The organism is Posidoniimonas polymericola, assembly GCF_007859935.1.
Classification (GTDB): Bacteria; Planctomycetota; Planctomycetia; order Pirellulales; family Lacipirellulaceae; genus Posidoniimonas; species Posidoniimonas polymericola.
In genome coordinates this window covers 57,672-519,044 of sequence record NZ_SJPO01000003.1, presented here as the reverse complement: position 1 = coordinate 519,044, position 461,373 = coordinate 57,672, and the positions used below count along the sequence as shown (strand labels likewise).

Genomic DNA, 461,373 nt, shown 5'->3' with positions numbered 1-461,373 from the left:
TGGCGAAGAGCTCGCGTCCTGCGGCGACGATCCTGTCGCGCGTTCCTATACCCATGACTTTCCGTTACGCCAGCGCCAAAAGAAAGATGCTCTCGCCCAAGCAAGTATTCAGCGTAAACCATTGAGGCGCGCAGGGGGAGTTTCATTGACCACTAGTAAACTGGATAAATACCCAAGCCGATTCGCTAAAATCGGAGGGCCCGCGCTTACCGGCCAATAACGCACCGCCGTGTCATAAAGTGTGGGCGTCAGCAACGACCGGGCGGACTACAATGTTGACGCAAACTGCGTAGAACCGCCGCGGCCTGGCCCGCGTAGGACCAGTAGCCCCCACGCACAGCCGCATCCGCCCCAAGGCGCCCCCGCCATGCACCACCTTGTTTCCCGTCAGCCGCTGGTCGCAGCCGCCGCTGTCGCTCTAGGAGCCCTCGCCATTATGACGTTCGCCCAAACCCCTCCCAACGATGACGCCCCCGATTCTGGTCGACAGGCTGCCCAGCAGGACGCGCCGCCACCAGCAGGGGCCGAGGTCGCCACCTTTGCCTCGGGCTGCTTCTGGTGCACCGAGGCGGTGTTCCAAGACCTGCGGGGAGTCGCCAAGGTGGTCTCCGGCTACACCGGCGGCGACGCCGCGAGCGCCTCTTACAAGGTCGTCAGCAGCGGCCAGACTAAGCACGCCGAGGCGGTGCAGGTGCACTACGACCCGAATGAGGTCGACTACGCCACGCTGCTCGAGGTCTTCTGGAAGACGCACGACCCCACCACGCCAAACCGCCAGGGGGCGGATGTCGGGCCGCAGTACCGCTCGGCCATCTTCTACCACGACGACCAGCAGCAGCGGCTCGCCCAGGAGTACAAGGCTAAGCTCGACAAGACCGGCGCGTTCGACGGGCCGATCGTCACCGAGATCGTCCCGTTCGAGTCGTTCTTCCCGGCCGAGGACTACCACCAGAACTACTTTGCGCTGAACCCGCAGCAGGGCTACTGCCGCGCGGTGATCGGCCCGAAGTTGGAAAAGTTCCGCAAGGTTTTCGGCGACAAGCTCAAGAACGCCCCCAAGAAGAGTGAGGGTGATAACAAGCCGAAGAGCGGAAAGCCCGGCACCGCAGAGAGCAAAGCGGAGCTCAAGCAGCGGCTGTCAGACCTGCAGTGGTTTGTCACGCAGGAGTCCGGCACCGAGCGTCCGTTCCAGAACATGTACTGGAACAAGACCGAGGCCGGCGACTACAAGTGTGTCGTGTGCGGCGAGCTGCTGTTCACCTCCGACGAAAAATTCGACAGCGGCTGCGGCTGGCCCAGCTTCACAAAGACCGCCGACCAGGACGCCGTAACCGAGGTCGTCGACAACTCGCACGGCATGCGCCGCACCGAGATCCGCTGCACCAAATGCGGCGCCCACCTGGGCCACGTGTTCGACGACGGGCCGGTCGCCGCGGGCGGCCTGCGGTACTGTCTCAACTCCGCGGCTATGGATTTCGAGGACAATGACGCCCGCAGCGAGGCGCCCGCCGAGGAGTAGCGGCTGATCGACGCCCGCCGGGCTACTTGCCGCCGGACTCCACGGGGTGGCCGTCGCGGTCGACCTGCCAGAGCCGGCGGGTGTAGGCGTCGATGGCGGTCAGCCGACCGCCGCCGTGGCAGAAGGTGTCGATGCAGACCAGGTGGCCGAGGTCGACGATCTCCCCCGACTTCTGCGACGAGTGTCCGACGATGGCGGTCTTGCCATTCTTGTGCGGCTTAGGCTTCCGCTCGTTGAGGTTCGTCCAGCGGAGGGCCTCGACCGGCTGGCGGTCGAGCTCTTCATTGTGCACGTAGTTGCCGTGGGTGAAGAAGAACGCTTCCTCCTCGTGGTAGTCGAGCAGCCCCTTGAGGAACTTGATGTGCGACTTGGGGAGGTCCGAGGGGTCGGCGCCCTCGTCGTACGAGGCGAGGGTCTCCTTCCCGCCGTAACGCATCCACCAGCTGGCCGGCGAGCGGCCCTGGACGACGCCGAGCATCATCTCCTCGTGGTTTCCCATCAGGGTCACGACGTCGTGCGACTCGCGGAGCTCGAGGATCAGGTCGATCACGCCGCGGCTGTCAGGGCCGCGGTCGACGTAATCGCCGAGCAGCACCAAGCGATCGCCGTCGCGGGGGCCAACCGCCTCGAGCAGGCCCTCCAACGCGGCGCGACAGCCGTGCACGTCGCCGATCGCAATCAGTCTCTCGGGCACCGCGTTCCTCAGGGTGGGGGGATTGGTCGCGCGGCGCCGCCTAGCTAGACCCGCGTTAACCCTTAAGCATAGCCCGCGGCGACCAGACGGGGGAGGCGAGCCGACGCTGAGAATCACAAATCGGGCGCCGCACCCAACCGCAGCAGACCGGTGAGGGCTTGCCCAGCGGGCCGGCCCGGGGGCACAATTGGTCCGCTATGGCCAAGAAAAAAATTGCAAAGAAGAAGCCGTCCGCCGCCGAGCCCTCGGAGCTCACCTTCGAGGCCGCCCTGGCGGAGCTCGAGCAGGCAGTCACCGACTTGGAGAGCGGCGAACTCGGACTCGACGAGTCGCTCCAGAGGTACGAGCAGGGCGTCGCACGGCTCGAGCAGTGCCAGCAGCGACTCGCCGCCGCCGAGCAGCGGATCGAGCTGCTCAGCGGCGTCGACGCCGAGGGGAACCCGGTTACCCGCCCGCTGGACGACGCCGAGGAGGCCCCCAGCCGTTCGGCGAAGCGGTCGGCGGGCCGTGGCCGCGGCGTGGACGATGGGAGCCGGCTCTTCTAGAATGGAGGAGGCCGCAATCATAGATCCGGCAATGGTTTACGGTCACACGCGGACGCCGCCCTCACCCGCGGTCCGCGGCCAAAAACTTTGCCGCGCGGCAAATCCGTTGAACCAACTCGCGGCACTCCCACCGAGTCACGTTGCTCGCGTCCCGTCGCGTCCCCCCAGCACAGCCTCCTGAACCCGGCCCCGAATGGCGACCCTCGAGTCTTCCGTTACGCTGCAAGCCGACGGTCAAACCGACCTGGACGCCATCGACCAGGCGCTCGACCGGTCGCTGCGGTTCGGCGCGGGCTGCCCCGAGCGGCTCGGCGAGGCGATGCGGTACGTGGTGCTCGGCCCCGGCAAGCGGCTGCGGCCCCGGCTGGTGCTGATGGCGTGCCGCGCCTGCGGCGGCGATGCGGCCACGGCGTTGCCCGCCGCGTGCGCCGTCGAGCTGATCCACGCCTACTCGCTCGCCCACGACGACCTGCCCGCCATGGACGACGACGACCTGCGTCGCGGGCGGCCTACCTGCCACGTGCAGTTCGACGAGGCGACCGCCGTGCTGGTCGGCGACGCGTTGCAGGCCCGCGCGTTCGAACTGCTCGCCACCCAGCTCCCGGCCGAGCACGCCGGCCGCTGCTGCGGCGAGCTGGCCCGGGCGGCCGGCGCCGAGAAGCTGGTCGGCGGCCAGTCGGCCGACCTCAGTGGGGCCTTCGACGGCGCCACCGTCGACGACCTCCGCGCCATCCACGCCCGCAAGACCGGGGCCATGTTTATTGTCTCGCTGCGGCTGGGCGCCATCCTCGCCGGGGCGGGCGAGGAACGGCTCTACCAAGTCACCGAGTACGCCCGCGCACTGGGCCTGGCGTTCCAGGTCACCGACGACCTGCTGGACGTCAGCGGCAGCCAGCAGGCGGTGGGCAAGCGGCTCGGCAAAGACGCCGACCGTGGCAAGCTAACCTACCCCAAACTGCTGGGCGTCGACGCGAGTCGCCGCCTGGTGGACGAGCTGATCGACGCGGCCGTGGCGGCGGTCGCGCCGTTGGGCGACACGGCCGGCCCACTGGTCGACCTCGCCCGCAAACTGCAGAACCGTGATCGATGACCCAGACAACCAAGAAGCCGATCCTCCCGACGATCACCTCGCCGCGTGACTTAGACGGCATGTCCCTGCCCGACCTCGAGCGCCTGGCGGGCGAGATCCGCGACGTGCTGTGCAACCTGGTCAGCGCCCGCAGCGCGCACTTCGCCTCGAACCTGGGCGTGGTCGAGCTCTGCCTGGCGCTGCACCAGACCTTCGACTTCCTGCACGACCGGCTAATCTGGGACACCGGGCACCAGATCTACCCGCACAAGCTGATCACCGGGCGGTACCCGCAGTTCAGCACGATCCGCACCAAGGGCGGGTTGATGGGCTACCCGAATCCGGAGGAGAGCGACTACGACCTGTTTGTCACCGGCCACGCGGGGTCGAGCGTCTCGACGGCGGTCGGGCTGGCGAGCGGCGACCGGCTGCTACGCGACGAAGAGAACCGCTGGACAGTGGCGGTGATCGGCGACGGCGCGTTCCCGTCGGGCGTCGTGTACGAGGCGCTGTGCAACATCCGCGAGAGCGGCAAGCGGCTGCTGGTGGTGCTGAACGACAACAAGATGTCGATCTGCCCCCGCGTCGGCGGCATGGCCGACTACCTCGACCGCCTGCGGATGTCGGGCGCGTACTCCGGCATCAAGGGCGAGATCGTCAAGACGCTGCAGAACATCCCGATGCTGGGCGACCCGGTCGAGCGGATGCTGACCCAGATCAAGGAGGCCGCCAAGGCGGGCCTGCACGGCGGTATGCTGTTCGAGGAACTCGGCATGCGCTATGTCGGCCCGATCGACGGCCACAACGTCGCGCTGGTGCGGAAGTACCTGCGGATGGTCAGGAAGACCGACGGCCCGGTGCTGCTGCACGTCGTGACCGAGAAGGGCCACGGGTTCCACCCGGCGACCCAGGACCCGGTGCTGTTCCACGCGCCGCCTCAGTTCTCGCGCTGCGAGAACGGCGAGCTGCAGATGAAGAAGAGCGGCGGCCGCGCGTACACGAACGCCGCCTCCGAGGCGATCCACGTGGCGATGACCGCCAGCGACAAGGTCACCGTGTTGACCGCGGCGATGTGCCAGGGCAACAAGCTGGAACGCGTCCGCGACGACTTCCCCGACCGCTTCTTCGACACCGGCATCTGCGAGGCCCACGCGGTCGCCTTCGCCGCCGGCCAGGCGAAGGTCGGCATGCGGCCGATTGTCGACATCTACAGCACGTTCCTGCAGCGGTCGTTCGACCACATCTTCCAGGAGGTGGCGCTGCAGAACCTGCCGGTCACGTTCATGCTCGACCGCGGCGGCCTGTCCGGGCCGGACGGGGCCACGCACCACGGCGTGTTCGACCTCGGCTACCTGCGGCTGTTCCCCCACATGACCGTCATGGCGCCGGGCGACGAGCACGACCTCGCCTCCATGCTCCCCTTTGCCCTCCAGCACAACGGCCCCTGCGCCATCCGCTACCCCAAGGCCGCCGCGGTGACCGTCGCCGGCGAGCGGGCGCCGATCGAGCACGGCACGGCCGAGGTCCTCCGCCGCGGCCCCGACGGCCTGATCCTGTGCGGCGGCGCCCTGCTGCCCGACTGCCTGGCCGCCGCCGAGCAGCTCGCCGGCGAGGGGCTCGAGCTGACCGTGGTCAACGCCCGCTTCATCAAGCCGCTCGACACCAAGACCATCCTGCCGCTGGTCGCCGACAGCCCGTTCACCGTGACCGTCGAAGAGGCCGCGCTGGCCGGAGGCTTCGGCAGCGTGGTGCTCGAGGCGCTCGCCGACGCGGGGCAGACCGCTCCGGTCCGCCGCCTGGGGATCGGCGACCACTACGTCGAGCACGGGGAACGCGAAGAACTGCTGGCCGACCTGGGCCTCGACACAGCCGGCATCGCCCAGGCCTGCCGCGAGCAGAGCCAAGCGTGTGCGCCCGGCCAGGGGGTTTCGTAGCGCGGCCGCTCTCGCGCCCTACGGCATCGGCAGCGGATCCGGCTTGTCCGACGGCGAGGCCGGCTCGGCGGTCACCTCTTCGGGCCGCGGGATCGGCTTGGCCGGCGTGGCGTGGTAGACCGGCGGCGCGGAGAACAGCTGCCCCCCCGGCGCCCCGACACCCCTATACTGCGCGGCAGGGGTCGGCTGGTAGACCGGAGCCGACGGGTACACGGGCGCCGAAGGGTAGGCGGGCGGGCCGCCACGGTAGACCGGCGCGGGACTCGAGTAGCCGTGATGGCGGTGGGCCACTCGCTGCCCGTAGATCGGCGGGTAGTCGCGCCGCTGCGCCCGCACGGTCCCCTGGCTGGCGTTCCAGCTGCGGTAGTACGGCTTGAGGACCATCTCGGCGTGGTAGCCTGGCCCCCAGCCGAAGCCGAGGTTCTGCGGCAGGCTGGACGGTATGTTGTAGAAGCCGGAGGCCGCGTGCGTGGTCGACGCCGTCAGGCCAATCAGCACGGCCGTTGTGATCCGCAGGGCCATCGGGGACGCTCCAGTACCAGGGCAACACAGGTCGGAAGCGGCGCCACGCCGGGGCCGCTCTGCGTATCCCGATCGTCGCAACCCGCCGCCGGGCGTTAAACGCGTGCTGGCGCCGCGGGCAAAAACCGCCGCGGCCGCCGCGCACGCACTGGCTGGTGAAACCCTGCGGGAGAAACGCCCTATGGCCGCCGCCAGTGACGATCGGCAAAGTCCATAAACCGCCCCCAGTCGTACTCGGTCAGGTTGTGGCCGCCGCTGCGGAGGTGGTAACCAATACGGCCACCGTGCAGCGGCTGATCCGCGGGGGGCATGTCGCTCGCTGTGAGCCCCTCGCCGCCCAGCAACCGGTAGACCGGCCCCGCGTGGACGCCCGCCAGGAACTCGCCGAGCGGGTCGGCCCAGTCGTCCTCCGAGGCGCTGGCGATGTACGCCAGCCGCGGGGCGACCAGCGCGACCAGCTCGTGCTGGTCGACCGGCAGGGCGTCCTCGTTGTCGTTGTACCGGTTGTAGTTCTCACAGAACCAGTGCGGGAACGAGCGGTTGATCCGCGCCACCCGCTCGCCGTGCTTCCGCCGCGCGAGCGCGGCCCCGGTGCAGCCGGAGTTGTTGCTCACCACCAGGGCAAACCGTTGGTCCTCGGCGCCGCACCACAGCGCGGTCTTGCCGCCCCGCGAGTGCCCCACCACGGCGACCCGCTCTCGGTCGATGTCCGCGCGGCTCTCGAGGTAGTCCATCACGCGGCTCGCCCCCCACGCCCACGCGGCAACCGAGCCCCACGCGTCGTCCGGCCGCGGGTGGTCCGGGTCGTCGTACAGGCCGTGCACGCCGTTCTGGAAGTCGTCGTGCTCGTCGGGGTCGATGTCGGCGTAGTGGAAGGTCGCGGCGAAGTAGCCCCGCTCGATCAGCCGCTCGGCCGGCCAGAACGGGCTCTTCTCGCGCCGCGTTGGGTCGATGTTCTCTAGGTCGCGGTTGCAGATCAAGAGGAAGCCCGGCGTAGGCTCCTCAACGTTGTTCGGCGTGAACAGCGTCAGGTGGACCACCGCCTCGCCGCCGCGGCCCGGCAGGTGGATGGCGACCTGGCTGAGCGTTGCCGCCCCGTCCATCGCTTGGGGGTCTTCGTTTTCCAACTCCCACCGCATGCCGCCGGGCCGGCCGATTGGGGCGCGGCCGTAGACCTGCGTGCGGAACAGCTCGAGCATCTCCGGACGCCGCTGCTTGAACCACTGGTGCTCCGAGGTGACCGCCTGGCCGTTCTCCGCGACCAGCGGGTCGGGCAGGTCGAGCTCGTCGGCGTACGCGGCGTTGGCCATGGCGGCAACCAGCGTGGCAAGCAAGGCCAGCGTCCTGGGCGCGGTCTTGAGGATCACTGTTTCGGCTCCCTCGGTGCGTAGCGATGCCCAACGACCTCCATCGGCACGGCGTACAGGCTGGTCCGTGCGGTAACATACAGCGTCTTCAGGTCCGGTCCGCCAAAGGTGCAGTTGGCGGGGTGCTCGGGCAGCTCGATTGTGCCGAGGTAATCGCCTGCGGAGCTGAACACCTGCACGCCCGACGAGGTCGTTAGGTAGACGTTCCCCTGGGAGTCCATCGCGCCGCCGTCGGAGCCCTCGTTCGGGCCCCCCTTGGTGCGGCAGAACTCCCGCGCGGGGCCGAGTCGGCCGGGCGACTCAACCGCGTAGGCCAGCATCACCGGCGACGCGCTGGGCAGCACGTACAAAGTATTCTCATCGGGCGACAGCAGCACGCCGTTGGGCGCCTTCAAGTCCTGGGCGACGCTCACCGCCTGGTCGCCGCCGGCCGGCAGGTAGTAGACGCCCTGCTGGCCCTGCGGCAGCAGGGCGGGCGCGCCAAACATCGGGTCGGTGAAGTAGACCCCGCCGGTGCGGTCGATCACCAGGTCATTGGGGGCGTTGAACGGCTTGCCTTTGAACTCACTCGCCAGCACGGTGCGGGCTTTCGTCTTCGTGTCATAGGCGACCAGGGCGCCCGACATCTCGCACGCGACCAGCCGCCCGTCGGCGGCGAGCATCAGCCCGTTGGCCCGCCGCGATTCGGTAGTGAACGCCGTGACGCGGCCCTGTTCGAGCACGTGGATCGTGTTGCTCGGGATGTCGGTGAAGTAGAGCCGCCCTGCCCCGTCCCACGCCGGGCCCTCGACAAACGTGTGCCCGAGCGAGACCCGCTCGACCGCGCCCGCCGGCCCCACGCCGGGGATCGGATCGGCCGCGTAGGCAACGTTCGCAATGACCAACAGAGCAACTAACAAGGGGGAGAATCGCTGCATCGTTGCGTGCCGCCTGGGGTCTGAGGAGTTTTAGTTCGGCCATCAGTCTACCGGCGCGGCGAAGCAGGTGGCAAATCGCGGGCCCGCGAGCCACGCTCAGTCACGCATAAACGGCCGCTTGGCCAACTGGATCAGCATCAGCAACAGGCCGAGCAGCGCGATGCAGACCCCCAGCACAATCGGCACCAGCCAGCCGGCGGCGAACAGCACCTCGGCTCGGGGCCAAACCTTACCCCAGAAGACTACCGTGAACGCCGCGGCCAGGCAGAGGAACGGCCCGTAGGGGATGGCGTCGCCGCGGCGGAGGATCAGGCTCAACAGCCCCAGCACGAGCCCGGCGAACGGGGCCAGGAAGAAGACCGCCAGGCACGCCTGCCAGCCTACCAAGACCCCGATCATCATCATCAGCGTGACGTCGCCGAAGCCCATCGCCTCGCGGCCCATCGCGGCCGACCCAACCACCCGCACGGCCCACACCAGCGCGCAGCCGAGCACCAGCCCGATCAACCCAGAGAGCAGCCCGTGCCACGCGGCGCCGCCGGCAAACCAAACCATCGCGATCAAGAGCGTGCCGGTCAGCAGCACGTTGCGGAGCGGGAAGCTGCTGAGGTCACGCCACAACCGACCCCGCCAGACGCCCAGCTTGGCCCACCAGTGGTTGCTGCGTCCCAGCCGCCGCGGCCACGTGCGGTCGGCGATCGCCAGCCCCCAGAACCACCAGCAGCCCAGCCCGACCGCGATGCCCCAGCGGCTGCGGGGGGCGATCAGCCACTCGGGCCAGTCGTTCGGGCTGAACGGCTGCGTCGGGGCGACGTAGAACGGGTCGCCGTTGAAGTCCATCACCGGCTGACCAGCCGGCGTCACCAGCGGAGCCGAGACCGCCGGCGCGACAGGCTCCGACACCACCTGCGGCAGCGCGGCGAGCGGCGTCAGCGTGATCAGCAGCAGGCCCAGGAACGTGCCGGGCCAGGTCACCGCGTCGGGGATGGTCTTCTCGTCGATGTCGATCCAGGCGCCGACCCACATGAACGCCGCCAGCACCGCGTGGGCGAAGAACTGCGTGTGCAGCACGCCCGACAACGCCCGCCAGTCGACCGGCGTGGCGACCGGCAGCAGCGGGTCGATCAGCATGTGCCGGTCGACCTCCCACCAGTAGAGCGCCGCGACAGCGCCGGCGAACATCAGCTCCAAGAGCAGCGGCCGCACCCAGTAGCCGCGGCCCAGCACCCCGGCGTCGCGCCGCAGCCGCAGCCAGCCAATCACCGGCAGCCGGTCGAGCCAGCCCCGCGGGCCGACCCCCTCGGGCGTGGGCTGCCAGGGGGAGCACCGGCGGCGGTCGTAGGCGAACTCGTAGACCGCCGCGTTGAGCAGCGACCCCGCAACGGCACCGAGCAGCGCGACCACGATCAGACGCAACGGGAGCGGCACATCCATGAGCTGCTGCATGCGGTACGGTTTGCCTCGCGTTAGGTCGTGTGTGAGCGGCCGGCCGGCGGCCCGATCTGGCCGGCGATCTCCTCGGCAACCTCCGCGGGCGTGCGGTCGGCGACCTCAACGGTAAGGGTAGCACACGCCTGGTAGAGCGGGGTCCGGGCGGCGAGCACCTGCTCGATTTCCTGCGTCACGCCGGCGCCGGTCAGGCTGGGGCGGCGGTCGCCGGTGGTCTGGTCGGCGGTGATCCGCTCGGCGAGCACCCCGGCCGGCGCGGTGAGCCACACCACGGGGCCCGACTCGGCAAGCCGCTCGCGATTCGCCTGACGGAGGATCGCGCCGCCGCCGAGCGCCACGACGGTCTGGTCGGCGCCGCACAGCCGCGCGACGACCTGCTCCTCGAGGTCGCGGAAGGCGGGCTCGCCGTCGGCCGCGAAGATCTCGGCGATGGTGCGGCCGGCCTCACGCTCGAGCTCGTCGTCGGCGTCGACCCACGACCAGCCAAGCCGCTCGGCCAGAAGCCGCGCGACGGTCGACTTGCCGCTGCCGCGGTAGCCGATCAAGAACAAGCGGGTTGGTTGGGTCATGCGTGGGGTCGGTCCCACCCCTGGCGGGGTGGGCTGTGTGAGAACGAGTGGCTTGCGGTTGCCGAGTGGCAACTCGAAAACAACTTCCTCAATCTATCCCTCTCGCCAAAGGGGGGAGAGGCTAGGTGAGGGGGCCAAAAAAAACGCGGAAGTTGTTTTTGAGTCGTTCCTCGGCAACCCCTTTGTATTGAATGGAGAGCAGCGGCTAGTACTTCACCGGGCCGATGACCCGCTTGAGCGTCTCGCGCATCACGCCCTCAGGCGCCCGCTGACCGGTAAAAAGCTGGTACTGCAGCTCCGCCTGGCGGACAAACATCTCGACGCCGGTCACGACCTTCGCGCCGTGGTCCCGGGCGTCCTTGATCAGCAGGGTCGACTCGGGGTTGTAGACCGTGTCGAAGACCAGCATCGACGGCTTCAGGCACGACTTCTTGACCGGCGACTCGTCGACGTTCGGGTGCATGCCGATCGGCGTGCCGTTGATCAGGATGTCGACGTCGCCCAGGCCGCGGGCCTCCCAGTCGACCGCCTTGGCGTCGAAGTCGGCGGCCAGCTTTTCGGACCGGCTGCGGGTGCGGCTGGTGACCGTGGTCTTCACGCCCCGCTTCTTGAGGCCGTACATGATCGCGCGCGACACGCCGCCGGCGCCGAGCACCAACGCACGCTTGCCCTTCAGCGGGCTGGGGTCCGCGCCGACCTCGCCGAGGGCGGCCTCCATGGCGTCCATCGCGGCCTGGCAGTCGGTGTTGCCGCCGATCACCTCGCCGTCGCGGAACAAGACGGTGTTGACCGCGCCGATCCCCTTAGCGGCGGGCGAGAACTTGGTCAGGCTGCCGGCGATCGCCTCCTTGTGCGGGATCGTCACCGACAGCCCCTTGATGCCGAGCTTCGGCACGTCGGCGATGAACTTGGCCAGGTCGTCCGCCGGCACACGGAACGGCACGTACACCGCGTTGAGCCCCGCCTTGGCGAACGCCGCGTTGTGGATGTGCGGGCTCAGGCTGTGCGCGATCGGGTCGGCGATGACGCCGAACACCTCGGTGTCGGCGTTGATCTGATCGTGCCGGTAGATGCTGACCATCTGGTCGTAGCTGAGCTGACCAGGGGCCAGCGCCCGCTCGTGGTGGAACGTGGCGTAGGTGAACGGCGCGCCGTACTTGGCGCCGAGGATCCGCGAGCACGCGCCGATGTCGCCCATGCACATGCCGACCGTCGGGATCTCGCTGGTGCGGACCAGGTCGAGCATGCGGAGGTTGTCGTCCGGCCGGTGGGCCATGGTCGCGATCTTGACGATGTCCGGGTCGAGCGCCGCCAGCTTGGCGTGCAGGGAGTCGAGGTCGGCCGGCGTGTGCCGGAAGTTGTGGTGGCTGATGATCCGCTTGGTCTTGCCGTACCGCGGGATCTTGTCGGCGATGTCGTCCTCGATGTCCACATAGTCCACGCCCATCGCGATCGCCTCGCGGAGCAGCGTCTGCCGCGCGGCCTCGTCGCCGGTGAACTTGCCCCCGTCCTCCTCACGCCGGCAGGTGACGATCACCGGGCAGGGCCGGTCGACCACCAGCCGGTGCAGGTTCACCCGGGTCGAGATGTAGTCGAGCCGCAGCTCGACGAGCTTCGCCCCCTGCTCCACCAGGTGCTTGTGCTCGGCCAGCATGTGCTTGTGCCGGCTCCGGCCAATCGAGACGCAAATCATAGGTGAGGGGCACGGGGTCTAGGGTGAGGATCGGGGCGTTGGGCAACGCGGAGCCGCTATTTTCGCTCGCCCGGGGCCCAATTGCAAAGGGGCCAGCCGACGGCAGCCCGGCGACGCCTTGGTCGTTGTCGTAAAGTCCGAAAAAACGAGCGGAGGGGACAATACCCGGGCCGTGTCTTGGCCACCTGATCCGTTTCATGCTGGTATAGCAGCGTTTGCTCTTTCCCACCGAGAATCGCCGCGGGGGTTTTGTCCGCCGGTTTTGTCCTCCGTCTCTGCCCCTTGGGCAGCGGCTGCCAAGTCGTGCGAAAACCACCGACTTCCCAGCCGCGCAGTGGCAAGCGAGGCCGACGCTGCGAACAGCGTTGCCTTGCCGCGAATGTGACTGGCGATGCTCCCTCATTAGACCACGCCCAGTGGCGGCTTTCGACAACAAAATGGGGAGTCGCGGCGAGGCGAACCGGCGTCCAACCGGCGACGTCAGGCCGCGGGTGGCAGCGACTCTCGTTCGCACCGCGGCCGGCCAGCGGAAGGACTCTTTCGAACGAACGTCGGTGGGCGTAGCCCAAGAGGTCTGGCGGAGCCGACGTACGCCTGCGGCTCGATTGCCTCTTGTCGCAAGCGACACCGACTATCGCCCGTTCGGTGCTCTCTAACTGGCAGAGTTTATCGCGGGCGAAAGTCGCTGCCATACAGTCGCGCGGGTGCCGGGGGCGCTCCCGTCAGGGGAGCCCCCGACGAGGTACCGGCCGTGGCTCGCAGGCATTCGGGGGATTCCGCTGCCGCGGAGCGCCCCCGGCACCCAGCGGTCTTTCCCCTTTCCGCCTTCCCCTTTCCCCTTTTGTCAGATCCGCTTGAACCGCCGGTCGAGCTCGTCGCAGGTGAACACTAGGGCGGTCGGGCGGCCGTGGGGGCAGTGGTGGTGGTTCTCGGTCAGGCCCCGCTGGTCGAGCAGCGCCGTGATCTCGTGCGGGGTGAGGGGGTCGCCGTACTTGACCGCCGCCTTGCAGCTCATCATGTGCAGCAGCTCGTCGAGCGTGTCGCGGCGGTCGGGCGCCTTGCCGCCGCCGACGAGTTGCTCGACGACGCTGCGCAGCACCTCGGCCGGGGCCAGCTTGGCCAGCATCGCCGGGTACGACGCCACCAGCACGGTGTCGCCCCCGAACGGCTCGACCTCGATCCCCAGGTCCGCCAGCAGCGACTGGTTCTCGAGCACGGCGGCCGCCTCGGACGGCGACAGGTCGACCGGCTCGGGCACCAGCAGCTTCTGCTTCTCGAGCGCCCCGGCGAGCACCTTCGTGCGGATCTGCTCGTACAGGATCCGCTCGTGCAGGGCGTGCTGGTCGATGATCTCCAGGCCGGCCTCGGTCTCCACGACGAGGTAGCGGTTGTGCAGCTGCAGCGCGTTGGGGGCGCCGCCGCCGGGCGTCTGGTCGTGCGGCGTGTCGACCCGCGAGGTGGCCTCTTGGGGCTGCTCAGTGGAAGCGTAGCCGGCTGCCGCCGCGCCGGCCGGGCGCCACGGGTTGCCGGCCGAGCGGGCCTCGGCTTCGGCGGCGGGCGTGAAGCGGCGGAGCGTGAGCGGCTCGCCGGGCGCCGAGCTGGGGGTAGCGGGGGCTCTTCCCTCGTGAGATGCATCAAGCCGCCGCTGGGTCAGTTGCGTGCGGGCCCAGTTGACCAGCTCGCTGCTGCCGCCGGCGTCGGCCTCGTCCTCGGTTGGGTCGCTGCTCCGCTCGACCGGCTTGAGGTCGGTCGTGAGGAACTTGGTCCGCAGCGTGCCGAGCAGCTGGCTGTAGTGGCGGCCGCCGTCCTGGAAGCGGACCTCGAGCTTGGTCGGGTGGACGTTCACGTCGACCTTGTCGGCCGGCATGTCGAGCCGCAGGAAGCAGATCGGGTAGCGGCCGGTCAAGAGCAGGCCGCGGTACGCCTCGCCGAGGGCGTGCTGCAGCGAGCGGTCGCGGATCACGCGGCCGTTGAGCAGCAGGTACTGCAGCCGGTTGTTCGCGCGGCTCAGCGTTGGGTTGGCCGCGTAGCCCGCCAGGCGGACGCCGTCTTCTTCGCTCTCGACCGCGATCAGCGCGTCGGCGATCTCCTGGCCGAACAGCACCGCGATCCGCGACCGCCAGTCGTCGGTCGGCGGCAGGTCGTGCAGGGTGCGGCCGTTGTGGCTGAGCGAGAACCGCCGCTCGGGGTGCGCCAGGGCGACGCGGGTGAACGCCTCGGCGCAGTGGCCGATCTCGGTCTGCGGCGTGCGGAGGAACTTCTGCCGCACCGGCGTGTTGAAGAACAGGTTGCGGACCTCGACGGTCGTGCCGACCGGGCAGCCGGCGGGGGCGACCGGCTCGGCCTGGCCGCCGCTCACCACCAGCTCGGCCCCGCCGGTCGCGCCCGGGGTGCGGCTGCGGAGCGTGAACCGGCTGACCTCGGCGATCGAGGCCAGCGCCTCGCCGCGGAATCCCATCGTGCCGACGCGGAACAGGTCGTCGGCCGATTCGATCTTGCTGGTCGCGTGGTTGGTCACGGCCAGCGGCAGCTCGTCCGGGGGGATGCCGCAGCCGTCGTCGGCGACGCGGATCAGCTCGCCGCCCCCCTGCTCGATCGCCACGTCGACGCGCTGGGCGCCGGCGTCGACCGCGTTCTCGATGAGTTCCTTGACGACGCTCGCCGGCCGCTCGATCACCTCGCCGGCGGCGATCTTGTTGATGACGGAACTAGGCAGCAGCTTGATCACGGGTGAATCCATTCAGAACACAAACTTGGGTCGGTCCCACCCCTGGCGGGGTGGGCTGCCATGACTTGCGGCCGCGGCGCTGCCTCCAACAACCAGCGCCCAGCGCCTTCCAACCAGCGCCTAATTCAATCCGTACTCTTTGATCTTGCGGTACAGCGTCCGCTCGCCGATGCCGAGCATGCCGGCGGCCTCCTCGCGGTTGCCGCCGGTGACCTTGAGGGTCTCGGCGATGAACAGGGCCTCGAGCTCACTGAAGGTCTTGCCGACCAGGTCGGCCAGGCCCCCGGCGCCGCCAAAATTCTCGCCGCCGCCCCCGCCGCCGCTGGCCCCGTTAGCAGCCTGGTCGCCGCCGATCATCTCGGGCGGCAGGTCGTCGAGGTCCAGCACGCCGTCGTAGTCGATGACGACCATGGTCTCGACCGCGTTCTTGAGCTCCCGCACGTTGCCGGGCCAGTCGTACGCCAGCAGCCGCCGCCGCGCGGCGGTCGACACGCCGGTGATCTCCTTGTTGTGCCGCGCGGCGTGCATCTTGACGAAGTGGTCGATCAAGAGCGGGATGTCCTCCCGCCGCTCGACCAGCCGCGGCAGCCGCACGGTCAGCACCTTCAGCCGGTGGTACAGGTCCTCGCGGAACGTGCCGTCGGCGATCGCGGCCTCGAGGTCGCGGTTGGTGGCCGACAGGATCCGCACGTTGACCTTCACGATCTCGTTGCTCCCCACGCGGGTGATCTCGCCGCTCTCCAGCACCCGCAGCAGCTTGATCTGGGTGGCGAGCGGCATGTCGCCAACCTCGTCGAGGAACAGCGTGCCGCCGTCGGCGTACTCGAACTTGCCGACCCGGTCCCGCGCGGCGTCGGTGAAGGCGCCTTTGACGTGGCCGAACAGCTCGCTCTCGAGGATGTTCTCCGACAGCGCGCCGCAGTTGAGCGCCACGAACGGCCGCGGCTTGCGGGGGCTGTTCTGGTGGATCGCCTGCGCGACCAGCTCCTTGCCGGTGCCGGTCCCGCCTTGGATCAGCACGGTGGCGTCGGTCGGCGCGATGCGGCTGAGCCGCTCGACCACGCCCCGCATCGGCTCGCTGTTGCCGATCACCCCCTCGAAGCCGAACTTCTCGTCGAGCCGCCGGCTGAGTTCCGCGTTGGCGCGGCGGAGGTGCTGGCTCCGCGCCGCGTTGTCGACCACCGCCCGGAGCTGCTGCAGGTCGAGCGGCTTGAGCAGGTAGTTGAACGCCCCGGCCCGCATCGCCTCGACCGCGGACTCCACGGTGCCGTGCCCGGTCACCAGGATCACCTCGGCGTCGGGCAAGAGCTCCTTGCTCTTGGCGAGGATCTCCAGACCGCCGACGCCCGGCATCACCAGGTCCGTGACGACGATCTCGTAGGCGTCGCGCTCCAGCAGCTTGGCGCCGTCGCCGCCGCTGGTGGCGAGCACGCAGTCGTAGCCGACCTTCTCGAGGCTCGCCCCCATCGCGTCGGCGTGGGCGTCGTCGTTGTCGACAATCAGCACCTTGACCGGCGGCCCGGCGGCGGCGGTTCGTTTTTGTGGGGCAGCGGGAGGCAAATTGGCAATCGAGGGTTGGAAGCCAGCGGCAGCAAACCGCATCGTGTTGTCGCTAGCCCACCCCGCCAGGGGTGGGAGCAGGCCTCAATTATTGAGGAGTTTGAGCGTGAGCGGAACCCGTTGCCACCACAGGTTTTGCCGCCATGCCGCCAATTGACTAAACCGCAACGACACGACGACCACGACGCAACACGCCAAGAGGAAGCCAATCCAGGGACGCCGGCGCTCCTGACGAATGCCTGCTGAACGGGATTCCGCTGACCAGTGAGCCGCCGCCCATCGTGACACTGCAACGGCAGCACGTTGTGTCCTTCGGGCCGTTGTGGTTCCACCGTTCGAATTCCCCCTTCCAAACGCCTAGGGCGGAACCCAGAGTCAGGGCTCTTCTGACGCGGCTGCTCCGGGGCCTGACGACCCCGGCTCTTGGGGTGGCGCCGGCTCGTCGGCCTGGGCGAGCCGCGCAACGGCCGGCAGATCGATCGAGATCCGTGTGCCGCGGCCCAGCTCGCTCTCGACGCCGATCGCGCCGCCGTGGGCCTCGATGATCTTGGCGGTGGTCGGCAGCCCCAGGCCGCTGCCGCCCGGCTTGGTGCTGAAGAAGGCCTCGAACATGCGGGCGGCGGTGGCGTCGTCCATGCCGCAGCCGCTGTCGGTCAGGTAGACCGAGGCGGTCGCGCCGTGGCCGCGGGTCTGCACCACCAGCTGCCCGCCGTCGGGCATCGCCTGCTTGGCGTTCAGGAGCAGGTTCATCAGCGCGCCGCGGAACGCCTCGCGGTCCAATAGCACGCTGGGGAGCTCCGGGTCCAGGTACGGCACGATCTCGACCCCGGCGGCCTCGCACTCCGGCTCGAAGAAGTCGAGCGCGTCGGCGATCTCGGTGTTGAGGTTCCGCGGCTCCAGCGCCACGCGGCGGACCTTGGCGTAGTTGAGGAAGTCGTCCAGCAGGTCCTGCAGCCGCGTGCACTCCCGCTGCACCGCGTCGACCCGCTTGGCGGCCCGCCGCTCGGCGGGCGTCAGCTCCTCCTCGGGCCGGTCCAAGAGGTCCTCGGCCAGCAGCTGCATGTTGAGCCGGATCGTCGACAGCGGGTTCTTGATCTCGTGCGCCAGCCCGCCCGCCAGCCGCGCGATCTCCGCGTACTGGTCCATCAGCCGCTTGACAGTCTCCTCGCTGGTGGGCTTCTTCATACGCTTGATTTAACCGCGAAGACACCACGCCGCCAAGCTGCGGACCCGAAGCGGCCGCTTCTTCGATGAGAAGGAACCGCCAAGACGCCAAGGGCGCGAAGGAACACGGACCAACCCACGCGCTTGGCGTCCTTGGCGTCTTGGCGGTTCCAAACAAAAAAAGCCGGGCCCTGCAGTGCAGGGCCCGGCGGTGGGTTTCTCAATTCAAAGCAGCGAGGGGCTTAGGCCTCGGCCGGCTCTTCGGCGGGGCCCTCGGCCTCGGCCATGGCGGCCTTGCGGCTCAGCTTGACGCGGTCCTGCTCGTCGACGGCGATCACCTTCACCTTCATGCGGTCGCCCACCTTGCAGATGTCGGCCACGCTGCCAACATACTCATTGGACAGCTCGCTGATGTGGCACAGGCCGTCCTTGCCCGGCAGGATCTCGACGAACGCGCCGAAGTCCTTGATGCTGGTGACCTTGCCGTCGTAGATGCGGCCGACCTGCACGCTGGCGGTCACCGCGTCGACGCGGTTCAGGCCGTTGCGGACCGAGTCCTCGTCCGGGCCGGCGATCGTGACGGTGCCGTCCTCCTCGACGTCGATCGTCACGCCGCAGTCCTCTTGGATGCCGCGGATGTTCTTGCCGCCGGGGCCGATCAAGAGGCCGATCTTCTCGGGGTTGATGCTGGTCCGGACCAGGCGCGGGGCGCTGGCCGCGGTGGCCGCCCGCGGACGCGGGATTGCGGTCAGCATCGACTTGAGGATCTCGATCCGGGCCTCGCGGCTCTGGGCCAGCGTCGCGCGGATGATCTCCTCGCTGATGCCCATGATCTTGAGGTCCAGCTGGATGCCGGTGATGCCGTTCTGGGTGCCGGCGATCTTGAAGTCCATGTCGCCGAAGTGGTCCTCGTCGCCGAGGATGTCGGTCAGCAGGGTGAACTTGTCGCCCTCCTTCACCAGGCCGACCGAGATGCCCGCCACCGGGTTGGTGATCGGCACGCCGGACGCCATCAGGGCGAGCGTGGCCCCGCAGACCGACGCCATCGAGCTGGAGCCGTTGGACTCCATGATGTCGCTGATCAGGCGGATGGTGTAGGGGAACTCGTCGTGGTCCGGCAGGATCGGCCCGACGCTCCGCTCGGCCAGCATGCCGTGGCCGATCTCGCGACGACCCGGGCCGCGGATCGGGCGGACCTCGCCGACCGAGTAGCTCGGGAAGTTGTAGTCCAGCATGAACCGCTTGCTGTACTCCTCGAACAGGCCGTCGACACGCTGCTCGTCACGGCCGGTGCCGAGGGTCACGGTGACCAGGGCCTGGGTCTCGCCACGCTGGAACAGGGCCGAGCCGTGCACGCGGGGCAGCAGGTCGACCTCGCAGTACAGGCCGCGGAGGTCGCCGCCGGAGCGGCCGTCCGGGCGCTTGCCTTCAAGGATCGACTCGCGGACCACCTTGCCCTCGAGCTCGTGGAACTCGTGCTTGAACGAGGCCACGGTGAAGGCGCCGTCGGCGTCCGGGTCGGGGATCAGCTCGGCGAGGGCCTCGTCCTTGACCGCCTTGACGGCCTCGGAGCGGGCGGCCTTGCCCTCGGTCTGCTTGGCGGCCTTGAGCTTGTCGTGCCAGGCGGCCAGCTTCTCGGCCAGGCCGTCGGACTCGGGGGTCTGGAAGTCCATCTTCTCCGGCTGCACCAGCGAGATGAGCTCCTCCTGCATGTCGCACAGCTCGCCCACGTACTTGTGGGCGGTCATCAGGGCCTCGATCATCTCGTCCTCAGGCATCTCGCGGGCGAAGCCCTCGATCATGAGGATGGCGTCCTTGGTGCCGCTGACGATCAGGTCGAGCGTGCTGTGCTCCAGCTCCTCGGCGGTCGGGAAGGCGATCAGCTCGCCGTTGACCTTGCCGATCCGGATCGAGCCGAGCGGGCCGAGGAACGGCATCGGCGAGATCGCCAACGCGGCCGAGGCGCCGTTCATGCTGAGGATGTCGCCGTCCTGCTGGCGGTCGCTGGCGAGCACCATGCTCTGGACCTGCACCTCGTCCTTGAAGCCCTCGGTGAACATCGGGCGGATGGGGCGGTCCATCAGCCGCGAGGTGAGGGTCTCTTTGGTGGTGGGTCGGCCTTCCCGCTTGAGGAAGCCGCCGGGGAACTTGCCGGCCGCCGCGTGCCGCTCGCGGTAGTCGCACGTGAGCGGGAAGAAGTCGAGGCCGGGCCGCGCCGGGCCGGTGGCGCAGGCGGTGAAGGAGATGGTCTCGCCGTACTGGGTCAGCACGGCTCCGGCGGCCTGCTTGGCGAGGATGCCGGTCTCGATGCTGAAGTTGTGGCGGCCGATCTGACGTTCAACTCTGATTTTCTTCAAGGTACTGCTTTCTGACAATTTCTGGCTAACTAGCCGTCGGGTCGACGCGGCCCTAGCGAGAAGCACGCCGCACACAGACGATCGGCGTCGGCCGGCCGAGGCCGGGCAGACAAACCAATCAGCCGCCGGGGCGGCAACGCCCCGCGGCATCCCCCAGAGAACGAGGGACGGGTGGTGAGAACTGAGGATTAAGCCTGAAAGAAGCTTCCCGGGCCCGCCCCGTTGCAACGGGCGCCACCACCAAGGGCGCACCCGCGGGACCGACCGGCGACGTCGATTTTCTTTCCTTGCCTACCTAGCACCGACGCCCAGGCCGCACGGCCTGGGGTCCTCGGCCCTAGGCTACTTGCGGATGTCCAGGCGGGCGAGCAAGTCGAGGTACAGCTGCGGGTTGTGCCGCTTGACGTAGTCCAGGTGACGACGACGACGGCTGACCATCCGCAGCAGGCCACGCCGGCTGGAGTGGTCCTTCGGGTGCACCTTCATGTGCTCCGTCATCTGGCGGATGTGGTTCGTGAGAACCGCAATCTGGACCTCCGGCGAACCAGTGTCGCCCTCGGTGCGCCCAAATTCCGTGGCCAGATCGTGCTTCTGCTCAGTCGTCAACGGCATACGAGTAAACCTGCTAGTCCTCGAAAAACTACTGAATCGCCTGGCGCCGTCCGTGCTCCCCATGTGCCTCACTTCCGCCGCTTCAGGCTCACTCTGGGTCCAACGCGGACGGCCGAACGGCCTGCCACGACGCCCAAAGAAGCCTTCTCTGCGGGTGTGCTGCTTACTCGGTGGGGTAGAGCGCCAACTCCTTCCGGCGAGGGCCCAATGCCCCCGCACCAACAAATGACTTTTCTTTGGTAATTGCGTACAGACGCTACAAGCCCAGCAGTATAGCGGACAATCGGAGGGCTGCAAGCGGGGTCCGGCGGCAAAAACGCCCCCGGAAACCAACCCCTCGCCTCCCCCAGAGCAGCATGCCGCCAACGGCCGTAAGATACCGCAATGGACCAAGATCTCCCGCTGATCGTCGGGGCTGGGCCGGTCGGCCTCGCCGCCGCGTTGCTGCTGACCGAAGCGAGCCCCGACGGCCGCCCCGGTCCCAGGATTATCGACTCCCAGCGGTCGTCCCGCCAGCTTTCCAAGGCCCTGGCCGTCAACCCGCGGACCCTCCGGATCCTTGGCCCCTCGGGCGTCGCCGCTAGGATGCTCGAACTCGGCAAGCCGATCACCACCGCGATGGTCCACGCCCGCGGCAGGGTCGTCGCCCGGGTCGACCTCGCCCAGGCAGGCGGCGAGCACCCGTTCATGCTGGCCCTCTCGCAGGCGACCTCCGAGCGGCTGCTCGGGGAGGCCCTGGCCGAGCGCGGCGTTGCGGTCGAGCGGGGCGTGACGCTGGCCAAGTGCCGCGTCGCCGGCGAACGGGCCGCCGCCGAGTTGCACCACCCCGACGGGCGGCTCGAGCAGGTCACCGCCCCGTGGATCCTGGCCGCCGACGGCGCCCACAGCACGGTCCGCGAGCAGTTGGGCATCGCCCTGCCCGGCACGACCTGCGAGCAGCGGTGGCGGCTGGTCGACGTGCGGATCGAAACGCCGCTGGCCGAGGACGCCGCGCACATCGTGCAGCTGCCGCGGGGCTTTGGCTTCCTGATCCGGGTCGTGACCGGCGACGAACCCAGCGACGGCCAGCTCCCGCTGTGGCGGATCATTACCAACACCGCCGACCCGTGCGGCGCGATCCGCGACGCCGGCCTGCTGCGGCATTACGAGCGGCCCGACTGGGCGTCGGAGTTCAAGGTGTCGCACCGCGCGGCCGCATCGATGCAGCACGGCCCGTTCCTCCTGGCCGGCGACGCCGCGCACCTGCACTCGCCGCTCGGCGCGCGGGGGATGAACCTCGGCATCGAGGACGCCTGGGCGCTGGCTGAGCTGGCCGCCAAGGGCCAACTCAACCGCTACGGCGCACTCCGCACGCCGGTCGACCACCGCGTGGTGAAGAAGATCGACCGCATCACCCACATTGTCCGCGGCGAGTCAGCCGCCACCCGCGCCGCCCGCCGGGTGATGGTCGCCCTGCTGGCCCACGTGCCGGCCGTCCAACGCGCCATGGTGCGGACGGTGATGGGGTTGGATCATGTGTTGGGGGTTTAGACGCGTCTTGGCCCCTATCCACATAGAACAGTGAAGGATGCACAACACTCGCTAGGATGGCGTACTCGACCTCGGAGCATCCCATTACTAGAGTCGTTGCTGGCGGGTGGACCGCACTTAGAAACAGCCAATTTAGGACCAACGCTGCAATGGCAATACCCATTGACGACCTGATCGAAGTTGCCAATGCCATATCCAGAGGTGAGGTTCCTGAATTTCAGCACAACGAGTGCTTTACTTCTGGAGCATTCGATTTACTGTTGGTCAAAGCCACCGGTTCGAATGCGTTCCTGCTTCTGCAAGATGCCGTGGAGAAGTACGAGGCTGTCGATGAGGCCGGAGTAGGGTTCCGCGGGTACTTCTATCTACTAGGAATTCTAGCTCGGCAATCCGAGACTACTGAAGTGCCACCTGGGCTTCTCGAGATCATTGTTCGGCATCCGGAGCTTTCGCACGAACTTCGCAATTGGTACCGGCTACAGAACTAACACCGGGGGTAGCACCGACAGTCGTTCGCACCACGGCCGGCCAGCGGGTGGGTTCGTTCGAACGATTGTCGGTGGCGCAGCCCAAGAGGTTTAGTGGCAACGATGTACGCTTGCGACTCGGTTGCCTCTTGTCGCAAGCGACACCGACAATCGGCCGAGTTGAGCGAACACGCCCGCCAACCGTGCGCCGGCCGACTGTCGCTGCTGCCCAGTGATGAATTCGGCACGCCAACCAATAGCCGATGGATTACATCCATCGGAGGCCCCGGAGCGGAGTTCGCCGTGAGGGCCACCCCAACACCGGGTTCTTCCGACGGATGTAATCCGTCGGCTGTGGTGGGGTGTGGCTGCGTCCAAACAAAAACAGGGCCGCAGCCAAGCCTGGCTGCGGCCCTGTGTACTTTCGAGTTGCTCGCCCTACGTTAGGCGGGTTTGGTCGTGCGGATGACGTCCTTCAGACGCACCACGTCCCACGCCAGGCCGGTCTTTTCCATCAGCAGGATCATCCAGTAGGTGGGGTCGACTTCCCACCACTTGTGGCCCTGCGAGGCGACCCGCTGGTAGGCGTGGTGGTTGTTGTGCCAGCCCTCGCCGAAGGCCAGCAGGCCGACCAGCCAGTTGTTGCGGCTGTCGTCGGTGGTCTCGTAGTTGCGGTAGCCCCACATGTGCGAGATCGAGTTCACAAACCAGGTGACGTGGAACACGTACAGCATCCGGATGCCGGTGCCCCAGGCGAGCATCGACAGGCCGCCGTTCAAGCCGCCCAGGCCAATCGCCGTGCCGAAGTAGCCGACCGCGAACAGCACCAGACCGCACACCACGTGGGTCGGCAGGAACAGCTTGTGCAGGACAATCATCATCTTGTCCTTCATGATGTCCGGGGCGTAGCGCTGCAGGATCTCCTTCTGCCACTTCATGCCGCGGTTCGGGAAGAACCAGGTGATATGGCTCCAGATCGCTCCGTGCCGCGGGGAGTGGGGGTCGCCGTCGTGGTCGCTGAAGGCGTGGTGCTTGCGGTGGTTGGCCACCCAGGTCAGGGCCGAGCCCTCGCCCGACAGCCCGCCGAGGAACGCCAGGAGCCAGCGGACCGGCTTGTAGGTCTTGAAGCTGCCGTGCGTCAGCAGCCGGTGGTAGCCCATGCAGACGCCCAGCGAGCCGGTCATCAGGATCAGCACGACGCAGGTCGCCAGCGCCTGCCAGCTGAAGTAGAACGGGGCCATCACCGCGAGCGAGTGCACGGCGATAATCCAGATCACGACCGGCCAGTCGAGGCCCCTGCTCCACAGGGCCCGGGTGTTGGCCTGCTGCGACGGGTGCGACAGCTCGTCGACCTTGGCGCTCGCGACGGGCTTCACCCGCTTGCTCTTGGGCGGCGCGGTTACAGGATCGGTAGGGATAACGGACATAGCTGGGGTCTCTCGGGGGCGCCACTGGGGCGGTGATCGAAAATCTACGCGGACTGCCCGCGAGAAGTGTTGGAAGAAGAAAGTAAGAGGGGCCGCATCGGGCGACCAGTTGAAAACCTTGCCCTAGAAGTCCTTGCTTTCATGCTGCAGTTGGTACGGCGAACCAGGCCCAATGGCCCGGCGATTCCTTCGCCGCGCATCGATTTCTGAGAAATAATCTCAATACCAACCCAGGTACTCGCGTACAAGCTTAGGCGGAAATCCCGTCAGCGGATACCCCAGGAGAGTGCCCCCCGGGCTCGGGTTTCCGGGGCCTTCGGCAAGCCCTAGGGAAACCGGGTAATTTACGCGGATCTCACCCTCCTTGTGTCGGCGGCTAATCAGCCCCCGATCGACCGCATACTGGTCACTGCGGCGTTTTGTCACGGCTGGCCGCCCGCTCCGCCTCGGAAGCTCCGCACCGCGATGCCGCCCCGACCGATGACGAACTCGGCCGCGCCGCCCTCTGAGGTCGACAGCACCCGCGCGCCGCTCTCCCGGTAGCTGTCGCTCGCCTGGTCGGAGTAGACGCCGGCGGCGCTGCTGATCACCACGTGCTCCGGGCGGCACCAGTCGGCCAGGCCGGGCGGGTCGCTGCGGGGGGAGCCGTGGTGCGGGACGAGCAGCACGTCGCAGTCGTACGGCTCCTGCAGCAAGAGCTCCTCGAGGCCGCGGCCCTCGAGGTCGCCCGGCAGCAGCACGCGGCGGCCGGCGTGCTCGAGGCCGATCACCAGGCTGTTGGCGTTGTCGGTGTCGACCACGCCCATGACGGTGGGGTGCAACACCTCAACCGCTACACCGCCAAGCTTCAACTGGTCGCCGAGCGCGAGCTTCTCGACCGGCACGCCGCGCTCGTCGAGCAGCCGCTTGAGTGCCGCCGGCGCGGTCTGCTCGTCCGGCAGGAGCCGCCGCGGCAGCAGCATGTTGGTCGTGTAGACGCCGCCAACCGTGAAGCGATCGAGCAGGCCCGGCAGCGCGTTGAAGTGGTCGACGTCGGCGTGCGAGAGCAGCACGCCATCAATTCTTGTGATGCCCTTCGACCACAGCACGGACGAGATCTTCTCGGTCGCCATCCACGGCGAGCCGAGCGAGCCCGCGTCGTACAAAAACACGCCGCCGCCGGGCGGCTCGATCAGCACACAGACGCCGTGTCCCACGGCGATAAACGTGCAGCGGAGCTCACCGCCCGGGTCCTTGCCGCCGCGGGCCGCCTCGACCACGGCCGGCGCGAATCCCGCCGCCACCAGCAGCAGGCCGGCGTAGACCAGCCCGCGTCGCACCGCCGCGCGGCCGCCCCAGCGTAGCGCGGCGGCCATCAGCGCGTACGCGGTGAGCGTCCACCACAGCGCCGGCCCGGCAACGTACGCGTGGCTCCCCGGCGCGACCGCGGCGTAGTCGATCGCGCGGTCGAGCCAAGTGCACGCCAACCAGCTAACCGACGCGAACAGCGGCGCCACGAACGGCGCCGTGACCTCGGCGGCCAGCACCAGCAGCCCAGAGATGACCGACACCGCCACCAACGGGAACGCCGCGACCGACAACGGCATCGCCACCGGCGACAACAGGTGGTACTGACGCATCATCAGCGGCGCCGCGGTCAGCCAAACGGCGACGGTCGCCACGAAGATCAGCCAGCTCGACGTCGCGCACCACCGCGCGAGCTTCTTGGGCGGCGATTCGACCGAGCGGAGCAGCCGGGCCAGCGGATCGAGCGCCTCGCGGCGGTCGAGCTGCCGGCGACCGAACCAGATCAGCGTCGCGGCGGCGAGGAAGCTGAGCTGAGCGCCGGTGCGGAACAGCTCGCAGGGGCTCATCGCCAGCACCACCACCGCGGCCGCCGCCAGCGAGTTCATCGCCAGCACCGTCCGTCCTGTCCACAGCGCCAGGCACATCAGCTCGGCCAGCACCGCCGCCCGCACCACCGGCGGCCGTGCGCCGGTCACCGCGGCGTACGACGCGATCGCGACCATCAGCACCACCAGCGACCACCGCCGCGGAGCCCAGCCCATCCGCCCCACAAAGTAGAACGCCGACACCACCAGCCCGACGTGCAGGCCCGACACCACCAGCACGTGCAGCGTGCCGGCGTGGCGGAACCGCTCGATGGTCTCGTCCGGCAGTCGGTCCTGGGCGCCAACAATCATCGCCGCCGCTAGGCCGCCCGCCTCGGGCCCCAGCCTGGCCCGCAGCCGCTGGTCGCCCCACACCCGCACCGCGTCCAGCACGCGGCCGACCGACCACCCGCCACGCTCGGTCACCGCGACGCACTCCGGCGACACGCACCGCAGCAGGCTCAGCCGCTGCTGGGCGCGTTGATCGAGCGCGTAGTCGAACTCGCCCGGGTTCAGCGCCGACGGCGGCGCCCGCAGCTGACCGAACACCCGCACACGGTCGCCGGCGCGGACGCCCGTCAGCTGACCATTGCTGGTCAGCACACAGCGGCCCGCGACGCCGCGCCACCTGGCGCCGTCACGCAGCGCAACCAACCGGAGCTCGACGCGGCTCGACTCGCTGCCGGGGATCGCGCGGTACGGCGAAGGCTCGGGCGTCGGCTGGAGGGCCGGGGACTCGAGGGCGATCGCCTCGACGCAGACCGGCTCGGCAATCTGCCCCGCGAAGCGTCCCAGGTCGTCGGCCGCGAACAGCCGCCAGTGCGAGTGGTGCCAGCCGCCGGCGAGCGCGCTGATGCCGATCAGCAGGGCGATCGACGACCACCAGCACCGCCCTCCCCTCCACAGCGTTAACCAGGCGAGCCACGCCGCGGCGCCAATCACTACCCACCACAGCGAGACACTCGCGTACCGATCGGCCACCACGCCCGCCGCCGCCGCGGCCGCGACCGCCACCAGTGGCTCATAGGGCGCAAGCCGGCCGCGTTGCCGACGCTCTTCGAGCGCCGCGGGCGTCCAGAGTTGTGGGGAGTACGGCGACAAATGTCGTGCCCAGGGCGCAGAGGTTTTCCAGACTAACCAGAGTAAACAGTTGCAACGGCGATCCGCAAGCTGCTAGGATCGGGTTCCCGCGAGAAACTTCCGCGACTCTGTCCATGGGATCCTCAAAATGCTCCGCGCGACCGCCCTAGCCGCCTGCCTCTTCTCACTCACGCTGGCGGGCTGCGGAGACTCAGCGTCGGACGACGACTACGACGAGCTCGAGGGCAAACGCTACGCGCACCGCTACTTCCAGGTGGACCTCCACGGGCGGTCGCTAGTATCGAACGAGCCGGTGGTGGACGAGCGGGAGGCCGACATCTACCGCAAGACCCAAACGGTGCTGATCGAGTCCGGGCAGGTGCTCAACTCGGCCCTGCGGCACGACGACCTCTCCGAGTGGGAATCTATCCCCGAGGGCGAGGAGACGCTCGACTGGATCCGCGAGCGGCTGGTCGTCCGCTTCCCCAAGGGGAGCGAGGTGCTTGAGATCGCGCTGGTCGACCGCCGTGCGCCGAAGGAAGCGCTGGTCGCCGCCGTCGAGGCGATCTCCAAGGCGTACCTCAATGAGGTGGTGTTCGAGAGCAAGATCCAGCGGCAGAAGCCGCGTGACATCCTGACCGAGTCGTACCGCGACCTCGACGACGAGATCAAGCGGAAGACCAACGCGCACCAGGCCAGGCTGAAGGACGCTTCGTCGGCGCGGCTGCCCGAGATCGCCGCCCGAATCGAGCTGCTAAAGCAGCAGATCGCTCGACTGGGGGACGCGCGGATCGGGGCTGAGCAAGAGCTGCTGCGGCGGCTGGTAGACCTCGAACTCGCGGGATCGGGTTCCGGCGACGAGGCTGATGACGCCGACGACGACAGCGATGACAACGAGGACGCAGAAGAAGCGGGCCAATCCGCCAGCGACACCGAGCCGCCGATGGAGGTTGTCCGCCAAGCCTACGCCAAGCACACCGCGAAACTGGATGCGCAGATCGAAGAACTGACTGTCGAGGTCCAGGACCTCAGCAAGGACGACCCCAACCTGGCGGCCCGCGCAGCAGAAATTGAAGGGCTCAAGTCGATTCAGTCGGACATCCTCAACAAGATCGAGCACTGGGACATCGAGCTGAAGGCGCCCGACCGGGTTTCTGCGTTCGGCAGCGTCGAATTTATTGAGCCGTAGGCGAACAATGGGACTGGAGTCCCTCAACCGAGCTGCCTCAACCGAGCTGATAGCCCCCATCCATGACTCGTAGCAGAGCCACCGCTGTCCACTGCTTGCTCGTTCTCGTACACCTGGCGCTCATCGGCTGCAGCCGTGAGTTTAAGTTTCCGACGAACTACGAGGAGCTCCAGGCGACCCGGCGTGTGCGGCAGTACTTTCAAGTGCAGCGTCCGGCCCAACTAATGCAGGCTGTTGGATTCGATCCGTACCCCTCCAATCCGGAACTGCAAATCCTGCTGCAAGCGGAACTAGCGGCACTCATGTCAGACGACGCCATCGCGTCAGCCACTTCCGCAACAGAGTTCCAGCAGTGGGAGATCGCCGCGGCAGGAGCCGATCCTGTCGCCTGGGTCCGCGAGCATCTGGTGGTATTCAGTCCCAGCGCAGGCAGTGAGTTGTTGGAAATGGCGTTCGTCGACGGGCGATCGCCGAGCGCTGCGATGCTGGCTATCGTCGAGTCCCTAACGGCCCAGTACACCGAACGTGCTGAGCTTGAAGAAAAGGCCCGTCATGCGTTTCTTGAGGCGAAGCAGTGGCGTGGCGAGCGCAGCAAGCTGAGCGAGCCATTGGCGGCCGCGTACGCCGACTGGGAATCGCGGGTCGAGTCGGCGACGGCGGACCTGCTCCGCGGTGACAGCCAGTTCCCGCTGCCGGAGCATGTGCAGGAGGAGATCAAGAAAAGCGACTTTGGCAGCCGTAGCCGCGAAGAGGTCGTCGAGGTCATCCACAACAAGGTGGCCTTCTGGCTCGAACGCAAGCAGCCGATTTTCAAGCTCTCCCAGTTCGGCACGGCAGAGTTCCACGACGGGCGCTAGGACGCGAGTCAAAACGGGGACTGGCTCGAAGCGTCAAACAGGCAGAGACCAACTGTTGATGGGACCGCGCCGTGCCTGTCCCCGTTTTTGACGGACTAGCGGGACTGAGTCTGCTGGCAGTGGCCCGCTAGAAACGGGGACAGGCACGCGACCGCGGCCGGGCTGAATCGAAGGCGTTAATTCGCACTGCGGTCGAGAGCCAGTCCCCGTTTCAAGCTCCCGCTTCTTGCGCGCCCGACGTCTGAATTACCTCCCCCGCCGAACCGCGTAGCATCCTGCCGCGTAACAGCGTATACTCCGCTGCTTACCGGAATTAACCGCCGCCCATGGAAGGGTTGGCCGCACGCCTGCTAGCGCTGCTAGCACGAATACTGCCCGCGGTGCGCTGTGATGCGTTCCGCGGAGCCTCAGGGAGGGCATCTCATGCTTCGCAAGTTCTGCTTCATGGCGGCCGAACTCGGCCTGTTCTTTGCGCTCTTGTCGGTCGCGGTGAGCGGCTGCAGCAAGCCGTCCGATTCGGGCTCGTACCCCGCAAACGCCGACGACGCGCCTGCCTTCGACCCCAAGGCCGACACGCCGGTCGATCCTGGCAACGACGGCGCGAAGGTGCAGCCGATCCCCAACGCCGACGCCGACGACCCCGACGTGCAGCCCATCCCTAACGCCACCGGGACTCCCCCGGTCACCGAAACCAAAGCGCAGGAGGCCCCGATGGCCGACCGCATGTCCGACGTGCCGCTGATCCCCCGCGAGACTTTGTTCGGCGACCCCGAGCGGGCCCAGGCGCGGCTCAGCCCCGACGGCAAGTGGCTCAGCTTCATGGCGCCGGTCAAGAACGACGACGGCTTCGGCATCCTCAACGTCTGGGTCGCGCCGGTCGACAACCTCGACGCCGCCGAGCCGGTCACCAAGGACACCAAGCGGCCGATCGGCTCGCACAGCTGGGCCTACGACTCCAAGCACATCCTGTACAACCAGGACAAGGAAGGCGACGAGAATTTCCACCTCTACGCCACCAATGTCGAGACCAAAGAGACCAAGGACCTCACGCCGATCGACGGCGTCCGCGGCGAGCTTCAGGAGGCCTCCGACAAGTTCCCGGGCGAGCTGCTGGTCGGCTTCAACGACCGCAACCCGCAGCTGCACGACATCTACCGCGTCAATATCGCGACCGGCGATCGCAAGCTGGTGCAGCTCAACCCCGGCATGGTCGAGCAGGGCTTTGTCGCCGGCTTCCTGACCGACGACGACTTCAACGTTCGCATGGCGATCGCCTTCAGCCAGACCGGCGGCCAGGTGTGGCTCACCCCGACCGGCGAGCCGGGCGAAGGGGGATACGGCGAGGACGCCTGGGAGCAGTCCGAGGAGTTCACCGCCATCGACGCCATGACCAGCGGCCCGGCCGGCTTCGACAAGACCAACCGCGTGCTCTACTTCCAGGACAGCCGAGACCGCGACACCTCGGCCCAGTTCAGCAAGAACCTTGATGCCGGCAACGTCGAGCTGATCGCCGACGACCCGCGGGCCGACGTCGGCGGCGTGCTGGCGCACCCGACCAAGAAGACCCTGCAGGCGGTGTCGTTCACGTACAGCCGCCGCGAGTGGAAGGTGCTCGACCCGAGCATCCAGGCCGACATCGACTACCTGACCGATTTCCAGGACGGCGAGTTCATCGTCACCAGCCGCACGCAGGACGACGCGCAGTGGACCGTGGCCTACATCCTCGACAACGGCCCGGTGAAGTTCTACCGCTACACCCGCCCTGCAGACGGCGGCGCGTCTTCTGCTGAGGGCGCCGGTGATCGCAAGATGCACTTCTTGTTCAACAACCGCGACGACCTCGACGACTACCCGCTGGTCAAGATGCACACGCCGGTCATCAAAAGCCGCGACGGGCTGAACCTGGTGAGCTACCTGTCGCTGCCGCCGGGCACGGACCCGGACGGCGATGGCGTTCCGGACCAGCCGGTCCCGCTGGTGCTCGACGTGCACGGCGGCCCCTGGGCCCGTGACGGCTGGGGGCTGAACGCGTCGCACCAGTGGCTGGCGAACCGCGGCTACGCGGTGCTGAACGTCAACTACCGCGGCTCGACCGGCTTCGGCAAGAACTTTATCAACGCCGCCAACGGCGAGTGGTCCGGCAAGATGCACGACGACCTGTTGGACGCCGTGAAGTGGGCGGTCGGCGAAGGCATCGCCCAAGAGGACAAGATCGCGATCATGGGCGGCAGCTACGGCGGCTACGCCACACTGGTTGGCATGACCTACACGCCGACCACGTTCGCCTGCGGCGTCGACATCGTCGGCCCGTCGAGCCTGGTGACGCTGCTCGAGAACGCCCCGCCGTACTGGGCGTCGTTCATGCCGGTGATGAAGATCCGCGTTGGCGACTGGACCACCGAAGAGGGCAAGGCCGAGCTGCTGAAGAAGTCGCCGCTGTCGCTGGTCGACAAGATCGAGCGGCCGCTGTTGATCGGCCAGGGCGCCAACGACCCCCGCGTCACCCAGGTCGAGGCCGACCAAATCGTCGCGGCGATGGAGGAGAAGCAGATCCCGGTCACGTATGTGCTGTACCCGGACGAGGGCCACGGCTTCCACCGCCCCCCAAACCGCAAGAGTTTTAACGCGGTGACCGAGGCCTTCCTGGCCGAGAACTTGGGCGGCCGCTTCGAGCCGATCGGCCCGGCGTTCGACGGCGCCAGCATCCGCGTGCCGGTCGGCGCCGACGAGGTGCCCGGGCTGAAGGACGAGCTGAGCGAAGAGCAGATGACGATGCCGGAGGTGGAGTAGCTCCTATAGGGTGCCGGGGGCGCTCCGCGACATCGGAAGCCCCCGATGCAGACCGAGAGTCATCGACTATAGTTCCGGGGCTTCCCTGACGGGAGCGCCCCGGGCGCCCATTATCTACGTTTCCAATCTACCTGCAGGAACGCGTAGCCGAATGAGCAACCCTTACGCGTCGCCCGCGGCGGCCAGCGTTGAGACCGACGAGTCTCGCTACACGACTCCTCAGCTCGGGACAATCGTACTGGTGACGATCGTTGCGCCAGCGGTGTGTGTCTGGCTGGGGCGAGTCGTCTGTTGGATTCGTGGCGGCTGGCTCTCGCGGCAATTGGAGATTCCAGCCGTCCACTGGCGACTGCCACATGAATTCGTGCTGAACAGCCTGCTCGCGGTCCTGCACGGCGTCGTCATCGGGGTGTTCACCCTGCTGCTGGTCGTGCCAACGCTCCGCAGGCTTGGAAACTGGAACGCCGCCTACCTCGCCTACGGAGTTAGCGCCGCCGTGGTTGTTGCTTACGAACTGCTTAAGCCCTACGAGCGGATCGAGGTCCCGACCGATGCACTGCTCGTGATGGTTTGCGTCGTGGCAAGCTGCGTCGCCGCCCAAGTGGCGTCGCGGTTTGTGAACCGTTAGGGTGGCGGCATGAACCACAGCAATCGATGGGCGATAGGGAATGCGACGGTGCTCGCCACGCTGCTCTCTTGTCTCTTGCTTGCAGGACTGGCCGTTGAGCAAGATCATCCCTGCTTCGTTCCCAAACAGCTAAACATTTCGTACGGTCGACCATACGGCTGGCCTGTCACCTACATGCAGCGCGGATTCTACCCAACCTCCTACAACAACCCGTTCGCGGATTGGTTCTCGGGGTACACGACCCTTCTAGGTGACTTTCCAGCCCTCAGGTTCTCCCCTTGGTGGCTCGCAATTGACATTGCGTTGGCCTGCTTGTGCGTTGGAAGACTCACCAGGCTTGCGTACGGTTACTTTCGCCGGCACGATTACAGACCGCGGCTGTCCCTTAAAGCCGTTCTCCTGATATTCCTGCTCGCCAGCGTCGCGTTCGGACCGTTCCGTCTCTACCTGCCATACGTGATCATTTCCCTCGTGATCGTCTTGGGATGGGCAATCTACGCCTTCGCGTTAGCGATGGCCCTCTACGACTTGAGTCGCATGGCCGCAACCACCCTAGGCAGCTCAAGAACGCAATAGCCTGATGCCCCAGATCTCGGTCGTCATCCCCGCCTACAACGCCGAGGGGACCATCGAGCGCGCCGTGCGGTCGATGCTCGACCAGACGCTCGCCGACATCGAGGTCATCATCGTTGACGATGGCTCAACCGATCAGACCGCGGCCGCTGCCGAAGCGATCAATGACCCGCGGCTGCGGGTGATTCGGCAGCAGCACCAGGGGGTCGCCGCAGCAGCCAACACCGCCCTAGCGGCGGCGGCCACGCCGCTCATCGCGAGGATGGACGCCGACGACTACTCGCACCCAACGCGGCTGGCGGAGCAGCTCGCGCTGCTCGAACGAGAACAGCTCAATGTCGTCGGCTGCCAGGTGAACATCGTCGACGCGTCGGGCACGCCGGTCGAGAACCTGCGGCGGTACGAGCACTGGCTCAACGACGAGACGCTCACCCCCGACCAGATCCTCGCGCTGCGGTTCGTCGAGTACCCGTTGGCCAACCCAACACTCTTGGGCCGCCGGGCGTTCTTCGAGCTCGGTTACCGCGCGGCGCCCTCCCCTGCCGAGGCCTTCCCCGAGGACTACGACCTGATGCTCCGCGGGGCGGCGGCCGGCCTGCGGTTCGGCAAGGTCGCGCGGCCGCTGTTGGACTGGATCGACCACGACCGGCGGCTCACCCGCTCGCACGCCGCCTACACGCCCGCGGCGTTCGACCGCTGCCGCCGCACGCACCTGCTAGCGGGCCCACTGGCGAATCGTCTCGAGGTCGACCTGGCGGGGGTCGGCCAGACCGGCAAGCCGTGGCTCCGCTGGCTGCAGTCCGAGGGCCTCGCGGTCCGCCGGGCGTACGACATCAACCCCCGCAAGCACGGCGTGGTGATCCACGGCGTCAGGGTCGACGACCCGCAGCAGATGCCGCCGGCCGACGGCACGCCGCTCGTGATCGCGGTCGGCTCGGAGGGCGCCCGGGGGGTGATTTCCCCCGACCTGCTCGACCGCGGCTACGTGCTGGGCCGGGATGCGTGGTTCGTGGCATAGCTACCGGAGGGGAACCATTCCACTGCGGCCCTCCCCTCAACTTTTTCTCTTGCTTTCTCCGCGGCGCCAGCCGATACTGACCTCCATGAGCGGCAAGTATTGGCAGTTTTTCTGGTTTTCGTTTACCCGGTTCTATTTTGGGAACCTCGGGGCCGGAGGTGCTGCCTAGTCAAACTGCTCTAGTTTGAACGCGGACAACCAAGCCCCGAGACCCCTGTGGTCGTCGGGGCTTTTTTATTGTCTATCGGTTTTATCGCCAGTCCGTGGTCCTTGGTCCGTTGTCAGTTGCGGATCCACAGAACCACCGACATCGCACTTCTGACCACGGACAACTGACTACGGACCAATTCCCATGATTGTCGTGATGCGGAGCGGCGCGACCGACCAGGAGATCGATCACATGATCCAGCAGGTAGAAGAACTAGGACTTAAGGCCAACGTGCTGCGGGGCACCGAGCGGACGGTCATCGCCGCCATCGGCGACGAGCGGGTCAACGGCGTGCAGACGCTCGAGAGCTCGCCCGGCGTCGAGTCGGTGATGCCGGTGCTCGCCCCCTACAAGCTCGCCAGCCGCGAGGCGCACGACGCGACCAGCGTCGTGACGGCGGGCTCGCTGTCGGTCGGCGGCAAGCAGGTCGGCGTGATGGCCGGGCCGTGCTCCGTCGAATCCGAAGAGCAGCTGATGACCGTGGCCAAGGCGGTCAAGGCGGCGGGCGCCACGGCGCTCCGCGGCGGCGCGTTCAAGCCCCGCACCAGCCCGTACAGCTTCCAGGGCATGAAGGAGGACGGCCTCAAGCTGCTGGCCGCCGCCCGTGACGAGACCGGCCTGGCCGTGGTCACCGAGGTAATCGCCCCCGACGACGTCGACCTGGTGGGCGAGTACGCCGACGTGCTGCAGATCGGCGCCCGCAACATGCAGAACTACCGCCTGCTCGAGGCCTGCGGCCGCAGCCACCGCGCGGTGCTGCTGAAGCGCGGCCCGAGCGCCACAATCGACGAGATGCTGCTCGCCGCCGAGTACATCCTCGACGGCGGCAACCCCAACGTGATGCTCTGCGAGCGCGGCATCCGCACGTTCGAGGCCCACACCCGCTTCACCCTGCCGCTGGCCACCGTGCCGTACCTGCAGCAGAAGACGCACCTGCCGGTGATCATCGACCCGAGCCACGGCACGGGCCACACGTCGCTGGTGCCGGCGATGGCCAAGGCCGCCATCGCCGCCGGCGCCGACGGCATCATCGTCGAGGTCCACCCCGACCCCGAGCACGCGATGTCCGACGGCTACCAGTCGCTCCGCTGCGAGCAGTTCGAAGAGATGATGCAGCAGTGCCGTAGGGTGGCGGAAGCGGTGGATCGGACGGTGTAGGAGGCTGGCATTCCAGTAGAAGGCATTCGCTTGGTAGTCCCCCTCCCTGGCAGGGGGAGGGGTTAGGGGAGGGGGTTCGCCCCGCCTGCGATCGCTGCCTTCAGAATCGCTTCCAGCACTCCATCCAGGTTCTCTAAAACTTCATCGTTTGTAACCCGAAGAACCACGAATCCAAGCTCCTCTAGCCGCTTCTGCCTTTCTGCGTCAGCAACCTGCTGCCCTTCGTGGCTCTCGCCGTCGACCTCAACAACCAGTCCGCCCTCACCACAGAAGAAGTCGACTACGTAGCAGTCGATCGGGTGTTGTCGACGGAACTTGAGTCCGCGTAGCTGCTTGCTGCGGAGGGCGTACCAGAGAGCCTGCTCTGGGTAGGTGGCGTCGCGGCGGAGTTGTTTGGCGTTCGTGCGGAGGTTGGAGTTCGCACGTTTGCGGGGTGGTGTGGTCATTGGTGATTCATACCCCCTCCCCTAGCCCCTCCCCCTGCCGGGGAGGGGGATTGGATTTGCGTTTGCGCAACACCTTTCGAGCAGACTATCTGTGCGCTGATTTCCTACCATCAGTCTAGTCAGCACGGCGCAGACGCGTGCAGACTTCATTCCCATTGAGTTAACTACCGCGGCCGAAACGACTCCTCAAACACAAGCGAGATGGAATGGGCAGCCAGAAGTCCCTCAACCCCGTCGAAATTGCCGTGCGGCAGGGCAATCTGTTCGCCGGAATGAAGAACCGCCACATGGGTTCGCATGGGTGAGGTGTCTAGCAGCTTCCATTCAGCAATCTCCGACCAACGAAGCGTCGTCGTGTCGCCTCCGAGCCATCGGGCGATCGTAACTCCCTCTGTGGAAGCCGTGGCCCGTTTTAAGAAGGGAAAACAGACAAGGCAAGTTACGAACCCGATCAACGCGAGCGGAACCAGCACCGCGTAAAACCCCACTAGCAGGCAAATCGCGATTGGTCCAGCCGCTAGGAATGGGATCCACGCGATCGGGTTTCGAGAAGCCATACGATTGTGGCGGCAGGTGCCGACGGCAATCGCGACGGTCGCGATTCCCCACAGCGTGTAGGCGGCGATGACCCAGTACCAAAACACGTGTCGCCTGTGAGAGTCCCTGAGAACGTGCTAGTCGCAGTGTAGTCTAATCCGGCGCCGGTGCATGGGGGCGCCGGCCATTGGCTCTAAACGGGATCCCCATGAAGTCCCCCTCCCCGGCAGGGGGAGGGGTTAGGGGAGGGGGTGCGCCCCGCCTGCGATCGCTGCCTTCAATATGGCTTCCAACACGCCGTCAAGGTTCTCCAACACCTCGTCGTTCGAGACTCGAAGCAGGTTGAATCCTAGATCGGTGAGCCGCCCTTGCCGCCGCGAGTCAGCTACCTGCTGGCCTTCGTGGCTCTCTCCGTCGACCTCAACCACCAAGTTGCCCTCACCACAGAAGAAGTCAACCACGTAGCGGTCGATTGGGTGCTGCCGGCGGAACTTGAGCCCGCGAAGCTGCTTGCTGCCGAGGGCGTACCAGAGGACCTGCTCTGGGTAGGTCGCGTCGCGACGGAGTTGCTTGGCGTTGGTGCGGAGGTTTTGGTTGACGCGTTTGCGGGGTGGTGTGGTCACTGGTGATTCGTACCCCCTCCCCTAGCCCCTCCCCCTGCCGGGGAGGGGGACTTTTCCGCAATGCCGCAAACGCTTCACGAACACTAGCTCCCGCACATCTACTCGACCGTCAGCCCATTGCGCAGCAGCCAGTCGTACGCCACGCGGTGGTTGGCGTCGCAGGTGCGGATCAGGAGCGAGTGGGAGGGGGCGTCGTAGCGGACCACGGAGGCTGGGCCGTTGAGGCCGGCCATGGCCGTCAGCTCGGCCGTGAGTTCTTCGGCGGCTTGCGAGCCGTCGGCGCTCTTGGCGAGCGGGTAGAACTCGGTGCTCTCGATCCCGACCGCGGCGTCCTGGCGGGTGGCGATCTGCAGCGTGCGGGCGTCCACCACGCGCCAGCCGAGGCCCAGCGGGTGCAGCACGCCGTCGAGCGCGTCGCGCCACGGCTGCTCCCGGGACGAGCAACGCACCAGCGTCTGCGGGCCGATGCGCGACGCGGCGGCCGAGGCCCAATCGACGACGATCTCTAGGCCCGTGGCGTCGCGCCAGTAGTCGAGCACTTCGGCCAACGGCGTGGGAGAGATGAAGCTGAAGGTGGCGCTGCGGCTCAGCGGCGACTCGAGCCTCGCCAGCGGCGGCTCGGTCGCCAGCAGCGCGGCGGGGTACTTGGTCCGCTGCTTCAGGCCCCGCGCGTGGCGGAGCCGCTCGCAGAACACGGCCAGGTCGAAGTGGGCGTCGGCCGGGGCCGACAGGGTCAGCTTCTGGCCGTCGACGCCGAGCGCGGCGTCGTCGATGCTGGGGACCATCGCCACCACCAGCCCGCGGAGCGATTCCATCTGTAGCGGGGCCGCGGCGAGGTCGGCGACCGAGAAGCCCGCGGTGCGGACCGAGTGGCCGCCCAGCCGCGCGAGGGCGAGTTGGCCGTCGCGTTCGGCGTAGGTGAGTCGCAGCGGCTTGAGCGCTGATTGCAGCAGCTCGGCGAGCGTCGCGTCGGCGCCGCTGAAGGCGACCTTCGCGCGGGGGCTGACGCCGGCCCGGGCGAGCGCCTGCGGGTCGATGTTCACGGGCACGCCGGCCAGCTCGCTCCACGTGCGGACGCTGTCGGCGAGCGGCGCGGGGGGCAGCTTCAGCTCCGGCAGCTTGTCGTTCAGGCGGCGGGCCAGGTCGACCGGCGCGTGGTTCTCGAAGGCGGTCGTGCCGCGTTCGACCCAGACGCGTTCGATCTCGGCGCGGGCGGCGAGCTGCTGGTCGACATCCTCCGCCGCCTCGTCGGACGGATCGGTCGCCGCGGGCTTCTCGACGCGGTGGTCCCAGCCAATCGCCAGGCGGGGCTCCTCGGGCGGAGCGGGCGAGTCACTCGCCGCGGGCTCGGCCGATTTGCGGTCGCCTCGGAGCATCACGAGGTCAAGCTTGGAGGGGTCGAACTCGAGCGGGTCGAACCCCTGCGGCTCTGGTTCTGGTTCGTTGTCCGTGGCGGCAATGGCGTCGGGGGCGGGAGCGGCCGGCTCACGCGCTGGTTCGCGTGCGGGTGTGTCGGCGGGTTCGGCAGCCGGCGGGTCGGCCGACGCGAGTCGCTCGTCGACCTCGGGCAGCGGCGGCAGGTCGTCGACGACAACCTCTGGCGTATCGGCTTCGATCGGCTCGCCCGGAACCTGCTCGTCAGCCGTCGGCGTCGCGACGAACGGCGCGTCACCCGACGTTGTCGATGAAATCTGGTCGGCGATTCCTTGCTTGTTCTGTTCTGCTAGCGCAACGGGTGCAGGGTCGTCGCCGCCGGAGGCGAGCCAGTAGGCGACTGCACCGAATACCAGCAGCGCGGCGCCGCCGGCGCCGACCGCGATCGCGACCTTGTTGCCGAGCGCCTCGACCCGGGAGAGGCGGGCTCCGGCGGTTGCTGTGGGGACCGGCGCCACGTTGGCTGGCGTCGCGGGGGCGGTTCCGTCGGGGGTCGCTGGCGGGGCCGGGTTGTCCAGGCCGAGCTGGTCGACCGAATCGAAATCACCCTGCGGAGCCGTCGTCTGCGGAGCGGCGGGTGCCGGCGCAGCGGCCCCCGCGGCGATGCCGCCCGCGCTCGCGGCGGCCGCCTCTTCGGCGCCGGGCACCAGGTGCACCATCGAGCCGCACTTCGGGCAGCTGTGGATCTGCCCAACGAGCGACTCCCTGGCGACCTTCAGCCAGGACTGGCACGTTTCGCACTGTACCCGGAAGGGAAGCATAGGGGTGGATTCGATGGGAGTCTCGCGGATTTCTGTCGTCAATTAAAGCGATTCGACACTTGGTGTGCTGTCTATTGCGGCAGTCGCTGACGGCGGTTTGAAAACGCGGACTGGTTCGACGCGCGGCAATGCTTGAGCCCGTGGCGGCTAAGAGTCGTCGTGCCTGTGTCCCCGTTTTCAACGGACCACGCTAACGCACGCATGAATTCTTCCTGCACAGGTTGTTGGTCGCCCAGTTCACGATGCTAAGGACTACCAGTAGCAGCAAACACATCGGGCAGTCGGTCGCCCCGCTTCTCGGCCGAGGAGCGGGTCGTGATGTAAATGGTTGGCCGCCCGGCGTCGTCGGGCTTGACGACGTAGACGAGTTTCTGTTTTGGGTCGCCGGGGCCGGCGGCGGTGCGGTCGGGATTCGCTTTGAGGAGGATGTCGAGCAGCACGTCGGCGGCGGGCTGACCGGTGGCGTCCATCGAGAACGACTGGTTCTTGGTGATGCCCTCTAATTGTAGATCACTGCCGAGGATGACCACCGGCGCGTCGATCTCGTCCGCCAGGTAGCGGACGGCCATCTCAAGCGTATCTCGCGAAAAACTAACGCTCGCCGGCTGACCCAGTTTCTGCTCGATTGAAACTTCCCGCGGCGCGGCTGTAGCGGTTGTGGCGGCGGCTCCGCGGGCGCCCGCCGAGAGCTGCGCAAGCATTAATTCGGACGCCGCCAGCAGGTTCTCCCCCGCCGGCAGCGGCAGGTACGCGTTGAGCACCGCCGCGTCGTCCTCGACACCGGTGCGGGCGTACGCGCCGAGCAGCCGCAGCATGGCCGGCAGCTGCGCGACCAGCCGGCGGCCGTGCGGCGCAGGGTTGAGGTCGAGCACGGCGAGCTGCAGGTCGTTCGGCCAGTTCGTTACGCGACTCTTCAGCTGCGAGGCGAGCCGGGTGGCGGTCACCTCCGCGGTCGAGGCGCCGCGGGCCTCAAGATAGAAGTCGTCGGCCCAGTGCACGCTGAGCGACGCCGCGCGGAGCGCGTCGGGCAGGAAATCGAACACGGGCGACTGCAGCGACTCGGTGACGCCGGTGAACAGCGAGCGGCCGTCGGTGAACAGGAAGCTAGGAGCGGCGAGCAGCGTCGTGTGCCGGTCGCGGTCGGTCTGGTCGGCGAGCAGCTCGAGCTCGCGCCGCAGCGGCGGCGCGGCGCCGCCGGCGTCGATTGCCTCGTGAAGCGCCGCCCGCGGCGCGACAACGTAAACGCGGCCCGCTTCCTGATCCGGGACCCAGCAGCACCACGGCGCGCCGACGCGGTACGCGGCGCCCTCGTGCTGGGCGGTGCGGAGGTTGGCGTAGGGGGGCGGCGGTTCCCAGGCGCCGGGCGCGCCGGCTAGCGGCTCGGTCGGGGTGATAACCAGCGTCGCCTCTAGTCCGCCCTGCGCCCCCCCCTGCCCTGGCCGCAAGCCGATGACCAGCTCGTCGATCGCGCGGAGCTTCACGCCCGCGGCCCGCATCAGCTCTTTCAGCACCGCAAGCCCCTGCGGCCCGAGCGCCCGCAGGGCCCGTTCGCCCTCGGGCTTGGCCAGCAGCGCCGCCGGACGCAGGTGGAGGATCAGCTCGCAGCCGGGCGGGAGGTACGCCAGCGAGATCGGCTCGCCCGCGGTCGGCGACTCCCACAGCGTGCGGTGGTCGTCGTCGATCAGCTCAGGCCCGGCGTCGGAAACGACTTCTTCCAACTCGGCGGGTTCGGATTGGCGTTCGGGCTGGGGGTTCTCCGCGGGAGTCCGAACGCCGGCCGCCTGGGGCGGCGCGGGGCCGCTCATCAGGAACGCCGCGGCCAGCCCCACCGCCATCGCCAGCAGCACGCCGAGCGTCACCAGCAGCTGGTTCCGCTGGCGGTTCTTGCGGGGCTTCGTCGCGCGGACGGTCGGCTTGTCGGGCAGCGGGGCGGTCATTCCCTGTAGTCTATGGCGCCCCCGCATCGGTTGCCACGGACCGCGATTGCGGGCCCCGGTGGGCTATCCTACAGTGGGGGCCTATACAGTGGATGCAGGCGCGGCCGCTGGAGGCGCCGCCCTGCTCTTGCTCGCTCACCGGGACGCACGCCATGAAAGCTTTTGAAGCGGTTCAGCACTACTTCCACCTCGCCGCCGACCAGCTCGAGATGGACGCCCCCCTCCGCAAGCTGCTCGTCACGCCCGAGCGTGAGGTGACCGTGCAGATCCCCGTGGAGATGGACGACGGCCGGCTCGAGACCCTCATCGGCTACCGTGTGCAGCACAACAGCGCTCGGGGCCCGATGAAGGGCGGCCTCCGCTACCACCACGAGGTCAACCTCGACGAGGTCCGCGGCCTGGCCTCGCTAATGACCTGGAAGACCGCCATCGCCAACCTCCCCTACGGCGGGGCCAAGGGGGGCGTAACGGTCAATTCGCGCGAAATCAGCCACCGCGAAAAGGAACGCATCACCCGCAAGTTTGTCGACGCTATCCACATGGTCATTGGTCCCGACGTCGACATCCCCGCGCCGGACATGGGCACCGGGCACGAAGAGATGGCGTGGATCATGAACCAGTACGCCAAGTACAACGGCTTCAACCCGGGCGTGGTGACCGGCAAGCCGGTAGAGCACTACGGCATCCCCGGCCGCGAGGAGGCGACCGGCCGCGGCGTCGGCATGCTGACCGTCAAGACGCTCGGCCGGTTGGGCCACAAGGTGGGCAAGAGCACGGTCGCGATCCAGGGCTTCGGCAACGTCGGCTCGCACGCGGCCAAGTTCCTCGCCGAGGCCGACGCCAAGATCGTCGCGATCAGCGACCACACGGTCGCCCTCTACAACAAGGAGGGCATCAACGTCATGGAGGCGGTCCGCTACGCGCGGAAGAACAACGGCCTGCTGCGCGGCTTCAGCGAGGCCGAGGAGATCGGCGGCGAGGCGCTGCTCGAGCTCAAGGTCGACGTGCTGATCCCGGCCGCCGTGGGCGGCGTCATCACCTCGGCCAACGCCGCCAGCATCCACGCCCCGCTGGTTGTCGAGGCCGCCAACGGCCCGGTCACCCCCGAGGCCGACGAGATCCTCCATGAGAAGGGCGTCGCGGTGCTGCCCGACGTGCTCGCCAACGCCGGCGGCGTCACGGTGAGCTACTTCGAGTGGGTCCAGAATCGCCAGCACTACAAGTGGAGCCTCGACCGCGTCCGCGGCGAGCTCGACCGCCTGCTTATTGCGGCGTTCGAGGAGGTGTGGGACAAGCACTCCGAGCTGAACGTCAGCCTCCGCACCGCCGCGTTCATGATCGGCATCGAGCGCGTCGCCCGCGCGGCCAAGCTGGCGGGGTTGGCTTAATGTATCCCCGGTTCTCCGAACCGGAAAAACTAGCCGGCCTGCCACCGCTGCAACCCTTCAAGTTCACCGCTCGGAGAGCGGTGGATACATTCTGACACCGCCAAACGTTTCCATGCCGCAGCACCTCCGCCCCCACCACGGCTTCACCCCGCAGCTCGGCGCGCGGGTCTACATCGATTCCCAGGCGACCGTCATCGGCGACGTCACGCTGGGCGACGACTGCTCGGTGTGGCCGGGGGCGATTGTCCGCGGCGACCTGATGGCGATCACCCTCGGCGCCCGCAGCAACGTGCAAGACGGCGTCGTGCTGCACACGACGCACGACAGCCGGTTCAACCCGGGCGGCTTCCCCCTGACCATCGGCGAGGATGTCGTGATCGGGCACCGCGCGGTGCTGCACGGCTGCACGGTTGGCGACCGGGTGCTGGTCGGCATCGGCGCGATCGTCAACGACGGCGCCGTCGTCGAGGACGACGTGATGATCGGCGCCGGCTGCCTGGTGCCGCCCGGCAAGCGGCTCGAGAGCGGGAGCGTCTACGTCGGCAATCCGGCCCGCGTGCTGCGGCCACTGACCGACGCCGAGCGCGAGCACCTGAAGTACTCGCCCGGCAACTACGTGCGGCTGAAAGACGGGTACCTCAGCGAGCAGTAACCGCGTCAGATTGGCGTGCGCGTCGGCGGCAGATGCCTGCTACAATCGTGGGCTGTGCCCCAGTCCTCTCCGCCAGATGCGCCCGACGCGCGGCCGCACCGCCAGCCGCACCACGACCCGTGGAGCGTGCGCCGCGTGCTGACGATGCTCAGCCTGATTGTCGCCGGCGAGGCGATCTTCACGCTGCCGTTCCACATCATCCGTTACTTCCGGCCCTCGTTTGTCGAGGTCTTCGCCCTTACCCAGACCGAGCTGGGCGACATGCTGGCGATCTACGGCGTGGTCGCGACCATTGCCTACCCGCTGGGGGGCGTGCTGGCCGACCGGTTCCCGGTGCGGGTGCTGCTGCCGACCTCGCTGCTGATGACCGGCGCTGGCGGCCTGGCGTTGCTCTTCAGCCCTTCGATCGCCACGATGAACTGGCTCTATGCCTTCTGGGGGTTCTCGACCATCCTGCCGTTCTGGGCCGCGCTCATCAAAGCGACGCGCCAATGGGGCGGCGACGACGAGCAGGGCATGGCCTTTGGAATCCTCGACGGCGGCCGCGGGCTGCTGGCGTTCTTGCTGTCGCTGATGGCGGTGGCGTTGTTCGAACTGCTCATGCCGGTCGCTGAACAGACCGCCACGCTCGCCGAGAAGACCGCCGCGATCCGCAGCACGGTGTACGTCTACGTTGGGGCGTGCGTCGCCGCGGCGGTGTTCACCTGGCTGTTCGTTCCCGAGCCGGTCGAGGAGACGGGCGAGCGGTCCAGCCGCCGCGAGGCGTTCGCCAAGGTGCTGGCGGTCGTGCGGATGCCGGCCGTGTGGCTGCAGTCGCTGATCATCGTCGCCGCCTACAGCGCATTCAAGGGCATCGACTACTACTCTCAGTTTGCCGCCGACGTGTGGGGCTGGACCGACGTCGACGCCGCCAACCTGGTCAAGTACGCCGCGTTCAGCCGCGCGTTCGCCGCGGTCGGCGCCGGCCTGCTGGCCGACCGGTTCAGCTCGTCGCGGGTGCTGATCGCGTGCTTCGCTTTGGCAGGCGGGTCGTACATAGCGTTGGTGTTCGCCGCGCCATCGGCCGCCCACGCCTGGATGCTGTGGACCGCGGTGCTGACCGGCTGCCTGGGGTTCTTCGCGCTGCGGGGCGTCTACTTCGCACTGCTCGAGGAGTCGCACATCCCCGCCGACATGACCGGCACGGCGGTCGGCGTGGTGTCGCTGCTCGGCTTCACGCCAGAGATTTTTATGCCGAAGCTCGGCGGCTGGCTGCTCGACCGCTGGCCCGGCGAGGCGACCGGGTTCCACCTGCTGTACTGGTTCTTGGGCGGTGCGTGCGTGGTCGGCATCGTGAGCACCCTCACCCTGCGGTGGCTCCTGGGCCGCCAAAACGCTCGTCAGGCCGCGAGCTAGAGCAGCCCAAGCACCGTGCAGCCCACCCCGCCAGGGGTGGGACCGAACCGGTGCGCCGTCCCACCTCTGGCGAGTTGGGCTGCCATCAGGCAAACCGGCGCGGAGAGGCTCGAAGCTAACCCGCTAATTGACCGATGATCTCCGCGGCCTCGGCTACCTGCTCGGCCGTGAGATCAAGGTGGGTCACCAGCCGGATCCGCTGCTTGCCGATCTGGAAGCAGCCAACGCCGGCCTCCGTGAGCCGCCGGTGGAAGTCGGCGCCGCTGGCGTGAACCGGGTCGACCTCGAGGATCACCAGGTTGGTGTCGCAGCTGCCGTCGACCAGCGACAGGCCGGGCGACTCCCGCACGGCGGCGGCCAGCAGCTGCGCGTGCGCGTGGTCGTCGGCCAGGCGGTCGTAGTGGTGGTCGAGCGCGTACAGCGCGGCCGCGGCCAGCACGCCCGCCTGCCGCCAGCCGCCGCCGAGCGCCTTGCGGACCCGCCGCGCCTCGCGGATCAATTCCTTCGGCCCGCAGATCGCGCTGCCGACCGGCGCCCCGAGCCCCTTGCTGAAGCAGACGCTCACCGTGTCGAACGGCGCGACCAGCTCGGCCGGCGAGTTGCCCGCCGCGACGCACGCGTTCCAGAACCGCGCGCCGTCGAGGTGCCGGGCGAGGCCCTGCTGCTGGGCCCACTCGCACACCCGCTCGACGCCGGCCTGCGGCAGGGTGCGGCCCCCCTTGCGGTTGTGGGTGTTCTCTAGGCAGACCAGACGGGTCCGCGGCGCGTGGTCGTTGTCGGGGCGGACGCGGTCCTCCAGCAGCTCGGGCGTCAGCAGCCCGTCGGGGGTCGGCACGATCTGCGCACAGATGCCAAACAGCTGGGCGAACGCCGCCTGCTCGTATTGGAAGACGTGCGCGTTCTGCTCGCACAGGAACTCGTCGCCGCCGCGGCAGTGCAGGCGGATGCCGATCTGGTTGCCCATCGTGCCCGACGGCACAAACAGGGCGTCCTCCATGCCGAGCAGCTCGGCCACCCGGGCCTGCAGGCGGAGGACCGTGGGGTCCTCGCCGAAGACGTCGTCGCCCACCTCGGCGTCGGCCATCGCCTTGAGCATGCCCGGCGTCGGGCGGGTGACAGTATCGCTGCGGAGGTCGATCATTTCGGGGGCGGTACGCGCGGGGTTTCGAGTGCCAGCTTGGGGAGCAGCCCACCTCGCAAGGGGTGGGACCGCCCTTCGGCACGGCTAGAACAACGGTCAATTGGCCGGTACGCTTAACTAATCTATCAACTCCGCCCCGCAGTCTCCCATCCCCGCACCGTTCCAGCATGCTCCGTATCGATGCCCGCCAGCCCGGCGCCGCCGCCGCGATCGATGAACTCCGCCAGCGCCTGGCCCCCGAGGGCAACGTAGTGAGCGAGGCCGGCCGCCGCAAGACGATCGAAGTCTTCGGCGAGCCGCTAACGCCGGTGCAGGTGGTCGAGCGGATCTGCCGCGAGGTCCGCGAGCAGGGGGTCGACGCGGTGCTCGAGTACTCCGCCAAGCTGGACGGCGCCGAGCTCACCGCCGATCAGCTCCGCGTCCCGGCCGAAGAACTCAAAGCGGCGCACGCGGCGGCCGACCCGGAATTCCTGGCGACCGTGCAGCGGATCCGCGAGAACATCCTGCGGTTCCAGACCGCCATCCTGCACTCGGACGTCGAGATCCCTACGCCCGGCGGCGGCTTCCTGCGGCAACGCTACCTGCCGCTCGCGCGGGTCGGCATCTGTGTGCCGGGCGGTGCGGCGGCCTACCCGTCCACCGTGCTGATGACCGCCGTGCCGGCGCAGGCCGCCGGCGTGCAGGAGCTGGCGGTGGTTGCGCCGCCCACCAAGTTCGGCAGCTACAACCAGGACCTGCTGGCGACCTGCCACGAGATCGGCGTCACCGAGGTGTACCGCGCCGGCGGCGCGCAGGCCGTGGCGGCGATGGCCTACGGGCTGGGCGACAGACTGCCGCAGGTCGACATGATTGTTGGCCCGGGCAACCTGTTCGTCGCGCTCGCCAAGAAGCACGTCTACGGCGAGGTCGACATCGACTCGATCGCCGGGCCGAGCGAAGTGATCGTGATCGCCGACGAGAACACCCCGCCGGAGCACGCCGCGGCCGACCTGATCGCGCAGGCCGAGCACGCCCCCGGCTCGGCGGTGCTCATCACCTGGCACGAGCCGCTCGTGGCCGAGGTAAACGTGGCGGTGCGGCAGCAGCTCGAGGAGCTGGAGCGGGGCGACCTCGCGCGGCAGTCGCTCGAGGAGTTCGGAGCCTTTATCATTGTCAACGACCGCGACCACGCCGCCCAGATCGCCGACCTGCTGGCGACCGAGCACCTGCACATCGCGTGCGCCGAGCCCGAGGAGTTGCTCGCCAAGATCCGCTGCGCCGGCGCGGTGTTCCTCGGCCCGCACAGCCCCGTGCCGGTGGGCGACTACGCCGCCGGCCCGTCGCACGTGCTGCCGACCGGCTCGACCGCGCGGTTCGCCAGCGGCTTGTCGAGCAACGACTTCCTGCGTTCCAACAGCGTGATTTCGTGGAGCGAACAGGACCTGAAACAGAACGCCGAGGACATCGTCCGCATCGCCGAGAAGGAAGGCCTGACCGCCCACGCGGCGACGGTCACCCGGCGGCTGGGCTAGCGGCATTAACCGGCGTGGGCCAATCGTCGGCAGCCGACGGATTACATCCGTCGGACGATCCCGGTGTTGAGGTTGCCCTCATGGAAGACCCAACCCCGGGGCACCCGATGGATGTAGTCCATCGGCTAGCGGGCGCAGCGTTTCCCCTGGAACGCGCCCCAAGAATAGTTTCCAAACCGACCCACTTCGTTGTAGAAAGCAACCGGCAAGCGCGGTCAAATGGTTGGACAGAGTCGCTCTGAACGCGTCGAGAAGTGACGCGAGAGCGAACCCTTAGGCCGGAGAGTTTTGTCCCCCCTTAGCAAACAAGAAGGGACAAAAGTCGGCCCGCCAGAACGAGCCCGACTTTTGTCCCTATAAATCGATGTGCGAATAGGGGACAAAAGTCGCGTCCCCCCAAGACCATGAACTACGCCCGACCCGACATTCAAGCGATGACCGGCTACACCCCAGGCGAGCAGCCCAAGGGGACCAAGGTCATCAAGCTCAACACCAACGAGAACCCGTACCCGGCCTCGCCCAAGGTTACCGAGGCGATCACCCGCGCCGCGCAGGCCGGGCTGCAGAAGTACCCCGACGCGTCGGGCACGGCGTTCCGGATGCGCGCCGGCGATGTGCTGGGGGTCGACCCCGACTGGATCCTGTGCGGCAACGGCAGCGACGACATCCTGACCATCGCCACGCGGACCTTCGTCGGCGAGAACGACGCCGTCCGCTACGCCACGCCGAGCTACGTGCTGTACAAGACCCTGGCCGAGATCCAGGGCGCCGTGCAGGACGTCGTGCGGTACGAGCGGGACTGGACGCTCGGCTACGAGTTTGTCGCGCCGGCCGAGCGGCTGAAGCTGGCCTACCTGGCCAACCCCAACAGCCCGTCCGGCACGGTGCTGCAGCCGGGCGAGGTGGCCGCCATCGCCGACGCCCTCCCCTGCCCGCTGCTGGTCGACGAGGCCTACGTCGACTTCGCCGACTCTAACTGCCTGGACCTGGTGCGGACCAACGAGCGGGTGATGGTCAGCCGCACGCTTTCCAAGAGCTACGCGCTGGCCGGCCTGCGGTTCGGCTACGTGGTCGCTCAACCCGCGATCATCGAGCAGATGGCAAAGGTCAAGGACAGCTACAACTGTGACGCGCTTGCGATCGCCGGCGCGACGGCCGCCATCGACGACCAGGCGTGGCTCGTGGAAAACGTGGCCAAGGTGCGGGCGACCCGCGGCCGGCTGGCGGCGGCGCTCGGCGAGCTCGGCTTCGCGGTCACCGACTCGCAGGCCAACTTCGTGTGGGCCGTCCACCCGACGCTGTCCCACGAGGAGCTGTACCTCGACCTCAAGTCGCAGGGCGTGCTGGTGCGGTACATGCGCTACGACCACTGGGGCGACGGCCTGCGGGTGAGCGTCGGGGCCGACGAGCAGATCGACGCGCTGCTGGCGCTGCTAGCGCCGCTGGTGCGGGGGCGTTAAACTGCAACGGTCACGGGCTCTGTCCCACAGACGCGGGTTTGTCTGCCATCGCGTGACGCGTACGACCGATTAATCCCGCAGAGTACGAACATCTGCGCGGCCAGGGACCGGCCCGCTCGCAAGCCCAGGGATCGGGATATGCCTCGACGACTCGCCAGGATCGCCGCCGTTGGATTCATGCTGCTGGCGGCGGCGCCCACCGAACAAGCGTCCGCCGACCAGGCGGGCATGGTGCAGTACAGCCTCAGCTCGCCCTCGGGGTCCGGCAGCACGTCGTACCCGGGCGGCGACTTCGCCGCCCAGATGGCCGCCGCCCACGGCGACCCGAGCGTCGGGGCGTGCGACTGGGGCTGGGGAGCGGGGGGGTCGCCCTACCGCACCGGGCCCGGCCACTGCGACACCTTCAAGGTCGGTCCGCGGTGGACCAGCAAGTTCGACGGCGTGTTCCTGTTCCGCGACAACATCGACCTCAACACGCTGGCGACCGGCGCCACGGCCGGCGGCATCGCGATCGACCCGGCGGCCGCCGGGACCGTTAGCGAGAACATGCGGGAGGGCATCGGAGCCCGGCTGATGGTCTCGAGCTACTGGCCGCAGTGCAGGGGCTACGAGCTGCAGGTAGGCTACCTGGGCGTGTTCAACTGGCAGGCGAACGCGTTCGACCCGAACGTGCCGTTCCCCGGCCCGCTGCCCGCGGCGCCGGGCTTCGAGTCGCAGAAGTCGCTGAGCTACCGGTCGTCGCTGAACTCGGTCGAGCTGAACGCCCAAACGGTCAACGACGGCGCGATTAAGCTGTTCGGCGGCGGGCGGTTCATCCTGCTGTCCGAGCGGGTGAGTGACTACCTAGACAACACCGCGCAGCCGCCTCAGATCCCGCCGAACGCGGCGGACGGCGTGATCGGCGACCCGGCGCTCGACATCACCGACGTCCTCCGCGGCGTGGCGGTCGACAACCACCTGATCGGCCTGCAGACCGGCATGCGGGCGGACTTCTTCACGCTGGGCGACCGGTTCCACGTGGAGGGCTTCGTGAACGGCGGCGCCTACTTCAACTACATCAAGCGAGACTCCGGCTACACTGAAACCCGCAGCCGCCTGGCCCTCGACGACCCGTCGACCTTGGTGGACGAGTCGCAGTTCTCGAGCAACTCTTCCCGCACCGGCTACAGCTCGGACCGCATGCGGGTCGCGTTCGTCGGCGAGGCGCTGCTCGGCGGCGTCTACCAGGTGAACCGCTGCACAACCGCCCGACTCGGCTACCAGGTGCTGTACCTGACCGGCGTCGAAATGGGCGACGAGGCCTTCATCGGCGCCGACCCAACCAGCAGCGACCTGCTGATGCACGGCTGGTTCGCGGGGGTCGAGTACAAGCGGTAGCTCTCGCTAGAGTCGCGGCATTTCAGTGGAATTGCGGCCAAGCACAGGAGTAGAATACGGCAGCCGGTGGATTGCCAATCTCCCTCAGCAGGCAGCGCGTATGCAGCCCTCATCTCGCACCCCAGAAGGCGACGACAACACCTGCGGCGTGTGCGGGAAAGAACTGCGCATCGAGGCGTCCCGGCCGCCGGGCGACGCCACTTGTCCGCACTGCGGATCGCTTGTTTGGTTTTCAGAAGAAGGCGCCGCGGCGATCGCCTCGGCATCTAGGGCCGCCAGGTGGTGGCACCGTGCCCAGGTCGCCATGGGCGCCGAGAACTGGGACGCCGCCGAGCGTGCGCTGCGGAAGGCGGCTCAAGCCGATCCGAAGAACGACGACTTCGCGAGGGCGCTCGAACACGTGCGGCAGCAACTCCAGTCGCTACGACCGCCCCACCGGCGAAAACGCCGACAGGTGTGAGCGTAGAAAGTCCCGTCTAGCTCAGCCCCTTCACGACCTTGTGCCGCGGGCAGCTCACCAGGTGATCGTTCACCATGCCGGCTGCCTGCATGAACGCGTAGCAGGTGGTCGGGCCGAGGAAGCGGAAGCCGCGGCGTTTGAGCTCCTTGCTCATCGCGGTGGAAATCGGCGTGTGTTCGGGCGCCTCGGCGATGGACTTCAGCCGGTTCTGGATCGGCCGGCCGTCGACGAACGACCACAGGTAGTCACACAGCGAGCCCTCGGCGTCCTGCAGGTCGAGCACCGCCCGGGCGTTGCCCACCGTCGACTCGATCTTGCCGCGGTGGCGGATGATGGCCGGGTCGGCCAGCAGCTTCTCCACCCGCTTGTCGGTGAAGCGGGCGACCTTGGCCGGGTCGAAGCCGGCGAAGCAGCGGCGGTAGCCCTCGCGTTTGGCGAGCACGGTGCTCCAGCTCAGCCCCGCCTGGGCGCCCTCGAGGGTGAGCATCTCGAACGCCAAGTGGTCGTCGCCACGGATCGGCACGCCCCACTCCTGGTCGTGGTAGAGGCGGTCGAGGTCCGAGACTTCGGCCCAGGGGCAGCGTGGCATCGGCGCTATTTGGTCTTGGAAGGAAAAAGCTGCATGACCGGCATCTCCAAAGAGGGAAACGCTAGGGGCTTCAGGCTCTCCCCAGATTTGAGCAGCGTAACATCCTGGTACCTGCCCGCGATAGGACGACGACAAACCTCGACACACTGTTGCTCGGCAAGAACGATCCAGTACTCATCTACGTCGGCCTCGGCGTAGATTGCCGCATTCTCGCGATCGAGCTTCTCCGACGAGATCGCGATCTCGATAACCAACGAAGCCGTCGAGGGGTGCTGGGTGCGGTAGTCATCATCGCTACCGACGACAACCGAAACGTCCGGCTCAGGCTCTGAGTCTTTCAGCGTCAACGGCTGGTCCAACCGTACCGTCCACCCCGATTCGATCGCGCCGTGCAACCACTTGGCGAGGAACTGCAGCAGCCAGCCATGCAAAGGAGATTTGCTCATCTTGTCTAGCACCACTCCGCGGATCAGTTCGGTCTTCTCCTCGATCAGACCCTCCTCTGCCGCTCGGCGGTACTGCTCGACCGTCATGCGGTGGCAGAGCGCCCGGACGTCGGGGATGTCGAGTATGTTGGAGACGATGGACATGGCGGCTGGGGACCAGCGGGGTAAGATAGTGGGTCCGTTCATTCTAGCACCGATTGCCCCGGCGGGCTAAACGCCACCCGATTCTCCGTGAAAACGACATCCCAATACCACTACGACGTGCTAGTCATCGGCGCCGGCCACGCGGGGACCGAGGCCGCGCTGGCCGCCGCGCGGATCGGCGCCCGCACGGCGCTGCTCACCACCAACCTCGACACGGTTGGCCAGATGAGCTGCAACCCGGCGATTGGCGGCGTGGGCAAGGGCCAGATCGTCCGCGAGATCGACGCCCTCGGCGGCGCCATGGGCCGCGCAATCGACGCCGCGGGCATCCAGTTCCGGATGCTCAACCTCCGCAAGGGCCCGGCGATGCACAGCCCCCGCGCCCAAGCCGACAAGAAGGCGTACCAGGCAGAGGTCAAGCGTGTCGTCGAGGAGCAGCCGAACCTCTGCCTGCGGCAAGAGGTCGTCGAGGACCTACTGGTCGCCACGCCGCAGGGACCGCGGCCCGCTGGTGAGACTGCTTCAGACCGCGGCACGCCCGGCACAATCGCCGGCGTGCTGGTCAAGGGCAACGCGCAATACCTGGCGCCGACCGTCATCCTGACGACCGGCACCTTCCTGCAGGCGATCATGCACACCGGCGAGGCCCAGACCGCCGGCGGCCGGGCGGGCGAAGGGACCACCGCCGGCATCAGCGGCGCGCTCCGCCGCCTCGGCTTCCAGCTCGAGCGGTTCAAGACCGGCACCCCGCCGCGCATCAACGGCCGCACGATCGAATACTCCCGGTGCGAGCTGCAGCCCGGCGACGACCCGCCGCGTGGCTTCTCCTTCCTGACCGACCGCCTGCCAGAGCCGCAGCTCCCCTGCCACATCACCTACACCAACGAGCCGGTGCACGAGCTGATCCGGGCCAACCTGCACCGTGCGCCGATGTACAGCGGGCAGATCGACAGCACCGGCCCGCGGTACTGCCCGTCAATCGAAGATAAGATCGTGCGGTTCGCAGAGAAGACGCAGCACCAGCTGTTCCTCGAGCCCGAGGGCCGCCACACGCAAGAGGTCTACGTCAACGGCGTCAGCACCAGCCTGCCACGCGACGTGCAGGACGCGATGTTCCGACTGATCCCGGGCTGCGAGCAGGCCCAGATCATGCGGTACGGCTACGCCGTAGAGTACGACTACGCCCCGCCCGAGCAGCTCAAGCCGACGCTCGAGACCAAGCGGGTCGCCGGGCTGTACTTCGCCGGGCAGATCAACGGCACCACCGGCTACGAGGAGGCCGGCGCCCAGGGCCTGATCGCCGGCGCCAACGCCGCGCTGGCGGTCGCCGACCGCGAGCCGCTGGTCCTGCCGCGCGACCAGGCGTACATCGGCGTGCTGATCGACGACCTCGTGACCCGCGGAGTGGACGAGCCGTACCGGATGTTCACCAGCCGCGCCGAGTACCGGCTGCTGCTCCGCCAGGACAACGCCGACCGCCGGCTTACTCCGCTGGGCCATCAGGTCGGCCTAGTCGACGCCCAGCGCGTCGACCGCCTGCGTGTCAAGATGGATGAGGTTGATCGGATAGCGAAGCTGCTGGCCGACTCACGCAGCGAAGGGGTTTCGCTCGAGCAGCTGCTCAAGCGACCAGAGATCGGCTGGGACGAGATCGTCGAGCGCTCGCCCGTCCTAGCCAACGCCGGCCCCGAAGCGGCCGAACAGGCGTTGTTCGACACCAAGTACGCGGGCTACATCAGCCGGCAGAGGACCGAGGTCGACCGGCAACGCCGGCTGGCAGGCAAGCGCATCCCCGATGGCTACGACTACAGCCGGCTAACGCAGCTGCGCGCCGAGGCGCGCGAGAAGCTCACGTCCATCCGCCCCACGAACATCGACCAGGCGAGCCGCATCCGCGGCATCACGCCCACGGACATCACGCTGCTGATGGCGCACCTAGAGGCGAGTAGGAAACCCTCGCAGACACGGTAGGTTAGTTGCTTTCGGCAGCGTCGCAGCGGGGTGTCCAGCCAGACGATCGCCGCGGCCCCACCGCCGGGCTAAATCGTCAGTGGCGTTTTCCGGCAATCACAAAGCCAATAATGAGAAAGACTTACGTCAACGACATCGATATTGACTGACTCCCCTAGCCCGTTATAATTCGCTCACCTCTGGCAATTCAGGCAACCGGGGAAGGCATGGTTGATCATGCCGTTTGCAAAGCCTCGTAGAATTCCGTAGGTCAAGGGCATTAAGCCCATGAGTTTCCCTTTCGGGGTTTGGTCCCTTTAGGGTATTGGGGCGTGTACCGCTCCAGATCGGGGTGGCGCGTGACCTTACGGTCGTCGCACCGCCCGACCGCCAACAACCTGATTGTCAGCCCGCTCGACCACGACAAGGTCGACTCCGGCGCGCCAAGGTCGTCTCCGGCGGCGGCGAGGCACGGACTGTCACACCATTCACTAGGGAGAGGAGTGGTTAAGCGAATGAAAACCGTCTTTACAACGGGCGAAGCCGCCAAGATCTGCAAGGTGAGTCAGCAGACAATTATCCGTTGCTTCGACTCGGGGCAGCTCAAGGGCTTCCGCGTGCCCGGCAGCCGTTTTCGCCGGATCCCCCGGGATCAGCTATACACCTTCATGCGGGACAACGGGATCCCTACCGACGCCCTCGACAGCGGCAAACGCAAGCTGCTGATCGTTGACGACGACGAGGACCTGGTGGACCTGCTGGTCGACCATTTCCAGCGCGACGGGCGGTTTGACGTCCGCAGCGTGAACAACGGCTTCGGAGCCGGCATGCAGATCAAGGAGTTCCGCCCCGACTTGGTGGTGCTCGACATCATGCTGCCGGACATCAACGGCCTTGAAGTCTGCCAACTCGTACGCGGCGACAAGAGCATGGACGACGTGCGGATCATCTGCATCTCGGGCATGGTCGAGGAGGACAAGATCCAGAAGCTGCGTGACGCCGGCGCCAACGACTTCATGAAGAAGCCGTTCGATGTCGACGCGCTGACCACCCGGGTCTGCCAGCTGCTGGACGTCGAGACCGCCGCTTCGAGCTAACCCAGACTCGCGAGCCGTCAGCCGTGTGGCGTGTGGCTTGCGAGCAAAGCAGTCTCGAGGCGGCGTTGTATCCGATGCACCCCGCTCGAGTCGTGACCAAGCGACCTGTCGTCCCCCTTCCCCGCCCTCGACGTTGCGGCGGAGCCCCGGGGCGTTCGGGACGCACACAGCCGGATGCTGCGCGTGGACGAAGCAGAACAACAGCGTCGTGACGCGCCGGCGGTAGCGCCGTCCCCACACGCGGCATTCGACAACGACGAGTTCCGCCGCGCCGTCGAGCACGCCAAGCTCGACGCGATGAAGGAGCTCGCCTACGGCGCCAGCCACGAGATCAACAACCCGCTGGCCAACATCGCCGCCCGCGCGCAGACCATGCTCCGCACCGAGCGGGACGAGTCGAACCGGCGGATGCTGACCGCGATCCACCGTCAGGCGATGCGGGCCCACGAGATGATCTCGGACTTGATGCTCTTCGCCCGCCCGCCGCGGATGCATAAGGAGCCGCTCGACCTGGTCGGGCTGCTCTCGCGCGTGGTCGAGGAGGTCCGCCCGCTGGCCGAGGAGCGCGGGATTTTGGTGGAGCAGACGGACCCGGACACCGAGGTCGATGCGGTCGCCGACCCGGTGCAGCTGGAGGTCGCGGTCGCGGCCCTGCTGACCAACAGCATCGAGGCGTTGGACGCCGGCGGCGAGGTGGCCGCCGCGGCGCGGCGGATCGATGACCTGTGGGTGATAGTGGAGGTCTCGGACAACGGGCCCGGCGTCCCGCCGGCGGTGCGGGAGCACATGTTCGACCCGTTCTACAGCGGCCGTGAAGCGGGACGCGGGCTCGGCTTCGGGCTCTCGAAGTGCTGGCGGATCATCACCGAGCACGGCGGCCGGATCGACGTCGACAGCGGCCCTGGCCGCGGCGCCCGGTTCACCCTGTGGCTCCCATCGAACTCCACCGACCAATAGCACGCCGGCTCTGTTACTGCCATGGCCCAACCGGCGGAACCACTCGGCCCCGACCGCGTCACGGTCGCTATTGTCGCCGAGAGCGCGGCGATCGCGGACCGCGTGGCCGACCGCCTTACCACCCGGCGACGGGTCGACAGCGGATCGCTGTCGGTGGTGGTTGGCGACCTCCGCGGGGTCGTTGTCGCGGTGGCGACGCCAAAGAGTCCGGCTTCCGACTGGGGCCAGGTGGTGCGGTCGCTGCGAGCGGCTCACCGGCCGGCGGTCCTGATCGCTGCCGGCCTCGTGACGCCCAACGAAGAAGGCCAGCCTGCGGCCGGCCCGGTGCGCTTCGCCGCCGCTGTCGATCGCGACCGCATCTGCTACCGCCTTCCCACCGACACCGCCGACCAGGTGTGGGTGGTCGCTCACCCGCAGACTCAAACCAACCAGGCCGACGCGCGAGCCGATTGGCCCGCCGCAATCGCCGCCGTGTGCGCCGAGTTCGACCTGCCGCTCGCGATGTTCGCGGCGGTCGACACGGCCGGGTCCGCCGGCGCAGAGTGGCGGAGCCTCACCCGGCAGCCGTCTGCGGCGGGCAAGCTCGGCGCTGCGCTGGCGGGCGTTTGGAGGCGGCCGGCGTTCGCCAAGGAAGCCGCGACACGGTTCGCCCAACGCTGGAAGCAGCTCGACCAGCTGGTCGATCGGATCGAACAGTTCGCCGGCGCTGCGCAGGGCCGCGTGCCCGGCGCACCGCGTCGCGACTAGCGTGGACGCGGCCTCGATTCGCGGCATTGCGCACAACGCTTCGCCCTCATGCGCACGCGTCGCGCATTTCTCCAAATCTTTGCGCAGCGCCCCACACACTCCGTTATCTTGAGGTCCCCTGCCCGCATCGACTTCCCCCAACTGGCCCTTTCCTGCAGGGTCTTTCCTCCAGGCCCTCTCCACAGGCACGTCATGCCCCGCACCGCAATCCTGCTCTGGCTGCTCCTGATCGCCGTCTGCCCCATTTTGTCCGCGCACCCAGGCCCCGACCACCAGCACGACGAACCGTCGTCCGAGGCGCAGCCGCGGCTCCCCAAGGCAATGGCCCTGCCGGAGCTGTCCGGTCCGACGCCGTGGTCCGACAAACCGGTGCTCGATGACCCCGAGCGGTTCCAGATCGCGATCATGACCGACCGCACCGGCGGGCACCGGCCCGGCATCTGGATGGACGCGGTCAACAAGCTCAACATGCTGCGGCCCCAGTTCGTAATGTCGGTCGGCGACCTGATCGAGGGCTACTCGCAGAACCGCGAGCAGGTCGAGGGCGAGTGGGACGAGTTCCTCGGCTTCATCGACCAGATGCAGATGAAGTTCTTCTTCGTCGCCGGCAACCACGACCTCACTAACCCGATGATGCACGAGCTGTGGCGCAAGCACTTCGGCGCCGAGTGGTACTCGTTCGACTACCAGCGGGTCCACTTTGTCTGCCTCTCGAGCGAGGACCCGGTCGACAAGATCGGCGACGAGCAAATCGCCTGGCTGAGCAAGGATCTTGAGGAGCACCGCGACGCTAAGTGGACGCTGGTGTTCCTGCACAAGCCGCTGTGGATCTACGCCGAGCGGGACCTGCGGGCCGGCAACCCGGACAGCACCAACTGGAAGCAGGCGGAGCAGCTGCTGGTCGACCGGCCGCACACCATCTTCGCCGGCCACGTTCACCACTACGTCGAGTACCAGCGCAACGAGCAGAAGTACTACTCGCTCGCCACGACCGGCGGTGGGTCGATGCTGCGGGGCAACGAGTACGGCGAGTTCGATCACGTCATGTGGCTCACCATGGAGCCGGACGGGCCGCACCTGGTCAACCTGCGGCTCGACGGCATCCTTGAGCCCGGGGTGGTGAACGAGAAGGGAATCAATCGCTTCAACCGGTTCCTGGAGAGGACCACGGTGGCGATCGATCCGATCTTGATTGAGTCGCAGGGCGATGGGTTCTCCGAGGGCGAAGTGGTGCTGAAGGTCGCCAATGAATTCAACGAGCCAATCACTGTGAAGGGCGAGATCGACGGCCTGCCGCTCCGTGGCCTGACGGTCGACCCGCTCACGATCGACCTCGAGGTCGCCCCCAACGACGCGGTCGAGCAGCGGATCCGCATCCGGTTCGCCGAGCAGGTCGACTTCTCCTCGCTGTCGCGGACCACGCTGACCGCAACCGTGCGGTCCAGCGGCGACAACCCGCTGCTGACCGAGCGGACCTCGCCGGTGGTGATCGACCGCCGCTTCGAGCTACCCGGCTTGGCCGAGCTCCCCGCCATCGACGGCCAAGTCGAAGCGTGGCCGGAGACCTCCGAGCAGACCGCCGACAAGCCCTTGGTGCTCGAGGCGCCGCTCGCGTGGCAGGGCCCGAACGACGCCTCCGCTAAGTTCTTCGCCCGGCACGTCGGCGACCGGGTGTACGTCGCCGTTCAGGTGAAGGACGACCGCGTGCTGGCCGCCGGCGACCGGGTCGAGCTGCTGATCGACCCCCGCGGACTGGCCGCGCGGGTCCAGGACCCCAGCTACATGCGCACCGGCTTGTCGATCAGCGCCTACGCCCCGACCGCCGGCGGTGAGACCCGGGTCGACGCGCACCGCCTGAACCACCTGCGGCCGTACAACGGCGTCGATGCGGCCGCCTCGCTGACCGACGACGGCTACGTGGTTGAGTTCTCCATCCCGGTTCGGTTGTTCAAGGAAATCCAGGGCAAGACCTGGGAGAGCGTGCAGGGGAACCTCGTCATCCACGACGCCGACGACGAGGGCGAGACGCCCGCCCAGGTGCTGTGGCGGGGCAGCGACCGCGTCCGCGAGATCAACACCGGCTTCGGCCAGTTCGTCAAAGAGTAGGCCGCGGTTTTTGAGTTCGCCGGTTGATTGCCGTACACTGAGGTCAGTCAACCGCACGACTCTCGACCATGACGCCCTCTCCCGGACCTTCCCAATGACACTCAACCGTCGCAACTTCGCGAGGACCGCCGCCTGCGCCGCCCTCGCCCCCGCCGCTCTGGCCGCCGCCGAACCTCAGGCTTCCTCCAAGCCTCAAGATTCTGGCGGCCGCCGGGGCAACCCGATCGCGGTCTCGACCTACTCGTTCTGGCGGTTCAAGGACGACTCGAAGCTCTCCATCCAGCAGTGCATCGACGAGGCCGCCCGGATGGGTTTCGACTCGGTCGAGATCCTGCACATCCAGATGGAGAGCGAGGACCCCGGCTACCTGCAGCGGCTCAAGCAGCAGGCGTTCATTAACGGTTTGTCCCTGTGTGGGCTGAGCACCCACCAGGGCTTCGTTTCTCCCGACGCGGCGGTGCGGCAGAAGAACATCGACCACACCATCCACACCATCGAGCTCGCCTACCAGCTCGGCATCCCCACAATGCGGGTCAACACCGGCCGCTGGGGCACCAGCGGAAGCTTCGACGACCTGATGGCCAACCGCGGCATCGAGCCCAGCCTGCCCGGCTACTCCGACGACGACGCCTTCGCGTGGGTGATTGATTCGTTCGAGAAGTGCCTGCCCGCCGCCGAGAAGTGCGGCGTCACGCTCGGCCTCGAGAACCACTGGGGTCTCAGCCGCACCCCCGAGGGCGTCCTCAAGATTGTTGACGCGATTGACTCCCCCTGGCTGCAGTGCACCCTCGACACGGGCAACTTCCTCGAAGACCCGTACGACAAGCTGGAACTAATGGCGCCCAAGACGGTGTTCGTGCAGGCCAAGACCTACTACGGCGGCGGGCTGTGGTACTCGCTCGACCTCGACTACGACCGCATCGCCGCGATGCTCCGCCAGCACGACTACCGCGGCTTCGTCTCGCTCGAGTTCGAGGGCGAAGAGAGCTACAAGACCGCCATCCCGAAGAGCCTCGCCCTGCTCCGCAACGCCCTCAACGGTTAGCGTCGCGGGCCTTCTCTCCGTTCGATAATCAACCGGGCCGGGGGAGCGTTCCCCCGGCCCGGTTCGTTCTTTTACGCAGTCCGTCTACGGCGACTCGTTGCCGATGCCGATCACGCCAACCGCCACCCGGGCGCCGGCGTCGCCGGAGGGTTGGCTCTTGAGATCGTCCTCGCCGGCGTGCACGACAATCGAGCGGCCGAGCACAAAGTGCAGCGGCACGCCGTCAACCTTCACGTCGACATTGGCCACGCCCGAGCCGTCGGCCTCGATGTTGCCGAGGTCGCCGGCGTGGTGCTGCTCGGCGTCGGGGCCCGCGTGGTCGTGGCCATCAGGGTTGAAGTGGCCGCCGGCCGACTTGCCGTCGTCGGAGCGCAGGTCGCCGTACTCGTGGATGTGGAACCCGTGCATGCCAGGCTCCAAACCCGAGATCTGACCGCTGACCATGAAGCCCTTGCCCTCGCCCTTCAGCTCGAGCGTCCCGGTGACGCCGCTGTCGTTGAAGTTCTCGAGCCGCACCACGGCGAAGCTCGGCATCGCGACCTCGTCGGCCATCGCGTGACCCGCGGCGGTGTGGTTCAGCTCGGCGTTGGGCATCCGGTGCTCGGCCACCGCATGACCGGACGGGCCAACATCCTCGGCCTGCCCCACATCGGGCTCGTCGGCCTCGGGCGCCTCGCAGCCGGCCAACGGGATCAGCCCCGCCAGGGCGAGCGTCGCTAGCGTGGGCTTCCAACCGAATTTGAATGTCATCGTGTGCTCCTTGAGTCGCTTGTTTCGACGCCGGGGAACGTCCGCCCCCGGCTGGAGCCACCACCTAGTGCAGACGGCGCGCCGCCCGATTGACCGGTTAGGCCGGCGATGGCGGCGATTCACCTGACTGGCAAGCAGCCGCGGTGCTCGGCCGCGGGTCAGCCCGCACGCTGAGCGCTCAGGTAGAATCGGCCCCTCCGCTGTGCCTGCCTCTCCGCCATGCCAGCCCAGCCCCCCGCGCTCGCCACTTCTCTCACTGCCGCAGGCCGCTCGTTGTGCCCTCCTTCATTCTGTCCGAAAAATCGAGCGGAGGGGACAAAACCCCTGCCGCAAGATTGCCCTCGGGCTGCGTTTCCGCCTGCTATTGCATTATTTCCGCGGACGACGCGGGGAAATGGTGCATGGGGTTTTGTCCGCCGTGGGGTTTTGTCCCCAACGGAGAGTTCGACGGCCTCCGGTCCCTACCTCCTGCAAGCCTGGCGCCCTGGCGGGCCCTCGCCAATCCCAAGCGACTCACCGCGCAGCAGCCACCCGCGGTGGCAGGCCTGAAAGGGCCATCCCGTCGGCGTTCTTGGAGCTACAGCACTACCCCTGATTGGATCACAACCGCTGGCTCGTTTCCACAAAGAAATGGCGAGACAGGGCGAGCAAACGCTTGGCGCGCCGGAGAGGTGGTCCAGGTGAATTGCGGAGTCGAAAATGGGTCAAGAAGAGTTGTCTCGCAAGAAAAACAGGTGTCGGACACCATTTTAGTTTTCGGGACGAAACAAGTTGCTTGCCCCCCGCTGACCGCCTATCCTGCAGGGGCGGCGCCGATTACCGCAAACAGTGGGTCGTCCGCTCTTCAGCCTTTGCTCCGCTCGATATCTCCTGCCGCGACTCTGTTCCATGAAGGTCAGCTGATGAAGCCGCTACCGTTTTCCTGGCTGGGATGCCTCCCGCTCACGGCCGCTCTGGCCATTCTGCTGCCCGTGGCGCGCTCGCAGGCGCTGACGCCGGACCTCGCGGTCATTGCGGTGTCGGGGCAGTCGGCGGTAGACGCGGGCGTCGATTACCAGTTCGGCAGAGTGTATGGGCGACTGGTCGGCCCGAATGGGGAAGTCGCCTTCGGGGCTGACCTCGAAGGGCCCGGCGATGTGCCGTCGCGAGAGTCCCTGTGGCGGAACGGCCCTCAGGCCCCGCAGCTCGTCGCACTCGTCGGCGACGCGGCGCCAGGAACCGCAGACGGCTCGGTCTTTGAAGCCGTGAGTCCGCGTCAATTTGCGAGCGATGGAACGCTGTTCTTCATGAGCGACCTGGCCGAGACGAACAACACCCCGAGCTTCGGCTTGCTTTCTCATGGGTCAGTGAGCGGCAGCAACCTCCTGCTTCGATTCGCTGGGCAGTTCAGGCCCGGCGTCGATGTGAACGAGAACGGCGTGATCGCCGCCACCGTCGAACATAGTCTCTATCGCTACGAAGGCCCGTCGTACACCCCGCAGCTCGTTTTCGCTTCGGGAGATCCAGCGCCAGGCCTCGACTACGAAACGCCACTCTATCTCGGCGTGGTCCAGATCAACAAGAAGGGTGAAGTCTTCGTTGGAGGCGGCATCATCAGGGAAGCCGGCACCCTAGAGCAGCATAATTTGTACGGCTACTGGATCGCGGATGCGGACGGAAGTCTCAGCAAAGTATACCTAGAGGGCGATTCCGCCCCGGGCTTTGCGCCAGAGTATAGTATCCCTCGAGGGTACGTCCCTTTCACAGGTGACGTTAGTTTCAACGACGCGGGGAAGGTGGCCTTTTGGGGCGGTGTCGTCGAGTTCGATGCCATAGTCGCCTCCCCTCCCATGTATAATTTTAAGAGTAAAATGATATGGACGACTAACGAATCGGGTGAGCTAGAAGCGTTTGTCCAGGATGGCTCCCTGGCGCCGGGAACGGCCGGGGGCGCGTTTTCGGGGCTCTTAGGGCCTTCGCTCAGCAGCAAGGACGACATCGTATTCGCCGCCGACGTGACGCCGAGTGGACCGGAAATGCGCAGCGGGATCTGGCGGGGCTCCGATTCAGAACCGCTCGCCGCGGTCGCTCTCGAGGGGCAGCAGGCGCCGGGCCTGCCACCCGGCGTGGTATTCTCCGAGCTAGGCTGGTTCGGCCCCGACTCCGGCGAGCCTTCGAGCTACGAGGTCAACGGCAGCGGCCGGGTCGCGCTGCATGTGTTCCTCGACAACAACTCCGGCGTCGACCTCGGCTCGGCGCCGAGCGGGATCTGGGCAGAAGACCTCAATGGCGCCCTTACCCTCATCACCCACACAGGCGCCGCGCTCGACGTGAACCCCGATCCGGAGATCGTTGACCAGCGCGTCATCGCAAGCCTGTCGACCCTCGGCGACACCTACGAAAACACCTCGCAGAACTACTTCAACGACCGCGGCCAGATCTTGTTCACCGCCACCTTTACCGACGGCACAACTGGCGTGTTTGTCTCGAACCTGGTGGCGGTCCCGGAGCCGGCCGGCCTTGCATTGATCGCGACCGCCGCCGGACTGCTGCGCCGCCCGCGGCGACACGCCGCCCCCATCTAACGAAAATCGGCTCATGATGATACGCACCAGCCGGTCGCCCCGGCTCTGCTGGACGATTGCCCTGCTCGCCATTCTGCTGCCCGCGGCGCGCTCGCAGGCGCTGACGCCGGACCTCGAGGTCATTGCGGTGTCGGGGCAGTCGGCGTTGGAGCCGATTGATGGTTACGAAGCAAGATCCGTTGGAGCTCGCCTGCTCGGAGCAGACGGGCAGGTCGCATTCTCTGTTCTGATGAAAGGAAGCGGCATCGACAACTGGCTGCACTCACTCTGGCGGAGCGACCAGCAACACACCGAGATGGTCGCGTTGGCTGGCGAACCGGCCCCCGGAACCAATGACGGCTCTGTCTATGGTCTCTTGGACCCCCAGCGTTTTGTGTCCGATGGCACGCTCTATTTCCTAAGCGACCTCTCGCCGATTGGCCGTGAAAGATCTAAGGGGCTACTCGCCCACGCCGCGGGCGGTTCAGCCACGCTCCAGGCACGCTTTACAGAGACATACCGCGACCATATGTCCATTAATCAGAACGGCTTGACTGTTGTATTTGCGAACGACAGGAACATCTACCTATACGAACACCTTTCAAGCTCACCGCGATTGGCCTTTGAAAGAGGCTCCAACGCACCGGGATTCGACGTCGACCAACCGCTCGCCCTGGGCGTCCCCAGTCTCAACAACCAGGGTCTGTTCGTAGCCGGAGGTGGGCTTCGAAGCAGCGACAAGAACAACACTGGCTACTGGACAGTCAACCAGGCCGGTGATGTCACCCAGGTCGTGCGTGAGGGATCGCCGGCGCCGCACTCGCTTCCGATGGCTGAGTTCGGAGACATGAATCTCTTCTTTCGAGCGTTTCCTTCTAGAGCGGTCATTAATGACGCCGGCCAGGTGGCGTTTCACACCGGGGTGCGTCTCTCGACAACACCGGTAGACGAGTACGAAGATTTCGCGATCTGGGCAACGGACTCGGCAGGGGTGCTGCATCCCATCGCTGAACGATCCGCGCTTGCTCCAGGAGGCGGTGGCTTGGTGTTTGACTACCTGTTCGAACCGCTGATCAGCAACCACGGCGATGTGGTCTTCGCGGGTGACCTCCGCACGTCCAGCCCGGAGCAGATTTTCAGCAATAGTGGGATTTGGAAGGGGCGTGTCGACGAAGACCTCGTCCCGGTTGCGCTCGAAGGGCAACAGGCCCCAGGGCTGCCAACCGGCGCTGTGTTCGGCGACTTTGGCTTTGCCGCTGAGGTAGCTCTAGAAGGTGGTTCCTTCGAAGTCAATGGAAGCGGCCGCGTCGCGTTCACCGCCCGTCTCCGGATCAGCCCGGACGCCGACCTAGAACTTGGCAACAGTCCGCACGGCATTTGGGCCGAGGACCTGAACGGGGAATTGCAGCTCATCGCGCATACCGGCGGTACGATCGACGTCGACCCCGATCCGGCAGCCGTCGACGAGCGAGTAATCCAAAGTATTTGGAGCCTAGGCGCTATCAACGGCAACGTTAGCCAGCAGTACTTCAACGACCGCGGCCAGATCTTGTTCACCGCCACGTTCACCGACGGGACAACCGGGGTGTTCGTCTCGAACCTGGTGGCGGTCCCGGAGCCGGCCGGCCTTGCGCTGATCGCGGCCGCCGCCGGCCTGCTGCGCCGCCCACGGCGACACGCCGCCCCCATCTAACGAGAATTGGCTCATGATGATACACGTCAGCCGGTCGCCCCGGCTCTGCTGGACGATTGCCCTGCTCGCCATTCTGCTGCCCGCGGCGCGCTCGCAGGCGCTGACGCCGGACCTCGAGGTCATTGCGGTGTCGGGGCAGTCGGCGTTGGGGGTGATTGCCGGCTACGAAGCACGGGGCGTGGGAGGCCGCCTGCTAGGCGCCGACGGGCAGGTCGCATTCGGGGTAGGTCTTGTTGACAGCTCTGATAATGTCCGGTGGTCTCTATGGCGTAGCGACCGGCAACACGCCGAGGTGGTCGCCGTGACCGGCGAACCGGCGCCCGGAACAGATGACGGCTCCGTCTACAGTTATCTGCCGGCTCACCGCTTTGTGCCCGATGGCACGCTCTACTTTACAAGCGATCTACTTCCGAGCAGCGACGGAAGAACGTTCGGTCTGTTCGCCCACGCCGCGGGGGGAACGGCATCGCTCCAAGCTCGTTCAACCGGGGTCTATTCCTTGGATTGGTCGATCAATCAGCTTGGCAGGTCTGCTGTAAGGGCAAACGATGGGAGTATCTACTACTACGACCACCTATCCACGACTCCGTCGCTTGTTTTCGAAGCAGGATACACCGAGCCGGCGTTCGGCCTGGCTTCGCTTTCCCTGTTCGGTGGCCAGTTGGTCCTCAACGACCAAGGGGTGCTGCTGTCGGAGGGAAGCATCGGCTACACCTACGGCACTGCAGACTATTACGACTCAGGATTCTGGACCGTCGACCGAGCCGGAAAGGTGACGGAAATTGCCCGTGAGGGCAGCCCGGCGCCGGGCTACGGCCCCGGCCATGTCTTTGGGCCCCTGGGGCTCAACAAATGGCAGCGGGGAGCGGCCGATATGAACAGCTCCGGTGAGGTAGCCTTTATCGGCGATGTTTATTCCACTGCGCCCCCGGCGTTTGGAGGCGTGGATGTATGGGTCACCGGCCCGGACGGTCAACTCCGATCAATCGCATCATGGGGCGACTCCCTACCCGGGGCGGAAGGCATAACCCTGGGGTACCCCTACCCCCCCACGATTAGCGACAGCGGAGTCGTTGTGTTCGCCGCCGACCTGGAGACGGGCGATAGAGACCGGGACAGCGGCATCTTTAAGGGGGCGAGCCGCGAAGATCTTGCCGTCGTAGCAGTCGAGGGGCAGCAGGCGCCCGGTCTCCCACCATGCGCCGTTCTTGGCGACTTCGGTGAGTGGGGCTGGTCGGGCCAGTGGGCCACGTTTGAGGCGAACGCCAGCGGTCGTGTCGCGTTCCATTGTTTCGTCGTCAATGACTCGGGCTTTGACCTCGGCCCTGAACCGAGTGGGATCTGGGCAGAGAACCTGCAAGGCGACTTGCAGTTGATTGCCCACACCGGCGAGAGTCTTGACGTTAACCCGGATCCCGCCATCACCGACGAACGGGTGATCGAGAGGCTGTCTCCCTTCGGCAACGACCTGTTCGCCACTTCGTCGCAGAAGTACTTCAACGACCGCGGCCAGATCTTGTTCACCGCCACCTTCACCGACGGCACGTCCGGCGTGTTTGTCTCGAACCTGGTGGCGGTTCCGGAGCCGGCCGGCCTTGCGTTGGCCCTCGCCGCCGCGGGCCTCCTGTGGCGCCCACGGCGGCGTTCGTCTGGTCGCCAGACTTAGTCCTCGTCGTCCTTCATCTTCGCCTTGGCGATGACTTCCTGCTGCACGTGGCCGGGGACCGGCTCGTAGGCGGCGAACTCCATCGTGTAGCTCCCCTGCCCGCCGGTCATGCTGCCGAGGGTGCGGGCGTAGGTCATCACCTCGGACAGCGGCGCCTTGGCGGTGACCACGGTCAGTCCGCCGGGGGCCTGGTCCATGCCGAGCATCTGCCCGCGGCGGCCGGAGAGGTCGCTGCTGACGTCGCCGACGTTGTCGGCCGGCACGGTGACCTCGAGCTTGACGAACGGCTCCATCAGGGCCGGCTGCGACTGCTTGAAGACCTCGGCGAACGCGCGGCTGGCGGCGGTGCGGAAGGCGGTCTCGTTGGAGTCGACCGGGTGGTCCTTGCCGAAGTGCACCTCGACGCAGACGTTCTGCACCGCGCAGCCGGAGATCACGCCCCGCTCGATCCGCTCGAGGAAGCCCTTCTCGATTGCCGGCATGAAGTTGCCGGGGATCGCCCCACCGACGACCGTGTCGACCCATAGGAAGTTCTGCTTGGGGTGGTAGTGGGTGTGCTTGAGCTGCGGGAAGCGGTCCTTGGTGGCGTACTCCTCGGGGTCGGTCCCCTCGGGGAGCGGGTACATGCGGATGTGGACCTCGGCGAACTGGCCGGCCCCGCCGCTCTGCTTCTTGTGGCGGTAGCTCCCCTCGCCGTTGGCGGTGATCGTCTCGCGGTAGGGGATCTTCGGCTCGTGGGTCTCGATCTCGACGTGGTCCCGCCGGGCGAGCCGCTCGCGCACCAGGTTCAGGTGCAGCTCGCTCATGCCGGTCAGCACGGTCTCCTTGGTCTCGGGGTCGTGCTCGACGTGGATCGTCGGGTCCTCCTCGACCAGCTTGTGGAGCGCGGCGGAGAGCTTGGCCTCGTCGCCGTGGTTCTTGGGCGACACCGCCAGCCCGATCATCGCGGTCGGGAAGTTGATCGGCGGCAACTCGATCTCGCCGAGCGACATGCCGGTGTGCAGGTCGTCGCACTTGGCGACCGCCACCAGGTCGCCGGGGCCGGCCTCGTCGATCGGCTCGGTCTTGTCGGCCTGCACCCGCAGCAGCGCGCCGATCCTGATCCCCCGGTTGGTCTTGCTGCAGGGGACCGTCGAGTCGCGCTTGAGCGTGCCGGAGTAGACGCGGATGAACGACAGCTTCTGCACGAACGGGTCGACGCGGGTGCGGAACACCTGGGCGGCGAGCGGCGCGTTGGGGTCGGCCTTGAGGGTCACCTCGTCGCCGTCTTTCTTCCCCTTGTGGGGCATCTCGCAGGGGGAGAACGCCTCCTCGGCGAGCATGTCCATCAGCTCGGTGACGCCGACGTCGGACTTGACGCTGACGCACACGACCGGGGTGACCGCGCCCTGCTTCTCGGCCTCGACCGCCAGCCGGGCCAGCTTGGCGTGGTCGGGCTCCTCGCCCTCGAAGTACTTCTCCATGACCTGCTCGTCGACCTCGATGATGGTCTCGACGGCGGTCTCGTGGACGGCTGCCAGGTCGACCACCGAGGAGCTGCCGTGCACCGGGTCGAGCGCGCCGATCACCTCGTGGAGGCCCTCACCGGTGGCGTCGGGCGCGTCGAACAGCACGCACTCCTTGCCGAAGGTCTCGTGGATGTCGTCCAGCAGTCCGCTGAAGTCGATGTTCTGGTCGTCGAGCTTGGTGATGCAGAGGATCCGCGCGAGGCCCGCCTTGCCGGCCTCTTCCCAGACGCGCCGCGTGTTGACCTTGATGCCGGCGTGCGCGTCGATGCAGATGAGCGCGGTGTCGACGCCCCGCAGGGCGCTGATGGTCTGGCCGATGAGGTCGGGGTAGCCGGGGGTGTCCAGCACGTTGAACCAGCGGCCGTTGTGCTCGAAGTGGGTGAGGGTGGCCTCGACCGAGTGCTTGTGGTGTTTCTCCTCTTCGTCGAAGTCGCAGATGCTGGAGCCGTCGTCGACGCTGGGTCGACCGTTCACCGCGCCGGACTTCACGAGCATGGCGTCGACCAGCGAGGTCTTGCCAGACGAGCCGTGTCCGCACACCGCGATGTTGCGGACATTTTCAACATTGATAGCCATTGTCGCCTCCGAGAGCAGAAAAGGGAAAGAAGCGGAGGTAGGACGAAGCGTCACGCAGGGCGCCCGTCGATACCGCCCGTCGGGGCCGCGCGTCGAGGGGGCTCGACAAGGGGCTCGACGATAAAGATCGACGCATCGCTTGCTGCTGGTCGGGCGGCTCCTTCTGTGAGAGAAGTGGAGAGAGTCCGCGGGGCTGGCGGCGGTCGGTCCGCCGGGTCCCTCTACTAGATATTGTCGTCCGTAAATGGGGCGGCGCAAAGGCGCTTTACGGCGATCGAGCGCGGGTTGTCAACAACGCTCACTGTGCGTGCGGAAGCGACACGCCAGAGGCGGCAGAAACGCGCCAATCACCGCCAGCAGGGCCGCATCGTGCTAGAGGAATCGATGCCAGTGGAATCGATGCCAGTGGAATCAATGCTAGAGGAGCGGCGTCCAAGCGGTTGATGGCTTGGCGGGCGGGGCCCCCCACACCGACTAGGCGGAGGGGGCGATTAGTCGCCGGCGACGCCGACCGCTTCGGCCAGGTCGATGGCGCCCTCGTACAGCGCGCGGCCGATGATGCAGCCGGCCAGGCCGGCCTCGTGCAGGGCGCGGACGTCGTCGATCGAGGTGACGCCGCCGGAGGCGACCACCGGCAGCTTGACGGAACGTTGCATCTCGGCCATCGCCGCGACGTTGGGGCCGGACATCATGCCATCGGTGGCGATGTCGGTGTACACGATCGCCGCGACCGGCTCTTCGTTGAACTGCTGCGCGAGCTCGACCGCGGTGGCGTCGGAGGTCTCGAGCCAGCCGTCGGTGGCGACCCGCCCGTCGCGGGCGTCGATGCCGAGCACTAGGCGATTGGGGAACTTGCGGACGATCTCCTGGAACCAGTCGGGGCGCTTGATGGCCGACGTGCCGATCACCAGCCGGTTGAGCCCGAAGCCGAGCAGCTCCAGGATCGACTGCTCGTCGCGGACGCCGCCGCCGAGCTCGACCTGCATGTCGACGTTGGCCACGATGTCCTGCACCGCCGGCAGGTTTACGGAAGTCCCCTCGCGGGCGCCGTCGAGGTCGACGACGTGCAGCCGCTTGGCTCCGGCCGCGGCAAATTGTCGCGCCACGGCGACCGGGTTGTCGTCAAAGACCGTTTCCTGCGCGTAGTCGCCCTGCCGCAAGCGGACACACTTCCCGCCCCGCAGATCGATCGCCGGCCAGACTTCCATCACGCACCCTAGTTAGAACAGAGACGCCGTTTCAGCGCCACCAATATCGCAAATGGCAGGGGCGGGTTCAAGCCGCGGCCTCGGGGCCTGTGTCTGCAAACTGGGTCACAGCTCCGCAAAATTCTTCAGCACCCGCAGCCCGTCGGCCTGGCTTTTCTCCGGGTGGAACTGCGTGGCGAACAGGTTGTCCCGCTCGATCGCCGCGCAGAAGGGGCCGCCGTAGTCGCACTCGGCGGCGACGACGCTTGGGTCGGTCGGCGCAACGTAATAGGAGTGAACGAAGTAGAAGTACGACTCGTCCTGGATCCCGGAGAACAGCCGCGTCGGCCTGGCGAATCGGGCCTGGTTCCAGCCCATGTGCGGGACCTTCAGCTCGGCGGGCACGGCGAACTTCCGCACCTCGCCCGGCACGACCCCCAGGCCCTGGTGCTCGCCGTCCTCGTAGCTGACGTCCAGCAGCAGCTGCATCCCGAGGCAGACGCCCAAGAACGGCTTGCCGCCGGCGATCGCGTCCTTGATCGGCTCGACCAGCTGCTTCTGGTGCAGGGCCGAGATGGCGTCGGCGAACGCGCCCACGCCGGGCAACACCAGCTTGTCGGCGGCGGCGATCTCGTCGGGCCGGTCGGTGATGGTCGCCTCGTGGCCCACCTTCTCCAGCGCCTTCTGCACGGAGCGGAGGTTGCCCATCTCGTAGTTGATGATCGCCAGCATGGAAGGAGAGACGCCTTACTGAGTCCGGGGAGCTTGGTTGCGGACTCTAGTTTAATCTCCGCGGGCGTGCCGCGGCATGGGGGCGGCCCCGCGAGGCCAACGCCCTGGCCCGCGGCGGTTAGCGGCGGCGGACCACTTCCGGGTAGACAACCACCTCGAGCCGGCGGTTCGCCTGGCGGCCCGCCTCGGTGGCGTTGGACATCCGCGGGTGGTTGCCGCCGTGCCCGATGACGAACAGCTGCTGGGCCGGCACGCCGGCGGAGCGGGTCAGCAGGTCGTAGGCCGCCGTGGCCTGGGCCACCGACAGGTGGTGGCTGGTAGGGAACTGCGGCGACGCGGGCGGGGCGCTGTCGGTGTGGCCCTCGATGCCGATCACCTGCTCCGGGTAGTTGGCCAGCAGGTCCGCGGCGACCCGCTTCAGCAGTTGATCGCCGCCCGGCTTGAGCTGGGCGCCGCCGTACTGGAAGACCTCGTCCGCCGGGATCGAGACCCGGATCGTGTCGCCGTCCTGCCGGACCTCGACGCCCGGCAGGCTGCCGACGCTGAGCGGCCGCAGCAGGGTGTTGTTGGCGCGGATCCCGGCGGCGCCGGGCGTCTTGACGCTGGCCATCATCGCCTGGGTGCGGTCCTGCAGCTGAACCTTCTCTTGCTGCAGCCCGGCGAGCTGGTCGGTGGTGGCGCGGAGCTGATCCTGGGTGGCCGAGATCTGCTCCCTGAGCAGCTGCGACTCCTGCCGCGACTGGGCCAGCAGCGACTCGAGCTCCTGGTTGTCGCGGTCCAGCTCTGACGCGCGGCTCTGGTACTGCTGCTGTTGCTGGGCGAGGGTCTGCTGCTGCTCGGGCGAGAGCTGGATTGCCTGGGCGGTCTGCTGCTGCGGCTGGAACACAACACGACCGCAACCGGTCAACATCGACAGGCAAACAAGGCAACAGATTAACCGCCGGGCGCTCATCCTTGAGGCAATCCGGTTGGGAGGGGGGGCAATTCGCGGCGCCGCGCGCCGAGCCGTTCGAGGGCATAGCGGCGGGTGATCACGGGGCGGAGCGTAGCAACCGCCCCCCGACGGGCCAAGATCAGTTGCCAGCGGGGTCACGCCGACGCTAGCAGTGCGGCGCCTGGCAGTTTGCCGCCTAGCAGTGCTCCAGCGCCATCGCCATGCAGTTCAAGAGCGAGCCGATCCGCTCCGCCCGACGCTGCGCCGGGCAGGTCTGCTGCGGGCTGAGGTAGCCGTGCCGCACCGCGGCGGCAATCTGGTCCTCGAGCTCGGCGAGGGTCTGACGGGCGTGGACGACGTGGGCCCGGTACTCCTTGCCCTCTTGCCCGTAGCCTTTGGCGAGCTGCCGCGGCACGGAGGCCGACAGCCGCCGCATCCTCACGGCGATGCCGTTCGGCCGATCTTCGGGCGCCGTTAGAGAGATCTCGCGGATAGCGTGCACCAGCTCGAGCGAGCTCTGCCACGCGTCGAGCCGGCGGTAGCCTTTGTCAGGGTTGCTCATCGGTCAACACGCCCCCCAGGGGCGTGCTCTGTGGTGTCGAGTCAGAGAGGGAAGTCAGCACAACCGGCCGCGACGCGCCGGCGCGGCCGTATTCTGCCGCGGCGCCAGTCGGTTCTGCCGCGGCGCCAGTCGGTTCTGCCGCGGTGGGAGTCGGTTCTGCCGCGGCGCTGGTCGGTTCTCCAGCTGTGCAAGCGGGCTTGGCCGCGGCGCCCGGGTAGCTGCCGTAGAAACGCTTAATAAAATTCCGCCGCCACGGCATCGGGGCGTGGGGCTCCCACCCCATGCGGGCCATGAAGCGGTCGGAGAGGCGGCCATTGGCCGCGTCGCAGAGCAGCGCGTCGGCCTGCTTGATCTCGGCGATGCGGTCGAGCACGCGCACCGCGGAGAGGAACGTGCGGTAGCTCGTCCCGCCGGTGGTCGCGACGTACTTCAGCGCCAGGAACTTCGCGTGCCGCCGCGGCTGGTTGTAGTACAGCCGGCAGCGGTCGGCGGGGCCGCGCTCGTGGTAGCTGTCGCCGACCGGCCACAGCTCGCGGAGCGAGAGCAGCTTCGGCCACGGCCGCAGGGTCACCGACACAAGCCGACCGGCGTGGGTCTCGATGACCCCGTAGCGGCCGCGGCGGATGGCTTCCCGCCCGGCGGCCAAGTCGTCGGCGACTTCGATCCAGGGCGGCATGGCGGTTCTCGGCCAGAAGGGCGGTTTAGGTCCAGCTCACCTGCAGCAGGTTCTCGATCCGGTCGACACCGTCGAGGCGGCGGACCAGCTCCTGAGCCATCTGCTTCTCGAAGAAGGTGCTGACGCTGCCGTGCAACCGGACCGAGCCTTCAGCGGCTTCGACGCGGAGCTGGCTGCCCGGCACGTGGGGGCTGGCGGCCAGGGCGTTGCTGACCCGCTCGCTGAGCAGGTCGTTGGCGGGAGAGGTCGGTGCGGCGGCGAGATCGATCATAATGGCGGGCAGGGAATCAGGAGGGTGCGGGAGGGATTCGGGGAGGGGGTGCGTGCCGGGCCGCAGCACTGGCCGCCCGTAGAAGAATAGATCGTCCCCGGCGCCACGCGGCGTTAAGCCTGGCAACTTTTTCCTGCCACGTAATTGGCGGGGTGCGATCAGGTTGCGCCGGTCAGAACGGTCGCCGGGCGATTGTTCCTGAGGAGTCCCCACAGTTGCGGCAAAGTTTTCCACTCCAGCTGGGGGGAATCTGGCGCCCAAGATGCACATGATGGCGGTTCGTCACGCCCGCCCGGCGCCGCCGCGGCTCGTGATCGTCCCCTCGCCCTGCCGCCCACCAATGCCGACGACTACTAGCGTGGAAGCCCCGCCCCCAAGGCCGGCCGCCCACAAGAAGGGGGGATTGGGGACGCTCGCGTCGACCGCGATCTGCGGGAACGACATCACGTCGTCGTGCCTGTACGTGTCGGCTCTGGCGATCTTGTACGGCGGCCGCTGGGCTCCGCTCGCGCTGCTGATGGTGGCCGCGTTGCTCTAACCTGTTCCGCGGCATCTACGCCGAGGTCGTCGGCGCGCTGCCGCTCAACGGCGGGGCCTACAACGCGCTGCTGAACACCACCAGCAAGTTCCGCGCGTCGGTCGCGGCGTGCCTGACGATCCTGTCGTACATGGCCACGGCCGTGATCTCCGCCGGCGAGGCGATGCACTACGCGCACGACCTCTGGGCGCCGCTCAATGTCACGATCGCCACGATCTGCCTGCTGGCGGCGTTCATGCTGCTGACCATCCTCGGCATCAGCGAGTCGTCCCGCGTCGCGATCGCCATCTTCCTGACCCACCTGGCGTCGCTCACCACCCTGCTGGTCGTCGGCGTGGTCTACCTGCTGAACAACGGCTTCGGGCTGCTGACCGAGAACCTCAGCACGCCGACCGAAACCGGCCCGGCCGAGGCGATCTTCTTCGGCTTCTCCGCGGCGCTGCTCGGCATCTCGGGGTTCGAGAGCTCCGCCAACTTTGTCGAGGAGCAGGCCGAGGGCGTGTTCCCGAAGACGCTCCGGAACATGTGGCTGGCGGTGTCGTTCTTCAATCCGATGATGGCGCTGCTCGCGCTGGCGGTGGTGCCGATCGTCGTGGTCGGCGAGCACGAGGAGACCCTCCTCTCGTACGTCGGCGCCCAGACCGGCGGCAATTGGCTCGCCTGGCTGATTTCGATCGACGCGGTGCTGGTGCTCAGCGGCGCGGTGCTCACCAGCTTTGTCGGCGTGAACGGCCTGGTGCACCGCATGACGCTCGACCGCTGCCTGCCCCAGTTCCTGCTCAAGACCAACCGCCGCGGCAGCACCCACCGCATCATCATCACCTTCTTCCTGCTCTGCGTGTCGGTGCTGCTGATCACCCGCGGCGAGCTCAAGGCGCTCGCCGGCGTGTACACCATCTCGTTCCTGGCGGTGATGGCGCTGTTCGGGTTCGGCAACATCCTGCTGAAGGTCAAGCGCGAGGGCCTGCCGCGGCCGACCCGCGCGCCTTGGCCGTCGGTGCTGGTCGCCATCGCGGCGGTGGTCGCCGGCATCATCGGCAACGCGGTCCTCAACCCGCCGTACCTGGAGGTGTTCGCCGAGTACTTCTTCCCCACCCTGCTGTTCGTCGTGGTCATGCTGGAGCGGATCAATATCCTGCGGTTCTGCCTGTTCGTGCTGCAGGCGACCGTCAGGGGGACCATCCGCCCGCTCAAGGCGATGACCCGGGCGATCCGCGCCAAGATCAAGCAGATCAACGCCCAGCAGATCGTGTTCTTCACCCGCGGCGACAACATCGCCAACCTCAACTCGGCGAGCTGTACGTCCGCCAGAACGAGCACACCAGCCGCGTGAAGATCGTCACCGCGGTCGAGGACGACAGCCAGATCCCGCCCCGGCTCGAGGAGGACATCCGCTTCCTCGACGAGGCCTACCCCGAGATCGACATCGATTTTGTCGTGGTCCACGGCGAGCTCTCGCCGCGCCTCATCGACGAGCTCTCCGCCAAGTGGCGGATCCCAAACAACTTCATGTTCATCGGCTCCCCCGGCGACCGCTTCCCGTACGGCCTGGCCGACCTCGGCGGCGTGCGGCTGATTATCTAGCCCAAGCCGGGCACCGCAGCCGGCCCGTAAAAAAGAAACGCGGCCGTCCCTAGCAGGCACGGCCGCGTCCTCTTCGTAGTCAGAATAAATGGGGGCGTTAGCGACGCCGACGCCACAAGCCGCCGGCCGCTACGGCCGCCAGCAGCGACAACGCGGCCGGCTCGGGCACCGCCGCGAGCACGTCGACCTCGAACAGCAGCGGCGAAGAAATGGCCGCGGTCAGCCCGTCGTCGACGCTGGTGAAAGGATTGACGCCGTCGAACGGGTCGCGGTACTGCCCCTGCGAGTTGTCGACCGCGTAGAAGTCGAACTGCAGGTTGGTGACCCCGCCAGCCAAGACACTTGAGGCGTCGTCGAACACGGTGACCAGCGTCGACCCGATACCGCCCGCGTTGGTGGTCCCCAGCGGGTCCGACTCGAAGTATCCGAGCAGGTCGAACGATCCGCCGTTGTCGGTCGAGGTCGAGACCGTGAAGGTCGAGAACACCCGCCCGTCCTTGCCGTTGTTGCCGGTCAGCACCTGGATCGAGCCGATATCCGACGCGGCGGCGAGGTCGTACTGGATGCTCTTGGTCGGCGCGCCAGCACCGGGGAAGTCATTGAGCAGGCCTGTCAGCCCCGAGCCGAGGATGCCGGCGCCGTCGGTCAGCGCGGGCAGTTGGTCGGCGGCCGAGGTGTTTGCCGGGTGCCAGCCGGTGTCGGCGGGCAGCTCGGTTGCGATCAGGCCATCGATCAGGTCGCCGACGACAATCTGAGCGTCCAAGCTGGTCGACTCGGGCCCGTGCTGCGTGGTGGAATCGACCGCCGCCTGCGCGTGAGCAGCAATGAGAGCGAGTGAAGCCGTTATCCAAAATCGTTTCACGAGACTAGTCCTCCCGGATGAGAAACACGGATGAGAAATTCGAGTGAGAAACACAAAGGCACTTCGACTTGGGTTCAGTACAACCGCAACCCGCGCCGCGGTCGCCGGACCGCCAGCGCGCCGCAGAACGTTGCAAGCAACAGGCAGGCCGCTGGTTCTGGCGCGGCGGTTGCGGCGGCCACCCCCGACGCGCCGTAGTTGGAAACCCAGGTGTTGTAGTCGGCCAGGTCGATCGACCCGTTGCCGCTGCCGTCGGCCCCCGATCCAGCGGGCACGGTGTCGCCAAAGGTGTCCCGCCAGACGGTGTAGTCGGCGGCGTTGACCAGGCCATCGTTGTTGTAGTCGCCGACCGTGCCCTCGCTGGGCGCTAGCACGTCGATCTCCCAGATCAGCGGCGACTTGAACGCGGGCGACAGGGCGTCGTCTTCTCCTGTAAAGGGGTTTAAGCCGTCGAATGGGTCGGCCAGCTGCCCGGTGTCATCGTTGTCGACCGCGTAGAACGAGAATTCGAGGTTGGTGACCCCCGAGAGAAGCGTGGAGCTGGCGTCGTCAAAAATGCTCACGAAGGTCGCCGCCTGAGCCGGGTCGAACGGCGAAACGGGGCTGGCGGAGCTGTTGATGCTGCCCGACGGGTCGGACTGGAAGTAGCCGAGCTCCTGGAAGGTGGCGCCGTCGTTAGTGGAATACAGGATCGAGGCCGACATGAAGATACGACCGTCCGAGTTGACGCGGTTTCCAGACAGGATATTGATCTTCCCGATGTCCGACGGCTCGGCCAGCACGTACTCCACAACCTTCACCGGCGCGCCCGACTCTGGCATGTTGCCGCCGACGATGAAGTTCTCGTTGAGCAGGCCCGTCAGATTGCGGACCCCGCCCAGCCCGTCGGTGAACGCGGGCAAAAGGTCGTCGGGGTTGGTGTTGGCGGGGTGCCAACCGAGGTCTCCCGGGTTCTCGTAGACGCCGGGGTCGCCAAAGTTGGGCGGCTCGGCGTTGAGCCCTTGAATCAGGTCGGAGCTTGACAGCAGGTTGTCGAATCCGTCGAAGGTCGGTGCGTGCTGCGTCGCCTGCGACACCGCGCCGAGCGTGCTTGAGACCTGTACGCCGAGCAGGGTAGAGAAAGCAAGGAGCGTACAGAGTCGGTGCGTCCAGTGGTGCTGCACGGGGTTACGCCTTTCGAGTTCGAAACCATTTGCGATAAGAGTTTCGGTGCAGCCGCGACGCCAGGGCCTGCCGACGCGAAGGAAGACAGGACGCTACCCAAAGGAGTGGGCTCGACAAGAAGCAACAATGACAAGTAGCGATGACGCGCGACAACCAAAATCCTAGCGACACTCGCACCGCGATGACAACAAAAATCGGCCACCGATTTGGTATTCGATAGGCAACGGATAGGGCGCCATTCAACTGCACATTGCGAGATGCGTCTTTTCGGCGGCTGAGGTGTGCGCATAGCTATCGATTCGCGTGCGCAATTCGCAGGCTTTCGCTTCGACACGGCCATGGGGATTTGTTAGCATCGCAACATCGTTCGCCCTCACTCATCCTGAACGACCTCCTCTCACCTTAAAGCTCGCTATGCGAAGTCCGTCACGCGGCGCGTTCACGCTCGTGGAGCTGCTCGTCGTTATTGCCATCATTGGCGTGCTGATCGCCCTCTTGCTGCCGGCAGTGCAGTCGGCCCGCGAGGCGGCGCGTCGGTCGGAGTGCAAGAACAACCTAAAGCAGCTCACGCTAGCAATGCTGATGCACGAGAACACCCACAACGCCCTCCCTAGTGGTGGGTGGTTCGGACAGTGGCTCGGCGACCCCGACCGCGGCTTCGACAAGAACCAGCCCGGCGGCTGGATCTTCAACATCCTGCCATTTGTTGAGGAGCAGCAGATCCGCGACCTCGGGACCGGCTTGACCGACCGCCAGAAGTGGCCCGTCTACCAGGAGCGGGACCAGATGGCGCTCGGCATGATGAACTGCCCCACCCGGCGGCAACCCAACCCGTACCCCAACGACCAGGGGCACACGCCGTTCAACTCCCGCCGTTCGCCCTTCCACGCCCGAGCCGACTACGCCGCCAACGCCGGCGACGTGCACTACCTCGAGACCTACGTCGTCTCTGCGTTGGCCTCGAAGCGGGACTTCGACCAAGTGCTCTCGGCGCCTAATTGGCCGCAGAAGCTCTCCTGGACATCGGGAATCGTCACGTCGGGCACGCCGGTGCCGCTGCGGGCGATCTCCGACGGCGCGAGCAAGACCTACGCCCTCGGCGAGCGGAACATCAACTCCAACAACTACGAGGACGGCCACGAGCACGGCAACGACTGGTCGATGTACTGTGGCTTCCAGGACGACATCGTGCGGTCAACCTACTACTTCGACGACGGCAGCGGCTATCCCGAGAGTCGCGTGCCGGTGCAGGACACCCCGGGCCTCGACTTTGAGGACCGCTTTGGTAGCGCGCACCCGGGCGGTTGCCACATGTCATTCGTTGACGGCTCGGTAACGATGATTTCCTACGACATCGACCCCGAGGTGCACCGCCAGAACGGGCACCGGGCCGATGGCGGCGAGCCCCGCGGCGGGACCGAGGACCTGGGGCCGTTCTAATCTGAAGGCGGCATCGGATTCACTCTAGCCGTGCGAGCTGAGCTGGATCTCCTCGAGGGGGCCCATCGCGTCGCGTGAGGTCTCGGCTCCGAGGGCGTCTCCGGCTGGGTACGCCGGCGGCAGTTTATCGCTGGGGTGCGTGACCTTCACCCGGTACGCGCCGACGCACACGCCCCGCAGCCCGCTTGCCCGGTCCTTGAGGGCCGCGGGCAGGTCCTCGGGCGCGACGCTAATCTTCGCCATTCCCGAACGATCGGTGGTGGCCGTGGCCGGCTTGACCCAGTCGGTCATGAAGGCCTCAGGCTCAAAGGTGACCGTCGCCCCCGACAACGGGCGGCCGTCGATCGTGACCCGGACGTCGAGCCGGCGGAAGCCGACGCCCTCCTCTTCCCACTGCGCGAAGCGGTCCTGCAGCTCCTGCTCGCTGACGGCGCCGTCGCTGTCGGCGTCGTAACGGGCAAGGTGCTTCTTGATGGCGGGCGACGCGTCGAGCTCCGCGCCGGCCAGACGCCCGTCGCCGTCGGCGTCGTAGGCGGCGAGGGCCTGTTCGGCCATGCCGGCGGGATCAAACTGCGGCACAACCGCCGCCGGCCGGCCCGAGCAGCCCGCCAGCGTGCAAGCGATCACCATCGGCAAGATTCGTCGGTACTGCATCGGAAGAGGCTCGCGAGAGTTCGTGAGGAGCTCGGCCACAACGCCACGAACGACGGGCCGTGGGTGGATCATATCACAACCGCTACCGACGCGGCGCTGACGGCGCCTGATTTGATTGACGCCAGCAGTCACTGACCCGATGCGACATCGTCACGGACGATAGCGTAGTGCGCCGCGTCCTGCGGCTCGTCGAACTGCGGCTGCCAAACCGCCCGCCGGGCGATGCCCTCGTACCGCATGCCGCACTTTTCCATCACGCGCCGCGAGGCCACGTTGTCGACATGGGCGTAGGCGTTGACGCGCCACACCGACGGGTCGTTCCAAGCGCAGTCGATGACGGCGCAGGCGGCCTCGGTCATCAGGCCGCTGCCGTGCCAGGGGCGGCCGAGCACGTAGCCGAGCATCGCGCCGGTCTCCGTCGGCGTGAGACCAATCGAGCCGCACGGCAATGGGTCGTCGGCCAGGGTGATCGCCCACACGTGCTCACGCGAGCGGCGTTCGGGCGGGCAGTCGCCGGTCACGGTCGCCAAAAAACCCCGCGTCACCTCGACCGACGCGTGGGTCGCCCAGGCCAGGTGGCGGGTCACCTCGGGGTCGCCCGCGTAGCGATCGAAAACCGCCTCGGCGTCGTCGAGGACGAAGGGCCGCAGCACGAGCCGGTCGGTGGTCAGGGCGGCTGGAAACGCGACGGGAGACATCGCATCTAAATCTAACGGTCGCGCCGGCCGCGAGCTACGTTCTTTTTAAGGGGTGGCGCTTAGCTCTTTGCCCCAACGCCCTGAAAAACCCGTCAAATTCACGCGCCCGCTGGCGAAGCCGCCGCCGACCGCCGATGCGCCCTGGGGCCCGCGCTTGACCGGCGGTTTGCGGGCAGGCGACAATACTGGGGATAAACCCTGCTCGCAGGGCTCCAGAGTCAACCTTCCCTCTGGCCCGCGGCGTATCGCCCTCCTTATTCGCAGCACTCGAGACAGGCAGCGTTATGTTTGCGTTACCCACTCAGCGACTGGTGATCCTAGCGTCCGCGTTCGGCCTCTTCCTGGCGGCCGATTCCGTTCTGGCCTACAAGCAGTTTCAGGACGCCTTCGTCGAGATGTACCTCGACGAGCACCCAGACGCCGACTTTGTAAAGATGTGCCGCAAGAAGGCCAAGTGCAACATCTGCCACCAGGGCAAGAAGAAACACAACAACAACCCCTACGGCGAGGCCTTCGTTGGCAAGCTCACCAAGAAGGACCGCAAGGACGAGGAGAAGATCGTCCAGGCGCTGCTGGACGTCGGCGGACTGAAGGCTAACCCCGACGACGAGAACAGCCCGACCTACGCCGAGCTGATCGCCAGCAGCAAGCTGCCAGCCGGCGACCTCGACTCCGTCAAGCAAGAGCCCGAAAACGACGAGCACGACGCGAAGGGCAAGTAGCCCCGCGAAGGCGCCACCGGCTGGCCGCCGACTGCTGTCTACTGGCGGAGCGCGCGGCCGAGGTTCGTCAGCTTCAGCACGATGTCGGGGTTGTTGAGCACCACGTAGACGGCGCCGCTGGGGTCGCAGGCGACGTCGCGGACGCGGCCGGCGTTCTTCAGCAGCACCTCCTGGTGCAGCACTCTTCCCTGGGCGACTACCAGCCGGCGGAGCTCTTCGTAGGCGAGGCCGCCGACTAGCAGGTTGTGCTGCCAGCGGGGGAACTCGTCGCCGACGCAGAACCGCGTGCCGCACACCGCGATCGACGGCACCCAGTACGACACCGGCTGCCGCGTCCCCTCGAGCGTCATGTTCTCGGTGATGATGTTGCCGTCGTAGTTGATGCCGTAGCTGGCGAGGGGCCAGCCGTAGTTCTCGCCCTTGAGGACGAGGTTGACCTCGTCGCCCCCCATCGGGCCGTGCTCGGTCTCCCAGATCTCGCCGGTCTCGGGGTGCACGGCCAGGCCCTGCGGGTTGCGGTGACCATAAGAGTAGACGGTCTTGAGCCCCTGCTTGCCGTCGGCGTAGGGGTTGTCGTCGGGGATGCGGCCGTCGGGCCAGACGCGGTGGATCTTGCCGTTGGGGCGTTGCAGGTCCTGGGCGAGATCCTGGGCGCCACGCTCGCCAACGCCCAGCAGCATCCGCCCCTCGTGGTCGAACGCGATGCGGCTGCCGTAGTGGTGCCGGGTGTCGGAGTACGCCTCGTTTGCCGCCCGGTAGACGTCCTGCGACTCGGTCCACTCGTTGTCGACAATCTTGCCGCGGGCGACGCGGGTCATCGACAGCACCTTGCCCTGGTCGTTCGTCCAGGGGTCGCTGTAGCTGAGGTAGACCCAGCCGTTGTTGGCGTAGTCGGGGTCGAGGGCGACGTCCATGTAGCCGCCCTGCCCCTCCGGCAGGCAATTGGGCGTGCCGCGGACAGGCTCGGGGTTAAGTTTGCCGTCGGTCACCATGCGGAGCCGGCCGGGTCGTTCGGAGATGATCGCCCGGTGGTCGTCGATGAACACGAGCGCCCACGGCGCCTGCAGTCCGCCGTCGATCCACTTAGCGACGCCGACGTCGTAGTGCCGGGTCTCGAGCTTCTCGGGGAGCGGCGGCGGCTCAACGTCGGCGCGGTCCTGGGCCTTCATAATGAAGCCGACCAGATCATTGATCTGGCGGTCGCTCAACGCGTGCTGGTACTCCGGCATGCCGCGCGAGGTGATGCCGAACTTGATGTTGCGGAACAGCGACCCGTTGCCGGAACCGAACTGCCAGACGCCGTCCACCATGCTCTGGGCGCCCGCGCCGGTCAGGTCTTTCCCGTGGCACGACGCACAGAACCGCTGGTAGATCGCCTCGGTCGACTCGTTCTCGGCCGGCTTCGCCTGCTGCTGGGCGGCGGCGATTGGGGCCACGGCCAGCACGAGGCAAGCGACCATCGACAACGCCAATCGGGAGCGCAACGCGGGCATCACTGGCAGCAGTTTCATCGGGCGGGACTCGTCGGTGAGGTTGCGGGACGCGGGTTCTGCCTTGCGTCATCAAGAAGGTGCGTGAGCCCCTATGGTAGTCGACGCCGGGGCGGGATTCTATGCGGGCGGCCGGCGGCGACTTGGGCGTTTGGCCATAAAAAACCCCGGGCTTCCGCCCGGGGCTGTGAGTGCTTGAGGAGCGAACTCGACGACTGCTCCCGACCTAGTAGACCCCAACGGTCGTGCCGCCGGCCAATCGGCTGAACGGGCGGACGCCGGAGATGCCGTCCCAGGGGTAGGCGGCGCACGGCTGCTCGCGTTCGCCCTCGTCCCGCTCGAGGAAGCCGGGGACGAAGAACTCCTTGGTCAGCGTGGTCAGCTTCGAGCGGCCGGTCTCGCCGTAGGGGACCACGCGGTCGGTGTCGTCGAAGTCGACGACCTGCAGCACGGCGCGTGGTTGTGGCGCGTGGTAGGTAATCTTGTACTTGTTCTCCGCCGTGACCGGCTCGCTGCACGCCAGGCCCATCAGGGTGTTGCCGTAGGTCGGTGTCATGTACACGCCAGACTTTTCGGGTGGGCCGCCGAACAGCTCCTCGACGCAGAACTTGGTCCACTGCGGCGTGAACTCGGTGCCGCCGGAGAAGATGCCGGTGACGCCGACCTCGGCCAGGCTCGTGCCCCGTTCTTCGAGCTCCAGGCAGAGCGACTCGATCAGCTTAGGAGTGCCGAACATGCACTTCACGTCGTGCCCGGCGGTCAGCACGGTGATCGCCTGATCGATACAGTGCTTCTTGTACTCCTCGAGGTGATCCATCCAGCCCTTCTTGATGAGCTTGATGACCCACCGCGGGTCGAGGTCGATGCAGAAGCAGATGCCGCCGCGGTGCTGGGCCAGGTGCTCCACCGCCAGCCGCAGCCGTCGCGGACCGCTGGGGCCAAGCATCAGCCAGTTGCTGCCGGGCGGGAAGTACTGGTCCGGCAGCGTGTCGGAGAAATTCGAGTAGTCGGTGCGGAAGTCGTCGATGGCGATGCGGCTCTTGGGGACGCCGGTCGTGCCGCCGGTCTCGAAGACGTACACCGGCTGGTCGGCCAGGCCCTGGGGCACCCACCGGCGGACCGGCCCGCCGCGGAGCCACTCGTCCTCGAAGTCCGGAAACTTATTGAGGTCCTCGAAGCACTGGATCTCGGTGAGTGGGTCGAACTTGAGCTCCCGCTTCTTCTCGAGCCAGAACGGGCAGCCGGTGGCGTCGTTGAAGTGCCAGGCGACGGTCTCGACCGTGTGGGCGTCGAGGTCTTGCTGGGCTTGGTCAACCGCGGCTTGCAGGTTCGCGTCGGACATGGGTGGCGCCGGTAGGGAGGATCCAGGGAATAGGAGACTCGGTAGTCTTGCAACCATAGTCGCCCGGGCAGCGAGTGACAACGGGCTGGGGAGGAGCCCGCCGCTACACCCAGCCCACGCCGCGAGGGGTGGGACCAGCACCTTGGTCTGCGGGGTCGCATCCCTGGCGGGATGGGCTGGGGAAAAGCGGATTCCGCAAGCTGGTTGCAACACCTAAAAAACAACGCCCTGACGATGGCGTCAGGGCGTTGTGATTGACTTGAATTCTTGACGTGCCGGCAACGGTCGCTAGGCGTCGGCCTCGTCGCTGCTGCTGTTGGCACTGAGCTGGGCCAGCACCTGGATCACGCCGTTGAGGTGGGCCAGGCGGGGACCGAAGCGGTCGATGAACTCGCTCAGCATGAACTCGCCGTAGACCAGGTCTTCGCGGTTGTCCATGATCTCTTCGGTCATGCGGTCGAGGTACTCGACCTGAACCTGGCTGAGCGCCTCGGCGGCCTTGCGGCACCGCTTGGCCAGCCGCGGGTTGGCCGACTTCCACTGGTTCAGCTCGTTGGACCGCTGCTTGTGCTGGGCGGCCATCGCGCCGACCAACTCTTCCAGCAGCTCGTTGGTGCGGTCCTGCGCGGAGAGCACCTCGCGGAGCAGCTCGTTCTGTTCTTCCCCGGGGGGGAGCGACGCCTGGGTCGGCGAGCCGGTCGAAACATCGACTTGCGAGAAGAGCGGGGCAAGCGGTTGCTTGTTCTCTGCCATATCGGGGCGGCTTCCTTAGATTTCGACTCGAGTTTGTCGGTTGTTCGGTCGGCGGCGCGGCCGGTCCGGATTGCGGGCATGCGTCTGGCCCAGCGGGGCCAGGGGCGGCACACGGTCGAACCGGGGCGGGCTGTCGGCGACAGCACTGCCGGCTGGTCTCTGCGGCTTGTCTCTGGAATCGGGCTTCTGCTTTAAGGCCGATCTTTTGCTCAAAATGGCTTGTTGACGCAAACACTCGCCTTTTCGCTCAAGTCCTTACTTTAACGGAGGGCGCCTGCGGAATCCAGCGTTTCGCCGCTAATCGGGGCGGTACTTCCCCCTGATTTGCCTCCGATCGCGCCGGTCGCAGCGACTGCTAAAGTCTGTCCGTATCGGCTCCCGATGCTTGAAATGTGCGTGCGGTCGATTACCACCGCTGTGCTGGCGCCGACGGCTACTTGCTCTGCTCCTTTGAAGCCCTACGACTGATGAATGTCACGAACAACGGACGCCGGCCCCCCACGGTGGGGTACCTGGCCGTCCTCGAAGACCCCCAGCTCGGCTTCGCCGGCGGCCTGCTCGTCATCTCGGCCAGCGGGCGGCCGCTGGAGTTCCACTGCTCGACTCCGTTGGCTGTTACGCGGGCGCAGGAGATTCTGTTCGGCACGACGCTCCGCTCGCACCTGTGCGGCGAGCTGATCGCGACCACGCTGCTCAAGACCGCCAAGATCACCCCCACGGTGCTGCTGGTGCAGGACCCGGCGGCCGCCCCGCCGGCGGCCGGCGTGCCGACAATGCTGCTGGCGCCCCCGACCGACGACGCCCAGCCCGCGCCGCGGTTGATCGCCGGGGGCGACTCGGACGCCGCGGTCGCCGAGATCGACGCGCTGCTCGACGCGCTGGTCAACCACGTGGAGCTCGCCGAGCCGTTCGAACGGGTCCAAGAAGCGGTCCGCGAGGCGCAGCGACTCAGCGTGCAGGAGGCCCCCGCCAGTGACGCCGCCTGAGCCCACTCACCCCGCGGCGCCGCAGGTCTGGAGCTTTGACGCCGATCAGCTGCTAATGACGGTCGGCGCTGGCCGGTTCGTCGGCGGCGACCCGATCTCGATCGCGCCGCCGCCGGTCGCCTCGGTGATGGTCGGCGCGCCACGGGTGCGCACCAGCGGCTGTCTGCTGCCGGAGGGGGAGGCGTTTGTAGCGGGGCGGCCGACTCCCGAGCTCCCCGCGCGGCAGAGCCGCGACGCTTCATTGGAGAAGCCACGCCGCTCATCAAAGGGTTCCTCGAAGCACACCCGCATCCGGCCGCCGCGCGATATCGTCAAGCTCTCCGACCGATTGCAGTACCTGCTGCAGCCGCCGCTCGAGTCGCTGCTGGCGGCCAAGAGCCTGCGGTTCCCGTTCCATCCATTCCCGTACCAGCTGGACGGCGTCGCGTTCTTGTACCCGCGGCAGTCGGCCGTGCTGGCCGATGAGATGGGCCTCGGCAAGACGATGCAGACCATCACCACCATCCGCCTCTTGGCGCACAGCGGCCAGGTGCGGCGGGTGCTGCTGATCTGCCCCAAGCCGCTGATCACCAACTGGCGCCGCGAGTTCGCCCTGTGGGCGCCCGAGCTGTCGGTCGTGACGATCGAGGGCGCCACCGAGAAACGCCGCTGGGCGTGGGACAACTCGTCGGCCGTGGTCACCATGACCAACTACGAGACCGCTGTCCGCGACGCCCAGCAGATCCACGAGTCCGAGGCCTACGACCTGGTCGTCACCGACGAGGCCCAGCGGATCAAGAACCGCTCGGGCGCGACCGCCGGCGCGGTCCGCGGCGTGCCCCGCAAGCGGAGCTGGGCGCTGACAGGCACTCCGATCGAGAACAGCCTGGACGACCTGGTCGGGATCTTCGAGTTCGTGTCGCCCGGCAAGCTGCGGCTGGGGCAGTCGGCGCGGCAGATCGGCTCGGCCGTGGGCGACAGCGTGCTGCGTCGCACCAAGGACCAGGTGATGACCGACATGCCCCCCAAGATCGTCCGCGACGAGTACATCGACCTCACGCCCGAGCAGTGGGACGCCTACCAGAACGCCGAGCAGAACGGCGTCTTGGAGCTGGAGGGCATGGGGCAGTCGATCACGCTGCGGCACGTGTTCGAGCTGGTGCTGCGGCTCAAGCAGATCTGCAACTTCGACCCGGCCACCAAGAGCAGCAGCAAGCTCGAGCGACTGGAGGCCGAGCTCGAGGAGGTCGCCGCCAGCGGCCGCAAGGCGATCGTGTTCAGCCAGTGGGTCGAGACCATCGACAAGATCGCCGAGCGGCTCGAGCGGTTCTCGCCCGCCCAGTACCACGGCCGCGTGCCGCACGCCAAGCGGGACGGCGTGATCGACCGCTTCAAGAATGATCCGAAGTGCTCGGTGATCCTGATGAGCTACGGCGCCGGCAGCGTCGGGCTCAACCTGCAGTTCTCCGAGTACGTGTTCCTGTTCGACCGCTGGTGGAACCCGGCGGTCGAGGACCAGGCGATCAACCGCGCGCACCGCATCGGCGCCAAGGGCGCGGTCACCGTCACCCGCTACATCGCGATGGGCACGATCGAGCAGCGCATCGACGAGATCCTCGCCCAGAAGCGGGAGCTGTTCGACAGCGTCTTCAACGACACCTCCGCCCCCCGCAGCTACGGCCTGTCCCGCGACGAGCTGCTGTCGCTGTTCCACCTGCAGTCGCCCGACGGGCGGATCGGCAAGGCGGCGTAGGCAGTCGCCCGCCGGGCTACGCGAGCTTCACCTCGCGGATCCATGCCGAACCTCGCTTGTCGCGCAGCGCGCCCGGCTTGCGTTGCTTCGAGTCGGACATCATCTCGAGGTACTCGACGAACACCGCGGCCAGCAGGCGCTCGCCGGCGGGGATGCCCAGGTACTCGAACGCCTCGGCGCCGCGCAGCTTGCCGCCACTCGACCAGTAGGTGCCCATGCCGTGGGCCGTCAGCAGCAGGAGCAGGTTTTGCACCATTGCCGACGCGGCCGCCAGGTGCTCCTCGTCGCGGATACGTTGCTGCTCGGGGTCAAGGCCCGATCTCTCGGCCGCCCGCGGGTCGTGGAACTCTGGCAACCAGGTGACCAGGACCAGCGCGCTGGCGCCGGCCACCAGGCTTGGCTCCTTGCTCGTGAGTTTGAGCTCGTCGCGCAGGAACAGCGCAAGCGGCCTCAGGTCCTTCGGCCACACCACGTGCGCCCGCCACGGCTCGGCGAGCCCGTCCTGCTGGCGAGGCCCCTGCTGCTGGCGAGGGAAGTGGAACGGCGCCCAGCCGGCGGTTTCGATCGCCGCGAGCACGGTTGGCTTGTGGGCCGCGGCGACCTCTGGCGGGACCGGCTGGTGGTCGTCGACTTCGCACAGGACCTTCTCGGTTCTGCGACGCCTGATTACGTCGGCCACGATCGCGGGGGCGTTGTTGTTCATCATGTTGGTCCGATACGCCATCGGCAGGCGCCGAGTACTGGTGGCTGGGGTGAGGACCGACATCATAAACCGACGCGGCTTGCACACGTAAGCCGCGTGGCGTTCTGCCACACTAAACCGCTCAAAACTCCTCTGATGGTCCCGTAGCTGGTCCCACTATGCCACGCACTCATTCGCTCCTAGCGCTAGTCCTCCTCGCCCTCGCCTGCACCGCCGCGCACGCCCAAGACCGAAGCGTCATCGTGCACGACCCGGTGATCGCGAAGCAGGGCGACACCTACTACCTGTTCGGCACCGGCCGCGGCATCACGGTCCAGTCGTCAAAGGACTTGCAGTCGTGGCAGAACGCGCCCGCGGTGTTCCGAGAGCCCCCGGCCTGGATCAAGGACTACGTGCCCGCGTTCGGCGGCGACCTCTGGGCGCCCGACATCTTCGAGCACGAGGGGACCTACTGCCTGTACTACTCGGCGTCGGCGTTCGGGCGGAATACGTCGGCGATCGGCGTCGCCACGAACACGACGCTCGACGCCGAAAGCCCCGACTACCAGTGGCAGGACCATGGCGTGGTGATTCGCTCGGTCCCGGGGCGGGACCTGTGGAACGCCATCGACCCGAGCGTCGCCATCGACGCCGACGGCACGCCGTGGATGGCGTTCGGATCGTTCTGGCGCGGGCTGAAGCTGGTCAAGCTCACGCCCGACTTGAAGAGCGTCGTCACCGGGCCGCGCGAGGAGTGGCGCACCCTGGCCGCGCGGCCGCGCGACTTCGCCGTCGACGACCGCGACGCGGGCGACGCGGCGAACCCGGAGCTCGACTACGAACGGCTCTACACGCCCGAGCAGCTCGAGCGGAACCGCACGATGCAGAACGGCGCGATCGAGGCGCCCTTCCTGTTCCGCAAGGGCGACCACTGGTACCTGTTCGCCTCGTGGGACCGCTGCTGCCGCGGCGTCCGCAGCACGTACAAGGTGATTGTCGGCCGCGCGGACAACATCCGCGGACCGTACGTCGATCGCGACGGCAAGCTCCTCAGCCGGGGCGGCGGCACGCTGGTCGCCGCCGGCGACGGCCAAAACTGGGCCGCCGCGGGGCACCCCTCGGCCTACACGTTCGACGGCGTCGACTACCTCGTGATGCACGCCTACGACCTGCAGGACCGCGGCCGTCCCAAGCTCCGCGTGCGCCCCATCACGTGGCAGGACGGCTGGCCCGAGATCGAGCTGGGCGAGTGAGCGTGGCCGTTGAAGGTCTCCAATGATGCTGCCGGCTCGGTCAACCTTACCGGCGCCGACCTGCGAAACCCTGCGGGCCCTGCCGACCAGGCGGGTTGGGCGCCCTTAGTTTCTGCCGGCCCGACGCCGAACGGTGGCCCGACCGCTTGACGCGCGGGAATACTTGAGCGGCGCGCCACGCGCCCGTCTGGCTACAGGACCCCGGCCAGACGCCCTCCCCCGCTGTGCAAGGAGAGCCCCGCCGTGATCGCCCGCCTTCCCTCGTTATTGAGCACCCTGCTGCTAGTGTTCGGCCCGCTCGCTACGCTGTCGAGCGCCTGGATGCCGCACTGCCTCGACCCGGTCACCACGTTCACCAACGGCGTGCCGCTGCCATCGACCGACCCGATGCGGACGCACAACGTCAACTACGGACCCGACGAGTACCGCGTCGGCTGCGTGGGCGGGCACTACCACCTCCCCTGCCTGACCCACGCGTTGTTCCCGAACGACTGCTGCGGCTGCCAGCCGACTCCGCCGGACGCGTGTCGCCACCGCGCAGGGAACTTCGAATCGATCGAAGCCGAAGGGGTCGTCACGCTCGGCAACCTCCCCTCACCGATGTTCGGCGGCGGCGGGGGCGGATCGGTCGGCGTGAACCCAGCCGCCAAGGGCGGGTTCCTCGGCCGTTGACCGGAGTTTGCGTCTGGAGGCATCAGCTCGCAAGAGCAGCGGAGCCGCCTTTCTTAAGAATCTGACCGAAACACTGTCCCCTTTGGGACGGTGACCGACAACTAATTCTCGTCGCTAGGCAGCCCCACGAGCGGGCGCCTGCAGCGGACTTGGACGAGAATAGTCTTACCGGAGTCGGTCTTATGAGGGTGATGGTAGTTCTGCTGCTCGTTCTGAGCAGCCACGAGGCGGTTGCGCAGGATTTCAATCGGCTGACGACGCTGGCAAACGCCACGCTGGCCGGCATTGGCGTCGACGAGGCCGTGCCCGGCTTCGAGATCCAATTGATGCAGGACGGCCAGGTGCTGTACCACCGGGCGTTCGGCTCCTGGACACTCGGCCAGCCAGCCAAGGTCGACAGCAGCACCAAGACGCTCAGCGGGGCGCTGGTGATGTCGCTGGTCGACAGCGGCGAGTCCGGCTTCTCGCTCGACAGCCGCCTGGCAGACTTCCTGCCGTCGTTCGACAAGCCCGGGTACCGCGACATCACCGTCCGCCAGGCGTTCTCGCACTCCTCGGGCCTGCCGGCCGAGGATGTCGGCGGCGCGGTGCTGCTGGCGCCGAACATCACACTCAACCAGGCGGCCAACGTCATCGCCCAGATGCCGCTGGAGCACGGCCCGCCCGGCTCGACCTTCGGCTACGGCGGCCTGTCGATGCAGGCGACCGGCGCCGCGATGGAGGTCGCCGCGGGCATGCCGTACATCGACCTGTTCGACGAGCGGATCGCGACCCCGATGCAGCTCGCCGAAACCCGGTTCTACATCGCCAGCGATGCAAACCCGCGTGTCGCCGGCGGCATCGAGTCAACCGCCGCCGACTTTGGCCGCGTGATGGACATGCTGCTCAACGACGGCGTCGATCGTACGACGGGGCAGCGGATCTTGTCGGTCGCGTCCGCCCGCGAGATGCTCACCCGACAGACCAGCGACGCGCAGCCGATCGCCGCCTCGCCGGTCGAGAACAACCGCTACGGCATCGGCGTGTGGCTCGACCAACTCGATCGGTTCGGGCCGCCGGCCAACGCAATGGCGGGCGGCGCCCGCGGCTTCCACAGCTGGATCGACGCTTCCGAGGGCCTGGTGTTCACCTTCTCGACCGACACCACCCGGTTCGCCAACCTGCACGACATGGCGTCGCGGATGCACGCGGCCGTGCTGGCCGACCTGGTCCCCGAGCCGGGGGCCGCGGTGCTGCTGACGCTCGGCTTCTTGTCGATTCTTCAGCGGTGGCGATTCCAATCGGCAGTGTAAATCCACGGCGTGCGGACGCAGACGTTCAAACACCACCTGAGCGCCCGTGCCGCGTTCGGCTATGATACTGGCTCGTGATCGCTCCGTGAGCCAGAGGTCAACGGCATGGGCAACCTTCCACTGCAGCACGCAGCATCGATTGGGGATGTGTCAGCGGTCAAGTCGCTGATCGCCGCGGGGCACGACATCAATGAGCAGGGCGAACCGCTCTCCAAGCAGGAGCTGAAGTCGCTCGGGGGGCTGCTGAGCGAAGCAAGCGTCAAGTACGCCGCCGAGGCAATCGGCCGGCCGTACGATAATACGCCGCTGATGGCGGCGATTAGCGAGGGGCACTTCGAGGTCGCCAACCTGCTGCTCGACGCCGGCGCCAACGTCAACCTGGCCGACAGCCTGCGGCAGACGCCGCTGATGCTCGCGATCCGCTGGAAGCATGTCGAGCTCGCGGAGCGACTGATCGCCGCCGGCGCTGACCTGGACGCGAAGGACGCGGCCGGAGCTCCGATCCTGACTCAGGCAATCGATAAACATGCCTGGGAGATTATCAATCGACTGCTAGACGCCGGCTCCAATCCCGATCCGCCGGCCAAGACTCTCAGCATCCCAATTATTGCAGCAGCGATCATCGACTCCGCCGAGGCTTTACCGTTAATCGCGAGTCTCCTTGATCTAGGAGCCAAGCCCCACAACTCGCTGCCGCTCGCCAAGGCGATTGAGCACCACGACATGCCCCTGGTTGTTCGCCTGGTTGAGCTGGGGTCTCCGCTTACTGCCGCTCTTTGGAGCAGCGATTCGCTCCACGTAGCAGCATGGCATGACAACTACCAGGCTGCGCGCTATCTTCTCCGACTCGGAATGGGCGTTTCCGAAGTGGACGGGGAAAGCGGGCTGCTCTCGCTGCTTGTCTCAAAAGACCAGGATCAATCCGAAGTTGTCTCCATGGCGGAGGAGTTTCTTGCGGCCGGCACCAGAGTAGATCATCGAAGCCGCGAAGGCCAGACAGCACTGCATTCGGCGGTCAGCTACGGCAAGCCCTACTTTGTCCGGTGGTTGCTTGAGCACGGGGCAAACGTCAACCATTGCGATGGCTACCGCACGCCGCTGGATGTCGCGTTATCCCAACGCGATCAACATGAGGATATTCTAGCTAGAGCCAAACGCGACAAGACTCGGTTCGCCGAGGCATTCGAGAACTCCAGCTCTGAGCTCAATCGAATTTCGCCAATCATTGAGATACTAGAAGAGTTCGGCGCCCGCCGTGCGGACGAGTCGATGCAGTCCTCGGGCGAGGGCAACCCGGTGCTCGCCACCCCGCTGGCAGAACGACGCGGGCTGTGCGACGCCACGTTCTTCAAGGCCCACCAGGTGCTGATCAAGGCCGACATCGACAAGGTCGCCGCGATGCTGCAGAAGGACCGCGGCTTCGAGCGCGTCGAACGGGATGCTCTGTCCCGCGGCGACGATCTGCCGCGTCCAACGGCCGATGTGCTCGCACTGGTGAAGCTCAAGGGGCAGCCGTGGGTGTACGCGACGGGGCGCCGGCCGCGGGGCGACAGCCCGATGATGAAGTGGAGCAAGAAGCTCCGCGGGCCGGTGCTGCACGCGGGCGAGGAGAGCGTGTCCGGCGTGGTCTACTACGCGCTGTACGACCGCGGCGAGTGCGTCGAGGCGTTCGAATCGGACGGGCAGTGGTTCCACGGCGGCGTCGAGATCGACCCCGAGGTGCACGACGAGTCCGACCGGATGCAGGGCACGAGCTTCAGCTCGCTGCTGCGGGACGAGGAACAAATCGACTGGTCGGACTACGAATCGGAGTGGGAATTCCTCGACCGCTTCCTCCGCGAGCAGGACGCCTACCTGACATTCATCCAGGCCATCTTCCCCGCGGACGGAACCCCGCTGGAAGTGCACGCCTACAACCCCGACGAAGAGGCCACCGACGCCATCGAGCGGGTCGACCTCGCCTACTACAAGCCCACCGAGGCGGAAGCACGCGCGGCGAAGGCAATCGCGGAAGCCGACAAGCGTGGCGGCGTGGTGGACCCACTCCTGGAGGCCATCCATGAGAATGATCTTGAGGCGGCGAGGGCGGCAATAGAAGCAGGTGTCGTCTTGAACGATTTGCCGATTCAGAGCAACGACTCTTACCTCGAAATCTCGCTCAAGTACGCAATCATCAATCGCAGCCAATCGATTGTTGACATGCTGATCGACCGCGGCGCCGACCCGAACTTTGGCGGGCGTGATCGCCCTCTGCCCGCTCTGATGAGTTTGCCGAATCGCGACTCCTTGCACATGCAGATGGTGCTGAAGCTGCTGGCATCGGGGGCGGACGTCGACAGCAGGACTCCCCCAGGGAATGCCAACCCCTTCATTCCGTCCGCCCAATCCGCCCTGCACAAGGCGGCTCAGAACAATTGGCCCCACTATGCAAAGCTCTTGCTCAGACACGGCGCTGACATCGAGCTGCGGGACGACTACGACCGCAGCCCGCTCGACACGGCGAGGGCACGGCTCAAACAGGTCAAGATGGACCGCCTGAAAGATGTCCCCTGCTTCACGCATGCACTCGATGAGCAGCTCGCTCAGGAGGTGGTCGATCTACTCCAGGCGGCAGAACGGGGGGAGCTCGACATCAGCACCCTGCCAAGCGATGGAGAGTTGCTCGCCGCCGAGGAGCAGCTGCAGCAGCAACTCCGCGCCGACTGACCCCGCCCCGAAGGGTCTCGGCGGCTGGGACCAGTTTTTTCCTTCCCCCGGTAACACCTCGCGGGAGCCAGCGTACAAGGAGTCGAACGCCCAATCAGGGCGGAAACGCCACCACGCCCGGAGAACCCACCGATGCCCACCCGCAATCTCCTGCTGCCCGCCGCCGTCGCGGCTCTCGCGCTGTCGTTTCTCGCCCAAGACGCGGAGGCCGGCTGGGGCTGGCGCCGCCGGGCGTTTGTGAGGCCGGTGGTCGTGCGGCCGGTGGTAGTCGCCAAGCCCGTGGTGATCGTGAACGGCGTGCCGGCTGGCTACTCGGGCATCAGCGCCGGCGAGTACCAGTACTTCAAACGCCGCGACGACTGGTACAACAAGGCCTACAACGGCTTCCGCCCGAGCGACTTTCGCTAGAGGCTAGCTACTCCAGCTCCGGCCCGCGGTCGGTCGGCATCGACGCGTTCCACTCGAGGGCGGCGTCGGTTAGGCGCTGAGTCACCTCGGGGTAGTCGCTGGCGACATTGTTCCCCTCGCCGCGGTCGGAGCCGAGGTCGTACAGCTCGGGCGCCGTGCCGTCGTACTCGCAGAGCAGCTTCCAGTCGCCCTCGCGGACCGCCAGGTCGGGCAGGTCCTTGAAGCGTGCGAAGTTGTTGCGGTCGGGCGGGCGGCGGAAGAATAGCGGCGCGCTGCGGGACTCCTGCGACTCGCCGCGGAGCACGCCCGGCAGTGGCTCGCCGTCGAACTGCTCGAGCATCGGCGAGTCGACGCCGGCGAGCGCGAGCACGCTCGGCGCGATGTCGAACGCGGCGAAGACCGAGCTCTCGTTGACCGCGCCACGGACGCCCTCGGCGAGCACGCCGGGGCCCCAGGCGATCATCGGCGAGCGGACGCCCCCCTCGTACAGCGTGCCTTTCACGCCGCGGTAGGGGCCGGCTCGGCCGGCGCCCGGCTCGGGGCCGTTGTCGCTGCAGAGCAGGATCAGCGTGTTGTCGCGGAGGCTCGGCCGCTCGCGGATGTAGTCGAACAGCTCGCCGAGCTGCTGGTCCATCGCGTCGAGCACGCCGTGGTACAGCTTGCGCTTGCCGCCGTCGCCGCGGAGGGCCTCGGGCGGAAAGAACGGCGAGTGCACGTCGTCCGGCCAGACGTTCGCGTAGAACGGCTCGCCGCGGTGCTCGGCGGCGCGGATGAAGTTGATCGCGGCCTTGGTGAACTCCTCGGTGACGTACGCGCGGTCTCGCCAGAAGATCGGGCCGCGGCCCAGGTTGTCGGAACCCAACGCGTGCGGGTGCGGCGGCTTGCCGTTGTGCGGGTCGCACATCGGCAGCACGCGGGGGCCGAGGCCCTCGAAGTTGGTGAGCGACTCGCCGAATCCGTAGCGGAGGATCAGCGGCGCCTCGCCGACGTCACGCTGACCGCCGAGGTGCCACTTGCCGAAGTGGCCGGTGGCGTAGCCCGCCTCCTGCAGCGCCCGGGCGAGCGTCGGCGCCTTGGGGTCGAGCCAGTCGGCCACGCCGCGGCGTTTGTTCTCGCGGCGGCTGGCCAGGTAGGACGTAATGTTGTGACGCTGCGGGTACTGGCCGGTGGTCAGCGCGCAGCGGCTCGGCGAGCAGATCGGCGAGTTGACGTAGAATTGCGTGAACCGGATTCCTTCTTCCGCCAGGCGGTCGATGTTCTCGGTCTCCGGTCCTGGAGGGTCGGCCTCCTGGCCGCCGAAGCACGAGAGGTCGCCCCAGCCCATGTCGTCGATGAACACCATCACGATGTTGGGCCGCGCCGGTCCCTGGGCCGTCGCTATGGGGGCGGCACCTGCGAGCAGGAAAGCGGCGAGGAGACAGACTCGGTGACTGAGCATGCGATCGACTGGTGTCTTGTCGTAGGAGAGCAATGTCCGGAGCCTGCACTGTACCCCGTGCAACGCCGCTTCAAAACGCACTGCTGGCGACTCAACTCTGGCTGGGCGGGACACGCCTTCCCAACCAAAATAGGCCTCCGAGCTGTCCGAAACAAGCGTTCCCCCTCAATGCACGATCACGCGGTGTCAAGAAGCACACATCCCCCTCGCGCTGCAGCGCCGAGTCACGAGTCGAAACGTGGCGCCTGGCAGGGCCTGTGAAACTGCTACGAGCGCAGGTTGGATAGCGAGGCGTCGTGGTGGCGTCCGCTTTTCGGCAGAACATCGGCACGCCCAGTTTGACAAAGCCGCAAGACGAAACCAGGGCTTGTTGCGGCTCGCGTCCGAGTCGGCGAATCCCCGCCCCCCGTCCGAGTCGGCGAATCCCCGCCCCCCGGTTGGAGGAGTATCACTTCATGATGAGCAAACTGCGGCTAGGAAGGCTCCACTAGGCAGAACGGCTTCGATCGGCAGAGGGCAAGAGCGGAGGAAATCTGCCGGATTCAATCCTCCATCAGCCCGTTGTGCCGCCTGAGTTGGACTTTGGAGATACCGTGCTGCCTGACTGAAAGCGTGAATAATCCTACAAAAAACCAAGAAAAACAAGAAACCGAATTGAATCTGGGCAAGCTGCTGTGTATTCTCATCGGGGTTCTCAGGTCCGTGGGTGCGACGCTAACCCGTGTCCTCCCCAATACTTTTCTCCGCTGTTCTTGGCGTTTGTCTTAGTTAGCGTGCTGCTGCTGAATGCTTGCGCTCGGCGCCGTCATGGCAAGCTGGCGGAAGCCAATTAGCTCCGGGTTTATAGCCCATGCATCCTGGTAGTCTCTCTTTTTGAAAGGGCTTTGTCTCATGAGACGCGTACTCTTCCTCTTCTCTTTCCTAGTGCTCGGCGCCGCTGCTTCCGCGGTTCACGCCGACTCACTCGCACTAAATTTTGCCGCTGACGACCCGGACACCGCAACCGCGACGGTCACCCAAGCGGCAGGCGTGCTTGGCACGGAAAACTGGAACAACTTCACCGGGGCCACGGGCTCTGCCATGGACCTCATGAGCGGCTCCGGCGCAGCCACCTCAGCCTCGGTCGAGTGGACCTCCGCCAACACTTGGCGCAGCGGCGCCCGCGATCAGGGCGCCGGCGGCGACGCCCAGTTGATGAGCGGGTATCTCGACTACGACGATGACCCCCTCACCCCTCCGGTCATTACCGTAAGCGGCGTTGATGGCGCGTTGGGGAACCCGGCGTACAACGTCTACGTCTACGTCCAGGGCGACAGCGACCAAGCCCGCGGCGGTGAGTGGACGGTCAACGGCGTCACCCAGTCGCTGACCGACTCTGATCCGTTCACGACCTTCGTCGAGGGCGAGAACTACCTGCTGTTCACCGGCGTTACCGGCGATGTGATCAACGTCACGTCGGGCGGCGCCAACACGTTCCGCGCACCGATTAACGGCATTGAGATCGTTGGCGTGCCTGAGCCGGGCAGCCTGGCGCTGGTGAGCCTCGGCGTGCTTGGCCTAGGTGGCTACGTGCGTCGTCGCTAGTACGGTCGTTGACGAGAACGCTCGTCAACGCAAGACTGACTACTTCTACGAGCCCCATGGCTGCCGCAGTCATGGGGCTCTTTTTTTCCCACTACAATGGCCGCTGAGCTGCGAATGCAAGAACCGTCGAGCACCCGGGCCGACCGTCCTCGCGTACTGTGGATTGCCGCGGCCCTGACGATCCTGCTGGGGTGCCACAAAGCTGACCCGCCGCAATCGCCCCCCGTCCAAGACGACGCCCCAGAGCCTTCGCGTGCGAAGGGCTCCCCCGCCTACAGCCCGGGCGTTGAGGGCGAGCCCCTGGCGCCAGCCGCAGCGGGCTCCGGCCCCCTCTTCCGACTAGTAGATCCGAATGCTTCGGGCGTGGACATGACCCACCCGACCGACACGTCACACCCGATGAAGCGGCTGTACTACTCGGGGTTTGCGGGCGGCGGCGTGGCGATCGGGGACGTGGACAACGACCGCCGCCCCGACCTGTTCATCACGAGCGGCCCGGGAGGCAACCGGCTGTACCGGCAGACCGGGGACCTAAGATTCGAGGACGTGACCGCCCGCGCGGGAGTCTCGGGCGGCGAATCCTGGGGCGCGGGCTCGGCGATGGTCGACATCGACGCCGATGGCGATCTCGATCTCTACGTCTGCAACTACGATTCTCCCAACCAGCTCTATCTTAATCAGGGGGACGGGCGGTTTGTCGAGGGCGCTGCGGAGCGTGGCCTGGACTGCGTCGATGCGTGCCTGACGCCTGCTTTCTGCGACTTCGACGGCGACGGGGACCTCGACCTCTACGTGCTTACCAACCGGTACTACCGCGAGGGCGGGCGCCCGGCGGCCTCGCCGGTCGAGTCCCGCGGCGGCCGCCTGCAGATCAAGCCGCAGTTCCGCAAGTACTACGGGCTTTGGCGCCAGCCGAACGGGCGAGTCGGGATCGAGGAGGTGGGCAGGCCAGACCGTCTGCTACGGAACAACGGCGACGGCTCGTTCACCGACGTGACCCAAGACGCAGGGGTCGGGGCTCCTGGCAACGGCTTGTCGGTCGCGTGGTGGGACTACGACGATGACGGCGCGCCGGACCTCTACGTCGCCAACGACTTCAACGACCCGGATCACCTGTACCGGAACAACGGCGACGGGACCTTCACCGACGTCTTGCGAGAGGCCGTGCCCCACACGCCATGGTTCTCCATGGGGTCCGACGTCGGAGACATCAACAACGACGGCCACCTCGACTTTATGGTCGTGGACATGGCCGGCATTGGTCGCCGCACGCGTCTGACGACCATGGGCGCGATCACCGACGAGCGGCTCCGCGCCGTCTCGGGCCCCCCGCCGCAAGTCATGCGGAACGCCCTGTACGTGAACTCGGGCGCCGGCCGTTTCCTGGAAGGCGCGCGTCTGGCGGGACTGGCCGAATCGGACTGGAGCTGGGCCGTCAAGCTCGCCGACTACGACAACGACGGCCGCCTCGACGTCGCGATCACCAACGGCGTGACGCGGAGCTACAACGACTCCGACATCCCCTTCCGCACGGACATGCTCGTCGGCCGCACGATGTGGGACGTGTACGAGGACACGCCGCCGCGCCCCGAACAGAACCGCGCGTTCCGCAACCTTGGAGACCTCCGGTTCGAGGATGCGTCGCACTCGTGGGGATTCGACCACGTCGGGATGAGCTACGCCGCGGCGCACGGCGACCTCGATCGCGACGGCGATCTCGACCTGGTCGTCGTGAACTTGAACGAACCTGTCAGCATCTACCGGAATGAGTCGTCCGCCGGGCGCCGCCTGCTGATCCGCCTGCGAGGCGGCGGGGCCAATACCTACGGGATAGGAGCGAGAGTCACTATCGAGACCGCCTCCGGCGTGATGGTCCGCGAGTTGAGTCCGCAGACCGGGTTCCTGTCGAGCAACGAACCGTTGCTCCACTTCGGACTGGGCGACGAGTCCCGGGTCCGAAGCCTGAGAGTCGCGTGGCCCAGCGGGCGCGTCCAGGAGTTCCATGGTCTGGACGCGGACCAATGCTACACGATCACCGAACCTGCGGGAGCGTCCCGCCCCGCCGACAAACCGGCACGGGCGACGATGTTCAAGCAGACACGCGCCCTCGCCCCGCTGCGCCACTTCGACAAGCCGTTCGACGACTACCGCGTGCAGCCGCTGCTTCCACAGAAACTATCGCAGCTTGGCCCCGGCGTCGCCTGGGGGGATGTTGACGCCGATGGCGATGACGACCTCTACTTCGGCCAGGGAGCGGGCACGCCCGGCGTTCTGATGATCAACCTCGGCACCGGGGACTTCATGGCGCGGCACGAGCCATTCCGCGGCGGCAAGGCGAGCGAAGACATGGGCGCCCTGTTCTTCGACGCCGACAATGACCTCGACCTGGACCTCTACGTTGCTAGCGGCGACTACGGCCAGACCCCCGGCGCTCCCGAGCTCCGCGACCGCCTGTACCTGAACGACGGAAGCGGCCATTTCGCCGGAGCGCCGGAAGGGACGCTCCCCGACCTGCGGGACAGCAGCGGGTGCGTGGTCGCCGCCGACTACGACCGGGACGGCGACCTCGACCTTTTTGTCGGCGGCAGGCTTGTCCCGGGCGAGCACCCGCTAACCCCGGCAAGTCGGCTGCTCCGCAACGATGGCGGGCGGTTCGTCGACGTGACGGACGCCGCAGCGCCGGGGCTCTCGAGAGCCGGGCTTGTGACCGGGGCCCTGTGGTCCGACGCCGACGGGGATGGCTGGCTCGACCTGCTGGTGACACGCGAGTGGGGCCCGGTAGGCCTCTGGCGGAACGTCGAGGGTCGCCTGGAAGAGCGGACCAGCGAAGCGGGGCTCGAACGCCGCACTGGGTGGTGGAGTTCGATCGCCGGACGTGACCTCGATGGCGACCAAGACATCGACTACGTGGTCGCCAATGCTGGGCTCAACACGAAGCACCAAGCGAGCCGCGAGGAGCCGTTGCAGCTGTTCTACGGCGACCCAGATGGGCTCGGACGCAACGTCCTGATCGAGGCCGCCTACGAGCGCGGCGTGCTCTTCCCCACGCGGGGCAAGTCAGCGCTCGCCGCGGCGTCTCCGCTGATAGAAGACCGGTTCCCAACCCACCTGGATTTCGCGTCCGCGCCGCTCGACGCGGTCTTTTCACCCACACAACTCAATAAGGGGACACGGCTGTCGGTGAACTGCCTCGCGTCCGGCGTGCTGGTCAACGACGGGTCCGGCAAGTTCCAATTCGCCCCGTTGCCGCGTCTTGCTCAGATCGCCCCGACGTTCGGCGTCGGGCTGACCGAGCTGGACGGCGACGGCCACGCGGACCTCTGCCTTGCCCAGAACAACTACGCGCTGCACCCCGAGACCGGGCGCGCCGACGGCGGCGTTGGCCTGCTGCTCACGGGAGCCGGCGACGGAAGATTCTCCACGGTTTGGCCAGACCAGAGCGGCCTAATCACGCCGGGAGACGCCCGGAGCCTGACGATCGTCGATTTGAACAACGACGCCTGGCCCGACCTGGTCGTCGCACTCAACAATGACGAGGTCAAGACCTTTGAAAACCGAGGCTCAGCCGAGAACCGAGTATTGACGATCCACCTCCGTGGCAGCCAAGAAAAACCGGTCTCATGTGGGGCGCGGGTCACGCTGAAAACGTCGGACGGCAGGACCCAAACCGCTGAGACCCACAGCGGTTCTGGCTACCTGTCACAATCAACCGGCGCGCTCGCCTTCGGGCTAGGGGAGTCGGCGACAGTCGAAGTGATCTCGGTCCGCTGGCCCGACGGCCAGACGACCCAACACACCACCGCGACAGAACACGGGCGCCTGGAGCTCACACGGCCATAACCGTTAGGAATGAACGCAGGGCTGAGCAGCCGCCTGCGCAGCGACCGCAAGCGTCACAGATTAACACGCTACCGACCGCAGGATAATGCGAACCCGCCAGAACCGGAAGATTCCTCTCACCCCAACGACCCGGCCGGCCGATACTTAAAACCAGGAAACGGGAGGGCGAGACACGCTCGCGTGTGTCTTGCTTCAGGATAAAGGTCGTGGCAGGACGACGGATCGACCTGCCACGACCTTTTTATTTCTACTTGGGCTTTCCCGGTCGGGAGCGCAGCCGGCTTCCGGCGGCGAGACCCCGTTCGGGAAGCGGCTCGCCGGCTACAGGCTGGCCAGCATCTTCTCGGCCTCGCCACGCTTCACAAAGATGTGCCGCGTGTCCTCGAGGGCCTGCGTCAGCAGCTTCTTGGCGCCTTCCTTCTGATTGTTGATCATTAGGATCTTGGCCAGCAGCAGGGTCGAGTCGGGGTCGATGTTGCCGAGCTTCAGGTTCTGCAGCAGGCTCGACGCCTGGCGGGCCTGGCCGTTCTCGTACAGCGACCACGCCAGCGTGATGTTGGTGTCGGGGTTCTCCGGGGCCAGCTTCTGACTGGTCGCGGCGAAGCTCAGCGCGCGGAGCTTGGTCTCTTCGACAGAGCTCTCGATCAGGGTCAGCGCCAGCTGCCCGTAGGCGACCGAGTTGGCCGGCGCGAGCGAGACGGTCTTGATCAGGTTCTTCTCGGCCTGGTCGAGGTCGCCCTTCATGCGGGCCGCGACGCCGCGCAGCAGCCACAGGTTGGGGGAGTCCGGGTGCGTGCTGAGACCCGCCGCCAGGACCTTCTCGGCCTGCTCGACCTTGTCCTCACGGAGCAGCGCCTGGCCGTACGCGACCAGCACCGACTCGTCGTCCTTGGCGGACTTGTAGGCGCCCTCGAAGTACTGCATAGCCTCCTTCGACTTGCCCTGGCTCTCGAAGGTCTTGCCGGCCGCCACGTACGGGTGGTCGAGCTTGTCGTTGAGCTTGCGGGCCCTGTCGAACGCGGCCAGGCCTTCCCGGGCGCGTGGCGGCTCCATCACGAACAGGATCTGCCCCTGGGCGAAGTTCGCGGCGGCGTTCTCCGGGTCGACCTCCAGCAGGGCCTTGAGGTCGGACTCGGCCTGGTCCCACTTCTTGCGGGCCTGGGCGATGCGGGTGCGGCCGCTGTAGGCGCGGATCTGGAAGTCACGCTTCCGCTTGGCGTTGCTGTCGAACTCGTTCATCAGCTTGACCGCCTTGTCGAACAGCGCGTCGGCCTCGATGGTGCGGTTGCCGCGGATCGCCTCCTCGGCGAGGATCAGGTACGGCTCGGGGTCGTCGGGGGCCTCGGTGATGCAGTCCTCCAGCGCCGGGCGGATCGCCTTGGAGTTGCCCGCCAGGGCGTGCATCTTGGCCAGCATCACGGCGACCGGCGGCAGCTTGGGGCTCTTCCGCTTGGCGGTCTCGAGGAAGGTGCGGGCGGCGACGATGTCGCGGTTGCCGTAGCGCTCGATAGCGTTCCCGACGTCCGAGTAGCGCGAGGAGTCGGCGTCCGAGACGGCGTCTCCGATGAGCGCCTCGTTGGTGATTTGGGCCTGCGCGGCGCCGGCCAGCAGCGTCGCGGCGATCGCCACGGCCGCGGCGTGTCGGAGGGCCGGCAGCAGCGGGTTGCAAAGAGAGTTCATCGGGGTCACCTGGGTTCCGTTGTACGGGATTCTGAGCGGTTCTGCCTGCGGCCCCACCGAGAAGAGAAACGGGGCGACGCGGAACGGGTCATTGTAAACGAAGTGCGCGGCCACGACACGCGGGCCCGGCGCGCTACGATCAATACGCAGCCCCCACAGTGGGGGTTCTAACGATTAGTCCATTAAGTCCGGGACCGCAGTGACCTAGGGGCCACGGAGCCGCAGGCGGACCGTGGCACGTGCCGCTAGGCCTCACCGACTCTCAACCGAGCCAGCTGGGCAGCGACCCGGCGGCCGGCAGGTGCACCACGGTGGCGCTGGTGATGCCGTTGATCTTGAGGATGTCGTCCAGCGCGGCCTGTGGGGGCTCGCCGTCCAGGTTCAGCACGCCGATGGCGCCGCCGCCGGGCTGGTTGCCGGCGCGGCCGACCGCCATCTGAGCGATGTTCACATTGTGCCCGCCCAGCGCGGCGCCGATGCCCCCGATGATGCCCGGCACGTCCTTGTGGCAGAACACCAGCAGGCAGCCGTCGAGGAACGCCTCGAGGCGGTAGTCGTCGATGCCGACCAGCCGGGGCATGTTCTGGCCGAACAGTGTGCCAGCGATCTGCCGGGTGACGCCGCCGGCGGTCACCTCGACCGAGATCGACGAGCGGAACGCGCCCATGTCGCTGCGGCACTCCTCGACCACCTCGATGCCGCGGTCGCGGAGCAGGGTCTCGGCGTTGATCAGGTTGACCGACTCCTCCATCGCCCCCTCGAGCAGGCCGGCGGCGAAGGCCGAGGTCAGCAGCTTGGTGTCGCGTTCGCAGACCTCGCCGCGGTAGTGCAGCTTGCAGCTGGTGATCCCGCTGGGGGCGATGCCCGCCGCCATCCGGCCCAGCCGGTGCGAGACGTCCAGGTACCCGCGGACCGACTCCAGCGTCTTCGGGTCGACCGACGGCACGTTGACCGCACAGCGGATGGCGCCGGTCATCAGGAACGCGGTCAGCAGCTCGACCGCCTCCACCGCGACATTGGTCTGGGCCTCCTCGGTGCTGGCCCCCAGGTGCGGCGTGCAGACCACGCCCGGCATGCCGAACAGCGGGCTGTCGGTGCACGGCTCGTCGGGGTAGACGTCCAGCGCGACGCCGGCCAGCTTGCCGCTCTTGAGGCCCTCGACCAACGCGGCCTCGTTGTAGATCCCGCCGCGGGCGGCGTTCACCAGCCGTGCGCCCGGCTTGATGATCTCCAGCGCGGCGGCGTCGATCATGTCCTTGGTCTCTTCGGTCAGCGGCGTGTGGACCGACAAGTAGTCGATCTTTGGCAGCATGTCGGGGACCTTGGCGACCAGTTCGATGCCGAGCTCAGCGGCCCGCTCGGCCGACATGAACGGGTCGTAGCCGATGACGTTCATCTCGAACGCCTGGGCCCGTTCGACCAGCGCCAGGCCGATGCGGCCCAGCCCGACCACGCCGAGCGTCTTGCCGGCGAGCTGCGTGCCCATGAACTTCTTGCGGTCCCAGCGTCCCTCGAGCAGGCTCTGGTAGGCGGGGGCCACGTTGCGGCTCATGGCCAGCATCAGGGCGAAGGCGTGCTCCGCGGTGCTGATCGTGTTGCCGGCCGGGGTGTTCATCACGACGATGCCGGCGCGGGTGGCGGCAGGCTTGTCGATGTTGTCGGTGCCGACGCCCGCCCGCACCACGGCCTTCAGCTTGGTCTGGCCCTCGAGCACGTCCGGCGTCAGCTTGACGCCGCTGCGGCAGATCGCGCCGTCGAACTCGGAGAGGGCCTGGCGGAGGTCGTCTCCCTTGAGTCCGGTGCGGACCTCGTAGGTGATCCCTTCGGCGGCGTCGAGCAGGTCGAGGCCCTCTTGCGACAAGTCATCCAGGACGATAACGCTTGGCATGGCAGTGGTGCGTGGTAGCGGGTTGGGTGTTGGTGATCGGGCCGGTGGCCCGGCGCTTTATCGGGTTGGCAGCGGAAGATGCCCCTAAGCGTTCTTGGCGAATTCCTTCATGAACGACGCCAACGCGTCGACGCCTTCAACCGGCATCGCGTTGTAGATCGAGGCGCGGATGCCGCCGACCGAGCGGTGGCCCTTCAGCGCTTCGAGCTTGTGCTTCTTGGCCTCGCCGAGGAACTTGCTGGTCAGCTCGTCCGACGGCAGGTTAAAAGTGACGTTCATCACGCTGCGGCTGCTCGGCTGGGCGTGGCCCTTGTAGAGGTCGCTGTGGGCGTCGATCACGTCGTACAGCTTGAGCGCCTTGGTCTTGTTCTGCTCGAACATCTTGTCCAGGCCGCCGATGTCGTTCAGCAGCCACTTGGTGACCAGGTCGACCACGTAGATCGCGAAGGTCGGCGGCGTGTTGCCGAGCGACTCCTCCTTGATGTGGTTCGCGTAGCTCAGGTACGAGGGGAGGTTGGCGTCGGAGCGCTCGGCCAGGTCCTTCCGCATGATGACGATCGTCACGCCCGAGGGGCCGGCGTTCTTCTGGGCGCAGGCGTAGACCATGCCGTAGCGGCTGATGTCGAGCTTGCGGTGCAGGAAGTCGCTCGAGGCGTCGCAGACGAGCGGCACGCCGCCCGTGTCGGGTTCGCCGTTGAACTGCACGCCCTCGATGGTCTCGTTGCAGGTGTAGTGGCAGTAGGCCGCCTGCGGGTCGAGGTCGAGGTCGCCCTGCTCGGGGACGTGGTCGAAGCCCGACCCCTTGGCGGTGTACGCGACGCGGGTCTGCCCTTCCTTCTGGGCCTCCTCCATCGCCTTCTTGCCCCACGAGCCGGTCAGGATGTAGTCGGCCGACTGTCCCTCGCCCAGCAGGTTGATGGGGACCATCGAGAACTGCAAACGGCTGCCGCCCTGCAGGAACAGGACGGCGTAGTCGTCCGAGATATCGAGCAGCTTGCGGAGGTTGGCCTCGGCAGAGTGGATGATCTCGGTGAACGGCCCGCCGCGGTGGCTGATCTCCATAATCGAGGCGCCCGCGCCCGGCAGGCAGAGCATCTCGTCGCGGATCTGCTCGAGGACGGGGACGGGCAGAACGGCCGGGCCGGCCGAAAAGTTGAAGACTCTCTCATCCATGGCGGTCGAAGCGATGCGGGGCTGTGGGGGTCGCCGGCAACCCATTCGGGCGGCCCTGTGGGCTGCTGCGGGGCGGCTGAAAAGGACGTTATTCTACCGCTCACCTCGCCCGCCCGCTAAGGGGCCCGGGCTCAAAAGACGTGCGATTTCCTCGCCGCGGCGCAACCCGCCCCCGGGGGGAGTAGTCACCCTAGAACCTTGCGGCCCTGGCGCCTACGCTGAAGGATTCGCCGGCAACGGTCAGTGCAGGGCCCCACAGGGACCGGCCTGCCTCTGGCGCCGCCGCCCCACCCCCGGCCCGAGCATGCCCTCCCCGCCCACCACGACCGACAGCAGCGATGTCAGAAACGTGCTGCGCGAGGCGGTCGATTCGGTCGCTCGCCGCGGCGTCATCCCCGGGGGGACGCTCACCATCATCCTGGCGGGGCTAACCGGGCTGCTCGCGGGTTTCGGCGCCGTGGCGTTCACCTGGATCATCGACACCATCACCCACTACACCTACGGCGGGGCCAACGAGCACCTCGGCCAGGGCTGGTGGTGGGGGGTCGCCCTGCTGGTCAGCCCAGCAATAGGCCTGCTGTTTGTGACCTGGTTCACCCGCACCTTCGCCCCGGAGGCCCAGGGGCACGGCGTCCCCGAGGTGATCACCGCGGTCGCCAGAAACGACGGCCGCATCCGCCCGCTCGTGGCGTTCGTCAAGATCCTGGCGTCCGGCGTGACGATTGGGACCGGCGCCTCGGCCGGCCGCGAAGGGCCCATCGTGCAGATCGGCAGCGCCCTGGGCAGCTCGGCCGGCCAGATGTTCAAGCTCTCCGCCCGCAATGTGAAGGTGCTGGTCGCCGCCGGCGCCGCGGCGGGCATCAGCGCGACGTTCAACGCCCCATTAGCGGGCGTCATCTTCGCCAGCGAGATCATCCTCGGCAGCTTCGCGGTCGAGTCGCTGACGCCGATCGTGCTGGCGAGCGTCGTGGCCGATATTGTGCAGCAGCACTTCGGCGAGCACCGCTTCGAGGCCGCCTTCGGCCAGCTCGAGGGGTACGACTTCGCCGGCGCCTGGTCGCAGCTCCCGGCCTACCTGCTGCTCGGCCTGATCGCCGGGCTCGCGGCGGTCGGCTTCACAAAACTCGTCTACAAGACCGAGGACGTCGCCAACCAGTGGCTGCCCAAGTGGCCGCAACGGGCGGTGGTGTTTGGACTGGTGATTGGGGTGTTCGGTCTGTTCTACCCGGCCTGGCCGCCGTCGGTCTCGGACGAAATGGTCCAGAAAAAGGAAGCGGGCGGCCGCCCCCTGCCGGCGGTGATGGGCGTCGGCTACGGCGTGGTCGATCACGCGCTGCACCTCGAGGTAGCCGGCAAAGCAAAGAACACCGAGCCGCACGACCTGGTCGACCTGGTGGTCGCAGGGGGCAAGGAGTACCAGCGGCGCCGCGACGGCGAGGACACCAAGGCGGTCGCGATTGAGCCCGATCGGCTGCTGGCCGAGTTCTGGTGGCTGCTCCCGCTGGCGCTGCTTAAGCCGCTGCTCACCAGCCTCACCCTCGCGGGCGGCGGGTCGGGCGGAGTGTTCGCGCCGTCGCTGTACCTGGGGGCGACCCTCGGCGCCTGCTTCGGTCTGCTGATGAACATGCTGCTCCCCGAGTCGAGCCACGCCCCGGGCATGTTCGCTATCGTCGGCATGGGCGCGGTGGTGGCCGGCACCACGCACGGCGTGCTGTCGGCAATCCTGATCGTGTACGAGATGACCAACCGCTACGAGGTCATCTTGCCGATCATGGCGGCCGCCGGCCTGGCGAGCCTGGTCGCGACCGTGATCGACCCCGAGAGCATCTACTACAAGAAGCTCAGCCGCCGCGGCGAACGGATCGCGCGTGGGCACGACCTGCACAACCTCGACCACATCATGGTTCGCGACGTGATGGTCCGGCACTTCCCGACGCTGCACCCGGAGGACAACGCGCTGGAGATCATCCGCATCGCCCGCCAGAACCCAGAGATCGAGAGCCTGCCGGTGATGAACGAAAACGGCAAGCTGACCGGGATCATCCGCGCCGAGGACCTGCACCGCGTGCTCGACAGCGACATCTCGCCGATGCTGGTCAACGCCGAGGACATCGCGCTGAAGACCACGCTCGCCCTGCACCCGGCGCAGAACCTGATCGAGGCGATGCGCGACTTCGGCGCCCGCGACGTCGAGACCCTCCCGGTCGAGGTCGGCAAGGACGACAACCGCCGCCTGGTCGGCCTGCTGCTGCGGGCCGATGTGATCAAGCGTTACCGGCAAGAGATGCTCAGCGGGCGGTAAAGATAGCCAAATTGCCGCTAGCCGCAGCGTAGGGGACGCGCTACGATTGCGCCGTACGCCAGCCCGGCCAACGTCCGGCGGCATTTAGGCGCCCCTTATCCTGCAGACCCGTCGATGTGCAGACTCCCCTGGAATGCGTGTCCTCCCCGCTTGTTCGTGCTGCTGCTAGCTGCGGCCCCAGTGCTGGCGGGGTTGAGCGCTGCAGCGGCGCCGATAGTCGATCAGCAGCACCAACTTTCGCAGAGCTTGGGGGGCTCAGTCACGCACCGAATGTACGAGATCGGCCAAACCTTCACAGTCGGCGCCGCGGGGCTGCTGACCCGCGTCGACGTGGGGGTGGGCAAGGTGGGCACGCCCGTGGGCGATCTCTTGCTAGACATTCGCCGACTGCACCAAAACGTGCCCTCCGACGAGCCGCCGCTGTTCCAAACCGTGATCCCCAAGACGTCGCTGCCGCAGCGGGCGGCCAACGGACTCACCGCAGTCACAGCGATTGACGTTTCCGCGGGCCGAATCACTGTGACGCCCGGCGACCGGCTGGCAATCGTGCTGAGCAGCGATCAAGACTTCAGCCAGACCAACACAATTGTGTGGGACCGCGGCAACCCTGGCTACGCTAACGGGGCCGCTGGGGAGCGCATCCATACCGCCGCCTGGACGCTCGACAATACCTATGACTTTGGGTTCCGCAGCTGGGTCGACCCCGCGGCCGACCTGCCCGGCGACTTCAACGACGACCAACTGGTCGACGCGGACGACTACCAAGCCTGGAAAATGAACTACGGGTCGACCACGCAGCTCGCCGCCGACGCCAACGGAGACAACGTCGTGGACGCCGCCGACTACACGATCTGGCGTGACAACCAAACCACGCCGGCGTCCTCGCCTGGTTCGCAGTCAATAGTCGGCGTACCGGCGCCTGCCGGTGCGGTGCTCGTCGGCTGGCTGCTGCCCGCTGCATCGCTGATGCGGCGGCGGATCGGCTAGTGCGATAGGTGTCGTTTGGGCCCCGCGCCACTTGGACCCCGCGCCACTTGGTCACTGAGGCGCCGCAACACTGAGGCGCCGCGTTCTAGTGGGTCGGCTTACGGGCGAGGAACCGCCCGTGGCCCGGCTCGCCGACGAACTTGCCGCTCTGGGCCATGACCTTGCCGCGGACGGTGACCACCTCAGCCCTGCCCTGCACCTGCCACCCCTCGAAACCGCTGTAGTCGGTCTGCATGAGGTGGGTCTCGGCGGAGATTGTGCCGCGGTGCTCGGGGTCCCAAACCACCAGGTCGGCGTCAGAGCCTACCTTGATGGCGCCCTTCTGCGGGTACAGGCCGAACAGCTTGGCGGCCTGGGTGCTGGCGGCGTCGACGAACCGGTTGAGCGTGATCCTTCCCGGCACGACGCCGTGTGTGTAGAGCAGCTTGACGCGTTCCTCGACGCTGGGGATGCCGTTGGGGATCTTGGTGAAGTCGCCGCGGCCCATCTCCTTCTGGCCTTGGAAATCGAACGGCGCGTGGTCGGTCGCGACGGTCGAGACATCGCCGGCCGCCAGCGCCTGCCACAGGTACTCCTGCTCCGCTTTCGTGCGGATCGGCGGCGACATCACGTACTTTGCGCCCTCGAAGTCGGGCCGCTGGGCGTAGCTCTCGTCGAGGGTAAGGTAGGGGATGACGGTCTCGACCCAGATCTTGACGCCCCGCCCGCGGGCGGCGAGAGCGGCCTCGACCGCGGCGCGGTTGCTGGTGTGCACCGCGTAGACGCTCGCGCCGGTCAGCTCGGCGAACGTGGTCAGGTGCTGCACGCCGGAGGCCTCGACCCGTACGGGCCGTGACGGCTCGTGGAACTCGGGACCGGTCTTGCCGGCTGCCAGGAGCCGCTGCTGCAGCTCGGCGACGAGGGTCTCGTTCTCGCAGTGGGCGGTGACGATCACGCCCAGCTCGGCCGCGAGTTCGAGCGTCTTGAACAGCTCCTCGTCGCTGACCCCGAGCGCGCCCTTGTACGCCAGGAACACCTTGAAGCTGGCGACCCCGTCGGCGACGATCCGGCGGAACTTGTCGGCGGCTCCGTCATCGAAGCGGGTCACGCCCATGTGGAAGGTGAAGTCGCACGGCGCGAGGCTTTCTGCCTTGCCGCGCCACAGCTGGTAGGCCTCCCATGGGTCCTCGTTGGCGGCGGGGCAGATCATCTCGATCAGCGAGGTCGTGCCTCCGACAATCGCTGCCCGGCCGGCCGAGTCCCAGTCGTCCTTGGCGTAGGTCCCCATGAACGGCAGGTAGATGTGCACGTGCGGATCGATGAAGCCCGGCATCACGAGCTTGCCGCCGGCGTCGATCACGGTGGCGTGGGCCGGCGAGTCTAGTTGCGAACCGATCGCAGTAATCGTTTCGCCTTCGCACAGGATGTCCGCGGTGTAGTCCTCGGTGTCGGTGACAACCCGCCCACCCTTGATCAGCAGCGACATATCCACTCCTCGTGCTCGTGTGCCTGCATCGACGACCTCGTGTAGCCCGACTCTTGCACAACGCCTGGTCAAATGCAATCGGAACGCCCGCTTTCCCCTTTCCCGTTCGGCGCAGAACGCCACAATAGCGGCATGCCCGATCCCCTTGCCAACCAACCCGCGCTGAGCGTCGCGGAGCTGACCGCCCAGATCAAAGGCCTCGTCGAAGAGTCGTTTCCCTCAGTGTGGGTGACCGGCGAGGTCTCGAATTTCGCACGGCCCGCCTCCGGGCACTGCTACTTCACGCTCAAGGACCAGCACGCACAGATCCGCGCGGTGATCTGGAAGGGTTCCGCGTCGCGGATGCGGTTCGACCTGACCGACGGTCTGGAGATCTTGTGCCACGGCCGGCTCGACTTGTACGCGCCGCGGGGCAGCTACCAGATCGTGATCGATCAGGCGCAGCCCAAGGGGGTCGGCTCGCTCGAGCTGGCGCTGCGGCAGCTGAAGGAGAAGCTGGCCGCCGAGGGGTTGTTCGACGCCGACCGCAAGCGGCCGCTGCCGTCATTCCCCCGGCGGGTTGGTTTTGTGACCAGCCCGACCGGCGCCGCGATCCGCGACTTCTTGGAGGTCGCTCGGCGGCGCTGGAGCGGCTCGCAAATCCTGGTGATCCCGACCCGCGTGCAGGGCGAGGGCGCCGCCGAGGAGATCGCCGCGGCGGTGCGGCTCGCCAATCAGATTAGGCCGCCGCTCGACGTGCTGGTGGTCGGTCGCGGCGGCGGCAGCATCGAGGACCTGTGGTGCTTCAACGAGGCCGCCGTGATCCGCGCGGTGGCCGCGTCGCAGATCCCCACCGTGTCGGCGGTTGGACACGAGATCGACGTCACCCTCTGCGACCTGGCGGCCGACGTGCGGGCGCTGACCCCCAGCGAGGCGGCCGAACGCGTCGTGCCGTCGGGCGACGAGTTCACCTCGCGTGTCCGCACGCTCTCCACGCGGCTGCACGGCGCCGCCCGCAGAGCAGTTCAGGTGCGCAGTGAACGCGTGGACGGCCTCGCGCAGCGTCGCCCGCTGGCCAGGCCCTACTCACTCATCCAAGACCACGCGGCCCGACTCGACGAGCTTCAGCTGGCCGCGAATCGCTCGATCCACCGCAAGCTCGAGCACTACCGGGGCCTGCTGAGGGCGGCGGCGGGGCGGCTGCAGTCGCTCAGTCCGCTGGCGGTGCTTGCCCGTGGTTACAGCATCACCCAGGACGGGCGTGGCCAGGTAGTCCGCGACGCGTCCCGGCTGAAACCGGGGGACCGGATCGGCATCCGATTCGCAACAGGCAAGACCGAGGCCATCGTCGACTAGCAACTCCCGGCCAGCTGCGCAACCCGCACAGCCGTACTCGTGGCGGCCCGCCGCGGCCGCCGCACCGGGCTTCCGCGGAGTAGTTGCCGAAAACGACCGCGGCGGAGCGGGTCGCACCGCCGGTTTCGGCGGTGGTCGTCGTACAGTTACAAACCCACCCCGTTGGCCCCACCCCATTGGCGGACCCAGCGGGCAGCCCCTACGAGGCAATTATGAAAGCTTCCGACCTGTTTGTTCGCGCGCTCGAGGCCGAGGGTGTGGAGTACATCTTCGGCATCCCGGGCGAGGAGAACCTCGACCTGCTCGACTCCCTGTCCCGGAGCTCGATCCGGCTGATCATCACCCGGCACGAGCAGGCGGCCGGCTTCATGGCCGCGACTTACGGCCGCCTCACCGGCAAGGCGGGCGTCTGCCTGTCGACGCTCGGTCCGGGCGCCACGAACTTTGTCACCGCCGCGGCCTACGCCCAGCTCGGCGCGATGCCGATGCTGATGATCACCGGCCAGAAGCCGATCAAGAGCAGCAAGCAGGGCCACTTCCAGATCATCGACACGGTCGACATGATGCGGCCGATCACCAAGTACACCAAGCAGATCGTCAGCGGCGACAACATCCCGTCGCGCGTCCGCGAGGCATTCCGCTTGGCCGAGGAGGAACGCCCCGGCGCGGTCCACCTCGAGCTGCCCGAGGACATCGCCCGTGAGACCACCAGCGAGCCGGTGATGCCGGCCAGCGCCGCGCGTCGGCCGGTGGCCGAGGAGAAGTCGATCCAGCAGGCAATCGAGCTGATCGAGGAGGCCGAGCGTCCGCTGATTCTGATCGGCGCCGCCGCCAACCGCAAGCTGACCTGCCGCGCGATCCGCCGCTTCGTTCAGCAGACCGGCATCCCGTTCTTCGCCACACAGATGGGCAAAGGCGTCGGCGACGAGACCGACCCGCTCTGCCTGGGCAACGCCGCACTGTCGTCCGGCGACTTCCTGCACCAGGCGATCGACGCCGCGGACCTGATCGTCAACATCGGCCACAACGTGGTCGAGAAGCCGCCGTTCTTCATGACCCCCGGCGGCGTACGGGTGGTCCACGTCAACTTCACGTCGGCCGAGGTCGACCCGGTGTACTTCCCGCAGGTCGAGGTCGTGGGCGACATCGCGCACAGTGTCTGGCGGATGGGCAACGAGGTCCGCCCGCGGGACGACTGGGACTTCACCCCGTTCTTTAATGCACGCGACGCCGAGCAGCGGCACATCGCGCCCTACTTGACCGACGACCGGTTTCCCGTGTCGCCGATCCGGCTCGTGCACGAGGTGCAGAGCGTTATGCCGGACGACGGCATGCTGGCCCTCGACAACGGCGTGTACAAGATCTGGTTCGCCCGGAACTACAAGGCGCGGCAACCGAACACGGTGCTGCTGGACAACGCGCTCGCCAGCATGGGGGCCGGTTTACCGTCCGCCATGGCGGCGCACCTGGTGCACCCCGACCGCAAGGTGATGGCGATCTGCGGCGACGGCGGCTTCATGATGAACGCCCAAGAACTCGAGACGGCTGTCCGCCTAAAAATGAATCTGACCATTGTCATTCTTAATGACAGCGCCTACGGCATGATCAAGTGGAAACAGGCCGACATGGGCTTTGCCGACTTCGGCCTGGACTTCTCGAACCCCGACTGGGTGAAGTTCGCCGAGTGCCACGGCGCCCGTGGCCACCGCGTCGACTCGATCGACCAGCTCGGTCCGATCCTGCAGTCGGCCGGCGACCAGCCGGGCGTCGATTTGATTGACGTGCCGGTGGATTACTCGGTTAATGACGTAGTGCTGAACAAAGAGATCAAGGAGCTGGCGGCGGTCTGACCACGGGGTCGACCGACACGCGGCCCCGGCGACGGCAATCCACCCTAGGACCGCCGCGGGCCAGCCAACGCGAAGAGTAACCTGCTAAGCGACAACCGGTGGAAGATCATGCTTGCTGACACGTACCCGTTCTACCTCGCGAATCAGCCCGAGAGCCCCAACGCGGACCTCGAGGTGACCGACAAGTACACCGGCAAAGTGGCGACCCGTGTCGCGATGGCGTCGGCCGAGGATATCGACCGCGCGATCGCGGCCGCCGAACGGGCGGCCGAGGCGATGCGCAAGATGCCCCCGTACGAGCGGCAGGTCGTGCTGTACCACTGCGTCGAGCGCTTCCGCGAGCGGTTCGAGGAGCTGGCGGTGTCGCTCTGCATCGAGGCCGGCAAGCCGATCAAGGACGCCCGCGGCGAGGTCACCCGCCTGATCGACACCTTCCGCATCGCCGCGGAGGAGTGCGTCCGCATCGACGGCGACATCCCGAACCTCGAGATCAGTGCCCGGGCCAAGGGCTACCGCGGCTTTGTCCAGCGGGTGCCGATCGGGCCGTGCTCGTTCATCTCGCCTTTTAACTTCCCGCTCAACCTGGCGGCGCACAAGGTCGCGCCGGCGCTGGCGGTGGGCTGCCCGTTTGTGCTCAAGCCCGCCAGCCGCACGCCGATCGGCGCGCTGCTGATCGGCGAGATCCTGGCCGAGACCGACCTGCCGGCCGGCGCGTTCAGCATCCTGCCCTGCCACCGCGACGGCGCCGACCTGTTCACCACCGACGAGCGGCTCAAGTTCCTGTCGTTCACCGGCTCGCCCAACGTCGGCTGGGAGCTCAAGAGCCGCGCCGGCAAGAAGCCGGTCGTGCTGGAGCTCGGCGGCAACGCCGCCTGCATCGTCGACGCCGACGCTGACGTCGAGGACGCCGTCGCGCGGCTCGTCATCGGAGCGTTCTACCAGTCGGGCCAGAGCTGCATCGGCGTGCAGCGGATCATGATCCACGCCTCGATCTACGATCAGGTGAAAGAAAAACTCGTCGCCGCGACCAAGCAGCTCGTCGCCGGCGACCCCAAAGACGAGAACACGTTCATCGGCCCGATGATCAGCGAGGGCGAGGCCAAGCGGCTCGACGGCTGGATCAAAGCCGCAATCGAGGCCGGCGGCAAGCTGCTGTGCGGTGGCGGTCGCGACGGCGCCATGCTCGAAGCAACCCTGCTCGAGGACGTGCCCCAGGACCAAGACCTGTGCGCCGAGGAGGCGTTCGGCCCGGTCGCCGTGCTGAGCCGTTTCGACGACTACAGCGCCGCCCTGCGCCAGGTCAACAACAGCCGATTCGGCCTGCAGGCGGGCATCTTCACCCGCGACTGGTACAAGATCCAGCAGGCGTGGGACGAGCTCGAGGTCGGCGGCGTCGTGATCGGCGACGTCCCCTCCTGGCGGGTCGACAACATGCCGTACGGCGGCGTGAAGGACAGCGGCCTGGGCCGCGAGGGCATCCGCTACGCGATGGCCGACATGACCGAAGAGCGGCTGCTGGTGATTCGCACCAAGCAGGCGTAGCGCCGGCGCCGCTCCCCGGCTGGCACGCCCTCCCAGGGCGCGGTGAATCACCAGCAGGGCAGCAACTCCCTGAGAGGGGGTGCCGCCGAACATCCGGGGCTGCTGCGTCTCAGTGGTGCGCGTCCTCCCGCGGTTGGCGATCGGGTTTCCACTATCTCCACCGCTCGCTCTGAGCGGCGCCCCGGCGTGGCCTATTCGTTTAAATAGCCAGCTCCGTAGATGGCCTAAACCAACCTACTCACGGTCCGCGACATGCTCACCACGTCTACCGACGTCACCCCCGTGCCGGTCACGATCGTGCCGGACTCCTGCCAGGACGAAGTGCAGTCGTTCATGCACGGCCTGGAACGCCGCAACCCAGGCGAGGTGGAGTTCCACCAGGCGGTCCAGGAGTTCGTCGAGACGGTCATGCCGTTCGTCATGGACCACCAGAAGTACCGCGACGCACAGATCCTCGAGCGAATGACCGAGCCGGACCGGATCGTGATCTTCCGCGTCACCTGGCAGGACGACTCCGGCCAGATCCGCGCCAACCGCGCCTGGCGGGTGCAGTTCAACAACTCAATCGGACCCTACAAGGGCGGCCTGCGGTTCCACCCGGACGTGACGCTCAGCGTGCTGAAGTTCTTGGGCTTCGAGCAGACCTTCAAGAACAGCCTGACCGGGCTGCCGATGGGGGGCGCCAAGGGCGGGGCCAACTTCAACCCCAAGGGCAAGTCCGACAGCGAGGTGATGCGTTTCTGCCAGTCGATGATGACCGAGCTGCAGCGCCACATCGGCGAAGACACGGACGTCCCCGCCGGCGACATCGGCGTCAGCGGCCGGGAGATCAGCTACCTGTTCGGCCAGTACAAGCGGCTCGCCAATCGCTACGCCGGCATCCTGACCGGCAAGGGCCTGTCGTTCGGCGGCAGCCAGGTCCGCACCGAGGCGACCGGCTACGGCTGCGTGTACTTCTGCGAGAACATGTTCCGCCACGTGGGCGACTCGCTCGCGGGCAAGCGGTGCATCGTGTCCGGCTCGGGCAACGTCGCGATCTACACGGTCGAGAAGCTCAACCACCTCGGCGCCAAGGCCGTGACGCTCAGCGACTCGAGCGGCTTCATCTACGACCCCGACGGCATCGACGCCGACAAGCTCGCGTGGGTGAAGGACCTTAAGGAGGTTCGCCGCGGCCGCATCGCCGAGTACACCGAGCGTTTCCCCCACGCCAGCTTCTACCCGGACGCCAACCCGTGGGGCGTCGAGGCCGACGCCGCGTTCCCCAGTGCCACCCAGAACGAGATCAGCCTCGAAGACGCGCAGACGCTGCTCAAGAACGGCGTCCGCGCGGTGGCCGAGGGCGCCAACATGCCGACCGTCATTGAGGGCGCCCACGCGTTCATGAAGGCCGGCATCCTCTACGCGCCGAGCAAGGCCGCCAACGCCGGCGGCGTGGCGGTGTCGGGCCTGGAGCAGAGCCAGAACGCGCTACGCATCTCGTGGGGCCGCGAGGAGGTCGACAAGCGGCTGCAGGACATCATGTCCGACATCCACGACAAGTGCGTCCATTACGCGAACGACGGCGGCGGCCCGGTCAACTACGTCCGCGGCGCCAACATCGCCGGCTTCGTCAAGGTGGCCGACGCGATGCTCGCCTACGGCGCGGTGTAGACGAGCGGCGTTCCGGCGCCGCTGACTAGCGCACGATGTACACGTTGGACGTGTAGGTGCGTGGCCGCCAAGAGAACGGGCGGCCGCCTGGGGCCTGCCAAGCCGGGCTGTACATGCCGGTGAACGGCGTGGCCGACGCGGTTGGCCGGGAGTTGTTCATCCCGTACCAATTCATCGCCGCGATCCGAGCCGACCGCTGGGCGCCGCGCTGGGCCGCCTTCTGCATGTGGACCTGCTGCGGGTCGAGCTTCATCTCGCCCGAATCGTAGTACCACCCCTCCTGGCCAGCCTTGGGGTCGCGTTCGCCGCTGGCGGCGGGGCCCTGAGCGGCCACCGGGGAAGTCGCGGCTGCAAGCAGCAGGGCGAGGCTGCACAGGGTCGTACGCATGGGCATGGCTCCGTTTCGATACTGGTCGGACAACACCCCTGAACATCGGCCCGGGCGACGCGGTAACTATGGCGTCATGACCCGGGCAAGCAGCTCCAGCGGCCCCCGCGGTGCGTCCTCTGCGGATTAGGGAAAGGCTGCCGGGCAAGATAATTAAGATTTGGAGAACTCCCCCGGTTGGCGGACGCCTTGCGGCGGTGCTACCATGCACGAGCCGGCTTTGCGGGATCCTGTCTAGGCGGGGCAAGATTTCAGCCGTTCCGGCGAACTAGTAGAAGACCCACGACGAGTAGATGACCCACGACGGGGCTGCCGGAGACCGCCAGGTCTTGCCGCGCAGAAAAAAGAAACTAGCGAAAGGGCTCCCGCCCGACCCGCATCCTTCTGATGTAACAAGGAGATACGAGATGAAGCGTTTCGCACTCGCGACCATGCTGCTGGCCATCATGGGCCTGAACACCGGCTGCGGCCCTGCTCCCGCCACCGATGACGCTGCCCCCGAGGTCGAGACCCCCGCGGTCGATCCGGGCGGCGCCGAGATGAGCGAGCCGGAAGCCGACGCCGAAACCCCGGCCGAGTAATCGCGCTGGCGGACAGGCCTCCCCAGGCCTGTCATGTGAAGACCAAGCGGCCGACAACCCTCCCGGGTTGTCGGCCGCTTTTTTTGTCGAGCGAACCCGCGGCCGGCCGATAGTTGTCCTGCTGCAGGCCGCCGTCCGACACGGCGGCGAACACGCCTTGACCAGACCGCCGACATTGCGTAGTTTTTGGTTAAGTTTACCGGTTGTGACGGTCGATCAGACTAGTACGCCCGTCGGGAGCGGCTCACCAGCGAACCCGACGCAACCCAATGGCGCCGTAGCCAAGTGGCTAAGGCATCGGATTGCAAATCCGACATCCCCGGTTCGAATCCGGGCGGCGCCTCTCCAAGACCCCACCCTGCGTTCAACGCTTGCGTGGGGTTTTTTCATGGGCCGACCCGGCGAGGTCACGTGATGGAGCCTGACAAAAAGCCTCTGCGACTGCCCGACGCACAGCACGCCCACAGCCAAACCCTGCACCGGATCCGCAACGAGCTGCACGGGTTGACGCTCGGTTTCGCCGCCTACCGCAAGATGACCGTGGCGGAGAACACCGGGCAGGCCGAGTTGAGCGAGCAGGTAGCCGACCAGATCGGCCACGCTATCGAGAACCTCCGCAGCGCGGTCGCCGAGCTCGACGCAGCCTCAGCCGCGGCTACACCACCTTCTTGAGCAACGCCCACTGCACGGCCTCGCGGGTGAGCTCGTCGCCCGAGGCGAGCCGCAGCTTCTGCTTGAGCCGGCCCTTGAACGACTCGACCGTCTTGACGCTCCGCTGCAGCCGCGCGGCGATCTGCTTCGTAGTCAGCCCTACGCCGATCAGGCGGAACACCTCGAGCTCGCGGTTGGTGAACTCGGCGGTGTCGGGGTCTGCGGACTCGCCCCCGCACTCGGCGACCGCCTCGCGGCGGCCCTCGACGGCCTGCAGCGCGGCCGCAACGACCCGCTCGAGCAGCTCCTCGATGGGGCGGTCCTTGGTGACGTAGGCGTGGGCGCCGGCGCGCAGGGCGCGGCTCTCGTAGACCCCCTGGTCGTGCATCGACGAGACCACAATCCCAATCGCCGGCCGGTGGGTGGCGATCCGTTGCACCAGAGCGAGCCCGTCGCCCCCGGACAGTGTCAGGTCGACAATCACGGCGTTGGGCTCCCGTTCGGAGATGCCCCGCCACGCCTCGGCGGCGTTGTCGGCGTCGCCAACGAGCTCAAGGTCCGAATGCTTGGAGATTGATTGCTCCAGCCCCAGCCGCACCAGCGGGTGGTCCTCCACGACAAAAACCCGGCAAGGCCTCGAATCGACTTCCATGCGCCGCCCCTTGCTAGCTAGAAAAAGCCAGGGAATCCCCTACAAGCTCTCTGGACCTTCACGGACGATACCAGACACTACGGGAGCGAATTGCCGCGGGCCGGATACTGTCGTTTGCCCGCGGAGTACGCCAGCCGAACAGCCACGCGGTTGATTACAACCGCGTCGCCCCGGGGGCGGCCTGCCCCCGCCTCCGGGGTATTTTTTCTGGCACGCGTATCCTCGCTGCCCACGGCCCCCGTGTCGTTCACTTATCGGGCAACGCCAGTCTACCAGACCGCCGGAAGTGGGAAACCACAATCCTGCACAGGCGATCCTTCGACCGCCGCCCAAACGATTAGGCCGCTAACGATTTGCCTCGGGGGCGACGCACGGATAGAGATGAGACGCGGACTCTGCTAGCATCAGGGCGTGCCGCTTAGCGGTTATATTCTCAGGGCCTGGATCCCCCTGCCCCCCGAGTCCTTGATGCCCAGCGATCAGGAACAGACCGCCCCCCCCTCGTTGATCGTCGGCATTGGCGCGTCGGCCGGCGGCCTCGAGGCGATTGAGCGGTTCATCGACCGCACCCCGCCGGACACCGGCATGGCGTTCGTCTTGGTGCAGCACCTCTCGCCCGACTTCAAAAGCTTGATGGACGAGCTGCTGTCGCGGTGGACCCCGATGCCGATCCACCAAGTCGAAGACGGCATGCGTGTCGAGGCCAACCACATCTACCTGATGCCGCCCAGGAAGGAGATGGCGATCGCCGACGGCAGGCTGCTGCTCGTCAACAAGGACCCAGACGCGACGCTGACGCTGCCGATCGATCACTTCTTCCGCTCGCTCGCGCAAGACTGCGGCCCGCGAGCAGTGGGGGTGATCTTGTCTGGGACCGGCTCGGACGGGTCCCGCGGGATCGTTGATATCCACGAGGCGGGCGGTCTGGCCCTGGTCCAGGATGAGGAGACCGCCAAGTTCGACGGCATGCCCCGGGCCGCCCGCGAGTCGGGCGTCATCGACCTGTTCCTCGCGCCCGAGGACATGCCCCAGGCGCTCACGCGGATGCAGCAGAACCAACACTCCACCGCGTTGACCGACCTGCTCGACAGCCAAGGCCTCGGCGCGGCGGGTCTGAAACGCGTTTTTCAACTGATCCGCTCCGGGTACGGCGTGGACTTCAATGAGTACAAGATCAACACCGTTGTGCGGCGGACAGAACGGCGGATGACGTTCAACAAGGTGCGGCACATCGACGAGTACGCCGACCTGCTCGCGACCGATCGAGAAGAGCTCGACGCCCTGTACCGTGACCTGCTGATCGGCGTCACCCGGTTCTTCCGCGACGGCGAGGCCTACGACCGTTTGGTGGCCGACGTGATCGAACCGCTGATCGAGGACGCCCAACCGGGGCAGGACCTGCGGGTCTGGGTGGCCGGTTGCGCGACCGGCGAGGAGGCCTACTCGATCGCCATCCTGTTCGACGAGGCGGTCGTCAGGAGCGGCAAGGCGAATGAGGTCAAGCTGTTCGCGACCGACATCCACAAGACCTCACTCGATGTCGCCTCGCAGGGGCTCTACTCCGACCGGAGCCTGGAAGATGCCCTCCCGGAACGACTCCATCAGTACTTCCACAAGGTGAGCGGGGGCTACCAGATCAAGCCGCGGATCCGGCAGAGCATCGTCTTTGCGCCGCACAACCTAATTAAGGACGCGCCGTTCACCAAGCTCGACCTGATCACCTGCCGCAACCTGCTGATCTACCTGCAGCCCCAGGCCCAGAAGCGAGTATTGTCCCTGTTTCATTTTGGCCTGCGGGCGGGCGGCTGCCTCTTCTTGGGGCCGAGCGAGAGCCCCGGAAACGCCAACGACGAATTCGATCCCATCAACGCCAACTGGAAGCTGTTCAAGAAACGCCACAACCTCCAGCTGACGCCCGAGGCGCGCCTCCAGCTAGGCCCCCCGCCCAGGGAGAGGCAATCGGACCGACTAACCTCGCCACCGCGTCCTACCCGGAGCGACCCCAACGGCCTGCCGATCAGCACCTACGACGAATTGCTGTCGACCGTGATGCCGCCCTCGCTGCTGGTTTCTGAGTCGGGCGATCTGGTCTACACCTTTGGCGACGCCGGCAGCCTGCTGAAGGACGAGCAGGGCAGGTTCTCGGCCCAGGTGCTCGATCGGCTGAGGACGGGGCTGCGGTCTCCGGTGTCTTCTGCGGTGCGCCGCGCGCTCCACGAAGAGCAGACGGTCGAGTATCAAGGGCTGCTCTTCACCGACGAGAACGGCGAGCAACGCCGCTCTGACCTGACGGTCCGGCCCATTGTCGACGCCCGCCAGAAGTGTCGCCTGCTGCTGATCCAGGTGGCGCCGCAGGCCGAAAGCCAGGCGGCGGCCTCGCCGCGGGCCACGACCGATCTCGCATCGATCACGGCCGAGCAGGTGGACGCCCTCGAGACCGAGCTGAGGTACACCAAGGAGAACCTGCAGGCGACGATCGAACAGCTCGAGACCAGCAACGAGGAGCTGCAGGCCGCCAACGAAGAGCTGGTCGCCTCGAATGAAGAGCTGCAGAGCACCAACGAGGAGCTCCACTCGGTCAACGAGGAGCTCTACTCCGTCAACGCCGAACACCAGAACAAGATCAGCCAGCTCTCGGAACTCACCCGGGACATGGACAACCTGCTCCAAAGCACCGAGGTGCACACGATCTTCCTGGACGCCGAGCTGCGTATCCGGAAGTTCACGCCCCGCGTGGCTGACAGCTTCAACGTGCTGCCCCAGGACATCGGGCGGCGGATCGACAGCTTCACGCACTCCATCGAGTGCGACAACCTGACCCGCAAGATCGGCCAAGTCATCCGCACCGGGCAGGCCTACGAGGAGGAGGTGCTGGGAGCCGACGACACGTGCTTCCTGATGCGGATCCTCCCGTACCGTGCCGCCAGCGGCGGGATCGACGCCGCTGGGATTGACGGGGCGTTGCTCACGCTGGTCGACATCACCAAGCTCCAGAAGACCTCCGAGGCTCTCAAGGAGTCGGTTAAACAGCGTGACCGGTTCCTGGCGATGCTGTCGCACGAGCTGCGCAACCCGCTGGCGACCATCCTCAACGCGACCCACCTGCTGTCGGCGTCGGGCGACGATCCAGAGCGCCGCTACCCTGCCGAGGTGATCCAGCGACAGTCAGCCCAAATGGCCGCTCTGCTCGACGACCTGCTGGACGTCACCCGCGTGAGCCACGGCAAGATCCAGATCAGCCATCAGCCCTTCAACATGCTCACGGCGGTCAATCACGCGGTCGAGGGCGCCCTCTCGCAGTTCGAGCGACGCGAACAGACGCTCAACACCAAGCTGCCCGAGGCCCCAATCTGGGGGACGGGCAGCGACACACGCATCCTGCAGGTCGTGCTTAATCTGCTGACGAACGCGTCGAAGTACTCGCCCCGCGGCAGCCAGGTGGAGCTCGCCCTCACGGCCGAGGACGGGCAGGCTGTCATCAGCGTCCGCGACCACGGCATGGGGATTTCGGCCGACCAGATCGACAACATCTTCGAGATGTTTATGCAGTCCGATCGAACCCTCGACCGGGCCGAGGGCGGACTCGGGGTTGGACTGACGCTGGTCCGCTCGCTGGTCGAGCTGCACGGCGGCACGATTTCTGCCCACAGCGACGGCCCCGGCAAGGGGAGCGAGTTTACTGTCCGGCTCCCCACCTGCGACCCGCCCGCCGCGGCCGACCTGCAGGGGCCGCACTACCGCGTCGACAGGACGATCGAGCGGGTTGTGCTGATCGAGGACAACGTCGACTCGGCCAGGATGCTGGCGTACCTGCTAGAGGGCTCCGGTTTCGAGGTCACCGTCGAGCACAACGGCCGGGCGGGACTCGACGCCATCATGCGGCTGCGACCGGACGCCGCGATCGTCGACATTGGGCTGCCCGAGCTTGACGGGCACGAGGTCGCCCGCCGCGTCCGCGAGGCGCCAGAGTTGGCGGACGTCTACCTGATCGCGCTGACGGGCTACGGGCAGGAGTCCGACCGACGCCTAGCGACCGAGAGCGGCTTCGACGAGCACCTTGTCAAACCGGTAGACCCCGACCGGCTGAGCGCGCTGCTATCCGAGGCCAAGGGGAGAGTCCACGGGCCACAGGACACGCTGCCTAGCTAGCGCCTAGCAGCCAGTTGTTGAGCTGCGCCTGGGTGGGCGCCGCGGTGAAACAGAACGCAGCGCCGCCTGCGGAGGAAGGCTCTACCCAGATTTTGCCGCCGTGGCGTCTGACAATTTTTCGGCAGGTGGCCAGCCCCAGCCCGTGCCCCGGGATATCCGCCCGCGGGCTCAACCGGACATGCGGTGCGAAGACGAGCTCGGCGTCGTCGGGCGGCACGCCGAGGCCGTTGTCTTCTACTCGGATGACCCACTCGCGTTGACAGAACTCCGCGTTGACCGAGACCTGAAGCGGGTGCTCTGCCCTGTAGCGGATGGCGTTGGTAAGGAGGTTCTCTAGCAGGAAAGCGTAGTCGCTCTCCGACCCACGAATGATCGGCAGCCGACCGACCGCCGGCGTAGCCCCAGCCGACTGGAACTCGCCGCGCAACCGCTCCCCTACCTCGGTCATCACGTGGTCAAGATCGGCGTCTCCGATGGGTTCGTCGTCGCGGCCCACGCGGTTGAAGTCCAGCAGTTGATCCACGAGCAAGCGGAGGTCGCCGGCGGCGGCGGTGAGCCGAGACACCACCGCTCGATGAGCGGCGGGCAGCGGCTCATCGGCGTCCTCCAGCAGGCGGTGGAGCTGACCCTCGATCTCGGCCAGAGGCTCGCGCAACCGACTCGACGCCACGCCAAACACGCCGTTCAGGTCTCCGCGGGCGTCCTCCAGGCGGCGGATCAGCCGCGACTTCTCAACCGCGTGGTCGATCACACTGTGCAACCTGTCGGCGTTCAACCGCTGCTTGACGAGGTAGTCGTACGCGCCCTGCTTGATCGACTCGGCCGCCAGCTCTTCGTCGCCCTGGCCGGTCATGATGACTACCGGCGGGCCCAACGCGGCGAGGATATTCAACGCGTCGAGGCCATTGAGGTCCGGGAGGCGGTAGTCCAGCAGCACACACAGCGGGAGCTTCTCTCGGCAGATGTCGATGCCCTCGGCGGCGGTTCCCGCCTGCACGACCGCGTACCTCTGGCCGACGAGCCGCACAATCTGCTCGCGATCGACCGAGTCGTCGTCGATCACCACAATGCAGTTCCGCTCACCCTGAGTCATAGGTGCCTTTCTGGGGGGAATTCAACGATCCGCCAGTAGTGGTCGAGAAGCTGGGTCAACCCGGCGAAATCGGACCCCGCCCGCGACTTCACCACGTACCCCGCGACGTGCTCCTGGTAGGCGGCGACCTTGTCGCTGTCGGTGTCGGATGTCGTCAGCACGAAAACCAACCTGTCCGACAGGGCAGGATCGGCGCGGAGCTCGCGGAGCATCTCAATGCCATTCATCCGCGGGAGGTTGAGGTCTAGCAGGATGACGCACGGCCGCCCCACCTGCAGCTGGTGCTCACCCCGCAGGATGCAGAGCGCCTCAACGCCGTCCTTTGCGCGGACAATCCTGTTGCCGATCCGGACCTTTTCGAACGCCCGGCACACCGCCTCGGCGTCGACGTCGTCGTCCTCGACCAGCAGGATCTGGACTTCTCGGTAGGGCGGACGGGAGGCGTGCTCTGCGTTCATGTCGGGGCCGGTAGTAGGTCGGAGTCTTGGTCGAGCGTCGCGGGACGGCGACGATCACAAAAAGACGCACTACGCATCGAGTAAGCTAAACGTCGCTCGCGGGTCGCTGCAAGGATCGGCGCGCGGACAGCACCCGCGTGGGAGCAGTTCCGGCGCCGAGTCGACCACCGCCCCGTCTATCTGCGATCTTCTCCGCCGGCCGGTCCGAGGCGGAGCGTCGCCTCGAGCTGGTTTGATCGGAGCCGCAGCGATTCGGCACACGCCGCCTGCCGTGCTCGAGGCGTTGATTCGCCAATGCCAACCGCGTTTGCGTTCGCTCTTGCTCGGCAATTGCCATCGCCCGAATAATTGATTGAGCTACCGCTGCAGATCGGCGCCAAATGCAGCAGAGATCTTAACACCGCGTCCCCCAATCGCAAAACGGTGCGCCGCTAAGTCCGGCGATTCGTCCACCCCGAGGGCGCCGTTTACCCCCTCTCTCAATCGCCAAACCTCAGTTGACAACCGGAACCCGGATGGCGGAACGTAGGACTATCGTTTCCGTGCCCACGTGTCGCTCGATTCGCTGCGGTGGCTGTCTAACGCCGTCGCGCGGAAAATAAGAAAGCCACGGCATGCTCGTCTTATCTCGTCATAAGAATCAGAAGATCCGCTTCCCCGGTCAGGGGATCTCGGTGGAGATCCTCGAAGTGCGGGGATCGAAAGTAAGCATCGGGGTCGACGCGCCGATCGAGGTCCGCGTGCTGCGGGACGAGATCGAAGACCATTCGAAGGGCGCGCACGGCCCGGCGCCGCATGTGATACGGCTCCCCAAGAACCTGCGGCACGAGCTACGCAACACGCTGCACGAGCTGAGTCTGATGCTGCACGTCTACCACAGACGCGGCGCGGCCGCGGGCGCCGCGGACACGATCGACGCCGACAAGATGTTCGAGGCCGTGATCCAACGCATCGAGGACCTCAGCGGCCACCGGGTGCTCGGCCGGACCGGCGTGGTCGCCCGCCCGGTCGGCCCGCCGGGCGGCCAGCCTGCGGGTCGGGCGTTGGTGGTCGACGACAACGACAACGAGCGCGAGCTGCTGGCCGGCTTCCTGCGGATGTGCGGTTACGGGGTGCAGACCGCCAGGGACGGGCTCGAGGCGATCGAGCTGCTGCGGAGCGGCGAGCGGCCGGCGTTCATGCTGATCGATATGCAGATGCCCCGCTGCGACGGCGCCCGGCTGCTGAAGATGATCCGCGAGCGGAAAGAGTGGGCAAAGATTACCCTGTTCGTCATCAGCGGCAACTCGGCCGAAGACTACGGCCCCGGCTCGGCCGATGGCTGCACCGGCTGGTTCCAGAAGCCGCTCGACCCACGGCGCATTGTCGACGAGCTCGTCCGGATCGAAGAAGGCTCGGCTTCCGTGGCTTAACCCTACGCGCGTCTCGGGCGGCATGGGGGAGGGAACCCTGCGTGCAACTCGTCTCAGGGATCGGGACGATCGCTCCGACGCCACGAGCGGGGAGGCCGGGCCGACCGGCCTCGGCCTCCTCGTCTCTTGCTGGTGCTAATGCCGCTCGCCGGATTGCGCCAGGCCGCCTCTCGCTGGGCGCAGCGTTGCTTGAAGTCGGCGGGCCGCGCCGCTGGCATCGCTCGGGGCCATCACCCGCCGACGTGGTCGCCGCCCGGGCGTCTGGTTACACACCGCCCGACGTGGGGCAGCGGCGACCATTCATCGGGCAAAGCTGGCTGTGAACGCCGGCTGCTTTGCGATTGGCGCGTGGATTGCTGATGTGGGTAGTGGCCCTTCCGAGGGTAATCATTCAAATCCTGCATCGAAGCTACCGAGGAGGCGCCCTATGAACCACGCCCAGCAACTAAACGACGAACTCATCGTTGGCCCCCAGCCGAGCCCCTCTGAACTCGACCGCTTTGCCGACGACGGCGTCAAGACCGTCATCAACCTGCGGACCGCGGGTGAGGACGACCAGCCGCTTGGTCCCGACGCGGAAGCGGAGGAGGTGAAGTCTCGTGGCATGACCTACCTGCACCTGCCTGTGTCGATGGGGTCGCTCGGTTCGGCGACCGTCGATGAGTTTCGTCGCGCGTTCAAGGAGCTTCCCAAGCCGGTGCTCGCCCACTGCAAGAGTGGCAAACGGGCCGGGGCCTTGGCGATGATGCACCTCGCGGTCGAGCGGGGGATCTCCGGCGAGAAAACGCTCGAGCAGGCCGAGGAGCTCGGTTTCGAGTGCGACCAGCCGGAGCTGAAGGCGTTCGTCAAGCAGTACGTTGACGCCCACACTTGCAACAAGTAGTTCGGCCCGGCAGGACGAGACCGCCCTGACAATCATGTCGGCCGCGGCGCCGGTACAATCGTTGGCGCCGCGGCGGCTCTTTTTCCCTCGGAGAACGAGACAAGCAGCCCCGCCCACGCGAAGAGAGAAGACGACATGCTACTCGAACAACGATTCGTTCCCGGACTGGCCATTGCCTCGTACATCGTGGGCGACGAGCAAAGCGGCGCGGCGGTCGTGGTCGACCCCACCCGCGACGTCGATGGCTATGTCGATTACGCCGAGCACCACGGGCTGCACATCACCCACATCGTCGAGACCCACGTTCACGCCGATTTCGTCTGCGGCTCCCGAGAACTCAAGGCACGGCTCAACGACAAGCCAACCATCCACTGCTCCGGCTACGGCGGCGACGACTGGACCCAGCCGTACGCCGACCAGCACGTCAAGGAAGGCGACTCGATCGAGCTCGGCGACGTCCGGCTCGGCTTCCTCCACACGCCGGGCCACACAGCCGAGCACATCGGCGTCACGCTGTACGACACGTCGCGCAGCGAGGATACTCCCTGGGTGCTGTTCTCCGGCGACTTCCTGTTCGTCGGCGATGTCGGCCGGCCCGACCTGCTGGGCGAGGATGCAAAAAAGGAGCTCGCCCACCAGCTCTACAACAGCGTGTTCGACCGACTCGGCGTGCTGCCCGACATCACCGAGGTGTTCCCTGCGCACGGAGCCGGCTCGCTGTGCGGCAAGGCGATCGGCTCGCGGCGTTCATCGACTATCGGCTACGAGCGCCGCTACAACAGTTCGCTCGAGGAGAAGCCCGAAGACAAATGGGTCGCCGCCCTCCTGGAAGGCATGCCGCTCTCGCCGCCGTACTTCAAGCGAATGAAGCAGGTCAACCGCGACGGCCCGGCTATCCTCGGCCCCGAGCTGCCCGGCCAGAAACGCTTCGCCGCCAAGCAGGTGAACGAGCGGCTCTGCGGCGAGTGCCTGACAATCGACGTGCGTCCGAAGGAGGCGTTCGCCGCTGCGCACATCCCGGGCTCGATCAACATCCCGCTCGGCCAGAACCTGCCAACCTGGGCCGGCTGGGTGCTGCCGTACGACCGGCCCAAGCTGATCGTGCTCGACGACCCATCCGACATGCCGCAGGTCGTGACGCACCTGGTGCGGGTCGGCTTTGACGACGTTGAGGGCTACTTAGAGGGCGGCATCGGATCTTGGGAGACCGCAGGCTTCGAGCTGGGGCGGCTCGGCGCCTCTTCGGTGCACGACCTTCACCACGAGCTGTCCAGCGGCGCCAAGCGGACGGTGCTCGACGTCCGGACCGACAGCGAGTGGGACAGCGGCCACATCGACGGCGCCCTGCACATCCACGGCGGCGAGCTGCAGGACCGCTTCTCCGAAGTCCCCCGCGACAAGCCGGTGTCGGTGGTGTGCGGATCGGGTTATCGGGCGTCGATCGCCAGTTCGTTCCTGAAGCGTGAGGGCTTCGAGGACGTGACCAACGTGATCGGCGGCATGTCGGCCTGGAAAGCCGCAGAGCTGCCCACCGCGAAGAAATAATCCCGACTTTGTGGAACTCTTGTTCCCCCTTGCGGTATTAGAAGGGGAGGCCGTCCTGGCCCCGACGCGCTATAATCGTGGGCGTCTCGCCGATAACACGTCCTGCTGTGCTGACGCGACGCCTGCCCCCAGACGCCAGCAGCGGACGCAATCCCCTCATGCAAGGCCGCCGAGGATGCCCCAAACCGCCCCGTTGCTGCTCTCTGCCCTCCTGCTGCTTTACTGCCCGCCCGCTCTGGCGACGCCGACCGATGCGGCCGGCGGCCCGCCTGCTGGTGGGTCAGCAAGCGTGTTGTCGGGCGTGAGGCTCGACCTCGAACTGCCCGACGCCTACGGCAAGAACCACACGCTGGCCGAGTTTGCCGACAGCCGGCTGCTGGTCGTGACGTTCCTCGGCACGGAGTGCCCGCTCGCCAAGCTCTACGGCCCCCGGCTGCAGGAGCTGGCCGACCAGTACGCCGAGCAGGGCGTCACGTTCATTGGCGTCGACGCCAACACGCAAGACTCGCTCGCCGAGATCACCGCGTACGCCCGCCGGCACGACGTCAAGTTCCCGCTGCTCAAGGACAACACCGGCGAGGCCGCGTTGTCGTTCGGCGCCACCCGCACGCCGGAAGTGTTCGTGCTCGACGCCGAGCGGCGCATCCGCTACCAGGGCCGCATCGACGACCAGTACGGCGTCGGCTACGCCCGCAGCGCCCCCGAGCGGCACGACCTGCGGGCGGCCATCGATCAGTTGCTGGCCGGCCAAGCGGTCGCCGCCGCCAAGACCGAGGCCGTCGGCTGCTTGATCGGCCGCCGCCGCCGACCCGACGAGTCGAGCGACGTCACCTTTAGCAACCAGGTCTCACGCGTGCTGCAGACGCACTGCGTCGAGTGCCACCGCGAGGGCGAGATCGGCCCGTTCGCGCTGGAGAACTACGAGCAGGCGTCCGGCTGGGCCGAGATGATCGACGAGGTGGTCCGCACTAAGCGGATGCCGCCGTGGGACGCGCACTCCGACAACACCGAGTTCGCGAACGAGCGGAAGATGCCCGAGTCGGACAAGCAGGTGCTGTACGACTGGGCCGCCGCCGGCGCGCCCGAGGGCGACCCCGCCAACCTGCCGCCGCCGCGTGAATTCGTCGACGGCTGGCGGCTGCCGCGGGACCCGGACATGGTGATCCCGATCGCCGACAAGCCGTTCAAGATCGCCGCCGAGGGGACCATCGAGTACCAGTACTTCGCGGTCGACCCCGGCTTCACCGAGGACAAGTGGATCCAGGCGTCGGACATCGTGCCGGGCAACCGCGCGGCGGTGCACCACGTGATTGCATTCATCAGCCCGCCCGAGGGCGAGGGCCGCCGCGGCCTGGGCTGGCTGTCGGCGTACGTGCCGGGGCAGAGCTCGATGCTGCTGCCGGAGGGTCAGGCGCGGCTCGCGCCGGCCGGCTCGCGGATCATCTTCCAGATGCACTACACGCCGACCGGCTCGCCCCAGGAAGACAAGACCAAGATCGGCCTGGTGTTCGCCGACCCGGAGACGGTCACCGAGGAAGTCGTGACGCTGGCGGCCCTCGAGGAGAAGTTCGAGATCGCGCCCCACGCCAAGGACCACGTCGTCCGCAAGACCAAGAAGCACTGGCCTGCGGGCGCCAAGCTGCTGGCGATGTCGCCGCACATGCACGTCCGCGGCAAGTCGTTCCGCTACGACGCCATCTGGCCCGACGGTCGGCGTGAGACGCTGGTCGACATCCCCAACTACGACTTCAACTGGCAGAACGCCTACGTGCTGGCCGAGCCGCTGGAGCTGCCGCCCGGCTTCGCGGTCGAGTGCACGGCCCACTTCGATAACTCCAAGCAGAACCTGGCCAACCCCGACCCGTCGATCGCGGTGCGGTGGGGCGACCAGACCTGGGAGGAGATGATGATCGGCTTCTTCGAGGTCGCCGTGCCGCGCGGCAGCTACCAAGGCAACCGCCCGGCGGCCGCCACAGGCCCGACGGACGAAGAGCGGCAGCGGGCCAAGGGGGTCGCCGAGTCGCTGTTCCAACGCTTCGACGCCAACCGCGACGGCGCCATCGACCGCGACGAGCTCCCTTCGACCTTCCGCGTGTTCGCCTTCAACCGCTACGACCTCGACGGCGATCGCATCATCACCGAGGACGAGGTGTACGAGTTCGCCCTGCACTCTGACAGCTAGCCGTCCAGCACGGGTGCCGGGGGCGCTCCGCGATAGCGGAAGCCCCCGACGGTAGCAGACTGAGGCCAGTACATCGCCGGGGCTTCCGCTGTCGCGGAGCGCCCCGGGCACCCAAGAGCCCGCCCCGCAACGCCACCACCCTGCCCTGCCCGCCTGACGCATGACCTGGATTGCCGACCTCTTCGCCCGCGCCCGCTGGCTGTTCGCCCTGTTCCTGATCGTGATGACCGGGCTGGCGATCGAGGGCTACCGACCCAAGTCGGTCGACCGCGCGAACGTCCGCAGCCTGGCCGACCTGATTGAGGACGCGGGCGACAGCGCCGACGACGAGCCGGCCGACACCGACCTGCTGGACACCGAGGAGGTCACCAGCGCGTTCAACCTCGGCCGCAGCGACGCCTTCCTGGTCGTCGAGGTCGACGACCTCTTCCGCCCCGAGTCGGCCCGCGCCCTGCGGGCGATGATCGCCGCGGTCGAGGACCTGCCGGTCGTCGACACGGTGTTCAGCCTGGACGACGTCCCCACGCTCAACGTGTTTGGCTTCGCCGAGCCGCTGCTGCCGATCGACGACGCCTCGCCCGAGAGCTTCCGCCAGGCGAAGGACCGGCTGCTGAACAACGCGCTGGCCCGCGGGCAGCTGATCTCGCCCGACGGCAAGACCCTGATGATGCCGCTGGTCTACGACTGGCTGTTCCTCGAAGACAACGAGGACCTGACCGACGGCGTTCTGAAGGCCGCCCGCACAACACTGGCGAACGAACTGGCCCAGATCCCCGCCGCCGACCGGCCGGAGTTCAAGGTCCGCATCACCGGCCAGATCCCGCTGTTCATCGCCCAAGAACGGGCGTTCGACCGCAACCAGATGATGTTCCGCGTCATCGGCTACGGGCTGGCGTTCGTGCTGTCGGTGATCATGTTCCGCGGCGTCACGGCGGTGCTGCTGATGTCGGCCGCGCCGATGCTGGCGGTGTTCTGGAGCTTCGGCCTCTTGAAGCTGACCGGTGTGTACATAAACGAGCTGTCGAACGTGGTGATGCCGCTGCTGGTGTCGATGATCGGCCTGACCGACGGCGTGCACCTGCTGGTGAACATCCGCCGCCGCCGGACCGCGGGCGACTCGCCGGTTGAGGCCGCCCGCTGGGCGATCGAGCACGTCGGCGTGGCGTGCTTTCTGACGTCACTCACCACGGCGATCGGCTTCGGCTCGCTGATGCTGGCCGAGAGCGTGTACGTGCAGGAGTTCGGCCGGGTCTGCATGTACGGCGTGCTGATCGCGTTCTTCGCGGTGATGACCTTCATCCCGTTTGTCGCCAGCACGCGGCTCGGCAGCCGCATCCACCACGGCGAGGAACGCGACCTGGTCGGGCCGCTGATCGCCCGCATGACGCCGCTGCTCGACTGGATCATGGGCCACAAGGCGCTGGTCAGCCGCGTGTCGATCGGGCTGACGCTGGTGCTGCTGGTCGTATCGCTGATCGGCCTGCGGCCCGACAACCGGATCGCCAACCAGCTGCCCTCCGACACCGAGGCCTACCGCGCACTGGCGCACTGCGACCAGCAGTTCGGCGGCATCCAGTTTGTGCAGCTGTGGGTCGAGTGGCCTGAGGGCATGGACCAGTACGATCCGGCGATCTTGCAGGCGCTGATCGACGCCGAAGAACTCATCGACGCCGAGTCGCTGATCAGCCACCCGCTGTCGGTCCGCAACATGCTGGCCTCGTTCCCCGGCGACAAGGACGACCAACGCACCCAGATGACGTTCCTGTCGCTCTTGCCGCGTGAGCTGCGCAGCTACTTCTACCGCCCCGACGAGCACCGCGCGCTGATCGTCACCCGCATCCAGGACCAGGGGATCGCCGAGTACGTGCCGGTGTTCGACCGGCTGGAGGCCGAGCTCGCCGCCCTGCCGCAGACACACCCCGGCTTCACGTTCCGGCTGGACGGCGGCCCGATCTTCCGCGCCCGCAACCTGTACCAGATTGTGGTCGACCTGGCGACCAGCCTCGGCGTGGCGTCGATCATCATCCTGGTGGTGCTGGCGATCGTGTACCGCTCGCTCACCATCGGGCTGATCTCGGTGATCCCAAACATGTTCCCGCTGGTCGCCACCGGCGCACTGCTGGTGGTGATGGGCCAGCCGCTGTTCATGTCGAGCGTGTGCGCGTTCACGGTCTGCCTCGGCATCGCCGTGGACGACACGATCCACTTCTTGTCGCGGTTCCAGCAGGAGGTCGGACGCGGGGTCGACATCGACCAGGCGATCCGCAGCACGTTCCAGCACGTCGGCTCGGCGATGCTGATGACCACCATCATCCTGGTGGCCGGCTTCGTGGCGATGCTGCTGTCGGACCTGCCGGCGCACCGCATCTTCGCCGCCATGGCGTGCACCACCATCGCCGCCGCCATCGTCGGCGACCTGATCGCCCTGCCGGCCCTGCTCTCCCGCTACGCCCGCGGCGTGTGGAAGGACGAGCCGGTCGCCGCGCCGGCTCAGGACCCCGCGGGCGTTGTCACCGCCGGCTAGCCGGCTACTCCGACCAGTCGGACCGCTTCCGCAGCTCCTCGATCTTGGCCCGATGCCGCGGGAGCTCGGCCTGCAGCCGCTCGATCTCCGACTCCTGTTCGCCGAGCTTCTCCTCGTACCGCTGGTAGAGCTGGCTGGTCGTATCAAGGGTCTGCATGTTCTTGCGGATCCGCTCGTGCTCGGCCGCGAAGGCGGTGAGTCGCTTGAGGGTCTCGGCGGCGGCGGTCTCGGCCTCTTCGATCGAGCGTCGCCAGTCGGCGAACCTCTGGAGCGTCTGCCGCACCTCCTCAGGGACGCCCCGCTCGGCGAGCAGCGACGCCCGCTGCGCGTCGCTGAGGTTCACCAGCGCCACCCCGTACTCCGACGTGCTCTGCTCCTGGACCCGCAGCTCCTTGGTCTTGCCGGCCTCGACCGCCAGCTCGAACCGCCGCCATTCGGTGGTGGTCTCCTCGGCCTTCTCCGGCGACGTGAGCTTCCAGCCCGACGCGACCGGGTGCTCGATTAGCAGCCGCCGTTCTTTATCCGACGCGTTGTGGGCCCGGTAGACCTGCCCGCGCGTCATCCGCCGCTTGAGCATCAGGGTCTGACCGTCGATCCGTGCGGAAACGAGCTGCTCCTCGACGTCGATCGGCTCGGTGGCGACGCTCGTTTGCTGGTCGACCGCGTAGCTCAGGAGCCGCTGGTCGCCGGCCGGCACGTCGCCGAGCCGCGCGTCGCCGGCGTACTCGCCGCCGTCGAACACCGTGATCGGCCCCGCCGCCAGGTGCAGCTCGGTGGTGTTGGTGAGCCGCAGGCCGAGCAGCGGGTGCTCGGCGTGGACACTCGCGTTGTAGATCGACAGCCGCTCGCCGGCCGCGACGGCATTGACGATCGGCAGCATCGTGGAGTGCTCGGCCTCGAGCGTGACCGGCGCGTCGATCTGGTAGCGGAACAGCTCGCCGACCTCCTCGCCGCTGGCGACCGTCTGCTGGGCGCGGACCGACGCCACGGTCGCCTCGGCCAGCTCTTGCCTCCGCTGGGCCGCCCGGCGTTCGTTCGTCACCGCGCCGCCAAAGGCGCCGCCGAACGCGCCCCCGCCGCCGCCGAAGCCTCCCCCGCCAAGGCCACCGGCGCCCTCCATCGCGCCGTCGGAGTTGCTGTCGTCAAAGTCGCCGAACGGGTCGTCCCCGTGGTAGACCCGCGGCGTGAGGCCGGCGAACTGCTCGGCCACAACGGTCGGCCGCCGCACGTACAGCGGCTCGTAGAGGTCCATCTTGAACGAGATCGGGCGGCCGCTCACCAGCGCCACGTCGACGCCGTCCCACTTGGTGTTGCTCGTGTTCTCGACCATCGCCCAGCCCTGCAGCAGCGGCTTGTCGTCGTCCGTCAGCACCAGCCGGTAGCTCGTCTTCCAGACCGGGAACTCCTGGATCAGGCCGACTCGCACGCGGCGGTCGCCCTCGCCGCGGAAGTCGATCTTCACCCGCTTGGTGTCCGAGCCGCTCCGCATCGCCAGCAGTTCGAGCGCCCGTTGGAAGTCGCCGTTCAGCTTTTCGTCGACCAGCCGAATCTCGTCCAGCTCGTCGACCGGGAGGCTGCTGAGGCCCCCCTCGACGCTCAGCAGCAGGAAGTCGCGTTCGACCATGGTCTGATCGCGTGCGACCGAGCGGGTCTCGACGCTGACGACCCGGCCCCGCGTGTTCTTGGCGCCGCCCAGCTCGATCTCGTGCCCCCGCAGCTGCCGCAGCAGCGATGCCAGGCCGGTGTTCTCGCGGAGGTCGACGCTCAGCGCCTCGAGCGAGGGGAGCACCGGCTCGCGGTTGTCGTAGGTCACGGCCGACGCGTGCCCGCCGTCCTGGTCGAGCAGCAGCAGGCTCTTGAGCACGTCGTTCACGTCGTCGGTGTCGAACGACAGCTCCATCGTCTGGTCGCCGCTGACCTGGCCGGCGTACTCGAAGTACGCCACTCCCGAGTTGAACGCCACGACGCGTTTGAGCGGCAGCTCGACCGCCGACGACAACGGCGCGGTGATTGCCAGCGAGGTGAGAACAAAGGCCGCGGCGGCGGCAGAACGGCTACTACCTGGTATCATGTCGGAGCCTTCCGGTGCAGGAGTATCAGAGGGGGCGAGCGCCGGGGGTATTCTAGCGGTCCGTGGAAAACTATTGCCGGCGGGCAATAGTTTTCAGTCCGCCCGCCGAACAGCCGATCCACACCGCCCCATCTCCGGCAAACGCCGCCCCGACCAGCAGGAATCCCTATGCCGCGACCGCTTCGCAAGCTTGGCCTTCTGCTGCTGGCGGTCCTCGCCGCGGCGCCGCCCGGGGCGTTACTCCAGGCCAAAGAACCGCCCCCCGCACCCACGCCCCTCGGCGCGGTCGACTGGCAGGCGATGAGCGAGTTGCTCCGCAAGCGGGTCTCGCTGTCGATTGAGGGGGAGCGGCTCGACGCGTTCGCCACGATGATCTCCCAGCAGGCCGGCGTGCAGGTGCTGATCGACGAGACCGCGCTCGACGACCTCGGCATCGCCCCCGACGAGCCGGTCACCATCAACCTGCGCAACGTTACGCTGTTCGCGATGCTGAAGGAATCGCTCAAGCAGCTCGAGCTCACGTGGCTTTGCCGCAATGAGTGCTTGGTGCTGACCACCGAGGAGGAAGCCGAGACGCAGCTCTTCGTGCGGGTGTACCCCGTGGGCGACTTCCTCACCGCCAGGCCGCCTCGCGCGACGCGCGGCTACGGCGGCCAGCCGGGCCTGATCGACGCGATCGTCGCGACCGTGGCGTCGGAGACCTGGGCCGAGAACGGCGGCGGCGAAGCCGAGATCCGCTACCTGCCCGCCGCCCAGGCGCTGGTGATCAGCCAGACCCAGCAGGTGCACCTGCAGATCGACACACTGCTGGCCGACCTCCGCCGCGTCGGCCGCAACCAGGGCCTGCCGCTGGCCGAGCCCGCCGAGGGCAAGCCGCTCCTCACCAGGCCCGCCACGCGCACCTACCTGCAGCCCGCGTCGGTGGCGGCGTTACCGCGGGTGTACGAAGACTGAGCCCACGCCGCTACTTCGCCCGCTACTTGGCACGCTAGTTCTTCAGCAGCACCAAGCCACACAACAACAACGCTACGGCGGTCGTCGCCACGAGCGATTCCCGCAGACTGAACCGCCAACCGCGGCGCCGCTGCCGGCGGTAGAGCCACACCAGCGGCAGCACGGCGAACATCGCCGCCGGAGCCCAGGGGCGCACGGCAAGCCCCACACTCCAACCGCCCCCGGTCCCCCTCCGCAGTCCGTAGCCGAAGCCTTCGGGCCGGGGACCTCCCATGGCGGAACCGATGTCGTTGATGAACCAGAGCCTCACTCCCGCGCGGAACGAACGGAGCTTCTGCAACTCCTCGACGGAGCGGGTGTCACCCCGCTCATAGAAGTACTTCGGCCCCCTCTCGGCATAGCCTCCGCTAAGGTGGAACGTGTTCGCATTCCACGCCAGGTCAACGCCGTACTGGAGCACCTCATCATCGCTTGTCCACTGATTGTACCCAGCGCCGACGGATTCATGATGCCCCAATGAGCGTGCCCACAGCCCAAGCGTCAACAGCAGCAACACGGCCGACAGCAGCGTGGCGAGGTTGAAGAGTCGGCGTCGCATGGCCGCTCCGCTGGGGGTGAGAGAGGTCGCCGGCGCGATTGCGGCCTTCATAGTACGCGATCGGAGCCGCGGCTGCTAAACTGGCCGCATGAATGCACCGATACGCTGCCGTTTGCCTCGACTCTCGACGCTGGCGCTCACCCTGCTGGCGATCCCTGCCGGCCCGCTCGCGGCGCAGCCCCCGGAAGAGGCCACAATGCTCCCCGGACAGCCCCTCTCGGAGCGCCAGGTTGGCGAGTTTGCCCACCTGGCGCTCGAGGGCATCCCCCGCGAGTTCCCCAACAAGCCGTCGAACGTCATGACTGGGCCGGAGACCGTGCTCGGCCCGCGGCAGATGCACCCGGTGTTCTACGGGTCGTTCGACTGGCACTCTTCGGTCCACGGGCACTGGATGCTGGTGCGATTGGCCAAGACCTCGCCCGACGCGGAGGTCGTGGGCGACGCCAGGGCGCTGCTCGACCGGCAGCTCACCGCCGAGGGCCTAGCCGCCGAGGCCGCCTACTTTGACGAGAAGCAGAACCGCAGCTTCGAGCGGATGTACGGCTGGGCGTGGACGCTCCGCCTGGCGGCCGAACTCCGCACCTGGCCCGACGCCGACGCGCAGCGCTGGGCCGCCAACCTCCGCCCGCTGGAAGAACGCGTTGTCGAGCTCACCAAGGACTACCTGCCGCGGCTCACCTACCCGATCCGCACCGGCGTGCACCCCGACACCGCGTTCGCGCTCGCACAGACACTCGACTACGCCCGGGCGGTTGGTGAAACCGAACTCGAGACGCAGGTCGTCGAGTTCGCCAAGGCCAAGTACCTGGCCGACCGCGACTACCCGGCCCGGTTCGAGCCCTCCGGCGAGGACTTCTTCTCGCCCGCCTGCAACGAGGCCGACCTGATGCGGCGGGTGCTGCCGCCGGCGGAGTTCGCCGAGTGGCTGGAGCAGTTCCTGCCCGGACTCGGCGATGCCGATGCGCCGTCGAACGCACTGCTCACCCCCGCCGTGGTGTCCGACGTCACCGACCCGAAGATCGTCCACTTGGCGGGGCTCAACTTGTCGCGGGGCTGGACCCAGAACGGCGTCCTCGCCGGCCTGCCCGCCGACGACCCGCGCCGCGCGGCGCTCGAGGCGTCGGTCGCCGCGCACACACGGGCCGGACTGGAGTACGTGTTCAGCGGCCACTACGAGGGCGAGCACTGGCTGGCAACCTTCGCCGTGTACCTGCTGACCGAGAGCGGCGTCGCCGAATGAGCAACCCGACGAACCGCCAACCGGAAGCCAAGCGGCGGTGGCGTCCAGGGCCCGGCCTGCTGGTGACCGCGGCGTTCATCGGGCCCGGCACGGTGGCGACCGCCAGCCGCGCCGGCGCCCAGTTCGGCTTTGAGCTGCTGTGGGCGTTGCTGCTGGCCGTCGTGGCGACGATCGCACTGCAAGAGATGGCCGCCCGGCTGGGTCTGGTTACCCGTCAGGGCCTGGCCGAGGCGATCTGCCAGACCGCCGGCCCCCGTTGGCTCCGCGGCGCCGCGGTCGCGTTGGTGCTCACGGCAATCGTGCTCGGCAACACGGCCTACCAGACCGGCAACCTGATTGGCGCCGGCGCGGGTGTCGCGGTGCTGACGGGACTCTCGCCCCGCGCCAGCGGCGCCGCGATTGGGATCGTCGTGGCGGCGGCGGTCGCGGTCGGCGGCGCCGGACGCGTGGTGACCGGCGTCTTGATCGCCATCGTGCTGGCGATGAGCGCCGCTTTCGTCGTGACCGCCGCGTCGACCACGCCCGACGCGGTGGCCATCGGCCGCGGGGTCTTCTCGCCATGCTTGCCAGCCGGATCGGCGCTGACGGCGCTCGCGCTGATCGGCACTACGGTGGTGCCGTACAACTTGTTCCTGCACGCGACGGCCGTGCAGCGGCGTTGGCCTGCCGACGCCGACCTGGGCGGCTCGCTCCGCGCGGCGCGGCTCGACTCGGCCCTGGCGATCACGCTCGGCGGGCTGGTAACGATGGCAATTGTCGCCACGGCCGCCGCGGCGTTCTACGGCGGCGGAATCACCCCCAGCAGCCCGGCCGAGCTGGCCGAGCAGCTCGCGACCACGATCGGCCGTTCGGGCCGGGTGCTGTTCGCTGCCGGCTTGGCGGCCGCTGGGCTGACCAGCGCCATCACCGCGCCGCTGGCCGCAGGTTTTGCCGCGGCCGGCTCGCTGGCCGCGGGGGACGACCGCACCAAGCAAGAGCGTGTCGCCCGTTGGACCGCCGTCGGCGTGGCCTTGGTCGGCGCCGCGCTGGCGTTCTTCCTCGGCAAGAGCCCGACCGAGACCATCATCGCCGCTCAGGCCGCCAATGGAGTATTGCTGCCGGTGGTCGCCCTGTTCCTGCTGATCGCCATGAACCGCCGCGACCTGCTGGGCGAGCACCGCAACGGGCTGCTGCTCAACCTGGTCGGCGGTGCGGTGGTGCTGGCCGCAATCGCGCTCGGCGCCAAGAACTTGTGGGCGTTGGTCGCTTAGCGGCCTCCTTGCGGCGCCGCTCGCCCTGCATCGGTCGCCGCGCCGAATGCATCCGCCGGCTCGTCTGGGGCGCGCCAAAACACACAGCTCGACGACGCCTCAAGCTATACTGAAGGCTCCTCATTCATGCGGCCCCTAGCGAGGGGCGCCCCTCCTTTCGACTGCTCGTTGCCGATTCATGCTGCCGCCCGCTCACATTCCTGCCGCTCGAACTGTCGCCGTGTACGCCGCGGTCTGCCTGGCGGGCATGCTGGGAGTTGGGCGCGTCGCGGCGCAGCTGACCGGCACGCTCGGCGCCCACGACCCGTCGACCGTCATCTACGACGACGGCCGCTACTACTACTTTGCCACGGGCGACCGGCTGGCGGTCCGCTCGTCGAGCAACCTCAGCTCGTGGACCGGCGAGCCGGCCGCGTTCGACGCGGTCCCCTCGTGGGTCGCCGGCGCGGTGCCGGGCTACTCGGGCCAGTCGCTGTGGGCGCCCGACGTGATCAAGCTCGGCGACCAGTTCGCGCTGTACTACTCGGCCTCGGTGTGGGGCACCAAGCTGTCGGCGATCGGCTACGCCACCAGCCCGACCCTCGACCCCGACGCGCCGGACTACGGCTGGACCGACCACGGCATGATCATCAGCTCGAACCACGGCTCGCCCTACAACGCGATCGACCCATCGCTGATGCTCGACGAGTCGACCGGCAAGCTGTGGATGACCTGGGGCTCGTTCAACAACGGCATCTACGTCAAGGAGATGAACCCGACGACCGGCGCGCCACTCAATTCGTCGCCCGGTGTGAATGTCGCCGCGCCGAGCCCAACGCCCGAGATCGAGGGCGCCGCGATGCTGCAGCACAACGGCGACTACTACCTGTTCACCAACTGGGGCGGCTGCTGCAGCGGCGTCGACAGCACGTACAACATCCGCGTCGGCCGCAGCACGAGCCCGACCGGCCCGTTCCTCGACCGCGACGGCGTCAACATGCTGAACGACGGCGGCACGCTGTTCTTCGACGACGACGGCCGCAAGGTGGGCCCGGGCCACTTCAGCCTGACCAACGTCGGCGGGCGGGAGCAGTTCAGCTACCACTACTACGACGCCAACGCCGTCGGCGCTCCGACCTTCGGGCTCCGCGATCTGTACTGGAGCGACGACGGCTGGCCGATGCTCGCCGAGGTCGACTCGCGGTGGGGCGCGTCGCTCGCCGGCGACTGGTCCGACCCCGCTAACTGGACCGGCGCCGGCGTGCCCGATGGCCTCGGGCACATCGCCACGTTCGACGGGCCCGGCTCCGGCCGCACGCTGTACCAGCTTGCGCTCGGCGCGGTCGGGCGGACCGTGGGGACGCTCAACTTCCGCAGCCCCGCCCGCTACCAGATCGGCGAGGCGGGAGGACCGACGCTGACCCTCAACGACACCGCCGGCGAGACCGCCACGCTCAACGCCACCGAGGGCTATCACACGATCCTCGCCCCGGTCAACGCGGTTGACGCGTTGGAGGTCAACAGCGGGGCCAACGCCGCGATCACGCTCGGCGGCCCGCTGACGGCGCCTTCGCTCGACAAGTACGGGTTCGGCGAACTCTACTTGGGGGGGACTTCGAACATCGCCGGTTCGGTGTTCGTCCGCCGCGGCGTGCTCGGCGTCACCGGCGCGGTGACCGCCAACTCGTTCTGCAGCGTCGGCGCGACCGTCGGCGAGAACGCCCAGCTGACGGTCTCCGGAACCGGCAGCTTCACCGCCAACGGCGACCTCAACATCGGCGACACCGGCGACGCCAACACGCCGGCGACCGGCACGCTCACCATCACCGACCAGGCGAGCGTCACGGTCACCGCGAGCGGCGGCTTCTACGTCGGCTCGGGCTTCTTCGCCAACACCCGGGCCGAGGGCGCGGTCGTCCAGAGCGGCGGCACGCTGACCGTCACCCGATCGACCGACGGCTCGTTCGTCGTCGGCGGCCGTACCTCAAACCAGGCCAACGGCAGCTACACCCTCACCGGCGGCGTGGTCGCGGCGAACACCAACGTTGCGATCGGCAACCGCGGCGCCGGCGTCTTCGAACAGCACGGCGGACAGTTCAACGCGGCCGGGCACATCTCGATCGCACGGTACAGTGGCTCGACGGGGTCGTGGACCCTGAGCGGCGGGTCGCTGCTGCAAACCTCGGGCAGACGCGCGATCTACGTCGGCGAGCAGGGCCAAGGCGTCCTCACCCTCGACGCCGACGCCGAGGTCCACACCAACTCGGCCGTCACCCTCGGCCTGCAGGCCGGGAGCGAGGGCGACCTGGTGCTCGACGGCGGGCTGCTGGCCGCGCCGGGAATCTCGCGTGGCTCTGGCGTCGGCAACCTGTGGCTCAACGGCGGTCTGCTCCAGGCGACGACCACCAACGTCCTCTTCCTGACCGGCCTGACCTCGGCCCAGGTCCAGGCCGGCGGCGCCCGCTTCGACACGCAGGCGCACGCGATCACGGTCGGCCAGACACTCACGCACCACGCCGGCCTCGGCGCGACCGCCGACGGCGGCCTGCAGAAGCTGGGCGACGGCAAACTGACGCTGACCGCCGCCAACGCGTTCACCGGGCCAACCGTGATCGAAGCCGGCACGCTGCTGGCCAGCAACACGAGCGGCTCTGCTACCGGCCTGGCCGGCGTGGTGGTCAACGCAGGGGGCGTGTTGGGAGGCAACGGCTCAGCCGCCGGCCAGACCACCGTGCACAGCGGCGGCGTGATCGCGCCGGGCGACGCGATCGGCCGCCTCACGGTCGACAGCCTGGCGATGAACCCCGGAGCCGCGCTCGCCATCGAACTTGATACGGCCGGCGGCGTTCCTGGGACCGACTACGACCAACTCCTGGTCAACGGCCTCGCGACGCTCAACGGCGCCCTGGCGGTCGCCCTGACGGGAACCTCCACCCCGGCCGCCGGCGACAGCTTTACGGTGCTGACCGCGGGCTCGCTGTCCGGGGAGTTCGCGGGCGTCGCCAACGGGGGGTTCGTTGCCCTGGCCGACAACCGCGGCGCGCTCCGCGTGCGGTACGACCTGGTCCCCAACGCGGTGGTGCTGACCGACTACCAGGCGGCCCCGTTCCTGGCCGGCGACTACAACGGCGACGGCCAAGTCGACGCCGCCGACTACGTGGTCTGGCGCGACAACCTCGGCGCCCCGGCCGGCACACTGATCAACGATCCGAGCCTCGCCGCCATCGGCCCCGACCAACGCGCAACCTGGGCCGTCAACTACGGCGCGACGCTCACAGCAGCCGCGGCAGCCGCGGTCCCGACGCCGCAGGCGGCCTGGCTGCTGTTCACCGTTCTCGCCGCGGTTGGCTGGCGGCATGCACGACGTCTCGGCTAAGGCGCCGACGCCGATTCTCTCGGCTCGTCGTTCTTGTGCGCGCGCACATATTCCCGCCACTGTTCTGAATCCGTGCCGAAGTCCTCGCCGGTAAATCGCTGCAGCCCGGCGACAAATGCCTTGCTGGTCTTCGCGCGTTCCTCCTCTAGCCGCTGCTCGCTGCCACGCGTCCCCCGGTACCCGCCGCTAGGCACGTAGTAGTTCTGGATGTACTCGAGCATCCCGGCTGTTTGGCCGGCCTCTCGCCACGTAGTGACGACGCCGTGCTCCTCTCGCCACTGGATGAGTTCCAGTGACACGTTCTGCTGGTGAATCGACACCATGCACCGTGGCAGCCACGTCACAGCGACAATCGATACTGCCAAAACAAGCAGGATACCGGTGATCCAAGTTCGACGTTTCACGGCGAGTCATTCATAGGAGACGATAGTCGCAGATTGTTCGTCATGGGACCGGCAATCTCTTCGCCGTTGGGCCGCCGATACGCCACCCGGTAGCCGTCGTCGGTAGCCTGGTAGTCGAGCTCCTCGAGTGAGATCCCGAAGTCGACGTCGAGATTCGACCGATTGATTGCGGCGAGCGTGGGCGGGTACTCGCCGTGCTCTTGCTGGTAGTCCTCGACCACCTTGCAAACCGAGAGCACGTACGACCGCAGGGCGGCGGCGCGGGCGGCGGAGAGCTCGCCTATCGCGAATGGCAAGACCATGAGCCCGGTAAAGCACACAGCGCCAAGCAGCGGCGCCCACCTGGTCCAAGAGCCGCCGCCGGCGCGAGGTTGGCCAACAGGCCTTTGATCTGATTGGTCCACACAGCTCCTCTCAGTCGAAACTCTAACGACGCTGCCCCGTACCTCACAGCTCCAGTATCGCTGCGGTCACGCTGCCAGGCAAATTATTGATCCCTGCGCTGCCAATGGACCGAGGTCGACCAACGGGAGACCGGTTTCCGTGTGAGCAGGCTAAATGCGGCGGGTTCATTTGCCGCGCAGTCACGAATAGGTCGCCCTTGCAACCTAGTCGCAAGCCGTCCCCGCAGCAATTCCACGCGGTGATTCCCCGCCGTGGAGATAGACAGCCCGCCACTACCGAACTAAGCTGACGCCGACGAGGGCTCGTCTTTTCTCTATCATCCCTCGACGTCTCTTTTCCACGGCACTTCTCGCGGCGGCTACGCGATGACCACCCTCCGGATGCAGCCCACCTTCCAGGTGGCGATCGACGGCACGTACGACGACGCCGTCCAGCGGCTGCGGGCGGCGACCGTCGGCGGGGTGCTCGGCGCGCACACCGACGCGGCCGGGTCGTGCCTGGACCTGCGGGTCGGTCCGTCCGAGCGCCGCCCCTGGTCGCCGCACCTCGGCGCGCAGCTCACCCCGGTCGGCGACGGCGTCGTGCTGTTTGCGCGGTTCTCGCCGCGCCCAGAGATCTGGACCTTCGTGATGATGCTCTACTTCGCGGCCGCCTGCCTGGCGTGCGGCGGCGCCGTGTACGGCTGGGTCCAGTACACGCTCGGCGAAACGCCCTGGGGGCTGATCGGCGTGCCGGTTGGCCTGGCCGCCATCGCCGTGCTGCACATCGTAGGCGTGGTCGGCCAACGCCTGAGCAGCGACCAGATGCACGACCTCCGCGAACGCCTCGACCGGGTGGTGGCCGAGGTGTTCAAGTCGCCGTGAGTCCCACCGGGCATCCTCCCGTGAACTCCGGCGGTGAGCGGGCCTGGCCCAACGGCACGCGGTGCAAGCGTTGTCCTTTCCAAGGCCCAAATCGGCCGCGCGGGTCCGGAATGGCCCCCCTTGCTTGGCGCCCCGAAGGCCCGCCTCCTTCAAAAGGGCGGTAAACCTCTCTTGACCGCCGCCCCGCCGAATCGAATCCGCGCCCCGCCCACCGGGCGGTGCTTGACCAGCGGCCAACCGCCGGGCTAACATGGCGGAGATTCGGCGTATGCTCATTCGATTTTCATCTTGGATCCACCTGCCCGGAGTGTCTCATGCGTCTCATTGCTGCTGCGATTGCCTGCGTGCTTTTCGCCGATATTTCGGCCGCGGCCGTGCTCGACGGCCCGATCATCAACCCCGCCAACGGCCACAGCTACTACCTGCTCGAGCCAGCAAGCTGGACCGAAAGCCAGGCCGAGGCCGAGTTGCTCGGCGGCAACCTTGTCACGATTGACGACCAGGAAGAGAACGACTGGGTGCTGATTACCTTCGGCGGGGTCCCGGGGCAGAAGTACCTCTGGCTGGGCCTCAACGATTTTGCCCAGGAGGGAACATTCGAGTGGGCCGACAGCACTCCCATCGGCTACACCAACTGGTTCCCCGGCGAGCCCAACAACCAGGGCGGAGACGAGAACGCAGTGCTGTTCCCCTGGAACGCGGGCGGCACTTGGAACGACGTGAATCGCTCGGGAGGAATTGGTTCCGCAACCGTGTGCGGCGTTGTCGAGGTCGGCATCCCCGAACCGGCGACCGCCCTGCTGCTGGCGGCGTCCGTGGTCTCACTGGCTGGCGTTCGCCGCCGCTGGGCCTAAGTCCGACCCGACGAGCAGCAACTTACTCTATTGCCTTTGCCGGCCGCCGCCTTCAGCGACTCTCAGCGAATCGCCGCTGCGGCAACGACCGGCAGACCGACCAACAAACGCATGGCCACACGCTCGTGGCCATGCGTTTTGCCTTTGGAACGCCCAGCCGATGCGATGGTCGCGGCGCTGATCCGGCGGCGCCCCGCACGGCCGCGCGGGCCCCTCTGGATGGGCCCCGCTGGACGGGCCCTTGCTGGCAGGTCACGATAGAACCGTCTCGCCTGACGCTCGCACTCGGTTGGCCGGTCGCTCCCCACAGGCAGTTCTTTCGTCGGTGAATCGCATGAAGAAGAAGTCGCTCACAACGCTCTGGCTCGCCCTCGCCCTCTGCTTCGGCGCGACCGCCGGCTTCCCATCTGCTGCGGCCCAGCCGGCCACCGTTGCCGCGCCGCCTGTTGCCGCGCCGCCCGTCGCCGAGCCCATGGTCGTCGAAGCGTCCGCGGTCGAGAACGCCGGGGTCGAACGCACCTTTGCCGAGCCGGTCATCGGCATCGCCAGCCTGACCACCGACACCTACGTCCGGGCGATCCGGGCGTGCGGCGGCGTGCCGCTCGTGCTCCCCAACACCGACGGCAGCCCCGAGCTGGTCGACGAGTACCTCGAGCTGCTCGACGGGCTGCTGATGCCCGGCGGCGCCGACATCCCGCCCTCCGAGTGGGGCGAGGCCCCGCACCCGACCACCCGTGTGCTGGACGACAACCGCTACCAGTTTGAGAAGGCCCTCATCAAGGCCTGGATCGAGCAGACCGACAAGCCGCTCTTGGGGATCTGCCTCGGCAGCCAGTGGGTGAACGTCGCGCACGGCGGCTCACTGATGCAGGACATCCCGTCGGAGCTCGGCGTCAGCCACCGCAGCGTGACGCACAAGGTGACGATCGAGCCCGACTCGCGGCTGATGCAGATCTTCGGCCGCACCGAGCTCGAGGTGAACTCGTTCCACCACCAGGCCGTGCGGAACGTCGGCCAGGGCCTGAGGGTCGTCGCCCGCAGCCCGGACGGCGTCATCGAGGGGACCGAAACGACCGACCCGAACCGGTTCCTGATCGGCGTGCAGTGGCACCCGGAGAAGATGATGCCGGGCAGCGAGCTGCAGGCCAAGCTGTTCCGGGCGTTCATCGCCGCCGCCGCGGAGGAACCCCAGTGAGCCACCGCCAACGCGTCATTACCTGCTGGGCGGCGTTGCTGACGTCGTCGCTGCTCGCCCCGACCTGCCTCGCCGAGGAAGCCATCCGGGTGGCGGTATTCCAAGGCAGTGGGGTGGGCAAGAGCGCACCGAGCGTGCTCAGAGCCCTGAGGTCCGAGCACGACCCCGCCAGCCCCGACGGTATCAACGTCGGCCCTATCGAAGCCGAGCGGATCACGGCCGCGCAGATCAACGCCGGCGGCCTTGACGATTTCGACGTGCTGGTGCACCCGGGCGGCAGCGCCAGCGGCCAAGCCAAGGCGCTCGGCGAGGACGGCCGGGCGCGGGTCCGGGCGTTCGTCGAGGGCGGCGGCGGCTACCTTGGCGTCTGCGCCGGCGCGTACCTGGCGACCAACGACTACTCCTGGTCGCTCGGGCTGATCGACGCCAAGGTGGTCGACCGCCGCCACTGGGCCCGCGGCAAGGGCGAGGTCACGCTCAAGCTGTCGCCGGCCGCCGCCGAGTTCTTCGCGGCCCCCTCCGGTGAGCTGCAGTTGCGCTACGCCCAGGGCCCGCTGCTGGGGCGCCGCGAGTGGGACGACCCGGCCGTGCCCAACTACGAAAGCCTCGCCCTGTTCGACACCGAGATCGCCAAGAACGGCGCCCCCAAGGGCGTCATGGCCGGCACGTCGGCGATCGTGCGGGCGGAGCACGGCGCCGGCCGAGTGTTCTGCTACTCGCCCCACCCCGAGCTGACCAAGGGCCGCGACGCGATGATCCCCCGCGCGGTGGAGTGGCTCGCGGGCCAGGCCGACTAGGCGCTGGACTTTGCCAGCACGGCATCCCCCTGCCCAACCAGCCCAGTAACCGCCGGCGGAAGCCGGCAGGGTTCACGCCCTCCCCTGTGTCGGCGTCACGCCGCCCTGCCGCGCAGCCGCCAGGTCGTCGCGGCGCAGGAACGGCCACGCCTCCCAGTCGCCGGCGGCCTTCCAGTCTCGCACCACTGGACTCTCACCGCGCAAACCGAATAACACCCATAGACTACCTGCCAAGACGATCGCGCTCGGGATCACAAACGTAGCGGCGAACGCCTTGTCCCTGCCAAACAGTAGCAGCGGAACGCAAATCGCCAGCATCGCAATCGATCCCGGCAGACCCAGATTGAAGCAAACGGCCCACAGCAGCCGGCGTGCAGGCTCGGACGGCGATGGCGGCCACTCGTACTCTCGGTTCGAGCGCAGAAACAGCACGCACCGGCAGGCCACTCGTCGGTACTCCTCGCTCACCCGATGCCGCCCCTTGAGCCGGTAGGGCCACAATACATCGCTGCTATACAGGCCCCACCCAAACTCGGCAACCGCCCGCACGGCGCTGTCTTCCGATGACTCGTACTCGTCGTAGTAGTGGTCGTCGAAGTCGTCGTTCGTCATCCGCCCCGTGACGAGGCGCCGGAGGTCCTGCGACAGCCTGGTTCGTTGGGGGCGGTTGATCATGAGAATCAGTTGACTCAGCGATGGCCACAAAAAGGCACGAAAGAGCACAAGAGGAAGCTGCGGTGACGAGTGCCCCTATTTCTTTTCGTGCTTTCTTGTGCCTTTTCGTGGCAACGAGTTTCTGCGACGAGCATTCGCGTGGCTGACCGCGTCACGCCTCGCGGCGTTTCGGCTTCCCATGGAGCTGCCAGTAGGCGTGGCCATCACGGCCTTCGGAGATCCAGACATCAGCCACGTCGGACAGACCGCGATACGTTAGCTCTCGCTGAAAGGAAGTCGCTGGAGGAGCGCCGTCGGTCTCGGGCTTGCGTGAAGTCGAGTGACCGTCTGAGTCTGGGACGCCGAGGAGGCTGATTGCGTCCTCGATCGTCCTGATCGGCTCTAGCAACGTGTTCAGACGCTGCTCCTCCTCACGTGGGATGACCTCGAACAGCAACCGCCGCTTCGAGGGCGGAGCGGCCCCGCCGCAGAACGGGCAGTGGTAGAGGATCAGCATCGAGTCGGCGTCTTGGTCGGGTTCGCGGTAGATGAACTGGAACTCACCCGCGGACTCGTCGAACCGGATCGGGTTGCCGGGCTCGTCGGCGGCCTGCTGAAGGTAGCCACAACCGCAGGGCTTCTTGGTGACCGACGCGGAGTTGGGTTTCTTGGCCATGCTGATCCGATTCGAGTCCGTTGTGCCGATGTCGGCTAGCCTAGCAATGCGGCGTCTGTGAGATAGCCACAAAAAGGCACGAAAGATCACAAGAAAAAGCTACGGCAACGTCGGCCCCTGAGCCTTTTCGTGCCTCTTTGTGCCTTTTCGTGGCCATTGGACCTGCTACGGCCCCCCCTCTTCCTTACCAAACACCCCACGACTCTCGCTCGTCCCCCAGCTTCGGTCGTTGTGCTCGGCGCTCTGGCCGGGGGCGATGGTCAGCCAATGCCAGTCGCCCTCGTGCACCGTGCGGGCGATCAGCGAGATCTGGCCGACATGGTACGTCAGGTGGGTGACCGAGCGCATCAAGGCCTCGGGAATGGTGTGGGGCTCGCCGCGGATCGTGATCGTGCGGCCAAGGTTGTTGTCGTCGAGCTGACTAATGGCCGACGTCAGCGCGGCCCAGCCGGCGTCGAAGTACGCCATCAGCGACTCCCGGTCGCCCGGCCAGTCGAGGAACTCGCTCTCGCGGTCGCGGTCCGGCTTCTCGCCGTCGGTGGTCAGGAAGTCGGTCCAGCGGCTTTGCAGGTTGCCGCCCAGGTGACGCAGGATCGTGGCGACCGAGTTCATGCCGGGCGCCGGGCGCGTGCGGAGCTCGGCGTCGGAGAGCTGCGTGACGGTGGCGTCGATCATCCGGCGGTACGAGTCGACCGTGCCCCGGAGGGCGTCGATCCACGGTTGGTTTGTGAGTGGGTTCATTGTGTATTTCTTGGCATCTTTCCAAGACTTCGGCGCTAGTCTTGAGGGGTGCGACCTTTCGCGGCCAAGTATCTTTGTACCTCTGGCATGCTCGCCCAACCTACAACAACTGTTCCGTCTGCAAAGTCTTCGCCGACTTCTACCACATCTGGCCATAGCATCGGCGAGCAATCCGGCAGCCCCTGTGTAGCGTGAGTTTTTCGAAGGTAGTCAGCAAGGTCTCGCACGATGAGTTTCGCGACCTCACGGTCTTCACTAACCCAAACAGCAGCACAGCGATAGAAGCGATGCACCATTGCATCGGCGTTGTTGCTTCCCACCTGAGTCGCGCACCAGACCCATCGATTCGGCGCCTCTTCATCTTCAAGTGACGCAAGCGTTCGACGAACTTCGGGGGGCATCAGACGGTAGTACGCGGGGATCCCCCAGTAGCAAACCCGCTGATCGCCGGTATCAAGTCGCACCTGCACCGAGGATCCAACGCCGGTGGAGGTAATCACAGCAAGGCCGACTACAATGCCGATTGCCCAATCAGCTCGCCGACGACGGATCGAGTAGACCACACCTAAGGCGGCGGCAATCAAAACCACAATCGCGAAGCCGAACGCTACCCCCAACGCGACGCAAGTGACCGCTAGCAGCATGGTCCGAAGACTGGACTGGAATCGCCGGGTAGATAGCGCGTCATCGGCATGCCTTGGAACCAGCATTCAAATTCCTAGGTCGGATCGGCCACGTATAAACACCCGAGGACGTGATACCCGTGAGCATACCACACGCCGCCAGTTCAGTTTGGTTTGCGACGGCAGCCATCGCGACGACATCGGCATCTCTCGGGTTCTGGTTCTTCTCATCAGATTCCCCATTTCTTTGCTGCAAGACGCCGCCCCGCGCGGTCCAATAGGGTGATGCCCAGGACTCCCTAGCTGACGGCGGAAGCCGTCCGTTTTGGGTCGGCGGCATTGAAAACCTATTCGTAGAGCAACGCCGAAACCACCGGCTTCCGCCGGTGGCTACGGTTGGTGCTGCGCGGCGCGGAACTTGGGCCGACAGCGAGCCGTTGAGTGAGGAACAGATCGTGGCCGGGGAACAGCCTGGGGTTTTGTCCCCTCCGAGCGATATTTCGGACTTACCCCCGCCGTTCGGTCCGGCCCGACAAGTCACGCAAACACTGCTATACAAGGGGGAAACGAATCGCCGGAGCGAGGGTCGGCCGGGGAACTCATAATGCACTCGGACAAAACCCACCGGACCATTGGGGCGGGCTTTGTGTCGTCGCGGCTTTGTGGTTACAAAATCGCAGAACCAGGCGCCCCACCACCCGCAGCCCAACAGGCCGACCGTGCCGCTCCGCTACCTGCTCTCCGACAACCTCGGCCGCCCGACCAGCGTCGGGGTCGAGGCGCGTGGCGCCCTGACCACGTTCCTGACGATGGCCTACATCCTGCCGGTCAACGCCGGCATCCTGGCGGCCGCGGTCGGCGAGGAGCAGCAGGGCTCGCTGGTCGCGTGCACCGCGCTGGCGGCGGGCATTTGCTGCCTGCTGATGGGGCTGGTGGCCAACGCGCCGATTGCGCTCGCCAGCGGGATGGGGCTCAACGCGCTGATCGCGTTCAACGTCGCCGCGGCGGCAGGGAGCTGGCAGGCGGCGATGGGGCTGGTGGTGGTCGAGGGTTTGGTGATCCTGGCGCTGGTGCTGCTCGGAATGCGCGAGGCGGTGCTCGACGCGATCCCGCGGTCGCTGCGGCTGGCGATCGGCGCCGGCATCGGGTTGTTCATCGCGCTGATCGGGCTGTCGAACGCCGGCATCGTGGTGCAGGGGGTCCCGGCGCCGCCGGCCGGGCCGCTGCTCGCGCCGGGCGATGTCCGCGAGCCGGCCACGGCAATCGCGCTGGCCGGGCTGGCGATCACCGCCGCGCTGCTGGCCTGGCGGGTGAAGGGCGCGTTGCTGCTGGGCATCCTGGCGACCACCGCCATCGCGGCGGCCGCCGGCCAGGTGGCCGCGCCGACCGGCTGGGGCTGGCCGTCGTTCGGCGTGGCGTTGCAGGCCGACGTGCTGGGGGCGTTGAAGTGGGAGCTCGTGCCGCTGTTGTTCGCGGTAATGATGGTCGACTTCTTCGACACCCTCGGCACCGCGACCGCGGTGGCCGAAGAAGGCGGCCTGCTCGACGAGCGGGGTCGCATCCCCGCCGCGCGGCGGCTGCTGGCGGTCGACTCGCTGAGCGCATCGATCGGCGGGCTCTTGGGCGTGAGCTCGGTGACCAGCTACATCGAGTCGGCCGCCGGCGTGGCCGAGGGCGCCCGGACCGGGCTGCACGCGGTGTTCGTCGGGCTGCTGTTCCTGCTGGCGGTGTTCCTGGCTCCGCTGGCGGCAGTCGTGCCGGCGGCGGCCACCGCACCGGCGCTGATCCTGGTTGGGTTTCTGATGCTGCGGCAGCTTGCGGAGCTTGACTTCGAACGGCTCGACGAGGCGATCCCGGCATTCCTGACGCTGCTTACCATCCCGCTGACGTTCTCCATCGCGCACGGCATCGGCTACGGCGTGCTGGCGCACGTGCTGATCAAGCTGCTGAGGGGCCGCTGGTCCGAACTGAACTTGCTGATGTTCGGTATCGCCGCGGCGTTCGCGGCCTACTTCGTACTAGCCGGCTGAGACACGAACTGGATCGCGGTCGCGAGGTCGTCAATCAACCCCCGTCGCAGGTCTTCGCTGTGCCGCTCGTCGCGGGCGCGGAGCACGGCCGACGGGTGGTTGGCGACCAGCACGGGAAAGCCGGCGGCGGTTGCAAACCACTGGCCGCGTGACTCGGTGACGCGGAGGTCGCGCCGCACCAGCGTCTGGGCGGCTGTGGCGCCGAGCGCGACGATGGCCGCGGGGCGGACGAGGTTGATTTCCGCCCGCAGCCACGGCGCACAGGCGTTGGCGTGCCGCACGGCGGGCTTTTTGTGGAGCCGCCGTTTGCCGCGTTCGACATGATAGAAGTGCTTGACGGTGTTGGTGAGGTGCACGCCCGCGCGGTCGACGCCGGCCTCGGCGAGGGCCGCGTCGAGCGCGCGGCCGGCCGGGCCCACGAACGGGCGGCCGGCGAGGTCCTCCTCGTCGCCGGGCTGCTCGCCGACCAGCATCAGTCGCGCGTCGGTGGGGCCTTCGCCGAACACGGTCCGGGAACCAATGTCGCACAGCTCGCAGCCTCGGCAAGCGGCGGCGGCTGTGCGGAGTGAGTCAAGATCGGCATCGGCCGGCAGGAAGTCGGCGGCGGTCACGGCGAGCCGGCGGCCGCGGTCGACCATCGCGGCGGCGCGGCGGTCGGCGTCGGCGAGCAGCTCGGGGAGCAGGCGGGTCTCGGGCATGGATTGCCAGTACCGCACCGGCATCTCACGCTTCATTGCCTTGGTGTTCTTGCGGGCCGGGTTGAACGCGGCCGCGTAGTACTGCTGCCACAAACCAATGAGTTCATCATCGGCGGGCGCCTGCTCGCGGCCGGCGCCGGGGCCGTAGCGGAGCTCGTGTCCGTCCCACGAGGCCGACTCGTGCGGCGTCCACACGGTCCAGTCCATTGAAGGGAAGCGGCGGGAAAAGAACGGGGCAACAATCGACAGGATCTGGTGATCGGCACGGTGCCAGGCGACAAACGCCTCGCGGTCCGAACGACTTGGAACCTCATGAAAACGGACAAACGCCTTGGCCTTGTGCGCGTCACGCTTGACCGCCGCCCGCATGGCATTGGCCTCGGCCACATCGGGGTCGATCGCGTCGTCGAGCAGTTGGTAGGACTCGTGGGTCAGGCGGTACAGCAACCGGTAGAGCAGGTCAAAGCGTCGGGGCGCGGCGTGCAGCGCCACCCGCTCGGCCAGCTTCACGAACTCTTTCGGCGTGCGCACGACCTTGCGCGATTTGGTCAGCGGCGCCGGTGGTATTTCGGCGAACAGCGAGCGTTGCTCGCTCGGCGGCTCGAAGCGGACCTCGCCCGGCGTCGCGCCGGCCATCAGCAGGCCACGGGCCGCGTCCCGCCACTCGGCAAAGCCAGCAACAGGAAACACGTACATCACAGCTCCCCGGTAGCCGCCATGACCGACGTGTCGAACAACGAGAGCTGCCGAGCCGGGTTCACGAACCGGTCGATCAGGTGCTGCGAGTCGAGCAGCCGGTGGGCCGGCGTGCGGTCGCCGGCGGTGACGAACGGCGCGGTCCGCTTCCAGGCGGCGCCAAGCCTGCGCAGGTCGTCGCTGCGGAGGCGACGCTGGCGCCGGATCGAGAGGATCTTGTTGACGCTCCGCACGCCGAGGCCCGGCACACGGAGCAGCAGCTCGCGGTCGGCGCGGTTGACGTCGACCGGGAAACGCTCGCGGTGCGCGAGCGCCCAGGCGAGCTTCGGGTCGACCTTGAGCGAAAGATTGCCGTCATCCTCGGTCACGAGCTCCGACACATGAAACCCGTAAAAACGCATCAGCCAGTCGGCCTGGTACAGCCGGTGCTCGCGGACCAGTGGCGGACGGCTGGGGGCGAGCCGCTCGTCGTGGTCCGGGATCGGGCTGAACGCCGAGTAGTAAACCCGCCGCAGCCGCCGCTGCTGGTAGAGCGACGACGCCGTACGCAGCACCTCGCGGTCGGGCGTCGGCGTGGCGCCGATGATCATCTGGGTGCTCTGCCCCGCCGGCGCGAACCGCGGCGGCCGCAGGCCCGAGCGCTGCGCGTCCTTGGTCTCGTCGATGCGCGAGCGGAGGGTCGCCATGGCGCCGTCGATCTGCTCGGGCTTCTTCTCCGGCGCCAGCTCGCCCAGGTCGCGGCTGGTCGGCAGCTCGATGTTGACGCTCACGCGGTCGGCGAACTCGCCCGCCTTGGCGATCAGGTCTTCCGACGCCCCGGCGATCCCCTTCAAGTGGATGTAGCCGCCGAACTTGTGTTCTTCGCGGAGCTTGCGGGCGACCTCGACCAGCATCTCCATCGTGTGGTCGGGCGACTGCAGCACGCCGGAGCTGAGGAACAGGCCCTCGATGTAGTTCCGCTGGTAGAACCGCAGCGTCAGCCGCACCACCTCGTCGACCGAGAAGCGGGCCCGCGGCACGTCGCTCGACACTCGGTTGATGCAGTACTTGCAGTCGAAGATGCAGTAGTTGGTCAGCAGGATCTTGAGCAGCGACACGCACCGCCCGTCGGGCGTGTAGCTGTGGCAGATGCCGGTCCCCTCGGTGCTGCCGAGGCGGCTCCCCTCGCGGGTCGACTTCGATCCGCTGCTGGCGCACGACGCGTCGTACTTGGCCGCGTCGGCGAGGATTGTCAGCTTGTGCGCTACGTCCATCCGGTAGTTCTCCTGCAGTACCGATACTATACAAATGTATCGTCACGCGAGAATCCGTCTAGAGCGATTGCGGTGATGGCTAGCAGCTGGTCGTACGGCGATCAGCTGCTGGCTCTACTGCTTGGATTCGTTGGATCGACTCGCCAGGCATCAGCGGTTTGCTCGCTTGTGAGCCAACCCATCAAGGTGTACCCGCCGGGCTTCTTCGCGCCGCTCTCGTTCCTGGCGACGGCAAGGGCGGCAGCGGACGGCGGTGGTCCAGACGCCCCCCTTGGCGACCTCGTACCACCACTTCTGCTGCCGGGCGTTCCATACCTCCTGCTTCCCGCAGTCCTTGCAGGCGAAGGGGAGGTTGAGGTAGTAGCCGCGGGCGACGAAGTTGGGCACCCCGTAGCTGTTGTCCGGCGCCAAACGGCCACGGTCGACGGCCAAGCCGCCCTCGTTCAATCGGTTGCACCACGAGTGCTTGCGGTCGGCGATTTCCTGGGCCGCCCGGTCACGCTCCGCCTTGCGGCGGGCGACGATAGCCCGCCGGCGCTGCCGCTTGCTGGTGCGGCCGCCCTTGCTGACCGGCCGCTTGCCGTCACGGGAGAATGCCTTGTTGGATGATCGACGCATGCCGGTTGCTCGCTGCGGGAGTTCCGCTGCGCCCACACGGCGCCGCGATGACTCCCCGCAAGACCCGAGCCACGCGGGCAGGTTCGGACCGCCGGCCCGACTACTCCGCGCCGGTCAGCTTGCGGATCAGCTCGACCTCGCCCTGGCGGTACGGCGTGCCGTCGCGGCGGAAGATGTCGTGGAACCAGAGCTCGGGCTCGGCCGTGTAATCGCGGTTCCACGAGTCCCACGGGTAGATCGTCTGGCTGCGGCCGTCGACGAAGCCCCAGTTGTACGCGCCGACGTTCTCCCGCTTGCAGATCGGCAGGATCTGCTCGAAGGTGCTCTCTCGCGGGCGTGCCATGTACTCGGTGCAGAGCATGGGGCGGCCGTACCGCTTCAGCCGCTCGACCTTTTGAGCGAAGGTCGCCGCATCGTCGTAGCAGTGGAACGTGATAATGTCGGAGTGCTCGGTCATAAACCGGTCCATCTCCTTCATCGCGTCGTGATCGGCCCAGTCGTCGTACCACATGGCGGAGGTGAGCGGCTGGCTCGGGTCGACTTCGCGGGCCCACGCGAACGCCTTCCGCAGGAGCAGCATCGCCATCTCACCCTTATTCTTCAGCTCGACTTTGCCGTAGGCGCTCTCGTTGGGGTTGTCCGGTTCGTTGAACAGGTCCCACGCGTGAATACGCTTGTCGTCCTTGAAGCGGGTCAGCAGGCCGACGATGTACGGCTGCAGCTCGTCGTGCCGGGCGGGGTCGCGGAGGATCTCGGCGCCGGGGCTCTGCACCCAGCCGGAGTTGTGCGTGTGCGGCTTCGGCTCGCGCTGCTTGCCCGCCTGCGGGAACGGGTCCCACACGCCGTCGAGCGGAACGAACATCACGCCGATGCCGTGGCTGTCGGCGATCTCGAGGAACTTGTCGATCCGCTGGCAGAAGCCCTCGCTGTCCTCGGCCCAGCAGAGGTCGTGCAGGTAGACCCGCACCGAGTTGAAGCCGAGCCCCTCGGCCCAGCCGAGTTCGCGGTCGATAGTCTCCGGGTCAAAGGTGTCGGCCTGCCACATCTCCAGCTGGTTCATCGCCGTGCTGGGGTTGAAGTTGCAGCCAACCAGCCAGCCGGTCTTGGCGTACCAGTCGTTGGCCCGCTCCTTCGTCCACCGCTCGCCGGCGTTGGCAGAGGTCGTGAGCGACAGCAAACAGAGCAGCAAACAGAGCAGCAAAGCGGCGCAGCGGCGCCCGGCAAAGAGGGTAGTCATCGGTATCGGCCTGTACGGATCGAAGGAGCGAGATTCACGCGGCTGCCAGGAACCCATCATCTTAGCCGAAACCGAACGCCGATTCAGGTGGTCCGATTAAGAGAATCACAAAGACACGAAGGCACGAAGGGGGAGCTACTCGGGCCGGATAATGAAGTGACCGCTCGAATCCGCGATGCTGAGGAGCAGCCCGCGGGATTCTCGGACGACGGTCTCTCGGTACACGTAGCGTGGGTCGTCCACCGCCAGTTGCCCGATCACCTCGGGTCCCATCGGCCAGGGGAGGAAATAGCAGTGAGAATCGATGGGCAGCTCAGGGAAGGCGGCTCTCGCTCGCCCGACATACCACGCCCGGGAGGCAAAGTAGTAGCCAGCCCCAGCGAGCAGGAGAACACAAATCGACGCGGCGGTCTTCTTCAGCATCGTTCAATCGACAGAGTTCTAACAGGCGACGAGCACCCGCCATCGTACCATTGTCGATGGTGCGCCGCGTCAGACAGGCGGCAGCCGGCGGAGCAGTTCGCCGCTGGGGACGCCGTAGTCGGGCTCGCCCTGCAGCCGCTGGTGGACGACGGTGAACTGGTCGATGCTCTCCAGGCGACCAGCCCGGGTGTTGGCGTCCGACAGCGAGATGGCCTTGCCCGTGCGCGCGGCGACCGCCTCTTCGACCGACCGCTGCGAGATCACGCCCGGCGGCAGCTCGAGGGTCTCGAACGAGCTAACGCATTGGGGAGTGACCACCGGTGGGCAGACAGGCGCGGCGCCGTACGCCGCGTACGGCAGGTAGATCGCGCCGGTGTAGAAGTCGACGGCGAACGCGATCACGCCCGGCACGAAGAACAAGATCAGCCCGAGGGCGTCCGCGGCGACGATCTTCCAGTCGAGCTGGTTGGAGTGGGGTTGGTGGACCCGGTCCTGATGGAAAATGGTCCCGCAGCCGGTGGACGAGGCGACGCCCACGCCGCACCAGCTTCCGAGAACGACTCGACCAATAAACTCACGACGCTGCATGGATGCGGTCTCTCAGGCGACGAGGGAGGTAGTCTTGGGTGTCCAATACTACTTCGGCGCCGTCGCGTCGAGGGCGCAAGGCGAAATGTCGCAGCTAGCAGTGACGGCGTCGGTAGAATCGCGATGCAGATCGCGAGCGATCAATGCAGAGTAGAACTGGCGCCTACCCAGTGATTGCCACTCACTTCAGGAAGGCAGGTTGATGAAGCGCTATACGAAGGAGGTGAACCACAAAGACACAAAGACACGAAGGTGACAATCGCGCTAAGTAGTTCACGATCGCCGGTCCACCCATTAGTCAGAGGATTCAGCGAGGGACGCTCCCTCATCGCTCGCACTGCACGGAACTACTTCGAACACATCTCCCGTGGAGAACTCCAGCTTACCCGCGTTGAGTTTGACAATAGCCGAATGACCTCCCGCAAGCTTAACCTCAATCCTATCGCCTACGCGCTGCCACTGATGCTCACCAGCGATTCGAAAACCAAATTGCTCCAAGAACTGGAACGACGGATCACCAAAGGCATCAGATTCGGTAGGGAGTACTTGGAATATGCAGTGTCCGCCTTGCTGGCTTCCGGAAAACAGAATGAAACCGAGGTGACTACCCGAACATGCACGAACCGCTAGCGATTTCATCTGGTAGGTGTCCGTGCGATTACTTTGTGGCTTGGTGCCTTCGTGGTTCATATACGAAGGGCCTAGACCAGCTCGTGCAGCACCGCGAGGCCGCGGTCGATGGTCTCCATGCTGGCGGCGTAGCTGATGCGGAAGTGCGAGTCGTGCTTGCTGAAGATGTTGCCCGGGATGATCAGCAGCTCACGCTCGATCGCCTGCGCGACGAACTCGGTGGCGTTGGCGTAGCCGGCCGGGACCTGGGGGAAGGCGTAGAACGCCCCGCCCGGCTGGGGGACCGTGTAGCCGGCGTCGCGGAGGCCGGCGACCAAATGGTCGCGGCGTTCGCGGTACTTGTCGGCGTACGGCTGGATGCTGACGTTCATCGCTTCCAGAGCGCCCCACTGCAGCGGGTGCGGGGCACAGACAAACGTGTACTGCTGCAGCATCGTCATCTTCTCGATGATCGGCGCCGGCCCGTGCGCCCAGCCGACCCGCCAGCCGGTCAGCGCGTGCGACTTGCTGAACGCGTCGACGACGAGCGTCTGGTCGTTGAACCGGGCGGGGCTCACCAGCGGCGCGTCGTAGCAGAAGGGGCGGTAGATCTCGTCGGACAGCAGCGCGACGTCGTGCTTGGCGGCCAGCTCGGCCAGGCCGCGGACCTCGGCCTCCGTGGCGACCACGCCGGAGGGGTTGCTCGGCGAGTTGAGCAGGATCAGCTTGGTGCGGTCGGTGATGGCGGCCTCGACCTTCGCGAGGTCGATGCGGAAGTCGGGGTAGGTGTCGATCGGCACGAACGTGCCGCCCGACATGCCGGTCAGAGCCGGGTACATCACGAAGTAGGGGTCGAAGCCGATCACCTCGTCGCCCGGGTCGACCAGCGAGAGCAGCGCAAGCGACAGCGCGCCGCTGGTGCCCGAGGTGACAATCAGCTTGCGCTGGGGCTGGCCGAACTCGTCGCGGACCTGGGACTCCAGCGCCTCGCGCAGCGGCGCAATGCCCTGGGTCAGGCTGTAGCCGTTCTTGTCGCCGTTGATGGCGTCGATCGCGGCCTGCTTGACGCTGTCGGGCGCGGGAAAGTCGGGCTGGCCGATCGACAGGTTGATCGGGTTCTCGAGCTTCGCCGCCAGGTCGAACACCTTGCGGATGCCAGAGCTGTCGAACAGTTCGGTGCGTTTCGCGAGCCAGGGATGCATGCGGTTGGAAGCGAGAGGCTGGTGACTAGTAACTGGTGGTCAGCCCACCCCGCCAGGGGTGGGACCGCCACATTCCTACCGCGACGCGTCGGCGCACGCAAGCTCCCGCTCGCACGCGGAAGGTGCGGGCTCCGTCGGGGCATGGTCGCCTGCCGGTTTGGCCGCGGCCCGGTACTGCACCAGGGCGACCATCGAGAGCACGCCGGCGATCGAGACCAGCTGGCTGACAGTGATCCGCTCGCCGTCAAAGGCGCCCCACATCATCGCCACCAGCGGCACGACGTAGGTCACCATGCCGGCGAACAGCGGGCCCTGCGTGTTCACCAGCCGCACCCACAGCCACATCATCAGCCCGGTGCCGACCGGGCCGAGCATGGCGAGCGCCGCGATGGCCCGCGGGTAGTCGGTCGGCTCGGCGGGGCCGGCCAGGCCGATCGTTGGCCCGGCCGCGACCAGCGGCAGCAGCACCACGCCCGACGCGGCAAGCATGGCGGCCGTGGCGGGCAGCGGCGGCGCCTTGTGCAGCTTCTTCTTGAGGTAGGCGTTGGCCAGCCCGTAGCTGAGCGGCACCGAGATCGCCAGCGCGAGCAAGCCGAACGAGTAGCCGCGGAAGTGCCCGTCGAGCATCAGCACGCTGAGGAACACGAAGCCGCCGACCACGCCGATCAGCTGCCGGGCGCTCGGCCAGACGCCGAGCACCGGGATCGAGAACAGCATGATGGACATCGGCGTGAAGGCGACCATCATGCCGAGGAAGCTGTGCTCGACGCCGAGCGAGATCAGGCCGGGCTGCATCGCGTACGGGTAGGCGTTGGCGACCAGGCCGATGACCGCCGCGGTGACGAGCTGCCGCCTGGTGAGCCGTTCGCGTTTGGACACCAGCAGCCAGATGATCGCCAGCATCACCGCGCCGCCGAGCAGCCGGGCGGAGCCGATCGCGGCCGGGCTGAACGCCGACGACGCCAGCTTCATCAGTATGAAGTTCGAGCCGAACACCAGCGCGATCAGGCCGAATATGAGGTAGGGCATCCGGGCAACGTGGGGAGGCGGGACGGGGGCCCGCCATTGTACCTGCGGCGGTCGCGGCGGGGGAACCCGGCCTGCACGCACCCGAAGGGGCGCAGCGCGGCCGGTCGCCGTAGTGACCGGACGGACCGCCCAGAGGTTCGCCGCCTAGCGGACCTTGACCTTGAACTGCAGCACGCCGCCCTTCTGGGGCTCGAGGGGCTCCTTCAGCTCCCACCGCAGCACCAGCGAGCCGCCGCTGTTGTCGGTGGTCGAGAAGTCGGCCTCGACGCTCGCCTCGGCCGATTCGGGCACGTACTCCAGGCGGGTCGACAGGTTGTCGACGATCGTCACGTTGCCGATCGCCTCGCTGCCGAGGTTGTCGAAGCGGAGCGTGAACTCGATCTCCTCGCCCGGCAGCGCGTCGCGGGTCGACGCCAGCTTGATCAGCCGCAGGCACGGCTTGCCGCCTGGCACGTTGTAGACTACGCCCGGCTGCAGTCCGCCGACCAACGCCGAGGCGGCCTTCTTCTCGATCGTGACCTGCACCTCCTGGTCGCCGGTGTAGGTGAGGGCCGACAGCGCGGCGTTCGCCAGCCACGGCTTCTCCGCGTTGTCCATCACGCCCAGCCGCACGACTTGCAGGTCGCAGTACGGCTTGATCATGTTCTTGAGCTCACGCACCACGACGCGGGCCTCCATCTCGCCGGCCTGCTGCCGCTCGCGGAGCAGGCTGGGCGGCTGATCGCCGACCTTGGCGACCGGCTGCAGGTTCTGCAGCGTGGTGGTCGCCTTGCGGGTCTTCTCGGCCAGGCCGAGCGAGGCGTCGTCCTCCATCACGCCGACAAAGTTGCGTTGGTTCTGCTCGGCGAGGGTCACCACCCGCCGCACCGCGCCGAAACGCGGGGCGTAGATGCAGACCCGGTTGCTCGGCTGCACCAGGACCTGCCCGTCGAGCGTGTCGAAGTGGGCAATGGTGTCTTCCTGCTCAAGGCCGTCGATGCGCCAGTCCTCGGTCACGCCGGCGGGGGCGTAGTAGTCGCCGCCGTCGCACAGGTACTCGTCGCACGGCCCGGGGATGCCGCACGCCTGGCAGCCCCCCTGGGGGACGCAGGTCCCGCTCTGGCAGGCGGGGCAGTCGTGCGGGTGCACAGTCGACGGCGCCATCTCCTGAGGGTAGATCTCTTGAGACTGCGCGGGCGCGCTGCACGAGCACATGATGATGGTCGCGATGGCGATCAGCACGCCGCGGAACCAGACTGGCAAGATGGTGCTCATCGGGACTCCGCGGGTTCGGCCGGCGCGGTGGCGCTCGTCTGCAGGACGTCGCTGTCGGCGGTGGGGGTCTCGTGGTGCTCGTAGAACTGCATCGGCAGGGTCGGCAGCGCGGGCTTGCGGCTGCCGATCCGTAGGATCGCGATCGGCCGGCCAAGGATGTCCGCGGTGACCAGCGGGTCGTCGCCCGGGCGGGCTTCGAACCACTGCTGCCCGCCGTTCTTGGAGAAGGTCTCCTCGGCGACCGGCAGGGCCATGCGGGGGTCCTCGACGTAGATGACCCGGGTCACGAACGACGCGTTGGCCGCCAGGCGGAGCTCCTCGTCGGTCAGCTCGACCGGCACCGGGAACCGCAGCTCCTTGCCGCACGGCGGGTGCAGCCGGTCGATGACCTCGACCGTGGCGTAGACCTCGGCCTCGGGCATGTTGGGCACGTTCGAAATCGAAAACGCGTAGACGCCGCCGACCTGCAGGCCGGCGAGCAGGCCTTTCGGACCGCCCTGGGCGTAGCCCTCGTGCGAGGCGGCCGTGATGGTCACCCCCTCGGAGGCGAACACCCTCACTGGTTGAACGTACCCGGACAACGGTCCGCCCCTCAGAAGCCGCTGGGCGCCAATCGCTCCCGGAGGCATGACACCGGCGTGAAGCCAGTGTCGAGGCTGGTCTGGTCGCTGGGCCAGGAGAGGCGATCCTGACGCCAACAGAACCATCACGGCCATCGCCAGTTTGCCCGCGGCGTGCGTCCCCCAAGTGGAGGAAGTTCTGAGTTGGCGGACCGTTGTCATGGGATACGTTTCGAAGTGATTCGCTTGGTAGTTTCTCTCAGACTCAACAAGATCGCCGGGCGCCCCAGAGTGGGCGCCCGGCGGTCGATCGGTTGACTACTCGCCGCCGCAGTAGCCCTGGCAGGTCTCGCACTGGCAGCCGTCCTCACCCGAGCAGCTCATCTGCTGGATGGGGCACGGCACCGTGCCGCCGAAGCACTTCAGCGGAGCGCGGTTGGTCTCGTCGACCATCACGCTGCTGACAGGCGCCGGGTAGTTGATGCCGGGACGCTGCTTGACGGTGATGTTCATCTCCTGCGTCGGCGGCGGCAGGTGCACGCGGGTCCGGTTGTGGATCGAGTGCTTCTGCAGGCCGGCCGGCACACCCAGCGGGATGTGCGGAGGACCGGGCAGGCCAATCGGGGTGCCGGTGATCGGCATGCCGTACTGGCCGGGCATCATCATCATGTGCGGCGGACGAGCGGCCGGAGCCATGCCGGCGGTCGGCATGCCCATCGGCATCGGGCCCGAGGCCACGCCGGGGGCGGCCCCATTCTCGCAGCCCTCGTAGTCGGCCGGGGTGACTCCGCCCATGTAGTTGCTGGAGCTCTCGAGGTCCTTGTTACCAATCCGGACGATCGCCAGGATCGAGCCGCGGCGGTCGGCCTCGGCCACCGGGTCGCAGCCCGGGTCAAGCCGCGTGCTGACGAGCGTCTCGACGCCGGCCAGGGCGAGCTCTTGGAACTCGGGGTCCGGCAGGTAGATCACCTTGGTAACAAAGTTGCCGCTGATCACCTGGTCGAAGTCTTCCTCGGTGAACTGCACCGGGATCGGGGCGTGCGCCAGGTAGGCGTCCGTCCGCGGGGTGACCGGGGCGACCTCGAGGGTCGGGTACAGCGAGACCGCCTCGCGGCCCGGGATGTTGGTCAGCTTCAGGCGGTAGATCGCGCCCTGGCGGAAGTCCTGACGGGCAGGAACCACCAACGGCGACGAGTCAAACAGGCCGCCGCCGCTGACGTCCCAAGAAACCTGCAGGCCGTCCTCGCCAACAAAGGCGATCTGCGACGCGGCGGGCATCATCATGCCGCCGCCGGCGCCGGCGGCGCAGTACTGGACCTGCTCGATGCCGGTGGCCGAGCACTGATTGATTCCGCCAGCAGACGACCCGCCGGGTCCGAACGCGGGCCCCATCCCCATACCGGGTCCGCCACCCATGGTCATCTGTCCGCCGACGGGCAGCACGCCCGGTCCGGGGCCACCAACGCCGGGGCCCGGGTGCATCATCTGCTGCGCCGGAGGGGCGTTGTAGGCGGGTTGCATGCAGCCGCCGGGGCCACAGGTGCAACCCGTCACGGCTAGGCCGGCCGCTGCCAGCGTGCTCAATAACATGGTCGATACGCGCATCGGTTTCCCCCCTCTGAATGGGCTTGAGCCTCCGAGCAAAGTCTCGGCGGCCGGTCGGGCGCGCAGCCCGAAGTCCCTATGTACTGCGTCGTTAGGTTCGGTCCCGATCGGCGCCAGCACCGCTAAAGTGCGGTGGACTCGGCCGGCCGGGGCCCGCTACGATCCGCGGTGCCCAAGGCTTCCGCGGCGCAGAGACCTCCCGTCCCAAGGACGAGACTCTCTGCTGGGATAAGAGTCGGCCCCGCAGAAGACGATTCTTTGGCAAAACCGCTAAAACCGTCATATGAAGACCACCCTGCGCAAACTAACAAACGCCGTGCTGCTCGTGGCGTTGGGCTTCGCGGTCTACTACGCCGGGCCTGTCGCGCACGAGATGCTCACCGCCGGCAAGGCAGACGACCCCCTGCCGACTGCCCCCGCGCTGGCGGACGGCCCGGCTGGCGCCGAGGGCAACGCCTACCTCAAGCAGGCGCTCACCGCGCTCGAGCGGCAGACCTCCATCGCCGCCAAGGCGTCGCAGACCGGGTTCATCGAGGGCCGCACCATCGAGTCGACCGGCGGCTACCTGCAGCAGGGCCAGGGCCAGGGCCGGCGGTTCTCGCTGCGGCTCGTGGGCCGCGTCACCGACGAGCCGGTCCGGCTGTGGCAGGTCAGCAACGGCAAGTGGCTGTGGACCGACCTCGCCTGGGGCGAGGCCAACGACGTTCAGCTCCGCCATGTCTGGCGCGTCGACCTGCGGCGGCTCCGCAAGGAGCTCGCCGACCCGCAGACCGAGCAGGTCAAACCAGGCGAGGCCGCCGTCGACTCCCTCGACCCGAACCTGTGGGCCGGGCTGGGTGGGCTGCCGATGCTGCTCAAGTCGCTCGACGCCAACTTCCGCTTCGAGCTGCCCCGCAAAATGGTGCTGTGGAAGAACGTGCCGGTCTACGCGATGGTCGGCTACTGGAAGGAAGACCGCCTGGCAGAACTGCTCGGCGACGCCGCATCCGGCACCCCGACCCCCGGCACGCCCCCGGCCCGGATGCCGCACCACGTGCTGATCGCGCTGGGCGCTTCGGACCTGTTCCCCCGCCGCATCGAGTACCGCGGCGGGACGGACCGGCTGAGCGCGGCGGGCGTCTCGCCGGACCAGCGTTACCTCTACACCAGCGACCAGCCGCTGCTGAGGCTCGACCTCAAGGAACCCAACTTCCAGGCGGATTTCGACCCCGAGGTGTTCGAGTACGCGGCGCCGCACGGCGTCGACTGGATGGACCGGACCAGCGAGCGGCTCGCGATGCTGCGTCACCGCCGCGAGGTCGCCGTCGCCCAGGCGAGCAATCCTACATCAGGTGCGCGGTCGCGTTGAGCGTCAGCACCTTGGCCTTGCCCTCCTTGAACCGGACCGTGCTGACCCCGCAGTTGGAGGTCGGCGTCCAGTGCGAGTCCTTCGGCGGCACGCCCAGCAGCCCGCCGAGGAACAACCGGTTCACGACGCTGTGCGCGACCACGACGATCTCGGCGCCGTGGTGCCGCTCGACCACCGCGTGCATGCCGGCCGTGACGCGGTCGAGCAGCTGCTGTCCGGTCTCGCCGCCGGGGTAGCCGTGCAGGTGGGGGTTTTCGCGGTACAGGGCGTACGCCTCGGCGTCCTCGGCCTGGATCTCTGCCCAGGTTTGGTTCTCCCAGCGGCCGACGTGCACCTCCTCAAACGCCGCGTCGGGCTGCGCCTCGTGGCCGTGCGGCCCGGCGACAATCTGTGCGGTCTCGTGGGCTCGTTTCAGCGGGCTGCTGTAGACCGCGGCGATCGGCCGCTCGGCCAAAGCCTGCGCGGCCCGCGCCGCCTGCTCCCGCCCGAGGTCGGTAAGCGACTCGTTGACCGCCGACCCCTGCAGCCGCGGCGGCTTCATCATGTTGTGCGGCGTGGCGCCGTGCCGCAGCAGGTAGACCAGCGTCGTGTCGGCGGCGGGGAACTCAATCACAGAAGGCATACTGATCTGCTTGTAAGCGTCTGATTCAAAGCAGCCCACCCCGCCAGGGGTGGGACTGAATCTCGGTGCACGGTCCCACCCCTGGCGGCGTGGGCTAAGGCAACTTGGCAGGAAGTACTATCGGCGAGTAGTGGCAACGACTAACGGCAACATTAATCGTGGCGCCGCGCCAGGTCGGCGGCGGTCTCGACGGCGGCTAGCAGGCCACTGGTCTCGGCGACCCCCTGCCAGGCGATGTCGGGCGCGGTGCCGTGGGCTACCGACGTGCGGATAATCGGCAGCCCGAGCGTCACGTTGACCGCCTGGTGCATGCCGAGCAGCTTTAGTGCAATGTGACCCTGATCGTGGTACATCGCCACGACGGCGTCAAACTCGCCGTCTCGGGCGCGGACCATCAGGGTGTCAGTCGAGTGCGGGCCGCTGGCGTGGATGCCCTCGCCCTGGGCGATCGCCACCGCGGGTGCAATGAGCGTCGCTTCCTCGTCGCCGAACAAACCGCCCTCCCCCGCGTGCGGGTTGAGCGCCGCCACGCCCACACGCGGGCGATTGCAGCCGAACGCCCGCATCGCCCGGTCGGCCAGCCGGCACTTGGCGGCGATCGCATCGGTCGACAGCAGGTCGAACACACTCCGCAGCGACGTGTGCAGCGTCGTGTGGACCACGGCCAGGCCGTGCTCGCAGTGCGGCACGCACCGCGGCGGCAGGTACAGCATCATCGCGAAGTCTTCGACGCCGCACAGGTCGGCCAGCAGCTCGGTGTGCCCCGGGTAGTCGTGCCCGGCCGCCTGCAGGGCCGCCTTGCTGATCGGTCCTGTAACCATGGCGTCGATCTCGCCCGCCAGGGCCAGGCGGGCCGCCTGCTCGATCGCCAGGAAAGCCGCCTCGCCCGGCGTGGTCGACGCCTGGCCGACCGCCACGCACGGCATGACTTCAGGGCTCGCCTGGTCGAACAGCTCGTCGGAACACCGGTCCGCCGCGATCACCCGAGCCGTGGTAGAGCGGAGTTCCAGTCCCCGCTCAAACTGCTCTGGCCGCCCGATGACCACCGGCCGGCAAGCCGCGTGTAGCCGCGGGTCGGCCCACGCGCCGGCGGCCACCTCCGGCCCGACCCCGCTGGGGTCACCCATGGTGATCAGGACGCGGGGGAATTGCGAGGAAAGCGGGGGCATATCGGCCGACAGGGGGAAATAATGAGGGGTGAGGTTCGCAAAAGAGCCCGATTCTAGTCGCCGACCGCCCCCTGGGCGACCCGCGCCGGGCCGCGTGACCGGCGCTGCCGGAATAACCCGACCGCCACTGCCGATGAGTTCTTGCCGCCCCTGCCAACGGCGCCTGTGACACGTTAATCTGGGCAATTATACTGAAGTGAACCGGTTGCCCAAGCTAGAGCAACCAACCGATCTGGGCCGCGCCCTCGGCGACGGCCCGCCCCCCCTCGTGCAACGTCGAATTACCCTCGGAACAGCGGAATGGCAAAAGCGATGACGATGATTGGGATGGTCGTCGCTGGCCTGTTGGCCGTGATGTTCGCGCTCGACCTGGCGGTTGGGGTCCCGTTTGCTGCTGCCAGTGCCCCGATGGACATCGGCATGCTGCTCTGCTCGTTGATCCTCGGTTACCTCAGCTTCAACGCCTTCCGCGACATCCGCTAGCACCGCCAAGCGGCGTCTACCCCGGCGGCCAGGTCAGCGACCTTCCGCCCAGCACGTGGTAGTGCAGGTGGTCGACCGACTGCCCCCCATCCTTGCCGCAGTTCACCACCACCCGGTAACCATCGCCCAGTTTCTGCTGACGGGCCAGGTCCCGGATCACCAGCCACATCCGCCCAATGAGGGCGGCGTCCTCGTCGGCTAGCTGGTCGACGCTGGCGATCGGCTTCTTGGGGATTACCAAGAAGTGCGTCGGCGCCTGCGGGGCGACGTCGCGGAACGCCAGGCAGTCGTCGTCCTCGTGCAGGATGTCCGCGGGGATCTCTTTGCTGATGATCTTGTCGAAGATGGTCATGGCGCCAAACGCTCGCGGTTCAGGGGATTCAACAACCCCGTCATCCTAGCCCACCCCGCCAGGGGTGGGACCCCCGTGCGTCAGCACGCCATCCAGCCAACACCGGCGCCCGCGGGTAACCGACGGTCGCGATTTGACCAGGGGAATGCCTGTCCGTCCAACCGGCTCACGGCCGATAACCGGACAGAGGGAATCTGGAGGGCATCGCCTACTTAGCACGCTACAAGCACTACTCAAACGGTACTGGGGACTCCCCTTCTTCCGGGGGAAATCCGGCACGGGGTGCGCGCGTTGGCGGTGGAAAGCTTGTCACTATCAGTCCACTTCCCCTACTCGGACACCATGGAGGGTCTTCGAGCGATGAGAATTGTTCTCGCCTGCGCAGCGCTGCTGCTCACTGTTTCAACCGTCACCCAGGCGCAACCCGTCCAGCGGCGTGGCGCCGATGGCCAGCTCTACAACGAGACGACCACAACGGTCCCTAGGACGGTGCTGACGACCGAGATGCAGACCCGCCAGGACACGGTCTACAAGCCTCAGGTCACCACGCAGTACCAGACCTACCAGCAGACCGCCCTGGTGCCCGTGACCGAGCAACGCTGGGTGTCGCGGCAGCGCGGCGTGTGGAACCCGTTCCGCGAGCCGTACTGGACCCACGCCATCGAGCCGGTGACCCGCTGGGAGCACCGCCCGACCACCGTCCAGGTGCCGGTCACCACCACTAACTGGGTGCCGGAGACGCGGACCACCCAGGTGCCCGTTTCCTCCTACAAAACCGTGCAAGAGACGCACATCACGCGGGTCCCGGTCGGGCCGGCCCCCGCGCTCAATCCCACGACCAACCCACCGCAGGCGCAGGTCGCTACACGCCCGACCGGCGGGCAGATTGGCGGCGAGCGCCTCGACCAGCCCAACCAGTGGGGCGGTTCGGGCCGCTACCTGCGGTAGAGCCGCTAAGCACGCATCACCATTAGGAAGTGGGGCGGGAAGTTCGGCGTCGACGTGACCGCTTTGGCGCCGGCGCGCCCCACTCCTTGGTGAGCGTCTCGAACACCTCGGGCGACTCGTAACGCACCACGCCCTTGCCGTCCGGCATCGGGCCGATCAGGCCGCGGAACACCGGCAGCCCGCGCAGCGCGAGGTCGGTGCTGCAGTCGTCCACGCCGATCTGGGCGTGCATCTTCAGCACGGCGTCGGTGTGAGAGTAGTCCTTGCTGCGGATCTCGCCGTTGGCGCCCCGCGTGACAATCCGGATCGTTTGCTCTGGCATCGGTCGTACAGCTTGGGAAACAGGAGGGGAGGAACCCACGCTGGGCGGGCATCAAGAGCTATCGACCCGCCGGGCGCCAGCAGTCGAGAGTCTTCATCTTGGCTGGTCTCAACCGCGGCAGGCGCGGCATCCGGCCCATCCGCTCCCAAACGCGGCGCCCTTAGAACCCGCCCCAGGCGATCGGCCTGTAGGGATTCTTGCGCCAAGCGTCTGCGGTTGGCCCCGGCGGGCGCGGCCCAATCGGTCCAATCGACGAGGTTTCCGCGGCCGTTAGCCCCGCGCAGATCGCTCACCCGGCGGCCGAACGGCCTGCCCCGCCACCCGTTCTTGCCGCCGCGGCCCAACCCGGCTAAAATCCGCGTCTCGCTGGAGGGTATCCGAATTGGCTAGGAACCTGATTCGAAATCAGGCGCCCCGTAAGGGGTTGAGGGTTCGAGTCCCTTGCCCTCCGCTTCTTTTCTCGCTGGCAATTGCTGCCGGCTGCTGCTCGGTAGGCAGTGAGCTTCTCCCATTGGTGATCCGGCGCCTACGGTGACCGCGAGTTTTTTCTCGGCCAAGTTTTGTCCTCAATTCCGACATCGATTGATAGGGACAAAAGTCGGGCCTCATTTCGGGCTCGGGTCGCTGTAAGTTGTTTTTCTGGTTGTGGTTGCCGCTAGCCACCTGGGCACCAGCTGCCGACTTTTGGCCGCTCTTGCGCACCGGCGCGGACAATAGTCATCCAGCGCTGGCGCCGCTCAGCAACCGCCGGCGGGAGCCGTCGGCATTCAGGCCCGACAGCGGTACAGCCGCCCGTCTCCGAGGGTCCAGCAGCCCCTCCATTGGACCGCGCTGATTGGCTCTTTTCGACGATTAAATCGAAGAAGGCCAGCGCCAATGGCACGGTGGCTCTCCGCTGTGATCGCCCCTGGCGGTGAGAGCGAACCGGCCAGTCTCAATGACATTGTGCAGCCCCCTAGGGCGTGGTGAATCAGCACCGGCGCCGCCACGCCCTTTCAGGGACGTGCCCCCCAACCGTGCGCCGCTCAGCAGCGTGCCTGCGTCCGAGAGGGAGGCGCCGCGCGTTGGCGTGCAGGCCGCGGTAGTGGCGATGGCCTGCTACCTCCACAGCGAACCTCTGCGGCTGACTTGGGTCCTGCAACCGGTCTTCAGCGCCCGGCCAGCGGCGCGTCTGCTCCACTTTGGTGGTTGGCGGGGCGTGTTCCGGACATGGGTTGTACGACGGCGTTGAGGATTTACCACTTGGTTAGCTCAGACAGGTTAGAGCATCAGACTAAGAATCTGACTGTCACGGGTTCGATTCCCGTACCAAACCGCAGGCGAAAACCCTGCACCACAGAAGTGGCGACGCAAACGCGTCTACGAGAAGCCCAACGGCAGCGGGCGGCCGACTGTTCGGCCCCGCGGTCCGGCTAAGGTTTCGGCCTGAGCCACCGCGGCGGCAGCGCAGACCGGCGCTATGCAGTGCGTGGATACCGCTTTCGCGCCCGCCGTGGACAACGCCTTTCGGAAGCCGTGGCCCGCGGGGGCGAGCTTGCTCGCCCCAACGACCCCGGTCGACGATGGCCGCGGCCGCGGCGGAACTGACCGCTCAAACAGCACTCCGCGTACGGGTGCGTGAGGAGCCGCGTCGCGCCGCTGCCCGAGGGTTCTTCTTACGAAACACAAACCGCCACTGCCGGCGAGAGCCGCAGCCTGCGAGTCTGCGCTAGTGAGAACGTCAAACCGCCGGCTTCCGCCGGCGGCTGCTGATATCGCTCTGCCTTACAACTCAGCCGCACTTAAGCTGCGAGCCGGGTTCCAGCTCGATCCGCCGGTCCTCGTGGCAGCGGATCAGCCGCAGGCTCTGTAGCTCTTGCGTGCGGCGTTCCACCAGGCCGAGGGCCTCGTCAAGGTCGGCGGCGAGCTGGTCAATCGTCAGCGCCTTGCCCGACTGGTCGCACGCGTGGATGTGGCGCAAGATGTCGCTGCGGAGCGACGCCCAGCGCTGCCAGACGCTGCCCTGCCGGGCGTGCGCAGGCGCGCGAGGCGCGGGCTGTGGCGGGCCCACCGCGACGCTGCTCGGAAAACTCAGGGGGAGACCGGATACGCTTGGCACTGGCATGGCGCAGCTCCTGGTACGTTGTGAACGGCACTCGAATTCCCACGACGGGTCGGCCCGGCTACCGTCTGCCGTGTTCTGCTGGGGCGCCGCCTCCGGTCAACGGGCGTCGCTCAGCAAAACGACAGGCAGTGTACACAAGAACACCTATCGGGTGCAAGGCGTTTCTCGCTGTTGTTTCGCGGTGAGTGCGCCGGTCGGCGAACGTAACCGGCACAGCCCGGCAATCTTGCCAGGGGCGCCCCGCCCGAGTTTTTTTGTTCTCCGCGGGTGAACCCGACCAACGGTTGCGGCGTCTTGCGGTTCCTATCAAATCCGAAACGCCGGCCCCGCGGGCAGTCGACTGCGTGGCCCGGCACCCGACACGACTCGACTGGAAAGGAGGCGCGACCTCATGTTGTTCAAGTTGATTAAGGTGCGAAGCTACGAGATCGGTCTGTGCTTCCGGGACGGCGAGTTCCAGGGGCTGCTGCCGGCGGGACGGCACTGGGTGTTCGACCCGCTGCTGAAGCAGCGGGTGGACGTCGTGTCGCAGCGGGAGCCTTGGCTGGTCCACGACCAGCTCGACGTGATCGTCAAGAGCGGTGTGCTGGCGGACCGCGCGGCTGTGCTCGACCTGAAGGACCACCAGCGCGCGCTCGTGTGGATCGAGGGCCGCTTCTCGCAGATCCTGCCGCCGGGCCTGTACGCGTACTGGACCGGCTTCAAGGAGGTGCGGGTCGAGGTGGTCGACGCGCGTGAGCCGCGGTTCACGCACGCCGACTTCAAGGCGATCGTCCGCTCGCCGCGGGCGGCGCAGGTGCTCGATATCTGCGCGGTCGCCCGGGCGCACGCCGGCGTGGTGTTCGTCGACGGCGAGTACGTCGAGACCGTCGCGCCGGGCCATTACGCCTGGTGGCGGGCCGGCGCCGACGCGAAGCTGGTCGAGGTCGACCTGCGCGAGCAGTCCTTGGACGTGGCGGGTCAGGAGATCATGACCGCCGACAAGGTGACGCTCCGCATGAACGCGCTGGTCAACTACCGTGTGGCCGACCCGCTGCGGGCCGTCACGGCCAGCGACGGCGCCGGGCAGCTGCTGTACCGCGAGGTGCAGCTGGCGCTGCGGGCGCTGGTTGGCGCCCGTGAGCTCGACGCGATCCTGGCGGACAAGGACGCCGTCGCGGCCGAGTTCGCGGAGCAGGTCCGCGAGCGGGCGGGCGAGGTTGGTCTGGAGGTCGTCTCGGCGGGGGTGCGCGACATCATCCTGCCGGGCGACATGAAGGACCTGCTCAACCGGGTGACCGAGGCCCGCAAGGCGGCCGAGGCGAACCTGATCGTCCGCCGCGAGGAGACCGCGGCCATGCGGAGCCAGGCTAACACCGCCCGGCTGCTGGCTGACAACCCGACGCTGATGCGGCTCCGCGAGCTGGAGGTCCTGGAGAGGGTCGCCACGAGCGGGAAGCTGAACGTCGTGCTGGGCGAGAAGGGCCTGGCCGACCGGGTTGTAAACCTGTTGTAGCGTTGATTGGTTGGCCGGGGGCCGGGAGCAATCCTGGCCCCCGGCTTTTTTTTCGTTGGCCGTTGGACGCCACGCACCCGGATTGGCCTCCTGGCGACCTCGTACGGCAATCCCCCCGCAGCGTTTCCACGCAATTGGGGGTTCGGTGGGAGCGCCGGCTCACCCGGCAGCCGATCAACAGCTTCAGTCCGGGAGGCAATGGCCGAACGGGTCCCCCTTCATTGCTGTCCCAATGCTCCGCTGGCTTCCGCGCCGCCCTGGCGACTGGGGACCTGCCCTCCCCAGTCGACCAGGCAGCCGGGAGAGCAGAGGCCGGCGCCTCCTGTGGCAAGCTGCCACACGGACCCCTCATCAACAACACGTCCGCTGGCTAATCGAGATCGGCCTGATCGCCGCGGTACAGCAGCAGCACTGGCTCCTTAGAGACCGTCACCAGGCGACGCCCGTCGACCGCGTCTACCAGCGAGCGGCGGCCGTCGAGGCGGACCGCGGTGACTTTGACGCCGGTGGGGACCGCCAGCAGGTGGTCGACCGGCCGGTCGTCGCTCCACAGCACCTGCAGGCAGTCGTCACCCTGCTTGAACAGGAACGCCTGCACGGCGGAGTCGTGGCTGCGCTCGGCGACAAATCGTTTGTCCAACAGGCCATTGATCATGTTGTAGTAGGCGACCGCGTCGAGCCGGGCGTTGTAGTTGCTGTGCTTGCAGTCGAACACGCAGTGGGCGTCGCCAAACCGGCCGCGGGCCTGGCCCTTGGGGTCCGGGTAGAGGATGGTAAACCAGCTGACGGTCGCGCCCCCCTCGGCGAAGAACACCGTGCACTTCTTGATCAGCTCCGACGCGACCACCGAGCGGGCGATACCTTGGCTGTTGAGTCCGAGCTCCGACGAGTGGATCGGCTTGATCGCGTCGAACTCCTCCATCAGCGCGCGGTACTCGCGGATCGTCCGGCGGACGTTCTCGTAGTGCTCGTAGATGTGGAAGTCGTACGAGTCGAGGTAGCGGTAGTAGCCGGCCTCGAAGTACTCGCGGTTCGGCTCGACCGAGGTGCCGACCACCTCGATCGCCGGGTCGAACGCCTTGGCGGACTCGTAGATCGCCTGGTACGCACGGACGTTGTCGAGCACCTTCTGGCCCTTGCCGTGGGGCTCGTTGCCCTGCCATATCATCGCCAGCCCACGGTCGGCGTAAGCCTCCAGAAAGTTGGTCATCCCCTGCCGCAACGCCTCGGGCGAGTACTCTTCGAAGCCGCTGCGTTCGATGCTCGCGGCGGGCGTGCCGGTGGCCCACTTGGCGCCGAGCTCCTCGCACAGCTCGACCGAGTTCAGGTGCGGCTCGTGCGGAGGCTTGCTCGACCAGCCGCCCCACAGCCCGATCACCCGCAGGCCGAGCCGGTCGGCCAGCCGCACGTAGTCACCGATGCGGCCGTCCCAGTTGCGGATGGTGAACGGGATCTGCTCGGGCGCAAACGCCTTGGCCGCCGCCTTCGGCAGCACAGCAAACCCGGAGTACTCCTCGACCGGGCTCGCGACGCCCTGCGGCGCCGCGACGTGCAATTCGTAGAACTGCCCGGTGTGCAGACGCTTCATCGGCACGCGGACCGTCGCGCGGTACGCGTCCGCGGCGCCAGACGCTTCGAGTCGCGTCTCGCCCCACTCGGTCTGCTCGGCGCCGCGGTAGTCCTTGACCACCCACCGCAGCCGCTGGTCGTCGTCGGCCAACGCCGCATTGACGCGGACCTCGACTTGGAACTCGACCGGGTCGCCGGGGTAGAACAGGTTGCCGAGCGCCGCCGACGCAATCCGCACGCTCTCGATGGTCTGCCGCGCGGGCTGCACCTCGAGCCGCCGGGCGGAGAGCTCGTCAATCTGCACCTCGCCGTGCGTCTTCTGGAGCGAAGCCACAAAGCGAGCACTCGCCGCCGCCCGCGGCAGGGTGACGTGCTGCTCGGCGCGGCGCCAGTCGGCCTCACCGTACACGATCCCGATGGGGAAGCTCTCGATAAGGTCACCCCGGCGGTCAAACACCTCCAGCGACGCCGCCCCGTGGTACGAGTTGTCGGGCGACTCGAGCGCCGACCGCCACTGGACGCCGACCTGCCAGACGCCGGCGTTCACCTCGAACCCGGGTCCGGCGGCGGTCGTCGGCTGGCTGATCTGGTCAAGCGAACGCGTCAGCCGCAGCCGCGCGTCGGCCGTCTGGACGTCGCCGTGGGTGCTCCAGCCCTGCAGCGGCTCGGCCGCCGCGAAGTCCGCGTTCCAGGCCTGCTCCGAAACGGTCGCCTCGGCAGTGACCCGCATCGCCGCGCCGCCGACCTCGAGCCGCATCGACTTGGCGTCGGACGATCCGGCGTTCAGCATCAGCACCACGGTCTTGAGCGGCCCGTGCCACTGCCCGTCGTTGGCGCCGGCCCAGTGCTCGCCGTTAACGAACACCTGCGGGTCGATGGTGAGCGTCTGCCACTCGCCGTTGGCCTGGAAATTGAAGCCCCGTCGCTGGTGTGTCTGCCCGGTGGCGTCGACCAGCCGGACGGTCAGCGCGTGGACCTCCTCGGAACGGACCTCCAGCTCAATCGGGCCGCTGTCGATGGCGTTGAGGACGCCGAGGTCGCACTCGGCGCCGACGTAGCGGCCGCCGCCCGACAGATCGGCCTCGAGGGCCAGGCCGTGCTTGCCGGACGCAGAGGGCAACGGGTCGAGCGAGCCCTTCGCGCCGGGGTACTCCGGCCCAAGAGTCAGCCGCCACCCTGCCCTGTCGCCCACGGGGCCGATGAGGTCGAGCTCCGACTGGATCTCGACGGTTGGCGGCGCCGGCCGCATCGTGACGCCCCGCAGCGAGACCACGCCCGACGGCGCCTCGCCGCGTCCCACCAGGACCACCAGCGTGCGGCCCGGCTGGTGCCAGCGGCCGTCGTTGGCGCCGCCCCACTTCTCGTACCGCTGGATGATGTCGAGCGGTGCGCCCGCGCGCATCGACGCGAAGAACTCGTCGATTGGAAATCTAACCCGCTGCCATTCGCCGTGCCCCTCGATCCGCAGGTCGAGCTGGTGGCACTGGCTCGTCTCATCGATGAGTCGCAGCGTTACCTTCTCGACGCCGGCGGGCGCCTTGATCTCGAACGCAACCGATTCCACCGGCTTGCTCGGCAGCCCGGTGGCGGCCTGCACGTAGGCGCCGCCGCCGGTAAAATTGAAGTGCAGGTCGAGCGTCCCCCGCTCCGTGAGTTCCAGGCTGCCGACCGCGCCGGGGAACTCGCGGCCGTTGTCGAAGCTCCACCCGCCCGTAGGACGCGCTGGGTCGATCAGGAGGGTCGGCTCCGCGGCGCTCGCCACCGCGCCTGCCGCCAAGGCGGCCAGCAGCCAGCTTCTCAAAGCATCGACCAGGCGTGCGTGCATCCCATGTCTCCTGAGGGAAGTGGGCGTGGCGGGGCCGGTCCGCTGCTGCGTTGCCGCGCCGCCCCTGATTATCGCCCCCCCACGACACGATTGCATACCACCCGCAACGAATCACAGCCCGCGGGCCCCCGGCGGGTAGAAGATCGAAGGCGCCCCTGCTCTGGCGCCTCAAGAAGCGCCGCCGACCGCGGCTTCCGGCTCGCTGCCGGCCGCGGCTAAACTCCGCCGCGCAACCGGCGCTTCCGATCCCAGCGGAACGGGTTTGCCGTCACGGTGGGCGCCGCGTGCCCCTGGTGGTCGAGATGCGACCTATACCAGCATGCAGGGCGGACGCTCGCTCTGCCCCGTACAGGCACCCAAAAGCAGGATAACCATGACCCCCACTCAGATCGCCCTTGTCCAAGACAGCTGGGCCAAGGTGGCGCCGAGCGCCGATCAAGTCGCCGAGCTGTTCTACGGGCGGCTGTTCGAGATTGCACCCGAGGTGCGGCCGTTGTTCAAGTCGGACATCAAGGGCCAGGGCCAGAAGCTGATGCAGATGATCAGCGTCGCGGTGAACGGGCTGCCGAAGCTCGACGCGATTGTCCCCGCCGTCGAGCAGCTCGGTGTGCGGCACCTCGACTACCAAGTCGAGCCCGCGCACTACGACACCGTCGGCGAGGCGCTGCTGTGGACCCTCAAGCAGGGCCTCGGCGAAGACTTCACCCCCGAGGTCCGACAGGCCTGGACCGAGACCTACGTCACCCTGGCGACCGTCATGAAGGAAGCCGCCGCGGCGACCGTCTAGCAGCGACCGCCACGAGGCCCACGAACACGATCGACAGGCAAGCAGGCTCGGGCGCCGCCACAGCGGCGCTGGCCTGCGTCATCGTTGCGCCGTAGTTGGCCTTCCACGCGGCCAATTGCCCGGCGCCAATCGTGGTCCCGCTGTAGTCGTTCGGCAGCGAGCCGGCCGGCTGGCCGACCGCCGTCCGCCAGGCAGCGTAGTCCGCTGCGTCGACCAGGCCGTCGTCGTTGTAGTCGCCCGGCAGCCCAGCGGGCGTGACGTCAAGCACTCTGAGCGTGACGCCATCCCACCGCGAGGCGGGTCCGGCCCCGCCGCTGGCGGCGTTCAGGAAGTTGCCGTTGGTCGTCTGCCCAAAGTCGTCGTCGCCAAATGCCGGTGGCGCCGCGGGCGAGGCGAACCCGCCGCTCGCAATCAGCCAGCGGCCCCCAACGCCGACGCCCGTGACAATCGCTCCCGGGTTCGTCGGGTCCTGGCCGTAGATGATGTCGAGCGTGCCGCCGACGGTCGGCAGCACGGCGGGCCGCTCGAACTGCCCGCCTGGGTCCAGCACGCTCACCGCGCCGATGCCGCTGGCGATTGTCGTCGAGGCGTAGTCGATGTTGTCGACCAGCGCCCGGACCGCGGCCAGGCCGTTGCCGCCGTCGGCCCCGCCGCCCGTGTCGAGCACCTGGGCGAACAGCTGCCACTCGAGTGCGGCGTTGTTGTACTCCAGGTCAATCGAGACCGTGTCGGCACGCGCCGCGGTCGCGAACATCAGCAGAGCGGCGATCGCTACAAGACTTACCTGCTTATACATCGCGTCCCCCTAGCCGCAGCTTGGCGGGGCTGTGCACGGGGCGCCCGACTGGTCTGGGCGTTGCCCGTTCTCTCTGCCAGTCGGCGAACGCGTCGTCGACCGCCTCGGGAGTGCTCGTGGTCCGCACAGCGACCGACGCCGGCCGCGCGGACGGACGCTTCGGGCGGAGCTGATCGAGCTCGAGCTCGTCCGCATAGTCGACGGACGCAGCGGTGCTCGCTTCGATTGTCGAGGAGGCCTGCCCGGTGGGGATGGCGTCTGAGGTCGGCGCCGCCAGCACGGCGAACGCCAGCGGCTGCCCGACGACTGCCTCGGGAGCCGACTCGCCGAGCGAAGCGGCGCCCGGCGGGAGCGACTCGCCGGCCTGTGTCTGCCACACCGCCAGGTCGACGGCGTTGACCTGGCCGTCGAGGTCGGCGTCGCCGTCGGCGGGCGTGGCGGCCGGGGCGCCGATGCCGAGCTGCCACGCCAGGAAGTCCGCCCCGTTCACGACGCCGTTGTTGTCGAAGTCAGCGCTCGGCACGACGAAGGTCGCCTCGGTGAGGGCGCTCCACTCGCCGTTCAGCAGCGTGCGGGCCTTGATGTGCGTGTCGGCCGACAGGGCGACGCTGCCCGTAAAGACGCTCGCGCTGGCCGCGTTGACGGCTCCGCCGACCAGCCGCGGGTCGGCGCCGTCGGTGGTGTAGTAGATGGTCCCGGACTGGTTGGCGTTCGGGTCCTGGAAGCCGAGCAGGTCGCCCGCGGCGATCGTGCCGCCGTGCTGGCGGGCCCCGCCGATCAGCAGCTCGGGGGCGTCGGCGTCGGGGTACAGGTCGCGTTGCCGCCACTGCGCGAGCACGATGCCGTGGCGGTCGCGGAAGTACTCGTCGAGCATGTAGTCGAGCGACGGCTGCCAGTCGTTGTTCTTGGTGCGGGGCGTGCTGACGTGCTGGTCGCCCCAGCGGGCCGACTCGGCGACAATCGCCTGGCCGACCTGCTCGGCGATGCCGGCGAAGCGGGCCGCGGGGACGTTGTCCTCGGGGTGGGCCGGGTCGTACGTGGGGCTGGCCGGGTTGACGTACAGCGCGCCGCCGTTGTACAGGTGCTCGTGGATGCGGTCGGCAAACTGCAGTCGGAACTCCTCGTAGTTGCGGAGGATGCCGTAGGCCTCGGCCGCGCCGACCGTCTGCGCGAGGTTGTTCTCGAACAGGCTGGTGCGGTCGCTGAGCGCGAGCGAGATCTCGCTGTCCCAGGCGACAAACTTGAAGCCCTCGCTCTCTTCCCCCTGCCGCCGGGAGGCGTACCAGTTGCGGTCGGGCCAGTCGTTGTTGCCGCCGTAGTGGCAGAGGATCATGTAGTCGATGTAGTTCACGACATCCAGGTAGTCCTCGGCCGCGGGGTCGTTCATGCCGTTCGGAAGGTTGCCCTGCAGCTGCTGGTAGGCGGCGTAGCGGGCCTCGTCCGTCGAGCCGTTCAACACGGCCCCGGCGAGCGACAGCATCGTCTGGTAGGCGTCGCCCGTGCCGCTGTGCACGCCGTCGGCGACCATGACGTCGTACTCATCCTTCTCGCCGCCGTAGGTCTCGGCGGACCAGGAGTCGTCGGGCCGCTCGCTCGGGTTGTACAGCCCCCAGTACTGGCCGTTGACGTACAGGTGCATCAGGTTGCCGCGGGACGACTCGTGACCCATCGCGGCCTGCGTGTCGCGGAACCACTGGTCGCGGGTGTAGAGCGGGTCGCCGAGGGCGCCGTCCCAGCCCCAGCCGTCGTTGAAGTGGGGGCGGAGCACGATCGTGTCGAACGAGTCAACGCCGGCGCCGAAGAATGGGTAGTCGAGCTTGCTGTCGCCGTACTCGCTCTTGAACAGCAGCCGCAGCCCGTTCTTGAGCGACAACGAACGGGACGCCGCCCCGTGGATCCGCAGCCCGGCGTCGACCTGCAAGCTGATCTCGCCGGTGGGGTCGACCACCTCGGCCGACACGGCCCGCTCCCACTGCACGCCGGTGGCGGTGGGGTTCGAGTAGATGCCGCCGGGCCCGAAGAAGTCGTCGCTGTCGAGGGTCAGCGAGACCGACGGGATCGCCAGCAGGCTCGACTCGATCTGCGCGGCGTAGATCCCCCGGTACAGGTCGCCCGGGCCGATGACATCGGGGTCGAGCCCGTAGTCGGCCGGCCGGCTCCCCCACCACGACGGCAGCCCCGACGCCAGCGCCGAGGAGTAGGTCTGCTGCACGATGTCCGCGACGAAGAAGTAGGTCTGCGTGTCGACGTTGGTCGCGATCATCCCCTGCTTGAACGCCGCGGCGCGGAGGTTGGTGGTCTGAGAGAGGGTCAAGCCGCCGGTGTAGAGCACGCCGTTGGTGATGTTGTGCTGCGTGTCGACCGTGGGCGCCGAGCCGTCGGTCGTGTAGACGATCATCGCGCCGGGCGTGGCCGAGGTGATCTCGACCGTGACGGGCGCTTCGTAGAACCCACGGTCGACGCTGAATTTGGTGTCGGCCACGATCCCGGCGAAGACCGCGCCGTTGGCGGCGCCGGGCGTGGGGGTCGCGAACACGCCCTCCTCCAGCGGCTCGACCAGGTCGCTGCTCGCGCCTACCAGCCGCGGGACCATCAGCATGTCGGAGCTGCTCGACTGGTTGAGCGCGTGGATCGCCAGCACGTTGCCGGACGCAGACAGCAGGTCGGCGTGGGCGCTGACGTCGAACTCGACGTAGTCCGCCAGCACGACCTCGTCGCCGCGGAAGATCGAGCCCGCGGTCGAGTTCCAGGCCGGGCTCGCCGGCGCGTTGGCCGACGCGATCGGCACGCCGTTGAGGTACGCCACGAAGCCGTCGTCGTAGATCATGCCGAGCCGCAGCGAGTCGACCGCGTCGGGGTCGGCGACCGCGAACTCGAACCGCGTGTAGGCGGACCTAACGCCGCTCGGAACGGACGCGTCGATCAGCGAGGCGTAGGAGGTCGAGCTGCCGGGGCTGTTCTCGTACCCCAGCCCCGCGGTGGCGAGCGTCCAGCCGCTGTCGTCGAACGCAGGGTCCCGCCACACCGAGTCGACCGCGCCGCTGGTCGGCACGAGGTACCGCATCGGCGACTGGTCGTCGACCAGCGTGAGTTCGGTCGAAGACATCGACAAGCCGTAGGAGATGTTGGTCTCCTGAGACGGGAACTCCGGCGCGTAGTCGTGCAGCACGCTCACGCCGTCCGGCGCGACCAGGCCGAGGTACTCGCCGCCGGCCGAGAGCTTGAAGTTGGTGTGCAGCTCGCCGGCGGGACCGGCCGCGTCCTTGTCCGAGGCGAACACCACGAGCGTGCTGTTGGCCCCGATCGTCGCGCCCGACGGGAACGACCACTTGGTGAGCTCGCCGCTGTCGTCGGTCAGGTAGTAGCCGCCGAGGTCGATCGGGCCGGAGGTCGTGTTGTAGAGCTCGACCCAGTCGGACGAGTCGCCGTCGCCGTCCTCGAGGCCGCCGCTGTTGGAGGCCAGGAACTCGGAGATCACGACGTCGGCCGCCATCAGGCAACGCGACTCCAGCTGCTCAAAACGCACCTGGGATGAAGAAAAGCGTCGCCTACCACGTGACATAGCCGCCTCGCCGGGAGCATCGAGATCGTTCAAGGAGGATTCTTGCCAGCACAGCACGCCGCTGGCGGGTGGCAGCAATAGCTGCCGGGGGGGGTCGATCGTTCCCTTGCCAAGACAGCTGCGAGGGGGAGGACGAGCGGAACTCTTGGTAATACTCCATGGTAAGCAGGCGTGATTTCTCACACAAAAACCGTCCAAATTCGCCAAAGTAGCTTCCGCTTTGGCGTCCCCCTATACTCGACGGCGTCGTTTCCCGCTCACCTGGTCTGTCCAATATGACGCGCCCCTGCCTGCTTGTGACGCTGATTGCCGCCCTGCTGACCTCGCCGGCCCGTGCCGCCGAGCACGACCTCCAGCGGCTGCCGTACAACCACCCTGGCCTGACGGTCGACCTGAAGGTAGGGCTCTGGGCGTGGCCGCTGCCGATGGATTGGGACGCCGACGGCGACCTCGACCTGGTGGTCTCGTGCCCCGACGTGCCGTCCAACGGGATCTACTTCTTCGAGAACCCAAGCGGCGAGGCGCCGGTCTTCCGGCCGGGCAAGCTGGTCGGCCGCGGCGTGGCGAACATCTCGCTCAGCCACGTCGACGGCGCCCCACGGGTGCTGACGCCCGGCAAGGAGTATGTCGACTTCCTTGGCGGGCGCTTCGAGAAGCAGGTCGCGCACCCGCCCGGCAAGATGAAGGTTGGCAATGGCCGCACGCGGGCCGACCAGCGGAAGCTGGTCGACTACAACCACGACGGCCTGGTCGACATGGTGATCGGCGTCGGCTACTGGGGCGACTACGGCTGGGACAACGCCTACAACGACCAGGGCGAGTGGACCAACGGCCCGCTGCACGGGTACGTGCTGGTCGCCCTGAACCGCGGCACGAACGACACCCCCGAGTACGACGAGCCGGTCAAGCTGCGGGCCGGCGGAGCCGAGATCGACGTCTACGGCATGCCGAGCCCCTGCCTGGCCGACTTCGACGCCGACGGCGACCTCGACCTCCTGTGCGGCGAGTTCGTCGACGGTTTCACCTATTTTGAGAACACCGGCAGCCGGGCCGAGCCGGTCTACGCCGCCGGCCGGCCGCTCGCCCGCAACGGCGAGCCGCTCCGCATGGAGCTCTGCATGATCGTCCCCACGGCCATCGACTGGGACGCCGACGGCGACGTCGACCTCGTGGTCGGCCAGGAGGACGGCCGCGTCGCGCTGGTGGAGCACACCGGCCAGGTGGCCGATGGCGTGCCGGTCTTCAAGCCGCCGGTGTTCTTCCGGCAGCAGGCCGAAGACCTCAACTACGGCGCGCTGGTCACGCCGGTTTCGTGCGACTGGGACAACGACGGCGACCCCGACCTCATCGCCGGCAACTCGGCCGGGTTCATCGGCTTCATCGAGAACCTCGGCAGGCCCGCCGGCCAGGCGACCCCCACCTGGGCCGAGCCGGTGCACCTGCGGGCCGACGGCCGGGTGCTGCGGGTGCAGGCCGGCGAGAACGGCTCCATCCAGGGACCGTGCGAGTCGAAGTGGGGCTACACCACGCAGACCGTGGCCGACCTCAACGGCGACGGCCTGTTAGACATTGTCTACAACTCGATCTGGGGCAAGATCGAGTGGCTGCCGAACGTCGGCGAGCCCGGCAAGCCCGTGCTGGCCGGCCCCCGGCCGGTGAAAGTCGACTGGCAGGGCCCCGCGCCGAAGCCGGAGTGGAACTGGTGGGACCCTGCCGAGGACGAGCTGGTCACGCAGTGGCGGACCACGCCGATCGCCATCGACTGGGACCGCGACAACACCATAGACCTCGTGATGCTCGACCCGGAGGGCTACCTGACGCTGTACCGCGGCGTGCCCGACCAAACCGACTTCCGCGTGGCGCCCGGCGAGCGGCTGTTCCATACGGCCGCGGCGGACTCCCAGCCGCCGCAGTCCGCCGGCCTGCTCCGCCTGACCGAGGGCCGCGCCGGCAGGAGCGGACGCCGCAAGCTTTGCCTGGTCGACTGGGACGCCGACGGCGACCTCGACCTGCTGGCCAACGGCCCGAGCGTCGAGTTGCTCGAGAACACCGGCGGTCCGGACAACGCGGTATTCGCCAGCGGCAAGCGACTCGCCGAGCGGCGCCTGGCCGGGCACACCACCAGCCCGACCACGGTCGACTGGAACCGCGATCGCGTGCCAGAGCTGTTGATCGGCGCCGAGGACGGGTTCTTGTACTACGCAGCCGACCGCGACTAGCGGCGGGCGGTCACCGAGCCGCGCCACGGCGGCGCCACCGATGGCCTGGCCGGAGCCGCGTCGGCGACAGTGTCGACGGCGAAAGACGCCTCGGGTATCGGCCCTGTTGACGGCCGCGCGGTGGGCAGCGGCCGGCGGGCACTCAGCTGCGCAAGCTGCCGCAGCGCCTGATCGTGCAGGTGGGAGGCTGAGCCGAGCGAGTCTTCCTCAGCAAGCGTCGCGTCGACGTCGTCCGCGTCATCGACCGACGCGTCGGCGTGCGCCGCGGCCCAGGCGGCGGACTTGTTGCGTTCGAAGTTCAGCTCGTCCGTCGGCTGGTCGTTCCAGCTCACCCCCGAGGGCGCCCCCGCCAGATCGGCAAAGCGGTGGGTCGTAAGCCGGCCCTCGGACACCGCGATCAGGTGTTCGCCGACGCGGAGCGAGCGGGCGATCGACTGGTCGTGCTCGAGGAGCGTCTCCGCGGTGATCCCTGATTCGGGGTCGAGCCGCAAGAGCTGGAGGCCATTGAGGCCGCCAACCGGCTGGTCACCGAAGAACCGGTGTTGAGATTCGCTGTGAACGGGAAGAGCCAGCAGGCCCTGGTCGGCGAAGTAGCTCACGGCGTGGTGGTCGCCGTCGCCACGGATCCAGCGGTTGCCGGTCGCGATGGTGGCCGTGCTGCGTTCGCCCTCGAACGAGTAGCGGTCGATCAGCACCGGGTTCGCGAGGTCCGTCACATCGAACAGCGAGACCTGCAACTCCTCGAACAGGCCGCTGTTTTCGTCGGCGCCGCGGCCGATTGCCAGCAGCGTGTTCTCATCGATCGGTTGCAGGTAGTCGCTGTAGCCCGGCAGCTTGAGCTCGCCCATCACTTGCGGGTCGGTCGGGTCGCTCAGGTCGACGGCGAACAGCGGGTCGATCTGACGGAAGGTGACGAAGAACGCCCGCTCGCCCAAGAAACGGACCGAGTAGACCTGTTCTCCCGGCGCGAGGCCGTCGACCTCGCCGACCTGCACGAGCTTGGCGCCCTGCTGCTTGAACACCGTGAGCTGGTGATCGCCATTCCAGGTCGCGCTGCTGCTCACCACCCGCAGATAGCCGTCGTGCTCGTCGATGCTGAACTGGTTGAGTGGAACGCCGTCGAGCTCGCCGGTGGCGGCCAGTTGGATCTGACCCGACTTGCCGGCGAACGAGAACTTGTGGATCGTCGTTGGCGACTGAGTGAAGCGGCCGTCGCTCGAGAACACGTAGCCGCCGCTTGAAAAGAAATACAGATCGTCTTCGGTCGCGTAGACGGTGAGCTGGCCATCGGCCTGGAACTCGTGCGTGTCGACCACCCGCGGCGTCGCCGCCTGCGTGTCGATCGTGGCGACCGTCACTGTCGACTCTCCGTAGCTAGTAAAACTCAGCTCAAAAGCATTTAGCCCCGCAATCCGCTCCAGCAAATCGCTGGTGCTCCAGGTTGTCTCGCCGGTGTCTTGGATTACCTCGCCCATGCCGTCGAATGTGCGGTGCCCGCCCGCCAGCTGCTGCACGGCCGCGTCGAGCACACGGTCGAGGTACGCCTCGCGAGACTCGTAGGTGTAGCTGGTTACGTAGACATCCGTTTGCCCCGAGGAACCGTTTAGGAGCATCGGTTGCGGCAACAGTGCCGTGTGGGGAGGAGCTTCCCTCAGTACCAACCGCAGCTCGCCATCGACCATCCGCGAGGCGACGAGTTGGCCAGCGAACTCGGTCCGGCTGATCAGAGCCGGTTGGTCAGGGGCGCTAATGTCGATCACGTCGACCGTGGTGGCCGTCGGACCGGCGCCGTAGTAGCCCCACGAACCGAGTAGCGTGATTCCGGAAGTCGATGCGGCGGTTGCACTCGACGAAACCAGCGTCAGCCGCCCGTCAGACAGGTACATCCCGGTCGGTGCTGAATCGAGCCCGACGCGCGACGCCACCTGCGGGCTGTCGGGGTCGCGGACGTCGACGATCACCAGCTGCTTGCCGGAGACGATGTAGACAAACTTGCCGTCGGTCTCGACCAGGTCGGCCTCGTCGACGCCTTCGACCTGGACGTTCGTGGTGGAGAAGCTGGCGGTGTTGGTCACCGCCGTTCTCAAGAAGCTATCGTTCGCCGCGAACAGCACCGGCGTTGCAACGAGGTCGAAGTCGCCGCACACGATCCAGGCATTCTCCCAGGTCTGCCCGAACAGCTCGCCGTACCGGCGGTCGATCTCGGCGGTGAGCCACGCCCGCACCTCCTCGCGGGAGTTGAGGGTCGTGCTCTCGGCAGTGGCCGGCTGCTGGTCGCCCAGCACGACCCCTGCCGAGTCGTCGACGTCCACGGCGGCGGTGACGACCAGGCCCGCGTCGCCGCTCATCAGGCAGCGGGGCTCGAGTCGCTCGGTATTCAGACGCGTCCGGCGGCGGTTTGGGCGGCGATCGGCGCGGGGTGAACGACGGGGCATGGGCAGACAAGCCTGTGAATCTAGGTAATCCATCAAAGCCCAAAAGGGCTGGCAATTGGGTACCTAGGCCGACAAAACGGCCGTGCGTCACGCGACGCACGGCCGTTTATCGCGGTTTTCGCCGATTAGGCGGCCTCGGCCTCGTGGCCGAGGACCACGAACGTCAGCACCGGCGCCCGGCGGCGGGTGATCGCCTGGGCGACCTCGGTCCGCAGTCTGCCGGCCAAACGCTGCAAGCGGCTCGCCAGCAGCTCGCGTCGGAACGGCTGGTCGAGGTCGTCGGCGACCACGGTGACCAGCATCCGCGAGTTGTCGGTAGCGGCCCGCACCGACACAACCCGCAGGTCGGACAGCTCCAGGCCGTCCACCCCTTCGGCGAACAGCAAGTCGAGCGTCTGGCCGATCTGCTGGCACAGCTGCCGCGTCTTGCGGCCGCGGCAGCCGCCGCGTCGCGATTGGCCGACTTGTTGCCGGGCTGCATGGCGGGGGTCGACCCCGTCGTCGGGGTGGATCGCTCCACAATGGGCGAGCATCTGCTCGCGCGTACGTTTATCGAGGACCATCGGATTGCTCTCTAGGCAAGAACGCGTCGCTCAGCGGAGCGACAGCGAGTGGCAAGGAAGAAACTGCGGCGCACGGCGCCCGCCGACCAAGCGTCGGGGCCGACCCCAAGGGGGTGCGGGCCCTCAGCAGGAGCGGGGGCGCATCAGGGCAGTCAGGGAGAGAGCGTGCATGACTAAGACCTCAGGCAGGGCGGCGGCGTGCAGGTCACCTTCGTGACGGGCACGCGGCGCCGCGGGTGGGCTTCGGTGACAATGACACCCGACGACCGGCCAGGTTCGCGCCCCGTCGAAACCGGCTGGAAACCGCGAAACTTGGCTCACGGGTCTGCCGCGCTATAATCTACTCGCCCCACCTAGCCCTTCCTCACCATCACGGCCCCCCGCGACCGCATGACGCAGCACAACCGTCCTACCAACCTCGCCGAACTCACCGCCAGCGGCTGGAAGTCGAAATCCGTCAAGCAGGAGATCCGCGACAATTTCATGCGGATGCTCAGCGGCGGCGAGGAGCTGTTCCCCGGCCTGTTGGGCTACGACGACACCGTCATCCCGGAGGTCAACCTGGCGCTGATCTCGGGCCACGACATGCTGTTCCTCGGCGAGAAGGGCCAGGGGAAGAGCCGGATGATGCGGGCGCTCGTGCGGTTCCTCGACGAGGAGATCCCGTACATCGACTGCCCCGAAGCGCCACTGCACGACGACCCGCTGGCGCCGATCACCAGCGTCTGCAAGCGGCTGGTGGAAAATGTCCCGCCAGAAGAAGTCCCGATCGCGTGGTGGCCGCGTGACAAACGCTACGCCGAGCGGCTGGCGCCCGGAACCAAGTTCGCCGACATCATTGGCGAGATCGACCCGGCCAAGCTGGCCGGCGGCGCCAGCATGTCGGCCGAGGAGGCGCTGCACTTCGGCCTGATCCCCCGGATGCACCGCGGCGTGTTCGCGGTCAACGAGTTGCCGGAGCTGGACGAGCTGGTGCAGGTCGGCCTGTTCAATATCCTCGAAGAGCGAGACGTGCAGATCCGCGGCTACCCGATCAACTTCGACATCGATGTGCTGATCCTGTTCTCGGCCAACCCGTCGACCTACAACCGCAGCGGCAAGGTGATCCCGCAGCTCAAGGACCGCATCGGGTCGGTGATCCACACGCACTACCCCCGCGAGCGGGAGCTCGGCATCCAGGTCACCGAGCAAGAAGCCGGCATCGACCTCGGCGGCGACTTCCCGGTGATCGTGCCGCTGTTCATGAAGGAGCTGATCGAGCAGATCAGCATCGCCGCGCGGCAGAGCAAGTTCATCGACCACCAGTCGGGCGTCAGCGCCCGGTTCAGCATCGCCAACTACCGCACAATGATCGCCTCGGCCCGGCAGCGGGCGGCGGTGCTCGGCGAGAAGCCGTCCGTGCCGCGGATCAGTGACCTGGGGCACCTGTACTCGTCGTCGCTGGGCAAGCTGGAGCTCGACATGATGGGCACGCACCAGATGAGCGAGCGGCAGGTGCTCGACGCGATCATCGCCGAGGCGATCCGCGATGTCTTCCAAGAATACGTCGACGAGCACGGCCTGATGGAGATCGCCGAGATCTTTGCCGAGGGGGTCAAGATCGAGGTCGGCGACACCCTGCCCTCCTCGCACTACGCCGAGCTGCTTGAGCGCGTGCCGCCGGCCTGGGAAAAGGCATTCGAAGTGAACACCGCCAGCGACCCTGCCGTGCGGGCGTCGTGCGTAGAGTTCGTGCTCGCCGGGTTGTACGCGACCGACAAGATCAGCCGGGCGCAGCATCACGGGCGGGTAGTTTACGAGACTTAGCGTAAACTCCCTCCCCCATGGGGGGAGGGGATTGTTGGGGAGTTTGTTGCTGAAAGCAGGCCATGCCAGTGGTCTAATAAAGCGGTGTGCGCCACGACCCAACAGCACGCGAGCGAGGCGAGACAAAAAGAAAGGGAACACTGATAAGCGCTGATGACCCGGTTGGCGGACTGTCCCCGGTGATTAGCGCTTATTAGTGTTCCCAAAACTGGCTGCGATGCGGGCATTGCGTTCCGTACCGTTGGCGAAGTTGGCGGACAAAACCCCCACGGCCTTTTGCCGCCGTTAGCCACAACCCGTTACTGCGTAAACACTTAACTAGCTCACCACCGAAATAGAGTCCGGGTTTTGTCCCCTTGGTTCAATGTTTCGGACTATAGGCAGGGGATCGAATTCGGGTCGGTCCCACCCCTGGCGGGGTGGGCTGGACGTGCTTGCGGCCATTAACTGAGCTTCTGTATTCTAACCATGGCGAATCGCAACAACCTTGGCGGGATCGTTCACACGTACCAGCGGTACGACCCGAAGCGGTTCCCGAGTCCGACGCAGCCGCCGCCTGACTTGGTGTCCGGCGCGATGGAGCACATGCTGGCCTACGGCGAGTACCGCGAGCTCACCGAGGAAGAGCTCGCCCGGGCGGTGCGGATCGACCCGAGCCAGATCCAGGGGCTGGGGCCGAGCCTCGACCACCTGATCGCGATGCTCGAGGAGCGGAAGCGGAAGATCCTCGAGCGGTACGAGACCCGCAAAGCCCAGAAGAAGGCCGGCAAGGCGTTCCGCCAGGCGGCCTCGCAGGCCGACCCGCCCAAGCAGCTCCGCGAGTCGCTCGGCAAGGCGGTGCGGCAGGAGCAGCTCCGCGACCTGGAGCGGCTGTGGTACCGCGCGGGAGACGACCAGTCGCCGTTTGCTAGGCAGCTCGTCCATTTGATCGCCGCGCTGGGCGACAAGTACGAGGTCGACGAGCTGGCCGCCAAGTATGCATTCACCGGCCGCGAGTCGATGACCGTCCCGCAGGCGATCGAGATTAAGGAGGAGCTGGAGAAGATCGACGAGCTCTTGGAGCAGCTACGCGAGGCGGCCGAGAATGCGCAGATCGGCGTCATCGACATGGAGGCCCTCGCCGAGTTCGCCGAGCCGGGCGACGTCAGCAACCTCAGCGCGCTGCAGCAGCAGGTGCAGGACTACCTGCGCGAGATGGCCGAGCAGCAGGGCCTGCAGCAGACCGCCGACGGCTACCAGCTCACCCCCAAGGCGCAGCGGCTCTTCCAGGGCAAGCTGCTGCAGAAGCTGTTCAGCGAGCTGACCGCGTCCCGCACCGGCCGGCACGACGGGCCGATCGTCGGCGAGGGTTCGGTCGAGATGCAGCGCACCCGGCAGTACGAGTACGGCGACTCGGTCGCGAACCTCGACATCACCACCTCGCTGACCAACGCGATCCTCCGCGAGGGACCCGGCCTGCCGATCCGCCTGAAGCAGGACGACCTCGAGGTGCACTACACGCGCAACACGCCGAAGGCCGCGACTTGTGTGATCATGGACATGTCGGGCTCCATGCGCTACGACGGCCAGTACATGAACGTCAAGCGGATGGCGCTGGCGCTAGACGGGCTGATCCGCAGCGAGTACCCGGGCGACTTCCTGCAGTTCATCGAGATGTACTCGTTCGCCAAGCCGTGCCGGATGGGCGAGATCGTCAAGCTGATGCCCAAGCCGGTCACCGTGCACGACCCGTGGGTGCGGCTGCGGGCCGACATGTCCGACCCCGACATCAGCGAGAGCATGGTGCCGCCGCACTTCACCAACATCCAGCACTCGCTGGCGACCGCGCGGCGGTTCCTGGCGGCCCAGGACACGCCCAACCGGCAGATCGTGCTGATCACCGACGGCCTGCCGACCGCGCACTTCGAGGGGAGCGAGCTGTTCCTGCTCTACCCGCCCGACCCGCAGACCGAGCAGGCGACCATGCGGGAGGGGCAGCTCTGCAAGCAGGAGGGGATCACGATCAACATGTTCCTGGTCCCCAGCTGGTCGCAGTCGGAGGAGGACATCCGCTTCGCGTACCGCCTGGCCGAGACCACCACCGGCCGCGTGTTCTTCACCGCCGGCCGCGACCTCGACCGGTACGTGGTGTGGGACTATGTGAAGCGGCGGCGGGATATCGTGAGCTGACCGTGGGCGGCGTTACTCGGTAGCCGGTTGCTCGAGCCGGGTCGGCGGCAGGTCGTCGCTCTCGACCATGGTCGAAACCCCTTCGGCGTCTTTGGTAAGCGTAAACCCATCGTACATGCCGCCGGACGGGACCCGCGCCTCGTAGCGGATCTCATCCTGCGAGACTTGGATCACCTGGAACAACTGCACGCCCGAGGCGACGCGGGGCACCTCCCACGACTCTTTGAGCGGATACATCTTCGGCCCACTGACGCTCACCACGTAGACCGTGTTGCTGCTCTTGGCGGTCACACCCTCGGTGACGTTGGTCGGCCCGCCGAGGGACGAGCGGGCGTAGGCGTGGTCGTGGCCCTGCAGCACCAGGTCGACACCGTTTTCCTCCAGGATTGGCTGCCACAGTCCGCGGAGCACGGGGTTGTCGCGTTCTTTAGCGGCCGAAAAGATCGGGTGGTGGAAGGTCACGATCGTCCACTTGGGCCGGCTGGGGTCCGACAGCACCGACCGCAGCCAGTCGGCCTGACGCTCGATCTGCTCGTTGGAGTTGAGTGAGACAAAACGAGTTCCCTGGTAGTCGAACCAGTAGACGGTCTCCTCAAGCCCCGGGGGGCCGTTGAGCGGGAACGAGAACTGCGGCGCCCAGTGGCGGGTCCGGCCCTCGGAGTACTCGTGGTTGCCCGGTGTGGCGACCGTCGGGATCATGCCGTTGAGCCAGCCGCCGGCGCCGAACCACTCGCCCCACTGCGCGTCTGAGTTGGCGTTGTTGATCAGGTCGCCGGCGTGCAGCATGAACGCCGCCCGGGGGGCGTGCTGGTTCGCCTCGCGGATGACGCGGGACCACATCGAGCGGATATCGTTTTGGGCGTCGCCGAAGTAGACGAACGAGAACGGCTTGGCCTCGCGGCTGGCGGTGCGGAACTGGAGCCACTCGCTCGGGTTCGTCGGGCCGCCGACCCGGTAGGCGTACATAGTCTCGGGCTCGAGCTTGTCGAGGTGGGCCGTGTGCAGGTAGTACGAGCCGAGGTCGGACTCGAACCGCTCGAGCGTCCCCTCGACCAGCCGCGCCTCGCCGATGGTCGCCCACTTGAGGCGGTCGGCCTCGATCACCTCGACCCGAGTGGCCGACTCCGCGAGGTCGGTCCGCCAGGTGACGTCCATCGAGCCGGCGGGGTCGCCGCTCCAGGTCAGCACGATCCGGTCGGGCAGCGGCGTCGCGCGGTGCTGCTCGGTTGGCCGGACCGGGATGGTCTCGTGGGCGTGGTCCTCATGAGCCGGCGCAATACTGCCAACCGCCCATGCAAGGGCGCACACAACTCCACCAAGAACAGGGGTAATCCGCATGATTTGCCAGACTGTGGCGAGGGGGGAAGAAACCGGCCGGGTGCGTGGAACGCCAGCTCGGGGCCCTCATGATAGTCACAACCTAGGGCGGGGGAAGAGCCGGCGCAGAATCTTCACATACCGCCCAAAAGCGGGCGGATCAGGCCGCGTTCGAGCACCGCTTGCCGGCCGAAGGGGCGCCGCGGCGGCCGCCAGACAGGGCCGCCAAGTCGGCGTCGACCATCATGCCGACCAGCTCGTCGAAGGTGTGTTCGGGCGCCCAGCCGAGCTCGCGGCGGATCCGCGAGGCGTCGCCCCGCAGGCACTCCGACTCGACCGGGCGGAAGAACTCGGGGTCCACCGACACGCGGACGCGTCCCGCTTGGTCGACGCCGTGCTCGTTGACGCCCTCGCCGTGCCACGTGAGCGGCACGCCGGCTCGGGCGAACGCGCGGCAGCAGAAGTCCCGCACCGAGTGCGTCTCGCCAGTCGCCACGACGTAGTCCTGCGGCCGCTCGGCCTGCATCATCAACCACATCGCTTTGACGTAGTCGCCGGCGTAGCCCCAGTCGCGTTCGGCGTTGAGGTTGCCGAGCGAGACGGTCTCCTGCTGGCCGAGGGCGATCGCGGCGGCGGCGCGGGTGATCTTGCGGGTGACAAACGCCTCGCCGCGGCGGGGCGACTCGTGGTTGTACTGGATGCCGTTCACGGCAAACATGCCGTACGACTCGCGGTAGTTCCGCGTGAGGTGGAACGCGTAGGCCTTCGCGCACGCGTATGGGCTGCGGGGGTGGAACGGGGTCTGCTCGTTCTGAGGACTCTCGCTCGCCAAGCCGAACAGCTCCGACGAAGACGCCTGGTAGAAACGCGACTCGTGCCCGCACTCGCGGAGCGCCTCGAGCAGGCGAACCGCGCCCAGGCCGGTGACATCGCCCGTGTACACGGGCAGCTCAAACGACACCTTGACGTGCGTCTGGGCGCCGAGGTTGTAGACCTCGTCCGGGCGGATCGACTTGACGTGCCGGTTCAGCACCGAGCCGTCGGCCAGGTCGCCGTAGACGAGCCGCAGCCGCGCGTCCCGGTGGGTGTTCTCGCGTTGGGGCGAGCGGTAGATGCCGTCGATGCGTCCGGTGTTGATGCTCGACGCGCGGCGGATCATCCCCCAGACGGTGTACCCCTTCGCGAGCAGCAGCTCTGCCAGGTACGAACCGTCTTGCCCCGTGATGCCAGTGATGAGCGCCGTTTTCGCCATGCGTTTCAGGATTGAGCAAGACTCTTGGAGGGATTGCTGGTAGGGAGCCGGCCGGCTGTCGCGCCGAGCCGCGGTACCTTACGCGCTGAGCGGCACGTGCTCCAGGTCGATTTCCTACCGATCAACTGGGCGAATCTCGTACCGAGCCTCGATTAATAGTAGGAGGCCCGCAACGCGAGACCACTCCAGCGGCGGTTTCGGAGGCGGCGCAGGCAGGCTCCCTGGCGGCCATGCCGAGTGCAATTCGACCAGCCGGAGGGAGATTTTAGGGGGTGCGTCCCGAGGGCCGAGCGAATCGGCCGCCGCGGGCTGCTTTGACCATAGCCTGTCGGCAATCCCGGGGCAACGCGAATCCCCGATCGACAGTTCTGAGGGGCCGCCGCCCCCTCTGGGTGAAGACCGATAAACCACTACCACAGAACGACTTAGCTCAAGCATCATGCAAACCAGGCCGATGCCAACCCACTTGATTGCCGGCGGCATGGGCTTCCTTGGGGCCAACCTATTGCGAGCGGCGTTCGCCTCCCTGGACGCACAGGCCGTGCTGCTCGACACGCTCTCCTACGCCGGCAGACACTCCTCACTGCCGCTGGGTGGGGACGCGAAGCGGGTACGCATTTTCGAAGGCCGCATCGCCGACCGCCCCGGGCACGACCGCGGCTACACTGAAAGCCAGCAGGTTGCGCACCGAGCTGGGCCAGGCCCGGAGACTAACACACAGGCGTTTTCCGCACTCCGGAAGCGACCGCCAGGTCTCCGAGGGCCACTTTGCCCCGACGGGCGGCGACTTTCTTGCGACCACGCCGCGGTGCATAATAGGGGACTGCCCGTAACTCTTCATCTCGTCGCAAGCCGATCGCAAAATACATGACTGCCAAAACCCTGCTGCTTCTCGTCATCCTGGGCCTCGCGTTCGCCGCCGATTCGTCGGCGGTCGACTGGGAGGACCAAACGGTCATCAGCCGCAACAAGCTCGCCCCGCACGCCACGTTCTTCCGGTTCGACACGGCCGAAGACGCACGCGACGGTTCGCGGGATGACTCGCCGTACGTGAAGCTGCTCAATGGGACGTGGAAGTTCCACTGGGTCGCGAACCCGGACGAGCGGCCGATGGACTTCGTCGCGGTCGACTTCGACGACTCGACGTGGGACGACATCCGCGTCCCTGGCGACTGGCAGACCCAGGGCCACGGCCAGCCGATCTACACGAACGTCAACTACCCGTTCGACAAGAACCCGCCCAAGATCGGCGGCCGCAACGGCAACCCGGTCGGCTCGTACCGCACCTCGTTCACCGTGCCCAAGGAGTGGGACGGCCGCCGCGTCGAGATCAACTTCGACGGCGTCGAGTCGGCGTTCTACCTGTGGGTGAACGGCAAGAAGGTCGGCTACTCGCAGGGGAGCCGCACCCCGGCCCGCTTCGACCTGACGCCGTTCCTCAAAGAGGGCGAGAACACGCTCGCCGCGCAGGTGTTCCGCTGGTGCGACGGCTCGTACCTCGAGGACCAGGACTTTTGGCGGCTTAGCGGCATCTTCAGGGATGTCTACCTGGAAGGGTTGGCGCCGACGCGGATTGTTGACTTTGAGGTGCAGACCGACCTCGACAAAGAATACCGCGACGCGACGCTTGCCGTGAGCGTCGACTGCACGACCGCAGACGGCGACCAGGCCGACCTGTGGGTCGAACTGGTCGACGCCGATGGCGCGGTCGTGGCATCGCGTGAAGGGGGCGTCAACGGCAGTGGCGACGAGGTCACGCTTAGGCACTCGCTCAATATCGCAGCCCCTAAGCTCTGGACCGCTGAGACGCCGTACCTCTACCGTTTGGTAATCACGCTGAAGGACGAAGACGGCAAAGCGCTCGAGTCGACCGCCGTCAACGTTGGCTTCCGCGAGGTGGAAATCAAAGATGGCGTGCTGCTGGTCAACGGCAAGTACGTCTACATGAACGGCGTCAACCGCCACGAGCACCACCCGGTCACCGGGCACACGATCAGCCGTGAGTCGATGATCGAAGACATCCTGCTGATGAAGCAGCACAACATCAACGCGGTCCGCACGTCGCACTACCCGAACGTCCCGGAGTGGTACGACCTGTGCGACGAGTACGGGCTGTTTGTCGTCGACGAGACCAACATCGAGTCGCACGGCATGGGCTACGGCCCCGAGTCGCTGGCCAAGGACCCGAGCTGGGGCAAGGCCCACCTGGACCGCGCGATCCGGATGGTCGAGCGGGACAAGAACCACCCGTCGATCGTGACCTGGTCGCTCGGCAACGAGGCCGGCAACGGCGTCAACTTCATGGCCAACTACGACTGGATCAAGCAGCGTGATGCGTCGCGGCCGGTGCAGTACGAGCAGGCGGGCTGGCGCGCCCGCAACACCGACATCCGCTGCCCGATGTACGCCCGCATCGACGGCATCGTCAACTACGCCACCCATGACGCGGACCGGCCGCTGATCCTCTGCGAGTACGCCCACGCGATGGGCAACAGCGTCGGCAACCTGCCGGAATACTGGTCCGCCATCCGCGAGCACCGGGCGCTGCAGGGCGGGTTCATCTGGGACTGGGTCGACCAGGGCCTGCTGACCAAAGACGCCGACGGCCATGAGTACTACGCCTACGGCGGCGACTTCGGCGACCGGCCGAACGACGGCAACTTCTGCTGCAACGGCCTGGTCCGCCCGGACCGGGTCCCCAACCCGTCGCTTTTTGAGGTAAAGAAGGTCTACCAGCGCATCTCCACCGCCGCCGGCGACAAGCCGGGCGTCTACGTCGTGAAGAACGAGTACGACCACCAAACGCTGGCGCCGTTCGACCTGACCTGGACTGTCGAGGTCGACGGCAAGACTGTGCAGGACGGCCGCCAGGCCGCGCCCGAAGCAGCCGCCGGCGATTCGGCTGAGGTGGAGCTGCCGATCGAGCCGGTCGACGCCGCGCCGGGCCAGGAGGCGATCCTCACGGTCCGTTACGTGCTGCGTGACCAGGCGCCCTGGGCGCCGGCTGGCCACCAGGTGGCCGTGGATCAGTTTGATCTGGAGGCCGAGCCCGGCGAGGCCGCGATCAAGCTGGCCCAGCACAAGCCTCAGGCCAACGAGACCGACGACCAGATTCTGCTGAGCAGCGGCGGCGTGTCGGTCGCCGTCAACAAACGGACGGGCCACGTCGACTCGATCGCCCAGGACGGGGAGCCGCTGATCACCGCACCGTTGGTCCCCAATTACTGGCGGGCGCCCATCGACAACGACAACGGCAACCAGATGCCCCGCCGCCTGCGTGACTGGCGCCGCGCTGGCCGCAGCCGCGAATTGACCCGCTGCGAGCAGTCGCAAGCGAAGGACGGGGCGGTTACGGTGGAGTGCGAGTGGAAGCTGCTCGACGGCAAGGCGGCCGAGCGTGCGTCATACACCCTCGACGCGCTGGGCGCGCTAAAGGTCTCGTTCACCATCAACGCGTCGGGAGACCTGCCGGACATTCCCCGCGTCGGCCTTCGGACGGAGATTCCGACCAGCTTCACCCAGGCAGCGTGGTTCGGACGCGGCCCGCACGAGAGCTACTGGGACCGCAAGAGCGGCGCGCCGGTCAGCCATTACGCTATGCCGGTCAGCGAGCTGATCCACGAGTACGTGCGACCCCAAGAGAATGGCAACCGCACCGACGCCCGCTGGCTGGCCCTCACATCGGAGAACGGTCGCGGCCTGCTGGTCGCCGGGGCGACGTTCGACTTTAGCGTCTGGCCTTACACCCAAAGGGCGCTGCAGCAGGCGCGGCACCCCCAAGAGCTGCAGCGCGGCGAGGTGCTCACCCTCAACCTCGACTACCGGCAGATGGGCGTCGGTGGAGACGACTCGTGGGGCGCGTGGCCGCACGAGGAGTACCGCCTGAAAGCGGGCGAGTACGGCCTTGAGCTTACGCTGACGCCACTCGACCCCAGCGTCGGCACAGCGAGCGAGGTCGCCCGGGCCGCTATGGGGGGAGAGTAAGGGACCTCCAACGCGACTAGGTGATCTGGGCGACGGGCCCGCGCGGCCAATCACCTCGCATGCTGCTCGATGAACTCGACGATCGCCCTGCCCACCGGATCGCCCGGCCGGTGGCACAGGTCGTAGATCGAGCCGTGGTCGCGATCGACCCCGACGACCAGCCTGGCTCGGTTGTCGCCCAAACGCTTGAAGTGGGCGAGGAGCAGTTCGTTCTGCTCGAGCCGCAGCGGCAGGTCGCGATCGCCACAGATCAAGAGCGTCGGCGGCCCGCTCGCGCGGATGGCGTTCAGCGGGGCCGCGTCGTCGACCACGACGCGATCCTCTGGGATGCCTCGCTCGCGTCTGACCGCGGTGTGGTTCAGCGTCTGCCCGCTGATCGGCAGCAGCCCGGCGAGCTTGATCTCTGGCTCACGGTCGTCGGCGAAGCAGCCGAGCTCCGCCGCCGCCATCAGCGTCAGGTAGCCGCCGGCCGAGTGGCCTGAGAGGAACACCAATTTGGAATCGCCGCCGTACTCGTCGACATGGTCGTGGGTCCACCGCACGGCGTCGGCGGCGTCGCGGACGTAGGCCGGGAACTCGACCTTCGGCGAGAAGCGGTAGTTGGCCGCGACCACGATCACGCCGTTGCGGTTCAGCAGCCTTGCGATCGGCGCGGCGGTTTGCTTGTCGCCGCCGGTCAGCCCGCCGCCGTGGAAGAACACCACCACGGGCCGCCGGGCCGCATTGCCCGACTCCTCGGGGAGATAGAGGTCCAGCCGGCAGCGCTCGCGCTGGTAGTCGGTGATATCATCGCCCGGCTTGTAGAGCACGTCCCGTTTCGCCACGCGGAGCGGCGGCGGCTCAACGGCCTGGCAGACCAGTGGGACGATCACCGCGGCCATCAGGAACGCTAGGACTCGTGTAGCCACGGCTTCTCCCTACCTGTGGGCCGCCCCTGGCGCCGGGCAAGCCGCCACGGCGCCAGACGCCGGCATTCGATTAGTCGACCAGCTTCTCAATGCCCGTCAGCAGCTGCTTGGCGTTGGCCACCCCGCCGACGCTCGCCGCGAACTCCTTAGCCGCGACCAGCTGCTTGAGGTAGGCGTCGCTGCCGGCGGCCGCGGCCGGCTTGCGGCCCCGCACGGCCTTCTTCTTTGCGCCGGTCTTCTTCTTGGCGTTGGCCTTGATCGTGCTCACCTGCTGCGGCGAGACCTTGATCCCCTGCTTGCCGAGGGCCTCGCTGACGGCGCTCGGACCCGCCTTTGGGTTCTTGGCCATGTACTCGCGAGTCTTCTCGCTCTTGTTCACCTTGCGTTTGGCCACCTGTTGCTCCTTCATCGTTGACGCGGGCGGCGCGGGGTTGTTGACCCGGGCGCCCGCACATCAAACATGACTATGCCGCATAAACATTCACGACGGCAGAAGATAGTTAGACTCACAGTTGAGTCAGACTAGTAGGGTCAGGGCCGTATGTAAACTCCCTAACTGTTCGCGGCGGGCATCACACACTCGGTCGAGTGGCGACCCGAAAGCCGCATCCCACAGATAAGCCTACGAGGAATTACCGACGCGAGACCCCTGGCCGCGGAGCCAATCAGGTGCCCCGAACTGCACCGAACCACTCGATCTGCTTCCGCGGGCAGTACGTGTAGCCTTGGTCGTGGCAGTAGGGACGCAGCCACGTGGCGCGTTCGGCGAGTTCCTCCTCGCGAACGCCTTGCGGCATCAGCAGCACCCGCTCGCGGTCGACCGTGCCGATGCCTGCCAGCCACTCCTCGAGCTCCGCCAGGTCGGGCCGCTGGTCGACGACAAACTTGAGCTGGTAGTCGTACTGGGTCAGCAGCCGGCGGACAATCTCGGGGCGGTTGCGGTTCTGCTCGTGCCGCCGCCGCCAGTGCGGGTGCTCCTCGGCGTTGGGGGCCGAGCCGGACAGCTTCGGGCTGACCGACATCAGGTCGCACACCACCGGCAGGTAGAGCGTGCCGGCGGTTTCAATGGTGATGTGCCGCCGCTGCAGCCGCAGCTTCTCACACAACGGGATCAGCTCGGCGAACAGCATTGGCTCGCCGCCGGTGATCACCACGTGGCGGCAGTCCCATTCCTCGATCTGGGCGACAATCTCGTCGACCGACAGGTCCACCCCCTCGGGCGACCACGACGCGTGCGGCGTGTCGCAGAACCAGCAGCGGAGGTTGCAGCCGCTGGCGCGGACAAACACGCTCGGCGAGCCGGTCAGCAGGCCTTCACCTTGTATCGATTTGTAGATCTCTGCGATTCGCATGGTTGCCAATGGCGGTGGCGATAGGAAAAACCCAAACGACTATTCTACCATCCTGAGCGTCAGGTAGCGGTCCCATCTGAACAGGGCGTAGAACGGCGTGAGGACGCTTGTCAGCACGGTGAACGAGCTGCCGCATTCCAGCCGCTGCTCTTGTTCGGGGCCCAAGTGGAAGGAAACGACAGGGCTGCCGCACCAGTCGAGCCGGACCGACGCCTCGCAGGGCCCCGAGGCGACCGGGAACGACTTCGTCTGACCGTTGCGGATCACTCCCACCTTCCGGCCGTTGACGATCACCCGGTAGCCGCGGCCCCAGTCCTGCATCCGCCACAGGCGGCTCACCACTAGCAGGGCGTCCGCCTCGGGCCGGTCGTCCGCCGTATCGACCTGCGGCGAGGCGTACGGGTTCGCTTCATTCGGCGACAGTTCGTCGGGCATGGCTCGCTACGCCTGATAGGGGACCGGGTCCTCGAGCCCGGCGTCGGCGAAGCCCTGCAGCCGCAGCTGGCACGCGTCGCAGCGGCCACACGCAACGCCGTCGGCGTCGGGGCTGTAGCAGGTGTGCGTCAGCGAGTAGTCGACTCCCAACGCCATGCCGTGCTGCACGATCTGGGCCTTGGTCAGGCTGATCAGCGGCGCGTGGATTGTGAACTTGCACTCGCCTTCCACGCCGCACTTGGTCGCCAGGTTGGCGAGCTGCTCGAACGCCGCGACGAACTCCGGCCGGCAGTCGGGGTAGCCGCTGTAGTCGACCGCGTTGACGCCGATCCACAGGTCGGCGGCGCCGAGGGTCTCGGCGTAGCCGAGCGCGAGCGACAGAAACAGTGTGTTCCGCGCCGGGACGTACGTCACCGGGATGCCGGCGGCCATCTGTTCGCCGGAGCGGCCCTGCGGCACGTCGATGTCGGCGGTCAGGGCGCTGCCGCCGTACTGCCCGGCGTCGACCGTGACGGTGCGGTGCTCGGCGACCCCCAGCCGCTCGGCGACCCGCCCGGCCGCCTGCAGCTCGAACCGGTGACGCTGGCCGTAGTCGACGCTCAGGGCGTACACCTCGAACCCGGCGTCGGCAGCCATCGCGGCGGTGGTCGCCGAGTCGAGGCCGCCCGACAGCAGCACCACGGCCTTCGGTTTCGTGACGGGTTGGGTCATGGCGGCCTGCGGCGGCGGGAGTGGGTGGGCAATGGGCTGGCGGGGGCAGAGAGTGGGTTGCGGGTCCCTTCTCTCCTCCCCCCCATCATGCCAGAATAGGGTCCCACCAAAAAGGAGTCCTGCGGGCCCTTGCGGCGCCGACGAACACGGGTCGACCACCAGGGAGGCCGGTGTCCCCAGACGGCGGCCTCGAGCCAGGGACTCATTCACCGCGCACCCATCAATAAACCACGATGTCCGACTTCCGCGGCCTGCTCGAGACCTTCGACAACCAGTACCCCGAGCGCGACTACAAGATCGAAATCGTCGCACCGGAGTTCACTTCGGTCTGCCCCAAGACCGGCCAGCCCGACTACGGCACGATCACGCTGACCTACACGCCCCGCGGCAAGTGCATCGAGCTGAAGAGCTACAAGTTCTACCTGCAGAGCTACCGCAACGAGGGCATCTTCTACGAGAACGTCACCAACACGATCATCGACGACCTGGTGGCGGTCGTTCAGCCGCAGTGGATGAAGGTCGAGGCCGCCTTCAGCGCCCGCGGCGGCATCACCGAAACGGTCACGGTGCAGCACACGTCAATGATGTAGCGGCCCCGCGCCGGGCCCCCGGGCGCGGCGTTCCACTCCTAATCCCCCCACGGTTTCATGCCCCCTACTCCTCAAGTCATCCTCTCCGGTTTCGCCGACGAGGCCGCCAACAACAAGCTCGCGGTGGAGCAGTTCGCCGCCTTTGCGGCCCTCGGCCTGGAGTACTACAGCCTGCGTTTCGTCGACGTCGGCCAGGGCGTCAAGAACGTGATGGACCTGACCAAGTCCGAGATCTCGAAGCTCCGCAAGCTCGAGGACGAGTACGGCATGAACGTGGCGTCGATCGGCTCGCCGATCGGCAAGGTCAAGCTGATCGACCAGGAGGACGGCAGCAAGAACCGCTACGTGCCGTTCAAGCAGTACCTGCAGAAGGACGTCGCGAAGGCGTGCGAGCGGGCCCACGCGTTCGAGACCAAGCTGATCCGCGGCTTCTCGTTCTACCCGCCGAAGGGCGAGGACCCGTGGGACTACGTGCCGCAGGCGGTCGACCAGCTCGGCCAGATCGCCGAGGCCTGCCACCGCAGCGACCTCACCTTCGGCCTGGAGGTCGAGGCCAACCTGATCGGCCAGTCGGGCCAGCTGCTGGCCGAGCTGCACAAGCAGGTCGACCACCCGGCGATGGTCACCATCTTCGACGGCGGCAACCTGATCAGCCAGGGCTACTCGAACATCGAGTGCTACGCCCAGTACGTCGAGATGAAGCCAAGCCTGGGATGGATGCACATCAAGGACTACCACGACCCGAGCCTGACCCGCGGCGGGCACGTGCACGAGGAAATGCTCAAGAACTTCGTGCCGGTCGACATCGGCGACAGCGCCCACGAGCTGATCTTCCGCGACTTCCGCGAGATGCTGCCGAAGCTTGAGAAGAAGCTCAAGAAGCGGGGCATCCCCGGCGTGTTCCTCGACCTCGAGCCGCACCTGAAGGGGGGCGGGCAGTTCGGCGGCTTCAGCGGCCCCGACGGCTTCGGAGTCGCCCTCCGCGCGGTGTGCAAGATGCTCGACGCCGCCGAGATCGGCTACCACCTCCGCGACTTCGACGACGTAAAAGCGGCGCGGGGGTTCTAAAGCAGGCTTTCCCAAGGGTAGCCCTTCCTGCGTCTTAGCCCACCCCGCCAGGGGTGGGACTACGTTGGGTTCGGTCCCACCCCTGGCGGGGTGGGCTGATCGATCGTGCAGTGGGCCCTAAGTGACTTGATTCATGCTCGCCGCGTTCGACCCCATCTACGCCCTGATCATGCTTACCGCGGTGGTCGCGTGCGGGCTGCTCTTGCGGCGGTCGCAGTCGGCGTTGCCGCTGTCGAAGGAAGAGCGGCTGGCGGTCGGCGTCGGCGCGTTCTGCGGGGCAATGATCACCGCCAAGTTGCCGTTCGTGCTCAGCGACCCGGTCGGCATGGCGAGCGGCATGGCGTGGTTCGCCGACGGCAAGACCATCCTGTTCGGCCTGATCGGCGGCTACATGGGCGTCGAGGCGGCCAAGTGGGCGTTCGGTATCCGCGTGAAAACCGGCGACTCGTTCGCGGCGCCGGTGGCGCTCGCCGTGGCGATCGGCCGCCTGGCGTGCTTCCGCGCCGGCTGCTGCTTCGGCGTGCCAACCGACCTGCCGTGGGGCGTGGTGTTCCCGGCCCAAGGCCCCGAGCCGCGGCACCCGACCCAGCTCTACGAAGCCGCGTTCCACTTCGCTTGCTTCCTCGCATTGATCGTCATGCGTCGCCGCGGCATGTTCCACGGCAATCTGGTGAAGCTTTACATCCTGACGTACCTCGCCTACCGCTTCGCGACCGAGTTCATCCGCCCCGAGGCCCGGCTCTGGCTCGGCCTTACCGGCTACCAGTGGGCGTGCCTTCCGCTGGCGGTGCTGTTCGCGTGGCTGTGGCGACGGGACTCGCCGCGGGCCGCGACTTACGCCGCCCCACCACAATGACGCCCGCGAGCAGGATAAACACGCTCGCCGGGTAGAACGTCCAGGCCGGGGTTTCGTTCGGCAGCAGCAGGTACGCCAGCACGCCGGCGATGATGAACTGCAGCATGCTCGCCAGGCCGACCACCTGGCCGCGGAAGTGCCGCATCGCGTTGTTGAGCAGCGAGTGGCCCAGCACGGTCGGGATCAGCCCCAGGGCGAGCACCCAGTACCACTCGCGCGGCCAGTCGACCGACAAGTCCGTGGCGAACACCGGCGCCAGCAGCAACGCCACGACCGCCGCGGTGTAGTACAGCGGAACCAGGTACAGCCACACGGTCGGGTGGTGGCGGTACTTCCGGCCCAGCGTCAAGTACAACGCCAACAGCAGCATCGAGCCCAAGCAAACCAAATCACCGTTGAACTGCTCGCGGCTGAGGTTGAAGTCCGACACGAACAGAATGCTCAAGCCGATGCCCGCCACGCCGGTCGCCAGCAGCTCTCGCCGGTTGGGTCGCTCGCCGGTCAGCCAGATCAACAGCAGCGGCATCACGATCGGCGTCAGGTTCACCAGCACGGTCGAGTTAACCGCCGGCGTCATACGCACGCCGATCAGCCACGTAATAAAGTGCAAAGCCAGCATCACGCCGGGGATCGCCGCGTCGCGGTAGTGTCGCCAGGTCAGCACGTCGCGATGCCGCCGCCAGTCGCGAATAAACAACGGCGTCAGCGCGACCGACGCGACCACCAGTCGCAGGCCGCTCAACAGCACCGGGTCGACGCCGCTCTTCTTGATCCAGATCACCGAGGTCGCGCAGGCCGCGACGCCGAACAAGAGGAGGAACGATTGCACAGGCGGCTGGGGGCGATAGGGACTTCGCGTGACGGTAGAAACAACTTCACAACCACCTTGTGACTTATAGCCGAGGGGTGCACGCCCTCTACTCAAACAACGGCAGCTCGTCGTTGCTGCGGCCGACGGGCTCTTCCGGTGGGGTCTGACCGAGGTGCTCGTAACCGCGGTTGGTCAGCTTGCGGCCGCGCGACGTGCGGACCACCAGGCCCTCTCGCAGCAGGAACGGCTCAACCTCGTCGGTCAGCGTGTCGGGCGCGGCGTTGAGGGTGTGGGCGATCGCCTCGACGCCGGCCGGGCCGCCGTTGAAGACCCGCAGGATGGTCTCCAGGTAGTTGCGGTCCTGCTGGTCGAGCCCCAGCGAGTCGACCCGCGACATGGCCAGCGCCCTGTCCGCCACCTCGAGCGTCACCTCGCCGTCGGCGCGGCTGGTGGCGTAGTCGCGGACCCACCGCAGGCGGTTGTTCACCACGCGGGGCGTGCCGCGGCTGCAGCCGGCGATCTTGCGGGCGGCGGCCTCTTCGATCGGGCACTTGAGGATCACCGCGTTGCGGAGCACGATCGTGGTCAGCTCTTCTTCGCTGTAGAACTCCAGGTGTTCGCGGATCTGGAACCGGTCCCGCAGCGGCGCCGACAGCAGGCCGGTGCGGGTGGTGGCGCCGATCATCGTGAACGGCCGCAGGTTCATGTTGACCGTCCGCGCGTTGACCCCCTCGCCAAGCGTGATGTCGATGCGGAAGTCCTCCATCGCCGGGTACATGAACTCCTCGACCGCCTTCGGCAGGCGGTGGATCTCGTCGATGAACAGCACGCTCCCCTCCTGCGCGTTGGTCAGGTAGGGCAGCAGGTCCTTCGGCGCCGCCAGCGCCGCGCCGCTAGCAATCTGCAGCTCCACGCCCAGGTCCCGCGGGATGCAGGTCGCGAAGGTGGTCTTGCCCAGGCCGGGCGGGCCGTCCAGCAGGATGTGGCCCAGCGGCTCGCCCCGCATCATCGCCGCGTCAACCGCCACGCGGATCCGCTCGTACACGGCCCGCTGCCCGATCATCTCCTTCATGTGCTTCGGGCGGAGCGCAGGGTCCTCCTCACGCGACTCCAACACCGTGCTTGGCGGCGGGGGCGGGGTCGGCTTCGATTGGTCTTCGCTCGAGAGAATCCGTTCGCGTGGCATGGGTGCGTCCGTGGGGGTAGAATCGGCGGGCCCTGCCAGTCTATCAAAAACTGCCGAGGGTCAGAATCGCACCCCGGGCGGCGGTTTCTTGGCGTTCGGGCCGTTCGCCCGCGGAATCCCGACGCCCCCACGCTATCACACCTCATCTCCGCATGTCCTGGACAACTAAGCTCGCCCGCCGCTCGCACGACCCCGTGTTCCTCTGGCGGGTGGCGATCGGCATCGTCGCGGCAGGCCTGCTGCTGAGCTTCGCGGCGCCGCTGCTAGCCGGCCTGGCGGGGCAGGACCCGCTGCAGCGGTGCCTGGTGGAGTCGGTCCACAACCCCAACCATCCCTGGCGGCCATTGGAGCGGCTGCAGCTGGCGCCCAACGCCGACTTCTACCAGGTGCTCGACGCCGCGGCGCTGATCGCCCGGAGGCTCGATCCCGAGGGGGACCTCCCGCCGCTCGGCCTGTTCGACAACGCCGCCCAGCGGTGGGACCGGGAGGCGGCCGAGATCGCCACGGTGATGACCAACAGCGTCGTGGGGCACGGTTCGCGGCTCTCGCTCTACCGTCAGGCGAATCGCCGCCCGCCGACCCGCTACGCCAACTACGCACTGGCCCACTGCCTGGCAGACGACCCGGCCGCCGCCACGCAGCGGATCGACCTGCTCCGCGCCGAGGCCGACCAGTTCGACTCCCAATCCGCCCGCGAGCGGCTGGTCTCGGCCCTCGCAGTTGCCGACCGCTGGGACGAGCTGACCGCCCTGGCCGACAACCCCGACTACCGACCCCTGATCCCGCCCTACGCGCTCGCCGAGCAGGCCGCCGAGCGTGACGACTGGCTCGCCGTGTTGCGGCAGATGCCGGCGTTGATGTTCCAGCAGTACGCGCCCGGGCCCGCGGTGCTGGCGCTGCTGACCGGCGCCTGCTGGCTGTCGTTTCTGCTGCACATCGGGCGATTCTATCAAGGGAGGGTCTCGCTGTGGCTCTGCCTGGCCGGCGTGGCATTGGGCGTGGTGAGCGTTGGGCTCACGTTGTTCTTCATCTTGGTGCAAGAAGCCGGTTGGGGGCTCGAGGAAAGCAACGAACTAATCCCCGGACTCAAGTACTTCATCCTCGGAGTCGGCCTCCGCGAGGAGCTCGCCAAGCTGCTGCTCCTCTTGCCGCTGATCCCCTGGCTGGTATCGCGGCGGTCGGAGCTGCAGGCGCTGATTGTCAGTGCTTGTGTTGGGCTTGGGTTCGCGGTCGAGGAGAACGTTGGCTACTTCGGCAACAGCCTCGGAGCCAGCAGCCTTGGCCGACTCACAATGGCCAACTTCCTGCATATGTCGCTTACCGGGCTGGTCGGCCTGGCGGTCTGCCGGGCGTGCTGGCATCCCAAGACGCTTGGACCCGAGGCGTTCGCGGTATTTGGTGTCGCGGTGCTGGGCCACGGCCTGTACGACGCTTTCATTGTTCTCCCAGCGTTGAACGATCAGTGGGGACTGGTGACCTTGCTGATCTACATCGGCGTCGTCTACCAGTTCTTCCGCGAGTTCCGCGCCGCCAACCACAGCGAGAGCTACCGGTTGAGCGTCTCGTTCACGTTCACCGTCGGCGTCGCGCTCGTAACCTCGGCGACCTACGTGTACCTCTCCAGCCAGCTCGGCCACAACGCCGCCCTCAAACTGCTGTCGGCCGAGCTGCTGAGCAGCGCGATCCTGATCTACCTGTTCCTGCGTGAGGCTCCGGATTCGTTGATTGATGTGTAAGTAGTGGCTGGCGGCTGGCACACGGTCACCGATGGCCGGCGAACCACATGAAGCGTCGCGGCTCCGCCGCGCGTCCACCGCCCCCAGCTAAGCCCCCACCTCTTCCAGAAACGCCGCCAGCCGCTGCCAGTACTCCCGCGGCAGCGGCTCGTTGTGGCCCATCCCCTCGTAGGCCAGAAACTCCTTCTGCTCGGTCGGGGCCGCGCGGAACAGCTGCTCCCCCTGCTCGAACGGCACCAGCGTGTCGTCCGTGCCGTGGCAGCCAAAGTACGGACCGTGATAGTTCTGGATCCGCTCGACAGATGGAAACTGGTTCCGCATCAAGAGCCGCACCGGCAGCCACGGAAACATCTTGGCCGCCGGGTCGGTCAGCCGCGCGAACGCACACTGCGCCACAACACAGCCGGCGCCCTGCCGCTCGGCCATCGCCACGGCCACGCCGGCGCCAATCGAGCGGCCGATCAGCACCTGCCGACTAGCGGGCGCCCCGGTCCGCTCCGCCAGCCAAGCCGACGCCGCCAGGCCGTCCTCGATCACGCCCGGCTCGATCGGCTTCCCGCCGCTCTTGCCGTAGCCGCGGTAGTCGAACACCAGCACGTCGGCCTGCAGGTGGCGGGAGATCACCGGCATCCGGTCGCCGATGTCCGCCACGTGCACGCCGTTGCCGTGCAGGTACAGCACCGACCGCCGGGCCTTCTCGTGCTTGAAGAACCACCCGTGCAGCGGCGTGCCATCGGCCGACGTGAAAGTGGCCTCCTCGAACTCCAGGTGCGGCGGCGCCCAATCCCCCTCGTCGGCGCTCGGGGCGGGGTAAACAAGCCAGCGTTCGATGAAGGTCATAGCAAGCAGGATCAGCAGGTAGTACAAGGCCAGCCGCCGCACGAGGCCGAGCCAGAACTTGCGGGTAGGGAGTCGCATCGCCATCCGTTCGGCCTTGAGGCTGAGTATGCAATCGTAACTCTACTCCCCTCGATGGGGAGGCCCATGTCAACTCTTGGGGGGGGTGGGGTGACGGCCCCGCCGGTCGGTCAACGGTCCCACCAACCAAAAGCCCCAAAGGGGCGCGCTATCACAGCCCAGGGCAACGCCCTGGGCAGAACCCGCCGCCCACACCAGGCCCTGAAGCCGCCCCAGGGCGTTGCCCTGGGCTGTATTGGCGCGCCCCGTTGGGGCTTGGCCTGTCGGCATGTCATCAACTCTGGTTCAAAACCCGCGGCTTCCGCCGCGGGCTGCATACTGTCGGAAATCTTGCTGCCCTCCTACGCACGACGTTTAGTCCAAAATATCGACCGGAGGGGACAAAACCCCACCCACGATTCTCCCCGCGATCCGTTTCGCGCTGCGATAGTAGGCTCTACGCACGCGAAGACCAAATCGACCCGTGGGTTTTGTCCGCCACGGTGTCCATCCGGACCAATCGGTCGGACAGAACCCAAAGGCAGCGAGCGTTTCCTTAACCGCGCAGCAACGAACGCCGGCCTGCGATACAAACGTCGCCGCCGTGCTCTGCAACCCTGTGTCGGTGTCCCCCTATTGGACCACACATCAAGTGACGCTTCTACACAAATCCGGGGAGAAGGCGCCACGGATCTCACAGCCCCAACGGGGCGCGCTATCACAGCCCAGGGCAACGCCCTGGGAAAACCCCGCCGCCCGCCACCAAGCCCTGAAGGGGCGCGCTACCGACCCTGACGATCAATAGCGCGCCCCTTCAGGGCTCTGGAAGATCGATCTGGCCGCCGACCCAGGGCGTTGCCCTGGGCTGTATTGGCGCGCCCCGTTGGGGCTTGGCTTGTCGGCATGCCATTAATTCTGGTTCAAGACCCACGGCTCCCGCCGCGGGCTGGTTCGCTGGGCGCATCGATAATTGTTTCCGCGGGACCATCATTCCGATCGCTCGATTTTTTCCTTGACACCCGCCATTCTAATTCTTTAGAATCCGAAGCAGCTAGCCGCAACCCGGCGACGCCGAACCCACCCGCTGAACACTGCACGGGAGCCCGTGATGTCGCGTCCCCGCTCGCCCCACCCGACCGATGGCGAACTCGAGATCCTCCGCGTGCTCTGGGAGCACGGCCCGGCGCCGCTCGGCGTGGTGTGCGACGCGCTCCGGGCGGAGCGTGAGGTCGCCACCACCACGGTGGCGACGATGCTCAAGGTGATGCTCGACAAGCAGCTCGTGAAACGGACCTCGGCCGGGCGGGGCTACCAGTGGTCGGCCGCCGTGTCGCACGAGTCGACCGCCGACTCGCTGCTCGGCAAGCTGGTCGACGGCCTGTTCGACGGCTCGGCCGAGCGGCTGGTCGCCCATTTGGTCGAGAGCAAGCAGCTCAAGCCGTCAGAGCTCGCCGAGCTGAAACAGCTGATCGGCGGAAAACGGACCACCAGCAAGAAGGGGAGGTAGCCATGAATAGCGGCGCCCTGTGGCTGATTGCCGGCTGGACCATGCTCCACTTCCTGTGGGTCGGGTCCACGATCGCGTTGATAACCCTCGTCGCTCGGTTCACGCTCCGAACCGCCGCGCCGCTGGCGCGGTACACCGTCACGCTGATGGGATTCGGCGCCCTCGCCATAGCGCCGGCCTTAATCGCCGGCTACTTGTGGCAGCAAGAGCCGATCGCAATTCCCGGCTCGCCGCTCGCTGGCGCTCCCGCCGCCACGTTCGAGTTCGCTGCGTTAGCAACCGAAGCAAGCGAATCGACGATCGATCTGGCAGAAACGCCGCTCGCGTTCGATCCGCAAGCCGCGGAGTTTCAACCGTCAACGGCTACTACCGCGGCCGAGCCAGCGACACTGCCAGCGACCGCGGCGGAGCCGACGGCGCTAAATAACGTGGCACTGGATGAAAAACTGGTAGCGGTGTTCGATCAAGCGGCCGAGTGGCTGCCGCTGCTGTGGCTGATCGGGGCCCCGCTCACTTTCCTGCTGCTGGCGACCGGCCTGATCGGGGTCGAGCGGCTGCGGAAGGACTGCCAGCCGGTGACGAGTGGCCCGCTGCACGAGGCCCTGGTCGCCGCGGCCGAGCGGCTTCGGATTCGCGGCCGGGCGGCGCTCGCGCTCAGCGAGCGGGTCGCCCAGCCGATGCTGATCGGCGTGCTGCGGCCGGTCGTGCTGCTGCCGGCCATCGCGGCGAGCGGCTACTCGCCCGAGCAGCTCGAGATGGTGCTGCTGCACGAGCTGGCCCACGTCCGCCGCCGCGACAACCTGGTGAACCTGCTGCAGCGGGCCATCGAGTCGCTGCTGTTCTTCCACCCGGCGGTCTGGCTGGTGAGCCGCCAGCTCCGCGCCGACCGCGAGCAGTGCTGCGACGCCCTGGTGGTCCGGCTGACCGACGACCCGCAGTCGTACGCCGAGCTGCTAGTCGCCGTGGCCGAGCAAACTTCCAGCGGCCCGCTCCCGCTGGCGGCTAGCGCAATGGCTTCTCACCCCCTCGCGCGGCGGGTCCGCCGCATCCTGCAACTCGAGGACGAACCGATGCTCGTTTCCAAGAAGTTTTTGCTGGCGGTCGTGGCCGTCGGCCTCGGCCTGACCGGCGCGTGTGGGTACTCGTTTTCACAGGGGCCCGAGGCGGTCTCTGAGGCAGCCAACGAGCCGGAAGCCTCGCCCGATGAAACGCAATCGGCCGAGCCGCAGGAAGTCGAAGCCGAGACTCCTGATGAGGAGCCGGCTCCTGGCAACCCGCACTCCTTGTCGCTGGAGGATCAGCGGGTGGCGGATTTGGCGTTCAAGATGTTTGACATTGAAGTCGCTTCGCTCGACGACGCTCAGGCGCCCGCCGTGAAGGAGAAGGGGTTTGGCGGCGGGCTGGTCGTTACCAAGGGAACCTTCGGAAACCGAGGCGGAGGGCGCGGAGGTGTGCCCCCCGTGTTTGCCCCCAGCGACATTCTCGTCGGGCTGCATGTATGGCCAATCGAGGGCTGGGATCAACTGGCCGAAGTGCTGCGTCGCGACGACCTCGGCGAGTTTAATCCACTAAAGGTTTACGTGCTGCGGTGGTCACCAGTTACGCCGTCCAACGACGGATTTGGCAGAGGTGGTGGAAACGGCGGAGAAATGGGTGGCGGCTACGGCGGAGAATTTGGCGGCGGCGGATACGGCGAAATGGGCGGACAGGCGCACGAGCCCGAGATGACCTACAAGCTGGTCACCGGCCGGATCACGTTCAAGGCGGACGCGTGGGAGGCAGAGCAGGAGCGGCTGGGGAAGACCGTCAAATACAAGCTGCCTCCCACGCCGGCCAAGAAGCCTGGCCCACCCTCATTGCCACCGCCCGGCTTCGGCCCTCCGCCAGCCGCGACGGCGCCGTCAACCGACGAAACGTACTTCAAGGCGCCACCGCTGGTGCTGCCCGGTGATAGGGTGGAACGTTCGGCGGCACAACTCCCCGAGCCAGGGAGCACTCCCCCGCCACTCGCCAAGCTGACCTACAACGGCCGCTCGTTCGAGGAGTGGAACACGCAGTGGCGGACGGAGCTGAGCACCAAGGAACGAACCACAGCTATCCAAGCCTTAACGGCGTTTGGTCGGGCCGGGTACGAGATCGAAGCGGCGAACGCGATCCTGGATGTCGCGGCGGTCTACGACTTCTCAGAACGGCGACTGGGTAGCATCCAAGGTGCGATTGCCGACGCGTTGCTCTCAACATCCCAACCGCCAAGCCCCAACGCGGCGCCGCTCGAAGCCTGGTTCCCCCTGTTGATGGATCGCTACGAGACGGATCCAGAGCGGTACGCGTCCCTGGTGCAGGAGATGGTTCAGCGGATCTCGCGGTCGCTGACGCCCGTCGAGGTAGACAAGAGCACCTACGAGACAATATGCGGGCTGCTCGACGACCCTCACACCGAAGTCGCCACTGCCGCACTCAAGACGCTGGTGAGCAAGGATGAACGACTCGCCGACCCCAGGGTGCGGGACACGTGGATCAGCGCCCTGCAGAGCGACGATTTGAAAGTGCGAAGGGGAGCCCTCATGCTGCTCCACCTGCCAGGGAACATGGGCCGAACGTGGACACCGCTCACCAATGAGAACGTCGACGAGCAGTGGCTGCGGCTGCTGTATCAAAACTTGCTGCACGAGGACTTCAGTGTCCGCCGCCTGAGCCGCTTGCTGCTAGGCGGTGCTTCCGATCACGCGAAACTCCAAACCGCGGATTTCCTCAAGCAGGTGCTAGAATCGCCGACAGAGTCAGAGTTGCACTGCGATCTCTACCCAGCCTCGGGAGCCGCTGAGATCGCAGCCGCCAAGCTTGCTGCGGCGCGGGGGATCGCAGTGCTTGGACCAGCGGCAGGCGCGTCGAAGCCCCCGCTTGAGGGCCTGCTAGAGTCCGACGACATCAAACTCGCCTGGGCCGCCGCGGTCGCGATGGACACGATCGACAATAGTCGTATTGATGGCTCTACATTTGAGTCCTACCGACGCACTATAGGCGCGGAGGGGCAACTGAGCCCCGAAAACGGCGCCGACGAACGTAGCTGGCTTCAAAACAACGCTGGGAGAGTGGGCAGTTATCTGAGAGGGCGTATCGAAGAAGAGGCTAACCGCATTAACCATCGATACAGTGACGCCCACAAGGCGATTTGGGTGAGCTGGCAAGAATCACTGATTGGGCAGAAACACTCTGAGCAGCAGTGACAAGACGTGCGTACGGAAACCTACGAACAGTGGGCCGCAAGCGCCGGCACGGTGCTATAGCTTGTTCCGACCTACCTCGCTCTCCCTTGCCGACGGATGACATCCGTCGGACTGCCCCGCTGGTAGACTCTCCAACGGGTTCTCCGACAGATGTAATCTGTCGGCTACTGACCAACCACTGAGTCAATCCTCGATCTTCCGCACCTCGACCTTCCACTCGCTGACCACCCGCTTCCCTTCCTTCTCGCGGTAGTCGCCGTGCCAGACAGTGCGGGTGTCTTTCTTGCGTCGCAGCACCATCACGCCGTGGAGCGAGTCCTCGTCGTCGAAGTCGATGATCAGTTTCTCCTTGTTGCGGCGGTACTCGCCGATCCGTTTGACCTGGGTGGTGGGGAGCGGGACCTCGCCGGTGCTCTGCTGCAAAGCCTGCGCCCGGGCGCGGAGGCCGCCGCCTGCGTTGGGCGCGGTGAGCCGGCGGCCGACCTCGAAGACTGCCTCGCCCTCGGTGCGGAACCGGCCGGTGCGGTCCTTCGGCTTAGCCTCGCCCTCTTTGACGTGGCCGTCGTACTCGGCGGTGTACTCCCAGACCGTGCCCTCGAGGTCGTCGTTCGCGCGGCGGGGGCGCGTTTCCTGAGCTTCCCTGGCGCCGGACGCCCGACGCAGCTGGTCGAGCGGGCCGGCGAACGCCGCGATTGGGAGGAGAGCCACTAGACTGAGTATTGTAAAACGGAGCATGGAGTCCTTTGGGGCCAAGAGAAAAGAGGAACCACGGAGGACACGAAGAACACCAAGCAGGGGCCGGCGCGCCCTCTCCTTCGTGTTCTTTGTGCCCTTCGTGGTAGAGAACAGCTGCCTACAAGTATAGGACACGGATGTTCTGACCGAGAGTCTACAGCAGCCGCCAAATCACGCCCCGTGCACCAGGCTGCGGATGCGGTCGAGCACCTCGCGGATCGCCTGGGCGGTCTTGCCGGGGCGGCGGAACCAGAACTCGGCCGACAGCCAGAGCGGCATCCGCGACCGCTCGGGGACACTCGCCGCACGGCTCTGGTCGACGTTCGCCGAGAAGCGTTTGAGCCGGTCGGAGAACGGCGGGACGCGGCGGGGCTCGGCCTGCCGACGGACGCACCAGTCGACCTTGTACTTCACGGCGACCTTGTCGAGCGGCGCCCACAGGCAGAGCCGCCGCAGCGTCCGGGCGTAGTGCCGGGCGAACGCAGCCGGCATCGGCTGGTCGGCCAATTCGGCGAGCCGCTTGGTCGAGGTCGAGGTGCTGTAGCGGCCGAGCAGCCACACCGCCACCGGGGCGGCGGGCCGGTCGAGGCCGCGGAGGGCCAGCCAGCGGCGGAGGCCCGTGCGAGGGGCCTCTTCAGCCATGTCGCGGAAGATGGGCCGCAAGGAGAGGAGCAGCTCGGCGGCCGACTCGTGGGCTTGTTGCCGCTCCTTCAGCGCGGCGTCGAGCTGGTCGAGCAGCTCGATCACACCAAAATCCTGCGGCCGCATCACGCCCCAGTCCGACTTGACCGGTCGGCCGTAGGACAGCACGGCGTTGCGGTAGCGGCTGTAGTCGATGCCGTGGGCGTCGGGGGGCATGGCGTTGCTCGATTCGCTATGAACTCGCCGCGGGGCTATTAGCCGACGGATTACCTCCGTCGAACGGCGCCGCCGAAAGGCTCTCCACCTGGATCTCCGACAGATGTAATCTGTCGGCTGCTCCGAAATCGTCCCCCCCCGGCAGGGGGCGGGATTGAGGGAGGGGGTTTGTGTACGGGAGCGGTGTGTCAGCGGTTGAATTCGAAAGCAAGAAGTGGTTTGTACAGGACAGCACAATGTAACGGAGAACGATGCACCCTCCCCCCATAAAGCTCACCCGGGCCTCCCCCAGAGAGGGAGAGGGATTGCTCGCCCCCATTCTACCCGATGCGGCTAGGCGAAATACAGATCGACCACCAGCACCACCAGCATGGCGGCGCCGGCGATCAGCTTGCCGGCCGTGCCCCACAGGCGGCCCCAGAAGGCGCCCTGCCCGACCGCCAGGCTGGGAGCGGCAGGCCCGCGGGCCCATTTCTCGCCGAGGTAGGCCCCCACGAACGCGCCGATCGCGCTGCCGAACAGCGCGGCGACCATGCTGCCAATCAGCGGCACCGGCACACCGACAATGACCCCGGCGAGGCCGCCCACCATTGCGCCGACGACGGCCAACGCCACTGAGCGTTTGCTGGCGCCCTGCTTAGCCGCGCCCATCGCGCCGGCGGCAAACTCGACAAGCTCGCCCAACCCAGCCAGCACGGCCAGGATTATCAGCCCCTGCAGGCCGACGCCGAGCCCCTCGGGGCCGGTCACGCTGTAGGCGAACAACGCGGCGCCCCCCAGCACAATCCAGTTCCCCGGCAAACCGAAGAAATTGGTGAACCAGCCGAGGCCAGAAACGGTCAGCAGCAGCAGCGACCAGAGGTAGTATTGCCAGACGGGCATGCGGGTCGGGGGTTGGTGGCTAGTGGTTGGGCGGTTGGTTGGGGCGACGGTCTCAAGCGGTTCAGTATGGCAAGCCGGCTCGGAATGACCAATGTCTGATAGGGGCTGCCGGCCCTTGGCTCTCGGCTGCCGGCGGCTGCAACGCGGGTTTAACGCCGGCTAGCTGATGGCCGGCCGCCTAGCTGACGGCCGAGAGCTGAAAGCCGACCGCCCGATTGGTCATTATCCCCACCCGCGGCCTTTGCCTCGCCGCTGGGATCCTTACAATGGCGGGTTCGCCTTACCCACCCGACTATTGGCAAACCGACTGCCCTTCTTCTACTGCTCCCCCTATGCCGCCCAATCAGAAGTACATCTACCAGATCGCCGGCCTGACCAAGAAGCACGGCCAGCGCGAGATCCTCAAAGAGATTGACCTCGCCTTCTACCCCGGCGCCAAGATCGGCGTGCTGGGCCGCAACGGCGCGGGCAAGTCGACCCTGCTGCGCATCATGGCGGGCCTGGACAAGGAGTACGAGGGCAAGGCCGAGCTGGCCGACGGGTTCACGGTCGGCATGCTGGAGCAGGAGCCGCGCCTCAACCCCGACAAGGATGTCCGGGGCAACGTCGAGGAGGCGGTTGCGCACAAGCGCGAGGTGCTGGCCGAGTACGAGAAGATCGGTGAGCTGTACGCCGAGCCCGACGCCGACTACGAGAAGCTGGGCGCCCGGCAGGCGCAGCTCGACGACGAGATCAACGCCGGCAACCTGTGGGAACTCGACCGGCAGATCGAGATCGCGATGGACGCGATCAACACCCCGCCCGCCGATTCCGAGATCACCAAGCTGTCCGGCGGCGAGAAGCGCCGCGTGGCGCTCTGCAAGATCCTGCTCGAGCAGCCCGACCTGCTGCTGCTCGACGAGCCGACCAACCACCTGGACGCCGAGAGCATCCTGTGGTTGGAGCACCACCTGGCCCAGTACTCGGGCACGATCGTGGCGATCACCCACGACCGGTACTTCCTGGACAACGTGGCGCAGTGGATCCTGGAAATCGAGTACGGCCGCTGCATCCCGTTCGAGGGGAACTACTCGGCCTGGCTCGAGAAGAAGGCCAAGCTGCTCGAGACCCAGGAGAAGCAGAAGTCGGCCCGGCAGAAGACGCTCACCAAGGAGCTGGAGTGGATCCGCACCAACCCCAAGGGGCGGCAGACCAAGAACAAGGCCCGCATCAAGAACTACGAAGAGATGGCGGCCAAGGAGTACGAGGAGCGGCTGGATGAACTGGAGATCCAGATCCCGCCCGGCCCGCGGCTAGGCGACCAGGTCGTGGACGCGGTGAACCTGACCAAGTGCTTCGGCGACCGCGTCCTCTTCGAGAACGTGAACTTCCGCCTGCCGCCGGGCGGCATCGTGGGGATCATCGGCCCGAACGGCGCCGGCAAGACCACGCTCTTGAAGATGCTGATGGGCCAGGAGAAGCCGACCTCCGGCGAGCTGACCTTCGGCCCCACGGTCGAGCTCGGCTACGTCGACCAGTCGCGCGACACGCTGGACCCCGAAGCCACCGTCTGGGAGGAGATCTCCGGCGGCATGGACCTGATCGAGATGGGCAAGCGGCAGGTCAACAGCCGGGCGTACGTCTCGCGGTTCAACTTCCAGAAGTCGGACCAGCAGAAGAAGGTCGGCGTGCTGTCGGGCGGCGAGCGCAACCGCGTGCAGTTGGCCAAGCTGCTGCGCGGCGGCTCGAACGTGCTGATGCTCGACGAACCGACCAACGACCTCGACGTCGACACGCTGCGTTCGCTCGAGGAGGCGGTGGCCACGTTCGTCGGCTGCGCGATCGTCGTGAGCCACGACCGCTGGTTCCTCGACCGGCTGGCGACCCACATCCTCGCCTTCGAGGGGGACGGCTACGTCCACTGGTGCGAGGGCAACTTCTACGCCTACGAGCAGCAGAAGGCCGAACGCCTGGGCATCGACCCGGACGAGCCGAAGCGGTTCAAGTACAAGAAGCTGCAGCACTAGTTAAAAACGTCCAACGCCCACGCCGAAACGACCACCGGGCGTTCGGTCCCACGAAGGCCGCCGAGCCTTGCCTACGATCTTAGAAAACAGGGAGAGTTTTTGATGAGCGTTATCCGCGTCGGTTCGACCGAGCAGTTCGCCGACAATTGGGAGAACATCTTCAGCGGCAAGAAGACCGCGAAGAAGGCAACCACCAAGAAGAAGGTCGCCAAGAAGGCTCCGGCCAAGAAGGCGTCGTCGGCCAAGTCGACCAAGAAGAAGTCGGCCAAGAAGGCCGCTCCGAAGAAGACCGCCGCCAAGTCCACCGCCGCCGCGAGCGCCAAGAAGGCCGCCAAGAAGAAGGCCAACGCCAAGGCTGCTTCGAAGAAGGCCGCCCCCAACAAGGCCGCGGCCAAGTCGGCCAAGAAGAAGGTCGCCAAGAAGGCCCCGGCTGGAAAGAAGCCGGCGAAGAAGAAGACTGCGAAGAAGAAGTAGCCTCTCGCTGAGAGTCAGAATCAGCAGAGCCGCCGGCGGGAGCCGGCGGCTTTTTTTGTGCGCTCGCAATGCGGTGATTACGATGGGAGCCGGTGATGGTTCGTGCGCGGCGGAGCCGCGGCGCTTAGTAACCGCATGAAGCGCCGCGGCTCTGCCGCGTTGCGGGAGCTTGCTCGGTGATCCTTGGCTTTCACATTATTGTTTCGGCCTACGGCTTCTGGCTGCCGAACGATCCGCGTGGCTCGTGGTCAGAAGTGGTGCGTGAGTTCCCGCTGCGGCAGTACGGAGCGGCGACCAAGGTCAGCGTTAATCGAAATGTCGCCGCTGCCAAGCACGACTACCAGCTTAGGATGGCGGCGAAGCGTTCGCTGCGTTACCCGCCGGTGCAGTTCACCGGCAAACAAGCCGTGCTGATTGCGCAGGGATTCGCTACGGCAGTGCGAGAATCTGGCTACCGCGTGCACGCGCTGGCGATCCTGCCCGATCACACGCACTTGGTGTTGGGCTGGCAAACGAAGCCGGCCGAGCAGATCGCGCAGCACTTGAAATCCAAGGCGACCCGCGAACTTACCGCGGCCGATGAGCATCCACTGCAGGATCACCGCTCGCCCGGTGGCCGGGTCCCCTCGCCGTGGGGTCGGAAGCAGTGGATCCCGTTCATCAGCAGCGAATCGCATCTGCGGCGTGCGATCCGCTATGTGGAGCAGAACCCGGTTAAGGCCGGGCTGCGGCGGCAGCGGTGGAATCTGGTTGTGCCGTACGAGCCGTAGCACGCTGCAGCGCGGCGGAGCCGTTGGGTTGCAGCGCGGCAGAGCCGCGGCGCTTACTAGGCGCATGAAGCGCCGCGGCTCTGCCGCGCTGCCAACCGAACAGCCTAAGCCCTACCGAGAAACTCCCCGGTCCGGGTGTCCACCTTCACCACTTCCCCCTGCTTGAGGTACTCGGGGCCCTGGATCTGCAGCCCCGTTTCTAAGCTCAAGGGCTTGGTGCGGCCGGTGGCGGAGTTGCCCTTTACGCCGGGGTCGCACTGCGCGATGGTCAGCTCGACCGTGGCCGGGATGTTGATGCCGACGCACTCGTCGTTGTAGATCAGGGCCAAGAGCCCGTCCTGCCCCTCCTTCATGTACTGCAGCTCGTTGGCGCAGTCGTCCAGGGGGAGCGCGTACTGCTCGTAGGTCTCGGTGTCCATCAGGTGCAGGGCCTCGACGTCCTGGTACATGACGCTGACCTCGCGCTTCTTGAAGTCGGCGTCGTCGAGGCTCTCGGTCCCCTTGAGGGTGATGTCGACCTTGTTCTTGGTCACGACGTTCCGGGCGCGGAACTTGTACAGCGTGGCGCCGCCCCGCGCGGAGGGGGACTGCACCTGGATGCCCTCGATCAGGCAGGGGGCTTCGTTGTAGACGACAATCGTGCCGTTCTTGATGTCTTTGGCCAGCATAGTGGTGAGGGATCGCGGGTAGGGGTGGGGGATGGGTTGATGGTACTAGAGCAAAACCTCGCCGGCGGCGGGGTCGATCGCCAGGCCGCCGGTCAGGCTGGCCAGGGCCTCGACGACGCCGAGCAGCGTGGCGGGGTTGAGCGCCTCGAGGGCGATGTCGTCGGGTTCGTCCATGCTGAAGGTGGCCGCCTCGTCCATCCGCTCGAAGTGCATCACGTCGAGCCGGGCGTCGGCCCGCAGCAGCTGCGCCAGCACCTGGCTGTCGACCTGCTTCTGGAGGGTCTTGGCGAGCGCGGCGCTCTGCTCCATGACGGCGTCGCCCTCTTCGTAGCTGACCTCGAGCGCCGCGTTGTCCTCGGGCGCCTGCACCAGCACCGACTGGAACAGTCCGTCGTCGTTGGCGTTGAGGTTCTCCATCTCGAGCCGCGAGCCGGTGGAGCCGATGGCGGCCTCAACCTGGGTGAGGGTGGGCCGCTCGTGCCGCTGGAACAGCACGTAGTAGGTCTCGCGCCAGGCGAGCTCGTCGTCGGGCGCGGCGGCGGTGGCTAGCGGGTCCTCTCCGCCGCCGACCGCGCCGCCCAGCAGCTTGGCGAGCAGGTCGGCGGCGCCGCCGGCCAGTTCGGCGTCGTCGTCCGGGGCCTCTTCCTCGGACTCCTTGTCGTCGTCCTGGTCGTCGTCGCCGCCGACCAGGCCGAGCGCCTTGTCGGACCACTCGTCGCCGTAGTCGGGCGACTCGTCGTCGTCGTCGAAGTTGACCTCGGAGAAGCCGTCTTCTTCGCCGAAGCCTTCTTCGTCTTCGTAGAAGTCGTCATCGTCGTCGTAGTCGCTGGGCATGATGGTCGCTCGGCGTGGCCGCCAGGGATCGGGTGGGGGATAGAGAAATGGGCCGGGGCGGGGCCTACCAGTCCTCGTCGTCCGACATACCCATGCCGCCCTGCCAGGACTCGAGCTGCTGCAGCACCTCGCCCTGCTCGACCGGGTTGGCCCAGACGGTCTCGCCGTGCTCGAGGCGGACCTCGTAGCACCCCTCGCGGACGCAGTCTTCCTCGCCGCAGAAGTGGGGCGTGGCCGCCACCCACATGATGCGGTAGAGCGGGATGTTCTTGTCGTCGACGCGGCACATGATGGACATGAATTGACCTCTGGGCGACTAACCCTTGGCAGGGCGCTTTGAAATCAGCTCGGTGAAAACCGCTCGGTGTGCTTGACTGACTATCGCTAGCTTGATTGGCCCAGCTCGCGGGAACGCTCCGTGGCCGCCGTGACCGCCTCGGCTAGCGCGTGACGCACGCCGCACCGCTCGAGCGCCGCCAGGCCGGCGGCCGTGGTGCCGCCGGGGCTGACCACCTCGTCCCGCAGCACGGCGGGGTGCTTGCCGGTGGAGATCACCATCTCGGCGGCGCCCGCCACGGTGCGGGCGGCCAGCTGAGCGGCGACCGCCCGCGGCAGCCCGGCCCGGACCCCCGCGTCGGCGATCGCCTCGATGACAGTATACACGTAGGCGGGCCCGGAGCCCGAGACTCCGGTCACCGCGTCGAGCTGGTGCTCGGGCACCGGGTACGCCTCGCCTACCGCGCCGAGCAGCGTTTCCACCAGTCGGGCGTCGTCCTCGGTGGCGTGCTCGCCGAGCGCGAACGCGCAGGCGCCCTTGCCGATCAGGCACGGCGTGTTGGGCATCACGCGGACCAGCCGCACGCCACGCTTGAACGCCTTGGCGAGGTGCTCCAAGGTCACGCCGGCCGCCACCGACACCACCAGCGTCTGGGGCCGGACGGCGCTGCGGATCTCCGGCAGCACGGTGGCCATCACCTGCGGCTTGATCGACAGGATGAGCAGGTCTGACTGCTCAGCGACCGCGGTATTCGACTTGGTCGTCTCAACGCCCGGGATGCTCTCTGACAACTGCGCGAGCGTCTGCTCGGTCCGGGCGCTGGCCGAAATCTGGCCGGCCTTGGCCACACCAGCCCGAACGACGCCCTGGGCGATAGCAGACGCCATCTTGCCGGCGCCAATAAATCCAATCTTTCCCGAGATCATTTCCGACACGCAAACCCTTACTGGCTAACTGTTTTCTGCTAATCCCCCATTCTACGCTACGACCGCGGGGTCGCACAATCGCGTCGGAAAACGCCCAAACTGGCATGGACGCCCCCGCTGCCTTCTGGCAAACTCCGCCGCGCGTTTTCCGCATCCCCATGCGAAACCCCAACCTGCCATGAACCACTACCTACCCACGACCGCCCGCGGGGCGGCGCTGATCCTGCTGACCGCACTGCCGCTCGCCGCGCAGGAGCTCCCCACGGGCGGAGCCGCCGGCCCCACCGGCGAGCTGCCCGCCGCCAGCGAGGCCGAAGCCAAGTCGGGCGGCTGGCTGATGAGCTCGCCGCTGGTCGACGTCGGCTGGCCGGAACTCAAGATGCCCAAGGTCAATTGGAAGCCGTTCAGCGCGACCGACCCCGACGCCGCCCCCAAGCCGAACCCGATCACCCGCGTGACCCAAGCGACGCAGGGCGCGTTTCAACGCGGCCGCACGGCCTGGAACGGCGCGGTCGAGAAGATGAAGATCGGCCCGTTCCGCTCCAGCAAGCCCGACCAGCCGGCCGACGCCGAACCGAGCTTCTTCGCCAAGATGTTTGGCGGCCAGCAGGAGCCGCAGCGTTCGGAAACCGTCGCCGAGTTCATCGGGCAGGACCGCCCGACGATGCGCTAGCGGCTACGCCTCGGGATGCGCTAGCGGCTACTCGAAACAACTACTCTTGGTGCGACAACTCGCCGAGCCTGGCGAGCAGCCCACTCGCCGCGCCGGAGTCGATCGCCTCTGCCGCCTTGGTCGCCCCCTCCCGAGGGCCTTCGGCGATGCCGGCGATGATCAGCGCGGCCGCCGCGTTCAGCACCACGATGCCGCGCGACGCGCCGGAATTGCCGGCCAGCACCTCGCGGATCCGCTCGGCGCTCTGGGCCGGGGTCTCGATCAGCAGTTCGTCGAGCGGCCCGGGTTCGACGCCGAAGTCTGCGGGCGTCCACTCGTACTCGACGATCCCGTCGGGCGTGACGTCGGTAACATCGGTGACGCCGGTGATGGTGACGTCGCCCAGCCCGTCGCGACCCGACACGACCAGCGTGCGTTTGGCGCCGAGCTTCTGGATCGCTCCGGCCAGCAGCGGGCGGAGGTGCGGCAGCCCCGCGCCGAGCAGCTGGTGCTCGGCCCCGGCCGGGTTGGCCAGCGGCCCGAGCACGTTGAAGATGGTGCGGATGCCGAGCCGCTTGCGGACCGCGCCGACGTGCTTCATCGCGGGGTGCATCAGCGGCGCGAAGCAGAAGCAGAGGCCCAGCTCGTCGAGGCAGCGCTCGACCTGCTCGACCGAGGCCTCGATGTTGACGCCCAGCTCGGCCAGCACGTCGGCGGAGCCGCTGCGGCTGGTGATGCTGCGGTTGCCGTGCTTGGCGACCGGGGCGCCGGCCGCCGCGGCGACGATGGCCGCGGTGGTGCTGACGTTGAAGGTCTGCGATCCGCCCCCGCCGGTGCCGCAGGTGTCCACCAAACCGGTCCGCTCGGTCCGAATTGGGCGCATGTGCCTGCGCATTGCCGTGGCGGCTCCGGCGACCTCGTCGACGGTCTCGCCCTTGTGGGCCAGCGCAGTCAACAGCAGGGCGATCTGCTCGTCGGTGCAGCCGCCCTGCATGATGTGGTCGATGGCGGCGGCCATCTGGTCCCTTGTCAGGTCGCCGCCGGCGCTGACCTGGCCCAGCGTGTCGAGGAAGTTGATCGGGGGCATAGCGGGCCGCAGCAGGGAGTTTTTGGATTGCCTGAACACCGTGTTTCCACCATAAAGGGGGTAGCGGCTTCAGCAGCCGTCGATCGTAACGCCCCGGCACTGGTCTCCCAACCCCTCAGCGATTCATGCCGCGTAAAGTCATCCTCGACATGGACCCCGGCGTCGACGACGCGATCGCCCTCTGCGTGGCCCTGGCCGAGCCCGAGTTCGATCTGCTGGCGGTTACCGCGACCGGCGGCAACGTCGGGCCCAAGCAGGCGACCCTCAACGTGCAGACCATCATCGAGCAGGTCGACCCGGCCCGCTGGCCGCGGATCGGCGCCGCCACGCCCGACCAGCTCCTGCGGACCGACGCCCGTCACCTGATGGGGACAGACGGCTTCTGCGGCGCCAACTTCCCGGTCGCCGAACTCCACAACCGCCACAACAGCATCAAGGTCCTCTCCGACGAGATCCGCGGCGCCGCCGGCGAGGTCACCGTCATCGCCACCGGGCCGCTCAGCAACATCGCCTCGCTGCTGCAAGCCGAGCCCGACCTGGCGACCGAGATCGGCCACCTGATCATCCTCGGCGGCGCGGTCGCGGGCCCCGGCAACATCACGGCCGCGGCCGAGTTCAACATCTACTGCGACGCCGAGTCCGCCCGCCAGGTGTTCCAGTCGCCCGTCACCAAGACACTGATCCCGGTCGACGTCAGCAGCCAGGTGATGCTCGGGCTGGACGTGCTCGAGAAGCTCAAGCACAGCGGCAGCCGCACCGCCCAGTTCCTCTCAAAAATCCTGCCCAACGCGTTCCGCATGCAGCGTCAGGTGCTCGGCCTCGAGGCCCTCGCCGTGCACGACGTCGTGGCGGTGACCGCCGCGATGCACCCCAACCTGTTCACCACCGAGCCGCTGCACGGCGACGTCGAGACCGCCGGCGAGCTGACCCACGGGGCCACCGTGTTCGACCGCCGCATCGTCACCGACAGCCGCCCCAACATGGACGTCGCCGTGGACGTCGACGCTGATGGCGTGCTGCGGTACATCCTGGGTAGACTAGAGGCGGGCGTCTGACCCCGTTCGCTCCGTTCTCCCCTGCCGGCACGCTCTTCCCATGGCCATCCGTTTCCAGTGCAGCCAGTGCGGCGCCGGCTTCAAAGCGGGCGACTCGCAGGGCGGCATCGAGCTCCCCTGCCCCAAGTGCGGCGCCAACATCCGGGTGCCCTCGAATCACGACGGCCCAGCCGAAGCGGCCCTCGCCCCCCCCGACGACCCGCTCGACGAGACCGAGTCCGCTGGCTACGGCGACACGCTCGTAAACCCGTTTGTCGGCATCGGCGCCGAGATGGGCCCCGCCGATTCGACCAACCCGCCGCACGATGCCCCACTCGCTCCGCCCCCGCCTCCCCCGCCAACGCAGGCAGCTGCCGACACTCCCACTGCCGCGCCGACGGGCGGCGCCGCTATGGCCCCAACGCCAACGCGGCACGTCGTGCACGAGTACCTCTTCCCCCAGCTGCACGCGTCGTTCGCCGACAAACTGAAGCACGCGTTCCAATGGGGCATCGCGATTGGCGTGCTGGGGTTCTTTCTCTCCTTCACCGCAATCGTTTTGTCGTTCGTGTTTTCAATTAGCTTCGGATTGATCTCCGCCGCCATCGTCACCTTGGTGCGTTCGCTAGGTCTTTCCTAGCCTCCACCGGACGCCGGATCTTTAACGCCCTGCCCACGGCACGCCGCTCACAACATGCCCGGACTCTTTGACGGAACGCCGCTCGAGCGCCCGGTCACCTGCGACCGCTGCGGCCGCGAGTTGAGCGCGTGCAGCTGCCCCCCGGAAACTGCAAACAGCACCGGACCCCCGCCGCACGAGCAGCAGGTCCGCGTCCGTCGCGAGCGGCGCCGCGGCAAGTGGTCGACCGTCATCGCCGGGCTCGAGTCCGACGCCGCCGGACTCAAGCAGCTCCTCAGCGAGCTCCGCACTACGCTCGGCGCCGGCGGCGGCGTGTCGGACGGCGAGCTCGTGCTGCAGGGCGACCACCGCGACAAGGTGATCGCGCACCTCGCCACGCTCGGCTACCGCGCAAAGGCCTCCGGCGGCTGAATCGACCGCCACAACGCAGGCCCAATCGGGCGCTCGCCGCAGCGACTTCGTTGGACCGCACTGGTAGCACTTCCCCACCAGCATCGGCAGAGGAAGTTCGTCTGCAGGGCGTCCGCGTCTCACGGTATTCTGCCGCCATGGACGAACCACAAGGACTCCAAGGCACGAAGAACAGCCACCCCTGAGAAGTGTTCGCTGCTGCCGCACTTCGTGCCTTTGTGGCTCACTCCTGGAGTTTCCGCAGGCGGCTACCAGCTGGGCGGGGTGAGCTCAAGCGGGTCCTCCAACCGGCGCTGTTCTTCCTCGAGCCGGCGGAAGAGCCGCTCGACCACCGGCCGCAGCTCGGCGCGGTCGGACAGGTCCGTCATCTCCTCGGGGTCGTCGTCGAGGTTGAACAGGAGGAACCGCGGAACCTGTGGGTAGACGATCAGCTTCCACGGACCGACAAGGATCGCCCGCTGCCGGTCGAGGTAGGAGCCGTAGATCGCCTCTCTGCCGGCCGGTTCGGCGTCGCCCGCTTCCTGGCCACCGATCAGCGGCAGCAGGCTCTGAAAGCCCGTTCCTTGAGAGTCCGCGCCGGCCAACTCCAGCGTCGTCGGCACGACGTCCTGCATGTAGACCCGCTGCGACACCCGCTCGCCGGCGGGCATCCCCGGGCCGGCGACCACCAGCGGCGGCCGCAGGCTGTGCTCGTACATGCTCTGCTTGCCCATCAGGCCGTGCCGCCCGATCGCCAACCCGTGGTCGGACGTGAACACGATGTAGGTGCTCTCCCGCAGCCCAAGCTCACCGAGCGAGGCCAGAATGCGGCCGATCTGCGCGTCGAGGTGCGAGATCAGCGCCGCGTACTCGGCGCGGTGCACGCGGACGGCGTGCTCGGTCCGCGGGAACGGCGCGAGCCGCTCGTCGCGAAGCCCGCGGCCGGCGCCGATCGCCTCGGCGTCGGGGTACTCGGGCAGGAAGCTGGCGGGCACGTCCATCTGATCGGGCGGGTACATCGCCAGGTACTCGGCCGGCGACTGCCGCGGGTCGTGCGGCGCGTTGAAGGCCGCGTACAGGAAGAACGGCCGGTCGCCGCCGGCGCTCTCTTCGATCATGGCGACGGCGTCGTCGGCGACCACCTCCGACCAGTGCCGGCCCCCCTTCCAGTAGCCGCCGAGCGCCGGGTCGGCCGGGTCGAACGGGTCGGGCCGATCCGCGAGGGGCCGGTCGTACATCGCCGGCCTGGCGCCCGCCATCCCCGGCCGCACGTGCCGCACGTCGTCGAACACTCGGTGCGGGTCGACCTGGACGTGCCACTTGCCGGTCATGCAGGTGTGGTAGCCGGCCGCCTGCATCCGCTGCGGCCACGACCGGGCGGGCTCGACGTAGCGGGCCTCGAGGAAGCGCTGGTCCCGCTTGGCGCGCCACAGCATCTGGCCGGTGAACAGCATCGTGCGGCTGGCGACGCACACCGCGCCGGACCAGCTGCCGGGGTTGTACGCGTGGGTGAAGGTCACCCCCTCGTGCACCAGCCGGTCGAGGTGGGGCGTCTGGAGTTCTTGCCAGCCGAGCGCGTGCACCGCGTCGTACGCCTGGTCGTCGGTCAGCAGGAAGAGGATGTTTGGCTTGTCGGCGGCGCCCGCAGGAACGGCGGCCGCCAAGACCAACAACACAGCAGTCGCAAGCTTCATCCCATACGCCCCGGTTCATGGTCGCGGTCGTCAACGAAAGCGGACGCGATTATCGAGGACCCGCCGGGCGAAAGCCACGCTAATCAAAGTATTGCGAGGCAATTAGCGCGAGATGTTTTTGGAATGAATTTCTGGGATTTAAGATGAACTAGCGTCCGGTGGGCAAGAAGCTGCCACGCGCCGAGCTTGCCCCGCCCAAGCCGCGAGTCGAGAACGGGGACTGGCTCGCCGCGTTTAAACAGTGCGAACCCAGTCGGCCACGACGACGCGGCGTGCCTGTCCCCGTTTTCGACGGGCTACTCCACACTCGCCCCCCGCTGGAAAAGGGGACAGGCACGCGACCGCCGTCGCGCCGCTGAGATTGCCACCCGCTGCCCGGCGGTCGCGAGCCAGTCCCCTATTCCAGCTCACCGCGCCGGGACTGGCCCTTTTGCTTGGTGTCTTCGTGCCTTCGTGGTTCCTCAAGCCGGGAACTACGCCTCGTACCCCAGGTTCGGGCTCAGCCACCGCTCGACCTCGGCGACCGGCATGCCCTTGCGGCGGGCGTAGTCCTCGACCTGGTCCTTCGTCAGCCGGTCGACGGCGAAGTAGCGGGCCTCGGGGTGGGCGAAGTACAGGCCGCTGACGCTGGACGCGGGGTGCATGGCGTAGCTCTCGGTGAGCGTGATGCCGGTCGCCTTCTCGGCGTCGAGCAGGTCGAACAGCGTCCGCTTCTCGGTGTGGTCTGGCTGCGCGGGGTAGCCGGCGGCCGGGCGGATGCCGCGGTACTTCTCGGCGATCAGGTCCTCGCTGCTCAGCCCCTCCTCCTTGCCGTAGCCCCAGTCGGCCCGGGCCTGGGCGTGCAGGCACTCGGCGAAGGCCTCGGCCAGGCGGTCGGCGAGCGCCTTGACCATGATGCTGTTGTAGTCGTCGTGGTCCTTGAGGTACTTGGCGGACAGCTCGTCGCAGCCGAGGCCCGCGGTGACCGCGAAGCCGCCGAGGTAGTCGAGCCGTCCCGAGTCGACCGGCGCGATGTAGTCGGCCAGCGAGCGGAACGCCGTCTGGCCCTTCCGCTCCCACTGCTGCCGCAGCGCGTGGAACCGGCACCGCTCGCCGGCGCCGTCGAGGTCCGTGAAGACGACAATGTCGTCGCCGATGGAGTTGGCCGGGAAGAACCCGTACACGCCCTTGGCCGTGAACAGCTTCTCGCTGACGATCTGGTCGAGCAGCTGCTGGGCGTCGTCGAACAGCTTCTTGGCCTCCACGCCCAGGTTCGGGTCGTCGAAGATCCGCGGGTGCTTGCCCTTCATCTCCCAGGTCATGAAGAACGGCGACCAGTCGATGTAGTCGCGGAGCTTCTCGAGCGGGAAGTCGTCGAGCTGCCTCACGCCGACGAACGACGGCTCCGGGATGTCGACGCTCGCCCAGTCGGTGGCGAAGCGGTTCTCCAGCGCGTGCTGGTACGACACCAGGTTCGCGGAGGAACGCTTGTTGTAGCCCGCCAGCAGTTCGGCCTGCAGCCGGCGGTTCTCTTCCTCCAGCGCGGGGCGATTGTCCTTGCTGAGCAGCTTCTCAACCACGCCGACGCTGCGCGACGCGTCGAGCACGTGGATGACGTTGCCCGAGTAGTGCGGGGCGATCTTCACCGCGGTGTGCTTGGCGCTGGTCGTGGCGCCGCCGATCAAGAGCGGCGTGTTCAGCTGGAGCCGCTCGAGCTCCTTGGCGAAGTGCACCATCTCGTCGAGGCTCGGCGTGATCAGGCCCGACAGCCCGATGATGTCGACGCCCTCCTTGCTGGCCGCCTCGAGGATAGTCTCGGCCGGGCACATGACGCCCATGTCGATCACATCAAAGCTGTTGCAGCCGAGCACCACGCCGACAATGTTCTTGCCGATGTCGTGCACGTCGCCCTTGACGGTGGCCATCAGCACCCGGCCGCGGGACGTGCCGGCCGTGCCGGCGGCCTCCTTCTCGGCCTCCATGAACGGGAACAGGTACGCGACCGCCTTCTTCATCACGCGGGCGCTCTTGACCACCTGCGGCAGGAACATCTTGCCGGCGCCGAACAGGTCGCCGACCGTGCTCATGCCGTCCATCAGCGGGCCCTCGATGATGTCGAGGCACTTCGGGTACTTCTGCCGGGCCTCCTCGGTGTCCTCGTCGATGTGCTTGACGATGCCCTTGATCAACGCGTGCTGCAGCCGCTTCTCGACCGGCTCGCTGCGCCAGGCGTCGTCCTGGACGTTCACCTTGCCCCCCTGCCCCTTCACCTTCTCGGCGAAGTCGATGAGCTTTTCGGTGGCTTCCGGGTCGCGGTTGAGGATCACGTCCTCGACCAGCTTCTTCAGCTCGGGCTCGATCTCGTCGTACACGACCAGCTGGCCGGCGTTGACGATGCCCATATCGAGCCCCGCCTGGATCGCGTGGTACAGGAAGACGCTGTGCATCGCCTCGCGGACGTGGTCGTTTCCGCGGAAGCTGAACGATATGTTCGACACGCCGCCGGAGACCTTCGCGCCCGGGCAGACCTGCTTGATCTGGCGGGTCGCCTCGATGAAGTTGACGGCGTACGGGTTGTGCTCCTCGATGCCGGTGGCGACCGTAAGGATGTTCGGGTCGAAGATGATGTCCTCGGGCGGGAAGCCGGCCCCGCCCTCTTCCCTGGCACGGGTCAGCAGGTCGTACGCCCGCTTGCAGATGCGGACCTTCTCGTCGGCCTCGGCGGCCTGGCCCTGCTCGTCGAAGGCCATCACAACCGCGGCGGCGCCGTACTGGCGGCACAGGCGGGCGCGGCGGAGGAACTCCTCCTCGCCGTCCTTGAGGCTGATCGAGTTGACGATCGCCTTGCCCTGCACGGCCTGCAGGCCGGCCTCGAGGACCGACCACTTGCTGCTGTCGATCATCACGGGGACTTTTGCAATGTCGGTCTCGCCGGCGATCAGCCGCAGGAACCGCTGCATCTCGGCCTCGCTGTCCAGCAGGCCCTCGTCCATGTTGACGTCGATCACGTTGGCGCCGTTCTCGACCTGCTCGCGGGCGACCTCGATCGCCTCCTCGTAGTTCTCCGACTTGATGAGCCGGGCGAACTTCTTGCTGCCGGTGACGTTGGTCCGCTCGCCGATCATCAGGAAGTTGCTCTCGGGGCGCAGCTCCATCGGCTGCGTGCCGGACAGGCGCAGACGCGGCGCGACCGTGGTGGTCTTGTGCGGCGTGACGCCCTTCACCGCTTCGGCGAACGCGGCGATGTGGGCCGGCGTGGTGCCGCAGCAGCCGCCGAGGATGTTGACCCAGCCCTGCTCGGCGAACTCGCCGACCATCGGCGCCATCTTCGCCGGGTCGAGGTCGAACTCGCCCATCTCGTTCGGCAGGCCGGCGTTGGGGTAGCAGCTAATGGCGACGTCGGCCACGCGCTGCAACTCTTCCAGGTGCGGGCGCATCACGTCGGGGCCGAGCGCGCAGTTCATGCCCACCGAGAAGAGCGGGAAGTGGGACACCGCGTTCCAGAACGCCTCGACCGACTGGCCGGAGACGAACGTGCCGCCCCCCTTGTCGAACGTGCCCGACGCCATCACCGGCACCCGGCAGCCGAGGTCGTCGAAGACCCGCTCGATGGCGAACAGGCACGCCTTGAGGTTGAGCGTGTCGATCACGGTCTCGGCCAGCAGGATGTCGACCCCCGCCTCGACCATCGCCCGGGCCTGCTGGTAGTACGAGTCGACCATCTCCATGAACACGACGTCGCGGTGGCTGGGGTCGTCGACGCGGGTCGAGATGGCCATCTGCTTGGAGGTCGGCCCGATCGACCCGGCGACGAACCGCGGCTTGTCGGGCGTCCGCTCGGTGAACTCCGCCGCGGCCTGCTTGGCGAGGCGCACCGCGGCGGTGTTGATCTCGCGCCCGAGGGCCGAGGCGTCGACGCCGGCCTCGGCGAACTCGAAGTCGAGCATCCCGACCGGGCTGGCCCCGAAGGAGTTGGTCTCGATAATGTCCGAGCCCGCCTCGAGGTACGCGCGGTGGATCCCCAGGATCGCGTCCGGCTTCGTGAGGCAGAGCAGGTCGCCGAAGTTCTTCAGCTCCTTGTGGTGGTCGGCGAACCGCTCGCCACGGACGTCGGCCTCGCCGATGCCGAGCTTCTGGATTTCGACCCCCATGGCCCCGTCCAGGAGCAGGATCCGCTCAGAAGTGAGGGTCTGGAGTTCGGCGGTGCGGTCGGGCGTGGCGGTCTGCGTCATGGGTGGGCTCGCGCGATCGTGAGTCTCGTTTGCGCGGGAGGGCGACAGACACCCGCCCGGGCGGTTGGTAGGATGGATCGATAAGCGTATCAGTGTATCCGGGCAGGAGTTAGCGCTACAGGGCTCCCCCGCCAAATCCGCGCGGCCGCTCGCACGGCCCGGCGCCAACCAATCCCGACGCCATGAAGCTTTACAAGGTTCATCAACAGCTCGCCGACTGCCCGCTGGCCGACCCGGCCGCCGAGGTCCACAAGCAGCTCGACGCGATGCTGGCCGCCGGCCACGTCGTGCCGCAGGGCGAGGTCGCGATCACGGCCGGCAGCCGCGGCATCGACAACATCGCCGCCATCACCCGCGCGGCGGGCGACTGGCTCAAGGCCCACGGCGCCAGCCCGTTCATCGTGCCGGCGATGGGCTCGCACAACGGCGCCACCGGCCCGGGCCAGCAGGCGATGGTCGAGTCGCTCGGCATGACCGAAGAGGCGATGGGCATGCCGATCCGCGCCAGCATGGAGTGCGTGAAGGTGGGCGAGGTCTCGACGGGCGATGTCTGGATGGATCGGCACTGCTACGAGTCGGCCGGCACGCTGGTCCTCAACCGCGTGAAGCTGCACACCTGCTTCAGCGGGCCGGTGCAGAGCGGGCTGACCAAGATGATGGTGGTCGGCATGGGCAAGATTAAATCGGCCCAGACGTTCCACACCGCGCACTCATTCGACATGAAGCACATGCTGCTGGAGATGGGCCGCGTGCTGGTCGACAGCGGCAAGATCTGGGCCGGCCTGGCGCTGTTGGAGGACGGCTTCGACAAGACCGCCGAGATCCACGCCGTGCCGGCAGCCGACATCCTGGAGGAGGAGCCGCGCCTGCTCGAGAAGCACCGCACCTACTTCCCGAGCCTGCCGGTCGATGACATCGACGTGCTGGTTGTCGACGAGATCGGCAAGACCTACAGCGGCACCGGCATGGACACCAACGTCATCGGCTACCGCGGCGTGCGCGGCGGCGAGGACCTCGACCGCCCGCGGGTCAAGCACATCGCCGCCCTCAACCTAGTCGAGGCGTCCAAGGGGAACGCGATCGGCGTCGGCCTGGCCGACTTCATCACCCGCCGCCTGCGGGACGCGATCGACGAAAGCAAGACCTTCATCAACGTCTACACCACCGGCGACATGGAGCGGGCCAAGATCCCCGCCACCCTGGCCGACGACGAGGAGGTGGTCGGCAAGATCCGCGACCGCTACGGCGACTCCGGCTGGATGTTTGTCCCGAACACGCTGCACCTGGGAACCATCTACGTCACCGAGGACCTGGTCGAGGCCGTCAAACGGAATCCGATCTGCACGGTCGACCCCGAGCCGGTCGAGCTGAGCTTCGCCGACGGCCGGCATCAGTTGGCGTGGTCGTAGCTGAGCCCCCCTGCCGTTGAGAGGGATTCTTGCTACTTTGCCGGCGATAGGCGGTACAGGCCCGAGCCGTGGCTCGGCAGCTCGGCACTAAATTTAGCGTCGTGCACGGCGGCCTGGCCGGCGTCTTGCCAGAGGTCTTCGACGCGGATCTTATGCGGCAGCTCGAGCTCGGCGAACTCGACGCCAACCTCGGTCGCCTCGCCGCCGGTGTTGAATAGCGCCAGGTACTTATCGCCCGAGCCCGGCGCGTCGGCGATCCAGGCGACCTGGTCGCCGCGGCGGTAGAGCTGGCGGTTGTTCGTGCTGTGCTGGTTGACCGCGATCATCCGCCGGTTGGTCAGCAGGCTCTCGGTGAACGGGTCGAGCTGGGCGAGGTCGCCCCCCATCATTAGCGGCGAGCGGGCGATGGCCCACAGGTTCATCAGCGTGTGCTGCTCGTCCTTGGTGAACAGCGTGTGCTTGGGGTGCGGCGAGGTCGAGACCTGCCGCAGCGCGCCGAGCGGCAGCATGTCGGCGTCGGGCCAGTGGCCGGGGCCGCGGTACGGGGTCCAGGCGTCGAGCCGGCGGAACTGGTCGAACAGCAGCGGCCAGTGGTCCCAGAAGTCGTCGCTGATCCGCCACAGGTTGGCGTGCCGCTCGACGTGCGGGCCCTGGTCGACCGGGGTCTCGCCGGGCGACAGGCTCAGCACCATCGGGCGGCCGGTCTGGTCGATCGCGTGGCGGATGGCCTCGATCTCGGCGAGGTTGTCCTCGTAGGGGCGGCTGAGGTCATCGACCTTGACATAGTCGACGCCCCATTCGGCGAACAGGTCGTAGACCGAGTTGTAGTACTCCTGCGCGCCGGGCTTCGACATGTCGACGCCGTACATGTCGGAGTTCCAGGTGCAGGTGCTGTTCTTGTTGGCGATGTCGGCGGCGGTGAGGTCGGTCCCCTTGATCGGCAGCTCCCGGTCGACCGCCAGACGCGGGATGCCCCGCATGATGTGCACGCCGAACTTCAGGCCCAGGCCGTGCACGTCGTCTGACAGCGGCCTGAAGCCGGCGCCGCCGTCGGCGCTCGGGAAGCGGTTCACGGCGGGCTGCAGGCGGCCGAACTCGTCCATCACCAGCGGCGCGCCCGCGCGGTACTCGAAGCCGTTGGCGCCCGGCTCGTACCACTGGATGTCGACCACCACGTACTGCCAACCGAAGTCCTTGAGCTTCGCGGCCATCACGTCGGCGTTGGCGCGGGTCTGCTGCTCGTTGACCGTGGCGGCGAAGCAGTCCCAGCTGTTCCACCCCATCGGCGGGCTCTCGGCCCACTGCAGGAAGCGGGCCGTCTCGTCGGCGGCGGCGGGCGAGACAAATCCGAAGCTGCTAGCGAGCAGCGCAATGGTCAGTGCGAGAGACTTCACTTGGGAACCCGATGGTCGGCAGAAAGGCGAGAACAGACAGCGGCGGCGGCCTGGTCGGCCCGCGACGCACGGTTCCACCTTAGCCCACGGCCCCCGAGCCAGCAATTGCCGACGCCCGCAGCCGCGTCCGGCGCTGGTATACTAGGATTCCGCCTCTGCCCGCAGCCGCCCGACTCCTCACGGATCGCTTATGTCCGCCCGCCGACTCCGCTCTGCTACCGCCATCACCGCCTGCACCCTGCTGCTGACGGCGGCCTGGGCGCGCGGCCAGGAGCCCGGCTGGCAGGCCGAGCTGAGCCGGGACTACCACAACGTTTCGGGGACGGTGACCATCGTCGACGCCGACACCTTTCGCATCGACAACTTCACGTACGACGGCGGCGGGCCGAGCGTGTACTTCTACCTCGGCGCCGAGGACACGACCCCCGCGTTCACCAACGGCGTGAAGGTCCCACAATTGTTGACCGGCACGGTCTACAACGGCTCGCAGGGCCCGCTACTGTTCGACCTGGCGCCCGGCGACTCGTTCGACGGGCTGCAGGCGATCTCCGTGTGGTGCGACGACTTCTACGTCAGCTTCGGCTCCGGCGCCTTCGCGGCGCCGAGCCTGCCGGGCAACTACAACGGCGACCTAGCGGTCGACGCGGCCGACTACACGGTGTGGCGCGACAACACCAGCGGCGAGTTCCTGCCTGCCGACTACGACACATGGCGGACCAACTACGGCGCAGCATCAGCCAGTTCGGAGCTTACCGCCGCCATCGCCGCGCCCGAGCCGCCGGCGTTGTGGCTGCTGACAGCCGCGCTGGCCACGCTGAAACGGCGGCCGCCATCCCGGGGTCGCGCTCTCTAGCGGCAATTAAAACCTACGGCGGGCCGCGGCCACGCCGATGAGACCCAACAGCGCTAATGTCGCGGACAGCGGCTCAGGGACCTCCGCACGCAGGTTGTCGACGCCAAACTCTTGGCCGCCGAGACGCACCGTGTCTATCTGGCCAGTGAGCGTTACCTCGCCGAAGACTCCCCCGAAAATGGGGGACGCGGTAACTGATACCGCGACCCCTGCGATCGACGCTGGAGCATCCGTCATGTCAGCCAAGGACAGGTTCGTCCCGTTGACGCCCAGGTTGACCGTGCCGCCAGAGTCTGCGTATTCGAATGTCACGAGGCCGACGTCGAACGGAAGTGATCCAAATTCGAAGTCGAGGTTGATATTGCTGATCGTCATCGGCGTCGTTGAGAACTTATCGGCCATGAAGCCTCCGACCGTCGCACTGGAGAAGCTCCCGCTGCTGTAGTTCTGCAACCGCACGTCGACGCCGTCCTCGGTGAAGGCCAGGTCACCAGGGCTGTCGCCGGAAGAGGCACCGTAGGTCGTGCCCAGCGGAAGCGACTCGAAGTCGATCGTTGCCGATTGCGCCCTGACAGTCTGGTCTGCGAGCAGAAGAAAAACCGCCGCAAGTGCGGCCGAGGTGACAGCTTTCATCGAAGTGTCTCCGTGAGAGGGCCCCTGAGAGCTCTGCCAAACAAAAAACCCACACCGTGCGTCCCTGTCGACCGGTTCGCAAACCGAATCGTGGACGAATGGTGAGGGTTGATGCGTTAGCTGAACTCAATTGTCGTAGGGCGGTATATGAATAGCCGCTTCGAAACTACACGGCTGGACGATGTCAGCCAAACACTTTGCGTTAATCGGCCTAGCCTCGTCCCGCCAAGCTTCGGCCTACTGGCGTTAGCGACGCGAGTGGACGGGTTCCGGTCGTCTCGGGCATAATGGGACGCAGCTAGCAGAGCTGCAATCGGTTTTCGTATCGCACGAGAGGAGGGAGTCGCATGGCGGAACAGGTCCATGGGCACGAGGTGATGCGGATGATGCTCGCCGGGGGCCAGTCGTACACGCGGGAGTCGCTGTGCTCGGCGATCGTCAAGGAGTTCGGCGAGGCGGCCCGTTTCTGCACCTGTTCGGCCGAGGGCATGACGGCCGACGAGCTGGTCTCCTTCCTCGAGGCCCGCGACAAGTTCGTCGCCACCGAGGGCGGCTTTACCACGGCGGCGGACAAGATCTGCGACCACTGACAATTGCCGGTCGACTGGGCGCCATTGGCGATCACGCTTGTTCAGGAGTCTGCGAGTTTTAGGCCCGGCATTCATGCCGGGTTCTGGGGCTGAAGCCAAACTTGGTAAGCCCCGTTAACGGGGCTTCACGGCGCCCGTTGTGCCGGGTTGACCCGGCATGAATGCCGGGCCTAGCAACTCTGCGGCCTAAGGTCGGCGCCAGCTAGTGAAAAGCCTTGCCCAAATGCGGGGGGGCGCCGTCGCATCGGCCCATCTCTTCTGCTCTCGCCGCCGGTTTGTTGCTGCAACCGGCTGCCCGACGCGTTCTAATATCAAATGGAAGTACGCCCACCAGAGGGTGTCGGGCGTGTGGGTTCCGCTGCGCGCGTGGGGCCTGGGAGCGGTCTCTTGAACCGCTAACACGGCTCCGAGGCGACCCCGGTCAGATCATGGCGGGTTGGCCGACGGCGGTCCGATCCGCAAAACACTTAGGGACAAAACCCCACCCACCACTGGAAGGAGCCTTGCCCAATGCATTAGCTGCTAAACACTTACAAGAATCGAGGAAGAGATAGGCCGCGGGTTTTGTCCCCTCCGCTCGTTTTTTCAGACTAAACCTCTGAGCGGCGTTGCGACCGCGGACGACAAAAAAAGCGACCCGGAGGAGGACCGTTGCGCCAAACAACGATGCCCCTGCCGGGCCGCTCTGTGGGATTCGACGCCGTAGCGGCGAACTGGTTTTTCGACTCCGCTAGGCGTTGGCGACCGCGGGGACCTCGGCCAGGCGTCCCGCCACGTAGCCGCGACAGTTGTCGGCCCCGCAGCGGCACTCGAACGCCTTGAACAGGTAGTCCTCGGTGAGGTCGTAGTCCATGGTCAGCAGCTCGCCCGGCTCGATGTCGCGCACGGCGATGTAGCACCGCGTGCGGGGCTCGAGCATCGAGTTGGGGTCACAGCAGTGCAGCACCTTGCCGCCGACGTACGGGTCGTCGAGGTGCTCGTTGGGCCCCACCTGCAGCGTGTACTGCGTGACGTAGTCGCGGAGAACTCCGTTCATCCGGAACAGCAGCTCTCCAGCTGCGAACCGGCGGAGGACTTCCACGCCCTGGCCGCGATGGTCGTCCACGTCGATCACGCGGAATTCTTCTGCCTGCGGCTCATCGGCGATCACAGGCAGGTGTCTGGGGTAGATTCTCATTTGCGGTAGAATACCTCACAGGTCACCGAGGAAGGGGACAGGAAGTCGTCCAAGACTCGCCTGACAGTTTCTTCTTCAAACTCTTTGCAGCTAAAGACGTCCAGGTACATGTCGCGGTGGGCGTCGTTGGTGTGGATGACGATGGCGGAGGTCTCGATCAGCTGCACGCCGGAGATGCCGGTCTCGATGCCGCCGCCGAAGCGGGCGATGACCGGGTCGCCGAAGCGGACCATGTCGATGTCGTCGGCCATGACCTGCAAGAACTTGGTCATGCGTTCGATCGAGAGTATGTCTTCGCTGCAGCCCAGGCAGGTCGCGATCAGGTGCTGACCGTAGTGGGGCTGGCCGTTGTGTTGAAGGCGACGATACTCCGCAAGCGCAGTTGTCATAGGGAGGGGCTCCAAAGGGAGTGGGGGCTCGGGTCCGGTGCCGGCAGCCGTTCGGGAACGGTTTGCGGGAAGCGGCGACTGCTTAGAGGCAGTTCAGAGCGGAAAGCGAAAGGCGCCGAACATTCCGATCAACGATTCGAAGGCGGCCGCCGATTTGTGTAGCACGGGAAATGTTATCGACTACGCCCCGGTCGGGTAAGATGAGTTTCCCAATTTTTCGAGAATTGCTCCGAGACTGCCCCCTGCAGCGGAAATGCCCGGCGCCAGCACGAAAAACTCGCTCGCCCACCCGTCACTCGCGCGACAGTCGCACCGCCCGTGGCCGATCCCCGCGCGACGCTGGACCTGGCGGCAGAGTTGGCTGGAGCTGCTGTTCGCCCACTGGCCGGTCGAACCGGGTCTGCTGCGACCACTGCTGCCGCCGGGGCTCGAGCTCGACCTGTGGGACAACCAGGCGTGGCTCGGCGTGGTGCCGTTTCGGATGGAGGGCGTCACGCGGCGGCCGCTGCCCGACCTGCCGTGGCTGTCGGCCTTCCCGGAGATCAATGTCCGCACCTACGTCCGACAGGTCGGTCGGCCAGGCGGGAGCCCCGACGGCCGGCCGGGCGTCTGGTTCCTGAGCCTCGACGCGACCAACCCGCTGGCGGTATGGGCGGCGCGGCGGTGGTTCCACCTGCCGTACCACCGCGCGCGGATCGACGCCCGCCGCACGGACCACGGCGTCGCGTACCTGTCGGAGCGCGCCGACTGCGCGGCCTGCTTCGCGGCCGAGTACCGCCCGACCTCCGACCCGTTCGAGGCGACGCCCGGAACGCTCGAGCACTGGCTGACCGAGCGGTACTGCCTGTACGCCCCCCGCCCCGACGGCGGCATGACCCGCACCGAGGTGCACCACGTGCCGTGGCCGCTGCAGCACGCCGAGGCGACGATCATGGAGAACAGCATGGCCGCGCCGCACGGCGTCGACTGCGCAGGGCCGCCCGCCACGCTGCACTACGCCGAGCGGATCGACGTCGCGGTCTGGTCGCCCGAGCTGCTGCCGCGTTACAGCTCGTAGCCGTGCTGCAGCTCGGGGCGGACGATCGCCGCCAGCTCCGGGGCGTTGGTCGGCGTCATGCTCTGGGCGTCCCACTCGACCCGCTGGCCGGGGGTATCGGCCTCGTGGGCGGCCCACACGGCCAGGTTGCCCAGCAGCACGGTCTCGGTCAGCGGGCCGCCGGTGTCGGCAAAATTGGACGCGCCCGCCGCGCCGCCGCCGATCGCCCGCACCCACTCGTCGAAGTGGCCCGGCGAGCGTTCGAACTCGACCTCGGGGGTCTCGAGGTCGCCGATGATCTCGAAATTGCTGCCGTAGGCGTCGGGAGAGTAGAGCGTGGCGTTCTCGGCGACCACGATCACGCCGTTGCCCGGCAGTTCACCCTCGGACCCGACCAGCGCCGGGTCGGGACGCTTGCCGCCGTCGTACCAGGTGAGCTTGAGCGCGTCCCGTGAATCGTTGCTGGGGAACTCGAAGTCGATGACCGACCAGTTGGGGTAGCTGTCGCGGTTGTGGCCGGAGGTGGTGGCCTGCACCGCCACCGGATCGCGGAGCTCCAGCGCGTGGAACGGCATGTTCAGCACGTGGCAGGCCATGTCGCCCAGGGCGCCGGTGCCGAAGTCCCACCAGCCGCGCCACTTGAACGGGTGGTACAGTGGGCTGAACGGGCGGGAGGGCGCGGGGCCGAGGAACAGGTCCCAGCTGACGTGCGGCGGCGCCTCGGCCGCGGCGGGGCGGTCGACGCCCTGCGGCCACCAGCCGCCGCAGCGGTCGGTCCAGGCGTGCACCTCGCGGACCTTGCCCAGCACGCCCGACTGGATCACCGCCTGCGAGCGTCGGGCCGCTTCGAGCGCCGCGCCCTGGTTGCCCATCTGCGTCGCGACGCCGGCCTCGGCGGCGATCTCGGTCAGTCGGCGGGCCTCCCAGATCGAGTGCGTGAGCGGCTTCTGGCAGTAGACGTGCTTGCCGAGCCGCATGGCGGCCGCGGCCGCCACCGCGTGGGTGTGGTCGGGCGTGCTGACGGTGACACCATCGATCTTGTCGCCCAGCTTGTCGAGCATCTCGCGGAAGTCGGCGAACCGCTCGGCGCCGGTGTGCTTCTCGTCGCCCGAGCTGTTGAGCGTGTTGGCGTCGATGTCGCAGATCGCCACGACGTCGCCGAACCGGGCGGCGTCGGCGGAGTCGCTCGAACCCTTGCCCCCTACCCCGATGCAGGCAAACTGCGGCCGGCTGTTAGCGAGACCAGGTTGCTGCGCTCCGAGTGAACCGGTAACCCAGAATCCGGCGCCCGCCAGAGCAGAGGATTGCAGGAATCGGCGACGACTTAGCGAGTGACTCATCGATGTGGCCCGTCAGGGGTTTCGGTTGCGAGACCGGAACTCCGCCGGTCGCGTTCCCAGAACTTAGCCGACCCGACCCACAGAAAGCAAATCGCGGGGCGGGCGCCACGGCCCGCCGCAGATCGCGGTCAAGCAGCCCGGCGGGTTGCTTCGGCGGGCTCGAACAGCGGCACCACCGCCCTGAGCGCCTCGCGGGTCACTTCCTTGGGCTGGTTCGCGACCGCCGCCAGCCGGCTGATCTCGTGCGTCAGACGCAGCAGGCTCTCGACGTTGCTGTCGGCGACCATGATCTTGCCGTGCGAGGTCGGCTTGTGCCGCTCCGAGTCCCAGTACAGCTCCTCGTACAGCTTCTCGCCCGGGCGGAGGCCCGTGATCTCGATCTCGATGTCCTCGCCAACCTTCAGGCCGGACAGCCGGATCATGTCGCGGGCGAGGTCCATGATGCGGACCGGCTCGCCCATGTCGAGCACGAAGATCTCGCCCCCGCGCCCCATCATCCCGGCCTGGATGACCAGCTGCGACGCCTCGGGGATCATCATGAAGTAGCGTTCGATGTCGGGGTGCGTGACCGACACCGGCCCGCCCCCGGCGATCTGCTGGCGGAACACCGGCACCACGCTGCCGGCCGAGTCGAGCACATTGCCGAACCGCACCGTGGTGAACCGGCACGACGAGCCGGCGGAGCGGGCCTGCACGTAGCGTTCGGCGAGCTGCTTGCAGCTGCCCATCACGCTGGTTGGGTTGACGGCCTTGTCGGTCGAGATCATGACGAACGCCTGGGCTCCGTGCGACTCGGCCAGGTCCGCGACGTTGCGGGTCGCGAGCACGATGTTCTTGACCGCCTCGCCGGGGTGCTCTTCCATCAGCGGCACGTGCTTGTAGGCGGCGGCGTGGAAGATGACGTCGGGCTGGTGCTGGGCGAAGACCGCCTCCATCCGTTCGGGGTCGGTGAGGTCGCCGATCGTGACCTCGAGATCCGCCTCGGGCGCGAGCCGGCGGAGCTCCCGCTCGAGGAAGAACTGGCCGGTCTCCGAGCGGTCGATCACGACCAGCTTGGCCGGCCGGACCCGCAGCAGCTGGCGGCAGACCTCCGAGCCGATGCTGCCGGCGCTGCCGGTCACCAGCACGGTGCTCCCGCGCAGCCAGGCGCCGACCGCCTGCTGATCGAAGTCGACCGCCTCGCGGCGCAGCAGGTCCTCGATCGCCACGCTCCGCGGCTGCACCGAGACATCCTCGTCCAGGATCTGCTGGTAGCTCGGAAGCACCCGCACGCGGAAGTCGTGATCCGCCGCGGTGTGCACGATCTGCCGCACCTGCTTGCCGGGCAGGCTGCCGGCGATCAGCACCTCTTCCACCGCGTGACGCTCCACGAGTTCCAGCAGTTGATCGGTGCCGCCGAGGACCGGCGTGCCGCTAATGCGGCGGCCGCGATGCGTGGGGTCGTCGTCGACAAACCCAACTACCCGAGCCGCCGAGGCGCCGCCGGCCCGCAGCGCGCGGAGCAGCACCTCACCGTGGTCGTCGGCGCCGACAATCAGCGTGCGGACCTGCCCCTCGCCGGCGTTGAACGCGCGGGTGCGTAGGTAGTGCAGCGCCCGCGGCCACGCCCGCACGGCGCTCAGGGCCAGGATCGTGGCTCCCCAGTCGATGAACACCACGCCGCGGGGGATGGCCAGCCTGGTGAGCACAAAGGTGTCGAGCAGCGTCAGCGCCACGGCGCCCGCGGTGGCGGCCTTGACGATCGCCACCAGATCCTCGAAGCCGATGAAGCGGTGGTGCTGCTGGTGGACGTCGTGCCAAAAGACGGCGCCCAGCTTGGCGATCACCGCGACGCCAATCGTCAGGTACATCTGGTCCCAGTAGTGCGGCGAACCTCCGTCGTTGAACCGCAGCACGTACGCCAGCACGTACGCGCCGGCGCAGGCGAGCGTGAGGCAAAGCAGTCGGATTCCGGACGCCAGTCGCTGTCTCATGGATCTTGCTTGGGGTCGGTCGGGGGTTCGTCCCACGGGCTCGCCAGCAGCGAGCGGCGGGCGACACGCGTCGGGCTGGAAGCGTCTCGCTGCATCAGGCGGTGCTTGGCGATCTTCTCCAACCAGCTCCGCAGCGACTGATCGTCGGGGCTGCGGGCCAGGCACCAGCGGATGTGCGGGTCGGCCTCGTCGTAGCGTTCCGACCGGAACAACGCGCTCGCCAGCCCGCGGCGGATGTGGAACAACCGGGGTTCAATCTCGTAGGCGCGGGCGGCGCACTCCACGGCACGGGGCAGGTCGCCGAGCTGCTCGTGGATGGTCGCCGCCTGCCAGTAGTTCACAGCCGCGTGCCGCGGCGTGTCGGTCAGCTGGTTCTGCTCGGCTAGTTTCGTGGCGTGGACCGCCAGCGCCCGCAGGTCGGTCTCGTTGCCGCGGTGGCGGTAGAACTCGTAGGCGGCGAAGGTGAACCGCCAGTCCGGATCAAAGTCGGTGACGAACTGCTCCGCCGGGAACAGCAGGCTCACGACCGAAGCGAGCTTCACCAAGTGGTTGCCCGGGGCGCGACCCGCCCGCCGCCACAGCTCGCGGGCCTCGTCGATCTGGGCGGTCTGGAAGCGGTGCTTGCCGGCGGTGAACAGCACGCTGCCGTTCTGCGGCCGCACCGACAGCGCCTGCTCGACCAGCTGGTCGTTGCCGGGCAACTGGTCGGCGGCGAGGAAGTCGAGGTCCGCCAGGTAGAGGTAGCCCTCTCCCTGCAGCGGGCAGAGCCGCACCGCGTGCGCGGCCGCCGAGCGGGCGGTGAGCAGCAGTCGAGCGTCCTCGCCGAAGGCGCGGCGCAGCCATTCGACCGTCGCCTCGTGCGAGGGGAACTCCGAGGCGAGCACCGCCGAGCGGACCGCCTCCAGCCCCATGCCGCCTCCGGCCTGGGCCTGCGCCAGCTCGAACCGGTGCAGGCACTGGGCCGCCAAGCGGAGCTGCGCGGCCGCGTCCTGAGGGTTGGCGCGGACGATCTCGACCAGGTCGCGGATCATCTCGTCCGAGTAGTACACCCGCGAAGCCAGGATCTGATCGTCGGCGTCCGGGGCGTTGTTGCGGGCCTTGGCGAACAGGCTTGAGTTGTAGCGATTCACCGCGACCGAGGTCGTCGTGTAGTGGTCCCGCAGGCGGGCGGTTTCGGCGGGGGCGACCAGCAGGGCCACGCACGCCGACGCCATCGCGACGCCGGCGTAGCCGCCGCTGACGACGCCATTGGGCCGCCAGAGGGGGCGTTTGTCACGGAGCAGGTGCAGCCGCATCGCCGCCGCCGCGATCAGCACCATCGGCGCCAGGCAGGACGGGATGAACCAGACAAAGTCGGCGATCGAGTGGAACAGAGACACGCCCAGCGCCCCGGCGATCACGGCCCACAGGGCCAGATCGTCGCGGTCCTTGGCGCCGACCAGGCCGCGGACGCACCAGCAGCCAACGAGCGCCACGGCGCCGCCTGCCAGCAGCAGCCCGGCCAGGCCGGCCTCGGTGGCGACCTGCAGGTACCCGGACTCGGCGTGAGTGAAGTGGACCGGCGTGGCCTCCTCGATGAACATCGGGTAGACCTGGCCGTGGCTGCCGGCCCCGTACCCGAAGACCGGGTTGGCGGCGAAGGCCGACAGGTTCGCCCGCCACACCAGCTGGCGGTCTGTGGTGTCGGTCAGGTCGTCGATGCCGGTCAGCGTCACCCCGCCCGACTTCTGGGAGACCTGATCGTACTGCAGCAGCGACAACGCAACGCCGGCCACGATCAGCAGCAGACCGCCGCGCACTAAGTGCGACCGCCCGACCCACCCGGCCCAGCCGAGCAGCGCGAGCGTCACGGCCATACCGACGAGGTAGGCGAGCAACGCCCCGCGCGAGAAGGTCAACAGCACCGCCGCGGCGGTCAGCCCGAGCGCGGCGATTGAGCCAATGGTCCGAATGAGCTCGTCGCGCGATACGCCGGGCTTGGCGTTGGGAGAACGACGGAGGGCGGCCGCGGCGAGCGCCTCGCGTTGCCGCAGGGCGAGCAGCAGCAGGGCGCCTACGCCCAACGCAATGAAGTGCCCGCAGTGGTTGGGGGTCGTGAACGAGCCGAGCGCCGCGCGGCTGACGTCGCGGTACGGCAGCGGAATGCACCACAGCAGCAGCTTCGTCCCCGAGGCGTACTGCAGCAGCGCGAGCGCCGACATGCCAACCGCCGCAAAGCCGACCCAAGAGATCAGCCGCCGGACGTCGCCGACGGTTTTGAGCCGCTGGGCGGCAACGAGGAACAGCACGCAGTGCGTCAGCAGCGTTGCAAGACTAGAACGGGTCGCCCAGGCGTCCACGGTCAGCGTCTGCCACGCGCCGAACGAGTTCGCATCCCCGCGCCAGGTGGTCAGGCGATCGGCCAGCTCCGGGGAAAGCACCCCCAAGACTGCCGGCGGCAGCGGAGTCAGTTGGAGGAGCAGCAGCGCCGGTCCCGCCGCCAGCAGCGCGGCGGCCCAGCCAGAGAGCGGGCTCGCCGAGCCCTCGTTCGTCGCGCGGTGCACCGCCCAGGCGACCGCGGTCGCCAGCACGATCACCGCGTAGGCCAGCAGGCCGATGTCATGCCGCCCGCCGTAGAATAGCGGCGCCACCAGCAGCACCGCCGCCAGGCCCGCGTCCACGGCCTTCAGCGGCCAGCGGCGGACATCGACATTGCGGAGTCGTTGGATGATGGCTTGCGGCTTCATAGCAATGCATAGTGTCGGCGGTTAGGCCGCCCGGTCGGCGTCGGCGGGACCTTCGGTCGGGCGGCGCCACGACGCGGCTGCGGGCTCGACAGGCGACAGGTCGTGCTCGACTTTTTCCTCGACTCTCTCCTCCTCGTCGGAGTGCCCGTAGCCGTACCCGTAGCCATACCCGTAGCCGTAGCCGCCTTCGGATTTGTTAGAGATGCGGTTCGCCACGACGCCGTGCACGTGGCAGCCGGCGTGCAGGAAGCTGTCGCACGCGCGGACCACCAACCGGCGGTGGTTCTTTTCGGGCGTGACCACCACGACCACGCCGTCGACCAGGCGGCCGATGATCTGGGCGTCGCTGACCGCCAGCACGGGCGGGCAGTCGACCAGGACCTGGTCGTAGCGTCCCTCGGCCCAGGCGAGCAGCTCGCCGAAGTTGGGTCCCGAGAGCAGCTCGGCCGCGTCGGGCCGGCGGGGACCGGCCGGGATGACGTCGAGCTTATCGAGCCCGGTCTTGACCAGGCACCGCTCTGCGAGAGCGCCGATGGCGCCTTCGCAGATCAGGATGTCCGTGACGCCGGCGTGGCCCTTGAGGCCCATCAGGCTGGTCATGCCGGGTTTGCGGAGGTCGGCGTCGATGATCAGGGTGCGTTTGCCGACCTGCGCGAACGCGACGCCCAGGTTCGACGAGACCGTCGTCTTGCCGTCGGACGGCTCGGCGCTGGAGATGACGAGTCGTTCGGTCTCTTCGCCGCGGAGGGTGAGCGAGGTCCGCAGGGTGCGGAAGGCCTCGGCTTCGACCGAGTTCGCGTCGACGTGCATGTGGACCGCGTCGAGTCCCGTGCCGGGCAGCGGGTTGAGGGTCCGCACGACCGACAGCACCGGCAGCTCGAGCTGCTGGGACATCTCGTCGGGCGAGGCGAAGCGGTCGTCGAGCTGGTCGCGGATGAACACGATGCCGGCCCCCAGCAGCACGCCGCCGACCAGGGCCGAGCCGAACAGCCGGGCGAACCGCGGCGACACCGGGGTCTCCTCGGGCAGCGGCTCCTCGACAATGCTGGCGCGGATCGGCGCTTGAACCTGGTGGATGTCGACCGCCGCGATCTTCTCGAACAGCACGTCGTGCAGCGACTCCAGCCGCTCGACCTCGCGTTTCCGCATGTCGAGCTCGACCAGGTCGCCGCTCTGACGGGCGGCGTTGACGCGGGCGTCCTCGAACGACTCGGCCAGGATGCGTTCCTGCTCCATCGCCTGGGCGACCGACTGCTCGAGGGTCCGCTTGATCATCGGTCCGAGGTCGCCGTTGTTGATCGACGCGTAGCGCGAACCGCTGGCGGCGTGGTAGCTCGAGAGGTACTGCTGCAGCGCGGCGACCTGCTCGGTGAGCTCCTTGATCTGGGGGTGGTTGGGCCCGTAGTGGGGCGACAGCCGCCGCAGCTCGTCCTGGGTCTCCATCAGCCGCTGCTGCTGGCTGGTGAGCATCTCCATGTCCTGGTGGCTGAGTCCGAGCGCGGCCAGCATCATCTGCTCTCCGACCGCCTCCTCGACCACGCTCAGGTAGTTGCGCATGTCGTCGCCGCGGGCCATCGCCATCGCCACCGACGCCAGCGAGCCCTGCAGGTCGAGCCGCCGCTGCTGGGCCTCCATTAGGGCGTCGTTGAGGTGGATCGCCCGGCCGATCATCGGGTCGACCACGCCGTCCTTCTGATCGATCGCCAGGTGTCCGCACCGTTCGCGGGCCTCCTGCAGCAGTTTCTGCTTCCGCAGCAGCTCGCTCTGCAGCTGGTCGCGTTCGATGGTGAGCACGTCGAGCACCTCGGCGGCGGTGCTGCGGTGGGTCTCTTCGACGAAGTGCAGGTAGCTGTTGATCACCGCGTTGACCACCGCCACGGCCGACTCCGGCCGCCGCGACTTGTAGCTGACCTGGATAAACTTAGTGCGGCGGACGGTCGACGCCGACAGGCCGCGACCGAGCTCCTCTACCCAGTGGGAAGGGTTGATCGTTTCGAGGTCGATGCGGTGCTCGGGCGGCAGGTCGGAGATCGCGTTCTGCAGCACAACCGGGCTCTTCACCAGCTCGCGGTGGGTCGCCATGAGGTCGTCGGCGCGTCCCCCTTCGGCGACGCTCGATACGCTGTCCGGGTCCTGCTCGATCAGCAGCAGCTTAGCGGTGGAGCTGTAGAAGCGCGGGGCGGCGACGTAGTACGCCATCGCGATCACCGTGCAGCCGGCAACGCACCACGCCAGGGTCGCCTGGTTGCGCTGCATCAGCCGCAGCAGACGCACCAGCCCGTGCAGCGAGTCGGCCAGCGACCCCTCGTGGGCCGCCTCTTCTGGAAAACCACCTTGTTGATCGACGGCTGTCATTCTTGGTGTCGGTCGGTTGGCTCGCGGGCTAGGCCCCGCGATCGATGGGGTGAGTTGCTATTCTTAGAACGCGGCAAGCCGGCTGCTGACGCCCATGGTCACACGGAAGAAGTTCCGGAAGGCGTCCAGCACGGTGGTGGCGGCGGTCTGCTCGACGCTCACCAGGTCGCCCGATCCGATCACCAGGTTCTCATCGCCGGACATCTTGGCCTTGGCGATGCTGACCTCGATCACGACCGGAGGCTCGGCGTCGATGTCGTTCTGCCGGATAACGAACACGCGGTCCGCCACCGGCGAGCTGGTCCCGCCGGCCATCGCCAGCGCGTCGAGCACGCGGATCACCTGGTCGTCGGGCAGTTCAAACTGGTCGGGGCGTTCCACCAGGCCGGTCACGTGGAAGACCCGCTTCTCTTTCGGGTGCACCATCACGACGTCGCGGTCGTCCAGACGCTGATTGGTGGAGCTCCCGGCGCCCGCCTGAGCGAGATTGATTCGTTCGGTAACCGGCCCGCCGGCCGCCGCCTGGTACGAGACCTGCTGCACCCCGCCCTCGTCACCCGCGTCGGGCTGGACGTCGGCGGTGATCAGCCCGGTGCGCGACTGACGCAGCAGCTCGACCTCTGGGCCGGCATCCTCGGTGAGGCCGCCGGCCAGCGCGATCGCGCTGGCGACGTCGCACCCCGCCCGTGGGATTTCGTAGGCGCCGGGGTTGGTTACGGCCCCGAGCACGACGACACGATTGGTCGCCTGCTCGTGCATCTGCACCGTGACCTGCGGCCGCTGGTAGATGCCGCGTTCAACCGCGGCGGCGCCGATCTGCCGACCGGCCGAGGCGACATCGAGCCCCGCCAGCCGGACCGGACCGATCAGCGGGACGTCCGCGTCGCCGTTGGCGTCGACGCGGACGAGCAGCGGCTCCCGCTCGGTGGTCTCGACGCCGGTCGCCAATTGTACGGAAAGCAGGTCGTCGGCGCCGATGGTGGTGCTCTTCCCGCCGCCGCTCGCCAGGCTAGAAATCTGGATCTGACTCGAGTTCAGGGCCGCCGAGCGGCGCATATTCAGCGGGAGGTCCGCGGCCCGGTACTGGGCAGAGTGGCAGCCGAGGGCCGCGCCCGAAAGGAGCACCGCGGCAGTAAACAACCGGAATTGCAGGGTGTAGGACGGCATTCGGGAAGCGACTCGTTGCGGGCGCAGGACCTCTGGTTAGGATGGTGAGCGGGGGTTAATACAGTTTCCTGCGGTCGCCAACAAGGTCGGTCCGCTTCCTGCCCCCTGCCCCCCCTCCCCCGCGCCCCGCTCGGGCCCGCCCCCCAAAGGACCCCATGCCGAGTTCCCCCTGCAAACCGCTGCTAGTCGTTGGCACGCGTCCCGAGGCGATCAAGATGGCCCCCGTGGTCCGCGCGTGCCTGGGCCGCGACGAAATGACGCCGGTGGTCTGCTTCACCGGGCAGCACCAGGAGATGCTGGCGCAGGTGGCAGACTACTTCGGCCTGACGGCCGACGTGAACCTCGACGTGATGCGTCCCAACCAGTCGCTGTCGGGGCTCACCGCGCGGTGCCTGGAGGGGTTAGACCGCGTCGTGCAGGAGCACGCGCCGACGGTGGTCGTGGCGCAGGGCGACACCAGCTCGGTGCTGGCGGCGGCGCTAACGGCGTTCTACCACCGGCTGCCGCTGGTGCACGTCGAGGCCGGGCTGCGGACGCACAACCTGCAGGCGCCGTGGCCCGAAGAGTTCAACCGCCGAGTTGCTAGCATCGCTACCACGGTGCACTGCGCGCCGACCGAGCGCTCGGCCGACGAGCTGCGCCGCGAGCACGTGCCCAACGACCAGATCCACGTAACCGGCAACACCGTGGTCGACGCCCTGCTGGCGACCGTTGAGCGTGAACGCGAGAACGGCGCCCACTGGCGCTGCCGGCACGCCGGCCTGGAACGCGAACGCCTGGTGCTGATTACTGGCCACCGGCGGGAGAACTTCGGAGCCGGCATGCAGGGGATTTGCGACGCGATCGCCGCCCTAGCCAGGCGTTTCACCGACACCGACTTCGTCTACCCGGTGCACCTCAACCCGAACGTCCGAGGGCCCGTGCACGAGGCGCTCGGCGGCTTGGCGAACGTCCACCTGCTGCTGCCCGCCAGCTACCCAGAGTTTGTCTGGCTGATGGACCGCTCGACGCTGATCCTGACCGACTCGGGCGGGGTGCAGGAGGAGGCCCCCTCGCTCGGCAAGCCGCTGCTGGTGATGCGGGACACTACCGAACGGCCTGAGGCGGTCGACGCCGGCGCGGCCCGGCTGGTCGGCGCCAGCACCGGCCGCATCGTCGAAGAGGTCTCGCTGCTGCTGGACGACCCGGCGGAGCTCTCGCGACGGCGGCCGACCTCTAACCCGTACGGCGACGGACACGCCGCCGAGCGGATCGCAGGCCTGATCGCCGGGTGCTAGCGAGGCGTGAACTGGGGTTGTTGGTCGGCGACCGTCGGCCATAAACTTTTGGCCCAGCATCAGGCCATGGACACGGCCGGCTGCTCTCCACCGCGACCCCCAAGGCCGAGCAACGGAATGTTCGACGGGAAGACGATCTTTGTGACCGGCGGCACCGGTTCGTTCGGCAACAGCTTCACCCGCATGGTCTTGACCGACCACTCGCCGGAGCGCGTCGTCGTGTTCAGCCGCGACGAGAAGAAGCAGCACGACATGCGGCTCGCCCTCAACGACGAGCGGGTCAGCTTCGTCATCGGCGACATCCGCGACCGGCCGCAGGTCGCCTACGCGATGCGGGGCGCCAACTACGTGTTCCACGCGGCGGCGCTCAAGCAGGTCCCCTCGTGCGAGTTTTTCCCGTTCGAGGCGGTGCAGACCAATATTATCGGCGCGCACAACGTGCTCGAGTCGGCCGAGGAAGTCGGCGTCGAGAAGCTGGTCGTGCTCAGCACCGACAAGGCGGTCTACCCGGTCAACGCGATGGGCCAGACCAAGGCCCTGATGGAAAAGCTGATGCTCGCCCGGGCGCAGTCGCACCAGACCACCTCCACTACATTCTGCGGCGTGCGCTACGGCAACGTGATGTGCTCTCGCGGCTCGGTCATCCCGCTGTTCATCGACCAGATCAAGGCCGGCAAGCCGCTGACGGTCACCGACCCCAAGATGACCCGCCTGCTGCTCCCCCTGACCGAGGCGGTCAAGCTCGTCACCTTCGCGATGGAGCACGGCCAGCAGGGCGACGTGCTCGTCCAGAAGGCGACCGCGTCGACCGTCGAGGTCCTGGCCCAGGCGCTCTTGAACCTGTTCGGCGCCGACAACGAAGTCAACATTGTCGGCGTGCGGGCGGGCGAGAAGACCCACGAGGTGCTGCTGACGCCCGAAGAGATGATCCGCTCCGAGGAGTACGACAACTACTACCGCGTGCCGTGCCGCGCGGGTCGCAACTACGAGGACTACTTCTCCCGCGGCGACCTCAAGGCGACCTTCATCAAAGACGGCTACACGTCCGAGAACGCCACCCGCCTGACGGTCGAGGACACCGAGGCCCTGCTGCTCAGCCTGCCGGAAGTGCAGGCCGAGCTGAAGGACTGGCCCACCGCCCGCAAGCTGAAGAGGATCGCCGCGTGAGCAACCAGGTCATCGCCATCACCGGTCCGAGCGGATTCGTCGCTAAGGGGCTGCAGACGCGGCTCCGCACCCACGAAGGGGTCGAGGTCCGCCTGATCCCGCGGTCGGCCTGGGACGACGTGCATCGCCTCGCCGCCAAGCTCGCCGGCTGCGACGCCGTGCTGCACATCGCCGGCGTCAACCGCGGGACCGAGGACGAGGTCCGCACCGGCAACACCGTGATGGCCGAGAAACTCGTCCGCGCGTGCGAGGCCAACGGCCAGACGCCGCACGTCGTGTTCAGCTCGACCACGCAGCGCGACAACGGCTCGCCCTACGGCCGGGCGAAGCTGGCCGCCGAGCAGACGCTCGCCGAATGGTCCCACCGGACCGGCGCGCCGCTCTCAATCGCCGTGCTCCCGAACGTCTACGGCGCGGGCTGTCGGCCGAACTACAACTCCGTCGTGGCGACCTTCTGCGCCAAACTCGCCGCTGGCGAGAGCCCACAGATCATCGAGGACCGCGAGGTCGAGTTCATCTGGGTGGGCGACGTCGCCGAGCGGCTCTGCGGGCTGCTGGCCGACCCGCCCGCCGAGACCCGCGTGACGCGGCTCGAGGGCTGTGCAACGCTCAAAGTTTCTGAGCTGCTCGCCAAGCTCGAGGACTTCCGCGCGTCGTTCTTCGAGCGGCACATCGTGCCCGACCTGACAAGCCACCTCGACGCCACCCTGTACTCGACCTTCTTGTCGTACGTGGACCTGGACGACCACCGGCACACGCCGGAGGTCAAGGCCGACAACCGCGGCGAGCTGTACGAGATCATCAAGCTCGCCACCGGCGGCCAGGTGTTCTTCTCGACCACCAAGCCGGGCGTGATCCGCGGCAACCACTACCACACCCGCAAGGTCGAGTGGTTCTGCGTGCTCAAGGGCGAGGCGGTCATCCGGCTGCGTCCGATCCACGGCGGCGCGGTCAAGGACTTCCGCGTCTGCGGCGACCGGCCGCAGTTCATCTCAATCCCGGTGCTGCACACCCACCACATCGAGAACGTCGGCTCCGAGGAGCTGCTGACCATGTTCTGGTGCAACGAAGTCTTCGACCAGGCCGACCCGGACACCTTTTACGACGCGGTGGCCTGACCCCGCGCTGCAAGACACGCTCGGTCGGGCAAGGCTGCCCGGCCCCGACGCCAGGAGGGCCCGATGGCGGCTCCACTCAAAGTTATGACGATCCTGGGCACCCGCCCAGAAATTATCCGCCTGTCGCGGGTGATGGCGCTCTTGGACCAGCACGTCGACCACAAGCTGGTGCACACCGGCCAGAACTCCGACTACGAGCTGAACGAGGTCTTCTTCGAGGACCTGAAGGTCCGCCAGCCGGATTACTACCTGGGGGTCGACCGCTCGTCGCTCGGCCGCATCCTGGGTGATGTGCTGGTGAAGTCCGAGGAGGTGTTCGTCCAAGAACGCCCCGACGCGGTGCTAATCCTCGGCGACACCAACAGCGCGTTCGCCGGCGTGATCGCGAGGCGGATGAAGATCCCGCTCTACCACATGGAGGCCGGCAACCGCTGCTTCGACTTCAACGTCCCCGAGGAGATCAACCGCCGCATCGTCGACCACATCAGCGACTTCAACCTGGTCTACACCGAACACGCCCGCCGCAACCTGCTGGCCGAGGGGGTGCACCCGCGGAAGATCTACCTGACCGGCTCGCCGATGCGCGAGGTGCTCGACTCTTGCAAACCCGAGATCGCCGCCTCGGGCATCCTCGACCGGCTGCAGCTCACGCCGAATGGGTACCTGGTGGTCAGCCTACACCGGGCGGAGAACGTCGACTCGAAGCAGAACCTCGAGCAGCTGCTGACGATCCTCAACACGCTCTGCCAACGCTACGACCGTCCGCTGATCGTCAGCACGCACCCGCGAACCAAGCAGAAGCTCGAGGCCCTGGCGCCCGCTGTTCGAAACGGCGCCGACGCGCGGGTGCGGTTCCTGCAGCCGTTCGGGTATCACGATTACGTGCGGCTGCAGCAGGACGCGTTCTGCACGATCTCCGACAGCGGCACGATTAGCGAGGAGAGCTCGATCCTCGGCTTCCCGGCGGTCACCACCCGCACCGCGATGGAGCGCCCCGAGGCGATGGACACCGGCCACATCGTGCTGACCGGCCTGGACGTCGGGACCGTGGTCGAGTCGGTAGAGTTTGTGACCCAGAACAGCCAGAACTCCCGCGAGCACAACATTGCCCCCGAGTACCAGGTGACCAACACCTCGCACCGCGTGCTGAAGCTGATCCTCGGCACCGCGAAGCTCGGCCATTTGTGGGACGGGATCCGCGCGGCGTAGCCGTGCGGCCTTGCGTACAGCAACCGAGGACAGACCTTGCGTGTCTTGCTGCTCACTCAATATTTCACGCCGGAGCCTGCTGACAAGTGGCAGGAGCTCGCGACGCTGCTGCGCGACGCGGGCCACGGTGTCGAGGTGCTGACCGGCTTCCCCTGCTACCCGCTCGGCACAACCTACCCTGGCTACCGGCAGAAGCTTCTTGGCGAAGAGCAGATCGACGGAGTCCGTGTGATTCGGGCGCCCCAGCTGCCCGACCACAGCAAGTCGGCCCTCCGCCGGATCCTCTACTACTGCAGCTTCGCGATCAGCGCCATCCTGGTGGGACTGCTGAAGTCGCGGCGGCCCGATGTGATTCTCGTCTACCAGTCGGCGGCCCCGATCGGGCTGACCGCTTGGTTGCTGAGCCGCCTATGGCGAAGGCCCTACGTGCTCGACGTCGCTGACCTGTGGCCGGAGAGTGTGGCAGCGTCGGGGATGATGAGCAGCCCGCTGGCGATGGGCGTGATCCGTCGCTTCATGCGATTCGTCTACGCCGGCGCGGCAGAGATCAATGTGATCACCAAGGGCTACCGAGAATCACTGGTCGCGATGGGAGTCCATCCGGCTAAAATCCACTTGGTCTATTACTGGCCGAGTAGCAGCCGGTTCCCGACTTCTGCGGCGGCCGAGTCCCCGCCAGAACTTACTGCGGGCCTCAAGATCACCTACGCGGGCGCGGTCGGACCGTGTCAGGGCCTCGGCGTGCTGCTCGACGCGGCGTCGCTGCTCACGGACCTGCCCGAAGTGCGCTTCGAGATAATCGGCGACGGCGTCGAGCTTGAAGGGCTGCGTCGATCAGCCGCCAAACGTGGCCTTGCGAATGTGGAGTTCCTCGGCAGGATGCCGCTCGACCAAACGAGCCAACGCTTACGGCGATCCGACCTGCTGCTGATCCACCTTAAGCCAGACCCGATGTCGCGGCTCTCGATTCCATCGAAGACTTTCGCCTGCATGGCCGCAGCCCGCCCGCTGCTGATGGCGGTTGAGGGCGAGGCGACCGACATCGTTGCGTCGCGCCGTTGCGGCGAGACCGCTGCCCCTTCGGACCCGCGTTCCCTCGAGATTGCGATCCGCCGCCACCTCGGCCGGTCCATCGAGGAGCGCCGCGAGATGGGACGCAACGCCCGACGGGCGTACGAAGCCGAGTTCTGCCGCGATGCGCAAGCGCCCAAGCTGATCGAGTCGCTCGAGCGGGCGGCTCACCTGCACCGCACGCGTCGCGGTTATTTCTACCGCACCTTCGGCAAGCGGGGCCTCGACATTGCCGCATCCGCAACGCTGCTGGTGCTGCTCTCTCCGGTCATCGCCGTCACTGCGCTGCTGGTGCGTTGTCGGCTGGGTTCTCCGGTGCTCTTTCGGCAAGATCGTCCGGGGCGTGCTGAGCGGGTCTTCCGAATGATCAAGTTCCGGAGCATGTCCGACCGCCGCGACGCCGACGGGGTGCTGCTTGATGACGAGCAGCGGCTCCCCCCGTTCGGACGCCTGCTCCGAGCGTCCAGCCTCGACGAGCTGCCAGAGCTGTGGAACGTGCTGTGCGGCGATATGAGTCTCGTCGGACCGCGGCCGCTGCTGACAAGGTACCTCCCGCGCTACAGCCCACAGCAGCGCCGCCGTCACGAGGTCCGCCCCGGCGTCACCGGGCTGGCGCAGGTGAAGGGCCGCAACGCTTGCGGCTGGGAAGAACGCCTGAAACTGGATGTCGCGTACGTCGAGAACCTCTCGCTGCGTCTTGACCTCTGGATCCTGTTGCAGACCGTAGTCATTACACTGACCCGCCGCGGCGTCGCTGCGGACGGGCACGCAACGATGCCCGAGTTCCGCGGCAAGGAAGACGCCTCGCCGCCTGCTTCTACCGACCGAGTCGCCGCATGAACGCCCCCAGTCCAGAACGCATCCTGCTCTCGCCTCCGCACATGTCGGGGGGCGAGCGGGAGCTGCTGCTCGACGCCTTCGACTCGAACTGGATCGCCCCGCTCGGCCCGCACGTCGACGCCTTGGAACGTGAAGTGTGCGAGCGGGTTGGCACCGAGGCGGCCGTTGCGCTCGCCACCGGCACCGCCGCGCTGCACCTGGCTTTGCTGACCCACGGCGTCGGCCCTGGCGACGAGGTGCTGTGCTCGACCCTGACGTTCGCCGCCACTGCCAACGCCATACGCTACTGCGGCGCCAAGCCGGTGTTTGTCGACAGCGACCTCGCCAGCTGGAATATGGACCCCGACCTGCTGGAAGCCGAACTTAAGCGGATGGCGGCCGCCGGCGCCCGGCCCGCCGCGGTGCTGACGGTCGACGCCTTCGGGCAGTGCGCCGACTACGAACGGATCGAGCCCCTCTGTGAGAGGTTTGCTACGCCGTTGATTGTCGACGCGGCCGAGTCGCTCGGCGCGACGTGTGGCGACCGGCACGCGGGCACGCAGGGCCGGTGCGGCGTCTACTCGCTGAACGGCAACAAAATCATCACCGCCAGCGGCGGCGGCGTCCTGGTCACGTCCGACCCAGGGCTGGCCGAGAGGATCCGCCACCTGGCGACCCAGGCCAAGCTGCCCGCGCCGCACTACGAGCACGAGGAGATCGGCTTCAACTACCGCATGAGCAACCTGCTGGCGGCGGTCGCTCGCGGTCAGCTCGCCGTGCTGGACGAGCGCGTCGCCGCACGGCGGGCAAACTTCGACTCCTACCGTCGCGCCCTTTCGGATCTGCCCGGAGTGTCGTTTATGCCCGAGGCGCCCTACGGCGCCAGCACGCGGTGGCTCACATGCATGCAGATCGACCCGGCCGCCGCCGGCGTGGATCAAACCGCCGTGCGCGAAACGCTGGCTCGACAGAGTATCGAGAGCCGCCCCCTCTGGAAGCCTATGCACCTGCAGCCAGTCCACCAGGACTGCCGCCGGGTGGGGGGCCGCGTATCTCAGACGCTCTTCGAGACCGGGCTCTGTCTACCGAGCGGCTCGGCGTTAACAGACCGGCAGCTCGATCGCGTCGCGAAGGCTGTCCGTGACGCGTTCTCCTTGGCCGGTCACCGAGCGGCATGACGCTAGCTTTAAGTGGAGTTGTCTCGGGTTTCGCGAATCTGATAGAACCGCCCAACCCCTACCTTCGCCCCTGAACCGAGGACCACACAATGACTCAACTGTACGCTCATCTCGAAGAGCTCTTCGAGGTCGATCCGGGGACAATCACTGGCCAAGAGAAGCTGACGGAGCTGCCGGGATGGAGTTCGCTGATGTTCGTTTCGGTGATCGCGATGATCGACGAGGAGTACGAAGTCAGCCTGGAGCCAAAGCTGATCATCGGCTGCGAGAACATCAAGGCCCTCAGGCTCGCGCTCGAAGAAACGCTGTCGCGGCAAAGGGCCGCGTAGTCCCCAGGGCGCAGCCTCGGCCGGCCACCACAGGAATTGAACAATGGCGACGATGAAGATAAACGGAGTCCGCGTGGCCGGGATTGCGTCGGCGGTTCCCGCCAACACGCTAACGGCGGACGATCTGTCTCGGCGGTTCGGCGACGAAGAGTCCGCCAAAATCCGCGCCAGCGTCGGCGTCGAAGAACGCCGCGTCGCCGAGGACGGCGTCTGCGCCTCGGACCTTTGTTTCGAGGCAGCCGAGCGACTCCTCGCGGACCTCTCTTGGGACCGCGGGGACGTCCAGGGCCTGATCTTTGTCACGCAAACGCCAGACTACTTCGCACCCTCGACCAGCTGCGTGCTCCAACACCGGTTGGGCCTTGCCCCGAGCTGCGCCGCGTTCGACGTCAACATGGGATGCTCTGGCTACGTCTACGGACTGGCAGTCGCCATGCAGCTGGCTGGCTCAATTGACGGCCGCGTGCTCCTACTTGTTGGCGACACGATCACCAAGATGGTGTCGCCCGACGACCGGTCCACCGCGCCGCTGTTCGGCGACGCCGGGTCGGCCACCGCGATCGAGCCGGACGCCGACGCCCCGCCAGCGACGATCGTGCTCGGCACCAACGGGGCGGGGGCAGAACACCTCATCACCCGACGCGGCGGGTTCCGCGAGCCCGCCGATCAGCAACACCCGCCGCGGCTGAAGATGGACGGCGCCGAGGTCTTCCAGTTCGCACTGGGCGAGGTCCCCAGGGCCTACCGCGCTACGATCCAAGAGCATGGCTGGACCACCGACGACGTCGAGAGCGTGGTAATGCACCAATCAAACCTGTTTATGCTCCAGCACTTCCGCAAGCGTCTGAAGCTCCCCGAGGAGAAGCTCGTCATCGGTCTGCAGAAGTACGGCAACGCGAGCTGCGCCTCGATCCCGCTGGCGATCGCCGATGCGTGGGGAGCGCCCGGCGCAACCCTATCTAGGCGGCTGGCTCTAGTCGGCTTCGGCGTCGGCTGGTCCTGGGGCGGCGCCGCGGTGTCGCTCCACGACGCGGTCCTTCCTGCTGTGGTGTCGGTAGACTCCCCCCCCGCGGCGATGCCGGAGGCGGCGTAGATGCCCCTGAACCCGATGGACATGGGTGGGGGCCGCGTGCTGGTCTCCGGCGCGTCCGCCGGCTTGGGCAGGGGGATCTCCGTCTTGCTCAGTCAGCTCGGCGCGTCGGTCGTGCTCGTCTCGCGTAGCGAGCGCGGGCTCCGCGAGACAAGGGAACTGCTCGCCCCAGGCGATCACATCGTGGCCCCGTTCGACCTTAACAAGCTCGACGAGATCCCTGCGTGGATGAAGCAACTGGCGGCCGAACACGGCCCCTTCAGCGGCTTGGTTCATTCCGCCGGCGTCAACTTCACTTACCCACTTCGGGTCTCGAAGCCCGAGAAGGTGGACGAGTTGATGCGGATTAACTTCTCCGCGGCGATCGCGCTCAGCCGTGGCTTCCGCCAGAAAGAGGTTTCGACGAAGCCCGGCAGCATCGTGTACATCTCATCGGTGATGGGGATTGTCGGCGACATCGCGGTGTCGGCCTACTCCGCGAGCAAGGGGGCCCTGATCGCCGCCGCCCGGTCGCTGGCGTTGGAGCTGGCGCCGGAAGAAGTCCGAGTTAACTGCGTCTGCCCCGGCCACGTGCAGACCATGCTCACCGAAAAGTCCTACTCTCTCATGGAGGGCGACCGTGTCCGCGCCCTGCGCGCGAAGCACCCGCTGGGCATGGGCAAGCCGGAGGACGTCGCGAACGCGGTCGCGTTCCTGCTTTCGGACGCCGCGAGCTGGATTACCGGCCAATCGTTGGTCGTCGACGGCGGTTTCACTATTCACTAGCAATCGGTCGAGCGGTGTCCAGCAGAATCATCATCGTCGGCGCCGGCGGCTTCGGACGCGAGGTGCACGCCTGGGCGGGCCACGCCATCGCGTCTGGGCTGCTGCCGGCGGGCGTCACCGGGTTCTTGGACGACCGGTCCGACCCGTTGGACGGATACGGGTTGGAGGACAAGCTGCTGGGCCGCTGCTCCGACTACTTGCCCGAGGCTGGCGATCTGTTCCTGTGCGCCATTGGCGACCCTAAAGCAAAGCTGCAGGTCTCGTCGGGCCTAAGGTCCCGAGGCGCCGAGTTCGTGTCGCTGATTCACCCGACCGCCATCATCGGGCCGCGTTGCCGTCTGGGAGTTGGGTGCGTCGTCTGCCCCTACGCGACGGTAACGGCGGACGTCACGATCGGCGACTTCGTCTGCCTGAACGCCCACGCCACCGTCGGGCACGACGCGTCGTTGGGCGACGGGTGCACCCTCAGCGGGCACTGCGATATCACCGGCGGTGCACGGCTCGGTGAGGGCGTGTTTATGGGCTCGCACGCCGCGGTGCTTCCAGGCGTCAGGGTCGGCGACTACGCTACAATCGCCGCCGGAAGCGTTGCCTACCACCGTGTGGCCCCTGAGACCACAGCGATCGGCGTTCCCGCCAAGCGTCTGGCGGAGCCGACGGCCTGATCTTCCGATGCGCGCTAACAGCGCGTGCGACCTGCTCCCGCGTCCGGGGATACGCATTGCCCTAATCCAACGCCGCCGCTACGCTCTCCTGCCCGCCGCGGCGCGTGGCGGCCGGACTGTTCGCAGTTCGGCGTCTCCAACCCGATGCGTTCCGAGTTGCCTCCACGCCTTGTACGTCCCACGCCCATTTGCCGTCACCAGTGCCCGCGGACGCCGACGGTCGGCATGCCTGCCCTGGATAGGCGCGGGGTGGTCGCGGGGCGCTAGCGTGGTCTCGAGCGCACTGCTGCAGCTGTGGCTTGCTAGAACACTTGGGATACTAGCCTACGGCGAATACGTTTTCGTCCTTACCAACGCGCTCGTAGTAAGCACTATTGCGCTCCGCGGCTCCGAGACTCTCGCAGTGCGATGGGTGGCGAAGTACTCATCGGGCGAGATTTCGCCACATGCGTTTCTAAACTTCGTTCGGAAGCGGGCGTTTAACGGGGGGCTGGCGGGTGCGGCGGCCCTCGCGTTGCTGTCCGGGGTTCTACGCCTCTTTGCTCCGACTTACCCACACGAACTTCTGCTATATTCCGCGGCGTTCCCCCCTATGTGGGCGATCGCGAAGGTCAACGAGGCCACCGTCCGGGGTACCGGTAAACCGACACGAGGGTCGTTAAGCAACTGGACCGTGCCCAGCGTCACCCTGGCAATTACCTGGACTCTGCAGCAGACGGGCGTTGTGGCGATCAACGCCCCCACCGCCCTGCTTGCGCAGCTTACTGGCCTGGGGGCCATGGCTGTTTGCGCTCGCGTTGTCGCCGCGCGCAGTTTCGCCGCAACGCGCCGAGAGTTGGATGCGTCAACAAGCGCACTTGAGTGGGAGGCCGAGGCTCGGCCCCTCGCTCTGCTCTCCGCGGCGACGGTCTTGCAGATGCAAGGTTCGTTGCTGCTAGTCGCCTGGGCGTTGAGCCCACAGTCGACGAGCGTGTTCGGCATCGCCACTAAGATTGCAAGCGTGTTGTTCATCGGCGTAGAAATTGCAGGGCTCATCACGCAGCCTCGCTACGCGGCGGCGGCCGACCGAGCAACTCTCCAGCGGCACGCGAGCCGGGCCGCTTGGGCCGCGTCGATCCTGGCGGTGTTGATGGGCATTGCGCTATTGGCTGGGCGCCCACTGCTGGTCTCAGTGCTTGGGATAGACTACCGGGATATTACTCCGACGCTAAGCCTGCTTTCGGTGCTGTACTTGGCCAGTGTTGCGACGGGCTCACCGGACCTCTTACTCAACATGTCGGGCTACCCCTGGGTGTGCGTACAGGCGATGGCGGCCAGCGCCGTTGCCGGTCTGGTAGCCACTCTCTGCCTCGCACCGGCCTTCGGTCCGATGGGCGCCGCGGCGGGGCACGCCGGCGGACTGCTCTTTCGGCAACTGCTGCTAGCCTGGCGCGTCAAGCGCCTAACCGGGATCAACACTACTGTCTTCACGTATCTAAACCGTCCAACCCCGGACATGGCGTCGTCGCACCGTCTGATCGGCACAGACCCATCCCGCAACGCGGCCTAGCCGAACCTACACAAGTATTCATATCCGGATCTCTGCTCGCCCACGCGGCATTACACGGCGAAAGAACATTACCTATGCCCTCCACCGACAGCACAGTCGCCCCAGCCAAGCCATCGACTCCCGGAGTTGCTCCCGGTTCGCTGCTCGCGTTCGTGCACATCGAGAAGTGTGGCGGCACCACGCTGATCGATACGCTTAGGAGAACTTTCTGCCTCAATCACATCGATGTGATACCGCTCGATCGCACGTCGATGCTGTTCACGCGTGACGATCTGCAACGGGCGAGGAGACTGCGACCACAGCTCGCGAGCGTTTCGGGACACAGCGTGCGACTGCATTCTGATCTGGACTCGCAGGGCGACCAGATTGCCTACTACACCTGTCTCCGGGACCCCATTCGGCGATATCTAAGCGAGTACTACTACTTTGTTGAGCGACTTGGGATGCAACCCGGCTTTCCGAGGTGGCTGGACCGCGAAGACCGCCACAACTTCCAGACGCAGGCGATCGCCGGCGCCCCAAATCTTGTATCAGCCAAGGCGATGGTCGATACGCGTTTTGTCGAAGTCGGTCTGCTCGAGGAGTACGACACTTTTCTCTCACGCCTCGACTCGATCGCCGCCTCAGCAAGCGGGCAGCGTCTGCTTCCTGCCCGCGGCGTCCTGAATCCGCGCCGTCGCCAGGGTGGGCTGCCTGAGCCCAAGGAGTTGCTCGAGAAGCACGGCGACGCCATTATAGCCGCAAACGCGCTTGATATTGCACTCGTAGAACACCTCAAGACGAGCCATCGGACTATTACGGCGGCGGAATCCCCGTCCGCTATCGCGTCGACGTCGACGTCGAGCCCGTCAAGGTTTCCTGCGTGGCTGAGCGATCACGCCAGGTTGGCGGTGTACCGGGCGTATCGCAATCTTGTGTACAAGCCGTATGTTGGCCGCTTACCCCGGACTCATTGCCTTCCGACCTACCACTGTACTAACGTCAATCCGCCGGTGGCCCCCCCCAATCGCCGGGCCGCCTAATAATCGGAGAGCACCTTGAACGCGGCTGTCCCAACCCGTCAATTTCGAATTGCCCGCAGGGCCACGCCCGCGCCACATCGACGCGTTCGGACCGCGACGCGACTCACCAGCGGCGGGTACTGTACCGCCGTGCTGCTGCTGCTCTATGCCAGCAAAGTCGCGTGGTACGACCTCCGGATCGTGTTCGAGTCGCTCCGGGGTGACGCCTTCAGGCAGATCCTCGGTTTGTATGGGCTTCTCATGCTGCCCTTTCTGGCGGCGGCGCTGACCTACGGAGCCAGGCAGTTTTTCAACCGCTGGACCCTGCTCCTTTTCGCAGGGGTAAGTGTTTATGGAATCGCACTCAATGTCGTTTGGGGCGTCAAAGTACCGGTTTACGTGGCGCAGGATCTGTACAAGTTGGCGTTTATACCCGCAGCCTACCTCATGGTAGTCAATTTTCGGCCAGATAGTTGTGACACGATGCTACGGTATCTCTCGCGCGCGGTCGTCGCATTCCTGGTAATTAAGATCCTAGTGACACTGCTGTACTACCACGGCTCGTTCGGCCTGTACTACGGCGGCGTGCTTGACCTGTATCCGTTCTGCTACTACGCGGCAAAGCATTTCGACCGAGGAAGCAAGCCGACTACGGGGCTGATGGCGATTGCCTCGCTACTGTTAGCAGCCATGGGCCAGAAGCGGACGGTGCTGCTCGCGGCCATCGCCGTTATCGTGTACCTGCTCGGCGCCAACTGGCGGAAGCTTGTGCGGAGCATCGCAACCTACGCGGCATTGGCGGCCGCTATCGTCATCGGTATCTGTTTCCGAGCGCCGCTGGAAGACTTCATTTCGCAGCATTTCAAGCGTGTTATTCAACTCAACGAAGTCACCTCGTTCGACGAGGACATGCCGCGGCTCGCCGAGGTGATGGTAGTCCTCGATGAGCTTGATTCGCACGGTCCGTGGGCAAAGTACTTTGGCCTCGGGCACGGCGCCGCGTTTGAGAACGCAGCGATCGACGTCCACGGTGAGGAGCTAACCCACAGCGTCCACTTCACCCCCGCCGCGATGCTGCTGCGATACGGCGCAGTCGGAATCGTGTTCTACGGTGCCATCGCTGTGGCGATCCTCGCCCCTCGCAAGCATCACGGGTCCGCCTGGGTGAGCCGCTCGGACCTGATGGTCGTCCGCTGCTACGGGGTAGTCGCTGTGCTTGGGTCGTTCGCCATCTATGGGCTGGTGGATGACATGGTCACGGGCGCCATGCTGGGGGTCTGCTCAATGAACCGGCCCCACAATCGGTCAAGCCGTCAGAGACGGCGCTACGCCCAGTCGCCGATCAGATTGAAGGCGAAGTCGGTCGCGTCGGCGTCTACGACGTTATCGCCGCCATTGGTGGCGTAGAAGGAGCCGGAATCGAACCCATCGGCGGTTAAGCTTACGCCCTGGCAGAGCAGCGAAACTGCGGCGTCCCGGATCCTCAACGCGTCATCCCCGATGCCGTCGTGTAACTCGACCATGTCATTCCCGGCGGTGGCGTGCGCCGAGACGGAGGCGAAGCCCGTCGCCTTATTGAAGTACCCCGCACCCGACATAACCGATCGATTCGCGTATCCGCGGAACAGGTCCGCGCCAGCGGAGTCGAAGAACTCCGCTGTGTCCGCCCCCGATGTGGAGAACGCGAGCACTCCCCCAAAGCCGGTCGCCTTGTTGTAGTACCCCGCGCCTGACATCACAGCCCGGTCGCTGTAGGCCCGGAATGCGTCATTCCCGGCGCCGTCGTACATGTAGGCCAGGTCGTTGCCGGCGTGCGAATAACCATACGTCGCGTCGAATCCAACCACTCGCGCGTAGAAGCCGGCGCCGGTGAGCACGGCTTGATCCGGACTAGTGGTGAACACGTCATCACCCGCGGAGTCAAAAAAGTAGGCGACGTCGTTCCCTTGACTGGCGAAGGCGATCGTCCGATCAAAACCGCTTGCCTTGCTGTAAAACCCAGCCCCAGAGATGTAGGACCGGTCCGCATAGCATTGGACTAGGTCATCCCCGGCTGAGTCGTAGAGCAGCGAGATGTCGTTGCCGATCGTCGCTACACCGACTGTCGTTGCGAACCCCCACGCGCGGTTCGAGTACGACGCCCCTTCCATGACCACGCGGTCGGCGTACGCGACGTAGAGGTCGTCGCCGGGGGTGTCATAGACGTACGCAACGTCCTGCCCGCCGTTCGAGAAGGCGATGGTCGTAGCAAACCCAGTGGCCTTGCGGTAGGTGCCGTTGTCCTGCCAGACAACCCGGTCTGAGTAGGCGCTGTAGACCTCGTTCCCGGCCCCGTCGTACATGTATGCGAGGTCGCCGCCAGTAGACGAGAACGCGAGGGTCACGGTGAAACCCGCTGCGCGGCTATAGTAGCCGGCGCCGGTCATTACCGCGCGGTCGGAGTAGCTAGAGTACACATCAGCACCCGCACTGTCGTAGAACCTCGCCGTGTTGGCCCCCCCTTTGCCGTTGATAACGTTCGTCTCCGACCCCACGACCGAGACGCTGTAGCCCGCGCCGGTCAACGTCGCCGTTCCGACGGACAGAATCGCGTTGTCTGCGCCCGAGCCGCCAGAGAGCGTCGAGCTGTCAGCGCCCGCGCCGCCTGCGAACGACGCACTCGAGAATTGGCTGGAACTAAACGAGTACGCCACCCCATTCAGCGAGGTCTTATGCGTCGTCGCCCCAGCGGCGAACGTGAACGCGTCATCCCCACTAGTCCCCAGCACGGTCACCACACCGCCCGATACGCTCACGGCGTTCGTCAGCCGCATGTCGACGCCCGCGGTGGAGCCGGTCACGCGGAGGTACAGCTCTTCGCCGGCCGAGGCGTAGTAGTCGACCCGGCCGCCCGCGCCCGTCGCGACTACCTGCTGGTTGGCGTTCAGCAACTCGACCGCGGTGATGCCGGCGGATTGCAGCGTTTCGGCGGTGACGTAGCCGTCCCGCCCGGCCTGCACGCGGAAGAACGACTCGCCGCTGATCGCGCCGGTGGACTTGGTCTCCTGGATGCCGGTTGCTCCCCAGTCGACGAACGTGAACGCCGAGTCGGCAGTGACCACCAGATCGTAGTAGCCGAGACCGTCGCTGCTGGAGAGGGCAATATTGTACTGCTGCCCGGCCACGACATTGATCGTGTAGCTCGAGCCGTCGCCGCTCGCCTGGCCATCGGCGCCCATGGCGTCCCAATTGGCCGCCATGTGGTGGGTGGTGTTCTGGGCGGCGAAGGTCACCGTGCCGGTAGCGCCGGCGGTGAACGTGAAGTAGTCGGCGTCGTCCATCTTGGCGATGTGGCCGGCCATCGGGCCCGCCTGCGTCGCCGGGCCGGCGGTGATCGTGCCGAGGTTGTAGGCGTCGAGCACCGAGTTGCCGAAGTCGTCCGCCGGCATGATGGCGTCGATCGCCGCCTGCATGTTCAGCCGGCTGTAGTTGAGCCCGGTGTTCGAGTCGTAGAAGGAGTCGGCCGTGTCCATCATCAGGTCGAAGATGTCGTCCTGATCGATGCCGGTCATCCCGACGAACTCCATCGCCTCGCGGATGATCACGCTGGCGCCCGCCACGTAGGGGGCCGCCATGCTGGTGCCGGAGAAGTTGGCCCAGTCGTCGTCAACGCCGTTGTTGTTGCCGGCGTAGTCGGGCACCGTGCTGTAGACGTAGCGGCCCGGCGCCGAGATCGCGTTCTGGTGCCGCTGGCTGAAGTAGCTCAACAGGCCGCTGTCGTCGGACGACATGACCGGCACCACGTTCGGGCTGGCCGCCGGGTAGCTGAGTCCCGGCGTGGAGAAGTCGACGTCGCCGTAGCCGGTGTAGGTGTCGCTGGGGTTGAAGCTGTTGCCGGCCGACACCGAGATAAAGATGCCGTCCGCCTTGAGCTGGGCGAACTCGTCCTCCAGCGTGGTCCAGCTCGGGATGCTGGTCGAGTTCCACTTGGTTCCCAGCGACAGGTTGACCGCGGTGATCGGGTTCTCGAAGGCGTCGCGGTTGTTGTGCACCCACTTCAGGGCGCTCTCAACCCAGCTGAAATAGCCGGCGCCGTTGTCGGCGAACACCCGCAGGCCGACCAGGTCGACGCCGGGCGCGACGCCGGAGCGGACGCCGTCGTCGGCGCCGACGATGCCCGCGACGTGGGTGCCGTGCGAGCCCTCGGTCCCGTCGTCGTAGGGGTCGGAGTCGTTCTCGGTGAAGTCGTAGCCGCCGACCACGCGGTAGTTGCTCCCGAGGCCGCCTCCCAGCGCGTAGTGGTTGTAGGCGATGCCCGAGTCGATGACGGCCACGGTCTGGCCGGCGCCGGTGAAGCCGAAGTTGGTCTTCACCTGGTCCATGCCGGTGAGCTGGTGCGCGCTGGCGAGCGTCTGCTCGATCTCCTCGACCTGCTCGTCGAGCGTGGTCTGCAGCGAGTTGTCGAGCCAGAAGTCGGCGTTCGGGTCGGAGACCGAGTAGTCAAGACCGCCGTGCTGCGCGAGGTCGCCCATCCCCTGGTCGATCGCGTGGGGGACCATTTCCGGCGGCCCCTCTGCGATCGCGTGCTGCGTAATCGCCCCACCCAGCAGGTCCGCGAGCGGATCTGCCGACATCACCTGCCGCGCCTCGAGGGTTTCGAGCTGCGAGCGGCGGAGCGTGCTGCGACGGGCCTTCTTTGTGCGTTTTTTCGACATGGGCCGATGCCTTCCCCGCACCACTAGCAGCGGAAGCGGAGGGATTGAGGCCGACGCCTGCGCGCCGACTGGAGGAGGAGCCCGACGGCGCCAAGCGTGTGCCCGCTGCCGGCGTCGTCAGAGGAGTGTGAAAAGGAGACCGGTCATCCCTGGCGGGAGGCCCATGGCGGCCGCTCGCGTCTTGCCCGACGAGCCGCCGCTGTTTCCGGTCACTGAAACTCTAGGTCAGGATTCCGCCGACACCGCCGCGTACAGAAAGAAACCACGCCGCCGCCGCAGCCGCTTGCCGACACCGCCGCACCGGCCCGGCGTAGCGTGGCAGAATCTCAACGTGGTTCGGCCAGGGTGTGGCGGGGCCGAAACGCTTCGCCCGCGGGGTGTGGCAGGCGGGCAACAGTGTCGCCCGCAGGGTTCATCCCGGCAGCTTGTCGGCGGGGAAGCCCGCCTCGGCCAGGAACGCGTCCGGCGGCGCGGAGTCGTCACGGCAGACGTCAGCCGAGCGGGTGCTGGGCCTCAGCCGATCGCGCTGTTACGCGACGGCGCGCCGATCGCCGCGTTCGCCGCCTCGGGCGTCTCCCGGACCTGGCTCATCAGGTTCCGGATGGCGGCGCCGTAATGCGATACCGTCTCGCGCCAGTCGCCGCACCCGGCGGCCTGCTCGCAGCGGGCGTCAAACGACGACCAGTCGATCTTCTCGGCGCCGTTGGTCGACTTGGTCCGCGGGGAATCGCCCGACCGGATCCGCGACAGCTCGTCCACGACGTCGCGGAGGTGCTGCGTGATGCGCTCGCCGCTGTGGCAGTCGCAGTTGCGGTACGGGGCGCTGCCGTAGGGGCCGCCCAGCGTTTCGAAGCTCGCGGCCTGGCGGGGGTGGCCCGAGCGGCCTAGCGCCCGGACGGCGGCGCCGCCGAGCCCGATGGCCGCGGCCACGGCGCCCCAGGTCTGCTGCTCGCGGATGCACCAGATCACCACCGCCAGGCAGACCGCGGTCGCGGCCATCGCCAGCCAGCGGACCGGGTCGGTGCGGTAGGCGGCGGCCCCGCGGCACGCGTGCGCGGTCGGCTGCTCTGGGTCGTCGTCCCCGGCCGGCTGGTCGCTCTCGCCAACGCGGACCACGATCACCGAGATGTTATCCGGCCCGCCCCGCAGGTTGGCCAGGTCGACCAGCGTCTGGGCGGCCTCCTCTGGCGCCATCGCGGTCAGCACGCCGCCGATCAGCTCGTCGCCGACCACGCCGGTCAGGCCGTCGCTGCACAGCAGGTAGACGTCGCCCGGCTTGAGGTCGAACGGTCCCTCGAGGTCGACGTTCACAACCGGGTGCGGTCCGAGCGAACGCGTGATGACGTTCTTGGGGATGCAGGCCGGGATCTTGTCCTCGGTGGTGTGGCTCGCCTCGGCCAGCTCCCACACCAGGCTGTGGTCGAAGGTGAGCTGCTCGAGCTCCAGCTCGCGGATGCGGTACACGCGGCTGTCGCCGACGTGGGCGATCAGCGCCGCGTCGCCCAGCACCACAAGGCTCGCGCAGGTGGTGCCCATGCCCTGGAACTCAGAACTGCTCTGCCCCTTGGCATGGATCAGCCCGTTGGCCTTCTGCACCGCCTGACGCAGCGCGGCGGGCGCCGGCTGGTCGCGGAGCATCTTGTACTCGTGCGGCACGTTCTTGACCGCCAACTCGCTGGCGAGCTCGCCGGCGGCGTGGGCGCCCATGCCGTCGGCCACGATGAACAGGCTGCCACGGCCCTCGGTCTGGTCCGTGTCGGCCAGCGCCAGCACCGCGTCCTGATTATTGGCCCGCCGCATCCCGACGTCCGACTTCACCGCATACTCGATACGGTAGTTCGTGCAGGACGGGTTGGGCATAGCAAGGAGAAAGGCTAGGCAGGAAAGCTAGGCGGGCTTGGATTGGGGCGATCCGCCCATTCTATCCTGCTGCTACCCGATTGAACAACAACCGGCTCGATGGCGGTCGAAAGTCTTGCCGCTAGCAGCCCGGGCAGCTGTCTGCGCAGTGCCGAGGCGGTCTGGCCCCGGGCGGCAGGGGCCCCTATACTCCGCCGCTCGAATTGCCCGAATCCTGCGTTCGATGTCGCGAATGGTCGCGCGTCGCGAGGTCCGATGATGCCCCTACTGTCCCACCGCCATGCCCTCGGCCAACGCACCACGTTGGTGCTGCTGGTCGCGGCTGCGCTGCTGTCGAGCGGCTGCGTCCGCCGGCGGCTGATGGTCCGCACCAACCCGCCCGGGGCACTGCTGTACGTCGACAACCAGCAGATCGGCACCACGCCCTGCGGCGTCGACTTTACTTACTACGGCACCCGCGAGCTCCGCGTCGTGAAGGCGGGCTACGAGACCCTGACCGTCAATCAGCCGATCCCCACGCCGTGGTACGAGACCCCCGGCGTCGACTTTGTGAGCGAGAACCTGGTCCCCTGGCGGATCCGCGACGACCGGGTTGTGAGCCTGACGATGTCGCCGCAGCGGATGATCCCCAGCGAAGAACTCAAGGCCCGCGGCCAACAACTCCGGGCGCAGGCCAACCAGCCGATCGTCCCGACCGGGGCGATCCTCGGCGCGCCGGTCGATCCGTTCGCCGGCTCGACGTCTTACCCTTCAGCTGGACCGTCGACGGTCATCGGCCCCCCGGCCGGCGCCCCCGGGTCGGTGTACCCCGGCACGGTTCCGCCGGCCAATGTGCCGCAGCCGGGCTTCGTGCAACCCGGCCCTGCCCCGCCCGCGTCGACCACCCCGGCGTTCCCACCGCCGGCGTTCTGAGTCGGGTTGGGCTTTCCGGCGGGTGACGCTGCTAGCCGCCGGGCCGGACCTAGCCAGGATCGCGCCGAGTGGAATTCTCTGCCGCCCCGCAGTTGGCGCCGGGGTCGAACCGCCTAGAGTTTGCCTAGTAGGTCCAAGGTCACGTTCCCGCAAGTTTGAAAGGCCTCGCGATGAGCAATCCCACACAGCACACCAACAACTGGCCCGACCTGGCGGTCGGTCTGTTCGACCGCCTGACTGGTCGCCAGGCAGAAATCAGCTACCGCTTCGACAACATGCACCTGCGGGTGCCGTCGGGCACCGGCGACGAAGCCCAGCACGCCGAGTGGGTGCTGAACGGCGGCCTCACCGTCACCACTAGCGACGGTTCGTCGTCCCCAAACTGACGATGGCCGGCGACCTGTCCGCGACGGTCGACGGTCACCCAGTAGCGATTCACGCGGAGGGATCCGCGCTCACCTTAGCGGCGCCGTTGAGAAGCGGACTGCACCTCTTCGGACCCCTACGCCGCAGCGAGGCGATGTCGCGCCTCGTGCCGCCTGGTATCGGTCTGTACCTGCGGCTTGGATGGCTAACGGCGCCTGTTCGTCCCATGATTTGACGATCGCCACGGCAACCCTCCCCATGGAGATGAGTGTATGCACCCCAAGCCGGTCCCCCCCAAGCCAGGGCAAGAATCGGTGTGGGATTATCCCCGTCCCCCGGCGATCGAGCGATGTCACGCCCGGCTGCGTGTGGTCTTCGCCGGCCAGACGATTGCCGACACCACGGACGGCTATCGTGTCCTCGAGACGTCGCACCCGCCGGTCTACTACCTGCCGATAACCGAGGAATTCTCTCAGCACCTCGGCCCGGCCGGGGGCGGTTCGTTCTGCGAGTGGAAGGGCGCCGCCCGGTACTTCGACATCCGGGTGGGCGACCTGGTCGCAGAGAAGGCGGCGTGGGGCTACGACGACCCCACCGCCCGCTTCGCACCGATTGCGGGGTTCGTGGCGATCTACCCCGGCAAGATGGACGCCTGCTACGTCGACGATGAACGAGTCACTCCCCAGCCAGGTGGCTTCTACGGCGGCTGGATCACGAGCAGCGTCGCGGGCCCGTTCAAGGGAGGCCCCGGTTCGATGGGCTGGTAGCTGGCTGGCCGCGGCGGTTCGTGCTGCGTACGATGCTTTGCCGACGCAACCGCCGTCGCCACCGCCATCGTCCCGATTCGCGTCGGGAGCAGCTCGAGGAGAACCGCGTGCCCCGTCCCGTCACTGTCAGTGTGCCGCACAACCTCGGCCAAGCCGAAGCACGGCGGCGGATCGAAGACGGCTTCGGCCAACTCCAGCAGCAGATGACCGGCGGTTTGGGCTCCATGGTCTCTTGGCAGCGGCATTGGGAGGGCGACTGCCTGCACTTCGAGTCGGGCATGCTCGGCCAGAAGCTGACCGGCCGGCTCGAGATCCTCGACGACGCGGTGCGGATGGAGATCGACCTGCCCGAGATCCTGGCGGCCCTCGCCGACCGGATCTCCGGCAAGCTCCGCGACGCCGGCCGCAAGCTGCTGGAGAAGAAGTAGCGGCTGCGGCCCGGTGGCTACTCCTTGTTTTCTGGCGCCTGCTCTGCTTTGGTGCTCTCGGCGGCGCCCATCCGCTTCTCAAACTGTCGGCGGTACTCCTCGAGGTCCTTGGCGTACAGCTTCTGGGTGCTGATGTTCATCGTGTTCTTGCCGCCCACTAGCGGCAGTTGGATGCCGCTGCGTTGGCAGTTGGCGACCAGCCGAGCGACCGCCTCGTAGCCGTACTGGTACGGGTCCTGGGCGACGGTCGCAAAGATCACGCCGCTCTCGATAGCGTCGAGGGTTTCGTCGAGGGCGTCGAACGCGACGACCTTGAGCTTGCCGTCCAGCTCCTTCTGCTTCAGGCACTCGGCGATCAGCCCGCCGTGGTAGGAGTTCAGGCCCACGACGCCCGCCAGGTCGGGGTGCGCTTCGAGGGCCGCGATCAACTGGTCTTGGCAGCGTTGGGCGTCGCCCTCATCGATCAGGACGTCGACGATCTCGACCTTGGCCCCTTCGCTTTCCGCGTCCCCGTCCACCTTTTCTTTGATTCCCTGGACCCGTTCCAGCATGTTCTGCTTGGTCATGTTGGCCGCCAGCACGACGACCTTGCCGCCCCCGCCGAGGGCCTCCTCAACGAGTTCGGCGCACTGGATGCCCGCGGCGTGGTTGCTGGCGCCGACGAAGCCGATCCGGTTGGACTGCGGCGCGTCGGAGTCGACCGTGATCACGAGGGCGTGGCCCGCGATATCATTGATCAGGCGGGTCTGCCCCTCGGCCTCGAGGGGGCTGATCGCCACGCCGTCGACCTCCGAGGCGTGGACCTTCACCAGCAGCTCGGTCTGCTGCTTGGCGTCCTCATCGTCCGCAGGGATTTTGAGTTCGAGGTCGGCGTCCAGCTCGTCGGCCGCCGCCACGGCGCCCTTAGCGAGGAGCTGCCAGTAGGGGCTGCTGCCGCCGGTAACTAGCACTAGCTCGGGGTGCTCGACCAGCGGCTGTGGATTGCTGTACACCTCCGACCGGAACCACACGACGCCGGCGGCGATCAGGGCGAGAAGACCGAAGACGAAGAAACGCTGGCTGCCAGACATCGCAGCGACCTCCAGAAGAGCAGTTAGAAAAGCAGAGGAGGACAATGCCTTCTCGGACGCCCCTCAGCATACCGCCGGGGAGACCGGCAACCAAGCGGACGCAAGCCAGATTCGCCAACCGAGGCGAGCCGGGACCGGTGGCAGTCTAACGGCCGCGTCCCTGCGCCTTGCGGCGGTCGGCAATCGCCTGCTTGACGTGGTCGCGGCGGCGGCGGCGTGTGGCGGGGTCGTTCAAGTAGTCGGCGAACTCGACCCGCAGGAACTTCCTGAAGGACGGGTCGGAATCGAGCCCCCGCAGACGCAGGTAAAACCGCGGGCTGAGCGGCAGCCGGTACAGCGTCGCGCCGAGCCAGTGCAGCCAGTCGTACGAGACGACCTCGTCCAGTATCTCGAGCGGGTTGGAGGTGCAGTTGTTGGTGCCCCACAGCCGGAGCATGTAGTAGGGCTCGTCCATGCCGGCGCGGTTGCTCCGCTGCAGCGCCCTGGTCAGCAGCCGCCGCTGCTCGTCGGGCTTCAGCGCGAGCGGAGCCGACTCGACAACGTACTGCCCCTCGACCGCCACCCGCTCGAACACCATCTCCTGCGTCGAGAGCAGCCGGTGCGCACAGACCATGTTGCCCATGACCGCGTCCCGCAGGTTGAACAGCACGCCCTCGGGCCCGGTCGCCTCGGCCGAGTAGATAATGTCGTGCAGCGTGTGGGCCGGCTCGCCGGAGGTGGGGCCGCCGTTCGGGTACAGCCGCACCGGCTGGTCGTCGGCAAACAGGAAACGGCACTGCACGTGGTTGAGGATCGGGATCTTCCGCCGCGGCAGGCCGCTGGGGCGGAACAGGGTCTCCGGGCCGTTCTCGCCCTTGCGGGTCTTGGGGGCCGAGAAGTTGTAGGTCTGCCCGCTCACGTCACGGACGCCGGCCACCGGCGCCACCGCCCGCCAGTCGGCGCCCTCGTGGCGGAAGTAGTCGAACGTGACGCACGCCGCGTCGTCGGCGATCGGCTCGACCGCCGCGATCGAGTGCCGCCCGTTGTTGGCGATCGCCTGGCCGGCGTAGCGCGACCACCGGGGCATGGGCTGCGCATCGGGGGCGACGGCGACTGGGACTGCGGTGTCAGCGGCGGGCATGTCGTGGGCGTGGGCGGTCCGGTGGTGAGCGAGGGGCGTTCGCTCGATTCTACCGGTTTCCCGCGTGGCTGTGGATGCTGATCTGCCGTTAAGCACCCAAGAGAAACGCCCCGCAACGGGCAGGCCGGGTGCGGGGCGTCGTCTGGTTCGTTGCCGCAGTGGGCGCCTAGTTCAGCGCCCCGTCAACGGCCTGCTCCAATGTGTCCGGGTCCTCGGAGACGTTCAGGTTGTTGTAGTTCGCTACTACCTTGTAGTCCTTGTAGACCATCACCGTGTTCTCGGCGGCCGGGTTGATCTTGTACTTCTCGAGGTCCTTAGCGCGGGTCTTCGGGTCGAGGCAGCAGACCGAAGTCAGCCTCAGCCGCGCGGCGTCCGCCATGGTCGAGGCGACCACCGGCGGCGTGTCGAGCAGCACGACGAACGCGTGCAGCTTGCCGCCCTGCCGGTCGGCGAGCAGCTGCTCGAGCTGCTGAATCATCGCCTGGGTCTCCGGGCCGGACCTGCAGAACGCGACCACGGCCGGGGCCTTCATGTAGGTGCAGACCGGGCAGGCCTGGGTCCCCTTGTGAGGGCCAGAGACGTGCACCGGCTCCCACGGCTCGACCTCCTCGCCCACCGCCAGGCCTGAGGCGGCGCGGCCGTTGCCCGTGTCGTCGCCCGCGGTCTTGCCGCCTGCGGCGTCGGCGCCGTGGGTCGACGGCTGCCCGACCACGACGCTGATTTTCACCAGCTTCTCGACGCCGTTCTCGTGCCCCGTGATGCCGTGGGCTATGCGGTTGAAATCAAACGAGCCCACCAGCGTGATCCCCTTCTCCGAGACGCTCACCGTGGCGGGGAACGTGAACGGCTTGGTCTCGCCCATGAAGGTCAATTCGCCGGAGATGTCCACCGTGCCCGGCTTCTTGCCCGGCGTGATCTTGGTGCTCTCGAACGCGGCCGCGGGGTGCTCGGCCGTGTTGAAGAAGTCGGCCGCGTTGAGGTGCTGGGTGAGCTTGTCGAACTCGGTCCAGATCGAAGCGGTGTCGATCTTCACCGCGACAGACGTCAGCTTGCCGTCCGCGACGCCGAGCTCGCCAGAGTACTTCGCGAACCCGCCGAGCCGCGGCTTCGGGTCGTCGCCGACGTGCAGGCCGATGAACTCGATCTGGGTGTTGGCGGGCGAGATCGGGGCGGCGCCGTCGGCGACCGGGACCGGCTTGATCGCGTCGGCCTGCTTGCTGAACTCTTGGGCGAACGCCAGTTGGGGAGGCGCCAACAACAGGGTGGCCTGCAATAGGATGGCAATCAGCGGGGTGGCCAGCAATGGGATACGGTCAGGTCTCAGGGAGGGAGCGCGCATAGACGCCTTTCACGCGGAGTGCTTGGGGAGGAAGCGGGTGAGGACGGCGCCGTCTGGCGGGCCGCGGACCTATTGTACCGGCCCGGCCCCGCGAGCCAAGTTTCACCGGCCGACACTCCCCAAAATCAGGTGGGGTTCCCCGAACCTCACGCCAGCACCGCTATTGAGCGAATCCGCGGCTCGCACACCGGCGGCGTTGTTGCGGCGGGGACGCCGCCTACTTGATGCCGGGCCCCGGCTTGATGGCGCCGCTGATGATGCGGCCGGGCTCGCGGGCGACCTTGTCGGTCACGACGCGGACGTCGGTCAGGATCGGGCGGACCTGCTTGGCCAGCTCGTTGATGCGGATGATCGTCTGGTTGGCATTGTACACGGTGGTGTTGAGGTTGTCGTACAGCTCCCGCTCGTTGACGATCCGGCCGAGGCTCCCCTGGCCGTTGTTGAGCGAGGCGGCAAAGCGGCGGGCGTCGGCCAGGATCAGGTCGAGGTTCTCGAGGCTGCTGGTCAGGAGCTGCACCAGCTCGGCGCCCTTCTGTCCGAGCGGCTCGGTGAGGCTCTCGATGTTCTTGAGGTTGGCCGTGGCGCTGATCACGGCTCCGTCGAGCGAGCGGAACGCCTGGTCGGCGGTCGAGGCCGCGTTGCGGAGGTTGGCGACCAGCTCGGGGAAGTCGGCGATGGCCTTGCGGAGCTGCTGCTGCGATCCCTGCTCGCCGATCACCGAGTTGATCGAGTCCATCGTCACCGTAAAGGACGTGGCGGCCTGGTCGAGGTGCAGAATCAGCTCGCCCAGCCGCTGCCCGTCGAGGTTGTCGCCCAGGGCGTTGTTGATCCGCTCCGCCAGCAGCGAGACCGAGTCCCCCGCCCTGCCAAGCGATTGGATCGCCGGAGCGACCTCGACCTGCAGCTCGGTGAGCGCGGCGAGCGGGTCGGGGGCCGACTCGGCGCGGATCACCATGTCGGGCCCGACGGCAGTGCGGTCGCCGGCCGGGTCCTGGGTGAACTCGATGATGGCGTCGCCGAACAGCGAGCTCGGCCGGATCTGCGCGTCGTCGCTGACCAGCACCGGGTTGTCGGGCGCGACGTTGGCCGTGATCTCGACGCCGCCCAGCACCGGCTTGACGCTCTCCACCCGGCCGATCAGCACGCCGTCGCGGCGGACCGGCGTGTTGCGGCCGACGCCCGGCGCGCGTGACGCCTGGATCTTGACCGTCCGCTGGCCGCCGCCCAAAGTGAACGACAGCGGCGTGTTCAGCCCGATGAGCACAAACAGCACGATCGGCGTCGCGATGGCGATAGCTCCGACGCCGAGCTTGAGTTGGCGGTCGTCCATGATAGTCCGCTGGTCGTTGGTGGGTTGCTCCGGCGGCAGACGCCGCCGGCTCTTGGATTGGTTTGGCGCGCGGCTAGTTCCGCTGCATCTCCTCGAGCCGCTCGCCCGCCTCGCCGCGGACAAACTGGGCGACCCGTTTGTCCTGACACTCCATGATCTCGTCCGGCGTGCCGTCGAACAAGATCTGCGGCTCGTCGTCCTCCAGCCGGGCGACCGGGTACAGCATCACGATCCGGTCGGCCACCTTGCGGGCGCTGTGCATGTCGTGCGTCACGACGATGCTGGTCACGTGGCGGCGGTGCTTGGTGCGGAGGATCAGCTCGTTGATGACGTCACTCATGATCGGGTCGAGGCCCGTGGTCGGCTCGTCGTACAGCAGCACTTCGGGCGAGTTGGCCAGCGCCCGGGCGAGGCCGACGCGTTTGCGCATGCCGCCAGACAGCTCGGCCGGCTTCTTGAGCATCACGCTGGCCGGCAGGCCGACCTCGGCGAGCCGCTCGGCGACCAGCTCGTAGGCCTCCTCGCGGTCCATGCGGTGCTGGTCCCGCAGCGGGAACGCGACGTTGTCCGCGATCGACATGCTGTCGAACAGCGCGGCGTTCTGGAACACGAAGCCCAGCCGCCGCCGCAGGTGGGTGATCTTGCGCTCGCCGAGCTTGGCGATCGGCTCGCCCTCGAAGGTCACGACCCCGTCGGTCGGGTTGACCAGCCGGATGAGGGTCTTGAGCAGCACGGTCTTGCCGCAGCCGCTCTCGCCGATCACGGCGAGGGTCTCGCCCGGGGCGGCGGCCACGGTCACGTGGCGCAGCACGGTCTGGTGGCCGAAGGTCACGGTGACGTCCGTGGCGGCGATCTTGGGGACCTGCTCGGGCCCTGCCGGGGCGACCATCAGAGCGCCTCCTCGGGCCAGACCAGGAAGTAGACCTTGTCGAGCATGATGCTCAACCCGAGGTCCATCACCAGGATCACGACGAACGACTGCACGAACGCGATGGTCGACGCGCGGCCGACGCCCTCGGCGCCCGGGTCGCAGTTGAAGCCGCGGTAGCAGCTGATGATGGCGATCGCTCCGCCGAAGAAGAAGCTCTTGATGACGCCGTACCAGACGTCCCACGCGCCGGCCGCCTCGTTGGCGTTGTTGAAGTAGAAGAACGAGTCGACGTCGTAGATGTAGATGCAGTAGTAGGCCCCGCCCGCCACGCCCATCAGCATCGCCATGATCGTGAGCGCGGGGATCATCAGCAGACACGCCAGCAGCCGCGGCACCACCAGGTACCGCAGCGGGTTGGCGCCGAGCGACTCGAGCGCGTCGATCTGCTCGGTGACGCGCATCGTGCCGAGCTCCGCCGCGATCGAGCTGCCGATCCGACCGGCCAGCATCGTGGCCGCCAGCACCGGACCAAGCTCGCGGTACATCGACAGGTTGATCATCGCGCCGAGGCGCGTCTCCATCCCGAAGGTGCGGAACTGGTAGTACGCCTGCACCGCCAGCACCATGCCGATGAAGGTCCCCGTCAGGGCGACCACCGGCAGGCTCCGCACGCCGATCTGGTACAGGCTGATCAGCAGGGTCTCGGCGTTGGGCAGCCGGGTGAACGTCCAGCCGACGGTCCGGGCGCCGAACAGCACGATGTCGCCGACGCTCTCGATCGTGCTCAGCACGACGTCGCCCAGGTCGATCAGCGACTCACGCACGCCCTGGAGGATCCCGGGCGGTCGCGGGGCGGCGGCTTCTCTCTCGGCGGTCGACATCCATGGCTCCGGTAAAGTCGCGGCGCGCAGCGGCGCCCGTCACACTCTATCGACTTTGACGGTTGCGCGGCTTGAGAAATCCCTGCGGGCCCACCAACGCTAGCAGGGCATGCGACGCAGTCGCCTGCTCGGCCCGCCTTGGCGGCCTCAGTTGAACAGCACCAACGCCCACGCGTAAGCGACCGCCAGGTACAGCAGCACCCGCACCGTGCGGGCGTTGGTCAGCAGCCGCAGCACGCGGCGGAAGACCTCCGGGTGCTCACGCCAAACCCAGTGCAGGTCCGGCACGACCAGCCAGCCGGTGAGCGCCAGCAACACAATCAGCCAGCCGACGTGGGTCACCAGCGACAGCAGCGGCGCCGCCACCAGCACGCCGAGCACAAACACGATGGCGATCACCACCAGCCCGCGGGAGGTGAACCACCACGGTCGCCGCGGCTCGGTCGGCTTGTCGGCTTCAGTGGTCACTCGGTTCCTTCCGCAGCCGATCGGCGATGACGGTCAGGGTGTAGAGGACGCCGGCGGCCAAGATCACCGAGAGCGGAGTGACGAGCACACCCACAAACGTGAAGAACACCGCCACCCCAGGGCCGAAGGAGCCATACCCATAGCGGCCCAGTCCCAGCTGGCTGTACTGCATGATCGCCATCGCCAGCGCCGCCGCGCCGCCAACGACCCCGGCAAACATCATCACCACCGAGAACCGCCTGAGCCCGATGAGCATCAGCTCAGCGCGGTAGTCGCCCGGCCGCGGCCCCGGGCGGCGGCGGGCCGCCTGATGGAACTCGTTGTGCGGCTCGTCGAGCACCGGCACGGTTGTGGCGTTGTAGTCCGGCGGGGGTTCAAACGTGGTCAGCGGCGTGCCGACAAACAGCATCGGGACGACCCCCCAGCAGAAGAACAGCGTGACGACGCCCATCCAGGTGGCGCCGGGCGAGAAGGCCGCCAGCTCACGCACCCAGGCGTACACAAACAACGCGACGAACAGCGTCACGATGTTCCACCGCCACCACGGGCGGCGCCATCGCTTGACCGGCGGAGCGGCCGGGCCGTCGTCGGCGTCGTCGAAGGGACTGCTCGGTTCAGCCATGGACGCGCCCGCGGAGGAGGCTCGGCCGCCGGCCCCGGCGGCCGGCGTTCTCCCTGCGAGTATACAAAGAAACACGCCGGGGCGAGCAATCGCCCCGGCGTGTTGTTCGCCGTGAAGTGGTCGGCCTTGGGCCTATTCTTCCGAAGATTCCTCGGCCTCGCCGCCGGCGGCGGCGCCGACCGGCTCGGCCTCATCCTCGTGCTTGGTAGTCTGGCCCTCGAAGACCAGCTGCTTTTTGTCGCCGACCAGCTTGACCTCGACCTTGATGTTGTCCTTGCCGACGAACTCGCCCTTGAGCAGCTCCTCGGACAGCGGGTCCTCGATGCACGACTCGATCGCCCGGCGGAGCGGACGCGCGCCGTAGTCGGTGTTGGAGCCCTTCTTGATGACGAACTCCTTCGCCTCTTCGGTGAGCTGCAGGGTCAGGCCCTTGTCCTCCAGGCGGTGGCGGACCTTGGCCAGCTCCAGGTCGACAACCTCCTTGAGGTCCTCGCCGTTGAGGTGACGGAAGACGATGACATCGTTGACGCGGTTGATGAACTCGGGACGGAAAACCTTCTCGATCTCGTCCATCACGCGGGTCTTCATGGCGTCGTAGCTGGCGTCGTTGTCGGGCTTCTGGAAGCCGAACGCGGACTCGTTCTTGATCGCCTCGGCCCCGGCGTTGGTCGTCATGATGACGATCGTGTTCCGGAAGTCGACACTGCGGCCGAACGAGTCGGTCAGGCGACCCTCCTCCATTAGCTGCAGCAGCATGTTGAAGACCTCGGGGTGGGCCTTCTCGATCTCGTCGAGCAGCACGACCGCGTACGGGCGGCGACGGATCTGCTCGGTGAGCTGACCCCCTTCCTCGTAGCCGACGTACCCGGGGGGCGCCCCGATCAGGCGGCTGACGTTGTGCTTCTCCATGTACTCGGACATGTCGATCTGGATGAGGGCGTCCTCATCGCCGAACATGAACTCGGCCAGGGCCTTGGCCAACAGCGTCTTGCCGACGCCGGTCGGGCCGGCGAACACAAAGGTGCCGGTCGGCCGCTTCGGGTCCTGCAGGCCGGAGCGGCTGCGCCGCACCGCCTTGGCGATCGCGTGGATCGCCTCGTGCTGGCTGATGACCTTCTTGTGCAGCTCGTCCTCCATCTTCATGAGCCGCAGGCTGTCCTCGGTGCTCATGCGGGTGAGCGGGATGCCGGTCATCTTGCTGACCACCTCGGCGATGACGTCCTCGTCGACGACGCCGCCGTTCTCGCGCGACTTCTCGCGCCACTCCTTGGTGATCTGCGTCTTCTTCTTCTTGAGCTTGTCGGCCTGGTCACGCAGAGCGGCGGCCTTCTCGAAGTCCTGGCTGGCGACCGCCTCTTCCTTGTCGCGGTTGAGCTGCTCGACCTCTTCGTCCAGCTCCTTCAGGTTTGGCGGCTTGCTCATCGACTTCAGACGCACGCGGGCGCCGGCCTCGTCGATGACGTCGATCGCCTTGTCCGGCAGGCAGCGGCCGGTGATGTAGCGGTCCGACAGCTCGACCGCCGACTCGACGGCGTCGTCGGTGATCTGGACGCGGTGGTGCTCCTCGTAGCGGTCGCGGAGGCCGCGGAGGATCTCCTTGGTGTCGTCGGGGGTGGTCGGCTCGACCATCACCTCCTGGAACCGGCGGGCGAGCGCCGAGTCCTTCTCGATGTACTTGCGGTACTCGTCGAGCGTGGTGGCGCCGATGCACTGGATCTCGCCGCGGGCGAGGGCCGGCTTCAGCACGTTGGACGCGTCGATCGCGCCCTCGGCGCCGCCGGCACCGACCAGCGTGTGCAGCTCGTCGATAAACAGGATGGTGTTCTTCGCCCGGCGGACCTCGTTCATGACCGCCTTGATGCGCTCTTCGAACTGGCCGCGGTACTTGGTGCCGGCGACCATCATCGCCAGGTCGAGCACGACAATGCGGCGCTCGAGCAGCAGCTCCGGCACGTTGCCGTCGATCACGCGTTGGGCGAAGCCCTCGACGATGGCCGTCTTGCCGACGCCCGCCTCGCCGAGCAGCACGGGGTTGTTCTTGGTCCGGCGGCAGAGCACCTGGATCGCCCGCTCGATTTCCTTCTCGCGACCAATCACCGGGTCGAGCTTCCTCTGCTTGGCGAGCTCGGTCAGGTCGCGGCCGAAGCTGTCGAGCGCCGGGGTGCGGCTGTTGCGCTTCTTGCCGCCGCCCTCGCGGCCCTCTTCGCCCTCTTCCTCGCCGGGGGCTCCGCCGCGTCCGCCGCGCTCGCTCTCGCCGCCCTCGATGCCGTGGCCGAGCAGGTTGAGGACCTCCTCGCGGACCTCGTCGAGCTTCAGGCCGAGGTTCATCAGCACCTGAGCCGCCACGCCCTCCTGCTCGCGCAGCAGGCCAAGCAGGATGTGCTCGGTGCCGACGTAGTTGTGGTTGAGGTTGCGGGCCTCTTCCATCGAGTACTCGATGACCTTCTTCGCCCGGGGGGTCTGGGGCAGCTTGCCCATGGTGACCATGTCGGGGCCGCTCTGGACGAGCTTCTCAACCTCCAGGCGGATCTTGCGGAGGTCGACGTCCAGGTTCTTCAGCACGTTGGCCGCGACGCCGCTCCCCTCTTTGATCAGGCCGAGCAGCACGTGTTCCGTGCCGATGTATTCGTGATTGAAACGCTGGGCCTCTTGGTTGGCCAGCTGCATCACCTTGCGGGCGCGATCGGTGAAGCGTTCGTACATGGCGTCTCTCCGTTGTGTCTGTTCTCGAGGTCCGTCGCCGAGGGCGGCGGCGGCGGCTGCCCCGCAGGGCGACGTGGGTCGCGACGCGGCGAGGCGGCGTCGCTAATGGGCGTTAGTTTTAGGTGACTGTCTTTTCGGCTCTACGGAATTCTAGGCGGCTGGAGACGATAGAGCTATCCGAGCTCGCCAATCTGGGGGATTTATGCGGCCGGTCGAGGGGCCTCGTCTTGTTGTGCGGGCTCGTCCGTTGATTCCAGGCGGGCGATCTCTCGATCGACCTCAAATCGCCAGCGGTCGGCCTGCTCCTTAGTGCTTAATCGTCGTAACCGTCGCAACGCGTCGACCGGACGGCCCATCAGGCGGTGGGTGTCGGCCAGCAGCAGCTGCGCTTCGGTGTCCTCGGGGTCTCGTTTGAGCAGCTGCCGCAACGAACGCTCGGCGTCGGACCACTCGGCCCGCAGGTAGTGCCGCTGCGCCAGACGCAGCAGGGCGTCGGAGCGTCGGTTATCCGCCGGGTCGATCGACTCCAGGTCGGGGTCGGCGGCAAGCTGCTCCGCCGTTTCCCGCTGCATGGCCAAGCGTCTTAGCTCGCCACGGGTTTCAATCAACGCGGCGACCCAGAGCAGTGCCACCGAGGCGCCGCACGCCAATTGCACCCGCGGCGCCAGCCACTGCGGCCACACAACAGTCGCCAGTATCAAAACATTCAGCAGCACCGTAAAGGCTACCGCTAGAGCCAGGCCGGCCATCGAGCCGCTGACCCACAAGTGCGGGAGCCCCGGCCACAGGTAGGCCAACCAGTGGGCTCGGCGTCGGCGGGACGGCTTGCTCATGTGGTCGAACTCCCAGTAGCGGTAGCGTGCGTTGCAAATCGCGGGGCCAAACGAGCCTCAGCCGGGCTCCCAGACACGGGGGAATCCCAGCAAGCCTTGCACTGACAACGGTTTAGAGCAGTTAGCATAATGCGTATTTCGCTGCGGGGCAGACCACGCTGTGGCGAGAGAAAATACGCGGTTTGGCAGGTACGCGCCCTTTTCGCTGCCAACCAAGCGGAAGATAACGGAGGGTGTCGATCCCGGCGAGATCGCTTCGCACCGCCGCCACCCCCTAAACCCCGCCAAGCCCCTAGATGAACTCCAGCACCGCAAGTTTCTTGCTCCGCTCCGGCTTCACGGTGCTGAGTGTCGTCGTGGCCGGCATCGCGGTTACCCAGTGGCTGGGCCTCACGCTGCGGCAGTCGCTGCTGATCTCGCTCCCGATTGCGTTCTTCACCAGCAGCCTGATCACGCTGTGGGCGATGGCCAAGGCCGGCTCGCGTGGCAATCAAACCTGGCAGCTGTTGGCGATGCTGGCCATCGAGCTGCTGCTGGTGCCGATCGCCTCGGCCGCGGCAGTGGCCGCCTACTTCATCGACAGGCAGTAGCCCACATGGACGCCGCCACGCTGAGGATCTTGGACGCTTCGCTCAACCGCGCCGCCGAGGGGCTGCGGGTGGTAGAGGATTATTCGCGATTCGTGCTGGACGATGGACACCTGTCGAAATCCGCCAAACAACTGCGGCACGACCTCAACGCGCTCGCCCAGAGCTGCCTGCCGCACGAATGGCTGCACGCCGCCCGCGACACACCGGGCGATGTCGGCGCCACGATCACGACCGACGCCGAGCGCACCAGGGCGACCCCCTGGGACGTCTGCGCCGCCAGCCTAAAGCGGGTCGAGCAGTCGCTCCGCAGCATCGAGGAGTACGGCAAACTAATCGACGGCCGCCTGGTCGCCGGCGCCGAGCAGCTCCGCTACCGCACCTACACCCTGGAGAAGGCGCTCGACACGCTCCGCGGCTGCGGCGCGCGGCTGACCGATTGCCGCCTCTGCGTGCTGATCGACGGCGGGCCGGACGGCGAACGGTTTAAACGCTTAGTCGACATACTGGTCGCCGCCGGCGTCGGGATGCTGCAGCTGCGCGACAAGCAACTCGAAAGCCGCGCGCTGCTCGACCGGGCCCGCGCGCTCGTCCAGGCGACCCGCGGCACGCCGACCCTCGCCCTCATCAACGACCGCGCCGACATCGCCGCCGCCGCCGCGGCCGACGGCGTCCACCTCGGGCAAGAAGACCTGACGGTCGCCGACGCGCGGCGGATCCTCGGCGCCGAAGCCCTGATCGGCGTGTCGACCCACAACTTAGCGCAGGCCCGACAAGCCGTGCTCGACGGCGCCAGCTACCTCGGCGCGGGGCCCACGTTCGAATCGAAGACGAAGAGCTTCGAGTCGTTTGCCGGGCTCGACTACCTGGGCGAGGTCTCCACGGAGGTGAGCCTGCCGACGTTCGCCATTGGGGGAATCACGGTAGAGAACCTGCCGAAGGTCGTAGCGACCGGCGCGAAACGCATTGCGGTCGCCTCGGCGGTCACTGCGGCGGCCGATCCGGCTGCGGCGGCTCGGGGATTGATGGCTGGGCTTGTGGCTGGGGACTGAATCGCTGGGTTGGGGAGCAGGGTAGCAGCCCCACGACTGCCGCTTTCAGTGACCGCTTGATGGACGCAGGACGATGAAGCCGGCGTAGATTCAGGGGTTCCGGAAATGACAGAGGTGAGTTCCCCCGCGGGCAGTTGGCTGGAGCCCTGCAGACCCTGCTGGATCCGCTTTCGCCTGCTACTTCGTTGATTCTGCCTAACTCGACGACTCCCGCTTCGCGTTGCAGCAAAGCTTGCCGCCGGTTGCGTTTGCGGCGACAATTGGGCTGCTTGAATAATGGCTTAGGCAGATTCGTTTCTGTCCATTTATCGTTAGGTGCCGGGGATGACATACGACGAAGACGATCCAGAAAGCTACGACTTCCGCGACGACTCAGAATCGGACACCACCGAAGTCGATGAGGTTGTACAGCGGCTGCGTGACACGCTCACGCATGACATGGCAACCAAGGCTTATCGAATCCGCTTCGATAAAGAGCCTGAAGACGCCGAACTTGAAGAGTTCATGGACGAACTTGTCAACGAGCATTACAACGCGGGTCTGGACGAATGGACCGACGAATACCTTTTACTACGACTGAGGCACCTAACCACCGGCTGCAGTTGACCGGCTGCGCCCGCGATATGATGTTGTTGTTGGTCTGTAGCCCGCTCTCCGCGGGCGGCCGGCAACTGAGCCGAATTACGTTATCGGGGGGACTTGTCGGGCTCCGAAACTGCTGTCGGTGCTCATCACCTCAGCCGCCATGGCGAGGCTCTACTACGCATCGGCGTGAAACTCCTGAGCGTCTTGTGGCGCCGAGCACCACTGCAGCTCGTCTGGCGGTGCGAACTCGGCTCCCGCTTCCCACTGCCAGCAAGCTGGACAGTGCCACCGACAAACAGGGCTGTCGGCCGACGGTCGCTGCTCCCCAGTAAAGAGCTCGACACGCTGCCCAGTAGCCGATGGATTACATCCATCGGAGGCCGCGGGGAGGAGTTCGCCTCGTGGATCGCCTCAACACCGGGGTCGTCCGACGGATGTAATCCGTCGGCTAGGGCAGATTGGCTTCGCCCCAGTACAAGCCCGACGCGCCGTGTGGCAGCGACTTTCGTTCGCACCGCGGCCGGCCAGCAGGTGGACTCATTCGAACGACAGTCGGTGGGCGTCAGCACAGGAGGCATTGCGGCCTCGAAGTACGCTTGCGGCGTGTTCGCCTCTTGTCGCAAGCGACACCGACTTTCGCCCGGTCGTAACCTGTCGGCTGGCGAACGTCCTCGCGGGCGAAAGTCGCTGCCACACGCTGGCAGGGCTCGCTGGTGGATACCTCCTGCCCGGGTGCCGGGGGCGCTCCGCGGTAGCGGAAGCCCCCGACGGCCAGCCAGCCGCGGAGGGGACATCGTCGGGGGCTTCCCTGCGGGAGCGCCCCCGGCACGCGGCCATAGGATGGCTCGATGTACTCCGTTTCTTTGTAGAAAAGGCGTAGCGAGCGCGGTCCAATAGAAGATTCGACCAAACGATTTGGGGGGCGACCCCCTCGGGAATAGCCACCGGCGGAAGCCGGCGGTTTGGGGGGCGGCTGCGCGCTCGCGGAAACGGTCCGTGCTCGCGGGCTGCCTGCTCGCTTCCGCCAGCGGTTGCTGCGCCAACCAAGCCGAGGAAACGTTGGCGCGGGGACAAAACTGGTGGGGCCACACACGAGAGGGCCAGGTGCGCTGGGGGGTTTTGTCCCCTCCGCTCGATTTTTGGGACCAAACCCAGCGGGTTGGTTCGCCGGCGGGGATGCGTTGGAGGCTGCTATAGCCGTCTCAAATGAGCTCGCTAGCGGAGGTAGTCAGAGGAACCCGGGAATAGTGGTGGACAAAACCCGCCGGGACAGAACCGCTCCGGCTGGCTTCCGGCGAGGCGTAGCTCGCCGGCTAATGGCCCGCCGACCTGATGCTGCTATCGGCCGCCTGTTATCCTACTGGTTCGTTCTCAATCTCCCCTCATAGCTACCCCTCTCATGCTTCACGCGATCATCATGGCCGGAGGATCCGGCACCCGCTTCTGGCCCGCCAGCCGTGCGGACTCCCCCAAGCAGATGCTCAAGCTGGTCGGTGACCAGACCATGATCCGCCAGACCAGCAGCCGCTTCGGCGACCTGATCCCGCCCGAGCGGCGGATGGTGGTCACCAACCGGCGGCTGGTCGACGGCGTGCGGGAACAGCTGCCGGAGCTGGCCGAGGGCGCCGTGGTGGGCGAGCCGTGCAAGCGGGACACCGCGCCGTGCATCGGGCTGGCTGCCCTGCTGGTCACCCGCGTCGCCGGCGACCCCGACGCCACGATGCTGGTCTGCCCGGCCGACCACGTCATCCCCGACAGCGCCGCGTTCCAGGCCGCAGTAAAGCAGGCCGACAAGCTGATCGCCGAGAGCCCGGGCCGGATCGTGACCTTCGGCATCAAGCCGACCTACCCGGCGGAGATCTTTGGCTACATCCAGCGGAGTGAATCGCTAAAGGCCGCCGGCGCGCCGGCGTACCAGGTCGCCCGGTTTGTCGAGAAGCCTAATGGTAACACCGCCGCCGAGTACCTCGAGTCGGGCGACTTCTACTGGAACAGCGGCATCTTCGTCTGGAGGGCGGCGACTATCCTCGACGCGTTGCGTGAGCGGCAGCCGGCGATGCTCGAGCACCTGGAGCTGATCGTCGACGCCTGGAACACGCCCGACCGCGACGCCTTGTTCGACCAGGAGTTTACCGCCATCGAGGGGATCAGCATCGACTACGCCGTGATGGAGCACGCGACGGACGTCGCCGTGATCGAGGCGCCCTTCGAGTGGGACGACCTCGGCGGCTGGCAGTCGCTCACCCGGCGGCTGGGCGAGGACGAGAACGGCAACACGATTGTCGGCAAGCACCTGGGCTTCAACACCGAGGGCTCGATCGTGCGTTCGAGCGACGACCACCTGATCGTGACGCTCGGCCTGAAGGACTGCATCGTCGTGCACACGGCGGACGCCACGCTGGTCGCCAGCAAGCACGACGAGGAGAGCATCCGCAAGGTGGTGAAGGAGCTCGAGGCGCGGGGCTGGAGCGAACATCTGTGAGCAAAGGGGAAAGCGGAAAGTGGAAAGGGGAAGAGGGTGGCGCGGAGCCTTCCCCGCCGGCGCCACCGTTTCCGGACTCAAACCGCGTCGCGGGGATCGACTACGGCACGGTGCGCATCGGCATTGCGATCGGCGACCTCGAGGTCTCGATGGCGTCGCCCTACGAGAACTACAACCGCCGCAGCGAGCGGCTCGACGCGCAGTACTTCAAGCAGCTCGCTAACGAAGAGCGGCTGGCGAGGTGGGTCGTGGGGCTGCCAGTGCACCTCAACGGCGACGAGAGCCAAAAGAGCCTTGAGGCCCGGCAGTTCGGCCGCTGGCTCATCGAATTGACCGGCGTGCCGGTCGATTACTTCGACGAGCGCTACACCTCGGCCCACGCCGAGGAGATCCTGCAGGCGGCCAACCTGACCAAGAAGAAACGCCAGGCACGGCTCGACGCGCTCGCGGCGCAGATCATGCTGACTGCGTACCTGGAGTCGGGCGGAAGCGGCGACGACAACCCGGGGTCGATTGGCTAGGTGAGTCGGCCGCGTGGCGCCCCCGTTTGCCCCACCACTGGCGCCATTGCAGGCCAAACGCGACGGCTTCGTACACGGGGCCGAGACAGTTAGTTTTCATTCTCAGGGGCAAATACGAGCGTGTCACGGCTCCGTGGCCGGCAGAGATCTCTAGCGGCAGACCTGGGCGGAAAAGCGGTTTATCGCAAACCCATACCTCGGGCTTCCGCACCCATGCAGGGGCGTGCGCAACTCGGTGAAAACGCTACGCAAATCCGTGCCAGCGACTAGCGATTGGTTGTTATTTTGGGACCTGTACGGACAGAGCATGGGCGGAAGGGATCTACCCCAGCGTTGCGGCTTGCCGCCTGGCATGATCTCGACGGCATCATTGATTGACCAGGATAAGACTTAATGACTTGTGCAAGATGTTCGGTCGCGGGGGCGATCCTTCTGCTGCTCGGGGCCTCGACCCCAGCCCTGGCGGTCCCCTACGCTTCTCAGGTGATCAACACGAGCGGCAACACCTGGGAATTCGTTCTCAATGAAGCGGCGGACTCGATCACCGTTCTGCGGGATTCGGGCAACGCGGTCACTCTGACCAGCCCAACCGCCGGTCGACACACGTTCGACATGACCGGCTTCAGCGACTTCCAGATCCAGGTCGCGAAGGACGCCGCCGAAGGTTGGACCGAGCTGAGCGACGAGTCGAACCTGCACACCTACTACCAGCGTCCCACCGGTGTGGTCGTCAACCAGGACGCGTCGAGCCCGTACTTCGGCACGGTGTATGTCTCTCATCCTCAGGTGTTTCAAAACCCGCCAACGCTGCAGCTCTATCCCCGCTCGATGGGGGACGGCATCTACTCGCTTTCGGCGAATCTTATTGGAGTCGACTTGGCCAATGGCTTCGCGGCCCAAACCGACCCCGATGATATCAGCCTAGCCAAGGTCCCCAGCAATTGGACGGTCGATCAAAACGGCGGGTCTTCGCCGTGGCAGATCGCCCTCGACGAGGCGGGCAACCTGATCGCGTCGGACTACTCGAACGAGAGCGGCGGCATCAAGTACTCGTCGCCGGACCTGGTTAATGGAGGCCTGGTGCTTGCGTACGAGACCGGGGACCGCGAAGCGGGCCTCCCGCTAGCCGACGGCGGCGCCGAACTGCATGGCTCGATCCAGTCCAAGCCTTCGGTGACCGGCGTGGTCGGTCAGAACCTGAAGGTCTGGGCGATTGACGAAGACCTCGACATCGACGGCAACACATTCGAACCAGTAGACCCCTGCCCAACCTGCGGCTCGCAAGACGGCTACAGCATCTGGCGGTGGGACGTCGAGGACGCCACCAGCTACACCGGCGACCCGGTGCTAGAGATCGCGTCGACGCCGCTCGATACGGGCGAGGTGCTCTGGTACGACGACGGAAACCTGGACGGGATTGTCAAGGACGCCCACTACGAGCCGCAGTTCGACAAGTTCTACCTGACCCAGTCGCGGACGCACGGGAACGAGTCGGGGCTGATTATTGTTTCCGCCGACGGTGTGGACGGGCTTACTCCGACGGTGGAGTGGGCGTCGAAGCAGTGGTCGATCGACAACGGCCTCGACGGCAATGACTCGACGCACATCCAGGAAAACCCGGAAGATTTGTCTCGCGGAGAAGGCGTCCAGGACATTTTCCGCGCCGTTGGCTCGATCACCATTTCGCCCGACGGCACGAAGATGTACGTGCACCGTGGGCAACAGTTCTCGCCAAGCGACACCCCGGAGGATGGCGACAACCCGGTGCTGGGCTCCGAGAGCGATTACGCTGGCAGTATCTTGGTCATCCCGCTCGACGAGGACGGGCTGCCGGTCATCGAGATCGACGACAACGGCACCCCTGGCGACACCTCCGACGACCGCATCACCAACTTTGAATCGATCACGATCGCCGGGCAGTCGGCCCGCGACCGCATCGCGCGTGTGTCACTCGACGCGGCCGGCAACGTGTACAGCCTGAGCGAGGTCTCGCACCGGCTGCAGGTCTTCAGCCCCGGCGGCAACACGCTGGCCGTCACGACCTCGGACGGCTTGTTCAGCCTCGTCGATCCGGGCGCAGGTCTGGCCGGCGACTACAATAGCGACGGCGTTGTCGACGCGGCGGACTACACCCTCTGGCGGGACGGCGACCTCTCTGCCGATGGCGACGGCAGCGGCGTGGTCGACTCCGAAGACTACAACATCTGGGTCGCCAACTACGGCGCCTCGACCGCGGCCCCCGGCGCCGGCGTGACCACGCCAGAGCCCACCGCGATTGCGATGCTCCTAGTGGCGACGCTGCCCGGCCTGAGGCGGCGTCGCTAAGCGTTCACCTTTTGCAGGCGTACTACTTCTGTTTTTCATGCTTTGGGAGAGAACTAATGACGAGCAACTTTCTGAAGGGCTTCGCACTGCTAGTGCTGGCCCTTGCTGCGACGCCGGCCAGCGCGGCCGCGTTGTACAGCAATGAGATGGCGTCGGCGTCGGGCTGGGGCTTCAACGCCTTTGGTTCGGCCGCCTCGGCCGGCGACTACGCCGTCACCTTTGGCTACGACTACAGCGCCGACTTCATCCCCGAGGCGCCCAACTCCCAGGTCGGCGACACCGCCACCAGTGGAGTGAAGCTCGAGGCCAACCTGGCCGGCGGCGCCGCCAGCGGCTTCACCCTGTACCCCACCGGTCAGAGCTTCAGCGGAAACTACCAGCTCCGCTTTGACGTCTGGATGAACTACGACGCCGACGAACGCATCAATGGCGGCTCGGCCGGCACCACCGAATTCATCGGCGGCGGCATCGGCTACGACAACGCGTCCGCCGACATCGGCGCCGGAGCCCAGATCATCGCCACCGGCGACGGCGGCTCGGGCAGCGACTGGCGGGCGTTTGCCGACGGCACGTTCCTCGCCGCGACCGAGTATGTCGCGGGCGATCGCAACGGATTTAATCCGCACTACTCCAACTTCCTGCCCGGCGTCTCGCCGCCGGCCGGCCAGTTCCAGGTCGACGACCCGGCGGGTGTCGCCGGCAGCCCTGGCTTCCAGTGGGTCACCTTCGAGGTCAACACCAACAACGGCCTGTCGACGGTCGTGCTCGAGAAGCCCAATGGCGACCGCCGGACGGTTATCGTGATCGACGAGCCGTACACCAGCGACGGCAACATCGGCCTGTACTACGCCGACCTGTTCAGCTCGGTCACGTCGCGTCCCGACTTGACGTTTGGCCTGATCGACAACGTGGTTGTCTCGGCGATCCCCGAGCCAACCGCCGGCCTGCTGCTGGCTGTTGCCGGCTGCCTGGCTGGGCTGCGTCGCCGCGTTTAGGGCGTCGCGGTGTAGATTTCCGATTGCTTCCCGCGCGGGCGCTTCGCATACGAGGCGCCCGCGCGGCACTTTGACTCTGCTGGTTTGCGACGCTTCGGTGTTGCGTAGCGGTTCGCAAGTCCGCACTGCAGACCAAGAGCCTTGCGCAAACGGAAGATTTTCTAACGAATTCAATGCCTTGCTCCCTTCGCGATTTCGCGTTTAGCTTGAAGAACTCGGGAACAGGCGCGGTTTCGACAAAGCGGCGTCACAGCCGCCTATCCAACAGAAGCTAGAGAAGGCCGTACGCTATGCCTCGCCAGTCGAACGCAATACAGGCCCCCCCCACCTCCAACCGGGGTTTCACGCTCGTCGAGCTGCTGGTGGTAATCGCCATCATCGGCATCTTGATCGCTCTGCTGCTGCCGGCCGTGCAGTCGGCCCGCGAAGCGGCCCGCCGGACCCAGTGCAAGAACCAGCTCAAGCAGATGGGCTTGGCTTCGCTGCTACACGAAGACACGCACGGCTACTTCCCCTCCGGTGGGTGGGGCGGACTCTTCTATCCGGATCCGACCCGCGGGTACGGCAAGGATCAGCCAGGCAGCTGGTACTACGGCGTCTTTAGTTACCTGGAAGAAAACTCCCTGCGTGACCTTGGCAGGAATGCAGTTGTAGGCAGCAGGGATTGGCAACAGGCCATTCTTCAGCTGATCGCCTCGCCGATCGACACCTTCAATTGCCCAAGCCGGCGGACAACCTTTATGGGCACGCAAGCCGGCGCACGGGCCTCCGAATACAACTTCGTCAGCGGTCAACCAGTCGCGTTGGGCGACTACGCCGGCAACAGCGGCGACTCCTTCCGGCACGCTCAAGACGGATTCGGCAGCAACGACATCACGCCTGTGCCCGGCTCGCTTGCCGACGCCGCGGACTTCCAGTGGCCCAAAACGACCCAGCAGTTCGTGGTTACTGCACGCGGCAGGAGCGAGAACAAGGACTTTCAGACCGGTGTGATCGGCTTCCGGAGCGAGGTCAAAATGCGTCAAGTGTCCGACGGCACTTCGAACACCTACCTGATCGGCGAGAAGTACGTCCCCACCGACGCGCACGACGGCAACACAACCGTCACCAACAACGGACGCTACGGCGACAACCAATCGATGTACTGCGGGTACGAGTGGGACAACCAGCGGGTCGCTTATAAGCCTGGCGCTCTTTCGGCTTACTCCGGCGCCACTCAAGACTCTTGGCAGCCCGCTCAAGACGCCCCCAGTGCCGAAGACCCAACCCGAGCACTGGTTGCCTTCGGCAGCGCCCACTCTGGGGGACTCAACATGGTCTACTGCGACGGTTCGGTCCAGACCGTCAACTACGACATCGACCCGCTGGTGCATCGCTACCAGGCAAACCGCTTGGACGGAGAGGTCGTCGTAGAGTAGCCAGCGACGGTGGGCTTACCCACCCTACCGAGCTGTCCGCAAGATTCTCGCCCCGGCCTCGACGACGCTGCTAGCCGGGGGACAGTCTCGTCAGCGAGCCGACTCGGCTCTGCACCTTTCGCTTGCCGCGCATCGCCGAGCACGCGCCGCGACGGGCGTTGCGTCGCCCCCTGCCCGCGGACATGATAAGGACGCGGCGCTACCGAGCCCCGCCCTACCCCGCTACGGCTGACGCGTCCCTTCCAGCCCCCGCATGCCCCTCACGGCCCCCCTGCGCAATGATTGTTTCCAGGAGCATCAAGTGGCGACACGTCCTCTTCTACACGTGGAAGAGCATGCTGTACTTCGCGGTGCTGTCGGTAGTCGCCTACGTGCTGCACCACAAGTTTGACATGGAGCGGCTCACGGTGCCGTTCAACGCGATCGCCACCCTCAGCACGGCGCTGGCCATCTTCCTCGGCTTCAAGAACAACAGCGCGTACGACCGCTGGTGGGAGGCCCGCAAGATCTGGGGCATGCTGGTCAACTACAGCCGGGCGTGGGGCCGCGAGGTGATGACGCTCGCCGTCGACCCCGTCGGCGACGAGCCCGAGGAGATGTGGAACTGGCAGCGCTCGCTGGTCTACCGCCACATCGCCTTCGTGCACGCGTTGCGGGTCAACCTCCGCGAGCGGCACCCCTACAACGAGATCGAGGAGGAGCTGTTCGAGACCCTCAACCACTTCGACGAGATCAGGCCGTTCCTCACCGAGGACGAATTCGACGAGGTCGTGCACAAACGGAACGCGCCGAACTATCTGCTGATGAACCAGGGCCGGGATCTCAAGCACGGCTACGAGCGCGGCTGGCTGTCGGACTACCGCTACGTGCGGCTCGGCGAGACCCTCAACGAGTTCCACAACCACCAGGGCATGAGCGAACGGATCAAGAACACGCCGTTCCCGCGGCCCTACAGCTTCTTCTCCCGGGTGTTCGTCTTTCTGCACGGCACGCTGGTGCCGTTCGCGTTCATCGAGGACCTCGGGCTGTTCAACATCCCGCTGTCGCTGCTGATCAACTTCGTGTTCCTCTCGCTCGACCAGATCGGCGAGCGGACCGAGGACCCGTTCGAGAACCGCCCCGACGACACGCCGCTGACCGCCATCAGCCTGACCATCGAAGAAAACCTCAAAGAGATGATCGGCGACGAGAACCTGCCGATCAAGCCGCCGCCGGTCGAGGGCGTGGTGTTCTAGACGGGCGGGTCGACGGCTGCGGGTCGCTTTTCTGCGCAGCCTCGTCACGGGGTCGCGCAGCGTGCGCCTTTGCGACGCCGGTTCCGCTATCCTGGGCTGACAGGACCAGCAACCAACCGCAGGGAGTCGATCTGATGGACAGCCGCCTACTACGCCTCGCCGCGCTGCTGCTCGTAGGAGCCGCTGCGAGCAACTCACTGGCCAAGCCGGTCGACGCCGACCTCTTGCTCAAGGGGGGCACGCTCTGCACGGGCGTGGACGCCGAACCCGAGGTCGGCGACGTCGCAGTGCGGGGCGACCGCATCGTCGCAGTGGGACGCTTCGAACCTGGCAAGATCGGCCACACGATCGACTGCCAGGGTCTCGTCGTTGCTCCCGGGTTCATCGACCTGCACAACCACAGCGACCAAACCATCGAGTCGGACGATGAAGACTCGTCCCGCGTCCCACGCATCCTTGCCGACCAAACCCGCGAGTCTGCCTTCTACTTGACCCAGGGCTGCACTACGCTGGTCACCGGCAACTGCGGCGGCGGGGCGCTGGACGTCGCGGCCTACTACCACGAGCTGGACGAGCGGCCCGCGGGCGTCAACGTGGCTCACCTGGTCCCGCAGGGCGCGGTGAGGTCCAGCGTGATAGGTGCCAAGCGCCGCCCGGCCGAGGGGGACGAGGTCGAGCGGATGCGGGCGCTCGTCCGCCAGGGGATGGAGGCGGGCGCCTGGGGCATGAGCACCGGCCTGCAGTACGTCCCCTCGGCCTACGCCGATGCCGAGGAGATCGCCAAGCTCGCGGAGGTCGTCGCCGAGTTCGGCGGCATCTACGCCAGCCACATCCGCGACGAGGGGGACGAGCTGGTCGAGTCGGTCGAGGAGGCGCTGCGTATCGGCCGCCTGTCGGGCGCGGCGGTGCACGTCTCGCACTTTAAGGCGAGCAAGCGGCGCAACTGGGGCAAGGTCCGGGCCGCGGCCGAGGTCATCGCCCGGGCGCAGGACGAGGGGCTCACCGTCACGGCCGACCAGTACCCCTACGCGGCGAGCAGCACTTCGGTTGCGGCGATGCTGCTGCCCGACGAGGAACGCGAGGGGAGCCGCCAGGATCTGACCGACCGGCTGGGCGACCCGGCGCAGCTGGCCCGGCTGCGGCCGATCATGCAGGACCTGCTCGAGGCCCGCGGCGGCATCATGGTCGCCGACTGCCCTAGCCTGCCGAAGTACGTCGGGCGCATGATCCGCGACATCGCCAAGGAAGAGGGCCGCGCGGCAGTAGACGTAGCGATCGACGTAGTCCGCGCCGGCGAGGAGGCCGGCGTCAGCTTCAGCATGGACGAGCGCGACGTCCGCTGGGTGATGTCGCTGCCGTGGGTCGCGACCGCCTCGGACGGCAGCGTCAAAGTGCCCGACGGGACCAAGCCCCACCCGCGGAGCTTCGGGACGTTCCCGCGGAAGATCGGGCGCTACGCCGCCGAGGAGGGCGTGGTCTCGCTAGCCCGGGCGGTCCGCAGCGCCAGCGGCCTGCCGGCCGACATCCTCGGGATGGAGGACCGGGGCTACCTGCGGGAGGGGCTGGCGGCCGACATCGTGGTGCTGGACGCCGCGACGTTCCGCGACCACGCGACCTTCGAGTCGCCCACCGAGAACTCCACCGGCGTGCGGTGGCTGCTGGTCAACGGCGAACTGGCCATCGACGACGGCCAGCTCGTGAAGACCGACGCCGGGCGGACGCTCCGCAAGCCGTCCGCCGCTGAATGAAGGTCGGCTACTGTCCGCCGCCGCACATCTCGTCGAAGCGGCGCTGCATCTCCTCGGGCGACACGTCCTCAATGGGGGATCCCAGCAGCCACTCGTGCCCGAATGGGTCAAGCAGCTTGGCCGACCGCTCGCCGTAAAACTGGTCTGCTGGCTCCATGAGCAGGGTCGCCCCGGCGGCCACCGCCTGGGCGGACAACGCGTCGACGTCGTCGACATGCAGGTGCACCGACGAGCCGGTCCCGCCGAACGCCTGCGGCCCGTGGACGCCGTACTCTGGGTACTCGTCTGAGAGCATGATCGTGTGATCGCCAAACCTGAGTTCGGCGTGACCGACCCTGCCCGAAGGCTCCGACAGTCGGAAACTCTCAACCGCGCCGAATGCTCGGCCGTAGAAGTCGATCGCCTCGGCGGCTCCACGGACACGCAGGTAGGCGTATGCCTGGTTGATCCTATCGTCGAGTTTCGCTGGCCCGTTCTGGGCTGATTTTGATCGTGGCCAAAGCTACTCGCCGGCCGACTCGGCCGCGCGCTGCTCGGCATCGTGCACGACCTCGGTCTCGGGCAGCTCGCCAACCTTGGGGCGCCGCTTCTTGCGGACCCGATCGGGGATCATCGACCGCATCTGCTCGAGCTTGCCAAAGCAGAGCATCCGGTCGCCCGGCTCGAGGGTCCGCTTGAGCCGCGGGTTCGGGATCACGGTGGTGCCGCGGTAGAGCGTCAGCACGTTGATGTCGCGTTCGGGCAAGCCGGACTCGTCGATCGACTTGCCAACGAACTCGGAGCCCTCCGGCACGTGGATCTCCGAGACGCCGTACCCGCGGCTAACGGTCAGCCGCTGGCGGAGGTCGATCTCGCGGAAGTCGACCTGGGCGGCGATGTAGTCAACGATCGCACCAGCGATGTCGAGCTGCGTGCAGAGCTCGATCCCCTCCAGGCCGGGCGAGGAGTTGACCTCCATGATCTGCGGCCCGCTGGTCGACTCCAGCATATCGACGCCGGCGATCCGGAGGCCGAGGATCTGAGCGGCGCGGACGGCGGTCTCGCAGAAGTTCTCGTCGAGGTCGACCGGCTCGGTCTTGCCGCCGCGGTGGACGTTGCTGCGGAACTCGGTACCCTGGGCGACGCGACGCATCGCGCCGATCACGCGGTCGCCGACGACGAACGCGCGGATGTCCTTGCCCTTGCTTTCTTTGACGAATTTCTGCACCAGCACGTTCTGCTGCGTGGACTGCAGGGTCTCGATGATGGCCTCGGCGACCTTGACGCTCTCGGCCAAGATCACGCCGACGCCCTGCGTCCCCTCGAGCAGCTTGATCACCACCGGGGCGCCGCCGATGCGTTCGATTGCCGGCAGGATGTCCTTGCGGTCGCGTACGAACGTGGTGGCCGGCATGCCGAGCTGATGGCGGCTGAGCACCTGCATCGTCCGCAGCTTGTCTCGCGAGGCGGTGATGCCGGCCGACGAGTTGGCGGAGAAGACGTCCATCTGCTCGAACTGCCGCACCAACGCGGTGCCGAAGTAGGTGATCGAGGCCCCGATCCGCGGGAGCACGGCGTCGTAGTGGCTGAGCTGCTTGGAGCGGAAGAACAGGTCGGGCTCGCCCTGTTCCAGGTCGATCGAGAACTTCAGCGTGTCGAGCACCTTCACGTCGTGACCGCGGCTCACCGCGGCCTCGCGGAGCCGGCGGGTGCTGTAGCAGTTGCGGTTGCGGGAAAGGATGCCAAGTTTCATAGAATCAACACTGGTTGAGTTGCGTGAGGGGCGGGGGCGAGGCGGCGAGCCGGCTCACTTGTTCCGGGGTCCGCCCACGTAGGAGCGCCCCGAGTCCACGACGAATCGGTCTCGCAGGGCCTCGCGGCCAAGCAGCATGCGGAAGCCCATCTGGTCGCGGTTGGCGAGCGTCAGCTCGATCTCAAAGGCCTGGCCGGCCACGACGATTTCCGTCAGGATCACCGGTCGCAGCGCCTCGTGGCCCGAAGAGCTCCGCACCTTGCGGAACTCGTGGACCGGCCACTCGCACTCGACCGTCGGCTTGGTCTTGCGTTGCTCCGGGTGTACTTGGAAGCGGACGTGCGGAGCGCCGTCCTTCTCGAAGGTCTTGACCCGGAACGCGTGCAGCGACGACGTCCTGGCGCCGGTGTCGACCTTGGCCTTGATCGCCTGGACACCAAGCAGGTCGAGTCGGACCCACTCCCGCCAACCGACCACAGCGAGTTCGCGTGTTTTCTTCTTCCGTGGCAACGCGTGCTCAATCCGAATAGGTAAGATCCGAACAATGCAGGGATGCTTTTGATTGTAGGCCGCCACGCGATTATTCGTAAGGCGCCCGCGACCGCGTGCCGGGCGGCCCCCTCTTGCCTGACCGCTACGCCCGGCCCCGCGCAGCGCGCCGGGCACAGGGTTCACCGCGAGTCGCTGGCGCCGAGTGCACCACGACGCCGATAAGCTGCGTGAGAAGCCGCGTCCCCAAGCGGGCCGGCGCCCTTCCTATCCGGCCGGAGCGACAGCCCCATGGTAGACCTGCAACTGGATTGCCAAGGGCTGAACTGCCCGATGCCGATCGTCGAGCTGACGAAGGCGGCCCGCGGCCTGGGCCCCGGCAAGAGGATCGAGGTCACCGCCACCGACCTTGCGTTCCGTCCCGACCTCGAGGCCTGGGCCCGACGCACCGGACACACCGTCGACCAGTTCACCGAAGAAGAAGAGCTGCAGCGGGCGGTCATCACCCTCGTCTAGCCACTCGCCACTTGCCACTAGACTCACGGCGCCGATACCTATGCCGCAAGACGCGCACAACGTGGTGGTCATCCTGACAGTCGGCAAGTCGGACAACGGCAAGAACGCGACTCTCGCCTTCTCCTGCGGGCTGGCCGCCACCGCTGTCGGGCACAACGCTGTGGTGTTCCTTACCAGCGACGGCGCGGTGTGGGGTTACAGCGGCAGCGCCCAGGGCATCGCGGTACAGGGGTTCCCGCCGCTGACGGAGCTCATCGACAACTACCTGGCCGCAGGCGGGCGACTGATCATGTGCTCGGTCTGCCGGAACACGTGCATCACCGGCGGCCCCGACGCCCCGCCCGCAGCGGAAGTCTTATCGGAGGCCGAAGACGGCGGCTTCACCACCGTGATCGATCTGGCGACCGACGGCACCATGGTGACATTCTAGCGAGCCCGATCAACGCCCCGCCCCGGCAGCCCTCCACACTCGCCGAGCTAGGGCGTGATCACGGCGCCTCGCGGCCCAACGGCAATCTCAACGGGCTGTCAGACCGACGTCCTGGCCTGAGCGTCAAGCCAGTCCACGTAGTCGTCGGCGGTCATTGGCTTGCCGAAGTAGTAGCCCTGCAGGGTCGTGCAGCCGATCTCCGACAACAGCTCGGCCTGCTCGGCGGTTTCGACCCCCTCGGCCACGACGTTCAGCCCCAGGCCGGCGCCGAGCGACACCACCGAACGGACCACCGCCTGCGACTGCCAGTCGGTGGTGACGTCGCGGATGAAGGTGAGGTCGATCTTCAGCGTGTGCAGGCGGAAGTGCTTCAGGTAGCTCAGCGACGAGTAGCCGGTGCCGAAGTCGTCGACCGCGACGTTGAACCCGAGTGCCGCCAGCGAGTCGATGACCTCGACCGCGTGGTCGACGTCCTCCATCATCGCGCACTCGGTGATCTCGAGCTCGAACCATTCGGCACGGGCGCTGGTCTCTGCCAGCACGTCCTGCAACGAGCTCACGAAGCCGGGGTGCCGCAGCTGGTGGGGCGAGACGTTCACCGCCACCGAGGGCTCGCGGCCGCACGCGGCCCAGTCGCGGGCCTGCTCGGCCGCGGTGCGGAACACCAGCTCGCCAAACGGAACGATCAGACCGGTCTGCTCGGCGATCGGCACAAACTCGCTGGGCGGGATCAGCTTGCCCTCGGGCGTCCGCCAGCGGGCCAGCGCCTCGCAGCCAATTGGCTTGCGTGTCGCGGCGCACACCTTGGGCTGGAAGCAGAGTGTGATCTCGCCGCCGCGTAGCGCCTGACGTAATCGGGTCTGCACCTGGTGCCGGGTGTTGACGCCGTCTTCCATCTCGGGGGAGAACACCCGCACGCCGTTCTTGCCGGCCGACTTGGCGGCGTACATCGCGATGTCCGCCTGCCGCATCATATCGCCGACCTCGCCCTTTCCCTTCACGCTGCTCACCAGACCAATGCTGAGTCCGACGGTCGCCTCGGTCCCCTCGAGGTGGAACGGGCGGCGGAACTCGTTGAGCAGCTCTTTGAGCGTGTCGAGCAGCCGCGGCGGCTGGTGGCGTGGTTCGGTGAGGATCATGGCGAACTCGTCGCCGCCGAAGCGGGACAGGAACGCGTCCGGGCCCATCATCCGTTGGATCCGTTCGCCGACCCCGCGGAGCAGCATGTCGCCGGCGGCGTGTCCGGAGGTGTCGTTGACGTGCTTGAAGTTGTCGAGGTCCAGGAAGCAGACCGTGACGCTCTGCTCTGGGTCCGCGGGGTCGTCCAGCAGCTGCTGCAGGTGGTCGCGGAACCAGCGGCGGTTGGGCAGGCCGGTGAGGATGTCGCTGCGGGCCTGCGAGCGGAGCATCTCCTGGGCCTCTTCGAGCTCGGTGATGTCCGACACCAGGGCGATGAAGCGTTGCTTCGACTCGAGCGACGGGCTCAGCGACACCCACACCTGGCGGTCGCCGTGCGTGGGGTGGCTGGCGCAGGCCTTGCCGGACCAGGATCGCCCGAGGGCCACGTCGCGGAGAACGCCAGCGGCGTCGCCGGCGGCGAAGTTGAGCAGCTGACCCAGCATCCCGCCCGCCACGTCGCGTGGGGTGGCGCCGGTCATCGTGAGGAAGGCCGGGTTGGCCTCGCAGATTGCCCCCTCGGTGGTCAGGATCGCGACTCCCTCCGACGCGCCATTGAAGACGCTCGCGAGCAGCCGCAGGCGTTCCTCGCGGAGCCGATCCTCGGTGATGTCGCGCGACGTTGAGACGATGTACCGGTCGCCCTGCTCGTCGCCGAACACCGACCGCTTGACCGACAGGACAGCGCGTTCACCGTTGGGCAGGGTGCGGTCGTGCTCGCAGCTGAACTCGCCCGCCTCGAGCGCCTGCTCGTCACAATCGCGGAAACCCTGGCAGGACTGCGGGCCCAGCACGTCCGTGATCTTCCTGCCAATGACGTCGGCGCGGTCCTGGCCGACAAACTCGCAGAACGCGTTGTTGGCGAGCACGAGCGTCTGGTCGTCCCGGGTCACCGCGAGCTGGTCGGGGACCGCGTTGAGGATATTGCGGAGGAAGTCGCGGCGCCGCTGCAGCTCGTTCTCAAATTGCTTGCGGGTGGTGATGTCTCGCACGACAACCACCGACTGCTGGCGGTTGTCGATGCCGAACGCGCCGAGTGTCACCTCGGCCCAGAACTCACCGCCTGCGCCGCCGGGGAACAGCGCCTCGACGACCACCGGCTTGTCGGCCGTAAGGCATTCGAAGGCGTCGCGTAACGAGGCGGACCCGTCCTCCCCGCCGCTGCACAGGGCGACTTCGAACGCCGCCGGCCAGGCGTCGATGATGTCCTCCCGCGCACCGCCCAGCAGCCGAACGGCGTTCTCGTTGCAGGCGATGCAACGCTGCTCGGAGAACACGAGCACGCCGTCGTTGGTGTTTTCGAAGACCGTCGCGGCCAGGCGGTAGTTGTCCTCCGCTGCCCGCTCCGCGACGAGTCTCGCGTCGGCCAGCCGCTGCTTGGTAGTCTCGAGCTCGTCGATGGTCTCGGCGGAGCGGACCAGCGCGTCGGCCTGGGCGCGCATCAGCGACTCCGACCTCGCGGCCATTTTCTCGATTGTGTGGTCCCGCTCGACCAACGCGTCACGCAGCTCGGCCAGCAGCCCGGCTAGGGCGTCGCGGCCCTGCGGAAGCGGGCCGGCTGGCGGGGCTTCCTCGGCCAGGACGTCACGCAGCAGCCCGTCGATGCGGTCGAGCAGCGGGTCGACGCCGGCGTCGGCGGGCGCGCGCGGCACCGCGTCTGGTTCAGCGTCGGCGGCGGATTTGGGATTGTCGCTCGTCATGGACCGGCTAGGCCAGGGCTCCCGTGGTTGCGCGGGGCCGGCGGCGGCTTGGCGTCGCTAGATGAACAGGGTGGTGTTGGCGGCGGCGGCCTCGTCGACGAAGCTTGCCACGCCGCAGAACTCAATATTCGGGTAGTCGATCAGCTCCTCGCGGCGGATGCCCATCAGCTGCATCGACATCTCGCAGACGCGGATCTTCACGCCCAGTTCTGCAGCGGTCTGGATCAACTCGCCGAGGTCCGCGATGTTCTTGCGCTTCATCTCCCGGCTCATCAACGCCCTGCCGATGCCGCACATGTCCATTTTGGAGAGCTTGGTGGCGCCGGCCGATCCCGGCAGCATCCAGCCGAAGGCGCGTTCGACGATTGACTTCTTGCCGAACTGGGGCCCCCCCTTCTTGAGCGCGGCGGTCCCCCAGAACGTGAAGAACATCGAGACCTCCATGCCGCAGGCGGCGGCACCGGTCGCCATCACAAAGGCGGCCAGCAGACGGTCGCGGTGGGCCTCGAACACCAGCAGGTTCATCCGGTTCGGGTCGACCCTGCTCGACGCGACCAGCCGCTCCAAGTGCTCCAGCCGCGCCTCGATTGCCTGCAGCGAGCCGCCAGACGCGGGGTCCGCGGGGGCGTCAACTGCGGACGCGGTTGGGGCGTCGATCGCCATCGATTCTCTCTCTTGGATGCAACTCGCGATGCACGAACGACCCGCAGATGCGGCCTCCCCCATCCTGGTGGCGTCCGTCTCCCTAGACCTAAAACCGTAGCCCACCCACGAGCCGTTAGGTTTTCCGAACGCTGCGGCCGTGTGGGTCGGTCGGCAAGTACCCGGCGGGTTGTGATGGGGGGGCTGAATAGCGCGGCTGTGACACCTGCCCGGCATGCCGCATGCGCTGTGATGCAGACGGAGCTCCGTCGCACGGCGCCGTTGCTGGTTTCACCTAGACCAGCTCCTCAACGGCTTCAGACCGACTAGAATCTCGGTCATGGACCGATTGATCTTTGGATGCGGCTACTTGGGACAGCGGGTGGCCCGCTTGTGGCGAGACGCGGGGGACAGCGTCGCGGTAGTGACGCGCGACGCAGGGCGCGGCGAGCGGTTTGCGCAGCAGGGGTTCACTCCCCTGATCGCCGACGTCACGCAACCCAACACGCTGACGGCGGTGCGCGAGTCGCCGGTCGACACGCTGCTGTACGCGGTCGGCTACGACCGCTCGGCCGAGCCTTCGATCCACGAGGTCTACGCCGAGGGCCTGCGCAACGTCCTCGCCGCGCTGCCGGCTGGTACCCGGCGTGTGATCTACATCAGCACAACCGGCGTGTACGGCCCGGCCAGCGGCGACTGGGTCGACGAGCAGACGCCGCCGAACCCGCTCCGCGACGGCGGCCGTGCGTCGCTCGCCGCCGAGCGGGTGCTGGCCGAGAGCCCGTTCGCAGCGCGCGGCGTGGTGCTGCGTCTGGCGGGCATCTACGGCCCCGACCGCGTGCCCTTCCTCAAGCAACTCGAGGCGGGCGAGCCGATCGAGGCGCCCTCCAGCGGATGGCTCAACCTGATCCACGTCGACGACGCGGCCTCGGTTGTGCAACGAGCCGCCGCGGTGCCAGCAGCGACCGCCGAAATCGGCGTTGAGAATGGGTCGCAACTATACTGCGTTTCTGACGGCGCACCGGTCCTCCGCGCCGACTACTACGGCGAGGTCGCGCGGCAGATTGGCGCCGATCCCCCGGCATTCGTCGCCCCAGCGGCCGATTCTCCCCGCGCCGCCCGGGCGGCGGCCGACAAGCGGATCTCCAATCGACGCCTGCGTGAGCGGCTCAAAATCGAGCTCGCCTACCCGAGTTACCGAGAAGGCTTAGCCAGCGTCCTTGGCAATCGTTCACCCAACGGTTAGAAGTGTAGGCTGCCCACGGCGGACCGACCGCCGCTTCTTTCCGGCCTGCTCTCACGCGAATCACGACCACGGATGCTCCAGCGTACGCCCCTATTTCCCAACGTCATCGAGCTGAACCACCAGGCTCGGCAGCGCATCACCTGCAGCGTTTACCTGATCTACGACGACCAGGCGTGGACCCTGATCGACATCGGGTACGAGGACGCCGTTGATGACTGCATCGAGCTGATCCGGCAGCTGGACTTCCCGTTCTCGCGGTGCGCGACGCTGATCGCCTCGCACGCGGACGTCGACCACATCCAGGGGCTCTCAAAGGCCAAGCAGCTGCTCAAGACCACCGTCACCTGCCACCCGGTGGCGGCGTCCAAGCTCGAAATCGGCGACGTCATCTCGACCTTCGCCAAGATCGACGCCCAGGGCATCGACCTGGCGATGCCTCCGGTCAAGTGCGAGAACCAGGTCAAGGACGGCGACACCATCAAGGTAGGCGGGCTAGAGCTCGAGGTCTGGCACACGCCCGGCCACACCGACGGGCAGCTCTCGTTCCGGATGGGCGATCTCTTGTTCTCCGGCGACAACCTGTTCCGCGACGGCTGCGTCGGCGCGATCGACGCCCACCACGGCAGCAGCATCCCGTCGTTCATTTCTTCGCTCACCCGCATCCGCGACAGCGATGTGAAGTGGCTGCTGCCGAGCCACGGGCCGGTGTTCCGCAAAGAGAACGCGCTGATCGACAAGACCATCGCCCGGCTCGAGGGCTATCTGCACATGGCCGACTTCGGCACCTGCGCCGTCGACTGGCCGCTGATGGACGTGTGGGAGCGGGAGCTCTCCGCGGGGAAGAATCCGGAGTAGGATAGGCAGAGCAACGATGACTCCGCCCTCTTTAGGCGACGGAGCCGTGACGCTTAATTGCCCTCCCCTCCCTCACCCCACGCCCTCCCCTCCCCATGTACGAAATCTCCGACGACATCCTCGGCATCATCTTCGACTGCGACGGCACGCTGACCGACTCGATGCCGGTGCACTACCTGTCGTGGAAGCAGGCGTTCGATGCGCACGGGATCGAGTTCACCGAGGAGCGTTTCTACGCGATGGGCGGCATGCCGAGCGACAAGATCGTCGCGGAGATCGGCGCCGAGAACGGCAAGCAGCTCGACGCCGACGAGGTGGCTCATGAGAAGGAAACCAACTTTGTCGAGCTGCTGCCCAAGGTGCCGCCGCTCGAGACCGTTGTCGCGGTCGCCAAGCAGCAGAAGGGCCAACGCAAGATCGCGGTCGCCAGCGGGGGCTTCCGCTGGGTGATCGACAAGCAGCTTCAGCACATCGGCCTGGCCGACTGGTTCGACGCGATCGTCACGGCCGAGGACACCGAGAAGCACAAGCCGGAGCCCGACGTGTTCCTCGAGGCCGCCCGGCGGCTCGGCGTGCCGGCCGACACGTGCCTGGTGTTCGAGGACTCGGAGCTCGGCCTCGAGGCGGCCCGCCGCGCCGGCATGCCGGCGGTGGACGTCCGCGAGCCGCAGTGGGGCAGCAGCTCGGTCTGAGGCGCCGCCACGGGCGGCCAACTCGCGAAGACCTTCGACGTGCAGAACAGGACGTTCAGCACGGTCATCTGCGTCTAGTGCAGCGCCACCGAGATCTACCGCGCCAGCAGCTCGACCCTGGGCAATGGGTTCGATCTCTTTTATTCCTGACTGCGCGGCGAATGAACCCGCAACGTTGAGCCTGCTCACGCGGGAACCGGCCTTCCGTTAGTCGGCCTCGGTCCATTGCCGGCGCAGCGATCAAGAGGGCGGGCAGTCAGAGCCAAACCGACCACTGCGCGGGCCGTCACCGCTTGCCCGGCTCTGCAGCATTCGCATTGCCGCGCATCGGCGACGCAGCGGTTACCGGCCCGGTGTAGAGAAGCCCGCTACGATCCGGCTGAGCACCGGGCGACAGCTCCACGAACGGCTCCTCCCCTCGGTCCCCGCCTGAAATCGCAGTAGGACCGGTCCCTTGTTCGGTGCTCACCCACGCGGCGCCGCCCGAAGTTTCTGCCGCAAGGCTCACGAGCCCAGGCTTATTGTGGTGAAGCAGCGATCCCATCGGCTCGTACTCTTCGTCCCACGGGACGCCTTTCTGCAGGTTGGTGTGAACGCTCCCCGCCAGCACCAGGATGTTTGCGTGGGGGTTCCGCTCTGCAGCGGCCGCAACATTTTGGGCCATGACGCGGTCGCGCTGCCTGGCGAATTCAAGCACGCGGGGCGGCGTCGGCTGTTCTGCCAACAGTTGCTCGATTCGATTGGCGGGGATGTCGATCGCGGCTACCGTGATCTCCCGTCCGTCGGCAATCAGCCGCCGGGAAAGCTCTAGCAGCCCGAAGTGGCCCCTTCCGGCGCGACCGTCCTGGCTCGTCCAGTGCCGACCTGCCAGCAACGCCCGCACCGACGACTCGCCGCCATCGCTCGCGAGGAACTCGTCCAGGCGGACTTGTTCGTCGGTGGGCGCCTCTACACAGAGAACTGCCGCCCGCTCGGCCGAGGCCGTGCGCAGCAGCACCGCCGTCAGCAGCGGGATCTCGACCGTGCCGTGGATCTCACCCACCAGCACCACGGCGCGCTGACCGGCGAACAGCGACTGGCTCCCGCGGATGGAACCCGCCATCGGAAAGTCGATCGCAGCACGCTCGGTGGCGTGCGAGCACGCAGCCACCGCGGCGGTCAACACGGCAGGCATGAACAACACCAATCGGGGCTTCGCACCAAACACACTTACCTCCGCGGACGGGATCGACACGGTCTGACACGGTCCGATTCTAAGCCTGCCCGTCCCAACGCCCAATGCGAGCTAGCAATCCTCGAAACACAACGGACGCGTGAGCGGACCTCTTTGATCGGCCATCAGCGCCCGGCCCCGTCGATTGTAGCGGTTGTGCCGGATTTTCCCTCAATTCCAATTGCCCGGGCGGTCGATGCTTTCTCACAGCCAAGGCCGCGCGCCGCGTCCAGGTGAATCATTTGTCGAGGGGGGAATTTCTGATGATCCGCAGGATCTTAGCAGCCGCGTTCGTCGCGGCGGTGCTGGCGGGCGTGGCTTCTGAGCGCGCCGAGGCCCAACAGGCCTATGGTCGCGCATGGGGCGGAACTGCCAGCACCACCGACTGGGAACGCTTCTACCACTACCCGTACGTGTACTACCCCCAGAACTACTGGGGCAGCGAGTACTACCGCAGCGCGGACAGCCTGTACCACCGCTACCCGCCGGAGATGCGGATCCCGGTGTACAACCGCCGCTGGCACAACTACTACCCGAGCGCCCGCCGCTACCACCAGGGCGCCCACTTCAACCTGGACGTCTTTTGATCCAGGGTTGAAACGCGAACGCACACCACAAAGCCCCGGCCTTGCAGCAAGGCCGGGGCTGTTTGCGTAACGGCCGCCGCCCGCGGGCGGAGGCCGCGGCGGCTGGTTACAATCGGGGACGGCCGGCGCTGCTGGTCTCCGCCCCCAACCCGCCCCAGCGCGATGCAAGACCTACGGCATCTGTTCGACTCGTCCGCCACGCCCGCCTACGCGGTGGGCGCCGGTGGCGTTGTGGCGTACGCGAACGCCGCATTGTGCGAGTGGGTCTGCCTGCCCGAGGCGTCGGTCGTCGGCCGCCGGGTGGCGTACCACAGCGAGCCGGGCCCGGTGGACGGGTCGGGGCCGCTGACCGGGCTCTGCCCGCCGCCCGCCGCGTTCCAGCAAACGGCGTCCGAGGGGACGCTGTCGGTCATGGGGCAGCACGGTCGCCTGCGTCACCGCCGGGCGCGGTTCTTCTCGCTGGCGGGCGAGGCCACGCAGCGGGCCGTCGTCGGCGTGCTGGAGGAGTTCGACCTCACGCCGCAGCAGCTCGCGGCGTCGATTACCAACGAGCCGAGCGAGGACGAGCTGCACCGCGACATCCGCCGCTTCCGACGCGGCGTCGCCGAGGCCGACGCCACCGCGATCCTGCTCGGCGACAGCCCCGCCGCGCGGCTGATGCGGACGCAGTTCGACCTCGCGAGCCGCACCCCGGTCGGCGCGTCGGTGGTGTCGGCCTGCGGCGCCGACGCCGCCGCCATCGCCAGGGCGATCCACCACGGCGCGCACGACACCCAGATCCGGTTGCTGCCGATCGACTGCGCGCGGCTCGACAGCGAATCCGCCGCCGCGGTGCTCGACCAACACCGCGAGCAGCTGTCGTCCAGCACCGTTGTGCTGCTGCAGGCCGACGCCGCCGACCCGCCCACCCAGCAGCTGCTCGCGACGCGGCTGCTCGCCGCCAGGCCGAAGCGGCTGCTCGCGACCCTCTCCGCCCGGCCCGCGGCGCTCGAAGCTACGCTGCTGCCACTGGTCGGGGCGGTGGTGATCGAGTGCCCGCCGCTCGCCGACCGGATCTCCGACCTGCCGATGCTCGCGCAGTTCTACGTCGAACGCGCCAACGCCGCGTCCGGCGCCCGCGTCGGCCGGGTCGCCACCGAGACGCTTGACCTGCTGGCGATGTACGACTGGCCCCACGGCGCCGGGCAGCTAGCCGAGGCAGTCGCCTCTGCCCACGCCAAGTGCCTGAGCCAAGACGCCACGGCCGCCGAGATCACCGCCGATCACCTGCCGACTGTTGTGCGGCACGCGGCGTTGGCCGCCGGCCTGAGCGGCGACCCACGCGTCGAGATCGACCTCGATGAGTTCCTCGGCCGGATCGAACGCGAGCTCGTCGAGCGGGCCCTCGCCAAGGCGTCCGGAAACCGCGCCGAGGCGGCCCGGCTGCTGGGCCTGACCCGTCAGCGGTTCTACCGGCGGCTCGAGAGCCTCGGCCTGCACGACCCGGACAAAAAGCAACCGGGAGACAGCGGTGACTGACCCAAGCTGGCTGCTGATCGACGAGCAGGGCGAGCGGTGGACCGCCGCGGTCGCCGCGCGGCTCCGCAGGGAGCCCGGCCCGCGGCCGCTGGTCCGCCGGGTATCGCCGCTGCCCGTCAACGACATTGCCGCGCACGCGGCGGTGTTTGTGGCGATCGAGCTCCGACGCGACAACGCCCTGGCCGCGCTGCGTCAGCTCCAGGACCTACGCCGGCGGCCGAACCTTGCGGCCGCGGCGTTGATCTCCGCAACCAGCATCGCCGACCCACTCGCCCGCGACGACCTGGGCCTGGCCGCCCTCGAGGCCGGAGCCTGCCTGACGGTCGACTCCCCCCGCCGGCTCGCCCCGCTGCTGTCGGCGGTCCGGCGTTCGCTCGACCTGGCGTCCCGCGACCTCGAGCGGCGCCTGTCTGCTTCCGACCATATGTGGCCAACCGAGCGCGTCTGGCGGCGGCTGCCTTGGCAAGCGGAACCGTGGCCGGTAGGGTGACCAGATCGACCACGGTTTCCCCCACCCACCCTGCCCTGCCCACGATGCCTGACCTCTCGAGCGATTCTGTCCGCAACCTGCTTGCCGACTTCAAGGACCCCGAAACGGGCCGCAGCGTCACGCAGCTCGAACAACTCCACGATGTCCAAGCCGCCGATGGCAAGGTCGCCGTGAAGCTCGGCCTGACTAGTTGGGCCGCGATCCTCCGCGACGAGGTGACCCAGCACTGCCGCGACTTCCTCGCCGAGCGGCTGCCGGCCGGGACCGACATCCAGGTCGAGGCGGTCGAGCACGACCGCCCGGCCGAGCCGATCGGCCAGATCGGGCTGCGGGCCAAGAACGTGATCGCGGTCGGCTCCGGCAAGGGGGGCGTCGGCAAGAGCACGGTCTCGACCTCAATCGCCCTGGCGCTCAGCAAGGCGGGCTCGAAGGTCGGCCTGATGGACGCCGACGTCTACGGTCCGAGCGTGCCGCACCTGCTGGGAACCGACGACCGCCCCACCGCCATCGACAAGCGGCTGCAGCCGGTCGAGAAGGACGGGCTGCGGGTGATGAGCATGGGCTTCCTGGTCCCCAAAGAAGAGGCGGTCGTGTGGCGTGGACCGATGCTGCACGGCGCGATCACGCAGTTCCTCAAGGACACCGACTGGGGCGACCTCGACTACCTAGTGATCGACATGCCCCCGGGCACCGGCGACATCGCGTTGACGCTCTCGCAGCTGCTGCCGCTGACCGGCGCGGTGGTGGTCTGCACGCCGCAGGAGGTCGCGCTCTTGGACGCGGTCAAGGCGATCGCCATGTTCCGCAAGGTGAAGATCCCGCTCCTGGGGATTGTCGAGAACATGAGCTACTTCCTCTGCCCCGACAACAACAAGCGGTACGACATCTTCGGCACGGGCGGCGCGCGGGCCAAGGCCGAGGAGCTGTCGGTCCCGTTCCTCGGCGAGCTGCCGATCAACATCGGCATCCGCCAGCGCGGCGACGACGGCCAGACCGCCGGCAACCTGACCGACCAGGAAACGGCGCAGGGCTTCGAGCAGATCGCCCGGCAGATGGTCCGCAACATCGCGCGTCAGCACGAGCAGGCCCCGGCGATGCCGTCGCTGCCCGTGCTGTAGGCCGGTGCAGTTGGCTGGTGGCCTGCTTGGCCGCGCTGCGCGGCTGGCGACGCCCACCCCACCAACAGAGGGCCCACCAACAGAGGGCCCACCAACAGAGGGCCCACCATCAGAGGGCCCACCATCAGAGGGCCCACCGATAGGGGGCGCACGAATAAAGGCCGGCGCCGCAGGGCGGGACCGGCCTTTTTTCGTTGTTTCAGCGACCAAACTGGCGAAGGGCCAATCAGGAAGGGCGCGTGGCGTTCGGGACAACGCCGCGGCCTTACTTCTTCTTCTTGGCCGTCTTCTTCTTGGTCTTCTTCTTAGCGACCTTCTTCTTGGCCTTCTTCTTGGCGACCTTCTTCTTGGCCGTCTTCTTCTTGGCTACCTTCTTCTTAGCCTTCTTCTTCTTGGCTACCTTCTTCTTAGCCTTCTTCTTCTTGGCGACCTTCTTCTTGGTCTTCTTCTTGGCGACCTTCTTCTTGGCCGTCTTCTTCTTGGCTACCTTCTTCTTCTTCGGCGCCGCCTTCTTCTTGGCGACCTTCTTCTTCTTCTTGGCCACAGCAACTCCTCCTTAAAAGAGACAAGACGCCCCACCGCCACGTCGCAAGTACTCGTGCGGCGGCGGCCGTCCTTGACAAAGGGATCGACCCATCCAGGGCGATCCACCAGGGTTCATCGACACACAGCCAAGCAGCAGACTTCGTTGTCGTTTACTTGTTGTGCAGTTGTCCTTGACAAACCTCGGCAACGTACTGCCGGTAGTTGTACGAATTACTTCTTATTGTGCAACATGTTTTGATCGAAAAAATGCCGTGCGCGGCGCGACCAAGGCCAACGCGAACGCGACACAACGACCCGCCGCGCGCCTTGTTGCGCTACGCTGCCCGACACAGCGCGTGACGCGCAAGCCAAACCAGCCGCGTCGCGGATCGGCTGTGAAGCAACCTAGCGCAACCGGCCGCGACGATGCCCTGGGAAAGACTCTCGCAAGCGACGGCGTGCAAAAAACACCGGCAATTCCAGCTCGTTTCCACCGCAACGCACGACAGCGCTTCTCGCGCGCACCGACCCTTCAACGACGCGCGACCGTCGTCCACGGCGCGCGGGCGTGGCAATCGTTCGCGTTGCGAGACAACCAACCACGACGCGTAGCGAGGCTTGCGAGCGCGCTACACAGAGCCGTTTTGAACGCGCGAAACGAGCCCAAAAAATTTTTGGAAATTTTAGGCTAAAGTTAGCCAGAACGATCGCCGTGTTCCACTTTGACTGCGCAACGCAGCGCGCTGACACGCCGCGCGACGCGTTACCATCGACCGCCGCGCGACGACTGGTAGGCCTGCAGCATCTGGTAGTTGTTGTAGGCGAGCATGCCGAAGAGGAGCAACGACCACAGGCCGCCGCCCAACGTAAACAGGTAGCCGCCCAGCGCGACCGCACAGAGCACCGAAACCCACAGCGAAGCGATCACCCCGCGGTGCGGGGGCAGCCACATCGTGAACAGCTCGCGCGATACCCGCCCCCCGTCCAGCGGGTAGATCGGCGCCAGGTTGAGGATGCCCCACATGATGTTGATGTAGAACAGATTGCGTAGCAGCTCGTTAGCAAACAGGCTGTCGATCTGCGCCACCACCACCCGAGGCAGGGGGGTGAACCGCACCTCGGCGGGCACGCCGGTCGCTACCAGCAGCAGATACAGCAGGGTCGCGAGCAGGAAGCCGGCGAACGGGCCGGCCAGCGAAATCAGCACCTGCCGCCACGGCGTGTCGCGCACCCCTTCGCCGATCGCCAGCCCTCCCATGCCGTACAGCACAATCCGCGACCGGCCGCCGTAGTGTCGCTGAGCAAACGCGTGCCCCAGTTCGTGCACGACGATCGAGGCAAACACCGCGACGATCCAGATCAGCACCGAGCGTGGCTCGCCGCCGCCGCTCAGCAGCAGGCAGATCAGCCAGAAGAACGGGTGCACCCTCACCGGGAAGCCAAACAGGCGGAAGTGGAGGTCGGCGGGCGTGGGGCTTGGTTCGGCGAGGATCATGGCACGATGATAGCCGATGCACGCGGGCAGTCGTAGCGCGACGGCTAGCGCCCGTGGCGCAAACAACGCTCCTGAACCCAGGCCGGTTGGTCCGCACACGACGGTGTCGCGCCGGAACCAGTGATAGGAAAGACGTACTAGGCCGCCTCGCGCAGGCCGCCGGAGGGGTCGAGCGTGTTAACGACGTACTCCGCCGCACGGACCGAGGCCCCGCCCCGGCCGATCTGCTCCTTGAGCACCGCCATGCGGGCCACCAGCGCGTCCCGCGCGTCGTCGTCGGTGAGCCAGTGCGTGAGGTGGCGGGCCAGCTTGTCGGTCGGGTCCTGGCAGGTCAGGTACTCTGGCATCAGGACGTGCGCGTCGCGCGGGTCCTCGGGGTCGTACACGCCAACCTCCGCGGGGAACAGCTCGTCGGCCGTCAGCAGGTTGACCAGCGTGATGTAGCGCACGCGGCGGAAGAACTTCTGCACGAAGAACGCCAGCGGCGACACCTGGTACACGATCGCGGTCGGCTTGGTGTGGAACAGCAGCTCCAGCGACACCGAGCCCGACACCGCCAGGCAGCAGGTCGCGGCGTGGATCAGCTCGGGCGTGCGGCCGACGTGCACCTCGGCCTCAACGCCCGACTTGGCCAACTCGGTCTCGACCAACGCGACCTGCGACTGCTTGAACACCGCGACCGCAAACCGCACCCCGGGGGTGGACTGCCTGACCTTCTCGGCCGCCTGGAGCTGAGCCGCCAGGTTGGAGCGTACCTCTTGGGTTCGGGAGCCCGGCAGGATCGTTACCAGCGGACCGGAGGCCCGCCGCTTCCTCACAAAATCTTGGTCGAGTTGTTGCGCGCGCAGCTCGTCAAAGTAGGGGTGGCCGAGGTAGGTCGCGTTGCAGCCGCGGTCGCGATACCACGGCTCCTCGAACGGCAGCTTCACCAGCACGTGGTCGACCCAGCGGCGCATCTTCTTGACCCGCCAGCCGGCCCAGCCCCACAGCTGGGGAGCCCCGTAGTAGAAGACCGGCACACCGTGCTTCTTGGCCGCCTTGGCGATGTGCCAGTTGAAGCCCGGGTAATCAATCAGCACGACCGCGTCGGGGCTTTGTTCGGCAAAGTACCGCTCGGCCCGCTTCACCAGCGCGCGGAACTTGTGGTAGTTGAGGATTACCTGCAGCAGCCACATCACGGCAAACTGCGTCAGGTCGGTGTGCAACTCGCAGCCCGCCTGCTGCATCCGTGGACCGCCGTAGCCGACCATCTTCCAATCGGGCCGCCGCTGCTTGAGCTCGCGGATCAGGTTCGCGCCGTGCAGGTCGCCCGAGGGCTCGCCAACGGAGAAGAAGATGTTCATGCGTGGTTGAGAGTCGCGGAGGGCTGGGCAATCTACAGCGGGCGGGGAGTATCCCAGAATCTCCGGCGCGGCGGAATGGCAGTTGGGTGGCGCGCCGTGTCGACCTTTTTCCAGCGCGCTGCGCCTCGCATCTAGCGCCTACCCGTGCCGTGGCTCTGGCAGCCGCAGGCTCTGCAGGAACGCGAGCAGCAGCACTGCTAGCCCGCCGATGAACACCGGCGCGGCGCCGAACCGGCCCACCAGGTAGCCCACCACCGGCGCGCCGACGATCACCGGCATGGCGATGCACATCCCGATCGCCGCGACGTACTGCGGGTGATCGTCGTCGGGCGCGGCCTCGAGCGTGTAGTTCATCAGCAGCTTGATGGTAACCGGCATGAACCCGAGCGGCATGAACACCAGGTAGAATTGCTCGCGGGCCGCCTCCGGCGACGCCTGGGCCAGCAGCAGCGCGATCAGCGGCCCGCTCGCCAGTCCGAGCGTCGAGCACCGCAGCGCGGCGCGGTTTCCCATCCAGTCGGCCAGCGGCCCCGCGACCAGGCTGACCACCGCGGTCGCCGCGTTCTGCACGCAGACCCACAGCATGATCTCACCTAGGTAGTCGACCACCGTGCCGCCCGGCCGCCTCGGGTAGAGCGACTGGTAGTGCGGGAACAGCATGAAGTTGAAGCACACCAGCCCGGAGAGGATCGCCACCGGCCGCGCCCGCGGGTCATCACGCACCACGCGCCAGGCGTCGACAAACTTCTGCAGCGGCTTGGTGGGGGGCTCGGTCAGCCGGTCGGGCGCCTCCCTGGTGAACAGCAGCATGCTGCCCGACGCCAGGAACGCCAACGCGGTGAAGCCGAAGATCCAACCGAAGCCGCCGTCGGGCAGCTTGAGCCAGCCCGGCAGCAGCAGCCACGCGCTGACGACCGCCACCGGCGCGCCGACGATCACGGCGGCCGTGTACAGCCGCCCCCGCAGGTCGGCGCGGATCAGCTTGCCGTGCAGCGCGTGCATGCCGAGCTGGTTGACGCCCGTTAGGCAAAAGAACCAGCCGTAAACCGCCAGGAACAACCACGGCATCCACCACGCGGCGGATCCGCCCGTGGTCTGCCACGCGCCGGAGAACCACACCGCCGAGAGCACGGCGAACGGCGCCGCCATCAGCAGCGACGACCTCGCCACCATCCGCTGCTTCAGCGGCGACAGCTTGAGCGGCTGCGCGTACAGCAGCGGCGGCACGCTGAACCCCAGTCGGTTGAGCACCGGCAACAGGCCGATCATCAGCGAGCTGCCGCCGATCATGCTGAGGAACATCGGCATCACGATGCTCTCGGTCTTGAAGATCCATCCGATCCGCAGCAGCACCTGGTGCAGCATCAACCAGAAGAAGTTGCGGGCTTCGTAGAGCTCGCGGTGCGAGGGCGGGTCGGCCGCGGCGTCTTCCGACTGGTCGAACGGCTCGTACGGCTGTTCGTTGAGCGGGAGTTCGTCGGCCAGGCGGGACATGGGGCGGGAGTCGAAGGTGGGAGGGATCAAACGCTGTGGGAGGGGTCTCCGACCCCGACGCCTGGCGGTGACGCCTCGCCGTCGGAGACGCCTCGCACGAAGGCTCTACAACACCGCGGCTCGTTACGCGTCCCGACCTTCCAGGTACATCCGCAGGTAGCTACGCGGCTCGAGGTCGGTCAGCCCGAGGTCGGCCGCAAGCTGCTGGACCGCCGCCTGCGCGGCGGCGACCGCGTCCTGCTCGGCGATCGCCTCAACCTCGGCGAACGTTCCGACATCGGCGACCGTATCCAGGGCGACCTCTAGTTGTAGGCCGCCGCGTGTCAGTTGGTAAGCTTCGCGGTGCTTGGCCACATCGGCGACCTGCACAAACCCGAGCAGCCCGAACAGCTCCTGCTGCGGGTCGCCCCCGTCGAAAAGCGGGAACTCGAGCTCGGGGCGGGTCTTCACCTCACGGTCGAGCTTCGCGCCCTTGTAGGTCACCACGGCCTGGTCACCGGTTCGCCGGATCCGCAGCGCCTCGCCCGTTTGCGCGAAATCTCGCGACGGGTGCCGGAAGTAGGTGTCGCGTTGCTCGACGGTCTTGAGCGGCGCGCCGCCCAACTCGACAACACGGCCGCGCACGGCTTCGAGGTCCGGGGCGTGAAACTTTTGTTCGACTTCGAGCTGCATCGCTTGCTCACCGCAGGTAGGTCGGACCATCGATCTTCACGCCGTCGGCCTTGACTTTCACCCCCTCGGCGTCGAGCCCCCACAGCGGGCTGATCTCGACCGGGGCGTCGGCCGGCACGTCGACGCCGGCGGCCGCCAGCCAGCCGCGGTGCTGGGCCATCATGAACCGCTGCACGTACTCCTCGGTGTCCTTGGGCGCGCCGGGCGCGTTCTTCAGCGGCGCGAACACCTCGTCCTCGGCGTACTCCACGACGATCGGGTTGTTCGCCTTGGGGAGCAGGTCGAAGATGAACTTCTCGAGCTTCAGCGCGTTGTTCTCGGTCGGCTCGACCAGCTCTCCCGACGCGTCCACGTGCGGCACCTTTTTGTGCGCGATGTGCAGCGGCAGCGAGTCCTTCATGCCAAGCATCCGCTCGAGGAACGCCACGCCGAACACGTGCACCGCGATGCTGCCGGCCCAGAACTTGAGCCCGCCCGACGCGTCGGCCAGCTCGGCCACGTCGTCGGGCATGTCGGAGTACTCGATGATGGTCATGCGGTCGTCGATCATCGCGAAGTTGCCGAGCTTCTCCCCCGGCGTCTCCTTGGCGACCGCCATGCTGGTCAGCTCCGACTCGGCCAGCAGGTGGTAGCCGATCAGCTCCGCGTCGCCGATTGGCACGATCGGGTTGTCGACCTGCAGGTAGAACAGGTGCTTCACGCCGCGGCGGTTCATGTGGTCGATGGCGCCGCTCTTGGCCAAGGCGGCGACCGTGCCGCCGTGCCCGTCCGGGCTGAGGAACAACGAGTCCTTGGCGGCCATCAGCAGCTTGCCGGTCTGCGCGTCGATGGCCGGCATGGTCCCCTGGCAGAACACGACCAGGTCGTCATCCGCCAGGCCGAAGTTGTCGTGCTCCTTGAGGAACGCCACCTGCTCGTCGTGCGTGACCGGGCTGGTCATCAGGTACACCGGCACGCTGACGCCGTGCCGCTTGGCGAGGGCGACCGCCTTCTCCAAGTGGATCTGCAGCAGCGTGGCGTCGGAGATCGGCCCGATTGGGTACATCCCCTTCGGGTGGTCGAAGCCGAGCCGGCTCCCCTGCCCGCCGGCGACCAGCAGCACCCCGACCTCCCCGGCGTCGAGCGCCTGGCGGCCACGCTGCTGTGCCTGGTCGGGCGTCACGCCCAGGCCGCCCGACTTGCCTTGCTGGCGGTCGGACAGACGCATCGCGGGGGGCGGGACCGCCTGCTTGGCGAGGGCGGCCCAATCGGGCTGCTCGGCGTCGCCGCCGTGGACCTGGGCGATGAGCTCGGGGTCGACGTCCTCGAGCTGGGCTGCCAGCCGCTCGCGGCCCTCGTTGGAGAGCTCGTCCCAGAAGCGGAGGACGTGTTGCTGGTCAAACGGGGCGAGCTTCGCCCGCAGGGTTTCGAGGTCGGCCATGGGAGTGCAGCGGGAGGTTCGGGTGGGATCGCAAGGGTCGCGTGCGTGAGCCCCCAGCATACCAGCCCCCCGGCGCCTCGCTCACCCCGGTCCGGGCGGCGTTTAAATGGTCGAAATCCCTGCCTGCCGGGCCATTGTGCCCCAGCCATTGTAGGAGCCCCCGCGTGCTCTTATACTGCGGGATTGCGAGCCCAATCCTCTAACCTAGCGGGCGCCCCCCGGCACGTTCCCCAGGAGACCTCTCGTGGCATCCGGCAACTACCTGTTCACCAGTGAATCCGTCAGCATGGGCCACCCGGACAAAGTGTCCGACCAGATCTCCGACGCGATCGTCGACGACATCCTCGCCAACGACCCCGACCCGGCCAACGCCCGTGTCGCGGTCGAGACCCTCTGCACCACGGGCCAGGTGGTGGTCGCCGGCGAGGTCCGCACCAGCCACTACGTCGACGTGCAGCGGGTCGTGCGTGAGACCATCAAGCGGATCGGCTACACCGACCCGTCGATCGGCTTCAGCCACGACTGCGGCGTGCTGAACGCCATCCACGAGCAGTCCGCCGACATCGCCCAGGGCGTCGACAAGGCGTCGGACGTCGAGGGCGAGCAGGGCGCGGGCGACCAGGGCCTGATGTTCGGCTACGCGTGCAACGAGACCGACGTGCTCATGCCGCTGCCGATCCACGTCTCGCACCGCATCGTCGAGAAGCTGGCCGCGCTCCGCCAGTCGGGCGAGCTGTCGTACCTGCGCCCCGACTCCAAGAGCCAGGTGACGGTCGAGTACGGCCGGGACAACAAGCCGATCCGCATCGACACGGTGGTCGTCAGCACGCAGCACGACGAGAGCATCCTCGCCCCGTGCGGCACGAAGATCACCGAAGAGGCGAAGAAGGAGATCATCGAGAAGGCGATCAAGCCCTGCCTGCCGGCCGAGTTCGTCAGCGGCGACATCACCTACCACATCAACCCGACCGGCAAGTTCGTGATCGGCGGCCCGCACGGCGACACCGGCCTGACCGGCCGCAAGATTATCGTCGACACGTACGGCGGCCGCGGCCGCCACGGCGGCGGCGCGTTCAGCGGCAAGGACCCCTCGAAGGTCGACCGCTCGGCCGCCTACATGGCCCGCTACATCGCCAAGAACCTGGTCGCCGCCGGCCTGGCAGACGAGGTCGAGGTGCAGCTCGCCTACGCGATCGGCGTCGCCGAGCCGGTGAGCGTCAACGTCAACACGTTCGGCACCGGCAAGGTCGACGAGTCGACCCTGGTCGACCTGGTCCGCAACAACTTCTCGCTCACCCCGCGTGGCCTGATCAAGGAGCTCGGCCTGACCAAGCCCGTGATGTCGGCGACCGCCGCCCACGGCCACTTCGGCCGCGAGCCCGGCCCCAACGGCGAGTTCAGCTGGGAGAAGACCGACAAGGCCGAGGCCCTCGCCAAGGCCGCCGAAGCCGCTACGGTCAACAGCTAACCGAAGTTGCGAACCACAAAGACACAAAGGGCACGAAGCCGCTGGTTTCGTGCCCTTCTTTATTGACCAGCGACCAGAACGGTAACGTCGATGAGTGCTCTGCCATTTCTGCGACGACTCGCCTTTGTGTACTTCGTGCCCTTTGTGGTGAACAAACTGCGCGGCTAACCAATGAGCAATTTCAGAATCGGACTCGGCGAGGACACCCACCGGCTCGAACCGGGCGGGCCGCTGCGTCTGGGCGGCGTCGACGTTCCGCACGACCGTCAGGCTGTCGGGCACAGCGACGCCGACGTGCTGCTGCACGCGGTGACCGACGCATTGCTGGGCGCCGCGGGGCTGCCCGACATTGGCGAGCTGTTCCCCAACACCGATCCGGCGAACCGCGGCCGCGACTCGAAGGACTTCTTGGCCGAGGCCCACCGCCGCGTGCAGCAGGAGGGCTACCGGCTGGTGAACCTCGACTGCGTCATCGCCGCCCAGCGGCCCAAGCTCTTCCCCTACAAGGACGCCATGCGGCACGCCATCGCCGGCGTGCTCGGCGTCTCGGTCGGCAAGATCGGCATCAAGGCCAAGACCGGCGAGTCGGTCGGCCCGGTCGGCCGTGAGGAGTCGATTGATGCGCGATGCGTCGCGCTGATCGAAACGGCCGAATAGTCGATGATCGGCGTCCGTTGGCTGAAGGCCAACCTCAATTGGCCCCGGGGTGAGATTGGCCTTCAGCCAATCAATTCCCGCGCCAACGCGACCTAGGGCGATGCCCTAGGCTACGGTGAGTATGGCCTTCGGCCAAGCTACTACTCGAATTCGAAACGCATCCCGCCCGACATCTTCGCCACGACGTTGTAGAGAAACGCCATCAGCAGCCCGCCAAGGAAGCCACCTACGCCGTACATAAACAGGATGCCCACGGCCATACCCAGGCCGACGCCGGCCTGCGCCGGGTCGCCGCTAAGCAGAGCCCCCAACACGAGGAACGGCGCCACGATCAGACCCAGCAGCAAGTACAACGCGCCCAGCACCTTGCCGGCCTGCAGCGGGTCGATCGACTTGAGCGTCATCGAAGCTCGACCCGGGGCCTGGTAGCCAGAGCTGTCGCTGACGGGGGATTCGAACGGGTTGCTGCTCATCGCGGTCTCCTGCGGTGGGTTGCTAGCGGAACGAGGCGGCGACGGGGCCGGCAAGCGACCTTCCCATAATCACCCCGATCCGAGTAACTTACCGGAACCGCCCAGCACCCCGAACATCAGTTTTCCGCTCTCAACCCCGAATCACGCCCCGCCTCCCATGCCCGCGCACCCTACCCTGCAGATCTACAACACGCTGTCGAAGAAGAAGGAGCCGTTCGAGCCTGTTAAGGAAGGCAAGGTGGGCATCTACCTGTGCGGCCCCACCGTGTACGCCGAGGCGCACATCGGGCACCTGGTCGGGCCGGTGATCTTCGACTGCATCACGCGGCACCTGAAGCACCGCGGCTACGACGTCACCTGGGTGGTCAACATCACCGACGTCGACGACAAGCTGATCAACAAGGCCCAGGAGCGCGGCATCACGATGCTCGAGGTGGCCGAAGAGAACATCAAGGACTACCAGGGCAACCTGGCCGCGCTGGGGGTCGACCAGATCAGCGAGTTCCCCCGCGCCACCGAGTGCATGCAGGAGATCATCGACTTTGTCGCCGACCTCGTGAAGCAGGGCTACGCCTACGCCTCCGAGGGCGACGTCTACTTCGACGTCGGCAAGGACCGCGAGTACGGCAAGCTCTCCAACCGCTCGGTCGCCGACATGCAGGGCGACGGCGGCGGCCAGGCGGCTAGAAAGAAGTCGGCCGCCGACTTCGCGCTCTGGAAGTCGGCCAAGCCGGGCGAGCCGAGCTGGGAGTCGCCCTGGGGCGATGGCCGGCCGGGCTGGCACATCGAGTGCAGCGCGATGAGCAAGAAGATCCTCGGCGAGACCTTCGACATCCACGGCGGCGGGCTCGACCTGGTGTTCCCGCACCACGAGAACGAGGTCGCGCAGAGCGAGTGCTGCCACGGCAAGCCGATGGTCAAGTACTGGGCCCACAACGGCCTGCTGCGGAAGGACTCGGCCGCCGGCAAGATCGGCGGCAAGTCCGACCGCGGTGAGCCCGACGCCGACGCCGGCGGCAAGATGAGCCGCAGCAAGGGCGCCGGCGGCCTGGCCGACCTGATCAAGAAGCAGGGGGGCGAGCGGATCCGCTTCTTCCTGCTCCGCACCCACTACCGCAGCACCGTGCTGTTCAGCGAGCCCGCCATCGAGGAGGCCGCCATCGGCCTCGAGCAGTTCTACCGCCTGTTCAAGCGCTACACCCGCGTCACCGGCAAGGACTTCTACGACCTGAAGCTTCCGACCGACGCCGCGATCCCCTGTCTGAGCGACCCCGCCGCCAAGGCCCGCGACAAGTTCCTCGCCGCCATGGACGACGACTTCAACACCGGCGGCGCGATCGGCGAGCTGTTCGAGCTCGCCAAGATCGCCAACAAGCTCTGCGAGGAGAAGAAGCTCGAGGAGTCCGACGCCGACGCCGACGCGGTCGCCGAGTTCACCGCCACGCTCACCGCCGTCAAGGAGCTGAGCGCCATCCTCGGCATCTTCCAAGCCCCTCCGGCCTCGGCCGGGGGAGAAACCGACGAGCTGCTCGGCAAGGTGATGCAGGTCGTGATCGACCTCCGGGCCGAAAGCCGCAAGGCGAAGAACTTCGCCGTGGCCGACGCCATCCGCGACGGCCTGGCGCCCACCGGCATCGTGCTGGAGGACCGCGCCGGCGGCACCGAGTGGTCCGGCGGCGGCGACGCGGCTATGGATGGCGTCATGCAGATGCTGATCGACCTGCGAGCCACCGCCCGCAAGAATAAGGACTTCGCCACCGGCGACGCCGTGCGTGACCAGCTCAATGCCGCCGGCGTGACCCTCGAGGACCGCGCCGGCGGCACCGAGTGGACCGCGGGGTAACCTTGAGTGGCGTGATTCTCCGAATCGCGGATGCAGCGTACCCCGGAAAGTTGAAAGGCCGTCCATGCGATACAAGATCTCGCTCGAACCGTCCGATGAAGGCTACGCCGCTTCTGTGCTCGGGCTTCCTGGATGCCACTCGCAGGGGGTGACTGAAGAGGAAGCGATCGCCAACGTCCAAGACGCAATTCGCGAGTACCTCGAGGTGCAAAAGGAACTCTGGATTGACAAAGACGTCCGCGAAGTCGAAGTCGAGGCCTAGGCGTGCCCAAAGTACCAGGAGTCAATCACAAGAACGCCATCCGCGCTCTTGAGAAGGCGGACTTCGTAGTCGCTCGCGAGGGCAAACACACCGTGATGACCAACGGCGAACGGATCTTGACCATCCCCCGCCACAATCCAATCAACGCCATCACGATGGGGGCCATCGTGCGGGATGCTGGGCTGACGGTCGACGAATTCAGGAAGCTGCTCTAACACTCCCATGCGTATCCTCGGCATCGACCCCGGACTCAACACCACCGGTTACGGCGTCATCGACGCCGAGGGCCGCACGCTCACGCTCGTGGAGGCCGGCGTCGTGCGGGGCACATCGGGCAGGTCGCTCGCGCACCGCGTCGGTGAGATCCACGCCGGCGTCGCCGAGGTGGTCGAGGCCCTCAAGCCCGACGCGCTCGCGCTCGAGGAACTCTACTCCCACTACGAGCGGCCCAAGACCGCCATCCTGATGGGCCACGCCCGCGGCGTGATTGTGCTGGCCGGCGTGCAGGCGGGCGTTAAGGTGCACCACTACGCGGCGACCCAGATCAAGAAAACCCTGACCGGCAACGGCCGCGCCCCCAAGTCCCAGATGCAGCAGGCCGTGCAGGCCGAGCTCCGCCTGACCGCCGCCCCCGACCCGCCCGACGTCGCCGACGCGTTGGCGATCGCGATGACGCACTGGTACCTGGGCTGTCGGCCCTCGGCTATCGGCCTTCCGTAGGATTGAGTAGATTCCAGGAGCTTGAAATGGGGGCTGGCTCTTGGCCGCACGGCAGGTGAATGCCCCCTCTTCAAGCGGCGCGTGCGTGGTCCGTCGAAAAAAGGGAGACAGGCACGACGCACTTCGCTGGTCCGTGGCGCTGCAGAACCCTTCGCCTCGAGCCAGTCCCCGTTTTTCGACTCCCGATCCGGCCAACAGCCCCACCACCCATGATCACCAAAGTCACCGGCCGCGTTGTTTCCCTCTCGCCCGACTTCTGCACGCTGGCCATTGGGCCCTACGAGCGGCAGGTGCTAGTCCCCGAGTTCGCCCGGCGGAGCCTGCAGGGGAAGGTGGGCCAGGAGGTCGAGCTGCACACCATCGAGTACCTCGAGGGGAACCCGATGCAGGGCCGAATGACGCCGCGGATGATCGGCTTCCTGAACCCGGTCGAGCGCGAGTTCTTCGAGATGTTCTGCCAGGTCGACGGCGTCGGCGTGAAGAAGGCGCTCCGCGCGATGGTGCGGCCGGTCGCCGAGCTGGCCGGCGAGATCGAGGAGCAGGACGTCAAAGGCCTCAGCACGCTGCCCGGGATCGGCCCGGCGACCGCCGAACGGGTGGTGGCCAAGCTGCGCCGCAAAGCGGCCAAGTTCGCTCTCTTGGTGGGCCGCGACCTGCCCGCCGGCGGCGACATCGAGCAGGACCTGGTCGCCGAGGTGTTCGAGATCCTCCGCACCCTCGGCCACAGCGAACCCGACGCCAAGCGGCTGCTCGACGAGGCCGTCAGCCGCAAGAAGAAGTACAAGGACGTCGAGGCCCTGCTGCACGCGGTGTATGAGCAGCGCAACGGCTAGGCCGAGCAGGCAAGCCCCACGAGCCCCGGACGTCAGCCCGGGGAGCAACATGGCATTTATGCTCGAACACGCATACAACGACTACCTCAGCCTTGACGAAGTCGTCTCGAGGCTCGAGCAGGTATTCGGCTTTGTAAACGCGGAAACACGCGGGGCGGCGGTTGGGGCTGACGCCAATGGGAACCAGCGCTGCTACCTCACGATCGCGGATTCGCAGGACCACGGGCTGGCCTATCTCTTGTCACAGTTCGAGCCGGACCAACCCCTTTTCTTCGGCTTTGTCTCCGGGGAGCACGAAGACGCCGCCGCGCCGCTCGTCGAAAGAGTCGCCAAGGCGCTGGACTACGAACTTGAGGAGCTCTGAGCGGGCCGACGCCTTGAACGCCTCAGCACGTCGCCAAACTAGATGAAGTGAGATCTTGATGTCAGTTCTGGATCATCTTTACGTCCGCCTGCTACACCATGGGCTCGTCAAGCTTAGAGACCTCGTGGCGAGTGGCGAAGATCGGTGGGCTCTTGCCACCGCAGAAATGCTGCACAACGCTCCTTCGCTCACTGGCGAGTCGAACGAGCGAAGGCATGCGTACTTCTGGCGATCCGAACGTGGCGCCTACCTCGAGTGGTTGATAAGCAGCGGGAACGAAGACGCCGCCTCGTACACCCGCACGTTCTACGAGCCGATCTGGCGAGAAATGGAGATCGAGCTGGGAGACCTGCTAGCCAGAGACTGAGTCGGCCCGCTGCCGCCCCTCCGGGGCTGGTGTTGATGGCGCCGCGGATGCTCGGGCAACGCGTGCAGGAGATTATCGACCGCGGTCCGCCGGCCGCGGTGATTGACGTTGGCGTGTGAACGGCGACGCCAACGAAACCCCGGCAACCGGCGCGGATTCTCCGCCGAGGCATTGCTCGCCGGCTATTGCCGTTTGCACCCTCTGTCGCGGCCGAGTAGTCTGGACTCCGGCGGCCCCCCCAATGCGTCGCCGACGTTCTCGATGTCCCCCCACGCAGCATGCCACGACGACTATCACTCACGGCAGTCCTCCTGCTCGCGGGCCTGGGCCTTGCCGAGCAGGCGTCGGCCGCGCGGTATGAGTTCACCGGCGAGGTGACCGACGCCGGGGAGCTCTCTTCGTTCGTCCCGTTGGGGACGCCGATCGTTGGTGAGTTCACCACCGCGAGCAGCTCGGCGCCCTTCGGCGTGGCCCGCATTGGCGCCGAGATCGGCGTGTTCTCGCTCGACCACGACGGGCCCATGCGGCTGCAGTTGGGGAGTGGCCTCGACCGCAGGGACCACCTTGTCCTGCTGCCCAATCCGCCGCCGGGCTCCCTGATCACGGCGATGGGGCCGAACGTCGCACTAACCAACGAGCTGTCGCTGGCGCCGTTCGACTTCCTGATCGACATCGTGCGGCCGCGTGGAACGCTCGACTACTCACAGATCCCCACGGAGCTCGGCCCGTCGCTCGAGGGAGAAAGCTCCTACCTCTTGCTGCGTTCCCCCACCAACGCCGTCGACCTTAAGGTGGCGTTCCGTGTCACCTCGTTCACCCAGGTCCCCAGCCCATCGGCCTGCGTGCTGTCGACCTTCCTTGCTGCGGGGCTCCTGCCCTGCCGGCGGCGCCGGCCGAACTCGGGCGACGCATCGCTCGCCGGCTGCTTGCCCCCGCGGAAATCTCGCTTCGAGAAATAACCCGCCTCCCGCCAAGATTGGCGCTCAGATACGCCCTCCAAGCGGCATTAACGAGTCAGAGGAACTAGTCTCGTTGACCCCGCGTAGCCGCGCCTTCCCTGGCGGCGTGCCTGCGTCTTTGCACAGGCAGTACCGAGTCTCATCCAGCCCGCCCGCAGGCCCAGGTCGACCTACACAGTAGGCAACCAAAGCCTGGGCGCGTCGACACTCGACTTCGCCCCGCTCTCTGACGAGCGGCGTGCCGTTGTGTCTGCCTTTTCGCGCCGATGAGATCGCATGCGGCCCGCGGGCCTGGAGCCTCGAACGCCCCCCGCCCGTCCATCTCTCTATTCTGTGAGGAGACCTCATGAGCACCCGGTTTTTCTACTCTTCTCTCGCCGCCGCGGCGCTGTGCGCGGTGGGCGTCTCGGCCCACGCCGCGCTGCTGACCGACCCCGGCTTTGACGTCGACCCGAGCAACGGGACCGGCGACGCCGACAACACCGAGGTTGGCGCCTGGTACGCCAACAACATCTTCGACCCGCCCAACACGCCCGACGCCGGCAGCGCCGGCCGGCTGTGGTACCGAGCGACCGACATGGTCGGCCCCTCCGGCTCGGTCGAGAGCGTCGCGGCCTACAACACACAGAACACCGGCACGGCCGACACCCGCGGCCTAATCCAGGTCGCCACCGGTGCGAGCGGCAGCACCGGCGTGCAGACCCTGGCGTTCGACTACCTGCTGAACGACGTCGGCGGTGACAGCGACCTCTCGCTGCGGGCCGAGGTGTTCGGCATCAACACCGCGGCGTGGACCGGCGCGTTCGACCTGGCCGTGCCCAACACCTCGGGCGATGCCGCCCCGCAGGACACGTACGACCTGCTGGAGGTCACCGAGCTCTTGAACACCACCGCGTTCACCGCCACGACCGACGCGGCCGTCAGCGGCGGCACGTGGCAGAGCGCCGCGTTCAGCGTCGACCTCGGCGCCGGGTACGAGCAGGTCGCGGTCCGCTTCACGGCCTCCGACCGCGGCGCGTCGGGCGATCAGATCGCCGTGGACAACGTGTCGCTGGCCGGCGTGCCGGAGCCCGCCTCGACGGCCCTCGCGCTGGCCGGCCTGGGCCTGGCCGCCGCGGTGCGCCGCCGCAAGTAGCCGCGTCGCATGGACCTCAACGCGCCGGGGCCGACTCAACCGGCGGCCCCGGCGTCTCCCCAACCCAACCCCATTCCTCTGATGCACCTAATGAAGACCCATCCATTGCGACTGTGGGGGACGCCGCTCCTGGCGTTCCCTGCGTTGGCGCTGCCGCTGCTGACGATTGGCCTGGCGGCGCCCGCCGCCCGCGGCCAGATCAAGCCGAACTTCGTCGTGATCCTGTCCGACGACCAGGGCTGGAACGGCCTGTCGACGCCGATGGACCCGAACGTGGTCGGGCCAAACTCGGGCAGCGACTTCTACGAGACCCCCAACCTGGCCGCCCTCGCCACGCAGGGCATGCGGTTCCGCCAGGCGTACGCCGCGGCGCCCAACTGCTCGCCGACGCGGGCCTCGATCCAGCTGGGCCTCAACCCGGCGTCGATCAACCTGACCGACATCGTCGGCCGCGACGACCTGTACAACAACTCGGCGCCGTCCGGCACGGACCTGATGGAGCCGCTCACCGTGCCGCGGCTCCCGGTCGCCGAGGTGCAGTCGATCGCCCAACGCATCAAGGCCGCCGACGCCAGCTACGTCACGGCCCACCTCGGCAAGTGGCACCAGACCACCCCGGCCGTCAAGCCGTCGGTCGCCGGCGGGGCGGTCCCCTACCGGGCGGGCGACCCCAGCGACTTCGGCTACGACGTGCACGACGGCGCCCGGGCCAACAACCCGGTCAACTCCGCGCGCGACCCGAAGGAGATCTTCTCGCTCAGCAGCCGCGCCATCGACTTCATGGACGCCCACGCCGGCGCGAGCGGCGACAACGCGCCGTTCTACCTGCAGGTGTCGCACTACGCCGTGCACGACGCGCCGGTCACCCTGCCCGACTCGCAGGCCAAGTACCAGGACAAGCTCGCCACCAACCCCGGCGTGGTGCACCCCGGCGGGAACTCGACCGACCGCGTCAAGTACGCCGGCATGACCGAGGACCTCGACACGGGCGTCGGGCAGATCTTGGACTACCTCGCCAACACGCCCGACCCGCGCAACCCGGGCATGATGCTCAAGGACACGACCTACGTGATCTACACGTCCGACAACGGCGCGCTGCTGCAGAACACCAACAACCTGCCGCTGTACGACGAGAAGGCCACCTCCTGGGAGGGCGGCGTACGCGTGCCGATGATCGTCCGCGGCCCCGGCGTCGCGGCCAACACGGTGAGCGCCGTGCCGGTGGTCTCGACCGACCTGTACGCCACGGTCACCTCGCTGGCCGGCTCCACCGCGCCGCTCCCCAAGTACGCCGACAGCGCCGACTTCAGCTCGGTGCTGCACAACGGCGGCGAGCTGGCCAGCGGCGAGGCCTCGCTGGTGCGGGGCTCGGGCGCCAACGGCGAGATCTTCATCCACTTCCCCCACTACGTCCGCGACACGACGCCGATGTCGTCGATGGTTGAGGGGGACGGCTCGTTCAAGTTCGTGCGGATCTACGGCGTCGGCGGCGCCTCGACCGACTACCTGTTCGACCTCAACCGCACCATCAGCGGCCCCAACGACACCTGGGAAACCATCGACCCGGCCGACGCCCGCAACCTGGCCAACAACCCGGCCTACGCGGGCCAGCTGGCCTCGATGCAGACCCGCTTCGACGCCTGGGTGCAGACTTCCGACGCGTCGCTACCGTACGAGATCGCCGCGCCGGTCGACATCCGCTGGAACGCCAGCGACAACTCGCGCAACACCGGCTTCGAGGGCCCGGCCTGGCGCTCGGTGACCGACGTCGACAACCGCCCGCGTGAGCAGATGCTGATCGAGACCAACCGCGGGTCGGTCGAGCTGGTCGAGATCGACGCCCAGGGCCTCGGCTCGCACGCCTACCGCTTCTCGTGCGGCGGCGGCCTGCTGCGGAGCTTCTTCCACGTGTCGGAGGACAGCCCCAACGCCAGCTCGCTGACCATCACGCCTGACACCGACGACTCGGCCAGCTTCGAGTTCTGGTTCCGCTCGTCCGACCTCGACAACGGCCAAGTGCTGCTGGAGAGCGGCGGCGGCGCCCGCGGCCTGTCGATCACCCTCGGCGGCGGCGACGCCAACCCCGAGGTGCGGCTGCGCCTGGCGGACAACGGCGCCGGCAAGGCGCTGGTGACCACCGCCAGCCTGGCCGACGCCGACGTGTTCGATGAGTTCGTGCACCTGGTGGCCGTGGTCGACGAGACCGACGCCGGCGGGCAGATCGCCAGCCTGTACGTCAACGGCGTGTTGGCCTCGCAATCGCACGACGTCATCGGCGGCGGCAACGTCGACTGGGACGGCCCGGGCAACGCCGGCATCGGCATGGTCGCCACCGTGCTGGGCGGCATCAACGGCCCCGGCCTCGCCCCGTTCGGCACCGCCGGCTTCGAGGGCGACCTCGCGAGGTTCTCGTTCCTCAACACGGCCCTCACGCCGGAAGAGGTCGCCGCCCGCTTCGCCGCCGTCCCCGAACCGACCAGTGCCGCCGCCGCGGCCGTCGGCCTGCTGCTCATCTGCAGCCGCCGCCGTCGGTAGTCGTCAGACGAACGTCTTTAAAGCTCGAATCACGGGCGCCGGGAGAGATCCCGGCGCCCGTTTTTTTATGGACGTTACCCGAGAACCAAGTTGGGGTGTGCCGGGGGCGCTCCGCGATAGCGGAAGCCCCCGACTGCCTGCAAGCAGCGGGTGGTACCGCGTCGGGGGCTTCCCTGCGGGAGCGCCCCCGGCACCCCCTAAGATGTTTCATACGTTGGAAATGGCTCACTCTTCCAACTAGACTCCAGCGATGCGGCACTACGGTCCTCATCGCAATTCAATCAACACGCCGGGCCACGCCCACGAGCTGACCTTCTCGTGCTACCAGCGTCTCCCGATGCTGTCGAAGCCGCGGACGTGCGAGTGGCTCGCCGACGCGATCGAGCAAGCCAGAACTGAACTCCGGTTCGATCTCTGGGCGTACGTGTTCATGCCTGAGCACGTGCACCTCGTGGTGAATCCCCGCGAGGCCCAATACTCGACCTCCGACTTTCTCGAATCGGTCAAGCAGCCGATGTCACGCAAGGCGTTGGCATTTCTGCGTGAGAACGCGCCGGAGTGGATCCCGCGTTTGCAGAAGCAACGAGGCGGCCGCGTGGAGACCCACTTCTGGCTCCGCGGCGGCGGCTACGACCGCAATATCACCGAGCCGTCTACCTTGCAGAAGATGATCGAGTACACGCACCTGAATCCCGTTCGCCGCGGACTGGTTGAGAAGGCAAGTGATTGGAAGTGGTCAAGTGCTGGTTGGTATCAGGGTGAGGAACCGAACCGTCTGAAGCCTGACCACATTCCACCCGAATGGCTTGCCTAGCCGCCAATCGATAGGTGCCGGGGGCGCTCCGCGGTAGCGGAAGCCCCCGACTGGCTGCAGACAGCGGCCGGGACATCGTCGGGGGCTTCCCTGCGGGAGCGCCCCCGGCACCCGACTGATGATTCATGTCGTCCGCCGAGGCGTAGCTCGCCGGCTACCCGCCTTTCCCCTTTCCGCTTTCGCCTTTCGCTACTCCCACTCGATCGTCGCCGGCGGCTTGCTGCTGATGTCGTAGACCACGCGGTTGACGCCCTTCACCTCGTTGATGATGCGGGTGCTGATCCTAGCCAGCAGGTCGTGCGGCAGGTGGCTCCAGTCGGCGGTCATGAAGTCGTCGGTGTTGACGCAGCGGACCGCCACCGTGTTGTCGTAGGTGCGGCTGTCGCCCATCACGCCGACGCTCTGCACCGGCAGCAAGACGGCGAACGCCTGGCTGGTCGCGCGGTACAGGCCGGCGGCCTTGATCTCGCCGACGACAATCGCGTCGGCCTCGCGCAGCACGTCCAGCTTCTCACGGGTCACCTCGCCCAGGCAGCGGACCGCCAGGCCGGGGCCGGGGAACGGGTGCCGCCAGACAATCTCCTCGGGCAGATCAAGCTGCAGGCCGAGTTTACGGACCTCGTCCTTGAACAGGTCGCGGAGCGGCTCGACCAGCTCGAAGCCGAGCTCGGCCGGCAGGCCGCCGACGTTGTGGTGCAGCTTGATCGTGTCGGCGGGGCCGTCGGCCGCGGCCCCGGACTCGATCACGTCGGGGTACAGCGTGCCCTGGGCGAGGTACTTGGCGTCCTCGATCTTGTCGGCTTCGCGCTTGAAGCAGTCGATGAAGGTCTTGCCGATGCGGCGACGCTTCTCCTGCGGGTCGACCACGCCGGCGAGCTGCTCGAGGAACTGGTCCTCGGCCTTCACCACGTGCAGGTCGGCCTTGAAGTGGTTGGTGAACTCGTCGACGATCGCCCGCTCTTCGTCCTTACGCAAGAGGCCGTTGTCGACCAGGATGCAGGAGAGCTGCTTGCCGATCGCGCGGGCCAACAGCGCGGCGACCACGGCCGAGTCGACGCCGCCCGACAGGCCGCAGATAACGCGGTCGGTGCCGATCCGCTCGCGGACCTGCTTGATGGTCTCCTCGGCAAAGTCGGCCAGCCGCCACAGGCCGGACGTCTTGCAGACCTTCTGCAGGAAGTTGGCCAGCACCAGCTTGCCCTCGACCGTGTGGGTCACCTCGGGGTGGAACTGCAGGCCGTAGACCGGCGCCTTCTTGTGCCGCACGGCGGCGAACGGGCAGGTGGCGGTCTTGGCCAACGGCTCCCAGTCGTCGGCGATCGCCTCGACCTGGTCGCCGTGGCTCATCCAGACCTCGGTCTGGGTTTTGACGCCATCGAAGATGTCGCTGGGGTCGGTCACCTCGCAGTGGGCGCGGCCGTACTCGCGGCTGGCGGCGTTGTGCACCTTGCCGCCGAGCGCCTGGCAGGCGAGCTGCATGCCGTAGCAGATCCCCAGCACCGGGATGCCGAGGTTGAACAGCTCCGGGTCACACTGCGGGGCGTTCTCGGCGTAGACGCTGCTCGGGCCGCCGGACAGGATGATGCCGACCGGCGCCAGTTCCTTGATCCGCTCGGCCGTGATGTTGTGGCGGACGATCTCGCAGTAGACGTGCGCCTCGCGGACGCGGCGGGCGATGAGCTGGGCGTACTGGCTGCCGAAGTCGAGCACCAGCACGCGCTCTTCTGCCACACCAGATAGGGGAGTGTCGGTCATTGCGGTCGTCGGTTCCTCGCAGGATTGCACGGGGCGCCCGAGGCTATCGCTTCGGTTAAGAAGGCCCTGCGTTTGAGGGGGTCGTTCGCCTGAGGGAAAGCCCGGTATTGTAGCAGGCTTGTGGGTGGGTCGAAATGAGCTGTTTCTACGGGGTTTTCGGTGGGAATGGGCCACCCAGCGCGGTCCAATCGAGGGGTCGGCGCATGCCGTTCGATCGACCCAGCAGCCCTCGGCGGAAGCCGTGGGGTTGTGGTCGCGTGCGCTGTACAGCGTTGTGTTGTGGGCGGGGGCGATACCCCCCCGGACAGCTCGTAGCCCCCGCTCTGCCGGGGGATGGAACCTGTGGTCGGCGTTGCTCCGGGGCAATCGCCCGGCGGAGCCGGGGGCTACGAGCAACTCGGCACGGCGGCGTTGGTTGGAAGTATCGGCGGACAAAACCCCCACTGCGGAACACGAGCCCCCGCGCGTAACTCCTGCCAGGCAACGGGTTACGCGGTGCGCGGGGGAATCGCGGCTGGGGTTTTGTCCCCTCCGTTGAGATAATCGGACTTTACGCGCGTGGATGGTGGGATCGTGTCGCCGGCCGCCGGCGCGCGTTATCATGCGCCTTTGAACGGAATCACCGCGAACGGAAGCACCACGCCGAGCCCGCCATGAAGATCCTGCTGACCAACGACGACGGCATCTACGCCCCCGGGATGGCCGCCATGCGGGCCGCCCTCGAACAGCAGGGCGACGAGGTCTGCGTCGTGGCGCCGGCAATCGAGCAATCAGGGGTCGGGCACAGCATCACGTTCCTGACGCCGCTGATGGCCAAGGAGGTGTACTCGTATGGCCCGGAGGGCGACGCGCGGCTCGGCTGGGGGGTCGAGGGGAGCCCGGCCGATTGCGTGAAGCTGGCGATCGGCAAGCTCTGCCCGTGGACCCCCGACCTGGTGGTGAGCGGCATCAACGGCGGGCTGAACGTGGGGGTGAACGTGCTGTACTCGGGCACGGTGGCCGCCGCCACCGAGGCCGCGATGAACGGCGTGCCGTCGCTCGCGGTGAGCCTGGAGTACGACGAGCACGCCCGCTTCCACCCCGCCGCTAGGCTGGCGACGCGGGTGATCCGCGTGATGCACGAACGCAACGCGTGGGCCGACCACCTGTTGTACAACCTCAACATCCCGACCACGGCAACGCTCGATTCTCCGGGGAATTCAGCGTCTGGGGGGGCTCCGGCGCCCGAGTTGCGATTCACTGGCATGAACACGTACCCCTGGGCCGCGGAGTTCGAGGCCCGGCTCGACCCCAAGAACCGCCACTACTACTGGGCCACCGGCTCGCTGCCGGTCCCAGGCCCGACAGAGGACTCCGACCTGGCCGGCATCCGCAACGGCTGCCTGACGCTAACCCCCCTGAGCTACGACCGCACTGAGCACGACCAGCTCGAGAAGATGCGTGGGTGGGAGTTCGACCTGAGCGGCGACTAACCGACACACGACAGTCACCTGTGACCGAGCACCTTATGAGGCCCCCCATTAACGATCACCAACCCAACGATCAAGAACCGAGGCCCAAAATGGATCGCGTTGTCCGCATGACCGCCCTGGCGGCGGCCGCGTTTACCCTGCTCTGGATGTCTGGCTGCGGCGAGCCCGTTGACGTGAAGCGTGTCCAGCAGGACAAGCAGCAGGCGGCCGCCGACGAGCAGGCCGCCTGGGAGGCCAAGCTGGCCGAGGGCCCGACGCCGATCACCCGCGAGGACTACTGGCGGGTCGAGAAGAAGGAAGACGTGTCGGGCGGCCGCATCATTTCGCAGTCGGCCTTGATGGCAAAGAACATCAAGGAAATGGACATGGAGATTAAGTACAACCTGAAGATCCACGGCGAGGCCCAGGGCTACCCAAAGAGCCACGAGGAGTTCTTGGAGCTTATTAAGAGCTGGAACATGTCGATCCCGAAGCTCAAGGAGCCGTACGAGGTCTGGTACGACGCCGAAACCCACGAGGTACTCAAGCGGCCGAAACCGGACGCGTCGCCGACGCCGGTCGAGGAAAGCCCGGTGGATCCCGAAGGCAAACCGACGTTTGAGTGATTACGCTAGAAGGTTAGCAACGAGCTGGAAATGGGGACTGGCTCGCGATCGCACAACACACAGCGATCGCGGGCGAAGCGTAACTGCGGTCGCGTGCCTGTCCCCTTTTCGAGCGGACCACACACGCAACACGCGACCAAGGGGCACGTCAAAAAAGGGGACAGGCACGAAGCAACCACGCGTCAGCTAAGCTTCCCGCCCGCCACTTGCCTCGAGCCGGTCCCCGTTTTTGACTCCCGACACCTGCTCCCCGAGACCACACCGAACGGAATCTCCCTACCCTCTCCCCAGGAGACGAGCCGGAGGCTCGACGCTAGTCTGCTCTTCCCCCGACGTGCTCCTATGATTCTCCTCACTGCCTCCGACTGGGCCAAAACCTGGTCGGCCTGCCTGACGACGCTGGCGATGGCTACGGTCCACGCGTCGGTCCTTGCGACCGCGGCGGCGGGGGCCTCTAGCTGGGTCTTCCAGCCGAGCACCTACACGCACGACCCCCACACCGGCGCCCGGGTGGCCCAGTACCAGCGGCACGACCCGGTCGAGCCGCTGGACGACCCGCGGCTGGTCACCAGCCGGTACCACCGCAGCCACACCACGCTGCGGGGCGGCAACGGCTCGGTCGACACGACCTACGAGGTGCAGAGCTACGGCAACGACCGCGGCGGGCTCGACGCCCAATGGGAACGCTTCCACGACGCCTGGCGGCAGTCCTACCTGACCGGCAGCTACTATCGGGCCCAGCCGGCGCCCTACGGCGGCGGGTATGGTCCTGGCTACGGGGGCGGCTACCCTGGCTACGGCTACCCCGGATATGGGGGCGGCTACGGCGGCCCCACGGGGTACTACCCGCCGGTCTACGGGCCGCCCGCGTACGGGCCGCCGATCTACCGGCCCGGCTTCCCAGAGAACCCGAACCGGCCGACGTTCCATGACCACCTGCGGGAGTACGACCACAGCCCGCGGGGCGGCAACTAGGTTGAGGCTAACGCGGCGGCACTACAGCCGGGCCGCGTCGCGGCGCCAGTCCTTGGTGGTCGAGTAGGCATTGATGACCCAGCGGTCGCCGTCGCGATTGAAGTACAGCGAGACATCGGCAAAGAAGCGGAACGTGGCGACCGCCTCGGGCGGGTTGACGTCGTTGTTGATTTGGACCTCGACCTCGCCGGTCGCCCGCGCCTTGTGCACGTCGAACAGCGGCATCAGCGCCTGCGCGTCGGAGGAGAGGTCGTCTGCCGTCGGGGCGACCATCGTGAGCACGCCCTGCAGGTCGTTGGCTTCGACCCGCTCGAGCAGCTCGGCGAGGGTCGCCTGGACCTCCTCACGCGGGGTAACGATCAACTGCTCGGCAATCAGGCCGACGGCGGTCAACGCGACCGCGGCGACCATCGCCAGCAGGGCCTCGAACCGGCGGGTGTGCACGTAGGCGATGCCGGTCATCGTCAGCAGCAGGGCCCCCAGCACCCAGATGGGCGCGGTGTTCTCAACGAAGTAGTCCACGGCGAACCCACGGTTGATGAGAGAGAAGAGCAGGCGCCGGAGGCCACCACGGCGACCAACACCTCAATACGTTTCGGCCAGGGGGTGCGTGGCTATTGCACGACGTCCCACCACCACTGCGCCCCCACCACTACTGCTTCTTGAGGTCCCAGGCGGTGAGCCAGGTGACGCCCTCGGGCTGCAGGCCGAACTCGCCAACGATCCGCTCGTGCATGTCGGCCAGGTGGCCGGCGCCGTAGAACACACCGACCCTGCGGCGGTGCATGTCGAGCTGGTCCTTCAAGACGGCCAACGCCTTCTTGTTGCGTTCGGTGATGATGGTCGAGCCCTCCTCACCGCCGAACGAGCTAAGCAGGCCCTCCATCTGATGGAACTGCTTGGCCATGACGATCTTCAGCCGCCGGGCGCGGTCCTTGGCAAACAACGCCATCAGGATCTCGGCGTCGGCGGACTGACCCTCGGCCTGCTGCTCGCTCTGCGCTGCGATCGACTGGCCCATCATCCGCATGAACATCTGCAGCACGCCCTCGTCGCGGTCCTGCATGGTCTCGAAGAACTCCTCGGGGGACATATCCGCGTGCACAAAGTTGGCGCGGGTGTAGTCGACCTGCTCGAGCTGGTGCTCGAGCTCGAGGATGGTCTTCATGCCGCCCTGCATGGCGCCGAGCGGGTGGCGGGTGTCGGCGCGGGTCCCCTTCGGGATGACGGTCCCCTGCGGGGCGACCAGCTCAAACAGCAGGGCGTCGTACTTGGTGAAGCGGCGGTTGAGGTCCTGGTAGTAGGCCGGGTCGCCCACGTGCACGGCGCCGATCAGGTCGACCTCGACCGGGTCGCCGTGCCAGCGGCCGGTGTAGCGGACGATGGCGGTCTGCAGGGCGACCGGTTGGCCGTCGGCGTCGCGTTGCAGGCGGACCCACTTCTCGCCGATTGCTGGGGCGGGCTCCGCGGCGTCGTGCCCGTCGCCAGCGGTCGCGGGCTGCGGGGCCGGCGCCACCGGCGGGTCGGCGGGCAGTGGCTGAGCGTCGGCCTGCGCGGCGAGGGCGACCACGATCGCCACGGCCGCCCGAGAGAGCACAACAGCGGTCGTCAACGCAGGGCGGAGGATCAAGGGAGAACCTGGGGCTCGGGGCGCAAATGGCGTGCGATTGGCAGTTTAGCTCGACAACAGAAACCTACGCCCCAGACCGGCCCGCGGCAATGCTGGCACAGGGTGAGCTGCGTGCGTCCCCGATCGGTCATCCGCAGTCACGGGAATTGCGGCACCGCGCATTCAAAGTCAGGCGAGGGAGGCCTTTTTTGCCCCGTTTGACTGCTATTTGTAGGAAAAGGCAGATTTTCTGGGATAGAAACTTGCAGACGCCTTCCCCTTTCTTTAACATTCGTATTGTCGATAGCTCAACGCTCGACGCCCGGCTCCCGCAGGTCTCTGCCCCACCTGCGGGGGCTTTTTTTATGCCCGCTTATCGAGACGCCCGCGCCCATCAATTGCGGAGCCTCTCGTCTTCTGAACGTTCTGCCTGGCTCGCTTCGCCCGCCGGGGTGATTGCAGGCGGAAGAGCAGTCGCTCGCGTTCTCTCGGCGGATCGGCGGCCAGCAGTGCTAGCTGGAACGACCCGGATTTTCGTTAGGGTTTACCAGAGTTACTCAACTGGCACGTCCGGCGCACCCGATACTACCGGCACAGAGAGAACTGGTCTGCCGGCGGCGCGATAGGTTGCGCCCCGGTTCCGCGAACATAGAGCGCCAGAGGAAGCCGATGTTCCCCATCCGAATCAGAACACTTCTTACAGCCACGGCATTGCTGGCGTCGCCCTGGGCGGCCAGCCTCGCGCAGTACGAGGACCATTGCGGTCCGTTCTGCGAGGGTGCCTCAGACCTGCGGTACTTCGAGCCAGTCGACCTCGACCTGGACTGCATGCCGGTCGACCGCAGCTGCGGCTACATCTTCGGCTACGACAAGCTCTACTGGGCTTTCACCGGAGACCGCACCACCATCGGCGCGCCGGGCGTCACGGACCTCGCGGAGGAAATCTACCCCCGCCAGCCCCAGGACGACTCGGCCCCCATCCTGAACCAGCTGCCGCCGGGGCTCCAGCCTCAGCCCTACACGATCATCAACGGGATCCAGGACGCCCCTCCCTACGCTGGTTTCGGGTGGGGTGATCGCTACGAGTTCGGCTACTTCAAGGATCAGATCGCCTACACGGTCGGCGTCCTTGATGGGCCCAGCTACACGACCTCTGAGGTGTATGGGTTCGTCCCGCTCGACCTGGGCAACGACGGAATCGACATCGACGGCGACGGCGTCATCGACTTCAACGAGGGGACCAACATTACTGGTTTTGGCCCCCCCCCTCCTGGGCAGAGCCAGAACCCCAACCCGCTAGAAATCCTGCTGGCCCCCACGCTCAACGGCTTCGGCAGCGTGCATGTCAACTTCAATACCCCTGAAGGTTTCATGCTGGGCTACCGCGACTACTTTGACGACATCGTCGGGGACCTCAACGCCGACGACACGCTCGACGGCGGGTTGATAACGGTCGTGGGACCTGACGGCACCCTGATCCTCTACGACAACATTGCGGACGACATTAACGGCAACGGCGGGAACTTTCTGTTCTTGCTCGCCCCGGACCCCGCCAACCCGGGCGAGTTCCTGGTGGTCGCAATCGCACGAGACTTCGGCGACCTGCACGAGTTCAATTTCCGGTTCAACACGCTCCAGGTCCGCAACCACACGGAAACCGACGGCATCGAGCTGATGAAGACCCACACGCTCAACAACCGTCACATGAAGGCCAAGCACCAGAACTCGCAGTTCAGCTTTGGCTACGGCGTGCGGTACTTCCGTATGAACGACGACTTCCGTTTCGATGGCCTGACGGACATCGCCGGACGGGTGTTCACGATCACGCAGTCGGAGAACTCGATTGTCGGTCCTCAGGTCCGCGTCAAGGCCGCCCGCCAGGTCGGCAAGTGGAACACGTCGATCGATACGCGGTTCATGTTCGGCTACAACATCCAGAACATCGACCAGACCAACGGCTTCGGCGACGACGCCATGCCCGGCGGCCTCAACAACCTGCTGTACCTCCAGCCTACCTACTCACGGTACGGAAAGCGTTCGGACGACTTCACCCCGTTCATCGAGATGCGGGCGGAGGTCAAGTACCAGCTGACGCGGTCGCTGGCCCTCAAGGGCGGCTTCAACGCGACCTACGTGGACAACATTTCGCGGGCGGCTCAGCTGGTCCAGTACAACGCTCCCGACTTTGGCATTGGGCAAACCGGCGAGCAGAACATCTTTATCAGCGGCCTGACCTTCGGCGCCGAGTTCGTCCACTAGGACCCGGCGGCGTGCTCAGCGGCGACCAGCAAAGCGGGCGGGGGCCCAGGCCCCGGCCCGCTTTTTTTATTCACCGACGGACGCCCGCACAGGCCCGAGAGGCCGTAGATAACCCCCAGTCCATCGAGTCTAATGGGGGATTCACGCCAAACGCAGGATGAATGCCCGCCAGCCCCCCCCTTTGCCACCCCGGCAAACCAATGGCCGCGGGAGGAGACTTTTCGCCTTGTCGAAGACCGAACACCCTCGATTCCAGTCTGTTTGCGAGTCGGCCGACCTGGTCGGCCTGCTCCGCGAGCGGACCGAAAGCCACCCGTACCAGCGCGCCTTCAGCTACCTCGTCGACGGCGACTTCGATCGCCAGCACCTCACCTACGGGCAACTCGACGAGCGGGCGCGGGCGATCGCCGCTCACCTGCAGTCGCGTGGCATGGCCGGCGAGCGGGCCCTGCTGCTGTACCCGTCGGGGCTGGAGTTCATTGCCGCGTTCTTCGGGTGCCTGTACGCGGGGGTGACGGCGGTGCCGGCCTACCCGCCGCGCCGCAACCGCAACCTGCTGCGCATCAAATCGATCGTCGCGGACGCGACGCCCGGCGTTGCGCTCACCACCCACGGCGTGTTCGACCGCGTCGAGCCGATGATCCAGGACGAGGCCGACCTGCGGGCCATCCCCTGGCAGTGCACCGACGAGCTCGCCCTCGACCAGGCAGACGCTTGGGAGGACCCACAGGTCGACCCCTCCACGCTGGCCTTTCTGCAGTACACCTCTGGCTCGACCGGCACCCCCAAGGGCGTGATGCTGAGCCACGGCAACCTGCTGCACAACACCAAGGTGATCTGCGAGGGATTCAGCATGTCCCGCGCCGGCGAAGGCATGACGTGGCTGCCGCTGTACCACGACATGGGCCTGATCGGCGGCATCATCCAGCCGATCTACTTTGGGCGGCACAACACCTTGATGACGCCGACGCACTTCCTGCAGAAACCGATCCGCTGGCTGCGGACCCTATCGGACACGGGCGCCATGATCAGCGGCGGGCCGAACTTCGCCTACGAGCTGTGCCTCGACCGCATCACCGACGAAGAAAAGCGGGGCCTCGACCTGACGCAGTGGGAGGTCGCGTTCAATGGCGCCGAGCCGGTCCGCGCGTCCACTATGCGCCGCTTCGCCGACGCCTTCGCCGAGTGCGGCTTCCGCTTTGAGTCCTTCTACCCCTGCTACGGTCTGGCCGAGGCGACGCTAATGGTCGCGGGCAAGACCAAGTGGCAACCGCCGACCGTCAAGAGCTACGACATCGAGGCCCTGAAGGCGGGCCAGGCCAAGCCGGCGACCGCGGGCGCCGCCGAGGCGCTTGACGTGGTCGGATCGGGCGAGTCTTACCTGAGCCACGAGGTCGCGATCGTCGACCCCGAGTCGCTCGTCCCCTGCCCCGACCGCCGCGTCGGCGAGATCTGGGTTAAGGGCGAGAGCGTCGCCCAGGGCTACTGGAAGCGTGAGGCGCTCTCCCAGGAGACCTTCGCCGCCCGCACCACCGAGGGGGACGGCCCGTACCTGCGGACCGGCGACCTTGGCTTTGTCGACGAGGGTGAGCTGTTCGTTACGGGGCGGCTGAAGGACCTGATTATCATCCGCGGAGCCAACCACTACCCGCAAGACATCGAGCTGACGGTCGAGGACTCGCACCCCTCGCTCCCGAAGTCGTCCGGCGCGGCGGTCACCATCGGCGAAGACGGCGAGGAAAAGCTGGTGGTGCTGCAGGAGATGGGCCGCCAGCGGGACCTGCCGTTCGAGGAGATCCTCGACGCCGTGCGGCACCATGTCACGGCGATCCACGACGTCGCGCCGGCGGCGATTGTGTTCCTCCGCCCCAACACGATCCCCAAGACTTCCAGCGGCAAGATCCAACGCCACGCCTGCCGCGACCAGTACCTCGCCGGCAAGCTAAACGTGGTGGCGGAGTGGAGCCTGGGCGACGGGCTCAGCGTCCACCGCAAGCGGGGGTCCGACCGCATCGAACGCCGCAAGGCCGAGGCCCAGCAGCCGGCCGCCGCGCCGGCGGTCCAGGAGGAACGCAAGCCCTCTGGCTCGACCATCGAGCGTACGATGAAGATCGTCCGCGAGGTGGCCAAGGAACGAGCCTCCGCAGCGACCCTCGAGACCGAGATCACCGCGATGGGTCTCGACTCGCTCGAGCGGATGGAGATTGTCGCCGGGCTGGAGGACGAGTTCGGCGGCCGCTTCAGCGAAGAAGCGATCATCGGCATGAACACCTGCCGCGACGTCGTGCGGGCGGTCGAGGAGCACCTGCTCTCCGAGGGCGGACCCGCCGAGCGCGAGGTGCTGCCGGGCGACTACCAGTTCTCGCAGTCGCCCGAGTACCTGAAACTCCGGTCGAGCCTCAAGCTGGCCGAGTCGGCCGGCCTGACCAACCCGTACTTCACGCAGCACGAGGGGGTCACCAACGACCGCACCGTGATCGGCGGCAAGGAGTACATCAACTGGTGCAGCTACAACTACCTGGCGATGTCGGGCGAGCCCGATGTGCAGGAGGCGACCCGTGATTCGGTCGACCGCTACGGCACCAGCGTCAGCGCCAGCCGGCTGGTGTCGGGCGAGAAGCCGCTGCACCGCGAGCTGGAGCAGGCGATCGCCGGCTTCCTCGGCGTCGAGGACGCGATCGTGATGGTGGGCGGGCACGCGACTAACGAGTCGGTCATCGGCCACATGTACGGCCCCGGCGACCTGATCCTGCACGATGCGCTCTCGCACAACAGCATCGTGCAGGGCTGCAAGCTGTCGGGCGCCACCCGCAGGGCCTTCGCCCACAACGACGCCGGCGCCTGCGAGGAGCTGCTCAAGCGTTACCGCGGCGAGTACCGACAGGTGCTGATCGTGGTCGAGGGCGTCTACAGCATGGACGGCGACTTCAGCCCGCTGCCGGAGTTCGTCCGGCTCAAGAAGGAGCACAAGGCCTACCTGATGGTCGACGAGGCGCACTCGCTCGGCACGATGGGCCCCACCGGCCGCGGCATGAGCGAGCACTTCGGCGTCGATCCCCGCGAGGTCGACCTCTGGATGGGCACGATGAGCAAGTCGCTGGGGAGCTGCGGCGGCTACATCGCCGCGTGCCGCGAGATTATCGAGTACCTCAAGTACACCGCGCCCGGCTTCGTGTTCAGCGTCGGGTTGTCGCCGGCCAACGCGGCGTCGGCGCTCGCCTCGCTGAAGCTGGTCAAGGAGAAGCCCGAGCGGGTCGATCGGCTGCGTCACAATTCCGAGCTGTTCCTCAAGCTCGCCAAGAAGGCGGGCCTGAACACCGGCATGAGCGCGGGCACCCCGATTGTGCCGGTGATTATCGGCAACTCGCTGCAGTCGCTCGAGCTCAGCCAGCGTCTGTTCGCCGACGGGATCAACGTGCAGCCGATCATGTACCCGGCGGTCGAGGAGTCGGCCGCGCGGCTGCGGTTCTTCATCACCAGCAGCCACACCGACGAGCAGATCCACAAGACCGTCGACTCGCTGGCCAAGCACTGGAAGCAGCTCCACCGCAAGTCGGGGTAGGGGCGGGACGCGTTCTCCCAGCAGCCCACGGCGGAAGCAGGGACGGCGCCGGCATGCCCTTCGCACGCTGCTTCTTTGCTCCGCGTGCGATCGTGCGCTACACTAGAGGGTAGATCCGCATCTCTCCCACACGAGGTCTCGTCCCATGGCCCAGGCAATCGTCGACCCGGCCGAGCTGCGCCGGTTCGCCAACAACCTGAAGAAGTTCAACACCGAGCTGGAAGAGCGGATGACGAGCCTCGCCGCCCAGCTCCACTCGCTGTCGGCCAGCTGGCGCGACCAGGAGCACAAGAAGTTCACCGAGGAGTTCGAGGATCAGATGAAGGCGATCGCCCGCTACGTGGAGATCACCAACGAGCACGCGCCGTTCCTGATGCGCAAGGCAGAGCGGATCGAGGAATACCTGCAGCAGCGGTAGCGCAATGAATCCCTGGCTCTATGAGCTGGCAAACTCGTTGTTCGGAGAACCGTTGGTGCTCTCCGCGGCGGAGCCACGACGCTTCATGAATGTGATCTGACCGCCGCCAACTCCTCTGCACTCCTATGCCCCCCGCCAACGTTAAATCGACCGACGCCATCTTGGCCGTCAAGACGGCGTTCGCGGCGTTCTGCAAGCAGTCGGCCGACGGGCTCGACGAACTCAACTCCGAGATCCGCCGCACGATCGAGTGGCTCGAGCACGACCGGCCGGCGTACTGGAAAGAGCGGGTCCGCCGGGCGTACGACAAGGTCGGCGAGGCGAAGGACGAATTGCAGCGGTGCCTCACATTTCAGGCCAGTGAGAGCCACCGCCCGAGCTGCACCGAGCAGAAGGCGGCCCTGCACCGCGCCCAGCAGCACCTGCGGCACTGCCAGGAGAAGCAGGAGCGGGTGAAGCACTGGAACCGCGAGGTCGCCCACGAGATGCACGAGTACCACGGCCGCGTGGCGGGCCTGGGCACGGTGCTAGAGGCCGACGGCCCGGCCGCCCTGGCGGTGCTCGAGCGGCTGGTGGTGGCGATCGACGAGTATATTTCGAGCACCACGAGTGGCGCAGTCAGCGGACAATCGGTCGAGAGTATTGACCAGACCGATGCAACAATCGAGCCGTCGCCGGACGAGTAACCCATGAAGCCCACCGACCTGCACTCCGGCGCCGCCCGCATCCGCCACGCGATGGAGGAGCTGATGCGGGTGTGGGAAGACTCGGGCGACCACTGGAACGACTCGGTCAGCGAGGCGTTCTACCGGGAGCGGCTCGAGCCGATTCTGCCGATTGTGAAGAATACGCTGGACGCGGCGGGGCGGATGCAGGTGCTGCTGGACTCGGCTCGGCGGGATCTTGAGAGCTGACCGGCGGCCGGGCGGTTATCATGAGGGATGAGACCTTGACGACACTTCTCCCCGCCCCCGCCACCCTCGCCGTCCCCGGAGCCCCCTTGGCCGAGCCGACCCTCTCGACGCGCCGCCAGCTCGAGCTGATGCGCACCCTGCAGCGTCTTGCCAAGACGCGGCACGAGGAGGAGCTGCGCATCGCCGAGGCCGACACGACAGGCCTCAAGGCGGCCCGCAAGCAGCGTGACAAGACCGTCAAGCAGGCCCGACTCGAGCACGAGCAAGAGCTCGCCACCGCGGTCGACCTCGACGCGCGGCAACGCGAGACCGACCACGACGACTACGAACGGGTGACCAACGCGCTGCGCTGGGAGTACCAGAAGCTGCGGACCGAGATCGAGGCCGCCCGCAAGAAGATCAAGCAGGCTGCGCAGAAGAAGCTCGACGAGGGGATCTGGCAGATCCGCTCGATCTACGACGCCCAGAAGGAGCAGCCCCGCGAGCGGCTGGAGGAGGTCAACCGCCGGTTCGCCGAGCTCCGCAAGCACCTTGACGAGACCCGCCAGGCCGCCGACGAGGTGCTCACCGACCGCTGGGTCAGCGTCGCCCCGACCGACATCGATCCGGCCGCCGCCGGCGAGGCCGATCCGGCCCGCGAGCCAACCGACCCGTCGGTCGACCAGGGGATCGAATCGGTCGCCGCCGACTCCGAGTCGGCCCGCGTTGCGGCCCAGCACTTGTATGACGGCTGGCTGTCGCGGATGTTCGACCCGGGCAACCTGCTGGGGATCGAGCTGACCGCGTTCGCGCTGACGATGCCGGCGGTGTGGTGGCTGTTCCGGACCGAGCCGCTGGAGCGGAGCCTGGGCTACGGCGCGGGGGCGGGGGCGGCGGTCATGGCGGCGTTGTTCGCGTTGCTGTGGTTCGCGGTCAAGCCGCTCGCCCGCAAGCAGACCGACGAGCGCTACCAGGAGACCGCCGTGCTGCTGCGGCGGGCCTACGGTGAGATCAACGACAGCCAGTCGCTGGCCCGCACCCGGAGCGAGAACCACGCCCGGCTGCTGATCGAACGCCGCGACGCCGACCTCGCAGCGATCCAGGAGCAGGTCACCCGCGAGCTGAAGGCTGCCAAGGCCAAGAACGACGCCGAGCGGGCCCGGATCGACGAGGAGTACCCCCGCCGGCTGACCGAGAGCCGCGAGAGCCACGAGGCCGAGGTCGAGCGGCTCGACCGCGAGCACACCGCGAAGGTCGCCGCGCTGCTCGAGGAGCGTGAGATCACCATCCGCGACGCCGAGCAGCAGTGCGCCGCCGAAGAGGACCGGCTCGAGCAGCAGCGGACCGAAGACTACCAGGCGATGCGCAACGCGTGGCTCGACGGCACGGCGGCGATCAGCAGCGAGTTCGCCGCGCAGCGAGAGTTCTGCGAGCAGGCGTTCCCCAACTGGTCGTCCGCGGACTACCTGGCCTGGGAGAAGCCCGAGGACCCGCTGCTGGCCGTGCCCTTTGGCGAGGCGCGGCTCGACCTGGCGGCGATCAAGCACGGCCTGTCCGAGAACCCCGACCTCCGCCCCGCGGAGACCCAGATCACCCTGCCGACGATGGTCACCCTGACCGAGCAGCCGCACCTGCTGATCAACGCCGAGGGCCCCGCGCGGCAGCGGGCGGTCGAGCTGCTGCAAGCGATGACGCTCCGCTACTTCACCGGCCAGCCGCCCGGCAAGGTCCGGCTGACGCTGCTCGACCCGGTCGGGCTGGGCGAGGGGCTGAGCCCGTTCATGCACCTGGCCGACTACGAGGAGGACCTCATCGCGGACCGCATCTGGAGCGAGTCCCGCGACATCGACGCGCAGCTCCAGCGGCTCACCACCCACATGGAGACCGTCATCCAGAAGTACCTCCGCAGCGAGTACGACAGCATCCACGAGTACAACGCCCAGGCGGGCGAGGTGGCCGAGCCGTTCCAGGTGGTGGTGGTCAGCGGCTTCCCGACGAACTTCAGCGACTCCGCCGCGCGGCGGCTGGTGAGCATCGCCACCGGCGGCCCGCGGTGCGGCGTGTACGTGCTGGGCGTGATCGACAGCAAGCAGCGGATGCCGACCGACTTCAACATGGAGGACCTCACCTCCCAGGCGGTCAACCTGTCGTGGGACGACCAGCAGCAGCGGTTCGTGTGGCGGTACCCGGCGTTCGAGCGGCTGCCGATCACGACCGCCAAGCCGCCCCAGCCGGAGCGGATGGTCGAGGTAGTCCGCCAGGCCGGCGCCGCGGCGAAGGACGCCGTGCGGGTCGAGGTGCCGTTCGAGGTGGTCGCGCCGCACGACGGCTACTGGCGGGAGAGCTGCTCGCACGAGCTGCGGGTGCCGGTCGGCCGGGCGGGCGCCAACCGGCTGCAGGACGTGCGGCTCGGCAAGGGGACCTCGCAGCACCTGCTGGTCGCGGGCAAGACCGGTTCTGGTAAGTCGACCTTCCTGCACGCGTTGATCACTAGCGCCGCCCTGCACTTCAGCCCCGACGAGGTCGAGTTCTACCTGGTCGACTTCAAGAAGGGCGTCGAGTTCAAGAGCTACGCCAACAACCGGCTGCCGCACGCGCGGGTCGTGGCGATCGAGAGCGAACGCGAGTTCGGCCTCAGCGTGCTCGAGCGGCTCGACCGCGAGCTGACCCGCCGCGGCGAGCTGTACCGCGACTCGGGCGCGCAAAACCTGGCCGACTTCCGCGCCGGCCACCCCGACACGCCGATGCCGCGGATCCTGCTGGTAATCGACGAGTTCCAGGAGTTGTTCGTCGAGGACGACCGGCTGGCCCAGGAGGCGAGCCTGCTGATGGACCGCCTGGTGCGTCAGGGTCGGGCGTTCGGCGTGCACGTGGTGCTCGGCACCCAGACGCTGGCCGGGGCCTACTCCATCGCCCGCAGCACGCTGGGGCAGATCGCGGTGCGGATCGCGCTGGAGTGCAGCGAGTCGGACGCGCACCTGATCCTGGCCGATGAACGCAACCAGGCCGCGCGGTTCCTGAGCCGCCCCGGCGAGGCGATCTACAACGACCAGAACGGCCTGGCGAGCGCCAACGAGCCGTTCCAGGTCGTCTGGCTCCCCGACGCCGAACGGGCCGAGCGGCTGCGGGTCCTCAACGAGCACCGCGAGGCGGTCGAAGAACCGGCCGGCGAGATGATCGTGTTCGAGGGCAACGCCCCGGCCGACCCGCTCAACAACCGCGACCTGGTAGCGCTGGTCGACCGGCGCAAGTCGGGCGAGCCCGCGCCCGAAGCTGCCCAGCCCGAAGTCACCCAGCCGGCTACAACCTACCAGCTCCCGCCCGCGGCGTACCTGGGCGCCGCGGTCGCGATCAAGCCGCCCACCCAGGCCGAGCTCGGCCGCCACGCCGGAGCCAACCTGCTGGTCGTCGGGCCGCAAGAAGAGGGCGCGCTCGGCGTGCTCACCACCGCGGTCGCGTCGCTGTGGGCGTCGGCGCCTGGGGCGCGGTTCGTGGTGCTCGACGGCAGCCGCCCGGGCGACATTTCGCTAGGCGTGTGGCCGCGTGTGGCCGATTCGCTCGCCGATTCGGACCAGGGACCGGTCGAGGTGCTGACGCCTCAGACCGCCGCCGCCGGCGTCGCCGACTTGGCGGTCGAGGTGGCCCGCCGCGAGGAGCAGCCCGAGTCCGCCGACCCGCCGGTCTACCTGGTGGTGTGGTCGGGCGGCCGCTTCCGCGACCTCCGCAAGAGCGAGGACGACTTCAGCTTCTCGATGTCCGACGACAAGCCGAAGAGCGCCGACAAGCACCTGACGGAAATCCTCAAGAACGGCCCGTCGGTCGGCGTGCACGCCCTCATCTGGTGCGACGGCTACAACCAGGTGGCGCGGATGTTCGACCGCGTGACGATGCGTGAGTTCGGCCTCCGCGTGGCGTTCCAGATGTCGGCGGCGGACAGCTCGAACCTGCTCGACTCGCCGGCGGCCAGCACCCTCCGCCAGCACCGCGCCCTCTTCTACACCGACGAGACCGGCGAGAGCGAGAAGTTCCGCCCCTACGGCCCGCCGAGCGACGCCTGGCTCAATTCGCTCGCGACCGGATCCGCCAGACAGGGCGTCGAGTGACCGCCTGTGCTTAGCGGAACATTAATCGCCGCTGATCTCTGCTAATGCGATTCCAGGCAATCAGTGTTCATTAGTGCTCTCGCTTCCTCTGCCTTCTTCTGCACCGCCGGAAGCTTCTCCGCGTGTTGGCGCCGCGATTGCTCTACTGGGTACCAGAGCAAAACCGCCGCGAACGCGAACCTATAGGAGAGTGATTCATGGCCACCATGACCGACCCGCGTACAGCCTGTCTAGAAGCCTGCCAGCGGTGCATCGTCGACTGCGAGGCGTGCCTGTCCGCAATGATGACCAAACAATCTGACAACGACTGCCCCGCGTGTTGCTACGAGTGCGTCAAGGCGTGCTACGCGTGCGTCAGCGCAATCGCGTCTAGCAGCCGCTTCGTCGATAAGTACTGCACGCTCTGTGCAGAGGTCTGCCGTTACTGCGCCGGCCAGTGCCGCGAGCACGACCACGACCACTGCCAGAAGTGCGCCGAGAGCTGCCAGGACTGCGTCGACGCGTGCGAGGCGATGGCCGCGTTGTAGAGTTGAGTACGCCGCAACGGCGAGTATCTCGAACCCGACGCGACGCCCAGACGCCGCCGAAGGGTTTCATTCAAGGCTGCCGACCGGCGCGGGCGCCCCCCGTCCTCAGCGCCCCCGGTCACCGGCATCAGGGACAGAGTCGGCAGGCAGCCTTACGCTACCCGGCGGGTAAGGATACCCGGCCGGGCCATTTTTCTTGCACCGTCTCCTGCGAAGCCCTGCTACCGGTCGCCGCGGGCGTCGGCTGCTGCACGGTTGTCTCCCGGCTTGCGGAGGGTCAGCCGCTCGGTGAGCGAGTCGGCGTCGGCGTTGTACTCGCGTCCAGTCGCCCACGCGGCAGACCCGAGGATATTGTCCCACGGGTCGCTCGAGACGTTCGCGGGGTCCGGCGCGTTGCTCCACACAAACAGGCCGATCACCGCCGCTAGTCCCAGCGGCACAATGGCGGCCAGCACCAGGTTCCATTCTTCAAGGGCGGTCTTCTGCGGCCGCGTCACAGGCTGCGGGCCATCGCCGCCGCCCGAGTTCTCTTCGCCAGTCAGCTCAGCCTGCTGCTGGGCGACGTACGTCTCGAACGCCTCGTCGGATTCAAACATCGGCATGGCTTTCTCCCCCGGTTGCCATGGAGTGCAGGCGGGCAGCCCGGAGGGCTGCGGCCATCTGAAACCTACCCTGCGTGAGCCTACGGGGCCGCGGCTGACCGGCGAGGCGGCCTCAAGACGAGATTCGGCGAGGTTGGGCCGCAGCGGTTGTGACGACCACGCCGGCTAGCGGCGCCAATCGCCAGCAAAGCCCATCTTGCAACAAAGCCCATCTTGGTAGTGCAATGGTTGATCGCGTCACGATTCTGGATCATACCCGAACACCCGCAGCTCCTGATCACAGCCGCACGCTTCCGCCAACCGTGCAGCCCACGCCGTGGCCTCCTCCCTTGATGGAAGCTCCAGCACCGTGAACCCGCCGTTGAGTGGGGGAGCCCAGGCGTAGCCCCCCTCGGCAACCGAGCCGTCGGCCGACACCAGCACAGGCGGCACGGACTCATCGATGCCGCCGCCAAACACGTAGACGCCCGCCTCCTTGGCCGCGCGGATCACGCCGCGGGCGTCTTGGCCCACGGCCTCCAGCTCATCGGCCGCGACTTTCATGGCGGCGCTGGGGAAGGAGATGAGGTACTTCGACATAGGTTTCTGTAAATGAGGTCTTGCGGTTGCTTCTCGTCACCGCCCTTGTCGGGAAAAACTCTTGTTGGTAGCAATCGAGACGCCAAGTTCGGAGCCTATCGCGGCTAACCGAGCAGCCCAATACTCTCGCGCCTCGCGTTTCCGGTCGGCGTTTAGGTCAGCAGACTCCTGGGTCGACTTGAGATGTTCTTCGTAGAGCCGCCTGCGATCTTCGAGGTAACGCCGGTAATCGACCGGGGTGCTAGGGATGTAGCCGGGACCATCGCAGCCGCAAGTGTGGAACACATGGCCAACGCGATAAACGCCCTGAAGCGTTTTCCACGCTTGCGATTCGCTCTGTCGTGGAGGCTTGAAGTCTAGCCCCAAATCGACCATCCGCTCTCCGCACTCAGGGCATTTCCGAATAGCGTCACGGAATTCAGACTCCAGATCGGAAAGTCGGAACCCAAGCTCTTCTTCGCGGCGTTCGAGGCCAGACTTCAGCGACCATCTGCGGTGTAGCTCACGATAGACGTAGCCGCGGTCGCGAACGGCAAGCCAATCGCTAATCGGCGGCTGCTTAAATGCCTTCCGGCAGGCGAAGCACGCGAAGTGACTCTTGTAGGGACCGTACATCGCGTACCGGCACATGAATCACCCCTTAGGTCATAGACGCTGATCTGAACTTCCAACGGACAGGCGAAACTCAATCGGCGCCGGGTTGGGCAAGGATACTAAAACTAGGCGCCTCAGGTGGAATCGTCCAGCAATTGCAAGAGGGCGTGGTTTTTGCCGCCCCCCTTTACTTCTTGAGCCGCGCCTCGCTCCCTTCCACGTGCTTCTCCCCCCACTTCAGCATCGCGAGGATCACCGGGCGGAGGTCCTTGCCCTTGGGCGTCAGGCGGTACGCGTCCTTGCCGTTGGAATCCTCGGGGGTGAACCGCTCGGCGATGCCGCACTCTACCAGACGCTGCAGGCGGTCGGAGAGGATGTTCGTGGCGATCCCCTCGGGCGAGGCCATGAACTCTTTGAACATGGTGTTGCCGAGCAGCATGTCGCGCACCACCAGCAGCGTCCACTTGTCGCCCAGGATGTCGAGCGTGCAGGCGACCGGGCAGACCGAACGGCGGGGCTTCATGAGGTCCGCTGGGGGCTTCTGGGGAGGCGTGTGAATCTTTCTTGACAGTAGCACGCGCACTTGCATAATGCAAGCAATCCGAGCACTTGCAATTTGCAAGCACACCCCAATCGAAGAAAAGCGCATGGCGAACACGACCGTCCTCAACGCCGGCCCCTGGCAAGACCTCCACCAGCACGTGTTCGAGCACGGCCCCACCAAGGCGCCGGGCAAGCTGTTCGTGAAGGAGGCCCTCGGGGCGACCGGCTGCGAGATGTCGCTCAACAAGCTGCCGGCCGGCGCCGCGTACCCGTTCACCCACCGCCACCAGCAGAACGAGGAGCTGTACGTGGTGGTCTCCGGCAGCGGCGAGTTCTACGCCGACGGCCAGCTGTTTCCGCTCAGCGAGGGGACCGTCCTCCGCGTGGCCCCAGCGGGCGTGCGGTCGATCAAGGCCGGCGACGAGGCCGACCTCTGCTTCCTCTGCATCCAGGCCGCCGCGGGGACGCTCACGGGCGGCACGATCACCGACGGCGAGATGGTCGACGCCAGCTTCGCTTGGCCGACGGCTACCGCCCAGGCGTAACGCCGCAACCCTCGAACAACTCCAGCACCCCAGCCGCCCGCGGGACCGATGGCCCCGCGGGCGGTTTCTCGTGGGAGGACGGTGTTTCTCGCCCCCGCGCAACGGCCTCTCGCTTACCCGCTCGACAGCCGGGCCAAACGCCCTAAAATGGCGGTTCGAAGGGCCGCGTTTGGCGGCTAGTAATACCACTCCCTCCCCTACCCCCTTTCCCTGCCATGAGCATGATCGTCGACATCCACGCCCGCCAAATACTCGATAGCCGTGGCAACCCCACCGTGGAAGTGGATGTGACGCTAGAAGACGGCTCGATGGGCCGTGCGGCCGTCCCATCGGGCGCCAGCACCGGGGCCCACGAGGCCCTCGAGATGCGTGATGGCGACAAGTCGGTCTTCTTGGGCAAGGGAGTGCTGAAGGCCGTTGAAAACGTCAACGAGCAGATCGCCGACGAGCTGATCGGCCTGGACGCGCTCGACCAAATGGCCATCGACCAGCAGATGCTGGACCTCGACGGCACCCCGAACAAGGCCAAGCTGGGGGCCAACGCCATCCTCGGCGTCTCGCTGGCCAACGCCCGCGCCGCGGCCAACTTCTGTGGCCTGCCGCTGTTCCGCTACCTGGGCGGCAGCAACGCCCGGCTGCTGCCGGCGCCGATGATGAACATCCTCAATGGCGGCGAGCACGCGGACAACTCGGTGGACATCCAGGAGTTCATGGTGATGCCGCTGGGCTTCGACAACTTCAGCGAGGCGCTCCGCTGCGGCTGCGAGATCTTCCACCACCTGAAGAAGGTGCTCAGCGACAAGGGCCTGAACACCTCGGTCGGCGACGAGGGGGGCTTCGCCCCGAACCTGGGCGCCAACGCCGAGGCGTTCGACGTCATCCTGACCGCCATCGAGAAGGCCGGCTACAAGCCGGGCGAGCAGGTCTGGTTCGCCATGGACTGCGCCGCCAGCGAGTTCTACGACTCGAAGAAGGGCGTCTACACGATCGACAACAAGGAGATCGACTCGGCCGGAATGGTCGACCTGCTCGCGAGCTGGGTCGACAAGTTCCCGATCTGCAGCATCGAGGACGGCTGCGACGAGGACGACTGGGAGGGCTGGAAGATGCTGACCGACAAGGTGGGCGACAAGTGCCAGCTGGTCGGCGACGATCTGTTCGTCACCAACGTCGAGCGGCTCGGCCGCGGCATCGACGAGGGGATTGGCAACAGCATCCTGATCAAGGTCAACCAGATCGGCTCGCTGACCGAGACCATCAACGCCATCCGCATGGCCGACGCCGCCGGCTACACCAGCGTGACCAGCCACCGCTCGGGCGAGACCGAGGACGCCACGATCGCCGACCTGGCGGTCGCGCTGTCGACCGGCCAGATCAAGACCGGCTCCGCCAGCCGCTCCGACCGCATGGCCAAGTACAACCAGCTGCTGCGGATCGAAGAGATCCTGGGCGCCAGCGCCGAGTACGGCGGGCCGGCGTTCGCCGCGAAGCTGAAGTAGCGCGGCTGCCGAAGAAGACCCGCTACGCTTCTTAACCAGAAAAGCACTAAGCCCCGGGCGAGATCGCCCGGGGCTTTTTTCGTCAAACGCCACGCCTTCTTCCCCGCGACGTTGACCCGCGGCTGGCCGTTGCCGAGACTGGAGGGGTCGGCACTCTAACTACCTTGGCGGACCCCATCACGATGAAATTTGATTCGCTGCGTTCTGTTGTCGCTTGCCTGCTCCTTTCCACCGCGGTCCTCACGGCGCCCACTGCGGCAGAAGAGATCATCACCCTCCGGTCCGGCGCCACGCTGCAGGGCGTCGCGACCATGGACGGCGAGGACGTCGTGGTGACGGTCGGCGAGTCGGTGCTGCGGACGCCGTTCACGTCGGTCGCGTCGATCCACTCCGGCGCCTCCGGCCAGCAGGCCCTCGGCCTCGCCAACGCGCCGGCCGAAGCGCCCGCCGACAGGGGGACCGAGCTGCTGGTCCGGGCGCTCGAGGCAAAGCTGCAGGCCGCCGGCTCGGCACTCGGCCTGCTGACCGAGGCCTATCAGATCTCGCCGGACGACCCGCGGGTCGCCTACTGGTACGCCAGCGAGCTGATCGCCAGCGGGCACGGCGGGACCGCCAACGAAGTCATGAAGCGGCACGGCAAGAGCATCGCCCGTGCCTATCCGGCGTTCTCACAGGATCTCGACGAACGGCTGCAGTAGCGGCTGGAACTGGAAGAACTGCCGAAGGAACTGGTCAAACGCATCGACGCGATCAATTCTGCCACGCCACCCACCAGCGGCGGCAGCCGGCGCGAGCGGTCGATGTACGTCTACTTCCGCGTCGCGGACCGGGACGGCGTCGCCGTGCCGCGGGACGACTTCAGGGTCTCGGTGAGCGGGAGCAACGAGGAGCTCGAGGCGTTCGACCGCGGCTACTACCTGTTCAGCTACACCACCAGCAACACCTCCCACTACCCGTGCAAGCTTCTGTTCCAGGGCGAACACCTCAAGCCGTCCGAACACCAGTTCGACGACGCGGCCTGGCGGGCGCGGGACGCGGGCGTGATCACCGCGGTGCGTTTTGAGAAGAAGGACAAGCAAGAATTCGCGGTGAAGGTTGTCGACGCAGAGGGGTCGCCGATTGTGGGCGCCTCGGTGTCGCTGCGACGCTACTCGGGCAACCCCCGCTCTAGCAGCAGCGAATCTACCGACGCCGACGGCCTGGCCGCGTTCCAGGCGTACCCCGGGCGGTACACGGCGCAGGTCAACGCCAACGGGTACCGCGGAACCTACAAGGTGGCGAGCCTCGAGGCCGGTCGCGACGCGGAGGTCACGATCACGCTCTTCACCGCCCGAACGGCGCGGCTCCGCGTAGAGTGGAACGGCGTGAGCGACCAGCAGCCCAACAGCGTAAGCGGGGAAGAAACCGTCACGCTCAGCAACGGCGCCCCCCAGGTGATGGACCGACGATCGCAGTGGCTCGGCCTGGTGCAGATCGCCGACAGGGTCGCGTTGGGGTACGGCAACCGCATGTACGGCCGCCGCCAGAGTTCGTCGGTCGAGTCGGACTGGCTGCTGGTGCTAGAGAGCGAGGGGAAGACACCCGAGGAAGTCTTCGAGGCCATCGACCTCGATTCTCTCGAAGAATGGAAGAACGGCGGGAAGTCCCTGAACAAAGTTGCGCCGCTGCAGTACGCGAATGACGCCCTCGACTACTACGCGGTAGAGCCCGGCGACGTCGTGATCGGCGTCGCGACCTCGATCGACCCGATGAACGGCCGACCCCTGACGCGGACCTTCAAGGCGGTTGTCGACAAGGGCGAGTAGCGACGAGGAACGCCAGGGACGGTTGAAAGCCGAATCGCCGAACCGAACCTCCTGCTGCCAAATACCTTACTCAAGGGATCACCCCTCCATGAGCGCGGCATGCGGCTTTGGCGACCAAGCAGAAGTTTTCTCCGCCGGACCGCCTGGGCGGCGGCGTTGGCGTGCGTCGTTGCAGCCGGAGTCGCTTGGCTGGCGGCGGGCCGACTGCTGGCGCCGCACCACCAAATAGTGCCGAGGCCTGCAGACTTTTCCGTGGAGGAGGTCTCGTTCGGCACGGTTGCAGGCGATCAACTCGCCGGCTGGTTCCGCCAGGGCGACCCGGGCCGCGGCGTCGTGGTGATTGCCCACGGCATCCACACCCACCGCGGCTCTTCCCTGGCGAGGGCCCGGCTGTTCGCCGAGGCCGGGCTCTCGAGCGTGCTGTTCGACCACCGCTGCCACGGCGAGAGCTCCGGCGGGCAGGTCGGGCTGGGACACACCGAACGCCACGACGTCGAGGCCGCGATTGCCCTGGCCAGAGAACGCTGCCCAGGCGAACCGCTTGCGGTGGTGGGCTACTCGCTGGGAGGCGCAGCCGCGGCGTTGGCCGACCTGCGGGGCGTCGATGCGGTCGTGCTGGAGGCTGTGTTCCCTACGATCGAGGCCGCGGTCGGCAACCGCACCCGTGAACGCCTAGGTTGGTTTGGCCCGCTGGCGTCGTGGGCATTGCTGGTGCAGCTCGAGCCGCGGACCGGCATCCGCTGCGAGGACCTGCGTCCTGTCGACGCCGTGGCTCATCTGACGTGCCCAGTGATGATCGTGGGGGGCGCGACCGACGCACAGACAACCCCCGAGGACACTCGCCGGCTTTTCGCGGCGGCCAACGAACCGAAGGAGCTGGTCTGGTTCGAGGGACTCGGGCACCAGAACTACGCCAAGTGGGCGCCGGAGCGGTATCGCCAGACGGTGGTCCGCTTCGTGGCCGAGCATCTTCGCACGGTAGATCTTTGGCCGCCCGCCGCCGACGATACTGCCAACCCGTGAGGTCACCCCTCGACCGCAAACCCGTGCTGCTCGCGGTGGTACGGGCCGTCGAAGTTTTTGCTGGTCTTGAACAGCTCGTGGCGGCCGTCGGCCGAGGCGTCGCGCACCTTGGCGAGGAGCTCCCATAGTTCCTCTTGGCTGAGCGGCGTAAAGCCGCGGGCGACCTCGACCGCCTCCATCAAGTCGCGTTCGTTCATCATGCCCACCACGTGCGAGCTGACCGGCTGCGACAGGCAGTAACGGAGGCACTCCTGCGGCGTCGCAAGGCCGGACTGCAAAAGATTTCCTCTGCCGCCCCCCATGCCCTTCATGCCGATCACGCCGACTCCCTGCTGACGGCACTGCGGCACGACGTTGTGGACGAAGCTGCGGAAGAAGTAGTCGCACAGGTTGTTGGGCATCTGCGCCGAGTCCCAGTCGTGCGGCTTGCCCAGCATCTTGAGGTGGATGCTTGGGTCCTTGTGCCCGGTGAAGCCGATGTGCTTGACCCGACCGGCCTCTTTCGCCTCGCGGGCCGCGCGGATGCCGTCCTTCTCGAACACCCAGTCGGGGTCGTTGTCGTAGACCATCTCGTGGAACTGCCAGAGGTCGAGGTAGTCGGTCTGCAGCCGGCGGAGGCTCTGGTCGAGCATCTTCTTCGCGCCGTCGTAGTCGCGGTCGCAGACCTTGGTCATCAGGAACACCTTGTCGCGGCGGTCCTTGATGGCCTTGCCCATGATTTCTTCGCTGTAGCCCTCGTGGTAGTCCCAGCAGTTGTCGAAGAATGTGACGCCCTGGTCGATGGCCTGGTGCATCAGCCGGATCGCCGCGGCCTCGCCGTCCTTCTTCGCGACCTGGCCGATGTGGTGCCCGCCGAGTGCGACGATCGACACGCGGGCGCCGCTGTCACCGAGCGGCCGCGTCGGGACGCCATCGCTGGAGTCTTGTTGGGCAGCGATCGCTTCACCCGACATCGCGGCGAGCGCGCCGCTGGCGAGGGTCGACTTGAGGAATCCGCGGCGGTCGGACGGAGTGGGCATCGCGTGCCTCCTGGGCTGGTGGTCGTGATAGATCGATCACCTGCCGGTGTGCACGGCCCGTTCCAATCGCCTACGGGAGCGGTATCCGACTCCACGAGCGTTCGGCGCCCTGCAGAATCGATCGCGGTCCAACCAGGCTGGCGCGTGATTGACAGGCTCCGACCGCTACTCGATCACCCACAAGATCACCGAGTCGGCGTCCTTGATGTAGACGCGGTTGCCGGCGATCACCGGGTAGGCGTAGGTGTCCGAGTCGGCGACCTTGTAGCGGGCGACCTCCTGGAACGCCTCGGCGTTGGGATTGAAAACCACAAGCTCCTTGGCAGGGCTGAGGGCAAACAGCACGCTTCCGGCGTCGACCACAGAGCCGTAGCCGCCTCCCCCTCCCCGCCGACCGCGGCGGCCCCGCCGACTGCCACGCTCGCCCTCGGCCGGCTGCTCTGGTTGCTGAGCTGCTGGCTGGGCCTCTGGTTGCGCGGACGGCTCGGTTGGCTTCGCGAGCGGCGCGGTCCAGGCGGTGTCACCGGACTCGGCGTCGACGCAGAACAGGCTGCCGAGGTTCGACAGGCCGTAGAGCATGCCGTCCTTCAGCACGGGCGAGTTGAACTGCAGCGAGTTGTCGGTGTTCTTCCAGACGGGCTCGGCGGTGAGCTCGTCGCCGGACTTGGTCACCCGCTCGGCGGTTGTGCCGCGGGTCGGGCCGGCGTAGATCACCAGCTGGTCGACGATGACCGGAGTAGCGGCGTTGTAGCGTCCTTGCTCGTAGGGAACCTCTCGCAGCAGCTCGCCGCTGTCCGCGTCGATTGCCACCAGGTTGCGGCTGGTCGGGGCGATGACGACTTCTTGGCCAGCGATGTCCATTAGCACCGGCGAGGCGTACGACGGGCCATCGCCGTCCCACTCCCAGCGTTTTTCGCCGGTCGCTAGGTCGAACGCCACCATGCCGCCCTGGTCACTGCTGCCAACCTGCGCGATGCAGACGCCGGCGGTGACCAGCGGCGAACTCGACGTAGCGAACCGCGGCACCTCGCCGCGGTAGTCGTCGTTCCGCCAGAGCAGCTCGCCCGAAGCCGCGTCGAGGCAGCTGATAACGCCCTCGACGCCCATGATCACAACTTTGCCGCCGCTGATCACTGGCGAGCACCGCGGGCCGGCGAAGCCAGACGCCGGGCCGCCTACCCCCGCGGCCGGCAGCGCGTCGCGCCACTGCTCGTCCCCGGTGCTGGCGTCCAGGCAGCGGAGCACCTCGTCGCCCCCCTCGCGGGCGTAGACGTACAACCGCTCGCCCACCAGCGACGGCGTGGCGACTCCGTCCCCCACGGTCACCTTCCACCGCTGCTCGAGCTCGGCGGGCCACTCGCTGGGGGCCTCGAATCCGGTCGCTTTGGCGTCGCGGTTGGCGCCCCGCCACTGCGGCCAGTCTTGGGCGACCGCCGAGGAATAGGCTAGCGATGCCAACGACAGAGAGCAGACAGCAGCGAGGCGTTTCATGGCGGCTCCGAGGGGGATGAGTGAGGGGGTGACCCGTACAGCACGCGCAGAAGACTTAAACGCCCGAGCCTCGGTGAGGTATCGCGAGAACCGCGTAGAACCTAGCTTAGGACCCACGCGCGGCTACTCGGCGATCGGCTGCCGCTGACCGCTGCCCTCGAAGCTCCCCTCGAGCAGGAACCGCTCGGTCATCGCCTGCACGTCCGGGTGGCCCATAAGCAGCGTGTGAATCGCCGGCACGACGCGGAAGTCGGCGGCGCCCGCCAGGCGGGTGTTGTCGACCGTGACGACCAGGTCGTCGTCGCCGGGGATCAGCGGGTTGCGGCCGCTCTTCGCGTTCCCCCCCGCCAGGATGCCGAACTCGCACGGCGGGACCGTGAGCGTCGGCGCCAGCTCATCCCACTTGTCGTTCAGCTGCCGACCCGAAGGCCCGTAGACCTGGCCGGTGACGTCGAGCGGCACGACCCAGCCGGCCAGCTCGGGGCGGTTATTCGGCGGGCCGAGCATCACCATCCGGCCGAGCCGCGGCGGGCCCGATCCTCCGTCGGCGGGCAGCGCCTCGCACGCGGGCAGGTAGTAGTCGTGCAGCCAGCGGCGGACCACCAGGTTGCCGAGGCTGTGGCAGACGAAATCGATCTGATCGACGCCCTCAAGGTTGTCGACGACCCGCTTGAGCACCGCGGCGTGCTCGCCGACCGTGGCGCGGGTGCTGGGGTACTCGACCGAGATGACGGACCAGGCGTCGTTCTGGCTGAGGTGCTCCTGGAGGGGCCTCATAGCGCCGCGCGAGCGCCACAGCCCGTGCAGCAGGACGACCGTCCGCGGCTTGAGGGACGGAATCTGCTGCTCTGCCTGAATAGTTTCGAACCGGTCGCGGCACTCGTCGTAGCCGCCGGAGGCGACGCGGCGGTCGCTGGGGTCGAGCAGCCGACTGTGGCCGGTGAAGACGTTCTGCTGGATCCGCCAGTCGTGCAGCACAAGCTGGTCGGCCCAGAACTGCCTGCCGCCTAGCGTGGGGGGTCGGAAGGACATGACGTCGGTTTGGAAGGACGCGAGCCGCTCGGCCCCAAACGGTTGAGGGGGCTTCTCGGCCATCGCGGGCAGCGTGCCTGTAAGCAGGACCGCGACCAGGGCTCGTGCAACCATGGTAGGACTCGTTTGAGGAGGTGGAAATGCACCGGCGTCGGGAACACTCTTGCCGGTTGCCGGAACTGGGGCAAGATCAGCCCTGGTCGGGCTGCCGAGCCAGCCGGGCGGGGCCGTCCCGCCCGGATAACGGCCGGAACCCTGGGTTCCCCTGCTTGGCGGACACTGCTAGAATGTGGGGCTTGTTCTAGCCGCCAACCCTTCGCAGGGTCTGGCGGAGCCTCGAATTCACGCGGAGTCTGTCATGGCCAAACCTGGTCGCAAAGTGAAGAAAGCCAACCACGGCAAGCGTCCCGCTTGCAGCCGTCCTCGCAAGGAACGTCGCCAGAAGGTGAAGACCTAAGCCGCCGCTGCGGTTTGAGGTTCGTTTCTGTGAGCGAGCGTAAGCGGAGCCAACGCGGTGTCTAGCAAGGACCTGATAGTCGATCCGGCAACGATCGACTGCGATACGATCAGCGCCGATCTCGAAGCGATCCGGGAGTTCAATCCCCAACGCTTCGAGATGGAGCAGCTGACCGCCGTCGTGCGCGATGACGCGGAGGCCGGCGTCGTGATTGCCTACAGGGACACCTCGGAAGCCGATTTCTGGGTCCGCGGGCACATGCCCGGCATGCCGCTGATGCCCGGCGTAATCATGTGTGAGGCTTCGGCCCAGGCGTGCAGCTACCTCGCCCGCAGCCACAATCTGGTGGGCGACCGCCCGCTGGGTTTCGGCGGGCTGGACGACGTCCGGTTCCGCGGCCCCGTGACGCCGGGCGACCGGCTGGTAATTGTCGCGCAGCGAACCAGGTTCCGTCCCGGCGCGATGGTCGTGTTCCGCTTCCAGTGTTTCGTCGGCACAACGCTGGTCTGCGAGGGCCAGATGCGCGGCGTCCCGCTGCCGAGCATCGCCTAGCCGCCCTCCCGAGTGCCTGCTGAGCGCGGCCGGCCGCCCTGAGAGCAGCCGCCACCGCCCCCTTCTTCCCGAGCTGATCCTAAATGGGCCGCCGCGCGCTAAAGCGAATCGACAAGAACCTCGACTACGGCTGGCACCTGCTCGAGTTCGAAGACCTGCCCGAAAGCTGCACTTCGCAGACGCTCTTCGGCGACGACGCCCCGCTCGAGTTTGAGATCGGCAGCGGCAAGGGGCTGTTCATGCGGACCGCCTCGGGTGCCCAGCCGGAGCACAACTTCCTGGGCGTTGAGATCTCGTTCAGCTACGCCCGGCACTCGGCGGCCCGGCTGGCCCAGGCCGAGCGGACGAACGCTCGGATGCTGGCCGGCTGCGGCCAGCGGCTGCTGCGGGAGTTTGTGCCCACCGACAGCCTCGAGGCGGTGCACGTCTACTTTCCGGACCCGTGGTGGAAGAAGCGGCACCACAAGCGGCGGGTGCTCAATGAGGCGTTCCTGCTGCAGGCCCACCGCACCCTGCGGCCCGGCGGGAAGCTTCACTTCTGGACCGACGTGCAGGAGTACTACACGGCGACCCTCGAGCTGATCGCCGCGAGCGTGCCGCTCGACGGCCCCCACGACGTGCCGGCCACGCCAGCCACCCACGAGCTGGACTATCGCACCCACTTCGAACGCCGCACTCGGCTGGCCGACCAGCCTGTCTACCGCGCCGAGTTTATCAAGCTCCGCGCCGAGTAACGGTCCGAGGCCGGCCGGCACGCGGTTGCGCAAGCGGTATTCAATCGGTCTGGTTCCCAGGGCACGAGCCGCCGCGGCGGTCGCGGGTTACCGAAGGTTCGCCTCGGGAGCGTACTCTCAGTAAACTACACTAGAGCTGCGGACACCCGAACTACCCCGACCCGATTCCCATGCCCTCGCCCCTCTCAGAACCCGCTAGCACGGCAAACTTGGCCGAGCAGCTCGCCGAAGAGCGGCGGCGGCGGGAGGTGGCCGAGGCGCAGCTCGACCGCCGCTACGAGCGGCTGACCGACAACCCAGCAGTCGACTACTTCATTTACGCCGCGGACAACGACAGCCGACTAACGTACGTCAGCCCGTCGGTCGCACGGATCCTCGGCTTCCAGCCGTCCGCGATGGTCGGCCGGGACTGGCGCGAGTTTGTCGACGCCGCCTCGTCAACCTACTCGATGGCCGAAGAGAACGAGCTCGCTCTGCTCGACGGCGCCGACTCGCCAACCAAGGTCATCATGCTGAAGTGCGCCAGCGGCAGGTCGGCGCCGATGGAGGTCACCCCCCGCACGCTGCACTCGCCCTCGGGGTCGGTGATCGGGCACGAGGGGATGTGCAAGGCCGCCTGCCCGCAGGACGAGGTGGCGACTCGGCTGCGGGCGATCAGCGACGAGCTCGAGGTGAGCGTCCGCCGCCGCACGAGTGAGCTCGAGTACCGGATCGAGTTCGAGAAGGTGCTGGTGTCGTTGAGCACCGGGTTCATCAACCTGACCGCCGACGACGTCGACGAGGCGATCGACGAGTCGCTGCGGCGGGTGGGCGAGTTCCTGGGCGTCGACCGCTGCTCGATCCGGCTCTTCGAAGACCGCTTCGCGCTCGGCGAGCTTACCCACGAGTGGTACGTCGACGGGTGCGCCTCGCTGCTGCCGGCTGTGAGTGGACTCTGCGCCGACGAGTTCGAGTGGGAGCTGGGTGAACTGGCCAGCGGGCGGCACTTCATGCTGGACGACACCAGCCACGCCCCGGTCGAGGCCAAGTGCTTCCGGATGCTGTACGAGAAGTACGACGTCCGCTCCGCGCTGCACTACCCGCTGATGATCGGCGACGCGCTGACCGGCATGGTGAACTGCGCGACGGTCGGGCGGCGTTTCCGCTGGCGGGACGAGCACCTCGCGCTGATCCGGGTGTTTGTCGAGGTTGTGGGGAACACGCTCGAACGGCTCGACTCGCAGCGTCGTCTGGCCGAGAGCGAGCGGCGGCTGCACGAGATCGTCCGTGACCAGACCGAGATGATCATCCGCTGGACCGCCGAGGGCGGTCACCGGTTTGTCAACGACGCCGTGTCCCGGTTCCTCGGCAAGCCGGCCGACCAGATCATCGGCACGCCGGTGCTGGACAACGTCCACCGTGAGGACCTTGCCCGCGTGCGTAAGAAGCTCGCGGGGCTGACACCCGAGGCGCCGCTGGCGGTCGACGAGCACCGCGTCGTGCGGACCGACGGCTCGCTCGCCTGGTACCAGTGGGTCGACCGCGCCCTGTTCGACGACCGCGGGAACTTTATCGAGTACCAGTCGGTCGGCCGCGACATCACCGGCCTGAAGCGGACCCAGGAGGAGCTTGAACGCCGGCTGAACTTCGAGGAGCTGGTGCTCGGCATCAGCACCCGCCTGATCAACCCGCCGCTGGACAAACGCGAAGAGACTCTCAGCGGCGTCCTCGAGGAGCTGGGCGAGTTTACCGGCGTCGACCGCAGCTTCATCTACCTGCTCGACCAGGCGCGTCAGGAGTGGAAGCTCCGCTACTACTGGTCGTCGCCCACGGCGCCACCGGTATTCCAGGGCGTGCAGACGATACCGGTCGACTCTCTGCCGTGGCCCGAGGAATCGATTCGGCGGGGCGTCCCCTTCCACATGCCGAGCCTCGACTCGCTGCCCGAAAACACGACCGAGTTCCGCGCGGCGCTGGTCGCGATGCACACCAAATCGTTCATCAACGTGCCGATGCTGGCTGAGGGTCAGGTGGTGGGCTACATGGGTTTCGCCACCCACCAGCACGAGCGGACCTGGACCGACGAGGAGATCGCGCTGCTGCGTCTCATCGGTGAGATCCTGGTGAGCACCATGGCCCGCGACGCCGCGGAACGCGCGTCGGAAGAGAACCGTGAGCTGCTGCGGCTCGCGATCGAGGGCGTCGAAGAGGGCGTGTACGACTGGGACATCGAGCACGCTCGGGTGGTCGTCAGCGACCATTGGCTCCGCACCCTGGGACTGCCGCCCGGCGAGAACAGCCGCAGCGAAGACGCCTGGCGTGAGCGGATCCACCCGGACGACTGGGACCAGGCCGAGCGGGCAATGCACCGGCACTTCGCCGGCGAGACCCCGGTCTTCGAGGCCGAGTACCGCATCCGGCACGCCGACGGGCAGTTCCGCTGGAACCTGAACCGCGGCCGCGTGATCCGCCGTAGCGAATCGGGCCGGCCGCTGCGGATGGTCGGCGTCGACCGCGACATCACCGACATGATCGAGGCCCGCGAGAAACGCCGCGTCCTCGAGGCCCAGCTCGCCCACCTTGGGCGGGTCGCGACCATGGGCGAGACGGTCGCCGGCATCGCCCACGAGGTCAACCAGCCGCTGCACGCCGCGGCGACCTTCAACGCCGCCGCCCGCAGCGCGCTGAGCTCCGGCAAAACCGAGAAGGCCGAGAGCCTGTACCAGAAGTCGTCGGAGCAGATCTCGCGGGCGGGCGACATCATCCGCCACATGCGCGAGTACACCCGGCCCCGCCAGACCGACATCACGTTCCTCGACATCAACCAGCTGCTGAGGCGGTCGGCCGAGTTCGTGATGGGCTACAACACCCACGCCCAGGCTTCGCTGATCTTCGACCTGGAAGAGGGGCTGCCGCAGGTTCAGGGCGACGCCGTGCAGCTGCAGCAGGTGGCGGTCAACCTGATCCAGAACGGCGTCGACGCGATCCGCGACGGCGGGGTCGCCGACGGCGAGATCCGCATCTCGACCCGGCTCGGCGAGCGGGCCGTCGAGGTCCGCGTCTCGGACAACGGCAAGGGCGCCGACGCCGAAGACCCCGACGAGCTGTTCAACGCGTTCTTCTCGACCAAGCCCCAGGGCATGGGCATCGGCCTGGCCCTCTGCCGCCGCATCGTCGAGACCCACAACGGCGTCATCCAGGCCAGCCAGAACGAGCAGGCCGGCATGACGTTTACCGTCCGCATCCCGGTAGCCGAATCGAACGACTGATGGCGAAATCCGAAACCGTCTTTATTGTCGACGACGACGAGGCAATCCGCGAAGCGGTCGCGTCGCTCGTTGGGGAGATGGGCGTGCACTGCGAATGCTTCGGCTCGGCCGAGGAGTTCCTGGAGAAATACGACGGCCGCCGCCCCGCCTGCCTGGTGACCGACGTCCGCATGCTGCGGATGAGCGGCCTGGAGCTGCAGGAAGAGCTCAACAACCTCGGCTGGCGGATCGCCACGGTCGTGCTGACCGCCTACGCCGAGACGCCCGTCACCGTGCGGGCGATCAAGAACGGCGCGGTGACGCTGCTCGAGAAGCCGTGCCGTAATCTCGAGCTGTGGGACGCCATCCGCAACGCCCTGGCCCAGGACCAGGAGAACTTCGAGGCCGACCGCCAGCGCTCCGAAATCTCCCAGCGGCTGGAGAGCCTCACCCCTTCCGAGAGCAGAGTAATGGAGCTGGTGGTGGCAGGCGAGCCGAACAAGGCCATCGCCAACAAGCTGGAACTGAGCGTCCGCACGGTCGAGGTGCGGCGGCAGAGCATCTTTGCCAAGCTGGGCGCGGGGTCCGTCGCCGAGCTGGTGCGGCTGGTTGTTGAAGCAAAGCCCAACGAGTAACAGCGCACGCGACCGCCCGCGTTCTGCGGGCGGCCACAGCTGCGGGGCGGTGCAGTGCGGCCCCCCACAGTGCGGGCCAGTGCATCCGCGTTCGATTGCATCTATTGCAGTCTGCAAATGGTGTAACCCCAGCCGTACTATTGGGATAGAGAACGGGCCTCCTCACGGGCCGCGAACTCCTGGGCTCGGCGACGGCTCCGCTAAGCGGCGGTCCCCCGCCGGTCCAACGCTAGCACGCTTATCTGGTTGGCCTGCTGTCGGAACCAGCTCCGGCCAACCGACCCTCACCCCTACAAGGCCCTCCCATGATTGCAACTGACAACGGTCCCCTCTCTGCCGAACAAAAACGCGTCTTCGTGATTGAAGACGACGCCGCCGCCCGCAGCGCTGTCTGCGAAATGCTCGAGCCCAAGGGGCTGAAGGTCGAAGCCTACGGCTCGGCCGAAGAGTTCCTCGCCAACCGCAAGCCGGAAGGCCCGAGCTGCCTGCTGCTCGATGACCGACTGCCCGGCATGCGTGGCAGCGAGTTGCTGCGGCGCCTGGCCGAGGATGGCGTACAAACGCCAGCGGTGCTGATCACCGGCTACGCGACGACCTCCACCACGGTCGACGCCATGCGTCATGGCGCGGTGTCGGTGCTCGACAAGCCCTGCTCGGACATCGCCCTGGAAGAGGCTGTCGGCGCGGCAATCGCCGCGGACGTCCTCCGCCGCGAGCAGGAGCAGCCCTCCCGCGTCGCGAAAGAACGCCTTTCCAAGCTGAACGACTCGGAAATGGAAGTCCTCCGGATGGTGCTCGACGGCGTGCCCAACAAGCAGATCGCCAGCCGGATGGGCGTCTGCATCCGCACGGTTGAGTCGCGCCGCAGCAAGATCTACAGCGCTGCCCAGGTTAACTCCGTTGCGGAACTTGTGCGTCTTTGCGTGGCGGCCGGCGTGGTTGACTAGTCGTCGGTGGGCGCCAAACAGTCCCCCAACGGGGGGTGATCGCGCGAGGTTGACTGGCAGCCCCCGGGAGACCACATCGTGAAACCACCACGGCCGCGCCGATACCCCCTCTAGCGTGCCAAACGACACCGCTTGCGGGGAACGCAGTGGAGCCTCCAGGGCAGGAAGCCTCGAAGATTAGCCTTCGGGACTTGTGCTCCACTGCATCCCCGCTTTTCATGCGCTCTCGCACCGTAACCCCTTCCGAATGCGGGGTTTACGAATCCGCCGGGCTCACCAGCAGTCCCGGCGTATCGACACCCATTCTTGGCCCACGTAAAATGAGGGCACACGAAACCGGGCCTGTCGCCCTCTGCAGCTCACCCCCCTCCAGCCTACCCTCCACCGCGTCCCTCTGCCGCGTCGTCGCCACCCGGTTGCCGCACGCCTTGCTGGTCCTTCGTGGGCGCCGGACCCGCGGCCGACGACCCGCGGCCGGTTTCCCAAGTCCCCCGACCAGAGTCCACCGAGGAAAGCCGCGTGCCTCCCGCTGTTGACCACCCCGAATCGATGACTGCTCCCGCTGGTCCGATCACGCTCCCGGCGACGCCGCCGTTCTCGGTGCGCAGCACGGCGACCGCCGTCTCGGCGCTGGTGATGGCCGAGCAGTACGGCGACTCGTCGCTAGCGGCCGCCCAGGCCGAGATGCTCGACGTCGCGTACCGCGGCGACCTCAGCGAGCTGATGCTCGCTAGCATGCGTCGGCTGGCCGACTGCCAGAACCCCGACGGCGGCTGGGGCGAGACGCCCGCTGCGCCGTCCGACCTCACCAGCTCAATGCTGGCGCTGTCCGTGTTCCGGCTGACCTGCGTGCCGGCCCGCTACGCCGACCTCGAGCCCCGGCTCGAACAGTACATCAAGGCCCGCAAGGGCGCCGCCGCCCTCCGCCGCACCATCGAAGACCGCTCGCTGCTGCTCGGCGTGCTCAGCACCTGCGCCGCCGCCGGCGTGGGGAGCTGGAAGCAGACGCCCGTTGTGCGGTTCGAACGCGCCGCCGCCCCGGCCAGCATCCGCGGCCTCCTCAGCAGCCCCCAGTTCGACAGCACCAACCCCGTGATGCTCGCGGGCGGGCTGGCCCGCTTCCGCCAACTGCGTCCCAGCAACCCGGCGCTCCGCTGGCTGCGGGGCGTGTCGGTCGAACCGTGCCTGCAGCTAATCGCCGCCCAGCAGTCCGACGCCGGCTGCTTCCGCGGCCAGGTGCAGACCACCAGCTTCGTCGTCGCCGCACTTGCCAGCGCCGGCAAGGCCTCGCACCCCATCGTCCGCCGGGCGGTGACCTGCCTGCTGACCAACGTCGGCCCCGACGCCACCTGGCTGGCCGACTGCCTGCAGGAGTAGCCCGCCGGCGGCCGCCCTCCCCCGCTCTTCGTGCCCCAATCAGCGACGCCGGAGTCGACGCCATGCCAGGACGCTCGCAGCTTTCCGCCGAGGTCGGCGAGTCTCACCGGCCCGAGATGCTCAAGCTGGCCGGCGTGTTCTACAGCGACCCGGCGCCCCTGGGCGAGCTGACCGCGGTCTCGGCCGCCGACATGCCGCCCCACTACCAGGCGCTGCTCGCCCACGACGACCACATGACGGTCACCCTCGAGGCCTTCCACGAGTCGCTGGTCAAGGTGGTCGTGGTCCAGGAGCAGTCCGCGCCCGACTCCTATGTCCGCAAAAGTCTGTTAACTCGTCATTCGGATGGGACCCCCGTACAATTAGGCATCATGCGGATCGACCTCACCGGGCTGCCGGACCTGGTCCGCCAGCAGATCGAGACCCACGCCGCCCCGCTCGGCCGGATCCTGATCCGCAACAACCTGCTCCGCGAGGTCGAGCTGCTCGCCCTCTGGCGGATCGAACCCGGCGACGACCTCCGCGAACAACTCCGACTGCAAACCAACCAGCCGATCTACGGACGCTCCGCCCGGATCTTGGTCGACGGCCGACCCGCGGTAGAGCTGCTCGAGATCGTCCAAGCCTAGCCAACCAGGCGCCCCCCAATGCCCCCCACCAACCGACAGTACAACTGCATCGTCATTGGCGGCGGCCCGGCCGGCTGCACCGCCGCCGCGTTGGTCGCCCAGGCGGGTTACACCACCCTCCTCGTCGAGCGCGACGCCCTGCCCCGCGAGCACGTTGGCGAGTCGCTCATGCCCGAGACCTACTGGACCTTCGAGAAGCTCGGCGTGCTCGATCAGCTCAAGGCCTCGCGCTTCGCGAAGAAGGTCGGCGTGCAGTTCGTCAACAACACGGGCCGCGAGTCGCAGCCGTTCTTCTTCCGCAACCACGACCCGCACGAAAGCAGCGAGACCTGGCACGTCGACCGCGCCGAGTTCGACCAGATGCTGTTCGACAACGCTCGGGCGAAGGGCGCGGAGTGCCTCGACAAGACCCGCGTGCTCGACGTGCTGAAGACCCAAGACCTGGTCACCGGCGTGCGGCTGCAGTCGGACGGGCAAACCGTGGATATCAGCTCCCGCGTCGTGTTCGACTGCTCCGGCCAGCAGTCGTTGTTGGCCAACAAGTTCGGCGTCAAGCAGGTGAACCCCAACCTCCGCAAGGCGAGCATCTGGCGGCACTACCGCGGCGCCGACCGCGACGAGTCGGGCGGCGGCGTCAAGACGATCATCTCCCACACCCGCGACAAGCAGGCGTGGTTCTGGTACATCCCCCAGGCCGACGACCTGGTGAGCGTCGGCGTGGTGGCCGACAACGACTACCTCCTTAAGGGCCGCGGCAAGCCTGAGCAGATCTTCGCCGAAGAACTCCAGAAGTGCGACGGCGTCCGCCAGCGGGTCGAGGGCGCCGAGCCTTTGGACGACCTCCGCGTCGCCAAGGAATTCAGCTACTCGACCACGCAGCCCGCCGGCGACGGCTGGGTCCTCGCCGGCGACGCCTGGGGGTTCATCGATCCCGTCTACTCTTCCGGCGTGTACTTCGCGATGAAGTCCGCCGAGATGGCCTCTGAGTGCGTCATCGACGCCCTCCGCCTCGACGACCCCTCGGCCGAGCGCCTCGGCGCGTGGAACGACGAGTTCTCCGCCGGCACCAAGTGGGTCCGCAAGCTGGTGCACGCCTTCTACTCCGGCGAGTTCCGCGTCGGCAAATTCGCGATGGAGCACCCCGAGCACACCGCCGCGCTGACCAACCTGCTGATCGGCCGGATGTTCCACGAGGACGTCCCCAAGCTGTTCGACGACCTCGACCCGTGGCTCGAGCGGATGATCGCCGAAGCCTCCGACAGCGAGCCCGACGACGAGATGGTCGACGGGGCCCCGGTACTGGCGTAGTCGACGATCACTCTCCCTCGTCGGCCAACTCGACCCTAGACGCCAAGTACTCACGAACCATCTCGTTGGGGTCTTCCCAAAGCGCCAATGGCGGCCCGCCCTCCGCGTTCGTCACCGGTATTCCGGCAGCGGGCGCCGTTGGATCGAAGTCCCAGTCGATCTTCACCAGGTTCTTGATCTCTGCCAACCTCGCTTCATACCGGTCCGATGGTGGGTACTGGCCGCCACGCAACTGGATCGCCGCCCCCTGTTCCGCCGCGAACGCTGCTAGTTCCCCCCAGCCCGCCGGCCAGCGATCGTCGTTCGCCTGCATGTAGGCAACCAGCAGCGTGCCGGCATCCCAGGCCGCGTAGGCCTCGGGCACGTGCCGCCAAGTGGAGAGCATGACCAACGCCCAAACGCCCGCGCCGGCTAACGGGATGCCGATGGCCAGCAGCACGATGGCGAGCTGCGTTCTTATCGTCGAGCGTGCTTCTTTGTCAGACATCCTCTTCTCGGTATCGCGGCAACCGCTTGATTGGCACGCACTGCAACGGCGTGGTTGCCCCACTGGTGATTCACCACGCCCTTGCAGGGCGTACCACCCACAAAGACGGCGTGGCCGCCGACGCTCAATGGTCCTGGGCTAGATCGCGCCGGGGCCCTCGAACACCTGCTGCTGGAACTGCTCCTCGGTGAACACGTAGAACGACTCGACGCGCTGCCAGTCGATCCCGGCCTCAGAGTCGCGGGCCCAATCGTCGGGGTCGCCGGCGTCGGGCGACGTGCCGGTCACAAACCAGCGGTCGTGCACCTGCTCGAACCGCGCGTCGCGGATCATCACGCTGCCGCCGTCGAAGCTGCCGTGCAGGTAGAACAGCGTAACCTTGTCCTTGAACTTGCCGGGGTCGACCGGCGGCTTCGCCTCTTCGGCGCCCGCGTCGAGCGACATCAACGCCGCCGCCAACACCACGGCGCCCGCCAGACCAACCATCATCGAACGTGACTTCATTGCTTCTCCCTTCAGTTGCACTTTGACTATTACCGCTAGGCGCCTACCGGCGATCTCGGTCCTCCTGACGGCTGTGAACAGGAGGCCGCGGAGATAGCAGACTCCTGCCCTTGTGCTCCGCTCTCTCTGCTTCCTCCTGTTCTCCTGCGTTCGCTTACTCATGTTCGGCCGCTTTGGACCGCACCCTCCCCTAGCAATCTACCGGTTCGCCTTCCAACCACCGCGAACCGCTCCAGACCATCCTGAAACACCGCGTGGGTCATTCCCTGCTCGACCAGCACGCAAGTCACGCCGAGCCGGCCGACCTCGTGGACGTTCCGCTCCTCGTCGTCGAAGAACAGCATCTGGTCGTAGTCGCAGCCGGTCGCCTCCCGCAGGGCGGCGAAGTGCCGCACCTTGGAGCTTGGGTAGATCTCCTGGTGGGCGAACCGCGCCCGGATGCCCAGCAGCTCGGCCAGCCGCCGCGCCCAGTCGGGCTCGCCGGTGCGGGACGCCAACGCCAGGGCGGCGGGGCTGGCCTCGCACTCGTCGAGGATCCGTGGCACGTCGTCGTACAGCCGCACGTGGCGGCCTTCGCGGTCCTCGACGCGGCCCTCCTGCTGGCGGAACGGCGGCGTCAGGCAGTCGCACCACACGCCGCCGGCGTCCCACAGCGTGAAGTCGAGGTCGAACACAATCAGCGCGGGTTGGTCCATCGGGGTCGCGGCCATCAATCGGTCAGGATCGCCTCGATGTTGTCGATCGGCCGCCCGATCGCCGCCCGGCCGTCGTGCACGACAATCGGCCGCTCGATCAGCACCGGGTGCTCGACCAGCACGGCGATCCACTGCTTGTCGGTCAGCTCCTGCTCAGCCAGGCCGAGCTCCTTGAAGACCTTCTCGCCGCGGCGGACCAGCTCGGCTGGCTTGATCCCCAGCAACCCCACGACCCGCTGCAGCTCCTTCGTCGACGGCGGGTCCTCGAGGTACTTGATCACTTCGAACTCCACGCCGCGCTCCTCGAGCAGCGCCAATGCGTTGCGCGACTTGCTGCACCGCGGGTTGTGATAGATCGTCGTCGCCATTAGTCCCTTTCCAACCTGCCAGTCCTAGCGTGGGCCGCCAGGCCCAATCGCCACGAGTTTTGTTCCGGGGAGTTCTGTCCGAGCCGTTTTGTCCGACCCTGTTTAGTCCGAAAACACGAGCGGAGGGGACAAAACCCACTGCGATCCGATGCTCCCAACCACCGCAAGTCTTTCTCTCGCAGCGGTTTACAACGAATAAAGCCCAGCCCAGCGGCGGGGGTTTTGTCCGTAAAGTCCGGTCACGTTTCGCTCTGAAGCGACAAACCGAAGCCAACAGCAGAGAGTCGTCCTGAAGCATCGAAGGGCGCCGGGGGCGCTCCGCGCTAGCGGAAGCCCCCGACTTTCAGCGAGCACCGGCTGGAACGTCTCGGGGGCTTCCCTGCGGGAGCGCCCCCGGCGCCCGCGCACCGCGACCGCCCGCCTCGCCGATTGCAGGCGGGCGCCCGGTTGCAGCCCTCATTAGATCACATCGGGGGTGGATTTCCACCGAAAACGGGGGGCAATAGGACTGTGCGAGGGGGCGCCCGGGGCTCTCCGCGACAGCGGAAGCCCCCGACGTTCAGCAGACGCCGTCTGGTACCTCTCGGGGGCTTCCCTGCAGGAGCGCCCCGGCGCCCGCGCCGTCTATTCGTTTCGCAACGCGTCGGCCACGGCGTCGCAGAACGCGAAATCGTCGATCACGCCCTCGGCCATCGGCTCGGGCCGGGCGCCCCAGGCGACCACCACCACCTTGGCCGCCGGGTTCACGTACAGCGTCTGGCCGTGGATGCCGATGCCCATGTAGGTGCGGTCCCGCCGCGAGCCGGGCGAGGTCCCGGGCCACCACAGGTAGCCATAGGCGAGTTTGTCACCGCCCTTCAGCACCTTGGGCGACGTCGCCTCGTCGACCCAGCCGTCGGGCAGAATCCGCTCGCCGCCGGCCAGGCCGCCGCGCTGCATGAACAGGCCGAACCGCCCGTAGTCGCGGAGGGTGGCGCTAAAGCCGCTGCCGCCGATCTCGATGCCGCCCTCGGACTCGAGCCACCAGTTGGCGTCGGCCTCCATGCCGAAGCGTCTCCAGATCCGCTCGGAGAGGTAGTCCGCCAGCGGGCGGTCGATGGCGCCGCGGAGGATCTCGGCGGCGACCTGCGTCTCGCCGGTGTTGTAGTTGTTGAGCGTTCCGGGCTCGGCCGCACGGGGCAGGCGCTCCATCAGCTCCATCGCGCCGCCCGGTTGCTGGGCGATCTGGGCCTCGAGCAGCCGCCGGCGGTCGGACGTGGGGTCGGTGTAGACCTCGGTCCAGCGGACGCCGGACGCCATCATCAGCACGTCCCGCACCGTGGCGCCCTCGTACACGCTGCCGGCCAGCGCCGGCGCGTAATTGGTCACGTCGTCGTTGATGCTGTCGATGTAGCCCTCCTTCACCGCGGCGCCGATCAGCGTCGACGTGATCGACTTGGCCACCGACATCGACATCCAGCGGGTCTGGGGCGTGTTGCCGTAGCGGTACATCTCGAGCGCGACGCGCCCGTCCTTAAGCACCAACAGCGCGGCGATCCGATTGACCTGCAGGTAGTCGATCAGGTCGTACGCCTGGCCCTTATCCTCAAAGCTGACGTTGGTGAGCGTGGTCGCCGCCGGAGGCAGCGGCCACGGCGTCAGCGACTTCGGCACAGTGCGCGTCGGAAACAGCCGGTCGATATTGCGGAACGTGCGGACCGCGGACTCCGGCGAGAGGGCGCCGTCGTAGACCTCACGCACCGAGCCGATCGGCTCGGAAGCGTGCGGGTAGGCTGTCGATGACTTTGCCCGTTGAGCGAAAGCCGCCGGAGCGAGCAGCGTGAGGCCAATGAGGCAAGCGAGAACGCGTTGCGTGCGCATGGTGAGTCTCCTGGGTGCTTCCAAACGCCCCCAATTGTAACAGGCAGAATGCCCGGTATTCCCGGGGGCGCTCCGCGCCCGCGGAAGCCCTCGACGTTTAGCCGACGCCGGCTGGCACCCCTCGGGGGCTTCCCTGCGGGAGCGCCCCTGACGCCCGCGCGCCATTGGCCAACCCGGTTTGCCTCTTGTTCCTTCGCAACCCCGACTACCGCTCGAACGAATCGGCCCGGTTGGCGACGCTACTCGCTCGCGGAAGTCGCGGCCACCCTTTTTCTTTACTGTGCTCTTTCGTGCCTTTTCGTGGCCAATCAGTAGCCACAAAGAGGCACGAGAAGGCACGAAAACTATTGCCTGTGGGAACGGTCTCTGAACGCCATTGCCCCGCAGGTAGACATCGCTGTCGGATACGGCTCCTACAGGCTGGCTGACTCTACTCCGGCAGCATTGAAGTGACTGTGGCCGAGATTGCCACCGCAAGGAAACAGCGATCCACCCGGCGCGAAACGAGTAGCGTCGCACCGCCACGCCCCCAGAGGGCGGTCTTCTTCCAGTAGCACGCCCGGGCGCCGCTCTCGGTCAATACCCTGAAGTGGTTCATTGCCCAACCGCAGTATACCGTGCCGACGAGTGGCCAAGCCTCGCCGCCGTACGCGACCTCCGCGACCTGCAATGGGTAGGGCCTATGCCCGAAACGCTGCTGGGAGAGCGACATCACGGGCGTGATCACCGCGGCCGGCGTTTCGTTCACGCAGATGGTTGTCGCAGGTGGATTGTCGATTGTGGCCACGACCGAATCGCCGCCGGGCAGTTGGAACTCAAACTGCGTTCCGCGGTCCGGTGAACACGCTATTGGGCAGGTGACCGGAACCACGACGCCGTTCATCTCGAACTGGCAGCACGCCCTGCCCCACCGCTGCTTAAAGTGAATGCGATCTGCAGGCATTGATCGGCTCGCGGATTCCTTAGGTGCGATCGTTTCCATTTAACCTGGTATTCATCGCCGTCGGAGACGCCTCCTACACGGCTGGTAGTCCGCTGAGCAACAACCTAAGTCACCAACCCTTTGGTCACCATCATGAACACGTCCTCCAGGGTCGGCTCCTTGTCGGCGAACGAGGTCAGGCCGACCTGGGCGGCGACCAAGTTGTGCAGGAGCCGCTGCACGTCGGCGTCGTCGCCGGCGAGCTCGACTAGGCAGCCGCGGGTCTCCATCTGCACGCTGCGGACGTTCGGGTCGCTGCGGATCAGGCTGACGCCCGGGTCGGGGTCGCCGGAGAAGCGGACCTGCAGGTGGCGGTTGGCCTGGATCTTGCGGTAGACCTTGTCGATCGGCCCGGCCAGCAGCAGCTTGCCGCGCTCGATGATGCCGATCGACGTGCAGACGTCGGCCAGCTCGGTGAGGATGTGGCTGGAGATGAGGATCGTCTTGCCCATCTTGCGGAGCTCCTTGAGGAGCGCCTTGACCTCGAGCCGCGCGCGGGGGTCGAGGCCGGACGCGGGCTCGTCGAGGATCAGCACGGGTGGGTCGTGCACCAGGGTCTTGGCCAGGCAGAGCCGCTGCTTCATGCCCCGCGACAGGCCGTTGACGTAGTCGTCCCGCTTGTGGGTCAGGTCGAGGAGCTCGAGCACATCGGAGATCACCGCCTTGCGATTGGCGCGGGGGATCTCGTACGCCACGGCAAAGAAGTCGAGGAACTCCCACACCTTCATGCCGTCGTACACGCCGAACATGTCGGGCATGTAGCCGATGCTCCGCCGCACAGCGACCGGGTCGCCCGTGACGCTGTGCCCGTTGACGGTGGCCTCGCCGGTGGTCTCGCGGAGGAGCGTGGCGAGGAAGCGGATGGTTGTGCTCTTGCCGGCGCCGTTGGGTCCGATGAACCCGAACATCTCGCCGGCGCCGATCTTGAGGCTGAGGTTCTCGACCGCGACAAAGTCGCCGTAGGTCTTGCGGAAGTTGTGGATCTCGATCATTCGATTGCGGATTGGGGATTGCGGATCGCGGATGGTTGGGGAAGGATCCGCTGGGGCGCCGGTTGGCGTGCTGTTCTGACTCGGTCTAGGTGAGCTGAAAACGGGGACTGGCTCTCGACCGCACCTCCGGGTTCGCCGTTGGTTCGACGTGGCTGCGGTCGTGTGCCTGTCCCCCTTTTCAGCGCGGAGCCGCGTTGGTCCGTCGGAAAAGGGAGACAGGCACGACACACGTGACGCCAGCTTGGGGCGGGCCGGACTCACGCCTCGAGCCAGTCCCCGTTCTTCGACTCGCGGCCTAGTCTGGCCCTCATTCGTTACCTTCGTTCTCTTCTGTTCAGAATCTTCTTACGGGTTTGTTTGAACAGGAGGAAGCAAAGAGAGCCGAGGCCATGAGGTGTGCTCTGGTGCTCTGGTGCTCTGCTCTCTCTGCTGCCTCCTGTTTAAATACCTGTTGCTCGAGCAACTTGTCGCTCGGACGCCACCTCGGATTCTGGTCTCTCCTACTCTTCCTTCGCGAAATCGACCGGGGCATTCGTGTCGGGCTCGGGGGCCGTGGGGATCTCGTACTGCAGGTGCGCGACCCACAGGGTGGCGGCGCTCTCCTGGGCGGCGGCGGGGCGGACGGTCATGCCGGGCAGGGCGCGGTCGATCCGCGCGACGGCGCGGTACTCGCCCGGCTCGAACTCGGCCGGGTTGAGCGCGACCCGCCAGAGCGGCTCGAGGTTCATCTCGTCGTTCCGCTTGGCCGCGGCGGAACCGGCGTCCTGCGTCCGCTCCTGCTGGAACGCCGCGGCGTCCTCACTGATGGGGACCGCCGAGAACGCGAGCGCCATCGACTCCCGCTGCGGCAGCTTGCCGATCCAGCAGCCCCGCAGCGATGGCGGCGGCGCCTGCTCGCCCGGCCCCGTGCGCTGGACGGGGCGGTAGACCACCACCAGCTGCCGCAGGTCCTGGTCGGAGAGGTTCTCGATCTGCAGCGTGCCGCTGGTCGCCGTGCCGAGCCGCAGCGCGCCGCTCACGGCGTGCATCTCCTCGCTGTGCACCATGCCGGTCGTGCTGGACGAGACCGTCAGCCCCTCAAGCCGGGCCTTGTCCTGGCGGTCGTAGGTGACCTGGGAGATCCGCTGGCCGCTGAGCAGCTCGAACTCCCTGCCGCTGGCGAATGGGGCGGCCACCGCGGCCGGGTCGTCGAAGGTGATCTCGTAGTTGGTGCCGAGCGAGGTGTACACGCCGGTGTAGCGGGTGAGGCTGCCGCGGGGGTAGTTGGGCTGGGTCTCCAAGAGGGCGATCTGCGTCTGGGCGCGGACGAAACCGATGTCGAGCTGGGCGAGCTTGACCACCACCACGGTGCCGGCGATGGCGATCAGCGGCGCGGCGACCCACGCCAGCTCGACGCGGCCGATCGCGCGGAACACCATCCAGTTGAACGGCGCAAGCACCAGCAGGTAGAAGCCGATGCAGGCGAGCACGAAGCCGGAGTCGGGCACGGTGACGCCGGCCGCCTCGCGGAGCGACGACCGGGCCGCCTCGGAGACCGCGTTGAAGTCGTCCCAGCCGCCGGCGCCGCCGGGGTAGCTGGGGGGCCGGACCGCGGTGGCGTCGGTCGCCATCTGGCCCAGCTGGCCCCCGAATCCTGGATTGGAAGCGTCGGGCGTAGCGCCGCGGGTGTACCGCCAGGGGTGGGCCTCGCTGTAGGAGTCTCGCGACAGCATCCGGAAGGCCGTGTTGACCGCCGCGTCGGGCGCGACCTTGTCGCGGCCGTCGGCCCACTCGACCGCCAGGGTGCTCTCGCCGGGGCTGTCGCCGCTGACGCCGTAGCCGGCCTCCTCGTCGAAGCGGACGCCGGCGCTGTAGTTGTCGTTGCGGAACCGGCGGGGCGGGCGGCGGAGCACCACCGCGTTCATCAGGCACTCGAAGCCGCTCTCCCAGTTCTGCAGCCCGCGCTGGTTGAGCTGCATCGCCGACACCAGCACCCGGCCCCGCCCGACGCGGCGTTCGGCGAACAGCTCGCCGCAGCGGAGCTGCGCAGTCGCGCGGGCGACCGGGGAGTCGGACTCGCGGCGGTCGGAGTCGTCCTCGACCAGGTCGAGGCGCACGCCCGACCAGGGCCGCGGCAGCTGCAGCTCGGGCCCCTTGCCGACGCCCCAGGCGTCGACCATCGGCTGCAGGTCGGCCGCGGTGATCTCCCAGGCGTCGCCGGCGGTGGCGGGCAGGTACGGTGCGAGGAAGCTGTCGCGCAGCAGGGCGAGCGAATCGGGCCCGCTGATAATCAGCTGGCCGCCCCACTGCAGCCAGTCGACCAGCGCTTCGCGCTGCGGCGGCTCGAAGATCGTCGGGTCGACCTCGTCCCACAGCAGGTAGGCGGTCGAGGTCAGGCAGTACAGGTTGTCGGGCAGCGGCGCGCGTTCGCCCAGCTCCGGCGCGACCACGCGGTACTGCAGGCGGGGCGGCAGGCCGCTGGGGCTCGACAGCAGGTCGAACTCAAAGTGCACCGGCGAGTTGACCGACCGCAGCGAGCCGAGCCGACCGTAGCTCGCCGGGTTGGCGGCCAGCACCACGAAGTGATACTGGTGCGACTGCATCGGCGTGACCGGCTCGAGGGGCAGCGGCACGACGTCCAGCCCGTCGCGGCCGGAGATCCGCGCGCGGATGTTGAACTTGCGGGTGATGGGGGGAGCGAAAAAGACGCTCTCGACATCCTTGGTCTGGCCCTTGCTGAGCGCGACCGGGCGTTGGCTGCGGAGCGAGAACGCGGTGTAGTCGAGCGGGATCGGCTGGCCGTTGGAGTCGACGACCTCCTGGCTGGTGCGGCCGACCCAGTCGTCGTAGTTGCGCTTCATCTCCTGGCTGACGGTCGACCAGTGGCCCGGCTTCACGAACAGCCGCGGAGAGTCCGACTGGGTCGGCGCCGGGCGGAGCGTGCTGACCACCATCGGCGCCTTTTTCTTCTTCTCCTCCTCTTCCTTGAGCCTGCGTTCCTCTTCCTCCTGCTGCTTCTGGGCCCGCTCCTGCGGGGTGAGGCCGTCGTCGCAGCCGCGGCAGCCGGGCATCAGCAGCGCGAGCAGGCACAAACCGAGCAGCAGCGGGCGTCTGGCGAAGAAAGCGTGCTTCATGCGGGCGTTTTTTTGGCCAGATGGCGGGAGCGGTGGTGCGTGTCGAGTTGCGAATCGGGGAGCGGCGGGCTCGGGTAGTTCGCCGGCCGCCGCGGGTGATTCGGCGGGCCGTGGGTATTTTATCGCTTTTCGGCCCGCTGTGCAGCTTGGCGCATTCGGGGACGCCGCCGAACCGCTAATCGCCTGTTCTCGCCGCGTCCCGCGTCCAGCAGCGGCTGATGGCCCACGCCAGCAGGGCGAACAGCGCAACGAGCCAGAGACTAATCGCCGCTACCCGGTCATCCACTCCGGAGTGGAGCATATTGAACAACTCGATCGTGACGGTCTGGGGTCCTGGGGGGAGGACGAGCAGCGTGGCGCTGAGCTCGGCGCACGACACGGCGAGCGCGACCATCCAGGCCGCGGTTACTGCCGAACGGCGGGCCCGGACCGCCGCCCAGGCCGCGCCCAGGGGGCCCGACTCGAGCCGCGCGGCGTCGGTCAGCCCGGTCGGCAGCGAGCGCCACACCGGCCACAGCACCAGCGCTACGAGCGGCGCCGCCCGGGTCATCTGCACCGCCCAGGCTACCAGCAGCGTGTTGTCGTACAGCCAGCTGAGGAACGACAGCGGCGAGTCGCGCGGCTGGTTGAAAACCCAGATTGCCCCGATGCCGATCAGCGGCCCGGGCGTGGTCAGCAAGAACGCGATGAAGGCGAGCCAGGCGAGCTGCTCGAAGCCGCCCCTAGCCAGCCGCCACGCCACGAGCGCGCCGAGGAGCGTCGCGCCGCAGGCCACGCCAAGGCCGAGCTTGGCGGACTGCCAGAGCTGGCGGCGGTGCTCGACCGGCGCCGCGGCGACACGCTCGACCGCCTTGGCAGCGGACCAGTCGCGCCGCCAGGCGTCGCCCTCGCGGGTGGCGTAGACGCCGACCTTGGTCGCCAGGTTGCCGACCGGCAGGCCGGCGAGCAGCAGCACGAGACCCGCGAGCAGCGCGGCTCCGCCGGCCCGCCAGCGGACGGGACACCGCCAGGCGTCCCGGGTGATGCCGGCGGCGATCCCCTCGGCCAGCGGCCGCGCGGCCCACAGCAGCGCGACCGCTACGCACCACACCACCAGCAGCCCGGCGCCGAGCTGGCCCGCCTCGAGCCGCTGCGCCGGGTCGTCGAGCTGCGCGGGGTCGAACAGTCCGAGGGCGTGCTGCGTGTAAACCTCCTCGGCGAACGTGCGGACCTGGAACAGGTCGGTGACGGTCATCTCGTGCGCCACCGTGACCACGACCCAGCCTGCCGCCAGCAGCAAAGCGGGCGCGACCCAACGGAACGAGACGCTCCCCAGCACCCGCCACGCCGGCATCATGAGCAGCGCGTCCTCCTCGACGCGTGGGTCGACCGCGGCGAGCGCGGCGCCGACGATCAGGGTCACCCAGGCGGTCGCGGCCATCGCGTGCACCCAGACAGCGCCGGCCGTGCCGTCGAGCAGCACGTGGGTGGGCCCCTCCGCCGCGCCGAACTGGGTCCACCAGCCGAGCACGCCAAAACCGGCCCGCCACGCGGCGGCGTGCAGGTGCAGCGGCACGAAGATCATCGCCAGCAGCGCGACCGACGCCCCCCCCCGGCCGGGGAGCCGGGTCTTGTGGATCAGCACCGCCAGCAGCACGCCGATCGGCAGCGCGAGGGCGAGCGTCCCGGCGGCGACCAGCGCCGTGTTGGCCAGCAGGCCCTGGGCGCGCGGGCCGGCGGCAACCACCCCGACGGCGGCTGCGGCTAAGGGCGCCAGGGGCAGCCATCGGGAAGCATTAAGTCCAGTCATCTCAGGTAGTTTAGGCAGGCGACGCCCGCCAGCCCAAGGCGCCCCGCGGTCATCGTTGTTGATTTCAGCTGGTGCTTAAGATAGGTTAAATGACACAGGCAGGGGTCGGAGGCCCTTGCTCGCCGCGCCCGGCCACCCCGATCTCGACGATCGGCTTTTCGTGATTGACCCCTCTGGATCGACTGCTCTGGATCGACTCCTCTGGCGCCTGGTCGGCTGCCGGCAAAGCTTGCAGGAAGAACTGCTTCGACGCTTGTCACTGTGATGCACGTCGGCGCGTGCTGCGCCGCCGGAACTTTGGCGACTGCGCTCGAACGGGCAGAGAATTGGCACACGTTACCGTGACGCGTTGGGCTTGATTCGGCCGGAGTGCGTGGCTCGATTGGGCGGCACGTCACTGGTGGGTAGGGACGGCCTGTTATCCACGGGATCCCCCGCGGGGCCGGACCAACTGTCCGCGTAGGTAGACGAGGCCGCAAGCATGGGAATCCAAGTGCACTGCCCCAACGGGCACTCGTTCAAGGTCAAAGACAAGTACGCGGGCAAAAAGGGCCTGTGTCCCAAGTGTGTGGGTCAGCAGGTCGTGGTGCAGGTGCCGGACTCCACGGACGAGACCGAGCACGCCTTCCGCGAGGCGGTGCTGAGCGAGCACCGCGCCGCGCACGCGGCCCCGCCCCCGACGCCGTCTTCGGAGTCGGTGTTCGACGACCACCCCGCCAAGGCCGACGCCAGCACCAGCGCCAGCCTGATCGGCTCTTCGGTTATAAAGCACAAGACCAAGTGCGAGTGCGGGACCAAGGTGCCGATGTGGTACGCCAAGTGCCCAAACTGCGGCAAGTTCCTCGAGCACTAACCGGGCCGACTGGTTGCGAGGGTCGGCTGGTCGAGGGGTGAGACCAGCCAGCCCGCGCAAAATCCGGGCCCGATCTGCTTTTCTTTTCTGGCGGTTCGAGCAATCGGAAGTTGAGATCCCCTTGGGGCGTGCGTTCCTGGCAGCGCGCCCCTTGTTGCGCGCTGCTAGCCGCGTGATTCTCCGCAGAAAACGACCGCTCGAAGCCCGCGGAACGTCCCCGCATGGGTCCCCGCCCGCCGGCGCCGATCGCTAATTGGGCCCGCGGGGCGCAATCAGCGGGGCTCCGATTTCTGCGCCCGCCGCGTAACAGCGGCGGATCCCCTCGTAAGTGATGGTGTCAACGACGGCTATTCCAAGGGCCGTCCTACCAAGCACAAGCACGAAGGGAGACTCGAGATGTCTAAGTCATTCAAGCAGAACGGCAAGAAGTTCGGCAAGCGGCTCGGCATGCAGACGCTGGAAGAGAAGGCGATGATGGCGGGCGACGTCGCGGTGTCGGTCTCGGGCGGAGACCTCATCATCAACGAAGCCGCCGACAGCATCGGCGGCGACCAGCAGGTGCAGGTAAGCCAGCTTGAGAACGGCAAGCTTCGTGTCCAAGGTCTGAACGGTACGCAGATCGAAACCCAGGCAATCATCTACAACCGTGAGCTCGGCCGCCGCGAGCGGATCACGATTCACGTGGACTCGCTGGACTACAATGTCTCGGGCGGAATCGATGTCGACCTAGGCGAGGGCCGCGACAACTTCACCACTTCGGCCGGCGGGCCCACGCTGTCGACCCAGTTCATGGACATCGATATGGGCGATGGAAATGACCGTGACTTTGTCGCCCTCCGCAACGCCGCGGTGGACGAGCAAGTCAACATCACCACCGGCGGCGGCAACGATTCTGTCTCACTGCACACCGTGCAGGTCGGCGAGGGCGGCGACAACGACGGCGACCTCACCATCGAGACAGGCAACGGACAAGACTTGGTCAGCATGTACAAAGTCGGGGTCTCGGATGACGTAGTCATCGACATGGCGCTCAGCCAGAGTCTCGCGGAACGTGACACCCTGATGATGAACCAGGTGGCGATCCACGACGACCTGGAAGTCGACTTCGGCGGCGGCAACGACAAGTTCGATTTCTTCTATTCCTCGGTTGACGAGGCCGACATTGAGGCCGGCGCTGGAGACGACGACGTCGTAGCGATCGGCAGCGTCGCCGACGACTTCAACTACGACGGTGGAACCGGGACCGACGAATTCTGGGCCTTCTACTCCAACGGCGTCGACACTAACGACATCGATTTGGATCTGAGCAGCGCCGTGCGGAGGACCTACGGACAGGTCTGACGCGTCGCGGATAAAGTTGCCCTCCCCGCACGCCCGCTGAGTCGCCCAGGCGACTCAGCGGGTTCTTTCGTGGGGAACCGGCCTTGCTGGCGGGCGCCCCTGTCTGCTACGGTCCCGCCGCGTCCCCCGGTCCGCGCGTGCGCTGCCGGCGGAAAACTACTACCCAACGCTAGCATCAAGCCGCCATGACATTCACGCGGAACACCCTCCTGCTGCTGACCCTCGCCACCACCGCCGGCTGCCAGTCCGGCCCGCTGGGCGGGCTGGTGTGGAACCCGTTTTCACGAGCCGAACGGACCTCGTACGAGACCCCGGCCATGCGGACCGAACGGGCCCTGGCCGCCGGCGACGCCGCCGACGGGACCGACTCGGCGCGCCAGCAGGAGCTGACCGTTGAGCTGGCGCGGAAGGTGCAGACCGAACCCGACCCGCTGGTGCGGGACGCCATCATGAAGTCGGTCGCTAAGTTCAAGACGCCGCTGGCCGGCCAGGTGCTGACCGCCGGCCTGCAGGACGCCGACCCAATGGTCCGCCGCCGCTGCTGCGAGCTGCTCGGCCGGCGGGGCGACCCGGCGTCGACCGCGGCGCTGGCTGAAACCCTCCGCAACGACACCGACCAGGACGTCCGGATCGAGGCGGTCCGCGCCCTGGGCAACGTCCGCTCGCCGGAGACCAACGCCGCGTTGGTCGCCGCGCTCGAGTCACGCGACCCCGCGATGCAGTACGCCGGCGTGCAGTCGCTCGCCAAGGCGACCGGCCGGGACTTCAACGGAGACGTCCGGGCCTGCCTAGCCTACGCGAAGGGCGAGTCCCCCGCGGCCGCGCAAGAAGACCAAACCTCCGTCGCTTCGCGGGTCGGCCGATACCTCCCGTTCTAGCCCGGCGGGTCCTGCTTTAGTCGCGATTTTTTGCCGCCTACCGGGGCCCCATCTTCGCCATTCTCTGCGAGAACCCGGCTGTTCTGAGATTGCTCGCATTCGCTTTAAGCGCAGCAAGCCGCGTCCCGATACCAAAGGTCAGCGGCGTCCCCGGCGGGACCGTGGACGACGCTCGAGACCACGGCGCCACTGCTAGCATGCGCCGCGGCTCGTCTGCAACCTCGGCATTCACTGGCGGTTACGATGGGGCGTTACTTCATGCCGACGGCGTACACGACACTCGCGTACCTTCCACGCGGGGTCGTCTCGCTCGCGGCTCGACTCTTTGGCGGCAACGCAATGGGCTGCTGCGCCGGCTGGATTGCCTGCGGCGCGGCGCTGACGGCCTGCGGCGCTTCGGGCGCCGACCCGACGCCGATCTACGACAGCGGCTGGTCGGTCGCCAGCCCGACCCTGCCCCAAGACTCCGCGAGTCTCGCCTCGCCGCTCGGCCCCAGCCGGGTGCCGGCCGACCGTTTCGTCGGGCCGCGGACGCTCGAGAAGCTTCACCTGCCGTCCCGCGAGCCGCAGCAAGACTCCGACCTCCAGTGGCGGCCGGTCCGCACCGCGCAGCGGCCCGGCGCCGGGCCGCAGCACGACGGCGTGCTCCCCCCGCTGCCGCTCGGCGACGAACCACCCGCCGCCGATCCGGATGCGCTGGAAGTAGTCGCCCCGCAGCGGCTGGCCCCCAACGACAGGGCCGCCAAGGACAGGGCCGCCACGGACAAAGCACCCGTTAACGAGGCCCCGGTGCTCGACGCGCCAAAGCTCGATGGGCCGCGGCTCGACAACGCGTTCAGCGTGCCCGACATCTCCGGCGGCGCCACAGCCCCCGAGATGCAGGCGTTGCCAGAAGAGCCGTCACCGCCGGCCGTGCTGCGTAAGGACGGTCGAAAGCCGGCCCCGTTTGCCGCCACCGCGGCCAAGCCGATCGACGCAAAGCCCATTGACGCGAAGCCAGTCGACGACCAGCCGATCACCCCGGAAGTCGAGCGGCCCGACGCCCCGGCCGCAGAGCCCAGGCCCCTGGCGAAGCCCGAGACCAAGCCGGCCCCCGTTAGGGCCGACCCTGTTAAGGCCGACAAAACGGCTACCGGCCAGAGCAGCGAGCCGGACCAGCCGCCCGCTCCCCCAAAGTCCTCGGCCGAGGACCCCGACACGCGTTCGAGCCAATCGAACGAGGACGACGCCAGCGCGAAGCGTTCCCGCAGCTCCGAGGCAGACGCCGCCACCCGGCGGCACTCCAAGACTTTTGTCACGCCGAAGGAGATCGAGCGTCCCCAGCAGCCACTCAAGCCGCTCAGCCGCAACCAGATGAACCTCCGTAGCCGGCTGCGTTCGGTGCTGGCCTACTACTACCGCCGGCCGCTCAACAGCGCCGACCACGACTCGTGGGAGGTCATGCACAGTATGCTTTCCTACGGCCTGTACAGCCGCGTTCAGGACGGCGGGCGGCGGGGCAAGCCGGTCACCGCGGTCGGCTACCTCTGCTTCAACAAGCCGTGCGGCCGCTACCAGATGCTGTACCTGACGCCCGAAGGAAACCTCGACTGCCGCGTCGGCGTCGGCATGCAGGGGCACAAGGGCCAGCTGCTGGCGATGCTGGCCCAGTGCAACGTCAGCCCCGACTACCCGATCAGGGTCGAGGGCAAGGACTTTACCATCCGCGACCTGATCGCGGCCGAACAGCTCACCTGCTACGCCCGCACCGAGCTGACCTTCAAGCTGATCGGGCTAATGCACTACCTGCCCTCGGACTCGACCTGGGTCAACGACCAGGGCGAGCACTGGGACTTCGAGAAGCTGATTGCCGACGAGCGGACGCAGAAGATCCGCGGGGCGGCGTGCGGCGGCACCCACCGGCTGGGCGGGCTGGCGCTGGCGGCCAAGAAGCGGGTCGCCCGCGGCGAGCCGCTGGACGGCGAGTGGGCCGAGGCCCAGAAGTTCGTCGAGGAGTACCAGAACTACGCCTTCCGCCTGCAGAACCGCGACGGCAGCCTCAGCACCGAGTGGTTCCGCGGCCCCGGCGACGAGGATGACATCGACCGCCGCATCCGCACCACCGGGCACCTGCTCGAGTGGCTGATCTACTCGGTCCCCGAGGAGCAGCTGACCGAGTACCGGATCACCCGGGCGGTGAACTACCTGACGAGCCTGATCTCCTCGAACACGGACAACGCGTGGGAGATCGGCCCGCTGGCCCACGCCCTGCACGCCCTGAAACTGTACGACGAGCGGGTGTTCGAGCCGTACGACGACCCCAGCGGCCCAAAGATCGCGGGCCGGTCGAACCGCCCGGTGAACCTGAATTACAAGAGCCTGCAGAGCGGCATGAGCGAGAGCTACTTCTACGTGCAGCAGCGGCACGAGGAGCGGGAGAACCGGGGGGGCCTCGGCGGGCTGTTCGGCATCGGCTCGTCGTCGTCGCGTCGGTCGCGGTAGATTAGGTGCGAGAGTTCGGATTGAACTGTCTGGCGGGCTCCAGTAGATTGGGGAAGTCTGGCGGGGCGGATGCGTCGCGCCGCACGTCTGTACCTCCTGGCGCCTCTTTCGACGCGGCTGCTCGCCGCGCCCCCTGTGTATGGCCGTAGCGCGTAAGTTCAGCGATCAGCTCGATGCGTTCTGCCAGATGGCGGCGCGCATGGCGGACCTGCACAACGCCGAGGCGATCCTATTTCTGACGGAGCGTCCCACCGAGTGGGACAAGCTGCAGGCGGCGGTGGGCGACCACGCGCTGATCGTGGCGGCCGACTCCGAGGACGTGCTGGCAGGCTCCGAGGACGCGCAGTTCGACACGGTCGTGCTGTCGGTGCCCGACCTGCCGGTGTACGAGCAGCTCACCGAGGCCCTGCTCGAGGCGGTCGCCGACGAGCACCTGGCCCCCGGGGCCCCCGTGGTGGCGGTCTACAGCGGCTTCGAGTCGGACACCATCGACTCGCTGAGCCTGATCCGGCTGGGCGAGCACCTCGGCCGGCTGACCATCCGCGACCTCAAGCAGCTCGGCGCCAAGGTCCCCACCGAGACGCTCAAGAGCGTGGTCGACTTGGCGGTCTCGATTGGCAGAGAGGGCCGCGAGGGCAAGCCGGTCGGCACGCTGATGGTCGTCGGCGACCACCGCAAGACCCTCACCTTCTGCAAGCCGATGGGCTTCGACCCGGTCCGCGGCTACCCGGTGTCCGAGCGGATGCTGTCGGACGGCAAGGTCCGCGAGGGCGTGAAGGAGATCGCCCAGATGGACGGCGCGTTCGTCGTGTCGGCCAAGGGGACGGTCGTGGCGGCGTGCCAGCACGTGTCGGCGCCGCCGGCGGAGCTCTCCATCAGCAAGGGGCTGGGCGCCCGCCACTGGGCCGCCGCGGAGATCACCCGCGCCACCTCCGCGGTCGCGGTCGCGGTGAGCGAGTCGAACGGCACGGTCCGCGTGTTCCTCAACGGCGAGGTGGTGCTCCGCATCGAGCCCTTCCGCCGGGCGATGAAGTGGAAGGACTTCGAGAACGAGCCGCCCCCCGCCACGCCCGCGGAGAAGGAACGCGACAAGGATAAGGACAAGGAAAAAGACAAAGAGAAAGAGCCCGAGAAGGCCGAGTAGCGCGGCCGGCGCCCAACCGGGCCCGCGGGAATCTCCGAACGCATCGCTCAGAATCGAGCTCTCCGAATCGAGCTCTCAGAACGAAGTGGCGTCGAGGGTCTGGCCGTCGGCCCGGCTCGCCAGCCGCTACAGCAAGGACTTGTCTGCGTCGTAGTGGATGCCCCGCACGCTGCCGTCGCCCATCGCGAACGAGAACACGCCTGGGTGCGGCGAGCCAAACCGCACCGCGGTCTTCGCGGCGGCATCACGAACCCCCGGCCGCCGGTTGGGAACGGATCCTGGGCGTCGCGGTGGGTCAGCCAGCCGAGCGCCACCTGCCGCAGCCCCGACTGGCAGTCCGTGTGCCGTTGGGCTTCGTGGTCTGCTCGGATCCCATGGCGTGTATCCTAGACAGCAGTGGATGAGACCAGCGGCGCCGCCGGCGCCCGCCGCCATCCGCACAGTGGAGGAGTCCGCGGTCGTTGCGATCGCGGGCCTTCAGCCTACTTGATTGCGGTTACGGGCCCACTCGAAGGACACGCAAAGCCGACGTACTATCACACCGTGGCCAGGTGATTCTAAGCAGACCAACCAACGCAGCGGCTGCCTCGCAGCCGACCACCTACGGGACCCCCGCCCCTTGAAAGCCGCCCTCTATCACCAGTTTGCTGGCCCGCTGACGATCGAACAGGTCGACGACCCCTCGCCCGCGGCCGACGGAGCCGTGATCCGCGTCGAAGCGACCGGCCTGTGCCGCAGCGACTGGCACGGCTGGCAGGGGCACGACCCCGATATCACTGCCCTGCCCCACGTGCCGGGTCACGAGCTGGCCGGCGAGGTCTTGGCGGTCGGCAACGATGTGGACGCCGGCTGGGTCGGCCGCCGGGTGACGCTGCCGTTTGTCGCCGGGTGCGGCCGGTGCGGCGATTGCCGCCAAGGCCACCCGCAGGTGTGCCACCAGCAGCACCAGCCCGGCTTCACTGGGTGGGGGTCGTACGCGGAGCTGGTGGCGGTCCGCTACGCGAACGCCAACCTGGTGGAGCTGCCCGAGGCGATCGACTCGGTCACCGCGGCCAGCCTGGGGTGCCGCCTGGCGACCGCCTACCGCGCGGTCGCCGCGCAGGGGCGGCTGCGGTCGGGCCAGTGGCTGGCGGTGCACGGCTGCGGCGGGGTCGGGTTGTCGGCGGTGATGCTCGGCCGCGCGCTGGGCGCGGCGGTGCTGGCGGTCGACATCCGCGACGAGCCGCTCGCGCTCGCCCGTCGGCTCGGCGCCGTGGCGACGCTCAACACCACCGGCTGCGACGACGTCGGCGCGGCCGTGCACGAGCTCACCGGCGGTGGGGCCGACGTTTCGCTCGACGCGGTTGGCGGGCGCGCGACGTTCCGCAACTCGGTCCTCTCGCTCCGCAGGCGCGGGCGGCACGTGCAGGTCGGCCTGCTGGCCGGCGCGGACGCCGACCCGCCGGCGCCGATGGGCCGCGTGATCGGCTGGGAGCTCGAGCTGCTCGGCAGCCACGGGCTGGCCGCGCACGCCTACCCCGAGCTGCTGCGGATGATTGAGTGCGGGCGGCTCGACCCGAAGCAACTGGTCGAGCGGACGATCACACTGCAAGAGGCTCCGGCCGCCCTCGCCGCGCTCGACCAGGCGGTCGGCTGCGGCGTCACGGTAATCACGCCGCAGCGCTAGGCCCGCCGCAGCTCGATAAACGTTTCCATCAGCTGGATGAGCTGTGCCACCGGGACCGGCTTCTGCAGGAACGCGTCCGCGCCGGCGCTACGCAGCCTGGCCCGCAGCGCGGGGTCGCGGACGCCGGTCAGGACAATGATCGGCACCGCGATGGTCGAGGCCTGCGTGCGGATCGCCTGGATCAGGTCCTTGCCATCGCCGCCGGGCATTCTGACGTCCGTGATGATCAGGTCGGGTCGGGTCTCGAGCGCGTCGCTGATGCCCTGCTCGCCGTAGTAGGCGTGCTCGACATGGACGTGGTACTCGGCCATCCGCAGGGCCAGCCCGGTGTGGATCTCGGGGTCGTCGTCGATGCAGAGGATGGTTGGTTGGGCCGGCGGCCGCTGGGGCGCCGCCGACCCAACCAGAGGAGCGAGGTGGATCGTGGACGCCATGTCTGTTTTCCCCTTCGCTCCAAGCCGAGAACACTCACTGCATCTAAAAGATAGGTCGCCGCCGCAGATCGGGCCCCCGCCGGCGCTCGTTTCGCGGTTCCTACGCACGCGGGCGGCGGATCAAGCTGCGTTGCGTGCCCTCGCTGGTGAGCGACCGCTTGCACTTGGCCGCGGCGGCTGGTGGTCGCCGAAATCGAGGGCAAATCGGCCCGTATCCCCCAAAAGCGGCAAAAACCACAGCCAGCACGAGATTTTGATTTAAATCCGGACCCGCCCCGGCCCATTCATTAATGAGGCAGACTCCTTTCCCCCCTCTTCGCGTTCGCCTAGGCGGCCCCTCACGGGTCGGCTGCCGGCCCGTGGCTCGGAACAGCCGCGTGCCCAGCAGCACGGTTTCGGACCACCGCAGGACGGGTCGGCCAGGAGTCTGGCGCGGATCGACCGTTGCTGAGGCAAGCACCTACGGAACAGGCAGGCGGGAATGGCGTTTTTTCGTGATCGGAATCGGGCTGCGCGTCGTGCAAAGCAAGTCTTGTCGAAGCCGGCGAGGAGGTCCCCGCAGCGCCTCCGCTTCGAGCCGCTTGAAGACCGCCGCCTGCTGGCGGTGGTGATCAACGAGATTCATTTCAACGCCGAAGACAACACCAGCTTCGAAGAGTTCATCGAGCTGCACAACACGGCCGCCACGCCGGTCGACCTCTCCGGCTGGCAGTTCACCGACGGCGTCGACTACACGTTCCCCCAGGGCGCCTCGATCGCCGCCGGCGGCTTTGTGGTCGTCGCCCAGGACCCGGCGGTGCTTCAGAGCACCTTCGGGGTAGTCGCCGTGGGCCAGTACGCGGGCGGGCTGAGCAACGGCGGCGAGCGGATCGCGATCGCCAACTCCTCCGGCTTCCTGATCGACGAGGTCGAGTACGGCACGACCTTCCCTTGGCCGATCGCCGCGGATGGCGAGGGGCCGTCGATGGAGCTGGTCAACCCGGCGCTCGACAACAACCTCGGCAGCAACTGGCGGCCCACCTACGCCGAGCCGCTGTTCCCGGTGGCGGACCCGCCGACCGACGACCCGGTCCAGTCCGCCGGCCTGGTGCACCGCTGGATGTTCTCGGGCAACCTGGAAGACAGCGTCGGCGGCGCGGACGGCGTGCTGGTCGACCCGACCGGCCTGGCCAGTTTCGGCAACGGCCAGCTAGACGTCAGCGACAACTCGGGGCAGTCGTCCAACCAGCAGCCGTTTTCGCAGGGCGCGTACGTCGACCTGCCCAACGGCATCATCTCTTCGTTGGGCGAGAGCGCCACCTTCGAGTGGTGGGGCTCGGTCACCCGGAACCGTACCTGGGCCGAACTGTTCTCGTTCGGCTCGAGCGACGGCGGCGAGGACAGCTCGATCTCCGGCGGCAGCCAGGACTACATCGCGCTAATCCCGCAAGCCAACTCGGGCGACCTGCGTCTCACGCACCGCGACGGCGGGTCCGGGGCCGAGAATTCGATCGACTGGACCCAGGCGCCCGACACCAACCGCGAGTACCACCTCGCCGTGGTGTGGAACGGCGTCGCGGGCACACAGACCCTGTACGTCGACGGCCAGGCGGTCGGGACCAGCGGCACGCTGATCGATCTGTCCGACCTGAACGACAACAACAACTGGCTCGGCCGCTCGCAGTGGCCCGACCCGCTGTTCGACGGCACGCACGACGAGTTCCGCATTTACAGCCAGGCGCTCAGCAGCGCCGAGATCGCCGCCAGCTTCAACGCCGGCCCGGACGCCGTGTTCTCTGGCCCGACGATCAGCTCGCTGACCGCGACCGCCAGCGAGATCATGTCCGGCGACTCACTGACGCTCGCTTGGACCGTCGACGACGCCGACACGCTGACGCTCACGCCCGACGTGGGAGACGTCACCGGTCAGAGCAGCGTGGTGGTGGCGCCCAGCCAAACCACCACCTACACGCTGGCCGCCAGCAACGGCGACGGGACCACCACCCGCTCGATAAGGATTGTGGTCGAGCCCCGCCGCGCGACCCCGGGCCAAGCCAACCAAACGCTCGCAGCCAACGCGGCGCCGGCCATCAAGGGGGTCGTCGCCTCTGGCGGCGACACGTCGGCCGCGCCCGGCGTGGTGACCGCCGAGGTCAGCGACCCAGACGGCGTCGCCTCGGTGGTGCTGCAGTACCAGATCGTGCTGCCGGGCGCGTACGTTCCGGCCCGGCTGCCGGTCCCGCACAACGAGCTGCTCGCCAACCCCGACCTCAAGCCGTCGGCCAACCCGGAGTACTTCGACCCGGCCAACTGGGCGAGCATCGAGATGCGTGACGACGGCCTCGGCGCCGACCAGACCGCGGGCGACGGCGTCTACACCGCGACCATCCCAACCCAGGCGCACCGCACGCTGGTGCGGTACCGGGTCGAGGTGGCCGACACGCTCGGCGCGTCGGCGCTCGCGCCGTACGCGGACGACGCCTCGCTCAACTTCGCGTACTTCGTGTACGACGGCGTGCCGGACTACGTCGACGGCACGGGCCAGGTGCTGGCCGACGCCGAGGCGCTCGCCTCGCTGCCGGTGTACCACCTGCTGACCGACGCCGACGACCTGGCCGAGGCCAACGCCTGGGACTTTGCGGACCAGATCCCGCAGGGGACCGAGGCCCGCTCGGCCTACAACTGGGGCGGCACGATCGTCTACAACGGCAAGGTCTACGACAACGTCCAGTACCGCCCCCGGGGCGCCAACGGCCGCTACTACGGCGAGGGCAAGCGGAGCATGCGCTACCGCTTCAACGACGGCTACTGGTTCGAGCCGCTCGATCAGGACGGCGAGGCCTACCCCGAGCAGTGGAAGACCCTCACCACCGGCAAGGGCTTCGACAACCACCAGACGCTGACGTACGCCCTCAACGAGGCGATCACGATGCAGCTGTCGAACATGATGGGGCTGCCCGCGCTCGACACGCACTGGTTCCAGTTCCGCGTCATCGACGACGCGGCCGAGGCGCCCGACCAGTACAACGGCGACTTCTGGGGGATCAACTTCGCCCTGGAGGATTTCGACCAGCGGTTCCTCGACGCGCACGGTCTGGAGGAGGGCAACCTCTACAAGCTCAACAACCAGACGCAGGACGCGCTGCGGCAGCAGGACTACCAGTCGCCCTACGGCGTGACCGACGGCTCCGACCACGACTACGTCGAGTACGTGATGGGCCGCGGCAGCGACGACCTCGACGCCCGCGTCAACCTCGAGAAGTACTTCATCTACCACGCCGTCGCCGAGGCGGTCCGCCACTACGACTACTGGCCCACCGCCAACAAGAACGCGGCCTACTACTTCGAGCCCGACTACACCGCCGCCAACGACAACCTCGGCAAGCTGTGGCTCCTGCTCTGGGACACCGACGCCAGCTGGGGTCCAACCTGGAACGACGGGCACGATCTGGTCTACGAGGCCCTGTTCGACAACTTCGACCAGTCCTACGCCGACAGTATTCTCAAGCCGGGCTACTACAACACCATCCGCGAGATGCGGGACCTGATCTGGCAGCCCGAGCAGATCGAGGGCATGGTCCGCGAGCTGGCCGAGTCGCTCCTGCCGCTCGAGGCCGCCGACCGCGCCCGCTGGCAGGGCGCGCCCAGCTCGGTCGGCAACTACAACGGCCTCACCGGCCCCGGCATGACCTCGGTCGAGACCCTCATCCAGGACATGCTCGACTTCGCCTTTGTTGGCGGCCAGTGGCCCAGCGGCGGCAGCGGCACCGGCTACGTGCAGGTCGGCGGGCGGGCCGCGTACCTGGACGGCGTGCTGGCCGGCTCGGGCGAGGAGGCGCTGGTCCCCTCCACGCCAACCCTGACCTACGTCGGCGACCCCGGCATGCCCGCCAACGGCCTCGTGCTGCAGACCTCCACGTTCGACGACCCGCAGGGGGCCGGCACGTTCGGGGCGATCGAGTGGCGGATCTCCGAGGTGACCGACGCCTCGGCCGGCGGCGACCCCGGCGTCACGTTCCTCGACGAGTGGACCGCGAGCTGGGAGTCGGGCGAGCTCACCACCTTCAGCGACACGCTCGAGGTGCCGCCGACCGCGGTCACCCCCGGCGCGACCTACCGCGCCCGCGTCCGCATGCAGGACGACACCGGCCGCTGGAGCCACTGGTCGGACCCGGTCGAGATGGTCGCCCAGGCGCCGACCGACCTGCCGACGCTCGCCATCACCGAGCTGCACTACCACCCGCTGAACCCCAACCTGGCGGACGAGGACGACCAGGAGTTCATCGAGATCCTCAACACGGGGGCCGAACCGGTCGATCTGTCGGGCGTGCAGATCGCCGACTTCGCGTCGACGCCGTACGTGTTCGCCGACGGCCAGACGCTGGCCCCGGGCGAGTACATCGTGGTCGCCCGGACGCCGAGCGTGTTCACCGCCGTGTACGGGGCTGGCGTCAACCTGGCGGTCGGCGGCTACGCGACCGCCAACCTGAGCAACGGCGGCGAGACCATCTCACTGCTCGACGCCGACGGGCAGGTGATCCAGAGCCTCACCTACAGCGACGACCCGCCCTGGCCCACCACCCCAGACGGCGACGGCCCCTCGCTGGAGATCATCGACCCGCTTGCCGACCCGAACGACCCGGCCAACTGGCAGGCGAGCCTGTACGTCATGGGCTCGCCCGGCTCGGCCGGGCTGCCGATCCCCGGCGACTACGACGCCAGCGGCGTCGTCGACGGCGCGGACCGCGACGTCTGGCGGAGCCAGTACGGCGCGAGCGTCGGCCGGCCCGGCACGGGCGCCGACGGCAACCGCGACGGCCTGGTGAACGCCGCCGACTACGCCGTGTGGCGCGCCCACGAGGGGGACACGACCACGCTGTACGGCTCGCTAGCCAGCGCCGCTTTAGCCGAAGCGGTTGCCGCGGCCGCAGCAGCCGAGCAGTCGACCAGCGTCGGCGCAAGGCTGGCAGCGTTTGCCTCGCTTGCCGACCCCGTAGCGTCGCTCGCAAGGGCGTCAAACAGCCCGATGGTCGACTACGCCGCGGCAGCCAGTGCGGCCACCGACGACGACCTGCTGCTGTACGAGCACGCGCTGGCCGACTCGCCGGAGGGGCTGCTGCCGACCGGTGAAGTGGGCGCAGCCGCGGAAGAGGAAGCGTCCGGCGACGACCCTGCTACGGCTGATCTGCTTCGAGACGGCCTCGCAGGCCTTTGATCCGGAACGCGGTGACGCACAGCGAGATGCCGAAGATGATCGCGAACGCGCCGATCACCTGAATCAACGTCCTGCCGGCCAGCAGCGGAGCCGCCAGCACCAGCAGGCCGAACAGGATCGAGAACACGCCGGCCAGGATCATCCATCCCTCGCCCTCGATCTCCTTGCGCTCCTTGATCGCGACGTAGATCTCCAAGCCGCCGCCGATGATCATCTGCACGGCGAGGATCGTGACCAGGATCCAGATCGTGACGATGCCGAACAACGCCGGGTTCGCCACGATGACGAGCCCCGCGATCACGCCCAGCACGCCACGCAGCAGCGTCCAGCCACGCGACTCGCCCCAGCCCATAACCGCGGCCACCAGCGCGAGCACGCCGTCAGCCAGCACAAACACGCCCAGCACCCAAGAGTAGGCTTCCAGCGTGAGGCCGGGCGTCAACAGCGCGTAGCCCCCCAGCACGATCAGCAGCACGCCACGCAGGAGCAGCAGCCACCAGACGCTGCTGATCGCGGTCAGCACCTCGCGTCGGCTGATGGGGGCTTCGGCGGCTGCGGCGGGCGGGGTTGGGTCGGGCGTCATGGCTTGCACCTGCTTGTTGGGTGGAGTTCGATCGAGACCGTGGGCGTTCTCTCCGGGCCAATTCTCTGCCAGGGACGCTGCAGCCCGCATTCTAGAGCGGGACCACGCCGCGGGCGATCCCTCGCGCCAGCAGGTACAGGCACAGCCCCGCCAGCGTGACGCGTGACAGCCTGCGGCTGCGTTCAGGGAACTTTGCCAGGGCGATCGCGCCGAGCATCATCACGATGGTCGGACCTGGGTCGCCCCACGGGACCAGCGGCAGGACGAATCCCCAGTCGCTCGCTGGCCAGAACGGCTCCACCGGCCAATCGGTCAGCCCCTCCCCTCCCGACACCACCGCGTCGCACGCCAGGTGGACCAGCTGCGCAGCCGCCGAGACCGCAATCAACCAGCCCATAGTGGGCCGCCCGGCGAACGGCCCGACCGCCGTCGGCGGCCGGCTGTCGACCGGCAGCCACTTGGCGACGCGGGCCGATAGCCGCTCGATCCAGCCGAAGCGGGCCTGGCTCCAGGCGAGCAGCAGCGAGGTCAACGCGATCGCAAAGACGTTGTGCCCCCACACGCGGTGGCCCGATTCAAACCGTTGCATATCGAACAGCATCGGCAGGCCGTCGAGGTCGGGGGCGTTGGACGCCACCGCTGCAAACACGACGGCCGCCCAGCCCAGCCGTCGGTCCAGGCCCAATGCCATCGCGCCGTGGACCCCGACCAGTGTGTGCTCGGGGGTGGTCATGCGTGGGCGCCGCGTTGTTGGGGCGAGCGGGGGCCGCGTGTCTAGGAATCGGAGGCGCCGATGACCTGCTCCAGCCGCGCTCGGATCTCCTGCAGGCGGTGGTCGGACTCGGGCTTCGACTCGTCGCGTTCGCTTACGTAGAACACGTCCACGACGCGGTCACCGGAGGTGCCGATCTTGGCGAAGCCGATCACCAGGCCGAGCTCGTGCAGCGCCCGGGCCAGCTCGTACAGGAGCCCGAGGCGGTCGATCGTAAAGACCTCGACAATCAGCCACCTGTTCGTCAGCGACGCGTCGAGCCGGACCTCCGGCGGCTGGTTGCTGAGGGCGGCCTGCGACTGCGCGGCCTCGGCGCCCCAGACGCGGCGGAACTTGGGCGGGGCGTCGGAGTCGATGGAGCGCTCCATCGCGCGGGAGATCTGGAAGATGCGTTCGGGCGCGGCGCCGGTCGGCGCGTCGGGGTCCTGGGCGACGTACCGCAGCAGCAGCAGGTCGTCGGACAGCATGGCGGTCTCGGCCTGGTTGATCTTGAGGCCCGCGGCGCTGAGCGCGCCGGCCATGCTGGAGAAGACGCCGCGTCCGGACCCGCTGTGCACGCCTGCCAGGTACTCGACCGCCCCCAGCGACGACTGGTAGCTGCCCCAGGCGGCGCCGCGGCCGTCGGTCAGCGAACGGAGCCGCGAGAGCGTGTCGACCACCTCGCGCGGCTGGTGCGACGCAAAGAACGACTCCGGCATCGCGTCGAGCTGACGCTTGAACCAGGGGTCGCCCTGCTGCTGCTTGGACAACGCCTGCCAGGACGCGGCGCGGCGGGCAGCCCGACGCGTCGACGGGTCGTCCTCGTCCGGCTGCAGCAGCCACAGCGTGCGGGTGTAGAGCGAGCCGAGCATGTCGGCCTTCCACTTGGTCATCACCTCCGGGCCGACGGCGCACATGTCGGCCGTGGTCAGCAGGTACAGCAGGGTCAGCCGTTCGGTGGTCTGGGTGAGGTTGGCGAAGGCGCGGATGGTGTCGGGGTTGCTGATGTCGCGCCGCAGCGCGATGCGGTTCATGCTCAGGTGCTCGCGGATCAGGAACATGAGCGTGTCGCGGTCGCTGGCGGACAGGCCGAACCGCTCGGCGGTCTCGCCGGCGATCCGCTCGCCGACGATCGAGTGGTCCTCCTCCTGCCCCTTGCCGAGGTCGTGGATCAGCAGCGCCAGGTGCAGCAGCCACTTCCGGTCGAACGCCGCGTAGACCGACCCCACTCGGGAGCGCTGGTCGAGCAGCCGGGTCGCCTCCTCGACGGCGCGGATGCTGTGCTCGTCGACCGTGTACTTGTGGTACTGGTTGAACTGCAGCAGGCACCGGGCGCGGCCGAACTCCGGCAGGAACTTCTCCAGCACGCCGAGCTCGTGCGCGCGGCGGAGCAGCCACCCCAGGCTGTGCGGGTTCTCGAGGACATCGAGGAACTGACGGGTCCGCTCCGGCGTGACCTCGTTCGAGTAGTTGGGCGCCGAGCGGTAGACCAGGTAGTTGGTGTCCTGCGCGACGCGGAGGTCGCTCACCCGGGCGAGGTCCAGCAGGTGCAGGGCCTCGCCGGCGTGCCGCTCCAGCTTCGCGCGGCCCTGCTGCGTCGCGGAGATCTCACGCGTGCCGAGCTGGTAGTCGGCCTCGACCCGGCGGGTGAAGACCGAGTCGAACACCCGCTCGACGGTCGGCTTCGGCGCGGACAGCTCGGTCATCCGGTTGGCCAGGAAGCTGACGTGGCCGGCGTGGCGGAAGTAGTCGCGCATGAACCGCTCGACCGGCAGCAGGCCGGCCGAGCCGTAGTACTCGAACTTCTCCGCGATGCGGACCTGCTCGACACGGATCAGCAGGTCGCGTTCCTGGCCGGCGTGGAAGTGCAGCTCGTTGCGGACCCGCATCAGGAAGTCGCGGGCGGTGACCAGCCGGCGGTGGTCGAACTTGGAGATCACGCCCCGCATGCGCAGCCGCTCCAGGTCGGACTCGCCGGCGTGGGCGAACCACAGCCAGCGGAGGAAGTGCAGGTCGCGGAGCGCGCCGGGCGAGCGTTTGACGTTCGGCTCCAGCAGGTAGACGGTCTCGCCGTACTTGTCGCGTTCGGCGCGGCGGGCCTCGATAAAGTCGGCGCACTGGGCCGTGACCCGCCGCCCGATCATGCGGCGGAACTTGTCGCGGAACTCATCCATCACGGGCTCCGAGCCGATCAGCGGCCGCGACTCCACCAGCGAAGACGCGATCACCGCGTCCTGCCGGGCCAGGCGGATCGACTCGTCGACCGTGCGGAGGCTCTGGCCGAGCTGGAGGCCGATGTCGAACACGTCCTGCGTGATGCGGCGGGCAAAGCGCTCGACGTCGCGGTCGACGCGGCCCTGGTGCAGCAGCATGACGTCGACGTCCGAGAAGGGCGCCATCTGGCGGCGGCCGTAGCCGCCGTGCGCGACCAGCACGGCCCGCTCGCGCAGCCGGTCGGCGACCGGGCGGGGGAAGTCGGCAAGCGCCGACTCGGCGACCCGCTGCAGCGCGGCGTCCGCCAGCGCGGTGAGCTTCCGCCCTACCTGCACGCCGGGCATGCCGAGGTCGTGCTGCTTGCGGATGGCGTCGCGCCCCGCGGCCAGCTGCTCACGCGCTTCGATTAGCTCTTGTCGGAGTCGCGGCGCTGGTGAGCTGTCGGGGGGCAACGGATCTGGGATTTCGGATTGGGGGTGGCGGACGATGCGGGTGCGAACCTTGGCCTCACGGGATCCGCAATCCCAAACCCGCGACCCGCAATCGCGGGCTAGCTAACTCGGTGACACAACTGGAGAGCCCACGGCGTGGTGGGCTGCAGCGAGGAGGGCTACAGGGCCTCGCCGCCGGTCTCGCCGGTGCGGATGCGGATGGTCTCGGTCAGCTCCGAGACAAACACCTTGCCGTCGCCGATCTGGCCGGTCTGGGCGGCCTTGAGGATGGTGTCGACCACCATCTGCAGGCGATCGTCGTCGATCACGACCTCGACCTTGACCTTCGGCACGAAGTCCACGGCGTACTCGGTGCCGCGGTACATCTCGGTGTGGCCCTTCTGGCGGCCGAAGCCGCGGACCTCGGTGATGGTCATGCCGGAAACGCCCTGTTCCGACAGCGCATTCTTGACGTCCTCCAGCTTGTAGTGGCGGACGATGGCCTCGATCTTTTTCATAGCGATTCACTCCGTGGGTTGCCGGGGAGGCGATCCGGGCGGCCGGCGGCACGGTATCCCCGCGTGTATCTTAGCATACCGGGGCGGCGGACCCAGAGCCCGGCGCCATTGCCTGGAGCCGCGGGCCCTGGGACGCCCGATTCCGGGTCCGTGGGGGCTACAGCAGCAGGTAGCCCTCCTCCTCGTGTTCCTTGATGTCCAGGCCGCGGCGTTCGGTCTCTTCGTCGACCCGCAGGCCGGTGATCGCCTTGACAATCAGCAGCAGCACCACCGTCATCACGACGCTGAACACCCAGGTGACCAGCGTGGCGACGATCTGGCCCTTGAGCACCGAGCCCCCCTCGATCAGGCCGAGCTTGGCGCCGTCGGCGATGTCCCAGCACGCGCGGGTGGCGAACACGCCGGTCAGGATGGCGCCCAACGTGCCGCCGACGCCGTGCACGCCAAAGGCGTCGAGCGCGTCGTCGTAGCCGAACTTGCTCTTCATGCCGCACGCGATCGCGCACACCACGCCGGCGACGGCGCCCATGGCGAGCGCCGGCATCGGCTGCACGAAACCGGCCGCCGGGGTGATGCAGACCAGGCCGGCCACCGCGCCGGACGCGGCGCCGAGCACGCTCGGCTTGCCGCGGGTGAGCCACTCGTACAGCGACCACGCCACGGCCCCGGCCGCGGCCGAGAAGTGCGTCACCGCGAAGGCGCTGGAGGTCAGGCCGTCGGAGGCCAGCTCGCTGCCGGCGTTGAAGCCGAACCAACCGACCCACAACATCGCGGCGCCGAGCGCCGTGTAGGTCAGGTTGTGGGGACGCATGTCGTCGTGGCCCCAGCCGCTGCGGCGACCCAACATGATCGCGCACACCAAGGCCGAGATGCCCGAGCTGATGTGCACCACCGTACCGCCCGCAAAGTCGAGCGCGCCCCCGGCCCAGGAAGCGGTGGCGATATCCGGGTTGGCGTACGCTTTACCATCGAAGGCCAGGATGCCGCCGCCCCACACCCAGTGGCACAATGGGCAGTAGACCAGTGTGCCCCACAGCACGCTGAACAGCACCATCGCGCTGAACTTCATCCGCTCGGCGAACGCGCCGCAGATCAGCGCCGGGGTGATGATAAAGAACATGCCCTGGAACAGCATGTGGGTCAGCCGCGGGATAACGCCCTCCATGGGCGTCTCCGGCGAGTTGGTCTCTTCGTTCCAGAACTGCTGCACGTCGTTCATGAACAAGTAGTCGCCATTGCCGATGTAGGGGTTGTCGCCGCCGAAGGCGAGCGAGTACCCGTACAGCGACCACAGCACGGTCATCAGGCCCATCAGGAACAGGCACTGCATCATCACCGAGAGGACGTTCTTCTTGCGGACCAGGCCGCCGTAAAACATGGCCAGGCCGGGCGCGGTCATGAACAGCACCAGCGCACAGCTGGTGAGCATCCAGGCGTTGTGGCCGGCGAGCTTGGCCTCGTCGACCCCGGCGGCCAGACTCTCAAGAGTGGGGCTTTCGAGCGTGGAGCCCTCGTCGGCTGCCGGAGCGTCCTGCGCAAAAGCAGGAACGGCGATCGCGGCAAACGCAAGCAGCAGGAAGCTGAACAGACACCGGCGGTGGGTCCACCAAGCCATCATAAGAGTCCTCCGATTCAGAAAAGTTTCCGCACTGTTCGCCGAGCAGCGGCCGCCTGCCGCGGCGCCACGTCCTTGCGCCGCTGCCCGCTGGTCTGCGAGCGTGCCAGGATAAGCGGGGGCGATGCTAGCGTAAAGTGGCGAGCGATTGCGGGGCCCGGACTAGCTCGATTTCTGCCACGGCACGTCGCCCTGGCCCGACGCCTGGTTCACCCAGCGGGCGGCGACAAACAGCAGGTCGCCCAGCCGGTTGATGTAGGCGACCGGCAGGCTGCGGATCGGCTCGACGTGCGCCAGGGCGACCACCCGCCGCTCGGCCCGCCGGCAGACACACCGCGCCAGGTGCAGGTGCGAGGCCGCCAGGTCGCCCCCGGGGAGGATGAAATTCCGGAGGGCGGGCAGGTCCTTCTCGAGCCGGTCGATGGCGCCCTCGAGCATGTCGATGGCCGCCTGCTGCAGCAGCGCGGTCCCCTTCTCCTCGGGTTCGAGCGTGGCGAGCTCGGCGCCAAGGTCGAACAGGTGGTGCTGCACCGACGACAGCAGCTGCGTCAGCTCCTGGCTGTCGGACAGCGTCGCCGCTAGCTGCGCCCGCGCCAGCCCGACCGCCGCGTTCAGCTCGTCGACCTCGCCAAAGGCCTCGATCCGGGCGTTGTTCTTGCCGACGCGGCTGCCGCCGAACAGGCCGGTGGCTCCTTCGTCGCCGCCGCGGGTGTAGATCTTCATAAGTAGGGGATCGGCTAGTGGTAAGAATGGGGTGGCCTCTCCTAAAACTCTCCACATGCGTAGCCCTCCCCGCAAGGGGTGGGACCCTGGGCAAGCCGTGGTCGCTGTCCGGCACGCAGAATGCTATAAAGAAGGGCTGCCGCCCTGCCCCTCCCACGCCGACGCCATGTCCGAGATGAAGACATTCGTGTTCACCGACATCGTGCAGTCGGTAACGCTCAAGGGGCAGATGGCGGGCCGCAGCGACGCCGAGCGCGACGTGGCGTACGTCGGCAGCATCCTGTCGCCGCACCGCCGCCGCATCGAGGCCGGCCTCGAGGCCGAGGGGGGACGCGTTGTCTCGACCGCCGGCGACGGGCACTTCCTGGTGTTCAGCAACACCATCGCCGCGGCCACCTGGGCCGTGCAGGTGCAGCAGGCCCACCACGAAACGCCGATCAACACGCCCCAGGGCGACCAGGTGCAGGTCCGCATGAGCCTGCACGTCGGCTTCCCCCAGGCCGACCCGAGCGACCCCGACAACTTCATCGGCCGCGTGGTCGACTACGCCGCGCGGCTGAACGACTACGCCACCGGCGGGCAGATCCTGATCTCGGCCGCCGCGCTCGGCCTCTTGAAGGACGCCGGGCTCGAGGGGGTCAGCTTCCACCCGCACGGCGAGCGCGACCTCCGCGGCATCGGCGGGGTCGAGGTGTTCGAGCTCCTGTACGACGACGCCGGGCCCCGCCCCACCCGCGACAAGCCGAAGGCCGCGGACCGCCGCGACTGGACCGTGCTGCCCGCCACGATGGGGCTGACCGAGTACTCCGAGCAGGGGGGCTCGGCCGGGGCCGCCACCCGCCTGCAGCCGCACCGCAGCTCGCCCGCCAAGCGGCGGCTGGGCAACTACGAGCTCGACCAGCTGCTCGGGGCCGGCGGCATGGGCGACGTCTACAAGGCGCACCACGTGCAGTTCGACCGCGTGCGGGCGATCAAGGTCATCAAGCCGCACTTCCTGGAGTCGGGCAACCAGGGCATCATCCGGCGGTTCTACCGCGAGATCAAAGCGGTCGGCGCGCTCGACCACCCGAACATCGTCGTGGCGGTCGACTCGTCCGCCCCGACCGACGCCACGCACTACCTGGTGATGGAGTACGTGCACGGCGTCAGCGCCGAGGACCTGGTCAAGAAGACCGGCCCGCTGGAGATCGCCGACGCGTGCGAGGTGATCCGCCAGTCTGCGGTCGGGCTGCAATACATCTCGACCCAGGGCATGGTGCACCGCGACATCAAGCCGTCGAACCTGATGCTGACGCTCGAGGAGCAGCGCCGCTCGTCCGAGCTCGACGCCGCCCAATCGCCGCCCGAGCCACTGGTCAAGATCCTCGACCTCGGCCTCGCGCTGCTGATCGACGAGGACCAGCCACGGCTCACGCAGATGGACCACGGCGCCATGGGCACGGCGATGTACATGTCGCCCGAGCAGTGGAAGACGACCAGCGTCGACATCCGCTCGGACATCTACTCGCTCGGCTGCTCGCTGTACCACCTGCTGACCGGCAGCCCGCCGTACTACGACTCGGACCTCAAGCCCGAGCGGGCGCACGAGCGGCTCGCCCCGCCCAGCGCCCGCGTCCGCAACGACGTGCCCAAGGCGCTCGACGCGGTCCTCAAGCGGATGATGGCCAAGAGCCCCGACGCGCGTTACCAGTCGCCCGCCGAAGTCGCCGAGGCGCTCGCCCCGTTCGCCGCGGGCGCCGACCTCGCCACGCTCATCAGGCAGAACCAGGCGCCCGACCACGACGCCGCGACCGTCGGCGGCGGGCACAGCGACACCCGGGCCGGCTCCGACCGCGGGCGGGACACCGTGAGCGGCCGCCGGCGGATCGACGCCGGCAGCTGGCGTTCGTACAACGACGCCCGCCCCGCCTGGCGCCGCTGGGCCGGGCCGGTCGCCACGCTGGCCGTGCTGGTTGGCGTCGGCCTGTTCGCGTGGGGCACCATCGCCGGCCTGCAGGCCAGCAACCGCGCGCAGCGCAAGGACCAGCTCGCCAACCTGGCCGCCGCCATGGCGCCGCAGCTCGACGGCGAGATCACCAGCCGCATCAACGCGCTGCAGGGCTTCGCGAACAACGCCGACCTCCGCCAGGCGATGCTCGCGCTGACCGACTCGCCCGACAGCTGGCAGGGCGTGCAGCGGCTCATCGACCAGCAGTTCCTGCAGCACGCCGAGAACCTGCCCTCCAACAGCTGGTTCATCACCGACGCCACCGGCCAGCAGATCGCCCGCTCGCCGGCGAGCGACTCGATCGGCAACACCTACTGGCAGCGCGACTACTTCCACGGCCAAGGCATCGGACTGCCGGACGACGCCGAGCGGCCCCAGCCGCTCGCCGGCCCGCACCTGTCATCGGTCTACCGGTCGGACAGCACCAACCAGTTGAAGGTGGCGTTCAGCGTGCCGATCGAGAACGGCGAACGCCGCCCCGAGGACCGCAAGGTGCTCGGCGTGCTGGGCATGTCGATCGAGCTGGGCGACTTCAAGCTGCTCGAGGACAGCAAGATGCTCACCCGCCCGCTCGAGCTGGTGCTGGTCGACCTCCGCCAGGGCGAGGTCGAGGGGGTCTCCGAGAAGGGCCTGATCCTGCACACGCCCGACCTCGACCGCTTCAAGCGGGCGTTCCGCCTGCCCGAGCCGACGCTGAAGGAGATCGAGGCGTCCATCCAGGGCGACCGCTACCGCAGCGAGGACCGCGTGCTGGAGGGCTACCCCGAGCTGCTCGGCCGCAGCGGCGCCAAGTACTGGGGCGGCTACCTGCCGGTCGACGTGCCGAGCCAGGCCCAGCCGGACGCGAAGTGGCTGGTGATTATTCAGGAGCCTGAGCCGTAGGTGGTTGAACCGCCAAGACGCCAAGTCGCCAAGGATGTAGGTCAGGCTGTGCCTGACGCGGTTTCCGTAGCTATTTACGGACTGGCGTCAGACAGAGCCTGACTCACAACACGCTGCTCTTCACAGAGAGTCATTATGGCATCAGACAGCGACGATCTCGTGCCCTACTTTATGCCCGCGTTGGTAGCGGTACTGGTTCACGCTGAAGACGAAAAGGGATCTCCGCTCACCAAGGATGAGGTTCATTCAATCCGCGACAACGCGGCCTGCATCATGATGGAGGTCGGTGACGCTCGCAGAATGGACGATAGCCGCGGCTATCGCGACGTGGATCCGGAAAACTGCTGGCACGATTGGCAAGTCGCTCGACGTGAGATGGGCCGCCAACCAGACCTCGATCCAGGGCCGCGGTTCTATCACGCACGCGCAGACGACCCGGCCTACCAACAGACGATTCGGGACGCTCAGGAGTCGTTGGTGCTCTTTCGCCAGTTTCTGCCCGTCGATGGCACACCACGACCCGACGCGCTCGTGAAAACGAGAATTACCGACGGTGACAACAGTGCGCTGATGTGGCTCAACTATGTGGCTGTCGAGGGCGACAACTTTTCCGGAGAGTTCTTCGAAGTACCGGATGAGCCCTCAATCCACAAGGTTGGCGACCGGCACACCGTGGCGCCGTCAGAGGTGCTCGATTGGATGGTCAATCAGAACGGCCGAATCTCTGGTGGGTTCTCACTTCGTTACCAACGTGCTCAGATGTCGGACGCCGAGCAAATTGAATTCGACCGACACATCGGCGCCACCGACTATATCTAGCCTTCCGTTTCCGACTGGGAAGGCGTCAGGCACAGCCTGACCTACCAGACTGACATAATTGCCTATTGCTTCTATGCCCACCTACCCGAATCAGATCCAAGACCCAACTTTCGGCAGGCTTCGGCTCTTCGGCAGGTTCGACGACTCTACCGCGGCGTACAACGGCAAGACCACGCTGTGGGACCGCCGCATTGGCTTGACTCTCAACACCGATAGCCATGGCGATCTGGCTCTTGCCGCCAAGCTCGCCAAGCGGTTCTGCAAGGGAACCAAGTCGTCCCGTGCGAGAATCGACGCGTACATCAAACAGCACGTACTCCCAGCGGTCAATCGGATGCGCGAGTTCGATGATCTAGCGCCAATCGATTTAGAGAAGCTCCACAAGACCCTGAAGGTCTACTCCATGGAGGCTTACAGCGATGGCGAGATCTACCTGTGGTACAAGACAGGCCGCGTCGTACCAGGAGACCATGATCTCAAGATTCTGGGTGACGCCCTCGGTCAAATCGCGGAGTTTGAATTCATCGGCTAGCTACAAAAGGCCGCGGCGTAAGAATGGCAGCCGGCTAGCACCGACGGTCGTTCGCGATAGACTCGACCTGCTCTTGCCACGCAGCCGAACGATCGTCGGTGTGCGCAGCGCAAGAGGCCGATCGGGTTGAGGCATCGCTTGCGCCGGCGTCGGCACTTGTCGCAAGCGGCGCTGGTGCCACTGCCAGCTCGTCTGGCAGTGCGAACCCAGTACCCACATCCCACTGCCAGCAAGCTGGACAGTGCCACCAGCAAACGACGCCACCGGCCTTCAAAGTGTCATGGTGCGGTCCCCTCGCTGGCGCCTGGTGCCACTGCCAGCGAGCTGGACAGTGCCACCGACAAGCGGCGCCACCAGCCTCCAAAGCGTCGCGGTGCGGATCCTTCGCTGGCGCGTCGGGCTAGTATTAGCCGTGGCTGACGGGCGCCGCTTTATCGCCATTTCGTTGTGGAAATGGGCCGCCGGGTGGGGTCCAATAGGGGTCGATTCTGGCTCGGTGGCGCCTGTTCCCAGCAGTCTGTGGCGCCCCGGCGCCGTTCCGCGTCGCGGCTCGCTTCTTCCGAGCGAGGACCGCCGCGGTCTGCTGCGCGGTGGGTCAGAGCTCGTGCGGGCGAAGGATCCGCCGGCCGCTGCGCGAGGGTCTTGCCCCGTGCGACTCGCCACTGAACACGGCGGACAAAACCCGCCGGGACCAATCCCAATCACGTGGAGAAACCCTGCGATACAAGCGTGAAATCAATCGCCGAGCCCGGACACGGCCGGGGTTTTGTCCCCTCCGATCGATATTTCGGACAAAACCGTCGAGCGGCGCCGACCACCCCGACAGTCAGTCCTCTTCGTACCGCCACGCCCGGATGCCGACCCAGAAGAAGAAGAACGACGACACGAACAGCATCGCCGGGTAGACGTGCATCCAGAAGAAACCCTTGCCGACCCAGCCGTACAGGGTCTGGGTGACCGCGATGCCGATCACGAACACGCCGCCGGCGTGCCAGCGGATGGAGTCGATCTTCATCGGGAGCGACATCGGCGGCGTTCTCCAGGTTTGGAACCCGCTGGCTACGAAGCCGTGAACCGCTGCACCCCGCCGCCCACGCCCATCAGGACCTCGTCGGCCAGGCCGATGAACAGGCCGTGCTCGACCACGCCAGGGGTGACCAGTTGCTCGGCCAGCTTAGTTGGGTCGGGGACCGCAGCGATCTGCAGGTCGACGATCAGGTTGTTCTCGTCGGTGATGAAGGGGACGCCCGCTGCGGTCTGGCGGATCACGGGGTTGAGGTTGAGGTCCGTGAACCGCTGCAGCACCGGCTGCACGCCGAACGGGATCACCTCGACCGGCACCGGGAAGCCGCCCAGCGGGTTGGCGTGCTTCGAGGCGTCGGTTATCACGATGAACCGCTTCGACGCCGCCGCGACGACCTTCTCCCGCAGCAGCGCCCCGCCGCCCCCCTTGATCAGGTCGAGGGAGTCGTTGAAGCGGTCGGCGCCGTCGATCGTCAGGTCGACGGCGGGGTGCTCGTCGAGCGTGGTGAGCGGGATGCCGAGCTCGCGGGCCAGCTGCTCCGACGCGACCGAGGTCGGGATGCCGAGGATGTCGAGGCCGCCCTTCACCGCGGCGCCAATCGCCCGGATCGCCAGCGCGGAGGTCGACCCGCTGCCGAGGCCGACGACCATGCCGTCGGCGAGCTCCTGGACAGCGGCTGCGGCGGCGAGTTGCTTCTCGTTCGCTTGGTCGGGGGCTTGGTCGGGCATGGGTCGGTTGCGGAGGGTCGGTCGAGTGAGCCAGTCGAAAGGGTCGAAGGAGAAACGGGCGAGCATACCCGACCGGCCGCCGCAGGGGCAGCCGGGGCCCGCTGCCGTTCATCTACCGCAGAAGAGGGGACAGGCACGCGACGGGTCACCGCCATCAGAATCCGACCTCGACAGGGTGGCGAGCCAGTCCCCATTTCTGCTCGCCTCGTCGTTCGGGCTGGCAGCAACTCGCCTCCCCCTCGTGGGGAGGGTTAGGGAGGGGGGCGGCCCTGGGGTGAGCAATGTTCGTTGGCGAGAGGGCGGGCGCCGGGGGCGCTCCGCGACAGCGGAAGCCCCCGATAGTCAGCCGACCACGGTAGGTACCTCGTCGGGGGCTTCCCTGGCGGGAGCGCCCCCGGCACCCTATCGATGCAATCCTGCGACCCTACTCGTCCGACTCCACCCCGTACCGCTTGCTCACCAGCCCGGCGATGAGGTGCTGGATGGGCGTGGTGAGGATGATCAGCAGGATGGCGTCGGGGTGGTCGGCCAGCACGGTGCTGGCGAGGCCCAGGGCCAGGCCGGTGTGCTTCATCGACAGCGCGAACTTCAGCGCCAGGCGGTCGCGGTCGTCGCACTTCAGCCAGTGGGTCAGCAGTTGGGCCGCCAGCAGGCCGACCAGGCAGAGCGACACCGCGCCGCACAGCGCGGCGATCAGCAGCGCCGGCTCGGGCGACTGCGGTCCGTCGGCCGTAAGGGGGAACAGCTTGGGCAGCACCAGCGAGCCGTTCAGGTAGTTCAGCCCGAGGATCGCCGCCGAGGTGCTGAGGTGCAGCGCGGGGCGGATCGAGCGGACCGGCTGCTCGCCGACCACGCGGCGGATCGACAGCCCCAGCAGCGTCGGCGCCAGGACCCAGACAATGAACGCCACGCCGGAGAAGCGGTGGACCACCTCCTCGACACTGTTGACCTCGCTCGCCGAGAGCGACATCCCCAAGAGCCGGATCATCCCCGGCGTCACCACCGAGCTGAGCAGGATCGACAGCACCACCAACGCCAGTGCCCAGGCGAGCGCGCCGCCCGACTGCTGCGTCCAGCCGGCCGACGAGTTGGCGACCGGCATCGCGGCGACCAGGATCATCCCCAGGAGCAGCCCGCCGCCCCCCTCCGAACCAGAGAACGCGAACAGCGCCCCGGCAATGATCACCACTACCGCCGGTGCCAGCCAGACGGCGGCCAGCGAGATCAGCAAGTCCCGGGTCCGCGAGAACACGCCCCGCAGCGCGTCGGTGTTGACCTCCAGCGCGGCGTTCAGCAGCAGCACGGCGACCAGCAGCATCGGCAGCCGGATGGCGGCCGCCTCGGGCAGGCCGCGGCTCCACTGCAGGTTCGCGGCGTACACGCCCGGGCCGGGCAGCAGGTAGGCGATCAGGTACGTCGGCAGCAGCAACCAGAGGAAGTTGCGTCGGATTCGCTCGGCGAGTTCCGCCATCGGCGCTGCGGGCGTAGGTGGGTGGTGTGGTAGGCCAGTGGCACTATCGTACCACGCGGCGGCGGGGCGAGTCTGCGCTGGCCTGGGTGGCGGGGCTACCCAGTCAATTGTCGCAGCACGTCCTCGAGCTCGGCCCGCAGCTCGGCGACCTCGCTCTTGTACTCCTCGCGGAGCTCGGCGAGCTCGCCGCGGAGCTTGTCGACCTCGGCCTTCCAGTCGCCGTTCGATGGGGATGGGGCCGGTGGGCGGGGCGGGTCCTCGCGGAAGCCGGGCTGCATGATCTCGGGCGCGGCCGATGGCGCCTCGTTCGGTCGGGCCGAGGTCGGTGGCGGGTTGGCTGGGGCCTGAGGGGCTGGCGAGGGCGTCGGCGCGGGCTGCGCGACGACCTGGCCGCCGCCGTGCTCGCGCTGCACCTTCTCCAGCTCCTGCGGCTGGTACAGGTTGTGGGTCACCATCGCGCCGCGGCCGGGCGGGGTGAGGTAGATAATCAGGCCGCGCTCGACCAGCGCGTCGACGATCGGCTGCAGGTCGCCCTGGGTCTTGATCGCCTCCATCCGCGACGCGCGGGCACGGAGCTCGCCGAGCGTCTGGGCGCCGCGGAGCAGCAGCTCGGTCATCACCGCCAGCTCGTACTTGTCGACGCCGAACCATTCGTAGGCGTGGTGGCGGAACTTCTCGGTGCGGCCGTCGCCCTGCAGGCGGGTCACGGCGCCGAGCTTCTGCAGTCCCTCGACCGCGTCCTCGACGTGGTGCTCCTCGAGCTCCATCGCCGGGAAGCGGTTGCTCTTCTGGTTGCAGCCGGTCCGCAGCGAGTTGAGGGACAGCGGGTAGCCCGCCGGCGTGGTCTTGGCCTTCTCGACCAGCACGCCGAGCACGCGCCGCTCGTTGCGCTCGATCGCCTGCCACTTGGGTCCATCGGTGGGGTCGACTGCCTGCATCCTGTTGCTCGCTGTAGGAGTGTCCTGGAGAAGCCAGAAATCCTAGAGCGCCGGGGCCTAAGCAGCAAGGTTGGCGCCGGCGAAGCAGGGGCAGAACGCCCTTGCAACAGAGAACCATTTGATCGCCGTTACCCGATTTGACGCGGGCTTGCGACTGGGTCTACGTTGTAGTCTGGAGGTCGACGCCCGGCGAAAAAGCTCGAGGAATTCCCTTAGAGCCTACCCATCAAAGCAGCCTAGGCGTCGCCACTCTGGCCCTGCTGGCGATTTCCTGCCGCACCGCAGATGCGGACCTCAACACCAGCATCCAGCCAAGGATCGAGTGGCTCATCGACTTGTGCGAAGCGATCTACCTTTACGAAGGAGTGTCGGCCGATACGGCCAAGGAGGACTCGCCGCCGCCCTGGAGCGTCGTGAAGCTAGCGGCCGGTCCTCCTCCATCTCTCCAGGCGCTCAGCAGGAGCGATCGAGAGCGCACGGGCCGATGGCTCGTGTTTCTGCGAAGGGAAGAGGGCAATTGTTGGCCGGAACGCTTCGTGGACTTAGACCACCCACTCGCCTACAGCCACTATTCGGCAATCACCGCCGACAGGTGAGTTATCGATGACGCGGAGACGATTGTTGCAGCAGTCATCGACCGTATGAACAAGAACCTGCGCCTTCCTACGAGCGCCAAGCCTGACAATCTCGAGCTCGTGCTCCATCACGGGGACTACAGGTATAGCGACTACTTTGCCTCGGTGGAGCGACGCTTGGGAGGCGCCCTCTGGCGCACTTCTCTGGACACCTGGGACCGCGCAAGCCACCCCGATCAAGTCAAGGAAGCCGACATGATCGTTTTCGGGGTGATCGTGCCCGCCGATAGCGAGCAGCGCAAACGTGCTTTGATAGACGCTCGCGCCTACTTAGTCGACTCGCAATCGTCGCGCGGATCAGCAAAGGGAACAGAAGGCCAAGTTTGGTCTCTTGCAAACTACCGCGACCCCGAGGTGCGAGCCGTTCTCGAAGCGATTGGCGCCGTAAAACCCGCGAGCGAGGCGTCCGCACGAGTCCCGGAGTGCGGCCGCATCGCTAGCCTCATCCTCGACTATTGGGCATAAACTGATTCGCGCGCCAACCCGCGGGACCAGTCGCTGGTGGGGCGGTGGAGACTCGCGCACGATGCTCCACCCAATCAAGGGGAGTCTGCGGGGCCCGAACAACGATTCGAGTTGTTTCTCCGAGCAGACCACTCGTTCAGCTACGTCGAACGCACACCCAATCCGCGTGGAGTAAAGCCGCGGCTCGTCGGAACCTACTCGTGGTACTGGTTTACTACCGCCCACCAATTGCAACTGCGGCCTTTTCGCCAGCTATTCCCACTACACCCCAGTGCCCTTAACCTCGACCGCGATGGGCCCGACCAACTGGGCCCCATCGCTTCCGAAGCGAGCAGACACTGGCGAGCTAAGCGACTCAGCGACACCGCTGGCGCCGAGTAGACCGCTCGCAGTTTAAATTGCCACCCCACCGTTGCATCAACCGAACGAATCCCCGCATTATTCCCGAATTTCTGTACCCAAGCGGGTTCCGATTTCGCGCCGTTTTCGGTTCAAAACGTCGCGGCGATCACTTAGCATGGAGGAGTCACGCTCGTGCCCCTGCTCGCTTCCTCCTCGTTCACGCTATGCCCACTCGGACCACAACGCTCCTCGCTGCTGCCAGCATGCTAACCCTCGTTGGCGGCGCGCGCGGCGAGATCGACTTCAACGCCCTGGTGCGGCCGATCTTGTCGGACAAGTGCTTCCAGTGCCACGGGCCGGACTCGGCGCACCGCGCGGCGGACCTGCGGCTGGATGTCGAGGACGCGGCGAAGGCGGACCGCGGCGGTCTCCGGGCGATTGACGCCGACGCGCCCGGCGAAAGCGAGGTGCTCACTCGGATCTTCGCCGACGACGAGGGGCTCGTCATGCCGCCGCCCGAGGCGCACAAGGACCTCACCGAGAAAGAGAAGCAGACGCTCCGCTCCTGGATCGAGGCCGGCGCGCCCTACGCCCCCGCCTGGGCGTACGTGCCTCCGAAGTGGACCGAGCCCCCACCACCCGGCGATGCAGCCGACGCGACCGACTGGCCCGCCAACTGGATCGACCGGTTCGTGCTCGACCGTTTGCAGCGGGAAGAGCTTTCGCCTTCCGACCAGGCCGATCCGGTCACGCTCGCGCGGCGGCTGGCGTTCGACCTGACCGGGCTGCCGCCGAGCCAAGAGATGGTCGACAAGTTCGCCGCCCACCCGACCGACGCGGCCTACGAGCAGATGGTTGATCAGCACCTCGCCTCGCCACGATTTGGCGAGCGGATGGCGATCTACTGGCTCGACCTCGTGCGGTACGCCGACACGGTCGGCTACCACGGCGACCAGAACCAAACCGTCTGGCCGTACCGCGACTACGTCATCCACGCGTTCAACACGAGCAAGCCGTTCGACGAGTTCACCATCGAGCAGCTCGCCGGCGACCTCGTGCCCGACGCCGACCAGGACGAACGGATCGCGTCGGGCTACAACCGGCTGCTGCAGACCTCGCACGAGGGGGGCGTGCAGCTCAAGGAGTACCGCGCAATCTACCAGGCCGACCGCGTGCGGAACGTGTCGCAGGTCTGGATGGCGGCCACGATGGGCTGCTGCCAGTGCCACGACCACAAGTTCGACCCGCTGTCGATCAAGGAGTTCTACCAGCTCGGCGCGTTCTTCGCCGATGTCGACGATGAGGAGCACCTCGTCAACCCTTACGGCAACCTCAACCGGAACCCAAGCCCACGCAACCCGGAGCTGCCGGTCCAGAGCGTTTACCAGCGGCAGCGCCTCGCAGAGATCAAGCAGCAGATCGCCGAGCTCACGGCGGCCGGCGCGTCGCCCGAGGAGCTGGCCGCGCTAACAACGCTACGCAAGCGGCTCGCCAAGCCGGTAAGCATGCCTATCTCGGCGTCGACCACGCCCCGCGAGGTGCGGGTGCTGGGCCGCGGCGACTGGCAGGACGAGTCAGGCGAGGTGGTCCCGCCGGCGGCGCCGGAGTCGCTTGGCTGGCGCCCGCTGCCGGGCCGCGCGACGCGGCTCGACCTGGCCCGTTGGCTGGTCGACCCTGATCGGGGCGCCGGTCTGCTGACCGCGCGGGTGATGGCCAACCGGTTCTGGGGCCTGATGTTCGGCGAGGGCCTGGCGTCGGTGATGGACGACTTCGGCGGCCAGGGCCAGCCGCCGACGCACCCCGCGCTGCTCGACAACCTGTCGGTCGAATTCGTCCGATCTGGCTGGGACGTCAAGCACATGATGAAGCAGATCGCGATGAGCCGGGCGTACCGGCAGTCGTCGTACGCCTCGGCCGAGTTGCTCGAGCGCGACCCGGCGAACCAACTGCTCGCGCGGCAGGGCCGGTTCCGGCTGCCGGCTGAGATGATCCGCGACAACGCGCTGACCGCCAGCGGCCTGCTGATCAACGAGCTCGGCGGCCCGAGCGTCAAGCCGTACCAGCCGGTCGACTACTACGAGCACCTCAACTTCCCTCGCCGCAAGTACCAGGCGAGCACCGACGCCGACCAGTGGCGCCGCGGCGTTTACGTGCACTGGCAGCGGCAGTACCTGCACCCGATGCTCAAGGCGTTCGACGCGCCGACCCGCGAGGAGTGCACCGCTCGCCGGCCGCGGTCGAGCACCCCGCTGGCAACCCTCACCCTGCTCAACGACCCGACGTTCGTCGAGGCGGCCCGCGTAATGGCGACCGAGGCCCTCGCCGCCGCTAGCGAAGACGACGCCCGGGTCGACGAGCTGTTCCGCCGCGCTGTCTCACGGCCGGCCGACGAGGTTGAGCACAAGGCAATCTTGTCGCTGGTTCACGAACAACGCGACCACTACACCGCCCTGCCGCAAGAAGCCGAGCGGCTGCTCGGCGTCGGGCTGAGCGAGGCGGCCCAAGGAATAGCAACGCCCGAGCTCGCCGCGTGGACCTTCGCTTGCCGCGCCGTGCTGAACCTCGGCGAGACGATCACCCGGAACTGAACCAGCTATGCACCCCAACCTCCTCAACCGCCGCACCTTCCTCCGCGACACGGGCGTCGGGATCGGCGCGACCGCGCTGGCCGGGCTGCTCGCCCGCGACGCGGCCGCCTCGGCGAGCCCCTCAGCGGGCGGCGCAGCATTGCTCGGCGGCCTGCCGGGGCTGCCGCACTTTGCCCCCAAGGCCAAGCGGGTAATCTTCCTCTGCATGGCGGGCGGGCCGTCGCACTTGGAGTCGTTCGACAACAAGCCGAAGCTCACCGAGCTTTCCGGCCAGCCGATGCCCGAGTCGATCACCGCCGGCCAGCCGATAGCGCAGCTGCAGGGCACCGAGCTGATCGCGCATGGGGCGATGACCCGCTTCAAGCGTTACGGGCAGAGCGGCTTGGAGGTGAGCGACTTCTTCCCGCACACCGCCCGCCTGGCCGACGACATCACCGTGATCAAGTCGATGGTCACCGAGCAGATCAACCACGACCCGGCCCACACGTTCATGAACACCGGCACGGCGATCAGCGGCCGTCCGTCGATGGGGTCGTGGGTCAACTACGGCCTGGGGAGCGAGTGCGACAACCTGCCCGGTTTCGTGGTGCTGATGAGCCACTCGGGCCGCAACCCGCAGCCGCTGTCTTCGCGGCAGTGGTCGGCCGGCTTCCTGCCGGGCCGGCACCAGGGCGTGCCGTTCAACGCGACGGGCGACGTCGTGCACTACGTCGGCAACCCGCCCGGGGTTGACCGCCAGTCGCAGCGCCGCCTGATCGACCGCGTCACCCAACTCGACGCGCACCGCAACCAGCAGACCGCCAACCCGGCGATCGACTCCCGCATTGCGGCCTACGAGCTGGCGTTTAGGATGCAGGCCTCGGTGCCGACGCTGGCCGACTGCTCCGACGAGCCGCGGAGCGTCCTCGAGAAGTACGGCGCCACGCCGGGCGACGGCACGTTCGCCTCGAACTGCCTGCTCGCCCGTCGGCTCGCCGAGCGCGGCGTCCGCTTCATCCAGCTCTACCACAAGGGCTGGGACCATCACGGCGGGCTGAAAAATAACATGACGATCAGCGCCGGCTCGACCGACCGCCCCTGCTGGGCCCTGGTCGACGACCTGAAGTCGCGCGGCCTCTTGGACGACACTCTGGTCATCTGGGGGGGCGAGTTCGGCCGCACGCCAATGGTGCAGAACAAGGGGAGCGAGGGCATCGGCCGCGACCACCACATCAAGGGCTTCACCATGTGGATGGCCGGCGGTGGCGTTAAGCCGGGCGTCAGTTACGGCGCGACCGACGACTTTGGCTATCACGCCACCGAAAACCCAGTTCACGTCCGCGACCTGCACGCCACGATGCTCGCCCTGCTGGGCGTCGACCACGCCCGCTTCGCGGTGAAGCACCAGGGCCTCGATCTGAAGCTCACCGGCGTCGAGCCAGCGCGGGTCGTGCGCGAGGTGCTGGCCTAGTAGGATCACCCTCCCCCTCTGGGCCCGTCCCTAGGGCAGAGGCCGGGGTGGGGGCGCCCAGCGGCCAGGCGGGACCCCAACTCCCCTCCCCATCAAGGGGAGGGGGACAAGCTCACTCCGCCTTCGCGGTCACCACAGGCTCGCCCTTCCGCGACTTGTTCTTCAGCAGCCGCCACTGCAAGAGCTGCACGAAGGTGGCGAAGCCCATCGGCAGGTAGATGTACGCCTTGGGAACCTCGTGGTGCATGGCCTCAAGCATCAACACGATGCCGATCGTGATCAGGAACGACAGCGCCAGGATCTTGAAAGTCGGGTTGTTGATCACGAAGTCGCCGACCGGGCCGGCCGCGAACAGCAGCACCACAAACGATGCGATCACCGCCGACGCGATCACCCACAGGTTGTCCGTCATGCCGACCGCCGTGATCACCGAGTCGAGCGCGAACACCATGTCGAGCACCAGGATCAGGCCGATCGCGGACGCCATCGCCCGCCGCGGGGCGGCGACCTCGACCGGCTCGTCCTCGATCAGCTCGACCGTGTGGTGGATCTCGCGGACCGCCTTCCACATCAGGAACCCGCCGCCGCCCAGCAGGATCAAATCACGGACCGACATGCCCAGCACGATCGGCTCCTCAAGCGACAGCACCCAGGAGAATCCCGCCACCATCACCAGCCGAGCCGCGAGAGCCAGCGACAAGCCGATCACCCGGGCCCGCTGCCGGGCCTGCTCCGGAAGCCGCGAAACGATGATCGAGATCACCACAATATTGTCGACGCCGAGCACCAGCTCGAGCGCGATCAGGAGCAGCAGCGTAGCAATGAAGTCGGGCATGTTGCAGCGGGATCCAGGGGAGCGGCAACCGCGCCGCGTTATTCCCCGGCGCGAAGCTGGTCGCTGATCGTGAAGTCGTCAAAGTCGGCGTGACCGCCCGGCGTATTGGTCGACAGACTGAACAGCGCGAAGCGGTAACCCATGAAGTGTGGCAAGGTGTACGCCATCGGCAAGGGGTCGCCGATCGATTTCCACTCCTGGCCGTCAAGACTGTAGGCGAAGCCGCCGCGGTCGACCCAGCCGGGGCCACCCTCTCGATCGCGGAAGTCGCACTCTGCTCGCAGGTAGACCACCGGCTGGTCGATCGGCGTCCGCGCTTGCTCGCTCGGCTGGTACCGCTCGGCCGCCACGGCCACCACCGCCAGTTGCCCGCCGTCATTCTGAACACCGACATACCCGTACTGCCGCTGCAGCAGGCCGAGCCCGGCGACATCGCCGTCCCGCAGGCCGGACGCGTCGAGCTTGACCGTGGCGGAGCACGCCGGTCCGAAGGTCCGCTGCGTGAGCGTGTTGCGGGTCTGCACCAGGGTCTGGTCCACGCGGCCGGTCGTCAGCCGCAGCCAGCCGGGCCGCTGGTCGAGCGACCACAGCTCATTCACAGGGTTGTGGTTCCACTGCCAGGCGAGCGGCAGCGGCCGGTCGCCCGCGGCCCGCTCGAAGTCGTCCGAGGCGACGATTCCAGACAGGCCATCGGGGCCGGCCAAGCCGTCGGGGTCGGCCGGCAGGTCAAGCACGCGCGGCGCCTTGCCATCGACGCCGTGCACCGGCCAGCCGTCCTCCCAACGCACCGGCACGAGCCACGGCGTGCGGCCCACGGCGCCGTGGTCCTGGAAGATGAACGCGTACCAGTCGCCGTCGGGCGTGTCGACGATCGTGCCCTGCGCGACGCCCTGGTCGTGCAGCACCACGCGGCCCTCGTACGGTCCGGTGAGCTGGTCGGCCCGATGGACAATCTGCGTCCGCATATCGCCCCGCGGCCAGGTGATGTTGAACAGGTAGTAGCGGCCGTCGTGCTTGACCATCTGCGATCCCTCTGCCGGCAAGCCCCGCCGACCGCCCGCCACGGCGCCGGCGTCGCGGACGATAACCTGATCGACCCCGCCCGGCTTCACGCCCGACAGGTCGGCCTTGAGCTCCACCAGCCGGATATCGCCGCCGCCGTAGATCATGTAAGCGCGGCCGTCGTCGAAGAACAACGAGTGGTCGTGCAGCATCGGCTCGAACGACTGCTTCTTCCACGGCCCGTGCTCGATGTCGTCGGTCGTGTAGACGTAGTTCTTACGCGTGGTTCCTGAGAAGGTAGTGACGTAGTAGACGCCGTCGTGCTTCCGCAGGCTGCTGGCCCAAGAGCCGGCGCCGTAGGCAGACTGGCCGTTCTCCACGTTCAGCGCGTCGGCGTCGTCGAGCGTGTCGTACGCGTAGCCGACCAGCTTCCAGTCGACGAGGTCGTGCGACTTCATGATCGGCACGCCGGGCGACATGTGCATCGTGGTGCTGCTCATGTAGTACGTGTCGCCGTCCCTCAGGATCGCCATGTCGGGCACATCGGCCCAGATTACGGGATTGCGGGTCACGCCACCGGGTTGTTCCGCGGCCGCTAAGCGTGGAGAGGCTGCGGACAAACACAGAGCAACAATGAAGAGCTTTCTCACGGGAGTCTCGAATTTGGAAGAGTAAATGAGTCGGGTCAGCCACGAGGGCCAAATCAGAACCGCAACACTAGCATACCACCCGCAGCGGCTAGCCCAGCGCACAAAAAAACGCTGGCCGGCGCGGGGCCGACCAGCGTGTGAACACTCGTCTTTTCTAGTTCTCGTTTACGCACTATCGGCGGCTAGCGGGGCTACGGTCTGACTGGCTATCGAAGCCACGGTCGACCTTGAACGAGTCGCCGTTCTCTGGCGAGACCTCGAACGCCACCAAGATCGTCTTGTCCGCGACCTTCACCGACACGCCCTCGGCGGTAATGGTGTCGCCCTGCGAGATGTTGCCCGCGTCCTGATCCGGCGAACCGAAATCGACGGTCGCGGTGCGGCCGTCATCGGTCTTAATGCGGGCCAGCTGACGCTCCGAATCATTGACCGTCACGGTCTTAAGCTGCTGCACCTTGCCAGAGATCTCGCTGGCGCTGGTTAGGCTCGAACGCTGCTGGCGGTTGTCGATGCGGGTCGTCTGACCATCGTGCATCACGGTGCGGGCGAGCAGCACAGGCTTGCCATTCTTAGCCTTGGTCACGATGCCCTTAGCCTGGATGCGGTCGCCCTGCTGCAGCGACACCTGCGAAGCGTCGGCCGAGCCGAGGTCGATGAGCATCTGGCGGCCATCGTTAGCATCGATCACCGCGACGTTCCGCTCGTTGCCGCGTACGCTGAGCTGGCGGGTTGACCGCACCTCACCCTGCACGCTAGTCAGCGCTTGCTGGCCGCTGGTGTGCCGCTCGCTGTTAGCCGACTGGTTGCCCGAGTGGCCTCGCAGCCGCTCTGCGCGGTGGATCCGGGTCTTGTCACCGTCGATCGTAACCGACTCGGCGAGGACCAGCTTACGGCCGTTGGCCTTGGCGGGGACCCCAGTCACCTTCAGCTGGTCGCCCTGCTCAAAGTTGGCGTCGAGCTCGTCGGCGGGGCCGAGGTCGCACAGGCACTTCTTACCGGCGTCGGTCTTCAGCTTCACCAACAGGTGCTTCTGGCCGCGGATGCTGGCCTTCTTGGTGTCGACCACCTTGCCCTGCAGGGTCGCCTCGCTGCGGTCGACCTTGGTCTTCTGGTCGCTGTCCTGCAGCTTCACCCAGTCGGCCATCACGACGCGCTTGTCGCCTACCTTCAGAGCAGGGCCGGCCACGGTCAACTTGTCGCCCTGTGCGAGGTCCACATTCTTCATATCCTTGGCGGGGCCGAGGTCGCATGCGAACTGCTTGCCGCTGTCGGTCTTGACCATCGCGACCAGGTGCTTCGTGTCACGCACGCTCGCCCGCTTGACGTTCTTGACCGTGCCGGTCAGCTCCTGCTGACGCGACTGCTGCGGCTGCTGACCCTGCTTCGACTGCTTCCCCTGTTTCTGGTCGGCGGTCGAGTTCAGAGTATAGTAGTCGCCCGACTCGTACAGGCCGTCGCCGTTCGAGTCGTACGCGGTGAGCACGGCGTCAAAGTAGCCGTCGTTGTCGTAGTCAGAGTAGACCGCCGCCGAACGGTAGATGCGGTCGTTGCTGAGGTCGTCGTAGGTAAAGTACTGGCCGTCGTAGTAATCATAGAACCAGTTGTCGCCGCCGTTGCGGTTGTCGTAGCCGTACGAATTCGAATCGGCGTTCGATTCCGACCCACGGTAGTCGTACGAGTACCCGTCGCCCTCGCTGTCGTCGTTCCACGCCTCTTCGGTGCGTGTGTAGTCGTCGCCGTCAAACCATTCGGTGACGTCGTACCACGCCTCCTGCTCGTAGTAGGGCGACTGCTCGATCCACGACTCTCGAGCGTTGGTCGTATTGCTCCGGGCGTCCGAAGCGGCGTTGGCGTTGGCTGGCACAGCCAATGGGGCGAAGCCCATACTAGCAACCGCGATACTTCTCCACAGCGTAATCTTCATAAGTGCGTCTCCTTCTTGCTTAGTCCTTGTTATCCGCGAGAGGGCCCAGCCGACGGCCGCCGACCGAGATTCCGTTGGTATCCGTCTCGCATGACTCAACAAGAAGGGGTGCGAAGAGCGCGCCAACAATCGGTAAAGGCCACCGATGCGGCGAGATTCACTCGAATTTTCATCAGACACTGCGACATGTCGTCGAACTCTGCAAGAACCCGAGTGATAGCGGCGCCGGCCGCGCGACCGAGGAGCGCAGCGGACCGGCGCCCCGCCCGTCATCCCGACAATAGGCCGGATTGCTGTCCGCGTCGTGCCGGCGCCGAGTATCCGGCCGGACCGGTCGCCACGCGGCCGGGCTGCTCGTTGAGACGGTAGCCGCAGGCGCCTGCGCTGCCGAGGCGCTACTGGATCGGCGCGCCGGTCAGCCGCTCGTAGATCTCTTTAAGCATCTTCTGCTCGAGCGGCTGGTCGCGGCCGAGCCGGATCCACACGCCGGTTGGCTCGCTGTAGTCGACGTCCACGCGGCGTTCGGTCGGCAACGAGTTGTCGCTCCGCAGCGACGCCGCGCCAGCCGAGGCGTGCTCCGGCCGCGGCACGTCCTCCAGCTCCTTGAACACCTGCGGCTCGATCGCCCAGCCCTCGGCGGTCGGCGTGACGCGGATGTAGCCGAAGCGGCGGATCGACTGCAGTGTGCTCTCCCAGCGGTTGTACGAGCCGGCCACGTCCTTGCGGTGCGGCTCGAAGATTGTCGCGCCGGCGCGGGGCGAGGTCTCGATGAAGCCCTCGGTCACGACGCCGTCGAGCATCTGCACCGGCTGCTCGCGGCGGATCGGGAAGTAGCTTGCCGTGACGTCCGCCAGCTGGTCCCAGGCGAGTTCGTTGTTGACCACGCGGATCACCATCGGATTGGGCAACGCGTTCTCGACCACCGGCGCGGTCGGCAGGCCGAAGTCGGGGCTGATCGCCGCGTCGCCGTTGGGGAGCACATCGAACCAGCCCGGCTGCGGCGTCGACTGCTGAGCCGGTGGGGCCATCGGCGCGGCCCCGGGAGCCATGCCCGGCGCGGGGCCCGGCATCACGTAAGCGGCGCCCGGCTCCATCAGGATGTACTCGCCGCCATAACAGGGGTCGCCGTAGCCGGGGCCGCCAAAGCAGGGGTCGCCGAACGGGTCCAGGCACGGGTTGCACGGGTCGTACACGCCCTCGATGTACCCGGGGCCGCACGGCGGGCAGTAGGCCGTCGTGGGCGGGGGCGCCTGGACGGTCTTGCCGGGCTGGAGGTCCCAGCGGTGGCAGCCGACCGTGGCAATCGAGATGGCGAGAATAATCCGGAGCAACGCGAACGATTCCTTTGATCTACCGTTTCTATCGTTTACCGGGCGAAGGCGCCGCGCAAGGCCGCGGGGCCCCTTCTCCCTTGCGCTTCACGCGGCACGGACGCCGCGTGAAGGCTTTGTTGGCAGTGTCTGCGTAGCGCAAGGCGGCGGATGGTCGGGGATTCCCGGCCGCGGGGCAAGGTCGATTCCGGACGGCACGGCGGACTGGGGGACTTCGCGAATCCTCAAGATCGCGGAACTACCGACCACGGGCCGGCGTCAGAACGGGTGAGAAGCAAGACCGCCGCCCGTTCCCCCTGCTCCCCCTCAACCGAGTCGAGGCCCGTCGCCATGCCTACGCCCCGTCCGCTGCCTGTCCTGTTGATTCTCGCCGTGCTCGCGCCGCTAGCATCGGCGCAGGGCCTGCTGATCGACGACCGCCACCCCCTGCCCCGCCCGATCCCGCTCCCCGGCCCACGGCCGACCCCTGTGGAAGGCGGCTACCACGTGCAGTCGATCGACATCAACGCCACGCTCAACGGCCAGGCGGCCGAGGTCCAGGTGTCGCAGACCTTCCAGAACGACTCGAGCCGGCCGCTGGAGGTCTCGTTCGTGTTCCCCCTGCCGTACGACGCGGCGGTCAGCGGGCTCACGCTGCTGGTCGACGGCAAGGAGCACCAGGGCAAGCTGCTCTCTGCCGACGAGGCCCGCCGCCGCTTCGAGGCGATCGTCCGCAGCAACCGGGACCCGGCGCTGCTCGAGTGGCTCGGCCACGGCATGTTCCAGACCAGTGTCTTCCCGGTGCCCGCCGGCGGACAGCGCACGCTGACGCTCCGCTACTCGCAGCTCTGCCGGATGTCGCACGGGCTGACCGACCTCTTGCTGCCGCTCGCCACGGCCAAGTACACCTCCAAACCGCTTGAGAAGTTGAGCGTGCGGGTTGCGATCAACTCACATGGGCCCATAGCGAGCGTCTACTCGCCGACGCACGACCTGAAGATCGAGCGCTCGGACGACCGCCACGCCGTGGCGACCTACGCCGCCCAGAACGAAATCCCGTCGGCCGACCTGCGGCTGATGGTCGCCGCCAACCCGCCGGCCGACTCGGGCCCAGAGTCTGGCATTGGCGCCAGCGTGGTGTCGTACCGCCCCAATCCCAACGAGCCGGGCTACTTCCTGCTGCTGGCGAGCCCCGAGTTGGCCGACGCCGACGCCAAGCCGCTGCCGAAGACCGTGCTGTTCGTCGTCGACCGCTCGGGAAGCATGACCGGCAAGAAGCTCGACCAGGCGAAGTCGGCTCTCAAGTTTGTGCTCAACAACCTCAACGAAGAGGACACCTTCAACATCATCGCGTACGACGACAAGGTCGAGTCGTTCCGGCCCGAGCTGCAGCGGTGCGACGATCAGCAACGCCGCGCGGCGGTCGGCTACGTCGACGGGCTGTTCGCCGGTGGCAGCACCAACATCGACGCCGCGCTGCGGCGGGCGCTCGGCATGCTGAACGACTCCGACCGCCCGACCTACGTGCTGTTCCTGACCGACGGCCTGCCGACCGCCGGTCAGACCGGCGAGGCCGCCATCGTCGCCGCAACGCAGGGAGCCAACAACGTGCGGGCGCGGGTGTTCCCGTTCGGCGTCGGGTACGACGTCAACAGCCGGCTGCTCGACCGGCTCGCCCGCGAGAACTTCGGCGCCACCGAGTACGTGCGGCCCAACGAGGACATCGAGGCCGCCGTCAGCAAGCTGTACCGCCGGATCGGCGCGCCGGTGATGACGGACGTGTCGGTCGCGTTCGACCTGGACGGCGCCAAGCCGGAGGACGGCCCGGCGGTGACGCAGCTCTACCCCCGCGGCGGGTTCGACCTGTTCGCCGGCGACCAGACGATTGTCGTGGGACGCTACCGCCACGCGGGCGACGCGCGGGTCACGCTCTCCGGAGCGGTCGCCGGCAAGGAGGAGGAGCACGCGTTCGCCACGAGCCTCGCCGCCAGCAGCGACGACGACTCCAACGCGTTTGTCGCCCGGCTGTGGGCAACCCGCCGGGTGGGCGAGATCATCGACCAGCTCGACCTGGGCGGCAAGAACGACGAGCTGATCAAGGAGCTGGTCGACCTGGCGACCCACCACGGCGTCGTGACGCAGTACACCTCGTTCCTGGCTGACGAGAACGCCGACCACAACGCGGTGGCCGACAACAGGACGCGGGCGGACGAAGAAACCGAGGCGCTCGCCGCGTCGGGCGGCGAGTTTGGCTTCAACCAGCGGGCCGGCAAGCAGATCCTGCTCAAGTCGAACGGGCCCCCGATGCCTGCCACCGCGCCCGCCGACGCGGCGCCGCAGGAACTGGCCCGACAGGTGATGGGGCGCGCCAGCGGCAACGCGTTCTTCTACGACGCCCGCCGCAACCGCACGCGGATGGCGGACAACATCCGCCAGATCGGCCGCAAGACGTTCTTCCGTCGCGACGGCAAGTGGGTCGACTCGACCGTCACCGATGACGAACTCAAGCAGACCAACGAGCTGAAGCGGTACAGCCCCGAGTACTTCCAGCTGGCGGCCGACAACGGCCGGCACGTCGCCCAGTACCTGGCGATTGAAGAACCTGTGGTGGTCAAGGTCGGCGGCCGGGTTTACTCGTGGTGACCGGCCAAACGCCGCGCTGACAAAAACAACAAGGCGCCGTCCTCGCGGGCGGCGCCTTGCTGCGTAGACCGATAGCTCAACAAAGTTTCTCTAACGATCCCGGCGACCAGCAACCACACCGGCGGTGCTCAGGCAGAGCAACGCTGCGGCGGCCGGCTCGGGGACCGGAGCGGTCCCGCCGCTGAGCGCGAAGACCGTCATGCCATTGCTGCCCGACGTGTTGGTGATGGTCACCGAGGTCAGCAGCTTCAGCTGGTCGGCTGGATCTAGCACGAACAGCGACTCGTTGATGCTGATGGCGTCATTCTGCTGGCGGAACAAACGGGTGTAGCCCTCCTCGCTCTTGTTCGAGGCGCGGCCGAGGACCGCGAGGGCCTTGTCCGCGTTGTTGTTGAACCAGTCGGTCCCGATGCCAGTGCCCTCGGAGACCATGAACGTCGCGGTCGAGGCGTCGTCGAACGTAAGCAGGACGTCGGCCGTCTTGCCGCCGCCGCCCACGGCGCCGTAAAGCGCGATCGCCTCGTACGCGGCCGGCGTGTCGAGGGTCAGCGTGCCCGACGCCCCGCCGTCCAGGGCCACCACGTTGTTGGCCGAGAAGTCCTGGAACTCGAACGTGCCGTTGCCGGTCAGGCTGGTCTGCACGCCGGCGGTAAGGCCGAAGTAGAACTCGGGGTCGCCGTTGGGGTTGGTGTACGTGCCCTCTTCGACCCAGGTGTAGCCCTCGGGGTTGCCGATGCCGCCGTCCACGGTGCCGGTGACCGACAGGTTGTAGGGCGCGGGGTCGTTGATCACAAAGTCTTCGGTCCAGCCGGTGACCGCGATCGGGGCGACCTGCGCGGCGGCGGAACCGGTCAGGCCAAATAAAGCCGCCACAGCAATAGCGGCGGCGAGGAAGGGAAATCTCATGAACTCAATCTCCAAAAGCAATGGTGATGATCTCTGGATGCGTTCCTAGCCGCCTACGGAAAACGTCCGAACACTTACAACTCGCAACACGGGAGGGCAATCGCGCACAGGGGGCGCGCAGGGCAGCCGGCCGACGCGATGCGCCAGGCCCGCCCTGGATAGGGAGCTCGCAAAGGAGCCCGAGGTGGGAAGCCGCTACCAAGCGGCTGCGGTTGGGGAGGGTCGCCTGCGGGAATGCCCGGCCGGGGGCCGGGCGTCGGTTGCTACTCGGTGATCGGCCGTACCTTGACGTTGCGGAACGACACCTGGCCGTGGTCGCCCTGCAGGGCGATCATGCCTTTGTCGGGCTTGGCGAACAGCGGCATCGAGGCGAACTTGCTCGCCGCGACCCGCTCGTTGAACTCTTCGCTGCCGAGCTTGTACTCGAGGTACTCCACGCCGTTGATCTCGTGCACGCAGCCGTCGGGCGAAATCAACAGCCGCACCTGATTCCACTGACCGGCCGGCAGCGTGGCGTCGATCGGTTGGCCGGTGTCGGCGTCCTCCGCGGGCTTGTAGAGGGCGTACAGCCAGCCGCAGCGGGTAGGGTCGTGGGCCTCCATGTTGTCCTCGAGCTGGAACTCGGGGCCGGTCGCCCAGGCGGCGCCGCCGTCGTCGGTGACGTGGAACATGATGCCGCTGTTGCCGCCCTGCGAGATGTTGTACTCCAGCCGCAGCTCGAACCACTTGTAATCGTCGTTGGTGCAGAGGTCGCCGGCGTTGCGGGGGTCGGCGCAGACCAGCTTGCCGTCCTCGACCTTCCAGCCCTCACGCACCTCATCACGCTTGAAGCTGTGCCAGCCGTCGGTGCTGCTGCCGTCGAACAGCAGCTTCCAACCCTGCTCCTGCTCCTCGGCGGTCAGCTGATTGACGTTCTGGTCGTCTTTCTGGGCAGCGGCGGGCTGCTCGGCGTCGCCGGCGGCGAGGGCTTTTTTCCACGAGGCCGCCAGCTTGTCGAGCGGCTGGCCGGTGTACTCTTCCCAGAAGTCGACCGAGTACTTGCCCTCGCGGAGCCGGGCGTTGAGCTTCGGCACCAGGTTCGACCCGTACTTGTTCGAGACCCAATTCAGGAAGTTGGCCGTGGTGCGGTAGCTGGCGTCGTGCCGGGCGCGGTCGGCGCCGTTCGCGGCGATCAGGGCGCCGCCGCTCTCGGGCTCGTACAAGAACCAGCGGATGTAGTCGCACACGCCCTCAACCAGCCACCCCGGCGGGCGGTTGCCGCGACGCCAGCCCCGGTACTGCTGTACCACGTGCACCAGCTCGTGCACCACCGCGCCGCGGGCCTCGCCGTCCAGCTGGCGACGCATCCAGTTGCCGTTGCAGCTCACGCGGTCGCCCGAGGTGTAGGCGACGCCCTCGATGTCGTCGGCGATCTTGATGCTGACCTCGGTCGGCGCGTCGAAGCCCTTGCCCGGCAGCATGTCCACGATCATCGGGTACCACTCTTTGACGACCGGCGCAAGCTCTTGCTCGGCCCACTCGGTCAGGTCGGGTGAGCCGGAGGTGTCGATCGTGATGTGGTACTTGCCGTTCTCCAGGTCGAGTTCGAGCTGGTGATCCGATTCGCTGGTCGCCGTGTCCGCGACGGCGTCCGCCGCGGGGCACTCCGCGACGCCCAGCAGCACAATCGCGGCGGCGAGCGCCGCATAGCCAATGGTCGAGAAGGCGGAAGGAGTGGACAAGCTTCGAGTCATAGAATCGCCTGGCGACAAAGTTGACGGTCAGATTTTGGCGGTGAAATGGGCCCCAAACGCCCCGGATGGCGTTTCAAACCCGCCTGCGCTGCCCCACAATCTGTCGGCGGGGAAAGAGTCTGAAAAACAGAATCCGCTGGCGCGCGACAGTAGCAGGGCTCTCCTCTATACCGCCGATCGCCCACCGGTTACACACGGAATGCGGATTAGCTGAAAGATCGCCAACTCGGGCATCGTTTTGTCCGCGCCCCCCGGCCTGGCCGCGATTGAGCCGCGTTGTGAAGTCCGCAATAATCGGCTTCGTAGCCTATAAAGCCCGCTCCCACGGCGCCGGCCGCCGCAGCCCCCCTCCCCCACTGACTCCGGGCCCCTTTGAGCGTCCCCACCATGCACCGCAGCCACAGCGCCCGCTGGCGATTGCACTCCCTCGTCTGCCTGCTCGCTGCGTTAGGCGCCGGCGGAACCGACGCGGCCGAGACCGACCCCCGTGCCGACGCACTCGCGCCGGACGTCTGGCGGGCGGAGCACCGGCTGATCGACCTGCACATGCACGTCGACGCGCTGCCGGAGCGATTCCGCCGCGCGGTCGGCGTGATGGACGCCGCCGGCCTGGGCGTCGCGGTGGAGCTTGGCTCCGGGACCGTCACCCCGACCGACAGCGGACCCTCGGCGTACGAGCAGAACCTAGCCGCCCAGCAGCAGGGCGCGCCCGGACGCTTCATGCATTACATGCTGCTCGACTACGGCGACTGGGACTCCCCCGACTGGAGCGCCCAGGCGGTCAAGCAGATTGAGCGGGGCCGCGAGCTCGGCGCCGCGGGGCTGAAGGAATTCAAGCGGCTCGGCCTGACGCTGCGGGACGGAGCCGGCCGGCTCATCAAGATCGACGACCCCAAGCTCGACCCGGTGTGGCGGCGGTGCGGCGAGCTCGGCATGCCGATCTCGATCCACGTCGGCGACCCCCAGGCGTTCTGGGAGCCGCTCGACGAGTCAAACGAGCGGTGGGCCGAACTCAAGGACCACCCCAACTGGTGGTTCGGCGACCCCGCCAAGCACCCGCCGCGCGAGGAGCTGCTCGAGGCGCTCGACCGGGTCATTGCCCGCCACCCAGAGACTACCTTCCTAGGCGTGCACTTCGCCAACAACCCCGAGGATATCGATTGGGTCGACCGCGCGCTGGACCGGCGTCCCAACATGCGGGCGGACATCGCCGCCCGGGTCCCGGAGATCGGCCGCGGAGACCCGGAGCGTCTCCGCAATCAGTTCGTCAAGCACCAGGACCGGATCTTGTTCGGCACCGACTTCCAAGTAGGGGACCGGCTGATCCTCGGCTCCGCCGGCGACGACGAGCGGCCCACCGACCACGAGGCGCTGGTCTTCTACCGCAAGTTCTACCGCTTCTTCGAGACCGCCGACCGCGACTGGGTCCACATGACGCCGATCCAGGGCGACTGGACCATCAGCAGCATCGACCTCCCGCCGGCGGTCGCGCGGCGGGTCTACTTCGACAACGCCCGGCAGATGCTCGCCCAGAGCTACCCGGCCCCGACGCTGCGCGCGGCGCGGATCGAGGACGACTTCACCCCCGACGGCCGGCTCGACGAGGCCGCGTGGGACCGGGCCGAGCCGCAGCGGATCGAGTACGGGCTGCAGGACGCCGCCACGCACCCCGGGCTCAGCACCGCGGTCCGCGCGCTGTGGAGCGACGCCTACCTGTACCTCGCCTTCGAGGCGCCCTACGACGAGCTCACGACGCGCGACAATCCCGCCCCGGGCGAACGACTCGGGCTGTGGAAGGAGGACGTTGTTGAGTTTTTCCTGGCCCGCGGGCCAGGCGACGCGGCCCACTACAGCGAGCTCGAGTGGGCGCCCAACGGCGAGTACCTCGACCTGATCCTCAAGGGCGGCGAGAGTGACTTCGACTGGTCCGCCGGCAACGAGTCGAAGGTCGTCATCGATCGGGCACAGAAGATCTGGCGGGTCGAGGCACGCGTCCCGCTCGCCAAGCTGGCCGACCAGAAGCCAACCGCCGGCGACCGCTGGCCCGCCAACCTGTACCGCAACAACGCGGCGTCCAGCGACTTTCTGGCCTGGCGCCCGACGCTCACCCGCACGGCGCACACGCCGGCGCGGTTCGGCTGGCTCGAGTTCGCCGAGTAGCGTGGCCGCCTACGGCTGCAGCCACAGGAAGTCGACGCCGATCCGCGGCCCATCGGCCGGCGCCCCCGCCGCCGGTCCCCCCTCGTAGGTTAGCGTCAGGGTGTGCTCGCCCTCGCTCAACTCAACCCGGTCGCTCGCCGACGCGCGGCACATGGTCCGCCGTGCCGAGTAGAGTTCCATCTTGCCCTCCCCGCCGCCGAAGCCGAACGGCTCGCCGTCGAGCGTGGCGCTAACGACGCCCGACCGCGCGTCGAGCGCCATGCCGAGCCGCACCTGGTAGCGGCCCGCCTTGCTGATGGGCACCTTGAGCTCGAGCGTGTCCCCCTTGTCCTCGGGCGTCCAGGCGAGCATGTCGCCGCCGGTCCACTGCTCGCCCTCCTCGTAGACGGCGTCGGGGGGCGCCAGCTCCTGCGGCTCGAGGAACGTCGCCTCCTCGGTCGCACGGTAGGCCTTCGGCTTCCAGCCCTCAGGGAGCCGCGGTTCCGCCACGTCGCGCCGCGTGATCGGCCGGTGGTCGTCGATGGTCCCCGGCCGGGCGTAGTGGTACGCCAGGCACGCGTAGCTGAAGCCGTCGACCTTGTCGTGCATTAGCAGCTCCATGTAGAAGGCGAGCCGGTTGCGGAACGGCTGGTCGTCGATCAGGTGGAAGCGGTAGTTGCTGACAAAGCCGCGGTTGGCGGGCCCGTCGTTGCGGTTCTGGCCGCAGTACGCGTAGTCGAACAGGTCGACCGCGCTCCAGGAGTAGTTGTAGTAGTCCTCCGAGCCGGTGCCGTACCAGGCGGGGAAGCGGTCGCCGTCGACAAACAGCTTCTCGTCCCCCTCGCCCCACCAGCTGCCGTTGGGGTGCGTGCCGCGTGACGGGTTGAGCATCAGCGACACCGCGCCCACGAACCGACCGGCGCCGCCGGCGACCAGGAACGGGATGTCGACCGGCGTCTCGGACGACAGGTCGTGCATCACCCGCCAGCGGGCGCGAAAGTGCAGGTCACGCTCGGCGTCCCACTCACGGGGGGCGACCTTGACGTGGCCGGCGATCACGACCGGCTCGTCGGTCAGGTTCTTGAAGCTGATCCGCGCCGACCGCGCGTACGGCATCACGAAGCGGCTGGTCATGCGGCCCGACTCCTCGACCACAAACGGCAGCGAGTGGTACGGATTCACGCCCGGCGCCGCGGCGTAGAAATCGCCCACGGGAGACTGCACCTGAGCCGAGGTGTGCCCGTCGAACGCGATGCTCATCACCACGCCGCGGAGCGCGGCCCGCTCGTTCATGGCCTTGACCTGAGTCACCAGCTCGGTGATCGCGCTGGCGCCGTCCAGCTCGACCGCCGTGACGCTGCGGCCCGGCACGACCAGCGCGGCGATCTCGCGGGTCTCGTCCGTGGGGGCCACGCTCGCCGGCGGCTCGCCCTTCAGCACCCGCGACGCGGCCTCGATCTGGTCGCGGAAGGTCGCCAGGTCCGCGGGCCGGAACGTCTGCACGTCGACCGGCGCGAGGTACTTGCGCGCCTGGATGTAATAGAAGTGCGTCTTCTTAGGATTGCCCTCCCACACCACACGGCAGCCCTTGGCGAACGGCAGCGGGCAGTACCCCGCGTCGCGCTGGTAGAAGGTGCCGTCGAGCACGTCGGCCGCCACGCCGCTCCCCTCCAGGAAGCTGTCGTAGGGGTGGTGCAGGAACCGCTCGGTCGGGCCGTCGTACACCGGCTGGTCGGCGCCGTCGAGGTAGACCTGCAGCCGGCCGTTGATGGCGGCCGTCCAGGTCCGCACGATCACGCCCGGCCCGTCGACCTCGGCCATCAGGTAGCGGCCGACGCCGTCGTGGCCCGGCTCGCGGAGCGTCTCGAGGAACGGCGGCTGCGGCGCGCCGCCGAAGCCGTCGGAGTTGGCGAACCATTCGGGCCCGCCCGGCGTCGCGCTGCGGCGGTCGTACGACGTGAACTGCACGGTGCGGTAGTCGACTTCCGGCAGCCGGCAGAGCCGCTCGAGGTCGGTCATCTCGGCGATGACCGTGCCGGTGGTGACCGTTTCTCTCGCGGCGGCCACCGAGCTAGAAGCAAGCAATGTCAGGACAGCCAAGTGCTTCACACGGCGCATCGTCGGCCTCTTCAAGCGGGGCGGGGACAAGGATGGCCACCATCCTAGCCAATAGCCAAGGTGCACGCACTATCTCGCCCCCGGGCACACTGCCGCTGCTCGCCCCACCGCGTCGCCCGCCCGTCACACAAACCGAAGCTGCTAGAATGTACATGCCCGGCCGCCAGAAGCGGCGCGGGCCGGATCAGACGATCGGTATCCTCGCTCGGCGCAGTTGGAAAGGGCGTGAGCAACACGGCTAGTTGCTGCTGGTCGGATCGGCCATCGCGTCCTCGATCGCTTCCAGCCGCTCCTGTGCGGTGTCGGCCAGGTCGCCCCAGGATCGCATCTCCAGCGCGCGGCTGTAGCAGAGCCGGCTCTGCGCCGCACCACGCCCGGGGTCAACCTCACACGCGGCGCCCAGCAGCACGTAGAACACTGGTTCGGACGGGTGCTCGCTGATCGCGGAGATCAGGTCGTCCGCCAGTCGGCCGGTATCGGGGTCTTTGTCGGCCAACCGCTGACGGGCCGACAGCCATGCAATGCGGTCGCAGACGTCCTCGTGGTCGCCGCCGACAAAGTGGCCCGCCACCTCCCGCAGCAAGGCGGCGCCCCCGGTCGCGGCGACCTGCTGGTACAGCGCCTTTCGAAAGCTGGTGTTGGCTGGCGCGCTCTCTAGGACCTCGACCAGCCGCGCGGGGTCGGGGGAGCTCAGGACCGCCTCGATGCCGCTCGGCTTCGCCCGCTCCACGGCTTCGTGAAGCATCTCGGCGTCCAGCGAGACAAACAGCCGACGGCCACCGGCGGCGTCGATGATCGTGGTCGCGGGCGCCCAGTAGCCGTCGTCGTTGTAGAGCGTGTCGGTCAGCAGGGAGGCCGGTGTGTAGCCCTCGGCAAACGTGTTGCCGGCCGACTCGTAGCTGGCGCCTACCCAGTCGATTGCCGCACCCCGATCCGACTCGACCCACTCCGCTCCCTGCTCCAGTAGGAAGTGGGTCAGCGTCACCGCGGCCAGCTGCTTGGCCGCCTGCGACAGCCCCTTGTTCCCCATCAGCGTCTGGAGCATCGCGTCGACCTCCTTCGCCTCGACCGGCAGCGGGCGACCGAGCTGCTCCTCGCACAACGCCGACCCGGCGGCGAACGCTTGCCGCACCTGCAGCCGCGTGGCGATCCGGGCCGCGTCCGCCGCGTCCTCCGCCGTGCGCTGCTTCGCGGACCACCGCTCGGCAAGCTGGTTGAAAGTCGTCACGCAGAACGGTTGGCACAGCGGTCCGACCTCGGCCACTTCCCTCAGCGGCGCCGAGAAGACCGCCAACCGCTCGCCCTCGTCGGCCCCCACCGGCCCGGCGTACCACAACCGGCCGCTCTCGACCGCCACCCCGTGGAACCGGTTGCCGGTCAGCAGCGTCTTACGCTTGCCGCCGGAACTCACCAGGTAGACGCCCGCCGGACCGTCCTGGGGCGTCCCGGTCACCAGCCACGCCTTGCCCGCGGGCGCCACGGCCGACGCCGACTCCCACTCGGCGAGCGTCTTGTGCGCGCCGGACTCTAGGTTGATCAGAGCGAGCACGGGCCTCTGTCCACGCCAGTCAACATCGGCGCGGCCCGCCGGCGTCGCGACCGCCAGGGCGAGCCCGCTGCCGGGCTCGGCCCCCAGCGCGCTGACTCGAAAGCCCTTCACCTCGGCGAGCGTTTTCGTGCTGCCGTCCGGGTACAGGCAGCGCACCTCGCCGCCGCTGGGCTGCGCGGCGTACCCGATCAGCGCGGGCGCGGGCGCCGGCGGGCAGTACAGCAGGCGCTCCCCCCAGTCGGCGACCACCCGCGCCCTGATCGGCGCGGCGGTCGGCTCGCCGTCGGCGTCGAGCAGCTCGCCCTTGGGGTCGTTGGCGTCGGCGATCAAGAGCCCGCCCGACCACACCGCGGCCGTGTACTGTTTGCCCCACGACTCGCCGTCGATCACCTTGCGCTCGGCGCCGTTGTCCAGCTCCAACACACCGGAGCCGTGCATCAGCAGAACCCGGCCGTCCGGCAGCCGCCGGGCATGGCTCATGCTGGTCAGCGAAGTCTTGGCCGCCTGGTCCGAAAGACCCGCCACCCGCACTTCGAACGGGTTGCGGTACAGCTCTTCCTGCGAGCTGGGGACCTCCGGCAGCTCCAGCCCGACGTCGATCTTGTCGAGCGACAGGCTCTCGAGGAACAGGTCGCGGTCGAAGCGGGACGCCTCGGGCCGGCCGGTGTAGAGGTACCGCACGTCGAGCGAAGCGCCCCGCTCCAGCGGCAGCGCCAGGAAAACGCCCGTCAGCGTACCGTCGAACGACGTCAGCATCCGGCCCTTCACGCCGCCGACCTGCACGTCCTCGCGGCGGATCGGTTCGAACGGGTTGGCCTCGCCTTCGTTGACCGCCTCGAGCACTTCGTCGAGCTGCTGGTCGGCGTCGTCGGCCGGCATCTCGAGCACGTGGATGGCGTTCCCGCCGTCGGCCGAGACCAGGCTGATCAGTGTGCTCGGCTCCTCCGACGGCCGCAGCAACGCGGGGCGGTAGCGGAACTTCAGCTCGTAGCCGCCCACCGCCCTGACGTGCTCGGTCGGGCGCGTGCCACGCCGCCACTCGGACCCCGCCGGCGGCATCGAGAAACCATCGATCATCCGCTCCGACAGGTCCTCCACCCGGTCCAGCTGCGACTGCGGCGCCCAGATCATGACCTGGTACGTCAGCCCAGCCTGGGAGATCAGGCTGAGCGCGTAGCCGAGCCGCATGCCGCTGTACGTCCCCTCGAACACCTGCGTCGTTTGCTCGGCTCCGTCCGGCCGCTTGCGGTAGCTCGGCGTGCCCTGCGGGACCGGCCGGTTGGTGACCTCCCGCATCCGCTCCCGCACAACCGAAGCGAGCTCACGCTCGCCCTCAACCACCTGGTTCACCTCTAGGACCAGCGCGTAGCACTCCTTGCGGCCGCCGAGCTTGAACTGGTCCTTACCCATGTCGGGCGAGAGCTCCTTGCGTTGCCAGGCGTCCCCCGCCGAGAACGATGCGCCCTGCGTGCCAACGCTCACCTCGCCCCCGGCCCCCGCCCCGCTGCAGCCCGTCGAGTCGACTAGGGTGACCGCCAACGCAAAAATTACCGACCACCTCCATTGCCGACGTGTGCCACGAATCATCAAAAGCCCTTGATCGTTGAATGTCTGCGGAAGCCTCGGCCGCACGTGCGAGAAGGGGAAGCAGTACGGCGAACCACACCTCGCCAACCTTACCCCGAGCATCGGCCCGCAACAAGCACACTACGCTGCGGCGCTCGGACACTTTCAGCAGCCTCCGATGGAAGCGGGGGTTCAGCTCAACAAAGGCGCCCGACAACTGCGTTGTAGAGGCTTGAGGACCGGCAGGCCTCGTCCAAGGCGCCGCCGCGGCTGGGGCGTCGGGACCTGGGCGTCAACCACAGGCCGCCTAGAGCCAGGAGGAGCATCGAGGTGGGTTCGGGGACGACGACCAGATTAATCATTCCGACGCCGCGGAAGTCGCTGATGAAGGGCGTCGAAAGAAACGAGCCGTCCGCCAGAAACCCGGTGAGCGTCCCCGATGTCACGGGCAGAGGGCCGGCAGGGTAGTTGAACCCCCGGCCGATAACGTTAATCGTTCCGCCACCGCCCGCCCGCATCCTCTCATTCACCACGCCGCCCGACAGCGCGATGACACCGCCCGGGGCTGCGATCAGTTCGTTCATCGATCCTCCGCTGATTGTCGCAACCGCCGCACCGTAGACAGCCACCTGCGTTCCCACCACGCCGCTCTCGATGAAAATCCGCGAGGCGCCTCCGCCCTGAACGTAGGTCGATAGCTCTCCTCCCCGCAAATGAAGAACCGACGAGTCGACGATACTGATGGCGTTGCTAATGACGCCCCCCTCGAGGACGATGACTTCGGTCGGATCCCCCTCCGGGCTGTCCCGTATCACGGCGCCGTCGATAGGAGAGTTGCTTGCATCGACGACATTTGATTCGCCGTTCGAGAAGATTCCTGCGGCGGACGACACCGGCGCCGTAAAAAGCAATAGGGCAGCGACCAACGTTCGGTACATGATCACGAGTCCCGGTAGTTCACGCCAGAAAAGATGAGGCGACGCGACCCGTCGGCGAAACGACCCGTCAGCGAAACGACCGGCCGATCGCCATTAAACGGACCTTGGCCCGATCCTAGACCCAGCGGGCGGTCGCAGCAAGCAGGTTTGGCCGGCGCCAGCACCAGTGGGCGGCACCGGAGGGCAGGTCCGGCTCTTGCCGCAGTGCCCAACATGGTCGCGCCGCCCCCCGATTTGCCGGGGCCGCTGGACGGTTGCGGTAAAGACGGCCTCCGCGCTCAACCGGGCGAACGCCGAAACAGGTTAGACCTCGCTGAGGCTGAGGTGGTAGGCCACTGTGCGGAGCATCTCGACCTTGTCGATCGGCTTGCTGAGGTAGGCGTCGCAGCCGCTCTCAAGGCAACGCGTGATGTCGGTCTGCATCGCGTCGGCGGTGAGCGCAATGATCGGCCGCTTGAAACCGATCGCCCGCAGCCGCTGGGTCGCCTCGTAGCCGTCCATGGCCGGCATCTGCATGTCCATCAGCACCAGCCTTGGTTCGGTCCCCTCGGCCATGCACCGCTCGATGAACCGCGTCGCCTCGAGCCCGTCCTCGGCGAACTTAACGTTTGCGCCGGCGTCGCTGAGGATGCGGCCCGACAGGAAGCGGATGTCGCGGCGGTCGTCGACCACCAGGACCTCGAGGTTGTCGAACGCCGTGAGCGTCGGCTCGGGGTCCAGGGGCGTCGGCGTAGGCGTAGGCCCGGCGGCGACCGGCTCTTGAAATACTAGCTCGAGCGTGAACTCGCTCCCCGCGCCGGGCACGCTCCGCACCGAGATCTCGCCGCCGAGCATCGCCGCCAGCCGCTGGCTGATCGCCAGGCCCAGGCCGGTGCCGCCGTACTGACGCGAGACCGACGAGTCGGCCTGCTGGAACGGCTTGAACAATTGATGCAGCTGTTCTCCGGTCATGCCGATGCCGGTGTCCGAAACGACGAACCTCATCCGCTGGCCGTCGCGTCCAACCGCCAGCTTCACCGATCCGTCGTCGGTAAACTTGATCGCGTTGCCCACCAGGTTGATCAGGACCTGCCTGAGCCGCTTCGGGTCGACCCGGATGGCGGGCGGCGACGCGGCGTCCAACTCAACCTGGAACCGCACCCCCTTCTCGCCCGCCCGCATCGCGAGCAGCGACTCGATCTCCCCGACAAATCGTCGCAGGTCGACGGTCTCGAGCGTGACGTCGAGCTTGCCGGCCTCGATCTTCGAGAGGTCGAGGATGTCGTTGATGATCTCCAGCAGGAAGGCGCCGTTGCGTTGGATGACCTCGAGGAAGGCGAGCTTCTCGGGGTCCGACTCCTGCTCGGCCAGCAGCTCCGAGTAGCCGAGGACCGCGGTCATCGGCGTGCGGATCTCGTGGCTCATGTTTGCCAGGAACTCGCTCTTGGCGAGGTTCGCCGCGTCCGACTGACGGAGGGCCGCGCCCAGCTTTTCCTCGGCTACCTTGCGGTCGTGAATGTCGGTGCAGGTGCCGTACCACTGCCGCACGCCCCCCGCCGCGTCACGGACCACCTCGGCCCGGGCGAGCTGCCAGCGGTAGGCGCCCGAATCGCCGTGCAGCACACGGAACTCGCAGGCGAACCCCTGCTGCGACTCCACCGCGTCGCGCCACCGGCTGGCCACCCGGCCCGCGTCCTCCGGCGCGGGGGCGAAGCACTCGGCGAAGCCGACGGGACGCTCGAGGCCGCTGCCCAGGATATCGACCGCCCGCTGATTAAGGAATTCGATCCGCCCCTCCACATCCGCGATGAACACCATCTGCGGCATCGCGTCGGCGAGCTGCTGGAACTCCCTGCCCCGCTGCTCGAGCGACTCCAGCAGCCCCCGCACGACGTACTGCCGCCGCCGATCCCGGAGCCGCGACCGCACCATCGCCAGGAAATTGTCGATCCGGAGCGGGCGGGTAACGAGCGTGATGTTGGCCTCTTGCTGCCACTCACGCAGCGACGCTAGCGCGAGCTCGTCCGGCAGGGTCAGCACCAGCACCGGGATGTCCGACCACGGCGGCTGGCGTTCCAGCACCCCACGCAGTCGGCGCCGCTTGTCACCCAGCAGGTGCTCCTCCGCGATAAGCACGGCGCCGGCGCCGGCCTCCATCTCCTCGCACAGGTGGTCGATGTTCGCGCAAACCAGGCACGGCGCCCCCGCGTTGTCGAGGATCTTGGTCGTTAGCTCGCCGTCCCGCACGGTGGGGGGGAGCACCAAGACTCGGCTGGGCCCGCGGGCGATGCTAAGACTCGGCATCGGCGTCCCGCTTTTCCATGAGGTTTTTCGGGTTGCCGGTGAAGGTGGGCATGCCCGCCAGGATCCCGTGGAACTCCGCCAGGGGCTGGCCGACGAGGATATTTCCGTCCGCCATCCGGAGCTCGCGGATGCTGCGTTCGTGGTGGCCGTCCCGCTTCTTCACGACCGACACCGCCTGGCGGATCTCGCCGGCCGCCTCGAAGTACCGGAACAGAATCACGGTGTCCGCCAGGTAGCTGGCGTCGACCGGAGTCTGCATCCCCGAGCCCAGCATGCCGTGCTGGGCGACCACCAAGAACGTCGCGACGCCGAAGTTCGCCAGGTAGTTCAGCAGCTCGTGCATCTGAATCTGCAGGAACCGCTCCTCCGGCATCGAGCTCAGGTATCCGTTGAGACTGTCGATAATAACGATGCTCACCCGGCCGCGTCCCTCAACCGGCCTTACCGCCTGACGCACCATCTCGGCGAACTGCCCGGGCGTGACGTCGCCGGGGTTCACCTGGTGGATCTCGAGCGCGCCGTCGGCCTCCAGCTTTTCGAGGTCCATCCCCAGTCCAGCCGATCGTGCGATCAGCGTCCGCTTGGTTTCGTCGAAAGCAAAGATGACCGCCCGCTCCCCCCGCAGGCACGCCGTGTGGGCGAACAGGGTGGCGCAGGACGACTTGCCCACGCCGGCCGGACCCAGCATCAGCGTGCTGGTGCCGGCCTCGATGCCTTCGCCCAGCAGCCGGTCGATCGAATCGTTGCCACTCGCCAACCGCTCACGCGGAGCCCCGGGGGTCGGGTCCGTGGCGGTGGCGATCCGCGGGAAAATCCGCACGCCCCCCCGCTCGATGTCAAAGTCGTGCCAGCCCCCGACGAATCGGCGGCCGCGGTACTTTATAACCCGCAGCCGCCGCCGTTCGTTGCCGAACTCGGTCGGCACCCGGTCGAGGCTCACCACGCCGTGGGCGATGCTCTGCAGCTGCAGGTCGTTGTCCGGCGAGGTCTTGTCGTCGAGGAAGATCGCCGTGCAGTCGCGGCCGACAAAGAACTGCTTCAGCGCCAGGATTTGACGCCGGTACCGCAGCGCGTTCTGCGCGAGCAGACGCAACTCGGACAGCGAGTCGACCACCACCCGCTTCGGGTTGAGACGCTCAACTTCCTGGAGCATCCCGCGGGTGGTTTCACCGAGCTCGACCTCCGACGGCTGGAACATCGTGTACTGCGAGTCGGCGTCGAGCGAACCACTGGGGTCGACCAGCTCGTAGATCTCCAGCCCCTCGAGCGACCAGCCGTGCGACTCCGCGATCGCCAGCAACTCGTTCTTGGTCTCGGAGAGCGACACGTACAGCCCGGCCTCGCCGCGGCGCAGCCCGTCGAGCAGGAACTGCATGCCGATGGTCGTCTTGCCCGTGCCGGGATGACCGTCGAGAAGATAGATGCGGTTGCCGGTCAGTCCGCCTCCCAGAATCTCGTCGAGAGTAGCGTTGCCGGTGCTTACGTCGGTCGCTTGATTCAGCATTTCCTCTCGCGTCTCCCCCCAGTACTGATCCCAGGCTCTCGCACCGCAGACCCGCGTGCGGAATCGCAATTTTACCTCCACACGGGGGGATTGGCCATGATTGCGTGACCAGAAACAGGTAGCCGTCAGTTAGCGCCCGGCAGCGCGTTCTCGAGACCAACTGGTCTGCCATCGACCACCCACTGCCGCCCGTCTGGCGCCCAGGTCGGATAGTGGCTTATCTCGGAAGCCGACGGTAACGCCGCCTCTCGCCGACACGGGCAGCTTGCTCAATTCATTTTCCGCGGCCCATGCACATTGCGTCTGGATCGCTGATCGGTCGCCCTGGTCGAACACCGGCCAAGCAGCGAAGCTCCTATGGGTGCGGCGCGAAGCTCATGGGGACATAAGCAACCGGAATACGAAGAAGAGATTGGCTCTGCTTGCACTGCGTGCTCCTTTTCTAGCTAACGTTCAAGCAAATGGGTGGGAGCGCGTTGGCGTAATCGGCAAGGCCCGTCGCTTGCTGATGTGCAGAACGATTGACGAGCCGATGGTAGGGAGAACAGCAACGCCAGGTGGCCTTCTCAGTCCGCTTTGGCAGAGCTTGCGGCATCTTTAAGAGACCAACAAAAAAACGCAGCCGGGCGATGCCCGGCTGCGTGATGCTCTTTAGTAGAATCTCGTGCTATACGTTTTGCTTTGCGCTTCGAGACGGCCCTAGCAAGAATGGCTAGGCTTTCCGCTTGCCGCGGTAGCGGACCATGCCCACCCCAAACAGGCCACTCCACACCAGGAACGACCCCACCTCAGGGACGGCGGCCAGCGTGAAGCCATTGATCAGCACCGAACGATTGGTCGGATTCGTTAGCTCCACGAGAAAACTGATATTGCCGCCGACGGTAGAGAAGTCGAACGAACCGAAAGCGGGAGTCTCGTTGCCTTCGGAACGAATGACCGTCAGGTCGGCTAGAGTTGGTGATGTGGTTACCGAGTCGGAGAAGCGAACCTCGGTGGAGGCGTTGGCGTAACCACCGGTTGACGGGTCCGTGAGGTGGAAGTAACCGGTAAAGCTGTAGGTTCCTGGATTCACGCCGGACAGCATGATCTCTAGGTAGTCATTGGCGCTGTTCGAACCAGTAACGGTCGACACGAAGTCTCGATTGAGCGCGTCGGGTCCGTTCTTATTGCTGGAATTGACTGGGGGATTCGAACTCCCAAATGTCAGGCCGATGGTCCCGCCAACACTACCGCCGTTCAGACCTAATGCCCCAGTGTGGTCGACGCCGACAAAGCCGTTGGCAGTATCAACTGGCGAACTAGGCGTGCCGAAGTCAACCTTCAGCATGGCGTCAGCGCTGGTTGAGGTGAGCAGAGCAAAGATTGCCCCACCCACGCACAAGAAGAAGTGATTCCTCATGCTATTTCCTTTGATGTGTCTCGATGAAGCCCGAAGATGACATGCGCCTGGAAGAACATCTAAGCGACTAAATTGCGGTTACCTACATCCTAGGGGTTAGGAGAGGAGACTGAAATAGGTAAATAGAGAAANTGGAGGACATTTTACGGCCCACCGCTTTGGGGGGGGGGGGGGGCAAGCGTCTCAAACGTCCATGTTACTGGAGATTAAAGGGGAGTCTTTAGCGGAACCCGAATGGCAGGACCACGGGCATGGCGCCCCGTGCGGCGGGAATACCCTGCTCTTAGCGTCCGACGTGGCAGAGGAACGCCAACGGACGTCCGAGACCGGCCACCGGAGATTACTGCCCATCAAGAATGATCTGTGGTCCCATCTAACCAGGACCGAACCATGAACGGCTTCGCGGCCATTTCTACTTTGGCCGGATTCTTGTCGATATGAGCCACCAGGCGCGTTCCAATAAAGAGGCTCTAGGAACTCGGCGTTAGCCGGTTGGGTGGACCCCTCGGAGAGTTTTGTCCCCGCGAACGAGCAGAAGAGGATAAAAGTCGGCGGGGCGGCGATACGACAGTTCGACTAAGCCGTTTTGGATTGGCGCCTTACGACAACCGCAGCTGGCGATCGGGCCCGACTTTTGTCCCTATCAATCGATGTCGCCGCAGGGGACAAAACTCGGCCGGGACAAAAGTCTCGCTGCCAGGGGCATCGCACTGCGAGCTTTCCGTAACCCACAGTGGGACGCCTACCGGACGCTGGCGGCGACCGGCTGGCCGTTCCACGGCTCGGCGAGCCAAAGCATGGCGGCGCCGTCGCGGCTGGCGGTCAGCGCGCTGCGGCCGTCGGGCGAGAATGCGACGCTGGTCACCTCACGGGTGTGGCCGCCGAGGGTGAGGATCTCCTTGCCGGATTGGGCGTCCCACAGCTTGGCGGCGCGGTCCTGGCTTCCGGTCAGCACCCGGCGGCCGTCGGCCGAGAATGCGACCGAGGTGACGCTCGCGGTGTGGCCCGACAGCGTGGCGACCTGCTCGCCGGAAGCGACGCTCCACACGATGGCGGTGTTGTCCTGGCTGCCGGTCACGACGTGTCGGCCGTCGGGGCTGATGGCGCAGGCCAGCACGGCCCAGTCGTGGCCGCGGAAGACTTTGACCTCGGCGCCGTCACGGCTCCAGAGCCGGGCGGTCTTGTCGGCGCCGGCGGTCAGCACCTGTCGGCCGTCGGACGAGTAGACCGCCTGCAGCACGCGGCCGGCGTGGCCCCGCAGCACGCGGCGCTGGGGCTGTTCGCCGGACAGGTCCCACAGGATGGCGGCGCCGTCGTCGCTGGCGGTGAGCAGTTGGTCGTTGGAAACAGGAGAGAACATCACGCTGTTGACATAGCCCTGGTGGGCGTGCTCAAGCTTGCGGACCGAGCGGCCGGTCTCGGTGCTCCACAGCTTGACCGAGTTGTCCCAGCTGCCGGTCGCCGCGAGCCGCCCGTCCGGCGACAGCGACGCCGACGACACCGCGCCGTGCGGGCTGAAACTGACGATCGGCTGCCGGGCGCCGACGTCCCACAGCTGGGCGTCGTTGCCGCCGATGGTCAGCACGCGACCCGCGTCGCCAGCGAACTCGGCGGCCCAGAGTTGCTTGAGTTGCTGCCCGGCCCGGAGCGCCGGGCGCGGTTGGCCGTCCAACCACGGCCAGACCTCAACCACGCGGGCGGCGGGCGAGGTGAGCAGCGCGAGCCGACCGTCGGGCGAGAAACCCGCGCGGGTGTACGCCGCCCCGCGGGTCGACTCGCCGGCGCGGTGCTCGGCGACAACGCTGGCGTCGCCCAGCCGCCATACTCGCACGCGGCCGTCCTCGCAGGTGGTGATTGCCAGCCGGCCGTCGGGCGAGACGTCGAGCGAGTTGACCCAGTCGGGGTGCTTGAGGACCAGGCGGCGGTCCTCCTGTCCGGCGGTCACGTCCCACTGGCCGCAGGTGTTGTCGCCGCTAGAGGAAATCAGCCGATCGCCAACGAACGACAAACCGGTGATCGCGCGGCTGTGGCCCTTGAGCACGGGGCCGGGCAGCCAGTTTTCGCCGTCGCGGCGCCAGACACGGATCACGCCGCGGTTGTCGCCGGTCGCGGCGAGCGAGGCGCCGTCCGCGATCGCCGCGGCGGTGACCTCCTCGACGTGGCCCGACAGCACGACCGGCTCGGCGCCGTCAATGGCCGGCCACAGCCGGGCCTGGTTGTCGGGGCCGCCGGTGGCGATCCACTCGCCGTCGGTCGAAACGGCCAGCGTCCCCGCGCGGCCGGTGGGGCGGAGCGAGAACAACTCAGAACCGGCCCCGACGTCCCACACGCGAACCGAGCTGTCGCCGGCGCTGGTCGCCATCCGGCGGCCGGCGTCGAACAGCACCGCGCTGGAGGCGAGGTACTCGTGCCCTTCCTGGAAGGTGGTCAGCAGCTTGCCGTTAGCAGAGTCCCACAGCTTGCTCGAGCGGTCGCGGCTGGCAGTGATCACCCGCGAGCCATCATGCGAGAACCGGGCGCTGAGCACCGCGTCGGCGTGGTCGTTCATCACGCGGCCGCGGAGGATGCGGGACTCCTCGTAACCGTCGATGTCCCACAGCCGCACCTGCTGGTCCTGCCCGCCGGACGCGGCCCACTTGCCGCCGGGGGCGAGGGCGCAGGTCATCACGCCCGAGCCGTGTCCGCGGAGCGTCTTGAGCGCGTGATGGTCGTCGGCGTCCCACAGGCGGAGCGAGTTGTCGTAGCTGGCCGACAGCAGCGTGCGGCCGTCGGCCGAGAACACCACGCCGCGGACCGGGCCGCGGTGGCCGGTCAGGCGGGTGAAGTCGACCTCGGCCTGCGGGGCGTCGCCGTCGACGCGGCTGGCGAGGTCGGCCGCCTGCACGGCCGCGGGCGACCACAGGCAAACCGAGTTGTCGTAGCCGGCGGTCGCGACCCGCTGACCATCGGGAGAGAACGCCGCCGCGTATACCGGGCCCTCGTGCTGATCAAACACGGTCAGCACGGCGTACTTGGCGCCGTCCCATTGATAGACAATCGACTTGCCGTCCTGGCTGGCGGTGACCAGCTGCGAGGCGTCGGGCGAGAAGCCGGCCGACCAGACCCACCAGCTGTGGTCCTGCAGCTCTTGGAGTTTGGCGCCGTTGTTCAGGTCCCACAGCCGGACGCGGCTGTCGTAGCCCGCGGTGACCAGCCGGCCGCCGTCGGGCGAGAACCGCACGCTCAGCACGCCCTGCTCCGAGCCGCGGAGCGTTCGTTGCCGCTTGCCGCTGCTGACGTCCAGCAGATGGATGACGCCGTCGCTGCACCCGGCGGCGAGCTGCTTGCCATCGGGGGAGAACGCTACGGAGTGCACGTACTGGGCGAGGCGCTCAGACAGCTGCTCCTCGCCGGACGCCGCGTCGCGGACGATCAGCCGCCCGCCCCAGTCGCCCGACGCGATCAGCCGCCCGTCGGGCGAGTAGGCCACGGCCTCCACCGGGCCGGTGGAATCAAAATGCCGTGGGCTCAAGCCGCACAAGTAGTTCAGCCGCCCCCACTCCCAGTTGCGGAGCGTCGGGGGGCACTCGGCGAGGATCTCGCGGGCGCTGTCGAACGCGTTCTCGTCGATCTTCGAGGCGGCCAGGCCGATGCGGGCGACATAGGCCTCGTACTCTTCGGCGATCTTGGCGGCTTCTTCCAGTTTTTGAGCTTGCTCCGCGGCTGCTCGCTGCACGCGGGCCTCCTCCGCGGCGAGGCGTTCGGCTTCGGCAGACCGTTCGGCGTCGGCCCTAGCCCGCTCTGCTTCCTCGCGCTGCTTGGCCTCCGCTTCCTTCGCGGTCACGGCCTCGGCTCGCTTCTCGTCAGCAACAACCTTGGCCGCTTCGGCCTCTTGCTTCTTCTCTTCCGCGCGAGCACGCTGGGTAACCGCTTCGTTGCGTTCCCTACGCAGCGCAACCGTGAAGAACGTGCCGCCCAGCAAGATCGCAACCAGCGCCGCGGCAGCGAGCCGCTTGAAGAACGTCAGCCTCCGCTGGCGGGCGTCGCGTTCGAGCTTGCCCCGCTCGAGCGCGAGCAGCAGCTTCTCCTGCTCCGGCGTGTCGCCCGACAACAGCGAGACGCCCAGGTCGAAGTCTTCGCTGGCGAGCGCCGCGCCGGCGTAGTCCAGCCGGGTCCGCTCCAGGAAGTCGACCGCCTTGTCGTTCTCGGGCCAGAGGGTGATCGCCTCCTGGAAGCCGTACAGCGCCCGGGCGTAGTACTGGTAGTCGCTGGACTCGTGCGCCTGCTCGAGGTGCTGGCGGGCGTTGTCGGTCAGCAGCAGGCTCTCGGAGTGCGACTGGTACTGCTGGATCGCCGCCTGCAGGTCCTTGACGGTCTGGTAGCGGTCCTCCGGGCGGGTCTGCATCGCCTGCATGGCGATGTCGACCAGCTCGCCGGTCTGCTCGATGTCGTCGATCTTGTTGTTGGCGGCCGCCATCAGGCACTGCATGACGTCGCGGCCGGAGTGCGGCGCGCGGCCGGTGATGATCTCGTACAGGATCGCGCCCAGCAGGTAGACGTCGCTCCGCGGGTCGATGTTTTCGATCGGGCCGCGGGCCATCTCGGGCGCCATGTAGGCGGGCGTGCCGCCGAGGCTGTCGGCCTGGTAGATGGCGCTCGCGTTGCGGAACGCCTTGGTGACTCGGGCCAGGCCCCAGTCCATAACCAGCACCTCGCCGTAGTCGCCGAGCATCACGTTCTCGGGTTTCAGGTCGCGGTGCACCACGCCGCCGGCGTGGGCGAACGCCACCGCATCGGCGACACGCATCAGGATGTTAAGGTTCTCGTCGAGCGACCGCTTGGTGAGCACGTCGTCCCACGGCGTGCCCTTCACCCGCTTCATCGAGTAGAAGAGCGCCCCCTCTTCGCTCGCGCCCATGTCGTAGATGGGCACGATGTTCGGGTGGTCCAGCTCGCCGGTGACCACCGCCTCAGAGATGAACTTGTCGCGTTGCTCGTTGGTGACCTTCGCGCCCGGCTTGAACATCTTGACCGCCACGGTGCGGGCGATCGAAGACTGGGTCGCGGCGTACACCACGCCCATGCCGCCCTGCCCGATCATGTCGAGCAGCTCGTAGTCGGGAACCTCGCCGGGGACGAGCGGCGTCATCTCGCCCTCGGACTCGTCCACCTTCAGCCGCAGCGAGCGGTTCTTGACCTGCAACGTGCTGCGGGTGTTCTTGGAGATGAACTCGTTGACCGTGCCGCTCTGGCGGAGCGTCTGGTTTTGCTTGAAGCCCGGCGCTACGGACAGGCCCCACTCGCTGCTCATGTGGGCGCTGAGGTCGGGGTCTTCGCCGCCGAAGTCGATCGTGAAGTCGCCGTGCATCGGGTGGGTCGACCTGCCGCCGGCGCCCTCGACCGTGGCGCCCTCGCCTGCCCCCCCGCCGGGGGTCCCTTGCACGGTGGGGTTCGACGCCGGTCCCGCGTCCAACGACAGCGAGTCGAATTCAACCGTGGCGTCCCCACGGTCGGCGATAGTTGGGTTCTTCGGCCGGATGTTCACCGTGGGGTGGGTGTCCGAAGAACTGAGGTCGATTGTCTTCTGCGCGTCGTCGTCCGCGGGAGCGTCCTGGTCGTCAACGATCAGCTCGAACGACTCGGCGGAGTCGACGGTCGCCTGCGGATCGTCCTGCGGCGGCCGCACCCGCAGCGACGCGGGGACCGCGGCGCCGCACGCCGCGCAGCGGCCGGCGTCGATCTGCGGCTGGTCGAGTTCGTGTTGGCAGGCGTGGCAGCGTTGCATGAAGTGAGGCTTCCTTGCGGCTGGCGCCGCGGCCTTGGTGCGGGTGGTAAGGACCGCCGGAGAAGTGTGTTCGGGGCTCTGGTGGCTGGGTTTCGGGGTTGGTGTCGGGGGCTGGGTTGTTGGTTACCGGGGCCGGCGGCGGAGCAGGTTGAGCATCCGCCAGTCGTGGTCGTTGGCCCGCTCAAGAGTGTGCTCTACCTTGCGGCGCCAGTCCCCCTCGGGCCGGGTGACGGCGACCGCCATCACGGCGCCCGCCGCCAAGATCGCGTCGTCTGGGCGCCGCTCGTCCGGTTGATCGACTCCGAGCGCAGCGGCCGCGACCGGCTTGGCCTGGCCGTTCGCCTCGACCGGCGCCGGGAGTCCTTCCGGCTGCTCACGGTTCTCAACCGGCAGCGGCTCGGCCGGCGGGTTCTCGGGCTGCGCTTCCTGGTCCTCGGTCGGCGGGCGGTCGCGGGCGCCGTCCGAGTCGTCCGAGACGTCGATCGGCCGGCCGCCGCGGATCACGAAGTCCATCACCAGCCGCTCGGTGTTGCTCTCGGTGCGGATCACCAGGATCTGGTAGTGGCCGTCCGGCAGGCGATCGAACAGCTCCGGCAGCCGGTCCATCGCGTCGGGCTTAAGCTGCAGCGGCTCGCCCGGCTCGCCGTTGGGCAGCACCCTCCGCAGCACCCAGACGCGTTCGCTGGTCGCGGCCTGGTCGCCTCCGCTGGACTGCAGGTCCTGCCCCTGCTGGCTGAGGTCGACGCCCGCCTGAACCGCGGGCGGTTCGACGAACTCTTCGAGCTGGGGGAACACGAGCATCTCGACCGCCGGCCGGGTATCGATCGCGGCGGCGCCGGAGTCGATGCCGGGGTTGCTGATCAGTGCGACGCCGGGTTCGCTACGGCCCGGCTCGACCAGGAACACCGACTCGGCCGCCACGACCAGCTTGCCGTCGTTGGCGGTGGTGTAGTCGTCGTCGAGCACGATCGCGGTGATCGCGATCGGCGCCGCGGGGTCGAGCGGGTCGGGCGGGCCGGTGTAGGTGTAGGAGAACAACAGCGTGACGCCGTCCTCCGATTCCATCCAGTTGATCGGGGTCGCCTTGACAAAGCGGGCGTCGGTGTCGGGCTCGCCGAGCTTGTCGCCCCAGTCGATCCACACCTCGTAGGTGTCGGCGCCCGGGTCGCTGAAGCGGATCGCCATCACCGTGACGCCGTCGCCGTCCAGGTTCTCGGCGTCGACCAGGATGCCGGGCATGTACTCGTCGTCGATCAGTTCGCTTGGGTTCAGCGGCTCGATCGTCGGGTTCACGTTGTTGACGGTGATCTCGAAGCTCTGCTCGGCGTAGCCGCCGTCGTCGTCGTAGAGGGTGACCGTGATCGTGTAGCGGCTGTCGATGTCGTTGTCGGCGTAGAAATGGCTGTTGGCCAGCGTGCCGCTTGTGCCGACCCCGGCGCCGCCGTCGACAAACGTGACCGGGCTCTGGTGCTCGTCGCCTTCGTCGTCGCCCTCCTCGTCGCCCCAGGCGATGGTGTAGTGGAAGATCTCCTCGGTGGCTCCGCCCGGGTTCAGCGGGTTGGCCGCGCCGGGGTCGGAGAACGCGCCCAGGCCGGGGACAAACAGCGTCTGGCCCTCGTTGATGACGAACATCTCATCGGTCAGGGTGAGCGTCGGCGCGACGTTGTTGACGGTGATTTGGAACGTCCGCTGCACCGCGCCGCCGTCGTCGTCGCCCACGGTCAGGGTAACCGTGTACAGGCCGTTATCGGCGTAGTAGTGCGTGTCGTGCGAGAAGCCGGCCGTGGTCGGCGCGCCCGGAACGCCGCTCACCCGATCGACCACGCTCAGCGTGTCCGGCGTGGAGCCGTCGCCCCAGTCGACCTGCACGCCGACGAAGGTCTCCTGCAGCTCGCCGCCGTTGGCCGGGTCGCCCGTGTTGAGCGGGTTGTCGAAGCCCGGGTCGGTCAGCCCAACGCCCAATCCGGCCAGCGTGACCTCGGCGCCCTCGTCGACTTCGAAGGGATACAAGCCGGTCAGCTCGGGGTCGACATTCAATACGGTCACCAGGAACGACTCGACCGCCTGGCCGCCGTCGTCGTCGGTGACGGTGATCCTCACGGTGTACTCGCCGTTGTCGGCGAATGTGTGGTCGCCGACCAGCACGCTGGTCCGCACCTCCGAGCCGATGTTCTGCAGCACCAGGAGGTCTTCGTCGGGGTGGCCGTCGCCCCAGTTGACGGTGGCGGTGTGCGTGTCGAGCGTGCCGGCGTCCTCGAACACGATGCCCGGGATCGTCAGCGCGCCGGGCGTTGCCTCGGCGCCGATCAGCAGCGACTGGCCCTCGTTGATCTGGAACGGTTCGGGCTTGGTGATCACCGGCGCGACGTTCGAGACCTGGATCGTCTTGGCGTCGACCGCCATGTCGGCGTCGTCGTCGACAAGCGTCAGGCGGATGGTGTAGGCGTCGCTGGGCGTGCCGGTCGGGTTGTCGTCGAGGTACTGGTGGGTGATCGAGAAGGCCCGGGTCGCCGGGTCGTAGGCGACGCCCTCGGGCGGGTCGAGCAGGTTGATGCCGACGCCATTGGGGTCGGTCGTAAACTCCTCGACCGCGCCGTCCTCCCAGTTGACCGTGAGTGTGAACGTGTCGAGCGAGCCGGCGTCGACGATGCGGCCGGTCAGCGTCGTGACGCCGTTCTCGTTGATGTCGTTGGCGTCGACGTCGGCCAGCTCAGGGGGAGCGTTGCTGACGTTGACCGTGGTGGTCGCCTGGCCCACGCCGCCGTCGTCGTCGAGCACGTTGACGCGGATCTCGTACGTGTCGGGCGTGCCGGCGGGGTCGTCCAGGTACTGGTGGGTCAGCGAGAACTGGCCGGTCGACGGGTCGTACTGGAAGTCGGCCGGCGGCGCGTCGAACCGCACGTACTGCAGTTGGTCGGGCGAGCCCGGGTCGCCCCAGGTGATGACCATCCGCAGCAGGTCCTGCGTGCCGGGCTCGATGATCCGGCCGCTGAGCGTGGTGACGCCATTCTCCTGGATGCTGGTCGCCGAGAGGCTCTCGACCTTCGGCGCAACGTTGCTGACCTGCACGGTGGTCTCGGCGTAGCCGGAGGCGCCTTCGTCGTCGGTCGCGGTGACGCCGATCGTGTAGAGGTCGACCGGCGTCGCGAATGAGTTGTCGTCGAGGTACTGGTGGGTGATGGCGAACTCGCCGGTCTCGGCGTTGTACGTCACGCCGGCCGGCGGGTTGGTGAGGTCGATCGACTGCGAGTCACCCGGCGAGAGCGGGTCGCCCCAGTTAATCTCCAGCGTGTGCGTGTCGAGTTTGCCGGGGTCCTGCAGCACGCCGGTCAGTGCTGTGACGCCGTTCTCGTCGATGCTGGTCGCCGACAGCCCGGTCACGGTCGGCGCGGCGTTGCGGACCCAGCCGGCGGTCAGCGCGCGAAACTCGCCGCCGTCGTCGTCGCGGGCCAGCACGTTGATGCGGAACCGGTCCGGGTCGGAACCGGGGGCGTCGTTGTCGAGGTACTTGTGCTCGACGCGGAACTCGCCGGTGGCGTCGTTGTACGTGACCCCGGCCGGCGGGGTGGTGAGGTCGATCGTCTGGAGGTTGTTGGGGTCCTTCGGGTCGCCCCAGTTGATCTCCAGCGTGTGGGTGTCGTCGGCGCCCGGGTCGGAGAGCACGCCGGTCAGCACCGTGACCTCGCCCTCGACGATCGGGGTCGCGTGGAGCTGCGAGATCTGGGGCCGGGCGTTGGTGACCGTGAGGGTCGCCTCGGCGTAGTCGGAAGAAAAGTCCGAAGCGTCGTTGACCCGCAGGGCGACCTTGTACTCGCCGTCGTCGGTCGGCTGGAACGAGAAGTCCCGAGTGTCGGCCTCGGCGATGACGTTCGAGTCGCGGGTAACGGTCCAGTCGAACTTCAGGGCGCCGCCGGTCGCGTCGGCGCTGACCTCGACCGTGTCGCCCTCGACCGCCTCGGCGGGGACCGCCAGCGCCTGGATGCTGGCGGTCAGCACGCGGCGGGGCTCGAGCCGGCGGACCGACAGCTCGTCGGGCCTCAGCTGGGGGGCGTGGGCCCAGCGGAGCCGGGGCTGGGACGGGTCGCTCCAGAGATCGGCGCGCAGCGACTGGGCAAACCGCACCACGCGCGCAATCCAGGAGGTCGAGCCCATCGAGTAGCGTATCCGGTTCAGCGCCGGCCAGCCGCCCCTTGGCGATCGGCGCAAGTCACAGTCAGTGCCGTCCTTACGTGGACCAGAACGGCTCCTGTCCGTCTGACGAAAACGGCGAGCCGTCGACAGAACTCGGGCCGTGGGAGCCGGCCCGGCGATGCTGTCTAACCCCTTCTCGCCAGAGCGTTCATTATCATGACGACTCGGTAAAACTGTCAAACTTTTCGGGCTTTTCTCCCCTTTTCGGGGACCGGTCCTGACGGATGGGTGGATTCTGGGGCCCGGTGGCGCCGAAGCAGAAGGAGGACCGTCTGATCCCTAGATTCCGAGCGAGGAACCTCCATGCGTGTGCTGCCCACCCTTTGCCTGGCCCTGGCCTGCGTGGCAGCAAACTGCGGCAACTCGCAGCTGGCGGCAGAGCCGATCGCCACAGCGAGCCCGTCGGACCGCCCGGCGCAGCTGAACGTCGAGCTGAAGCCGGTCCAGACGCTCGGCGTCGAAATCGGGGCGCCCAGCGGCAAGCTCCCCCCGAACTACGGCGCCCTGCGGCTCGCCCGCGAGGGCATTCCCGCGGGCGTGGTGCTGCAGCGGACCTGGCCGGTGATGTCCTACCACTGGACCGCCTCGGCCAGCCGCCACAACCCGCTGTACTTCGAGGAGATCAACGCCGAGCGGTACGGCTACACCTGCGGCCGCTGCCTGCAGCCGGTGGTCAGCGCGGCGCACTTCTTCGGGACTATCCCGGCCCTGCCGTACCTGATGGCCGCCGACTGCCCCCGGGAGTGCGTCTACACGCTGGGCCACTACCGTCCCGGCAACTGCAACCCGTACCGCAAGCACTGGTGGCCGTGCCGGTTGGACGCCGCCGCGGTCGAGGCGGGCACGGCGGTCGGCATTATCGCGATCTTGCCTTAGCGGCGGCTCACGGCAGCCGGAACAGCTGACGCAGCCGCGTCACGGCTAGGTTGCCGAGCGTGGTCGCGCCGGTGTCGATCTTCACGCGGCCCTGGCCGCCGACACGCAGGCCGGCGGGCGGGTCGGCCAGCTCGACCCGCACCTGGTAACGCGGCCCGTTGTCGGTCGTCGGCGACGCGCCTCGCGAGCCAAGCGGCGCCGCGCGACGCGACACCGCCACCACCCGGCCGTGGGCCACCACGCCGGGCGTTTGCCGCCACGCGATCTCAACGGGCTGGCCGATCGCGACGCGTTCGATGTCGTCCTCGGTGAGCAGGACCTCGGCCTGACTGCTAGCGGGCTCGCCGACGCAGCAGACCGACGCACCGACTTCGAGCCAGGCGCCGCGGTTGCTGGGGCTGAGTGGGGTGCCCGACCACCGCGCTAGCGTGGTGCGGTCGCGATCGGCGTCACGCCGCTCGCTGCTCACCACCACGCCCGCCCGCGGGCTGCGGAGCACGAGCCGCTCTGCTTCTTGTTCGAGCTGCGTAAGCTGATGCTCAAGGTCTTCCACCCGCGAGGCAGCGGCCGGCAGCTGGTCGCTCGCCTGGCGGTCGTGGGCCCGCAGGGCGCCGAGTTGCTTCAGCCGCAGCCTCTCCTCCGCGAGACGGCCGCCCAGCGCCGCCAGCTCCGCGGTGAGCTCGGGGTTCTCGAGCCGGGCGATCTGGTCCCCGGCCTCGACCCGCTGGCCAGCAGCCACGGCCGACACAATGCGGCCCGGCGTGGTCGTCACCACTACCGCCGGATCGCTCAACGCAACGGTCGCCTGGCCTTCGGCGTTGAATCCAATCGGCACGAACCACAGCGCCGCGGCAATCGCGGCGACAATCACTACTGTCAGTCCGGCCCGGCCGCGGCGCAGCCGCCGGCGGGCGATCGGGTCCCGCCCGGTACGCCAGGCCGACCGCAGCGGCGCCGACAGCGAAGCGGCCGCCGCGACCACTCCAATCGCGTAGGCGAGGTTCTGCAGGCGGTACGAGTGCAGCGCGACGGTCAGCGCCCACACGATGCCGAGCAGCACTAGTACGAGGTAGACCTGGGACGCCAGCCCGTAAACCGGCAGCCACCAGGGGCGGATCGGCGGGCGCGGTACATCGTGGCGCCGCAGCCAGTCGCCCCACAGGGCGGCCACCGCGTCGCGCGAGCGCTGCCACAGGTTGGGCGTCTCCGTAAAGTCGGACAGCAGGTAGTAGCCGTCGTACCGCAGCAGCGGGTTGGCGTTGATCAGCAGCGTGCCGACCGTGCAGACGATCATCACGTTCAGCGCGGCGGTGTGAACAAGTCCGGCGTCCGTGTACCGCCACACGATCGCGGCCAGCGAAGCCAGCATCACCTCGGTCACGATGCCCGCCGCCGTGACCAGCATCCGCTGGCGTTTGCTCGGCAGCCGCCACAGGTCGGACACATCGCAGTACATCGCCGGCGTGAAGGCGAGGAGCAGCACGCCGAGCTCGTGGACCCGGCCGCCGAAGTGTTTGCAGGCGAGCGCGTGGCCCAGTTCGTGCAGGACCTTCACACCGACCGCGGCCAGCATCAGCGCGGCGACATTGCCTGGCCGGGCCAGCTCGGCGACCGCCGGCATGCCGGCGACGAACGCCGCGTAGTCGGTCACCGCGATCGTCGCGGCCCACAAGACCAGACCGATCGCCAAGAGCAACGCCGGCGGCGAGAACGCCCACCGCACGACGCCATAGAGTGAGGTAATGAAGCCATCGGCCCGCAGCCCCGGCAGGCGGATCGCGAGCAGCTGCGTCCACGACCAGAGCCGTTCGGTGCGGACGCGGTCGTCGCGGCGTTCGACCAGGCGACCGCCCTGCCCCGCGGCGGTCGAGACCGCCAGCCCGGCGCGGTGCAGCCGGCTGACAAACTCCCACACCTGTTCGAGCGTGATCCGCCGTGGCGCGAAACGGGTTTCGAACACCCGCTGCAGGTCGCGCAGGCTCACGCCCTCGCGGAGCGCGCCGAGCAGCGTGTACTCCTGGTCACTGAGGTCGTAGTGCTCGAGCGTCACCGGGTCGGTCACCACCCACCGCGGCAAACCCGCCACCCGCACCGCCGCCGCGACCACATCTGGCCGGGCACGCAACAGCAGCGGTCGATTGTTGGTGGAGGGTGACATCGTTCACTGGCCGCGGGACGGTTACTCGGAGTCGCTCACTTGAATGGTCATCTCGGCGTGCTGGCCAGGACGCAGCAGGCGGTTCTTGTTCTCGACCTCGGCCCAGACGCGGACCTGGTTGTTGATGGGGTCGACCTCGGGGCTGACGAATACCACGCGGCCCATCAGCGCGGAGTCGCCGTCCGCGGAGAGTCTGACGAGCGCCTCGGCGCCCGGCGTGACGCGCGCCACGTCGGCGGCGGCGATGAAGCCCTCGGCCTTGAGCCGGTCGATGCCGACCAGCCGGAAGGCGAGCTCGCCCGGCTCGAGCCACTCGCCCAGCCGGGCGGGCGCCTCGACCACGACGCCGTCAATCGGCGCGACGATCTGCCGCAGCCGGCGTTCGAGCCGCGCCGCGCTGACCGCGGACTTCTTCACCTCGACCTCCATCGCCAACAGCCGCTGGTCCTGCTCGGCCTGCTCACGCTCCAGCGCGGTCTTCTCGACCTCAAGCCGCTCGACATCGATCTGCGAGCGGGAGATGCTCTTCGGGAAGCTGACGATCGACTCCTCGCTCCGCCGCAGCTCGGCCGCGGCGACCTCGTTGGCCTTCGACGCGTAGCGGACCTGCACGTCGTTCTCGGCGCGGCGCTGGGCGATCTCCCACTCGACGCGCGCCGCCTGCTCGGCGAGCTCTGCCTCGCGCTGGTCGAGCTCGGCCAGCAGGTCGCCCTTGCTGACGGCGTCCCCCTCGCGGGCGTGGATCTTGGTCAGCACGCCGGACCGCTGCGCGGGGGCGTCGGCCTCGTGCAGCAGCCGCAGCACGACCGCGTCGACCTTCACTCCGTCGGCGGCAGCGATGGCTGCGCCACTGAAGAGCATTAGCAGTACGGCGGCGAAAAGCTTGTTGCGGAACATATCAGAACTCCCACCACACGCGGACTGCGTTGATCAGGTCGTGGGCCAGCACGTAGCCGAGCGGACGCTCGCCGCACAGCACCCGCGCCCGCACCGAGGCTCCGGGCCGCACCTCGGGGTCGTCGTGCGAGAGGTCGCCCGGCTGCGGCGCGACGCGGACCTCGATCACGCGTGGGCCGTCGGCTTCGGCGGCGGCTGGCTGGTCGTCGGCGCGGCCGGCAATCTGGGTCACCTCGCCGCGCAGGAAGCCTTCTTCTTGGCTGCCGAGTCGGTACTCGACCTGCAGCGGCGCCCCGTCATCTTCTGCTTGAGCATCGACAAGGTAGCCAATCCGGTCGTCCGGCAGCCGCAGCTCGACCCGCCAAGGGCCGGCCGTGTCGGCGACGCTCATCAGGTTCTGGCCACGCTCGACGGGGCGGCCGTTGAGTGTTTCGTCGAGTGCCCACGTTACTATCATGCCGCTCACCGGGCTGGTGACCGCAAGCGCCTGCTGACGCACCAGCAGCAGCCTCTGCTGCTCGTCGAGGCTCGTCAGGCGTTGCTTGAGCTGCTGCTCCTCGGCCGACAGCCGGTAGGTTTGGGCGCGGTCGGACTGGCGGGCGTCGAGGCTGGCGCGGGTCGCGCGGACGGCGTCGAGCTGCCGCTGGGCGGTCTGACGCTCACCGTCGAGCTGCCGTAGTTCGAGCTCTAGATTTGCGTCGCGGAGCTCCAGCAAGAGGTCGCCCTCTTTGACTTGCTGGCCGTGGGACACCAGCACCCGCTGCACCACCGCGTTGTCGGGCGCGAACACGTTCCGCTGGTTCACCGGCTGCAGCTCGCCGCGGGCGTCGATGCGAAGCTCGGCCGGGATCAGAACCAGAGCCAGAACAGTCGCCACCAGCACAGCCGCAACGGCCGCGAGCTTCGCGAGCGTGCCGGGCCGCGTCAGCCCCCGCAGCGGGCGGGTCAGCCCGACAAGCGGCGTCGCGTCGTGTTCGAGGGAGTTGCCGAGCGCCGCGCCGCAGACGCGGGCGACCTCCGCGACGCGGTCGCGGGCGAGCGGCGTGTCGCCGGCCGCGAAGCTCTCGGCGACCAGGGCGCCGATGATCAAGTCTTCGAACTGTGAGTCGTCGTCGGCCCGGCGAACAAGCGGCGTTACGGCGATCTGCCGCGAGTTGGACTCGTCGGCGTAGGCGTGCAGCGCGTCGGACGCCTGAGGCAGCGTTTCGTCGTGCTCGTCGGCCAATGCGTCGTCCGCTAGGTAGAGCGGGTCGCCCAATCGGCAGCTGATCGCGGCGACCTCCTGAAGGCCGCGGACGGTGCGCGAGCGGCGGTCGGCCTGCTCGACGCCGCTGACCGCCAGCAGCCGGCAAGAGCGGCCCCGCAGCTCGAGCACGCTGACCCGGCCGCAGCCGATAGCGGCGCGGGCCTCGTTGGCGATGGTGGCGGCGGTCTGGTCCAGCGACAGCGTGGCGTGGACGCGTTCGGCGAGGGTCAGCAGCCGCTGCTGGTCGGCGCAGACGCCGTCGAGCCTGGCGAGGTCGGCGTAGGCGTGGTGCTCGGCCGCGACCTCGGCGACCGCGGCCAGCAGTCGCTCGGCGCCGCGGTACACGGCGGGCGACCCGCCGGGCTGCATCCGGAGCTCGATGAGCGCGGCGACACGCTCCCGCGACGCCACCGGCGTCACGACCAGCGTGTAGGGTGTGTGGTTGGCGTCGGCGGCGAGGTCCGACTCGGTGTTGGCGGCCAGGATCTTGGGCTCGCCAGATTCGGCGACCGCGGCCAGCAGCAGCTCGTGCCGCAGGCGGTACTTGGGGTCGGGGTTCGCTGCGTTGGAGTCGTTCGGCGAGATCACACAGACCCGCCGCATCCGCCCACCCGACTGTGGGGTCCAGACCGCCCCGCCGGCCGCGGCGAGCGCGGTGACCGTGCGGCGGAGCGCCTCTTGGTAGAAGCCCTCGGACGAATCGCCCGCGCGTGCTAGCTCTGTCAGCGACGCCAGCTCGGCGGCAAAGTCCCCCCAGAAGTCCTCGGCGGCGCGCGGCGCCGCGGCGCTGCCAGGCGGGGCGCTGCCGGGGGTCGTGCTGCGGCTGGCGGGGGTAGTGGCCATCGAGCCTTAAGTATACCGACGGCCCCCAAAACCGCCCGCAAACAAACACGCCCCTAAGCGGCCTTCAAGCGGGCGTGTTTCACAATGCAACGCTGGCGCGGGTCGTGCCTGCAGGGAAAGGCCACACGGCTTGGCAGAATCTAACGATTAGTCTCATTGTTCCGGCCGCCGGTGGTCGATGAGCCAGACGAGAGCAGGTTCTCGTTGCTGCGCCGGCGTCGCGCCGCCGCTAGCATTCGCGCCCGCTCCGAGACCAGACACCTTGCCCCAGGACCGAGCGTGGCGACCACCCGTCCAACACGACACACCGCGCTGCGGCTGCTGCTGGCGGCCTCGTTGCTGGCGGGCGGGTGCCGCACCAAGCAGGCGGCGTTCAAGTCGTGCGGCGACTGCGTCGCGGGCGACTACTACGCCACGGCGGCCGCCGACATCGACTACCCGGCGGTCAGCCAGTGCTCGCTCGAGGGGTGCGACGCGGGTCTCGGCACCCTGCCCCCGCGGACGCTGTCCGATCAGCAGGCCGCCAGCTACCGCGACATCCTCCTGGAAGAGGTCATCCAGATGGGCCTGGCGCAGTCCACCGTGCTGCGCGACCTCGGCGGCTCGGTCGTCCGCTCGCCCCAGTCGACCCAGACGGTCTACGACCCGGCGATCCAAGAGACCGACCCATCCGGCGGCATCGAGGCCGCGCTCAGCGCCTTCGACGCCCAGTTCACCACCAGCCTGTTCTTCGAGAACAACGACCGGGCCCTCAACAACCAGTTCTTCGGCGGCGGCACGCAGACCTTTACCCAGGACGCGGCCGTCCACCAGATGCAGCTCTCCAAGCGCTCGGTAGCGGGCACGGAGCTCGCCGCCCGGCAGGTCATCGAGTACGACAGCAGCGTCGACACCAACCCGTTGCGGTACGGCCAGCCCCTGCCCGGCAACCAGTTCATGAGCGCCTACACCGTGAAGGTCGAGGGCGAGTTCCGCCACCCGCTGATGCAGGGGGGCGGCGCCGAGTACAACCGCATCGCCGGCCCGACCCGCACGCCCGGCGTCTACAACGGCGTGCTGATCGCGCGGCTCAAGACCGACGTGCAGCTCACCGAGTTTGAGATCGCCGTCCGCGACCTCGTCAGCAACCTCGAGAACGCCTACTGGGATCTGTACTTCGCCTACCGCGACCTCGACGCCAAGATCGCCGCCCGCGACTCCGCGCTCGACACCTGGCGCCGCGTCCAGGCGCTCTACGAGACCGGCCGCCGCGGCGGCGAGGCAGAAAAAGAAGCCCAGGCCCGCGAGCAGTACTACCGCTTCCAGGAAGAGGTAGAAAACGCCCTCAGCGGGCGGCTGTTCGACGGCACCCGCACCAACAACGGCAGCGCGGCCGGCACGTTCCGCGGCAACGGCGGCGTGTATGTCGCCGAGCGGCGGCTGCGGCGGCTGATGAACCTGCCCGCCTCCGACGGCACGCTGCTGCGTCCCGCGCAGGAGCCGATTGTCGCCGAGGTCGTATTCGATTGGGACCAGGTGATGCTCGAGGCTATCGACCGCCGCGCGGAGCTCCGCCGTCAGAAGTGGGGCATCCGTCGCCGCGAGCTCGAGCTGATCGCCAGCAAGAACCACCTGCTGCCGCGGCTCGACGCCGTCGGACGCTACCGCTGGCGCGGCTTCGGCGACCACCTGCTCGACAACGGGCCCTCGCCCGACGACCGCTTCGACAACGCGTTCGAGGACCTCGGCACGGGCGACTTCCAGGAGTGGCAGCTCGGCCTCGAGCTCGACATCCCAATCGGCTACCGCCAGGCCCACTCCGCCGTCCGCAATGCCGAGCTGCTGCTCGCCCGCGAGCGGGCAATGCTCTGCGATCAGCAGCAGGAGATCGTGCACCAGGCCGCCAACGCCGTGGCCGACGTCGACCGCGCGCTGCGGGTCTCGCAGACCAGCTACAACCGCCTGGTGGCGTCGCGCAACCAGCTCGACGCGGTCAGCGCGGCGTTTGAATCGGACAAGGCGCCGCTCAACCTGCTGCTCGACGCGCAGCGGCGGCTGGCCGAGGCCGAGTCGCGCTACCACCGCACGGTCACCGAGTACGCGGTGTCGATCAAGAACATGCACTTCGTGAAGGGGACGCTGCTCGAGTTCGACGGCGTGTTCCTGACCGAAGGGGGCTGGCCCGGCAAGGCGTACCAGGACGCCCGCGACCTCGAAGACCGCCGCGGCGGGCCCCGCGAGATGAACTACGCGTCGCGGCGGGCCCCGGCCGTCAGCCGCGGCGTCTACGACCAGCACCGCGACGCCTGCCAGCAGCCGGCCATGCACGGCGCGGCGCCCGCCGAGCCAATGACCGCCGCGGCTCCGACCGCCAGGGAGCTGCCCGCCATCGAGCAACCGGTAGCTGTGCAACCGACAACCGTTCAGCCGCCCGCGACCGTGCGGCCGAAGGTCGTGACGCGTCCCGTCCGCCAGCCGGCCGCCGCCCCGAGCAGCGACAACGCCCCGCGGGCGGCCACGCGACCCGCCACGCCCGACACCTCGGCTCCTGTACTGAAGGCCAACCCTCCGGCAACGTCGCCCACGCCGCGGCGGGTCGCGCCCGAGGCGCCCACACCACTGCCGAAGCCGTTGCCGCAGAGCGAGCAGCCGGCCAAGAAGAGCCGCGCCGAGGCCGAGTTCGACCTGCTGTTCCAGCCGACCGGCCTGAACGCGCCGCAGGCGTTGCCCTCGCTCAACCGGTGAGTCCACCGCGGGCCGGACCCTCGACAACCTGAGGTCCGCACCCCTACGCTAGCCGCATGCTGCGGTCACGCCTGTTCTGGAAACTGTTCCTCGCCTTCGCGGTGGTCAACTTATTGGCCGCCTACTTGCTGCTGCGCGGGATGCTCAACTGGTCGGAAGACCGCGCCTACGACCAAGCGGAGCGGCAGCTCAAGGCGATCGCCGTGCTGATGCACCGCGCGTACGGCGACCGACTGCGGGAGGAGCCGAACGAGAACCTGCAGCAGGAGCTGATCCGCCTGGGCGAGGATTCCGGCTACCGGCTGACGCTCATCGACCCCGACGGCCGCGTGCTGGCCGACTCCGCCCAACCCAATGTCGCAGCGGTCCGCGAGATGGAGAACCACGCGAAGCGGCGCGAGGTGCAGCAGGCGCTACGCAACGGGGTGGGGGTCGAGCGGCGGACGAGCGCGTCGGTCGGCGAGCCGTACGTCTATCTGGCGATGCGGCACGACCCCCCCGGGGGCCCCGCCGGCGGACCCGCCGCCACCGTCCGCGCCGCGGCCGCGGTCGAGGTCATCGAGCAGGAGATGGACTTCCTCCAGCGGCGGCTCTCGATGCTCGCGCTCTTCATCGGCGCCGCGCTCCTGGGGGTCACCTACCTCGTGGTCCGCAGCATTGTGCTGCCGGTGCTGGAACTCAACGCCGCCGCCGAGGCGGTGGGGCGTGGCGATTACGAGCAGCGGGCGTTCGTTCCCAACCGCGACGAGCTCGGCGCGCTGGCCGGGTCGTTCAACCGCATGTGCGGCGAGCTGGCCGACCAGATCGCCCAGCTGCGACGCAGCGGCCAGCAGCAGGCGACCGTGCTGGGCGGCATGGTCGAGGGGGTCATCGCCATCGACGCCCAGCAGCGGGTCGTGCTGGCCAACAAGGCGGCCGGGTCGCTGCTCGGCTTCCGCCCCGAGACGGTCGAGGGCCGGCCGCTGGTCGAGGTAATCCGCAACCACACCCTGCACGACGCCCTGGCCGAGGCCCAGGCCACTGGGCGGCCCCACCGACTGGACGTCGAGCAGCAGGGCGCCGAGTCGCTGCTGCTGTCGGTGCAGATCACCCCGCTGGCGGGCGACGAAACGGGCGCGGCGGTCATCGTGCTGAACAACATCACCGAGCTCCGCCGGCTCGAGTCGATCCGGCAGGAGTTTATCGCCAACGTTAGCCACGAACTGAAAACGCCGCTGGCCTCGATCAAGGCGTACACCGAAACCCTCATCGGCGGCGCGCTGCACGACGAGCAGCACGCGATGCAGTTCCTGCAGCGGATCGAGGAACAGGCCGACCGCCTCAACGCGCTGATCCAGGACATGCTCAGCCTGGCGCGGATCGAGTCGGCCGAGCAGAGCTTCGAGCTGACCAGCATCGTTGTCGGTGAGGCGGTCGCCGCCTGCCTGAACGACTACGCGCCGCAGGCCTTGTCGCGCGGCATCGAGCTGGCCGTCGACTCGCTCGAGCCCCACGCCGAGGTGCTCGCCGACGCCGAGGGCCTGCGGGTGATCCTCGGCAACCTGGTCGACAACGCCATCAAGTACACGCCGCAGGGGGGAAACGTCACGGTCGCGTGGCGGATCACCGAACAGAATCAGGTGCTGCTGACGGTCGCCGACACCGGCATCGGCATCCCCAAGGACGAGCTGCCGCGGGTGTTCGAACGCTTCCACCGCGTCGACAAGGCCCGCTCGCGCGAGCTGGGCGGCACCGGCCTGGGGCTGTCAATCGTCAAGCACCTGACGCAGTCGTTCGGCGGGTCGGTGGCGGTCGAGTCGAAGGTCGACGGCGGCACCACGTTCTCGGTCGCGCTGCCGCGGCCCTAGCGAACCGGCTGCAGCCGGGCCCCGCCCGCCCACTGCCGCAGACCCGCGGTCAGCGGCGCGACGTGCTCGGCGTGGCGGACCACCTCGGTGTAGCGGCCGCGGGCGACCTGCTGCTCGCCGTGACGCTCGTAGTCGGCCGCGCCCTCGAACGCCGCCAGCCCCGACTCCGTGAGCGATGGCCGCAGACACTCGACCGCGAACGCCTCGCGGCCGTAGGTCTCGACCGCGCGCACGACTTCGCCGCGGATCTCCTCGTACGCCATCCCGACCTCGATCTTCCGATCGACCGCCGCGTCGTCGAGATGGATGAAGCAGGCACGGTCGGCTAGCTCGGGGCGGACCGATCCGGGGGTCGCCTCGAGGGGGAAATCGTAGCTCGCCAGCGGCCGACCCGTGGCGCGGCGGGCGAGAATTAACGCCGCGTCGAGCACCGCGCGGAACACGTCGTGCCCCATGATGGCGCCCTCGGGGGCGTCGCCCACGACGTAGTCGTAGCCGCCCGCGGCGATCACCTCAGCCAGGCTCTCCGTGGTAGTCTTCAGCAACGTCAGGTCGCCGCCCAGCACCGCTTCGTACAGCTGGCGGTCGGTCAGCGGCGCGCAGAAGCCGGTCATCCGCCCGCCGTTCTGCTCGACCCACTGCTTAGTGCGGTACACCCGCGACTCCCCGCCGTGGCCCGAGCCGTCGGTCAGCACCGCGACATCGGGCCGGGCGATCTCGCACCAGTGCAGCACACGGAGCTCGTGGCCGGGGTGGGCGATAGCCAGCAGCGGGCGGCCGGGCGGCGGTGCGTTGTCGTGTGGCATGGTGATCGTCGGGCGGCCCTGCGTTCGCGGTTCAGGTGGCCCGTCCTCGCAGCTTGTTCCAGGGGGTCTTGAGCGTGCGGACCGCCTGCCGGGCGAAGCGGTCGGCCCGCGCGGTCGCCTGCTTGCGGAGCCGCCGCCCCGCCGATATCGGGCGGGGCTCGTCGACAGCCAGCTCGCGGCACAGCCGCTCGGCGTACTCGGCCAGGCGGGCGTGTTCGTCGACCGCGATACGCGGCGCTTCGTCGTGGATCGCGTCGTCGTAGATAGCTAGCAGCTGGTCGACCATCAGCTCCAACGAATTCTCCCTCCGAACCCGCTCGGCAACGAGCGCGGCGTCGTCGGGGTCGTACCGCGCTAGCCGCGCCGCGACGCCCGCGAGCGTCAGCGGATCGACCAGCAGCCGCCTGCCGAAGTTGCGGAGCCGCTGCTGCTGCAAGTCGGCGCTGGTGACCAACGGCCCCAGCCCGGCGGCGTCGGCCACCACCACGGCGCAGCCGCTCGCCAACGCCTCCCAGGCGCAGCGGCCCTTGGCGAACACGACGTCGTAGTCGGGCAGTCGCCGCTCGGGTTCGGCGCAGTCCGCGCCGAAGCGGCGGCCGATCAGGTCGACCGCAATCCCGGCCTGCCGGCACGCCGAGATAATCGGCTCGGCGGCGTTCTCAGAGAGGTAATTGCCAAACACCGCGGCCCGCTGCGGCCGCCGCGCGGGCGCACGCCGCCGAGCAAAGCGCTCGAGGTCGACGCCGTTCAGCAGCAGGTCGATCTCGTCCTCTCGGTATCCGAAACCGCACACCAGCCGCTCGCGGCACAGCATGTCGACCGCGATCCGGCGCCGAACGTTGGGCAGGTTGGGCGGGACGTCGCCGCGCCAGTGCCAAGCGTGGCAGGTCTGCACCGCGGGGGCGGTCGGGAACCGCAGCATCGCGGCCAGCAGCGAAAGCCCATAGTGCCCATGAATCACATCGGGCCGGTCGGCCAGCAGAGTCAGGTCGTCGAGAACCGGGATCGATTGCTCGCGCAGCCGCTGGCTGAAAGCCCCAAGCCTGGGGGCAAACACCACCGGCCAATGGCCCCGCGCAATCAGCTGCCGCGCGAGGTCCTGCACGTGGGTCTCGACGCCGCCGCTGGCGACCAGCGAGCACGTTGCCAGGAGGACTCGCATGGGGACCGATTTCCAGCGATGAGGTGCGGATAACAACAGCCGAGAGTCTAGGCGGTTGCCGCCGGCCGGGCGATGTCGATTCGGCCGGATTGCCAGCGTCGTGGATCGCGAATACGGTCATCCGCATGCACTCGGGAAGCCGCCGCCTCATCTCGGCCGGCCGCGAGAGGGCCGCAAACTCCCCGATTTCGCTAGCATCTTCCCCCGGGAAGCCTGTTTGGCCAAATCTGCCCCCAGGACCATCACAGAACCTTCACACATTCTTCACAATCCAGAAGTAGGCTGGCGGCTCGCGCGACGTTGGGTCGTCGGGCCCCGTGCGGGGCGAATCCTTCTGCGTCCAGGTTCTTCCAGGAAAGTCGATTCCCAAATGAAATTCTCTCGTTTCCACGCCCTCACTCTTGGAGCCGCCCTGCTCGCCAGCAACACCGGTTGCCAGCCCCCCGCGGCCGAGAAGCAGATCAGCATCGACGGCTCGAGCACGGTCTACCCAGTAAGCGAAGCGGTCGCGGAAGAGTTCAGCGCCAAGAACCCCGGCGTGAAGGTCGCGGTTGGTTTCTCCGGCACCGGCGGCGGCATGAAGAAGTTCGCCGCGGGCGAGATCGACATCTGCGACGCCTCGCGTGGCATGAAGGAGGCCGAGGCCGAGAAGTGCAAAGCGGCCGGCATCGAGTTCATTGAGCTGTCGGTCGCCTACGACGGCCTGGCCGTGGTCATCCACCCGAAGAACGATTCGGTCGACAGCCTGACGGTCGAAGAACTGAAGCAGATCTGGCAGCCCGAGAACCCGGCCAAGAAGTGGAGCGACGTGAACCCCGACTGGCCCGAGGAAGACCTCGTGCTGTACGGCCCCGGCACCGACTCCGGCACGTTCGACTACTTCACCGAGGAGATCGTCGGCGAGACCAAGGCGAGCCGCTCCGACTACGGCGCCAGCGAGGACGACAACACCATCGTCAACGGCGTCGCGGGCAACGAGCACGCCCTGGGCTACTTCGGCTTCGCCTACTACCTGGAGAACCAGGACAAGCTGAAGCTGGTGGCCGTCGACGGCGGAGACGGCCCGGTAAAGCCCTCGATGGAAACGGTGATGGACGGCACGTACTCGCCGCTGGCCCGGCCGCTGTACATCTACGTCAACCTCGAGTCGCTGAAGCGGCCGGAGGTCGCCGAGTTCGTGAAGTTCTACATGGCTCAGGCCGCGGCGTTGTCGAAAGAAGTCGGCTACGTGCCGGTGCCCGAGGACGTCGCCCAGGAGAACGAGACCACCCTCAACGCCGCGCTCTCTCCGGCCGAAACACCCGCCGAAGCCCCGGCCGAAGCGGCCGCCGAGTAGGGACCCCCGCTTGACCTCCACCACCGCCACACCCGACGCGATTCCCGCTGACTCGCTGCATCGCAGCAGCGGCGCGAAGTCGCGCGCGGTGTGGGAGGGCGCCATCTACTGGGTGCTGTGGCTGTGCGCGGGGGTCTCGGTGCTGACAACCCTGGGCATCGTGGTGGTGCTGATGGTCGAGTCGCTGCAGTTCTTCCGCGAGGTGAGCCTGGTCGAGTTCCTGACCGCCAGCGAGTGGTCGCCGCTGTTCCGCGACAAGCACTTCGGCATCCAGCCGCTGTTCTGCGGCACCCTGCTGGTCACCGGCGGGGCGATCCTGATCGCCGCGCCGATCGGCCTGGGCACGGCGATCTACCTGAGCGAGTACGCCTCGCCCGCGGTCCGCGAGACCGTCAAGCCGCTGCTCGAGGTGCTCGCCGGCATCCCCTCGGTGGTGTACGGCGTGGTGGCGGTGACAACCGTGTCGCCAATCATCAAGGCGTGGTTCCACACCGACAGCATCTACAGCGCGGCGAGCGCCAGCATCGTGGTGGGATTCATGATCCTGCCGATGATCGTCTCGCTGAGCGAGGACGTGCTGCGGAGCGTGCCGGGCGCGCTCCGCGAGGCGGCCTACGCCCTAGGGGCCACCAAGTTCGACGTCACCGTGAAGGTGATCGTCCCCGCGGCGCTGTCCGGCATTGTCGCCTCGGTGCTGCTGGCCGTGTCCCGCGCCATCGGCGAGACCATGGCCGTCACGCTCGCGGCCGGCGCCCAGCCCAACCGCACGCTCAACCCGCTCGAGGCCGTGCAGACCATGACCGCCTACATCGTGCAGGTCAGCTCCGGCGACACGCCCTCGGGCACGCCCGAGTACCGCGCGATCTTCGCGGTCGGCCTGACGCTGTTCATCTCGACCATGGCGCTCAACGTGCTGGCCCAATGGATCATCAACCGGATGCGGGAGCAGTACGAATGACCTCTCCGCTCGCCAGCCCCGAAGACGACGCCCTGCTGCGTCGGCGTCAGTGGACCTCGCGCGTGTTCGGCCTGCTGTGCGGCGGCGCCACGCTGCTGTGCCTGGCAATCCTGTTCGGCCTGCTGGCCACGGTGGCCGTCAACGCGTACGACGCCTTCCTGCCGGCCGAGACCCGCGCCGCGCTCGAGGGCAAGTCTACCCTGGAGGGCCTCGGCACTCGCGTCGGCGCGTTGTTCTCCGCCGAGTACTGGCAGCGCGGCTGGCGGTTCCTGGCGGAGGGGCCCTCGCGGCGGCCGGCCGACGCGGGCGTGAACCCCGCGATCTTCGGCAGCCTGTGGCTGATCGGCCTGACGGCGCTGCTCTCGGTGCCGGCCGGAGTCGGGGCGGCGGTGTACCTGGAAGAATACGCCGCCGCGACGCGGTGGAAGCGGCTGGTGCAGCTCAACATCGCCAACTTGGCCGGCGTGCCGTCGATCGT

General features: G+C 67.4%; 368 protein-coding genes, 2 tRNA genes and 1 pseudogene (2 of these 371 running past the window's edge). 190 read left to right on the top strand and 181 right to left on the bottom strand.

What is annotated here, in order from left to right; genetic code table 11:
- A protein-coding gene (locus Pla123a_RS08840; RefSeq protein WP_146585971.1) for a TetR/AcrR family transcriptional regulator crosses the window boundary here: on the bottom strand, positions 1 to 55 show its 5' end (the start). Its footprint begins 515 nt before the window's first position; only the first 55 of its 570 coding nucleotides appear in the window; its start codon is at positions 53 to 55; its stop codon lies off the left edge, out of view.
- A gap of 312 nt (positions 56 to 367) precedes the next feature.
- Between Pla123a_RS08840 and msrA the strand changes: the two genes are divergently transcribed.
- Complete coding sequence (gene msrA, locus Pla123a_RS08835) at positions 368 to 1,519, top strand: peptide-methionine (S)-S-oxide reductase MsrA (RefSeq protein WP_197527807.1); 1,152 nt, start codon at positions 368 to 370, stop codon at positions 1,517 to 1,519.
- A gap of 22 nt (positions 1,520 to 1,541) precedes the next feature.
- On the opposite strand, the gene Pla123a_RS08830 is transcribed toward msrA, so the two are convergent.
- The gene (locus Pla123a_RS08830; protein ID WP_146585969.1) at positions 1,542 to 2,213 is read right to left on the bottom strand and encodes a metallophosphoesterase family protein; all 672 of its coding nucleotides are present in this window, start codon (positions 2,211 to 2,213) and stop codon (positions 1,542 to 1,544) included.
- A gap of 197 nt (positions 2,214 to 2,410) precedes the next feature.
- Here Pla123a_RS08830 and xseB point away from each other — a divergent pair, with 197 nt between their 5' ends.
- The 3 genes from xseB to dxs all read left to right on the top strand — a co-directional run bounded on the left by xseB (position 2,411) and on the right by dxs (position 5,761).
- The gene (gene xseB / locus Pla123a_RS25260; protein WP_197527806.1) at positions 2,411 to 2,758 is read left to right on the top strand and encodes an exodeoxyribonuclease VII small subunit; all 348 of its coding nucleotides are present in this window, start codon (positions 2,411 to 2,413) and stop codon (positions 2,756 to 2,758) included.
- A gap of 193 nt (positions 2,759 to 2,951) precedes the next feature.
- Entirely contained in the window at positions 2,952 to 3,848 is an 897-nt protein-coding gene (locus Pla123a_RS08820; protein WP_146585967.1) for a polyprenyl synthetase family protein, read from the top strand.
- Positions 3,845 to 5,761 carry a 1-deoxy-D-xylulose-5-phosphate synthase gene (gene dxs, locus Pla123a_RS08815; protein WP_146585965.1) on the top strand — a complete coding sequence of 639 codons (1,917 nt, stop codon included), beginning with the start codon at positions 3,845 to 3,847 and terminating at the stop codon, positions 5,759 to 5,761. Before Pla123a_RS08820 ends, dxs begins: the two co-directional genes overlap by 4 nt.
- 18 nt (positions 5,762 to 5,779) lie before the next feature.
- Here the strand turns inward: dxs and Pla123a_RS08810 are convergent, their stop codons facing one another.
- From Pla123a_RS08810 to rpsO, 11 genes are all read right to left on the bottom strand, one after another.
- Positions 5,780 to 6,283, bottom strand: a complete 504-nt coding sequence (locus tag Pla123a_RS08810; RefSeq protein WP_146585962.1) for a hypothetical protein — start codon at positions 6,281 to 6,283, stop codon at positions 5,780 to 5,782.
- Positions 6,284 to 6,462: 179 nt separating this feature from the next.
- Positions 6,463 to 7,650: an alpha/beta hydrolase family protein gene (locus Pla123a_RS08805; RefSeq protein ID WP_197527805.1), complete on the bottom strand. Its 1,188-nt coding sequence runs from the start codon at positions 7,648 to 7,650 to the stop codon at positions 6,463 to 6,465.
- Positions 7,647 to 8,567, bottom strand: coding sequence for an SMP-30/gluconolactonase/LRE family protein (locus tag Pla123a_RS08800; RefSeq protein ID WP_146585960.1), 921 nt, complete (start codon positions 8,565 to 8,567; stop codon positions 7,647 to 7,649). The genes Pla123a_RS08805 and Pla123a_RS08800 overlap by 4 nt, the downstream gene beginning before the upstream one ends.
- Before the next feature lie 96 nt (positions 8,568 to 8,663).
- On the bottom strand, positions 8,664 to 10,013 hold the full coding sequence (locus tag Pla123a_RS08795; RefSeq protein WP_146585958.1) for a prepilin peptidase: 1,350 nt from the start codon (positions 10,011 to 10,013) through the stop codon (positions 8,664 to 8,666).
- Between the two features lie 20 nt (positions 10,014 to 10,033).
- Positions 10,034 to 10,585, bottom strand: coding sequence for a shikimate kinase (locus tag Pla123a_RS08790; protein ID WP_146585956.1), 552 nt, complete (start codon positions 10,583 to 10,585; stop codon positions 10,034 to 10,036).
- Positions 10,586 to 10,790: 205 nt separating this feature from the next.
- On the bottom strand, positions 10,791 to 12,278 hold the full coding sequence (aroE, locus tag Pla123a_RS08785) for a shikimate dehydrogenase (RefSeq protein WP_146585954.1): 1,488 nt from the start codon (positions 12,276 to 12,278) through the stop codon (positions 10,791 to 10,793).
- An 844-nt stretch (positions 12,279 to 13,122) separates the two neighbouring features.
- Positions 13,123 to 15,006 carry a DNA mismatch repair endonuclease MutL gene (gene mutL / locus Pla123a_RS08780; protein WP_315852876.1) on the bottom strand — a complete coding sequence of 628 codons (1,884 nt, stop codon included), beginning with the start codon at positions 15,004 to 15,006 and terminating at the stop codon, positions 13,123 to 13,125.
- A 120-nt stretch (positions 15,007 to 15,126) separates the two neighbouring features.
- Positions 15,127 to 16,566 carry a sigma-54-dependent transcriptional regulator gene (locus Pla123a_RS08775; RefSeq protein ID WP_231956364.1) on the bottom strand — a complete coding sequence of 480 codons (1,440 nt, stop codon included), beginning with the start codon at positions 16,564 to 16,566 and terminating at the stop codon, positions 15,127 to 15,129.
- A 375-nt stretch (positions 16,567 to 16,941) separates the two neighbouring features.
- Positions 16,942 to 17,751, bottom strand: coding sequence for a two-component system sensor histidine kinase NtrB (locus Pla123a_RS08770; RefSeq protein ID WP_146585949.1), 810 nt, complete (start codon positions 17,749 to 17,751; stop codon positions 16,942 to 16,944).
- Between the two features lie 221 nt (positions 17,752 to 17,972).
- Positions 17,973 to 20,087: a polyribonucleotide nucleotidyltransferase gene (gene pnp, locus Pla123a_RS08765; protein WP_231956363.1), complete on the bottom strand. Its 2,115-nt coding sequence runs from the start codon at positions 20,085 to 20,087 to the stop codon at positions 17,973 to 17,975.
- Positions 20,088 to 20,429: 342 nt separating this feature from the next.
- Positions 20,430 to 20,699 (bottom strand): 30S ribosomal protein S15, encoded by a 270-nt coding sequence (rpsO, locus tag Pla123a_RS08760; protein ID WP_146585945.1) that lies wholly within the window; start codon positions 20,697 to 20,699, stop codon positions 20,430 to 20,432.
- A gap of 384 nt (positions 20,700 to 21,083) precedes the next feature.
- On the opposite strand from rpsO, the gene Pla123a_RS08755 reads away from it, so the two are divergent.
- Positions 21,084 to 22,229 (top strand): FAD-dependent oxidoreductase, encoded by a 1,146-nt coding sequence (locus Pla123a_RS08755; protein ID WP_146585943.1) that lies wholly within the window; start codon positions 21,084 to 21,086, stop codon positions 22,227 to 22,229.
- A 149-nt stretch (positions 22,230 to 22,378) separates the two neighbouring features.
- Complete coding sequence (locus Pla123a_RS08750) at positions 22,379 to 22,717, top strand: hypothetical protein (RefSeq protein ID WP_146585941.1); 339 nt, start codon at positions 22,379 to 22,381, stop codon at positions 22,715 to 22,717.
- A gap of 422 nt (positions 22,718 to 23,139) precedes the next feature.
- On the opposite strand, the gene Pla123a_RS08745 is transcribed toward Pla123a_RS08750, so the two are convergent.
- On the bottom strand, positions 23,140 to 24,123 hold the full coding sequence (locus Pla123a_RS08745; protein WP_146585939.1) for an acyl-CoA desaturase: 984 nt from the start codon (positions 24,121 to 24,123) through the stop codon (positions 23,140 to 23,142).
- A 422-nt stretch (positions 24,124 to 24,545) separates the two neighbouring features.
- Positions 24,546 to 27,095 (bottom strand): ComEC/Rec2 family competence protein, encoded by a 2,550-nt coding sequence (locus Pla123a_RS08740; protein WP_146585937.1) that lies wholly within the window; start codon positions 27,093 to 27,095, stop codon positions 24,546 to 24,548.
- Between the two features lie 127 nt (positions 27,096 to 27,222).
- Here Pla123a_RS08740 and Pla123a_RS08735 point away from each other — a divergent pair, with 127 nt between their 5' ends.
- The 7 genes from Pla123a_RS08735 (at position 27,223) to aroF (ending at position 35,495) form a co-directional block, all read left to right on the top strand.
- Positions 27,223 to 28,263 carry a hypothetical protein gene (locus Pla123a_RS08735; protein ID WP_146585935.1) on the top strand — a complete coding sequence of 347 codons (1,041 nt, stop codon included), beginning with the start codon at positions 27,223 to 27,225 and terminating at the stop codon, positions 28,261 to 28,263.
- Positions 28,264 to 28,358: 95 nt separating this feature from the next.
- Positions 28,359 to 29,120: a hypothetical protein gene (locus Pla123a_RS08730; RefSeq protein ID WP_146585933.1), complete on the top strand. Its 762-nt coding sequence runs from the start codon at positions 28,359 to 28,361 to the stop codon at positions 29,118 to 29,120.
- A 423-nt stretch (positions 29,121 to 29,543) separates the two neighbouring features.
- Positions 29,544 to 31,910, top strand: coding sequence for a S9 family peptidase (locus tag Pla123a_RS08725; protein ID WP_231956362.1), 2,367 nt, complete (start codon positions 29,544 to 29,546; stop codon positions 31,908 to 31,910).
- 151 nt (positions 31,911 to 32,061) lie between these two features.
- Positions 32,062 to 32,538 (top strand): hypothetical protein, encoded by a 477-nt coding sequence (locus Pla123a_RS08720; protein ID WP_146585931.1) that lies wholly within the window; start codon positions 32,062 to 32,064, stop codon positions 32,536 to 32,538.
- Positions 32,539 to 32,547: 9 nt separating this feature from the next.
- Positions 32,548 to 33,114, top strand: a complete 567-nt coding sequence (locus Pla123a_RS08715) for a hypothetical protein (protein WP_146585929.1) — start codon at positions 32,548 to 32,550, stop codon at positions 33,112 to 33,114.
- Positions 33,115 to 33,118: 4 nt separating this feature from the next.
- The gene (locus Pla123a_RS08710) at positions 33,119 to 34,129 is read left to right on the top strand and encodes a glycosyltransferase family 2 protein (protein ID WP_146585927.1); all 1,011 of its coding nucleotides are present in this window, start codon (positions 33,119 to 33,121) and stop codon (positions 34,127 to 34,129) included.
- 352 nt (positions 34,130 to 34,481) lie between these two features.
- Positions 34,482 to 35,495: a 3-deoxy-7-phosphoheptulonate synthase gene (gene aroF, locus Pla123a_RS08705; RefSeq protein WP_146585925.1), complete on the top strand. Its 1,014-nt coding sequence runs from the start codon at positions 34,482 to 34,484 to the stop codon at positions 35,493 to 35,495.
- 62 nt (positions 35,496 to 35,557) lie between these two features.
- Here aroF and Pla123a_RS08700 read toward each other — a convergent pair whose 3' ends face one another.
- The 5 genes from Pla123a_RS08700 to Pla123a_RS08680 form a co-directional block, all read right to left on the bottom strand.
- Positions 35,558 to 35,941, bottom strand: coding sequence for an endonuclease domain-containing protein (locus Pla123a_RS08700; protein WP_146585923.1), 384 nt, complete (start codon positions 35,939 to 35,941; stop codon positions 35,558 to 35,560).
- Between the two features lie 164 nt (positions 35,942 to 36,105).
- The gene (locus tag Pla123a_RS08695) at positions 36,106 to 36,585 is read right to left on the bottom strand and encodes a hypothetical protein (protein WP_146585921.1); all 480 of its coding nucleotides are present in this window, start codon (positions 36,583 to 36,585) and stop codon (positions 36,106 to 36,108) included.
- Between the two features lie 132 nt (positions 36,586 to 36,717).
- Positions 36,718 to 37,101, bottom strand: a complete 384-nt coding sequence (locus tag Pla123a_RS08690) for an endonuclease domain-containing protein (protein ID WP_146585919.1) — start codon at positions 37,099 to 37,101, stop codon at positions 36,718 to 36,720.
- A gap of 98 nt (positions 37,102 to 37,199) precedes the next feature.
- On the bottom strand, positions 37,200 to 39,296 hold the full coding sequence (locus Pla123a_RS08685; RefSeq protein WP_146585917.1) for a hypothetical protein: 2,097 nt from the start codon (positions 39,294 to 39,296) through the stop codon (positions 37,200 to 37,202).
- 245 nt (positions 39,297 to 39,541) lie between these two features.
- Positions 39,542 to 41,233, bottom strand: coding sequence for a hypothetical protein (locus tag Pla123a_RS08680; RefSeq protein WP_146585915.1), 1,692 nt, complete (start codon positions 41,231 to 41,233; stop codon positions 39,542 to 39,544).
- A gap of 152 nt (positions 41,234 to 41,385) precedes the next feature.
- Here Pla123a_RS08680 and Pla123a_RS08675 point away from each other — a divergent pair, with 152 nt between their 5' ends.
- From Pla123a_RS08675 to Pla123a_RS08665, 3 genes are all read left to right on the top strand, one after another.
- A complete protein-coding gene (locus tag Pla123a_RS08675; protein WP_146585913.1) occupies positions 41,386 to 42,621 on the top strand; it encodes a Glu/Leu/Phe/Val family dehydrogenase in 1,236 nt (411 codons plus the stop codon).
- 112 nt (positions 42,622 to 42,733) lie between these two features.
- Entirely contained in the window at positions 42,734 to 43,273 is a 540-nt protein-coding gene (locus tag Pla123a_RS08670; protein WP_146585911.1) for a gamma carbonic anhydrase family protein, read from the top strand.
- A gap of 54 nt (positions 43,274 to 43,327) precedes the next feature.
- Positions 43,328 to 44,668, top strand: coding sequence for an MFS transporter (locus tag Pla123a_RS08665; protein WP_146585909.1), 1,341 nt, complete (start codon positions 43,328 to 43,330; stop codon positions 44,666 to 44,668).
- Positions 44,669 to 44,783: 115 nt separating this feature from the next.
- On the opposite strand, the gene Pla123a_RS08660 is transcribed toward Pla123a_RS08665, so the two are convergent.
- Positions 44,784 to 45,809 carry a threonine aldolase family protein gene (locus Pla123a_RS08660; protein WP_146585898.1) on the bottom strand — a complete coding sequence of 342 codons (1,026 nt, stop codon included), beginning with the start codon at positions 45,807 to 45,809 and terminating at the stop codon, positions 44,784 to 44,786.
- A gap of 167 nt (positions 45,810 to 45,976) precedes the next feature.
- On the opposite strand from Pla123a_RS08660, the gene hisD reads away from it, so the two are divergent.
- The 4 genes from hisD to Pla123a_RS08640 all read left to right on the top strand — a co-directional run bounded on the left by hisD (position 45,977) and on the right by Pla123a_RS08640 (position 50,617).
- On the top strand, positions 45,977 to 47,320 hold the full coding sequence (gene hisD, locus Pla123a_RS08655) for a histidinol dehydrogenase (RefSeq protein ID WP_146585896.1): 1,344 nt from the start codon (positions 45,977 to 45,979) through the stop codon (positions 47,318 to 47,320).
- 404 nt (positions 47,321 to 47,724) lie between these two features.
- Positions 47,725 to 48,780, top strand: coding sequence for a histidinol-phosphate transaminase (gene hisC / locus Pla123a_RS08650; protein ID WP_146585894.1), 1,056 nt, complete (start codon positions 47,725 to 47,727; stop codon positions 48,778 to 48,780).
- Between the two features lie 138 nt (positions 48,781 to 48,918).
- Positions 48,919 to 50,157, top strand: coding sequence for a hypothetical protein (locus tag Pla123a_RS08645; protein WP_146585892.1), 1,239 nt, complete (start codon positions 48,919 to 48,921; stop codon positions 50,155 to 50,157).
- Between the two features lie 100 nt (positions 50,158 to 50,257).
- Positions 50,258 to 50,617: a hypothetical protein gene (locus Pla123a_RS08640; RefSeq protein ID WP_146585890.1), complete on the top strand. Its 360-nt coding sequence runs from the start codon at positions 50,258 to 50,260 to the stop codon at positions 50,615 to 50,617.
- Positions 50,618 to 50,633: 16 nt separating this feature from the next.
- Here Pla123a_RS08640 and Pla123a_RS08635 read toward each other — a convergent pair whose 3' ends face one another.
- Together Pla123a_RS08635 and Pla123a_RS08630 are read right to left on the bottom strand one after the other, a co-directional pair.
- The gene (locus tag Pla123a_RS08635) at positions 50,634 to 51,206 is read right to left on the bottom strand and encodes a DNA-3-methyladenine glycosylase I (protein WP_146585887.1); all 573 of its coding nucleotides are present in this window, start codon (positions 51,204 to 51,206) and stop codon (positions 50,634 to 50,636) included.
- A 5-nt stretch (positions 51,207 to 51,211) separates the two neighbouring features.
- The gene (locus Pla123a_RS08630; protein ID WP_197527804.1) at positions 51,212 to 51,796 is read right to left on the bottom strand and encodes a Uma2 family endonuclease; all 585 of its coding nucleotides are present in this window, start codon (positions 51,794 to 51,796) and stop codon (positions 51,212 to 51,214) included.
- Positions 51,797 to 51,883: 87 nt separating this feature from the next.
- Between Pla123a_RS08630 and mnmG the strand changes: the two genes are divergently transcribed.
- The 6 genes from mnmG to Pla123a_RS08600 all read left to right on the top strand — a co-directional run bounded on the left by mnmG (position 51,884) and on the right by Pla123a_RS08600 (position 59,698).
- Complete coding sequence (gene mnmG / locus Pla123a_RS08625; RefSeq protein ID WP_146585883.1) at positions 51,884 to 53,767, top strand: tRNA uridine-5-carboxymethylaminomethyl(34) synthesis enzyme MnmG; 1,884 nt, start codon at positions 51,884 to 51,886, stop codon at positions 53,765 to 53,767.
- 494 nt (positions 53,768 to 54,261) lie between these two features.
- Positions 54,262 to 54,843, top strand: coding sequence for a response regulator (locus Pla123a_RS08620; RefSeq protein WP_146585882.1), 582 nt, complete (start codon positions 54,262 to 54,264; stop codon positions 54,841 to 54,843).
- A gap of 183 nt (positions 54,844 to 55,026) precedes the next feature.
- Positions 55,027 to 55,800 carry a sensor histidine kinase gene (locus Pla123a_RS08615; RefSeq protein WP_197527803.1) on the top strand — a complete coding sequence of 258 codons (774 nt, stop codon included), beginning with the start codon at positions 55,027 to 55,029 and terminating at the stop codon, positions 55,798 to 55,800.
- Positions 55,801 to 55,821: 21 nt separating this feature from the next.
- Positions 55,822 to 56,547 carry a hypothetical protein gene (locus Pla123a_RS08610; RefSeq protein WP_146585878.1) on the top strand — a complete coding sequence of 242 codons (726 nt, stop codon included), beginning with the start codon at positions 55,822 to 55,824 and terminating at the stop codon, positions 56,545 to 56,547.
- 192 nt (positions 56,548 to 56,739) lie between these two features.
- Positions 56,740 to 58,653 carry a metallophosphoesterase gene (locus Pla123a_RS08605; RefSeq protein WP_197527802.1) on the top strand — a complete coding sequence of 638 codons (1,914 nt, stop codon included), beginning with the start codon at positions 56,740 to 56,742 and terminating at the stop codon, positions 58,651 to 58,653.
- A 94-nt stretch (positions 58,654 to 58,747) separates the two neighbouring features.
- Positions 58,748 to 59,698: a sugar phosphate isomerase/epimerase family protein gene (locus Pla123a_RS08600; protein ID WP_146585873.1), complete on the top strand. Its 951-nt coding sequence runs from the start codon at positions 58,748 to 58,750 to the stop codon at positions 59,696 to 59,698.
- A gap of 84 nt (positions 59,699 to 59,782) precedes the next feature.
- Here Pla123a_RS08600 and Pla123a_RS08595 read toward each other — a convergent pair whose 3' ends face one another.
- Complete coding sequence (locus tag Pla123a_RS08595) at positions 59,783 to 60,448, bottom strand: superoxide dismutase family protein (RefSeq protein WP_231956361.1); 666 nt, start codon at positions 60,446 to 60,448, stop codon at positions 59,783 to 59,785.
- Between the two features lie 734 nt (positions 60,449 to 61,182).
- Here Pla123a_RS08595 and Pla123a_RS08590 point away from each other — a divergent pair.
- From Pla123a_RS08590 to Pla123a_RS08580, 3 genes are read left to right on the top strand one after another with little or no spacing between them, the layout of a single operon-like run.
- Complete coding sequence (locus Pla123a_RS08590) at positions 61,183 to 63,012, top strand: DUF7453 family protein (RefSeq protein WP_146585871.1); 1,830 nt, start codon at positions 61,183 to 61,185, stop codon at positions 63,010 to 63,012.
- Between the two features lie 13 nt (positions 63,013 to 63,025).
- A complete protein-coding gene (locus tag Pla123a_RS08585; protein WP_146585869.1) occupies positions 63,026 to 64,684 on the top strand; it encodes a DUF7453 family protein in 1,659 nt (552 codons plus the stop codon).
- Positions 64,685 to 64,697: 13 nt separating this feature from the next.
- Positions 64,698 to 66,350: a DUF7453 family protein gene (locus tag Pla123a_RS08580; RefSeq protein ID WP_449301101.1), complete on the top strand. Its 1,653-nt coding sequence runs from the start codon at positions 64,698 to 64,700 to the stop codon at positions 66,348 to 66,350.
- Here Pla123a_RS08580 and Pla123a_RS08575 read toward each other — a convergent pair.
- From Pla123a_RS08575 to Pla123a_RS08545, 7 genes are all read right to left on the bottom strand, one after another.
- Positions 66,347 to 68,434, bottom strand: a complete 2,088-nt coding sequence (locus tag Pla123a_RS08575) for an elongation factor G (protein WP_146585865.1) — start codon at positions 68,432 to 68,434, stop codon at positions 66,347 to 66,349. The genes Pla123a_RS08580 and Pla123a_RS08575 overlap by 4 nt on opposite strands.
- A 491-nt stretch (positions 68,435 to 68,925) precedes the next feature.
- Positions 68,926 to 69,642 (bottom strand): 1-(5-phosphoribosyl)-5-[(5-phosphoribosylamino)methylideneamino]imidazole-4-carboxamide isomerase, encoded by a 717-nt coding sequence (gene hisA, locus Pla123a_RS08570; protein ID WP_146585863.1) that lies wholly within the window; start codon positions 69,640 to 69,642, stop codon positions 68,926 to 68,928.
- A gap of 105 nt (positions 69,643 to 69,747) precedes the next feature.
- Positions 69,748 to 70,353 (bottom strand): imidazole glycerol phosphate synthase subunit HisH, encoded by a 606-nt coding sequence (gene hisH / locus Pla123a_RS08565; RefSeq protein ID WP_146585861.1) that lies wholly within the window; start codon positions 70,351 to 70,353, stop codon positions 69,748 to 69,750.
- Between the two features lie 118 nt (positions 70,354 to 70,471).
- Positions 70,472 to 71,263 carry an OmpA/MotB family protein gene (locus Pla123a_RS08560; protein ID WP_197527800.1) on the bottom strand — a complete coding sequence of 264 codons (792 nt, stop codon included), beginning with the start codon at positions 71,261 to 71,263 and terminating at the stop codon, positions 70,472 to 70,474.
- Positions 71,264 to 71,483: 220 nt separating this feature from the next.
- Entirely contained in the window at positions 71,484 to 71,849 is a 366-nt protein-coding gene (locus Pla123a_RS08555) for a four helix bundle protein (RefSeq protein WP_146585857.1), read from the bottom strand.
- Complete coding sequence (locus Pla123a_RS08550; protein WP_146585855.1) at positions 71,836 to 72,525, bottom strand: hypothetical protein; 690 nt, start codon at positions 72,523 to 72,525, stop codon at positions 71,836 to 71,838. Before Pla123a_RS08550 ends, Pla123a_RS08555 begins: the two co-directional genes overlap by 14 nt.
- A 25-nt stretch (positions 72,526 to 72,550) precedes the next feature.
- A complete protein-coding gene (locus tag Pla123a_RS08545; RefSeq protein WP_146585853.1) occupies positions 72,551 to 72,796 on the bottom strand; it encodes a BON domain-containing protein in 246 nt (81 codons plus the stop codon).
- Positions 72,797 to 73,136: 340 nt separating this feature from the next.
- Between Pla123a_RS08545 and Pla123a_RS24540 the strand changes: the two genes are divergently transcribed.
- Genes Pla123a_RS24540 through Pla123a_RS24535 form a run of 3 tightly spaced genes read left to right on the top strand, consistent with a single transcriptional unit; the run spans position 73,137 to position 74,918 of the window.
- Positions 73,137 to 73,334, top strand: a complete 198-nt coding sequence (locus Pla123a_RS24540) for a hypothetical protein (RefSeq protein ID WP_197527799.1) — start codon at positions 73,137 to 73,139, stop codon at positions 73,332 to 73,334.
- Position 73,335: 1 nt separating this feature from the next.
- On the top strand, positions 73,336 to 74,667 hold the full coding sequence (locus Pla123a_RS08540) for an APC family permease (protein WP_197527820.1): 1,332 nt from the start codon (positions 73,336 to 73,338) through the stop codon (positions 74,665 to 74,667).
- Positions 74,664 to 74,918, top strand: a complete 255-nt coding sequence (locus Pla123a_RS24535; protein ID WP_197527798.1) for a hypothetical protein — start codon at positions 74,664 to 74,666, stop codon at positions 74,916 to 74,918. Before Pla123a_RS08540 ends, Pla123a_RS24535 begins: the two co-directional genes overlap by 4 nt.
- A 97-nt stretch (positions 74,919 to 75,015) precedes the next feature.
- On the opposite strand, the gene Pla123a_RS24530 is transcribed toward Pla123a_RS24535, so the two are convergent.
- Entirely contained in the window at positions 75,016 to 75,780 is a 765-nt protein-coding gene (locus tag Pla123a_RS24530; RefSeq protein WP_197527797.1) for a PEP-CTERM sorting domain-containing protein, read from the bottom strand.
- 74 nt (positions 75,781 to 75,854) lie between these two features.
- Complete coding sequence (locus Pla123a_RS24525) at positions 75,855 to 76,943, bottom strand: hypothetical protein (protein ID WP_197527796.1); 1,089 nt, start codon at positions 76,941 to 76,943, stop codon at positions 75,855 to 75,857.
- 415 nt (positions 76,944 to 77,358) lie between these two features.
- Between Pla123a_RS24525 and Pla123a_RS08530 the strand changes: the two genes are divergently transcribed.
- Positions 77,359 to 78,384, top strand: a complete 1,026-nt coding sequence (locus Pla123a_RS08530; protein ID WP_146585849.1) for a DUF1559 domain-containing protein — start codon at positions 77,359 to 77,361, stop codon at positions 78,382 to 78,384.
- A gap of 24 nt (positions 78,385 to 78,408) precedes the next feature.
- Here Pla123a_RS08530 and Pla123a_RS08525 read toward each other — a convergent pair whose 3' ends face one another.
- Together Pla123a_RS08525 and Pla123a_RS08520 are read right to left on the bottom strand one after the other, a co-directional pair.
- Positions 78,409 to 79,038 carry a hypothetical protein gene (locus tag Pla123a_RS08525; protein WP_197527795.1) on the bottom strand — a complete coding sequence of 210 codons (630 nt, stop codon included), beginning with the start codon at positions 79,036 to 79,038 and terminating at the stop codon, positions 78,409 to 78,411.
- Between the two features lie 128 nt (positions 79,039 to 79,166).
- Complete coding sequence (locus Pla123a_RS08520; RefSeq protein ID WP_146585845.1) at positions 79,167 to 79,736, bottom strand: GNAT family N-acetyltransferase; 570 nt, start codon at positions 79,734 to 79,736, stop codon at positions 79,167 to 79,169.
- 311 nt (positions 79,737 to 80,047) lie between these two features.
- Between Pla123a_RS08520 and Pla123a_RS08515 the strand changes: the two genes are divergently transcribed.
- Positions 80,048 to 80,458 (top strand): hypothetical protein, encoded by a 411-nt coding sequence (locus Pla123a_RS08515; protein ID WP_231956360.1) that lies wholly within the window; start codon positions 80,048 to 80,050, stop codon positions 80,456 to 80,458.
- A 38-nt stretch (positions 80,459 to 80,496) separates the two neighbouring features.
- Here the strand turns inward: Pla123a_RS08515 and Pla123a_RS08510 are convergent, their stop codons facing one another.
- The 3 genes from Pla123a_RS08510 to Pla123a_RS08500 form a co-directional block, all read right to left on the bottom strand.
- Entirely contained in the window at positions 80,497 to 81,969 is a 1,473-nt protein-coding gene (locus Pla123a_RS08510; RefSeq protein WP_146585841.1) for a PQQ-dependent sugar dehydrogenase, read from the bottom strand.
- A 205-nt stretch (positions 81,970 to 82,174) separates the two neighbouring features.
- Positions 82,175 to 83,290 (bottom strand): hypothetical protein, encoded by a 1,116-nt coding sequence (locus Pla123a_RS08505; RefSeq protein WP_146585839.1) that lies wholly within the window; start codon positions 83,288 to 83,290, stop codon positions 82,175 to 82,177.
- A gap of 288 nt (positions 83,291 to 83,578) precedes the next feature.
- Complete coding sequence (locus tag Pla123a_RS08500; RefSeq protein ID WP_146585837.1) at positions 83,579 to 84,043, bottom strand: hypothetical protein; 465 nt, start codon at positions 84,041 to 84,043, stop codon at positions 83,579 to 83,581.
- A 467-nt stretch (positions 84,044 to 84,510) separates the two neighbouring features.
- On the opposite strand from Pla123a_RS08500, the gene Pla123a_RS08495 reads away from it, so the two are divergent.
- A complete protein-coding gene (locus Pla123a_RS08495; protein ID WP_146585835.1) occupies positions 84,511 to 85,029 on the top strand; it encodes a hypothetical protein in 519 nt (172 codons plus the stop codon).
- Positions 85,016 to 86,761 (top strand): DEAD/DEAH box helicase, encoded by a 1,746-nt coding sequence (locus Pla123a_RS08490; protein WP_231956359.1) that lies wholly within the window; start codon positions 85,016 to 85,018, stop codon positions 86,759 to 86,761. Before Pla123a_RS08495 ends, Pla123a_RS08490 begins: the two co-directional genes overlap by 14 nt.
- A gap of 16 nt (positions 86,762 to 86,777) precedes the next feature.
- On the opposite strand, the gene Pla123a_RS08485 is transcribed toward Pla123a_RS08490, so the two are convergent.
- Positions 86,778 to 87,485, bottom strand: a complete 708-nt coding sequence (locus Pla123a_RS08485; protein ID WP_197527794.1) for a nitroreductase family protein — start codon at positions 87,483 to 87,485, stop codon at positions 86,778 to 86,780.
- 137 nt (positions 87,486 to 87,622) lie between these two features.
- On the opposite strand from Pla123a_RS08485, the gene Pla123a_RS08480 reads away from it, so the two are divergent.
- The 5 genes from Pla123a_RS08480 (at position 87,623) to Pla123a_RS08460 (ending at position 93,774) form a co-directional block, all read left to right on the top strand.
- On the top strand, positions 87,623 to 88,696 hold the full coding sequence (locus Pla123a_RS08480; protein WP_146585833.1) for a family 43 glycosylhydrolase: 1,074 nt from the start codon (positions 87,623 to 87,625) through the stop codon (positions 88,694 to 88,696).
- A gap of 243 nt (positions 88,697 to 88,939) precedes the next feature.
- On the top strand, positions 88,940 to 89,368 hold the full coding sequence (locus Pla123a_RS08475) for a hypothetical protein (RefSeq protein ID WP_146585831.1): 429 nt from the start codon (positions 88,940 to 88,942) through the stop codon (positions 89,366 to 89,368).
- Positions 89,369 to 89,550: 182 nt separating this feature from the next.
- A complete protein-coding gene (locus Pla123a_RS08470) occupies positions 89,551 to 90,660 on the top strand; it encodes a serine hydrolase domain-containing protein (protein ID WP_146585830.1) in 1,110 nt (369 codons plus the stop codon).
- Positions 90,661 to 90,765: 105 nt separating this feature from the next.
- Positions 90,766 to 93,366 carry an ankyrin repeat domain-containing protein gene (locus tag Pla123a_RS08465; protein WP_146585828.1) on the top strand — a complete coding sequence of 867 codons (2,601 nt, stop codon included), beginning with the start codon at positions 90,766 to 90,768 and terminating at the stop codon, positions 93,364 to 93,366.
- A 132-nt stretch (positions 93,367 to 93,498) separates the two neighbouring features.
- Entirely contained in the window at positions 93,499 to 93,774 is a 276-nt protein-coding gene (locus tag Pla123a_RS08460) for a hypothetical protein (RefSeq protein ID WP_146585826.1), read from the top strand.
- 7 nt (positions 93,775 to 93,781) lie between these two features.
- On the opposite strand, the gene Pla123a_RS08455 is transcribed toward Pla123a_RS08460, so the two are convergent.
- Positions 93,782 to 95,212 carry a sulfatase-like hydrolase/transferase gene (locus Pla123a_RS08455; RefSeq protein WP_146585824.1) on the bottom strand — a complete coding sequence of 477 codons (1,431 nt, stop codon included), beginning with the start codon at positions 95,210 to 95,212 and terminating at the stop codon, positions 93,782 to 93,784.
- Between the two features lie 891 nt (positions 95,213 to 96,103).
- Between Pla123a_RS08455 and Pla123a_RS08450 the strand changes: the two genes are divergently transcribed.
- Positions 96,104 to 96,796 (top strand): PEP-CTERM sorting domain-containing protein, encoded by a 693-nt coding sequence (locus tag Pla123a_RS08450; protein ID WP_146585822.1) that lies wholly within the window; start codon positions 96,104 to 96,106, stop codon positions 96,794 to 96,796.
- A 369-nt stretch (positions 96,797 to 97,165) separates the two neighbouring features.
- Entirely contained in the window at positions 97,166 to 100,636 is a 3,471-nt protein-coding gene (locus Pla123a_RS08445) for an FG-GAP-like repeat-containing protein (RefSeq protein WP_197527793.1), read from the top strand.
- 321 nt (positions 100,637 to 100,957) lie between these two features.
- Here Pla123a_RS08445 and Pla123a_RS08440 read toward each other — a convergent pair whose 3' ends face one another.
- The 3 genes from Pla123a_RS08440 to serC form a co-directional block, all read right to left on the bottom strand.
- Positions 100,958 to 102,316, bottom strand: coding sequence for a tetratricopeptide repeat protein (locus tag Pla123a_RS08440; RefSeq protein WP_146585819.1), 1,359 nt, complete (start codon positions 102,314 to 102,316; stop codon positions 100,958 to 100,960).
- 262 nt (positions 102,317 to 102,578) lie between these two features.
- Positions 102,579 to 104,204: a phosphoglycerate dehydrogenase gene (serA, locus tag Pla123a_RS08435; protein WP_146585817.1), complete on the bottom strand. Its 1,626-nt coding sequence runs from the start codon at positions 104,202 to 104,204 to the stop codon at positions 102,579 to 102,581.
- 84 nt (positions 104,205 to 104,288) lie between these two features.
- Entirely contained in the window at positions 104,289 to 105,377 is a 1,089-nt protein-coding gene (serC, locus tag Pla123a_RS08430; protein WP_146585815.1) for a 3-phosphoserine/phosphohydroxythreonine transaminase, read from the bottom strand.
- Positions 105,378 to 105,681: 304 nt separating this feature from the next.
- On the opposite strand from serC, the gene Pla123a_RS08425 reads away from it, so the two are divergent.
- Together Pla123a_RS08425 and Pla123a_RS08420 are read left to right on the top strand one after the other, a co-directional pair.
- Positions 105,682 to 107,679, top strand: coding sequence for a chloride channel protein (locus Pla123a_RS08425; RefSeq protein ID WP_197527792.1), 1,998 nt, complete (start codon positions 105,682 to 105,684; stop codon positions 107,677 to 107,679).
- Positions 107,680 to 107,949: 270 nt separating this feature from the next.
- A complete protein-coding gene (locus Pla123a_RS08420) occupies positions 107,950 to 108,666 on the top strand; it encodes a dockerin type I domain-containing protein (protein ID WP_146585811.1) in 717 nt (238 codons plus the stop codon).
- A gap of 85 nt (positions 108,667 to 108,751) precedes the next feature.
- Here the strand turns inward: Pla123a_RS08420 and hydA are convergent, their stop codons facing one another.
- Positions 108,752 to 110,131 (bottom strand): dihydropyrimidinase, encoded by a 1,380-nt coding sequence (hydA, locus tag Pla123a_RS08415; RefSeq protein WP_146585809.1) that lies wholly within the window; start codon positions 110,129 to 110,131, stop codon positions 108,752 to 108,754.
- A gap of 132 nt (positions 110,132 to 110,263) precedes the next feature.
- On the opposite strand from hydA, the gene xseA reads away from it, so the two are divergent.
- From xseA to gdhA, 4 genes are all read left to right on the top strand, one after another.
- The gene (gene xseA, locus Pla123a_RS08410) at positions 110,264 to 111,466 is read left to right on the top strand and encodes an exodeoxyribonuclease VII large subunit (protein WP_146585807.1); all 1,203 of its coding nucleotides are present in this window, start codon (positions 110,264 to 110,266) and stop codon (positions 111,464 to 111,466) included.
- A gap of 212 nt (positions 111,467 to 111,678) precedes the next feature.
- Positions 111,679 to 113,316 carry an acetolactate synthase large subunit gene (locus Pla123a_RS08405; RefSeq protein ID WP_146585805.1) on the top strand — a complete coding sequence of 546 codons (1,638 nt, stop codon included), beginning with the start codon at positions 111,679 to 111,681 and terminating at the stop codon, positions 113,314 to 113,316.
- Between the two features lie 108 nt (positions 113,317 to 113,424).
- The gene (locus tag Pla123a_RS08400) at positions 113,425 to 114,858 is read left to right on the top strand and encodes an aldehyde dehydrogenase family protein (RefSeq protein WP_146585803.1); all 1,434 of its coding nucleotides are present in this window, start codon (positions 113,425 to 113,427) and stop codon (positions 114,856 to 114,858) included.
- Between the two features lie 252 nt (positions 114,859 to 115,110).
- Positions 115,111 to 116,511, top strand: coding sequence for an NADP-specific glutamate dehydrogenase (gene gdhA / locus Pla123a_RS08395; RefSeq protein WP_146585801.1), 1,401 nt, complete (start codon positions 115,111 to 115,113; stop codon positions 116,509 to 116,511).
- A gap of 25 nt (positions 116,512 to 116,536) precedes the next feature.
- On the opposite strand, the gene Pla123a_RS08390 is transcribed toward gdhA, so the two are convergent.
- Positions 116,537 to 116,899, bottom strand: a complete 363-nt coding sequence (locus Pla123a_RS08390; RefSeq protein WP_146585799.1) for a hypothetical protein — start codon at positions 116,897 to 116,899, stop codon at positions 116,537 to 116,539.
- A gap of 407 nt (positions 116,900 to 117,306) precedes the next feature.
- Here Pla123a_RS08390 and Pla123a_RS24520 point away from each other — a divergent pair, with 407 nt between their 5' ends.
- The 3 genes from Pla123a_RS24520 to Pla123a_RS08380 all read left to right on the top strand — a co-directional run bounded on the left by Pla123a_RS24520 (position 117,307) and on the right by Pla123a_RS08380 (position 118,152).
- Positions 117,307 to 117,480, top strand: a complete 174-nt coding sequence (locus Pla123a_RS24520; RefSeq protein WP_197527791.1) for a hypothetical protein — start codon at positions 117,307 to 117,309, stop codon at positions 117,478 to 117,480.
- A 271-nt stretch (positions 117,481 to 117,751) separates the two neighbouring features.
- A tRNA-Cys gene (locus Pla123a_RS08385) sits at positions 117,752 to 117,823 on the top strand.
- Positions 117,824 to 117,894: 71 nt separating this feature from the next.
- Complete coding sequence (locus tag Pla123a_RS08380) at positions 117,895 to 118,152, top strand: hypothetical protein (RefSeq protein WP_146585796.1); 258 nt, start codon at positions 117,895 to 117,897, stop codon at positions 118,150 to 118,152.
- Here Pla123a_RS08380 and Pla123a_RS08375 read toward each other — a convergent pair.
- Positions 118,136 to 118,783, bottom strand: a complete 648-nt coding sequence (locus Pla123a_RS08375) for a response regulator transcription factor (RefSeq protein ID WP_146585794.1) — start codon at positions 118,781 to 118,783, stop codon at positions 118,136 to 118,138. The genes Pla123a_RS08380 and Pla123a_RS08375 overlap by 17 nt on opposite strands.
- A gap of 468 nt (positions 118,784 to 119,251) precedes the next feature.
- On the opposite strand from Pla123a_RS08375, the gene Pla123a_RS08370 reads away from it, so the two are divergent.
- Positions 119,252 to 122,932, top strand: a complete 3,681-nt coding sequence (locus Pla123a_RS08370) for a chemotaxis protein CheB (protein ID WP_146585792.1) — start codon at positions 119,252 to 119,254, stop codon at positions 122,930 to 122,932.
- On the opposite strand, the gene Pla123a_RS08365 is transcribed toward Pla123a_RS08370, so the two are convergent.
- Positions 122,925 to 124,025, bottom strand: coding sequence for a sensor histidine kinase (locus tag Pla123a_RS08365; RefSeq protein ID WP_146585790.1), 1,101 nt, complete (start codon positions 124,023 to 124,025; stop codon positions 122,925 to 122,927). The genes Pla123a_RS08370 and Pla123a_RS08365 overlap by 8 nt on opposite strands.
- On the bottom strand, positions 124,022 to 124,483 hold the full coding sequence (locus Pla123a_RS08360; protein WP_146585788.1) for a response regulator: 462 nt from the start codon (positions 124,481 to 124,483) through the stop codon (positions 124,022 to 124,024). The genes Pla123a_RS08365 and Pla123a_RS08360 overlap by 4 nt, the downstream gene beginning before the upstream one ends.
- A gap of 614 nt (positions 124,484 to 125,097) precedes the next feature.
- Here Pla123a_RS08360 and Pla123a_RS08355 point away from each other — a divergent pair.
- The 5 genes from Pla123a_RS08355 (at position 125,098) to Pla123a_RS08335 (ending at position 133,029) form a co-directional block, all read left to right on the top strand.
- Entirely contained in the window at positions 125,098 to 125,895 is a 798-nt protein-coding gene (locus Pla123a_RS08355; RefSeq protein ID WP_146585786.1) for a response regulator, read from the top strand.
- Between the two features lie 427 nt (positions 125,896 to 126,322).
- On the top strand, positions 126,323 to 126,778 hold the full coding sequence (locus Pla123a_RS08350; protein ID WP_146585785.1) for a beta-lactamase hydrolase domain-containing protein: 456 nt from the start codon (positions 126,323 to 126,325) through the stop codon (positions 126,776 to 126,778).
- 135 nt (positions 126,779 to 126,913) lie between these two features.
- On the top strand, positions 126,914 to 128,323 hold the full coding sequence (locus Pla123a_RS08345) for an MBL fold metallo-hydrolase (protein ID WP_146585783.1): 1,410 nt from the start codon (positions 126,914 to 126,916) through the stop codon (positions 128,321 to 128,323).
- 175 nt (positions 128,324 to 128,498) lie between these two features.
- The gene (locus tag Pla123a_RS08340; protein WP_146585781.1) at positions 128,499 to 130,505 is read left to right on the top strand and encodes a redoxin domain-containing protein; all 2,007 of its coding nucleotides are present in this window, start codon (positions 128,499 to 128,501) and stop codon (positions 130,503 to 130,505) included.
- 160 nt (positions 130,506 to 130,665) lie between these two features.
- Positions 130,666 to 133,029 (top strand): efflux RND transporter permease subunit, encoded by a 2,364-nt coding sequence (locus tag Pla123a_RS08335; RefSeq protein ID WP_146585779.1) that lies wholly within the window; start codon positions 130,666 to 130,668, stop codon positions 133,027 to 133,029.
- Between the two features lie 4 nt (positions 133,030 to 133,033).
- Here Pla123a_RS08335 and Pla123a_RS08330 read toward each other — a convergent pair whose 3' ends face one another.
- A complete protein-coding gene (locus Pla123a_RS08330) occupies positions 133,034 to 135,100 on the bottom strand; it encodes a DUF4139 domain-containing protein (protein ID WP_146585778.1) in 2,067 nt (688 codons plus the stop codon).
- A 168-nt stretch (positions 135,101 to 135,268) separates the two neighbouring features.
- Between Pla123a_RS08330 and Pla123a_RS08325 the strand changes: the two genes are divergently transcribed.
- Positions 135,269 to 136,054, top strand: a complete 786-nt coding sequence (locus tag Pla123a_RS08325; protein ID WP_146585776.1) for a hypothetical protein — start codon at positions 135,269 to 135,271, stop codon at positions 136,052 to 136,054.
- Positions 136,055 to 136,088: 34 nt separating this feature from the next.
- On the opposite strand, the gene Pla123a_RS08320 is transcribed toward Pla123a_RS08325, so the two are convergent.
- Positions 136,089 to 136,652, bottom strand: a complete 564-nt coding sequence (locus tag Pla123a_RS08320; RefSeq protein ID WP_146585774.1) for a hypothetical protein — start codon at positions 136,650 to 136,652, stop codon at positions 136,089 to 136,091.
- A 112-nt stretch (positions 136,653 to 136,764) separates the two neighbouring features.
- Between Pla123a_RS08320 and Pla123a_RS08315 the strand changes: the two genes are divergently transcribed.
- From Pla123a_RS08315 to Pla123a_RS08305, 3 genes are all read left to right on the top strand, one after another.
- Positions 136,765 to 137,892 (top strand): DUF2891 domain-containing protein, encoded by a 1,128-nt coding sequence (locus Pla123a_RS08315; RefSeq protein ID WP_231956358.1) that lies wholly within the window; start codon positions 136,765 to 136,767, stop codon positions 137,890 to 137,892.
- Complete coding sequence (locus Pla123a_RS08310) at positions 137,889 to 139,142, top strand: Nramp family divalent metal transporter (protein ID WP_146585772.1); 1,254 nt, start codon at positions 137,889 to 137,891, stop codon at positions 139,140 to 139,142. Before Pla123a_RS08315 ends, Pla123a_RS08310 begins: the two co-directional genes overlap by 4 nt.
- Before the next feature lie 178 nt (positions 139,143 to 139,320).
- Positions 139,321 to 142,497: an arabinan endo-1,5-alpha-L-arabinosidase gene (locus Pla123a_RS08305; protein WP_146585771.1), complete on the top strand. Its 3,177-nt coding sequence runs from the start codon at positions 139,321 to 139,323 to the stop codon at positions 142,495 to 142,497.
- On the opposite strand, the gene Pla123a_RS08300 is transcribed toward Pla123a_RS08305, so the two are convergent.
- Both Pla123a_RS08300 and Pla123a_RS08295 read right to left on the bottom strand, forming a co-directional pair.
- Complete coding sequence (locus Pla123a_RS08300; RefSeq protein ID WP_146585769.1) at positions 142,494 to 142,901, bottom strand: hypothetical protein; 408 nt, start codon at positions 142,899 to 142,901, stop codon at positions 142,494 to 142,496. The genes Pla123a_RS08305 and Pla123a_RS08300 overlap by 4 nt on opposite strands.
- Positions 142,898 to 143,197, bottom strand: a complete 300-nt coding sequence (locus tag Pla123a_RS08295; RefSeq protein WP_146585767.1) for a hypothetical protein — start codon at positions 143,195 to 143,197, stop codon at positions 142,898 to 142,900. Before Pla123a_RS08295 ends, Pla123a_RS08300 begins: the two co-directional genes overlap by 4 nt.
- Before the next feature lie 474 nt (positions 143,198 to 143,671).
- Between Pla123a_RS08295 and Pla123a_RS08290 the strand changes: the two genes are divergently transcribed.
- The 4 genes from Pla123a_RS08290 (at position 143,672) to Pla123a_RS08275 (ending at position 147,015) form a co-directional block, all read left to right on the top strand.
- Positions 143,672 to 144,169: a hypothetical protein gene (locus tag Pla123a_RS08290; RefSeq protein WP_146585765.1), complete on the top strand. Its 498-nt coding sequence runs from the start codon at positions 143,672 to 143,674 to the stop codon at positions 144,167 to 144,169.
- 314 nt (positions 144,170 to 144,483) lie between these two features.
- On the top strand, positions 144,484 to 145,023 hold the full coding sequence (locus Pla123a_RS08285; protein ID WP_146586098.1) for a lectin-like protein: 540 nt from the start codon (positions 144,484 to 144,486) through the stop codon (positions 145,021 to 145,023).
- A 334-nt stretch (positions 145,024 to 145,357) separates the two neighbouring features.
- Positions 145,358 to 146,218, top strand: a complete 861-nt coding sequence (locus tag Pla123a_RS08280) for a gamma-glutamyl-gamma-aminobutyrate hydrolase family protein (protein WP_146585764.1) — start codon at positions 145,358 to 145,360, stop codon at positions 146,216 to 146,218.
- Positions 146,215 to 147,015: a BPL-N domain-containing protein gene (locus Pla123a_RS08275; protein ID WP_146585762.1), complete on the top strand. Its 801-nt coding sequence runs from the start codon at positions 146,215 to 146,217 to the stop codon at positions 147,013 to 147,015. The genes Pla123a_RS08280 and Pla123a_RS08275 overlap by 4 nt, the downstream gene beginning before the upstream one ends.
- 72 nt (positions 147,016 to 147,087) lie before the next feature.
- Here Pla123a_RS08275 and Pla123a_RS08270 read toward each other — a convergent pair whose 3' ends face one another.
- The 4 genes from Pla123a_RS08270 to Pla123a_RS08255 form a co-directional block, all read right to left on the bottom strand.
- Positions 147,088 to 147,690, bottom strand: coding sequence for a hypothetical protein (locus tag Pla123a_RS08270; RefSeq protein ID WP_146585760.1), 603 nt, complete (start codon positions 147,688 to 147,690; stop codon positions 147,088 to 147,090).
- 151 nt (positions 147,691 to 147,841) lie between these two features.
- A complete protein-coding gene (locus tag Pla123a_RS08265) occupies positions 147,842 to 148,345 on the bottom strand; it encodes a hypothetical protein (protein ID WP_146585758.1) in 504 nt (167 codons plus the stop codon).
- 165 nt (positions 148,346 to 148,510) lie between these two features.
- Positions 148,511 to 149,086 carry a DinB family protein gene (locus Pla123a_RS08260; RefSeq protein WP_146585756.1) on the bottom strand — a complete coding sequence of 192 codons (576 nt, stop codon included), beginning with the start codon at positions 149,084 to 149,086 and terminating at the stop codon, positions 148,511 to 148,513.
- 35 nt (positions 149,087 to 149,121) lie between these two features.
- The gene (locus Pla123a_RS08255) at positions 149,122 to 149,730 is read right to left on the bottom strand and encodes a hypothetical protein (protein WP_146585754.1); all 609 of its coding nucleotides are present in this window, start codon (positions 149,728 to 149,730) and stop codon (positions 149,122 to 149,124) included.
- A 698-nt stretch (positions 149,731 to 150,428) separates the two neighbouring features.
- Here Pla123a_RS08255 and Pla123a_RS08250 point away from each other — a divergent pair.
- Positions 150,429 to 151,739, top strand: a complete 1,311-nt coding sequence (locus tag Pla123a_RS08250; protein WP_197527790.1) for an NCS2 family permease — start codon at positions 150,429 to 150,431, stop codon at positions 151,737 to 151,739.
- Here the strand turns inward: Pla123a_RS08250 and Pla123a_RS08245 are convergent.
- The 6 genes from Pla123a_RS08245 to Pla123a_RS08220 form a co-directional block, all read right to left on the bottom strand.
- On the bottom strand, positions 151,718 to 153,133 hold the full coding sequence (locus Pla123a_RS08245; RefSeq protein ID WP_146585752.1) for a UdgX family uracil-DNA binding protein: 1,416 nt from the start codon (positions 153,131 to 153,133) through the stop codon (positions 151,718 to 151,720). The two genes, Pla123a_RS08250 and Pla123a_RS08245, sit on opposite strands and share 22 nt — an antisense overlap.
- On the bottom strand, positions 153,133 to 154,386 hold the full coding sequence (locus Pla123a_RS08240) for a putative DNA modification/repair radical SAM protein (RefSeq protein WP_146585750.1): 1,254 nt from the start codon (positions 154,384 to 154,386) through the stop codon (positions 153,133 to 153,135). Before Pla123a_RS08240 ends, Pla123a_RS08245 begins: the two co-directional genes overlap by 1 nt.
- A gap of 150 nt (positions 154,387 to 154,536) precedes the next feature.
- Positions 154,537 to 155,004: a zinc-ribbon domain containing protein gene (locus Pla123a_RS08235; protein WP_146585748.1), complete on the bottom strand. Its 468-nt coding sequence runs from the start codon at positions 155,002 to 155,004 to the stop codon at positions 154,537 to 154,539.
- Positions 155,005 to 155,104: 100 nt separating this feature from the next.
- Positions 155,105 to 156,241 carry an endo-1,4-beta-xylanase gene (locus tag Pla123a_RS08230; RefSeq protein ID WP_146585746.1) on the bottom strand — a complete coding sequence of 379 codons (1,137 nt, stop codon included), beginning with the start codon at positions 156,239 to 156,241 and terminating at the stop codon, positions 155,105 to 155,107.
- Between the two features lie 135 nt (positions 156,242 to 156,376).
- Positions 156,377 to 156,664 (bottom strand): hypothetical protein, encoded by a 288-nt coding sequence (locus Pla123a_RS08225; protein ID WP_146585744.1) that lies wholly within the window; start codon positions 156,662 to 156,664, stop codon positions 156,377 to 156,379.
- Positions 156,665 to 156,733: 69 nt separating this feature from the next.
- On the bottom strand, positions 156,734 to 157,252 hold the full coding sequence (locus tag Pla123a_RS08220; protein WP_146585742.1) for a hypothetical protein: 519 nt from the start codon (positions 157,250 to 157,252) through the stop codon (positions 156,734 to 156,736).
- A gap of 411 nt (positions 157,253 to 157,663) precedes the next feature.
- Between Pla123a_RS08220 and Pla123a_RS08215 the strand changes: the two genes are divergently transcribed.
- Positions 157,664 to 157,882: a hypothetical protein gene (locus Pla123a_RS08215; RefSeq protein ID WP_146585740.1), complete on the top strand. Its 219-nt coding sequence runs from the start codon at positions 157,664 to 157,666 to the stop codon at positions 157,880 to 157,882.
- 71 nt (positions 157,883 to 157,953) lie between these two features.
- Here Pla123a_RS08215 and Pla123a_RS08210 read toward each other — a convergent pair whose 3' ends face one another.
- The 5 genes from Pla123a_RS08210 to Pla123a_RS08190 form a co-directional block, all read right to left on the bottom strand.
- Positions 157,954 to 159,063, bottom strand: coding sequence for a pyridoxal phosphate-dependent aminotransferase (locus tag Pla123a_RS08210; protein ID WP_146585738.1), 1,110 nt, complete (start codon positions 159,061 to 159,063; stop codon positions 157,954 to 157,956).
- Positions 159,064 to 159,138: 75 nt separating this feature from the next.
- The gene (locus Pla123a_RS08205) at positions 159,139 to 160,092 is read right to left on the bottom strand and encodes a DMT family transporter (protein WP_146585736.1); all 954 of its coding nucleotides are present in this window, start codon (positions 160,090 to 160,092) and stop codon (positions 159,139 to 159,141) included.
- A 144-nt stretch (positions 160,093 to 160,236) separates the two neighbouring features.
- A complete protein-coding gene (locus tag Pla123a_RS08200; RefSeq protein WP_146585734.1) occupies positions 160,237 to 161,346 on the bottom strand; it encodes a DUF11 domain-containing protein in 1,110 nt (369 codons plus the stop codon).
- Positions 161,343 to 161,906 (bottom strand): hypothetical protein, encoded by a 564-nt coding sequence (locus Pla123a_RS08195; RefSeq protein ID WP_146585732.1) that lies wholly within the window; start codon positions 161,904 to 161,906, stop codon positions 161,343 to 161,345. Before Pla123a_RS08195 ends, Pla123a_RS08200 begins: the two co-directional genes overlap by 4 nt.
- Before the next feature lie 318 nt (positions 161,907 to 162,224).
- Positions 162,225 to 163,427, bottom strand: coding sequence for a hypothetical protein (locus tag Pla123a_RS08190; RefSeq protein ID WP_197527789.1), 1,203 nt, complete (start codon positions 163,425 to 163,427; stop codon positions 162,225 to 162,227).
- Between the two features lie 367 nt (positions 163,428 to 163,794).
- Between Pla123a_RS08190 and Pla123a_RS08185 the strand changes: the two genes are divergently transcribed.
- Positions 163,795 to 164,859, top strand: coding sequence for a hypothetical protein (locus Pla123a_RS08185; RefSeq protein ID WP_146585730.1), 1,065 nt, complete (start codon positions 163,795 to 163,797; stop codon positions 164,857 to 164,859).
- On the opposite strand, the gene Pla123a_RS08180 is transcribed toward Pla123a_RS08185, so the two are convergent.
- Together Pla123a_RS08180 and pdxA are read right to left on the bottom strand one after the other, a co-directional pair.
- On the bottom strand, positions 164,834 to 165,481 hold the full coding sequence (locus Pla123a_RS08180; protein WP_146585728.1) for a histidine phosphatase family protein: 648 nt from the start codon (positions 165,479 to 165,481) through the stop codon (positions 164,834 to 164,836). The two genes, Pla123a_RS08185 and Pla123a_RS08180, sit on opposite strands and share 26 nt — an antisense overlap.
- 152 nt (positions 165,482 to 165,633) lie before the next feature.
- The gene (pdxA, locus tag Pla123a_RS08175) at positions 165,634 to 166,650 is read right to left on the bottom strand and encodes a 4-hydroxythreonine-4-phosphate dehydrogenase PdxA (RefSeq protein ID WP_146585726.1); all 1,017 of its coding nucleotides are present in this window, start codon (positions 166,648 to 166,650) and stop codon (positions 165,634 to 165,636) included.
- Positions 166,651 to 166,950: 300 nt separating this feature from the next.
- Here pdxA and Pla123a_RS08170 point away from each other — a divergent pair, with 300 nt between their 5' ends.
- Positions 166,951 to 167,133 (top strand): hypothetical protein, encoded by a 183-nt coding sequence (locus Pla123a_RS08170; protein WP_146585724.1) that lies wholly within the window; start codon positions 166,951 to 166,953, stop codon positions 167,131 to 167,133.
- A gap of 16 nt (positions 167,134 to 167,149) precedes the next feature.
- Here Pla123a_RS08170 and Pla123a_RS08165 read toward each other — a convergent pair whose 3' ends face one another.
- Positions 167,150 to 167,485 carry a histidine triad nucleotide-binding protein gene (locus tag Pla123a_RS08165; RefSeq protein WP_146585722.1) on the bottom strand — a complete coding sequence of 112 codons (336 nt, stop codon included), beginning with the start codon at positions 167,483 to 167,485 and terminating at the stop codon, positions 167,150 to 167,152.
- Between the two features lie 360 nt (positions 167,486 to 167,845).
- On the opposite strand from Pla123a_RS08165, the gene Pla123a_RS08160 reads away from it, so the two are divergent.
- Positions 167,846 to 168,433, top strand: coding sequence for a hypothetical protein (locus tag Pla123a_RS08160; protein WP_146585720.1), 588 nt, complete (start codon positions 167,846 to 167,848; stop codon positions 168,431 to 168,433).
- Positions 168,434 to 168,455: 22 nt separating this feature from the next.
- Here the strand turns inward: Pla123a_RS08160 and Pla123a_RS08155 are convergent, their stop codons facing one another.
- A complete protein-coding gene (locus Pla123a_RS08155) occupies positions 168,456 to 168,755 on the bottom strand; it encodes a hypothetical protein (RefSeq protein WP_146585718.1) in 300 nt (99 codons plus the stop codon).
- Between the two features lie 368 nt (positions 168,756 to 169,123).
- Between Pla123a_RS08155 and Pla123a_RS08150 the strand changes: the two genes are divergently transcribed.
- A tRNA-Ser gene (locus Pla123a_RS08150) sits at positions 169,124 to 169,206 on the top strand.
- A gap of 1,320 nt (positions 169,207 to 170,526) precedes the next feature.
- Here the strand turns inward: Pla123a_RS08150 and Pla123a_RS08140 are convergent.
- The gene (locus tag Pla123a_RS08140; RefSeq protein ID WP_146585716.1) at positions 170,527 to 170,859 is read right to left on the bottom strand and encodes a hypothetical protein; all 333 of its coding nucleotides are present in this window, start codon (positions 170,857 to 170,859) and stop codon (positions 170,527 to 170,529) included.
- 391 nt (positions 170,860 to 171,250) lie between these two features.
- On the opposite strand from Pla123a_RS08140, the gene Pla123a_RS08135 reads away from it, so the two are divergent.
- Positions 171,251 to 172,354 (top strand): slipin family protein, encoded by a 1,104-nt coding sequence (locus Pla123a_RS08135; RefSeq protein WP_146585714.1) that lies wholly within the window; start codon positions 171,251 to 171,253, stop codon positions 172,352 to 172,354.
- Positions 172,355 to 172,724: 370 nt separating this feature from the next.
- Here the strand turns inward: Pla123a_RS08135 and Pla123a_RS08130 are convergent, their stop codons facing one another.
- Positions 172,725 to 175,748: a hypothetical protein gene (locus tag Pla123a_RS08130; RefSeq protein WP_146585712.1), complete on the bottom strand. Its 3,024-nt coding sequence runs from the start codon at positions 175,746 to 175,748 to the stop codon at positions 172,725 to 172,727.
- Positions 175,749 to 176,121: 373 nt separating this feature from the next.
- Here Pla123a_RS08130 and Pla123a_RS08125 point away from each other — a divergent pair, with 373 nt between their 5' ends.
- On the top strand, positions 176,122 to 176,535 hold the full coding sequence (locus Pla123a_RS08125) for a globin family protein (protein WP_146585710.1): 414 nt from the start codon (positions 176,122 to 176,124) through the stop codon (positions 176,533 to 176,535).
- On the opposite strand, the gene Pla123a_RS08120 is transcribed toward Pla123a_RS08125, so the two are convergent.
- On the bottom strand, positions 176,504 to 177,331 hold the full coding sequence (locus tag Pla123a_RS08120) for a hypothetical protein (RefSeq protein ID WP_146585708.1): 828 nt from the start codon (positions 177,329 to 177,331) through the stop codon (positions 176,504 to 176,506). The genes Pla123a_RS08125 and Pla123a_RS08120 overlap by 32 nt on opposite strands.
- Entirely contained in the window at positions 177,324 to 180,893 is a 3,570-nt protein-coding gene (locus tag Pla123a_RS08115) for a chitobiase/beta-hexosaminidase C-terminal domain-containing protein (RefSeq protein WP_146585706.1), read from the bottom strand. Before Pla123a_RS08115 ends, Pla123a_RS08120 begins: the two co-directional genes overlap by 8 nt.
- Positions 180,894 to 181,168: 275 nt before the next feature.
- On the opposite strand from Pla123a_RS08115, the gene Pla123a_RS08110 reads away from it, so the two are divergent.
- Positions 181,169 to 183,112: an FG-GAP repeat domain-containing protein gene (locus tag Pla123a_RS08110; protein WP_146585704.1), complete on the top strand. Its 1,944-nt coding sequence runs from the start codon at positions 181,169 to 181,171 to the stop codon at positions 183,110 to 183,112.
- Here the strand turns inward: Pla123a_RS08110 and Pla123a_RS08105 are convergent.
- Both Pla123a_RS08105 and Pla123a_RS08100 read right to left on the bottom strand, forming a co-directional pair.
- A complete protein-coding gene (locus tag Pla123a_RS08105; protein WP_197527788.1) occupies positions 183,109 to 185,547 on the bottom strand; it encodes a beta-propeller domain-containing protein in 2,439 nt (812 codons plus the stop codon). The two genes, Pla123a_RS08110 and Pla123a_RS08105, sit on opposite strands and share 4 nt — an antisense overlap.
- Positions 185,548 to 185,672: 125 nt before the next feature.
- Complete coding sequence (locus tag Pla123a_RS08100; RefSeq protein ID WP_146585700.1) at positions 185,673 to 186,110, bottom strand: ribosome-binding factor A; 438 nt, start codon at positions 186,108 to 186,110, stop codon at positions 185,673 to 185,675.
- 390 nt (positions 186,111 to 186,500) lie between these two features.
- Here Pla123a_RS08100 and Pla123a_RS08095 point away from each other — a divergent pair, with 390 nt between their 5' ends.
- Both Pla123a_RS08095 and Pla123a_RS08090 read left to right on the top strand, forming a co-directional pair.
- Positions 186,501 to 187,916: a magnesium chelatase gene (locus tag Pla123a_RS08095; protein WP_146585698.1), complete on the top strand. Its 1,416-nt coding sequence runs from the start codon at positions 186,501 to 186,503 to the stop codon at positions 187,914 to 187,916.
- 468 nt (positions 187,917 to 188,384) lie between these two features.
- Complete coding sequence (locus Pla123a_RS08090) at positions 188,385 to 190,085, top strand: hypothetical protein (RefSeq protein ID WP_146585695.1); 1,701 nt, start codon at positions 188,385 to 188,387, stop codon at positions 190,083 to 190,085.
- Between the two features lie 12 nt (positions 190,086 to 190,097).
- Here the strand turns inward: Pla123a_RS08090 and Pla123a_RS08085 are convergent, their stop codons facing one another.
- Both Pla123a_RS08085 and gmd read right to left on the bottom strand, forming a co-directional pair.
- Positions 190,098 to 191,423: a purple acid phosphatase family protein gene (locus Pla123a_RS08085; RefSeq protein WP_146585693.1), complete on the bottom strand. Its 1,326-nt coding sequence runs from the start codon at positions 191,421 to 191,423 to the stop codon at positions 190,098 to 190,100.
- A gap of 139 nt (positions 191,424 to 191,562) precedes the next feature.
- Positions 191,563 to 192,654 (bottom strand): GDP-mannose 4,6-dehydratase, encoded by a 1,092-nt coding sequence (gmd, locus tag Pla123a_RS08080; RefSeq protein ID WP_146585691.1) that lies wholly within the window; start codon positions 192,652 to 192,654, stop codon positions 191,563 to 191,565.
- 867 nt (positions 192,655 to 193,521) lie between these two features.
- On the opposite strand from gmd, the gene Pla123a_RS08075 reads away from it, so the two are divergent.
- Positions 193,522 to 196,638, top strand: a complete 3,117-nt coding sequence (locus Pla123a_RS08075; RefSeq protein ID WP_146585689.1) for a glycoside hydrolase family 2 TIM barrel-domain containing protein — start codon at positions 193,522 to 193,524, stop codon at positions 196,636 to 196,638.
- A 50-nt stretch (positions 196,639 to 196,688) separates the two neighbouring features.
- On the opposite strand, the gene Pla123a_RS08070 is transcribed toward Pla123a_RS08075, so the two are convergent.
- The 5 genes from Pla123a_RS08070 to queC all read right to left on the bottom strand — a co-directional run bounded on the left by Pla123a_RS08070 (position 196,689) and on the right by queC (position 200,044).
- Positions 196,689 to 197,546: an alpha/beta hydrolase gene (locus Pla123a_RS08070; protein WP_146585687.1), complete on the bottom strand. Its 858-nt coding sequence runs from the start codon at positions 197,544 to 197,546 to the stop codon at positions 196,689 to 196,691.
- Between the two features lie 70 nt (positions 197,547 to 197,616).
- Positions 197,617 to 197,940, bottom strand: a complete 324-nt coding sequence (locus Pla123a_RS08065; protein ID WP_146585685.1) for a hypothetical protein — start codon at positions 197,938 to 197,940, stop codon at positions 197,617 to 197,619.
- A gap of 271 nt (positions 197,941 to 198,211) precedes the next feature.
- Positions 198,212 to 198,898 (bottom strand): 7-carboxy-7-deazaguanine synthase QueE, encoded by a 687-nt coding sequence (locus tag Pla123a_RS08060; protein ID WP_146585683.1) that lies wholly within the window; start codon positions 198,896 to 198,898, stop codon positions 198,212 to 198,214.
- Between the two features lie 39 nt (positions 198,899 to 198,937).
- The gene (locus Pla123a_RS08055) at positions 198,938 to 199,333 is read right to left on the bottom strand and encodes a hypothetical protein (protein ID WP_146585681.1); all 396 of its coding nucleotides are present in this window, start codon (positions 199,331 to 199,333) and stop codon (positions 198,938 to 198,940) included.
- Between the two features lie 6 nt (positions 199,334 to 199,339).
- Positions 199,340 to 200,044, bottom strand: coding sequence for a 7-cyano-7-deazaguanine synthase QueC (queC, locus tag Pla123a_RS08050; protein WP_146585679.1), 705 nt, complete (start codon positions 200,042 to 200,044; stop codon positions 199,340 to 199,342).
- Between the two features lie 233 nt (positions 200,045 to 200,277).
- On the opposite strand from queC, the gene queF reads away from it, so the two are divergent.
- The 3 genes from queF to Pla123a_RS08035 all read left to right on the top strand — a co-directional run bounded on the left by queF (position 200,278) and on the right by Pla123a_RS08035 (position 202,558).
- A complete protein-coding gene (gene queF / locus Pla123a_RS08045; protein ID WP_146585678.1) occupies positions 200,278 to 200,634 on the top strand; it encodes a preQ(1) synthase in 357 nt (118 codons plus the stop codon).
- A gap of 57 nt (positions 200,635 to 200,691) precedes the next feature.
- Positions 200,692 to 201,702, top strand: coding sequence for a sugar phosphate isomerase/epimerase family protein (locus tag Pla123a_RS08040; RefSeq protein ID WP_146585676.1), 1,011 nt, complete (start codon positions 200,692 to 200,694; stop codon positions 201,700 to 201,702).
- 133 nt (positions 201,703 to 201,835) lie between these two features.
- Entirely contained in the window at positions 201,836 to 202,558 is a 723-nt protein-coding gene (locus Pla123a_RS08035; protein ID WP_146585675.1) for a prolipoprotein diacylglyceryl transferase, read from the top strand.
- Here Pla123a_RS08035 and Pla123a_RS08030 read toward each other — a convergent pair.
- Positions 202,455 to 203,387 (bottom strand): DMT family transporter, encoded by a 933-nt coding sequence (locus Pla123a_RS08030; protein ID WP_197527786.1) that lies wholly within the window; start codon positions 203,385 to 203,387, stop codon positions 202,455 to 202,457. The genes Pla123a_RS08035 and Pla123a_RS08030 overlap by 104 nt on opposite strands.
- An 88-nt stretch (positions 203,388 to 203,475) precedes the next feature.
- Entirely contained in the window at positions 203,476 to 204,555 is a 1,080-nt protein-coding gene (gene ruvB / locus Pla123a_RS08025) for a Holliday junction branch migration DNA helicase RuvB (RefSeq protein WP_146585671.1), read from the bottom strand.
- A 152-nt stretch (positions 204,556 to 204,707) separates the two neighbouring features.
- On the opposite strand from ruvB, the gene Pla123a_RS08020 reads away from it, so the two are divergent.
- Positions 204,708 to 206,291 carry a PrsW family glutamic-type intramembrane protease gene (locus Pla123a_RS08020; protein WP_146585669.1) on the top strand — a complete coding sequence of 528 codons (1,584 nt, stop codon included), beginning with the start codon at positions 204,708 to 204,710 and terminating at the stop codon, positions 206,289 to 206,291.
- Positions 206,292 to 206,378: 87 nt separating this feature from the next.
- On the opposite strand, the gene Pla123a_RS08015 is transcribed toward Pla123a_RS08020, so the two are convergent.
- Positions 206,379 to 207,215, bottom strand: a complete 837-nt coding sequence (locus tag Pla123a_RS08015) for an alpha/beta hydrolase (RefSeq protein ID WP_146585667.1) — start codon at positions 207,213 to 207,215, stop codon at positions 206,379 to 206,381.
- 1,081 nt (positions 207,216 to 208,296) lie between these two features.
- Here Pla123a_RS08015 and Pla123a_RS08010 point away from each other — a divergent pair.
- Positions 208,297 to 208,695: a BlaI/MecI/CopY family transcriptional regulator gene (locus Pla123a_RS08010; protein WP_146585665.1), complete on the top strand. Its 399-nt coding sequence runs from the start codon at positions 208,297 to 208,299 to the stop codon at positions 208,693 to 208,695.
- A 2-nt stretch (positions 208,696 to 208,697) separates the two neighbouring features.
- A complete protein-coding gene (locus tag Pla123a_RS08005) occupies positions 208,698 to 211,922 on the top strand; it encodes a M56 family metallopeptidase (RefSeq protein ID WP_146585663.1) in 3,225 nt (1,074 codons plus the stop codon).
- Between the two features lie 183 nt (positions 211,923 to 212,105).
- On the opposite strand, the gene Pla123a_RS08000 is transcribed toward Pla123a_RS08005, so the two are convergent.
- The 3 genes from Pla123a_RS08000 to Pla123a_RS07990 all read right to left on the bottom strand — a co-directional run bounded on the left by Pla123a_RS08000 (position 212,106) and on the right by Pla123a_RS07990 (position 214,397).
- Entirely contained in the window at positions 212,106 to 212,630 is a 525-nt protein-coding gene (locus Pla123a_RS08000) for a hypothetical protein (RefSeq protein ID WP_146585661.1), read from the bottom strand.
- 198 nt (positions 212,631 to 212,828) lie between these two features.
- Positions 212,829 to 213,515 (bottom strand): hypothetical protein, encoded by a 687-nt coding sequence (locus tag Pla123a_RS07995; RefSeq protein ID WP_146585659.1) that lies wholly within the window; start codon positions 213,513 to 213,515, stop codon positions 212,829 to 212,831.
- 333 nt (positions 213,516 to 213,848) lie between these two features.
- Positions 213,849 to 214,397 (bottom strand): DUF456 domain-containing protein, encoded by a 549-nt coding sequence (locus tag Pla123a_RS07990; RefSeq protein WP_146585657.1) that lies wholly within the window; start codon positions 214,395 to 214,397, stop codon positions 213,849 to 213,851.
- Between the two features lie 332 nt (positions 214,398 to 214,729).
- Between Pla123a_RS07990 and ettA the strand changes: the two genes are divergently transcribed.
- From ettA to Pla123a_RS07975, 3 genes are all read left to right on the top strand, one after another.
- Positions 214,730 to 216,403, top strand: a complete 1,674-nt coding sequence (gene ettA / locus Pla123a_RS07985; RefSeq protein WP_146585655.1) for an energy-dependent translational throttle protein EttA — start codon at positions 214,730 to 214,732, stop codon at positions 216,401 to 216,403.
- Positions 216,404 to 216,505: 102 nt separating this feature from the next.
- Entirely contained in the window at positions 216,506 to 216,877 is a 372-nt protein-coding gene (locus tag Pla123a_RS07980) for a hypothetical protein (protein ID WP_146585653.1), read from the top strand.
- Between the two features lie 176 nt (positions 216,878 to 217,053).
- Complete coding sequence (locus Pla123a_RS07975; RefSeq protein WP_146585651.1) at positions 217,054 to 217,647, top strand: hypothetical protein; 594 nt, start codon at positions 217,054 to 217,056, stop codon at positions 217,645 to 217,647.
- Between the two features lie 104 nt (positions 217,648 to 217,751).
- Here Pla123a_RS07975 and Pla123a_RS07970 read toward each other — a convergent pair whose 3' ends face one another.
- From Pla123a_RS07970 to proC, 4 genes are all read right to left on the bottom strand, one after another.
- Positions 217,752 to 218,315, bottom strand: a complete 564-nt coding sequence (locus Pla123a_RS07970; protein WP_146585649.1) for an elongation factor P — start codon at positions 218,313 to 218,315, stop codon at positions 217,752 to 217,754.
- A 45-nt stretch (positions 218,316 to 218,360) separates the two neighbouring features.
- Positions 218,361 to 219,149, bottom strand: coding sequence for a hypothetical protein (locus Pla123a_RS07965; protein WP_146585647.1), 789 nt, complete (start codon positions 219,147 to 219,149; stop codon positions 218,361 to 218,363).
- Positions 219,150 to 219,213: 64 nt separating this feature from the next.
- On the bottom strand, positions 219,214 to 219,447 hold the full coding sequence (locus Pla123a_RS07960; protein ID WP_146585645.1) for a hypothetical protein: 234 nt from the start codon (positions 219,445 to 219,447) through the stop codon (positions 219,214 to 219,216).
- Between the two features lie 86 nt (positions 219,448 to 219,533).
- Positions 219,534 to 220,352 carry a pyrroline-5-carboxylate reductase gene (gene proC / locus Pla123a_RS07955; RefSeq protein ID WP_146585643.1) on the bottom strand — a complete coding sequence of 273 codons (819 nt, stop codon included), beginning with the start codon at positions 220,350 to 220,352 and terminating at the stop codon, positions 219,534 to 219,536.
- A gap of 178 nt (positions 220,353 to 220,530) precedes the next feature.
- Here proC and Pla123a_RS07950 point away from each other — a divergent pair, with 178 nt between their 5' ends.
- Positions 220,531 to 221,025: a hypothetical protein gene (locus tag Pla123a_RS07950; RefSeq protein WP_146585641.1), complete on the top strand. Its 495-nt coding sequence runs from the start codon at positions 220,531 to 220,533 to the stop codon at positions 221,023 to 221,025.
- 40 nt (positions 221,026 to 221,065) lie between these two features.
- Here Pla123a_RS07950 and trpD read toward each other — a convergent pair whose 3' ends face one another.
- Complete coding sequence (gene trpD / locus Pla123a_RS07945; RefSeq protein WP_146585639.1) at positions 221,066 to 222,091, bottom strand: anthranilate phosphoribosyltransferase; 1,026 nt, start codon at positions 222,089 to 222,091, stop codon at positions 221,066 to 221,068.
- Positions 222,092 to 222,216: 125 nt separating this feature from the next.
- Here trpD and Pla123a_RS07940 point away from each other — a divergent pair, with 125 nt between their 5' ends.
- Genes Pla123a_RS07940 through Pla123a_RS07930 form a run of 3 tightly spaced genes read left to right on the top strand, consistent with a single transcriptional unit; the run spans position 222,217 to position 224,176 of the window.
- Positions 222,217 to 223,146 carry a nucleoside hydrolase gene (locus Pla123a_RS07940; protein ID WP_146585637.1) on the top strand — a complete coding sequence of 310 codons (930 nt, stop codon included), beginning with the start codon at positions 222,217 to 222,219 and terminating at the stop codon, positions 223,144 to 223,146.
- 40 nt (positions 223,147 to 223,186) lie between these two features.
- Positions 223,187 to 223,765 carry a hypothetical protein gene (locus tag Pla123a_RS07935; protein WP_146585635.1) on the top strand — a complete coding sequence of 193 codons (579 nt, stop codon included), beginning with the start codon at positions 223,187 to 223,189 and terminating at the stop codon, positions 223,763 to 223,765.
- Positions 223,766 to 223,819: 54 nt separating this feature from the next.
- On the top strand, positions 223,820 to 224,176 hold the full coding sequence (locus tag Pla123a_RS07930; protein ID WP_146585633.1) for a translation initiation factor: 357 nt from the start codon (positions 223,820 to 223,822) through the stop codon (positions 224,174 to 224,176).
- A 248-nt stretch (positions 224,177 to 224,424) separates the two neighbouring features.
- On the opposite strand, the gene Pla123a_RS07925 is transcribed toward Pla123a_RS07930, so the two are convergent.
- Positions 224,425 to 225,849, bottom strand: coding sequence for a sulfatase-like hydrolase/transferase (locus Pla123a_RS07925; RefSeq protein ID WP_146585631.1), 1,425 nt, complete (start codon positions 225,847 to 225,849; stop codon positions 224,425 to 224,427).
- Between the two features lie 473 nt (positions 225,850 to 226,322).
- Positions 226,323 to 230,060 (bottom strand): methionine synthase, encoded by a 3,738-nt coding sequence (gene metH / locus Pla123a_RS07920; RefSeq protein WP_146585629.1) that lies wholly within the window; start codon positions 230,058 to 230,060, stop codon positions 226,323 to 226,325.
- A 182-nt stretch (positions 230,061 to 230,242) separates the two neighbouring features.
- On the opposite strand from metH, the gene Pla123a_RS07915 reads away from it, so the two are divergent.
- Positions 230,243 to 231,469, top strand: coding sequence for a DUF2088 domain-containing protein (locus Pla123a_RS07915; protein ID WP_146585627.1), 1,227 nt, complete (start codon positions 230,243 to 230,245; stop codon positions 231,467 to 231,469).
- Positions 231,470 to 231,501: 32 nt separating this feature from the next.
- On the opposite strand, the gene Pla123a_RS07910 is transcribed toward Pla123a_RS07915, so the two are convergent.
- Entirely contained in the window at positions 231,502 to 232,863 is a 1,362-nt protein-coding gene (locus Pla123a_RS07910) for a glycoside hydrolase family 27 protein (protein WP_146585625.1), read from the bottom strand.
- A gap of 190 nt (positions 232,864 to 233,053) precedes the next feature.
- Here Pla123a_RS07910 and Pla123a_RS07905 point away from each other — a divergent pair, with 190 nt between their 5' ends.
- On the top strand, positions 233,054 to 233,716 hold the full coding sequence (locus tag Pla123a_RS07905; protein WP_146585623.1) for a DM13 domain-containing protein: 663 nt from the start codon (positions 233,054 to 233,056) through the stop codon (positions 233,714 to 233,716).
- A gap of 6 nt (positions 233,717 to 233,722) precedes the next feature.
- Here the strand turns inward: Pla123a_RS07905 and Pla123a_RS07900 are convergent, their stop codons facing one another.
- Positions 233,723 to 234,349, bottom strand: a complete 627-nt coding sequence (locus Pla123a_RS07900; protein ID WP_146585621.1) for a hypothetical protein — start codon at positions 234,347 to 234,349, stop codon at positions 233,723 to 233,725.
- Positions 234,350 to 234,696: 347 nt separating this feature from the next.
- On the opposite strand from Pla123a_RS07900, the gene Pla123a_RS07895 reads away from it, so the two are divergent.
- Positions 234,697 to 234,939, top strand: a complete 243-nt coding sequence (locus Pla123a_RS07895; protein ID WP_146585619.1) for a YecH family metal-binding protein — start codon at positions 234,697 to 234,699, stop codon at positions 234,937 to 234,939.
- Between the two features lie 730 nt (positions 234,940 to 235,669).
- Here the strand turns inward: Pla123a_RS07895 and Pla123a_RS07890 are convergent.
- Together Pla123a_RS07890 and Pla123a_RS07885 are read right to left on the bottom strand one after the other, a co-directional pair.
- Entirely contained in the window at positions 235,670 to 236,116 is a 447-nt protein-coding gene (locus tag Pla123a_RS07890) for an SET domain-containing protein-lysine N-methyltransferase (protein WP_146585617.1), read from the bottom strand.
- Positions 236,113 to 236,505 carry an S-adenosylmethionine decarboxylase gene (locus tag Pla123a_RS07885; RefSeq protein WP_146585615.1) on the bottom strand — a complete coding sequence of 131 codons (393 nt, stop codon included), beginning with the start codon at positions 236,503 to 236,505 and terminating at the stop codon, positions 236,113 to 236,115. Before Pla123a_RS07885 ends, Pla123a_RS07890 begins: the two co-directional genes overlap by 4 nt.
- A 253-nt stretch (positions 236,506 to 236,758) precedes the next feature.
- Here Pla123a_RS07885 and Pla123a_RS07880 point away from each other — a divergent pair, with 253 nt between their 5' ends.
- Positions 236,759 to 237,562 (top strand): YqjF family protein, encoded by an 804-nt coding sequence (locus Pla123a_RS07880; RefSeq protein ID WP_146585614.1) that lies wholly within the window; start codon positions 236,759 to 236,761, stop codon positions 237,560 to 237,562.
- Here Pla123a_RS07880 and Pla123a_RS07875 read toward each other — a convergent pair.
- The 5 genes from Pla123a_RS07875 to Pla123a_RS07855 form a co-directional block, all read right to left on the bottom strand.
- Positions 237,550 to 238,881, bottom strand: a complete 1,332-nt coding sequence (locus tag Pla123a_RS07875) for a Gfo/Idh/MocA family protein (protein ID WP_146585612.1) — start codon at positions 238,879 to 238,881, stop codon at positions 237,550 to 237,552. The genes Pla123a_RS07880 and Pla123a_RS07875 overlap by 13 nt on opposite strands.
- Positions 238,882 to 239,009: 128 nt before the next feature.
- Entirely contained in the window at positions 239,010 to 240,854 is a 1,845-nt protein-coding gene (locus Pla123a_RS07870) for a polysaccharide biosynthesis protein (RefSeq protein ID WP_146585610.1), read from the bottom strand.
- Positions 240,851 to 243,580, bottom strand: coding sequence for an O-antigen ligase family protein (locus tag Pla123a_RS07865; protein WP_146585608.1), 2,730 nt, complete (start codon positions 243,578 to 243,580; stop codon positions 240,851 to 240,853). The genes Pla123a_RS07870 and Pla123a_RS07865 overlap by 4 nt, the downstream gene beginning before the upstream one ends.
- Positions 243,581 to 243,601: 21 nt before the next feature.
- A complete protein-coding gene (locus Pla123a_RS07860; protein ID WP_146585606.1) occupies positions 243,602 to 245,935 on the bottom strand; it encodes a GumC family protein in 2,334 nt (777 codons plus the stop codon).
- 63 nt (positions 245,936 to 245,998) lie between these two features.
- Entirely contained in the window at positions 245,999 to 247,102 is a 1,104-nt protein-coding gene (locus Pla123a_RS07855; RefSeq protein ID WP_146585604.1) for an SLBB domain-containing protein, read from the bottom strand.
- 155 nt (positions 247,103 to 247,257) lie between these two features.
- On the opposite strand from Pla123a_RS07855, the gene wecB (Pla123a_RS07850) reads away from it, so the two are divergent.
- The 13 genes from wecB (Pla123a_RS07850) (at position 247,258) to Pla123a_RS07790 (ending at position 261,747) form a co-directional block, all read left to right on the top strand.
- On the top strand, positions 247,258 to 248,379 hold the full coding sequence (wecB, locus tag Pla123a_RS07850) for a non-hydrolyzing UDP-N-acetylglucosamine 2-epimerase (RefSeq protein ID WP_146585602.1): 1,122 nt from the start codon (positions 247,258 to 247,260) through the stop codon (positions 248,377 to 248,379).
- A gap of 117 nt (positions 248,380 to 248,496) precedes the next feature.
- Positions 248,497 to 249,546 (top strand): polysaccharide biosynthesis protein, encoded by a 1,050-nt coding sequence (locus Pla123a_RS07845; protein ID WP_146585600.1) that lies wholly within the window; start codon positions 248,497 to 248,499, stop codon positions 249,544 to 249,546.
- On the top strand, positions 249,543 to 250,664 hold the full coding sequence (locus tag Pla123a_RS07840) for a polysaccharide biosynthesis C-terminal domain-containing protein (RefSeq protein ID WP_197527785.1): 1,122 nt from the start codon (positions 249,543 to 249,545) through the stop codon (positions 250,662 to 250,664). Before Pla123a_RS07845 ends, Pla123a_RS07840 begins: the two co-directional genes overlap by 4 nt.
- 63 nt (positions 250,665 to 250,727) lie before the next feature.
- Positions 250,728 to 251,873 (top strand): non-hydrolyzing UDP-N-acetylglucosamine 2-epimerase, encoded by a 1,146-nt coding sequence (gene wecB / locus Pla123a_RS07835; protein WP_197527784.1) that lies wholly within the window; start codon positions 250,728 to 250,730, stop codon positions 251,871 to 251,873.
- A gap of 36 nt (positions 251,874 to 251,909) precedes the next feature.
- Complete coding sequence (locus tag Pla123a_RS25230) at positions 251,910 to 253,784, top strand: sugar transferase (protein ID WP_146585596.1); 1,875 nt, start codon at positions 251,910 to 251,912, stop codon at positions 253,782 to 253,784.
- Entirely contained in the window at positions 253,781 to 254,941 is a 1,161-nt protein-coding gene (locus tag Pla123a_RS07825) for a DegT/DnrJ/EryC1/StrS family aminotransferase (RefSeq protein ID WP_146585594.1), read from the top strand. Before Pla123a_RS25230 ends, Pla123a_RS07825 begins: the two co-directional genes overlap by 4 nt.
- An 89-nt stretch (positions 254,942 to 255,030) precedes the next feature.
- Positions 255,031 to 255,270, top strand: coding sequence for an acyl carrier protein (locus Pla123a_RS07820; protein WP_146585592.1), 240 nt, complete (start codon positions 255,031 to 255,033; stop codon positions 255,268 to 255,270).
- A gap of 43 nt (positions 255,271 to 255,313) precedes the next feature.
- A complete protein-coding gene (locus Pla123a_RS07815) occupies positions 255,314 to 256,363 on the top strand; it encodes a 3-oxoacyl-ACP synthase III family protein (protein WP_146585590.1) in 1,050 nt (349 codons plus the stop codon).
- Positions 256,364 to 257,125: an SDR family NAD(P)-dependent oxidoreductase gene (locus Pla123a_RS07810; RefSeq protein WP_146585588.1), complete on the top strand. Its 762-nt coding sequence runs from the start codon at positions 256,364 to 256,366 to the stop codon at positions 257,123 to 257,125.
- A 14-nt stretch (positions 257,126 to 257,139) separates the two neighbouring features.
- Positions 257,140 to 257,790 carry an acetyltransferase gene (locus Pla123a_RS07805; RefSeq protein WP_197527783.1) on the top strand — a complete coding sequence of 217 codons (651 nt, stop codon included), beginning with the start codon at positions 257,140 to 257,142 and terminating at the stop codon, positions 257,788 to 257,790.
- Positions 257,791 to 258,463: 673 nt separating this feature from the next.
- Entirely contained in the window at positions 258,464 to 259,339 is an 876-nt protein-coding gene (locus tag Pla123a_RS24515) for a lipopolysaccharide biosynthesis protein (protein WP_197527782.1), read from the top strand.
- A gap of 74 nt (positions 259,340 to 259,413) precedes the next feature.
- The gene (locus Pla123a_RS07795; protein WP_146585582.1) at positions 259,414 to 260,361 is read left to right on the top strand and encodes a sulfotransferase family 2 domain-containing protein; all 948 of its coding nucleotides are present in this window, start codon (positions 259,414 to 259,416) and stop codon (positions 260,359 to 260,361) included.
- Between the two features lie 129 nt (positions 260,362 to 260,490).
- The gene (locus Pla123a_RS07790) at positions 260,491 to 261,747 is read left to right on the top strand and encodes a hypothetical protein (protein WP_146585580.1); all 1,257 of its coding nucleotides are present in this window, start codon (positions 260,491 to 260,493) and stop codon (positions 261,745 to 261,747) included.
- On the opposite strand, the gene Pla123a_RS07785 is transcribed toward Pla123a_RS07790, so the two are convergent.
- Both Pla123a_RS07785 and Pla123a_RS07780 read right to left on the bottom strand, forming a co-directional pair.
- On the bottom strand, positions 261,666 to 265,034 hold the full coding sequence (locus Pla123a_RS07785; RefSeq protein WP_146585578.1) for a S8 family serine peptidase: 3,369 nt from the start codon (positions 265,032 to 265,034) through the stop codon (positions 261,666 to 261,668). The genes Pla123a_RS07790 and Pla123a_RS07785 overlap by 82 nt on opposite strands.
- A 513-nt stretch (positions 265,035 to 265,547) precedes the next feature.
- Positions 265,548 to 266,894 carry a PP2C family protein-serine/threonine phosphatase gene (locus Pla123a_RS07780; protein WP_146585576.1) on the bottom strand — a complete coding sequence of 449 codons (1,347 nt, stop codon included), beginning with the start codon at positions 266,892 to 266,894 and terminating at the stop codon, positions 265,548 to 265,550.
- Between the two features lie 258 nt (positions 266,895 to 267,152).
- Here Pla123a_RS07780 and Pla123a_RS24510 point away from each other — a divergent pair, with 258 nt between their 5' ends.
- The 4 genes from Pla123a_RS24510 to Pla123a_RS07760 all read left to right on the top strand — a co-directional run bounded on the left by Pla123a_RS24510 (position 267,153) and on the right by Pla123a_RS07760 (position 269,367).
- Positions 267,153 to 267,806 (top strand): PEGA domain-containing protein, encoded by a 654-nt coding sequence (locus tag Pla123a_RS24510; RefSeq protein ID WP_197527781.1) that lies wholly within the window; start codon positions 267,153 to 267,155, stop codon positions 267,804 to 267,806.
- 170 nt (positions 267,807 to 267,976) lie between these two features.
- On the top strand, positions 267,977 to 268,192 hold the full coding sequence (locus tag Pla123a_RS07770) for a hypothetical protein (protein ID WP_146585574.1): 216 nt from the start codon (positions 267,977 to 267,979) through the stop codon (positions 268,190 to 268,192).
- A gap of 252 nt (positions 268,193 to 268,444) precedes the next feature.
- Positions 268,445 to 268,939, top strand: a complete 495-nt coding sequence (locus Pla123a_RS07765; protein WP_146585572.1) for a DUF427 domain-containing protein — start codon at positions 268,445 to 268,447, stop codon at positions 268,937 to 268,939.
- 107 nt (positions 268,940 to 269,046) lie between these two features.
- Positions 269,047 to 269,367, top strand: coding sequence for a polyhydroxyalkanoic acid system family protein (locus tag Pla123a_RS07760; protein ID WP_197527780.1), 321 nt, complete (start codon positions 269,047 to 269,049; stop codon positions 269,365 to 269,367).
- 17 nt (positions 269,368 to 269,384) lie between these two features.
- Here the strand turns inward: Pla123a_RS07760 and Pla123a_RS07755 are convergent, their stop codons facing one another.
- The 10 genes from Pla123a_RS07755 to Pla123a_RS07710 all read right to left on the bottom strand — a co-directional run bounded on the left by Pla123a_RS07755 (position 269,385) and on the right by Pla123a_RS07710 (position 280,604).
- Positions 269,385 to 270,437, bottom strand: a complete 1,053-nt coding sequence (locus Pla123a_RS07755) for a substrate-binding domain-containing protein (RefSeq protein WP_146585568.1) — start codon at positions 270,435 to 270,437, stop codon at positions 269,385 to 269,387.
- A gap of 145 nt (positions 270,438 to 270,582) precedes the next feature.
- Positions 270,583 to 271,503 (bottom strand): lipoprotein N-acyltransferase Lnb domain-containing protein, encoded by a 921-nt coding sequence (locus Pla123a_RS07750; RefSeq protein ID WP_146585566.1) that lies wholly within the window; start codon positions 271,501 to 271,503, stop codon positions 270,583 to 270,585.
- A 220-nt stretch (positions 271,504 to 271,723) separates the two neighbouring features.
- Positions 271,724 to 272,812, bottom strand: a complete 1,089-nt coding sequence (locus tag Pla123a_RS07745; protein WP_197527779.1) for a YceI family protein — start codon at positions 272,810 to 272,812, stop codon at positions 271,724 to 271,726.
- 301 nt (positions 272,813 to 273,113) lie between these two features.
- Positions 273,114 to 274,226: an MlaD family protein gene (locus Pla123a_RS07740; RefSeq protein ID WP_146585562.1), complete on the bottom strand. Its 1,113-nt coding sequence runs from the start codon at positions 274,224 to 274,226 to the stop codon at positions 273,114 to 273,116.
- 73 nt (positions 274,227 to 274,299) lie between these two features.
- Positions 274,300 to 275,115: an ABC transporter ATP-binding protein gene (locus Pla123a_RS07735; RefSeq protein ID WP_146585560.1), complete on the bottom strand. Its 816-nt coding sequence runs from the start codon at positions 275,113 to 275,115 to the stop codon at positions 274,300 to 274,302.
- Positions 275,115 to 275,978, bottom strand: a complete 864-nt coding sequence (locus Pla123a_RS07730) for an MlaE family ABC transporter permease (protein ID WP_146585558.1) — start codon at positions 275,976 to 275,978, stop codon at positions 275,115 to 275,117. The genes Pla123a_RS07735 and Pla123a_RS07730 overlap by 1 nt, the downstream gene beginning before the upstream one ends.
- A gap of 147 nt (positions 275,979 to 276,125) precedes the next feature.
- A complete protein-coding gene (locus Pla123a_RS07725; protein ID WP_146585556.1) occupies positions 276,126 to 276,446 on the bottom strand; it encodes a hypothetical protein in 321 nt (106 codons plus the stop codon).
- A complete protein-coding gene (locus tag Pla123a_RS07720) occupies positions 276,436 to 277,068 on the bottom strand; it encodes a hypothetical protein (RefSeq protein WP_146585554.1) in 633 nt (210 codons plus the stop codon). The genes Pla123a_RS07725 and Pla123a_RS07720 overlap by 11 nt, the downstream gene beginning before the upstream one ends.
- Positions 277,069 to 277,200: 132 nt before the next feature.
- The gene (locus Pla123a_RS07715; protein ID WP_146585552.1) at positions 277,201 to 279,771 is read right to left on the bottom strand and encodes an ATP-dependent Clp protease ATP-binding subunit; all 2,571 of its coding nucleotides are present in this window, start codon (positions 279,769 to 279,771) and stop codon (positions 277,201 to 277,203) included.
- Between the two features lie 200 nt (positions 279,772 to 279,971).
- Positions 279,972 to 280,604: a tetratricopeptide repeat protein gene (locus Pla123a_RS07710; protein ID WP_146585550.1), complete on the bottom strand. Its 633-nt coding sequence runs from the start codon at positions 280,602 to 280,604 to the stop codon at positions 279,972 to 279,974.
- Between the two features lie 296 nt (positions 280,605 to 280,900).
- Here Pla123a_RS07710 and Pla123a_RS07705 point away from each other — a divergent pair, with 296 nt between their 5' ends.
- The 10 genes from Pla123a_RS07705 (at position 280,901) to Pla123a_RS07660 (ending at position 293,552) form a co-directional block, all read left to right on the top strand.
- On the top strand, positions 280,901 to 281,194 hold the full coding sequence (locus Pla123a_RS07705) for a hypothetical protein (protein WP_146585548.1): 294 nt from the start codon (positions 280,901 to 280,903) through the stop codon (positions 281,192 to 281,194).
- Between the two features lie 5 nt (positions 281,195 to 281,199).
- A complete protein-coding gene (locus Pla123a_RS07700) occupies positions 281,200 to 282,243 on the top strand; it encodes a thiamine phosphate synthase (RefSeq protein WP_146585546.1) in 1,044 nt (347 codons plus the stop codon).
- 324 nt (positions 282,244 to 282,567) lie between these two features.
- Positions 282,568 to 282,849 carry a hypothetical protein gene (locus Pla123a_RS07695; RefSeq protein WP_146585544.1) on the top strand — a complete coding sequence of 94 codons (282 nt, stop codon included), beginning with the start codon at positions 282,568 to 282,570 and terminating at the stop codon, positions 282,847 to 282,849.
- A 1,378-nt stretch (positions 282,850 to 284,227) separates the two neighbouring features.
- The gene (locus tag Pla123a_RS07690; RefSeq protein WP_146585542.1) at positions 284,228 to 285,310 is read left to right on the top strand and encodes a mannose-1-phosphate guanylyltransferase; all 1,083 of its coding nucleotides are present in this window, start codon (positions 284,228 to 284,230) and stop codon (positions 285,308 to 285,310) included.
- A complete protein-coding gene (gene ruvX / locus Pla123a_RS07685; RefSeq protein ID WP_146585540.1) occupies positions 285,307 to 285,831 on the top strand; it encodes a Holliday junction resolvase RuvX in 525 nt (174 codons plus the stop codon). The genes Pla123a_RS07690 and ruvX overlap by 4 nt, the downstream gene beginning before the upstream one ends.
- A gap of 393 nt (positions 285,832 to 286,224) precedes the next feature.
- Entirely contained in the window at positions 286,225 to 288,156 is a 1,932-nt protein-coding gene (locus tag Pla123a_RS07680) for a hypothetical protein (protein ID WP_146585538.1), read from the top strand.
- Between the two features lie 56 nt (positions 288,157 to 288,212).
- Complete coding sequence (locus tag Pla123a_RS07675; RefSeq protein ID WP_146585536.1) at positions 288,213 to 289,151, top strand: hypothetical protein; 939 nt, start codon at positions 288,213 to 288,215, stop codon at positions 289,149 to 289,151.
- Positions 289,152 to 289,441: 290 nt separating this feature from the next.
- The gene (locus Pla123a_RS07670) at positions 289,442 to 290,569 is read left to right on the top strand and encodes a DUF1559 family PulG-like putative transporter (RefSeq protein ID WP_146585534.1); all 1,128 of its coding nucleotides are present in this window, start codon (positions 289,442 to 289,444) and stop codon (positions 290,567 to 290,569) included.
- Positions 290,570 to 290,847: 278 nt separating this feature from the next.
- A complete protein-coding gene (locus Pla123a_RS07665; protein ID WP_146585533.1) occupies positions 290,848 to 291,804 on the top strand; it encodes a bestrophin family protein in 957 nt (318 codons plus the stop codon).
- Between the two features lie 134 nt (positions 291,805 to 291,938).
- Complete coding sequence (locus Pla123a_RS07660) at positions 291,939 to 293,552, top strand: N-acyl-D-amino-acid deacylase family protein (protein WP_146585531.1); 1,614 nt, start codon at positions 291,939 to 291,941, stop codon at positions 293,550 to 293,552.
- A gap of 7 nt (positions 293,553 to 293,559) precedes the next feature.
- Here Pla123a_RS07660 and Pla123a_RS07655 read toward each other — a convergent pair whose 3' ends face one another.
- The 3 genes from Pla123a_RS07655 to Pla123a_RS07645 all read right to left on the bottom strand — a co-directional run bounded on the left by Pla123a_RS07655 (position 293,560) and on the right by Pla123a_RS07645 (position 295,794).
- Entirely contained in the window at positions 293,560 to 293,979 is a 420-nt protein-coding gene (locus Pla123a_RS07655) for a VOC family protein (RefSeq protein WP_261342751.1), read from the bottom strand.
- A gap of 75 nt (positions 293,980 to 294,054) precedes the next feature.
- The gene (locus tag Pla123a_RS07650) at positions 294,055 to 295,284 is read right to left on the bottom strand and encodes a RimK family alpha-L-glutamate ligase (RefSeq protein WP_146585527.1); all 1,230 of its coding nucleotides are present in this window, start codon (positions 295,282 to 295,284) and stop codon (positions 294,055 to 294,057) included.
- 54 nt (positions 295,285 to 295,338) lie between these two features.
- Positions 295,339 to 295,794 (bottom strand): ATP-dependent zinc protease family protein, encoded by a 456-nt coding sequence (locus Pla123a_RS07645; protein WP_231956357.1) that lies wholly within the window; start codon positions 295,792 to 295,794, stop codon positions 295,339 to 295,341.
- Between the two features lie 270 nt (positions 295,795 to 296,064).
- Here Pla123a_RS07645 and Pla123a_RS07640 point away from each other — a divergent pair, with 270 nt between their 5' ends.
- Positions 296,065 to 296,289 (top strand): sulfurtransferase TusA family protein, encoded by a 225-nt coding sequence (locus tag Pla123a_RS07640; RefSeq protein WP_146585525.1) that lies wholly within the window; start codon positions 296,065 to 296,067, stop codon positions 296,287 to 296,289.
- Between the two features lie 40 nt (positions 296,290 to 296,329).
- Entirely contained in the window at positions 296,330 to 296,719 is a 390-nt protein-coding gene (locus tag Pla123a_RS07635; protein ID WP_146585523.1) for a DsrE family protein, read from the top strand.
- Positions 296,720 to 296,817: 98 nt separating this feature from the next.
- On the opposite strand, the gene Pla123a_RS07630 is transcribed toward Pla123a_RS07635, so the two are convergent.
- Both Pla123a_RS07630 and Pla123a_RS07625 read right to left on the bottom strand, forming a co-directional pair.
- Positions 296,818 to 299,595: a sensor domain-containing protein gene (locus Pla123a_RS07630; RefSeq protein WP_146585521.1), complete on the bottom strand. Its 2,778-nt coding sequence runs from the start codon at positions 299,593 to 299,595 to the stop codon at positions 296,818 to 296,820.
- 57 nt (positions 299,596 to 299,652) lie between these two features.
- The gene (locus Pla123a_RS07625) at positions 299,653 to 300,258 is read right to left on the bottom strand and encodes a DsrE/DsrF/DrsH-like family protein (RefSeq protein ID WP_146585520.1); all 606 of its coding nucleotides are present in this window, start codon (positions 300,256 to 300,258) and stop codon (positions 299,653 to 299,655) included.
- Between the two features lie 319 nt (positions 300,259 to 300,577).
- Here Pla123a_RS07625 and Pla123a_RS07620 point away from each other — a divergent pair, with 319 nt between their 5' ends.
- The 4 genes and pseudogenes from Pla123a_RS07620 to Pla123a_RS25255 all read left to right on the top strand — a co-directional run.
- Positions 300,578 to 301,483 (top strand): SDR family oxidoreductase, encoded by a 906-nt coding sequence (locus Pla123a_RS07620; RefSeq protein WP_146585518.1) that lies wholly within the window; start codon positions 300,578 to 300,580, stop codon positions 301,481 to 301,483.
- A gap of 72 nt (positions 301,484 to 301,555) precedes the next feature.
- On the top strand, positions 301,556 to 302,338 hold the full coding sequence (locus tag Pla123a_RS07615) for an MBL fold metallo-hydrolase (protein ID WP_146585516.1): 783 nt from the start codon (positions 301,556 to 301,558) through the stop codon (positions 302,336 to 302,338).
- A 95-nt stretch (positions 302,339 to 302,433) separates the two neighbouring features.
- Positions 302,434 to 303,030, top strand: a complete 597-nt coding sequence (locus Pla123a_RS07610; RefSeq protein WP_146585514.1) for an HAD family hydrolase — start codon at positions 302,434 to 302,436, stop codon at positions 303,028 to 303,030.
- Positions 303,031 to 303,039: 9 nt separating this feature from the next.
- Positions 303,040 to 303,108, top strand: a pseudogene (locus tag Pla123a_RS25255) (zinc ribbon domain-containing protein); the annotation flags it as partial.
- 208 nt (positions 303,109 to 303,316) lie between these two features.
- Here Pla123a_RS25255 and Pla123a_RS07600 read toward each other — a convergent pair.
- Positions 303,317 to 304,204 carry a ChaN family lipoprotein gene (locus Pla123a_RS07600; RefSeq protein ID WP_146585512.1) on the bottom strand — a complete coding sequence of 296 codons (888 nt, stop codon included), beginning with the start codon at positions 304,202 to 304,204 and terminating at the stop codon, positions 303,317 to 303,319.
- Between the two features lie 302 nt (positions 304,205 to 304,506).
- Between Pla123a_RS07600 and Pla123a_RS07595 the strand changes: the two genes are divergently transcribed.
- From Pla123a_RS07595 to Pla123a_RS07580, 4 genes are all read left to right on the top strand, one after another.
- The gene (locus Pla123a_RS07595) at positions 304,507 to 304,830 is read left to right on the top strand and encodes a calmodulin-binding protein (protein ID WP_146585510.1); all 324 of its coding nucleotides are present in this window, start codon (positions 304,507 to 304,509) and stop codon (positions 304,828 to 304,830) included.
- A 162-nt stretch (positions 304,831 to 304,992) separates the two neighbouring features.
- Entirely contained in the window at positions 304,993 to 306,348 is a 1,356-nt protein-coding gene (locus tag Pla123a_RS07590) for a helix-turn-helix domain-containing protein (RefSeq protein WP_146585509.1), read from the top strand.
- Positions 306,341 to 306,838, top strand: coding sequence for a hypothetical protein (locus Pla123a_RS07585; protein WP_146585506.1), 498 nt, complete (start codon positions 306,341 to 306,343; stop codon positions 306,836 to 306,838). Before Pla123a_RS07590 ends, Pla123a_RS07585 begins: the two co-directional genes overlap by 8 nt.
- 44 nt (positions 306,839 to 306,882) lie before the next feature.
- Positions 306,883 to 307,956 carry an Mrp/NBP35 family ATP-binding protein gene (locus Pla123a_RS07580; RefSeq protein WP_146585504.1) on the top strand — a complete coding sequence of 358 codons (1,074 nt, stop codon included), beginning with the start codon at positions 306,883 to 306,885 and terminating at the stop codon, positions 307,954 to 307,956.
- A gap of 265 nt (positions 307,957 to 308,221) precedes the next feature.
- Here Pla123a_RS07580 and Pla123a_RS07570 read toward each other — a convergent pair whose 3' ends face one another.
- The 6 genes from Pla123a_RS07570 to Pla123a_RS07545 all read right to left on the bottom strand — a co-directional run bounded on the left by Pla123a_RS07570 (position 308,222) and on the right by Pla123a_RS07545 (position 314,905).
- Positions 308,222 to 308,500: a hypothetical protein gene (locus Pla123a_RS07570; protein WP_146585502.1), complete on the bottom strand. Its 279-nt coding sequence runs from the start codon at positions 308,498 to 308,500 to the stop codon at positions 308,222 to 308,224.
- Positions 308,501 to 309,244: 744 nt separating this feature from the next.
- Positions 309,245 to 309,976, bottom strand: a complete 732-nt coding sequence (locus Pla123a_RS07565; RefSeq protein ID WP_146585500.1) for a M50 family metallopeptidase — start codon at positions 309,974 to 309,976, stop codon at positions 309,245 to 309,247.
- 137 nt (positions 309,977 to 310,113) lie between these two features.
- Complete coding sequence (gene lpxB / locus Pla123a_RS07560; protein ID WP_146585498.1) at positions 310,114 to 311,319, bottom strand: lipid-A-disaccharide synthase; 1,206 nt, start codon at positions 311,317 to 311,319, stop codon at positions 310,114 to 310,116.
- A gap of 138 nt (positions 311,320 to 311,457) precedes the next feature.
- Entirely contained in the window at positions 311,458 to 312,813 is a 1,356-nt protein-coding gene (locus Pla123a_RS07555) for an MFS transporter (RefSeq protein ID WP_146585496.1), read from the bottom strand.
- A gap of 123 nt (positions 312,814 to 312,936) precedes the next feature.
- Positions 312,937 to 313,485, bottom strand: coding sequence for a class IV adenylate cyclase (gene cyaB / locus Pla123a_RS07550; protein ID WP_146585494.1), 549 nt, complete (start codon positions 313,483 to 313,485; stop codon positions 312,937 to 312,939).
- 7 nt (positions 313,486 to 313,492) lie between these two features.
- Positions 313,493 to 314,905, bottom strand: coding sequence for a UTP--glucose-1-phosphate uridylyltransferase (locus tag Pla123a_RS07545; protein WP_146585492.1), 1,413 nt, complete (start codon positions 314,903 to 314,905; stop codon positions 313,493 to 313,495).
- Between the two features lie 244 nt (positions 314,906 to 315,149).
- On the opposite strand from Pla123a_RS07545, the gene metK reads away from it, so the two are divergent.
- On the top strand, positions 315,150 to 316,373 hold the full coding sequence (gene metK / locus Pla123a_RS07540; protein WP_146585490.1) for a methionine adenosyltransferase: 1,224 nt from the start codon (positions 315,150 to 315,152) through the stop codon (positions 316,371 to 316,373).
- Between the two features lie 171 nt (positions 316,374 to 316,544).
- Positions 316,545 to 317,030: a 2-C-methyl-D-erythritol 2,4-cyclodiphosphate synthase gene (ispF, locus tag Pla123a_RS07535; RefSeq protein WP_146585488.1), complete on the top strand. Its 486-nt coding sequence runs from the start codon at positions 316,545 to 316,547 to the stop codon at positions 317,028 to 317,030.
- A gap of 140 nt (positions 317,031 to 317,170) precedes the next feature.
- On the opposite strand, the gene Pla123a_RS07530 is transcribed toward ispF, so the two are convergent.
- Entirely contained in the window at positions 317,171 to 317,503 is a 333-nt protein-coding gene (locus tag Pla123a_RS07530; RefSeq protein WP_146585486.1) for a hypothetical protein, read from the bottom strand.
- A gap of 157 nt (positions 317,504 to 317,660) precedes the next feature.
- On the opposite strand from Pla123a_RS07530, the gene cysS reads away from it, so the two are divergent.
- The 11 genes from cysS to Pla123a_RS07475 all read left to right on the top strand — a co-directional run bounded on the left by cysS (position 317,661) and on the right by Pla123a_RS07475 (position 327,335).
- Complete coding sequence (cysS, locus tag Pla123a_RS07525) at positions 317,661 to 319,346, top strand: cysteine--tRNA ligase (protein WP_146585484.1); 1,686 nt, start codon at positions 317,661 to 317,663, stop codon at positions 319,344 to 319,346.
- A 64-nt stretch (positions 319,347 to 319,410) separates the two neighbouring features.
- Entirely contained in the window at positions 319,411 to 319,608 is a 198-nt protein-coding gene (locus tag Pla123a_RS07520) for a type II toxin-antitoxin system HicB family antitoxin (protein WP_146585482.1), read from the top strand.
- A 2-nt stretch (positions 319,609 to 319,610) separates the two neighbouring features.
- Positions 319,611 to 319,823, top strand: a complete 213-nt coding sequence (locus Pla123a_RS07515) for a type II toxin-antitoxin system HicA family toxin (protein WP_146585480.1) — start codon at positions 319,611 to 319,613, stop codon at positions 319,821 to 319,823.
- A 7-nt stretch (positions 319,824 to 319,830) separates the two neighbouring features.
- On the top strand, positions 319,831 to 320,328 hold the full coding sequence (gene ruvC, locus Pla123a_RS07510) for a crossover junction endodeoxyribonuclease RuvC (RefSeq protein ID WP_146585478.1): 498 nt from the start codon (positions 319,831 to 319,833) through the stop codon (positions 320,326 to 320,328).
- Positions 320,329 to 320,537: 209 nt separating this feature from the next.
- Positions 320,538 to 321,161, top strand: coding sequence for a Holliday junction branch migration protein RuvA (gene ruvA / locus Pla123a_RS07505; protein ID WP_146585477.1), 624 nt, complete (start codon positions 320,538 to 320,540; stop codon positions 321,159 to 321,161).
- Between the two features lie 58 nt (positions 321,162 to 321,219).
- On the top strand, positions 321,220 to 321,525 hold the full coding sequence (locus Pla123a_RS07500) for a hypothetical protein (RefSeq protein ID WP_146585475.1): 306 nt from the start codon (positions 321,220 to 321,222) through the stop codon (positions 321,523 to 321,525).
- Positions 321,526 to 321,691: 166 nt separating this feature from the next.
- Entirely contained in the window at positions 321,692 to 321,892 is a 201-nt protein-coding gene (locus tag Pla123a_RS07495; RefSeq protein ID WP_146585473.1) for a hypothetical protein, read from the top strand.
- Between the two features lie 278 nt (positions 321,893 to 322,170).
- Positions 322,171 to 322,851 carry a hypothetical protein gene (locus Pla123a_RS07490; protein ID WP_146585471.1) on the top strand — a complete coding sequence of 227 codons (681 nt, stop codon included), beginning with the start codon at positions 322,171 to 322,173 and terminating at the stop codon, positions 322,849 to 322,851.
- 346 nt (positions 322,852 to 323,197) lie between these two features.
- Positions 323,198 to 323,986 carry a PEP-CTERM sorting domain-containing protein gene (locus Pla123a_RS07485; protein WP_197527778.1) on the top strand — a complete coding sequence of 263 codons (789 nt, stop codon included), beginning with the start codon at positions 323,198 to 323,200 and terminating at the stop codon, positions 323,984 to 323,986.
- Between the two features lie 81 nt (positions 323,987 to 324,067).
- Positions 324,068 to 326,521, top strand: coding sequence for a sulfatase-like hydrolase/transferase (locus tag Pla123a_RS07480; RefSeq protein ID WP_197527777.1), 2,454 nt, complete (start codon positions 324,068 to 324,070; stop codon positions 326,519 to 326,521).
- Between the two features lie 250 nt (positions 326,522 to 326,771).
- The gene (locus tag Pla123a_RS07475) at positions 326,772 to 327,335 is read left to right on the top strand and encodes an REP-associated tyrosine transposase (protein WP_146585467.1); all 564 of its coding nucleotides are present in this window, start codon (positions 326,772 to 326,774) and stop codon (positions 327,333 to 327,335) included.
- A gap of 189 nt (positions 327,336 to 327,524) precedes the next feature.
- Here the strand turns inward: Pla123a_RS07475 and guaA are convergent, their stop codons facing one another.
- On the bottom strand, positions 327,525 to 329,090 hold the full coding sequence (gene guaA / locus Pla123a_RS07470; protein ID WP_146585465.1) for a glutamine-hydrolyzing GMP synthase: 1,566 nt from the start codon (positions 329,088 to 329,090) through the stop codon (positions 327,525 to 327,527).
- Between the two features lie 653 nt (positions 329,091 to 329,743).
- Here guaA and surE point away from each other — a divergent pair.
- The 3 genes from surE (at position 329,744) to Pla123a_RS07455 (ending at position 332,142) form a co-directional block, all read left to right on the top strand.
- Entirely contained in the window at positions 329,744 to 330,562 is an 819-nt protein-coding gene (gene surE, locus Pla123a_RS07465; RefSeq protein WP_146585463.1) for a 5'/3'-nucleotidase SurE, read from the top strand.
- Between the two features lie 89 nt (positions 330,563 to 330,651).
- On the top strand, positions 330,652 to 331,167 hold the full coding sequence (locus tag Pla123a_RS07460; protein ID WP_146585461.1) for a hypothetical protein: 516 nt from the start codon (positions 330,652 to 330,654) through the stop codon (positions 331,165 to 331,167).
- A 342-nt stretch (positions 331,168 to 331,509) separates the two neighbouring features.
- Positions 331,510 to 332,142: a hypothetical protein gene (locus tag Pla123a_RS07455; protein ID WP_146585459.1), complete on the top strand. Its 633-nt coding sequence runs from the start codon at positions 331,510 to 331,512 to the stop codon at positions 332,140 to 332,142.
- 21 nt (positions 332,143 to 332,163) lie between these two features.
- Here Pla123a_RS07455 and Pla123a_RS07450 read toward each other — a convergent pair whose 3' ends face one another.
- Together Pla123a_RS07450 and Pla123a_RS07445 are read right to left on the bottom strand one after the other, a co-directional pair.
- Positions 332,164 to 332,664 carry a hypothetical protein gene (locus Pla123a_RS07450; protein ID WP_146585458.1) on the bottom strand — a complete coding sequence of 167 codons (501 nt, stop codon included), beginning with the start codon at positions 332,662 to 332,664 and terminating at the stop codon, positions 332,164 to 332,166.
- 130 nt (positions 332,665 to 332,794) lie between these two features.
- A complete protein-coding gene (locus tag Pla123a_RS07445) occupies positions 332,795 to 333,754 on the bottom strand; it encodes a hypothetical protein (protein WP_146585456.1) in 960 nt (319 codons plus the stop codon).
- 666 nt (positions 333,755 to 334,420) lie between these two features.
- Between Pla123a_RS07445 and Pla123a_RS07440 the strand changes: the two genes are divergently transcribed.
- The 7 genes from Pla123a_RS07440 to Pla123a_RS07410 all read left to right on the top strand — a co-directional run bounded on the left by Pla123a_RS07440 (position 334,421) and on the right by Pla123a_RS07410 (position 345,513).
- Positions 334,421 to 336,010: a BBP7 family outer membrane beta-barrel protein gene (locus Pla123a_RS07440; RefSeq protein WP_146585454.1), complete on the top strand. Its 1,590-nt coding sequence runs from the start codon at positions 334,421 to 334,423 to the stop codon at positions 336,008 to 336,010.
- A 226-nt stretch (positions 336,011 to 336,236) separates the two neighbouring features.
- Positions 336,237 to 339,572, top strand: a complete 3,336-nt coding sequence (locus Pla123a_RS07435) for an aminotransferase class I/II-fold pyridoxal phosphate-dependent enzyme (protein WP_197527776.1) — start codon at positions 336,237 to 336,239, stop codon at positions 339,570 to 339,572.
- Positions 339,573 to 339,717: 145 nt separating this feature from the next.
- Complete coding sequence (locus tag Pla123a_RS07430) at positions 339,718 to 339,990, top strand: WXG100 family type VII secretion target (protein WP_146585450.1); 273 nt, start codon at positions 339,718 to 339,720, stop codon at positions 339,988 to 339,990.
- Between the two features lie 125 nt (positions 339,991 to 340,115).
- Positions 340,116 to 340,676, top strand: a complete 561-nt coding sequence (locus Pla123a_RS07425; protein ID WP_146585448.1) for a hypothetical protein — start codon at positions 340,116 to 340,118, stop codon at positions 340,674 to 340,676.
- A 3-nt stretch (positions 340,677 to 340,679) separates the two neighbouring features.
- Positions 340,680 to 340,904, top strand: coding sequence for a hypothetical protein (locus tag Pla123a_RS07420; RefSeq protein WP_146585446.1), 225 nt, complete (start codon positions 340,680 to 340,682; stop codon positions 340,902 to 340,904).
- A 35-nt stretch (positions 340,905 to 340,939) separates the two neighbouring features.
- Complete coding sequence (locus tag Pla123a_RS07415; RefSeq protein WP_146585444.1) at positions 340,940 to 344,986, top strand: FtsK/SpoIIIE domain-containing protein; 4,047 nt, start codon at positions 340,940 to 340,942, stop codon at positions 344,984 to 344,986.
- A gap of 197 nt (positions 344,987 to 345,183) precedes the next feature.
- Positions 345,184 to 345,513 (top strand): four-helix bundle copper-binding protein, encoded by a 330-nt coding sequence (locus tag Pla123a_RS07410; protein ID WP_146585443.1) that lies wholly within the window; start codon positions 345,184 to 345,186, stop codon positions 345,511 to 345,513.
- Positions 345,514 to 345,734: 221 nt separating this feature from the next.
- Here Pla123a_RS07410 and Pla123a_RS07405 read toward each other — a convergent pair whose 3' ends face one another.
- From Pla123a_RS07405 to Pla123a_RS07390, 4 genes are all read right to left on the bottom strand, one after another.
- Entirely contained in the window at positions 345,735 to 346,115 is a 381-nt protein-coding gene (locus Pla123a_RS07405; protein WP_146585442.1) for a hypothetical protein, read from the bottom strand.
- A gap of 237 nt (positions 346,116 to 346,352) precedes the next feature.
- Entirely contained in the window at positions 346,353 to 346,694 is a 342-nt protein-coding gene (locus Pla123a_RS07400; protein WP_146585440.1) for a YciI family protein, read from the bottom strand.
- Between the two features lie 36 nt (positions 346,695 to 346,730).
- Entirely contained in the window at positions 346,731 to 347,309 is a 579-nt protein-coding gene (locus Pla123a_RS07395; protein ID WP_197527775.1) for a hypothetical protein, read from the bottom strand.
- Between the two features lie 166 nt (positions 347,310 to 347,475).
- Positions 347,476 to 347,811, bottom strand: coding sequence for a winged helix-turn-helix transcriptional regulator (locus Pla123a_RS07390; protein ID WP_146585436.1), 336 nt, complete (start codon positions 347,809 to 347,811; stop codon positions 347,476 to 347,478).
- A 124-nt stretch (positions 347,812 to 347,935) separates the two neighbouring features.
- On the opposite strand from Pla123a_RS07390, the gene Pla123a_RS07385 reads away from it, so the two are divergent.
- From Pla123a_RS07385 to Pla123a_RS07365, 5 genes are all read left to right on the top strand, one after another.
- Positions 347,936 to 348,376 carry a cupin domain-containing protein gene (locus tag Pla123a_RS07385; RefSeq protein ID WP_146585434.1) on the top strand — a complete coding sequence of 147 codons (441 nt, stop codon included), beginning with the start codon at positions 347,936 to 347,938 and terminating at the stop codon, positions 348,374 to 348,376.
- A gap of 215 nt (positions 348,377 to 348,591) precedes the next feature.
- Entirely contained in the window at positions 348,592 to 349,875 is a 1,284-nt protein-coding gene (eno, locus tag Pla123a_RS07380) for a phosphopyruvate hydratase (RefSeq protein ID WP_146585432.1), read from the top strand.
- A 182-nt stretch (positions 349,876 to 350,057) separates the two neighbouring features.
- Positions 350,058 to 350,573, top strand: a complete 516-nt coding sequence (locus Pla123a_RS07375; protein WP_146585430.1) for a hypothetical protein — start codon at positions 350,058 to 350,060, stop codon at positions 350,571 to 350,573.
- A 102-nt stretch (positions 350,574 to 350,675) separates the two neighbouring features.
- The gene (locus Pla123a_RS07370; protein WP_146585428.1) at positions 350,676 to 351,680 is read left to right on the top strand and encodes a carboxypeptidase-like regulatory domain-containing protein; all 1,005 of its coding nucleotides are present in this window, start codon (positions 350,676 to 350,678) and stop codon (positions 351,678 to 351,680) included.
- 228 nt (positions 351,681 to 351,908) lie between these two features.
- On the top strand, positions 351,909 to 352,703 hold the full coding sequence (locus Pla123a_RS07365; protein WP_197527774.1) for an alpha/beta hydrolase: 795 nt from the start codon (positions 351,909 to 351,911) through the stop codon (positions 352,701 to 352,703).
- Between the two features lie 2 nt (positions 352,704 to 352,705).
- Here the strand turns inward: Pla123a_RS07365 and Pla123a_RS07360 are convergent, their stop codons facing one another.
- From Pla123a_RS07360 to Pla123a_RS07350, 3 genes are all read right to left on the bottom strand, one after another.
- Positions 352,706 to 353,722, bottom strand: a complete 1,017-nt coding sequence (locus tag Pla123a_RS07360) for an aldo/keto reductase (protein ID WP_197527773.1) — start codon at positions 353,720 to 353,722, stop codon at positions 352,706 to 352,708.
- 165 nt (positions 353,723 to 353,887) lie between these two features.
- On the bottom strand, positions 353,888 to 355,213 hold the full coding sequence (locus tag Pla123a_RS07355) for a PQQ-binding-like beta-propeller repeat protein (RefSeq protein WP_146585424.1): 1,326 nt from the start codon (positions 355,211 to 355,213) through the stop codon (positions 353,888 to 353,890).
- Positions 355,214 to 355,336: 123 nt separating this feature from the next.
- Positions 355,337 to 356,359 carry a hypothetical protein gene (locus Pla123a_RS07350; RefSeq protein ID WP_146585422.1) on the bottom strand — a complete coding sequence of 341 codons (1,023 nt, stop codon included), beginning with the start codon at positions 356,357 to 356,359 and terminating at the stop codon, positions 355,337 to 355,339.
- A gap of 244 nt (positions 356,360 to 356,603) precedes the next feature.
- Here Pla123a_RS07350 and Pla123a_RS25250 point away from each other — a divergent pair, with 244 nt between their 5' ends.
- The 9 genes from Pla123a_RS25250 to Pla123a_RS07310 all read left to right on the top strand — a co-directional run bounded on the left by Pla123a_RS25250 (position 356,604) and on the right by Pla123a_RS07310 (position 366,111).
- Positions 356,604 to 356,702 (top strand): 50S ribosomal protein bL37, encoded by a 99-nt coding sequence (locus tag Pla123a_RS25250; RefSeq protein WP_369299136.1) that lies wholly within the window; start codon positions 356,604 to 356,606, stop codon positions 356,700 to 356,702.
- A 57-nt stretch (positions 356,703 to 356,759) separates the two neighbouring features.
- A complete protein-coding gene (locus tag Pla123a_RS07345) occupies positions 356,760 to 357,254 on the top strand; it encodes a 3-hydroxyacyl-ACP dehydratase FabZ family protein (protein WP_146585420.1) in 495 nt (164 codons plus the stop codon).
- 83 nt (positions 357,255 to 357,337) lie between these two features.
- Positions 357,338 to 357,988 carry a tRNA (guanosine(46)-N7)-methyltransferase TrmB gene (trmB, locus tag Pla123a_RS07340; protein ID WP_146585418.1) on the top strand — a complete coding sequence of 217 codons (651 nt, stop codon included), beginning with the start codon at positions 357,338 to 357,340 and terminating at the stop codon, positions 357,986 to 357,988.
- Positions 357,989 to 358,158: 170 nt separating this feature from the next.
- Positions 358,159 to 361,236 (top strand): PAS domain-containing protein, encoded by a 3,078-nt coding sequence (locus Pla123a_RS07335; RefSeq protein WP_146585417.1) that lies wholly within the window; start codon positions 358,159 to 358,161, stop codon positions 361,234 to 361,236.
- On the top strand, positions 361,236 to 361,850 hold the full coding sequence (locus tag Pla123a_RS07330) for a response regulator transcription factor (protein WP_146585415.1): 615 nt from the start codon (positions 361,236 to 361,238) through the stop codon (positions 361,848 to 361,850). The genes Pla123a_RS07335 and Pla123a_RS07330 overlap by 1 nt, the downstream gene beginning before the upstream one ends.
- 305 nt (positions 361,851 to 362,155) lie before the next feature.
- On the top strand, positions 362,156 to 362,797 hold the full coding sequence (locus tag Pla123a_RS07325) for a response regulator transcription factor (protein ID WP_146585413.1): 642 nt from the start codon (positions 362,156 to 362,158) through the stop codon (positions 362,795 to 362,797).
- Positions 362,798 to 363,316: 519 nt separating this feature from the next.
- A complete protein-coding gene (locus Pla123a_RS07320; RefSeq protein WP_146585411.1) occupies positions 363,317 to 364,174 on the top strand; it encodes a prenyltransferase/squalene oxidase repeat-containing protein in 858 nt (285 codons plus the stop codon).
- A 62-nt stretch (positions 364,175 to 364,236) separates the two neighbouring features.
- Positions 364,237 to 364,803 carry a hypothetical protein gene (locus tag Pla123a_RS07315; RefSeq protein ID WP_146585409.1) on the top strand — a complete coding sequence of 189 codons (567 nt, stop codon included), beginning with the start codon at positions 364,237 to 364,239 and terminating at the stop codon, positions 364,801 to 364,803.
- Between the two features lie 18 nt (positions 364,804 to 364,821).
- Positions 364,822 to 366,111, top strand: coding sequence for an NAD(P)/FAD-dependent oxidoreductase (locus Pla123a_RS07310; protein WP_146585407.1), 1,290 nt, complete (start codon positions 364,822 to 364,824; stop codon positions 366,109 to 366,111).
- Positions 366,112 to 366,118: 7 nt separating this feature from the next.
- Here Pla123a_RS07310 and Pla123a_RS07305 read toward each other — a convergent pair whose 3' ends face one another.
- The 9 genes from Pla123a_RS07305 to Pla123a_RS07265 all read right to left on the bottom strand — a co-directional run bounded on the left by Pla123a_RS07305 (position 366,119) and on the right by Pla123a_RS07265 (position 376,901).
- Positions 366,119 to 366,598: a hypothetical protein gene (locus Pla123a_RS07305; RefSeq protein ID WP_146585405.1), complete on the bottom strand. Its 480-nt coding sequence runs from the start codon at positions 366,596 to 366,598 to the stop codon at positions 366,119 to 366,121.
- 138 nt (positions 366,599 to 366,736) lie between these two features.
- Positions 366,737 to 367,102, bottom strand: a complete 366-nt coding sequence (locus tag Pla123a_RS07300) for a hypothetical protein (RefSeq protein WP_146585403.1) — start codon at positions 367,100 to 367,102, stop codon at positions 366,737 to 366,739.
- 158 nt (positions 367,103 to 367,260) lie between these two features.
- Positions 367,261 to 367,812, bottom strand: a complete 552-nt coding sequence (locus Pla123a_RS07295; protein ID WP_231956356.1) for a magnesium-dependent phosphatase-1 — start codon at positions 367,810 to 367,812, stop codon at positions 367,261 to 367,263.
- Entirely contained in the window at positions 367,812 to 368,165 is a 354-nt protein-coding gene (arsC, locus tag Pla123a_RS07290) for an arsenate reductase (glutaredoxin) (RefSeq protein ID WP_146585401.1), read from the bottom strand. Before arsC ends, Pla123a_RS07295 begins: the two co-directional genes overlap by 1 nt.
- 624 nt (positions 368,166 to 368,789) lie before the next feature.
- Positions 368,790 to 370,025, bottom strand: a complete 1,236-nt coding sequence (locus tag Pla123a_RS07285) for a serine hydrolase domain-containing protein (RefSeq protein WP_146585399.1) — start codon at positions 370,023 to 370,025, stop codon at positions 368,790 to 368,792.
- Positions 370,026 to 370,455: 430 nt separating this feature from the next.
- A complete protein-coding gene (locus Pla123a_RS07280; protein ID WP_146585397.1) occupies positions 370,456 to 371,007 on the bottom strand; it encodes a hypothetical protein in 552 nt (183 codons plus the stop codon).
- A gap of 65 nt (positions 371,008 to 371,072) precedes the next feature.
- Positions 371,073 to 371,999, bottom strand: coding sequence for an ABC transporter ATP-binding protein (locus Pla123a_RS07275; RefSeq protein ID WP_146585395.1), 927 nt, complete (start codon positions 371,997 to 371,999; stop codon positions 371,073 to 371,075).
- A 500-nt stretch (positions 372,000 to 372,499) separates the two neighbouring features.
- Positions 372,500 to 375,112 (bottom strand): hypothetical protein, encoded by a 2,613-nt coding sequence (locus tag Pla123a_RS07270; RefSeq protein WP_146585393.1) that lies wholly within the window; start codon positions 375,110 to 375,112, stop codon positions 372,500 to 372,502.
- Between the two features lie 175 nt (positions 375,113 to 375,287).
- Positions 375,288 to 376,901, bottom strand: a complete 1,614-nt coding sequence (locus Pla123a_RS07265; protein ID WP_146585391.1) for an ABC transporter permease — start codon at positions 376,899 to 376,901, stop codon at positions 375,288 to 375,290.
- A gap of 481 nt (positions 376,902 to 377,382) precedes the next feature.
- Here Pla123a_RS07265 and Pla123a_RS07260 point away from each other — a divergent pair, with 481 nt between their 5' ends.
- The 5 genes from Pla123a_RS07260 (at position 377,383) to Pla123a_RS07240 (ending at position 383,598) form a co-directional block, all read left to right on the top strand.
- The gene (locus Pla123a_RS07260; RefSeq protein ID WP_146585389.1) at positions 377,383 to 377,754 is read left to right on the top strand and encodes a hypothetical protein; all 372 of its coding nucleotides are present in this window, start codon (positions 377,383 to 377,385) and stop codon (positions 377,752 to 377,754) included.
- Positions 377,755 to 378,150: 396 nt separating this feature from the next.
- A complete protein-coding gene (locus tag Pla123a_RS07255; RefSeq protein WP_146585387.1) occupies positions 378,151 to 379,095 on the top strand; it encodes a hypothetical protein in 945 nt (314 codons plus the stop codon).
- 185 nt (positions 379,096 to 379,280) lie between these two features.
- Positions 379,281 to 379,973: a HEAT repeat domain-containing protein gene (locus Pla123a_RS07250; RefSeq protein WP_146585385.1), complete on the top strand. Its 693-nt coding sequence runs from the start codon at positions 379,281 to 379,283 to the stop codon at positions 379,971 to 379,973.
- A 243-nt stretch (positions 379,974 to 380,216) separates the two neighbouring features.
- Positions 380,217 to 382,454, top strand: a complete 2,238-nt coding sequence (locus Pla123a_RS07245) for a hypothetical protein (protein WP_146585383.1) — start codon at positions 380,217 to 380,219, stop codon at positions 382,452 to 382,454.
- A 139-nt stretch (positions 382,455 to 382,593) separates the two neighbouring features.
- Positions 382,594 to 383,598, top strand: coding sequence for a DNA integrity scanning protein DisA nucleotide-binding domain protein (locus tag Pla123a_RS07240; protein ID WP_146585381.1), 1,005 nt, complete (start codon positions 382,594 to 382,596; stop codon positions 383,596 to 383,598).
- A 126-nt stretch (positions 383,599 to 383,724) separates the two neighbouring features.
- On the opposite strand, the gene Pla123a_RS25155 is transcribed toward Pla123a_RS07240, so the two are convergent.
- On the bottom strand, positions 383,725 to 384,033 hold the full coding sequence (locus Pla123a_RS25155; RefSeq protein WP_146585379.1) for an H-X9-DG-CTERM domain-containing protein: 309 nt from the start codon (positions 384,031 to 384,033) through the stop codon (positions 383,725 to 383,727).
- A 184-nt stretch (positions 384,034 to 384,217) separates the two neighbouring features.
- On the opposite strand from Pla123a_RS25155, the gene Pla123a_RS07230 reads away from it, so the two are divergent.
- Entirely contained in the window at positions 384,218 to 385,264 is a 1,047-nt protein-coding gene (locus Pla123a_RS07230; protein ID WP_146585377.1) for a zinc-dependent alcohol dehydrogenase family protein, read from the top strand.
- Here Pla123a_RS07230 and Pla123a_RS07225 read toward each other — a convergent pair.
- Positions 385,261 to 385,698: a response regulator gene (locus Pla123a_RS07225; RefSeq protein WP_146585374.1), complete on the bottom strand. Its 438-nt coding sequence runs from the start codon at positions 385,696 to 385,698 to the stop codon at positions 385,261 to 385,263. The two genes, Pla123a_RS07230 and Pla123a_RS07225, sit on opposite strands and share 4 nt — an antisense overlap.
- Positions 385,699 to 386,230: 532 nt before the next feature.
- Between Pla123a_RS07225 and Pla123a_RS07220 the strand changes: the two genes are divergently transcribed.
- Positions 386,231 to 390,892 (top strand): lamin tail domain-containing protein, encoded by a 4,662-nt coding sequence (locus Pla123a_RS07220; protein WP_197527771.1) that lies wholly within the window; start codon positions 386,231 to 386,233, stop codon positions 390,890 to 390,892.
- Here the strand turns inward: Pla123a_RS07220 and Pla123a_RS07215 are convergent.
- From Pla123a_RS07215 to Pla123a_RS07190, 6 genes are all read right to left on the bottom strand, one after another.
- Entirely contained in the window at positions 390,852 to 391,475 is a 624-nt protein-coding gene (locus Pla123a_RS07215) for an HdeD family acid-resistance protein (RefSeq protein ID WP_197527770.1), read from the bottom strand. The genes Pla123a_RS07220 and Pla123a_RS07215 overlap by 41 nt on opposite strands.
- A 91-nt stretch (positions 391,476 to 391,566) precedes the next feature.
- Positions 391,567 to 392,208 (bottom strand): metal-dependent hydrolase, encoded by a 642-nt coding sequence (locus Pla123a_RS07210; RefSeq protein WP_146585368.1) that lies wholly within the window; start codon positions 392,206 to 392,208, stop codon positions 391,567 to 391,569.
- Between the two features lie 41 nt (positions 392,209 to 392,249).
- Positions 392,250 to 394,892, bottom strand: a complete 2,643-nt coding sequence (gene glnD / locus Pla123a_RS07205) for a [protein-PII] uridylyltransferase (protein ID WP_146585366.1) — start codon at positions 394,890 to 394,892, stop codon at positions 392,250 to 392,252.
- A gap of 158 nt (positions 394,893 to 395,050) precedes the next feature.
- The gene (locus Pla123a_RS07200) at positions 395,051 to 395,389 is read right to left on the bottom strand and encodes a P-II family nitrogen regulator (RefSeq protein WP_146585364.1); all 339 of its coding nucleotides are present in this window, start codon (positions 395,387 to 395,389) and stop codon (positions 395,051 to 395,053) included.
- Between the two features lie 157 nt (positions 395,390 to 395,546).
- Entirely contained in the window at positions 395,547 to 397,007 is a 1,461-nt protein-coding gene (locus Pla123a_RS07195; protein ID WP_146585362.1) for an ammonium transporter, read from the bottom strand.
- A 159-nt stretch (positions 397,008 to 397,166) separates the two neighbouring features.
- Positions 397,167 to 397,727, bottom strand: a complete 561-nt coding sequence (locus Pla123a_RS07190; RefSeq protein WP_146585360.1) for a cob(I)yrinic acid a,c-diamide adenosyltransferase — start codon at positions 397,725 to 397,727, stop codon at positions 397,167 to 397,169.
- Between the two features lie 166 nt (positions 397,728 to 397,893).
- On the opposite strand from Pla123a_RS07190, the gene Pla123a_RS07185 reads away from it, so the two are divergent.
- The 3 genes from Pla123a_RS07185 (at position 397,894) to Pla123a_RS07175 (ending at position 401,947) form a co-directional block, all read left to right on the top strand.
- Positions 397,894 to 400,596 carry a protein kinase domain-containing protein gene (locus Pla123a_RS07185; protein WP_197527769.1) on the top strand — a complete coding sequence of 901 codons (2,703 nt, stop codon included), beginning with the start codon at positions 397,894 to 397,896 and terminating at the stop codon, positions 400,594 to 400,596.
- A 135-nt stretch (positions 400,597 to 400,731) separates the two neighbouring features.
- Positions 400,732 to 401,415 carry a DUF2314 domain-containing protein gene (locus Pla123a_RS07180; protein WP_146585356.1) on the top strand — a complete coding sequence of 228 codons (684 nt, stop codon included), beginning with the start codon at positions 400,732 to 400,734 and terminating at the stop codon, positions 401,413 to 401,415.
- A gap of 73 nt (positions 401,416 to 401,488) precedes the next feature.
- On the top strand, positions 401,489 to 401,947 hold the full coding sequence (locus Pla123a_RS07175; RefSeq protein ID WP_146585354.1) for a DUF2262 domain-containing protein: 459 nt from the start codon (positions 401,489 to 401,491) through the stop codon (positions 401,945 to 401,947).
- An 826-nt stretch (positions 401,948 to 402,773) separates the two neighbouring features.
- Here the strand turns inward: Pla123a_RS07175 and Pla123a_RS07170 are convergent.
- The 4 genes from Pla123a_RS07170 to Pla123a_RS07155 form a co-directional block, all read right to left on the bottom strand.
- Positions 402,774 to 402,974: a hypothetical protein gene (locus Pla123a_RS07170; protein ID WP_146585352.1), complete on the bottom strand. Its 201-nt coding sequence runs from the start codon at positions 402,972 to 402,974 to the stop codon at positions 402,774 to 402,776.
- 32 nt (positions 402,975 to 403,006) lie between these two features.
- A complete protein-coding gene (gene rpiA / locus Pla123a_RS07165; protein ID WP_146585350.1) occupies positions 403,007 to 403,699 on the bottom strand; it encodes a ribose-5-phosphate isomerase RpiA in 693 nt (230 codons plus the stop codon).
- Between the two features lie 424 nt (positions 403,700 to 404,123).
- Positions 404,124 to 405,170 (bottom strand): bile acid:sodium symporter, encoded by a 1,047-nt coding sequence (locus tag Pla123a_RS07160; protein ID WP_146585348.1) that lies wholly within the window; start codon positions 405,168 to 405,170, stop codon positions 404,124 to 404,126.
- Positions 405,171 to 405,265: 95 nt separating this feature from the next.
- Complete coding sequence (locus Pla123a_RS07155) at positions 405,266 to 406,108, bottom strand: DUF480 domain-containing protein (protein ID WP_146585346.1); 843 nt, start codon at positions 406,106 to 406,108, stop codon at positions 405,266 to 405,268.
- A 641-nt stretch (positions 406,109 to 406,749) separates the two neighbouring features.
- Between Pla123a_RS07155 and Pla123a_RS07150 the strand changes: the two genes are divergently transcribed.
- The 3 genes from Pla123a_RS07150 (at position 406,750) to Pla123a_RS07140 (ending at position 411,588) form a co-directional block, all read left to right on the top strand.
- Positions 406,750 to 407,208 (top strand): hypothetical protein, encoded by a 459-nt coding sequence (locus tag Pla123a_RS07150; protein ID WP_146585344.1) that lies wholly within the window; start codon positions 406,750 to 406,752, stop codon positions 407,206 to 407,208.
- 566 nt (positions 407,209 to 407,774) lie between these two features.
- The gene (locus Pla123a_RS07145) at positions 407,775 to 410,138 is read left to right on the top strand and encodes a PSD1 and planctomycete cytochrome C domain-containing protein (protein WP_197527768.1); all 2,364 of its coding nucleotides are present in this window, start codon (positions 407,775 to 407,777) and stop codon (positions 410,136 to 410,138) included.
- A 7-nt stretch (positions 410,139 to 410,145) separates the two neighbouring features.
- Positions 410,146 to 411,588, top strand: coding sequence for a DUF1501 domain-containing protein (locus Pla123a_RS07140; RefSeq protein ID WP_146585340.1), 1,443 nt, complete (start codon positions 410,146 to 410,148; stop codon positions 411,586 to 411,588).
- 112 nt (positions 411,589 to 411,700) lie between these two features.
- Here Pla123a_RS07140 and Pla123a_RS07135 read toward each other — a convergent pair whose 3' ends face one another.
- The 4 genes from Pla123a_RS07135 to Pla123a_RS07120 all read right to left on the bottom strand — a co-directional run bounded on the left by Pla123a_RS07135 (position 411,701) and on the right by Pla123a_RS07120 (position 417,330).
- On the bottom strand, positions 411,701 to 412,423 hold the full coding sequence (locus Pla123a_RS07135) for a TerC family protein (RefSeq protein WP_146585338.1): 723 nt from the start codon (positions 412,421 to 412,423) through the stop codon (positions 411,701 to 411,703).
- Positions 412,424 to 412,461: 38 nt separating this feature from the next.
- The gene (locus tag Pla123a_RS07130; protein ID WP_197527767.1) at positions 412,462 to 413,997 is read right to left on the bottom strand and encodes a glycoside hydrolase family 43 protein; all 1,536 of its coding nucleotides are present in this window, start codon (positions 413,995 to 413,997) and stop codon (positions 412,462 to 412,464) included.
- Positions 413,998 to 414,247: 250 nt separating this feature from the next.
- Positions 414,248 to 415,999 (bottom strand): OB-fold nucleic acid binding domain-containing protein, encoded by a 1,752-nt coding sequence (locus tag Pla123a_RS07125; protein WP_146585336.1) that lies wholly within the window; start codon positions 415,997 to 415,999, stop codon positions 414,248 to 414,250.
- A 395-nt stretch (positions 416,000 to 416,394) separates the two neighbouring features.
- The gene (locus Pla123a_RS07120) at positions 416,395 to 417,330 is read right to left on the bottom strand and encodes a hypothetical protein (RefSeq protein WP_146585334.1); all 936 of its coding nucleotides are present in this window, start codon (positions 417,328 to 417,330) and stop codon (positions 416,395 to 416,397) included.
- A gap of 330 nt (positions 417,331 to 417,660) precedes the next feature.
- Here Pla123a_RS07120 and Pla123a_RS07115 point away from each other — a divergent pair, with 330 nt between their 5' ends.
- Positions 417,661 to 419,952 carry a VIT domain-containing protein gene (locus Pla123a_RS07115; RefSeq protein ID WP_197527766.1) on the top strand — a complete coding sequence of 764 codons (2,292 nt, stop codon included), beginning with the start codon at positions 417,661 to 417,663 and terminating at the stop codon, positions 419,950 to 419,952.
- A gap of 90 nt (positions 419,953 to 420,042) precedes the next feature.
- Here the strand turns inward: Pla123a_RS07115 and Pla123a_RS07110 are convergent, their stop codons facing one another.
- The gene (locus Pla123a_RS07110; RefSeq protein ID WP_146585330.1) at positions 420,043 to 420,858 is read right to left on the bottom strand and encodes a hypothetical protein; all 816 of its coding nucleotides are present in this window, start codon (positions 420,856 to 420,858) and stop codon (positions 420,043 to 420,045) included.
- Positions 420,859 to 421,121: 263 nt separating this feature from the next.
- Positions 421,122 to 422,579 carry a family 16 glycoside hydrolase gene (locus Pla123a_RS07105; protein WP_197527765.1) on the bottom strand — a complete coding sequence of 486 codons (1,458 nt, stop codon included), beginning with the start codon at positions 422,577 to 422,579 and terminating at the stop codon, positions 421,122 to 421,124.
- A 399-nt stretch (positions 422,580 to 422,978) separates the two neighbouring features.
- Here Pla123a_RS07105 and Pla123a_RS07100 point away from each other — a divergent pair, with 399 nt between their 5' ends.
- Positions 422,979 to 424,751 carry an amidohydrolase family protein gene (locus Pla123a_RS07100; RefSeq protein ID WP_146585326.1) on the top strand — a complete coding sequence of 591 codons (1,773 nt, stop codon included), beginning with the start codon at positions 422,979 to 422,981 and terminating at the stop codon, positions 424,749 to 424,751.
- Positions 424,752 to 424,760: 9 nt separating this feature from the next.
- Here the strand turns inward: Pla123a_RS07100 and Pla123a_RS07095 are convergent, their stop codons facing one another.
- The 8 genes from Pla123a_RS07095 to Pla123a_RS07060 all read right to left on the bottom strand — a co-directional run bounded on the left by Pla123a_RS07095 (position 424,761) and on the right by Pla123a_RS07060 (position 446,003).
- Positions 424,761 to 426,848: a glycoside hydrolase family 172 protein gene (locus tag Pla123a_RS07095; protein WP_146585324.1), complete on the bottom strand. Its 2,088-nt coding sequence runs from the start codon at positions 426,846 to 426,848 to the stop codon at positions 424,761 to 424,763.
- A gap of 238 nt (positions 426,849 to 427,086) precedes the next feature.
- On the bottom strand, positions 427,087 to 429,984 hold the full coding sequence (locus tag Pla123a_RS07090; protein ID WP_146585322.1) for a hypothetical protein: 2,898 nt from the start codon (positions 429,982 to 429,984) through the stop codon (positions 427,087 to 427,089).
- A gap of 176 nt (positions 429,985 to 430,160) precedes the next feature.
- The gene (locus Pla123a_RS07085; RefSeq protein WP_146585320.1) at positions 430,161 to 430,901 is read right to left on the bottom strand and encodes a PEP-CTERM sorting domain-containing protein; all 741 of its coding nucleotides are present in this window, start codon (positions 430,899 to 430,901) and stop codon (positions 430,161 to 430,163) included.
- Between the two features lie 303 nt (positions 430,902 to 431,204).
- A complete protein-coding gene (locus tag Pla123a_RS07080) occupies positions 431,205 to 433,184 on the bottom strand; it encodes a PAS domain-containing hybrid sensor histidine kinase/response regulator (protein WP_146585318.1) in 1,980 nt (659 codons plus the stop codon).
- Positions 433,171 to 434,688: an ATPase domain-containing protein gene (locus tag Pla123a_RS07075; RefSeq protein ID WP_146585316.1), complete on the bottom strand. Its 1,518-nt coding sequence runs from the start codon at positions 434,686 to 434,688 to the stop codon at positions 433,171 to 433,173. Before Pla123a_RS07075 ends, Pla123a_RS07080 begins: the two co-directional genes overlap by 14 nt.
- Positions 434,689 to 435,400: 712 nt before the next feature.
- Entirely contained in the window at positions 435,401 to 436,015 is a 615-nt protein-coding gene (locus Pla123a_RS07070; RefSeq protein ID WP_231956354.1) for a hypothetical protein, read from the bottom strand.
- Positions 436,016 to 436,829: 814 nt separating this feature from the next.
- Complete coding sequence (locus Pla123a_RS07065) at positions 436,830 to 441,851, bottom strand: protein kinase domain-containing protein (protein WP_146585312.1); 5,022 nt, start codon at positions 441,849 to 441,851, stop codon at positions 436,830 to 436,832.
- Positions 441,852 to 441,974: 123 nt separating this feature from the next.
- Positions 441,975 to 446,003: a PKD domain-containing protein gene (locus tag Pla123a_RS07060; protein ID WP_146585310.1), complete on the bottom strand. Its 4,029-nt coding sequence runs from the start codon at positions 446,001 to 446,003 to the stop codon at positions 441,975 to 441,977.
- A gap of 342 nt (positions 446,004 to 446,345) precedes the next feature.
- Between Pla123a_RS07060 and Pla123a_RS07055 the strand changes: the two genes are divergently transcribed.
- The gene (locus Pla123a_RS07055; RefSeq protein ID WP_146585309.1) at positions 446,346 to 446,918 is read left to right on the top strand and encodes a hypothetical protein; all 573 of its coding nucleotides are present in this window, start codon (positions 446,346 to 446,348) and stop codon (positions 446,916 to 446,918) included.
- 7 nt (positions 446,919 to 446,925) lie between these two features.
- Here Pla123a_RS07055 and Pla123a_RS07050 read toward each other — a convergent pair whose 3' ends face one another.
- From Pla123a_RS07050 to Pla123a_RS07040, 3 genes are read right to left on the bottom strand one after another with little or no spacing between them, the layout of a single operon-like run.
- Positions 446,926 to 449,076, bottom strand: a complete 2,151-nt coding sequence (locus Pla123a_RS07050; protein ID WP_146585307.1) for an HlyD family efflux transporter periplasmic adaptor subunit — start codon at positions 449,074 to 449,076, stop codon at positions 446,926 to 446,928.
- 21 nt (positions 449,077 to 449,097) lie between these two features.
- Positions 449,098 to 449,973, bottom strand: a complete 876-nt coding sequence (locus tag Pla123a_RS07045) for an efflux RND transporter periplasmic adaptor subunit (RefSeq protein ID WP_146585305.1) — start codon at positions 449,971 to 449,973, stop codon at positions 449,098 to 449,100.
- A 1-nt stretch (position 449,974) separates the two neighbouring features.
- Positions 449,975 to 452,062, bottom strand: a complete 2,088-nt coding sequence (locus Pla123a_RS07040) for an efflux RND transporter periplasmic adaptor subunit (protein WP_146585303.1) — start codon at positions 452,060 to 452,062, stop codon at positions 449,975 to 449,977.
- 279 nt (positions 452,063 to 452,341) lie between these two features.
- On the opposite strand from Pla123a_RS07040, the gene Pla123a_RS07035 reads away from it, so the two are divergent.
- Positions 452,342 to 454,786: a TolC family protein gene (locus Pla123a_RS07035; protein WP_146585301.1), complete on the top strand. Its 2,445-nt coding sequence runs from the start codon at positions 452,342 to 452,344 to the stop codon at positions 454,784 to 454,786.
- Between the two features lie 56 nt (positions 454,787 to 454,842).
- Positions 454,843 to 456,633 (top strand): HAMP domain-containing sensor histidine kinase, encoded by a 1,791-nt coding sequence (locus Pla123a_RS07030; RefSeq protein ID WP_146585299.1) that lies wholly within the window; start codon positions 454,843 to 454,845, stop codon positions 456,631 to 456,633.
- Here the strand turns inward: Pla123a_RS07030 and Pla123a_RS07025 are convergent.
- Together Pla123a_RS07025 and Pla123a_RS07020 are read right to left on the bottom strand one after the other, a co-directional pair.
- Positions 456,630 to 457,439: a hypothetical protein gene (locus Pla123a_RS07025; RefSeq protein WP_146585297.1), complete on the bottom strand. Its 810-nt coding sequence runs from the start codon at positions 457,437 to 457,439 to the stop codon at positions 456,630 to 456,632. The two genes, Pla123a_RS07030 and Pla123a_RS07025, sit on opposite strands and share 4 nt — an antisense overlap.
- 31 nt (positions 457,440 to 457,470) lie before the next feature.
- Positions 457,471 to 458,601, bottom strand: a complete 1,131-nt coding sequence (locus Pla123a_RS07020; protein ID WP_146585295.1) for a glycosyltransferase family 4 protein — start codon at positions 458,599 to 458,601, stop codon at positions 457,471 to 457,473.
- A 370-nt stretch (positions 458,602 to 458,971) separates the two neighbouring features.
- Between Pla123a_RS07020 and Pla123a_RS07015 the strand changes: the two genes are divergently transcribed.
- The 3 genes in view from Pla123a_RS07015 to pstA are tightly spaced (at most 10 nt apart) and all read left to right on the top strand, a layout consistent with a single transcriptional unit that may run on beyond the window.
- Complete coding sequence (locus Pla123a_RS07015; RefSeq protein WP_146585294.1) at positions 458,972 to 459,937, top strand: PstS family phosphate ABC transporter substrate-binding protein; 966 nt, start codon at positions 458,972 to 458,974, stop codon at positions 459,935 to 459,937.
- A 10-nt stretch (positions 459,938 to 459,947) separates the two neighbouring features.
- Positions 459,948 to 460,895, top strand: coding sequence for a phosphate ABC transporter permease subunit PstC (pstC, locus tag Pla123a_RS07010; RefSeq protein WP_231956353.1), 948 nt, complete (start codon positions 459,948 to 459,950; stop codon positions 460,893 to 460,895).
- Positions 460,892 to 461,373, top strand: partial view of a phosphate ABC transporter permease PstA gene (gene pstA / locus Pla123a_RS07005; protein ID WP_146585292.1) — the 5' portion only. 544 nt of this gene lie beyond the right edge of the window; 482 of the gene's 1,026 nt are visible here — the first part of the coding sequence; it begins with the start codon at positions 460,892 to 460,894; its stop codon lies off the right edge, out of view. Before pstC ends, pstA begins: the two co-directional genes overlap by 4 nt.

What these genes read in the sequence shown, in the direction of transcription:
- Pla123a_RS08015 (WP_146585667.1), bottom strand. Translation starts at nt 207,215, where the DNA reads ATGGCGATGCGACTCCCTACCCGCAAGTTCTGGCTCGGCCTCGTGCGG.
- Pla123a_RS07330 (WP_146585415.1), top strand. Translation starts at nt 361,236, where the DNA reads ATGGCGAAATCCGAAACCGTCTTTATTGTCGACGACGACGAGGCAATC.
- Pla123a_RS08605 (WP_197527802.1), top strand. Translation starts at nt 56,740, where the DNA reads ATGCCCCGCACCGCAATCCTGCTCTGGCTGCTCCTGATCGCCGTCTGC.
- Pla123a_RS07300 (WP_146585403.1), bottom strand. Translation starts at nt 367,102, where the DNA reads ATGAAGTCACGTTCGATGATGGTTGGTCTGGCGGGCGCCGTGGTGTTG.
- Pla123a_RS08505 (WP_146585839.1), bottom strand. Translation starts at nt 83,290, where the DNA reads ATGTCCGACGCGAACCTGCAAGCCGCGGTTGACCAAGCCCAGCAAGAC.
- gmd (WP_146585691.1), bottom strand. Translation starts at nt 192,654, where the DNA reads ATGGCGAAAACGGCGCTCATCACTGGCATCACGGGGCAAGACGGTTCG.
- Pla123a_RS07670 (WP_146585534.1), top strand. Translation starts at nt 289,442, where the DNA reads ATGCCTCGCCAGTCGAACGCAATACAGGCCCCCCCCACCTCCAACCGG.
- Pla123a_RS08425 (WP_197527792.1), top strand. Translation starts at nt 105,682, where the DNA reads ATGCCCTCCCCGCCCACCACGACCGACAGCAGCGATGTCAGAAACGTG.
- Pla123a_RS08685 (WP_146585917.1), bottom strand. Translation starts at nt 39,296, where the DNA reads ATGCTTCCCTTCCGGGTACAGTGCGAAACGTGCCAGTCCTGGCTGAAG.
- Pla123a_RS08710 (WP_146585927.1), top strand. Translation starts at nt 33,119, where the DNA reads ATGCCCCAGATCTCGGTCGTCATCCCCGCCTACAACGCCGAGGGGACC.
- Pla123a_RS07215 (WP_197527770.1), bottom strand. Translation starts at nt 391,475, where the DNA reads ATGACGCCCGACCCAACCCCGCCCGCCGCAGCCGCCGAAGCCCCCATC.
- Pla123a_RS07015 (WP_146585294.1), top strand. Translation starts at nt 458,972, where the DNA reads ATGAAATTCTCTCGTTTCCACGCCCTCACTCTTGGAGCCGCCCTGCTC.
- Pla123a_RS07400 (WP_146585440.1), bottom strand. Translation starts at nt 346,694, where the DNA reads ATGTCGAAGTACCTCATCTCCTTCCCCAGCGCCGCCATGAAAGTCGCG.
- Pla123a_RS07490 (WP_146585471.1), top strand. Translation starts at nt 322,171, where the DNA reads ATGCCACGACGACTATCACTCACGGCAGTCCTCCTGCTCGCGGGCCTG.
- Pla123a_RS24520 (WP_197527791.1), top strand. Translation starts at nt 117,307, where the DNA reads ATGAAGCGTTTCGCACTCGCGACCATGCTGCTGGCCATCATGGGCCTG.
- metH (WP_146585629.1), bottom strand. Translation starts at nt 230,060, where the DNA reads ATGACGCAGACCGCCACGCCCGACCGCACCGCCGAACTCCAGACCCTC.
- Pla123a_RS08480 (WP_146585833.1), top strand. Translation starts at nt 87,623, where the DNA reads ATGCCACGCACTCATTCGCTCCTAGCGCTAGTCCTCCTCGCCCTCGCC.
- Pla123a_RS07190 (WP_146585360.1), bottom strand. Translation starts at nt 397,727, where the DNA reads ATGAAGATCTACACCCGCGGCGGCGACGAAGGAGCCACCGGCCTGTTC.
- Pla123a_RS08350 (WP_146585785.1), top strand. Translation starts at nt 126,323, where the DNA reads ATGAACCACGCCCAGCAACTAAACGACGAACTCATCGTTGGCCCCCAG.
- Pla123a_RS07530 (WP_146585486.1), bottom strand. Translation starts at nt 317,503, where the DNA reads ATGAGCAGCAACCCGTTCGAATCCCCCGTCAGCGACAGCTCTGGCTAC.
- Pla123a_RS08110 (WP_146585704.1), top strand. Translation starts at nt 181,169, where the DNA reads ATGACGCGCCCCTGCCTGCTTGTGACGCTGATTGCCGCCCTGCTGACC.
- Pla123a_RS07250 (WP_146585385.1), top strand. Translation starts at nt 379,281, where the DNA reads ATGACATTCACGCGGAACACCCTCCTGCTGCTGACCCTCGCCACCACC.
- Pla123a_RS07965 (WP_146585647.1), bottom strand. Translation starts at nt 219,149, where the DNA reads ATGCCCAGCGACTACGACGACGATGACGACTTCTACGAAGACGAAGAA.
- Pla123a_RS07765 (WP_146585572.1), top strand. Translation starts at nt 268,445, where the DNA reads ATGCACCCCAAGCCGGTCCCCCCCAAGCCAGGGCAAGAATCGGTGTGG.
- Pla123a_RS08520 (WP_146585845.1), bottom strand. Translation starts at nt 79,736, where the DNA reads ATGTCTCCCGTCGCGTTTCCAGCCGCCCTGACCACCGACCGGCTCGTG.
- Pla123a_RS08280 (WP_146585764.1), top strand. Translation starts at nt 145,358, where the DNA reads ATGAAGAAGAAGTCGCTCACAACGCTCTGGCTCGCCCTCGCCCTCTGC.
- Pla123a_RS07200 (WP_146585364.1), bottom strand. Translation starts at nt 395,389, where the DNA reads ATGAAAAAGATCGAGGCCATCGTCCGCCACTACAAGCTGGAGGACGTC.
- Pla123a_RS08340 (WP_146585781.1), top strand. Translation starts at nt 128,499, where the DNA reads ATGCCCCAAACCGCCCCGTTGCTGCTCTCTGCCCTCCTGCTGCTTTAC.
- serA (WP_146585817.1), bottom strand. Translation starts at nt 104,204, where the DNA reads ATGCCAAGCGTTATCGTCCTGGATGACTTGTCGCAAGAGGGCCTCGAC.
- Pla123a_RS24510 (WP_197527781.1), top strand. Translation starts at nt 267,153, where the DNA reads ATGCCCCTACTGTCCCACCGCCATGCCCTCGGCCAACGCACCACGTTG.
- Pla123a_RS07315 (WP_146585409.1), top strand. Translation starts at nt 364,237, where the DNA reads ATGCCAGGACGCTCGCAGCTTTCCGCCGAGGTCGGCGAGTCTCACCGG.
- Pla123a_RS07370 (WP_146585428.1), top strand. Translation starts at nt 350,676, where the DNA reads ATGTACGTCTACTTCCGCGTCGCGGACCGGGACGGCGTCGCCGTGCCG.
- Pla123a_RS08205 (WP_146585736.1), bottom strand. Translation starts at nt 160,092, where the DNA reads ATGCCCTACCTCATATTCGGCCTGATCGCGCTGGTGTTCGGCTCGAAC.
- Pla123a_RS08230 (WP_146585746.1), bottom strand. Translation starts at nt 156,241, where the DNA reads ATGACTACCCTCTTTGCCGGGCGCCGCTGCGCCGCTTTGCTGCTCTGT.
- Pla123a_RS08285 (WP_146586098.1), top strand. Translation starts at nt 144,484, where the DNA reads ATGCGTCTCATTGCTGCTGCGATTGCCTGCGTGCTTTTCGCCGATATT.
- Pla123a_RS08305 (WP_146585771.1), top strand. Translation starts at nt 139,321, where the DNA reads ATGCTGCCGCCCGCTCACATTCCTGCCGCTCGAACTGTCGCCGTGTAC.
- Pla123a_RS08555 (WP_146585857.1), bottom strand. Translation starts at nt 71,849, where the DNA reads ATGAGCAACCCTGACAAAGGCTACCGCCGGCTCGACGCGTGGCAGAGC.
- Pla123a_RS08085 (WP_146585693.1), bottom strand. Translation starts at nt 191,423, where the DNA reads ATGCGGATTACCCCTGTTCTTGGTGGAGTTGTGTGCGCCCTTGCATGG.
- Pla123a_RS07350 (WP_146585422.1), bottom strand. Translation starts at nt 356,359, where the DNA reads ATGGTTGCACGAGCCCTGGTCGCGGTCCTGCTTACAGGCACGCTGCCC.
- Pla123a_RS07210 (WP_146585368.1), bottom strand. Translation starts at nt 392,208, where the DNA reads ATGACCACCCCCGAGCACACACTGGTCGGGGTCCACGGCGCGATGGCA.
- Pla123a_RS08270 (WP_146585760.1), bottom strand. Translation starts at nt 147,690, where the DNA reads ATGATCAACCGCCCCCAACGAACCAGGCTGTCGCAGGACCTCCGGCGC.
- Pla123a_RS07715 (WP_146585552.1), bottom strand. Translation starts at nt 279,771, where the DNA reads ATGTACGAACGCTTCACCGATCGCGCCCGCAAGGTGATGCAGCTGGCC.
- Pla123a_RS07935 (WP_146585635.1), top strand. Translation starts at nt 223,187, where the DNA reads ATGGCCATCCGTTTCCAGTGCAGCCAGTGCGGCGCCGGCTTCAAAGCG.
- Pla123a_RS08020 (WP_146585669.1), top strand. Translation starts at nt 204,708, where the DNA reads ATGTCCTGGACAACTAAGCTCGCCCGCCGCTCGCACGACCCCGTGTTC.
- Pla123a_RS07485 (WP_197527778.1), top strand. Translation starts at nt 323,198, where the DNA reads ATGAGCACCCGGTTTTTCTACTCTTCTCTCGCCGCCGCGGCGCTGTGC.
- Pla123a_RS07275 (WP_146585395.1), bottom strand. Translation starts at nt 371,999, where the DNA reads ATGATCGAGATCCACAACTTCCGCAAGACCTACGGCGACTTTGTCGCG.
- Pla123a_RS07385 (WP_146585434.1), top strand. Translation starts at nt 347,936, where the DNA reads ATGGCGAACACGACCGTCCTCAACGCCGGCCCCTGGCAAGACCTCCAC.
- Pla123a_RS07135 (WP_146585338.1), bottom strand. Translation starts at nt 412,423, where the DNA reads ATGCCCGACTTCATTGCTACGCTGCTGCTCCTGATCGCGCTCGAGCTG.
- Pla123a_RS08290 (WP_146585765.1), top strand. Translation starts at nt 143,672, where the DNA reads ATGACCACCCTCCGGATGCAGCCCACCTTCCAGGTGGCGATCGACGGC.
- Pla123a_RS07555 (WP_146585496.1), bottom strand. Translation starts at nt 312,813, where the DNA reads ATGTCCCGCCTGGCCGACGAACTCCCGCTCAACGAACAGCCGTACGAG.
- arsC (WP_146585401.1), bottom strand. Translation starts at nt 368,165, where the DNA reads ATGGCGACGACGATCTATCACAACCCGCGGTGCAGCAAGTCGCGCAAC.
- Pla123a_RS07690 (WP_146585542.1), top strand. Translation starts at nt 284,228, where the DNA reads ATGCTTCACGCGATCATCATGGCCGGAGGATCCGGCACCCGCTTCTGG.
- Pla123a_RS07545 (WP_146585492.1), bottom strand. Translation starts at nt 314,905, where the DNA reads ATGGCCGACCTCGAAACCCTGCGGGCGAAGCTCGCCCCGTTTGACCAG.
- Pla123a_RS08095 (WP_146585698.1), top strand. Translation starts at nt 186,501, where the DNA reads ATGACGCAGCACAACCGTCCTACCAACCTCGCCGAACTCACCGCCAGC.
- Pla123a_RS08215 (WP_146585740.1), top strand. Translation starts at nt 157,664, where the DNA reads ATGACCTCCCGCAAGCTTAACCTCAATCCTATCGCCTACGCGCTGCCA.
- Pla123a_RS08715 (WP_146585929.1), top strand. Translation starts at nt 32,548, where the DNA reads ATGAACCACAGCAATCGATGGGCGATAGGGAATGCGACGGTGCTCGCC.
- Pla123a_RS07710 (WP_146585550.1), bottom strand. Translation starts at nt 280,604, where the DNA reads ATGAGCAAGCCGTCCCGCCGACGCCGAGCCCACTGGTTGGCCTACCTG.
- Pla123a_RS08750 (WP_146585941.1), top strand. Translation starts at nt 22,379, where the DNA reads ATGGCAATACCCATTGACGACCTGATCGAAGTTGCCAATGCCATATCC.
- Pla123a_RS07285 (WP_146585399.1), bottom strand. Translation starts at nt 370,025, where the DNA reads ATGCGCACGCAACGCGTTCTCGCTTGCCTCATTGGCCTCACGCTGCTC.
- hisA (WP_146585863.1), bottom strand. Translation starts at nt 69,642, where the DNA reads ATGGAAGTCTGGCCGGCGATCGATCTGCGGGGCGGGAAGTGTGTCCGC.
- Pla123a_RS07115 (WP_197527766.1), top strand. Translation starts at nt 417,661, where the DNA reads ATGCCTACGCCCCGTCCGCTGCCTGTCCTGTTGATTCTCGCCGTGCTC.
- Pla123a_RS07680 (WP_146585538.1), top strand. Translation starts at nt 286,225, where the DNA reads ATGACTTGTGCAAGATGTTCGGTCGCGGGGGCGATCCTTCTGCTGCTC.
- Pla123a_RS07630 (WP_146585521.1), bottom strand. Translation starts at nt 299,595, where the DNA reads ATGACGAGCGACAATCCCAAATCCGCCGCCGACGCTGAACCAGACGCG.
- Pla123a_RS08440 (WP_146585819.1), bottom strand. Translation starts at nt 102,316, where the DNA reads ATGAACTCTCTTTGCAACCCGCTGCTGCCGGCCCTCCGACACGCCGCG.
- Pla123a_RS07905 (WP_146585623.1), top strand. Translation starts at nt 233,054, where the DNA reads ATGTCCGCCCGCCGACTCCGCTCTGCTACCGCCATCACCGCCTGCACC.
- Pla123a_RS07950 (WP_146585641.1), top strand. Translation starts at nt 220,531, where the DNA reads ATGAACCACTACCTACCCACGACCGCCCGCGGGGCGGCGCTGATCCTG.
- Pla123a_RS07915 (WP_146585627.1), top strand. Translation starts at nt 230,243, where the DNA reads ATGAAGCTTTACAAGGTTCATCAACAGCTCGCCGACTGCCCGCTGGCC.
- Pla123a_RS07735 (WP_146585560.1), bottom strand. Translation starts at nt 275,115, where the DNA reads ATGGTCGCCCCGGCAGGGCCCGAGCAGGTCCCCAAGATCGCCGCCACG.
- Pla123a_RS07475 (WP_146585467.1), top strand. Translation starts at nt 326,772, where the DNA reads ATGCGGCACTACGGTCCTCATCGCAATTCAATCAACACGCCGGGCCAC.
- surE (WP_146585463.1), top strand. Translation starts at nt 329,744, where the DNA reads ATGAAGATCCTGCTGACCAACGACGACGGCATCTACGCCCCCGGGATG.
- ispF (WP_146585488.1), top strand. Translation starts at nt 316,545, where the DNA reads ATGAGCAATTTCAGAATCGGACTCGGCGAGGACACCCACCGGCTCGAA.
- Pla123a_RS07030 (WP_146585299.1), top strand. Translation starts at nt 454,843, where the DNA reads ATGCTGCGGTCACGCCTGTTCTGGAAACTGTTCCTCGCCTTCGCGGTG.
- Pla123a_RS07865 (WP_146585608.1), bottom strand. Translation starts at nt 243,580, where the DNA reads ATGAAGCCGCAAGCCATCATCCAACGACTCCGCAATGTCGATGTCCGC.
- Pla123a_RS08165 (WP_146585722.1), bottom strand. Translation starts at nt 167,485, where the DNA reads ATGACCATCTTCGACAAGATCATCAGCAAAGAGATCCCCGCGGACATC.
- Pla123a_RS08035 (WP_146585675.1), top strand. Translation starts at nt 201,836, where the DNA reads ATGCTCGCCGCGTTCGACCCCATCTACGCCCTGATCATGCTTACCGCG.
- Pla123a_RS08560 (WP_197527800.1), bottom strand. Translation starts at nt 71,263, where the DNA reads ATGTTGACCGGTTGCGGTCGTGTTGTGTTCCAGCCGCAGCAGCAGACC.
- Pla123a_RS08160 (WP_146585720.1), top strand. Translation starts at nt 167,846, where the DNA reads ATGAGAATTGTTCTCGCCTGCGCAGCGCTGCTGCTCACTGTTTCAACC.
- Pla123a_RS07060 (WP_146585310.1), bottom strand. Translation starts at nt 446,003, where the DNA reads ATGGGCTCGACCTCCTGGATTGCGCGCGTGGTGCGGTTTGCCCAGTCG.
- Pla123a_RS08465 (WP_146585828.1), top strand. Translation starts at nt 90,766, where the DNA reads ATGGGCAACCTTCCACTGCAGCACGCAGCATCGATTGGGGATGTGTCA.
- Pla123a_RS08130 (WP_146585712.1), bottom strand. Translation starts at nt 175,748, where the DNA reads ATGCACGCACGCCTGGTCGATGCTTTGAGAAGCTGGCTGCTGGCCGCC.
- Pla123a_RS07995 (WP_146585659.1), bottom strand. Translation starts at nt 213,515, where the DNA reads ATGCCCCCCGACGCCCACGGCATCGACTACAGCCGCTACCGCAACGCC.
- cysS (WP_146585484.1), top strand. Translation starts at nt 317,661, where the DNA reads ATGCCCGCGCACCCTACCCTGCAGATCTACAACACGCTGTCGAAGAAG.
- Pla123a_RS07045 (WP_146585305.1), bottom strand. Translation starts at nt 449,973, where the DNA reads ATGTTCCGCAACAAGCTTTTCGCCGCCGTACTGCTAATGCTCTTCAGT.
- Pla123a_RS08225 (WP_146585744.1), bottom strand. Translation starts at nt 156,664, where the DNA reads ATGCTGAAGAAGACCGCCGCGTCGATTTGTGTTCTCCTGCTCGCTGGG.
- gdhA (WP_146585801.1), top strand. Translation starts at nt 115,111, where the DNA reads ATGCTCACCACGTCTACCGACGTCACCCCCGTGCCGGTCACGATCGTG.
- Pla123a_RS08355 (WP_146585786.1), top strand. Translation starts at nt 125,098, where the DNA reads ATGCTCGTCTTATCTCGTCATAAGAATCAGAAGATCCGCTTCCCCGGT.
- Pla123a_RS07620 (WP_146585518.1), top strand. Translation starts at nt 300,578, where the DNA reads ATGGACCGATTGATCTTTGGATGCGGCTACTTGGGACAGCGGGTGGCC.
- xseB (WP_197527806.1), top strand. Translation starts at nt 2,411, where the DNA reads ATGGCCAAGAAAAAAATTGCAAAGAAGAAGCCGTCCGCCGCCGAGCCC.
- Pla123a_RS07610 (WP_146585514.1), top strand. Translation starts at nt 302,434, where the DNA reads ATGTACGAAATCTCCGACGACATCCTCGGCATCATCTTCGACTGCGAC.
- Pla123a_RS08550 (WP_146585855.1), bottom strand. Translation starts at nt 72,525, where the DNA reads ATGCCGCCCTGGATCGAAGTCGCCGACGACTTGGCCGCCGGGCGGGAA.
- Pla123a_RS07405 (WP_146585442.1), bottom strand. Translation starts at nt 346,115, where the DNA reads ATGCCGATGTTTGAATCCGACGAGGCGTTCGAGACGTACGTCGCCCAG.
- Pla123a_RS08040 (WP_146585676.1), top strand. Translation starts at nt 200,692, where the DNA reads ATGCCCCCTACTCCTCAAGTCATCCTCTCCGGTTTCGCCGACGAGGCC.
- Pla123a_RS07160 (WP_146585348.1), bottom strand. Translation starts at nt 405,170, where the DNA reads ATGGCGGAACTCGCCGAGCGAATCCGACGCAACTTCCTCTGGTTGCTG.
- Pla123a_RS08455 (WP_146585824.1), bottom strand. Translation starts at nt 95,212, where the DNA reads ATGCTCAGTCACCGAGTCTGTCTCCTCGCCGCTTTCCTGCTCGCAGGT.
- Pla123a_RS08600 (WP_146585873.1), top strand. Translation starts at nt 58,748, where the DNA reads ATGACACTCAACCGTCGCAACTTCGCGAGGACCGCCGCCTGCGCCGCC.
- Pla123a_RS08240 (WP_146585750.1), bottom strand. Translation starts at nt 154,386, where the DNA reads ATGGACGTAGCGCACAAGCTGACAATCCTCGCCGACGCGGCCAAGTAC.
- Pla123a_RS08545 (WP_146585853.1), bottom strand. Translation starts at nt 72,796, where the DNA reads ATGATCGATCTCGCCGCCGCACCGACCTCTCCCGCCAACGACCTGCTC.
- Pla123a_RS08335 (WP_146585779.1), top strand. Translation starts at nt 130,666, where the DNA reads ATGACCTGGATTGCCGACCTCTTCGCCCGCGCCCGCTGGCTGTTCGCC.
- Pla123a_RS07580 (WP_146585504.1), top strand. Translation starts at nt 306,883, where the DNA reads ATGCCTGACCTCTCGAGCGATTCTGTCCGCAACCTGCTTGCCGACTTC.
- rpsO (WP_146585945.1), bottom strand. Translation starts at nt 20,699, where the DNA reads ATGCCGTTGACGACTGAGCAGAAGCACGATCTGGCCACGGAATTTGGG.
- Pla123a_RS08265 (WP_146585758.1), bottom strand. Translation starts at nt 148,345, where the DNA reads ATGGCCAAGAAACCCAACTCCGCGTCGGTCACCAAGAAGCCCTGCGGT.
- Pla123a_RS07625 (WP_146585520.1), bottom strand. Translation starts at nt 300,258, where the DNA reads ATGGCGATCGACGCCCCAACCGCGTCCGCAGTTGACGCCCCCGCGGAC.
- Pla123a_RS08055 (WP_146585681.1), bottom strand. Translation starts at nt 199,333, where the DNA reads ATGCCCGACGAACTGTCGCCGAATGAAGCGAACCCGTACGCCTCGCCG.
- Pla123a_RS07420 (WP_146585446.1), top strand. Translation starts at nt 340,680, where the DNA reads ATGAAGCCCACCGACCTGCACTCCGGCGCCGCCCGCATCCGCCACGCG.
- Pla123a_RS07090 (WP_146585322.1), bottom strand. Translation starts at nt 429,984, where the DNA reads ATGATTCGTGGCACACGTCGGCAATGGAGGTGGTCGGTAATTTTTGCG.
- Pla123a_RS07185 (WP_197527769.1), top strand. Translation starts at nt 397,894, where the DNA reads ATGTCCGAGATGAAGACATTCGTGTTCACCGACATCGTGCAGTCGGTA.
- ruvC (WP_146585478.1), top strand. Translation starts at nt 319,831, where the DNA reads ATGCGTATCCTCGGCATCGACCCCGGACTCAACACCACCGGTTACGGC.
- queF (WP_146585678.1), top strand. Translation starts at nt 200,278, where the DNA reads ATGTCCGACTTCCGCGGCCTGCTCGAGACCTTCGACAACCAGTACCCC.
- Pla123a_RS07075 (WP_146585316.1), bottom strand. Translation starts at nt 434,688, where the DNA reads ATGCTGAATCAAGCGACCGACGTAAGCACCGGCAACGCTACTCTCGAC.
- Pla123a_RS08610 (WP_146585878.1), top strand. Translation starts at nt 55,822, where the DNA reads ATGGCCCAACCGGCGGAACCACTCGGCCCCGACCGCGTCACGGTCGCT.
- Pla123a_RS08575 (WP_146585865.1), bottom strand. Translation starts at nt 68,434, where the DNA reads ATGGCTATCAATGTTGAAAATGTCCGCAACATCGCGGTGTGCGGACAC.
- Pla123a_RS08420 (WP_146585811.1), top strand. Translation starts at nt 107,950, where the DNA reads ATGTACGAGATCGGCCAAACCTTCACAGTCGGCGCCGCGGGGCTGCTG.
- proC (WP_146585643.1), bottom strand. Translation starts at nt 220,352, where the DNA reads ATGATCTCGGGAAAGATTGGATTTATTGGCGCCGGCAAGATGGCGTCT.
- Pla123a_RS08310 (WP_146585772.1), top strand. Translation starts at nt 137,889, where the DNA reads ATGAGCAACCCGACGAACCGCCAACCGGAAGCCAAGCGGCGGTGGCGT.
- Pla123a_RS07785 (WP_146585578.1), bottom strand. Translation starts at nt 265,034, where the DNA reads ATGTCGAAAAAACGCACAAAGAAGGCCCGTCGCAGCACGCTCCGCCGC.
- Pla123a_RS07770 (WP_146585574.1), top strand. Translation starts at nt 267,977, where the DNA reads ATGAGCAATCCCACACAGCACACCAACAACTGGCCCGACCTGGCGGTC.
- Pla123a_RS07820 (WP_146585592.1), top strand. Translation starts at nt 255,031, where the DNA reads ATGACTCAACTGTACGCTCATCTCGAAGAGCTCTTCGAGGTCGATCCG.
- Pla123a_RS07980 (WP_146585653.1), top strand. Translation starts at nt 216,506, where the DNA reads ATGAGCGTTATCCGCGTCGGTTCGACCGAGCAGTTCGCCGACAATTGG.
- Pla123a_RS07520 (WP_146585482.1), top strand. Translation starts at nt 319,411, where the DNA reads ATGCGATACAAGATCTCGCTCGAACCGTCCGATGAAGGCTACGCCGCT.
- Pla123a_RS07940 (WP_146585637.1), top strand. Translation starts at nt 222,217, where the DNA reads ATGCCGCGTAAAGTCATCCTCGACATGGACCCCGGCGTCGACGACGCG.
- hisC (WP_146585894.1), top strand. Translation starts at nt 47,725, where the DNA reads ATGAACTACGCCCGACCCGACATTCAAGCGATGACCGGCTACACCCCA.
- Pla123a_RS08375 (WP_146585794.1), bottom strand. Translation starts at nt 118,783, where the DNA reads ATGGAAGTCGATTCGAGGCCTTGCCGGGTTTTTGTCGTGGAGGACCAC.
- Pla123a_RS07895 (WP_146585619.1), top strand. Translation starts at nt 234,697, where the DNA reads ATGGCGGAACAGGTCCATGGGCACGAGGTGATGCGGATGATGCTCGCC.
- ruvB (WP_146585671.1), bottom strand. Translation starts at nt 204,555, where the DNA reads ATGCCACGCGAACGGATTCTCTCGAGCGAAGACCAATCGAAGCCGACC.
- Pla123a_RS08635 (WP_146585887.1), bottom strand. Translation starts at nt 51,206, where the DNA reads ATGCCACGCTGCCCCTGGGCCGAAGTCTCGGACCTCGACCGCCTCTAC.
- Pla123a_RS07885 (WP_146585615.1), bottom strand. Translation starts at nt 236,505, where the DNA reads ATGACAACTGCGCTTGCGGAGTATCGTCGCCTTCAACACAACGGCCAG.
- Pla123a_RS07740 (WP_146585562.1), bottom strand. Translation starts at nt 274,226, where the DNA reads ATGGACGACCGCCAACTCAAGCTCGGCGTCGGAGCTATCGCCATCGCG.
- Pla123a_RS07395 (WP_197527775.1), bottom strand. Translation starts at nt 347,309, where the DNA reads ATGTACGGTCCCTACAAGAGTCACTTCGCGTGCTTCGCCTGCCGGAAG.
- Pla123a_RS07375 (WP_146585430.1), top strand. Translation starts at nt 350,058, where the DNA reads ATGAAATTTGATTCGCTGCGTTCTGTTGTCGCTTGCCTGCTCCTTTCC.
- Pla123a_RS07140 (WP_146585340.1), top strand. Translation starts at nt 410,146, where the DNA reads ATGCACCCCAACCTCCTCAACCGCCGCACCTTCCTCCGCGACACGGGC.
- Pla123a_RS08365 (WP_146585790.1), bottom strand. Translation starts at nt 124,025, where the DNA reads ATGACTCAGGGTGAGCGGAACTGCATTGTGGTGATCGACGACGACTCG.
- Pla123a_RS08170 (WP_146585724.1), top strand. Translation starts at nt 166,951, where the DNA reads ATGGCAAAAGCGATGACGATGATTGGGATGGTCGTCGCTGGCCTGTTG.
- Pla123a_RS08210 (WP_146585738.1), bottom strand. Translation starts at nt 159,063, where the DNA reads ATGCATCCCTGGCTCGCGAAACGCACCGAACTGTTCGACAGCTCTGGC.
- Pla123a_RS07460 (WP_146585461.1), top strand. Translation starts at nt 330,652, where the DNA reads ATGGATCGCGTTGTCCGCATGACCGCCCTGGCGGCGGCCGCGTTTACC.
- Pla123a_RS08790 (WP_146585956.1), bottom strand. Translation starts at nt 10,585, where the DNA reads ATGACCCAACCAACCCGCTTGTTCTTGATCGGCTACCGCGGCAGCGGC.
- Pla123a_RS07425 (WP_146585448.1), top strand. Translation starts at nt 340,116, where the DNA reads ATGCCCCCCGCCAACGTTAAATCGACCGACGCCATCTTGGCCGTCAAG.
- Pla123a_RS07175 (WP_146585354.1), top strand. Translation starts at nt 401,489, where the DNA reads ATGCCCACCTACCCGAATCAGATCCAAGACCCAACTTTCGGCAGGCTT.
- Pla123a_RS07565 (WP_146585500.1), bottom strand. Translation starts at nt 309,976, where the DNA reads ATGATCCTCGCCGAACCAAGCCCCACGCCCGCCGACCTCCACTTCCGC.
- Pla123a_RS08140 (WP_146585716.1), bottom strand. Translation starts at nt 170,859, where the DNA reads ATGCCAGTGCCAAGCGTATCCGGTCTCCCCCTGAGTTTTCCGAGCAGC.
- Pla123a_RS08675 (WP_146585913.1), top strand. Translation starts at nt 41,386, where the DNA reads ATGAAAGCTTTTGAAGCGGTTCAGCACTACTTCCACCTCGCCGCCGAC.
- Pla123a_RS08125 (WP_146585710.1), top strand. Translation starts at nt 176,122, where the DNA reads ATGACCCCCACTCAGATCGCCCTTGTCCAAGACAGCTGGGCCAAGGTG.
- Pla123a_RS24540 (WP_197527799.1), top strand. Translation starts at nt 73,137, where the DNA reads ATGCCGACGACTACTAGCGTGGAAGCCCCGCCCCCAAGGCCGGCCGCC.
- Pla123a_RS08450 (WP_146585822.1), top strand. Translation starts at nt 96,104, where the DNA reads ATGAGACGCGTACTCTTCCTCTTCTCTTTCCTAGTGCTCGGCGCCGCT.
- Pla123a_RS08100 (WP_146585700.1), bottom strand. Translation starts at nt 186,110, where the DNA reads ATGGTCCTCGATAAACGTACGCGCGAGCAGATGCTCGCCCATTGTGGA.
- Pla123a_RS07845 (WP_146585600.1), top strand. Translation starts at nt 248,497, where the DNA reads ATGTTCGACGGGAAGACGATCTTTGTGACCGGCGGCACCGGTTCGTTC.
- Pla123a_RS07780 (WP_146585576.1), bottom strand. Translation starts at nt 266,894, where the DNA reads ATGCCCAACCCGTCCTGCACGAACTACCGTATCGAGTATGCGGTGAAG.
- Pla123a_RS08470 (WP_146585830.1), top strand. Translation starts at nt 89,551, where the DNA reads ATGAGGGTGATGGTAGTTCTGCTGCTCGTTCTGAGCAGCCACGAGGCG.
- Pla123a_RS07070 (WP_231956354.1), bottom strand. Translation starts at nt 436,015, where the DNA reads ATGCTGAAGGTTGACTTCGGCACGCCTAGTTCGCCAGTTGATACTGCC.
- Pla123a_RS08500 (WP_146585837.1), bottom strand. Translation starts at nt 84,043, where the DNA reads ATGGCAGAGAACAAGCAACCGCTTGCCCCGCTCTTCTCGCAAGTCGAT.
- Pla123a_RS08810 (WP_146585962.1), bottom strand. Translation starts at nt 6,283, where the DNA reads ATGGCCCTGCGGATCACAACGGCCGTGCTGATTGGCCTGACGGCGTCG.
- Pla123a_RS07855 (WP_146585604.1), bottom strand. Translation starts at nt 247,102, where the DNA reads ATGCCGTCCTACACCCTGCAATTCCGGTTGTTTACTGCCGCGGTGCTC.
- Pla123a_RS08135 (WP_146585714.1), top strand. Translation starts at nt 171,251, where the DNA reads ATGTTGTTCAAGTTGATTAAGGTGCGAAGCTACGAGATCGGTCTGTGC.
- Pla123a_RS08700 (WP_146585923.1), bottom strand. Translation starts at nt 35,941, where the DNA reads ATGACCACACCACCCCGCAAACGTGCGAACTCCAACCTCCGCACGAAC.
- Pla123a_RS07335 (WP_146585417.1), top strand. Translation starts at nt 358,159, where the DNA reads ATGCCCTCGCCCCTCTCAGAACCCGCTAGCACGGCAAACTTGGCCGAG.
- Pla123a_RS08595 (WP_231956361.1), bottom strand. Translation starts at nt 60,448, where the DNA reads ATGACATTCAAATTCGGTTGGAAGCCCACGCTAGCGACGCTCGCCCTG.
- pdxA (WP_146585726.1), bottom strand. Translation starts at nt 166,650, where the DNA reads ATGCCCCCGCTTTCCTCGCAATTCCCCCGCGTCCTGATCACCATGGGT.
- Pla123a_RS07225 (WP_146585374.1), bottom strand. Translation starts at nt 385,698, where the DNA reads ATGGCGTCCACGATCCACCTCGCTCCTCTGGTTGGGTCGGCGGCGCCC.
- serC (WP_146585815.1), bottom strand. Translation starts at nt 105,377, where the DNA reads ATGGATGAGAGAGTCTTCAACTTTTCGGCCGGCCCGGCCGTTCTGCCC.
- Pla123a_RS08220 (WP_146585742.1), bottom strand. Translation starts at nt 157,252, where the DNA reads ATGCAGCGTCGTGAGTTTATTGGTCGAGTCGTTCTCGGAAGCTGGTGC.
- Pla123a_RS08485 (WP_197527794.1), bottom strand. Translation starts at nt 87,485, where the DNA reads ATGGCGTATCGGACCAACATGATGAACAACAACGCCCCCGCGATCGTG.
- Pla123a_RS07480 (WP_197527777.1), top strand. Translation starts at nt 324,068, where the DNA reads ATGCACCTAATGAAGACCCATCCATTGCGACTGTGGGGGACGCCGCTC.
- Pla123a_RS07430 (WP_146585450.1), top strand. Translation starts at nt 339,718, where the DNA reads ATGGCCCAGGCAATCGTCGACCCGGCCGAGCTGCGCCGGTTCGCCAAC.
- Pla123a_RS07270 (WP_146585393.1), bottom strand. Translation starts at nt 375,112, where the DNA reads ATGAAGCACGCTTTCTTCGCCAGACGCCCGCTGCTGCTCGGTTTGTGC.
- xseA (WP_146585807.1), top strand. Translation starts at nt 110,264, where the DNA reads ATGCCCGATCCCCTTGCCAACCAACCCGCGCTGAGCGTCGCGGAGCTG.
- hisD (WP_146585896.1), top strand. Translation starts at nt 45,977, where the DNA reads ATGCTCCGTATCGATGCCCGCCAGCCCGGCGCCGCCGCCGCGATCGAT.
- Pla123a_RS07890 (WP_146585617.1), bottom strand. Translation starts at nt 236,116, where the DNA reads ATGAGAATCTACCCCAGACACCTGCCTGTGATCGCCGATGAGCCGCAG.
- Pla123a_RS07925 (WP_146585631.1), bottom strand. Translation starts at nt 225,849, where the DNA reads ATGAAGCTTGCGACTGCTGTGTTGTTGGTCTTGGCGGCCGCCGTTCCT.
- Pla123a_RS08580 (WP_449301101.1), top strand. Translation starts at nt 64,698, where the DNA reads ATGATGATACACGTCAGCCGGTCGCCCCGGCTCTGCTGGACGATTGCC.
- trpD (WP_146585639.1), bottom strand. Translation starts at nt 222,091, where the DNA reads ATGCCCCCGATCAACTTCCTCGACACGCTGGGCCAGGTCAGCGCCGGC.
- Pla123a_RS07990 (WP_146585657.1), bottom strand. Translation starts at nt 214,397, where the DNA reads ATGCCCGTCTGGCAATACTACCTCTGGTCGCTGCTGCTGCTGACCGTT.
- Pla123a_RS07055 (WP_146585309.1), top strand. Translation starts at nt 446,346, where the DNA reads ATGCGTGTGCTGCCCACCCTTTGCCTGGCCCTGGCCTGCGTGGCAGCA.
- Pla123a_RS08190 (WP_197527789.1), bottom strand. Translation starts at nt 163,427, where the DNA reads ATGCAACCCGCCTACAACGCCCCTCCGGCGCAGCAGATGATGCACCCG.
- Pla123a_RS08320 (WP_146585774.1), bottom strand. Translation starts at nt 136,652, where the DNA reads ATGCGACGCCGACTCTTCAACCTCGCCACGCTGCTGTCGGCCGTGTTG.
- Pla123a_RS07295 (WP_231956356.1), bottom strand. Translation starts at nt 367,812, where the DNA reads ATGGCCGCGACCCCGATGGACCAACCCGCGCTGATTGTGTTCGACCTC.
- Pla123a_RS08255 (WP_146585754.1), bottom strand. Translation starts at nt 149,730, where the DNA reads ATGCTGCTAGCGGTCACTTGCGTCGCGTTGGGGGTAGCGTTCGGCTTC.
- Pla123a_RS07600 (WP_146585512.1), bottom strand. Translation starts at nt 304,204, where the DNA reads ATGCCTGCCGTGTTGACCGCCGCGGTGGCTGCGTGCTCGCACGCCACC.
- Pla123a_RS08725 (WP_231956362.1), top strand. Translation starts at nt 29,544, where the DNA reads ATGCTTCGCAAGTTCTGCTTCATGGCGGCCGAACTCGGCCTGTTCTTT.
- ettA (WP_146585655.1), top strand. Translation starts at nt 214,730, where the DNA reads ATGCCGCCCAATCAGAAGTACATCTACCAGATCGCCGGCCTGACCAAG.
- Pla123a_RS08795 (WP_146585958.1), bottom strand. Translation starts at nt 10,013, where the DNA reads ATGCAGCAGCTCATGGATGTGCCGCTCCCGTTGCGTCTGATCGTGGTC.
- Pla123a_RS07080 (WP_146585318.1), bottom strand. Translation starts at nt 433,184, where the DNA reads ATGCCGAGTCTTAGCATCGCCCGCGGGCCCAGCCGAGTCTTGGTGCTC.
- Pla123a_RS07390 (WP_146585436.1), bottom strand. Translation starts at nt 347,811, where the DNA reads ATGAAGCCCCGCCGTTCGGTCTGCCCGGTCGCCTGCACGCTCGACATC.
- Pla123a_RS08525 (WP_197527795.1), bottom strand. Translation starts at nt 79,038, where the DNA reads ATGCAGTACCGACGAATCTTGCCGATGGTGATCGCTTGCACGCTGGCG.
- Pla123a_RS07595 (WP_146585510.1), top strand. Translation starts at nt 304,507, where the DNA reads ATGATCCGCAGGATCTTAGCAGCCGCGTTCGTCGCGGCGGTGCTGGCG.
- Pla123a_RS07875 (WP_146585612.1), bottom strand. Translation starts at nt 238,881, where the DNA reads ATGAGTCACTCGCTAAGTCGTCGCCGATTCCTGCAATCCTCTGCTCTG.
- Pla123a_RS08585 (WP_146585869.1), top strand. Translation starts at nt 63,026, where the DNA reads ATGATGATACGCACCAGCCGGTCGCCCCGGCTCTGCTGGACGATTGCC.
- Pla123a_RS07265 (WP_146585391.1), bottom strand. Translation starts at nt 376,901, where the DNA reads ATGACTGGACTTAATGCTTCCCGATGGCTGCCCCTGGCGCCCTTAGCC.
- Pla123a_RS07355 (WP_146585424.1), bottom strand. Translation starts at nt 355,213, where the DNA reads ATGAAACGCCTCGCTGCTGTCTGCTCTCTGTCGTTGGCATCGCTAGCC.
- Pla123a_RS07110 (WP_146585330.1), bottom strand. Translation starts at nt 420,858, where the DNA reads ATGAGATTTCCCTTCCTCGCCGCCGCTATTGCTGTGGCGGCTTTATTT.
- Pla123a_RS08620 (WP_146585882.1), top strand. Translation starts at nt 54,262, where the DNA reads ATGAAAACCGTCTTTACAACGGGCGAAGCCGCCAAGATCTGCAAGGTG.
- Pla123a_RS07675 (WP_146585536.1), top strand. Translation starts at nt 288,213, where the DNA reads ATGACGAGCAACTTTCTGAAGGGCTTCGCACTGCTAGTGCTGGCCCTT.
- Pla123a_RS07155 (WP_146585346.1), bottom strand. Translation starts at nt 406,108, where the DNA reads ATGCAGGCAGTCGACCCCACCGATGGACCCAAGTGGCAGGCGATCGAG.
- Pla123a_RS08075 (WP_146585689.1), top strand. Translation starts at nt 193,522, where the DNA reads ATGACTGCCAAAACCCTGCTGCTTCTCGTCATCCTGGGCCTCGCGTTC.
- Pla123a_RS07455 (WP_146585459.1), top strand. Translation starts at nt 331,510, where the DNA reads ATGATTCTCCTCACTGCCTCCGACTGGGCCAAAACCTGGTCGGCCTGC.
- Pla123a_RS08670 (WP_146585911.1), top strand. Translation starts at nt 42,734, where the DNA reads ATGCCGCAGCACCTCCGCCCCCACCACGGCTTCACCCCGCAGCTCGGC.
- Pla123a_RS08155 (WP_146585718.1), bottom strand. Translation starts at nt 168,755, where the DNA reads ATGCCAGAGCAAACGATCCGGATTGTCACGCGGGGCGCCAACGGCGAG.
- Pla123a_RS08510 (WP_146585841.1), bottom strand. Translation starts at nt 81,969, where the DNA reads ATGAAACTGCTGCCAGTGATGCCCGCGTTGCGCTCCCGATTGGCGTTG.
- Pla123a_RS08400 (WP_146585803.1), top strand. Translation starts at nt 113,425, where the DNA reads ATGCTTGCTGACACGTACCCGTTCTACCTCGCGAATCAGCCCGAGAGC.
- eno (WP_146585432.1), top strand. Translation starts at nt 348,592, where the DNA reads ATGAGCATGATCGTCGACATCCACGCCCGCCAAATACTCGATAGCCGT.
- Pla123a_RS08745 (WP_146585939.1), bottom strand. Translation starts at nt 24,123, where the DNA reads ATGTCCGTTATCCCTACCGATCCTGTAACCGCGCCGCCCAAGAGCAAG.
- Pla123a_RS07665 (WP_146585533.1), top strand. Translation starts at nt 290,848, where the DNA reads ATGATTGTTTCCAGGAGCATCAAGTGGCGACACGTCCTCTTCTACACG.
- Pla123a_RS08115 (WP_146585706.1), bottom strand. Translation starts at nt 180,893, where the DNA reads ATGTCACGTGGTAGGCGACGCTTTTCTTCATCCCAGGTGCGTTTTGAG.
- Pla123a_RS25250 (WP_369299136.1), top strand. Translation starts at nt 356,604, where the DNA reads ATGGCCAAACCTGGTCGCAAAGTGAAGAAAGCCAACCACGGCAAGCGT.
- Pla123a_RS07145 (WP_197527768.1), top strand. Translation starts at nt 407,775, where the DNA reads ATGCCCACTCGGACCACAACGCTCCTCGCTGCTGCCAGCATGCTAACC.
- Pla123a_RS08770 (WP_146585949.1), bottom strand. Translation starts at nt 17,751, where the DNA reads ATGAAGAAGCCCACCAGCGAGGAGACTGTCAAGCGGCTGATGGACCAG.
- Pla123a_RS07150 (WP_146585344.1), top strand. Translation starts at nt 406,750, where the DNA reads ATGAACAAGAACCTGCGCCTTCCTACGAGCGCCAAGCCTGACAATCTC.
- Pla123a_RS07650 (WP_146585527.1), bottom strand. Translation starts at nt 295,284, where the DNA reads ATGAAACTTGGCATCCTTTCCCGCAACCGCAACTGCTACAGCACCCGC.
- Pla123a_RS08180 (WP_146585728.1), bottom strand. Translation starts at nt 165,481, where the DNA reads ATGCCTTCTGTGATTGAGTTCCCCGCCGCCGACACGACGCTGGTCTAC.
- Pla123a_RS07970 (WP_146585649.1), bottom strand. Translation starts at nt 218,315, where the DNA reads ATGCTGGCCAAAGACATCAAGAACGGCACGATTGTCGTCTACAACGAA.
- Pla123a_RS07050 (WP_146585307.1), bottom strand. Translation starts at nt 449,076, where the DNA reads ATGTCACCCTCCACCAACAATCGACCGCTGCTGTTGCGTGCCCGGCCA.
- Pla123a_RS07100 (WP_146585326.1), top strand. Translation starts at nt 422,979, where the DNA reads ATGCACCGCAGCCACAGCGCCCGCTGGCGATTGCACTCCCTCGTCTGC.
- dxs (WP_146585965.1), top strand. Translation starts at nt 3,845, where the DNA reads ATGACCCAGACAACCAAGAAGCCGATCCTCCCGACGATCACCTCGCCG.
- Pla123a_RS08680 (WP_146585915.1), bottom strand. Translation starts at nt 41,233, where the DNA reads ATGACCGCCCCGCTGCCCGACAAGCCGACCGTCCGCGCGACGAAGCCC.
- Pla123a_RS07255 (WP_146585387.1), top strand. Translation starts at nt 378,151, where the DNA reads ATGTCTAAGTCATTCAAGCAGAACGGCAAGAAGTTCGGCAAGCGGCTC.
- Pla123a_RS07280 (WP_146585397.1), bottom strand. Translation starts at nt 371,007, where the DNA reads ATGGAAACGATCGCACCTAAGGAATCCGCGAGCCGATCAATGCCTGCA.
- Pla123a_RS07180 (WP_146585356.1), top strand. Translation starts at nt 400,732, where the DNA reads ATGGCATCAGACAGCGACGATCTCGTGCCCTACTTTATGCCCGCGTTG.
- Pla123a_RS07195 (WP_146585362.1), bottom strand. Translation starts at nt 397,007, where the DNA reads ATGATGGCTTGGTGGACCCACCGCCGGTGTCTGTTCAGCTTCCTGCTG.
- Pla123a_RS07930 (WP_146585633.1), top strand. Translation starts at nt 223,820, where the DNA reads ATGCCCGGACTCTTTGACGGAACGCCGCTCGAGCGCCCGGTCACCTGC.
- Pla123a_RS07705 (WP_146585548.1), top strand. Translation starts at nt 280,901, where the DNA reads ATGAACTCCAGCACCGCAAGTTTCTTGCTCCGCTCCGGCTTCACGGTG.
- Pla123a_RS07640 (WP_146585525.1), top strand. Translation starts at nt 296,065, where the DNA reads ATGGTAGACCTGCAACTGGATTGCCAAGGGCTGAACTGCCCGATGCCG.
- Pla123a_RS08060 (WP_146585683.1), bottom strand. Translation starts at nt 198,898, where the DNA reads ATGCGAATCGCAGAGATCTACAAATCGATACAAGGTGAAGGCCTGCTG.
- Pla123a_RS08345 (WP_146585783.1), top strand. Translation starts at nt 126,914, where the DNA reads ATGCTACTCGAACAACGATTCGTTCCCGGACTGGCCATTGCCTCGTAC.
- Pla123a_RS08390 (WP_146585799.1), bottom strand. Translation starts at nt 116,899, where the DNA reads ATGCGTACGACCCTGTGCAGCCTCGCCCTGCTGCTTGCAGCCGCGACT.
- Pla123a_RS07085 (WP_146585320.1), bottom strand. Translation starts at nt 430,901, where the DNA reads ATGTACCGAACGTTGGTCGCTGCCCTATTGCTTTTTACGGCGCCGGTG.
- Pla123a_RS08200 (WP_146585734.1), bottom strand. Translation starts at nt 161,346, where the DNA reads ATGAGCACCATCTTGCCAGTCTGGTTCCGCGGCGTGCTGATCGCCATC.
- Pla123a_RS07025 (WP_146585297.1), bottom strand. Translation starts at nt 457,439, where the DNA reads ATGCCACACGACAACGCACCGCCGCCCGGCCGCCCGCTGCTGGCTATC.
- Pla123a_RS08005 (WP_146585663.1), top strand. Translation starts at nt 208,698, where the DNA reads ATGAATAGCGGCGCCCTGTGGCTGATTGCCGGCTGGACCATGCTCCAC.
- Pla123a_RS07795 (WP_146585582.1), top strand. Translation starts at nt 259,414, where the DNA reads ATGCCCTCCACCGACAGCACAGTCGCCCCAGCCAAGCCATCGACTCCC.
- Pla123a_RS08445 (WP_197527793.1), top strand. Translation starts at nt 97,166, where the DNA reads ATGACCCACCCGACCGACACGTCACACCCGATGAAGCGGCTGTACTAC.
- Pla123a_RS07660 (WP_146585531.1), top strand. Translation starts at nt 291,939, where the DNA reads ATGGACAGCCGCCTACTACGCCTCGCCGCGCTGCTGCTCGTAGGAGCC.
- Pla123a_RS07095 (WP_146585324.1), bottom strand. Translation starts at nt 426,848, where the DNA reads ATGCGCCGTGTGAAGCACTTGGCTGTCCTGACATTGCTTGCTTCTAGC.
- Pla123a_RS07700 (WP_146585546.1), top strand. Translation starts at nt 281,200, where the DNA reads ATGGACGCCGCCACGCTGAGGATCTTGGACGCTTCGCTCAACCGCGCC.
- ruvA (WP_146585477.1), top strand. Translation starts at nt 320,538, where the DNA reads ATGATCACCAAAGTCACCGGCCGCGTTGTTTCCCTCTCGCCCGACTTC.
- Pla123a_RS07590 (WP_146585509.1), top strand. Translation starts at nt 304,993, where the DNA reads ATGCAAGACCTACGGCATCTGTTCGACTCGTCCGCCACGCCCGCCTAC.
- Pla123a_RS08495 (WP_146585835.1), top strand. Translation starts at nt 84,511, where the DNA reads ATGAATGTCACGAACAACGGACGCCGGCCCCCCACGGTGGGGTACCTG.
- Pla123a_RS07020 (WP_146585295.1), bottom strand. Translation starts at nt 458,601, where the DNA reads ATGCGAGTCCTCCTGGCAACGTGCTCGCTGGTCGCCAGCGGCGGCGTC.
- wecB (WP_146585602.1), top strand. Translation starts at nt 247,258, where the DNA reads ATGCCGAGTTCCCCCTGCAAACCGCTGCTAGTCGTTGGCACGCGTCCC.
- Pla123a_RS07240 (WP_146585381.1), top strand. Translation starts at nt 382,594, where the DNA reads ATGGCCGTAGCGCGTAAGTTCAGCGATCAGCTCGATGCGTTCTGCCAG.
- Pla123a_RS07040 (WP_146585303.1), bottom strand. Translation starts at nt 452,062, where the DNA reads ATGGCCACTACCCCCGCCAGCCGCAGCACGACCCCCGGCAGCGCCCCG.
- Pla123a_RS08260 (WP_146585756.1), bottom strand. Translation starts at nt 149,086, where the DNA reads ATGAACCCACTCACAAACCAACCGTGGATCGACGCCCTCCGGGGCACG.
- Pla123a_RS08530 (WP_146585849.1), top strand. Translation starts at nt 77,359, where the DNA reads ATGCGAAGTCCGTCACGCGGCGCGTTCACGCTCGTGGAGCTGCTCGTC.
- Pla123a_RS07900 (WP_146585621.1), bottom strand. Translation starts at nt 234,349, where the DNA reads ATGAAAGCTGTCACCTCGGCCGCACTTGCGGCGGTTTTTCTTCTGCTC.
- msrA (WP_197527807.1), top strand. Translation starts at nt 368, where the DNA reads ATGCACCACCTTGTTTCCCGTCAGCCGCTGGTCGCAGCCGCCGCTGTC.
- guaA (WP_146585465.1), bottom strand. Translation starts at nt 329,090, where the DNA reads ATGACCGACACTCCCCTATCTGGTGTGGCAGAAGAGCGCGTGCTGGTG.
- Pla123a_RS07810 (WP_146585588.1), top strand. Translation starts at nt 256,364, where the DNA reads ATGCCCCTGAACCCGATGGACATGGGTGGGGGCCGCGTGCTGGTCTCC.
- Pla123a_RS08330 (WP_146585778.1), bottom strand. Translation starts at nt 135,100, where the DNA reads ATGATACCAGGTAGTAGCCGTTCTGCCGCCGCCGCGGCCTTTGTTCTC.
- Pla123a_RS07440 (WP_146585454.1), top strand. Translation starts at nt 334,421, where the DNA reads ATGTTCCCCATCCGAATCAGAACACTTCTTACAGCCACGGCATTGCTG.
- Pla123a_RS08820 (WP_146585967.1), top strand. Translation starts at nt 2,952, where the DNA reads ATGGCGACCCTCGAGTCTTCCGTTACGCTGCAAGCCGACGGTCAAACC.
- Pla123a_RS25155 (WP_146585379.1), bottom strand. Translation starts at nt 384,033, where the DNA reads ATGGCGGCGGGCGCCGGCGGCGCCGCTGGTCTCATCCACTGCTGTCTA.
- Pla123a_RS08120 (WP_146585708.1), bottom strand. Translation starts at nt 177,331, where the DNA reads ATGTATAAGCAGGTAAGTCTTGTAGCGATCGCCGCTCTGCTGATGTTC.
- Pla123a_RS08370 (WP_146585792.1), top strand. Translation starts at nt 119,252, where the DNA reads ATGCCCAGCGATCAGGAACAGACCGCCCCCCCCTCGTTGATCGTCGGC.
- Pla123a_RS07860 (WP_146585606.1), bottom strand. Translation starts at nt 245,935, where the DNA reads ATGACAGCCGTCGATCAACAAGGTGGTTTTCCAGAAGAGGCGGCCCAC.
- trmB (WP_146585418.1), top strand. Translation starts at nt 357,338, where the DNA reads ATGGGCCGCCGCGCGCTAAAGCGAATCGACAAGAACCTCGACTACGGC.
- Pla123a_RS08645 (WP_146585892.1), top strand. Translation starts at nt 48,919, where the DNA reads ATGCCTCGACGACTCGCCAGGATCGCCGCCGTTGGATTCATGCTGCTG.
- Pla123a_RS07720 (WP_146585554.1), bottom strand. Translation starts at nt 277,068, where the DNA reads ATGGCTGAACCGAGCAGTCCCTTCGACGACGCCGACGACGGCCCGGCC.
- Pla123a_RS07870 (WP_146585610.1), bottom strand. Translation starts at nt 240,854, where the DNA reads ATGAGACAGCGACTGGCGTCCGGAATCCGACTGCTTTGCCTCACGCTC.
- Pla123a_RS07125 (WP_146585336.1), bottom strand. Translation starts at nt 415,999, where the DNA reads ATGAAGATTACGCTGTGGAGAAGTATCGCGGTTGCTAGTATGGGCTTC.
- Pla123a_RS07750 (WP_146585566.1), bottom strand. Translation starts at nt 271,503, where the DNA reads ATGCCCCGGTGGTCGCGCTACGCCGGCCAGGCGATCGCCAACAACGGG.
- cyaB (WP_146585494.1), bottom strand. Translation starts at nt 313,485, where the DNA reads ATGCAGCTCGAAGTCGAACAAAAGTTTCACGCCCCGGACCTCGAAGCC.
- wecB (WP_197527784.1), top strand. Translation starts at nt 250,728, where the DNA reads ATGGCGGCTCCACTCAAAGTTATGACGATCCTGGGCACCCGCCCAGAA.
- Pla123a_RS08090 (WP_146585695.1), top strand. Translation starts at nt 188,385, where the DNA reads ATGGCGAATCGCAACAACCTTGGCGGGATCGTTCACACGTACCAGCGG.
- Pla123a_RS07410 (WP_146585443.1), top strand. Translation starts at nt 345,184, where the DNA reads ATGGCCACCATGACCGACCCGCGTACAGCCTGTCTAGAAGCCTGCCAG.
- Pla123a_RS07170 (WP_146585352.1), bottom strand. Translation starts at nt 402,974, where the DNA reads ATGTCGCTCCCGATGAAGATCGACTCCATCCGCTGGCACGCCGGCGGC.
- aroF (WP_146585925.1), top strand. Translation starts at nt 34,482, where the DNA reads ATGATTGTCGTGATGCGGAGCGGCGCGACCGACCAGGAGATCGATCAC.
- Pla123a_RS08640 (WP_146585890.1), top strand. Translation starts at nt 50,258, where the DNA reads ATGCAGCCCTCATCTCGCACCCCAGAAGGCGACGACAACACCTGCGGC.
- Pla123a_RS07500 (WP_146585475.1), top strand. Translation starts at nt 321,220, where the DNA reads ATGCTCGAACACGCATACAACGACTACCTCAGCCTTGACGAAGTCGTC.
- Pla123a_RS07495 (WP_146585473.1), top strand. Translation starts at nt 321,692, where the DNA reads ATGCTGCACAACGCTCCTTCGCTCACTGGCGAGTCGAACGAGCGAAGG.
- Pla123a_RS07825 (WP_146585594.1), top strand. Translation starts at nt 253,781, where the DNA reads ATGAACGCCCCCAGTCCAGAACGCATCCTGCTCTCGCCTCCGCACATG.
- Pla123a_RS07880 (WP_146585614.1), top strand. Translation starts at nt 236,759, where the DNA reads ATGCCCGGCGCCAGCACGAAAAACTCGCTCGCCCACCCGTCACTCGCG.
- Pla123a_RS08380 (WP_146585796.1), top strand. Translation starts at nt 117,895, where the DNA reads ATGGAGCCTGACAAAAAGCCTCTGCGACTGCCCGACGCACAGCACGCC.
- Pla123a_RS08405 (WP_146585805.1), top strand. Translation starts at nt 111,679, where the DNA reads ATGAAAGCTTCCGACCTGTTTGTTCGCGCGCTCGAGGCCGAGGGTGTG.
- Pla123a_RS07065 (WP_146585312.1), bottom strand. Translation starts at nt 441,851, where the DNA reads ATGCAACGCTGCCACGCCTGCCAACACGAACTCGACCAGCCGCAGATC.
- Pla123a_RS07755 (WP_146585568.1), bottom strand. Translation starts at nt 270,437, where the DNA reads ATGTCTGGCAGCCAGCGTTTCTTCGTCTTCGGTCTTCTCGCCCTGATC.
- hydA (WP_146585809.1), bottom strand. Translation starts at nt 110,131, where the DNA reads ATGTCGCTGCTGATCAAGGGTGGGCGGGTTGTCACCGACACCGAGGAC.
- lpxB (WP_146585498.1), bottom strand. Translation starts at nt 311,319, where the DNA reads ATGAACATCTTCTTCTCCGTTGGCGAGCCCTCGGGCGACCTGCACGGC.
- Pla123a_RS07815 (WP_146585590.1), top strand. Translation starts at nt 255,314, where the DNA reads ATGGCGACGATGAAGATAAACGGAGTCCGCGTGGCCGGGATTGCGTCG.
- queC (WP_146585679.1), bottom strand. Translation starts at nt 200,044, where the DNA reads ATGACCCAACCCGTCACGAAACCGAAGGCCGTGGTGCTGCTGTCGGGC.
- rpiA (WP_146585350.1), bottom strand. Translation starts at nt 403,699, where the DNA reads ATGCCCGACCAAGCCCCCGACCAAGCGAACGAGAAGCAACTCGCCGCC.
- Pla123a_RS08800 (WP_146585960.1), bottom strand. Translation starts at nt 8,567, where the DNA reads ATGCAGCGATTCTCCCCCTTGTTAGTTGCTCTGTTGGTCATTGCGAAC.
- Pla123a_RS07695 (WP_146585544.1), top strand. Translation starts at nt 282,568, where the DNA reads ATGACATACGACGAAGACGATCCAGAAAGCTACGACTTCCGCGACGAC.
- Pla123a_RS08185 (WP_146585730.1), top strand. Translation starts at nt 163,795, where the DNA reads ATGAAGACCACCCTGCGCAAACTAACAAACGCCGTGCTGCTCGTGGCG.
- Pla123a_RS08755 (WP_146585943.1), top strand. Translation starts at nt 21,084, where the DNA reads ATGGACCAAGATCTCCCGCTGATCGTCGGGGCTGGGCCGGTCGGCCTC.
- Pla123a_RS07325 (WP_146585413.1), top strand. Translation starts at nt 362,156, where the DNA reads ATGATTGCAACTGACAACGGTCCCCTCTCTGCCGAACAAAAACGCGTC.
- Pla123a_RS08630 (WP_197527804.1), bottom strand. Translation starts at nt 51,796, where the DNA reads ATGTCCATCGTCTCCAACATACTCGACATCCCCGACGTCCGGGCGCTC.
- Pla123a_RS07245 (WP_146585383.1), top strand. Translation starts at nt 380,217, where the DNA reads ATGGGGCGTTACTTCATGCCGACGGCGTACACGACACTCGCGTACCTT.
- Pla123a_RS08010 (WP_146585665.1), top strand. Translation starts at nt 208,297, where the DNA reads ATGTCGCGTCCCCGCTCGCCCCACCCGACCGATGGCGAACTCGAGATC.
- Pla123a_RS08735 (WP_146585935.1), top strand. Translation starts at nt 27,223, where the DNA reads ATGCTCCGCGCGACCGCCCTAGCCGCCTGCCTCTTCTCACTCACGCTG.
- hisH (WP_146585861.1), bottom strand. Translation starts at nt 70,353, where the DNA reads ATGCTGGCGATCATCAACTACGAGATGGGCAACCTCCGCTCCGTGCAG.
- Pla123a_RS07310 (WP_146585407.1), top strand. Translation starts at nt 364,822, where the DNA reads ATGCCCCCCACCAACCGACAGTACAACTGCATCGTCATTGGCGGCGGC.
- Pla123a_RS07260 (WP_146585389.1), top strand. Translation starts at nt 377,383, where the DNA reads ATGGGAATCCAAGTGCACTGCCCCAACGGGCACTCGTTCAAGGTCAAA.
- Pla123a_RS08460 (WP_146585826.1), top strand. Translation starts at nt 93,499, where the DNA reads ATGCCCACCCGCAATCTCCTGCTGCCCGCCGCCGTCGCGGCTCTCGCG.
- Pla123a_RS07360 (WP_197527773.1), bottom strand. Translation starts at nt 353,722, where the DNA reads ATGCCCACTCCGTCCGACCGCCGCGGATTCCTCAAGTCGACCCTCGCC.
- Pla123a_RS07960 (WP_146585645.1), bottom strand. Translation starts at nt 219,447, where the DNA reads ATGTCCATCATGTGCCGCGTCGACGACAAGAACATCCCGCTCTACCGC.
- Pla123a_RS08720 (WP_146585931.1), top strand. Translation starts at nt 32,062, where the DNA reads ATGAGCAACCCTTACGCGTCGCCCGCGGCGGCCAGCGTTGAGACCGAC.
- Pla123a_RS07635 (WP_146585523.1), top strand. Translation starts at nt 296,330, where the DNA reads ATGCCGCAAGACGCGCACAACGTGGTGGTCATCCTGACAGTCGGCAAG.
- Pla123a_RS08325 (WP_146585776.1), top strand. Translation starts at nt 135,269, where the DNA reads ATGCCGCGACCGCTTCGCAAGCTTGGCCTTCTGCTGCTGGCGGTCCTC.
- Pla123a_RS07615 (WP_146585516.1), top strand. Translation starts at nt 301,556, where the DNA reads ATGCTCCAGCGTACGCCCCTATTTCCCAACGTCATCGAGCTGAACCAC.
- Pla123a_RS08245 (WP_146585752.1), bottom strand. Translation starts at nt 153,133, where the DNA reads ATGTACGTGTTTCCTGTTGCTGGCTTTGCCGAGTGGCGGGACGCGGCC.
- Pla123a_RS07305 (WP_146585405.1), bottom strand. Translation starts at nt 366,598, where the DNA reads ATGTCTGACAAAGAAGCACGCTCGACGATAAGAACGCAGCTCGCCATC.
- Pla123a_RS08360 (WP_146585788.1), bottom strand. Translation starts at nt 124,483, where the DNA reads ATGAACGCAGAGCACGCCTCCCGTCCGCCCTACCGAGAAGTCCAGATC.
- aroE (WP_146585954.1), bottom strand. Translation starts at nt 12,278, where the DNA reads ATGATTTGCGTCTCGATTGGCCGGAGCCGGCACAAGCACATGCTGGCC.
- Pla123a_RS08660 (WP_146585898.1), bottom strand. Translation starts at nt 45,809, where the DNA reads ATGATCGACCTCCGCAGCGATACTGTCACCCGCCCGACGCCGGGCATG.
- Pla123a_RS07730 (WP_146585558.1), bottom strand. Translation starts at nt 275,978, where the DNA reads ATGTCGACCGCCGAGAGAGAAGCCGCCGCCCCGCGACCGCCCGGGATC.
- Pla123a_RS08235 (WP_146585748.1), bottom strand. Translation starts at nt 155,004, where the DNA reads ATGCGTCGATCATCCAACAAGGCATTCTCCCGTGACGGCAAGCGGCCG.
- Pla123a_RS08105 (WP_197527788.1), bottom strand. Translation starts at nt 185,547, where the DNA reads ATGCCCCGTCGTTCACCCCGCGCCGATCGCCGCCCAAACCGCCGCCGG.